Origin of the sequence: Sphingomonas aerophila (assembly GCF_014199305.1) — a bacterium.
Classification (GTDB): Bacteria; Pseudomonadota; Alphaproteobacteria; order Sphingomonadales; family Sphingomonadaceae; genus Sphingomonas; species Sphingomonas aerophila.
The window spans coordinates 1-382,654 of the sequence record NZ_JACIJK010000003.1; the positions used below are offsets into that span (position 1 = coordinate 1).

Annotated in this window: 348 protein-coding genes, 4 tRNA genes, 2 pseudogenes and 1 riboswitch; of the genes and pseudogenes, 203 read left to right on the forward strand and 151 right to left on the reverse strand. The window is 65.9% G+C overall.

Features of this window, described 5'->3' with window-relative positions; translation table 11 throughout:
• Positions 1-268 (reverse strand): annotated as a pseudogene (locus FHS94_RS04940) (recombinase family protein); the annotation flags it as partial.
• Between the two features lie 535 nt (positions 269-803).
• Between FHS94_RS04940 and FHS94_RS04945 the strand changes: the two are divergent.
• The 6 genes from FHS94_RS04945 (at position 804) to FHS94_RS04965 (ending at position 5,926) form a co-directional block, all read left to right on the forward strand.
• On the forward strand, positions 804-1,121 hold the full coding sequence (locus FHS94_RS04945; protein WP_184055314.1) for a hypothetical protein: 318 nt from the start codon (positions 804-806) through the stop codon (positions 1,119-1,121).
• A 233-nt stretch (positions 1,122-1,354) separates the two neighbouring features.
• Positions 1,355-1,840: a hypothetical protein gene (locus FHS94_RS04950; RefSeq protein WP_221234574.1), complete on the forward strand. Its 486-nt coding sequence runs from the start codon at positions 1,355-1,357 to the stop codon at positions 1,838-1,840.
• Between the two features lie 1,597 nt (positions 1,841-3,437).
• A complete protein-coding gene (locus FHS94_RS04955) occupies positions 3,438-3,800 on the forward strand; it encodes a hypothetical protein (RefSeq protein ID WP_184055318.1) in 363 nt (120 codons plus the stop codon).
• A gap of 320 nt (positions 3,801-4,120) precedes the next feature.
• The gene (locus FHS94_RS19125; protein WP_221234575.1) at positions 4,121-4,333 is read left to right on the forward strand and encodes a hypothetical protein; all 213 of its coding nucleotides are present in this window, start codon (positions 4,121-4,123) and stop codon (positions 4,331-4,333) included.
• A 178-nt stretch (positions 4,334-4,511) separates the two neighbouring features.
• A complete protein-coding gene (locus FHS94_RS04960) occupies positions 4,512-4,832 on the forward strand; it encodes a ribonuclease E inhibitor RraB (RefSeq protein WP_184055320.1) in 321 nt (106 codons plus the stop codon).
• Positions 4,833-5,521: 689 nt separating this feature from the next.
• On the forward strand, positions 5,522-5,926 hold the full coding sequence (locus FHS94_RS04965; protein WP_184055322.1) for a hypothetical protein: 405 nt from the start codon (positions 5,522-5,524) through the stop codon (positions 5,924-5,926).
• 887 nt (positions 5,927-6,813) lie between these two features.
• Here the strand turns inward: FHS94_RS04965 and FHS94_RS04970 are convergent.
• Complete coding sequence (locus tag FHS94_RS04970) at positions 6,814-6,984, reverse strand: hypothetical protein (RefSeq protein ID WP_184055324.1); 171 nt, start codon at positions 6,982-6,984, stop codon at positions 6,814-6,816.
• Complete coding sequence (locus tag FHS94_RS04975; RefSeq protein ID WP_221234576.1) at positions 6,981-7,607, reverse strand: hypothetical protein; 627 nt, start codon at positions 7,605-7,607, stop codon at positions 6,981-6,983. The genes FHS94_RS04970 and FHS94_RS04975 overlap by 4 nt, the downstream gene beginning before the upstream one ends.
• A gap of 9 nt (positions 7,608-7,616) precedes the next feature.
• Between FHS94_RS04975 and FHS94_RS04980 the strand changes: the two genes are divergently transcribed.
• Entirely contained in the window at positions 7,617-7,838 is a 222-nt protein-coding gene (locus FHS94_RS04980; protein ID WP_184055328.1) for a hypothetical protein, read from the forward strand.
• Positions 7,839-7,896: 58 nt separating this feature from the next.
• On the opposite strand, the gene FHS94_RS04985 is transcribed toward FHS94_RS04980, so the two are convergent.
• On the reverse strand, positions 7,897-8,379 hold the full coding sequence (locus FHS94_RS04985; protein ID WP_184055330.1) for a glycine zipper 2TM domain-containing protein: 483 nt from the start codon (positions 8,377-8,379) through the stop codon (positions 7,897-7,899).
• A gap of 96 nt (positions 8,380-8,475) precedes the next feature.
• Complete coding sequence (locus tag FHS94_RS04990; protein WP_184055332.1) at positions 8,476-8,784, reverse strand: glycine zipper 2TM domain-containing protein; 309 nt, start codon at positions 8,782-8,784, stop codon at positions 8,476-8,478.
• Positions 8,785-8,937: 153 nt separating this feature from the next.
• On the opposite strand from FHS94_RS04990, the gene FHS94_RS04995 reads away from it, so the two are divergent.
• Positions 8,938-9,567, forward strand: coding sequence for a trimeric intracellular cation channel family protein (locus FHS94_RS04995; protein WP_184055334.1), 630 nt, complete (start codon positions 8,938-8,940; stop codon positions 9,565-9,567).
• A 6-nt stretch (positions 9,568-9,573) separates the two neighbouring features.
• Here FHS94_RS04995 and FHS94_RS05000 read toward each other — a convergent pair whose 3' ends face one another.
• Both FHS94_RS05000 and sppA read right to left on the reverse strand, forming a co-directional pair.
• Positions 9,574-10,131: a GNAT family N-acetyltransferase gene (locus FHS94_RS05000; RefSeq protein ID WP_184055336.1), complete on the reverse strand. Its 558-nt coding sequence runs from the start codon at positions 10,129-10,131 to the stop codon at positions 9,574-9,576.
• 3 nt (positions 10,132-10,134) lie between these two features.
• Entirely contained in the window at positions 10,135-12,012 is a 1,878-nt protein-coding gene (gene sppA, locus FHS94_RS05005) for a signal peptide peptidase SppA (protein ID WP_184055338.1), read from the reverse strand.
• A gap of 132 nt (positions 12,013-12,144) precedes the next feature.
• On the opposite strand from sppA, the gene FHS94_RS05010 reads away from it, so the two are divergent.
• From FHS94_RS05010 to FHS94_RS05025, 4 genes are all read left to right on the forward strand, one after another.
• Positions 12,145-13,554 (forward strand): MATE family efflux transporter, encoded by a 1,410-nt coding sequence (locus FHS94_RS05010; RefSeq protein WP_246348379.1) that lies wholly within the window; start codon positions 12,145-12,147, stop codon positions 13,552-13,554.
• A 129-nt stretch (positions 13,555-13,683) separates the two neighbouring features.
• On the forward strand, positions 13,684-13,971 hold the full coding sequence (gene groES, locus FHS94_RS05015) for a co-chaperone GroES (protein ID WP_184055340.1): 288 nt from the start codon (positions 13,684-13,686) through the stop codon (positions 13,969-13,971).
• Positions 13,972-14,022: 51 nt separating this feature from the next.
• The gene (groL, locus tag FHS94_RS05020; RefSeq protein ID WP_184055342.1) at positions 14,023-15,669 is read left to right on the forward strand and encodes a chaperonin GroEL; all 1,647 of its coding nucleotides are present in this window, start codon (positions 14,023-14,025) and stop codon (positions 15,667-15,669) included.
• A gap of 203 nt (positions 15,670-15,872) precedes the next feature.
• Positions 15,873-17,492 carry a DUF6311 domain-containing protein gene (locus FHS94_RS05025; protein WP_184055344.1) on the forward strand — a complete coding sequence of 540 codons (1,620 nt, stop codon included), beginning with the start codon at positions 15,873-15,875 and terminating at the stop codon, positions 17,490-17,492.
• Here FHS94_RS05025 and FHS94_RS05030 read toward each other — a convergent pair.
• Positions 17,458-18,516, reverse strand: a complete 1,059-nt coding sequence (locus FHS94_RS05030; protein ID WP_184055346.1) for a mannose-1-phosphate guanylyltransferase/mannose-6-phosphate isomerase — start codon at positions 18,514-18,516, stop codon at positions 17,458-17,460. The genes FHS94_RS05025 and FHS94_RS05030 overlap by 35 nt on opposite strands.
• A gap of 155 nt (positions 18,517-18,671) precedes the next feature.
• Between FHS94_RS05030 and FHS94_RS05035 the strand changes: the two genes are divergently transcribed.
• Genes FHS94_RS05035 through FHS94_RS05060 form a run of 6 tightly spaced genes read left to right on the forward strand, consistent with a single transcriptional unit; the run spans position 18,672 to position 26,929 of the window.
• Positions 18,672-20,060 (forward strand): TIGR03013 family XrtA/PEP-CTERM system glycosyltransferase, encoded by a 1,389-nt coding sequence (locus FHS94_RS05035; RefSeq protein ID WP_184055348.1) that lies wholly within the window; start codon positions 18,672-18,674, stop codon positions 20,058-20,060.
• A gap of 10 nt (positions 20,061-20,070) precedes the next feature.
• A complete protein-coding gene (prsK, locus tag FHS94_RS05040) occupies positions 20,071-22,119 on the forward strand; it encodes an XrtA/PEP-CTERM system histidine kinase PrsK (RefSeq protein WP_343055171.1) in 2,049 nt (682 codons plus the stop codon).
• The gene (prsR, locus tag FHS94_RS05045; protein ID WP_184055350.1) at positions 22,116-23,483 is read left to right on the forward strand and encodes a PEP-CTERM-box response regulator transcription factor; all 1,368 of its coding nucleotides are present in this window, start codon (positions 22,116-22,118) and stop codon (positions 23,481-23,483) included. Before prsK ends, prsR begins: the two co-directional genes overlap by 4 nt.
• Positions 23,476-25,425, forward strand: a complete 1,950-nt coding sequence (locus tag FHS94_RS05050; protein WP_184055352.1) for a tetratricopeptide repeat protein — start codon at positions 23,476-23,478, stop codon at positions 25,423-25,425. The genes prsR and FHS94_RS05050 overlap by 8 nt, the downstream gene beginning before the upstream one ends.
• A gap of 32 nt (positions 25,426-25,457) precedes the next feature.
• Positions 25,458-26,261 (forward strand): DUF815 domain-containing protein, encoded by an 804-nt coding sequence (locus FHS94_RS05055; RefSeq protein ID WP_184055354.1) that lies wholly within the window; start codon positions 25,458-25,460, stop codon positions 26,259-26,261.
• Positions 26,258-26,929 (forward strand): spermine/spermidine synthase domain-containing protein, encoded by a 672-nt coding sequence (locus FHS94_RS05060; RefSeq protein ID WP_184055356.1) that lies wholly within the window; start codon positions 26,258-26,260, stop codon positions 26,927-26,929. The genes FHS94_RS05055 and FHS94_RS05060 overlap by 4 nt, the downstream gene beginning before the upstream one ends.
• 378 nt (positions 26,930-27,307) lie before the next feature.
• On the opposite strand, the gene FHS94_RS05065 is transcribed toward FHS94_RS05060, so the two are convergent.
• The 3 genes from FHS94_RS05065 to FHS94_RS05075 form a co-directional block, all read right to left on the reverse strand.
• A complete protein-coding gene (locus FHS94_RS05065; protein ID WP_246348395.1) occupies positions 27,308-28,615 on the reverse strand; it encodes a sensor histidine kinase in 1,308 nt (435 codons plus the stop codon).
• A 158-nt stretch (positions 28,616-28,773) separates the two neighbouring features.
• Entirely contained in the window at positions 28,774-29,436 is a 663-nt protein-coding gene (locus FHS94_RS05070) for a response regulator transcription factor (RefSeq protein WP_184055360.1), read from the reverse strand.
• A 16-nt stretch (positions 29,437-29,452) separates the two neighbouring features.
• Complete coding sequence (locus FHS94_RS05075; protein WP_246348380.1) at positions 29,453-29,743, reverse strand: hypothetical protein; 291 nt, start codon at positions 29,741-29,743, stop codon at positions 29,453-29,455.
• Positions 29,744-29,849: 106 nt separating this feature from the next.
• Here FHS94_RS05075 and FHS94_RS05080 point away from each other — a divergent pair, with 106 nt between their 5' ends.
• Positions 29,850-31,634: an ABC-F family ATP-binding cassette domain-containing protein gene (locus FHS94_RS05080; protein ID WP_184055365.1), complete on the forward strand. Its 1,785-nt coding sequence runs from the start codon at positions 29,850-29,852 to the stop codon at positions 31,632-31,634.
• Positions 31,635-31,636: 2 nt separating this feature from the next.
• On the opposite strand, the gene FHS94_RS05085 is transcribed toward FHS94_RS05080, so the two are convergent.
• Both FHS94_RS05085 and FHS94_RS05090 read right to left on the reverse strand, forming a co-directional pair.
• A complete protein-coding gene (locus tag FHS94_RS05085) occupies positions 31,637-32,635 on the reverse strand; it encodes an LLM class flavin-dependent oxidoreductase (protein ID WP_184055367.1) in 999 nt (332 codons plus the stop codon).
• Positions 32,636-32,686: 51 nt separating this feature from the next.
• On the reverse strand, positions 32,687-35,035 hold the full coding sequence (locus FHS94_RS05090) for a S8 family peptidase (RefSeq protein WP_184055369.1): 2,349 nt from the start codon (positions 35,033-35,035) through the stop codon (positions 32,687-32,689).
• A gap of 98 nt (positions 35,036-35,133) precedes the next feature.
• Here FHS94_RS05090 and FHS94_RS05095 point away from each other — a divergent pair, with 98 nt between their 5' ends.
• On the forward strand, positions 35,134-35,799 hold the full coding sequence (locus FHS94_RS05095; protein ID WP_184055371.1) for a pyrimidine 5'-nucleotidase: 666 nt from the start codon (positions 35,134-35,136) through the stop codon (positions 35,797-35,799).
• Complete coding sequence (gene dapD, locus FHS94_RS05100) at positions 35,796-36,620, forward strand: 2,3,4,5-tetrahydropyridine-2,6-dicarboxylate N-succinyltransferase (RefSeq protein ID WP_184055373.1); 825 nt, start codon at positions 35,796-35,798, stop codon at positions 36,618-36,620. The genes FHS94_RS05095 and dapD overlap by 4 nt, the downstream gene beginning before the upstream one ends.
• On the opposite strand, the gene FHS94_RS05105 is transcribed toward dapD, so the two are convergent.
• Positions 36,598-37,554, reverse strand: coding sequence for a methyltransferase (locus FHS94_RS05105; RefSeq protein ID WP_343055173.1), 957 nt, complete (start codon positions 37,552-37,554; stop codon positions 36,598-36,600). The genes dapD and FHS94_RS05105 overlap by 23 nt on opposite strands.
• A 103-nt stretch (positions 37,555-37,657) precedes the next feature.
• Between FHS94_RS05105 and glpX the strand changes: the two genes are divergently transcribed.
• Together glpX and FHS94_RS05115 are read left to right on the forward strand one after the other, a co-directional pair.
• Positions 37,658-38,623, forward strand: a complete 966-nt coding sequence (glpX, locus tag FHS94_RS05110; RefSeq protein ID WP_184055377.1) for a class II fructose-bisphosphatase — start codon at positions 37,658-37,660, stop codon at positions 38,621-38,623.
• Positions 38,623-39,318, forward strand: coding sequence for a CPBP family intramembrane glutamic endopeptidase (locus tag FHS94_RS05115; RefSeq protein WP_184055379.1), 696 nt, complete (start codon positions 38,623-38,625; stop codon positions 39,316-39,318). Before glpX ends, FHS94_RS05115 begins: the two co-directional genes overlap by 1 nt.
• On the opposite strand, the gene FHS94_RS05120 is transcribed toward FHS94_RS05115, so the two are convergent.
• The 3 genes from FHS94_RS05120 to FHS94_RS05130 form a co-directional block, all read right to left on the reverse strand.
• Entirely contained in the window at positions 39,315-40,010 is a 696-nt protein-coding gene (locus tag FHS94_RS05120) for a DsbA family protein (protein ID WP_343055174.1), read from the reverse strand. The genes FHS94_RS05115 and FHS94_RS05120 overlap by 4 nt on opposite strands.
• A complete protein-coding gene (locus FHS94_RS05125; protein ID WP_184055381.1) occupies positions 40,007-41,458 on the reverse strand; it encodes a M48 family metalloprotease in 1,452 nt (483 codons plus the stop codon). Before FHS94_RS05125 ends, FHS94_RS05120 begins: the two co-directional genes overlap by 4 nt.
• A 151-nt stretch (positions 41,459-41,609) precedes the next feature.
• Positions 41,610-44,510 carry an Rne/Rng family ribonuclease gene (locus tag FHS94_RS05130; RefSeq protein ID WP_425506159.1) on the reverse strand — a complete coding sequence of 967 codons (2,901 nt, stop codon included), beginning with the start codon at positions 44,508-44,510 and terminating at the stop codon, positions 41,610-41,612.
• Positions 44,511-44,987: 477 nt separating this feature from the next.
• Between FHS94_RS05130 and FHS94_RS05135 the strand changes: the two genes are divergently transcribed.
• The 6 genes from FHS94_RS05135 (at position 44,988) to FHS94_RS05160 (ending at position 52,449) form a co-directional block, all read left to right on the forward strand.
• A complete protein-coding gene (locus FHS94_RS05135; RefSeq protein ID WP_184055383.1) occupies positions 44,988-46,232 on the forward strand; it encodes an N-acetylmuramoyl-L-alanine amidase in 1,245 nt (414 codons plus the stop codon).
• A gap of 30 nt (positions 46,233-46,262) precedes the next feature.
• Positions 46,263-47,042, forward strand: a complete 780-nt coding sequence (locus FHS94_RS05140) for a histidine phosphatase family protein (protein ID WP_184055385.1) — start codon at positions 46,263-46,265, stop codon at positions 47,040-47,042.
• Positions 47,039-47,905: an NAD(P)H-hydrate dehydratase gene (locus tag FHS94_RS05145; protein WP_184055387.1), complete on the forward strand. Its 867-nt coding sequence runs from the start codon at positions 47,039-47,041 to the stop codon at positions 47,903-47,905. Before FHS94_RS05140 ends, FHS94_RS05145 begins: the two co-directional genes overlap by 4 nt.
• A 127-nt stretch (positions 47,906-48,032) precedes the next feature.
• On the forward strand, positions 48,033-50,519 hold the full coding sequence (locus tag FHS94_RS05150) for a penicillin-binding protein 1A (protein ID WP_184055389.1): 2,487 nt from the start codon (positions 48,033-48,035) through the stop codon (positions 50,517-50,519).
• A 70-nt stretch (positions 50,520-50,589) separates the two neighbouring features.
• A complete protein-coding gene (prfB, locus tag FHS94_RS05155) occupies positions 50,590-51,717 on the forward strand; it encodes a peptide chain release factor 2 (protein ID WP_184055391.1) in 1,128 nt (375 codons plus the stop codon).
• 15 nt (positions 51,718-51,732) lie between these two features.
• Positions 51,733-52,449 carry a class I SAM-dependent methyltransferase gene (locus FHS94_RS05160; protein WP_184055923.1) on the forward strand — a complete coding sequence of 239 codons (717 nt, stop codon included), beginning with the start codon at positions 51,733-51,735 and terminating at the stop codon, positions 52,447-52,449.
• Between the two features lie 16 nt (positions 52,450-52,465).
• Here FHS94_RS05160 and FHS94_RS05165 read toward each other — a convergent pair whose 3' ends face one another.
• Entirely contained in the window at positions 52,466-52,834 is a 369-nt protein-coding gene (locus tag FHS94_RS05165; protein ID WP_184055393.1) for a JAB domain-containing protein, read from the reverse strand.
• A 92-nt stretch (positions 52,835-52,926) separates the two neighbouring features.
• Between FHS94_RS05165 and FHS94_RS05170 the strand changes: the two genes are divergently transcribed.
• From FHS94_RS05170 to FHS94_RS05195, 6 genes are all read left to right on the forward strand, one after another.
• Complete coding sequence (locus FHS94_RS05170; RefSeq protein WP_184055395.1) at positions 52,927-53,721, forward strand: thymidylate synthase; 795 nt, start codon at positions 52,927-52,929, stop codon at positions 53,719-53,721.
• A complete protein-coding gene (locus FHS94_RS05175; RefSeq protein WP_184055397.1) occupies positions 53,718-54,182 on the forward strand; it encodes a dihydrofolate reductase in 465 nt (154 codons plus the stop codon). Before FHS94_RS05170 ends, FHS94_RS05175 begins: the two co-directional genes overlap by 4 nt.
• Positions 54,183-54,243: 61 nt before the next feature.
• Positions 54,244-55,167 carry a bifunctional riboflavin kinase/FAD synthetase gene (locus tag FHS94_RS05180; RefSeq protein ID WP_184055398.1) on the forward strand — a complete coding sequence of 308 codons (924 nt, stop codon included), beginning with the start codon at positions 54,244-54,246 and terminating at the stop codon, positions 55,165-55,167.
• A 68-nt stretch (positions 55,168-55,235) separates the two neighbouring features.
• Complete coding sequence (ileS, locus tag FHS94_RS05185) at positions 55,236-58,079, forward strand: isoleucine--tRNA ligase (RefSeq protein WP_184055400.1); 2,844 nt, start codon at positions 55,236-55,238, stop codon at positions 58,077-58,079.
• Complete coding sequence (gene lspA, locus FHS94_RS05190; RefSeq protein WP_184055402.1) at positions 58,072-58,584, forward strand: signal peptidase II; 513 nt, start codon at positions 58,072-58,074, stop codon at positions 58,582-58,584. The genes ileS and lspA overlap by 8 nt, the downstream gene beginning before the upstream one ends.
• Positions 58,577-58,993: a DUF3035 domain-containing protein gene (locus FHS94_RS05195; RefSeq protein ID WP_184055404.1), complete on the forward strand. Its 417-nt coding sequence runs from the start codon at positions 58,577-58,579 to the stop codon at positions 58,991-58,993. Before lspA ends, FHS94_RS05195 begins: the two co-directional genes overlap by 8 nt.
• 33 nt (positions 58,994-59,026) lie before the next feature.
• Here FHS94_RS05195 and metC read toward each other — a convergent pair whose 3' ends face one another.
• The 3 genes from metC to FHS94_RS05210 all read right to left on the reverse strand — a co-directional run bounded on the left by metC (position 59,027) and on the right by FHS94_RS05210 (position 62,751).
• Positions 59,027-60,244: a cystathionine beta-lyase gene (gene metC, locus FHS94_RS05200; RefSeq protein WP_184055406.1), complete on the reverse strand. Its 1,218-nt coding sequence runs from the start codon at positions 60,242-60,244 to the stop codon at positions 59,027-59,029.
• Between the two features lie 47 nt (positions 60,245-60,291).
• Complete coding sequence (gene sseA, locus FHS94_RS05205; RefSeq protein ID WP_184055408.1) at positions 60,292-61,143, reverse strand: 3-mercaptopyruvate sulfurtransferase; 852 nt, start codon at positions 61,141-61,143, stop codon at positions 60,292-60,294.
• A 63-nt stretch (positions 61,144-61,206) separates the two neighbouring features.
• Entirely contained in the window at positions 61,207-62,751 is a 1,545-nt protein-coding gene (locus tag FHS94_RS05210; protein ID WP_184055410.1) for a cryptochrome/photolyase family protein, read from the reverse strand.
• A gap of 101 nt (positions 62,752-62,852) precedes the next feature.
• Here FHS94_RS05210 and queF point away from each other — a divergent pair, with 101 nt between their 5' ends.
• The 3 genes from queF to FHS94_RS05225 all read left to right on the forward strand — a co-directional run bounded on the left by queF (position 62,853) and on the right by FHS94_RS05225 (position 67,024).
• Positions 62,853-63,299, forward strand: coding sequence for a preQ(1) synthase (gene queF, locus FHS94_RS05215; protein ID WP_184055412.1), 447 nt, complete (start codon positions 62,853-62,855; stop codon positions 63,297-63,299).
• Positions 63,300-63,424: 125 nt separating this feature from the next.
• On the forward strand, positions 63,425-65,692 hold the full coding sequence (locus FHS94_RS05220; RefSeq protein ID WP_184055414.1) for a glycosyltransferase family 4 protein: 2,268 nt from the start codon (positions 63,425-63,427) through the stop codon (positions 65,690-65,692).
• Between the two features lie 48 nt (positions 65,693-65,740).
• Positions 65,741-67,024 carry a glycoside hydrolase family 130 protein gene (locus FHS94_RS05225; protein ID WP_184055416.1) on the forward strand — a complete coding sequence of 428 codons (1,284 nt, stop codon included), beginning with the start codon at positions 65,741-65,743 and terminating at the stop codon, positions 67,022-67,024.
• Positions 67,025-67,339: 315 nt separating this feature from the next.
• On the opposite strand, the gene FHS94_RS05230 is transcribed toward FHS94_RS05225, so the two are convergent.
• Positions 67,340-69,295: an OPT family oligopeptide transporter gene (locus FHS94_RS05230; protein WP_184055925.1), complete on the reverse strand. Its 1,956-nt coding sequence runs from the start codon at positions 69,293-69,295 to the stop codon at positions 67,340-67,342.
• Between the two features lie 247 nt (positions 69,296-69,542).
• Here FHS94_RS05230 and FHS94_RS05235 point away from each other — a divergent pair, with 247 nt between their 5' ends.
• Both FHS94_RS05235 and FHS94_RS05240 read left to right on the forward strand, forming a co-directional pair.
• Entirely contained in the window at positions 69,543-69,689 is a 147-nt protein-coding gene (locus FHS94_RS05235; protein WP_184055418.1) for a lmo0937 family membrane protein, read from the forward strand.
• Between the two features lie 110 nt (positions 69,690-69,799).
• Positions 69,800-71,086, forward strand: a complete 1,287-nt coding sequence (locus FHS94_RS05240; RefSeq protein ID WP_184055420.1) for a homoserine dehydrogenase — start codon at positions 69,800-69,802, stop codon at positions 71,084-71,086.
• A 19-nt stretch (positions 71,087-71,105) separates the two neighbouring features.
• On the opposite strand, the gene FHS94_RS05245 is transcribed toward FHS94_RS05240, so the two are convergent.
• From FHS94_RS05245 to FHS94_RS05265, 5 genes are read right to left on the reverse strand one after another with little or no spacing between them, the layout of a single operon-like run.
• Positions 71,106-71,597, reverse strand: a complete 492-nt coding sequence (locus FHS94_RS05245) for a hypothetical protein (protein WP_184055422.1) — start codon at positions 71,595-71,597, stop codon at positions 71,106-71,108.
• A complete protein-coding gene (locus FHS94_RS05250; protein WP_184055424.1) occupies positions 71,594-71,941 on the reverse strand; it encodes a hypothetical protein in 348 nt (115 codons plus the stop codon). The genes FHS94_RS05245 and FHS94_RS05250 overlap by 4 nt, the downstream gene beginning before the upstream one ends.
• Before the next feature lie 58 nt (positions 71,942-71,999).
• Entirely contained in the window at positions 72,000-72,434 is a 435-nt protein-coding gene (locus FHS94_RS05255) for a CoA-binding protein (protein ID WP_184055426.1), read from the reverse strand.
• 46 nt (positions 72,435-72,480) lie between these two features.
• Positions 72,481-73,491: a D-cysteine desulfhydrase family protein gene (locus FHS94_RS05260; protein WP_343055175.1), complete on the reverse strand. Its 1,011-nt coding sequence runs from the start codon at positions 73,489-73,491 to the stop codon at positions 72,481-72,483.
• Between the two features lie 16 nt (positions 73,492-73,507).
• The gene (locus FHS94_RS05265; protein WP_184055430.1) at positions 73,508-74,455 is read right to left on the reverse strand and encodes an Mrp/NBP35 family ATP-binding protein; all 948 of its coding nucleotides are present in this window, start codon (positions 74,453-74,455) and stop codon (positions 73,508-73,510) included.
• Positions 74,456-74,526: 71 nt separating this feature from the next.
• Between FHS94_RS05265 and hflK the strand changes: the two genes are divergently transcribed.
• The 5 genes from hflK (at position 74,527) to FHS94_RS05290 (ending at position 81,322) form a co-directional block, all read left to right on the forward strand.
• Positions 74,527-75,672, forward strand: a complete 1,146-nt coding sequence (gene hflK, locus FHS94_RS05270) for a protease modulator HflK (protein WP_184055432.1) — start codon at positions 74,527-74,529, stop codon at positions 75,670-75,672.
• Positions 75,669-76,538, forward strand: a complete 870-nt coding sequence (hflC, locus tag FHS94_RS05275) for a protease modulator HflC (RefSeq protein WP_184055434.1) — start codon at positions 75,669-75,671, stop codon at positions 76,536-76,538. Before hflK ends, hflC begins: the two co-directional genes overlap by 4 nt.
• Positions 76,539-76,675: 137 nt before the next feature.
• On the forward strand, positions 76,676-78,211 hold the full coding sequence (locus tag FHS94_RS05280; protein WP_184055436.1) for a Do family serine endopeptidase: 1,536 nt from the start codon (positions 76,676-76,678) through the stop codon (positions 78,209-78,211).
• A gap of 99 nt (positions 78,212-78,310) precedes the next feature.
• Entirely contained in the window at positions 78,311-79,981 is a 1,671-nt protein-coding gene (locus FHS94_RS05285; protein ID WP_184055438.1) for a helicase HerA-like domain-containing protein, read from the forward strand.
• 105 nt (positions 79,982-80,086) lie between these two features.
• Positions 80,087-81,322, forward strand: coding sequence for a M20 metallopeptidase family protein (locus FHS94_RS05290; protein ID WP_184055440.1), 1,236 nt, complete (start codon positions 80,087-80,089; stop codon positions 81,320-81,322).
• Positions 81,323-81,340: 18 nt separating this feature from the next.
• Here FHS94_RS05290 and FHS94_RS05295 read toward each other — a convergent pair whose 3' ends face one another.
• The 4 genes from FHS94_RS05295 to aroA are packed head-to-tail and all read right to left on the reverse strand — an operon-like array spanning position 81,341 to position 84,738.
• Entirely contained in the window at positions 81,341-81,697 is a 357-nt protein-coding gene (locus FHS94_RS05295; protein WP_184055442.1) for a response regulator, read from the reverse strand.
• Between the two features lie 47 nt (positions 81,698-81,744).
• Positions 81,745-82,386 carry a (d)CMP kinase gene (gene cmk / locus FHS94_RS05300; protein WP_184055444.1) on the reverse strand — a complete coding sequence of 214 codons (642 nt, stop codon included), beginning with the start codon at positions 82,384-82,386 and terminating at the stop codon, positions 81,745-81,747.
• Between the two features lie 16 nt (positions 82,387-82,402).
• The gene (locus FHS94_RS05305; RefSeq protein ID WP_343055176.1) at positions 82,403-83,389 is read right to left on the reverse strand and encodes a proline iminopeptidase-family hydrolase; all 987 of its coding nucleotides are present in this window, start codon (positions 83,387-83,389) and stop codon (positions 82,403-82,405) included.
• The gene (aroA, locus tag FHS94_RS05310; RefSeq protein WP_184055446.1) at positions 83,383-84,738 is read right to left on the reverse strand and encodes a 3-phosphoshikimate 1-carboxyvinyltransferase; all 1,356 of its coding nucleotides are present in this window, start codon (positions 84,736-84,738) and stop codon (positions 83,383-83,385) included. The genes FHS94_RS05305 and aroA overlap by 7 nt, the downstream gene beginning before the upstream one ends.
• A gap of 114 nt (positions 84,739-84,852) precedes the next feature.
• On the opposite strand from aroA, the gene FHS94_RS05315 reads away from it, so the two are divergent.
• The 6 genes from FHS94_RS05315 to FHS94_RS05340 all read left to right on the forward strand — a co-directional run bounded on the left by FHS94_RS05315 (position 84,853) and on the right by FHS94_RS05340 (position 92,760).
• Positions 84,853-85,176 (forward strand): TIGR02300 family protein, encoded by a 324-nt coding sequence (locus tag FHS94_RS05315; protein WP_184055448.1) that lies wholly within the window; start codon positions 84,853-84,855, stop codon positions 85,174-85,176.
• A 78-nt stretch (positions 85,177-85,254) separates the two neighbouring features.
• A tRNA-Ala gene (locus tag FHS94_RS05320) sits at positions 85,255-85,330 on the forward strand.
• Positions 85,331-86,021: 691 nt separating this feature from the next.
• A complete protein-coding gene (locus FHS94_RS05325; protein ID WP_221234577.1) occupies positions 86,022-88,205 on the forward strand; it encodes a prolyl oligopeptidase family serine peptidase in 2,184 nt (727 codons plus the stop codon).
• A 271-nt stretch (positions 88,206-88,476) separates the two neighbouring features.
• Entirely contained in the window at positions 88,477-90,138 is a 1,662-nt protein-coding gene (locus FHS94_RS05330) for a peroxidase family protein (protein ID WP_184055452.1), read from the forward strand.
• A 627-nt stretch (positions 90,139-90,765) separates the two neighbouring features.
• Complete coding sequence (locus FHS94_RS05335) at positions 90,766-91,131, forward strand: hypothetical protein (protein WP_184055454.1); 366 nt, start codon at positions 90,766-90,768, stop codon at positions 91,129-91,131.
• Positions 91,132-91,395: 264 nt separating this feature from the next.
• Entirely contained in the window at positions 91,396-92,760 is a 1,365-nt protein-coding gene (locus tag FHS94_RS05340; protein ID WP_184055456.1) for a hypothetical protein, read from the forward strand.
• Between the two features lie 228 nt (positions 92,761-92,988).
• Here the strand turns inward: FHS94_RS05340 and FHS94_RS05345 are convergent, their stop codons facing one another.
• Both FHS94_RS05345 and FHS94_RS05350 read right to left on the reverse strand, forming a co-directional pair.
• Positions 92,989-93,249, reverse strand: coding sequence for a DksA/TraR family C4-type zinc finger protein (locus FHS94_RS05345; protein ID WP_184055458.1), 261 nt, complete (start codon positions 93,247-93,249; stop codon positions 92,989-92,991).
• Between the two features lie 233 nt (positions 93,250-93,482).
• Entirely contained in the window at positions 93,483-93,998 is a 516-nt protein-coding gene (locus FHS94_RS05350) for a GNAT family N-acetyltransferase (RefSeq protein WP_184055460.1), read from the reverse strand.
• 306 nt (positions 93,999-94,304) lie between these two features.
• On the opposite strand from FHS94_RS05350, the gene FHS94_RS05355 reads away from it, so the two are divergent.
• The 4 genes from FHS94_RS05355 to FHS94_RS05370 all read left to right on the forward strand — a co-directional run bounded on the left by FHS94_RS05355 (position 94,305) and on the right by FHS94_RS05370 (position 98,620).
• Positions 94,305-95,567, forward strand: coding sequence for a GGDEF domain-containing protein (locus FHS94_RS05355; RefSeq protein WP_184055462.1), 1,263 nt, complete (start codon positions 94,305-94,307; stop codon positions 95,565-95,567).
• 365 nt (positions 95,568-95,932) lie between these two features.
• Positions 95,933-96,493 carry a TadE/TadG family type IV pilus assembly protein gene (locus FHS94_RS05360; RefSeq protein WP_184055464.1) on the forward strand — a complete coding sequence of 187 codons (561 nt, stop codon included), beginning with the start codon at positions 95,933-95,935 and terminating at the stop codon, positions 96,491-96,493.
• Positions 96,490-97,074, forward strand: a complete 585-nt coding sequence (locus FHS94_RS05365; RefSeq protein ID WP_184055466.1) for a TadE/TadG family type IV pilus assembly protein — start codon at positions 96,490-96,492, stop codon at positions 97,072-97,074. The genes FHS94_RS05360 and FHS94_RS05365 overlap by 4 nt, the downstream gene beginning before the upstream one ends.
• Before the next feature lie 76 nt (positions 97,075-97,150).
• Positions 97,151-98,620 carry a pilus assembly protein TadG-related protein gene (locus tag FHS94_RS05370; RefSeq protein ID WP_184055468.1) on the forward strand — a complete coding sequence of 490 codons (1,470 nt, stop codon included), beginning with the start codon at positions 97,151-97,153 and terminating at the stop codon, positions 98,618-98,620.
• A 159-nt stretch (positions 98,621-98,779) separates the two neighbouring features.
• Here FHS94_RS05370 and FHS94_RS05375 read toward each other — a convergent pair whose 3' ends face one another.
• The 3 genes from FHS94_RS05375 to cysD are packed head-to-tail and all read right to left on the reverse strand — an operon-like array spanning position 98,780 to position 102,730.
• Positions 98,780-99,850, reverse strand: coding sequence for a GDP-mannose 4,6-dehydratase (locus FHS94_RS05375; RefSeq protein WP_184055470.1), 1,071 nt, complete (start codon positions 99,848-99,850; stop codon positions 98,780-98,782).
• A gap of 55 nt (positions 99,851-99,905) precedes the next feature.
• On the reverse strand, positions 99,906-101,828 hold the full coding sequence (cysN, locus tag FHS94_RS05380) for a sulfate adenylyltransferase subunit CysN (RefSeq protein WP_184055472.1): 1,923 nt from the start codon (positions 101,826-101,828) through the stop codon (positions 99,906-99,908).
• The gene (cysD, locus tag FHS94_RS05385) at positions 101,828-102,730 is read right to left on the reverse strand and encodes a sulfate adenylyltransferase subunit CysD (protein WP_343055196.1); all 903 of its coding nucleotides are present in this window, start codon (positions 102,728-102,730) and stop codon (positions 101,828-101,830) included. The genes cysN and cysD overlap by 1 nt, the downstream gene beginning before the upstream one ends.
• A gap of 110 nt (positions 102,731-102,840) precedes the next feature.
• Here cysD and cysQ point away from each other — a divergent pair, with 110 nt between their 5' ends.
• Entirely contained in the window at positions 102,841-103,698 is an 858-nt protein-coding gene (cysQ, locus tag FHS94_RS05390) for a 3'(2'),5'-bisphosphate nucleotidase CysQ (RefSeq protein WP_343055177.1), read from the forward strand.
• Positions 103,699-103,782: 84 nt separating this feature from the next.
• Positions 103,783-104,952 (forward strand): glycosyltransferase family 4 protein, encoded by a 1,170-nt coding sequence (locus FHS94_RS05395; protein WP_184055476.1) that lies wholly within the window; start codon positions 103,783-103,785, stop codon positions 104,950-104,952.
• Here the strand turns inward: FHS94_RS05395 and FHS94_RS05400 are convergent.
• From FHS94_RS05400 to FHS94_RS05420, 5 genes are read right to left on the reverse strand one after another with little or no spacing between them, the layout of a single operon-like run.
• Complete coding sequence (locus tag FHS94_RS05400; protein ID WP_184055478.1) at positions 104,909-106,156, reverse strand: outer membrane beta-barrel protein; 1,248 nt, start codon at positions 106,154-106,156, stop codon at positions 104,909-104,911. The genes FHS94_RS05395 and FHS94_RS05400 overlap by 44 nt on opposite strands.
• Positions 106,157-106,171: 15 nt before the next feature.
• Positions 106,172-106,726 (reverse strand): polysaccharide biosynthesis/export family protein, encoded by a 555-nt coding sequence (locus FHS94_RS05405; RefSeq protein WP_184055480.1) that lies wholly within the window; start codon positions 106,724-106,726, stop codon positions 106,172-106,174.
• A 32-nt stretch (positions 106,727-106,758) separates the two neighbouring features.
• Positions 106,759-107,616, reverse strand: coding sequence for a sulfotransferase (locus tag FHS94_RS05410; RefSeq protein ID WP_184055482.1), 858 nt, complete (start codon positions 107,614-107,616; stop codon positions 106,759-106,761).
• A gap of 1 nt (position 107,617) precedes the next feature.
• Positions 107,618-108,871: a DegT/DnrJ/EryC1/StrS family aminotransferase gene (locus tag FHS94_RS05415; protein WP_221234579.1), complete on the reverse strand. Its 1,254-nt coding sequence runs from the start codon at positions 108,869-108,871 to the stop codon at positions 107,618-107,620.
• The gene (locus FHS94_RS05420; RefSeq protein WP_184055933.1) at positions 108,868-110,913 is read right to left on the reverse strand and encodes a polysaccharide biosynthesis protein; all 2,046 of its coding nucleotides are present in this window, start codon (positions 110,911-110,913) and stop codon (positions 108,868-108,870) included. Before FHS94_RS05420 ends, FHS94_RS05415 begins: the two co-directional genes overlap by 4 nt.
• 367 nt (positions 110,914-111,280) lie before the next feature.
• Here FHS94_RS05420 and FHS94_RS05425 point away from each other — a divergent pair, with 367 nt between their 5' ends.
• Genes FHS94_RS05425 through FHS94_RS05455 form a run of 7 tightly spaced genes read left to right on the forward strand, consistent with a single transcriptional unit; the run spans position 111,281 to position 117,457 of the window.
• On the forward strand, positions 111,281-112,465 hold the full coding sequence (locus FHS94_RS05425; RefSeq protein WP_184055484.1) for a glycosyltransferase: 1,185 nt from the start codon (positions 111,281-111,283) through the stop codon (positions 112,463-112,465).
• Complete coding sequence (locus tag FHS94_RS05430; protein WP_184055486.1) at positions 112,462-113,643, forward strand: glycosyltransferase; 1,182 nt, start codon at positions 112,462-112,464, stop codon at positions 113,641-113,643. Before FHS94_RS05425 ends, FHS94_RS05430 begins: the two co-directional genes overlap by 4 nt.
• Complete coding sequence (locus FHS94_RS05435; RefSeq protein WP_184055488.1) at positions 113,640-114,242, forward strand: sugar transferase; 603 nt, start codon at positions 113,640-113,642, stop codon at positions 114,240-114,242. The genes FHS94_RS05430 and FHS94_RS05435 overlap by 4 nt, the downstream gene beginning before the upstream one ends.
• Entirely contained in the window at positions 114,214-115,137 is a 924-nt protein-coding gene (locus FHS94_RS05440; RefSeq protein ID WP_184055490.1) for a methionyl-tRNA formyltransferase, read from the forward strand. The genes FHS94_RS05435 and FHS94_RS05440 overlap by 29 nt, the downstream gene beginning before the upstream one ends.
• Positions 115,134-115,814, forward strand: a complete 681-nt coding sequence (locus FHS94_RS05445) for a PIG-L deacetylase family protein (protein ID WP_184055492.1) — start codon at positions 115,134-115,136, stop codon at positions 115,812-115,814. The genes FHS94_RS05440 and FHS94_RS05445 overlap by 4 nt, the downstream gene beginning before the upstream one ends.
• Position 115,815: 1 nt before the next feature.
• The gene (locus FHS94_RS05450; RefSeq protein ID WP_184055494.1) at positions 115,816-116,793 is read left to right on the forward strand and encodes an ATP-grasp domain-containing protein; all 978 of its coding nucleotides are present in this window, start codon (positions 115,816-115,818) and stop codon (positions 116,791-116,793) included.
• Positions 116,777-117,457 (forward strand): HAD family hydrolase, encoded by a 681-nt coding sequence (locus FHS94_RS05455; RefSeq protein ID WP_184055496.1) that lies wholly within the window; start codon positions 116,777-116,779, stop codon positions 117,455-117,457. Before FHS94_RS05450 ends, FHS94_RS05455 begins: the two co-directional genes overlap by 17 nt.
• Here FHS94_RS05455 and FHS94_RS05460 read toward each other — a convergent pair.
• Positions 117,372-118,556, reverse strand: a complete 1,185-nt coding sequence (locus tag FHS94_RS05460) for an acyltransferase family protein (RefSeq protein WP_184055498.1) — start codon at positions 118,554-118,556, stop codon at positions 117,372-117,374. The two genes, FHS94_RS05455 and FHS94_RS05460, sit on opposite strands and share 86 nt — an antisense overlap.
• A 312-nt stretch (positions 118,557-118,868) precedes the next feature.
• Between FHS94_RS05460 and FHS94_RS05465 the strand changes: the two genes are divergently transcribed.
• The gene (locus FHS94_RS05465) at positions 118,869-119,714 is read left to right on the forward strand and encodes a response regulator transcription factor (protein ID WP_221234580.1); all 846 of its coding nucleotides are present in this window, start codon (positions 118,869-118,871) and stop codon (positions 119,712-119,714) included.
• Between the two features lie 45 nt (positions 119,715-119,759).
• Complete coding sequence (locus FHS94_RS05470; protein WP_184055502.1) at positions 119,760-122,048, forward strand: GumC family protein; 2,289 nt, start codon at positions 119,760-119,762, stop codon at positions 122,046-122,048.
• A 33-nt stretch (positions 122,049-122,081) separates the two neighbouring features.
• Here FHS94_RS05470 and FHS94_RS05475 read toward each other — a convergent pair whose 3' ends face one another.
• The gene (locus FHS94_RS05475; protein WP_246348383.1) at positions 122,082-123,467 is read right to left on the reverse strand and encodes a lipopolysaccharide biosynthesis protein; all 1,386 of its coding nucleotides are present in this window, start codon (positions 123,465-123,467) and stop codon (positions 122,082-122,084) included.
• 144 nt (positions 123,468-123,611) lie between these two features.
• Here FHS94_RS05475 and FHS94_RS05480 point away from each other — a divergent pair, with 144 nt between their 5' ends.
• From FHS94_RS05480 to FHS94_RS05520, 9 genes are all read left to right on the forward strand, one after another.
• A complete protein-coding gene (locus FHS94_RS05480; protein ID WP_184055504.1) occupies positions 123,612-124,478 on the forward strand; it encodes a hypothetical protein in 867 nt (288 codons plus the stop codon).
• The gene (locus FHS94_RS05485; RefSeq protein ID WP_184055506.1) at positions 124,466-125,674 is read left to right on the forward strand and encodes a glycosyltransferase family 4 protein; all 1,209 of its coding nucleotides are present in this window, start codon (positions 124,466-124,468) and stop codon (positions 125,672-125,674) included. The genes FHS94_RS05480 and FHS94_RS05485 overlap by 13 nt, the downstream gene beginning before the upstream one ends.
• Positions 125,631-126,722: a hypothetical protein gene (locus FHS94_RS05490; RefSeq protein ID WP_184055508.1), complete on the forward strand. Its 1,092-nt coding sequence runs from the start codon at positions 125,631-125,633 to the stop codon at positions 126,720-126,722. The genes FHS94_RS05485 and FHS94_RS05490 overlap by 44 nt, the downstream gene beginning before the upstream one ends.
• Before the next feature lie 99 nt (positions 126,723-126,821).
• The gene (locus FHS94_RS05495) at positions 126,822-128,297 is read left to right on the forward strand and encodes an aminotransferase class III-fold pyridoxal phosphate-dependent enzyme (protein WP_184055509.1); all 1,476 of its coding nucleotides are present in this window, start codon (positions 126,822-126,824) and stop codon (positions 128,295-128,297) included.
• On the forward strand, positions 128,287-129,903 hold the full coding sequence (locus FHS94_RS05500) for a glycosyltransferase family 39 protein (RefSeq protein ID WP_184055512.1): 1,617 nt from the start codon (positions 128,287-128,289) through the stop codon (positions 129,901-129,903). Before FHS94_RS05495 ends, FHS94_RS05500 begins: the two co-directional genes overlap by 11 nt.
• Positions 129,900-130,934, forward strand: a complete 1,035-nt coding sequence (locus tag FHS94_RS05505) for a UbiA family prenyltransferase (RefSeq protein WP_221234581.1) — start codon at positions 129,900-129,902, stop codon at positions 130,932-130,934. The genes FHS94_RS05500 and FHS94_RS05505 overlap by 4 nt, the downstream gene beginning before the upstream one ends.
• Positions 130,934-131,305: a hypothetical protein gene (locus FHS94_RS05510; RefSeq protein ID WP_184055514.1), complete on the forward strand. Its 372-nt coding sequence runs from the start codon at positions 130,934-130,936 to the stop codon at positions 131,303-131,305. The genes FHS94_RS05505 and FHS94_RS05510 overlap by 1 nt, the downstream gene beginning before the upstream one ends.
• Positions 131,298-132,773, forward strand: coding sequence for a GMC family oxidoreductase N-terminal domain-containing protein (locus tag FHS94_RS05515; RefSeq protein ID WP_184055515.1), 1,476 nt, complete (start codon positions 131,298-131,300; stop codon positions 132,771-132,773). Before FHS94_RS05510 ends, FHS94_RS05515 begins: the two co-directional genes overlap by 8 nt.
• Entirely contained in the window at positions 132,770-133,822 is a 1,053-nt protein-coding gene (locus FHS94_RS05520) for an NAD-dependent epimerase/dehydratase family protein (protein ID WP_184055517.1), read from the forward strand. The genes FHS94_RS05515 and FHS94_RS05520 overlap by 4 nt, the downstream gene beginning before the upstream one ends.
• On the opposite strand, the gene FHS94_RS05525 is transcribed toward FHS94_RS05520, so the two are convergent.
• Together FHS94_RS05525 and FHS94_RS05530 are read right to left on the reverse strand one after the other, a co-directional pair.
• The gene (locus tag FHS94_RS05525; RefSeq protein ID WP_184055519.1) at positions 133,736-134,779 is read right to left on the reverse strand and encodes a lysylphosphatidylglycerol synthase transmembrane domain-containing protein; all 1,044 of its coding nucleotides are present in this window, start codon (positions 134,777-134,779) and stop codon (positions 133,736-133,738) included. The genes FHS94_RS05520 and FHS94_RS05525 overlap by 87 nt on opposite strands.
• The gene (locus FHS94_RS05530; RefSeq protein WP_184055521.1) at positions 134,776-135,942 is read right to left on the reverse strand and encodes a glycosyltransferase; all 1,167 of its coding nucleotides are present in this window, start codon (positions 135,940-135,942) and stop codon (positions 134,776-134,778) included. Before FHS94_RS05530 ends, FHS94_RS05525 begins: the two co-directional genes overlap by 4 nt.
• Positions 135,943-136,215: 273 nt before the next feature.
• Here FHS94_RS05530 and FHS94_RS05535 point away from each other — a divergent pair, with 273 nt between their 5' ends.
• The 4 genes from FHS94_RS05535 to FHS94_RS19615 all read left to right on the forward strand — a co-directional run bounded on the left by FHS94_RS05535 (position 136,216) and on the right by FHS94_RS19615 (position 145,191).
• Complete coding sequence (locus tag FHS94_RS05535; protein WP_184055523.1) at positions 136,216-137,397, forward strand: acyltransferase family protein; 1,182 nt, start codon at positions 136,216-136,218, stop codon at positions 137,395-137,397.
• Entirely contained in the window at positions 137,394-138,719 is a 1,326-nt protein-coding gene (locus tag FHS94_RS05540) for an O-antigen ligase family protein (RefSeq protein WP_184055525.1), read from the forward strand. The genes FHS94_RS05535 and FHS94_RS05540 overlap by 4 nt, the downstream gene beginning before the upstream one ends.
• Before the next feature lie 35 nt (positions 138,720-138,754).
• Positions 138,755-140,500, forward strand: coding sequence for a pectate lyase (locus FHS94_RS05545; RefSeq protein WP_184055526.1), 1,746 nt, complete (start codon positions 138,755-138,757; stop codon positions 140,498-140,500).
• Positions 140,501-140,658: 158 nt separating this feature from the next.
• Positions 140,659-145,191, forward strand: coding sequence for a beta strand repeat-containing protein (locus FHS94_RS19615; RefSeq protein WP_184055528.1), 4,533 nt, complete (start codon positions 140,659-140,661; stop codon positions 145,189-145,191).
• A gap of 25 nt (positions 145,192-145,216) precedes the next feature.
• Here the strand turns inward: FHS94_RS19615 and FHS94_RS05555 are convergent, their stop codons facing one another.
• Positions 145,217-146,410: a calcium-binding protein gene (locus tag FHS94_RS05555; protein WP_184055530.1), complete on the reverse strand. Its 1,194-nt coding sequence runs from the start codon at positions 146,408-146,410 to the stop codon at positions 145,217-145,219.
• 530 nt (positions 146,411-146,940) lie between these two features.
• Between FHS94_RS05555 and FHS94_RS05560 the strand changes: the two genes are divergently transcribed.
• The 7 genes from FHS94_RS05560 (at position 146,941) to FHS94_RS05585 (ending at position 150,982) form a co-directional block, all read left to right on the forward strand.
• A complete protein-coding gene (locus FHS94_RS05560; RefSeq protein ID WP_184055532.1) occupies positions 146,941-147,183 on the forward strand; it encodes an acyl carrier protein in 243 nt (80 codons plus the stop codon).
• Positions 147,164-148,555, forward strand: coding sequence for a class I adenylate-forming enzyme family protein (locus tag FHS94_RS05565; RefSeq protein ID WP_184055534.1), 1,392 nt, complete (start codon positions 147,164-147,166; stop codon positions 148,553-148,555). The genes FHS94_RS05560 and FHS94_RS05565 overlap by 20 nt, the downstream gene beginning before the upstream one ends.
• 3 nt (positions 148,556-148,558) lie before the next feature.
• On the forward strand, positions 148,559-149,257 hold the full coding sequence (locus tag FHS94_RS05570) for a hypothetical protein (RefSeq protein WP_184055536.1): 699 nt from the start codon (positions 148,559-148,561) through the stop codon (positions 149,255-149,257).
• 84 nt (positions 149,258-149,341) lie between these two features.
• Entirely contained in the window at positions 149,342-149,659 is a 318-nt protein-coding gene (locus FHS94_RS05575; RefSeq protein ID WP_184055538.1) for a hypothetical protein, read from the forward strand.
• The gene (locus FHS94_RS19620; protein WP_281396845.1) at positions 149,656-149,787 is read left to right on the forward strand and encodes a hypothetical protein; all 132 of its coding nucleotides are present in this window, start codon (positions 149,656-149,658) and stop codon (positions 149,785-149,787) included. The genes FHS94_RS05575 and FHS94_RS19620 overlap by 4 nt, the downstream gene beginning before the upstream one ends.
• A gap of 4 nt (positions 149,788-149,791) precedes the next feature.
• On the forward strand, positions 149,792-150,703 hold the full coding sequence (locus FHS94_RS05580; protein ID WP_184055540.1) for an MBOAT family O-acyltransferase: 912 nt from the start codon (positions 149,792-149,794) through the stop codon (positions 150,701-150,703).
• A 9-nt stretch (positions 150,704-150,712) separates the two neighbouring features.
• Positions 150,713-150,982, forward strand: a complete 270-nt coding sequence (locus FHS94_RS05585) for a hypothetical protein (protein ID WP_184055542.1) — start codon at positions 150,713-150,715, stop codon at positions 150,980-150,982.
• A 30-nt stretch (positions 150,983-151,012) separates the two neighbouring features.
• On the opposite strand, the gene FHS94_RS05590 is transcribed toward FHS94_RS05585, so the two are convergent.
• Complete coding sequence (locus tag FHS94_RS05590) at positions 151,013-151,270, reverse strand: hypothetical protein (protein ID WP_184055544.1); 258 nt, start codon at positions 151,268-151,270, stop codon at positions 151,013-151,015.
• A gap of 30 nt (positions 151,271-151,300) precedes the next feature.
• Complete coding sequence (locus tag FHS94_RS05595; RefSeq protein WP_184055546.1) at positions 151,301-151,567, reverse strand: hypothetical protein; 267 nt, start codon at positions 151,565-151,567, stop codon at positions 151,301-151,303.
• Between the two features lie 124 nt (positions 151,568-151,691).
• On the opposite strand from FHS94_RS05595, the gene FHS94_RS05600 reads away from it, so the two are divergent.
• Both FHS94_RS05600 and FHS94_RS05605 read left to right on the forward strand, forming a co-directional pair.
• Positions 151,692-152,228 carry a TspO/MBR family protein gene (locus FHS94_RS05600; RefSeq protein ID WP_184055548.1) on the forward strand — a complete coding sequence of 179 codons (537 nt, stop codon included), beginning with the start codon at positions 151,692-151,694 and terminating at the stop codon, positions 152,226-152,228.
• Positions 152,225-152,602 (forward strand): thiol-disulfide oxidoreductase DCC family protein, encoded by a 378-nt coding sequence (locus FHS94_RS05605; RefSeq protein WP_343055179.1) that lies wholly within the window; start codon positions 152,225-152,227, stop codon positions 152,600-152,602. Before FHS94_RS05600 ends, FHS94_RS05605 begins: the two co-directional genes overlap by 4 nt.
• 18 nt (positions 152,603-152,620) lie before the next feature.
• Here FHS94_RS05605 and FHS94_RS05610 read toward each other — a convergent pair whose 3' ends face one another.
• Positions 152,621-153,421, reverse strand: coding sequence for an alpha/beta hydrolase family protein (locus FHS94_RS05610; RefSeq protein WP_184055552.1), 801 nt, complete (start codon positions 153,419-153,421; stop codon positions 152,621-152,623).
• The gene (locus tag FHS94_RS05615; protein WP_184055554.1) at positions 153,414-154,508 is read right to left on the reverse strand and encodes a DUF3182 family protein; all 1,095 of its coding nucleotides are present in this window, start codon (positions 154,506-154,508) and stop codon (positions 153,414-153,416) included. Before FHS94_RS05615 ends, FHS94_RS05610 begins: the two co-directional genes overlap by 8 nt.
• 342 nt (positions 154,509-154,850) lie before the next feature.
• Between FHS94_RS05615 and FHS94_RS05620 the strand changes: the two genes are divergently transcribed.
• From FHS94_RS05620 to FHS94_RS05635, 4 genes are all read left to right on the forward strand, one after another.
• A complete protein-coding gene (locus FHS94_RS05620) occupies positions 154,851-155,069 on the forward strand; it encodes a hypothetical protein (protein ID WP_184055556.1) in 219 nt (72 codons plus the stop codon).
• Between the two features lie 143 nt (positions 155,070-155,212).
• Positions 155,213-155,389, forward strand: coding sequence for a hypothetical protein (locus FHS94_RS05625; RefSeq protein WP_184055558.1), 177 nt, complete (start codon positions 155,213-155,215; stop codon positions 155,387-155,389).
• The gene (locus tag FHS94_RS05630) at positions 155,386-155,676 is read left to right on the forward strand and encodes an antitoxin Xre/MbcA/ParS toxin-binding domain-containing protein (protein ID WP_184055559.1); all 291 of its coding nucleotides are present in this window, start codon (positions 155,386-155,388) and stop codon (positions 155,674-155,676) included. Before FHS94_RS05625 ends, FHS94_RS05630 begins: the two co-directional genes overlap by 4 nt.
• On the forward strand, positions 155,673-156,338 hold the full coding sequence (locus tag FHS94_RS05635) for a spermidine synthase family protein (RefSeq protein ID WP_221234582.1): 666 nt from the start codon (positions 155,673-155,675) through the stop codon (positions 156,336-156,338). Before FHS94_RS05630 ends, FHS94_RS05635 begins: the two co-directional genes overlap by 4 nt.
• 58 nt (positions 156,339-156,396) lie before the next feature.
• On the opposite strand, the gene FHS94_RS05640 is transcribed toward FHS94_RS05635, so the two are convergent.
• Positions 156,397-157,110: a Crp/Fnr family transcriptional regulator gene (locus FHS94_RS05640; protein WP_184055561.1), complete on the reverse strand. Its 714-nt coding sequence runs from the start codon at positions 157,108-157,110 to the stop codon at positions 156,397-156,399.
• Between the two features lie 243 nt (positions 157,111-157,353).
• On the opposite strand from FHS94_RS05640, the gene FHS94_RS05645 reads away from it, so the two are divergent.
• Entirely contained in the window at positions 157,354-157,593 is a 240-nt protein-coding gene (locus FHS94_RS05645) for a DUF6894 family protein (protein WP_184055562.1), read from the forward strand.
• A 10-nt stretch (positions 157,594-157,603) separates the two neighbouring features.
• Here FHS94_RS05645 and FHS94_RS05650 read toward each other — a convergent pair whose 3' ends face one another.
• Positions 157,604-158,881 (reverse strand): cation:proton antiporter, encoded by a 1,278-nt coding sequence (locus tag FHS94_RS05650; RefSeq protein WP_184055564.1) that lies wholly within the window; start codon positions 158,879-158,881, stop codon positions 157,604-157,606.
• Positions 158,882-159,082: 201 nt separating this feature from the next.
• On the opposite strand from FHS94_RS05650, the gene FHS94_RS05655 reads away from it, so the two are divergent.
• On the forward strand, positions 159,083-160,252 hold the full coding sequence (locus FHS94_RS05655) for an extracellular catalytic domain type 1 short-chain-length polyhydroxyalkanoate depolymerase (protein WP_184055566.1): 1,170 nt from the start codon (positions 159,083-159,085) through the stop codon (positions 160,250-160,252).
• A gap of 340 nt (positions 160,253-160,592) precedes the next feature.
• On the opposite strand, the gene FHS94_RS05660 is transcribed toward FHS94_RS05655, so the two are convergent.
• The 4 genes from FHS94_RS05660 to FHS94_RS05675 form a co-directional block, all read right to left on the reverse strand.
• Positions 160,593-161,600, reverse strand: coding sequence for a zinc-binding dehydrogenase (locus FHS94_RS05660; protein ID WP_184055568.1), 1,008 nt, complete (start codon positions 161,598-161,600; stop codon positions 160,593-160,595).
• Positions 161,601-161,675: 75 nt separating this feature from the next.
• Positions 161,676-162,860, reverse strand: coding sequence for a DNA glycosylase AlkZ-like family protein (locus tag FHS94_RS05665; protein ID WP_184055570.1), 1,185 nt, complete (start codon positions 162,858-162,860; stop codon positions 161,676-161,678).
• 107 nt (positions 162,861-162,967) lie between these two features.
• On the reverse strand, positions 162,968-164,287 hold the full coding sequence (locus tag FHS94_RS05670) for a dicarboxylate/amino acid:cation symporter (RefSeq protein ID WP_184055572.1): 1,320 nt from the start codon (positions 164,285-164,287) through the stop codon (positions 162,968-162,970).
• A gap of 94 nt (positions 164,288-164,381) precedes the next feature.
• Complete coding sequence (locus FHS94_RS05675) at positions 164,382-165,272, reverse strand: TauD/TfdA dioxygenase family protein (protein ID WP_343055180.1); 891 nt, start codon at positions 165,270-165,272, stop codon at positions 164,382-164,384.
• A 322-nt stretch (positions 165,273-165,594) separates the two neighbouring features.
• On the opposite strand from FHS94_RS05675, the gene FHS94_RS05680 reads away from it, so the two are divergent.
• Together FHS94_RS05680 and FHS94_RS05685 are read left to right on the forward strand one after the other, a co-directional pair.
• Positions 165,595-165,849, forward strand: a complete 255-nt coding sequence (locus tag FHS94_RS05680) for a hypothetical protein (protein ID WP_184055577.1) — start codon at positions 165,595-165,597, stop codon at positions 165,847-165,849.
• A gap of 148 nt (positions 165,850-165,997) precedes the next feature.
• Positions 165,998-167,539 (forward strand): tryptophan halogenase family protein, encoded by a 1,542-nt coding sequence (locus tag FHS94_RS05685; protein WP_184055579.1) that lies wholly within the window; start codon positions 165,998-166,000, stop codon positions 167,537-167,539.
• Here FHS94_RS05685 and FHS94_RS05690 read toward each other — a convergent pair.
• Positions 167,514-168,005, reverse strand: coding sequence for a PIN domain-containing protein (locus FHS94_RS05690; RefSeq protein ID WP_184055581.1), 492 nt, complete (start codon positions 168,003-168,005; stop codon positions 167,514-167,516). The two genes, FHS94_RS05685 and FHS94_RS05690, sit on opposite strands and share 26 nt — an antisense overlap.
• Positions 168,005-168,238, reverse strand: coding sequence for a type II toxin-antitoxin system Phd/YefM family antitoxin (locus tag FHS94_RS05695; protein WP_184055583.1), 234 nt, complete (start codon positions 168,236-168,238; stop codon positions 168,005-168,007). The genes FHS94_RS05690 and FHS94_RS05695 overlap by 1 nt, the downstream gene beginning before the upstream one ends.
• Before the next feature lie 192 nt (positions 168,239-168,430).
• Between FHS94_RS05695 and FHS94_RS05700 the strand changes: the two genes are divergently transcribed.
• The 4 genes from FHS94_RS05700 (at position 168,431) to FHS94_RS05715 (ending at position 174,164) form a co-directional block, all read left to right on the forward strand.
• A complete protein-coding gene (locus FHS94_RS05700; protein ID WP_184055941.1) occupies positions 168,431-169,801 on the forward strand; it encodes a cation:proton antiporter in 1,371 nt (456 codons plus the stop codon).
• Between the two features lie 192 nt (positions 169,802-169,993).
• A complete protein-coding gene (locus FHS94_RS05705; RefSeq protein ID WP_184055585.1) occupies positions 169,994-172,129 on the forward strand; it encodes a TonB-dependent siderophore receptor in 2,136 nt (711 codons plus the stop codon).
• Positions 172,129-172,674 (forward strand): hypothetical protein, encoded by a 546-nt coding sequence (locus FHS94_RS05710; protein WP_184055587.1) that lies wholly within the window; start codon positions 172,129-172,131, stop codon positions 172,672-172,674. The genes FHS94_RS05705 and FHS94_RS05710 overlap by 1 nt, the downstream gene beginning before the upstream one ends.
• The gene (locus FHS94_RS05715) at positions 172,671-174,164 is read left to right on the forward strand and encodes a PepSY-associated TM helix domain-containing protein (RefSeq protein ID WP_184055589.1); all 1,494 of its coding nucleotides are present in this window, start codon (positions 172,671-172,673) and stop codon (positions 174,162-174,164) included. Before FHS94_RS05710 ends, FHS94_RS05715 begins: the two co-directional genes overlap by 4 nt.
• A gap of 5 nt (positions 174,165-174,169) precedes the next feature.
• Here FHS94_RS05715 and FHS94_RS05720 read toward each other — a convergent pair whose 3' ends face one another.
• From FHS94_RS05720 to FHS94_RS05745, 6 genes are all read right to left on the reverse strand, one after another.
• A complete protein-coding gene (locus FHS94_RS05720) occupies positions 174,170-175,450 on the reverse strand; it encodes a transporter (RefSeq protein WP_184055591.1) in 1,281 nt (426 codons plus the stop codon).
• A 16-nt stretch (positions 175,451-175,466) separates the two neighbouring features.
• Entirely contained in the window at positions 175,467-176,036 is a 570-nt protein-coding gene (locus tag FHS94_RS05725) for a hypothetical protein (RefSeq protein WP_184055592.1), read from the reverse strand.
• 3 nt (positions 176,037-176,039) lie between these two features.
• A complete protein-coding gene (locus tag FHS94_RS05730) occupies positions 176,040-176,729 on the reverse strand; it encodes a C39 family peptidase (protein ID WP_184055594.1) in 690 nt (229 codons plus the stop codon).
• Complete coding sequence (locus FHS94_RS05735) at positions 176,726-177,121, reverse strand: hypothetical protein (RefSeq protein WP_184055596.1); 396 nt, start codon at positions 177,119-177,121, stop codon at positions 176,726-176,728. Before FHS94_RS05735 ends, FHS94_RS05730 begins: the two co-directional genes overlap by 4 nt.
• 60 nt (positions 177,122-177,181) lie before the next feature.
• Positions 177,182-178,456: a serine-rich family protein gene (locus FHS94_RS05740; RefSeq protein WP_184055598.1), complete on the reverse strand. Its 1,275-nt coding sequence runs from the start codon at positions 178,454-178,456 to the stop codon at positions 177,182-177,184.
• A 152-nt stretch (positions 178,457-178,608) separates the two neighbouring features.
• Positions 178,609-179,754 (reverse strand): helix-turn-helix transcriptional regulator, encoded by a 1,146-nt coding sequence (locus tag FHS94_RS05745; protein WP_184055600.1) that lies wholly within the window; start codon positions 179,752-179,754, stop codon positions 178,609-178,611.
• Between the two features lie 244 nt (positions 179,755-179,998).
• On the opposite strand from FHS94_RS05745, the gene FHS94_RS05750 reads away from it, so the two are divergent.
• The 4 genes from FHS94_RS05750 to FHS94_RS05765 all read left to right on the forward strand — a co-directional run bounded on the left by FHS94_RS05750 (position 179,999) and on the right by FHS94_RS05765 (position 182,546).
• Positions 179,999-180,727: a Crp/Fnr family transcriptional regulator gene (locus FHS94_RS05750; RefSeq protein WP_184055602.1), complete on the forward strand. Its 729-nt coding sequence runs from the start codon at positions 179,999-180,001 to the stop codon at positions 180,725-180,727.
• A gap of 38 nt (positions 180,728-180,765) precedes the next feature.
• Positions 180,766-181,113 (forward strand): hypothetical protein, encoded by a 348-nt coding sequence (locus FHS94_RS05755; protein WP_184055603.1) that lies wholly within the window; start codon positions 180,766-180,768, stop codon positions 181,111-181,113.
• A 100-nt stretch (positions 181,114-181,213) separates the two neighbouring features.
• Positions 181,214-181,429 carry a response regulator transcription factor gene (locus FHS94_RS05760; RefSeq protein ID WP_184055605.1) on the forward strand — a complete coding sequence of 72 codons (216 nt, stop codon included), beginning with the start codon at positions 181,214-181,216 and terminating at the stop codon, positions 181,427-181,429.
• A 334-nt stretch (positions 181,430-181,763) separates the two neighbouring features.
• A complete protein-coding gene (locus FHS94_RS05765) occupies positions 181,764-182,546 on the forward strand; it encodes a phytanoyl-CoA dioxygenase family protein (RefSeq protein WP_184055607.1) in 783 nt (260 codons plus the stop codon).
• Between the two features lie 85 nt (positions 182,547-182,631).
• Here the strand turns inward: FHS94_RS05765 and FHS94_RS05770 are convergent, their stop codons facing one another.
• From FHS94_RS05770 to FHS94_RS05795, 6 genes are all read right to left on the reverse strand, one after another.
• Positions 182,632-185,166 (reverse strand): glycoside hydrolase family 3 protein, encoded by a 2,535-nt coding sequence (locus tag FHS94_RS05770; protein ID WP_343055181.1) that lies wholly within the window; start codon positions 185,164-185,166, stop codon positions 182,632-182,634.
• Positions 185,167-185,216: 50 nt separating this feature from the next.
• Positions 185,217-186,911, reverse strand: a complete 1,695-nt coding sequence (locus FHS94_RS05775; protein WP_184055609.1) for a GH39 family glycosyl hydrolase — start codon at positions 186,909-186,911, stop codon at positions 185,217-185,219.
• Positions 186,908-189,244, reverse strand: coding sequence for a glycoside hydrolase family 127 protein (locus FHS94_RS05780; RefSeq protein ID WP_184055611.1), 2,337 nt, complete (start codon positions 189,242-189,244; stop codon positions 186,908-186,910). Before FHS94_RS05780 ends, FHS94_RS05775 begins: the two co-directional genes overlap by 4 nt.
• Positions 189,241-190,827 (reverse strand): family 43 glycosylhydrolase, encoded by a 1,587-nt coding sequence (locus FHS94_RS05785; RefSeq protein ID WP_184055613.1) that lies wholly within the window; start codon positions 190,825-190,827, stop codon positions 189,241-189,243. Before FHS94_RS05785 ends, FHS94_RS05780 begins: the two co-directional genes overlap by 4 nt.
• A gap of 102 nt (positions 190,828-190,929) precedes the next feature.
• Positions 190,930-192,168, reverse strand: coding sequence for an arsenic transporter (locus FHS94_RS05790; protein ID WP_343055182.1), 1,239 nt, complete (start codon positions 192,166-192,168; stop codon positions 190,930-190,932).
• A gap of 204 nt (positions 192,169-192,372) precedes the next feature.
• Positions 192,373-192,960, reverse strand: coding sequence for a hypothetical protein (locus FHS94_RS05795; protein ID WP_184055615.1), 588 nt, complete (start codon positions 192,958-192,960; stop codon positions 192,373-192,375).
• Positions 192,961-193,066: 106 nt separating this feature from the next.
• Here FHS94_RS05795 and FHS94_RS05800 point away from each other — a divergent pair, with 106 nt between their 5' ends.
• A complete protein-coding gene (locus FHS94_RS05800; RefSeq protein ID WP_184055617.1) occupies positions 193,067-193,729 on the forward strand; it encodes a response regulator transcription factor in 663 nt (220 codons plus the stop codon).
• 3 nt (positions 193,730-193,732) lie between these two features.
• A complete protein-coding gene (locus FHS94_RS05805) occupies positions 193,733-195,058 on the forward strand; it encodes a sensor histidine kinase (RefSeq protein ID WP_343055183.1) in 1,326 nt (441 codons plus the stop codon).
• Between the two features lie 22 nt (positions 195,059-195,080).
• Here the strand turns inward: FHS94_RS05805 and FHS94_RS05810 are convergent, their stop codons facing one another.
• Positions 195,081-197,678 carry a glycoside hydrolase family 9 protein gene (locus FHS94_RS05810; protein WP_184055619.1) on the reverse strand — a complete coding sequence of 866 codons (2,598 nt, stop codon included), beginning with the start codon at positions 197,676-197,678 and terminating at the stop codon, positions 195,081-195,083.
• Between the two features lie 183 nt (positions 197,679-197,861).
• Between FHS94_RS05810 and araD1 the strand changes: the two genes are divergently transcribed.
• Positions 197,862-198,842, forward strand: a complete 981-nt coding sequence (araD1, locus tag FHS94_RS05815; protein WP_184055621.1) for an AraD1 family protein — start codon at positions 197,862-197,864, stop codon at positions 198,840-198,842.
• Positions 198,843-198,904: 62 nt separating this feature from the next.
• Here the strand turns inward: araD1 and FHS94_RS05820 are convergent, their stop codons facing one another.
• Positions 198,905-200,701, reverse strand: coding sequence for an IlvD/Edd family dehydratase (locus FHS94_RS05820; RefSeq protein ID WP_425506163.1), 1,797 nt, complete (start codon positions 200,699-200,701; stop codon positions 198,905-198,907).
• Positions 200,702-200,723: 22 nt separating this feature from the next.
• Positions 200,724-201,866 carry an aldose epimerase family protein gene (locus tag FHS94_RS05825; protein WP_425506164.1) on the reverse strand — a complete coding sequence of 381 codons (1,143 nt, stop codon included), beginning with the start codon at positions 201,864-201,866 and terminating at the stop codon, positions 200,724-200,726.
• 107 nt (positions 201,867-201,973) lie between these two features.
• Here FHS94_RS05825 and FHS94_RS05830 point away from each other — a divergent pair, with 107 nt between their 5' ends.
• Positions 201,974-203,290 (forward strand): sugar MFS transporter, encoded by a 1,317-nt coding sequence (locus FHS94_RS05830; protein ID WP_184055625.1) that lies wholly within the window; start codon positions 201,974-201,976, stop codon positions 203,288-203,290.
• Positions 203,291-203,334: 44 nt separating this feature from the next.
• Here the strand turns inward: FHS94_RS05830 and FHS94_RS05835 are convergent, their stop codons facing one another.
• The 3 genes from FHS94_RS05835 to FHS94_RS05845 all read right to left on the reverse strand — a co-directional run bounded on the left by FHS94_RS05835 (position 203,335) and on the right by FHS94_RS05845 (position 209,312).
• Positions 203,335-205,278 (reverse strand): sialate O-acetylesterase, encoded by a 1,944-nt coding sequence (locus FHS94_RS05835; RefSeq protein WP_184055627.1) that lies wholly within the window; start codon positions 205,276-205,278, stop codon positions 203,335-203,337.
• Positions 205,279-205,826: 548 nt separating this feature from the next.
• Positions 205,827-208,517 (reverse strand): glycoside hydrolase family 3 C-terminal domain-containing protein, encoded by a 2,691-nt coding sequence (locus FHS94_RS05840; protein WP_184055629.1) that lies wholly within the window; start codon positions 208,515-208,517, stop codon positions 205,827-205,829.
• Between the two features lie 81 nt (positions 208,518-208,598).
• Positions 208,599-209,312 carry a FadR/GntR family transcriptional regulator gene (locus tag FHS94_RS05845; protein WP_343055198.1) on the reverse strand — a complete coding sequence of 238 codons (714 nt, stop codon included), beginning with the start codon at positions 209,310-209,312 and terminating at the stop codon, positions 208,599-208,601.
• Positions 209,313-209,644: 332 nt separating this feature from the next.
• Between FHS94_RS05845 and FHS94_RS05850 the strand changes: the two genes are divergently transcribed.
• The 5 genes from FHS94_RS05850 (at position 209,645) to FHS94_RS05870 (ending at position 219,204) form a co-directional block, all read left to right on the forward strand.
• The gene (locus FHS94_RS05850) at positions 209,645-211,084 is read left to right on the forward strand and encodes an alpha-N-arabinofuranosidase (protein WP_184055953.1); all 1,440 of its coding nucleotides are present in this window, start codon (positions 209,645-209,647) and stop codon (positions 211,082-211,084) included.
• Between the two features lie 19 nt (positions 211,085-211,103).
• Positions 211,104-213,455, forward strand: a complete 2,352-nt coding sequence (locus FHS94_RS05855) for a glycoside hydrolase family 95 protein (RefSeq protein ID WP_246348385.1) — start codon at positions 211,104-211,106, stop codon at positions 213,453-213,455.
• Between the two features lie 14 nt (positions 213,456-213,469).
• A complete protein-coding gene (locus FHS94_RS05860; RefSeq protein WP_246348386.1) occupies positions 213,470-214,534 on the forward strand; it encodes an alpha/beta hydrolase in 1,065 nt (354 codons plus the stop codon).
• Between the two features lie 56 nt (positions 214,535-214,590).
• The gene (locus FHS94_RS05865; protein WP_184055959.1) at positions 214,591-216,444 is read left to right on the forward strand and encodes an NPCBM/NEW2 domain-containing protein; all 1,854 of its coding nucleotides are present in this window, start codon (positions 214,591-214,593) and stop codon (positions 216,442-216,444) included.
• 174 nt (positions 216,445-216,618) lie between these two features.
• Positions 216,619-219,204, forward strand: coding sequence for a PAS domain-containing protein (locus FHS94_RS05870; RefSeq protein WP_343055186.1), 2,586 nt, complete (start codon positions 216,619-216,621; stop codon positions 219,202-219,204).
• On the opposite strand, the gene FHS94_RS05875 is transcribed toward FHS94_RS05870, so the two are convergent.
• Entirely contained in the window at positions 219,201-219,599 is a 399-nt protein-coding gene (locus FHS94_RS05875; RefSeq protein WP_184055633.1) for a winged helix-turn-helix transcriptional regulator, read from the reverse strand. The genes FHS94_RS05870 and FHS94_RS05875 overlap by 4 nt on opposite strands.
• Before the next feature lie 87 nt (positions 219,600-219,686).
• On the opposite strand from FHS94_RS05875, the gene FHS94_RS05880 reads away from it, so the two are divergent.
• Complete coding sequence (locus tag FHS94_RS05880; RefSeq protein ID WP_184055635.1) at positions 219,687-220,421, forward strand: SDR family NAD(P)-dependent oxidoreductase; 735 nt, start codon at positions 219,687-219,689, stop codon at positions 220,419-220,421.
• Between the two features lie 127 nt (positions 220,422-220,548).
• Entirely contained in the window at positions 220,549-221,508 is a 960-nt protein-coding gene (locus FHS94_RS05885) for a Gfo/Idh/MocA family protein (protein ID WP_184055637.1), read from the forward strand.
• A 4-nt stretch (positions 221,509-221,512) separates the two neighbouring features.
• Here FHS94_RS05885 and FHS94_RS05890 read toward each other — a convergent pair whose 3' ends face one another.
• Complete coding sequence (locus FHS94_RS05890) at positions 221,513-222,289, reverse strand: ABC transporter substrate-binding protein (RefSeq protein WP_246348410.1); 777 nt, start codon at positions 222,287-222,289, stop codon at positions 221,513-221,515.
• A gap of 76 nt (positions 222,290-222,365) precedes the next feature.
• On the opposite strand from FHS94_RS05890, the gene FHS94_RS05895 reads away from it, so the two are divergent.
• The 7 genes from FHS94_RS05895 to FHS94_RS05925 all read left to right on the forward strand — a co-directional run bounded on the left by FHS94_RS05895 (position 222,366) and on the right by FHS94_RS05925 (position 230,023).
• A complete protein-coding gene (locus FHS94_RS05895) occupies positions 222,366-223,361 on the forward strand; it encodes a FecCD family ABC transporter permease (RefSeq protein WP_184055641.1) in 996 nt (331 codons plus the stop codon).
• On the forward strand, positions 223,355-224,131 hold the full coding sequence (locus FHS94_RS05900) for an ATP-binding cassette domain-containing protein (protein ID WP_184055643.1): 777 nt from the start codon (positions 223,355-223,357) through the stop codon (positions 224,129-224,131). The genes FHS94_RS05895 and FHS94_RS05900 overlap by 7 nt, the downstream gene beginning before the upstream one ends.
• Before the next feature lie 21 nt (positions 224,132-224,152).
• Positions 224,153-224,337, forward strand: a riboswitch (cobalamin riboswitch).
• A 103-nt stretch (positions 224,338-224,440) separates the two neighbouring features.
• Complete coding sequence (locus FHS94_RS05905) at positions 224,441-226,420, forward strand: TonB-dependent receptor plug domain-containing protein (protein ID WP_184055645.1); 1,980 nt, start codon at positions 224,441-224,443, stop codon at positions 226,418-226,420.
• Positions 226,395-226,961: a hypothetical protein gene (locus FHS94_RS05910; RefSeq protein WP_184055646.1), complete on the forward strand. Its 567-nt coding sequence runs from the start codon at positions 226,395-226,397 to the stop codon at positions 226,959-226,961. The genes FHS94_RS05905 and FHS94_RS05910 overlap by 26 nt, the downstream gene beginning before the upstream one ends.
• Positions 226,962-226,992: 31 nt before the next feature.
• The gene (locus FHS94_RS05915) at positions 226,993-227,418 is read left to right on the forward strand and encodes a hypothetical protein (protein WP_184055648.1); all 426 of its coding nucleotides are present in this window, start codon (positions 226,993-226,995) and stop codon (positions 227,416-227,418) included.
• A gap of 62 nt (positions 227,419-227,480) precedes the next feature.
• Complete coding sequence (locus tag FHS94_RS05920) at positions 227,481-229,544, forward strand: TonB-dependent receptor family protein (RefSeq protein WP_184055650.1); 2,064 nt, start codon at positions 227,481-227,483, stop codon at positions 229,542-229,544.
• Between the two features lie 50 nt (positions 229,545-229,594).
• Positions 229,595-230,023 carry a GNAT family N-acetyltransferase gene (locus tag FHS94_RS05925; protein WP_184055652.1) on the forward strand — a complete coding sequence of 143 codons (429 nt, stop codon included), beginning with the start codon at positions 229,595-229,597 and terminating at the stop codon, positions 230,021-230,023.
• A gap of 5 nt (positions 230,024-230,028) precedes the next feature.
• Here the strand turns inward: FHS94_RS05925 and FHS94_RS05930 are convergent, their stop codons facing one another.
• Together FHS94_RS05930 and FHS94_RS05935 are read right to left on the reverse strand one after the other, a co-directional pair.
• Positions 230,029-232,398, reverse strand: coding sequence for a PAS domain S-box protein (locus FHS94_RS05930; protein WP_184055654.1), 2,370 nt, complete (start codon positions 232,396-232,398; stop codon positions 230,029-230,031).
• Positions 232,399-232,514: 116 nt separating this feature from the next.
• The gene (locus FHS94_RS05935) at positions 232,515-233,207 is read right to left on the reverse strand and encodes a DUF6445 family protein (protein WP_343055187.1); all 693 of its coding nucleotides are present in this window, start codon (positions 233,205-233,207) and stop codon (positions 232,515-232,517) included.
• A gap of 99 nt (positions 233,208-233,306) precedes the next feature.
• Here FHS94_RS05935 and FHS94_RS05940 point away from each other — a divergent pair, with 99 nt between their 5' ends.
• The 3 genes from FHS94_RS05940 to FHS94_RS05950 are packed head-to-tail and all read left to right on the forward strand — an operon-like array spanning position 233,307 to position 237,225.
• On the forward strand, positions 233,307-234,680 hold the full coding sequence (locus tag FHS94_RS05940) for an MFS transporter (protein ID WP_246348387.1): 1,374 nt from the start codon (positions 233,307-233,309) through the stop codon (positions 234,678-234,680).
• Entirely contained in the window at positions 234,677-236,416 is a 1,740-nt protein-coding gene (locus FHS94_RS05945) for an adenylyl cyclase (RefSeq protein WP_221234584.1), read from the forward strand. Before FHS94_RS05940 ends, FHS94_RS05945 begins: the two co-directional genes overlap by 4 nt.
• Positions 236,413-237,225 carry a glycoside hydrolase family 16 protein gene (locus FHS94_RS05950; RefSeq protein WP_184055656.1) on the forward strand — a complete coding sequence of 271 codons (813 nt, stop codon included), beginning with the start codon at positions 236,413-236,415 and terminating at the stop codon, positions 237,223-237,225. Before FHS94_RS05945 ends, FHS94_RS05950 begins: the two co-directional genes overlap by 4 nt.
• Here FHS94_RS05950 and FHS94_RS05955 read toward each other — a convergent pair.
• Entirely contained in the window at positions 237,222-238,427 is a 1,206-nt protein-coding gene (locus FHS94_RS05955) for an MFS transporter (RefSeq protein ID WP_184055658.1), read from the reverse strand. The genes FHS94_RS05950 and FHS94_RS05955 overlap by 4 nt on opposite strands.
• A gap of 43 nt (positions 238,428-238,470) precedes the next feature.
• Positions 238,471-240,708 carry a beta-glucosidase gene (locus FHS94_RS05960; RefSeq protein WP_184055660.1) on the reverse strand — a complete coding sequence of 746 codons (2,238 nt, stop codon included), beginning with the start codon at positions 240,706-240,708 and terminating at the stop codon, positions 238,471-238,473.
• A gap of 204 nt (positions 240,709-240,912) precedes the next feature.
• On the opposite strand from FHS94_RS05960, the gene FHS94_RS05965 reads away from it, so the two are divergent.
• The 7 genes from FHS94_RS05965 to FHS94_RS05995 all read left to right on the forward strand — a co-directional run bounded on the left by FHS94_RS05965 (position 240,913) and on the right by FHS94_RS05995 (position 250,167).
• The gene (locus FHS94_RS05965; RefSeq protein WP_184055662.1) at positions 240,913-243,960 is read left to right on the forward strand and encodes a TonB-dependent receptor; all 3,048 of its coding nucleotides are present in this window, start codon (positions 240,913-240,915) and stop codon (positions 243,958-243,960) included.
• A 126-nt stretch (positions 243,961-244,086) separates the two neighbouring features.
• On the forward strand, positions 244,087-245,622 hold the full coding sequence (locus FHS94_RS05970; RefSeq protein ID WP_184055966.1) for a tryptophan halogenase family protein: 1,536 nt from the start codon (positions 244,087-244,089) through the stop codon (positions 245,620-245,622).
• Entirely contained in the window at positions 245,622-246,341 is a 720-nt protein-coding gene (locus tag FHS94_RS05975; protein ID WP_184055664.1) for a SapC family protein, read from the forward strand. The genes FHS94_RS05970 and FHS94_RS05975 overlap by 1 nt, the downstream gene beginning before the upstream one ends.
• The gene (locus FHS94_RS05980) at positions 246,334-247,368 is read left to right on the forward strand and encodes a cupin-like domain-containing protein (RefSeq protein WP_184055666.1); all 1,035 of its coding nucleotides are present in this window, start codon (positions 246,334-246,336) and stop codon (positions 247,366-247,368) included. The genes FHS94_RS05975 and FHS94_RS05980 overlap by 8 nt, the downstream gene beginning before the upstream one ends.
• Complete coding sequence (locus FHS94_RS05985; RefSeq protein ID WP_184055668.1) at positions 247,365-248,870, forward strand: tryptophan halogenase family protein; 1,506 nt, start codon at positions 247,365-247,367, stop codon at positions 248,868-248,870. The genes FHS94_RS05980 and FHS94_RS05985 overlap by 4 nt, the downstream gene beginning before the upstream one ends.
• Positions 248,870-249,913: a LacI family DNA-binding transcriptional regulator gene (locus FHS94_RS05990; RefSeq protein WP_184055670.1), complete on the forward strand. Its 1,044-nt coding sequence runs from the start codon at positions 248,870-248,872 to the stop codon at positions 249,911-249,913. The genes FHS94_RS05985 and FHS94_RS05990 overlap by 1 nt, the downstream gene beginning before the upstream one ends.
• Before the next feature lie 86 nt (positions 249,914-249,999).
• A complete protein-coding gene (locus FHS94_RS05995; protein ID WP_184055672.1) occupies positions 250,000-250,167 on the forward strand; it encodes a hypothetical protein in 168 nt (55 codons plus the stop codon).
• Between the two features lie 6 nt (positions 250,168-250,173).
• On the opposite strand, the gene FHS94_RS06000 is transcribed toward FHS94_RS05995, so the two are convergent.
• On the reverse strand, positions 250,174-251,463 hold the full coding sequence (locus FHS94_RS06000; protein WP_184055673.1) for an MFS transporter: 1,290 nt from the start codon (positions 251,461-251,463) through the stop codon (positions 250,174-250,176).
• Between the two features lie 137 nt (positions 251,464-251,600).
• Between FHS94_RS06000 and pgsA the strand changes: the two genes are divergently transcribed.
• Genes pgsA through FHS94_RS06015 form a run of 3 tightly spaced genes read left to right on the forward strand, consistent with a single transcriptional unit; the run spans position 251,601 to position 252,855 of the window.
• A complete protein-coding gene (pgsA, locus tag FHS94_RS06005; RefSeq protein WP_184055675.1) occupies positions 251,601-252,167 on the forward strand; it encodes a CDP-diacylglycerol--glycerol-3-phosphate 3-phosphatidyltransferase in 567 nt (188 codons plus the stop codon).
• Positions 252,168-252,169: 2 nt separating this feature from the next.
• Complete coding sequence (gene moaD / locus FHS94_RS06010) at positions 252,170-252,421, forward strand: molybdopterin converting factor subunit 1 (protein ID WP_184055677.1); 252 nt, start codon at positions 252,170-252,172, stop codon at positions 252,419-252,421.
• Positions 252,418-252,855: a molybdenum cofactor biosynthesis protein MoaE gene (locus FHS94_RS06015; protein ID WP_184055679.1), complete on the forward strand. Its 438-nt coding sequence runs from the start codon at positions 252,418-252,420 to the stop codon at positions 252,853-252,855. Before moaD ends, FHS94_RS06015 begins: the two co-directional genes overlap by 4 nt.
• Before the next feature lie 152 nt (positions 252,856-253,007).
• Here FHS94_RS06015 and FHS94_RS06020 read toward each other — a convergent pair whose 3' ends face one another.
• On the reverse strand, positions 253,008-253,907 hold the full coding sequence (locus FHS94_RS06020; RefSeq protein ID WP_184055681.1) for a hydrogen peroxide-inducible genes activator: 900 nt from the start codon (positions 253,905-253,907) through the stop codon (positions 253,008-253,010).
• A gap of 114 nt (positions 253,908-254,021) precedes the next feature.
• Here FHS94_RS06020 and epsC point away from each other — a divergent pair, with 114 nt between their 5' ends.
• Entirely contained in the window at positions 254,022-254,714 is a 693-nt protein-coding gene (gene epsC, locus FHS94_RS06025) for a serine O-acetyltransferase EpsC (RefSeq protein ID WP_184055968.1), read from the forward strand.
• Entirely contained in the window at positions 254,714-255,058 is a 345-nt protein-coding gene (locus FHS94_RS06030) for a DUF2794 domain-containing protein (RefSeq protein WP_184055683.1), read from the forward strand. Before epsC ends, FHS94_RS06030 begins: the two co-directional genes overlap by 1 nt.
• A gap of 34 nt (positions 255,059-255,092) precedes the next feature.
• Here the strand turns inward: FHS94_RS06030 and FHS94_RS06035 are convergent, their stop codons facing one another.
• From FHS94_RS06035 to FHS94_RS06080, 10 genes are all read right to left on the reverse strand, one after another.
• Positions 255,093-256,133, reverse strand: a complete 1,041-nt coding sequence (locus tag FHS94_RS06035) for a hypothetical protein (RefSeq protein ID WP_184055970.1) — start codon at positions 256,131-256,133, stop codon at positions 255,093-255,095.
• A 64-nt stretch (positions 256,134-256,197) separates the two neighbouring features.
• Positions 256,198-257,112, reverse strand: a complete 915-nt coding sequence (locus FHS94_RS06040; protein ID WP_184055685.1) for an SDR family NAD(P)-dependent oxidoreductase — start codon at positions 257,110-257,112, stop codon at positions 256,198-256,200.
• A 77-nt stretch (positions 257,113-257,189) separates the two neighbouring features.
• Positions 257,190-257,747 (reverse strand): hypothetical protein, encoded by a 558-nt coding sequence (locus tag FHS94_RS06045; RefSeq protein WP_184055687.1) that lies wholly within the window; start codon positions 257,745-257,747, stop codon positions 257,190-257,192.
• Positions 257,748-257,811: 64 nt separating this feature from the next.
• Complete coding sequence (gene phoB / locus FHS94_RS06050) at positions 257,812-258,504, reverse strand: phosphate regulon transcriptional regulator PhoB (protein ID WP_184055689.1); 693 nt, start codon at positions 258,502-258,504, stop codon at positions 257,812-257,814.
• 3 nt (positions 258,505-258,507) lie between these two features.
• A complete protein-coding gene (gene phoU / locus FHS94_RS06055; RefSeq protein WP_184055691.1) occupies positions 258,508-259,209 on the reverse strand; it encodes a phosphate signaling complex protein PhoU in 702 nt (233 codons plus the stop codon).
• A complete protein-coding gene (gene pstB / locus FHS94_RS06060; protein WP_184055693.1) occupies positions 259,202-259,960 on the reverse strand; it encodes a phosphate ABC transporter ATP-binding protein PstB in 759 nt (252 codons plus the stop codon). The genes phoU and pstB overlap by 8 nt, the downstream gene beginning before the upstream one ends.
• On the reverse strand, positions 259,957-261,171 hold the full coding sequence (gene pstA, locus FHS94_RS06065) for a phosphate ABC transporter permease PstA (protein WP_184055695.1): 1,215 nt from the start codon (positions 261,169-261,171) through the stop codon (positions 259,957-259,959). Before pstA ends, pstB begins: the two co-directional genes overlap by 4 nt.
• Positions 261,164-262,534: a phosphate ABC transporter permease subunit PstC gene (gene pstC, locus FHS94_RS06070; protein WP_184055696.1), complete on the reverse strand. Its 1,371-nt coding sequence runs from the start codon at positions 262,532-262,534 to the stop codon at positions 261,164-261,166. The genes pstA and pstC overlap by 8 nt, the downstream gene beginning before the upstream one ends.
• A complete protein-coding gene (locus tag FHS94_RS06075) occupies positions 262,531-263,544 on the reverse strand; it encodes a substrate-binding domain-containing protein (RefSeq protein ID WP_184055698.1) in 1,014 nt (337 codons plus the stop codon). The genes pstC and FHS94_RS06075 overlap by 4 nt, the downstream gene beginning before the upstream one ends.
• Before the next feature lie 36 nt (positions 263,545-263,580).
• On the reverse strand, positions 263,581-264,807 hold the full coding sequence (locus tag FHS94_RS06080; RefSeq protein WP_184055700.1) for a sensor histidine kinase: 1,227 nt from the start codon (positions 264,805-264,807) through the stop codon (positions 263,581-263,583).
• A 215-nt stretch (positions 264,808-265,022) separates the two neighbouring features.
• Here FHS94_RS06080 and FHS94_RS06085 point away from each other — a divergent pair, with 215 nt between their 5' ends.
• The 5 genes from FHS94_RS06085 to FHS94_RS06105 all read left to right on the forward strand — a co-directional run bounded on the left by FHS94_RS06085 (position 265,023) and on the right by FHS94_RS06105 (position 270,980).
• Entirely contained in the window at positions 265,023-268,373 is a 3,351-nt protein-coding gene (locus tag FHS94_RS06085; RefSeq protein WP_184055702.1) for a glycosyltransferase, read from the forward strand.
• A 94-nt stretch (positions 268,374-268,467) separates the two neighbouring features.
• Positions 268,468-268,878, forward strand: coding sequence for a hypothetical protein (locus tag FHS94_RS06090; RefSeq protein ID WP_184055704.1), 411 nt, complete (start codon positions 268,468-268,470; stop codon positions 268,876-268,878).
• 16 nt (positions 268,879-268,894) lie between these two features.
• The gene (locus FHS94_RS06095) at positions 268,895-269,155 is read left to right on the forward strand and encodes an HPr-rel-A system PqqD family peptide chaperone (RefSeq protein ID WP_184055706.1); all 261 of its coding nucleotides are present in this window, start codon (positions 268,895-268,897) and stop codon (positions 269,153-269,155) included.
• On the forward strand, positions 269,152-269,982 hold the full coding sequence (locus FHS94_RS06100; RefSeq protein WP_184055708.1) for an HprK-related kinase A: 831 nt from the start codon (positions 269,152-269,154) through the stop codon (positions 269,980-269,982). The genes FHS94_RS06095 and FHS94_RS06100 overlap by 4 nt, the downstream gene beginning before the upstream one ends.
• Positions 269,979-270,980 (forward strand): nucleotidyltransferase domain-containing protein, encoded by a 1,002-nt coding sequence (locus FHS94_RS06105; protein WP_184055710.1) that lies wholly within the window; start codon positions 269,979-269,981, stop codon positions 270,978-270,980. Before FHS94_RS06100 ends, FHS94_RS06105 begins: the two co-directional genes overlap by 4 nt.
• Here FHS94_RS06105 and FHS94_RS06110 read toward each other — a convergent pair.
• Together FHS94_RS06110 and FHS94_RS06115 are read right to left on the reverse strand one after the other, a co-directional pair.
• Entirely contained in the window at positions 270,955-271,293 is a 339-nt protein-coding gene (locus tag FHS94_RS06110) for a hypothetical protein (RefSeq protein WP_184055712.1), read from the reverse strand. The two genes, FHS94_RS06105 and FHS94_RS06110, sit on opposite strands and share 26 nt — an antisense overlap.
• Positions 271,290-271,973, reverse strand: a complete 684-nt coding sequence (locus FHS94_RS06115) for an HAD-IA family hydrolase (RefSeq protein ID WP_184055714.1) — start codon at positions 271,971-271,973, stop codon at positions 271,290-271,292. The genes FHS94_RS06110 and FHS94_RS06115 overlap by 4 nt, the downstream gene beginning before the upstream one ends.
• A gap of 63 nt (positions 271,974-272,036) precedes the next feature.
• Between FHS94_RS06115 and glmU the strand changes: the two genes are divergently transcribed.
• From glmU to FHS94_RS06140, 5 genes are all read left to right on the forward strand, one after another.
• A complete protein-coding gene (gene glmU, locus FHS94_RS06120) occupies positions 272,037-273,392 on the forward strand; it encodes a bifunctional UDP-N-acetylglucosamine diphosphorylase/glucosamine-1-phosphate N-acetyltransferase GlmU (RefSeq protein ID WP_184055716.1) in 1,356 nt (451 codons plus the stop codon).
• A 65-nt stretch (positions 273,393-273,457) separates the two neighbouring features.
• Complete coding sequence (gene glmS, locus FHS94_RS06125; RefSeq protein WP_184055718.1) at positions 273,458-275,281, forward strand: glutamine--fructose-6-phosphate transaminase (isomerizing); 1,824 nt, start codon at positions 273,458-273,460, stop codon at positions 275,279-275,281.
• Positions 275,282-275,347: 66 nt separating this feature from the next.
• On the forward strand, positions 275,348-276,259 hold the full coding sequence (locus FHS94_RS06130; protein ID WP_184055720.1) for an ROK family protein: 912 nt from the start codon (positions 275,348-275,350) through the stop codon (positions 276,257-276,259).
• A 74-nt stretch (positions 276,260-276,333) separates the two neighbouring features.
• On the forward strand, positions 276,334-278,214 hold the full coding sequence (locus tag FHS94_RS06135; RefSeq protein ID WP_184055722.1) for a putative bifunctional diguanylate cyclase/phosphodiesterase: 1,881 nt from the start codon (positions 276,334-276,336) through the stop codon (positions 278,212-278,214).
• Positions 278,214-280,076: an ATP-binding protein gene (locus FHS94_RS06140; protein WP_184055724.1), complete on the forward strand. Its 1,863-nt coding sequence runs from the start codon at positions 278,214-278,216 to the stop codon at positions 280,074-280,076. The genes FHS94_RS06135 and FHS94_RS06140 overlap by 1 nt, the downstream gene beginning before the upstream one ends.
• Here FHS94_RS06140 and dinB read toward each other — a convergent pair.
• The 3 genes from dinB to FHS94_RS06155 form a co-directional block, all read right to left on the reverse strand.
• Positions 280,073-281,158 (reverse strand): DNA polymerase IV, encoded by a 1,086-nt coding sequence (gene dinB, locus FHS94_RS06145; RefSeq protein ID WP_343055188.1) that lies wholly within the window; start codon positions 281,156-281,158, stop codon positions 280,073-280,075. The genes FHS94_RS06140 and dinB overlap by 4 nt on opposite strands.
• A gap of 13 nt (positions 281,159-281,171) precedes the next feature.
• Positions 281,172-282,128 carry an isopenicillin N synthase family dioxygenase gene (locus FHS94_RS06150; RefSeq protein WP_184055727.1) on the reverse strand — a complete coding sequence of 319 codons (957 nt, stop codon included), beginning with the start codon at positions 282,126-282,128 and terminating at the stop codon, positions 281,172-281,174.
• Positions 282,129-282,212: 84 nt separating this feature from the next.
• Positions 282,213-282,701, reverse strand: a complete 489-nt coding sequence (locus FHS94_RS06155; protein WP_184055729.1) for a hypothetical protein — start codon at positions 282,699-282,701, stop codon at positions 282,213-282,215.
• 167 nt (positions 282,702-282,868) lie between these two features.
• On the opposite strand from FHS94_RS06155, the gene FHS94_RS06160 reads away from it, so the two are divergent.
• From FHS94_RS06160 to FHS94_RS06170, 3 genes are all read left to right on the forward strand, one after another.
• Positions 282,869-283,207, forward strand: coding sequence for a DNA primase (locus FHS94_RS06160; protein WP_184055731.1), 339 nt, complete (start codon positions 282,869-282,871; stop codon positions 283,205-283,207).
• Between the two features lie 237 nt (positions 283,208-283,444).
• Complete coding sequence (locus FHS94_RS06165) at positions 283,445-284,059, forward strand: opacity protein (protein ID WP_184055733.1); 615 nt, start codon at positions 283,445-283,447, stop codon at positions 284,057-284,059.
• 96 nt (positions 284,060-284,155) lie between these two features.
• Positions 284,156-284,479 carry an HNH endonuclease family protein gene (locus tag FHS94_RS06170; protein ID WP_184055735.1) on the forward strand — a complete coding sequence of 108 codons (324 nt, stop codon included), beginning with the start codon at positions 284,156-284,158 and terminating at the stop codon, positions 284,477-284,479.
• Here FHS94_RS06170 and FHS94_RS06175 read toward each other — a convergent pair.
• Complete coding sequence (locus FHS94_RS06175; RefSeq protein WP_184055737.1) at positions 284,476-284,667, reverse strand: hypothetical protein; 192 nt, start codon at positions 284,665-284,667, stop codon at positions 284,476-284,478. The genes FHS94_RS06170 and FHS94_RS06175 overlap by 4 nt on opposite strands.
• A gap of 282 nt (positions 284,668-284,949) precedes the next feature.
• On the opposite strand from FHS94_RS06175, the gene FHS94_RS06180 reads away from it, so the two are divergent.
• Positions 284,950-285,360 carry a thermonuclease family protein gene (locus FHS94_RS06180; protein ID WP_184055739.1) on the forward strand — a complete coding sequence of 137 codons (411 nt, stop codon included), beginning with the start codon at positions 284,950-284,952 and terminating at the stop codon, positions 285,358-285,360.
• An 82-nt stretch (positions 285,361-285,442) separates the two neighbouring features.
• Here the strand turns inward: FHS94_RS06180 and FHS94_RS06185 are convergent, their stop codons facing one another.
• From FHS94_RS06185 to FHS94_RS06195, 3 genes are all read right to left on the reverse strand, one after another.
• The gene (locus tag FHS94_RS06185) at positions 285,443-286,501 is read right to left on the reverse strand and encodes a ribonucleotide-diphosphate reductase subunit beta (protein ID WP_184055741.1); all 1,059 of its coding nucleotides are present in this window, start codon (positions 286,499-286,501) and stop codon (positions 285,443-285,445) included.
• A gap of 93 nt (positions 286,502-286,594) precedes the next feature.
• A complete protein-coding gene (locus tag FHS94_RS06190) occupies positions 286,595-286,798 on the reverse strand; it encodes a hypothetical protein (protein WP_184055743.1) in 204 nt (67 codons plus the stop codon).
• On the reverse strand, positions 286,795-287,097 hold the full coding sequence (locus FHS94_RS06195) for a hypothetical protein (RefSeq protein ID WP_184055746.1): 303 nt from the start codon (positions 287,095-287,097) through the stop codon (positions 286,795-286,797). Before FHS94_RS06195 ends, FHS94_RS06190 begins: the two co-directional genes overlap by 4 nt.
• 218 nt (positions 287,098-287,315) lie before the next feature.
• On the opposite strand from FHS94_RS06195, the gene FHS94_RS06200 reads away from it, so the two are divergent.
• Positions 287,316-287,564 (forward strand): DUF2171 domain-containing protein, encoded by a 249-nt coding sequence (locus FHS94_RS06200; RefSeq protein ID WP_184055748.1) that lies wholly within the window; start codon positions 287,316-287,318, stop codon positions 287,562-287,564.
• 193 nt (positions 287,565-287,757) lie between these two features.
• On the opposite strand, the gene FHS94_RS06205 is transcribed toward FHS94_RS06200, so the two are convergent.
• From FHS94_RS06205 to FHS94_RS06225, 5 genes are all read right to left on the reverse strand, one after another.
• A complete protein-coding gene (locus FHS94_RS06205) occupies positions 287,758-289,692 on the reverse strand; it encodes a ribonucleoside-diphosphate reductase subunit alpha (RefSeq protein WP_184055750.1) in 1,935 nt (644 codons plus the stop codon).
• A 330-nt stretch (positions 289,693-290,022) separates the two neighbouring features.
• Entirely contained in the window at positions 290,023-290,481 is a 459-nt protein-coding gene (locus tag FHS94_RS06210; RefSeq protein ID WP_184055753.1) for a DUF3429 family protein, read from the reverse strand.
• A 1-nt stretch (position 290,482) separates the two neighbouring features.
• Positions 290,483-291,763 (reverse strand): PQQ-dependent sugar dehydrogenase, encoded by a 1,281-nt coding sequence (locus tag FHS94_RS06215; RefSeq protein WP_184055755.1) that lies wholly within the window; start codon positions 291,761-291,763, stop codon positions 290,483-290,485.
• Positions 291,763-292,227 carry a DUF2231 domain-containing protein gene (locus FHS94_RS06220; RefSeq protein WP_184055757.1) on the reverse strand — a complete coding sequence of 155 codons (465 nt, stop codon included), beginning with the start codon at positions 292,225-292,227 and terminating at the stop codon, positions 291,763-291,765. The genes FHS94_RS06215 and FHS94_RS06220 overlap by 1 nt, the downstream gene beginning before the upstream one ends.
• Before the next feature lie 96 nt (positions 292,228-292,323).
• Positions 292,324-294,918 (reverse strand): EAL domain-containing protein, encoded by a 2,595-nt coding sequence (locus FHS94_RS06225; protein WP_184055759.1) that lies wholly within the window; start codon positions 294,916-294,918, stop codon positions 292,324-292,326.
• 153 nt (positions 294,919-295,071) lie between these two features.
• On the opposite strand from FHS94_RS06225, the gene FHS94_RS06230 reads away from it, so the two are divergent.
• The 3 genes from FHS94_RS06230 to FHS94_RS06240 are packed head-to-tail and all read left to right on the forward strand — an operon-like array spanning position 295,072 to position 297,529.
• Entirely contained in the window at positions 295,072-296,592 is a 1,521-nt protein-coding gene (locus tag FHS94_RS06230) for a fumarate hydratase (RefSeq protein WP_184055761.1), read from the forward strand.
• Positions 296,589-296,780 carry a hypothetical protein gene (locus tag FHS94_RS06235; RefSeq protein WP_184055763.1) on the forward strand — a complete coding sequence of 64 codons (192 nt, stop codon included), beginning with the start codon at positions 296,589-296,591 and terminating at the stop codon, positions 296,778-296,780. Before FHS94_RS06230 ends, FHS94_RS06235 begins: the two co-directional genes overlap by 4 nt.
• Positions 296,777-297,529 carry an ATP-grasp domain-containing protein gene (locus FHS94_RS06240; protein ID WP_184055765.1) on the forward strand — a complete coding sequence of 251 codons (753 nt, stop codon included), beginning with the start codon at positions 296,777-296,779 and terminating at the stop codon, positions 297,527-297,529. Before FHS94_RS06235 ends, FHS94_RS06240 begins: the two co-directional genes overlap by 4 nt.
• A 392-nt stretch (positions 297,530-297,921) precedes the next feature.
• Here the strand turns inward: FHS94_RS06240 and FHS94_RS06245 are convergent, their stop codons facing one another.
• Positions 297,922-298,446, reverse strand: coding sequence for a hypothetical protein (locus FHS94_RS06245; RefSeq protein WP_184055767.1), 525 nt, complete (start codon positions 298,444-298,446; stop codon positions 297,922-297,924).
• A 108-nt stretch (positions 298,447-298,554) separates the two neighbouring features.
• Between FHS94_RS06245 and FHS94_RS06250 the strand changes: the two genes are divergently transcribed.
• Both FHS94_RS06250 and FHS94_RS06255 read left to right on the forward strand, forming a co-directional pair.
• Positions 298,555-298,926: a PRC-barrel domain-containing protein gene (locus tag FHS94_RS06250; protein WP_184055769.1), complete on the forward strand. Its 372-nt coding sequence runs from the start codon at positions 298,555-298,557 to the stop codon at positions 298,924-298,926.
• Positions 298,927-299,019: 93 nt separating this feature from the next.
• Positions 299,020-300,654, forward strand: coding sequence for an MFS transporter (locus tag FHS94_RS06255; RefSeq protein ID WP_221234587.1), 1,635 nt, complete (start codon positions 299,020-299,022; stop codon positions 300,652-300,654).
• 70 nt (positions 300,655-300,724) lie between these two features.
• On the opposite strand, the gene uvrB is transcribed toward FHS94_RS06255, so the two are convergent.
• Together uvrB and FHS94_RS06265 are read right to left on the reverse strand one after the other, a co-directional pair.
• Positions 300,725-302,917 carry an excinuclease ABC subunit UvrB gene (gene uvrB / locus FHS94_RS06260; RefSeq protein WP_184055773.1) on the reverse strand — a complete coding sequence of 731 codons (2,193 nt, stop codon included), beginning with the start codon at positions 302,915-302,917 and terminating at the stop codon, positions 300,725-300,727.
• A gap of 60 nt (positions 302,918-302,977) precedes the next feature.
• The gene (locus tag FHS94_RS06265) at positions 302,978-304,150 is read right to left on the reverse strand and encodes an MBL fold metallo-hydrolase (RefSeq protein WP_425506160.1); all 1,173 of its coding nucleotides are present in this window, start codon (positions 304,148-304,150) and stop codon (positions 302,978-302,980) included.
• Positions 304,151-304,310: 160 nt separating this feature from the next.
• Here FHS94_RS06265 and FHS94_RS06270 point away from each other — a divergent pair, with 160 nt between their 5' ends.
• Both FHS94_RS06270 and FHS94_RS06275 read left to right on the forward strand, forming a co-directional pair.
• Positions 304,311-305,891: an amidase gene (locus FHS94_RS06270; RefSeq protein WP_246348388.1), complete on the forward strand. Its 1,581-nt coding sequence runs from the start codon at positions 304,311-304,313 to the stop codon at positions 305,889-305,891.
• 15 nt (positions 305,892-305,906) lie between these two features.
• Positions 305,907-306,530 (forward strand): energy transducer TonB, encoded by a 624-nt coding sequence (locus tag FHS94_RS06275; protein ID WP_184055775.1) that lies wholly within the window; start codon positions 305,907-305,909, stop codon positions 306,528-306,530.
• Between the two features lies 1 nt (position 306,531).
• Here FHS94_RS06275 and FHS94_RS06280 read toward each other — a convergent pair whose 3' ends face one another.
• Positions 306,532-306,996: a DUF2721 domain-containing protein gene (locus FHS94_RS06280; protein WP_184055777.1), complete on the reverse strand. Its 465-nt coding sequence runs from the start codon at positions 306,994-306,996 to the stop codon at positions 306,532-306,534.
• 89 nt (positions 306,997-307,085) lie between these two features.
• Between FHS94_RS06280 and FHS94_RS06285 the strand changes: the two genes are divergently transcribed.
• Positions 307,086-308,186: a GNAT family N-acetyltransferase gene (locus FHS94_RS06285; protein WP_184055779.1), complete on the forward strand. Its 1,101-nt coding sequence runs from the start codon at positions 307,086-307,088 to the stop codon at positions 308,184-308,186.
• 92 nt (positions 308,187-308,278) lie between these two features.
• On the forward strand, positions 308,279-308,839 hold the full coding sequence (locus FHS94_RS06290; RefSeq protein ID WP_184055781.1) for a hypothetical protein: 561 nt from the start codon (positions 308,279-308,281) through the stop codon (positions 308,837-308,839).
• Here FHS94_RS06290 and trmB read toward each other — a convergent pair.
• Positions 308,824-309,504, reverse strand: a complete 681-nt coding sequence (gene trmB / locus FHS94_RS06295) for a tRNA (guanosine(46)-N7)-methyltransferase TrmB (protein WP_184055783.1) — start codon at positions 309,502-309,504, stop codon at positions 308,824-308,826. The two genes, FHS94_RS06290 and trmB, sit on opposite strands and share 16 nt — an antisense overlap.
• Positions 309,505-309,570: 66 nt before the next feature.
• Here trmB and FHS94_RS06300 point away from each other — a divergent pair, with 66 nt between their 5' ends.
• A complete protein-coding gene (locus tag FHS94_RS06300; protein WP_184055785.1) occupies positions 309,571-310,224 on the forward strand; it encodes a phosphatase PAP2 family protein in 654 nt (217 codons plus the stop codon).
• Between the two features lie 195 nt (positions 310,225-310,419).
• On the opposite strand, the gene metK is transcribed toward FHS94_RS06300, so the two are convergent.
• Both metK and lnt read right to left on the reverse strand, forming a co-directional pair.
• Entirely contained in the window at positions 310,420-311,640 is a 1,221-nt protein-coding gene (gene metK, locus FHS94_RS06305; protein ID WP_184055787.1) for a methionine adenosyltransferase, read from the reverse strand.
• A 72-nt stretch (positions 311,641-311,712) separates the two neighbouring features.
• Positions 311,713-313,254 carry an apolipoprotein N-acyltransferase gene (gene lnt / locus FHS94_RS06310; protein WP_184055790.1) on the reverse strand — a complete coding sequence of 514 codons (1,542 nt, stop codon included), beginning with the start codon at positions 313,252-313,254 and terminating at the stop codon, positions 311,713-311,715.
• 103 nt (positions 313,255-313,357) lie between these two features.
• Between lnt and FHS94_RS06315 the strand changes: the two genes are divergently transcribed.
• Together FHS94_RS06315 and FHS94_RS06320 are read left to right on the forward strand one after the other, a co-directional pair.
• A complete protein-coding gene (locus FHS94_RS06315; protein WP_184055792.1) occupies positions 313,358-313,777 on the forward strand; it encodes a VOC family protein in 420 nt (139 codons plus the stop codon).
• A gap of 15 nt (positions 313,778-313,792) precedes the next feature.
• Positions 313,793-314,095, forward strand: coding sequence for a polyhydroxyalkanoic acid system family protein (locus FHS94_RS06320; protein ID WP_184055794.1), 303 nt, complete (start codon positions 313,793-313,795; stop codon positions 314,093-314,095).
• A 24-nt stretch (positions 314,096-314,119) separates the two neighbouring features.
• Here FHS94_RS06320 and FHS94_RS06325 read toward each other — a convergent pair whose 3' ends face one another.
• Both FHS94_RS06325 and FHS94_RS06330 read right to left on the reverse strand, forming a co-directional pair.
• A complete protein-coding gene (locus FHS94_RS06325) occupies positions 314,120-314,395 on the reverse strand; it encodes a hypothetical protein (protein ID WP_184055796.1) in 276 nt (91 codons plus the stop codon).
• A 77-nt stretch (positions 314,396-314,472) separates the two neighbouring features.
• Positions 314,473-315,102 carry a DNA-3-methyladenine glycosylase 2 family protein gene (locus FHS94_RS06330; protein WP_184055798.1) on the reverse strand — a complete coding sequence of 210 codons (630 nt, stop codon included), beginning with the start codon at positions 315,100-315,102 and terminating at the stop codon, positions 314,473-314,475.
• Positions 315,103-315,159: 57 nt separating this feature from the next.
• On the opposite strand from FHS94_RS06330, the gene FHS94_RS06335 reads away from it, so the two are divergent.
• The 4 genes from FHS94_RS06335 (at position 315,160) to FHS94_RS06350 (ending at position 318,297) form a co-directional block, all read left to right on the forward strand.
• Positions 315,160-315,477 (forward strand): 2Fe-2S iron-sulfur cluster-binding protein, encoded by a 318-nt coding sequence (locus tag FHS94_RS06335; RefSeq protein ID WP_184055800.1) that lies wholly within the window; start codon positions 315,160-315,162, stop codon positions 315,475-315,477.
• Positions 315,478-315,566: 89 nt separating this feature from the next.
• Complete coding sequence (locus FHS94_RS06340) at positions 315,567-316,271, forward strand: transglutaminase-like domain-containing protein (RefSeq protein ID WP_184055802.1); 705 nt, start codon at positions 315,567-315,569, stop codon at positions 316,269-316,271.
• A gap of 91 nt (positions 316,272-316,362) precedes the next feature.
• Positions 316,363-317,142, forward strand: a complete 780-nt coding sequence (locus tag FHS94_RS06345; protein ID WP_184055804.1) for a GDSL-type esterase/lipase family protein — start codon at positions 316,363-316,365, stop codon at positions 317,140-317,142.
• 3 nt (positions 317,143-317,145) lie between these two features.
• Positions 317,146-318,297 (forward strand): acyltransferase family protein, encoded by a 1,152-nt coding sequence (locus tag FHS94_RS06350; RefSeq protein WP_184055806.1) that lies wholly within the window; start codon positions 317,146-317,148, stop codon positions 318,295-318,297.
• A 3-nt stretch (positions 318,298-318,300) separates the two neighbouring features.
• Here the strand turns inward: FHS94_RS06350 and rlmB are convergent, their stop codons facing one another.
• Together rlmB and FHS94_RS06360 are read right to left on the reverse strand one after the other, a co-directional pair.
• The gene (rlmB, locus tag FHS94_RS06355) at positions 318,301-319,050 is read right to left on the reverse strand and encodes a 23S rRNA (guanosine(2251)-2'-O)-methyltransferase RlmB (protein WP_184055807.1); all 750 of its coding nucleotides are present in this window, start codon (positions 319,048-319,050) and stop codon (positions 318,301-318,303) included.
• Between the two features lie 12 nt (positions 319,051-319,062).
• Entirely contained in the window at positions 319,063-320,682 is a 1,620-nt protein-coding gene (locus FHS94_RS06360; RefSeq protein ID WP_184055809.1) for a M20/M25/M40 family metallo-hydrolase, read from the reverse strand.
• A gap of 155 nt (positions 320,683-320,837) precedes the next feature.
• On the opposite strand from FHS94_RS06360, the gene FHS94_RS06365 reads away from it, so the two are divergent.
• The 7 genes and pseudogenes from FHS94_RS06365 to FHS94_RS06395 all read left to right on the forward strand — a co-directional run bounded on the left by FHS94_RS06365 (position 320,838) and on the right by FHS94_RS06395 (position 328,662).
• Positions 320,838-320,923 (forward strand) — tRNA-Tyr (locus FHS94_RS06365).
• A 602-nt stretch (positions 320,924-321,525) separates the two neighbouring features.
• Positions 321,526-322,296: a VIT1/CCC1 transporter family protein gene (locus FHS94_RS06370; protein WP_184055811.1), complete on the forward strand. Its 771-nt coding sequence runs from the start codon at positions 321,526-321,528 to the stop codon at positions 322,294-322,296.
• Positions 322,297-322,340: 44 nt separating this feature from the next.
• Positions 322,341-324,962, forward strand: coding sequence for a cation-translocating P-type ATPase (locus tag FHS94_RS06375; protein ID WP_184055813.1), 2,622 nt, complete (start codon positions 322,341-322,343; stop codon positions 324,960-324,962).
• Between the two features lie 216 nt (positions 324,963-325,178).
• Entirely contained in the window at positions 325,179-325,922 is a 744-nt protein-coding gene (locus tag FHS94_RS06380) for a CoA-binding protein (RefSeq protein WP_184055815.1), read from the forward strand.
• Positions 325,871-326,290: pseudogene (locus FHS94_RS19885) on the forward strand (hypothetical protein); the annotation flags it as partial. The gene FHS94_RS06380 and the pseudogene FHS94_RS19885, both read left to right, overlap by 52 nt.
• Before the next feature lie 275 nt (positions 326,291-326,565).
• Positions 326,566-327,744, forward strand: a complete 1,179-nt coding sequence (locus FHS94_RS06390; RefSeq protein WP_184055819.1) for a GNAT family N-acetyltransferase — start codon at positions 326,566-326,568, stop codon at positions 327,742-327,744.
• Positions 327,745-327,840: 96 nt separating this feature from the next.
• On the forward strand, positions 327,841-328,662 hold the full coding sequence (locus FHS94_RS06395) for a universal stress protein (RefSeq protein WP_184055821.1): 822 nt from the start codon (positions 327,841-327,843) through the stop codon (positions 328,660-328,662).
• 41 nt (positions 328,663-328,703) lie between these two features.
• Here the strand turns inward: FHS94_RS06395 and FHS94_RS06400 are convergent, their stop codons facing one another.
• The 8 genes from FHS94_RS06400 to FHS94_RS06435 all read right to left on the reverse strand — a co-directional run bounded on the left by FHS94_RS06400 (position 328,704) and on the right by FHS94_RS06435 (position 335,504).
• Positions 328,704-329,507: a universal stress protein gene (locus tag FHS94_RS06400; RefSeq protein ID WP_184055823.1), complete on the reverse strand. Its 804-nt coding sequence runs from the start codon at positions 329,505-329,507 to the stop codon at positions 328,704-328,706.
• A 252-nt stretch (positions 329,508-329,759) separates the two neighbouring features.
• Positions 329,760-330,086 (reverse strand): response regulator, encoded by a 327-nt coding sequence (locus tag FHS94_RS06405; RefSeq protein ID WP_343055189.1) that lies wholly within the window; start codon positions 330,084-330,086, stop codon positions 329,760-329,762.
• 109 nt (positions 330,087-330,195) lie between these two features.
• Complete coding sequence (locus FHS94_RS06410; RefSeq protein WP_184055827.1) at positions 330,196-330,810, reverse strand: response regulator transcription factor; 615 nt, start codon at positions 330,808-330,810, stop codon at positions 330,196-330,198.
• The gene (locus FHS94_RS06415; RefSeq protein ID WP_184055829.1) at positions 330,803-332,329 is read right to left on the reverse strand and encodes a PAS domain-containing sensor histidine kinase; all 1,527 of its coding nucleotides are present in this window, start codon (positions 332,327-332,329) and stop codon (positions 330,803-330,805) included. Before FHS94_RS06415 ends, FHS94_RS06410 begins: the two co-directional genes overlap by 8 nt.
• Positions 332,326-332,766 (reverse strand): two pore domain potassium channel family protein, encoded by a 441-nt coding sequence (locus FHS94_RS06420; RefSeq protein WP_184055831.1) that lies wholly within the window; start codon positions 332,764-332,766, stop codon positions 332,326-332,328. Before FHS94_RS06420 ends, FHS94_RS06415 begins: the two co-directional genes overlap by 4 nt.
• Positions 332,767-332,820: 54 nt before the next feature.
• Positions 332,821-333,630 carry a universal stress protein gene (locus tag FHS94_RS06425; protein ID WP_184055833.1) on the reverse strand — a complete coding sequence of 270 codons (810 nt, stop codon included), beginning with the start codon at positions 333,628-333,630 and terminating at the stop codon, positions 332,821-332,823.
• Between the two features lie 52 nt (positions 333,631-333,682).
• Positions 333,683-334,333 (reverse strand): BON domain-containing protein, encoded by a 651-nt coding sequence (locus FHS94_RS06430; protein WP_184055835.1) that lies wholly within the window; start codon positions 334,331-334,333, stop codon positions 333,683-333,685.
• A gap of 94 nt (positions 334,334-334,427) precedes the next feature.
• Entirely contained in the window at positions 334,428-335,504 is a 1,077-nt protein-coding gene (locus FHS94_RS06435; protein ID WP_184055837.1) for an NAD(P)-dependent alcohol dehydrogenase, read from the reverse strand.
• A 309-nt stretch (positions 335,505-335,813) separates the two neighbouring features.
• On the opposite strand from FHS94_RS06435, the gene FHS94_RS06440 reads away from it, so the two are divergent.
• The 4 genes from FHS94_RS06440 (at position 335,814) to FHS94_RS06455 (ending at position 340,532) form a co-directional block, all read left to right on the forward strand.
• Positions 335,814-337,871 carry a M13 family metallopeptidase gene (locus tag FHS94_RS06440; RefSeq protein WP_246348389.1) on the forward strand — a complete coding sequence of 686 codons (2,058 nt, stop codon included), beginning with the start codon at positions 335,814-335,816 and terminating at the stop codon, positions 337,869-337,871.
• Positions 337,872-337,977: 106 nt separating this feature from the next.
• A complete protein-coding gene (locus FHS94_RS06445) occupies positions 337,978-338,568 on the forward strand; it encodes an SRPBCC family protein (protein ID WP_184055839.1) in 591 nt (196 codons plus the stop codon).
• Entirely contained in the window at positions 338,565-339,752 is a 1,188-nt protein-coding gene (locus FHS94_RS06450) for an alcohol dehydrogenase catalytic domain-containing protein (protein ID WP_184055841.1), read from the forward strand. The genes FHS94_RS06445 and FHS94_RS06450 overlap by 4 nt, the downstream gene beginning before the upstream one ends.
• Before the next feature lie 18 nt (positions 339,753-339,770).
• Positions 339,771-340,532 carry an SDR family NAD(P)-dependent oxidoreductase gene (locus FHS94_RS06455; protein WP_184055843.1) on the forward strand — a complete coding sequence of 254 codons (762 nt, stop codon included), beginning with the start codon at positions 339,771-339,773 and terminating at the stop codon, positions 340,530-340,532.
• Positions 340,533-340,592: 60 nt separating this feature from the next.
• On the opposite strand, the gene FHS94_RS06460 is transcribed toward FHS94_RS06455, so the two are convergent.
• Positions 340,593-340,973 (reverse strand): winged helix-turn-helix transcriptional regulator, encoded by a 381-nt coding sequence (locus FHS94_RS06460; RefSeq protein WP_184055845.1) that lies wholly within the window; start codon positions 340,971-340,973, stop codon positions 340,593-340,595.
• A gap of 97 nt (positions 340,974-341,070) precedes the next feature.
• Between FHS94_RS06460 and FHS94_RS06465 the strand changes: the two genes are divergently transcribed.
• The 4 genes from FHS94_RS06465 (at position 341,071) to FHS94_RS06480 (ending at position 344,117) form a co-directional block, all read left to right on the forward strand.
• Complete coding sequence (locus FHS94_RS06465) at positions 341,071-342,132, forward strand: SDR family oxidoreductase (RefSeq protein ID WP_184055978.1); 1,062 nt, start codon at positions 341,071-341,073, stop codon at positions 342,130-342,132.
• 64 nt (positions 342,133-342,196) lie between these two features.
• Positions 342,197-342,270 (forward strand) — tRNA-Gly (locus FHS94_RS06470).
• A gap of 161 nt (positions 342,271-342,431) precedes the next feature.
• The gene (locus tag FHS94_RS06475) at positions 342,432-342,737 is read left to right on the forward strand and encodes a hypothetical protein (RefSeq protein ID WP_184055847.1); all 306 of its coding nucleotides are present in this window, start codon (positions 342,432-342,434) and stop codon (positions 342,735-342,737) included.
• A gap of 69 nt (positions 342,738-342,806) precedes the next feature.
• Positions 342,807-344,117 (forward strand): methyltransferase family protein, encoded by a 1,311-nt coding sequence (locus FHS94_RS06480; protein WP_246348390.1) that lies wholly within the window; start codon positions 342,807-342,809, stop codon positions 344,115-344,117.
• A 47-nt stretch (positions 344,118-344,164) separates the two neighbouring features.
• On the opposite strand, the gene FHS94_RS06485 is transcribed toward FHS94_RS06480, so the two are convergent.
• From FHS94_RS06485 to FHS94_RS06495, 3 genes are all read right to left on the reverse strand, one after another.
• On the reverse strand, positions 344,165-345,550 hold the full coding sequence (locus FHS94_RS06485) for a glutamate--cysteine ligase (protein WP_184055849.1): 1,386 nt from the start codon (positions 345,548-345,550) through the stop codon (positions 344,165-344,167).
• A 32-nt stretch (positions 345,551-345,582) separates the two neighbouring features.
• A complete protein-coding gene (locus tag FHS94_RS06490; protein ID WP_184055851.1) occupies positions 345,583-346,326 on the reverse strand; it encodes a 16S rRNA (uracil(1498)-N(3))-methyltransferase in 744 nt (247 codons plus the stop codon).
• Positions 346,327-346,441: 115 nt separating this feature from the next.
• Positions 346,442-346,597 carry a hypothetical protein gene (locus tag FHS94_RS06495; RefSeq protein ID WP_184055853.1) on the reverse strand — a complete coding sequence of 52 codons (156 nt, stop codon included), beginning with the start codon at positions 346,595-346,597 and terminating at the stop codon, positions 346,442-346,444.
• An 81-nt stretch (positions 346,598-346,678) separates the two neighbouring features.
• Here FHS94_RS06495 and ubiA point away from each other — a divergent pair, with 81 nt between their 5' ends.
• From ubiA to FHS94_RS06510, 3 genes are read left to right on the forward strand one after another with little or no spacing between them, the layout of a single operon-like run.
• Positions 346,679-347,605, forward strand: coding sequence for a 4-hydroxybenzoate octaprenyltransferase (gene ubiA, locus FHS94_RS06500; RefSeq protein WP_184055855.1), 927 nt, complete (start codon positions 346,679-346,681; stop codon positions 347,603-347,605).
• A 55-nt stretch (positions 347,606-347,660) separates the two neighbouring features.
• Positions 347,661-349,010 (forward strand): TldD/PmbA family protein, encoded by a 1,350-nt coding sequence (locus FHS94_RS06505; RefSeq protein WP_184055857.1) that lies wholly within the window; start codon positions 347,661-347,663, stop codon positions 349,008-349,010.
• 13 nt (positions 349,011-349,023) lie between these two features.
• Positions 349,024-349,782, forward strand: a complete 759-nt coding sequence (locus FHS94_RS06510; RefSeq protein ID WP_184055982.1) for a 3'(2'),5'-bisphosphate nucleotidase CysQ — start codon at positions 349,024-349,026, stop codon at positions 349,780-349,782.
• 151 nt (positions 349,783-349,933) lie between these two features.
• On the opposite strand, the gene FHS94_RS06515 is transcribed toward FHS94_RS06510, so the two are convergent.
• From FHS94_RS06515 to FHS94_RS06525, 3 genes are all read right to left on the reverse strand, one after another.
• On the reverse strand, positions 349,934-350,176 hold the full coding sequence (locus FHS94_RS06515; protein ID WP_184055859.1) for a hypothetical protein: 243 nt from the start codon (positions 350,174-350,176) through the stop codon (positions 349,934-349,936).
• Positions 350,177-350,288: 112 nt separating this feature from the next.
• Positions 350,289-351,008, reverse strand: coding sequence for a hypothetical protein (locus tag FHS94_RS06520; RefSeq protein WP_343055192.1), 720 nt, complete (start codon positions 351,006-351,008; stop codon positions 350,289-350,291).
• A gap of 3 nt (positions 351,009-351,011) precedes the next feature.
• The gene (locus tag FHS94_RS06525; RefSeq protein WP_184055862.1) at positions 351,012-352,229 is read right to left on the reverse strand and encodes a toxic anion resistance protein; all 1,218 of its coding nucleotides are present in this window, start codon (positions 352,227-352,229) and stop codon (positions 351,012-351,014) included.
• Positions 352,230-352,459: 230 nt separating this feature from the next.
• On the opposite strand from FHS94_RS06525, the gene FHS94_RS06530 reads away from it, so the two are divergent.
• Positions 352,460-352,954 (forward strand): DUF4142 domain-containing protein, encoded by a 495-nt coding sequence (locus tag FHS94_RS06530; RefSeq protein WP_246348391.1) that lies wholly within the window; start codon positions 352,460-352,462, stop codon positions 352,952-352,954.
• A gap of 114 nt (positions 352,955-353,068) precedes the next feature.
• Positions 353,069-354,907: a translational GTPase TypA gene (gene typA / locus FHS94_RS06535; protein WP_184055864.1), complete on the forward strand. Its 1,839-nt coding sequence runs from the start codon at positions 353,069-353,071 to the stop codon at positions 354,905-354,907.
• A 77-nt stretch (positions 354,908-354,984) separates the two neighbouring features.
• Here typA and FHS94_RS06540 read toward each other — a convergent pair whose 3' ends face one another.
• Complete coding sequence (locus FHS94_RS06540; protein ID WP_246348392.1) at positions 354,985-355,614, reverse strand: hypothetical protein; 630 nt, start codon at positions 355,612-355,614, stop codon at positions 354,985-354,987.
• 131 nt (positions 355,615-355,745) lie between these two features.
• Positions 355,746-356,162, reverse strand: coding sequence for an EVE domain-containing protein (locus tag FHS94_RS06545; protein ID WP_184055866.1), 417 nt, complete (start codon positions 356,160-356,162; stop codon positions 355,746-355,748).
• Positions 356,163-356,292: 130 nt separating this feature from the next.
• On the opposite strand from FHS94_RS06545, the gene FHS94_RS06550 reads away from it, so the two are divergent.
• The 4 genes from FHS94_RS06550 to FHS94_RS06565 all read left to right on the forward strand — a co-directional run bounded on the left by FHS94_RS06550 (position 356,293) and on the right by FHS94_RS06565 (position 359,288).
• Positions 356,293-356,667 carry a hypothetical protein gene (locus FHS94_RS06550; protein ID WP_184055868.1) on the forward strand — a complete coding sequence of 125 codons (375 nt, stop codon included), beginning with the start codon at positions 356,293-356,295 and terminating at the stop codon, positions 356,665-356,667.
• 89 nt (positions 356,668-356,756) lie between these two features.
• Complete coding sequence (locus FHS94_RS06555) at positions 356,757-357,023, forward strand: DUF3297 family protein (RefSeq protein WP_184055870.1); 267 nt, start codon at positions 356,757-356,759, stop codon at positions 357,021-357,023.
• A gap of 226 nt (positions 357,024-357,249) precedes the next feature.
• A complete protein-coding gene (locus tag FHS94_RS06560) occupies positions 357,250-358,245 on the forward strand; it encodes a ferritin-like domain-containing protein (RefSeq protein ID WP_184055872.1) in 996 nt (331 codons plus the stop codon).
• A 26-nt stretch (positions 358,246-358,271) separates the two neighbouring features.
• Positions 358,272-359,288, forward strand: a complete 1,017-nt coding sequence (locus FHS94_RS06565) for a ferritin-like domain-containing protein (RefSeq protein ID WP_184055874.1) — start codon at positions 358,272-358,274, stop codon at positions 359,286-359,288.
• A 100-nt stretch (positions 359,289-359,388) separates the two neighbouring features.
• Here FHS94_RS06565 and FHS94_RS06570 read toward each other — a convergent pair whose 3' ends face one another.
• Together FHS94_RS06570 and FHS94_RS06575 are read right to left on the reverse strand one after the other, a co-directional pair.
• Entirely contained in the window at positions 359,389-360,192 is an 804-nt protein-coding gene (locus FHS94_RS06570) for a LytR/AlgR family response regulator transcription factor (RefSeq protein ID WP_184055876.1), read from the reverse strand.
• Positions 360,189-361,346, reverse strand: a complete 1,158-nt coding sequence (locus tag FHS94_RS06575; RefSeq protein WP_184055878.1) for a sensor histidine kinase — start codon at positions 361,344-361,346, stop codon at positions 360,189-360,191. Before FHS94_RS06575 ends, FHS94_RS06570 begins: the two co-directional genes overlap by 4 nt.
• 91 nt (positions 361,347-361,437) lie before the next feature.
• Here FHS94_RS06575 and FHS94_RS06580 point away from each other — a divergent pair, with 91 nt between their 5' ends.
• Entirely contained in the window at positions 361,438-361,710 is a 273-nt protein-coding gene (locus tag FHS94_RS06580; protein ID WP_184055880.1) for a hypothetical protein, read from the forward strand.
• Between the two features lie 79 nt (positions 361,711-361,789).
• Here FHS94_RS06580 and FHS94_RS06585 read toward each other — a convergent pair whose 3' ends face one another.
• Both FHS94_RS06585 and ligA read right to left on the reverse strand, forming a co-directional pair.
• The gene (locus tag FHS94_RS06585) at positions 361,790-364,336 is read right to left on the reverse strand and encodes a TonB-dependent receptor (protein WP_184055882.1); all 2,547 of its coding nucleotides are present in this window, start codon (positions 364,334-364,336) and stop codon (positions 361,790-361,792) included.
• Positions 364,337-364,506: 170 nt separating this feature from the next.
• Complete coding sequence (gene ligA / locus FHS94_RS06590) at positions 364,507-366,570, reverse strand: NAD-dependent DNA ligase LigA (protein ID WP_184055991.1); 2,064 nt, start codon at positions 366,568-366,570, stop codon at positions 364,507-364,509.
• Between the two features lie 209 nt (positions 366,571-366,779).
• On the opposite strand from ligA, the gene FHS94_RS19625 reads away from it, so the two are divergent.
• The 10 genes from FHS94_RS19625 to FHS94_RS06630 all read left to right on the forward strand — a co-directional run bounded on the left by FHS94_RS19625 (position 366,780) and on the right by FHS94_RS06630 (position 373,500).
• Positions 366,780-366,905 carry a hypothetical protein gene (locus tag FHS94_RS19625; protein ID WP_281396850.1) on the forward strand — a complete coding sequence of 42 codons (126 nt, stop codon included), beginning with the start codon at positions 366,780-366,782 and terminating at the stop codon, positions 366,903-366,905.
• A 159-nt stretch (positions 366,906-367,064) separates the two neighbouring features.
• A complete protein-coding gene (locus tag FHS94_RS06595) occupies positions 367,065-368,075 on the forward strand; it encodes an SDR family oxidoreductase (RefSeq protein WP_184055884.1) in 1,011 nt (336 codons plus the stop codon).
• A gap of 195 nt (positions 368,076-368,270) precedes the next feature.
• Entirely contained in the window at positions 368,271-368,999 is a 729-nt protein-coding gene (gene dapB / locus FHS94_RS06600) for a 4-hydroxy-tetrahydrodipicolinate reductase (protein WP_184055886.1), read from the forward strand.
• Positions 368,996-369,694 carry an endonuclease III gene (gene nth, locus FHS94_RS06605; RefSeq protein WP_184055888.1) on the forward strand — a complete coding sequence of 233 codons (699 nt, stop codon included), beginning with the start codon at positions 368,996-368,998 and terminating at the stop codon, positions 369,692-369,694. The genes dapB and nth overlap by 4 nt, the downstream gene beginning before the upstream one ends.
• A tRNA-Arg gene (locus FHS94_RS06610) sits at positions 369,685-369,761 on the forward strand. Before nth ends, FHS94_RS06610 begins: the two co-directional genes overlap by 10 nt.
• 152 nt (positions 369,762-369,913) lie before the next feature.
• Positions 369,914-370,465: a helix-turn-helix domain-containing protein gene (locus FHS94_RS19890; protein WP_425506165.1), complete on the forward strand. Its 552-nt coding sequence runs from the start codon at positions 369,914-369,916 to the stop codon at positions 370,463-370,465.
• 203 nt (positions 370,466-370,668) lie between these two features.
• Positions 370,669-370,899 (forward strand): DnaA N-terminal domain-containing protein, encoded by a 231-nt coding sequence (locus tag FHS94_RS19895; protein WP_425506161.1) that lies wholly within the window; start codon positions 370,669-370,671, stop codon positions 370,897-370,899.
• Between the two features lie 346 nt (positions 370,900-371,245).
• On the forward strand, positions 371,246-371,728 hold the full coding sequence (locus tag FHS94_RS06620; protein ID WP_184055892.1) for a hypothetical protein: 483 nt from the start codon (positions 371,246-371,248) through the stop codon (positions 371,726-371,728).
• Positions 371,715-372,419: a phage terminase large subunit family protein gene (locus FHS94_RS06625; protein WP_184055894.1), complete on the forward strand. Its 705-nt coding sequence runs from the start codon at positions 371,715-371,717 to the stop codon at positions 372,417-372,419. Before FHS94_RS06620 ends, FHS94_RS06625 begins: the two co-directional genes overlap by 14 nt.
• Positions 372,420-373,110: 691 nt before the next feature.
• A complete protein-coding gene (locus FHS94_RS06630; protein WP_184055896.1) occupies positions 373,111-373,500 on the forward strand; it encodes a response regulator in 390 nt (129 codons plus the stop codon).
• A 287-nt stretch (positions 373,501-373,787) separates the two neighbouring features.
• On the opposite strand, the gene FHS94_RS06635 is transcribed toward FHS94_RS06630, so the two are convergent.
• The 11 genes from FHS94_RS06635 to FHS94_RS06685 form a co-directional block, all read right to left on the reverse strand.
• The gene (locus FHS94_RS06635; RefSeq protein WP_184055898.1) at positions 373,788-374,459 is read right to left on the reverse strand and encodes a hypothetical protein; all 672 of its coding nucleotides are present in this window, start codon (positions 374,457-374,459) and stop codon (positions 373,788-373,790) included.
• Entirely contained in the window at positions 374,456-374,956 is a 501-nt protein-coding gene (locus FHS94_RS06640; protein ID WP_184055993.1) for an RNA polymerase sigma factor, read from the reverse strand. Before FHS94_RS06640 ends, FHS94_RS06635 begins: the two co-directional genes overlap by 4 nt.
• A gap of 263 nt (positions 374,957-375,219) precedes the next feature.
• On the reverse strand, positions 375,220-375,507 hold the full coding sequence (locus tag FHS94_RS06645; protein WP_425506166.1) for a TraR/DksA family transcriptional regulator: 288 nt from the start codon (positions 375,505-375,507) through the stop codon (positions 375,220-375,222).
• Positions 375,508-375,652: 145 nt separating this feature from the next.
• On the reverse strand, positions 375,653-375,982 hold the full coding sequence (locus FHS94_RS06650; RefSeq protein ID WP_184055902.1) for a putative quinol monooxygenase: 330 nt from the start codon (positions 375,980-375,982) through the stop codon (positions 375,653-375,655).
• Between the two features lie 19 nt (positions 375,983-376,001).
• Positions 376,002-376,907: an aldo/keto reductase gene (locus tag FHS94_RS06655; protein WP_343055195.1), complete on the reverse strand. Its 906-nt coding sequence runs from the start codon at positions 376,905-376,907 to the stop codon at positions 376,002-376,004.
• A gap of 2 nt (positions 376,908-376,909) precedes the next feature.
• Positions 376,910-377,389, reverse strand: coding sequence for an FmdB family zinc ribbon protein (locus tag FHS94_RS19900; protein WP_425506162.1), 480 nt, complete (start codon positions 377,387-377,389; stop codon positions 376,910-376,912).
• Positions 377,313-378,467, reverse strand: coding sequence for a glutathione-independent formaldehyde dehydrogenase (locus FHS94_RS06665; protein ID WP_184055906.1), 1,155 nt, complete (start codon positions 378,465-378,467; stop codon positions 377,313-377,315). Before FHS94_RS06665 ends, FHS94_RS19900 begins: the two co-directional genes overlap by 77 nt.
• A gap of 45 nt (positions 378,468-378,512) precedes the next feature.
• On the reverse strand, positions 378,513-379,652 hold the full coding sequence (locus FHS94_RS06670; protein ID WP_184055908.1) for an SMP-30/gluconolactonase/LRE family protein: 1,140 nt from the start codon (positions 379,650-379,652) through the stop codon (positions 378,513-378,515).
• A gap of 47 nt (positions 379,653-379,699) precedes the next feature.
• Entirely contained in the window at positions 379,700-380,863 is a 1,164-nt protein-coding gene (locus tag FHS94_RS06675) for a zinc-dependent alcohol dehydrogenase (RefSeq protein WP_184055910.1), read from the reverse strand.
• Positions 380,864-380,874: 11 nt separating this feature from the next.
• Positions 380,875-381,390, reverse strand: coding sequence for an SRPBCC family protein (locus tag FHS94_RS06680; protein ID WP_184055912.1), 516 nt, complete (start codon positions 381,388-381,390; stop codon positions 380,875-380,877).
• Positions 381,391-381,742: 352 nt separating this feature from the next.
• Positions 381,743-382,597 (reverse strand): transglutaminase family protein, encoded by an 855-nt coding sequence (locus FHS94_RS06685; RefSeq protein ID WP_184055914.1) that lies wholly within the window; start codon positions 382,595-382,597, stop codon positions 381,743-381,745.
• Positions 382,598-382,654: the final 57 nt, after the last annotated feature.

The window sequence follows — 382,654 nt, forward strand, 5'->3', positions numbered from 1 at the left end:
AGTGACCGAAAATCAACTTTGCGGGCCGACAGGTCGGCCGCCAGTTCGATCAGGCCCTGGATGGAGCGGCCAAGCCGATCGAGCTTCCAGATCACAGCGTGTCGCCCGCTCGGACAAAGTCGAGAGCTTCGGCAAGCCCCGGCCGGTTGACCCTCGCGCCGCTCGCCTTGTCAGTGAACAGCTTTTCGCATCCGGCCTTGGTCAGCGCATCCGTTTGCAGGGTCAGGTCCTGATCGGCTGTCGAAACGCGCGCGTAGCCGATCAGCATCTGTCCCAAAACTCCATCTCAAACCGGTAATTTCGGGACTCCTATTTCGGGAACAGGTTTTGGGAAAGCCAAAGCTGCCAGTTGGGCGCTTTTGCGCACTGGCCTCGACTGTCCCGTTGAAGGTTCGTTTGTGGGACGGCCGCTCACGCCGGGATACCTACGACAACGATACCGTCCAACGTCTCGACATCGGGCATTCATCCGGAGCGGGCGATAGCCGCCTCCTTTCGATGCTAGTGCTCAAGAGGCGGACGAGGCTCCTCATGGCTTGGACGATCGTTTTAGTGTTTGGGGTTACTGCATCATTGGTAGCCGCGATCGCGGAAGCGCAACTGGCTAGAAGCTCAGGCGGCCGCCAGCACATTTGGATAGCGGGCGGGTCAGCACTCCTCGCTCTAGTCTGCGCGTTTTACCTCGTGAAGGGGTGACCTAGACGTCGCAGCAGCACATGGTCCCGTATCTGATCTCTTGCGACGACAAGCGCGGTCGAAACCGCCCAATAGCGGATATCGCGCTTTGTCGATAAGCTACTAGGATGGCCATACAGTCGGACGATGACCGCGAACTTGAGTTGCGAGTTAGCGACGTCGCGTATGAGGTCGCGAAGTTCAGTTGGCCTGATCTCGCCGAGCGACTGCCCGTTGGCCGAATTTACGTAAGGCCGGAAAGTGAGGGCCCTTACATGGCCGTGACGTGGGATGCCGACTGGAAGGGTCGTAAGAATGGCCCGATCCTCATTCGCATCAACGGCTATCTTGATCGCGAGCATGCGAACCCTGTCTGGGGCGCGGGTGAGATCATCGAGCAACAGCCAAGTTGGCTTATGCGCTTGCTTAACCGCTTCGGCAGCTAACCACCAAACCCGGACAGTCCCGAAATAGCATACCAATTGAGACGGCTAATCTGCCGCCCTCGCCCACTTGCGAGCGCAGCCGCACCCCTACAAGGTGGTCGGATGAAGGAAGTTTGGATCGGTCGCTCGCAATGGTGGATGCCCTTTGTCGGAGCTGTTGTCGGTATAGCCATCCTGCGTGTCGCTGAAGCGTTACTCCAGGTGGAGGCTATTTGGTAAGGGCGGAGATGCGATTGAAACGTGCCTGGCCTGTCCTACTGGTCGTTCTGATTGTGCTGCAAGCACTCGTTCGCCCCGAAGCCAACGTTCTAAGCGTGAGAGACGACAGCTTCCATATCCTGCGGCGGATCTCAGCAGGAAGAGAAAGCCCGTGGCCTACCCAGACAGGTGTGCCGGAGTTGATGGTGCCCGACTACCAGTGCGGCTTTCCTGTAAAATTGGATCTTGTCGCGCCGCGCGTTTCCGAGATCGATGGGCCGCTCCGGTGGGCCTCGGAACGCATATACCAAGGCGATCTCGTTGATGCAGCCATCAAGGACCTGCCGCCTTGGCAAGTCAGGCTCTGGCAATTCCGTTACGGTCTGGGTTTATGGTCGGGTCAATTGGACGATGGTCCCGTTTCACCTAAAAAGGTGGAAGAGGCACGCCGCTTTGCCCTCCGCTACTATCAAATCCGCCTTCACCAAGTCGCATGCGACACTGCGCGCGGGCTACGCTGATCGACGGCTCTAATGAAAGCAGAATGTGTCGCGCTTCCGACCTTTATCGCTGAACCAGCTCACTGGGCATGTCGCCCTCGTTCTCCTAAGCGCCTGCCATCCGGAGCAGAGCCTTTGTGATAACAAAGATCCGAACTGGACATATAGACCCGTGCAAGCGGAACCTGTGGTGGACGTCGTTCTGGTCACGCGAGCAGGAGGCCTGCTGTGGAACGCTACGTCTATCGATCGAAAAGAGTTAGCAACCCGGCTTGATCTGAAGGCACGATCTGACGTCAGACCGACTACTCTCCTCCGCCATGAACAAGGCACCGACTGTTCAAAGGTCGCGGCTGCGCGTCGCCTCATAGCAAGCGCTTTAGGTTGTACGTCCGGCGGCTGCGCCGAGGGTGGCGAGTGGGATTCGATACCTGACAATGGGTTTAACGGATTTGACGGGGGAGGATAGGATGACACTTGGCGCCGCGGGACGGGCCCGAGCTGCCGGACAGTCGCCCAGAAAATTACCAGAGCGGGTACCTTGTCCGGCGCTTGCAACGCACTCGTTAAGGGTAAGCGTGCCAGGCTGCGGAGGATGGACACATAGGTGCGCTCCGGATACGATGAAGAAATAAGTTGAAAGCCGTTCAGGTCGTTCGCATGATCGCCGTCCTGCTAGGGCTGTCTGTATTCGCCCTCATCTGGCTGGCTGTGACAGCTCTGCTGTGGGGCGTGTTCACGGGACAACTCTTCGGGGCTCCACGAGCTGACCCGTCAAGCATGGTAATTATCTGTGCCGCACTCTCATACATCTATGTAGCTGCTCGCCTGTTTGGGGCCAGTTTGCGTCAGCGTTAAGCAGGCCAGCGCGTTGGCTCTACCTCACCAGCAGAACGTCTGCCAATTCATCCCCGGCGCCCGAAATCCGCCATTCCGCCTACCACCCAAAGCCGGACAGTCCCAAAATAGCATCCCAATCGGGACTGCCCCGTCCGTCTCGATTGCCGTTCCTTTGTGGGACGGTCGCTCACGCCCATTTGTAACCGTTGCCACGCTGGCCGTGTCCTGTTGCGGACGCGGCCTGTCAGGGGCATTAAGGCTGATCGGAGAAAGCTGATGTCTTGGAAGCTGGAGGCATGATCCTCGCGCTACTCACAACGCTATTCATGGAGCTCCCGATGATCATGTCGGGACCAGAGCAATCCTTGTCTCGTTTTCAAGCCGCCGCAAGGTCATGCGGTTATCCGCCACAGAGCGTTGTACGCGGCATCTTTAACGGCCAGCGCACGGTTATGCTGCCAGCGCGGGCTCCGAACTACGCCACGATTGCGTGCATGACAAAGTGGCTTGGATCGCATCCGCGGCTTCGGCTCAAGCAGATTGGGAGCTGATTGCAGTCACCTCCGGTCGTGATGGCAATGGCGACGCGAACGCCAGGCGCAGACACCAGTTGCCGATCTCACCGAACCGGGTAGGCCGACCCGCTCTGTTCTGCTGGCTGCCTTCACCAAACTCGGACCTTGAGGGGGTAGACCTCAGTTCCGAAAGCGGCCCTTCCGCTCTCGCCCAGTGTCGGACATCGGGGGACAGCGATAAGGTCTACTGACCTGGAGGCTAGATGTTCGGCTGGTTGGAAAAGCGGAGGAGGCGTCCACAACCGGAAGCACTGTGGGTCGTGTCGGTTGAGCCGGACCACGTTCAAGTCATCGACGACGCGGGCCGCACAACCAGATTGGCCAAGTCTGACATGATTGGCGTGGCAATCGAGACCAACGACACAGGTCCATGGGGTGCTGACGTTTGGTGGCTCTTGTTCGGATCAGAGGGACAGCTCGCGTGTGCATTTCCGCAAGGGGCAACCGGGGAAAGCGGCGCGCTCGATTACCTCACGCAACTTCCCGCCTTTGATTACGGGCAGGTGGCGAAAGCGATGGGCTCGACCGCGAAGGCCGTTTTTCCAGTTTGGGCCAAAGCCCGCTAACGCCCAGAATTTCGACATTCCGTCCCGGAAACGCCGTTGCCATTGCGGACATCGCCATCACGCTTAGGGTTAAGTGCGTGGACGAACATCGGCAACGGCTTGGTGAGCTTCTGAGGCGAAAACGACGGGCGAGCCGCGTTCCGGACGTTGTAGCGGCTTGGCGAGCTGTTGGCGTGGCATCGGCTCCGCTTTCGGCTGATCGGCAAGTAAGTCTAATAGACCAGTTGCGTTCCGCCGGTCTGCAGAGGTTCGGCGAGCTACCTCAACGATCAGGCGGGCCGCTTCTCTTTGCTGTCCGCGACTTTGCCGGACGTCGTGACGTGCTGGTCATTGTCGGGTGGGATGTAGAAGAGCCCGGCGTGCTCCTGTCATCCGAAGCGCTCATCCGCTCAGTATCGCACCTTCGGGCGTTGTATCCGGACGGCTTCGTGTTGATGGACCAGCCTCTAACGTCCGCCCTACTGGTCGACTTTGATGAGGGCGACCATGCAGCAACCTATGTGGAACATCGAATTCGGAACCCGGCCGGGTGACGTCGGAAATTGGCGTCCGTCGGCCGAAAGCTGCCCTTCCACTTTCCACCCAGAGCCGGACAGTCCTAAAAATAGCATCCCAATTGGGACGGCTGCCGCAGCGGGAGCGCCCACTGACAGTCGTTCAGCTTGCTCGAAACAAGCTTCCCGTCCAGATTTGTAGGCTAAGAGAACTGACATGTCGCTGCTCGATGAGAATGCCGAAATTCTGAAACGAATTGACGAGGGTGGGAACGATCTTAGCCTTTCGCGGGAGGTGGATTTTAGCCACCTCTTTGCTGACCGGCTCTCGGCAGAGGCCTTCGCTTCGGATGTTGAGCATCTTGGGTTCAGAGCAGCCGTCGAAAAAGTTGATCGCGACGAGGGCCATTGGGACGTGACAGCATCCAAGGAGCTGGTGCCCTCAGCGGCAAACGTGACCGCAGCAGAGGAGCAGTTGCACGCGCTGGCGCAAGTGTATGGCGGCCATGCAGACGGATGGGGCTTCATGAACCCTTAAGGTGCGAACGTCCGCTTATCTCTTCCGCACTCCCGAAAGCCGCTATTCCGTTCTCCACCAAGCTCGGCCATTCGGAGGCGGGACTACATCTACATGACTGAGGGGTGATCGCTTTCGACACGACCTCTTAGGCGCGCTCGACGCCATGCCGGGCTCGTGGCGGCCCGCCAACTTCCATCGGCGCGTTGCAATCGGCCAACTTCAATAAGCCCGACGCCCTCGGCGGGGATGAGTACAAGCTGACGTTTGCAAATGGCCGACGGAAAATGGCGCTCGTTGTGAGAGATGACGGCAAGATCGTGATAGCTTCATCGTTGGCGCCGCTAAGTACGGGCGATTAACTGCCCTGACTTCGGCCAGGTGCGTTCACCTTGTTGGGCCCGATGTCGCCATTCCTGAGCGTTCCCCGAAACGCCCAGGATCGGCCATTCAGCCTCGCTCGTTTCTTGCTTAGGGCGTGAGCGGGCTCCGCTTCTGTCGATCGGCGTCCAGCCTTCTCGGACTGCTCACAAACCCGGACAGTCCCACACCATCCCAAACGGGACGCTGCTTCTAAGAGCGGCCGGTCGGCTCACGCCCAATTGCGGATATCAACATTGCGGACAACGCGTATAGGCGAGAGGTCAGGCGCTCATTTTGGCCCCGATCTCTTCCTTGCGTCATGGACAAGTTCTGGAGAGAGCAGTCCAATGACATTTATCGCAATCGCTACGCTGATGATGACGCTGATTAGTGATGGCACCGCCAGTGCGGTCCCACCCGCGCCGGTTCCGCGCGTGGGAAATGAGGCACCCGCCCTCGCGGGTGTAATGCCGCCCGCGGGCACTACGCTGGCTAACATGGACATCACCGTGAAGCCGCGCGCTCGCGGAGAGACAGCCGTATATGAGCTGAGGAGCCAGCAAAGCGCGGCTGTCTTCAGAGATCAGTATGTTCTGAACGCCAGGCGTGCAGGGTATCAGGTCGTCGCTAAAGGGCTGCTCGTTGTGGGCGCGAGAAAAGACGGTACATCAATACGTTTGCGCGTGATCGAAGCTGATCGCGGGTCGGTGGCGGTCCTCACAGTCAAACCGCCCACGAACGATCGCACCTGACACGACCGTCCGCAATCCACCCGGTTGCGGACATCGGCCAGCCGTGCGAACCAAGAACATGGACGTTGTCTGCTGCTTTTGTTCAAGGCCAGTCCAAACCGGCGGCTTAGACCCCTGCACCCTTACTCTCTCGAAACGTGGCGAGGGCAGTCATGGCATGCCATCCGGCATGCTACCGGGAGCGACTTCACGACCTGCCTTACGGTGATGCGCTGTTTGAGGATCACGAGGGCTGACCCAGTGTCAGCGTTCGCCCAATCCGGACAGTCCCAAAATAGCATCCCAATCGGGACGGCAGCTCTCGCCCAGTTGCAGACGAACAATGTCTGATGCGATCATCTCCAGATGCGACGTTGGTTTGTGCTTTTCGCGACTGTGGGAGCTTCGGCCGCCATGATATCCTGTAGCGGTGCGGTAAGCCCGCCGCTCCCGCCCTTGGCGATGGGAGCCTTGACCACTGGCGGGAGCACCTCGTTGTGCGAGCCCAGTTCCGGACCGGGCTCTACGCCTGCCACAGCGTCTCACTCACCAGAGATAAATCTGCGGCTCGTCCGAGACTTTCCACCGGGATCACCCGCTGTTTTACTGCGACGTTCGCTCGTTCGGCAGGGCTTCAAGTTGGACGGCTTCTGCTCGCCGGACCGCAGCGTTAATTTGGCTGAGTTTCGCCAGCGCGGGGGGAATGGGATCACCGCGATGCCAGCTTTCGTGACCGTTTACTGGAAAGAAGACGGCGCGGCTCGGCTTGTTTGGGCAACCGGCGACATCGCGTTCACCGGCCTGTAGCGTCTGCTTTAGCGTCAGCGCGCCCGAAAGCTGCCGGACCGCTTGCCGAGGCGGGCCAGGCAGCGAGACGTCCGGCCTTTTTCAACAGCCCCGGTCGTTTACTAGTCGCTGCTGAGCAGCGTTGCATCCGCGCCGCCGCCCGGCCGGGGAGCGGCATGCACGACAAAGCGGCGCCGGCCAAGCGCGCCCGTCAACAGGTGCCGGCCCTGATCCTCGCCATGGTCGAACGCCAGACGGTCGCCGCGCGCGCGGGTAAAGAACCAGTCGATCACCCGGTCGGCCGGCGTCGCTGTCGCAAAGCTGACACACGCAGGTCGCATCCCGGCACGTCGGTTCCCGCCGCTTCCACGACGCGTGCGCCAGTGGGCAGGGGAAGGGTGGCCGGCAGCCGCTCGGCCCAGCCAGTGGCATAACGCAAGACCGCGACGCAGGCTGCGCTCGCGCGCTGACGCTCGGCAAAGGCGGCGAGGGTCAATGCCGACGCGGCAGCGGTGCAGCGAGGGCATTCGCCATTGGCTGCAGGCGCGTGCGCGAGCGCGGCAGGGTCGACCTTGTCCGCGACCATGCCGAGCGCGTCGGGTGGTATCGACATCGGTTCCGGCGCGGGTGGCGGACGGATGGCGTCGATGTTGGAGAGTTGGCCAAGGGCGGGGTCGATCATGATCGGCGCGTTGATCGCCGCCGCAATGGCGGGGTCGCCGATGCGGGCTCCCGGGCTGTCGCCTGGCCTGTCGGACGGCACCTGGTTGCCGGAACACGCTACCAGCAGCAGGCTGGCGGTTAGGATGCATCGGGGCAGGAGTGGCGCGCGGACCATGCGGCCCCATGCCACGGCATCATTTAACGGGCGGTTGCGCGGGCGAACGGTGTTGCGATCGGGGCGGGGCCGGGCCACTTGGCTGGTATGGCCAACATCCTCTCCATCCTGATCGGTCTTGTCGCACTGTTGCTCGGGATCGTGCCGTTCCTGCCGTTCATGGCTTGGGGATACTGGTTCGTGACCCCGATCACGCTGGTTGGTGCCGCTGTAGGCGCGCTGTCGCGCCACCGGTCGGGGCGCAACCTGAACCTGCTGCTGGCGATCATCTTCGCTATCCGCCTGGCCCTGGGCGGCGGCTTCATCTGACACGAGAAAGGGGCCCGACCATCGGCCGAGCCCCTTTCCGCGCGACGAACTGAAAGTCTTAGCGGCAGCGTACCTGGCCGCGGTCGACCGACTGGCCGAGCAGCGCGCCACCACCGGCGCCTACCAGCGTACCGAGCAGTTCCGAGCGGCCATTGGTCAGCGCATTACCGAGCAACCCACCCGCGATGCCGCCGATGATCAGGCCAGTGGTGCCGTCATTGCGGCGGCAATAATAGCGGCCGTTCGACCCGCGATAGATGCGGTCGTTACGGCTGAGGCGACGCTGCTGGTAATAGCGACCATCCCGGTAATAGCGATCCGCGAAGTACGCGCGCTGACCTGGCTCATTCCGGTTGTAGTCATAGGACCGGTAACGACGAAAATCATTGCGGCCGTCGCGCCGGTCATCTCGGCGGTCGTTGCGGTCGTCGCGCCGATCCTGGCGATAGTCGCGGCGGTCTTCGCGATAGGATTGGGCGGCTGCCGGGAATCCGGCGAGCGTGGTGGCCGCCAGCACGGCGGACAAGATTGATTTACGCATCAGCTACTCCTCCCATGAGGGCGCCGGGAGCGTTGGTTCCCTGCGCCGTCGAGGCCAGGTTGGCGGGGCGGCACGGTGCCACCCCGCCAGCCGGCATTAGCGGCAGCGACGCTTGCTGGAGCCGCGGTCGATCTCACGGCCCGCCAGCGCGCCCGCTGCGGCGCCGCCCAGCGTCCCAATGGTGCGATCGCCACGCGTGTCGATCGTACGGCCGAGCAGGGCGCCAGCGACGCCGCCGACGACCAGGCCGGTGGTGCCATCCGCCTTGCGGCAACGCGTGCGGCCGCGATCGTCGCGCCACTCGCGATACTTGTAGCGGCGCTGTGCGTCAGCGGCGGTCACCGGCAGAACAAGCGTCGGGGCAACCATCGCGGCACAACCCAGTGCAAGCATCATCTTACGCATCACATCGCTCCATTTGTTTCCAAACACTGCGGGGGTAACGTCGCGGCTCGCGCGGGGGTTGCATGAACCGCAAACAACGTTTCGTTCAGATAACGACAGGGTTGGGCGGAGCGGCCTTGCCCGGCCTGGCGCAGGCGTTCATTCACCGGTCCGATGTTGCATCCTGCCGCCATCCTTCCCGCCTTTGCGCCATGGTTCGACCTCGCCGGGCTTGCGGTGTTCGCGGCGTCGGGCGCGCTGGCGGCGGCGCGCGCCGGGCAGACGGCAGTCACGCTCGCCTTTTTCGCCCTGGTAACGGGTGTCGGTGGGGGGACACTGCGCGACCTGCTGATCGGCGCGCCGGTGTTCTGGGTTCACGACGCACGGGCGGCGGCGGTGTGCCTGGCGGCGGCGGCGGCGATCTGGGCCACGCCAGAGCGTTGGTGGCGGGGGCAGGCACTGGACTGGTTCGACGCGGTGGGCCTTGCGGCCTATGCCGTGTTCGGGGCCGCAAAGGCGCTGCGCTATGACGTGCCGCCGGTGCCAGCCTTTGTCATGGGCGTGGTCACCGCCTGCGTTGGCGGCATCGTGCGCGACGTGTTGGCGGGCGAGCCGTCCATCCTGATGCGGCCCGAACTTTACGTCACCGCCGCGGCGCTTGCCTCCGCAACCCATGTCGGGCTGGTCGCGGCGGGTGTTCCGGTGGGGATCGCGGCCGGGATCGCGGCGGCAGCGGGCTTCGCCTTGCGCGCGGCGGCCATTCGCTGGCGCCTGGCGCTGCCGGCGTATCCGGGGCGGCGCTGAGGCGGGTCAGGGTTCGAGGACGAGCAGGCCGGTGACGGGCAGCGGCTCGGCCGGGGGCAGGGCCGCAGGCGCCAGGGCCCGCTGCCAATAGCCCACATCGGCCCATTGCCCCAGCTTGTACCCCACCGCCGCCAGGGTGCCGGCATGAACAAAGCCCAGCGTTTCATGTAGCGCGACCGAGCCGGGATTGGGTAGCGCGATCGCGCCGATCGCCTGGGTGAAGCCCTGCCGGGTCAGGGTTGCGATGAGCGCTTCATAGAGCTGCCGCCCGATCCCGCGGCGGTGGGCATGACTAGCCAGATAAATAGTTGTTTCGACTGTCCAGCGATAAGCCTCCCGCTCACGGAAGCGCCCGGCATAGGCGTAGCCGAGCACCGCGCCGTCCGGTCCCTCCGTGGCGACCAGCCACGGGTAAAGCTCGCCCGCGGACGCCATCCGCGCCGCCATGATCGCCGCATCGGGAGCCTCCAGCTCAAACGATGCGATGCCGGCCGTCACATGCGGCGCATAGATGGCGGCGATCGCGCCCGCGTCGTCCGGCGTCGCGGCGCGCAAGGCGATCACCGGTCAGAAGCCGAGGCGGGAGAGCAGCAATTGCGTCAGCCCGACATCCTCGGCGCTGGGCGTTGCGGGGGCGATGGCCGCGCATTCCAGGCAGCGTGCCTGCACCGCCGCGCCGGTCGCGAGCCGCCGCGCATCGCCGACCGCCTGGATCAGCGCGGCGCGTCGCATGGTCGACAGGCGGCTGAACGCGTCGCCCGCGCCCGCATCGTCGTCGCGGTTGCGATCGGCAAAGGCGCGGGCGAACTGTTCAAAGGCGCCCGGCTTCTTTTCCAGATATTCGGCATGGACCTTGGCGGGATCGAGTTTGGCGCGTTTTGCTGCTTCAGCGATGGCATCCGACAGGGTCCCGAAACGGTCCACCAGCCCGATCTGGCGCGCGGTGCCGCCGTCCCACACGCGACCCTGGCCGATCTCGTCCACCCGCGCGGGGGTCATGCGCCGCGCCTGTGCTACCCGGCTGATGAACTGGCGATAGCCGCCCTCGATCCCCGCCTGGAACAGCTTGTCGACGATCGGAGTGGTGCCGGCCATGATGTCGGGCTGGCCCGACAGGGCGGTGGTGCGAACGCCGTCGCTGGTCAGTCCAACCTTGGCCAACGCCTTTTCAAAAGTCGGGACGATGCCGAAAATCCCGATCGAGCCGGTGATCGTAGACGGCTCCGCGAAGATCGTATCGCCCGCGGTGGCGACCCAATAGCCGCCCGATGCCGCGACCGACCCCATCGAGATGACAACCGGTAGCCCACGCTTCTTGGCCTGCATCACCGCATCGCGGATCTGTTCGGAGGCAAGGGCGGATCCCCCGGGCGAATCGACGCGAACCACCAGCGCCTTCAGGTTCTTTTCCGCCAGACCCTTCAGCATCAGCTGGACCAGCGTTTCGCCACCAGCGGTGCCAGCCGGCGCCTTGCCGTCGACGATGTCGCCCGCGACCGTCAACACGCCGACCGCGTCGCCCGCAGTCGGCAGCGGGTGGGCGGCAACATAGTTGTCGTAGGTGATCTTGTTGAACCAGCCCGCTGGCCGCTTAGCATCGCCACCGGCAATCTGCGCGACGCGCTGGCCAAAGGCGATGCGATCGCCAAGCTTGTCGACCACGCCGGTTTGCAGGTCGGCCTTGGCGAAATCACCCGCGGTGCGGGCGACCAATTGGGCGGGATCGGTCAGCCAGGCCGCGATCTGCGCCTTGGGCCGGGCATGGGAGACCGCCTGCTTCCAGTTCTCGAATAGCGAGCCGTAGAGTGCGGTCGCTGCCGCGCGTGCATCCGGGCTCTGGTCGGCACGGGTATAGGGTTCGACGAACGACTTGTAGCGGCCGACACGGTACACGTGAACGTTGACGCCCAGCTTGTCGATCAGCCCCTTGTAATAGAGCGTGGTGCCGCCCGGCCCGGTGAACAGCGTCTGCCCCAGCGGGTGCATCCAGATCTCGGAAGCGTTGGCCGCGATGCGATAGCCAGCGTCGGTATAGCCGTTGGAGAAGGCGAGCACCGGCTTGCCGCCCGCGCGAACCCGGGCCAGCGCCTCGCCCACTTCGTTCAGCGCCGCCGGATAACCGCCGCCAAAGCCGTCAAGGTCAACCACCACCGCCTTGACGCGAGTATCGTCGCGCGCGGCATCGATCGTGCGGACCACGTCGCGCAGGCGGAACTGGCGGGGGCCCGCATTGCCCGCCAGGGTCGCAAAGGCCTGTGCCTCGGCCGGCTGCTCGACGATGGTGCCGTCCAGGTCCAGGACCAGTGCCCCGTTCGTGATCGCGGCAGGATTTGGCCGGGCGTTCAGCGCCGCGTAGAGGAGGCCAAAGAACAACAACATCGCAATCAGGACGAGACCGTCCTTGATCGCCACCAACAGCTTCCACGCACCCCGAACCAGCTTCACCCGCGTCGCTCCACGACCTGCATCATGCGTCAGGGCTAAAGCATGGTTGAACAAGGAGCAATGCCCTGTATTAATCCGGTAATACAGGGCGAGGCTTTCCTTGGCCGCCGGACCTGCTAGCGACGCGGGGCCATGTCCGCGCCCGCCGCCCTGATGCCGCTCGCCGGTCCCAAGCCCGCCACCTGGCCGGATGAAATGCGCGCGCTGGTCGCGCTCGCTGCGCCGCTGGTCGGCGGCAACCTGCTGCAGATGGCGATCTATTCCGTCGATGTGCTGTTCGTGGCGCACTTGGGCCAGGTTGCCTTCGCCTCCGCGACGCTGGGCGTGTACCTGTATTCGCTGTTCATGTGGGCGCTGTCCGGCATGGTCGGCGCGGCGGCCGCGCTGATCGCGGCGGAGCTTGGCCGGCGGCGCCATGCGGTGCGCGAAGTGCGGCGCTCGTTTCGCATGGCGATGTGGCTGTGCGTGATGGCGGGGATACCTGCCATGCTTCTGTTGTGGCACGGCGAATGGCTGTTCACCCTCGCGCGTCAGGACCCGCGCGTGGCGGCGGAGGGTGGCCGGTTCCTGCGCGTGCTGTTCGTCGCGATGGTGCCGGCGCTGGTCAGCACCGTGATGCGCCAGACGGTCGCGGCGCTGGGCAAGCCCGGTTATGCCATGCTGGTCAATGGCGTGGCGCTGGGCTTGTCCTTGCTTGCCAACTGGGCGCTGGTGTTCGGGCATCTCGGCCTGCCCGCTCTCGGGCTGATCGGGTCGGCGCTGGCCAGTGTGATCACCAGCATCGCGATCATGATCGCCTATGTTGCCATCCTGCTGCGCGATCGGCGCATTCGCCGGTACCGGCTGCTGGGGCGTTGGTGGCGCAGCGACTGGGAGCGGCTGGGCGAGCTTGTCCGGCTGGGCGTGCCGATCGCGCTGACGCTGATCTTTGAGGCCGGGCTGTTTGGCGGGGCCGGGTTCCTGATGGGGCTGATCGGCGTCACGGAGGTCGCCGCCCACGCGGTGGCGCTGAACCTTGCATCCTTCACCTTTCAGGTCGCGATGGGGGTGGGGCAGGCTGCGACGATCCGCGTCGGCATGGCCTTTGGCGCGCAGGACCGGGAATGGGTCGCACGGGCGGGGTGGACGGCGCTGGTGCTCGGCACCGGGTTCATGGGGCTGACCGCGCTGGTGATGGCATCGGTGCCGCGGCCGTTCATCGGCATCTACCTTGACCTTGCCGACCCCGCCAATGCGCGTGCGATCGCGCTGGCGGTGCAGTTCCTGATCCTGGCCGCGGCATTCCAGCTGTTCGACGGGGCACAGGCGGTCGCCGCGGGCATCCTGCGCGGGCTTCAGGATACTCGGGTGCCGATGTTGTTCGCCCTTGCAAGCTACTGGATCGTCGGGTTCGGTGTCGCGGTCTGGCTGGGGTTCGGGGCAGGGTGGAACGGGGTCGGCATCTGGATCGGCCTGCTCGCCGGGCTGGTGGTGGCGTCAGGCGCGCTGGTGAGCCGCTGGACCATGCGCGGGCGATTGAACCTGATGGCACGCACGATCTGACATTTGGTTCATTTTTCTCGTGCCGTGCAGTTGACGACAGGCAGGAGCCGCCACATATCCGGGCCGCTGGCACTCCGGATAACCGAGTGCCAAATTAGTGTCACACGACCTGAAAAGAGGGCTTCAGCAATGAACTTTCGTCCGTTGCACGACCGCGTTCTCGTCCGCCGCGTTGAGGCGGAAGAGAAGACGGCCGGCGGGATCATCATTCCCGACACCGCCAAGGAAAAGCCGCAGGAAGGCGAAGTCGTCGCTGCCGGCACCGGTGCCCGCGCCGAAAACGGCACGATCACCCCGCTCGACGTCAAGGCTGGCGACCGCATCCTGTTCGGCAAGTGGTCGGGCACCGAGGTCAAGGTCGATGGCGAAGACCTGCTCATCATGAAGGAGTCGGACATCCTGGGCATCATCGCCTGAGATCGTTCGGTTCTACAGTTTCTCCACTTACACATCTGAAAGGGTAGCCACATGGCAGCCAAGGACGTGAAATTCGGCCGCGACGCGCGCGAGCGCATCCTGCGCGGCGTCGACATCCTCGCCGACGCGGTAAAGGTCACGCTGGGGCCGAAGGGCCGCAACGTCGTGATCGACAAGAGCTTCGGCGCACCGCGCATCACCAAGGACGGCGTCACCGTCGCCAAGGAGATCGAGCTCAAGGACAAGTTCGAGAACATGGGCGCGCAGATGGTGCGCGAAGTGGCCTCGAAGACCAACGACATCGCTGGCGACGGCACCACCACCGCGACCGTTCTCGCCCAGGCGATCGTTCGCGAGGGCATGAAGTCGGTAGCGGCCGGCATGAACCCGATGGACCTGAAGCGCGGCATCGACCTCGCTGTCACCAAGGTCGTCGAGGACGTGAAGGCCCGTTCCAAGCCCGTGTCGGGTTCGGCGGAAGTTGCCCAGGTCGGCATCATCTCCGCCAATGGTGACCGTGAAGTCGGCGAGAAGATCGCCGAGGCCATGGAAAAGGTCGGTAAGGAAGGCGTCATCACCGTCGAAGAGGCCAAGGGTCTCGATTTCGAGCTGGACGTCGTCGAAGGCATGCAGTTCGACCGCGGCTACCTGTCGCCCTACTTCATCACCAACCCGGAAAAGATGACGGTCGAACTCAACGACCCGTACATCCTGATCCACGAAAAGAAGCTCAGCAACCTGCAGGCGATGCTTCCGATTCTGGAAGCGGTTGTTCAGTCGGGTCGCCCGCTCCTGATCATCGCCGAGGACATCGAGGGTGAGGCTCTGGCCACGCTCGTGGTGAACAAGCTGCGCGGCGGCCTGAAGGTCGCAGCCGTGAAGGCGCCGGGCTTTGGTGATCGCCGCAAGGCGATGCTGGAAGACATCGCGATCCTGACCCAGGGCGAGATGATTTCCGAGGACTTGGGCATCAAGCTCGAGAACGTCACCGTTGGCATGCTCGGCACTGCCAAGCGCGTGTCGATCGACAAGGACAACACCACCATCGTCGATGGTGCTGGTGCAGCCGACTCGATCAAGGCGCGTACCGAAGCGATCCGTGCGCAGATCGAGAACACCACGTCCGACTACGATCGCGAGAAGCTCCAGGAGCGTCTGGCGAAGCTCGCAGGCGGCGTTGCAGTGATCAAGGTCGGCGGCGCGTCCGAGGTCGAGGTCAAGGAGCGCAAGGACCGCGTTGATGACGCGCTCCACGCGACCCGCGCAGCCGTTGAAGAGGGCATTGTCCCGGGCGGCGGCACGGCCCTGCTCTATGCCACCAAGGCGCTCGAAGGGCTCCAGGGCGGCAACGAGGACCAGACCCGCGGTGTGGACATCGTTCGCAAGTCGCTGACCGCGCTGGTTCGCCAGATCGCCAGCAATGCGGGCCATGACGGTGCGGTTGTGTCGGGCAAGCTGCTCGACGGCAACGACACCACGCTCGGCTTCAACGCTGCGACCGACACCTATGAGAACCTGGTCCAGGCCGGCGTGATCGACCCGACCAAGGTCGTTCGCACCGCGCTCCAGAACGCAGCATCGGTGGCGGGCCTGCTCATCACCACCGAGGCGACCGTGTCCGAACTGCCCGATGACAAGGCGTCCGCGCCTGCCATGGGCGGCGGCGGCATGGGCGGCATGGGCGGCATGGACTTCTGATCCCGGACGGGGGCAGTCCGCTGCCCCCGACACGGAATCAGATTGGCCAGCCGGTCGGCTCCGCCGAACCGGTCTGACGTCTGGCAGCGGCTCCGCCGCTGTTGGCCCGATCCAAAGCAAGGGGCCGGTGGGATCATCCCGCCGGCCCTTTTGCTTGCCGCTTTACCGCGCTGTTAACCAACCGGCGTGCAGGTTGCGCGCAGATGCGCCGCCTCCTTGTCCCGCTTGCCCTGACGGCGCTCACGCTTGCCCTGTTCTGCTGGTGGGTGCACCCGGAGGTGCTCGACATCCTGAACGTTGGTTGGACGCTGAACGGGAAGGATTGGGGGCCGAACGCGCTGGGGCTTGCCGCCTATCTGCGGGCGGGCAACTGGCCGGGTTCCACCACGCCGCTGGTGATGGCGCCCGAGGGCATCCACCTGCTGATGATGGACAGCAATCCGCTGGCCGCGCTGCTGCTCAAGCCTTTCGCCGGATGGCTGCTGCCGGCACCGATACAGGTGATCGGCTGGGTGATGCTGATCAATCTGGCCCTGCATGTCACCTTTGCATGGCTGCTGGTACGGGAACGGGCGCCGAATACGGGCATGGCGCTGGCGGGAACGGCGCTGCTGTCGCTGCTGCCCACGTTGTACAACCGCTTCCCCCATCCGAACCTCACCGCGCATTGGCTGATCCTGTGGTCCTTGTGGCTGTTCGTCGATCGCGACCGGGCGCGGCGTTGGGGGCAGTGGTTCCTCGTGGTGGCATTGGCAGGGCTGATCCACAGCTACCTGTTGCTGATGGTGCTCGCTTTCTGGAGCAGCGCTTTCCTGCGCGAGGTGGTGCTGGGAGACGACCGCCGCGGTCCGCTGGCGAGCTTTGCGGCCATGGCCGGCCTGGGCGTCGCGCTGGCGCTGTTCCACGGGCTGACCGACACGCCGGTATCGACCGGCACATACGGCAGCTTTCCGATGGCGCTGGACGCCCTGTGGAACCCGTTGGTGGCCACGAACAGCGTGTTCCTGCCGGCAAGCATGTACAGCCCCAATCAGGGGTTCGAGGGATTTCAGTATCTGGGTGCCGGGCTGCTGCTGCTGGTCGTGGCGGGCGCGCTGCTCGGCCTGAAGCAACGGCCCGGGCGAGACGGACTGGTCTGGCTGACCCCTGCGCTGTTCGTGCTGGCAGCGGTCGCGGTCAGCGATGTGGTGGTTTGGGGCGATGCGCGGCTGGTGCATGCCCGGCCACCGCAGGGGGTGATCGACGCGCTTGACCTGGTGCGGGCTTCTGGCCGGCTGTTTTGGCCGACCAGCTATGTGCTGGTCTACGCCGCACTCACAGCTTCGATGCGCTGGAACAAGGCGCGCCTGCTGATCACTGCCGCGCTGGTGCTGCAAGTGGCTGACATGGTGCCGATGATGGCCACGATCCGGGGGGAAACAGCACGGGCGACCGACCCGTCGGTGTTCGAGCGTACGCGCGACCCACGCTGGGCGACGCTGATTGCAGGCGCCGGAGCAATCGACATCCAGCCACCCGAAGCCTTTCGTGATGCGAAATTGCTGGAAGAGATTGGCTGGCACGCGATGCTCGGCTGCCGGCCGATGCGCTTCATGTACGTGTCACGCGTCTCGCGAGCGGCAACGGCGCGGCTCGCAGCGGAGCGACAGGACTTCCTGGCCGGAAAAGTGCCGGCCGATCGCCTGGTCGTGCTGTACCCCGGCGAGCGCGTGCCGAACCCGCTTCAGGCGCGGTCGCGGGTGCTGGACGGGGTATCTGTGGTGATCCCCGTTGCACCCGCACCGCCGCTTAGCTGTTCTTCATCGCCTCGATCAGCTTCTTGACCTCCTGGCTGCGGCCGCGCGGCAGCACCAGGACATCGTTGCCGCTCGCGACGACGATCAGGTCGGACACACCGACCATTGCGATGCGAACGCCATCCGAGCGGGCGAGACAATTCTGGGTGTCGATCGCCAGCACCTCACCCGTGCCAGTCTGGCGATGGGCGTTGCCCGCACTGTCCGTGTCGCTGATCGCATGGAGCGCATCCCAGCTGCCGACATCGCTCCAGCCCATCGCAACCGGCACGACCGCGACCTTGTCGGCGCGCTCCATGACCGCATAGTCGATCGAATCAGACGGGGAGGCGCCGAACGCGGCGGCATCGGGGTAGATCCGAACGCCATCGCGCCGGGCCTTGTCCATGGCGTCCTGTGCAGCGGTCAGCATGCCGGGCGCATAGGTTGCGAGCGCGGACAGGTAGGTATCGGCGCGGAACAGGAAGATGCCGCCATTCCAGACATGGTCGCCCGCTGCCAGCATCTCTTCCGCCTTGTCGAGCGGCGGCTTTTCCACGAAGCGCGCCACGCGGTGGACGCCCGTGTCGATCTCGTCACCGACCTGGATCCAGCCATAGCCGGTTTCGGGCGCGTCAGGCGCAATCCCGAAGGTGACCAGCCACCCGGCCTCGACCTTGGGCAGTGCCTTCGCAATGGCATCGTGAAAGGCCGCTACGTCGGCAATGACGTGGTCGGATGGCATGATCAGCAGCGCCGCCGAACCGCCGCCTGCCGCTAAGGCAGCGAGCGCGATGGCGGGCGCGGTGTTGCGGCCCGCGGGCTCCAGCACCAGCGCTGACGGCGCGCTGTCGCTGTCCGCCAATTGCTGCTCGATCAGGTCGGCATGCTGGGCGTTGGCCACCACGATCGGCGCCGAATACCGCTCACCCCGGGCGCGCTGCGCGGTCAGCTGGAGCATGGTCTGCTCTGCCGTGAGGGCGAGCATCTGCTTGGGCATTTCGGGCCGCGACATCGGCCACAGCCGGGTGCCCGATCCGCCGGACAAGATCACGGGAACGATGGTGGTCATTAATACTCCCCCTTGCGACGCTGCCCCTTAACGAGATTGATCGAGATAAAACAGCGGGGCGCAGAACAGCGCGTTTCTTCAGCCTTTGTTTGCCAATTCCTGCGACAGCGGTGTGTCGGAAAAGCTTACACAAGGCTGGACAGGGAAGAAGCAGGTTGGTTCGTCTGTTCAAGCACTATGTTCCGCACGCGGTGCTGCTGCTGGGCGCCGTCGATTGCGTGTTGCTGCTCGCTGCTGCCAACATCGGTTGGGTCGTGCGCGCGGGCCAGATCGGCATGATGCCGGGGCCGTTGGTTGAGCGGCTGCCGCAACTGGTCGTGTTCGCCTTTGCCATGCAGATCGCCCTGGTTGCCGTCGGCGCTTACGGGGCCGCGTCCTTCCTGTCGTTGCGCTTCGCCGCGGCAAGGTTGCTGGTCGCGATCTCGCTCGGCACCATCGTGCTGGCGTTGGTCTTCTTTGTGGTGCCGGCGCTCAGCCTGTGGCGGTCGAACCTGCTGTACGCGATGATCACCGCGGCGGTGCTCCTGGTCACGGTGCGGGCGCTGCTCGGGCGGACGCTGGGCGGTGACCGGTTCAAGCGGCGGGTCGTGGTGCTTGGCGCCGGTGCCCGCGCTGCCCGCATCGCGGCCTTGGCCGGCGAGCCGGGAGTCAATTTCATCGCCGCTGGTTTCGTCGCATCGGGCGACGCCGCACCGACAGTCGACCGGGCCGTTCCGCGTGACGCGATCGGCAACCTGGCGGATCACGTGGTCTCGCTGGACGCGAGCGAACTGGTGCTGGCGCTGGAAGAACGGCGCGGGGCGCTGCCGCTGAAGGACCTGTTGCGGGTTCGTACGACGGGCGTGCAGGTGAGCGACCTGTCGACCTTTCTGGAGCGCGAAACGGGACGCATCGACCTTGGCAGCGTAAACCCGTCCTGGCTGATCTTCTCCGACGGCTTCGCATCGGGGCGCATGTTGTCGAGCGCCAGCAAGCGCGCGTTCGATATCGCGGCCAGCCTGTTTCTGCTAATCCTGATGCTCCCGGTGCTGGCCATCACCGCGCTTGCAATCAAGCTCGAGTCGCGTGGCCCCGCACTCTACCGCCAGCGTCGTGTCGGCCTGTACGGCGAACCATTCGATATTCTGAAGCTGCGCTCCATGCGTCAGGACGCGGAGGTGGGCGGCAAGGCCGTTTGGGCCGCAGAGCGTGACCCGCGCGTCACCCGTGTCGGTCGTTTCATCCGCAAGGTCCGCATCGACGAGCTGCCGCAATGCTGGACCGTGCTGAAGGGGGAGATGAGCTTTGTCGGCCCGCGACCCGAACGCCCGACCTTTGTTGAAGACCTGGAGAAACAACTGCCCTTCTATGCCGAGCGGCACATGGTGAAGCCCGGCATCACTGGCTGGGCGCAGATCAACTACCCTTATGGCGCCTCGATCGAGGATGCCCGGCACAAGCTGGAATTCGACCTCTACTACGCCAAGAACTACTCGCCGTTCCTAGACCTGTTGATCATGCTCCAGACGCTGCGGGTTGTCCTGTGGCCGACCGGCGCGCGGTGAGGCAGGTCACGTGACCTCTGCCGTCACCATCTGGACCCACGCGCTGATCGCGCTGCTGTTCATGGCCGCGGCCGGGCAGCCGGGCGACGCGGTGGGATTGCCACGCCGCCGCTTTGCCCTGGCGCTCGGCAGCACGGCGCTATGGGCGCTGGCGGTGGCCGGAATCGGCGCGGGGGATCTTGCCGCCCGCATGACGGAAAGTGCCCGAAACATCGCATGGCTCGTGTTCATGCTGGCGCTGGTCAGGCGGCGGCAGGGCAGCCGCGGTTGGGGACCGGTGCTGGTTCATGGCGTCGCCATTGCCGTGGCGCTGGTCGCGGCGGCCCTGGCCCTGCTCGCGAGCGTGGTAAGGGACCCGCAATCGGCGGATTTGCTGATCGAAACCATGGTGGTGTTCCGCATGATCACCGCCGCGAGTGCCCTCGTGCTGTCGCGCGACTTGCTTGCCGCGGCGCCAGGACCGGCGCCGGGCGGGGTGCGGCTGGTCAGTTGGGCCATTGCGGGCCTGTGGGCGCTCGACCTGTTCGCCTTCTCGCTGCGATATGCCGTCCCCGACGCCATGCCTTGGCTGGTCGCGGGGCGAGGGGCGGCGATGATTCCTGTCGGCCTGCTGATCCTTGCTGGCGTCAGGCGTGGGGGCAACTGGACACTGACGCCGTCGCGAACCGTCGCGGTGCGATCGGTCGCGGCGATCGCGGTCGCCGCCTATGCGGGATCAGTCGTGTTGGCGACAACGCTGGCCAGCCAGGTCTGGGGCGAGGACGCGCGCGCGGCACAGGCCGCGATCGTCCTGGGCGCGACCACAGCGCTGTTCACGCTGCTGTCCACCCCTTGGCTGCGATCATGGACGCGGGTGATGGTGGCCAAGCACCTGTTCTCCCATCGCTATGATTATCGCGCCGAGTGGCTGCGCTTCGCCGAAACGCTTGGCCGGCCGGATGAGGAATCGACGTCGCTGTCGACCCGGATCGTAAAGGCCGTGGCGGAGCTTACCGGATCGCCGGCCGGATTGTTGCTGCTCGCCGACCAGGCTGGGCTGGTGCCCGGGACGGCATGGGCGTGGGGCGGCGATGACATGCCCGCGGGAAGCACGGACGCGGCCATTGCCGCCCACCTGTCCGCTACCGGCCGCATCGTCGAGGTCGATGCGGTGCGCGCCGACACGGCCCCCCCAGGGGAAGCGGCCGCCATGCCGCAATGGATGCTGGACCGTGCCGACGCATGGGCGCTGGTGCCCCTGTTCCATGCCAATATGCTGGTTGGCGCTATCCTGCTTGCCCGCCCGGTGGTCGACCGGCCGCTCGACTGGGAAGACCTGGACCTGCTTCGCGTCGCAGGAAGGCAGGCAGCAAGCTACCTCGCCGAAGAGCGGGCGCACCAGGCGCTGGCCGACGCCCGCCGCTTCGACGAATTCAACCGGCGGTTCGCGTTCATCCTGCACGACATCAAGAACCTGGCCAGCCAACTGAGCCTGGTGGCGCGCAATGCCGAGCGTCACGCCGACAATCCCGAATTCCGCGCAGACATGATCGATACGCTTCGGAGCTCCGCCGACCAGATGACTACCCTGCTTGCCCGCTTGTCCCGTCAGGCGACGCCCCGTGCCGAGGTGCCGCGTGCCACCGATGTTGCCGCCGTTGCCGCCAGTATCGCGGCAGAGCAGCGGGCCGGCCACCCGGTCGTCTGCCAGTCAACCGGGCCGGTTTGGGCCGCGGCCGACCCGGCGCGATTGGAGCAGGTTTTGCGCCATCTGGTCCAGAATGCGGCGGAGGCGAGCCCGCCCGCCGAGCCGGTCATGCTGTCGGCCATCCAAGAAGGCGCGTGCGCTGTCATCGAAGTTGTTGATCGGGGCTGCGGCATGAGCCCGGCCTTTGTGCGCGACCAGTTGTTCCGTCCCTTTGCCTCCACCAAGAACGGCGGGTTCGGCATCGGAGCGTTCGAGGCGCGGCAGTTGGTGACTGCCATGGGCGGGCGGCTTGAGGTTGCGAGCCGGGAGGGTGAAGGCACCCGCTTTCGTGTGCTTCTGCCCGCCGTGCATGATCTGGAGGCCGCCGCATGAGCACCGCCGCGCCACGCCCTGTGTTGTTGGTGGTGGAGGATGACCCGAACCTGGGTCGCCAGCTCCGCTGGGCGTATGAGGATTATGAGGTCGTGATCGCGACCGACCGCGCCGGCGCCATCGATGCGCTGAGGCTTCATGAACCGGCGGTGGTGACGCTGGACCTCGGCCTCCCGCCAGATCCGGACGGGACTGCGGAGGGCTTCGCGACATTGGCCGACATGCTGGCGCTTAAGCCCGATACCAAGGTGATCGTTGCGTCGGGTCATGGCGAGCGGGCGTCGGCGCTGCGGGCGATCGGCGACGGTGCCTGGGATTTCTACGCCAAGCCGATCGACTTTGACGCGCTCGGCATGATCGTCGCGCGCGCATTTCATGTTCACGCACTCGAGGCGGAAAACAGGCGGCTGGCGAGCGGCGGTGGCGCGGATGCGCTGGGCGGCCTGATCACCGCCGCGCCCGAAATGGCCAAGGTGATCCGTACGGTTGAGCGTGTCGCACCGGCGCAGGTGTCGGTGATGCTGCTGGGCGCCAGCGGAACGGGCAAGGAACTGCTCGCCCGCGCGCTCCACGACCGGTCGCCGCGCGCCAAGGGCGCCTTTGTGGCGATCAACTGTGCCGCCATTCCCGAGGCGCTGCTGGAAAGCGAGCTGTTCGGGCATGAAAAGGGGGCGTTCACCGGTGCGGTCCGCACGGTCGAGGGCAAGATTGAGCAGGCGGCCGGCGGCACGCTGTTCCTGGACGAGATCGGTGACGTCCCCCTGCCGTTGCAGGTGAAGCTGCTCCGCTTCCTGCAGGAGCGCGTGATCGAGCGGGTCGGCGGGCGCAAGGCGATCCCGGTGGACACGCGCGTGGTGTGCGCCACGCACCAGTCGGTCGATGCGATGGTGGCGGAAGGACGTTTTCGCGAGGACCTTTATTACCGCCTTGCGGAGATCGTGATCGCTATCCCATCGCTCGCCGAACGGACCGGGGACGCGGCGCTGCTCGCCAAGGCATTCGTGACGCGATACGCCAAGACCATGAACCCGGCCGTCACCGGCCTCAGCCCCGATGCGCGGGCGGCGGTGGAGGGCTGGACCTGGCCCGGCAACGTCCGTGAACTGGAAAACCGGATCAAGCGGGCGGTGATCATGGCAGATGGTCGCTTGGTCACCGCGGCCGATCTCGACCTGCCGGAGCCCGAAGGAGAGGCTAACAACGACGCGCTGAACCTGCGCGCTGTTCGAGAGGCGGCGGACCGGCAGGCGATCGGGCGGGCGCTGGCGCGGGCCGAGGGCAACATCTCGGGCGCGTCGCGGATGCTGGGGATCAGCCGGCCTACCCTGTACGACCTGCTGAAGGGCTATGGCCTGCATGGCTGACGCAGCGGCCTACCCGCTGTTGAAACGAAGCCGGCGGCGATCACGTCGTCCGGCCAACCTGACACGCTGGGCTGCAGCGGCGATCCTGTTTGCCCTGCTTGCGCTGGTCGGGCGCGCGCTGTTGTCGCCGCCTCGCATTGATCCGGTGCAGGAGCGGCAACTCGCCAGGGAAGCGCTGGCCGCTCACCGGTGGAGCGTGGCGCGCGATGCGGCGCAGCGGGCGCTGAGCGTGGAACCACGATCCGCGCCGGCCCAGTTGATGCTCGCTCGCGCGCTGGTCGAGCTGGAGGAAGGGGCCGCTGCGGATGCGGCGGTCAGCCGTGCGGCGACGTTGGGCGTGCCTGCGGCCCGCCTTCACGCGCTTCGTGCCGCGGCGCGGTTGCTTAAGGGTGACGACGACGGCGCGTTTGCCGAGGCTGCGGCGGCGGACGGGCGCGACCGGACGGAAGCAGTGCGGGTGCAGGCGCGCGCTCTGGCGGCATCGGGGCAGGGCGGACGGGCACAGGCGCTGCTGCGCAACCTGCTGGCGCAGCACCCGCGAGAGGCGGCGGCATGGGTCGACCTCGGCCGGTTGCGCTTGGCTGCCGGCGATGTTGGTGCGGCATCGGAAGCGGTGGCGCGGGCGGTGGCACTTAGTCCCACCGATCCGGCCGCAATGGTGTTGCAGGGCGAGGTGTTGCGGTCGCGGCTGGGGTTGGCAGCGGCCTTGCCGTGGTTCGCCGAGGCGGCGCGACGCGATCCGGGCTACCACCCGGCGCTGATCGAGCAGGCCGCAAGCCTGGGCGACCTGGGCCGATACCGCGAGATGCTGGCCACCAGTCGCCAGGCGCTGGCCGCGCGGCCGGGGAGCCCACAGGCCCTTTACCTGCAAGCGGTGCTGGCCGGGCGCGCCGGACGGCCGGCGCTGGCACGGGCGCTGCTGGACGCGGCGGGGCCGGCCCTCGGCAACGTACCGGGCGCGCAACTGCTGAGCGGCGCGGTGGCGCTGCTGGACGGCAATGCCGAACAGGCCGTCGTGACCTGGAGGGACCTGGTTGCGGAGCAGCCCGACAATGTCGCTGCGCGCCGGCTTCTCGCGGCGGCTCTGTTGCGATCCGACGATGCGGCGGGGGCGCTGGCGACCATTCGTCCGGTTGCCACTCGCGCCGATGCCGACAGCTATTCGCTGGAGATTGCCGCCCGGGCGATCGCCGCGACCGGGGATAGGGCCACCGCCGCCATCCTGCACGACCGCGCCATGAAGGGAGCTTCGGCACCCTCTGCCCCCTTCGCCAGCGACGTGGTGCTGGGCACGTTGCAGGCAGCGGTGGCGGCCCAGCCGACCAACCCGTCGCTTGTCCTTGCGCTGTTGCGCGGGCAACTCGCGACGGGGCAGGGAGCCATGGCAAGGCAGGGTGTTCGGGGGCTGGCGACGCAGGGACCGGGCGCACCGGCGGCGCAGCAGGCGCTGGGGGACGTGCTGATGTCGACTGGCGACACGGCGGGTGCCGCATCAGCCTTTGCGCGGGCGGCGGACCTGCGGTTCGATGAGCCGGCCATGCTGCGCCTGATCGACGCGGATGGTCGGGCGGGCCGAGCGGGCGCGGCGGCAGGGGTTCTGGCGGCCTATCTGTCGCAGAACGGGGACAGTCTGCAGGCGCTGCGACTGGTCGGCCACTGGCAGGTCGCTGCCCGGCAATGGCCGGCGGCGATCCGGTCTCTCGAACGCGTGCGCCGACGTGCGGGTGAGCGGGATGCGGCACTGCTCGCCGACCTGGCGCTGGCCTATGCGGGCGCGGGCCGGGCGGCGGAGGGCCGCGCTGCTGGTGCGGCGGCGTACCGGATCGCGCCCGGTAACTTTGCAGTGTGCGGTGCCTACGCGGTCGCGCTTGCGGTAGCTGGTGACCGGGACGGTGCGCGCCAATTGTACACAAAGGTGCGGCAACTGAGCGTGAGCGGCTGACCCGGGGCGCCCGGCGCGCTACAGGCGCCGCCATGTCCGACGCTCTTGACCGTATCGCCGCCGCGCTGGAGCGGCTGGCCCCACCGCCGCCCGAACCGATCGACCCCGCCGCGCACCTCGCGCTGGTGTGGCGCGCGGGCGCGCTGGTACCGGTGGAGCGGTTCGCGCCGCTGCCGCTTGATGCGCTGGTCGGGATCGACCGGCAGAAGGAGGCGCTGCTTGCGACGCTGCACCGCCACGCTGCCGGCCATGCCGCGCATGATGTGCTGTTGTGGGGTGCGCGGGGCGCTGGCAAGTCGGCGCTGGTCAAGAGCGCGGTCGCGGCGGTGCAGGCTGAGAATGCCAGACTGTCCCTGATCGAAGTGGCGAGCGTCGATACGCTGCCCGACCTGTTCGCATTGATCGCACCGATGCCGCACCGCTTCGCGCTGTTCCTGGACGATCTGGGCGTCGATGATCCGGGGGAGGCGCGAGTGCTGCGATCATTGCTGCAAGGGGGGACGCAGGAGCGGCCCGCCAATGCGCGGTTGCTGGTCACCGCCAATCGCCGCCATCTGGTGCCACGCGACATGGAGGAACAGGCAAGCGCGATCAATCCGCGCGATGCCGCCGACGATCACCTGGCACTGGCGGACCGCTTCGGGCTCAGCTTCGGCTTTCATGTCGCCGACCAGGACACCTATCTGGCGATCGTGGAGCGTTACGTTGGCGATCGCGACCTGCCCTTTGACCCGGCCGATGCGATTGCCTGGGCGATGAAGCGCGGCAGCCGGTCCGGCCGGGTGGCGTGGCAATATGTCGTTGAACTCGCCGGCCGCGAAGGGCGCACGCTGTGACCCCGCGCGAGTTGATCGGGAGCGCGCGGGTGCCGGGCGGCGGCGAAGAATTGCGCCTGTTCCGCCGGGGCAGCGACTTCATCATCGCGCTCGACCGCAATGAACTGATGAATAGCCGTATGAGCGGCTCGGAAGAAGCGCTCGCGACCATGACGATCGAGCGGCTGGGGCAGGACGCCCCGCGGCTGCTGATCGGCGGCTATGGCATGGGGTTCACGCTGCGCGCGGCCTTGGCGCGGCTTGGGCCGGGAGCGGAGCTGGTGGTGGCCGAGCTGGTGCCGGAAATCATCGATTGGGCGCGCGGGCCGATGGCGGAGCTGGCGGCGGGGTGCCTGGACGACCCGCGCGTGCGGGTGCTTGAGATCGACGTCGGCACCGTCATTGTCGAGCCGGGAAAGCCGTTCGACGCCATCCTGCTGGACGTCGATAATGGCCCGGACGGGCTGACCCGCCTGGCCAATGATCGCCTGTATACCAGGGCTGGGCTGGCGGCAGCGCGGCAGGCGCTGAAGCCGGGCGGGATCCTGGCCGTCTGGTCGGCGGCGCCCGATCCGGCGTTCACGCGGCGGCTGGGCGGCGCCGGCTTCGACGTGGACGAGGTGGTGGTCCGCGCCCGCAGCAACGGCAAGGGTCCGCGCCACGTCATCTGGTTTGCGCGGCGCCGCTGACCGGATCTTCGGCGCAGACTCGTGGGTGCGGTAAGGCGGACTTCCAGCGAGCTTGTGACAGGCTTTGCCAGATAAGGTCGCCGCGTTGACGACTGACCGCCACCTTGGCGGATCAAGCCTGTGTGACTTTGGCGGATGCCTTCAAAGCTTCGTTGATCTGCCATTGTTCGCAGTTCAGGCGAGCAACGGGCGCAGCGGCCAGGCCATTCGCCGGAACCGCGGCCAACGCCATGGTCGTGCGTGGGCCAAACTACTTGATCGGGCAGGGCGATGGCCAGTTGTCTGACCGCACTGCTGCCGTTGCGGTTTGCATCTGTAGTACCCGATGCCCGGGACGCAGGGCGGCAAGTTTCCGCCCGAGTAGCGCGATTTTAAGGATCAGCCCGCCGCCGGTAACCTCAGCCGGACGAGCAGGCCGCCAAGGTCTTCGCTCTCCTCCAGCCCTACGGTGCCGCCATAGATCTCCGCCACGTCCCGCACGATGGCAAGTCCCAGCCCGGTGCCGGGTTTGCCGGTGTCGAGGCGGACGCCGCGATCGAAGATGCGAACGCGCTCTTCCTCGGGGATACCGGCACCGTCGTCCTCGACCAGGAACTCCACAAAGCCGGCCTGCGCGGCCACGGTCACGAAGACGCTGCCGCCGCCATATTTGGCCGCATTCTCGATCAGGTTGCCGAGCATTTCGTCCAGGTCCTGTCGTTCGACATGGACCTGCAGGTCCTTGGGCCCGTCCACGTCGATGCGGACATGGCGGTAAAGGCGGGCGACGGCCCGCTCCACCGACTCGAGGCTCGGCCACACATCGGCCCGGCTGTGCGCGGAGCCGCGGCGGCCGACCGCACGGGCGCGGGCGAGGTGGTGGTCGACCTGGCGCCGCATCGTTCGCGCCTCCCGCACCACCGTCTCGGACAAGTCCTCGGCATTCGCCGTGGCTGCGTTCATGATGACGGTGAGAGGCGTCTTCAACGCATGGGCGAGGTTGCCGGCGTGCCGCCGCGCTTCTTCTGCCTGACGCTCATTGTGTTCGATCAGGGCGTTGAGTTCCTCCACCAGCGGCGCGACCTCGACCGGCTTGGCGGCGGAGATGCGGGATGCGCGGCCTTCGCGCAGCCGGATAATCTCCCGGCGGACCTGACGGAGAGGCAACAGGCCGTAGAAAGTCTGCAACGCCGCGAGCACCACCAGCCCGAGGCCGAGCAACAGGAAGCTGCGAACCAGCGTCCGGCGCAGGACGTCGATCTGGTCGTCCAGCCCGCCGCGGTTCTCCGCGACCTGGAAACGCCACACCACGGGCGAGCCGGGCAGCTTCGCATCACGCTCAACGATGCGCAGCTTCTCACCGCCGAGTTGGACCGAGTCGTAATAATGCGGCTGCGCATCCCGATGGCGCATGCCGTACCGCAGTTTCTGGTCCCACAAGGACCGCGAGATGAACGGCTCCTGCCCGGGCGCCGACACCTGCCAATACAGCCCCGACCCGGGTTCCAGGAAACGCTGGTCGGCAAGCTCACGGGTAAAGGTAACCTCGCCCTCCGGCCCGATCTCCGAGGTCAGGAGCCGTGATTCGAGCACATAGTCGAGCTGGGCGTCGAAATTGCGGGTGACGGCGGTGACCAGCACACGGTCGAGCGCATAGCCACCGACACCCAGCAGCAGCGCGATCCACGCTGCGGCGATCAGGATCATCCGCCGCGACAGCGAGCCCGTCGAGCGCGCGGCAGGAGCGGGCCCGACGCCCGGCGCGGCGCCCGGCGCTGCGGTCACGGCGACATTGTCGGGCGCGTGCAAATCCTGTTCCGTCATGTCAGCGGCCAGGCGAACAGGTCGGCACGCGCAAGGTTCGTTCAGGCCGGCTCGTCGAGGCTGTAGCCAAGCCCGCGAATGGTGGTGATCACGTCCTGGCCCAGCTTTTTGCGGATGCGGGTCACGAACACCTCGATGGTGTTCGAATCACGATCGAAATCCTGGTCATAGATATGCTCGATCAGCTCGGTACGGCTGACCACCTTGCCCTTGTGGTGAAGCAGGTAGCTCAGCAGCTTGTATTCCTGCGCCGTCAGCTTCACCGGCTCGCCCGCGCGGGTGACCTTGCCCGAACGGGTGTCGAGGCGGACGTCGCCGGCGGTCAGTTCGGACGAGGCATTGCCGGACGCACGGCGGATCAGCGCGCGCAGCCGCGCGATCAGCTCCTCCGTCTGGAACGGCTTGGCGACGTAATCGTCGGCGCCCGCATCAAGCCCTGCGACCTTGTCCGACCAGCTGTCGCGCGCCGTCAGCACCAGCACGGGGGCGGTGCGCCCTTCCTTGCGCCAGCGGTCCAGCACCGTCAGCCCGTCGACCTCTGGCAGGCCCAGGTCGAGCACGATCGCATCATAGCTTTCGGTCGAGCCGAGGAAGTGCCCTTCCTCGCCATCGGTCGCCAGGTCGATGGCATAGCCCGCGCCTTCCAGCGTGTTCTTCAGCTGTTGGCCGAGATTGGGCTCGTCCTCGACGATCAAAACGCGCATTCGGCTTCCCCCTCCGTTAGCGACCGCTGCGGCCGAGGATTTGCCCCGACCGGCCGTCGACTTCGACCCAGATCACTTCGCCATCGCGCAGGAACTTGAGCGTGTAAACCGCCGAGTCCAGGTCGAAGTCGAAGCCGAGATATTGCGCGCCCCGCATGGTCGGGATTACCCGGCCCTCGATCTCGCGACGGGGCAGTAGGTGACCGTTCCGGCGCGCTTCCAGCGCATCGCGCTGTTCGCTGCGACGCTGTGGCGGCTCGCCCATGACCGGACCGGCCAGTGCGATAAGCAGAAGGGGCGCAAGCATTCTCACGGGTGCTGCCATAGGGGTGTCCCATTGAACAGCCTCTGAATAAGCCGGTCAGCCACGCGCAACTTGCCCGCACCACCCGGGCGCCCTACTTCGCCTGTCTATGGCAGCACCTATTTTGGCCTTCGAGGACCTTGGCGTGATCCAGGGTTCCGGTTGGCTGTTCCGACATCTGGACGTGTTTATCGGCCCGCGCGACAGACTGGCGCTGATCGGGCGCAATGGCGCGGGCAAGACGACTTTTCTTAAGCTTCTCGCCGGGCGCATCGACGCGGACGAGGGGCGGCGCACCATCGTGCCCGGCACCAATGTCGTGTTGCTGGAGCAGGACCCCGACGTATCCCGCTTCGCGACGCTGGCCGACTATGTGCTGAGCGGGGACCGCCCGCCCGAGCCGCACGAGGCCGAGGCGATCGCCGGGCAGCTTGGTATCGACCTGTCGCGCGAGGCGGCGACCGCAAGCGGGGGTGAACGCCGGCGCGCAGCAATCGTGCGTGCCCTGGCCCAGGAGCCCGACGTGCTGCTGCTCGACGAGCCGACCAACCACCTCGACATCCATGCGATCGAGTGGCTGGAGAGTTGGCTCGGGCGGTTCAACGGCGCGTTCGTGGTGATCAGCCATGACCGCACGTTCCTGACGCGGCTGACAAGGCAGACATTGTGGCTCGATCGTGGGCAGGTGCGCCGGGCGGAGGTGGGCTTTGGTGGCTTCGACGCCTGGACCGAGCAGGTTTACGCCGAGGAAGAGCGCAACGCCCAGCGGCTCGATGCCAAGCTGAAGATCGAGGAGCACTGGCTGCAACGCGGCGTCACGGGGCGCCGTCGCCGCAACCAGGGGCGGCTAGCCAAGCTGCACGAGATGCGGGCCCAGCGCGCGGCCATGATGGGGCCGCAGGGCGCGGCGGCGCTGGCGCTGGGCAATGACGACACCAAGAGCAAGGTGGTGATCGACGTCGAGCATGTGTCCAAGAGCTTTGGCGACCGCACCGTCATCCGCGACCTGAACCTGCGCGTGACCCGTGGCGACCGGATCGGCATCGTCGGGCAGAACGGTGCGGGCAAGACCACGCTGCTCCGGTTGCTGACGGGCGAACTCGAGCCTGACGCCGGCAAGGTAAAGCGGGCCAAGACGCTGGACGGCATCGTCATCGACCAGCAACGCAAGCTGATGGCGCCCGAGAAGCGCGTGCGCGAGGTTCTGGCGGACGGCGGCGACTGGATCGACGTGCTGGGCGTCCGCAAGCACGTTCACGGCTACCTCAAGGAGTTTCTGTTCGATCCCTCCATCGCGGAAGCCAAGATCGGGTCGCTGTCGGGGGGCGAGCGGTCACGGCTGTTGCTGGCGCGCGAGTTCGCGCGGCATTCAAACCTGCTGATCTTGGACGAGCCGACCAACGACCTGGACCTGGAAACGCTGGACCTGCTGCAGGAGGTGATCTCCGACTATGACGGCACGGTGCTGATCGTCAGCCACGACCGCGACTTCCTGGACCGGACCGTCACGGTTACGCTGGGGCTCGACGGATCGGGCAAGGTCGACGTGGTCCCCGGCGGTTATGCCGATTGGGAGAGCAAGCGCGCGCCCAAGGTCGAGAAGAGGGCCGCTACATCAAAGCCGTCGCCCACGGCTGAGCCGCCGGCGCGGCCTGGGCGGGTGAAACTCAGCTACAAGGACCAGCGCGACTTCGAGCTGTTACCAAAGCGCATCGACCAGCTCGACGCGCAGGTGGCGGAGAATGAGGCCAAGCTGGCGGATCCGGGGCTGTACTCCCGCGATCCGGCCATGTTTGCCCGGCTGAGCGCAGCGATCGACGCCGCGCGCGCGGAAAAGGAAGTGGCAGAGATGCGCTGGCTCGAACTGGCGGAGCAGGTCGAAGCCGCCGCCTGACGTCAGGCGGCGAGCTTCAGCTCCGCCATCGCCTCTGCCGCGATCGCGATCGAACGCTTGCGCGCCTGATGATCGTAGATCGCGCTGGTGACCATCACCTCGTCCACACCCGTGCGACGGACGAAGTCGGACAGGCCGCGCGCGACCGTCGACGGGCTGCCGGTCGCCGAGCAGGACAGGACATGATCCAGGATTTGCGCGTGGCTCGGCGGCAGGCTGTCGCGATAGCCCGGCACGGGCGGGGGCAGCTGGCGCGGGTTGCCGGTACGCAGCGCCACAAACGCCTGCTGCTGGGATGAGGCGAGCAGTTGCGCTTCCTCGTCGGTGTCGGCCGCGAACACGTTGAAGCCAGCCATGGCATAAGGCTTGTCGAGCTGCGCCGAGGGGCGGAAGTCCCTGCGATAGAGCGCCAGCGCCTGGTCGAGCGCGTCCGGCGCGAAGTGCGAGGCAAAGGCATAGGGCAGGCCCAGCATCGCCGCGAGCTGCGCGCCGAACATGCTGGAACCGAGAATCCAGATCGGCACGTTCGCGCCTGCACCCGGCGTTGCCTGGATACCGGTGCGACCGTCATTGGCGAAGTAGCTCATCACCTCCAGCACGTCCTGCGGGAAGGCATTGGGATCGGTCTCCAGCGTCCGGCGCATCGCGCGCGCGACCTTCTGGTCCGACCCTGGCGCGCGCCCAAAGCCCAAGTCGATGCGGCCGGGAAACAGGGCTTCTAGCGTGCCAAATTGCTCGGCAATGACCAGGGGCGCGTGATTGGGCAGCATGATGCCGCCCGCGCCGACGCGAATGGTACGCGTCGCGGCCGCGACATGCGCGATCACCACGGCGGTGGCGGCACTGGCGATGCCGGCCATGCCGTGGTGCTCGGCCACCCAGTAGCGGTTATAGCCAAGCGCCTCCGCATGGGCGGCAAGGTCGGCGGCATTGGCAAGCGCACCGGCAACGGTGCCGCCCTCGGTCACGGGCACCAGGTCGAGCAGGGAAAAGCGTGTCATGCCCGTGGAAGTGGGGAGCGGGCACGGCCGGTGCAATCAGGAAGCGTGCAATCAGAAGGGGCGCGAGTAGCGCACGGCCAGTCCCTGGTCGTCCGGGACCGCTGCGATGTTGCCGGGATCGCGCCGCCAGTACAGGTTGCCCTCCACCCAGCCACCCGCAAGCGGGCGGCCGTAGCGCATCTCCGCATCCAGTTCGCGACCGTTCGGTGCCAAATCGATCCGCTGAGTGGTCCAGCCGGTCACCTGACGCGTGCGGTAATCCCAGCCGGTTGGCAGCGTCAGGTCGGCGGCGCCGGTTGCGACGCGCAGCGGTTGCGCGACCCTGAGCTCGATGCTGTCCCCGCCGAACACGCCGTCCTTGCCAATGTTCGCCGCGAACGCCGCGGTGCGAAGCCGGCCCGCCGCGGACAGGGAGCCGGCGATCTGCGTCCAGCCACTGCGGAGCGAGCCGCCCAGTGACCAGCCGGCGGGCAGGTCCAGCCGCGCGCGCGCGTCGGCGAACCAGCTGATTGCGGACAATCCGCCCAGCGACGGGTCGAACTGAGCGCCGAGCACCGTGGCGCGTTCCGACAGCCGAGCGGTGCCGATCGACCACCACAGCGAGCCGGCCTGACCGTCCAGCGCGACCCCGGCGCGGGTGTAGCCCGCCCGGTTCCAGCCATTGAGGCCAGCGATCAACGGGTCGCGGCGGGCAAGCGCGTCGCCATTCTCGACCGACGTCGTGATGCCGATCCGCCCGACCTCGGCGCGCATGGCCGTCGCGGTGCGGGGGACTGCATCGAAGCCCAGGCCGTCATCGCGCGCGACGAGAAAGGCGGGGCGACGCTGCCCGGCCAGCTGAACGGCAAGCCCGTCCGCGCCGCTGCGAACCGCAAAGCCGAACCGGGCGCGGCTGCCAAGCGCCTGCGTCAAGCTTGCGGCAAGCACCCGCGCCGAGCGGGCGTCGGCAGGGGAAAGCTGCGCGCTGCCGAGCGACACGCCGCCTCGGGCTGTCGGGGCCAGGGTCATCGCGGCGCTCATGCCACCGGCGGCCAGCGACACGGCCCGTCCACCGACTTCCAGCGCCGGGGCAAGCATCGGCGTCGGGCGGTAGCGCGCGATGGTGTTGGCCAGATCGATCGCGAATGCCCGGTCATAGCCGTCGAGGATCACCGCGCCGAGCGAGCCCATGCGCGCGTCGCCCATCGCCGATGACAGCACGCCGTTGCCGGTCAGCGATGCCCCCGCTCCAGACCCGGCGACCGTGGTCGTGCCGATCGGCTGGAACGCTCGCGTCAGGTCGAGCACGCCGCGGCCAAAGGTCGCATCGACCCCGGCCGTGCCCGCATCGCGGGCGGAGCGGAACAGGATGTCGACGATCTGCGCACCTGACAGGTTCGGGAAGGCCTGGGCCAGCAGCGCCGCCGCACCCGCGATCTGCGGCGCCGAGACGGAGGTGCCCGACCAGAGAAAGGCGGTGCTCGCTGCGTCGGGCGCTCGCACCCTCTCCCCCACCGCAGTCAGGTAATGCGCTGCGCTGTCGCCCGCGCGATTGCTGAAGGAGGAAATGGCGTCGCCCGCGCCGACGGACCCGGCGATCACGACCAGTCCGCGCGACACCGCGTCGTTGTTGGCGAAAGCGGCAGATGCGGAGGGGTTCGCCTTCCCCTCGTTACCGGCCGAGATCACGACCACAACGCCCGCTGCGGTAGCGCGGCTGATCGCAGCGAGAAGCGTGGACGGGGCGGCATCCTCCCCGCCCAGGGAGATATTGATGACCCGCGCGCCGGCGGTGCGGGCCAGGTCCACGCCCCTGGCGATATTGTCGTCATTGAACGAGCAGGCACTCTCACCGCCCGTGGCCGGGGCGGCGCAACTGCCGGGCGTGTCGCTGCGCGCGACCACCAGGGTGGCATCAAAGGCGACGCCATGCGTGCCGCCATCGTTGCGGCGGCCAGCCAAGGTGAAGGCCACCGCTGTGCCGTGGCCGTTCTCGTCGTCCACGGTCGTGCCGCCGGCGACGTTCGCGGACTGCGCCGCGATCCGCCCGGTGAACTCGGGGCTCTCCACGTCGATGCCCGAATCGATCACGCCGACCGTTACTCCGGCGCCCGTGGCCCCGCGCTGGTACGCGGCAAGCGCGTCCATCGACACCGCGCCCACCGTCGCGCGGTATTCGGCAGTGTCGTAGTTGGCGGCCGGGGTGGGCGTGGGGGTGGGCGTGGGCGTGGGCGTGGGCGCGGGGGTCGGAGCCGGCGTTGGCGTCGGCACCGGCGTTGGCGTGGGGGGCGGGACGGTGCCGGTCGGCGGCGTCGGCGTGCTGTTCACGCCGCCGCCCCCGCCGCAACCGGCGAGCAACAGGCACCCCAGCGCCGTTGATCCGCACCATTGCTTGATGCTGTTTCTGCCCGCCTCGCCCATGCCGCCCCTATGGCACGATATTGTTGGACGGGAACTTAACACTGTCACTTCCCGGGTCGCTTGCCCGTCCGGCCCGCCCTGCCTACAGGATCGCCGCGATGCTCGCGCGCCTTTCCCATGTTCGCAACTGGATCTTCGACCTCGACAACACGCTGTATCCCGCGCGTAGCAACCTGTTCGCCCGGATCGACAAGCGCATGACCCGCTTCGTTGCCGACCTGCTCGGCGTCGACGATGCGGAAGCGTTCCAGGTGCAGAAGGCCTACTTCCTCGGCCATGGCACCACGCTGGCCGGGCTGATGGCCAACCACCATGTCGATCCGCATGAGTTCCTGGCCTATGTCCACGATATCGAGATGGACGTGCTGGAGGAGGACGCGCCGCTTGCCGCCGCCATCGCGCGGTTGCCGGGCAGGAAGCTGGTCTTCACCAACGGCGACAAACCCTATGCGTTGAAGGTGCTAGACCGGCTAGGGCTGGGCGGCAGCTTCGAAGCGGTGCACGACCTGCACGCGATGAACCTGGTCCCCAAGCCCGCCGCAAGCGCCTATCAAGAGCTGTGCGAGGCGTGGGACATCGACCCCGCCCAGAGCCTGTTCGTTGAGGACATGGCGCGCAATCTTGCCCCCGCCAAGGCAATCGGCATGACCACCGTCTGGGTCGACAACGGGTCCGAACAGGCCCCCGAGGTCGACCGCAGCTTCATCGATTTCACCACGGCGGACCTGTCCGCGTGGCTTCACCATGTCCTGGAGGCAGAATGACCGACCTTGCAGCAACGATCGACCAGGCCTGGGAGGATCGCGCCGCGCTCGGCTTCGAAACGACGGGCGAGGCGCGGGACGCGGTGGAGCGAGCGCTGGCGTTGCTCGACCGGGGTGAGGCGCGCGTCGCCGAGCCGGACGGCAATGGCGGTTGGCGGGTCAACCAATGGCTCAAGAAGGCGGTTCTGCTGTCCTTTCGCCTGAATGACAACCAGCTGATCGACGGCGGGCCGGGCGCGGGCCATTGGTTCGACAAGGTGCCCTCCAAGTTCTCGGGCTGGGACGAGGCAGCGTTCCGCGACGCAGGTTTTCGTGCGGTGCCGGGGTCGGTGGTGCGGCGCGGCGCCTTTGTCGGCAAGGGCGCGATCCTGATGCCAAGCTTCGTCAACATCGGCGCCTATGTGGGCGAGGGCACGATGGTGGACACCTGGGCGACCGTGGGGTCCTGCGCGCAGATCGGTCGCAACGTGCACCTGTCGGGCGGCGCGGGCATTGGTGGCGTGCTGGAGCCGCTACAGGCGGACCCGGTGATCATCGGCGATGGCGCGTTCATCGGTGCACGCGCGGAAGTGGCCGAGGGCGTCCGCGTGGGTGAGGGTGCGGTGCTGTCCATGGGCGTGTATCTTGGGGCCTCGACCAAGATCATCGACCGCGACACGGGCGAGGTGTTTCGGGGCGAAGTGCCCCCCTATGCCGTGGTGGTGCCCGGCTCGACTGGCGGCGAGAACGGCAAGCCGTCACTCTATTGCGCAGTGATCGTGAAGCGGGTCGACGAGCGCACCCGCTCCAAGACCAGCATCAACGAGCTTCTGCGCGACTGAGGATGGCGGCGACCAGCGCGATCCGGTCAACATTTGCATAGGCTGGCTCTTCCAGCTCCTCGCCGAACACGTCCGGGTCGATCTCACGATAGGAAAGGTGGAGGCCCAGCGCCTCCGCCTTCTCGCGTAGCGCCTCGCACAGCGGATCACGTCCGCCGATGATCGCACTGCCAGTATAAAGCAGCACGCGGCCGCCGGGCGCGAGCCGCCCTGCCGCTTCGCTCGCGAGGTCGAGCGACAACTGCCCGCCATGCATCCCGCCGCCATCGCGATAGGCACGTCCCGCTTCATCGATGATGTAGGGGGGGTTGATGGTGACAAGGTCGAACAGGCCCGGCACGTCGCCCAGGCCCGACCCTTCCGTCATGGTGATATCCACCCCGGCAGCGGCCGCGTTGACCGCTGCCAGGCGCAGCGCCGCTGCATTGATATCGGTCAGGAACACTTCGCACGCCCCGCAGCGATGCGCAGCTACAATCGCGCCGACTCCAGAACCGCCGCCAATGTCGAGGATGCGCCCGCCGTCCCGCAGCGGCACGCGGTCGAGCTCGGCGGCGATCAGGTCGGCGAAGCGATAGCTGTCGGGGCCGAAAAAGACCGAATTTTCCGCCAGGGTCGGATAGGCCGAATGAACGAACAGGTCGCGATGCAGCGACGATACGCGCACCGTGCTGCGCCACCGGTCACCCTCGCGCACCAGCACGCCTGCCGCACGCAGCAGGTCGACGATGTCGCCGCCGATCGCGCCATCCTGGAACGGCAGGCTCCAGCCCAACACATCCTCCACGCAGGTCCCGAGCGACCGGTCGGGCCGGGCAACGACACGCGCATGAGTCGCGGGCGTCGGGGTCACGAAATGGTAGCCTTGCGCCGCCAGGTGGCGGAGCAGGTCAACCAGGGAATGGTCAGCGGCGGTTTCTACTGGGGTTTTCACGCCCGCTCGCTGCCTTACCCGGCGGCGCGACGCAACCGCTGGCCAAGTAGGAACCGGACGGCCATAGGCTTTGCCAACATCAAACAACGGGAAGGGGAGCGATATGACGGCCGCCAGCAAGGTGCTCGACCGAGTGCTCGTGCTCGAAATGGTGAGGGTCACCGAAGCCGCCGCCATCGCCGCGTCGACGTTGGTCGGGCGCGGGGATGAAGAGGCGGCCGACGCTGCCGCCGTGGAGGCCATGCGCGCCGCGCTTAACGAACTCGACATGGACGGCACGGTGGTGATCGGTGAGGGCGAACGCGACGAGGCGCCCATGTTGTTCATTGGCGAGAAGGTCGGCACCGGGACCGGCCCCGCCATCGACATTGCGCTCGACCCGCTGGAAGGAACCACCATCTGCGCCAAGGCCGGGCCGAACAGCCTTGCGGTGCTGGCGATCGCGGAAGGCGGCGGGCTGCTCAACGCGCCCGACGTGTACATGCAGAAGATCGCGGTCGGGCCGGGTTATCCGGAGGGGATCATCGATCTCGATCGCTCACCCACCGAGAATGTCCGTGCAGTTGCCGAGGCGAAGGGCGTGGCGCCGGGCGACATCATCGTCTGCGTGCTCGACCGTCCCCGCCATCAGGAGATGATCGCCGAATTGCGGGCGCTGGGCTGTGGCGTGATGCTGATCGGCGATGGTGACGTCGCGGGCGTGATCGCGACCACCGATCCCGACACCACTATCGACATGTACATGGGGTCCGGGGGCGCCCCCGAAGGTGTGCTGGCCTGCGCGGCGCTTCGTTGTGTCGGCGGCCAGTTCAAGGGCCGGCTGCTGTTCCGCAACGACGATGAGCGCGCCCGTGCAGCCAAGTGGGGGGTCACCGACCTCGACCGCCAATATGACCTGTGCGAGCTGGCGCGTGGCGATGTCATCTTCGCCGCGACGGGCGTCACCAATGGGTCGCTGCTGGCGGGGGTGAAGCGCCGTGGCGGCCGCATGACCACCGAAAGCGTGGTCATGCGTGCGTCGTCCGGCACCGTCCGTTGGGTGAAGGGCGAACACCGCCTGGATCGTTGATGCCGTCACTTGCCGTCATCCTGGCGGCGTTGTTGCTGGCCCTGCCATGGGCCATGCGGCGGCGGTGGAGATGGGGACCGCACCCCCTGGCGCGGGTCGCTGGCCGCATCCTGGTCTTTTTCGGCCTGACCGCGGCTGCTGCCCTGTTGCTTGCCGGGCGGCCGGAAGCGGCCGTCAGGATGCCGGGCGAGTTCGCGCCTGCGGCCGTCTTCGCGGCTGTCTGGACGGGCATCCCGTTCCCGGTCGCGCTGCCCGTGTCGTTCCTCGTCCTGGCGATGATCGGTGGCGGGGTGGTCGCCGGGCTGATTGCACGCGTGCGTCGGCGCGAGCCGATGACGCTGGGCGACGTCAGCGGCATGGTGCCGCGCCGGGTGAGCGATCTGGGCTGGGGCGCTCTCGTGTCAGTGGTGGCGGGCGTCGGGGAGGAGCTGTATTTCCGCCTGGCCCTGCCGCTTGTGCTGTCGTTGCTTGGTATCGGCGCGATCTGGGCGTTTGTCGGCAGCGCGCTGCTGTTCGGTTGGGCGCACCGCTACCAGGGCGTCCTTGGCATAACGGCCACAGCCGTCATCGCGCTGCTACTGAGCGCGACCTATCTGCTGACGGGCCAGCTATGGATCGCGACGGTGCTCCACGTCGCATTGGACCTGAATGGCCTGATCGTGCGACCGCTGGTGGCGGGAATGATCCGGCGTTAGCGGGCGCGGGCCGCGGTCACGGCCCTCTGCAATTCCTCGAGCGGCAGGGTTCCGGTCAGCACGCGGTCGCCGATCACCCAGCTTGGCGTGCCGGTTACGCCTAATCCCGCCGCGGTGCGCAGGTTGTTGTCGATCTCCGCTTCATTTTCGGAGCTGTTTGCAGCTGTCAGGTCGACGCCCGCGCCCTTGGCAGCGGCAGCGATTGTCTCGTTCGTGACGCGACCGCCGGTATAAAGAGCATCGTGGAACGCCGGCCAGCGGCCCTGGCGCGCCGCGGCCAGGCTGGCGCGCGCGGCGGCACGGCTCGTTTCGGCCAGGATCGGCATCTCGCGATACACGATGCGCACATTCGGATCCGCCTTCACCAGCGCCGCGACGATCGGCAAGCTGGCACGACAATAGCCGCAATTGTAGTCAAAGAACTCGACCACGCTGACATCGCCCTTGGCATTACCAGCAAAGGCGTTGCCGACCGGCTGGGTCAGCGTCCTGCCTAAGGCCGCGACCTGTCGCCCGGTTTCGCGATCCTGCAGCTTCTGCATCGCTTCGGTGATGATTTCGGGGTGCGCCATCAGGGTGCGGCGGACCAGTGCTTCGTCACCCCGCGTCGAGGCGGGGCCCAGCGCCCACATCGCGACCGCGCCGATCAGTCCGCCAACAAGGGCGGTCAGCAACAGGGTCAGGCGCTTCACTTGCGGCGGCGCTTCGACTTGGGATCGTCGTCGATCGCGTTCTGGGAGGCCATGGCAATGTCCTGCGCCCGCAACCAGTCGGGCGTGTTCGCGGGGATGCCGACCATGGCGGCGCGCGCGCTCTGGGCGGCGGTGCGGTTGTCGCCGGTCATGCTGGCGCGCTCGGCCGTGGCCAGCGCCGCGCGTGCGGTGTCGCCGGTCCGTTCGTACACGGTACCGAGCTGATACCAGGCAAACGGGTTCTCATCGTCCCGAACGATCGCGGTACGCAGCACGCGCTTGGCTTCCTCGTAATTCGCCTTGTCCTCCGTCGCGATCAGCGCGTGACCGAACGTGGTGGCGATCAAGGGATTGTTGTTGGTGCCGGCGGTGGCGGCGCGAAGCGGCACCAGCGCCTGGTCGGGATGGCCCGCTTCCAGCAGGATCTGCCCCTGTATCTCCTGGAAATACGGGTCGTTCGGCTGCGCCTTGACCAGGGCGGCAGCTTCCGCGTCGGCTTTGTCGGGATAGCCGGCCTTATGATAGGCATAGGCGCGCGCGTAATGGGCGTAGATCGAATTGTCGCCCTCGGGATAGGCCCCCAGCGTCTTGGCAGGCGTGGCGACATAACCGATCAGCTTGGCCTTCACGCGCTTGAACCGTTCCTCCAGCGCAGCGTCGGGCTTGGCATTGAACGAAGGCGAGGCCTGAAGGTCGGCGGTAAGCGTCTGGATGCGCTCGCCCGACAGGGGGTGTGATTGCATGAACGGGTCGATGTTCTCGACGCCGTAGCGATATTCCTGCTGCTGCAGCTTCTTGAAGAAGGTGAGCATCCCCTTGCCCGACACGCCGGCGGTGTTGAGGTACTTGGCCCCGCTCGCGTCGGCGGTGGACTCCTGGACACGGCTAAAGGCGAGGTATTTGCCCATCGCGGCCTGCTGGCCCGCGGCCATGATGCCCGCGCCGGCTTCACCGCTGCCCGCCGCCATGGCTGCCAGCCCCAGAACCATGGACAACAGGTACATGCCCATGGCGGGCTTGGCGGCCTGCGCGCCCGTCAGCACGTGGCCATCGGCGATGTGGCCCAGTTCGTGCGCGATCACGCCCTGCACTTGGTTGGCGTTGTCGGCGGCCTCGATCAGCCCGGTATGGACATACACGGTCTGCCCGCCCGCAACGAAGGCGTTGATCGAGTCATCGTTGATCAGCACGACCTTGACGTTCTTGGGCGACAGTCCAGCGGCCTTGATCAGGCCGGCGGACATGTCGGCGAACATCGTTTCGGTTTCGGCGTCGCGCAGGATGGACTGTGCGGCCGCAGGCTGCGCCGCGAGCAGCAAGGCCACCGAGATCGCCCCGACCACACGCCGAAGTGTAAGCGACCCGCCAGATTGCCCGGCAGCGGGGCGACGCTCCCCGAACAAGCGACGGATCAGCCGGTTGGGCGCAAGCTCGATCAAGGCTGCCATGTCAGCAGATCCCAGGGCGGTGGAGCAGGAAAGGGTCTGGATTGCACGCCAACATGAACCACGAGATTCGCCCGCCAGGACTTAACCTTGGCTGAAGCCACGCGTGGCGGCGCGCCCCGCCGGCCCGTGTGGGCGGCAGGGCGCGTCTCCATCATGCGCCGAAGGTGCGCTGCCACCAGCCCCGACGCGGCGGAGCGGACGGCTCATCCGGGTTGTTGCTGCCAGCTTCCGCATCATTGGCGGCTCCCGCAGGAGCGGCACCGTCCTGCGTTACCGTCAGCGACGCTTCGGTCGCTGCCTCGTCCGAACCGCCGGCCTCAGCGGGAGCGGTGGGCGCTTCGGCGGCGATCGGCAGTTCCGGCTCGGCAGTCACCGGCTCTGCAACAGTCGCCTCGGTCGCAGCCGGTGTTGCCTTGCGACGCGTGCGGCGCGGCTTGGGCGCGGGCTCCGCCGGAGCAGCGTCCGCCTCGGCAGTCGCAGCCTCGGCCTCCGTTGCCGCTACCGGCTCGGTTGCCGTTGGCGTTGCCTTGCGACGGGTGCGGCGCGGCTTGGCGGGAGGAGCAGCCTCCTCCGCGACGGGCAGCTCGGCCTGCGCGTCGGGCGCTTCAGCCTGAGCAGGCTCGGCTGCTTCCGCCTCGACCGGCGCAGCGCGACGCGCGCGCGAACGGCGACGCGGGGCAGGGGCCTCCTCGGGCGTGTCCGTCACCTCCGGTGCCACCGCCTGCGCTCCTGCCGGCTCGCTGTCGAGCGGCACGGGCTCGGAACCGAGCGGATTGGCAGGGGCAGCATCGGCCGCTTCCACCAGCACCGGCTCGTCAGCGTCGGCTTCAGGTGCGTCGTTGCCTTCTAGCTCAGCGCCGCCCTCGGCGCCCTGCTGGCCACGACGACCACCGCGACGACCGCGGCGGTTGCGACGACGACGGCTCTCGCCGGCGCTTTCCGCTTCGCCGACTTCGGCGGTGACCTGCGCGTCGCCTGCGTCATCAGCGACGACGGCCTCGTCCTCGCTTCCGTCCTGCGGCTCTTCGCCGTCCGCGGTCGGCCCCTCGCCAGCGAACTCCTCGGTTGAGGTTTCGCCGTTCTCGTTGGGCCGATTGCCACGGCCGCGACGACGGCGACGGCGCTTGCGGCCGTTCCCTTCGCCTTCCCGGTCGCCCTCGCTCCGGCCTTCGCCGCGGTCGGCGCGACGCGGCTCGGCGACGACTTCCTCTTCTTCCTCGATCTCGTCGATCTCGTCCTCGATGTCGTCCTCGGGCTCTTCGATGATCGGCGCGTCGAAGCGGGGGGCGTGGGCGGGCGGCGGCCCGGAAGCCTCCACCGTCATCCGCGCGCCTTCCTGCTCGCCGCCCGGCAGAACCTCGACGATGACGCCGTAGCGATCCTCGATCTCGGCGATATCCGCGCGCTTGCGGTTGAGGACGTAGAAGGCAGCTTCCTGGCTGGCGCGCAGGGTCAGGCACGATCCGCGACCGCGTGCGGCCTCATCCTCGATCAGGCGAAGCGCGGACAGGCCCGCCGATGACGCGGTGCGGACCAGGCCGGTGCCCTCGCAATGCGGGCACTGGCGCGTGGAAGCTTCCAGCACGCCCGTGCGCAGGCGCTGCCGGCTCATTTCCATCAGGCCGAAGGACGAGATGCGGCCGACCTGGATGCGGGCGCGATCGTTCTTCAACGCCTCCTTCATTGCCTTCTCGACCTTCCGGACGTTGGACCCGTTGTCCATGTCGATGAAGTCGATGACGACCAGGCCTGCCATGTCGCGCAGGCGCAGCTGGCGCGCGATTTCATGCGCGGCTTCCAGGTTGGTCGCGGTGGCGGTCTGTTCGATATTGTGTTCGCGGGTCGACCGGCCGGAGTTGATGTCGATCGACACCAGCGCCTCGGTCGGGTTGATGACCAGGTAACCGCCCGATTTCAGCTGCACGACCGGATTGTACATCGCGGCCAGCTGGTCCTCGACATGGGACCGCTGGAACAGCGGGATCGGGTCGGAATAGTGCAGGACCTTCTTTGCGTGGCTGGGCATCAGCAGCCGCATGAAGTCCTTTGCGTGGCGATAGCCTTCCTCGCCCTCGACGATCACCTCGTCGATGTCGCGATTATAGATGTCGCGGATCGCGCGCTTGATCAGGTCGCTGTCGCCATAGACTAGCGCCGGGGCGGCCGAACTCAGCGTCTTGTCGCGGATCTCGTCCCACAGTCGCGCAAGATAGTCGAAGTCCCGCTTGATCTCGGTCTTGGTGCGCTGAAGCCCGGCGGTGCGGACGATGCAGCCCATCGAGGAGGGCAGCTGCATCTCTGCCATGATGGTCTTCAACCGCTTGCGGTCCGCGGCCGAGCTGATCTTGCGGCTGATCCCGCCGCCATGCGACGTGTTGGGCATCAACACGCAATAACGGCCGGCGAGGCTCAGATAGGTGGTCAGCGCCGCGCCCTTATTACCGCGCTCTTCCTTGACGACCTGAACCAGCAGCACCTGGCGGCGGCGGATCACGTCCTGGATCTTGTACCGGCGGCGCAGGTTCATGCGGCGCTGGCGCAGGGCCTCCACCTGGTCGTCATTGTTGCCGCGCGGGCGCTTGGACGTGCCGCGAGCTTCCTCGCCGCCTTCGCCCTGCTCGTCGCCGTCGCCGTCCTCGTCATGGTCGGCGGCGTTCAGATCGTCGGAGCGCCCGTCCTCGTCGCCCGAGTCGCTGTCCATCTCGACGCTGTCGTCATCATCATCGTCGTCATGCTCGGCGCGCAGCGCTGCCTCTTCGGCGGCGTGCTCGGCCTCTTCGCGCAACAGCGCTTCGCGATCCTCCTTGGGGATCTGGTAATAATCGGGATGAATTTCGGAAAAAGCGAGGAAGCCATGCCGGTTGCCGCCGTAATCGACGAACGCCGCCTGCAGCGACGGCTCAACGCGCGTCACCTTGGCGAGGTAGATATTTCCCTTGAGCTGCTTGCGCTCGGCGGATTCGAAGTCGAATTCCTCGATCCGGTTACCCTTGACGACGGCTACCCGGGTCTCTTCCCGGTGGCGCGCATCGATCAGCATACGCATGGTCATGTGTTGGTCTCCACGCGCGCGCCCTGGCCATAGGCGGGCGCGCGCGGCGATTGGTCGCGTCAGGGCAGTGCCCCGGACCGCGGTTGGTTATGGAAGATGCGTCTGCTCGTACGGCGCGAAGGGCGCGAAAACACCGCGGCCCCTCGACCCGCGTCGCGCATCCGCCGGCAAAGGCCGGTCGGTATGGCGGGGGCGGGAATGGCATCATGCGAGCGTCAACCTGGCTGACGGCGCCCGAGCGGCGCCGCGGCATCGCAGGGCCCGCGCTTGTCAGGCGCGTGGGTAGCCCACCGATGCAACCAAGGTGCTAGCAAAGCCGCAAAGGAACCGCAACCGGCGCAGCTTTGCCGCGGCGCGGCAATCCAGTGCCGAACACCGAGTTAACCATGCCGCGAAAGCCCGTCTTCGGGCGGGGCCGCTAGAAGGAACCCGGGGGCCAGCCAGTCGGGTCGGTCGCGCGCGTTCGGGGGTTGTGTGATGGGTTTTCGCTGGACCGGCATCGTGCCGGCACGGCATGAACGCGGCGTGCTTGCGTTCCTCGCCTTTGCGCTGTGCTGGCTCGGGGGCTCGCCCGCCCTGGCGGCGGCGATCACCGGCATCGCGCTGTCGGCGGATCGGCTCGCCATCCGTTTCGACGCGCCGGTGGCCAGCGCAAGCGCCCGGCTGACCACCGATCCGCGGCGGCTGGTGGTCAGCCTGCCGGACACGGCTCCGGGTCGGCCAACCGCACCATTCGGTATCGCCAGCGCCGTTCGGCAGGTTCGCCGTGCCGGCGCGACGCGGGTCGAGCTTGACCTGACACGCCCCGTCACAGTGGCTGATGGCTCGTTCGAGCGGGACGGGCGCGAACTGGTGATCAAGTTGAAACAGGCTGACGCTCCCGCTTTCGTGGCGGCGAGCCTGGCCGGCCCGCTCGACTTTTTTCCGTTCAACTTGCGCAGCTTTTCGCGCTCGCCCCGCATCAAACTGTCGATCCCCGTTCCGGCGCGCGCCAGATCGGCGGCGCTGCCCCGCGTCTCGGGTGAGGAGGGCCGGCCGCTGGTCGTGATCGACGCTGGCCATGGCGGGTTTGATCCGGGCGCGGTCAGCCCGACGTCCGGATTGCGCGAAAAGGACGTGACGCTGCGGATCGCGCAGGCGATCCGCGATGACTTGGTAGCGTCGGGCCGCGTCCGTGTCGCGCTCACCCGTGACGACGACCGCTACCTGGTGCTGCGCGAGCGATTCGGGATCGCACGCCGCCTGCGCGCCGACCTGTTCATCTCCATCCATTGCGACAGCACGGGCACGCAGGACGCGTCCGGCGCGTCAGTTTATACCCTGTCAGAAGTTGCGTCGGACAAGGAAGCCGCCCGCCTTGCCGCGCGGGAGAACAAGGCGGACGTGATCCAGGGCGTCAATTTGGGAGAGGCGGGATCCGACGTATCGTCCATCCTGATCGACCTGACCCAGCGCGAGACGATGAATGCGTCAGCCACCTTTGCCCGGCTGTTGTGGCGGGAGGCCAAGCCGCTGATCCCGGTCAAGCCGGTGTTCCACCGCATGGCGTCGCTGATGGTGCTGAAAGCGCCCGACATGCCGTCCATCCTGTTCGAAACCGGGTATATCTCCAATCCTGCGGATGCCGGGTTCCTGGACAGCAACGGCGGGCGTGAACGGATCGCGGGCGCGGTACGGCGCGCGGTGGAGGCGAACTTCGCGCGGCGGATGGCGGCACGCTAACCTGCAACCGCTGCTCGCGCGCTGCGTTCGATGGTGCATGACGAGGATAGGGTGAGCGGGCGCTGGCCGGCGCGGTTGTGGATCGCGCGACACGGAGAGAGCGCGGGCAATCTGGCGCGACAGGCTGCTTATGCGGCGGGCTCCCTTCGAATCGAGCTGAGCATGCGCGACAACGACGTGCCGTTGTCGTCGCAAGGGCAGGAGCAGGCGGCTGCTCTGGGTCGATGGTTCGCCCGCAACGAACCTGACGAGCGTCCTGACGTGCTGCTTGCGTCGCCTTATCTGCGCGCGCGGGAGACGGCGCGGCTGTTCCGGGACGCCGGCGGGTGCGCTCGCGACCAGCCGCTCTGCCTGGACGAACGGCTGCGCGAAAAGGAATTCGGCATCCTTGATGGCCTGACCACCGCCGGCATCGCCGCGCTGGAGCCCCAGCAAGCCGAGCTGCGCCGCCTGAACGGAAAGTTCTACCATCGCCCGCCGGGCGGTGAGAGCTGGTGCGATGTCATCCTGCGATTGCGGTCGCTGATGGACACCGTATCGCTTCACCACGCGGGCAAACGGGTGATGATCGTGGCCCATCAGGTGGTGGTGCTGTGCCTGCGTTACGTCATCGAGAATCTGGACGAGGAGGGCATCCTGGCGATCGATCGGGCGGGAACCCTCGCCAACTGCTCGATCACCGAATACCGCTTCGACCCGGGCCTGGGCGCCGATGGCGGACTGATGCTGGAACGCTTCAACGCGGTCGCGCCGATGATCGAGGAGGACGCCCCCGTCACGGTCGAGCCGCGCCGAAAGATGGCCTCGTGATCGAGATTGACGCCGACTGGCGCGCCGCGCACCCGCTGCCTGGCCTGACCGGAGAGGCAAGCAAGACCAGCCGCCGCCTGCTGGTGATTGGGGGGTCGCGACGCGTGCCGGGCGCGATCCGCCTGACCGGAGAGGCGGCGCTGCGCGTCGGCGCGGGCCGGGTGCGGATCGCGACGCTGGAATCCGCCGCGGCCTTGATCGGGGTGGCATTTCCCGAATCGGGCGTCGTCGGCCTTGCCGAAGCAGAGGGCGAGATCGCAAAGGAAGCGGCGGGCATCGTCGCTGAGCAGGCCGCAATCCACCATGCGATTGTACTTGGCCCGGGCATGGGCGACCAGGAAGCGGTGGCGCATCTGGTCCGTGCGCTGGCCGATGCGCCGAACGACCAGGCAGTGCTGGTTCTGGATGCGGCCGCCGTCGCCTGTGCGGGACCGCTCGAGAAGGTGTTGAAGGGCTGGGCCGGACGGCTGATCCTGACGCCGCACCACGGCGAAATGGCTGCGCTGGCCGGGTGTGAGGTCGAGGATGTCGACCGCGATTGCGAAAACATCGCCCGGGAAATGGCGGCGCGCTTTGGTGCGGTGGTGGCGCTGAAGGGAGTCGAAACGCTGGTGGCGGCGCCGGACGGCACGGTCCTCCACTACCCCGGCGGCGGTCGCGGGCTGGGTGTGGCTGGGTCGGGTGACGTGCTGGCCGGCGTGATCGGCGGGCTGCTGTCGCGCGGAGTCGATCCGCTCGCCGCGACCGGTTGGGGCGTGTGGCTGCACGGACAAGCCGGGCGGACGCTGGCCGACAAAGTGGCGCCGCTCGGTTTCCTGTCGCGCGAACTGCTGCCGGAGCTGCCTGCATTGCTGCCACGCTGATCGCATGGAGGCCTGACGAGGCTGGCGCTCGAACAGGGCGAACCCCGGCCCGCCCTGGACCAGCGACGGGCCGAGCGGCCAAGCGGCTTTCCCCAGCCTGCGAACCTGCTAGATGACTGCGCCGAGTATGGCGTCCGATCCCTCCACCGTCGCAAGATCCCGCTTTCCCCTGCCCGCATGGGCCCGGGGCCGCTGGGGTCGTCGATTCGGGTTGGCGCTGGCCGCGCTGCTGGCGCTGGCGGTCATCGGCTATGCGGTAGTGTGGGTGACGGTGATCCGCACTTTGCCCTCGGTGGACCAGTTGCGCGCATACGAGCCGCCGCTGCCGACCAATGTTCGCGGCGTGGATGGCACCCCGATCCAGAGCTATGCCCGCGAACGGCGGGTCGAGCTGTCCTTTGCCGAATATCCGCAGAACATGGTCCACGCGATCCTGTCGGCGGAGGACAAGACGTTTTTTGAGCATCACGGGCTCGACTATCCCGGCCTGGTGCGCGCGGCATATCAGGGCATCGTCAAGGGTTCGACCCCGCGCGGCACCTCCACCATCACGCAACAGGTCGCCAAGAACCTGCTGGTCGGCAACGAGGTGAGCTATGGCCGCAAGCTGAAGGAGGCGATCCTCGCCTGGAAGATCGAGGATACGCTGACCAAGCCGCAAATCCTGGAGCTATACCTCAACCAGATCGGGCTCGGTCGCAACGCGTTCGGCGTCGAGGCGGCGGCGCACGCGTATTTCGACAAGGAGCTGGAGCAACTGGACCTGGCGCAGCTCGCGTACCTCGCGATCCTGCCCAAGGGCCCGTCCAACTACGATCCGTTCCGCCACACCGAACGCGCGCTGGAACGGCGCAACTGGGTGCTGGGTGAGATGGAGAAGAATGGCTGGGTCACCGCCAGCCAGCGTGCCGAAGCCCAGGCCGAGCCGATCGGCGCGGTGCTGCGCCGCAAGCCCAAGTTCGAGGCGCGGGGCGGCTATTTCGTCGAGGAAGTGCGCCGCCAGCTGGTCGGAAAGTTCGGCGAGACGGCGCGCGACGGGCCGTACAGCGTCTATTCGGGCGGGCTGTGGGTCCGCTCGTCGCTCGACGGCCGTTTGCAGGACCTGGCGGCCGAGGCGCTTCGCGACGGCCTGCTCCGCTATGATCGCGGGCGTGGCTGGGCAGGGCCGATCGACAAGAAGCCATTCGAGGACGGGCGCTGGCAGCAGGCGCTGCTCAACACCAATATCGGGCTGGATTACCGCGACTGGCGCGCCGGCATCGTGGTCGACAAGAGCGCGGAAGAGGCGACAATCGGGTTCGCCAACGGCCAGACGGGCACCTTACCGCGATCTGGCGCGCAGATGCCGGTGCGCGGGACCAATGGCACCGCCTTTGCCGCGTTGAAGACCGGCGACATCATCGCGGTTGCGCCGGAAGGCAGCGGCTTTGGGCTGCGGGCCATTCCCAAGATTTCGGGCGGCTTCGTGGTGGAGGAGCCCTCGACCGGCCGAGTGCTGGCGATGCAGGGCGGGTTCGACAACCGGCTACAGGCTTTCAACCGCGCGACCCAGGCGATGCGCCAGCCGGGTTCGACCATCAAGCCGATCGTTTATTCCGCGGCGCTCGACAACGGCTTCACCCCGGCCTCGATCATCGTCGATGGGCCGTTCTGCGTCTACCAGGGCGCGCGGCTGGGCAACAAATGCTTCCGCAACTTCACTGGGGGCGGCTCGGGGCCGCACACGCTGCGCTGGGGTATCGAGCAGAGCCGCAACCTGATGACCGTCCGCGCCGCCGCCACCACCGGTATGCCCAAGGTGGTGGAGCGGATGAAGCGCATGGGCGTGGGCGACTACCCGGCCTATCTGTCCTTTGCGCTGGGGGCTGGGGAGACGACCGTCAGCCGCATGGTCAATGCGTACGCGATCCTGGAGAATAATGGTCGCGGCAACACGCCGACCCTGATCGACTTCGTGCAGGACCGGCACGGCAAGGTCATCATGCCGGAGAACTGGCGCGCTTGCGACGGGTGCAACGCACGCGACTGGGACGGAAAGGCGATGCCCCGCCCGGCAAGCCGGATGCGTCAGGTCATCGATCCCATGACCGCCTACCAGATGGTGCACATCACCGAGGGCGTGGTCCAGCGCGGCACCGCCACCATCTTGCGCGATCTCGACCGACCGATGTTCGGCAAGACGGGCACGAATTCCGGACCGACCGACGTGTGGTTCATCGGCGGGGCGCCACAGTTCATCGGCGGCGTGTACATCGGCTATGATTCGCCTCGCAGCCTTGGCGGCTATGCACAGGGCGGCACGTTGGCGGCGCCGATCTTCAAGCAGTTCGCGGCCAAAGCTTATGACGGGCTGGACAAGCTGCCCTTCCGTGCGCCCGCCGGCATCCGCATGGTGCGTATCGATCGCGCAAGCGGCCGGCCGGTATTCGGCGCCTGGCCGACCAGCGACCCCAAGGCGCCGGTGATCTGGGAAGCGTTCAAGCCCGAAAGCGAACCACGCCGTGCCGCCCGGCACACCGGAATCGTGCCCACCGCCGCTCCAACAACGGCTGCGCCCCGTGCACGACCGACACAGGACAGCGACTTCTTGCAAAGGGAAGGCGGAATCTACTAGCCGCACACCCTATATCGGTTCCGGCCGGGACGGGACGTTACCGGTCCACCGGCACCATGGAGAGAATGCAATGCGCGCCGAAGCGCAGGCTCATGTCGACGACATCAACGATGCGCTCCAGCTGCTGCGCCGATTCCTTGATTGGGATCGCGCGCTCAGGCGCCTGGATGAGCTCAACGCGCGGGTCGAGGACCCGACGCTCTGGAACGACGCCAAGGCCGCGCAGGAGGTCATGCGCGAGCGTCGGCGGCTGGACGAGGCGATCAGCGCCACCCGCGCGATCGAAAAGGAGCTGGCGGGCACTGTCGAGCTGATCGAGCTTGCCGACGCCGAGGGCGACGCCGAGCTGGCTGACGAGGGCACGCGCGCGCTGGCAGAGCTTGCCGAGCGTGCGACCCGCGACAAGGTCAAGGCGCTGCTGGCGGGCGAGGCTGACGCGAACGACAGCTATGTCGAGATCAACGCGGGCGCCGGCGGCACCGAAAGCCAGGATTGGGCAGAGATGCTGCAGCGCATGTACACGCGCTGGGCCGAACGCCACGGCATGAAGGTGGAGCTGGTCGACTATCATGCCGGCGAACAGGCGGGCATTAAGTCGGCGACGCTGCTGCTGAAGGGCGAAAACGCCTATGGTTATGCCAAGACCGAAAGCGGCGTGCATCGGCTGGTGCGGATCAGCCCATATGACTCGTCCGCGCGTCGGCACACCAGTTTTTCGAGCGTCTGGGTTTACCCGGTGATCGACGACAATATCGAGGTCGAGGTCAACGAAAGCGATCTGCGCATCGACACTTATCGTGCGTCGGGCGCCGGTGGACAGCACATCAACACGACCGATTCGGCAGTGCGCATCACCCACCTTCCGACCGGAATCGTGGTGCAGTGCCAGAACCAGCGTTCGCAGCACAAGAACAAGGCGGAAGCGTACAACCAGCTGCGCGCCCGCTTGTACGAGCGCGAGTTGCAGGTGCGCGAAGCCGCGGCCAGCGCGGAAAACGCCAGCAAGACCGATATCGGCTGGGGCCACCAGATCCGCTCCTATGTTCTCCAGCCTTATCAGCAGGTGAAGGACCTGCGCACGGGCGTGGTCTCCACCTCCCCAGGCGACGTTCTGGATGGTGACCTGGACGCGTTCATGGCCGCCGCGCTTTCGCAACGCGTGACCGGCGAAACCGTGGCGGTGGAGGATGTCGACTAGGTGCGCCTGCGCACCATGTTTCTAAGCCCGGTCGTGGTGGCCGCGATGCTGCTTGCGAGCGGGTGCGACGGGTCCAAGCCGCTCATCCGCAAGAAACAGGGGGAGCAGCCGGGCCCGTTCCCGGCCGCCGACCGCCCGGTCGCCAGCATCGTCTCCGCCCGTTGGTCCACCGAGGAAGCGCGCGACCGGTTGAACGAGGCCGGCACGGTGATGAAGCAGGCCGGGATCGCGCCCGGCATGACGGTCGCCGACATCGGCGCGGGCGAAGGCTATTACACCATCCGCTTGTCGGCGCAGGTCGGCAAGACGGGCCGCGTACTGGCCGAGGACATCGTCGCGGCAACCCGCGACGCGCTGGCCGAACGTGTCGCACGCGAGCGGCTGGACAATGTGTCGGTGCGCCTGGGTGCGCCATCTGATCCCAAGCTGCCGGCCAAGAGCTTCGACCGGGTGTTGATGGTGCACATGTACCATGAGATCGAGCAGCCCTATGAGTTCCTTTGGCGCCTGCGCCCCTCGGTAAAGCCGGACGGGCTGGTCGTGGTGGTTGACGCCAATCGCCCGACCCAGGCGCATGGCACGCCACCACAACTGCTGCGCTGCGAGTTCGCCGCGGTCGGCTATCGCCAGGTCTCGACCACGGAAATGCCCTCGGCCGGCGGGTATCTGGCGGCGTTCCGCCCGGTTGGGCCTCGTCCCGATCCCGCCAAGATCCGCGCCTGTCGGATCTAGCGGCGAGCGGAGCGGGTCAAAGGACGCCTTCTGCCCGCAAGCTTGTTATTCGGTCTGCCGCGATCACGAGATGGTCGAGCAGGTGGATGTCCATCGCGTCCAGGCAAAGGGCGAGGCGGCGCGTAAAGCTGAGGTCCGCTGCGCTTGGCTCTGCATGACCGCTCGGATGATTATGCGCCATCACCACGCCCCGCGCGTCGAGCGACAGGGCGTCGCGCACGATCGAACGGATCGGAAAATGCAGCCAGCTTCGTGCACCGGCCACATGGCGCATGCCGATCAGCCCGTGCGCCGCATCCAGATAGGCAACAGCCGCCACCTCGCTCGCCAGGCGGCCGAGCGGCATGAACAAACGGCCGGCAGCAAGATCGTGGGGGAGCAGCACCGTTCAGCTTCTGCCCAGCGGATCTGAACAGGGCGAGCGCTACAACGTCCGTTTTGGTGGCGCCCGTTCGCTGGACGCAGTAGGCAGCGGTCATGCGCCAGTATCTCGATCTGATGGAGGGTGTGCTCCAGACCGGCACGCGGCAGATGGACCGCACCGGCACGGGCACGCTCAGCGTGTTCGGCCACCAGATGCGCTTCGATTTGGCGCAGGGCTTTCCGGTGCTGACCACCAAGAAGCTTCATCTGCGATCGATCATCGTGGAGCTTCTGTGGTTCCTGCGCGGCGACACCAATGTCCGCTGGTTGCAGGATCGCCGCGTCAGCATCTGGGATGAGTGGGCGGACGAGGCGGGGGAGCTCGGCCCCGTTTACGGCAAGCAATGGCGTGACTGGGTCGCCGCGGACGGCCGCCACATCGACCAGATCCGCGGGTTGGTGGAGGACCTGCGCACCAACCCCGCATCACGCCGGCACATCGTCACGGCGTGGAACCCCGGCGAACTCCACGCCATGGCGCTCGCCCCATGCCATTGCCTGTTCCAGTGCCACGTCGCCGATGGGCGGCTGAGCCTGCAGCTTTACCAGCGGTCGGCGGACATCTTTCTGGGCGTCCCCTTCAACATCGCTTCCTACGCGCTGCTGACGCACATGCTGGCCCAGCAAGCCGGTTTGGAAGTGGGCGAGTTCATCTGGACGGGCGGTGACTGCCACCTGTACCTCAACCACCTCGACCAGGCGCGCACACAGCTTGTCCGGCAGCCCGGCCCGCTGCCCCGGCTGGAGATCGTTCGACGGGCACCCGCGATCGACGGGTACGAGCCCGAGGACTTCGTGCTGCACGGCTATGAAGCACTGCCGCACATCAAGGCGCCGGTGGCGGTGTGATCGTCTTTTATCTCGCGCGCGCCGACAATGGCGTGGTTGGCCGCGATGGCGGCATTCCCTGGCACATCCCCGGCGAGCAGAAGCGCTTCAAGGCCATGACCATGGGCAAGCCGATGGTGATGGGCCGGCGCACCTTCGACAGCTTCCCGGCGCCATTGCCAGCTCGCCGTCACATTGTCCTGACCCGTGACCCGGCCTGGAGCGCAACGGGCGCGGAGGTCGCGCACTCGCCCGAACAGGCCCTGGCGATGGCGGGGCAGGGGGAGGTTGCGGTGATCGGCGGTGCGGAGATCTTTGCGCTGTTCACGCCGGATCGGGTCGAACTGACGGAGGTGCATTGCGCGCCCGATGGTAACGCATCGGTGCCCCCCTTCACCGGCCTCACCGAAGTCGCGCGGGAGGATCGTCCCGCCGCTGACGGGGTACCCGCCTACAGCTTCGTTAGCCTGATTCGCGGCTGAGCCTTCGCGGGGCCAAGCCGGCTGGCATCGTTCAACCTCGCCCCTTATAGCGCGACCCACGATGGAGCGGCTGGACGGCAGCGCGGCCATTCCCGCCCATCTCGCCGGCGGGATTGTTGCGCTCGGAAACTTTGATGGCTTTCACCTTGGTCACCAGGCGGTGGTCGGGGCGGCGGTGGCGCGCGCACGGGCGGAAGGGCGGCCGGCGGTAGTCGCGACCTTCGATCCGCATCCCGTGCGATTCTTCCGCCCCGATGCCGAGGCCTTTCGCCTGACCACGCTGGATCAGCGCGAGCGGCTGTTCGCCCGGGCCGGCGCCGACGCAATGGTCGTCTTTCGCTTCGAAGCGGAGCTCGCCGGCCTCAGCGCGGACGCGTTCATCGCCGAGCGCCTGGTGGCGGCGCTGAAGGTCGGCGGCGTGGTGACGGGCGAGGATTTCACCTTCGGCCGGGCAAAGGCCGGGAATGTCACGGCGCTGGCGGCGGCGGGGCAGGTGCTGGGCTTCAGCGCGGACGCGGTCGGGCCGGTGTCGCTGGACGGTGAGCCGGTGTCCTCCAGTCGCATCCGGGCTGCCCTGCGCGCTGGCGACTGCCAGACGGCGGCACGGCTGTTGACGCGACCCTTCGCGATCGAGGGCGAGGTTCAGCATGGCGACAAGGTCGGCCGCACGATCGGCTACCCGACCGCGAACATCGACATGGGCAAGTATCTGCGCCCCGCCTACGGCATCTACGCCGTGCGCGGGCGGCTGGCGGATGGGCGGGTGCTGAACGGGGCCGCGAACCTTGGCATCCGCCCCCAGTTCACGCCGCCGAAGGAACTGCTGGAGCCCTATTTCTTCGACTTCGACGGGGACCTGTACGGGCAGATGATAGAGGTCGAACTGGTCGAGTTCCTGCGCCCCGAAGCCCGGTTCGACAGCCTGGACGCGTTGCAGGCGCAGATGGCAGCGGATTGCGAGCGGGCGCGGGACATATTGCGCTGACCTGATCCTTCGGCCGCGCGCCGTGGAACTGGTTTTAACCGCTGCGCTCGGCTACAGCGCGCCCACCCATGACCGACGCGCCCGACTATCGAGACACCGTCTTCCTGCCGAAGACCGATTTCCCCATGAAAGCGGGCCTCGCCGCCAAGGAGCCCGCGATCCTGGAGCGCTGGGCGCGGATCGGGCTGTACCAGCGGCTGCGCGAACAGCGCGCGGGGGCGGAACGCTTTATCCTTCACGACGGCCCGCCCTACGCCAATGGCGACATCCACATGGGCCATGCGATGAACAAGGTGCTGAAGGACATCATCGTCCGCAGCCAGTCGCTGATGGGCAAGGACGCGCCCTATATTCCCGGCTGGGACTGCCACGGCCTGCCGATCGAGTGGAAGGTCGAGGAAGCCTATCGCGCGAAGAAGCAGAACAAGGACGACGTTCCCGTTGACCAGTTCCGCGCCGAATGCCGCGCCTATGCCGACAAGTGGGTCGCGGTGCAGCGAGCCGAGTTCGAGCGGCTGGGCGTGATGGGAGACTGGGAAGATCCCTACCTCACCATGAACTACGACGCGGAGGCGACGATCGTCAGCGAACTGCTGAAGTTCGCGGAGTCGGGCCAGCTTTATCGCGGGGCCAAGCCGGTGATGTGGTCCCCGGTCGAGAAGACCGCGCTCGCCGAGGCCGAGGTCGAGTATGAGGACGTCGTGTCGACCCAGATCGACGTCGCGTTCGAGATCGTCGAGGCCCCGAACGCGCCCGAACTGGTCGGCGCACATGCGGTGATCTGGACGACCACGCCGTGGACGATCCCGGTGAACCAGGCTTTGGCCTACGGGCCTGACGTTCACTATCACCTGTTTCAGGGCGCTAACGGAAAGCGTTACTTGATTGCCTTCGATCTAAAGGAGGCATTCGAGCGCCGTAGCGGCATTACACTCTCCACCCTTCCGGAGACTACGGGCGACAACCAAGCAGACTTGCAGCAGATCGTTGACCGCCAGATCAACGGCACGCACCTGCAGGACGCCGTCGCCCGCCACCCGATGCACCACCTCGGCGGCTTCTTCGCCAAGCCGCGGCCGATGCTGCCGGGCGACTTCGTCACGACCGACGCCGGCACCGGCCTCGTCCATATGTCGCCCGACCATGGTGAGGACGACTTCCTGCTGTGCAAGCAACACGGGATTGATCCCGTGTTCGCGGTTGATGGCGCGGGCTTCTACCGTTCCGACTGGCCGTGGCTGGGCGGGCAGGGCAGCGTCATCAACAAGAAGTTCGTCGCCAGCGACGGCCCGATCTGTTCGGACCTGCGCGACGCGGGCGCGCTGCTCGCGGCGTCGGACGACTTCGCGCACAGCTATCCGCATTCCTGGCGCTCAAAGGCGAAGCTGATCCAGCGCGCGACCCCGCAATGGTTCATCCCGATGGACCGCGAGATCAGCGACCGCGCGCCGTCCGACGAGGGGCAGGGCGACGTGATCGGCAACGGCGCGTCGCTGCGAGAGGTTGCGCTGGACGCCATCGCCCGGACCCGCTGGGTGCCCCCGCGCGCCGAGAACCGCATCACGTCCATGGTGCAGGGGCGGCCCGACTGGGTCATCAGCCGCCAGCGTGCCTGGGGCGTGCCGATCGCGCTCTACGTCCACCGCCAGACGGGCGAGTATCTGAACGACCCGGCCGTCAACGCGCGGATCGTGGCAGCCTTTCGCCAGGGCGGCGCGGACGCGTGGTTCACCGCCGATCACCAGGCGCTGCTCGGTTCCGACTACGCGGTCGCCGACTACCAGCCGGTCAACGACATCCTCGACGTGTGGTTCGACTCGGGGTCCACCCATGCCTTCACGATCGAGGCGCGCTATGGCGAGGGCGTCCGGGCCAACCTGTATGTCGAGGGCTCCGACCAGCATCGCGGCTGGTTCCAGTCGTCGCTGCTCGAAAGCTGCGGCACGCGCGGGCGTGCGCCCTATGACGCGGTCTTGACCCATGGCTTCGCGCTGGACGGGCAGGGACGCAAGATGTCCAAGAGCCTCGGCAACGTCGTCGATCCACTGAAGATCATCGGCGAATCGGGCGCGGACATCCTGCGCATGTGGGTCGCCTCCACCGACTATTTCGACGACGTGAAAATCGGCAAGGAGGTGCTGGCGACGGCGTCCGACGCGTATCGCAAGCTCCGCAATACGTTCCGCTATCTGCTTGGTGCGCTGGACGGGTTCAGCGAGGCCGAAACCGTGCCGGTCCGCGACCTGCCGGAGCTGGAGCGCTACATCATCCACCGCCTCGGCATGATCGATGCGGAGCTGAAGGAGGCGGCGAACGGGTTCGAGTTCAACCGCTACCTGCGCCTGCTGACCGACTTCGCGCAGGACGACCTGTCGGCCTTCTTCTTCGATATCCGCAAGGACTCGCTGTATTGCGACGCGCCGACGGACGTTAAGCGGCGCGCCTATCGTTCCGTGCTCGACACGCTGTTCCACGCGCTGGTGCGCTGGGCCGCGCCGATCATCCCCTTCACCGCCGAAGAGGTGTGGCAGGCCCGCTTCCCAAGCGAAGACGGGTCCGTGCACTTCCTGACCTGGCCCGAACTGCCCAGCCTGCCGGGAGACGCGATGCTTGGCACCGACTGGCAGGAAGTGCGCGCGCTGCGGGTGCGGGTAACGGAGGCGATCGAGCCGCTGCGTCGCGAAAAGACGGTCCGCTCCAGCCTGGAAGCGGCGGTGACCGTGCCCGAGCTGCCGTTGCCCGCCGCCGACCTGACCGAGCTGTTCATCGTGGCGAAGGTGTCGCACGCCGATGATGTGTCCGTGACCCGGACCGATTACGATAAATGCGGCCGCTGCTGGCGCCACCTGCCCGAAGTGACGCAGGACGGCGCATTGTGCGACCGTTGTACGGGAGTGGTGGCCCATGCGTAACCTGCCGCGTGCCGGGCTGGGGGTGGCGGCACTGCTGCTCGGCCTCGACCAGCTTACCAAGTGGATTGTTACCGGCCCGCTCGGGATCGCGTGGGAGGGCGCCGCGCGGGAGCTGACCGGCTTCTTCGCGCTACGTTTCGTGCCCAACTATGGCGTGTCTCTGGGCCTGCTCACCGCGAACAGCCACACCTCGCGCTGGCTGCTGGTCGCCATGACCGGCGCCATCGCGGCCGCGGTGGCGGTGTGGATGACGCGTGAAAAGACGCGTGCGGACCAGATCGCGCTCGGCGCGGTGCTGGGCGGTGCGCTGGGCAACATCATTGATCGCGTCCGCCTGGGCTATGTCACCGACTTCTGTGACCTGCATTTCGGTGAATGGCGCCCCTTCCTGGTCTTCAATGTCGCGGACGGAGCGATTACGCTGGGTGTGCTGGTCCTGCTTGTTCGGGCGCTTTTGATGCGCGAGAAGCCGAAAAAAGCGCCTGTGGAGAATGTTAATGCGTAAGATCGTGCCGATTGCCCTGGGCCTTGCTGGCGTGGCCCTGTTGTCGGGCTGCGGCAAGCGTGGCTATGACCGCGCCCGTCCCGATGAGTTTGCCGTGGCGCGCCAGGCGCCGCTGGTGATTCCGCCCGATTTCGCGCTGACCCCGCCGCAGCCGGGCGCCGCGCGTCCGCAGGACAGCACCAGCAACGCCCAGACGCTGGAGGCGCTGTTCGGCGCACAGACTGGTCGCAGCGCAGGCGAGACGGCGGCCTTGAACGCTGCTGGCGGCGACTCGGCGGATGCGGGCGTACGCTCCACCGCCGGTGATCCCGCGACCCCGGTGGTCGACAAGGGCGCGACCACCCGTGACATCGTGGCAGCGCCCGAGGGCGACGGGCAGGACGCGCGGGCGGCTACGCCCGGCAAGTAAGGGCAGGGCGGCTGCAGGCCGCCCTCCACCTCGTCAGGAAAGGCTTTCCCGGTATCGGGAAAGCCCCGCGTCCAGGTCGGCGATCAGGTCGTCCGGGTCCTCCAGTCCAATCTGCAACCGGATCATCGGGCCCGCATCCTCGCGGCGCGTCGCCGTGCGATAGCGGGCGGGGTCGATCGGCAGGGCCAGGCTTTCGAAGCCGCCCCAGCTATAGCCGATCCCGAAATGGCGCAGCCCGTCGATCAACGCGGCGCGGGCCGGCTCCCAACGTGACCGATCCTCGTCTCCCTCCAGCACCACCCCGAACAGCCCGGATGCGCCCAGGAAGTCGCGGCGGAACAGGTCGTGGCCCGGGCAGGATGGCAGCGCCGGGTGCAGCACCCGCGCGACGCCCGGCTGCTCGGCGAACCATTGCGCGATCCGGAGCGCGCTCTCGCCATGCTGGCGCAGACGGAGGGCGAGCGTCCGCAACCCGCGGCTGCCGAGCCATGCATCGTCCGGGCTGATCACCTGGCCCAGCTGGAAACTTGTTTCCTGCAATCGGGCGAAATGGCCGGGTCCCGCCGTCACCGATCCCATCATCACGTCCGAATGGCCGACGATATACTTGGTCGCGGCCAGGATGGTGAGGTCCACGCCATGCCTGATGGCCGGGAACAGCAGGGGTGTCGCCCAGGTATTGTCGAGCAGCGTCACGACACCGCGCGCCTTGGCCGCCGCGACGATGGCGGGCACGTCCTGTACCTCGAACGTCAGGCTGCCTGGACTTTCCATCATGATCGCCCGCGTGCGCTCGCCGATCAGCTCGGCGATGCCCGCACCGATGGTTGGGTCGTAAAAGCGCGTGGTGATGCCAAAGCGCTTCAGCAGCGTGTTCGCCAGGTTGCGGGTCGGGTCATAGGCGCTGTCGACGCACAAAAGCTCATCGCCAGGTGCCAGGACCGACATCAGCGCCGCCGCGATCGCGGCCACGCCCGACGGGTACAGGAACGTCCCCTCCGCCCCGGGCTCCAGCTCTGTCAGGGCGTCGGCAAGCGACCATTGCGTGGGCGTGCCGCGGCGACCGTAGAACAGGCGGTGGTGGGTGTCCCGTCCCCCCGCCGCGCGCAGGTCCGCAACCGTGTCGTACAGGATGGTGGACGCGCGCCAGACCGGCGGGTTGACGATCCCGCCGGTCCATTCGGGGCGGCGCCCGGCCTGCGCGACGAGCGTGGCGGGGCGGCGTGGCGGCTGGTCGGGGTCATGGGCCATGACGCCCGCTTAGCGCACGACCGCCCGCGCGCCAGCCCCCGACAGCGTCAGGCGGAGGTGGTCGCCTTTGGCGTGTCCGGCCGCGATCCCCATTCTGACCAGCTGCCGTCATACACCGCCGCAGGTTGCCCGATCAGGTGCGCCGCCACCGCAAGCGTGCTGGCGGTGATCCCCGACCCACAGGTCAGGGCCAAGGGGCGGTCGGGCCTGACTCCCGCCTGGCTGAACGCCGCGCGCAGCTCGTCTGCTGTCTTGAAGGTGCCGTCGGGCCTGAACAGCTGCGGATAGGGCAGGTTGACCGAACCCGGGATGTGCCCGGCCGCCGTATCGGGCCGCGGATCGGCCTCTACGCCGCTGAACCGCGACGCGGATCGCGCATCGACGATCTGTTCGGCGCCGGTCGTGACCAGGTTACGCATCTGCCCCAGCGAGCGCAGGACGCTCGGGTCGAAACGCACGGTCAGGTGGGTCGGCTCGGGCTTCGCTTCGGTGCCGCTGCGGACCGGCCGGCCCTCTCGCTGCCACTTGGCCAGACCGCCGTCCAGGATGCTCACCCGCGTGACCCCGAACACTCGGCACATCCACCAGGCCCGCGAACCGGTGCGATGCGGCGCCTGATCATAGATGACGATATGCGTGTCGTCGCCGACGCCAAGCCCGCCCAGCCGCGCCGCAAACGCGTCGGCGCTGGGCAGCATCATGGGCAGGTTGCTGGCCGTGTCGCGCAACGAGGCAAGGTCGAGGAATTGCGCGCCGGCAATGTGCGCGGCGGCACATTCGGCCGCGGCATCGCGCGGCGGCTCACCCGGAAAGTTCGGATGGTATGTCGCATCCAGGATGCGGATGTCGCTCGCACCCATGTGCGCGGCGAGCCACTCAGTCGAAACCAGCGTGTCCATCCGCCAATCCTAACGGCTGCGTTGCGGTGGGGAAGGGCTGTCGTGACCACGGCTCGGGGCCCCTCAGTACCCGTCAGCCCCGCTCGCATCCAGGTTGGCCAGGAACACCGCCGCTTGCCCCCGTGTAGCGGCCCGGGCTTCCGCCGATTGCTTGTCCCAGGTCCGGTACGGCATGGCGAGCCGGCGATTGGGCCGCAGCTTCTCCTCATGCCGGGCGAGAAAGTCCCAGTAGAGCGCGTTGAACGGGCACGCCTCCTCGCCGACCCGCTTTGTCACGTCATAGCGGCAATGGCCGCAGTAATCCGACATGCGGTTGATGTACGCTCCCGACGACACGTACGGCTTGGACCCGAGCAGGCCGCCGTCGCCGAACTGGCTCATTCCCAACGTGTTGGGCAATTCCACCCATTCATATGCGTCGAGATAGCATTCCAGGTACCACAGGTGCACCTGCTTCGGGTCCGCACCGATCAGCAGCGCGAAGTTGCCGGTCACCATCAAGCGCTGGATGTGATGCGCGTGTGCCGTAGCCAGCGTCTGCCCGAGCGCCTGCGCCATGCAGTGCATGTCGGTGTCGCCCGTCCAGTACCAGCCGGGCAGCGCACGGGTGTGGCCGAAATAGTTGCGGTCCACATAGTCTGGCCCCTCGCGCCAGTAGATGCCGCGCATGTACTCGCGCCATCCCAGGATCTGGCGAACATAGCCCTCCACCGAATTGAGCGGCGCACGACCCGCGCGATACTCCGCCTCCGCACGACGGCACAGGTCCAGCGGATCGAGCAGGCCCGAGTTGAGGTAAGGCGAAAGGATCGAGTGCCACAGAAAGCGCTCCCCCGTCAGCATCGCGTCCTCATAGTCGCCGAACCGGGGCAGCGCATTGGCCATGAAGCTGGCGGCCTGCCGCTCCGCGTCCGCCGCCGTCACCGCATAATCGAACCCGTCCAGCCCGCCCGGATTATTGCCAAAGCGGCTTTGGACCAGCGCGATAACCTCCTGCGTGATCGCGTCGGGTGCGAAGGAAAGCGGGCGCGGCATCAACAGGTCGCGTTGGGCGGGCTTGCGATTCTCCTTGTCGAAGTTCCAGCGGGCGCCCGTGGGCTTGCCGCCGTCCATCAGCAGCCCGGTCTTTGCGCGCATCTCCCGATAGAAATATTCCATGGTCAGCTCGCTGCGGCGGCTGGCCCAGGTCTCGAACTCGGCATGGGTGGCAATGAAGCGGGTGTCGGTCCGGATCTCGACGGGCAGGCCGAACAGCGTTTCCCAACTGTCGATCATGGCCACCACGCGCCATTCGCCAGCTTCGGTCACGACGATGCGGTCGGGCGCGTGGCGTGCGATCGCGCGCGCCATCTCGCCTGTGAAGCTGCCTTGGTTGTCCGGGTCGTCCAGCCGGACATAGTCGACCCGCCACCCGGCCTGCTCCAGCGCCTGCGCATGGTGCCGCATCGCGGACAGGATATAGGCGAGCTTGGTCTTGTGATGGCGGACATAGGCGGTCTCGTCCGCCACCTCCATCATCAGCAACACCGTGTCCGACTGGTCCGCCCCGGTCAGCGAGGACAAGGTTGGCGACAGCTGGTCACCGAGCACGGGGATAAGCGTGGTCATGCCCGCGTCATAGCCGACCCGTACGGCCCTGTCCGGATGAAGGCGCGCCGCGGGTCGATCGACGGTGGCACGCGCGGCGTGGGCGCCCTACATGGCGGCGCATGACCCCCATGCATCTCGGACAGACCAGCTCGCTTCCCGCCACGCCGGAAGAGGCCGTGCTGGATTATGTGCCCAACCCGCGCACGGGCCGAACCTATCTGGTCCGGTTTGCCGTGCCGGAATTCACGTCATTGTGTCCGGTCACCGGCCAGCCCGACTTCGCTCATCTCGTCATCGACTATGTGCCGGGCGACACCATTGTCGAATCCAAGTCGCTGAAGCTGTTCCTTGGCTCCTTCCGCAACCACTGCGCCTTTCACGAGGATTGCACGGTGGGGATCGGGGAGCGCTTGGTCACGGAAATGGCGCCTGTGTGGCTGCGCATCGGGGGGTACTGGTACCCGCGGGGTGGCATTCCGATCGACGTCTTCTGGCAGTCCGGCCCGCCGCCATCGTCCCTGTGGCTGCCCGACCAGGGGGTGCAATCCTATCGCGGCCGCGGTTGAGCGCAGATTCTGAACCGATCGTCAGATTCTTTGCTGCACTGCGGCGGATTTTGAAACTTAATCCTAAGCAAGTCGTTGGATGAATTGGCTGCCCATGGGCGCAGTGATCCACATCAGAGGGTTCGATGGCGAAGGTGCTGGGGCACGAAATCAATCATCTCGCGCTTATCGGTAACTTCTTGCCGCGAAAGTGCGGGATCGCGACCTTCACCACCGACGTCTATTCCGCACTGCGCCAGCGTTTCCCAGAAATGTCGGTCGACGTGTGGGCGATGGACGACAAGCCCGGCCGCTACTCCTACCCGGCCGACGTAACCGGCTCGATCGACCAGCACGACCTGTCTGCCTATCTGGAAACTGCCCGCAAGATCGAGGCGAGCGGCGCGCAGGCGATCTGGGTCCAGCACGAATACGGCATTTTTGGCGGATCGGCTGGTGACCACCTGCTGGCGCTGCTCGACCGCAGCTCGCTGCCCGTCATCGTCACCCTGCATACCATCCTCGAACGGCCCAATCCCGATGAGCGCCGCGTGATGGAAGCGCTGCTGCGCCGTGCCGACCGCGTGATCGTGATGGCCGAGCGCGGGCGTGAGATCCTGCGCCGCGTCTACGGCGCCAACACCCGCCAGATCGTCAACATCCCGCACGGTGTTCCCGACCGTCCGCTGGTCGATCCCGATTCGATGAAGGACCGTTTCGGCTGGCAGGGCCGGGAAGTCGTGCTGACGTTCGGGCTGCTTGCGCCCAACAAGGGCATCGAGACGCTGATCGAGGCGCTGCCAGCGATCGCGTCGCGGCACCCGTCGCTGCTGTACGTGGTGCTCGGCGCCACCCACCCGCACCTGGTCGAGCATGAGGGCGAGGCCTATCGTGACCGTCTGAAGGCGCAGGCAGAGCGGCTGGGCGTCGGCAACAACATCGCGTTCATCGACGAGTTCGTCGAATATGACGCGCTGATCGACTATCTGCAGGCGGCGGACATCTACGCTACGCCCTACAACAACCCCGCCCAGATCACGAGCGGAACGCTCAGCTACGCGGTCGGCGTCGGCAAGGCGGTTGTTTCCACACCTTATGTCCATGCGACCGAAATCCTGGCCGACGGCCATGGTGTGCTGGTCGACTTCGGCGACAGCAGCGCTTTCGCGCGTGAGATCGACCGCCTGCTGTCCAGCGGCCGCGACCGCCGCCGACTGCAGGAGCGCGCTTATGCCCGCGGCCGCACGATGATCTGGCCGCGCCTGGCCGAAGCGGCGATGGTGGAGATCGAGGCCATTGTCGACGCGCGTCCGCGTCGCCTTCCCAACGCGACCAAACCCACCCGCCTGTTGCCGCCCGACTTCTCCGCCGTTGAGCGGATGAGCGATTCGACCGGCATGTACCAGCATGCGATCTTCTCGATCCCCGATCGCCGCCACGGCTATTGCATCGACGACAATGCCCGCGCGCTGATGCTGGTGTCGGCGATGGACAAGCTTGATCCGACGCTGCGCGACAAATGGATGACGACCTACGCGTCGTTCGTCCAATATGCGTGGAACCCGGACGAGCGCCGTTATCGCAACTTCATGCGCTTCGATCGTAGCTGGTGCGAGGATGTCGGGTCTGAGGACTCGAACGGCCGCACCTTGTGGGCGCTGGGTGTGACCGCGCGCGATGCCGTCGACAAGAAGCATCGCGACTGGGCGCGCATGTTCTTTGACGCGACCGCCTCGATCGGACTTGAGCTCCAGTCCCTGCGCGCGCAGTCGTTCGCCATGCTTGGCGCCGCCGCCATGCTGGAGGCGAGCCCCGGCCACACCCTGTCGCGCCAGATCCTGGAGCGCTTCCCCGACCAGCACCTTCGCCTGATGGAAGAAGCGCGTCGTCCCGAGTGGCGCTGGTTCGAAATCGTGCTGGCCTATGACAATGCGCGCCTGCCACAGGCGCTGATCGTCGCGGGCCAGGCGCTGGGCCGCGAGGATTACGTCCGGGTCGGGCTGGATACGCTGGACTGGATCATTGAAAAGCAGACCAGCCCCGAAGGTCGCTTCCGCGCCGTCGGCCACGAAAGCTTCGGTCGTCCCTATGCGGAGCCGCTGCCCTTCGACCAGCAACCGCTGGAGGCTCAGGCGACCGTTGAAGCCTGTGCCGCTGCCTTTCATGCGACCGGTGACACGCGCTGGATCGCGGAGGCGGAGCGGGCCTATGGCTGGTTCCTGGGTGCCAACGACCTCAACCTGCCGCTCGCGACGGCGGCTGACGGTGGGTGCTTTGACGGACTGACTCCTACCGGCTTGAACCGCAATCAGGGCGCTGAGTCGATTTTGGCCCTTCAACTTGCAAGCTGTGCGATTTCAGGGCTTTCAAAGGCGACGCAAGGCGTGGCAGGAGCGCCGCGGGCGGTCGCTTAATTATTCGCGACAAGACCCTTAGACGGTAACAAGGGTCTTCAGTTCGCGATGGATCTGTTCAACCACCGCCTCCGGCTGCACGCCGATCCCTCGCGGGTCGTCGTGCGCCCGTTTCATATTGCCAGCACGTCCAACGGCGTGGTGCCCAGCCGTGTTGAACGGTTGGTCGGCGAAGTCCTGGAAATGACGATCGAGGAGGCTCGCGACGAGCTGGAGATCGTGCTCAAGGATTTCGAGGCGCGTCATTGGCAGACCCGGCGCGTGTTCATGACGCGCTATGCGGAGATCGAGGAACAGCTCCAGCTCGACGGCAGCCAGATCAGCGATGAAAGGCGGCAGCTGATCGGCGCCTATTTCTGCCACGAATACAGCTACGCCGCCGCCGCGCTGATGAACCCCAGCGCGGTGCCGCATTTCGACCAGTCCGGTATGTCCGAAGGGTCGATGCGTATCCTGATGTCGATGCGGTCCGTGGGTGAAGGGCACATCAGCTCCGTCGCCTTCCGCGAAGGCATCATCACCGACGATCATCAGCTGAAGCTCGCGCCAGAGCCGCCCTTTGCGACGTCCGCCGACATCCACAACCGTCCCGATGACGGGGTGGTTGATGGGCCGGTCACCGTGCACCGTCACCGCGATTCCACCTTGTCGGGGACGGTGATCTTCCCGATCACGATCGCCCAGTCAAAGGGGCTGGAAGACCTGCGCATCGTGCATTTCACGCACGACAATGGCCAGCAGGAATGGATCGGCACGTACACCGCCTATAACGGGTCGGTGATCCAGTCGGAGCTGATGCGCACCCGCGATTTCCGCGCGTTCGACCTGGTGCCGATGACCGGCCCTGCCGCGCGCAACAAGGGCATGGCCCTGTTCCCGCGCAAGGTCGGCGGCCAGTACATGATGATCGGCCGGCAGGATGGCGAGAACCTGTTCCTGCTCAAATCCGACACGCTGGAACATTGGGACGAGGGCGAGCGGATCCTGACGCCCGTGTTCCCGTGGGAGCTGGTCCAGATCGGCAATTGCGGGCCGCCCATCGAGCTGGACGAGGGCTGGCTGTTGCTGACCCACGGCGTCGGCGCGATGCGGAAATACTCGATCGGCGCCGCGCTGCTCGACAAGAACGACCCGTCCAAGGTGCTCGGCCGCACCCGTGAACCGATCCTCGCCGCCAAGGATCAGGATCGTGAGGGCTATGTGCCCAACGTTGTTTACTCCTGCGGGGCGATCAGGCACGGCAACGCCCTTTTCCTTCCCTATGGCATCGCGGACAGCTCGATCGGCTTCGCCTTTGTCGGCATCGACGATCTGCTGCGCGCCATGGCCTGAGCGCCCGCGTGGTCCGGGGCGGCGGATTGCATCCCCGACCCGCTGCCGATCAGTGCTGCTGCTTTGCCAGAGAGCGTTCGGTCACGCTCGGTACCATGTCGAGCGCCGCCTTGGCCGACGCGTGTTCCTCTTCGACCGACGTCTCGATCCACGACATGTAATTTGTTGAAGTCCGCCGCCTTCGCGATCACGCGAGTGAGGTATAGCGGGCGATCATCTCGCCCTGGAAAGCGCAACCGGCTGACCCGCCAGCCACGTCGCGAAACGCCCCTGCGTCAGCAAACAGCAGCACAGGAAACCAAGCGCGCTTTTCGCTCACGACAGGCGAACGTCGCGGCGGGTGCGCGAGTAAAGCCACCCCACCAGCGCCGCGAACAGGATCGTGCCGCCGATCAGCGCAGGCGTTTCGAACGATGCGCCGACAAGCGCCAGCGGGGCGTCGTTGCCGGCGAGATAGACGATCAGCGCGAACAGCACGCCCCACAGGCTTTCACCCACGATCATGCCCGTCGCCATCAGCACGCCCATCCGCCGCGCCGTTTCCGGCTCACGCTGGCGGTCGGCCCAGCCCTCATACCAATGACCCAGCACCGCGCCGATCACGACGGGCAGCGTCACCGCCATGGGCAGGTATATGCCGAGCCCGATGCCGAGCGGGGGCAGGCGCAAGCGGCCTGCACGGCCCAGCAGCTCGTCCACGACCACCACGCCGACGCCGACCAATGCGCCGATCCCGATCACCGACCAGTTGAGATCACCGCCAAGCACGCCCTTGGCCAATGCAGAGATCAGCGCGGCCTGGGGCGCGGCGAGCGCGTTAGGACCGGCGCCGGGCATCCCCGCAAAGCCGAAGGATGTCGCCATCAGGTCCAGCACCGGCGGTACCACCAGCGACCCGAACACCACCCCGAGCAGCAGCGCGACTTGCTGTTTCCACGGCGTCGCCCCAACCAGCTGGCCTGTCTTCAGGTCCTGGAGATTGTCGTTGGAGATCGTCGCGACGCCGAACACCACGCCGGTGACGATCAGGGCATAAGCGACCAGCGCCTGGGTCGTCTCCGGCGGCGTGCCGCGGCCGAACAGCCCGACCAGCATCAGGCTGGCGGCGAGGACGGACAGGATGCCGATGCCCGACACGGGGCTGTTCGACGCGCCGATCAGCCCCGCCATATAGCCGCACACCGCCGCGATCACGAGCCCCAGCACCGCCACGAACAACAGCGCGCCGGCGATCAGCGGTATCGCGGACCCGGCAAGCGGCCCCCCGGCGATGCTGCTCCACAACAGCCAGGCGATGGGGATCAGGATCAGCAGCGAACCACCGACGACGATGCCGAACGACAGGTCGCGCTCCTCGATGGCAACCACTTCATCCCGGCCCCGCGCCCGCGACGCGGCGAGCGAGCTGCGGATGCCGCCGATCACCGGGCCGGCGATGCGCACCAGCGTCCACACCGCCGCGACACCGATCACGCCCGCGCCGAGGAAACGGACGTCGTTGCGGAACACGGTGCCGACCCAATCGGCAACGCCGGTCGGCAGCGGATTGCCCGCGGTCAGCATCGGCAGCGCCACGCCATAACCGATGACGATGCCCGCCAGCATCGCCATGCCGACTGACAGGCCAACCAGGTGCCCGACCCCGACCAGCGCAAAGCTGAGCCCGGTCGATACGGTGGACGCGCCCGATCCGACGCGGAAAAACGTCGTTGCTTCCGCCACGGCGAGCCGGGTCTGCGTCAGGATGGCGAACGCGGCCGAGGCGAGCGAGTTGAGCGCAATGATCCGGAGGCCGCGCGCGCTTTCCTCCTCGCCCTCCCGGCTTCCCGCGCCGACCTTCAACACTTCGGCCGCCGCGTGTCCCTCGGGATAAGGCAGGTCGGTATCAACGACGAGCGCGCGGCGAAGCGGGACGGAGAACATGACGCCCAGCAGGCCGCCCGTGGCGGTAATGCCGGCCGTCAGGAAATAGGGAAAGCCGTTCCACCAGCCGATCATGACTAGGCCGGGCAGAACAAAGATGATCGCCGCCAGCGTGCCCGCGGCAGAGGCTACCGTCTGGACGATATTGTTCTCCAGGATGGTCGCGCCCGGCAGATAGCGCAGGATCGCCATGGAGATCACCGCCGCGGGGATCGACGTCGCAAAGGTCAGCCCGACCTTCAGTCCCAGATACACATTGGCGGCCGTGAACAGCAGCGTGATCGCCGCGCCCAGCAGCACACCGCGAATCGTCAGCTCGGCGGGCGAGGATGTCTTTGTGGCGCTCATGCCCGAACGGTCCGCCGGTTGCTGCAGGGCGCCCAACCGCCCGCCTCCGCTCGGCCTCCAGCGCTTGGCGGAACGGCAGGCGAGGGGACGGTGGCTCGGATCATGCGATGCACCCTGCCAGAGCGGATCGGTGTAGGACAGCATTTCATGCGCGCTGATTTGGGCCGTCGCTTGGCGGCAGGAACGATCCCGCCCGGTGCCGGTTTTCCTGTTCACAGGCGATGACCTGCGGTGAGGAGATGATGGCATGTTGTGGACGATCGTCGTTATCCTGGTGATCCTGTGGCTGCTCGGCTTCTCGCTCCATGTCGGTGCCGGCCTGATCCATCTGCTGCTGGTGGTTGCGGTGGTGATTGGCCTGATCCAGCTCTTCTCGGGCCGCCGCCGCATCTGACGCGCTCCGGCGCCTCCTCACGCCAATCGCATGTGGGCGACGCGCCCAAACGCGCCTCGACAGGGGCGCCCCCGTTCCGCTAGCCCCCACCCCCAAGCGGAGGGCAGGACATGGCAGACGCGTTGCGGGTGGCATTGGCGGGGTTGGGCACGGTTGGCGCGGGGGTCGTGCGCGTGCTCGATGCCAATCGCGATCTGATCGCACGGCGGGCGGGTCGCCCGATCGAGGTCGTCGCGGTATCCGCGCGCGACCGGCACAAGGACCGCGGCATCGACCTCAATCGCTTCGATTGGGTCGATGACACCGGGGCGTTGGCCCATGCCGATGCCGATGTGGTGGTGGAGCTGATCGGCGGCTCGGACGGCCCGGCACTGGCGCTGGCCCGTGCGACGCTGGCGGCCGGCAAGGGCTTTGTCACCGCCAACAAGGCGATGCTGGCGCATCACGGCTATGAGCTGGCGCAGGCGGCGGAGGCGGCGGGCGCACCGCTGAAATTCGAAGCGGCGGTCGCGGGCGGCATCCCGGTCATCAAGGGGCTGCGCGAGGGCGCGGCCGCGAACGCAATCGCCCGCGTCTATGGCGTGCTGAATGGCACCTGCAATTTCATCCTGTCGACCATGGAGGCCGAAGGCCGCGACTTTGCGGAGGTGCTGGCAGAGGCGCAGGCGCTGGGCTTTGCGGAAGCGGACCCGTCCTTTGACATCGACGGCGTGGACGCGGCGCACAAGCTGTCGATCCTTGCCGCTATCGCCTTTGGCTCGCGACCGGCGTTCGACGCAGTCGAGGCACATGGGATTCGCGGCGTGCTGGCCGCCGACATCGCGGAGGCGGCGGCGCTGGGCTATCGCGTGCGCCTGTTGGGCGTGGCGGAGGCGGGGGCGTCCGGGCTATTCCAGCGGGTGCACCCGCATCTCGTACCGGTCAGCCACCCGCTGGCGCACGTCACCGGATCAACCAACGCCGTCGTGGCGGAGGGCAACTTCGTGGGGCGGCTGCTGTTCCAGGGCGCGGGCGCCGGGGAGGGGCCAACGGCGAGCGCCGTCGTCGCCGACCTGATCGATATCGCGCGGCGGGAGTTCGGCCCGCCCTTCGCCATGCCCGCCGCTTCACTCGAGACGCCCGAGCCGGCCGATGGCGGTTCGCGTCGGGGCCGCGCCTATGTCCGCTTCAGCGTGGTCGACAAGGTTGGCGTGCTGGCGGAGATCGCGGCGGCGATGCGCGACGCCGGCGTGTCGATCGAAAGCCTGATCCAGCGCGGCGCGGCGGTGGACGGCAGTGTGCTGGTCGCGATCGTGACGCATGAAGGCCCCGAGCGCTCGGTCGCACAGGCGCTGGAGCGGCTGCGCGGCTCGCAAAGCCTGACCGGCGAGCCATTGTGGATGCACATCCTGGGCTGAGGCCCGGCCCGGCGGGGCTTTAAGGCAGGACGCGCCCCTTTGTGTTTACTGGTACCGCCGGGTCGTCCAGCGGTATCGCGACCCGCTGCCCAGCGGTGTCGCGGCGGGCGCGGCGGACCTTTCGATCGGCGATTCCGTCCGATACGGCGGTGAACAGGCCCTTCACTGCCGCGGCGACCAGCGGTTGGCCAAAGCCGACCTGGCATCCGCCAATTGAGGCGGCGCAGGGCGTGGAACTGGCATTCAGCGCGCCGATGCCCGTCTTGTTCGGGTTCGACGCCGTGGGGCCGGTCGGCTCGCGTTCGTCGGGCAGCGGCAGGCGGCGGGTATCCGCGCCCTTGCCGCACACCACCACGTCGTTGCCGACCGGGGTAGTGCCGCTGCGGGCGCATGGGTCGGCCAGGATCGAAAAGCTGTTGCCGCTGGGTGCCGAACTGGCGCGCGTAACCGGTGCCGTGGGCTGGGCAGGTATGGCGGCGGCGGCGGCCTGAAGCAACAAGGGTAAGATCATGGGGCGAGCGGCCTCAAGGTTTCGGCATGGACGCCGCCCGCGCCGGCCTTGACCGTGGCACCGGCCATGCCACCCCCGACCAGGAAGGGTGAGAGTTCCTGTACGGGGTTGGTCCGTAGAAGCAGGCGATCGCGCTCGACCAGGACCGCCTCGTGGCGCGGATCGCCCGGCGTGACGGTCAGGTAAGGCACGCGAAAGCGATCGGCGCGACGACGGGCGCAAACGGTTACCACATCCGGGTCGGACGGGTTGAGGCTGCACGGCTGTTCGGGGGCAAGCCGCGCCTGCGCCCGGGCGAGCGCAGGGTCGTCAGCCGCCGCGGCGAGCAGGAGCAGCGCGATCATGGGTGGAGCCTAGACCTCCCCGCCAATCTGTCCAGCGTGGAAAACGCGCGCAAACGGATCAGCCCGCGTCCACCCTGGCGACGCCCAATCTGGGGATGTCGATGGCGGGGCAGCGATCCATCACGACCTTCAGCCCAGCGGCCTCGGCGCGTGCAGCGGCCGCATGGTTGATGACACCCAGTTGCATCCACACGGCCTTTGCCCCGATCGCGATCGCCTCGTCCACCGCTTCCCCGGCCGCCTCTGGCCGGCGAAAGATGTCGACGATGTCGATGGGATCGCCAAGCTGGTGCAGATCGCGGAACACGAACTCGCCATGAACATGCTCGCCCGTGATCTGCGGGTTGATCGGGATGACGCGATAGCCATGCCCCTGGAGGAACCGCATCACGCCATAGGAAGGGCGACTGGGGCGATCGGACGCGCCAACCAGCGCGATGGTGCGGGCGCCCTCCAGCAGGGCCTTGATATCCTCGTCGCGGGTCAGCGGCATGCGTGATCTCCCATTCGGACAGGAAACGCGCATGGGCCGCGGCGGTTCAGCCGCGAAGGGCGGGCTCATAAGCGAACAGGCCGGGTAAGCCGCCGGTCATCACGAACAGCAGCGGCCCGCCCTCGCGCCACTCACCACTATCGATGGCGGCGAGGAGGCCCGCAAAGGCCTTTCCGCCATAAACCGGGTCTAGCAGCAGCCCCTCCGTGCGCGCGACCAGCCGCACCGCGTCGAACATCGCCTCAGTCGGGACGCCATAGCCGCCGCCGAGTTGGTCGCCCCGCACGACAATGTCCGCCTCCTGGATAGCTGCGTCGGGGTCGAGGAGGTGCAGCGTCCGCTCGGCAAGCTGGCGGCTGTTCTCGATCGCATTGCAAAGCGGCGCCAGCACGGTGAATGAGGTCACGCGCGCAGGGTCGTCCCCCAGCGCCTTCAGCCCGGCAGCAAGCCCGGCATGGGTGCCCGAGCTGCCATTGGGGATCACAACACGGGCAAAGCGGAGACCGAGTTCCCCTTCCTGGCGCTTGATCTCCGCAGCGCAGGCAGCATAGCCAAGGCAGCCGAGCGGGGAGGAACCGCCCGATCCTACGACATAGGGTCGCCTGCCGGCCACCGTCAGCGCGGCGGCCCGATCCTGCGCCGCGGCGAGCGCGTCGGTACCGGCGGGGTGGCGGTGAACGGTTGCGCCGAACAGCCGGTCGAGCAGGACGTTGCCGTTGCGGCGATAAGCCTCATCGTCCCGGGGCACCGTGTCGGTCAGCACCAGTTCGCAAGCCATTCCGGCGCGTGCTGAGGCGGCGGCGCTGAGCCGGGCATGGTTCGATTGCCGCGCGCCGGTGGTGATGAAGGTGTCGCAACCCTGCGCCCGCGCTTCGCCAAGCAGATACTCAAGCTTGCGCAGCTTGTTGCCCCCGCCACCCAGGCCCATCAGGTCGTCGCGCTTCACGTACAGCCCGGGCCCGTCCGCAACACCCAGCGCGTGTTCGAGGCGGGACAGGCGCTGGATCGGCGTCGGCCCCTCCAGCAGGGGGAGGCGGGGGTGGCGGACCAGCTGCACGGGTCGGCCTCCTCGATCAGCTGGCAGCCAGCCACTCCGCCACGCGCTCCGCGATCGGGGCGAACACGCGGTCATCGGGATCGGCGGCGGGGGGCTTGCCCGCGTCGGACGCGGTGCGGATGTCGATGGACAGGGGCACACGGCCAAGGAAGGGCACGCCGAGTCGCGCCGCTTCCGCTTCCGCTCCTCCACGGCCGAACGGGTCGGATATCTCGCCGCAATGGGGACACGCATAGCCCGCCATGTTCTCGATCACGCCGATGATAGGCACGCCGGCCTTGGCGAACAGGTCGATCGCGCGGGTGGCGTCGATCAAGGCAAGGTCCTGCGGTGTCGACACGATCACCGCGCCGGCCGGGCGGTGTTTCTGGATCATGGTCAGCTGCACGTCGCCGGTGCCGGGCGGCAGGTCGACGACCAGCGTGTCGGTCGCGCCCCAATCGGCGTCCACCAGCTGCCCAAGCGCGCCCGCGGTCATCGGCCCGCGCCAGGCGATCGCGCGCCCCGGCTCCACCAGCTGCCCCATCGACAACATGGGTACGCCATAAGGGGTCGGAACGGGGTCGAGCCGCTGGTCACGAGCGGTCGGGCGCTCCCCCTCCGCCATCATCAGCCGGGGCTGCGAAGGGCCGTATATGTCCGCGTCGACCAGTCCGACTCGCCGGCCCGCGCGGGCGAGCGCGATGGCCAGGTTGGCGGCGACCGTGGATTTGCCGACCCCGCCCTTGCCCGACGCAACCGCGATCAGGCGCCGGTCCAGACGTTCGGCGGTGACCACGACGCGAACCTCTGCGCCCCGCACGCTGGCGGCGGCGCGGGCGTTGGCTTCCAGTGCATCGCGTTCGGGCGCGGACAGCCCCGTCGCATCGATCACGACACCGACACGCGAGCCCTCGATCCGGACGCTTGCCCGCCGGCCTGCCACTGCGGCGACTGCCGCTTCCACTTCTGCCCGATCGACCATGGCGACCGCATAAGGCCGGTGCGGACGCTTGGCACTGTTTTTGTGCCGGGCCCGTTCCTATAGAAGTCAGCATGACGAACCTGACGGGCTGGCTGCGCCGCCCTTTTTCCCTGCCCTCCATCCTGCGTGCCGAGCCCAAGGGTCCTTGGGGCGGCGGCGGCACTGGCGGTGACGATGGCGCGGGGCCGCGCAATCCGTGGTCGGTTCCGCCCGGCGGGCGCAAGGGGCCGACGACCAGGCCAAGTGCCCTGGACGAGTTCCTGAAGCGCGCCCGCGGCACTGGCGGCGGTGGCGGTGGAAACGGCAGCTCCGGTGGCGGCGGCCTGCCGTCCGGCAACGCGCGGGCGTTGTGGGGCATCGGTGCCGGCATCATCGCGGTGCTGTGGATCGCGCTCACCTCCATCCACGCGATCGGGCCGCAGCAGCAGGGCGTGGTCAGCTATCTTGGCGCTTATGCGGGAACCCTTGATCCCGGCATTCGGCTGACGCTGCCAGCGCCGATTGCCACGGTGCGCAAGGTCGACGTGCAGAAGATCCGCACCGACGATTTCCCCAAGGACAATGGGGAAAACCTGATGCTGACCGGCGACCGCAACATTGTCGACCTGGCCTATGCGGTGCGCTGGGACATCAGCAGCCCGCAGAATTTCGTGTTCCAGCTAGCCGAGCCGCAGCAGACGGTGCGCGATGCCGCCGAAAGCGCCATGCGCGCGGTGCTGGCAACGACGACGTTCCAGCAGGCGACGGGCAACGGCCGCACCCTGGTCGAAAGCCGGGTCGCCGACCTGACGCAGGAGATCCTGAACAGCTACAAGTCCGGCGTTCGCGTTCAGGGCGTGTCGATCAAGCAGGCGTCGGCGCCCGCGCGGATCATCGAGGATTTCAACGCGGTCACCGCCGCCCAGCAGGAAGCGTCCGCCAACATCCAGGCGGCGCGTTCCTATGCCAGCCAGGTCGTCGCGCGCGCGCAGGGCGAGGCGGCGGCGTTCGACAAATACTACGATCAGTACAAGCTGTCGCCGGAGGTGACCCGTCGCCGGCTGTACTACGAGACCATGGAGGCCGTGCTGGCGCGCAGTGACAAAACCGTGATCGCGGCGCCCGGTGTGATGCCATACCTGTCGCTGAAGGGGGCGCAGCCCTTGCCGTTGCCGCCCACGGAAACGACGGTGCAGCCCTCCGCTCCGCCTGCCCCCCCGGCGGGAGGCGCACAATGAGCGCTTGGTCCTGGCGTAACCCGGTCTTTATCGGGATCGCGGCGCTGATCGCCGTCATCATCGCGGCGGCGACCTTCGCCATCGTGCCCGAAACGCAGCAGGCGGTGATCCTTCGGTTCGAACAGCCGGTGGGTGACGCGATCAACCGTTACCAGCCCGGGCAAGCCATTGGGCGATCGGGCGCGGGGCTGATCGTGCGTGTGCCGTTCATCGACCGCATCGTCTGGGTCGATAAGCGCGTACTGAACCTGGACCTGGAGGACACGCCCGTGCTGTCCACCGACCAGATCCGCGTCAACGTCGATGCTTTTGCCCGCTTCCGCGTGGTCGACCCGCTGCGCATGGTGGTGACGGCCGGGAGCGAGCTGGGGGTGGAGAACCAGCTGAAGCCGATCTTCGGCTCCGCGCTGCGCAACGAGCTTGGCAAGCGGCAGTTCGCCGAATTGCTCAGCCCCGAGCGCGGACGGCTGATGGACAACATCCAGGCCGGGCTGCAGCGCGACGCGCAGAAGTACGGCGTGGAGATCGTCGACGTTCGCATCAAGCATGCGGATCTGCCGGTCGGATCGCCGCTCGACAGCGCGCTGCGCGGCATGCAGGTTCAGCGCCAGCAGGAGGCGAACACGATCCGCGCCCGCGGCCAGCGTGACGCGCAGATCGTGCGGGCCCAGTCGGACGCCGATGCGGCGCGCATCTATGCCGACGCGTTCGGTCGCGATCCGGAATTCTACAACTTTTATCGCGCGATGCAGTCTTACCGCCGCACGTTCGGTGCAGACGGTAATCCGCCGCCATCGGGATCGACCAGTTTCGTGCTGGGGCCGGACAACGCCTATCTCAAGGAATTTGCCGGGCGTGACCGGTAAAGGGCTGGCGAGCGGCACGGGGCGTTCCCACCTGTGCTGCAACCGCCGGCATCATCCGGTCATATTCAATCAGCGTTCAGCCTGTTTACGTCAGTAAACGCGGCAAATTGACGATCAAACGAGAGGAATAGATCCCCTTGCGCAATGCTTACACCCTTACAGGTGCTCTTCTTCTCGGCGGCGCGACCGCAGCACTCGCGCTCCAGCCAGCACCGCCCCAGACGGCCCAGAATGATCCGGGCCAGATTGCCTCGGCCGTGCCGCGCGCCGGTGCGCCAGCGAGCTTCGCCGACCTGGTGGCCAAGTTGCAGCCGGCGGTGGTGAACATCTCCACCACCCAGCGCGTCCAGGTTCAGCAGCAGCAGAACCCGTTCGCCGGCACGCCGTTCGGCGAGCTATTCGGCCAACAGTTCGGCCAGGGCGGCGGCGCGCCAGCGACGCGGGAGGCACAGTCGCTGGGGTCAGGCTTCATCATCTCCGCCGACGGGTATGTGGTCACCAACAACCACGTGATCGCGGCGGGCACCCGCGGCGCGACCGTCGAATCGATCACGGTCACCCTGCAGGATCGCAAGGAGTACAAGGCCCGGCTGATCGGGCGTGACCCGACGTCCGACCTGGCGCTGCTGAAGATCGATGCGACCAACCTGCCGTTCGTGCGGCTGGGTGATTCGACCCGTGCGCGCGTTGGCGACTGGGTGGTCGCGATCGGCCAGCCGTTCGGCCTGGGCGGCACGGTGACGGCGGGCATCGTGTCTGCGGTCCATCGCCAAACCGGCCAGCCGGGCCCGTTCGACACCTTCATCCAGACCGATGCTGCCATCAACCAAGGCAACAGCGGCGGCCCGATGTTCAACATGGCTGGCGACGTGATCGGCATCAACAGCCAGATCTTTTCGCAGTCCGGCGGTAACATCGGCATCGGTTTCGCGATCCCCGCGACCGAGGCGAAGCCGATCATCGACAAGCTGCGCGCTGGCCAGAAAATCCAGCGCGGGTATCTGGGCGTTGGCATCCAGCGCCTGAACGAGGACTTTGCGGCCGCTACCGGCGTCAGCAAGGACCAGGGCGAAATCATCGGTTCGATCGAGCCGGGCGGTCCCGCGTCGCGCTCTGGCCTGCGGGTCGGCGACATCGTGACGAAGGTGAACGGCAAGCAGGTGAATCCAGACCAGACGCTGTCGTCACTGGTGGCGAACACCGCGCCAGGGTCGACGGTTCGCCTGGACGTGATCCGCGAGAACAAGCCGGTGGCCGTGACTGCGACGGTGGGCACCCGCCCATCCGAAGACCAGCTGGCTGCGTTGCAGGGCGGCGGTGACGATGGCGACGGGATCCCTGACGACGACAGCGGTTCGGGCACGGCGCAAACCGCGCCGGGTTCGCTGGGCCTCAGCGTCCAGCCGCTGACCCCGCAGATCGCGCGGTCGCTGGGTGTGGACTCGACCATACAGGGCGTGGTCGTCGCCCAGGCCGATCCGTCGAGCGACGCCGGTCAGAAGCTGAAGCGCGGCGACGTGATCCAGTCGATCAACTCGGTGCCGGTGCGGACGGCAGCGGACCTCGCGCGCGGCGTGGCGTCGGCGAAGGCTGCCGGGCGTGCGCAGGTCTTGCTGCTGGTCAGCCGGGGCCGTGGCAATGCAATCTTCGTTCCGGTGAAGATCAAGAACTGATCGGACCTGATCGGTGGGAGGGGCCGTTGCGGGGAACCGCGGCGGCCCTTTTCTTTTGGTCGTGGCGGATCGATAGCGGGGCGTAGCGGAGGACACTGGATGAGCGACGTTATCCTGATCGGCGCGGGCGTGGGCGGGGCGGATCCGCAGGCGTTGCAATTGCGGCTCGCCAATCGGCACGGACTGATCGCGGGCGCGACGGGCACCGGGAAGACGGTGACCTTGCAGCGCATCGTTGAGGGTTTCTCCGCAGCCGGGGTGCCGTGCTTCGTCGCGGATGTGAAGGGCGACCTCGCGGGGCTCGCCATGGCGGGATCGGCGACGGCCAAGACCTATGCCGCGTTCAGCGCGCGCGCGGCGGAGGTGGGCGATACCGACTGGCGCTCTCGCGACAATCCGACGCAGTTCTGGGATCTGTTCGGCGAGCAGGGGCATCCCATTCGCACAACCGCGACAGAGATGGGGCCATTGCTGCTGCCGCGCCTGCTCGACCTCAGCGAAGCGCAGGAGGGCGTGCTCGCGATCGCCTTTCACGTGGCGGACGAGGAGGGGTTGCCGCTGATCGACCTGGACGACCTCCAGGCGATGCTGGCGGATGTCGCGGGTCGAGCGGGGGAACTGACCACCACCTATGGCAATGTGACCAAGCAGTCGGTGGGCGCGATCCAGCGCGCGCTGTTGCAGTTGCGCAGCCAGGGCGCGGACCACTTCTTTGGTGAGCCGGCGCTGGACCTCGACGACTTCATCGCCGTGGACGACAAGGGGCGGGGCGTCGTCAACGTGCTCGCCGCCGACAAGCTGATGGCGAGCCCACAGCTTTATGCGACGTTCCTGTTGTGGCTGCTGAGCGAGTTGTTCGAGGCGCTGCCGGAGGTGGGCGACCCCGACAAGCCCAAGCTGTGCTTCTTCTTCGACGAAGCGCACCTGCTGTTCGACAACGCACCCGCGGCGCTGCTGACCAAGATCGAACAGGTCGTGCGGCTGATCCGGTCCAAGGGCGTGGGCGTGTACTTCATCACCCAGAACCCGCTCGACATCCCGGACAAGGTGGCCGGGCAGCTCGGCAACCGGGTGCAGCATGCCCTGCGTGCCTTTACCCCGCGCGACCAGGCGGCGGTGCGCGCGGCGGCCGAAACCTTCCGGCCGCGGCCCGGGCTGGACGTGGCGGCGGCGATCACCGAGCTGAAGGTCGGAGAGGCGTTGGTGTCGCTGTTGCAGCCCGATGGCTCGCCGGCGCCGGTCGCCCGTACGCTGATCGCGCCGCCGGGCAGCCGTGTCGGCCCGATCACGCCCGAGGAACGGGGCGTGCTGATCGAGACGGACGCGGTCGGGGACAAGTACGACCACGCCGTCGACCGGGAATCGGCCGAAGAGATGCTCGCTGCCAAGACGCAGGAATCGGCAGCGGCGGCGGCGGAGTCAAAGGCAGCAGGCGCGGCGGAGAAAACGGCGGCTGCCCAGGCCAAGGAGGACGCGCGGGCCGAGCGCGCGCGGTTGGCGGTGGAGCGGGCGGTGCAGCGCGATCAGGAACGCGCGGAAGCTGCGGCACGGCGCGAGGCGGGTCGGGCGCAGACGAGCGACCCCTGGGCCAAGATGGCAACCAGCGCTGCGCGCTCCGCCTCAAGCTCGATTGGGCGGCAGGTCGCCAACGAGATCGGGCGCGAGGTGTTCGGCACCAGCTCGCGCCGGCGGTCGTCGGCCTCGTCGGGCGGTGGGCTGATCGGCAGCGTCGCCCGGTCCATCCTGGGGAACCTGCTGCGGGGTCGATAAGCGCTTGGACCCTGCTGCATGGCGTTCGGCCGCAGGCGCGATCGGGCTTACCAAGGGCGGGCGAGGGCGTTAGTCTGCGGCCCTCACGCGTCGCCGGAGCCCACCATGACCTATCAATCCGATACTAACTGGACCGCGATCGGGGAGGCTGGGCTGGCCGATACGGTGGCGCTGCGACGTGCGATCCATGCGGACCCTGAGATCGGGCTGCAAACGCCACGCACCACGGCCAAGGTGAAGGCGGCAATAGAGGGCCTGCCGCTGGAGTTCCGGGAAGGGCCGTCGACCACCGGGCTGATCGCGATCCTGCGCGGCGGACGTGCCGGTGGCGTGGGTGAGGGCAGCAACGGGCGCACGGTGTTGCTGCGCGGCGACATGGACGCGCTGCCGATGACAGAGGAAACGGGGCTCGACTTCGCGAGCCGAACCCCCGGCGCGATGCATGCCTGTGGCCATGACACGCACACGGCGATGCTGGTCGGCGCGGCCAAGGCGCTGTGCGCGCGGAAGGAAGAGCTGCCGGGCACGATCGTGTTCATGTTCCAGCCGGGTGAGGAGGGCTATCACGGCGCCCGCTTCATGATGGAGGACGGGCTGCTGGCAGACCCGGCACCCGAGGCGGCGTTCGCGCTCCACATCAGCCCCAACATGCCATCGGGCGTGGTGGTGACGCGGCCGGGGCCGCTGCTCGCCTCCGCCAACACGGTGCATGCGCGGGTCAACGGGCGCGGCGGCCACGCCGCCATGCCGCACGAGAATATCGATCCCGTACCGATCGCGTGCGAGATCGTGGGCGCGTTGCAGACATTCATCGCCAGGCGGGTTCCGGTGAGCGACCCCGCCGTGCTGTCGATCACGCGGATGCTGGCGGATGGCGGCGCGCACAACATCGTGCCCGACAGCGTCGAAATGCTGGGAACATTGCGCACCCTGTCGGAGCCGACCCGGGCGTTGATGTTCGACGCGTTCAAGCGGATAGTGACCAACATTGCGGCGGCGCATGGGGCCACGGCGGAAGCGTGGATCGACGACGGCTATCCCGTCACCATGAACGATCCGCGCGCCATCGACTTGGTACGCGGCTGTGCAACGGCGCTGGGCGGTGAAGGCGCCTACAGCACCATGAAGGCGCCGATGATGGGCGGCGAGGATTTTTCCTATGTCCTGCGCGACGTGCCGGGCGCCATGTCATTCATCGGCGTTGCCCCTCCCGGAACGGACCCTGCCACCAACCCGCCGCTCCACAATACCCGCATGACGGTGGACGAGGCGATCATGGCCCGCGGGATCGCATTGCATTGCGCGGTGGCGGAGCGGTTCCTGGCAAACGGCTTCAGCTGACGGCCGCCGCGTCGCCTTTCAGGCGACGAGCAGGCTGGTGAGCTGACTGGCCGTATAGGGTTTGGGCAGGAACGAGGCCGATGCCGGCAGCGTGCGCTGCGCCGTTTCGGGCGATCCGGAGGTGATGAACACGGGGATGTCAGGACGGCGTCGGCTGACCTCCTCCGCCAGCGCCACGCCGTCGATCGGCCCGGGCATGATCACGTCGGTGAACAGGGCGCTCACCTCAGGTCGTGCGTCGAGCAACTCCAGCGCCTGCAAGGCGTCATTGGCGACCAGCACCGACAGCCCCGCATTCTCTAGCAGGATGCGGGCGTTCAGAAGGATCAGGTGGTCATCTTCGACCACGAGAACGGTACGCTGGTTTACTGGCATGACGATAGAACCGAGATTAAGCCAGGTCGTTCCAAAAAAGGAAATGTTTACAGTTTGTTAACCTTGTTTCGGGCTCGCTGGCCCTCGACAAGCTGGATCGCACGTTCGACTGACGCCTCGATCGACAGGAAGCTGGTGTCGAGCAGCGCGGCGTCGTCCGCCATGGCCAGCGGCGCAGTGGAGCGGCTGGCGTCACGCTGATCGCGGGCACGGATGTCGGCCAGGACCCGGTCGAAGCTGACGGTGGAACCGTGGGATTGCAGCTCCGCGTGACGGCGCTTGGCGCGGATCTGCGGCGTTGCTTTCACAAAGAGCTTAGCGTCCGCGTCGGGTGCGATCACCGTGCCGATGTCCCGCCCGTCGAGAACCGCGCCGCCCGGCTGATGGGCGAACCGCTTCTGCCGGGCGAGCAACGCCGCACGGACGAGCGGGTGGGCCGAGACGAGGGAAGCAAGCTGCCCGACCTCGTCCGACCGCAGAACGGGATCCGCTAGCGTCAGTTCATCGAAATCGCATGCCGCGACGGCATCGGCTTCCTTGGAGGGGTCGAGTTCCAGGCGGCGCACGGTAGCCGCGACGGCGCGATAAAGCAGGCCGGTGTCGAGGTGCGGCAGGTTGTAGTGGCGGGCCAGTGCCTTGGCCACCGTGCCCTTGCCCGATGCGGCGGGTCCGTCGACGGCGATAATCATGCTGTGAGTCTTTCGGTCATGCGTCGTGCCGTTCCAGCCAGCCCGACACGATGCCGAGTGTTTCGGTGGGACGATCGCCGAACAGGCCATGGGCGGCGCCAGGCACGGTGGCGAATTCAGCGCCGGCTACACGAGCAGCGAACCCGGCGAGGGTGGAAGGGCGAGCCTCATCATATTGGCCGCCCAGAAACAAGGTTTGGTCGCCGTCCAGCCGCGCGAGCAGCGGTTCCCCATCATAGTCGCGCAGGCTGCCGGTCGAACTGAACTCCGACCCGCCCCACATCGCGCGGTACATGTCGTCGTTGGTCCCGCGACCGCTCACGGTCCGGGCATAGGCGATCGCTGCCGGGGAGGGGGGCTCCCGACCGTTGAACGCGCCGTAGAAGGCGCCGGTGGCCGCGGTGCAGGCGGGGGCAGGGCGTGCGTCGCAAGCGGTCAGTACTTTCTGCACCGCCTCCGGCAATTGTCGGCGGAGTGCGTCGGCATCGGCGATCCAGGCGCGGGTCGATACGAGCGGGCTGGCGAGCACAGTGCTGAGGAGGCCGGCAGGGCGCCGCGCGGCATATTCCAGCGCAACCGTGCCGCCCCAGCTATGGCCGAGCAGGTGCAGCCGGGCGAGACCCAAGGCCTGGCGGATCGCGTCAACCTCGCTGACGAAGTGCGGCACGGTCCACCAGCCGCGCCCGGCGGGACGGTCCGAGCGGCCGCAGCCGAGCTGGTCGTAGAGGATCACGGCGCGATCGGTCGCGAGCGCGGTGGCAGGCATCAGCGATCCGTGCGTGCCGCCCGGACCGCCATGAACCAGGATCAGCGGAGGAAGGGCAGCTGACAGGTCGCCGTTGACCCGGACATAGACTCGGCCGCCGTCAGGGACGGGCACCATCAACTCACGCGTCGGTGCAGGCCAGGTGGCCGGCTGAAGCGGCGCCCGCCGAAAGGACAGGGCGGGCGCCGCTGCGGTGATCGCCAGCCCGGCGATCAGCCCGCGGCGGCTGATCAGCACGCCGCCCCAACTGTCCGCAACAAGGGCAGAAAGTTAGGAAAACTGGTGGCGATCGGCGCTGCGTCGTCGATCTCCACGGGCGCCGAGGCATGAAGCCCGGCCACCGCGAAGCTCATCGCGATGCGGTGGTCCAGCCGGGTCGCGATCGGGCCACCGCCGGCAAAGGGCTCGCCATCGCGGCCATGGACGACGAGGCCGTCGGGCAACTCCTCCACCGAAACGCCGATCGCGGTCAGGCCAGCGGCCATTGTCGCGATCCGGTCCGATTCCTTCACCCGCATCTCCTCGATGCCCGCGATGCGGCTGGTGCCCTTTGCCAGAGCGGCAGCGACGAACAGGACAGGGAACTCGTCGATCATCGACGGCGCGGCGGCGGGGTCGGGATCGCAGGCGGTCAGGCGGGCATGGCGGACGCGCAGGTCTGCGACCGGCTCGCCGCCAACAGTGCGGGGCGACACCTCCTCGATGTCGGCGCCCATCGCCCGGAGCGCCGCGAACAGGCCGGACCGGGTCGGGTTCAGCCCGACATTCAGGATAGTGATGTCGCTGCCGGGCACGATTGTGGCCGCGACCGCGAAGAAGGCCGCGGAGGACGGGTCGCCCGGTACGACAATGGTCTGCGGTTTCAGCTCCGCTTCGCCGGTGAGCATGATCACCCGGCCTTCTGGCGTGGGCTCCACCGTGAGCTGCGCGCCGAAACCGGCGAGCATGCGCTCGCTATGATCGCGGGTCGGCACAGGCTCGATAACCGTGGTCGTGCCGGGCGTGTTGAGGCCGGCGAGCAGGATCGCGGACTTCACTTGCGCGGACGCGACGGGGAGCGTGTAGCGAATCGGCACGGCGGGGTAGAGACCGCGGACGGTCAGCGGCAGGCGGCCGCCCGGTGCCGGCGTGATATCAGCGCCCATGTCCGACAAGGGAGCAATGACGCGCCCCATCGGCCGGCCGGACAAGGATGCATCGCCAACAAAGGTCGCGGTGATTGGGTGCGAGGCGACAAGCCCCATCAGCAGGCGCGTGGACGTGCCCGAATTACCCATGTCGAGCGCCTGTGTGGGCTGAAGCAGCCCGCCGACGCCAACGCCGCTGACTCGCCATTCGCCCGGGCCCAGCCGCTCTGCCTGTGCGCCCATCGCCCGTACCGCGGCGGCCGTGGCGATCACATCCTCCCCCTCCAGCAGCCCCGAAATCTGGCTTGTCCCGACGGCCAGCGCGGACAGCATCAGCGATCGGTGGCTGATCGACTTATCACCCGGCACGGCGACCTCGCCCCGCAAAGGCCCGCTGGCGCGGATCGACAATGGCTGCGCAGCGGCGTGCGATGAGTGCGGGGAGGAAGGTGCTGACATGAGGGAAGCGGGCTTTTGACAGCGCCCTTGCGCTATGGCAAGGCGCCCCCCACGTCGCGGGAGCGGGCATCAGCCCGCCTCCCGCATACCCGTATCCGAAAGGCTTTCTGCGGCATGATCAAGCCGGAATGGGGCACGAAGCGCACGTGCCCGAAATGCGCGACGCGCTTTTACGACCTTCAGAAGGACGACCCCGTCACCTGCATCAACTGCGGGTATGGCTGGGAGCCCGAGCCTATCCTCAAGTCCAAGCAGCCCCTCGCATTCGAGGTGGTCAAGGCCGACACACAGAAGCCCGATGCGGACCTGGAAGGGGACGATGAGGATCTGGCGGCAATCACGGCCGAGGACGAAGAGCCGTCGGCCGATGACGAGGTCGATCTGGGCGGCGACGACGATTTGGGCGTCGAAACCAACAACGACGAAGACGAACATTGATTTGGTCTGGCAAGCGGCGCGAAAGCCCGCTTGCCAAGCCCGGCGCGCCCCGCTAGTGGGGCCGCCTTCCCGGGGTGTGGGGCCGTAGCTCAGCTGGGAGAGCGTCGCAATGGCATTGCGAAGGTCAGGGGTTCGATCCCCCTCGGCTCCACCATTCTAGAATCCCACCCTCAATGTTTTCGGGATCGCCGGCCGCGCGCCATTGGCGGTCTGTACCGACCGGCGGTTCGCGCACGTTCGCAGAGGCGACTTTCTTCAGAAGAAGCCCCGCTCTGGCAGGGAGCTGCTCCGCCTTGGCGGGAAGCGCGACGCGTCGTCTAGAATGACGGGCCGGACTAGGTAGCTTTCGCTCTATCATTGTCCTTCGGGCACCGCCGAACGTCGGCGCACTTTAGGACGAAGATACACTCAGGCCGAGCACTGCTCCTCCCAGTGCAGGCTGATCGTGCTCGCAGTCAGCCTGTCCGCCGCTGAACGGAAAGTCGTCACTGGTCGCCGCTAAGTTTCAAGCCGATAGGCCGACCGACCATAACGGCGTTGAGTGAGCTGTCGCTTTTGACCGAGCCCCGCCCCAAAGATCGTGATCCAAGACGGCTCAGCGAGTGCTCGGAAAAATCCGAGCAAGTGCGTCAAAGGTCCGATCGACCGTAAAAGACAGAACTGGCTAGCTCGGCGATGCCAACGGTGAAACAGCGTGCAAAGGCAGCCCAAGCTAGTATCGGATGAAGTAAATATACGTATCAGACTGTCCAGCACTCGATACAAACTCGACACTTCTCCAGCCCTATGCCAGCCTGCTCTCCGTCATGATGGCGCCGTTCTCAAACGGCGTAAGCCGGGGGGCTATGATGGATCGCCGTTACTTTGTGAGAGCCATGGTCGCGACCGTTGCGGTCGGGCTGCCCAAGACTTTGTTCGCACAAGGTGCAAAGCCGCCGCTGGCGAAAACCGGGTCAGCCGTCGACACACGGCTCGGCTTCACGCTGCCGGACCCGTATCGGTGGATGGAAGATCCGAAAGATCCGGCGTGGGAACCCTGGATGCGCGCGCAGGCAGCATATGCGCGAAAGGCGCTGGACGCGCTGCCGGATCGTGACGCGATAGCTCGTCGTATTAGCGCCCTCACTGGTGATCTGCCTGTCACCTCCAGGGTCGAGCGCGCTGGCGACAAGGTCTTCGTCGAGTTTCGCCCGGGCGGTGCCAGTGTCGCCAAGCTCTATGTCATCGACAATGTGGGCGGCGAGAAGCGACTGCTGGTCGATCCCGAGGCGATCAAGAATCCCGATGGAGCCCATACCAGCCTCGACTGGTGGCACGCGTCCAATGACGGCGCGCTGATCGCCTATGGCCTGTCGCCGGCAGGATCCGAAGAGTCGGTGCTGCGCGTGCTCCGGGTGGCGGACGGGTCGCACTTTCCCGAAGCGATCGACCGGGCACGGTTCGCCAATCCGCAATGGCTGCCCGACGGGTCTGGATTCTTCTACGTCCGGGTGCGCGAGGGCGCGGTGCGTGGCGCGCCAGACTATTACCTCAACACCGTCGCCTGGCTTCACCGGCTCGGCACTGACCCGAAGGAGGACAGCCGAATCGTCGGCGGGGGCGACACGGTGGATGGGTACAAGGTGCTGCCCATTGATTTCCCGTTCGTGTTCACCGCGCCCGGATCAGACTTCGCGGCTCTTGTCCCCTATGGCGGAGTGCGGCGGGAGAACAGCGTCCTGGTCGCGCCATTGGCCGATGTCGCTGCCGGGCGAGCACGCTGGAAGGCCGCTGCACGGTTGGAGGACCAGGCGACCGCATTCACGATGCACGGCAGCGATCTGTACCTCCTAAGCGAGAAAGGGGCTCCTCTTGGCCGTATCCTGAAGCTGGACGCGGCAAACCCGGACATCACGCGCGCGCTGGTAGTGGTGCCTGAAGCAAGAACGCCGGTCGAAACGGCGGATGTGGGGTTGGTCGCCGCAAGCGACGGCGTCTACTTCGCGCGTCAGAATGGTGGGCCGATGACGCTCCACCGGGTGGCGCCGAGTGGCGCGGTGAGCGACATCGCCATGCCGTTCGATGCTGGCATCTTTGCCGCCTACGGCTCGCCCGATAAGCCTGGTGTAGACGTGCGAATGGCGGGATGGGTGCAGCCCTTCGGCATCTGGCGCGCGCAGCCTGATGGCAGGTTGATCGACACGGGGCTGAGCCCCAAGCCAAGCTTTTCGACTGCGGCTTACAAATCCACGCGCCTGATCGCGACCGCGCGCGACGGAACCAAGGTGCCGGTGTCGATCATCGCGAAGCGCGGACTGAAGCGCGACGGGTCGGCCCCGGCGCTCGGTCAATGCTATTCCAGCTACGGGATATCGGCATCGCCCGTGTTCTCGCCTCGGTTTCTGGCATTTCTGGAGCGAGGGGGCGTCCTGTTCGAGGTGCACGCACGCGGTGGCGGCGAGTTCGGGGCCCCCTGGTGGCGCGCGGGCCAGAAGGCCAACAAGCACCATACGTGGCAGGACTTCATCGACGGAACCGAAGCGGTGATCCGCGCCGGCTGGACCTCGACGCCGCGTTTGACGATCATGGGCACGTCCGCCGGAGGGATCGCGGTCGGCAACGCGCTGGCTGAGCGGCCCGATCTGTTCGCCGCTGCGGTCGACAACGTCGGCTGGACCAATACGTCCCGCGCGGGCGTGGAGCAGAACTCCGCGCCCAACTTCCCTGAATTTGGCGATCCGACCAACGATGCCGAGTACCGGGGACTGGTGGCGATGGATGCCTACCAAAAGATCAAGGATGGGGTGCGCTACCCGGCCGTGCTCGCCATCACAGGGATGACCGATCCTCGGGTCGCACCATGGCACCCGGCCAAATTCGCGGCACGGTTGCAAAAGGCGTCCGTCGGCGGTCCGGTGCTGCTCCGCGTGACTTTCGATGCAGGACATGGCGTTGGATCGACACGGCAACAGTCGGACGACCAATGGGCGGATATCTTTGCCTTCGCCTTGTCGCAGGGGCGCGCACGGGGCCTTCAACGGCCAGCGTGATTGACCTGAGCTGACGCCCCCCGTCGCCGGGTGGCAAGCTAGTACGCGTCGCCGAATCGCGCGTGGTCGGCGATTGGTGGGCAGCCCGGTTGCGCGTGCATGCAGCGACGTGGCGAGCGCCAGCGTAGAAACACGTAGTGGCGCGCGAACCCCGTCCCCGCTTTTGCTTTCTGTTATGAAATTGAGAGCTTGCGGTGACTGGCCGATCCTCATCGGGGTCACACCCAGGCGAACCTAGCAGCCAGCAATCGGCAAGCTTCTTGGAGAGAACATGGCGCGCTCGCATTTCCAAGGTGATCATCGTGGCTTGGCGGCTGCGGCAGATGGCGAATTCGGGCGCTTCGGCCGGATGTTCGGGGGGCTGGAGGGGCCGGAGTTCGACGAAGGGGCCCTGGCCGCCCTGGCAACGTCGATGATCAAGGACGACGCCGGCCAGTTCTTCAACGTCGCGGACAGCGACGAGAATGTACGATTGCCGGCGGGGTACACGTATTTCGGACAGTTCGTCGATCACGACCTGACGCTCGACAAGACTTCGATCGGGGATGCCGAGGCCGATCCTGAAGCTATCTCGAACTTCAGGACGGCCGCGCTCGATCTCGACTGCGTCTATGGGAACGGGCCGGGCGGGGATGTCATCCTGTATGACGAGAAGTATCGTTTCCGGCTTTCAAGCCACCGCATCGGTCCTGCGCCAAGCGGGCCGAACGCCACGCGAACCCAGTTCGACCATCGCCGCGACAAGGACGGTGTCGCGCTGATCGGCGACCCGCGAAACGACGAGAACACGCTGGTCGCGCAGATCCACCAGGCTTTCACGGTGTTCCACAATAGGATCCTGGGAACCGACGCGCTGATGAACGGCGTGCAAAGCACCAGCGAGCGCTTCCGCAGGGCAGCTCGCCTGGCCCGATGGCATTATCAATGGGTGGTCCTGCACGACTATCTGAAGCGCATCTGCCAGCCGGAGGTATATCGAGACATCGTCAACCCTGGCGGTACCCCGCGCCTTCGGCTCTATCCCAAGCCGGGCGACGTCGCCGCATACCCCTATATGCCGATCGAGTTCGCAGCGGCCGCCTACCGGTTCGGTCACTCGATGGTTCGCCCATCCTATGCCCTTAATGCGGTTGTCGGCACCCAGCAAGCTCCGCCCCCGCACACGAGGGTTCCGATCTTCCGCGCGGATACGACAAACAAGCTTAAAGACCTTCGAGGGTTCCGGCGCATACCTGAACATTGGGGCATCGATTGGAGCTATTTCCTCGAACTTGAAGGCGAGGCGCCCGACGTCCAGGGCGGCGAGGGACTGCTCCAGCCGGCTTATCGGATCGATACAATGCTCGTCGATCCGCTGCGGCTGCTGGTGAACCCGGATCTACAGGGCCGCAAACCAATCGAACGAAACCTCGCGTACCTGAACCTGTTGCGGGGCTCGCGATTGCGGCTTCCGACCGCGGAGCAGGTTGGCCAGGCTATGAGCGTCGGCAGCTTTCCCGCTGCACGGTTCCCGATGCTGACCCCAGAGCAGATCTGGTCCGCCGGCTCGCGGAACAATGCTTCCTTCTCCGGCAGCACGGGCGATGCCGGCATCGACGCCGCGCGCGATGCCCGACGTCCCCTGCTCGACAGTTTCGGCGCGAACACGCCACTCTGGTACTACGTGCTGCGCGAAGCGGAATGGTATGGCACCTGGGATCCCGGCGACACCGACGATATGCCCGCGGCTGAGCGTGGCGGGAACGACAAGCTGGGTGGCCATCACCTCGGTCCGATCGGCAGCACCATCGTGCTGGAAAGCTTTCTTGGCCTGTTGCTGGGTGACCCTGGCTCCTTCATCCACCAGGCGGGCTGGCGCCCCATGGCGCCGATCGCGCCAACCGGTACGGACAATTTTGAACTGAAGCATCTTATTCACTGGGCGCTTGGCTGATCTGGTGTCCTTTGGTCTGCCTGCCGTGACCAGGCACAGTTTGCTCGAACCTAGCGTTTTACCCGGCCCGATCAGCGAGGGACCAAATCGCGGGGCGCCAGAAGAACAGATCAGTTCGAGGTGTGGCGCGGGATTGAGTTGACCGCCGGTAATCATGAACGGTTGGCCAATGGTGGCGAACCAAACTGCCAGCGTGAATGTCTGGATGTGGGCTCTTCAAGACACGGCCTGTCGAGCAGTTCCGCTAGGTTCGCGCCGCGCGCGCTAGTTGTGCGCGACACGGGAAACAGACACCCTCTCGCAAGCTGTCCGAGGAACATGACGATGCGAGGAGTCCTTGTTGCTCTTGCTGCGATAAGCGCTTTCGCGGTGCCAAGCGTTGCAGGCGCTCAGGCAACCACGCGCCCATGCGGCGCGGCCGAGGAGCCCGGACCGGCCTGCTTGCTCGCCCGCCAGGTAATCACGTCACTTCCGGCGGGCGATGTCTACTGGCACCTCGACCGCTTTTCGTCCCGGACCGCCGCTTCCGCCGCAGGCATCAGGTCGAGCGTCGTCGTCGAGGCTTTCGGATCCACTTGGCTGTTCACCGTGGCAAGCAAAGGCTGGCGGGCCAGGAAAGGGAAGCACGTGGCAGATGTCGGGCCACTTCAGGTCGCGCCAGCGTCGACCTACACCGCGGAGTATCTTCGGTCGGTGTTCCTTCCGGGCACGACGGCGCCGTTGCACACGCACTCGGGGCCGGAAGCCTTCTTCGCCCTCACCGGGGACACGTGCCTCGAAAGCCCCAATCGGGCGAGAGTCGCGCGCGGGCGGGGCAACAGCTTGATGATCGAGGCAGGGCCGCCCATGCTGCTCATGGCGATCGGCAAGGTGTCCCGACGAGGCTTCGCACTCATCCTGCACGATGCGAACCAGCCAGCGACCACGATGACCAAGGCGTGGCAACCGCAAGGGCTTTGTGCAGCAAGGTTTGCAGCCGACCAGACCCAGTAAGTCCGCACCAGCAAAGGAGTTGCGATGCTCGGGAGAATGGCACTGTGCATGGCTCTAAGCGCCTGCCTCCCCGTTGCCGGGGCTGCTGCCCAGCAACATGATCATGCTGCACCGGAAAAGTTGGGCACGGTTTCGTTCAGAACCTCCTGCTCACAGCCGGTGGCAGTGCAGTTCAACACCGCTGTAGCGCTCATGCACTCGTTCCAGTTTGGGCGGGCGATTGAGACGTTTAGAGCCGTTCTCAAGCAGGATCCGCAATGCGCGATGGCTTATTGGGGCATCGCGCTCAGCAGTTGGGGCAATCCGTTCGCCGGGTTCAAGTCACCGGCGCAACTCGCGAGTGGATCAGAGGCCGTGCGGCGGGCGCGTGCAGTGGGTGCTCGAACCGCACGGGAACGGACCTATATCGATGCGGTCGGGCAGCTTTACGTCGAGGACACCCGCGTACTTCAGCCCGCCCGCATGCAGGCGTATGAGGCCGCGATGGGGTCGGTAGCTGCGGCGAACCCGACTGATACGGAAGCCACCATCTTCTACGCGCTGGCACTTGCGGCCGCTGCTGATCCTGGTGACAAGTCCTACGCGAGGCAGATCAAGGCGGGGGCGCTGCTGGAGCGGTTGTTCGTCCGCTTCCCTGATCATCCAGGCTTGGCCCACTACATCATTCACGCCTATGACGAGCCGGCGCTGGCCGCGCACGCAGCCGAGGCGGCGCGACGCTACGCGGCAATCGCGCCCTCGACGCCGCACGCCCTGCACATGCCCTCCCATACCTTCACCCGTGTCGGCGACTGGGAAGCTTCCATAAAGGCCAATTTGAGCTCCGCTTCGGCGGCGCAGGCCGCCGGTCAGCCTGCCGATGTGCTGCACGCGAACGACTATCTGGTCTATGCCTATCTCCAGACCGGGCAGGATCGCCTGGCCGAGGATCTGGTCAGAAGTTCCGCCGAAATCTTTCAAGCGTTTGATCCGGCGCACGCTACAGGTGCGGCTCCGCCTTCCGCCGCCTTCTACGCGCATGCGGCCATACCGGCGCGCTACACCCTTGAACGGCATGCCTGGGCCGAGGCGGCGCACGTCGCCAGTGTGTCGAGCCCATTCGGTAACGCGAACGCCATCTCCTACTTCGCCCGCGGCATGGGTGCGGCGCAACTTCGAGATGACGTTGCCGCAACCGAGGCCGTGGTTGCGCTGGGTCAGATCCGGGACACCCTGGCCCGCTCTCACGACGACTACTGGGCAGGCCAGGTCGAGATCCAGCGCCAAAAGGTCGCTGCGATGCAAGCTCGCGCCCGAGGCGAGGTTGCCGGCGCAATCGCAGGACTGCGGGCGGCGGCTACACTGGAGGACCGCACAGAACTCGCGTCCGTCACGCCTGGGCCGTTTCTGCCCGCGAGGGAGATGCTCGGCGAGTTGCTGCTCGAACATGACAAGCCCGGCGAGGCGCTGACCGAATTTCGCGCTAGCCTGGTCAGAGAGCCGAACCGGTTCTGGTCGCTGTACGGGGCGGCCAAGGCGGCGAAGCTGGCAGGGCAACCGGGCGTGGCTCGGTCCTATGCTGAGCAGTTGCTCCGGATCACGGCGGGATCAACCCGTCCCGAACTTGGTGAACTGCGCTATAGAAAGTAACCGCGCCCTACCTCCGTCAGGGCGCTGGCACCCTTGCACGCTTGGGCGAGGCTATCCCGCCGGCTGCAGGCGGGCAGAACAGCGAGCCTCGCCTTTTGTTTTTGGGCGAATAAGCAGCGCGCGATCGGTCTGGCTCAACGCGCATCCGCTTTTGGCAATCCGCCAAGTGCCATGAAAGGTCCGCTTGGGGATCTGGTCAGGCGCCGGGGCGGGGTCGAGCGGAGATGATCACCGAAGCTGACTGTCCTTGCTGCCCCGCCGATTGAACGCTGCCGCTAAAGGCCGGTCGCGGCCGCTCTGGCACGACACGCAGGTGCGCACCCCGGGCATCGCGCGTCGGCGACCTTCAGGAATATCGTCGCCGCAAACTGCACAATATGGCTCGCTCGCCCCGGTAGGCATGCTTGCCCGGGCGGCTAGCACCGCGTCCGCCACTGTATCGTCGATCTGATCCTGAACCGCGCCATCGCGCGTCCAACCGCCGGCCATCTGCCTCTCCTTGCCTGAAGCATATGGGTGACGTCGCGCACCGGTGCCACCGGGATCGCGTCGATGCATGTCCATCTGCGAGTCCAGGCCATGTTCGTGCAGCATTCGATCGGACGAACGCGGTAGGCTGAAGGCTGACCCTCGATCGGACCGAGCGGCGACCGGGACCGGCTAAGCCGTTCCGCAATCTGGTGGTTCGGGCCCTGCCAGCCTTTATGGGAGACGATGTCGTCTCAGCCAGCTCGCCACTCCTCGGCGAGGAGGCCGTAGATCAGCGAATCGCGCACACCGATATGGGTCTGCCACTCGGCGCGAAGTCGGCCCTCAAGCGAAAAGCCGAGAGCCTTCAGCAGCGCGATCGACGCACTGTTGTCTGGATCGGTATCGGCAAAGATCCGACGATCTCCTTCCGCGAAGAGGTTGTCGATCAACAGCGCGACGGCTTCGCGGGCATAGCCCTGTCCGTGTGCGTCCTGGGCGAGGAGGTAGCCAATCTCCGAGACACCGTCCCGCTTTCGCCCCGCTGACACGAAGCCGATTGCCTGCTCCTCACCGCTTCGGACAATGGCCCAGGACCGCCAGCCTGATCCATCTGCAGGTGCAAAGTAGCCGCGTAGTTCCTCGACGCTGCCGAATGGAGCGCGTGACCACCACCGCATCGCCTGCGTATCAGCCATGGTCGAAAAAAGCGCTTCAGCGTCAGCTTCCCGGCGCGATCGCAGCCTTAGGCGGCTTGGAGCGCTGCTCATACCGCTGCGACCAGCCTGCGTATAGGCACCGCTTTCATCGCCGGCTCCCGTGTTGTTGGGCGGACATCCTAGCGTACCGGCGCGCACCCACAATCCTGAGGCCGGCAAGAGCCCGAGAGCGTGGCCACGGCCTATCATCGATGTGCCCTGAACCCAGGTGTTAACGTCACCTTAGCTGGTTCGTGAGATGTACCTCCGCTAGAGGTGGAGTGATAGGATGCCGTTCATAAGCCGGACGCCGGTCGAGGCGAAATGTTTCGCGTAATATCTCGCGCGAAGGCTGTGCCGTCATCGCTCAGGCCCGAAATGGCATTTCTGGCGCTTCTCATCCTCACGTTACTGGCGATCGTGTGTAGGGATCCCCTTTTGAGCCGATCTCTCGTCTTTGATGCGCAGAGCGGCAACTTCACGACCCTTTTGTACGGCGATTCCAACATGGGCGGTCGTTCCACCGCTTGGAAAGAGAAGTCGAAGCCGCTTTCCTGGTCGTGCGATTTACACGCGGAGTATGAATACCCCTATTGCGGGTTCGAGCTCTTGCTGGACGGCAGCCGACGGCAGAACGGAATCGATTTACGCAAGTATAGTGAGGTTAAGCTCGACCTCTCATACGACGGGCCTTCTGGAACGCTGCGTCTGCACTTCAAGAACCACGATGCTCGCTACAGTCACCCCAGCATCGGCGACGGCGACAAGTTCAACAGGTTCGAGTTTGTGCCCAAGGGCCATAATGGCGTAATCACCCTTGCCTTGAGCGAAGCTACCGTGCCCGAATGGTGGCTCGTTCGGAATCATGTACCGCCTGAACTTGCCCAGCCCGATCTGAACAACGTGGTCGCGCTTGATATTCAGACAGGGGGCGGGCGGCCATTGGGGCTGCATCGCTTTCAGCTACATTCCATCCGCCTCGAAGGCGTGCTGCTGAGCACCGAACAATTCTATCTCTCAATTCTCGGAATTTGGGTTACGGCCATCGGCCTGTTCTTTATTCACCGCATTTCCAACCTGAAGAAAGACGTCGAGGCTCGTCGCCGGCTCCATGCCGCGGTCCAGCGTCAAGCCGAGGAGGCGGAGCGTGCGGCGAAGATCGATCCGCTCACGCGCCTGCTAAACCGCGCAGGCATTGCGGAAAAGCACGCGGAACTGGCTGAAAAGGAGATGGGTCCGCTCACAGCAATGTTGATCGACATCGACCATTTCAAATCGGTCAACGATACGCTGGGCCACAGTTACGGTGATGAGGTGCTCGCGTCCTTCGCGGGAATCCTGAAGCGCAACGCCCGGGATTGCGACGTGGTCGGTCGCTGGGGCGGTGAAGAGTTCCTGGTCCTCTGTGCAGGGCTGGATGAACAACAGGCCCTCTGCCTCGCAAATGGCTTGCGCAACCGCATCACCCATTTCCACTTCGGAGAGCGGGAGACGTTGACCGCCAGCTTTGGCCTGCGCATCCGCCACGACGGAACGCTGGCCGATCTCGTCACTGATGCAGACATCGCCCTTTACGCAGCCAAGGCGCGAGGCCGTAATCGGGTGGAAATGTTCGGCAGCGGGCTGCGCGAAGCCGCCTAGGTCGAAGCCGCCTAGGTCGAAGCCGCCTAGGTCGAAGCCGGTTGAGCGCAGCCAGGACGAGTGCGGCGTGCAAAATCGGGTCGAAGAGCATCGGCGGCTGGCAAGCAGGTGACGCGCCCAACCACCGGCATTTGGGCAAAACGCAGCGCCGTACGGCAGATGATCGCGCACAAGACGGCGATCGCGGATGCGCGGTAGCGAGGGCACAGCGGACAACTCATCCGTCATGGTGCGCCGAGGCCACGCAAATGCGCCCCGTCCCAAGGTCAGCGCTGCTGCAAGATCCGCTTCATATCAGTCACGGCCTGCTTACCGTATCTTAAGCAGACCGAAGTATCGTCCTCCGAAGTGGAGCGCGACAGCCAATGGACTTGCAGAGTGTAAATCCGCGCAATCGGGGCGCCAGAGCGCTTGGGAGCCAGCTCTCCTCTGATACGCGCGGCGCCACCATCATTGAGTTCGCCATCGTCGCCGCGCCGCTGATCGCGCTCATCATCGCTATTCTTCAGACCAGCATTGTCTTCTTTTCGCAGCAGACGCTGGAGAGCGCGGCTGAACAGGCTTCAAGGCTCATCCTGACCAATCAGGCCCAGAAAGCGGCCATGTCGCAATCGGCATTCAAGCAGCAGGCCTGCAAGGCTCTTCCGCCATATATGAAGTGCGCCAACCTCATTGTTGACGTCAGAACAGCTGCTTCCTTTGCAGCTGCAGATACTTCCATGCCTACTCTGCATTACGACGCTTCCGGCAACGTCGACAACAGCTGGAGCTACCAATTGGCTGGCTCAGAAAAGATCACAACCATGCGCCTGATGTATCCGTTACCCGTCGTATCGGCGCCGCTTGGGTTCAAGCTTTCCAACATTGGTGGCGGCAAGCGACTGCTTATCGCAACAGCCGTTTTCCAGCCGGAGCCGCTGTCGTGATGAAGCTGTTGCGTCATCTTCGAAAGCTGCGCGCCGATACCCGGGGCGTCGGAGCGATCGAATTCGCTGCGGCCGCGCCAGTGCTGATCCTGCTTTACTGTGGCGGGTACCAATTGATGGACGCGATCTCTGCCTATCGCAAGGTGACCGTTACCGCCCGCTCACTGAGCGACCTGACCACCCGCCAGGAAGAGATAACGGACGACAAAGCTCAGGAGTTCATGAACGCAGCGCAGCAGGTGATGTCACCCTATTCGGCCAGCAACATCGACATGCGCATTACGCAGATCTTCATCAACGGCGGTGGTGTTCCGAAACTCAGTTGGACCCGCACAACTGACAGCATCAGTCTGAAAAGCAAGAACCTTACGGTCCCGCCGTCCATGAGAGTGCCGAACACGTACTTGATACAAAGCACAGTGACGTACCACTACGACCCAGTGGTGGCACCATCGCTGATTGGACCGCTAACCTTCACTGACAGCATTTTCATGAGTCCGCGCCGATCAACATCGATCCCGATGTCTGGGAGCTGCAGTTCTCTCCGCTGCCAGATCGTAGACCTACTGACCGACAGCTGAGGCAAGTTCCGCCATGGTAATTACGCTTCCTAGCCTGCTTTCCCGGCTCCGCGCGGACCGCCGTGGGAACGTTTCTATGATAGTGGGCTTTGCGATCCTGCCGATGGTCTTCGCGACCGGCATGGGAATAGACTATTCCCGGGCCGCGCGGCTGCGCACAAAGCTCAACTCTCTGGCAGATGCGGCAGCGCTTGCGGCGGTTACCAAGCCGATGATGAACAAGACAGCGACCGAAGCTCGCGATCTTGCAGCAACGACCTTCACAGCCCAGGTCGCGTTGCTGTCCGATCTTGCAGGCGCGCCACAGCTGCAGGTGGACATGCATGGTGCGACCGACGCCTCGGCAGAGCGCACGGTCACCGTGAGTTACACGGCGGAGTCCGTGAACATCTTTGCCGGCATCCTGGGCCTGCGAACGCTGAGCATCGGGGGGTCTTCGACCGCGAACGCGATGAAGGCGCCCAACATGGATTTTTACATCACCCTCGATACGTCGCCCTCGATGGCCCTGCCGACAACCAGCGCCGGCATCGCCACCATGGATACCAAGCTAAAGTGCTCCTTTGCCTGCCACACCAACAGGATCGAGGGACACACCCCAGGAGAGCTGCCCAGTCTGATCCTGGACGACGCGAAGTTCGCGATCGTCAAAGGCACGTCATACGGAACCAGCGGCTTCGGATCCGACCAGAAGACGATCATCGATGCCAACGGCAGCTACATCTATGCCAACCGCACCGCGACGGATTCCAAGTGCCGCGTCAGCGCATCCCAAAACAATGACATCTGCGTCTACAACGCTGATGGCACCTTTGTGGACAGCTATTGGTACACCAACAACCAGGGGATCCGGACCCGCATCACCGACGAGAGGGGCGCAATCGTCGACCTGATGGCGCTGGCTCAGACCTATGCCACCAAGAACAATCGCAAGTACCGGGCTGGTCTGTGGACCTTTGACCACAGCACCAACCTTCAGGAGATCGCGACCTTCCCCAGTCCTTTGACGAGTGTGAGCGCCCTGGCCGGGAAGGTCGACGCCGTTCTCGTAAACGACAAGGCGGGTGGAGGTCGTCCGCCCAACGGAACGGGTGGAAGCGAGTATCTATTCACCAGCTACAAGAGCATCCTGGACAGGATGGCGGCCAATGTCCTGCCAACAAAGTCAGGCCAGGGAACTGACGCGCCAGGCGATACTCCACAGGCGTTCCTGTTCATGGTTACGGACGGGATGAGCGACGAGAACATCGGCGCTGGTCGCACCCGAAATGCGATGCAGCAGGCGCAGATCGACACGTGTACGGCGATCAAGGCGCGCGGCATCAAGATCGCGATCTTGTACACCGAGTATACGGTTGAATCGATCAAGGATGATGAGCCAGGTCAGCGTGCCATCGCCACCGCAGCCATCCCTAAGATCGCACCTGCACTGACGAAATGCGCGTCGCCGGGGCTGATGTACACTGTGTCCACCGACGAGAGCATTTCGGCCAAGCTGCAGGAACTGTTCACCAACGCAATCGCCAGCGCACACCTGACACAATAAGCCCGCCAGTCGGTTCTCCTCTTATGCTTGCCTGCGGACGATCGGTGGCCCCGACCGCACGGCCCGGAAGTGTCGCTCACATAGCCCACCCAGGCGGTTAGCGGAGTGCCGACGCTGGAACGAAAGTCAGCTGCGCCTCGCCGCTAGGTGGGTACCCGGTCAAAGGCTTGCGGTGGCCGAGGCGCCCGTTGTTGCCCGTGGGCGCCGCGGCGGCACGTGGCTTCGAGAAATAGCCAGCCCGTGGTACTCGCGGTACCATTGAACGAAGCGGGGAACACCGATCTCGATAGAGACGCTGGGCTCGAAGCCCAGATCGCGGCGGATCGCGTCGATGTCGGCGTAGGTGGCGGGCACGTCTCCGGGCTGCATCGGCTGCAGATCTCGTATCGCCTTGCGACCGCAGGCTTGCTCAACAACGTCGATCAGGTGCCCCAGCTGCTCGCAGCGGTGGTTGCCGATGTTGTAGATCGCATGCGGGGCGATGCTGCCGCCTGCATGAGGCACTCCCGTGTCAGCGGGAGGATGGTCGAGGCAGGCGACCACGCCTGACACGATATCATCGACATAGGTGAAGTCACGACGCATCTCGCCATGGTTGAACACCGCAATGGGCCGGCCCTCCAGGATTGCTTTGGTGAACAGCCAGACGGCCATGTCCGGGCGCCCCCATGGGCCATAGACGGTGAAAAACCGCAGGCCGGTCAGCGGCAGCCGATAGAGATGGGCGTATGTCTCGCTCATGAGTTCGTCCGCCTTCTTGGTGGCGGCGTAGAGCGACAAGGGGTGGTCCACGCGATCGTCGACGCTGAAAGGGGTCTTGGCGTTGGCGCCATAGACCGATGAGGACGAGGCATAGACCATGTGCTCGACGCCTCGATCGCGGGCGAGCTCCAGCATGTTCGCATGGCCAACAAGGTTCGACTGGATATAGGCCCGCGGGTTCTCGATCGAGTAGCGCACGCCCGGTTGCGCGCCCAGATGCGCGATCCGGTCAAAGGTCGCGCCGTGAAGGACGCTGTCGAGCCGTTTGTGATCGGCAAAGTCGACCTGATGAAACCGGAACCGGTCGCCACCCTCGTCCATCAAAACCGCCAGCCGGTCATGCTTCAGCTGGGGTGAGTAGTAATCGTTGATGTTGTCGATGCCGATCACGGTATCGCCGCGGGCAAGCAGGCGGCGGGCCAGGCTCATGCCGATGAAGCCGGCTACTCCAGTGACTAGGATGCGCATGGATTGCTCCGCTGTAAGGTAGCACGCAGGGGTGGAGATGTCGTGGCCGCGGTGGTCACCTTGGGTCTCCCACCAGGTAGCTGACGATGAGGTTTGCGGCCTCGGCAGGTGTGACGGCCGCGGTGTCGATCCGGAGTTCCGGATCGTCGGGCGGCTCATAAGGGCTGTCGATGCCGGTAAAGTTCTTCAGTTCGCCCGCCCGCGCCCTGGCATACAGACCCTTGGGATCGCGCGCTTCGGCAAGGGCGAGCGGCGTATCGATGTGCACTTCCACGAACTCGCCCGGCGCCGTCATGCTGCGCACCAGGTCACGATCGGCGCGGAACGGACTGATGAAGGCCGCGATCACGATCAGGCCGGCGTCGGTCATCAGCTTCGCGACCTCACCGACGCGGCGGATGTTCTCGATCCGGTCGACCTCGGTAAAGCCAAGGTCGCGGTTGAGGCCGTGGCGGATGTTGTCGCCATCGAGCAGGAAGGTGTGCCGGTTCATCCATGCCAGCCGCTTTTCGACCAGGTTGGCGATCGTCGACTTCCCCGCCCCGGACAGGCCCGTCAGCCAAAGAACCGCCGGCTTCTGATTCTTGATCCGGGCATGATGCTCGCGCGATATGTCGAGCGGTTGCCATTGGACGTTCTGTGCGCGGTTGAGGGCGAAATGGAGGGTGCCGGCCGCGACGGTGGCGTTTGTCAGCCGGTCGATGAGGATGAAGCCGCCCATGGTCCGGTTGTCGGCATAAGGCTCGAACACGAGCGGCCGGTCCGTTGCCAGGTTCACGACGCCGATCGCGTTCAACTCTAGCTTCTTCGCGGCCAGCCGCTCGCCCGTGACGACATTCACCTCATATTTCGTGGTCTGAATGGTGGCAGCGACCTGTTGCGCGCCGAGCTTCAGCCAATAAGCGCGGCCGGGAAGCATCGGTTCGTCGGCCATCCAGACGAGTGTCGCCTCGAACTGGTCAGCCGCCTGCGGCGGATCGCCGGCACTGGCGATGACGTCACCGCGCGAGCAATCGACCTCGTCCGACAGGGTCAGCGTGACGGACTGGCCGGCAACGGCCACGGGCAGGTCGCCGCCCTCCGTCACGATGCGGGAAATGGTCGATCGCCTGGCCGAAGGGAGCACGGAAACCTGGTCGCCGGGCCGGACGGTGCCGCTTGCGATCAGGCCCGAAAAGCCGCGAAAGTCATGGTGCGGCCGGTTGACCCATTGGACGGGCATACGGAACGGCCGCGTCCGGGAGGAGAACTGGTCCAGCTCCACCGCTTCCAGGTGTTCGATCAGCGCGGGCCCGGTGTACCAGGGCGTGTTCACGCTTGCTGTGGTGATGTTGTCGCCCTTGAACCCCGATACCGGGACGGCGATTACCCCTGTGATGCCGATGCCCCCGGCAAAGTCGACATAATCCGCGACGATCCGGTCAAAAGTCGCCTGGTCATAATCGACCAGGTCCATCTTGTTCACGGCGAGGACGAGGTGCCGAACCCCGATGAGATGGACGAGATGGCTGTGGCGTCGGGTCTGGGGCAGCACGCCCTTGCGCGCATCCACCAGGATTACGGCCAGGTCGGCGGTGGACGCACCAGTGACCATGTTGCGCGTATATTGTTCGTGTCCCGGGCAATCCGCGACGATGAACTTGCGGGCCGGGGTCGAGAAGAAGCGGTAGGCGACGTCGATCGTGATGCCCTGCTCGCGCTCCGCGGCGAGGCCATCGACCAGCAGGGCGAAGTCGATTGCGTCCCCCTGCGTACCAAGGCGCGCGGACTCCGCGGTTAGCGTGTCGAGTTGGTCTTCGAAGATGGTGTGCGATTCGTACAGGAGCCGGCCGATCAGCGTCGACTTTCCGTCATCGACCGAACCGCACGTGATGAGGCGAAGCAGCGTCTTGCGCTCATGCCGGGCGAGATAGGCGTCGATGTCCTCCGCGATCAGCGCTTCGGGACGGTAAGCGTCGGAACGGGCATGGGGCGGCATCAGAAATAGCCCTCCTGCTTCTTGCGTTCCATGCTGGCGCCACCCGTTTCCGTGTCGATCGCGCGGCCCTGACGCTCCGAGCTGGTGGTGAGCAGCGTTTCCTGGATCACCTCCGCGACGGTCCGCGCGGTGCTTTCGACCGCGCCGGTCAGGGGATAGCAGCCGAGCGTCCGAAAGCGGACGGAGCGCTCCACCGGCCGCTCGCCTGGCCGGAGCGGGAAGCGATCATCGTCCACCATCAGGATCAGACCGTCGCGTTCCACCGTGGGGCGGGGTGCGGCGAAGTAGAGGGGGACCACGGGAATGTCCTCGCGCCGGATATACTGCCAGACGTCTAGTTCGGTCCAGTTGGAAAGCGGAAAAACGCGGATCGTCTCGCCCTTGTTCTTGCGGGCGTTGTAGAGGTTCCAGACCTCCGGCCGCTGGTTCTTCGGGTCCCAGCGATGGTGGGCCGAGCGGAAGGAGAAGATGCGCTCCTTTGCCCGGCTCTTCTCCTCATCGCGCCGCGCGCCGCCGAATGCAGCGTCGAAGCGGTGCTGGTCGAGCGCTTGCTTCAAACCTTCGGTCTTCCACATGTCGGTGTGTAGCGCGCCATGGTCGAACGGGTTGATGCCGCGCGCGAGAGCCTCTGGATTGCGATGGACGATCAGGTTCATCCGGCTTTCGGCCGCCATGCGGTCGCGCATCTCGTACATGGCACGGAACTTCCACGTCGTGTCCACGTGCAGCAGCGGGAAGGGCGGTGCGCTCGGGTAAAATGCCTTGCGCGCCAGGTGCAGCATCACGGCAGAGTCTTTGCCGACGGAGTAGAGCATCACCGGTTGCTCCGCTTCGGCAGCAACCTCTCGCATGATATGGATGCTTTCCGCTTCGAGAGCCTCTAAATGCGTGAGAGGCTCTATCGCCGCGACACTCTCATCGACATGAGGAAAGTCTCTACGTATTGTTGACAGTGCTGGTGCCGACATCTGTGTCATCGTACCATATCCTCTCGCAAGGGGGAGGTGACCGGGTGAATACTGGAACGAGTCAGGATGCGGCGCGGTGCGAGCTCATCGGGCATCTTGCCAAAACCGCTGTGAGCGCCGGCCTGACGATCATGCGGCATTACGAGGCGGGTTGCGCAGTGAAGACCAAGCCCGATCAGTCGCCGGTCACCGCCGCCGACGCCGATGCCGAGGCGATCATCCTGCGGGACCTGGCTGAACTCGCGCCCGATGTGCCGGTAATCGCTGAGGAGGCGATGGCGGCGGGAGACGTTCCCGACACAGCCGGCCGTTTTTTCCTGGTCGACCCGCTCGACGGCACCAAGGAGTTTGTTGAGCGGCGCGACGACTTCACCGTCAACATCGCCCTTGTCGAGCACCATTCGCCAAGCCTGGGCGTGGTCTATGCGCCGGCCCACCGCCAATTGTACGTCGGCGATGTCATGGCGGGCGTGGCCTGGACCGCAACGGTCGATGCGGATGGGACGATCGGCAAACCGGCGCCGTTGCGCATCCGCGCCTGTCCGACGGGTGACCTGTCCGTGGTGGCATCCAAGTCGCACAACACGCCGGAGACGGACGCTTATCTCGCCCAGTTCCAGGTCGGGGAGCGGGTGTCCTGTGGCTCCTCGCTGAAGATCTGCCGCATCGCGGAAGGGCGTGCAGACCTTTACCCGCGGCTTGGCCCCACCTGTGAGTGGGACATCGGCGCAGGCGATGCAGTGCTGCGCGCCGCTGGCGGCCGGCTGCTTGCGCCGGACGGGGAATTGATGCGCTATGGCAAGCCGGACTTCTTCAACCCCGGGTTCGTGGCAGCGGGTGACCTTGCCCCCACGCCGATCGAGCCTTTCATGCGTGTTCAGGCGCGGGCGCCCTATCCCTAGGGGGTAGGCTTGAAGCCCGCTCACGGGGCGGGCGTGCGAGCGGCTACGCTCCCCTTCATACAATGGCGGAGAAAAGGGGCGCGTATGGCGGCGGTTCAGGCTGTGGGAGGCGAAAAGGCGGACGGCGACGAACCCCGGCATATCGCTTTCGTGATCGCCGGCCTGAGCGCGGGCGGGGCGGAGCGGGTGATCAGCATCATTGCCGGCCATTGGGTCGCGCAGGGCCGCCGTGTCACGGTGGTCACCTTTGACCGGGATGGCGACCCGATCTTCCACCCGCTCGATCCGCGAGTGCGGCTTGTTCGACTCGGCCTGCCGCCCGAAGCCGGCCGTCCGTGGCGCGTCGTCGCGAGGGTCGCGGCCTTGCGTCGCGCGCTCGCGTCGGTGCGGCCGGACGTCACCATATCCTTCCTGACCAAGATCAACGTCCTGACACTCCTCGCCAGCATCGGCACCGGACGGCGCGTGATCGTGTCGGAGCGCAACAACCCGCGCGCCCAGAACGCCGCCCCAGTCTGGAACCGCCTGCTCGCCGGCCTGCACTGGCGCGCGGAGACAATCGTGATGCAGACCGAAGCGAGTCTCGCTTGCCTCGCTCCGCGGGCTCGCAAACGCGCCCGCGTGATCGCAAACCCGATCGCGGTGCCGGCCAACGGCGACCGGCAGACCGACAGCCATGTCCTGACCGCCGTAGGGCGGCTTACCCATCAGAAGGGCTTTGACCTGCTGATCAGGGCATTCGGAGCAGTGGCCGACAAACACCCGGACTGGCGTCTGCGTATCTGGGGTGAGGGGGAGATGCGCCCGCTTCTTGAGGCGGAGGTGGCCGAGGGGCGGCTTGGCGAACGCGTCGACCTGCCCGGGAACAGCAACGGTCCCGCCGAATGGATCGGTGACGCCGGCGCCTTTGTGCTCAGTTCCCGATACGAAGGTTTCACCAACGTGCTGGGCGAGGCAATGGCGGCCGGCCTTCCCGCTGTATCGTTCGACTGCGATTATGGCCCCGCCGTGCTGATCCGGGATGAAGTCGATGGCCTGCTGGTTGAGCCGGGCGACGTTGCCGCCCTGGGGCGCGCGCTGGATCGGCTGATGGGGGACGCTGCACTCAGGGCGCGGCTCGGCCAGGCCGCACGGACCAGCGCGCAGCGATTCGCCCCGGCTCGGATCACTGCCGAATGGGACAAGCTGCTGCCGCGGCGCCAGGGCAGGCTCAATAAGCAAGGGTCACCCCCAGCGTCAGTTGCCAGCGCTTGAAACGGTTGTCCGCAAGGTCCGCGCGCCGTCGCGTGTAGTCGGCGGCCGCGACAAGCGTCACCAGCCGGTTCACGAGGTAGCGTGTCTCCAGTTCCCCACGCAGGAAACGCTGGTCCTGCGTCGGAGCGCCCCGATAACTGACATTCCGCAGGCCGGCCCCGGCATGGAACAGCAGATTATGGTAGACCTCCTGATCGACGCTTAACGAATAGCGCGAGTCGACCCTCCCGATCGCGCCGATGCGGATCGTTGCGACGTCGCCTCGAGAAGCGTCCAGGATCACCGCGGTCCGTACGCGAGGGCGCCAGAGCATGCGGCCGCTCACCGCCAAGCCGGAGAAGCTTTCGAGGCCGGGAGCGTCGGGGTTGGCCCGAAAGATGCCGCCGCCCAGTTCCCCCTGCAAGCGGTCGGTCAGGTCGAAGGAAACGCCTGCCAGGCCGCTGATGGTGCTGACGTCGCGGTCGATTCCACTGCGATCCACGGCCAGGCGCGCGTCGCGGCGCGTGAACGCTCCTTGCACAAAGGTGCCGATCCGGTTGCCGATAGGAAGGGTAGCACGCAGCGAGCCCCGGTAGGATGAGACGTCACGGTCCGCATCCTCCCGCGTCAGGTAATTGACGTTCAGCACGCCGGCACTCGCCACCAGCCCGAACTTGGGTCCGTCGTAGCGGTAATCGAATGAGCCATCGGCGACGTTGATCTTGACGGGCCGAAGGGCGCGGTCGACGTCTGCCTCCGGATCGCTGCGGCGTTGAAAGGTGCGATCCACGCTGACGCGAGCGCTGACGCCCTGGCGTGAGCCGATCGACCGGCGCCCGTCGGCCGAAATCCCGAACTCGTTGGCATTCTCCCGGCTGTTGTCCGCGTAACGGTACAGCCGTGCATAGCCGCGTGCGCGCGTACTGAATTTCGGGCTGTCTCGGCGCGCTTCCACGGACGGCTGCACCGCGAAGATCACGTCGCCGACGCGCCGCCTGTCGGTTGCGAAAATGTTGCTGTTGTAGGTGGCCGTCGTCTCCAGCGCCGGCACGATGACGATATTGCCCATGCGCAGGTTGCGAGGTTCATAGCCGGGCCTCGGCAGGTTCGCGATCGACGGATCGCGGCGAACCTCCTGGGGCAGGGCGGCCGTGGCCGTCAGCGCGGTGCACGCAATCCCCAGGCGGGCAATGCGGCGCGAATAGCGGGCGATGCGGGGCGTCATCGGTGCGAGCTGTGCTCAGAACAATGTCTCGCGGATCTGGACGATGTCCCCCGGCAGGACCGGCGTGTCGCTGGTCGCGCGTCCTTCCGTGGAAGCGCGCTTGATGATCGCGGTCTTGGTGTTGGCCCGGAAGGTGTAGCCGCCCGCCAGCGACGCCGCGGTCATGACCGACATGCCCGGAACATAGGGATACGCCCCTGGACGCTGCACTTCGCCCAGAACGAAAAACGGGCGATAGGTCTGGATCTGCGCGGTGACCTTCGGCTCCAGCACGATCTTGCGCTCGAGCAGGCGCGACGCGATCGCCACCTCCAGCTCGCGTATCGTCTTGCCCTCGGCCGGAACCACATCGACCAGCGGCATCGCGATCGCGCCGGTGTCACCGATAGTGTAGGTGTTGTTCATCGCGTCCAGGCCCTGAACGCTGATGCGCAACTGGTCGCCCGGCCCAAGGCGGTAGGCTGCTGGCGCGGCCGCGGAAAGCTGCGGCAGGTTTCCAGCGCCGCCTGCACATCCGCTCGCCGCGATGCAGATCAGCATCGCGATCGTGCCGCCACCAACCCTGTTCATATCCCTTCCCCCTCCAAAGCCACGCATTGCCATCAGGCCGCAGCCGCTTCTGGCACTCCGTCGTCGTCGTCCAGCCACCGATCCAGATTGCGCCCCAGCAGGTCGGCGGTGCGGCCAATGTCGTCCCGGTAGTAGCTGCGCAGCCGCGCGCGCAGGTCCGGGGTGAGCGGCGGGTAGTGTACGGGCGCCACCATCGAGCGACGCAGCCGGGCAAGCACGGGGTTGGTCCGCAGCGGGTCAAGCAATGGCCGGAAGGGCCGCAACGCGCGTCGCATGGTCAGCGGCAGCATCGGCGCGGTGCTGTCGTTCTTGCGCTCGGCCAGCGCACTTTGCTGGAAACGAGGTTCGACCCCGATATGCCGGCAGACCTGTCCGATTACGCCGGCCGGATCGGCCTCGATCTCTTCGACCAGGATGGCGAGGATGCGGGCGGCGGGAAAGTGATCGCGCCAGCGCCGGATATGCTCGGCATACAGGCCGCCTTCGAGGAAGCGTGTCTCGGCCGGGCCGGGCCGGGTCAGCGAGCGTTCGATATTGGCGCTTACCATGCCGCGCCGGAACAGCATGCAGTAATCGGAATAAGCGCGCTCGATCGGGTTGCGCAGCTGGGCAATCAGTGCCGCATGGGGAAGCATCCGTGCCAGCCGAACGGGCGCGTCCGGATGCGCCAGATAGTCGGCGGACTTCTCCCCCAGGATGCGTCCCACGGGCGCGTCCGAAAACAGGCCGCGATACCAGTCGGAGCCACGATCATATTCGCTGCTGAAATAATGCGGCTCCGCATCCGGCAGCCAGAGCTGGGGATGCTGGCGCAGTTGGTGCGCGGTCCAGGTGGTGGCCGCCTTGACGGCCCCGATCACCACGAAGCGCGGGAGAGTGGGATCGGACACCCTAATGGCTCGCTTTCAGGCAGGTGGCCGCCAGAACCTGTCCCATGTAGCGACATTCCTCTTCGGCCAGGGTCTGGTCGAGGGGCAGCATGATGCTCGTTTCGCCAAGAAGCCTCGCCACAGGGAGAGGGTGCTGCGGGCCGAGTCCAGCCTCGACGAAAGCGCGCTCGCGATAGATTTCGGGACAACTGCCGGTGTGGCAGGGCACCCCCTGTCGTTGCGCGGTCTCGACGATGCGTTCGCGGCTCCAGTCGGCGCGCAGCAGCATGGGGTCGATGAATGCGTAGAACTTGTACCAGGCGGGCACCGCGCCAGCGCGTAATCGCGGGAGGCGGAGCAGGGGCACGGCATGAAGCGCGTCGGACAGAACCGACGCGTTCCGGCGCCGCGCTGCGAGCCAGCGGGGCAGCTTGCGTAGTTGGGCAAGTCCGATCGCGGCCTGCATCTCGGTCAGGCGATAGTTGCTGCCGAATGAGTCGTGCAGCCAGCGGAAGGCGGCGCCCGGCGGCCCGCCACCTAGCGTCCGGCGATCCTTGCCATGATCCTTCAGCGACCAGGCGCGCAGATAGGTGGCCTCGTCGCGAAACAGGAGCATGCCCCCTTCACCGCCCGTCGACATGATCTTGTCCGTGCAGAATGAGAAGGCCGATGCGTCGCCGAAGCAACCCACCGGTCGTCCGTTCAGCGTGGCACCATGCGCCTGGGCGCAATCCTCGACCAAGGCGAGGCCGCGCCGGGCACACAGGGCTGCAAGTTCGTCCGCGTCGGCGGGGCAGCCGCCAAGATGGACCACGATCACGGCGCGGGTTAGGGGCGTGATGCAGGGCTCGATGGTAGCGGCACTCAGACCCTGGGTCTGCGCATCGACGTCGGCGAAGACAGGCCGGGCGCCGACCGCAACGACACAGCTTGCCGTGGCGACAAAGCTGCGCGCGGGCACGATGACCTCGTCCCCAACGCCAACGCCGAGCGCTCGCAGCGCAATCTCGAGGGCCACCGTCCCGTTGGCGACCGCCACACCATGAGGCATGCCGAACCTGTCGGCAAACGCGGTCTCGAAGGCGGCGGTTCGTTCGCCATGATGCAGCCCGTTGACGCGGCCGGAGCGGAGCACGTCCACAACCGCGGCAATCTCATCCTCGTCATGGCGCGGCCAGCGTGACGCTACCGAACGGATCGCGCGGGCCGGCGCCGGCCGGGGAATGGCCGCCGGCGCCGGTTCAAGTGACCCGAGTGAGGTGTTGAGCGGCGTCAACGGGTCGGCCCTCCCGCCATGGCCGCGGGTCGCGGGGTGATCGAGGGCGACGCATCATTCGCCGGGTTAGGCCCGTACGCGGCTTCCACGACGCGCGGGGTCGCCGTGATGGTATCGCGGGACGCGTCGACCATGTCGAACAGGAGTTCGCGCACGCGATCCTCGTCGTGCATCAGGATAGCCTGCTCCAGCCGCGCAAAGCTGCTCTTGAAGGTGTCGAGCGGCACGGGAAGCGGCTCTGCCTCGAATACGCCGTCAATGGCGGAGGGCAGCCGATGCTCGCCCTCGTCGAACAACTCCTCATACAATTTCTCGCCCGGACGAAGCCCGACGATTTCGATCGGCACGTCGCGGTCTGGCACCAGTCCGGCAAGGGTGATCATGCGCCGGGCGATGTCGATAATCTTCACCGGATCGCCCATGTCGAGCACCACGATGCGCCCACGCTTGAGGTCGCCTTCCATGGCCCGCGCCATGCTGTGAAGCACCAGCTGGACCGCTTCGTGCACCGTCATGAAGTAACGGGTTATCTCCGGGTGCGTGACCGTCAGCGGCGCGCGGCGGGCCAACTGGCGCTCGAACAGCGGGATCAGCGACCCACTCGATCCGAGCACGTTGCCAAATCGCACCGTCATGAATCGCGGCGCGTCGGGCAGGCCCGCCCCCTCCAGGTCGAGCGCCTGGGTATAGAGCTCGCCAAGCCGCTTGGTTGCGCCCATAGCACCGACCGGGTTCACGGCCTTGTCGGTCGATACCTGCACCATGGCAAGGACGCCGGCGGCCTTTGCCGCGTCCGCGACGTTGCGGGTGCCGATGACGTTGGTCTGGACGCCCGCACAGATGTTGAGCTCGACCAGCGGAACATGTTTCAGCGCAGCGGCGTGGAACACATATTCGGGACGGTGCTTCTGGAACACCGCCATGACGTGCTGGCGCTGACGGATCGAGCAAAGCAGCGCCTTGCAGGACACGTCCGGGTAGTTCTCCCGGATCTCCATATCGACCGAATAAAGGTTGAACTCGCCACAATCGAGCAGCACGAGCTCGGCCGGGCCCGCGGCCGCGATCTGGCGCGCCAGCTCGCGGCCAATCGTCCCGCCGGCGCCGGTCACCATCACCCGGCGGCCCTGGAGGGCCCGGATCACGACGCTTTCGTCCAGCCTTGCCTGGGGCCGGTCAAGCAGGTCGGCAAGGTTGATCGGCTCCAGCTCGAAGGGCTCATGGATCCGGGCGGGGGAGGGCGCGCGCATGACGGACAGGCCGAGCGCATGCGCCGCGGTGACGAGTTGCACCTTGGTGCGTCCGGGAAAGCCGTCGGGTCCCTCGGCCAGGATGATACAGGACGGCCGCTCGTTACGCGCGGTCAGCTTGTCGATGACGTGCTCGATCGCGTCGGCACCGCCCAGGATCGGCACCCGGCGCAACCGCGTGTCCAGATCACGGCTGTCGACATCGAGGATGCCGACCGGCCGATAGGCGGGGTCCGGCGAAACCTCGAAATGGCGCAGCACCAGGTCGACATGTTCGGGGCGGCCGACAACGAGCGCGCGTTGCTGGCTGACCACCCGGTCCTGACGATGGGTCGTGCGGCCGATCGGGCTCCAGCCGAGGGCCAGTTGCCGCCGGCTTTCCCGGACGATCCGCTGCCAACCACGCCCTGCGACCAACAGCGTCGTGAGCAGCAGGGTGTCGATCACCGGGACCGAGGCGGGGAGCCAGCGTGCGTCCGAGGTGATGACCAGCGCGAACACGCCGACCATCACGGATGCCATGGCGGCCTCCGCCACCCGCAGGACATCGCTGACGGAAGCGAGCCGCCAGATGCGGGAATACAGCCCCGTGAAGTGGAAAATGGTCAGGCCGCTGCAAAGAAAGATGGGAATGGCATGGCTTAGGCTGGCCATCATGCCCGACGGCACCTGCCCGTTCATCCGGAGCGCCACCGCACCCGTCAAAGCAACGGTGATCGCCGCCGCGTCATACGCCGTGTAGGCGATCCGCCGCCTGGAAAGACGACGAACTCGAAGCCAGTTTTCGTCCATGGCTGCCACGTGCCCCCATTCAGCCGAGGCGTCCCGACCTTGGTAGTTCGGGGCGTTGTCCATCGAGGCGGCGATTTCGCCCGATCTCCAACGGGATAATAGCGCTGCAGCGACAAGGTGGGGGCGGGCAAATGGAGCGAACCAAGGTGGGTAGAGCCGGCCGCCAGCGGTGGTCGGGCGCGACCAAAGGGGTAGTGGCTACCCCCGAAGTAGAGGCGAGAGTTACCCGCCCGCGCAAGGATTAGCTGGACGAGGCTGCGCAGAATTGCCGTCGCAGCCCCGAAGCACACGCGGCTACCCTCCGGGGCAGGGAACTGGGGGAATGCCCGTCACATCGGCGCGCGATCTCCGTCGCAGCGGGTCATTGATGCGGGTACTTCATGTAATTACCGGGCTAAACGTCGGCGGCGCGGAGACGATGCTCTCCCGCTTGCTAGAGCGGCAGGACGTGGCACCAGACCTGAGGCCACGCGTCGCAACGCTGATGCCTCCCGGGTTCATGGGCGGGCGGATCGCCGCGACGGGAACGCCGATTCACCAGCTCGGCATGAAAACCGCTGCGTCAGGGTTTCGGGCGGTGGGCCGACTGGCATCCCTGTTGCGGAAGGATCGGCCGGACCTGGTGATCGGCTGGATGCACCATGCCCAGCTTGCCGCCAGCATTGCCGTGCGCTTGTCCGGGACGGGCGTGCCGGTGATCTGGAACGTGCGCCATTCGCTTGGCGCGTACAGCAGCGAAAAGCCCGCCACCCGCGCTATCCTAACGGTTCAGGCGCGCCTGTCCAGCACGCCGGCCGCGTTGATCTTCAACGCGCACCAGGCGCGGCAGCAATATGAAGCGTTCGGGTTTCGCAACGCACGGGTGGAGGTGATCCCGAACGGCTTTGCACTAAGCCCACCGCCCGATCGGGCCGCGGCGAGGGCGCGATTGCAGGCGCTGTTCGGGATCCCGAGAACTCCTTTGCTGGTCGGCATGGTTGCCCGCGCACACCCGATGAAGGACGTGCCGAACCTGGTCACCGCCTTTGCGCGGATGCTGGACAGGGGAACGGACGTTCACCTGTTCCTGGCGGGCGATGGGATGGACCGGCCGACCAAGGCCGTCGCTGCGGCCCTGGCGGTACTGCCGCGCGACCGGTGGACGCTGACTGGCCAGCGCAGCGATGTTGGCGTGTGGCTTGGCGGGCTCGACATGCTGGCGCTGCCGTCCGCCTGGGGAGAAGGTTTTCCCAACATCGTAGGCGAAGCGATGCTCGCAGCCGTGCCTTGCGTCGCGACCGATGTGGGCGATACGCGGTGGATCATTGATGATGCCGGGCGCGTGGTGCCGCCGGGCGATCCGGAAGCGCTAGCCCGCGCGTTGCTCGATCTTGCTTCGCTCAGGGCCGCGGGGCGCGCTGCGTTGGGCAAGGCGGCGCGCCGACGGATCGAGACCGAATACGACCTCGACCGGATAGCCGGCCGCTATGCCGCGCTTTGCCGATCGATTGTGCGAAGCCCTCGACCGGCCATGGCTGCTGCAGCCATGCTTCGGGTGGAGGGATCGCGGTGAAGGTGGTGGTTGTCGCGAGCCTGGCGTTTTCGCTCACCAACTTCCGCGGACGCTTGCTTGGGGCAATGGTGGACGCGGGGCATCAGGTGATCGCTTGCGCACCGGACCGTGACCCGAAGGTGGAGGCTGCGCTCACCACGATGGGCGTCACCTTTCGTCACATGCCCATGAAGCGAACAGGGCTGAACCCGCTGGTCGACCTGCTGACGCTTGGCTGGCTGGTCCGGCTGTTCGCCGCCGAGCGACCGGGCATCGTTCTGGCCTACACCCAGAAACCCATCGTCTATTCCGGCATCGCGGCGCGGCTGGTGGGACGAGTGCGGTTCTTTCCCATGGTCACGGGCCTCGGCCATGCCTTTGCCGAGGGTGGATCGAGGGTCCTGCGCGTGATCGTGTCGGCGCTCTACCGACTGGCGCTGGCCCGTGCAGAGGCGGTGTTCGTCTATAACGAGGCAGACGCGGCCGACCTCGACCCACGTGGACGCAGGTCGCTGCCGCTGGTGATGGTGCCTGGGTCCGGCGTCGACCTGGCCCGGTTCACCCATGAGCCGGTGCCAATCGATCCGCCGACCTTCCTGATGATCGCCCGCCTGTTGCGAAGCAAAGGGTTGTTCGAGTTCGTCGAGGCGGCGCGCCTGGTCAGGCGAACGCGGCCGGACACCCGGTTCGAAATACTAGGACCGCTCGATCCCAATCCGGCAGGCATCGGGCCGGACGAGTTGGCGGCTTGGCAACGGGAGGGCGTGGTTTCCTATCTCGGTGAGACGCGGGACGTGCGTCCCTTTCTGGCCGGGGCAAGCGTTTTCGTGCTGCCGACCTGGTACCGCGAAGGGCTTCCCCGCACGATCCTGGAGGCGATGGCAACCGGCCGCGCCGTCATCACTACCGACATGCCGGGCTGTCGCGACGCCGTGACGCATTGTGTCACCGGCCTGTTGGTGCCGCCGCGCGACGCCGTCGCGCTGGCGGACGCGATGCTGGCCATGATCGAAGTACCGGAAACGGTCGTCCAGATGGGACACAATGCACGGCACGCTGCGGAGGAGCGGTTCACAGTTGAGCGTATCAACACGATCCTGCTTGGAACGATGGGGCTCGGACGAACCGCTCCCGCGAGTGGCCTTCCATCCGCCGAACCAGTGGGCAGCGTGCCCACCATTGTCGAGGGTATGGCGTGACGCTTCGCCGCGCGGTCGACATTGCAGTGGGGCTGGGTGGTCTCGTGTTGGCGCTGCCCGTGATGGCGGTCGTTGCCGCTTATCTGCGGGTCACGGCAGGAAGTCCCGTCCTGTTCGTTCAACGACGCGCTACCCTGCGCGGTCGTACGTTCCGGCTGCGGAAGTTCCGGACAATGAACACGCATCGCGAGGCCGATGGCCGGCTGCGCCCCGACGCGCAGCGCCTGGTAAGGGGTGGAAAGTTCCTGCGCGCGACGCGGCTGGATGAGTTACCGCAGTTGTGGCACGTGCTGGTCGGTGACATGAGCCTGATCGGGCCGCGGCCGCTGCTGCCCGAGACGATCGAGGAAGCGGGCTCGATCGGCGTTGCGCGCGGGCTGGTCCGTCCGGGACTGACCGGTTGGGCACAGGTGAATGGCAATACGCGACTGAGCGATTCCGAGAAGTTCGCGCTCGACCTTTGGTACGCGCGCAACCGTACCCTTCGGCTCGACCTCCGGATCCTGGTGCAGACGCTGCTCGTGGCTGTCAGGGGGGAGCGCCGCAACCCGGTCGCGATAAGGAGGGCGCATGCGGGCGATCATCGTCGGCGCGGTTGACAGCACGCGCGTCGCCATCCGATGCCTTGCAGCGTCGCCCCGATGGCAGCTTGCCGCTGTTGTAACCCTTCCGTCAGAGGCCGCTGGCCGGCATTCCGACTTTGTCGACCTCACCGAGGATGCGGCCACAGCGGGCGCAGAACTGGTCCACGCAAAGGACGTCAACGCGGACGAGGTGATCGAGCGCATCGCCGCGATCGCGCCCGACTATCTGTTCGTGATCGGATGGTCGCAGCTGTGTGGGGAGCGGTTCCTGCAATCGGCGCCGGGCGGAGCGATCGGCTACCACCCCGCTCCGCTGCCCAGGCTGCGCGGGCGAGGGGTGATCCCCTGGACCATCCTGCTGCAGGAGCCGATCTCGGCCGGCACCTTGTTCCTGATCGACGAGGGCACCGACAGCGGCGGCATCCTGGCCCAGCACTTCTTTCACGTGGCGGCCGACGAGACCGCCGCCGGCCTTTATGCGACGCACATGAGCGTGTTGGGCGAGATGCTGCCAGACCTGCTCGAGCGGCTCGCTTCGGGAACGGCGGTGCCGCGGGTGCAGGATGGGCGGTACGCCACCTGGGCCGCGCGGCGACGGCCCGACGATGCGGAAATCGACTGGTCTCGCCCGGCGGATGAGATCTGGCGCCTCGTGCGCGCCTGCGGTCATCCTTACCCGGGCGCGCGCACGACCTGCGGGGGCGAGATGCTGACAATCGACCAGGCGCAGCCGGTCCCGCTCGCGCACCACGATGCCTCGCTGGTCGGGCAGGTCGTGGCGCGCGACGCTGACGCTTTCACGGTACGGTGTGGGGACAGGGCGGGGCTGCGGGTCACTCGGTGGCGGCGGGAGCGGGACGGGCCACCCCCTATCCACGCACGGCTAGGGCGAAAGGGGGCGGGCGCTTGACGATCATCTCACGCATTCAGCGCGCGCTGGTTCTGGCGCCGCATCCGGACGACGAGGTGCTCGGGTGCGGCGGGACCATGGCGCGACTGGTCGAGGCGGGCGCGCATGTCGAGGTCGCGGTGGTGACGCGGGGGCGGCCGCCGATGTTCGACGCGCAGCAGGCCGAGCAGGTGCGGGCGGAGGCGGAGAGCGCGCACGCCCTGCTTGGCGTAGCGACGCGCTTCATGGACCTGCCCGCCGCTGCCCTGGACGGTGTCGCCCATGCCGAGTTGAACCGGGCTGTCGCTTCGGTGCTGGCGGAGGTTCGACCCGATACGCTGTTCGTGCCCTTTGCCGGCGACCTTCACCTTGACCACCAGCTGGTCTTCCAGTCGGCAATGGTCGCGGCGCGACCGCGCGGCACGGCCTATCCACGGCGTATCCTGGCCTATGAGACCGTGTCGGAAACCAATTGGTCGGCACCGCACATCGCGCCGAATTTCCAGCCCAACGTGTTCGTCGACATCGACGGATTTCTCGATCGCAAGCTGGAGGCGTTTGCGGCCTTCGCCTCTCAATGCCAGCCGTTTCCCGACGAGCGGTCGCTGGAAACATTGCGTGCACTCGCGCTGGTCAGGGGATCAACCGTGACGCGAGCCGCCGCGGAGGCGTTCATGCTGATTCGCGAGGTCGGGTGACATGGGCGGTGGCAACGGTACGCACCGGATCCTGATCAGCTCGGCCGGGCGGCGGGTTGCGCTGCTGCGCTGCTTTCAAGCCGCCGGCCGCGAACTGGGCATCGATCTGCGCATCCTGGCATGCGATCTCGATCCGCAATGGAGCGCCGCCTGTCTGGAGGCGGACGCTGCCTTTGCAACGCCACCGGCGGGTTCGGACGAGTTCGTCGAAACAATGCTGGCGTTGTGCGAGCGTGAGCGCGTCGCCTTGGTCGTACCGACCATCGATACCGAACTGATCGCCTATGCCCATGCGGCGCACCGGTTCGAGGCGATCGGCACCCACGTCGCGATCGGCTCGCCCGCGCTGGTCGAGATGGCGCGCGACAAGTATGAAACCGCGCGATTCCTGGCCGCCGCCGGCGTGACGTCGCCCCGAACGGCGCGTGCGGCCGAGATTGTTGGCGACGGAGCGGACTGGTCGTGGCCGCTGCTCGCCAAGCCGCGTCATGGCAGCTCGAGTCGCGGCATCGCAGCCGTGTCCTGCCCCTCGGAGCTCGCGGCGCTTGATCGACAGGAACCCTATATCGTGCAGGAGATGCTGCGCGGGCGCGAGTTCACGGTCAGCCTGTACTTCGATCGCGAAGGCACGCTGCGCTGTGCGATCCCGCACGAGCGGCTGAGGGTGCGGGCCGGCGAGGTGGAGAAGGGCGTCACGATCCGGCATCCCGGGTTGGAGGACGCCGCGCGCAGACTTGCCGCAGCCCTGCCGGCGCCGCGTGGCGTGAAGTGCTTTCAGGCGATCATGCCACCGGACGAAGAGCCATCGGTGTTCGAGATCAACGCCCGGTTCGGCGGGGGTTATCCGCTGGCCCATCGGGCTGGGGCGACTTTCGCGCGATGGCTGCTCGAGGAGCGGTTCGGCCGTCAGTCGACCGCCACGAACGACTGGGAAGCATCGGTGAAGATGCTGCGTTTCGACGATGCCGTCTTTCTGTGACCAGGAGCAAATCCGGCGCGTCGTCGTATTCGACCTGGACGACACGCTGTATCTGGAGCGGGACTACGCGATTAGTGGGCTCGCCGCGGTGGGCGTGTGGGCGGGTTGCCAATTAGGGCTGACCGGCCTGGGCGCCAACATGCTGGCCCGGTTCCAGCGTGGTGAGCGGACCGGGATCTTCGATGCTGCTCTGGCGGAGCTTGGCCACCCGGCATCCCCCGACCTGATTGGCAGTATGCTGGCCGTGTACCGGCAGCACCGGCCCCGAATTTCGCTCACGCCCGATGCGGCGGAGCTGCTGGACGACCCCCCTAGAGAGACGGCGTTCGCGATCATCACCGACGGCTATCTCGATGCGCAGCGTCGCAAACTGCGCGCTTTGAAAGTTGGGCGGCGCGGCGTGCGGCTCGCAGTGTGCACCGACCGATGGGGTCGTGACGCGTGGAAGCCGAATGTCCGCGCGTTTGAACACGTCCAGCAGGCGTTTGGGCTGGGACCTGACCGGTACACCTATGTGGCGGACAATCCGGCAAAGGACTTCCACGCGCCCCTGCGGCTCGGTTGGCAGACTGTTCGCGTCATGCGCCCCGAACGCTTGCACCAGGCGATCCGGCCCGGCGATGTCGAGGCGGATCGTACGATCCTCGACCTCTGGCAATTGTGAGGGGGCGGGCAGGGCGCTTCGTGCGATCTGACGCTGAGCCGCCCGCGCCAAATCCATTGATCCAGCGCTGCGCTGGCCTTTCCACCAGGAAGAAGCTCGCCGCGCCCAGTGCGACCGCGGCCGGAATCAGCACCAATGCCGAAATCTTGTCGCTCAGCATATAGGCCGGCTGCTGCCAAAGGTAGATCGAATAGGACAGCAGGCCAAAGGCGGTCAGGACCCGGGCCGACAAGAGTCGCAGCAGCCAGGCAGGCGAGAGGTCGAGCATGTTGACCGACACCGCCAATAACAGGGCCGATGCGGTATACGCGAGAGGAAAGGGCGCCACGAAGAACAGCACCGCCGTCAGCACGGTGCATGGCACCGGAAGCCAGCCAAGCACACGCGCCAATTTCCCCTCGCCCAGTTCGGCATCACGGAGCCAAAGAAACAGCGCTGCTGACAGGAATATCGGCGCCAGACGCACATCGCTACGCCAGTAGATCGCATGAGCACCCCCTGCGCCGATTGCCCAAAGGCGCGCCCCGTTCAACAATCCCGCTATGCCAGCCAGCGTCAGCACCCATTTGGCCGGGCCGATCTGCCGGGACAGGAGGAATGCGATCAGCGCGAGCGCGACGTAGCAATGCTCCTCGACCGAGAGTGACCAGATATGCCCCAGCGCCAGGGAAGAACCACCGCTGACCGCCGGAACATAGTTCATCGTGAACGTGACCGCCGTCAAATACTCCCAAGTCTCGATGACGGGGGCTCCGCGCAGGGCGAGGGAAATGAACGAGAACAGCGCCATTGCGGCCGTGAAGACTGCGAGAGCCGGGAAGATGCGGGCGACGCGTCGACGGAAGAAATCCGGAAGCGGGTGACGCGAGACGAACAGGATGCTGGCCATCAAGCGGCCGCTAAGCACGAAGAACAGGTCCACGCCGAACCCGCCCAGTACATAAAGCCGACCGAAATAAGCACTGCCGAAATGGGCAGCGAGCACCATGATGATGGCCAGCCCCCTCCAGCCATCAAGATAGGCGGCGCGTGGTGCCGTCCCGCGGTTCGACTGCCGTGCGGGTTCGGGAAAGGCTATGCCGTCCGCAGATCGGTTCACGTGTCCTCTTGACCTTTGTCCTGACAAGCATGGCCGTTAGGGCCAGGCTAGGTACGCCGCACCTTGCGCGTCAACAGACCGAAAGGATGATGCGGGACGTCCTTTGGGGAGGGGCGAATTGATCGAGCCTGCTGCAGAAGAGAGGCGCCGCTCCACGACGCCGTGCCGTCTACCGCCTGGATACCATGCGTAAGGCCATCTGAATGCAATAGAACCAGCCGCCAGGATACTTGGCCGCACAGACTCTGTTCCAATACTTACCTACGTAGCTTCTCCATGCTTCATCCGTGGTACTTTTGGCGATTAGAAGGTATGTTGATCGCAAATAAGTGGTGGGCGGAAAAAGAGGGGGCGGCTGTGCGTGAAAACATCGCAATAGCAATTATGAATCGTAATGAGATCGAAGGTGAGGGGCTGAAGCGAATCCTGGTAGATCGTCAGTTCCAGACGGTTGATGTATGCCGAGATCTTCGCGCTCTGACAGAAATCGGACGAAATATTTCGGATAATATTCTGGTCATTGTAACCGCGCCGGCCGACTCTACCAGCATCGACCTCTGCCGCCAGATCCGCACCGAACTGGCGGGCGCCAAAATACTTCTGTTGGCGCATTCTTGCGCAAGTGGCCTAGTTGCCGAGGCCTTCCGTGAAGGTGCGGATGGTTATGTCAGCAAGGACACGTCCTGCGCCAGCCTCGTTCAGATGATCCGACTGGTGGCGCTCGGAGAAAAGATCATCCCCTCACAGGTCGTGTTCGAGCTGGCCGAGGTCAGGAGCGACCCCAGGTGGGTGGACGGGGACAACCGGGTGGACAAGGCCAAAATCTCTGAGCGGGAGGTCGAAATCCTGCGCGGGCTGGTCAACGGTGAACCCAACAAGGTCATCTCCCGCCGCCTTGGCATCAGGGAGGCCACGGTAAAGGTCCATATCAAGTCGATCCTGCGCAAGCTGCACGTCGCGAACCGTACACAGGCCGCCATCTGGGCGCTGAGCCGAGGCGTCGTGAAGAGGAGCACGACGGCCCTGCTGCCAAAGGCCGGCCTGGAAGGCGAGCGGCCGGTGGAGCGGCCAGGCGCGGGGGACGGCATGGCAGGCGCGCAGATCGCGGCACTGAAAGCCGCCTTCACCCCGATCGAGGCGTCCGCGGGACACCATTGAACGACACCAGAAATCCCGCCGGTCGCCGGCGGAGGGGGTAGGCCCATGCCAAGTGACGCTCTCGCACCTGCCGACATGGCGATGCGCCCTGTTCCGCTGTTTCCGCTGCGGGCCGAGGTCGCCGAAACGGGGCGACCAGGTTACCTTGGCATCGCAGAGTTCTTCCGCGTCCTGCGCCGGCGCGCGTCCCTGATCCTCTTGGTCGCGGTGCTCGGCACGATCGCGGCCATGGTGGTGATCGCGAAGACAGTGCCGGTGTACAGCAGTTCGGCAACTGTCATGGTCAAGCTGCCGGACCAGGGCGTCGATGCCGCCAACCCGAACGTTGTGCTGACGCCCAACGAAGAAACCGAGATCCAGACCAAGGTTGAGCTGCTGCAATCGCGCAACCTAGCCCGTGCGACTGCCAAGTCCCTCCGCCTTGCTGACGATCCCGAGTTTGCCGCCGAAAAGACCCGTCACGTTGGACCGTTTCGCTGGGTCCTGCAGCATCTGGTTACCGCGCCTGCCATCTCAACCGATCCCGAGGAACAGCGTAAGCAGGCCGAAAGGGCGCGGACCGAGGAAATCGTCAACAAGCTGATCAACCGGCTCGACGTGGCGCGTGTCGCTCGGTCAAGCCTGATCAAGGTCACCGCTTCGTCGACCGATCCACAAAAGGCAGCGCGCATCGCGAACCGGACAGTGGAAACCTATATCCGGGGCCAGGTCGATGATGCTCGCGAGGGCCGCGAACAGGACATCAAGAGCCTTTCCCAACGGGTCAGGGAAGTTGGTGGCCATCTCCACAATGCCGACTTCGCCGTCGCCCAATACCGCAAGCAGCACGGGCTGATCGATGCTCAACCGGACGCCAGCGGCGTGATCCAGTCGAACCAGCTCAACGGCCTTCTCGCCCAGGCCAGGGCCGACAATGCCGTCAGCGCCCGGCGTGCAGCGTCCCAGGCAAGCGGAGCAACGACGTCGCCACTGCTTGCCGGCTTGCAGGAACAGGAGACCGCTCTGGAACGTCGGCTGAGCGAGCTGAAGACCTTTTACGGCCCCGGCTATTCGGAAGTTACCAGGACCAATGCCGAACTTGCCGCCCTGCGTGGACGGATCAGCCTCGAAAGGCAGCGGATTGGCGCGGACCTGAGGAACGAGGCGGCAGCGGGGGGCGCGCGTGTTGCCACGATCCAATCGGACCTTGGTGGTGTTCGGTCGCAGACCTTCCAGGCAGGGGCAGCAGCCGTTCCGCTGCGCGCGCTTCAGCGCAATGCGGAGGCGGTGAACGGGCTTTATATCTCGCTGCTCAACCAGCTGAACCAGAAGATCGGAACTCCGGCAGACGTGCAGCCCGACCTGGCGATCGTATCCCGCGCGCCCGTTCCCGACGTGCCGAGCAGGCCCGTGCCGGGTCGTGCGCTCGCTATGGCGCTGCCCGGTTCGCTCGCGCTCGGCATCATGCTGGCCTTTGCGGTCGAAGCGATGGACACCAAGCTGCGCACGGCCGAGCAGGCGGAGCGGATCCTTGGCCTGCCGACGCTCGCCATGGTGCCCGACGTGTCTGACGAGGCCGGCCCCGGCATGCCGATCTCCTCGCTGGTGACCCAACGGCCCATATCGCGCTTTGCCGAGGCGATACGAAACCTGTTGATAGAGGTGGAAACGCGAGGACCACGGGGGCGATCACGTGTCGTGGTGGTCACGTCACCGAGCGGTGGTGAAGGAAAGAACACCATCGCCACCAGCCTTGCCGCTGCCGCTGCCAGCGTCGGGCGGGTCGCCGTGGTAGTCGACTTCGACCTGCGGCGTCCCAAGCTGGGCGCGCAGGCCGGTGCAAAGCCGGGCACGGGCGTGGTCGCCTATCTGTCAGGCGGGGCGGCGGTGGACGAGCTGCCCGTGACGGAGAACGAGGGGCACTTCGCCGTGATCGGCGTTGGGGAGGTGCCGATGGATCCGGGCGTCCTGATCACATCGCCGCGGCTGCCGGGCCTGATCGATCAGCTGCGCGACCGCTATGACCTGATCATCCTCAATGCGCCGCCGATCCTGCCCGTGCGCGATGCCAAGACCCTGGCCGACCTGGGCGATGCCACGCTGTTGGTGCTGAAATGGGGAAAGACCAACCCGGAGGCGGCTCGCGTGGCCATGGAGATGTTCGACCGGCCGGTCACCGGCGCGGTGATGAACATGGTTGATTATGCCGTTCACGCGAAGCGCCGGCATGGCGACGCCATTCACCACATCGCGAACCTGAACGACTATTTCGATGGTCCGGCCCCGCCAGCCGGCCCCTTCGGGATCACCCGGCTGGCGCGGAAGCTCCGGCGTTCGGTGGAGCGAGCGGCATAGTCCGGACGGCCGGAATCGGGCAGCGATCGGCCCCTACCGTTGCCCCGCCACGGCGAGCGCGCCTTCACGCGGGGCGGGCCAATGCCGGAGGGTGCGGCGGAGGGACAGACTGAGCCCGGTCAACCAGATCGCCGCAAAAACGACATGGGCGATATTGGCGCCCATCGCGCCGATCACGGTAACCAGGGGCGGGGCCGCAAGGTAGAACCCGGCCGTTGCCATCATCACGGTTCGCATCACCGCGGGCTGTTTGCCCAGCGCAAGCAGGGCCGCGCGGCTGGCGGCGCCGCTGATGCCGAGGGAGACGGCGAAGACCTGTACCGTGAGCAGGGGCGCAGCAGCGGCAAAGGCGGGGCCCGCCGTCCAGCTGAGCAGCCGCTCCCCCGTCAGCAGCAGCGCGGCGACGCACGCGGCACCATAGATGGCGAGCAGGATCTCGGTCTGCAGCACCACCCGGACCAACGCCTTGCGCTGGCCCTGTGCGGCCATGCGGCTCAGCTCCGGATAGATCACCGCCTCGACCTGCGATCCAACCTGCTGGATTACGCGGCTGACGCGCTTGGCAATGTGGTAGAGCCCGGCCGATGCCGGGCTCGCCAGCCATCCAACGATCAGCGTGTCGATCTGCTGGACGCTCGATGAAAGGGTGAGGGCGGCATTCGCACCCCATGTGAAGCGCCAGAGGCCGGGAAAGCGGTCGGAGATGCCGCGGACCGGAGCCCGGAGCAGGCCGGTGATGCGGGCCTTCGTCCGAAGGATCACGCACGCAGCGGCGAAGTTGGTCAGCGAGCCCTGGATCTGGGTGATGGCCCACAGGATCACGAAGCCGCGCAGCCCCGCGCCGTACGAGATTGCGATGATCACAAGCGCCAGCCGAACCAGCGCATTGGCGATCTGGATACGGGCCATTGTATGAAAATGACCGTACAGCCGGAAGATCGCCGTCGAGACGCCATTCACCGTGAACAGAAGCGACGTCATGTAGATCAGCGCCAGTCCCGCCATCCTAAGGGGTAAGCCCGTGACCCAATGCGCGGCGAGGCTCAGGATGGAGGCGGCCGCCCAGGCGGTCGCGCCACCGGCCAGATCCAGCAACAGGCCAAACTTGAACAACGAACGAAGGTCGGCGCGGTCAGCCTCCGCGTTCAATGTCGCGCCATAACGGATCAGCGGCTGCCACGATTGAAAGCTGAGCAACCGCTCGCTCGCCTGCCCCAGGGTGAGGATCAGCGCGAGGATGCCGTAACTGGCGGGCCCAAGCGCGCGTGCGGTGACGGCGACCGATACCAGGCTGATCGCCGCGGTCGCGGCCGTGCCGGTGAGTAGCGAGCCGACGGCCCGGGATCGGCGATGAAGGACTGCCTGCCGCACCCGTTCCCACGTCGGCAGCCGCCGCACCGTGTTCCTCACGTGCTCCATCATGCGCCCAGCGCCCTCCCCCGTCATGGCGGCGACCCTGCTTTATCGGGGATGGTCGCGCACTCGCCCAGCCGACGTACTTCAAAAGAGCAACGTCCCAACGCCGGAGTGGCACGCTACCAAGGCGGGGGGAGGGCTGCCTTCGTGATCACTGCGGCGCGTTTCTTTGCTGGTCCTGGTGGCGACTCGGTCGAACTGGAAGACCGATTCTTCACCGACCTGAAAACCCGTAACGCCACCTTCAAGCGAACCGCGACCGACCGGTTCGGCGACCTGGACGACGTGTGCATCCGCTGTTTCGCGGCCGCCGAGACATCGATCCGGGACGTGCTCGACATTGGCATCTCGTCGGGCGGTGCGACGCTGGCCCTGTCGGAACGGCTGCACAAGGCCGGGTATGATGCGGCCGTGACGGGGACCGACCTGTCGTTGACCGCGCACATCGTGCCGGTGCTGCCGGGCGTCAGAGCGCTGGTCGATGACGCGGGCTTTCCGCTGCAGCATGACGTGCTCGGGCTTGCCGTCCGGCCCTGGCGGCGGCGCGCCGATTACCTGACGGGAATGTTGTTCGTCCGCAACCTCCTGAACAGGATAGCCGGAAATCGCGCGCGGCGGGAGTTGCAGCGCGGCACCGATCAGGTTCGCTCCGTCCGACTGGTCAGCCCGCGGCTGGCGAACGATCGCCGGGTTTCGGTGGAACAGAACGACATCCTGGTACCCACCGAACAGTATCGCAACAGGTTCAACTTCGTCCGGGTCGCCAACGTCCTGAACCGCGATTACTTCAATGAGCCCGACCTGCGACGGGCGCTGCACAATTGCGTCAGCTACCTGTCCGGCCCGGGCGCCTGGCTTCTGGTGGTGCGGTCAACGGGCGGTCACCATGTCGCGACCTTGTTCCAGGTGTCCGCCGATGGGCGGCGGCTGACGGCCGTTGATCGTTTTGGCGGCGGGTCGGAGGTCGAATGGCTGGTGTTCCAGACGCCCCTGCCGGGTGAATGGGCGCGGTGACGGATCGTGCCCCCACCGTGGTCGCCTTCCCATTCGTGGGCGAACTGGTCGGCGGCAGCCATATCTCCGCCTGCGGGCTGATCCGGGCGCTGGACCGCAGCCGGTTCACGCCGCTGGTGCTCCTGCAGCATCCCGACGGCGCGGTCGGCCGATTGTTCCGCGAGGCTGGCGTCGAGGTCGAACGGGCTCCCGCTTCTGCGGAGCTGGCGCATGGCCGGCGGCTTGGGCCCGGACCGGTGCTGTCGGTTGCAGCGCGTTCGTTGCACCTCGCCCGGTTCCTGCGCGAGCGGCAGGTCGGGATCGTTCACTGCAACGATGGGCGAAGCTCTGCCACCTGGGGGCTTGCCGCGCGCCTGAGCGGGGCACGTCTCGTCTGGCACCATCGCAGCAGTCCGGACAGCGCCGGCTTGCGGCTGGTCGCCCCCTTGCTCGCGGACCGGGTGATCGCAGTGTCGCATTTTGCGTCACCGCGGCCAGGCCGGTTCTCTGCGGCAAGCCGCGCAACGGTGATCCACAGCCCCTTCGACGTGACCCAGCAGCATGGTCGGGCGGCGGCACGCACGGCCTTGCTGCACGCCGTGCCAGACGCTCGCAACTCCTGTTTTGTCGCGTTTTCCGGCGTGCTGATCGATCGCAAGCGGCCCCTGCTGTTCGTTGAAGCCATTGCTGCGCTTCGTCGCAAGGCGTCGGAGCTCGACGTGCGCGGCGTGATCCTGGGCGAAGCGCTGGATGACATGGACGCGCAGGTGCGGCGCAAGGCGGAAGCGCTCGGAGTGACGGACGCGGTTCACCTTCTGGGGTTCCGTGCGCCGGGGCCGTTCTGGCTGGCCGGGTGTGACCTGTTGATGGTGCCTGCCGTCGAGGAGCCCTTTGGCCGAACGCTGATCGAGGCGATGCTGGTAGGCACGCCGGTGGTGGCGACCCGGTCCGGTGGCAATGTCGAGGCGATCGATCACGAGCGGACCGGCCTGCTGGTACCGCCCGAAAATCCGGAGGCGTTGGCAGATGCGTGTCTCTCGCTGCTGCTCGATCGCGGGCGCAGGGCGGAGATGGCATCAACAGCGCAGATCCAGGCGCGCAAGCGGTTCGGCATCGAAACGCACGCAGCGGGTGTGATGGCGATCTATGACGAGCTTCTACAGTCGGGCTTCGGTGGGCGCCCAGTCCATCGCAGCGTTGGACGACGTGCCGCCTGAGCAGCTTCAGGCGGGACGCGCGCCGGTGGTGCCGCGCCATTCCTTGCCGTTGATTGTCGACCTGGATGGCACCCTTGTCCGGACGGACACGTTGCACGAATCGCTGCTAGCGCTCGCCTTTCGCCGGCCCTGGCATCTGGTCGGGGCGGTGGCGGCGATGCGTAGGGGGCGGGCCGTGTTCAAGCGACATGTTGGGCGAGTCTCGGTCCTGGACTGGGCGGCCTTGCCGTTCGACCCGCATGTGCTGAGCCTTATCGAACGACGTCGTGCAGCAGGCGACCCGGTGCATCTGGTGACGGCGGCAGACCAGTCCATCGCGGACGGCGTCGGTTCGGCGTTGAAGCTGTTCGAGACCGCTACGGGCAGCGACGGATCACACAATCTGCGTGGCAGTGCCAAGGCCGCATACCTCGCCGAACGCTTCCCGGACGGTTTCGACTATGTCGGCGATTGCGTGTCCGACATCGCCGTCTGGCGCGAAACGGGCAGGGCAACGCTGGCCGGCGGATCGAAACGGCTGGCGATGCGGCTGGAAGGGGAGGGGCTGACCACCACGATGCTCCCGTGTCATCGCGCGCGCGCAAGTGACTGGGTCAGGTTGATGCGTCCGCGTCGCTGGCTTGCAAACCTGCTGCTGTTTCTGCCCTTGTTGACGGCGCCGGAGGACGGACGCGCGGATCTGGTGCTGCGCTTCGGGATCGCATGGTTGCTGTTCGGCATGGCCGGCAGCGCCGCCAACATGCTCGGCGAGCTTGGCGACCTGGCCTTGGAGCGGCGCCATCCGATCAGGCGTTCGGGCCCGCTCGCCGCTGGCAGGATCGGGATCGGCACGGCCCTGACACTATCGTTTGTCCTGCTTGCCGCCGCATTGGCCGGCGGGGCCTTACTGGGCGGCACGATTGCCGTCGCGCTTCTGGGCTATGCGGGGCTTCTGCTGGTATGCCATCCCCGTCCGGGTCGCATGCTTGCTGGCCTGCTTGGAGCTGCCGGAATGGCCGCCATCCTGCTTTCCGCCGGGCTGATGCTGGCCGGTCATCCGCTGGTATAGTGGACGGGGACCAATCGGCCCGGCCAGCTACCTCGGGAGGAGTATAGAACCGCTTCGGCATCACTTTATTCTCGCCATGCTCGGGCGGGAGGAAGCAAGGTGGCCACGGCATTCAAAATTTCGGAAGCGGCTCGGTCGAACGAGGCCGGCGGAGCGCTGTTGACGCTCGAGCAAAGCCTCGACCTTTCCAGCGCGGAAGCGAACGAGCTCTACAAGCGCCACCTCAACAAATACATGCTCCAGCTATTCGATGTTCTCGGCCTTGCCGACATGGATATCGTGAGCGCTCAAGGCGCGGAGATCGAGCTGCGCGACGGCAGGCGCATCCTGGATTTTCACACGGGCTTGGGGGTCGTGGGGCTGGGGCACAACCATCCGCGCATCATTGCGGCGGAGCGGGCGTGCCACGACCGCCACATCCTCGATTCCATCAAGCTTGCACCGCACAAGCTACAGGGCGCACTGGCTTATAACCTCGCCCAAATGCTTCCCGATCCGCTGGGCGTCTCTTTCTTCGCGGTGTCCGGCGCGGAAGCGAACGAAGCGGCAATGAAGCTGAGCGAGCGCATCCAGACCCCCAAGGGCAAGCGCAAGTTCCTGTGCATGCGCGGCGCCTTTCATGGCAAAACGCATGGCGCGCTGTCGCTGACCACGGCGACCGATGTGCAGAGCGGCTTCCTGCTCGGCGTCCCGCGCGAGAACATCATCTATACCGAATACGGCAACATCGACGCGATGCGCGACGCGATCCGAGCGGAAACGGACGCAAAGGGCCGCAACACGATCATCGCCGCCATTGTTGAAACGATGCGCGGCACGTCATGCGAGGTGCTGCCCCCCGGCTATCTGTCGTCCTTCACCCGCATCTGCCGAGAGAACGACATCGTGTCTATCTTCGACGAGGTAAAGGTCGGGATGGGCAGGACGGGCCGGTTCTGTGCCTTCCAGCACGACCAGGGCACTGTGCCGGATATCGTCACGCTGGCCAAGACGCTGGGCGGCGGCAAGCGTGAGGTCGCGGCGATGGTCACGTCGCAGCGGTTGTTCGACCTGGCATACGGCAACAAGCAGGACTGCAACCTGCACAGCTCCACCTTCAGCGGTCTTGGCGAAAGCTGCGCGGTGGCGATCGAGACGCTAAACGTCTTGCGTGACGAAAAGCTGATCGAAAACGCCGAGAAGATGGGCGTCCATCTGTCCGGTCAGCTGCAGGAACTCCAGCGCAAACATCCCCGCACGATATTGGACGTGCGCGGACGCGGCCTGTTTCAGGCGATCCGCCTGAACTTTGGACAAGCGCTGGCGGCGAAGCTGGTCGACATCAGCAGCAACCCGATGTTCCGCACCTATCAGACGGTGTTGATCGGGGCGCTCGCCCGGGAGCTCTACGAGCGCCACGATATCCTGGTCCATTTCCAGCCGGGTGCGCGCGACATCCTGCACTTCATGCCACCCTTCACCATCGGGACGGCGGAAGTCGACCGGCTGGTCGCGGCACTGGACGACACGCTGACCAGGGGCATCGCGGATGCGACCGTGCGCTTCGTGGCCAAGAACATCGCCCGTGTCTTCTGACGTTTCAGCGGTTGATGGGCGGCTCGCATTCGCTCCGCCCGCGGAACCTGGCGAGAGTTCGACCGGGCGGTACGGCTTGGTCGCGACGCCCGGTGCATGGACGGCGGGCGCCCTGGGCGCGATCGCCATATCGGCGGCGTTGTTCCTGACGGGCACGCGGCTGGGCATCGGCGTTCTTCCGGACACCACTCGATACATGGGGATGAACGAAGTCCCCTATGACGCGCCGCTTTATGCCTGGACGCTGGCGTTGGCGGTGCAGACGGGTCTTGGCATGGCGGCTGCGGCCAAGTGGGTCGGGCTGGCGCTGGTGGTCGCGAACAGCGCGCTGGTATGGCACCTGTTAGCCCGCACGACCGGCCGTATCGTCCCGACCGCTATCGGTACCGGGCTGATCATCCTTTCCCCGCAATTCGTCTACCTCCACGCGCTCGCTCTGTCGGAGCCGCTGTTCCTGTTCTTCATACTTGCGACCTTGCTCGCATTTCTGAGATACTTGGGCACGGGAAGCTGGGGCGGCCTTGTCGGCTGTGCCGTGCTGCTGGGGCTATGCTCGCTCGTCCGGTTCACCGCGCCGCCGCTGGGTGCGGCGCTCGCGCTGACGTTGCTGGTCAGGCGTGAACATGCCTGGCCCCGGCGGCTGGCCGAGGTGGCCGTCCTGGGCATCGTCGCAGGTGTCTTGTTTGTCGGCTGGGCCGCCGCGAGCGAGGCCAGTGCCGGCCACTCACTGGGCCGTGAGTTCGCCTTCAACGGGACCATGGGCCCGGCCGAGTGGTGGAGGAGCCTGGCGGTCATGACCGCGTGGCTCTTGCCCGACCAAGTACCCTTCGCGCTGCGTGTGACATTGCTGGCGGCAGTGCTGGTCGCTGGCACTTGGCTGACGGCCCGGATCACCCGCCGGGCGCTGGCGTCACCAGCTCAGGGGCAAGACGCCGCGGTGCAGTTGATGCCAATGACGCTGGCCGCGTTTTTCGTCGCCTACCTCCTCTTCATGGTGCTCGCGACCGCGATCGAGGCCAACCTGGCGCTAAGCGGTCGGTACGCCTTTCCGCCCTATGTCGCGGCCGTGCTGCTGATGACGATCGTGACGAGTACGGCCTCGCCGGGCGGTGCGGCGCGCGAGCCCCTGACGCTCGCGCTGGCCTGCCTCGGCGTCCTGGTGCTGGGCGGCCATGTCGTGCGGACCACGCTCAGAACGTGGGAAATGCGCGGCACCGGCATTGGCTATGCGGCGCGCACCTGGAAGGAGTCGCCCACGGTCCAGCACCTTTCAAGGCTGCCCGCAGGCGCTGAAATCTGGAGCAACGCGCCCGACGCGGTCACATTCCTGACGGCACGGCCGGCGCATTGGCTTCCTGTGCGCGCGCTGCAACGAACGGGGAAGCCCGATCCAGCGCACCCTTATCCGGCTCAGATCGATGATCTGCGCCGCCAACTCGACCGCCGGCCGGGATATCTGGTGTTTTTCGACCAGGTCCAGTGGCGCCCTTATTACCGGAACAGCGAGGCGGAGCTGGCCCAGGCACTGAACCTGCGCCTCGCTGACCGCGCCTCCGACGGGCGCATCTACACCGCCGGCGCTTCGCTCAGGGAGAAACAGCCGTGAGGACGGATGCACAATTCTCGACCGGCACCGCGGGGGCGCCGGACTATCCAGCGATGGCCGTTCCCGTCGGCGAACGATCAAGTGCATCGTTCCGCGACTACCTCGCGATCGCGCGCCTCGATCACATGACCAAGCACGTCTTTATCGTGCCCGGCATCATCCTGGCATCCGTTCTGCGCGGGTCGTACCTGGAGATCGAACCCCTCCTGATCCTGCTCGGCCTTGCCAGCGCGGTGGCGATTGCGGGTGGGAACTACGTCATCAACGAATGGCTGGACCGGGAGTTCGACGCGTTCCACCCGGAGAAGTCGAAGCGCTCCGCGGTACAGCGTCAGCTATCGCCCGCGCTCATCTACCTTGAATATGCGGTGCTGATCGGCGGAGGCCTGCTGCTCGCCAGCCTCGTCAACACGGCCTTTCTGCTGACCGCAGCGACCTTCGCGCTGTCCGGCGTCTTCTACAACGTACGCCCGTTCCGGACCAAGGACCGGGCCTATGTCGACGTGATCTCGGAATCGATCAACAACCCGATCCGGCTGACGCTGGGCTGGACCATGGTCGACCCGACGACCCTGCCGCCGGCCAGCCTTTTTCTCGCCTATTGGGCGGCAGGCGCATTCCTGATGGGCGCCAAGCGGCTGTCGGAATATCGCGACATCGCCTCCCGGGTCGGGATCGACATGCTGTGCCGCTACCGCAGGTCATTCGCGGGTTACACGGCAGAGAGCCTGACCGTGTCATGCTTCCTGTACGCAATGGTGTCCGCGTTCTTCCTGGCGGTGTTCCTGATCCGCTACCGCCTCGAATACCTGCTGGCGTTCCCATTCATCGCGGGCCTGTTCGCCTCGTACCTGTGGCTGTCGCTGCTCAGCAATTCGGTCGCCCAACGGCCCGAGCGACTGTTCCGGTCGAAGCGGCTGATGCTCGCATCCGGCGTGACCGCCGCGGTGCTGCTGGTGACCTCCTTCGTCAACATTCCCGTCCTCGGGACCCTGTCGGCGCCCAGCTTCATGCCGGCATCGCCACGCTGATGGGCCCGGACTTCGCGGCGTGCGTTCGGGCGCTCTCGGCGACGCTGCTGGCGGAGCAGTCCGTGCTGCCCGTCACAGAGCGGGAGAAGGAGGCGGTTGCCGATCATCTGCTTTCGACGGCCGGACGTATGCCCGATCATCTGCGCCTGGCGTTGCGCGCTGCAACGCTGTTCTTCGATGCACTTGCGTATCCGGTCAGCGGCAGGCCGTTTCACCAGCTTGGGCTGGCAAGGCAGCAGGCGCAGGTGCGCCGCCTCAACCGCCTGCCGATCGGACCGATCCGGAGCCTGACCGGCTTTTACCGCATCTTGTCCGTACACGCCCTGTGGAGCTTGGCGGAAAGCAGGGCGGCCTTGCCACGCCATGGCTGAACCCGTCCGCACCGATGTTCTGGTGATCGGCTCGGGACCGGGCGGCGCCGTCACGGGCCTGTTGTGCGCCGAAGCCGGGCGGTCGGTGCTGATGATGGAGGACGGGCCGGACCTGCCGGTCGACTCGGCACCGCCATTCTCGCTCCAGGAGATCGCGCAGAAATACCGGGGCGGCGGTATCGGCGTTGCGTTCGGGCCGGCCAAGCTCGCCTATGTCGAGGGGCGCTGTGTCGGCGGCGGGAGCGAGGTCAATCGCGGCTTGTATCACCGCGCGCCGGCCAGCCTGCTCGACCGGTGGCATCGTGACTTCCAGGTTCGTGACCTGTCGCCGGAGGTGATGGCGGCGCATTTCGAGGCGTGCGAGGCGATCGCCCGAGTCGAGTATCTGCCCGGTGAAGCGCCAGGCATCTCGACCCGCCTGCGCGACGGAGCCGAGGCGCTGGGCTGGGCAGCGGTGGAGGCCCGGCGCCTTTATTGTTACGGCGGGGAAAGCGCCGGCAAACAGTCCATGTCGCGCACCTTCGTTCCCCGATTCCGCGCGGCGGGCGGGGAGCTGCGAGCCGGGTTGCGTGCGGTGCGCCTGGCGCGATCGGGCAATGGCTGGCAGGTCGAGGCTGTGCAGCAGGCCGACGGGCAGGCTTCACGCCCCGTTTCCATTCGAGCCGACACGGTGTTTGTCGCGTGCGGGGCCGTGCAGACCCCGGCGCTGTTGAGGCGGTCGGGCATGCGTCGCAACATTGGCTCGTCGCTCCGCTTTCATCCGATGCTGAAGATGGTGGCGGAGTTTCCCGAGGAGGTGAACAAGCCGGGCGACCTCGATCCGGTGCATCAGGTCAAGCAGTTCGAGCCAGATGTCGGCATGGGCTGCTCGGTCAGCACGCCCTCGACACTGGCACTGGCGCTCAACGCCGATGCGGAGGCTCAGGCGAGGATCGCAAGCTGTTGGCGGCGCATGGGCATGTACTATGTACAGTCGACTGGGGGACAGGCGAAGGTGCGCAACCTGCCCTTTTTCCGCGATCCCCTGGTCACGTTTCAGTTCGATCGGGCCGACAGGGCGCGGCTGGTGCAGGGTCTGAAGGATCTCGGCCGGGCATTATTCGCAGCGGGAGCGGTCCGGGTCTATCCGGCCGTTGCGGGATGCCCGGCGGTGACGTCGCAGCGGGAGCTGGACGACCTGTCCGACGCCATCGTCCGGCAAGAAGGCAGCCTCAGTTCGGTGCATGTCTTCTCCTCGTGCCCGATGGGGGAGGATGAGGAACGGTGTGCGACCGATTCCTATGGGCGGGTTCGCGGGGCCGAAGGACTCCATATCGCGGACGCGTCGCTGTTGTGCACCCCCACTTCGGTCAACCCGCAGGGCACGGTAATGGCGATCGCACGTCGCAACGTCCTGCACCTGCTCGACGCCGGGGTCGGGCGTGGTCACCGGGCACAGCCCAGCCGGGTTCGCGAGTTGGTGGAATGAAGCATCTGATCACCGGCGGGTCCGGTTTCATCGGCAACCTGGTCGCGCGGCGTCTGCGGGCGAGGGGTGATGAGGTCCGCATTCTAGATTTGTGGTCCGACCCGTCCCGTCCGGCCGAAATCGAGTTCATCCAGGGCAGCATCACCGACCCTGCGATCGTCGGGTCGGCGATGAAGGACGTGGATGTCGTCCATCACGGCGCCGCGCTGGTCGCGCAAACGGGCGCGGGCAGGGCGTACCAGGCGGTCAATGTCGAGGGGAGCAGGATCGTCGCAGAAGCCGCCGCGCGCGCCGGGGTGGCGGCGGTCGTCGATATCAGTTCCACCTCCGTTTACGGCATGCCGCCCGATGGTGCGATCACCGCCACGACACCGGAGCAGCCGTTCGAGCCCTATGGACGCTCAAAGCTTGCCGGCGAGCGGGTCATTCGGGAGGTGTGCGGGCGCGCGGGCATCCCCCTCATCACCATCAGGCCGCGCGTCACGCTTGGCGCGGGACGACTCGGCATCTTCGAACTGCTGTTCCAGTGGATAGCGCAGGGGCGGCGCGTATGGATGCTGGGGTCGGGCAACAACGCGATGCAGTTCGTCCACGCCGATGACCTGATCGACTTCTACATGCTCGCGCTCGAGGCCGGGCGGCCCGGCACGTACAATGTCGGGACCGACCGTTTCGGGACGCTCAGGGGTGATCTTCAGGCCTTGATCGATTACGCAGGGAGCCGGTCCAAATTGACCTCTGTTCCGAAGGCTCAGGCCGCTGCCGTGCTGAGCCTACTATACCACATCGGTCTGTCGCCGCTCGTCCCCTGGCATTATCGGACGTACGATCGGCCCTGCCACTTCGATGTCGCGCCACTGTTGGGAATGGGGTGGCGGCCGCGTTATTCTAACGTCGAGATGCTGCGGGAAAGCTATGACTGGTTCTGCCGCCAGCGCGGGTTTGCAACGCCCGGTGCCATGTCACCGCACCGGTTGCCCCTGAAGCGCGGTATCTTTCGGCTCACGGCGGGTGCGCCCGGCCACGCTTCCGTCCACCAGCAGCCATAGCACCGCAAACAGGGCAGTCGGTGCCCATAGGATGAGGTGCGCGACCAGGATGACGGCCGTCGCGAAGGAGCGGTCCACACCGGCATAGGCAAAGGCCTGTACGCCTGCGAACTCAAAGGCGCCGAAGTGCCCTGGCAGGCTGGGAACAAGGGTGCCCAGTGTCGCGAAGGTAAAGGCGAAGGCGGGCGGCGCGAGATCGGCCGGCGAGCCACCCAGGCCGACCCACGCGCCCCACATGACCCCGGCTTCCAGCATCCACAGGAACACCGACAAGCCGAACAGTGCAAACAGCCGGCTGCCCGTTCCGATCTGCCGGATCGCGCCGGCAATTGTCGCGACAAGGCCCGAAGCCGTCCTGGCAAGCGGCCGTGGCGAACGCTCCAGCAGCGGCAGTGCGAGGCGGGTCGCCAGCGCTGGCATGAACAACACGGCCAGGGCGGCCGCGATACCGATCGCCGCCGCAAGCCGAATTCCCCGGCCAAGCCCGGCGGATCCGGCACTTCCAACCCAGGCGAAGGCGACATATCCGACCACCAGCAGCGAGATGACGTCGAGCACGCGTTCGACGATCATGGCCCCTACCACCGCGCCCGCGGGCAGATCGAAGCGTCGCGAGAACCACAGCACGCGCAGGCCGTCGCCCATCCGTAGCGGCAGGATGTCGCTCATCCCGAAACTCGCCACGAAGGGTGCGACGCTCGGCAGCATGGGTAATCGTCGGGCGACCACGATCTCCAGCATCAGCCAGAAACGAACAGCCCGCAAAAAGAAGTCCAGCGCCAGCGCGACCAGCGCGCCGATCAGCGGCCCGGCTGACGCTTGGCCAAGCGTGTGCGCAAGCACGCGGAGGTCGATCGCACGGGCGAGTAGGACAAGAAGGATCACGCCGGCTGCGGTGCTCAATGCCATGCGAAGCATCAGGCGTCGGCGGTTCGGCGTTGCTCGCGGGTCGCTCATTGCACCTTTCCGCGCTCGAACCGGGAGATCAGGCCGTCGAGCGCCCAGGCCATGCGCCGCAACGGTGATGCATCGACCGCAACCGCATTGCCGTGAAGATCAAAGCCCCTTTGCTGAGTTGACCGGCGCAGACTGGCCCGAAAGAGCCCCCAGCCGAGCGCCATCTGGGCACCCAAGCGGCGGCCCGGGCCTGCCCTCGCCGCCCATGCCGCGTGGAGGGGCGCAGCAACGAATCCTATAAAGCCGACCCATTGCTCGACCACTCGGTCCTCGGTGACATCAGCTGCCCGTAGCTGCGCACGCTCGATAAGCTGCTGAAAGAGAGCGGGGTTCTCGCGAAGCCGCCTTAGTTGCGCCAGCACTTCCGCCGGCGAACCAACGGGTATGAAGTCGAGGTCGGAATTGTGATGATGGAAGAAGGCCGGCTCATTCCCAACAAAGGCGGGGCAGCCGGCAAGCCAAGCGTTGAACAGCTTAGTAGCGGGTTTCGCGGCGAGGAAACGCGGCGTTCCGTCGCGGACGGCAAGCACCATGTCGATGTCGCTGTAATCGCCCCACTCCGCGGGATCGTCGCGGACCACCAACTCGACGCCCGACGCGGCGAGCTCCAAGAGGAAGTGCGGATCGCGATAGCCGGCGGCAAGGTTCTTCAACTCGCCAAAATAGCCTAGTCGCTCGAGCCGCGTGCCTCGTGAGGGGTCACGCGGCCGAAGGCCGGGTTGAGGCCAGTGCAGGATGTAGAACGCGTTGGGAGTTTCGATGGACGCGGGGCTCTGGACAATCTCGAGGTCGCACGTGAACGTCCGCTCGCGATCGGCCCGCACTGACACGATGAACGATCGCCAAAGCGTGGAAACACTTCGCCGCACATCATCGCGATGAGCGATACAGAGCGCGCCCGCGCGGAAATCATTGGCGAGTTCGACGTCGAGCCCCTTCCGGCGCAGCCGGAGGTACGTTCCCAGGATCCACACGTCCGGGCCACCGCGAAGGTTCATCAGAGATCGTTCGACATCGGCGGGCAGGCCGTCGTCGCGGAGGTCGAGCCGGTCGCGGCCGCCCGGCCGGACGAACAGCGCGGGCCCGGATGGCAAGGCAGAACGGAGCCGCCCCTCCTTTGCGCTGGCGAGAGCCACCGCCCCCGGCCGGTCCCCGTCCATCATCATACGGCTCTTCCCCCGAGACCGTTCGAAACGCACCCGCGCGGCTGCACCGACACTATGGAGGCGAAATCCAGACCGCAACGGAGCGGAAGGGGTAGTGACACCTGCCGGCCGCAGCGCCGTGGCCGTCAGCGATGCGCGTGCCGCTCAGCCTACCCCTTTCGAGTGCCGTTCTGCTCCGAATGGCCCCGACCGCGTGCCGGGGCGGAAGGCTATGCTGCGTGCGGCGGAGCCAGCGAGCTCATGCCGTGGGAGCGGGAGACAAAGGGGGTCATGGCTGCAGACCAGGCATCAGCGATCCCCGGCGGCTTTTCGCCGTCGCAGACAACCGAACCTGCGCCCTTGGCCGATGCGCCCCTGGCCGACGCGATCGCGGCGAGCCGATTCAACGCGGCCGCGCATGGACTACGCGGGATCGCGGCCTTCCTGGTGCTATGCGCGCACATCCTTGGGGGCACAGCGCGGCATATCTATGCCAGCGACACCGCCTATGTCGCTGCGGTAAAGCCCGCCTGGTATCTTGGCACGTTCGGCGTCCAGCTGTTCTTCATCATCAGCGGCTTCGTGATCCTCCCGAGTGCGATCCGGTACAAACCCGAAGAGTTCGCGCTGCGGCGGGCGCTTCGCATCTACCCTCTCTTTTTCGTGCTCTCGTTGCTGTTCATCCTGTTGAACGCCCACACCAATGCCTATCCGGACATCAACTCCGCAACGGCGATCATATCGGGCCTGCTGTTCCTCAACCTGTTTACGGGAACCGAACAGCTCACGCCCAACGCCTGGAGCCTGTCGTTCGAAGTGATGTTCTATGCGCTGACCTGCGCCATCGTGCATTTCGGTGTACGTCACCGGCGCAGGCTGCCGGCAGCCGTCGCGATCGCCGCGGCGGCCATATTCATCGCGGCTTTTCCGATCGCACTCTACTTCGTCGCGGGCGTGGTGATCCGTATCTTGTACTCGCGACGGCCTGGCACGGCCGCTGCGCCGCGTTGGGAGCTTGCCTCGCTCGCGCTGATGATCGGCTTCGCCAGCCGCGGCCACTTCGAATATCGTTGGAGCGACTTCGCCAACCCGGTCCTGGTGCCGATCATGCTGTCGTCATGGGCCTATTTCTATTTCGCCGTCGCCCCTGGCAGTCTCACCAGCCGGCTCGGGCGTAACCGGTTCGTCGCCTATACCGGGACGGTCAGCTACAGCCTCTACCTGGTCCATCCCTACGTATATCTGGGGCTGCGGAAGATCTTTGCGGCGAACGGCCTTTTCACCGAACACAGCGCGGTGTCCGTCATGATATTCGCCGTCCCGGTGATCCTGTTGTCCTTTGCCGCGGCGCACTGGGTTAATCGGGGCCTTGAGCAATGGCCCTATCGCTGGTTCTTCCACCAACAGGTCTATCGCACACGAAAGGGAGCGCCGGGCAAAACCGAGCCGATGCTGGTGGAGCGGCGCGCTTGAACCAGGCAGCAACGCTGAGCGCCCGGCGCGGCTGGCGCGCGATTCCCGACCGCGACCGGGTTCCTCTTCCGATCGCGATGGCGGTGTTCCTGGCCTGTTACCTGTCGTGGCGCCCATCGCGCGACATCATGTTCACGGCGAGCGACATGCTGTTCCTGCTTGGCGGCTGGATATTGCTCACCCGAAAGCGGCTGCCGGCCGAGCCGCTGGGGCCGTTCACGGCGCCCTGGCTGATCGCGTTCACGACCATGCTGGCCGGGCTGCTGATCGGATCAGTGGCGAGCGGCAGTCCCGACCGTTGGACGATCGTTGCCGTTCAATACATCTTCGCCTGGATCGTGCTGCCGTTTCTGCTCATCGGCCACGGGCATCGCTATACGATGATACTGGCCAGGATGTGGTTGCTGGGCGTGGTCGCGATGGAGCTGGTCGGCATCATCGTTTACTCCACGTTCGACATGTCATTTGAGACGGCACGTCAGGTGTTGGGGCTCGATTTCATCTCGGGCAGCCGTCGGCTTGGTGTGTTTGCCACCGACGCCAACTGGAACGGCGCGGTGATCGCAATGACGCTTCCGTTCGCCTTTTACCTGGCGAGCAAAAAGCTCATCGGCCCCATCTTCACGGTCGTGTCGGTTGCGATCCTGGTCTCCGCACTGACCTTTTCGGCGTCCTTCACCGCTTTCACCGCGAGCGTCATGGCGATCGTGATCTTCCTCACGGTTGGCGCGGTTCGGCCCAAGCCATGGGCGATCCTGCTCGTGCTCGCGGCGGGATCGCTCGTTGTGACGGGCGAATATACGCCTGAGATCTTTCAGAAGCGGGTGGGCGACGCCATCGAAACGGGGGACATCAGCGAAGCCGGCACGTTCACCGGCCGCGTCGCCCTGATAGCGGATGCGTGGGAAATGGCGGGCGACCATCTGCTTGTGGGGATCGGCGTGGATCAGGATCGCGTGGTCAGCAAACTGCGCGCCCCCGTGCACAACATGTACCTGCTGGTGCTGGTCGAAGGAGGGATCACCGCGCTGCTGGGCTGGGTGGGGATGATGCTCGTTGGACTGGCCACCGCGATCAGCGCGTTTCGCCACGACCGCCTGGTGGCCGCAGTTGCGTTGTCCGTGCTGACCACGTTTTTCATCTTTTCCACCGCCAGCCCGCACATGTACGCCAGGCTGTGGGCCGTCCCTGTGCTGGTCGCCCTGGCAGTCGCGCGCGATGTCTCGATGCAGGCAGAGGGGGGCGAGCCAACGCGGAGTGGACGCCGCTTCGCAACCCGTTTCCGCCCGGCGGATGCCCGGCTTTCGTCGACGGCGCGGTAGCCCAGGTGAACACACCCGCCGCGCGGCGCACGCCAATGCCAGCCATGTCATTCGGCCTCGTCCTGCTGGTCCTGTCGAGCATCGCCGGATGTGGCGAAGCGCAGCCCGCACCCAATCACAACGGCCTCGCGGAGGCGACGGCACCGTGCGATCACGCGGGAGATGCGCCGGCAACGCAGGTCGCCTTCCCAGCCGCCCAGGGATTCGGGCGCTTTGCCCGTGGGGGGCGAGGGGGCGCGGTGTTCCAGGTCACGTCGCTCGATGATTCAGGCCCCGGAACGCTGCGCGACTGTGCCGAAGCGAGCGGCCCGCGCACCTGCATCTTTCGGGTGAGTGGCACGATCGCGCTCGACGACTGGATCAAGGTCAAGCATCCCTTCCTGACGATCGCAGGCCAAACCTCGCCGGGCGGGATCGCCCTCAGGATCCGAAATGCCACCGACTCGCCCATGCTGGTCCAGACACATGATGTCGTGATCCGCTATTTGCGGCTGCGTCCTGGGCCGTCGGCGATCCGATCCACCAATGTCGACACGATACAGGTCAGCGGTGGTGCGCACGACGTCATCCTCGACCACCTGTCGACATCATGGCCTACGGACGAGGGGATCAACATCGTCGGTCCGGGCCACGGCCCCGCACCGTGCGGCCCGACCCGCAACGTGACGGTGCAATGGTCGATCTTGTCCGAAGGGCTGAACGTGGCGAACCGCGAAGCGCACAGCCGCGGGACCTATTTCGGTTACGGAGCGGAAAACGTCAGCTTCATCCACAACCTCATCGCCAGCAACATGCGGCGAAACCCGCTGATCAACACCCGCGGTCAGTTCGACATGATCAACAACGTGATCTACAATTCTGGCGCGTATAATGGCGAGTTCTACACGCGCTTTGGCGACCTGAAGGTTAATGTGATCGGCAACGCCGCAATCGCCGGACCTTCGTCGCGCAAGAACACGCAGCTGTACCTGGTCAACTACTTCCGTGACTATCCTGCCGACTTTTCCATCTACCTCAGTGGCAACCTCGATCTGCACCGCCGCACGGACAGCGGTGATCAGCGCCTGGTTCTTGAACCGAGCGATTGGAAATATGTCAGCTCGTCGCCAGTCGGCCAGCTATCGGTACCTGCCTCCGCCATCACCGGGCCTTCCGAAGCCTATCGAGCAATAGCCGTCGCATCTGGCGCGACCCGGCCCAGGCGCGACGCCGTTGATCGCCGGGTGATCGGAGAGATGCTGGCGTGCCGTGGAGCGATCATCAACGATCCGGCGGAGGTCGGCGGCTGGCCGGACCTGTCCGGCCCCGCAGCGCCGCCCGATCGCGACCAGGACGGAATGCCCGACACCTGGGAAGTGAAGCACGGTCTCTCACCCACGAACCCCGCCGACCGCAACGGAACCGGGCAGGCGAGCTATACCAACCTGGAGAGTTATCTAAACGAGTTGGCCGGCGATGGAACCGACATGGCAATGGCGGACCTGCCGGTGGTGACACCCGATCCGACCTGCGGCTTTGCCATCGCGGCGGCTCCACCACTGCCCAGCGTGTCTCTGACGGTGTCCCCCGCCAGCATCGTTTCTGGCGGCAGCGCGGAACTGCGCTGGAGCGGCAGCGACCTGCTGGCGTGCAAAGTGGAGGGGGAGGGCCCGACCCCGTTCGGGTCCATGGTCGTCAGTCCCAAGGTGACAACCGCGTATCAGGTGTCGTGCATCGGGCGAGGGGGCGGCGACGCGATCGATTCGGTATTGCTGAGGGTGACGCCCAGGGCCGCCAGCTAGGAATTTTTGCCTCGACCTGTTGCGTCACCCGAAAGGGGTAGGCCCATCTTCCCGAGAGAGTGATTTGGCCCGGAATGGTCCATTCTGGGATGGGTCTCTCATGATAGGCTCGGTCGACAATCGCCATTCTCGTCGACCACTTGTCCTGGGGATAAGGCATGACCAGCCAAGCCTATGTGGAGCGCAGGAGTGAGACGCTCGTCAACTCGTCGGTTACAGGTCGCCAAAGCGAAGTAGCCGTCACGGCGCTGGCATCGGGCGGCTTTCTTGCGACCTGGACCGACGCCAGCCTGAGCGGGGGCGATGCGAGCGGCACGAGTATCAAGGGGCGGCTGTTCGATGCCAATGGCGACCCGCTGGGGGGCGAGTTCCTGGTCAACACGGCAACCCAGAACAACCAAAGCGACTCAGCGGTGACCGCGCTCGCCTCGGGCGGCTTTGCGGTGACGTGGACCGACACCAGCGGTGTCGGGGGCGACGCTGATGCCACCGCCGTAAAAACCCAGCTGTTCGATGCCAACGGCACAAGGATCGGGACCGAGCAACTCGTCAACACGGCAACGCGGTTCAACCAGGAACTGCCCTCGATCACCAGCCTTGCTTCGGGCGGGTACGTCATCAGCTGGACCGATGGCAGTGCGACCGCCCCGGACGCGAAGGGCAATGGTGTTCGCGCGCAAATCTACTCGGCAGGGGGCGCAAAGGTCGGGGGCGAGTTCCTGATCAACTCGACGATCACCAACAGCCAGTTGTCACCCGCCCTGACCAGCCTGTCGTCCGGCGGGTTCGTGGCGACCTGGGTGGACTTCAGCGGCACGGGTGGTGACGCGAGCGCGACTGGGATCAAGGCACAGATCTTTTCCGCAACCGGCGGCAAGGTCGGTGGTGAGTTCCTGGTCAACACCGCCACGAATGCGACGCAGGACATGCCAACGATCACGACCCTGTCGGGCGGCGGCTTCGTGGTGGTGTGGCGTGACCTGAGCGGACAGGGCGACACCAGTGGGGCGGGGCTGAAAGCCCAGATTTTCAACGACGCCGGCGTCCGGGTCGGGGGGGAGTTCCAGGTCAACAACACGACCTTCAACACGCAGGACATGCCAACCGTCGTGGCCATGCCGGATGGCGGCTTCACCGTGAGCTGGGAAGATAACAGCAACGTTTCGAACGATGCTAGCGGCTTTGGCATCAAGTCGCAGATGTTCGATGCGACCGGGAATCGGATCGGCAGCGAGTTCCTGGTGAACACGGCCACGACCGGCGATCAGCAGGCGCCCGCCCTCGCCGCGCTCAAGTCGGGATCGCTGGTGTATGCCTGGACTGACTATAGCAAGACCGGCGGCGACGTGGATGGCGGCATCAAGATGCGCATCCTGCAGCCCTCGCCCGACGCCATCACCGGGCTGTCGCTCGCGCCGCTCAACCTGTCCGAGGCGGCGGTCGAGAATACACCCATCGCGACCCTGGCAGCGTCCGGCGCGCTGAACGCGAGCTATACCTACCAGATCGTCAACGATCCCACCGGCGGAGCGTTCGAGATCAAGGGCAATGCACTGGTGGTCAAGGACAGCCTGGCGCTGGATTTCGAGACCTCGCCCACCGTTTCGCTGACCATTCGCGTCACCGACACGTTCGGTGGCTCCTATCAGCAGACGTTCACGCTCCAGCTATCAGATGCTGCCATCGAGACGCGTTACGCCGCCAGCGAGGAGCGGACGGGGAACCAGACGACCGCTGGATCGCAATCGCAGCCAAACCTCACGAGCCTGCAGGACGGGCGATACCTCCTGGCATGGAGCGACAGCAGCGGCGTCGGTGGCGATGCCAGCAGCTATGGGGTCAAGGGGCAGATCCTGGCGGCGAACGGTTCAAAGATCGGCAGCGAGTTCCTGGTGAACGCGGCAACCGGCAACTCGCAGGACAGCCCCGCGGCGGCCGGCCTTACATCGGGCGGGTTCGTGCTGACATGGACCGACGCGAGCGGCACGGGCGGCGATGCATCGGGCACCGGGATCAAGATGCAGCTGTTCAACGCATCCGGCGCAAAGGTCGGTGCGGAGCTGCTGGTCAACCAGTCCACCGCCAACGCGCAGCAAACGCCCACCGTCGCGGCGCTTTCGTTCGGCGGGTATGTCGTATCCTGGTCGGACTCGAGCCGGCAGGGCGGTGACACGGACGCGTCGGCCATAAAGGCTCAGATGTTCGACGCCAATGGCGCCCGGCTTGGCGGCGAGTTCCTGGTGAACAGCGTCACCGCGGGCATACAGGATGCGCCGAAAGTGACCGGGCTCGCTTCGGGCGGCTTTGTGATCAGCTGGCGTGACACCAGTGCGGTGGGCGGCGACAACAACAAGGACGGCGTCAAGGCGCAGATCTATGACGCCGTCGGCGCGCGGGTCGGCGGTGAGTTCCTGGTCAACACCGAAACCTATGGCAAGCAGCAGCAGCCGACGATCAGCGCGCTGTCGTCGGGTGGCTTCGTCGTCGCCTGGGCCGATGCGTCGCAGCGTGGTGTCGACACGGATTATTTCGGCATCAAGGTGCAAGTATTCGACGGCGCGGGGACGAAGGTGGGCGGCGAGGCCCTGGTCAACACCACGACGGCGGCGGGCCAGCTGGCACCGGCGATCACCACCCTGTCCAGCGGCGGCTTTGTCGTCAGCTGGGCCGATTACAGCGGGGCTGGGCCAGAGGCGGGAACGGCCGGCATCAAGGGGCAGATATTCACCGCCTCCGGCGCAAAGGTCGGCGGTGAGTTCCTAGTCAATAACCAGTTGCTCGGCGCCCAGGCAGAGCCGGCGATCGCGGCTGGATCGGATGGCAGCTTCGCGATCGCATGGACCGACTATGGCGGGCAGGGCGGCGACAATGTCGGCACCGGCATCAGCTATCGCTTGTTCAACCCCTTGCCCGACCAGGGTGGGCCGCCGCCATTGAACGCCCTTGCCGACACGGTGGGCGGGACCGAGGATCAGGCGCTGACGATCGACCCGGGATTGCTGATCGCCAACGACACCAGTTCCAGCAATACGCCCATCCACCTCACCAGCGTCAGCGCCCCCGTCGGCGGGGCCGTGGCGTTGCAGGCGGACGGGACTATCCTGTTCACGCCGGGCGCGAACGTCAGTGGTGCCGCGTCCTTCAGCTATGCTATCGAGGATGGAAGCGGTGCGACTGCGACCGGCAGGGTCATGGTCAACTTGGCGCCAGTCAACGACGCCCCGACTGCGCGCGCCGATCAGGTCGGCGTCGGACAGAATGGCGGAAGCATCAACGTTGCGACGTTGCTCGGCAACGACACGGACCCGGACCCGGGTGATCGCCTGGCCTTGTCGGGCATCCCGTCCACCAGCGCGGCGGGGGTGCTGCTGTCGATCACCAACGGCACGATCAATTACGCGCCCGGCGTGTTGTTCCGGTCACTGGCCGCCGGAGAAAGCGCAACCGACAGCTTCACCTATTCGATCGTCGACAGCAATGGCGCGACGTCGAGCGCGACCGTGAACGTCACGATAGCGGGGGTGAACGACGCACCTTTCGCGCCGACCCTGTCGAACGCATCGATCGACGAGAATGCGCAGACCGGCACCGTGCTGGGTACGGTCACGGCAAGCGATCCCGACCATGGCGATCAACTGAGGTATAGCCTGATCAACAACGCTGCCGGCCGCTTCGCCATCGACGCCGTCACCGGGGTCATCACCTATGCCGGCGGTGCGCCCCTCGACTACGAAGCGAACGCGTCGCACCAGATTGGCGTCCGTGTCACAGACAACGGCGGCCTGTCCGTGGACCAGAGTTTCACCGTCGCTTTGAACAACCTGCCTGAGCCGAAGAGCTACAATGGCGACAACGGCGCAAACACCTTCACTGCCTCAACGAATGACCTGTGGACGATCAACGGCAATGGCGGCAACGACATCCTGACCGGCAACGCCAGCGCGGATTCGATCTATGGCGGGTCGGGGAATGACGTGATCGACGGCGGCGGTGGCGCGGACACGATGTACGGCGGCACGGGCAATGACACCTTCTACGTCGACCAGGCAGGCGACACGGTGATCGAAGCCTATGGCGAGGGGACCGATCTCGTTTACGCGTCGATCGATTTCGTCATGCCGGAAAATGTCGAAAAGCTAACCCAGACAGGCGTCGCCAATATCGGAGCGACCGGGAACAGCTTTGACAACACCATAACGGGCAACAATGGTGACAACGCCTTCTATGGCGCTGGCGGGCGCGATCTCATCATGGGGATGGACGGGAACGATACGCTGTTCGGCGAGGCCGGGGGTGATTATCTGCAGGGCGGAAACGGTGATGACGTCCTTGTCGGCGGCGCCGGGTCCGACGAATTGACGGGCGGGGCGGGGGCCGACCGGTTCGTCTTCGACTCGCTCACAGTCTCGGCGGATCGCGACACGGTGAAGGATTTCACCCCGGGCGAGGATCTGTTCGCGCTCGACCGGTCCGTATTCAGTGCCCTGTCCAGCCTGGCGGCAGGCGCCCTCCCGAATTCGGCCTTTATCAACGGGCCCGCAGCGCTGACGACCGACCAGCGCCTGGTTTATACCAAAGGCAATGGTGCACTGTACTACGACCCGGACGGATCGGGCTCGGCCGCGATGATCCAGATCGCGGTTCTGAACACGAAGCCCGACCTGACCGCTCACGACTTTGTCCTGATCTGACCCGCGGTTCGGCGGGCCAGCAGGGTCAAGCAAACAGGAAGTCGGCGGCCGAGAAGCTGGCCGCGCTCAGCGTACCCGCAGGGTCGGCGACGCTGATGGCGAATGTCGCGCCGCTGGCGGTCGTCGCGGCCAGCACGACGCTGCCATCGGGCACGTCATAGGCGAAGATCGATCCGGCCCCGCCGCCCGGCGCATAGGTGGTGATGCCCAGCCCTTCGATCCGGATATAGTCCTTCCCATCCTCAAAATCCTGGATGGTATCGACGCCGTCCAGCGCGCCGGTAGCGGTGAAGCCGAACCAGTCGGCACCCGCCCCGCCCCAGAGCTGGTCCTGCCCGGCACCGCCGTACAGCCGGTCGAAACCGCTGTCGCCATAGAGCAGGTCGTTGCCCTCATTGCCTTCCAATCGGTCGTCGCCACGCCCGCCGGAAAGGGAATCGTTGCCGGCCTCACCATAAAGCATGTCGGCGTTGGCTCCTCCATAGAGCTGATCGTCGCCCGCGCCCGCTTCCAGCAGGTCGTTGCCGTCGCCGCCGTCGAGCACGTCGATGCCGTCCTCTGCCGAGAGCACGTCATCTCCCGGGCCGCCGTCCAGGTAATTGTTGCCGTTGCCCCCGTCGACATCGTCGTTGCCGTCGCCGCCGAACACATGATCGTTATCGGCCTGGCCCTTCAGCTTGTCGTTGCCGCCTTCGCCATAGATCCAGTCGTCTCCCGCCCCACCGCCGACAGCCTGGGTCGTGAGCTTGCCCGTTGCGGGGCTGATTTCCTTGTAGAAGCCATCGTCACCCTCGCCGGCGTGGATGATGTCGTTGCCGGGGCCTCCGTCCAGGTAATCTCGGCCGCCGCCCGCGAAGATAACGTCATCGCCGGTATCGCCCAGGATCTGGTCATGCCCGTCACCGGACTCGATCACGTCGTTTCCATCACCGCCCGAGAACGTGTTGTTGCCGTACAGGTCGGTCAGATGGTCGTCTTCCCAGCCCCCATCCAGCAGGTCATTGCCAACGCCGCCGTCGAGCCAGTCTGCGCCATGTCCTCCCTTCAGGAAGTCGTTCCCCGCCTGGCCATAAAGTGTGTCATCGCCGTCGCCGCCCTCAACGTAATCGTCGCCATTGCCGGCCCAGATGCGGTCATTCCCCCCCAGGCCATAGATCTCGTCGGCTACAGTGGTGCCGGTGATGTCGTCGGCGATCGTCCGTCCCTTGAGATTGGCCATGGAAACCTCTCCGGCAAAGCGGTCCGGCCCGGTGGGCTGGGCCGGACGGCATGAAAGCGGAAGTGTAATCCGGCCAGGACCTGATCGAGCCATGCTTGGCGGCGGTACTCCCAATGCGCCGATAACAAGCCGAACGGGCCATGGGTGGCCCATGCCGACGCGAACCGATCGGCATGCCGCCATACGACCTACCGCTTTGTACGCGGGTAATCACCGGCCCTTTCCCAAGCTTTGCTCCATGCCAGATATAGATGTGATCTCAGCTGATGCTGCAACGAACGGCCAAACCTGTGCCGACGTCCTATCTGACTTTAGAAGGTACAGAAGAACAGCGGCTCTCCGAAACGCCCGCGACTGTGCGTGTACGTCAGGTCGAGCGAGGACCTGTCAAACTCGGTCCCAATCTAGAACATAAGTCCGGCAATGACTTTGAGATCGCGTTATAGAACGGTATGGACAACTCAATCATCAGTTGATAACTTATGATAACGAAGCCTGATCCGGGGCTGGCTTCTGCGAATGGGGTGGTGATGGCGAACGACCTGGCTTCGGAGCTTACCGGATATATCGTTCAGCATTGCGGACTTTCCGCATCAAGGATCAATGACGAGGCGCTGCTATTTTCAACGGGCGCGCTGGACTCTTTCTCCTTGATCGACATTGTGACATTTCTTGAGCAGAGAACGGGCGTGAAGGTGAGGCCCCGCGACCTGGAATTGGGTAACTTCGATTCCGTGTCGCGGATGGTCGCTTATGTCGCCCGCCACGGATAGCGGCACGGATCTGAGGGCGTCGATCCGGGCGGCGCTGGAGGGTCGGTCGGGTTTCGAGGCGACCGATGGCGACACGGCCTTTTCCGCTGTGCCCGTCCAGGACTGGGCGGCTTATGCCCGGCAGTTCCTGTTCTGGAAGACGAGCAACAGCCTGATCGCAGTGCGTCACTTGCTCGAGGCGATCGACGCGGGCGTCGTCCCGATCCTGGTTCCGCCACGCATCCCAGCTCACAAGCTCTCCACGTTGCGCCTCGACCATCCTGGCTTCGGCTATTTCGACGGGGAGGAAATCGAGCCGGTGCCGGCACCGGTGCATGTGCACGCGGACGCGATCCTGTGCGTGTTGACGAGTGGATCGACGGGAAAGCCCAAATTGGTCGCCGCCAGCGATGCCGGGCTGACGGCAGGCATCCGCGCCATTCACGCATCGCAGCATTTGGAGGAAATCGCGAGCACGGGCGTGGTGTTGCCGCTGGCCTATTCCTTTGCGCTCGTGAACCAGCTCCTTTGGGCGGTGTTGTTCGAGCGACGTCTGGTGCTGCTGCCGGGAATGGTCGATCCGGCCAGCACTTTGGACATGGCTCGCCGCGAGCATGTCGCGATGCTGTGCATGGTGGCCGCACAGGTTCAAACCCTTGCAGCGCTCGGCTTCGATGCGGAAGAAGCGCTGGCGTCGGTCAAGATCGTCAACCTGGCCGGCAGCACTTTTCCCCTCTCTCATCTTGGATCGCTGCGGGCGATGTTCCCCTCGGCCCGCTTCTTCAACAATTATGGTTGTACCGAAGCCATGCCACGTTTGACGGCGGCCGAGGTCGTCAGCGATGACCATCCCGTGACGCTCGTCGGTCGCCCCATCGCCGGCGTATCGATACGCATTGCCGGCGAAGATCCCGACGTCGGACCCATCGAGTTCAAGTCGGCTTCGGCCTCGATTGGGCTGCTTCGGCCAGACGGCACGGTCGAACCCCATGGCGAATGGATCGCGTCGGGCGACCTTGGCCGTTTCGACAACGGCGACCTGCACGTCTTGGGCCGGCATGATCAGGTGGTGAAGCTTGGCGGTGAGCGGGTCAGCCTGCTGGAAATCGAGTACGCCCTGCAGTCGGCCGACATGTCGAGCATTGCTGCTTGGGCAGAGCCTGGGGATCGCGAGGGTGAGGCCGTGCTGGTCGCGGTAATGGCGGGGCAAGAGCCCCCGACCACGGCAGAGCTGATGCGCCACCTTCGCGAAAGGCTGCCCCGGCCGATGTGGCCAAGCCGCATGCTTTGGGCGGAGGAATGGCCCCTATTGCCAAATGGCAAGACGGACCGCGTGGAGTTGCAGCGCCTGGTCCGCAGCGACAGCCTGCCCAGGCTGTATCCGGCGAACTGAGGAATGAGCGATGATCCCGCCGTCGGCCCAACGACCCTTGGGCGGTCGTTCCTGGCGGGGCTGCTTCGTCCCTCTGCATTGGGGCTGGGCACAACGCTGATCGTCACACTCGCGCTGTTTGCGGCTTTGTCGCAGATCACCGCGGAGCAGGTTCAGCGACTTGCCGGCTGGATGGGGGGTGATCGCACTTCACAGTCGATCGACGTCTATCTCGTGACCAGCCGTGCGTTGGGGCTGGCGATGTCCCGTACTCGGGAGCCGAGCCTGGTGCTGCTCGGCGGATCAACAACTCGTGAGAGTTTCGACGAACGCCTGGCCAGTCAACTGCTCGGGTTCGGCGCGAGCGGCCACCGGGTCACCAATCTTTCCGGCAGCGGCCAAACGATCATTGAGTCGGTTGCGCTGGCCGACATGCTTCCCCCACAATTCCGCGGCGTCGTGGTCCTGGGCGTCAATCCGATCCGGTTGGGCAAAGCAAACGACCCGGAGTCCGTCCTGCACCCCCGGTACGGCGTCTCTTCCCCGTTCATGGCCGAACAAGCGCGGCGGCTGGGCGTGCGGCCCGATCCGATCACCGGGCGCTTTGCGATAGACCAGCGCGCCTTTCTGCATCGCATGTGGGGCGACCTGACCGCCAATCCGGGGACGCTGATGCGCGCACGTGAAGAAAACCCCAGGCGGCATTGGTATTACGACAAGTAGCCCCTGCCCGAGGCCATTCTGCGCCAGAATCTGCAACTGACCAGCCGTGATCTGGCCGGATACGACCGCGTAGCTCGCGACAACATGGAAGCACTGGCGGGTCTGATCGCGCGGTTGAGGTCGCACAACATCAGCATCGTCCTGCTGGAGGCGCCGGTGAGCCCGCGCTTCGTCAGGGAAGGTATCGGGCCCGCAGCCTATCAACACCACCTCGGCACGATGCGAGCCTTCGCCGCGCGTGAGGGCGTCCCGTACCTCAACAACAATGCTGATGCGGATCTTCGCACCCAGGACTTCTTCGACTGGGGGCATCTTCGCAACCCGGCGGTAACTGATCGGCTGACGCGAAGGCTGATCACCCAGATCCAGCCCATATTTCGCGCGCAGGAGCAGAGCCGATGAACAAGACAGCCAGACGAGTCGGGGCATTGATCCAGGGCGCGGTGCTGGGCCTGGCACTCACCCATTCGATCCTGACGCTGACGTTGATCGCCAGTGGTATCCGCCTGTTCCGATACCAGGGCTTCTAGGCGAATGATCCAGAGCCTTCTTTTCTGGGAAGTGCTGTTCGGTGCCGTTGTCGGCTATTGGTTGCTGCCGCCGCGATTGCGGGACGGCTTTCTGTTCTTCGTGTCCGCGGGCTATCTTGCGACACTGGCGCCGTGGAGCGTGGCGGGGCTGATCGGCCTGACGGCCTTGTTCAAGCTGCTTTCCCCACGTCTTGTCGGCGAAACGCGCACCGCGGAGCGTATCCTGGTCGTGTCGGTGCTCGCGGTCAGCGCATCGCTCGCCTTTTTCAAATTCGCGCCCCCGATCCTCACCGCCCTGCACGGCAGCAGGGTTGAAAGCATGGTGCTGGTCCCGCTCGGCATAAGCTATTACAGTTTCAAGCTGATCCACTATGCGGTCGAGGTCGCCCGCGAGAACATCGAGCCTGCGCCCTGGGACACGTTCCTTGCGTACATGTTCCTGTTCCCGACCTTCACCGCGGGCCCGATCGAGCGGTACGACCACCTTCTCGCCCATCGGGAGAGCCGGCTGTCCCGCGACATGGTCGTGGAAGGCGGAACGCGGATCGTCATCGGCCTGATCAAGACCGGCTTCGTGAGCGAATTGGTTCGACAGGTGATGAGCCTTGGTATCCCGAATAACGCTTTTCTTCTCGATCACCTGGCGACCACGTCGACGCCGCAGGTCTGGCTGGTGATCCTGCGGACATACCTGCTCGTCTATCTGGGTTTCAGCGGCTACACCGACGTGGCGATCGGGGCGAGCCGACTGTTCGGCATCGGCATCATGGAGAACTTCAACTTCCCCATCTTTGCTCGCAGCATCAGCGAATACTGGTCCCGTTGGCACATGTCGCTGTCGCGCTGGTGTCAGGCCTATGTGTACATGCCAACACTGGCACGCGCCCGCAGCCCATATCTGGCGCTGAATGCCTAGTTTTTCGTCATGGGGATGTGGCATTCGGGCACGATCACGCGCCTGCTTTGGGGATTATGGCACGCCTGGGGATCGATCGCGTACATGGTGTGGTCGCGCAACCGGCGCAAACGGGGTTGGACGGTGTTCGACCGTCGCATCTTCGTAGTGCCTGCGATCCTGCTCACCCAGGCTTACGTGCTTGGAAGCTGGGCGATCCTGGTCGGCGAGGACAGCACCGGTTTCACCCAGGGGCTGCGCGTGCTGGCCAAGATGGCCTTTATCAACCTGCCGCAGTGACTTGGCGGCCCTCAGCCTTACCGTCTGAGGCTACAGCCCGGCTTTCTCCAGGGCCGCAGCAAGCTCGGCCTCGATAACCGTACTCGGTTCAGGCGGCAGCCGGTTCAGGGCAGTCTGCACCCGCTTCTGCGCTACCTGCAGCGTCTTGTGCCGGACCGTGCGGATCGAGTTGGTCCGCCATGATGGGCTTTCACCCAACAGAGCGGCCCATTTCGCCTCTTCCGCGGCGAGGATAGCCAGGGCGAGCCGCAGCCCGTCCCGCCGGCCGCGGGCATAGTCATCCGACATGGACAAGGTCACGTGACTTACCGGTCACTCTCAATCGTCTTCCTCGATTTCGCGATCGACGCTGTTCATGAAGTCGCGGGCCGCATCCCGATCCGCTTCGTCCTTGAACGCGACGTCCAGTTCAGGGGCCGCGCCCAGCATGTACAACAGGCACCAGAGAGCAAAGCGGCGTCCGCTGTCCCGTTCCAACCCGAGTTGGATGTGGAGGCGGTCGATGCCGGCGCCGAGCTCCTCCGAAGAGAGATTGCCGATGTCGGCCGTGCCGAAATAATGTGAAAGCAGTTGGTCGAAGTCCATGGCCGTCCGTACCCCAGCCGCGCGCAACACCCAAGCCTCGGTCGTCTCCGCCGCCAGGGCGGAACGCCACGGCGGCTGCTTCGCTGTACGCGGCAGATGACATGGCCGGGAACAGGAGTGCCGCATGAATGAGATCGAGGAGGCGAGCAGGGCGGGTGGACTGTCCCGTCCGGCGGCATTGGCCATCGTGGTGGCAGCACTAGGCGTTAGCGCCGTTGTGGGGCGGCGAAACGCGCCCGATCCGTCCCACCCCCAAATCCGGCGATGGTATAAACGGCTTTCCAAGCCCAGCTACACGCCGCCCGACGCCGCCTTTGGCGCTGTCTGGCCCGTTCTCGAAACAGGGCTGGGCGTCGGCGCATACCGACTGCTGCGCCAGCCGGCTGGTGACGCGCGCAACACGGCTGTGGCGCTCTGGCTGGTCAACATCGCCCTGATCGGTGGCTGGACGCAGTTGTTCTTCAAGGAAAAGGCGTTGGGGCCGAGTGCGATCACATCTGCGGCGATGATCGCGACAGGCACCGCTTACGGCGTGACCGCGGCCAAGGTCGACAAGGTCGCCGCAGCTTCAGCCGTGCCGTTCGTGGGATGGCTGGGCTTCGCAACGTTGCTGGCCGAACAGATCTGGGTGCGGAACGACGCTTCTGCTGCGTCGGCGTGACCCTGACAGTTTGGCATGACGGATCATGCCCGCTTTGCCGGCGGGAGATCGCCCTGATGCGCCGGTTAGACCGTCGCGGTGCGATCAGCTTTATCGACGCAAGCGACCCGGCGCTTGGCTGCCCTGCCGATCGGGAAGCCATGCTGGCGCGATTCCATGCCGAAGAGAACGGCCGCCTCCTGTCCGGGGCGGCTGCCTTTGCCGCGATGTGGCGCGCCATTCCGGTGCTGCGGCCGCTGGGCGTCGCGGCTCGCAACCCGCTGCTGCTTGCGGGGCTTGAGCGGCTTTATCGAGGGTTCTTGCGGATCCGACCGCAACTGCAGGCCTTGGCGCGCCAGTTGGAGCGACGGCGGAGACGATCGCGGGCGATGTAGGGACGCCCGACCCCCCGGTCAGGCCGGGTTGGCCGGCTCACGCCGTAACGATGGAGCAAGGCCGACCCGGGTGTCCAGCGCCGTGCCATCCTCACGGGCGGAGATCACCATTTCGTTCACCCAGCCGAGCAGCAACGAAGCATAGCTTTGCTGCCAGGGGAGATCCGACAATGCATGATCCGCGCCTTCGATCACGCGGAAGGTCAGCGACCGCACGCCGCCCAGAGCGGCCAGGTAATTGCGGATCACCGGATCGGGGATGACCTCGTCGCACCCTGACTTGACCAGAAGCACGTCACCCTTGAACGCGGCGCAGGCGCCGAGCGCCCTGTTCTCCTGCGCACTCACCTGGCCCAGGCGGAATTCCTCCAGCCCATGGTCGCGCAGTTCCTGCTTCGGAATGAACCAGTCCTCGTCCTTATAGAGGGCCGGCACGCGCATGCCCAACCAGCGGATCGGGCGCACGGCGGTCAGCACCGCTGCCAGGTAGCCGCCATAGCTGCTGCCCACCACAGCGATGGCGGCGGGATCGACCAGGGGGTGGGCGGCCAATTGGTCATAGGCCGCGATCACGTCGTTCAGATTGTCCTCACGTGTGACTTCATCGCGCTGGTCAACCGTTGCCGCGTGCCCGCGCATGTCGAACAGCAGGCATATGCAGCCCAGCGCGGCGATCTCTCGAGCACGGTTCAGATAGGTCTCCCGGTCGACTCCCCAGCCGTGGATGAAGAGCACGCCCGGTATCAGGGTCTGCGGCACGACCATGGTGGCTTCGATCTGTTGATCGTCCACGACGATGTCGAATACCTGGTCAGTCATGGGATGCCACCGTTGCATACCGGGACATGGGACCGATGCGGTCGTCCACCCCGTGGAAATAGATGATCGACCCGGATGGTGGCTCCACGCCGCCATAGGCCTCGAACGACGACGCACGCACAGCGCGCAGGGTCGGGTCGGCGCGAAAGGCGTCAAGTGCGGCCAGTTCCGCCGCGCTGGCACCGCCCATGCGCCAGGATTGCTCCAGCACGCCTGTCCGACGCGCGCCCTGGCTGTCCGTGCCGCTCACCACGTCATAGTTGCGCCGGGATGCAAACAGGCCGGGAAAGGCCTCGAACGCCGCATGATCATAGGTGCGCGCTTGCGACACGGCGAGGCGGACCTGTTCAGGCAGATCGAGCGACAGGAGATTGTCGAACTCACCGGGCGCGACCAGCAGGTCCGTGCCGCCGTAAACGGCACCGCCGAAGTTATCCGTCGTCATCCGCTGAACACCGAAATAGCTGGCGACATGGCCGGCGATGCGGACCTGGCCGACGCTGTACGTTTCGACGTCGACGAGGTTCTCCTCGATTACCAGCCCGTTCGCGACCACATGCTCGTCCATGGCATCTAGTATCTGGTCCAGCTCCGACAGGTCGGCGGCAACCATCTGATCGCGTCCCGCCGAGGCGTAGGCCGGCTTGGTGCGCACGGCGCCCTTCGCGAGCAGTTGGCCGCCGGCGCGGCGCGCGTCGTCGCGGCTGAAAACCGAGAAGCCGTTCAGCGTCGCCTCCGCCAAACGGGAGCCGAGCTGGTGTGACCAGCCCGCCGGCGCGGCCGCGCTAGGGTCCAGCAGTGAATGGGTTATCGACTTGGTGGCGACGAAATGTTCGGGCACCACGCCCCCGAACAGGTCCGCTTCGCCCAGGATCCCGAGCATGGCCGCCGTGTCAGCGTGGAGGGTGTCGCCCGGAATGAAATAAGCCTGGCCGGCATGGCCGCGGGCAGGCGAGTACTCCCCCTCGAACGGGCAACCGACGAAGCTGGCGATCCGATGGCCGAGCTCCTGCCGGGCTATCCTGATATGCTGGTCTGCCGGCCGGTCCGGGTCGATTTCGTAAGTGAGCACGGCGGCACAGGGCATGGAAGAATTAGATCCTTTCGGGAAATCCGCCACAGCGGATCGAGGGTGCTTAACGGTTCAGCGATCAACAGGATGCCTGCTCCTGACCAGGCCCGTGTTCTATCGCTGAGAAAACGGCAGGGTTGCGACGAACCTGCGATGTCGATCGCCCTGCCGTGTAAGCTGCATAAGCGTCTTGGCAACCGTGGTGCTCTGGCAAACCGGCCAGGGCGGAGGTGGCTCGCGGGGCATCCGAGCTTGCGATCTGGCGCGCAAAGGGCCACATACACGACACTGGGGCCGTGACCTGAGCATATCCCAGCTGAGAGACCATTCGCGCTCCCGCTTGATCGAGGAGCCGCTATGTCCCGGGCCATCAACGTCAACATAACTGAAGCAGAAGTGCTGACCGCATGCCGCAAGCGCGGTGCCACCATCAGCGCAATCGAGACATTGGCGTCCGGCGGGACCCGCGTGGTGCTGACCAACGCGGACGCGGCGGAAACCATGAAGCAGGCGTTTGGGCGTAAGGTTATTGCCGGTCCTGTGACCAGGACGCCGTTGCGGCTTTGGTCGCGCTGAGCCCGACGGGCCGGCCCTGTCCCACTCGGGCATGGCTAAACCGGCCGCCCGTCCCTATATGAATGGGATCGTTGCCACCGGGTTCGTGAGCGGCAGCGGCTGAGAGACCCAGTGTGCTCCCGCTTGCGCGCAGGAGACCTGACATGGCCCTGAACTATCTTCTTCACCGGCATCAGGTATCGCTAATGCGCGCCGATGCAGCGTCCTGCGTTTCCGCCAGGAGCAGCCACCGTGCCTTGGCCAACGGCTATGCCCGACAGATAGAGCTGATGGTTCAGCCCGCACGCCAAGCGTCGACGCCGCTGGTCGCGCTCTCTTGAGCGGCGAGGAAGCCCCGCCTGAAAAGGCGAAGCGCCAGACCCAGCAATTCAAGCGATCGGGCAGCAAGTCGGTCCTGTCCCCGGACCAGAAGCGGCGGCAGGCTGCGGTGACCGACAAGGCGTGGCGGTTCTTTGGCAGCGGGACCGGCATGATCGCTTTCCTGAACGAACAACATGCCGAACTTGGCGGCCGGCCCCTGGACCTTGCCGTCAACAGCGAGGAGGGTCTGCACGCGGTGCTGGCCGTCCTAGATCCCGCGTCCAAGCCGCTGGGATCCGGGCAGTGAATACGGGTGACCTCGTCGCCACTGCCGATATTCCAGGTGGCGGTCAGCTTCACCTGATGCAGTCCGGGCAGGATTTCGAGATCGTGTTCGAAGGCGAACAGCTGATGGGCAGCTGGTGCCATGGATCCGAACGCGCGCTGGCGACGCTGGCCTATGCAGAGATCGGGGACCGCGCGGGCGAGGTTCTTGTCGGCGGGCTTGGCATGGGGTTCACGCTCGCCGCCGCGCTGGAGGTCATGCCCGAGCGCGCAACGATCACCGTGGCGGAACTGGTGCCCGATATCGTCGCATGGGCGCGCGGGCCCCTGGCGCATATTCACGGTACATCGCTGGACGATCCACGGGTCACACTGGAGGTGCGCGACGTCCACGACCTGATCGCCGAGCGGGAAGGGCGGTTCGACGCTATCCTGCTGGACGTGGACAATGGGCCCGACGGCCTCATCCAGCTCGCCAACGAGCGCTTGTATTGCTCCTGGGGCATACGGGCGGCAAGGGCGGCACTGAAGCCTGGCGGCGTGCTGGCGATCTGGTCCGCTTATGGCGATCCGACGTTTCGTAGCCGGTTGGCTGAGGCAGGTTTCGACGTGAGCGAAGCCGTGTTCGACGAAGACCCGGACAACGGGCCCCATACCATCTGGCTCGCGGCAAAGACGGATTGATCTACTGCCCCGATACGGCATCGGCGACCCACGCCGATGCGACGCCGGGGGATGAGAGTCATCCCTTATCCAGAAGTCTCGCCTGTTGTTCCTCAGGCGCGCCATAACCGCTTGCAGCCAACGCCAGCAGCGCGGGAACGTCCAGGATGGTCACCAGTCCGCGGCGCGACGAGATCATCCCGTGGCCCTCCATTTCGTGCAGGGCCGCCGTGACGCCGGTTCGTTGAACGCCCACCATGGCGGCCATGTCCTTGTGCGTGACCGGCAACTGGTCCGATCGCATCCTGTCGCGGTACATGAGCAGCCATCTTGCCAGCCGTTGGTTCAGCCGCTGCCGCGCATTGCTGATCAGGCTCTCCGAGGCCTGCACCAGCCTGACCTGGACGGCTCCCAGCAGAATGCGGCGTAGCACGGCATCATCAGCCATCAGGTGTTGAAGTGTGGCGGCGGCGATCTCGACGCCGGTTAGATGATCGGCCTGTACGATCACCTGGTAGGGCCAGCTCTCGCCCCCGAGCACAATCGGGATGCCGCAAAAGCCTTCGTGCCCAACAAGGGCGACTTCCGTGTCGGGAGGGCCGCCCACCTTGAATAACGACGCGACCCCGTTTTCCACAAATACGGCAGACGTAATCGGCCGATCCGCCTCGCTTATCACGTCGCCCATGCGCAGGGACACGCGAGAGCAGTGCGGCGCCATGCGGTTCAGCGTTGCTTCCGGCAGTATTGCCAAAAGATCGTTGCCGCCCCGGCGCAGGGAGGTAGCGTCCATATTCAATCAATCCAGGGCAGCAGTGTTCACGAACGTGGTTCAAAGGATGAATGATCGTGTCAGGGTTTGCCCGGCTTCGTACTAACCAGTGTTAGGAGCGGGCTGGATCGTAAACCTGGGTTCGTTCGCGTGACCAACGGTGCAGTTGAAAGTGTCGCAAAATGTCCCACTACGGGAACATTGATTATAATCATTGAACTCAGCTTTTTATAGCAACATTGGGCGGCTACTCAGGAGCACGAGATGCCGCGGTTCTATCTTCATGTGTTCAACGATGCTTCTGTCCTCGATACGGAGGGGAGCGAACTGCCCGACCTTGAGGCCGCGGCGCGAGATGCTGTTCAGGGGATTCGGGAGCTGATTGCCGAAGAAGTCGTGGCTGGTCGCCCCATCTCCCGCCAACATCGCATCGAGATACAGGACGAGGATGGAGCGCATCTACGCACCGTCTTCTTCGGCGATGTGCTCCGCCTTCGGGACTGACGCTCTCGCCTCACGCGAGTGCCTCTTCACCATCGGGATCCCGGCCGTGGGAGCGGTCCAGGGATCGCATGATGGGCGTGACCGTCAGGCCATGAAGCAGGATGGAGAATAGGACAACCAGGCCGACAATGCCCCACAGGCGCGCTGGATCGGGTACGTCCATATGGTTGATGCCATAGGCCATGTAATAGATCGACCCAACGCCCCTGATACCAAAGAACGACAGGGTCAGCCTCTCCCCCGCTGCAACAGGATAACGGAGCAGCCCGATCCAGCCGGTAAGCGGGCGCACGACAACCAGGATGATGGCCGCGGCCACGGCATCCATCCAGGTCACCGAGGCGAGCAGGCCGGAGACCAACGCGCCGCCAAACAGGAGCAGCAGGATCATCATCGCAAGCCGCTCCACCTGCTCGGTAATGGCATGCATGTCCGCCTGGAAATCATGCTCTCGATGGGTGTGGCGGAACGTCAAGGCTGTGACGAACACCGCCAGAAAGCCGTACCCATGGACGATCTCGGTCAGTCCATAGGACACCAGGGTCGCCGACAGCGCGATCAAACCGTCGCCGGTCTTGGCGAGCTTTGTCTCCGCCGGGACGTGGAAGGTCAGCCAGCCAAAGGCGCGGCCGATCAGCCATCCCGCGCCCACGCCCGCGCCGATCTCCCATAGAACACGGTAGCCGAGCCAATGGGTGAGGGTCTCCGTGTCGGCGGTGGAGGCAGCAGCGAGCAGGATCGCAAGGTGAACAAAGGGAAAGGCTGCCCCGTCGTTCAAGCCGGCCTCTGACGTCAGCCCGAAACGGACATCATCTTCTTCCCCGGTTCTGGGTGGTCCCACCTGCACATCGGACGCCAGCACAGGATCCGTTGGCGCAAGGCTGGCGGCGAGAAGGAGGGCGATAGGCCACGCAAGCCCCAGCATCCAGCCCGACAGCAAGGTAATGGCCGCAATGCCGAGCGGCATGGTGATCGCCAGCAGCCGCCAGGTTACGGCCCAGCGCCGCCATCCGAAGACCCGGTCGATCTTCAGCCCAGCTCCCATAAGAGCGATGATCACGACCAGTTCGGTGAAGCGTTCGGTAAGGTGCGGGTATTGGATCGGCAACGGTGCCAACGTCACGCGGGGCAGCAGGAATACGAGCGCGCCGATGCCGATGCACACGATCGGCAGGGAGAGGGGTAGCCGCTTCAGCGCGAGCGGCAGCCAGGCAACAAGCGCGATCAGCAGACCCATCCCGGCCAGAACAAGAATGTAGGGCTGGTCGAGCGAAAGCTGGTCAATCATCCCGGGTGAACATGTGGGAGCGAGAGGCAGACCCGTTCGGCCATCAAAAAGGTTCGCCGCAGGGCTTAATCGCGAAGAGCGATGGTCCGGGTCGATCGCAGCGAGCCTTGTACGGAAACGCTGCGCACCCATCTGTTGTGCGGTGCAGCAAGATGGTCAAAGCCATGCCTGTGCAGGCTAACTCCATCACAGGGCATCACCATGCGAAAGCTTTCTGACACGGTTGCGCGTCTGGCCGCACTGCGCGTCGCTCCGGCCGCGGACGGCATCAGCCGTTTGACGCGTTTGCGGGATTTCGGGTCGAACCCGGGCGCGTTAGGCGCCCATGTCTATGTGCCGCCGGGCCTTCCCAGCGGCGCGGCGCTCGTCGTAGTCCTGCATGGCTGCACACAGACCGCGGCCGGATATGATATGGGGGCTGGCTGGTCCCAGATGGCCGATCGGCATGGCTTTGCCGTCCTGTTTCCTGAACAGCAGCGGCAGAACAACCCCAATCTGTGCTTCAACTGGTTTGTGCCGGAGCATAGCCGCCGCGAGTCGGGTGAGGCGCTGTCGGTCCGACAGATGGTTGCGGCGGTCACTCAATCGCATTCCATTGATCCGGAGCGGGTCTTCGTGACCGGCCTCTCGGCAGGCGGCGCAATGGCGTCGGTGATGCTGGCGACCTATCCCGAGGTGTTCGCCGGCGGCGCCATCATCGCAGGCCTTCCCTTTGGCTGTGCCAGCACGATCCCCCAGGCCTTTGACCGAATGCGAGGGGCTGGACTGCCCAGCGATGCCGAACTGACGGCGATGGTTCGCGACGCTTCGGACCATCATGGGCCCTGGCCGACTATTTCCATCTGGCATGGAAACGCTGACTCGACCGTCAATCCTTCGAATGTCCAGGCCATCATCGGCCAATGGCGCGCGCTGCACGGGATCGGGACCACCCCCGACCGGATCGAGGCGGTCGACGGATACCCACGCCGGGTCTGGTTCGACCGTGCCGGCCGGGAGGTCATTGAAGAGTTCAGCATTATCGGCATGGGGCACGGAACGCCGCTGGACAGCCTGGGCGCGGACGGGTGCGGCAAGAGCGGCCCTTATATGCTTGAAGCGAGTATCTCCTCAACCCAGCACATCTGCCGCTTCTGGGGCATCGATGGAGAGATGGTCGAAGTCGAAGGGGACAGCGTTGCTGCTCGGCACCCGGATGCGCCGGTCACGGCACCAGTCCTTCCATCCGCTTCACCAGCTTCAATCGTCCCGCCGACCTCGTCTGCGCTGTTCGGCTCGCCATCAGGGCGGTCAGGCATGGGCGATACCGGGCCAACGGGCGTGGGCAAGGTAATCGAGGACGCGCTCCGCGCAGCTGGGTTGATGCGATAGGCGTGAGCCGGGCTGGGCTCGCTGGCCCGGCTCACGCCTATCGCAGGTTTGCGGACGCCAACGCCATAAAGCAAAAGGCCGCCCCCTCTCGGGGACGGCCTTTCCATTGTCAGCCGTTCGCGGCTTTCGTCAGGCGACGAACCCCACGGCGGAGGTCGCACCCATCAGGCTTGCCACGAGCGGCATGGGACAATGAGACATTCGACCACCTCCTTTCAGTTGTTGAACAGTGATCGCGATATGGGAGAGGATCGCGTTCTTTCAACAGCTTAGTTGAACAATTTTGTCGCCCGGACATCATGGTTGTTGATGTCGGGCGCGGCGCCCTTCCGGGCCTGTCCTACCACTCGATGCCAATCTTGCCGAAATGGCCCGCCGCCGCCTGAACGCGGAACGCCTCGGGCAGTTGGTCGAGGGGGAAACGCTGGTCGACCACCGGCCGGATGCCAACGGTGTCGATGGCGCGAACGAAGTCCTGCTGCTGCCGGCGCGATCCGACGATCAGGCCTTGCAGCCGCGCTTGCTTGCCCATCAGGGCAGCGGTGGGCACGTCACCCGTCACTCCGGCAACAGTGCCGATCAGGGCGATGTGGCCGCCGACCCGAACCGCTTCGATCGAGTTCGACAGCGTTCCCGCACCGCCGAGCTCCAGCACCTGATCGACGCCGCGCCCACCGGTCCAGTCCCGTACGGCCCGACCCCAGTCGCGCACCTCGCGATAGTTGACCACGTGATCGGCGCCGAGCTCGCGTGCCCGGTCCAGCTTCGCGCCAGAGGAAGATGTCAGCAACACGGTCGCGCCCATCGCCTTGGCGATCTGAAGCGCCCAGATGGACACGCCGCCAGTGCCGAGCAGCAGCACCACATCGCCGGCCTTCAGCCCGCCTTCCCCGACCAGCGCACGCCATGCGGTCAGCCCGGCCGTGGTGATCGTTGCCGCCTCAACCGCGTCATAGCCCTTGGGAACGTGGGTGAAAGCGGTCGCAGGGGCGACAACCACCTCCGTCGCGAAGCCGTCGATACCGTCCCCCGGCGTGCGCGAGAAATCACCGATCGTCGGGGCGCCATCCTGCCAGTCCGGGAAGAAGCAGGACACGACATTGTCCCCGACCGCGAACTCGGTGACGCCCTCTCCAACGGCCTCTACGGTGCCGCTGCCGTCCGCCAGGGCGATGCGGCCCGCACTGGCCGGCATGTGGCCAGTGACGACGCCAAGGTCGTGGTAGTTGAGCGAGCTACCGTGCAGCGCCACGCGGATAGCGCCCCGGCCGGGTGCGCCCGGATCGGGACGCTCCGAAAAGCCGAGCGTGTCCAGCGTTGCTGGGGAACCTACGGTCATCGCCTTCACGTGTTGCTCCTGTACCCGGATCGCTGCCGTCGGTGGCGGGATGGCGAGCCCCATGTCGGGCCTGTGTTGCCGGATTCAACTCGCAGGGTCGAGCATGGCCGCGGAACGTTGCGGATCGACCGGCACCAATTCCAGCCAGTTCGCCATCCGCTGGAGCTCCGCCCAGAGCGCGGCGGCGGCATGGGGCGGGGCATCGGGTTCCAGGCTCGCCTGCTGGACGAGCAGGCGGCCGGTGACGCGATCAGCCTTCAGGTCCGCGCGGCCGACCAGTGCACCGTCGAGCAGGAACGGCAGGACGTAATAGCCATGCTCGCGCTGGTCGGCTGGCGTGTAGATCTCAAGCCGGTAGCGGAAGTTGAACAAGCGCTCCGTCCGTTCGCGACGCCAGACGAGCGGGTCGAAGGGGGACAGCAATACACCACGCCCCAGGCGCCGGCCGGCAACCGCATCGCGATGGAGAAAGGCCGTCTGGCGCCAGCCGCGCACCTGTACAGGGGTGATCGTGCCCGCTTCGACCAGTTCGCCAAGCAGAGTCGCGACGTCACTGACAGGCAGGCGATAGTAATCGCGCAGGTCCCCCGCCGTTGCGACACCGAGAGCCCGGGCGGCGCGGGCGAGCAGGTCGCGTTGCCCATCGCGCGCCGACGGGGTGGGCAGGGCCAGCACAGCGGCGGGCAACACCCGCTCGGGCAGGTCATAAACCCGCTCGAAACTGGTGCGGCGGTGAGTGGCGGCCACGAGGCCAGACCAGAACAGCCATTCCAGTGCGTGCTTGGCCTCGCTCCACTCCCACATCCCCTTGCCCTGCACGGCGGCGGACACGTCGGAGGCGGCAAGCGGGCCATTGTTGGCGATGCGGGCGAGCAGCGCGTCGGCTTCACCGCGTCGGTCGCCGGCGAAGGGCGCCAGCCGTTGCCAGATGCCTTGGCCGTCCCGGGCGCGCTCCATGCGCCAGCGAAACAGTGGATGCGCCTCGACGGGCAGCAGCGACGCTTCGTGACCCCAATATTCGAAGAAGCGGCGCGGCCGCTCGACGCTGACCTGATCCAGGATCGGTCGATGGTAGCTGCCAAGGCGTGAGAAGAGCGGCAGGTAGTGTGCCCGGACCAGGACGTTGACGCTGTCGATCTGCAACAGGCCAAGGTGTCGAATCGTGCGGCGGACGCGTGCCGCATTCACCGACGCGTCCCGGTCGATGCCGTTGAACCCTTGCGCGGTGAGGGCGATCCGGCGCGCCTCACCCGGGGATAGGGTCAGCACTGCGTAGTCGCCCCAGCTCGGGGCAGCGCTGGTCGTGGCGGCATCGTTTCTCGGAAGCTCACGCCTGCGCCATCGTCCGACGGCGGCACGGGATCAAGTGCGTCGCGTCAGCCAGACGTAGCGGGGGTGAGTACCGGCGTGTCGGCGGTGGTCGATGCCGGGCTGGTCAGCAGCCCCTCTCGCTTCGCAACGATCAGCGGCACAAGCATCTGACCCGCGACGTTGACGGCGGTGCGGCCCATGTCGAGGATCGGATCGATCGCGAGCAGCAGCCCGGCTCCTTCCAAGGGCAGGCCGAGCGTCGAGAGCGTCAGGGTCAACATCACCGTCGCCCCGGTCAGCCCGGCAGTCGCGGCCGATCCGAAAACCGACACAAAGACGATCAGCGCGTAATCGGAGGGGTGGAGCGTGATGCCGAAGAACTGCGCGACGAAGATCGCCGACACTGCCGGATAAATGGCGGCGCAGCCGTCCATCTTGGTGGTCGCGGCCAACGGCACGGCAAAGCTGGCGTAGCCGCGGGGCACGCCCAGCGCGCGCTCGGTCACTTCCTCCGTCACCGGCAGCGTCCCGATCGAGGAGCGCGACACAAAGCCGAGCTGGATCGCGGCCCAAGCCGCGGAGAAAAAGCGCGCCGGGCTCAAGCCATTGGCCATCAGCAACAATGGGTAAACGACGAACAAGACCAGCGCGAGGCCGAGGTATACCGCGCCTGCAAAGGCGCCAAGGCTCGACAGGGTGGTCCAGCCATAGCGCACCACGGCATCGCCGATCAGCGCGGCGGACCCGATCGGCGTCAGCGCGATCACCCAGCGCAGCAGCCGGCGGAAGATGGCGAGCGCCGACGCGTTGAAGGCTAGAAACGGCTCACCCGCTGCACCGACACGCACCGCTGCGGCTCCCGTCGCGACGGCGGCAACGATGATCTGGAGGACGTTGAACGACAGGGTGGTCGACAACCGCGCATCCGCCTGGCTGGTCGACGCCGTCAGCCCCAGGAAGTTGGCCGGGACCAGCCCCTTCAGGAAGTCAACCCAGCTGCCTGTGGTGGACGGCATCACGCCCGCCGCCCGGTCAACACCGGCATGGATGCCGGGCTGCAGCGTGACACCAAGTACCAGGCCGATAGACACGGCGATCAGGGCAGTGATGGCAAACCAGGCGAGCGTGCGCGCCACCAGCCGCGCCGCATTATCCAGGTCGCGCAACGCGGCGATCGAGCTGACGATGGCGGTAAACACCAGCGGCGGCACCAACGCTTTCAGCAATTGCACAAAGCTTTGGCCAAGCGTGTGCAGCATCTGGGCGAGCCACCCGGCTTCGCCACCCGGGAGATCCCGGGCGATCAGGCCGAGCAGCAGGCCGGCAATCATGCCGAGAAGGACCTGACCGCCAAAGGACATGCGGCGCGGAAGAAGACGTGTCATGCCAGCCCAGTTGGCCCCGCGCCGCCGCCAGCCCAACAAAGCATTATTGCTGATACGCAAAGCCCGGCCATGCCCAGCGATGCGGCATTGCGGGTCAGCGCGGCCCGAAGGGGCGGTCGCCAGCAATGGTGACCCGCTCCATCCGCCGGCGCGCGGGCCAGTAATCGGCAACGGGATAATGCTGCGTCGCGCGGTTGTCCCAGATGGCGATCGCGTTCGGCGTCCAGCGAAAGCGCACCTGGTATTCGGGCACCTTGAACCGATCGAGCAGGTGGGACAGCAGCTTCGCGCCCTCAACCTCGTCCATCTCGTCGATCCGGCTGGTGAAGCTTGCGTTGACGAACAGGACGCTTGCACCCGTTTCGGGGTGGATGCGGACGATGGGGTGGTGTTGCGGCGGGAACTCCGCCGCCATTGCTGCACGACGCTCTGGCGCGATGCGGTCACCGAAATCGAACAACAGATCATGGGTCGCCGTGCGGCCCTCGATGCGCGCCTTCACCTCGTCCGACAGGCCATCAAAAGCGGCGGCGGCATCAGCCCACAGCGTGTCACCGCCGCTCGCCGGCAGCTCCCGCGCGCGCAACACCGCCCCCATCGACGGCGCGGCGCGGAAGGTGACGTCGGCGTGCCATTTGTCGAGCACGCGAAAGCGTTGATCGGTGGCGGCGTCCTCCACCCGGCCTTCCGATCCGCGAATGTCCAGGATCTCGGGATAGCCCGGAACGTGCTTGATGACCGGATGGCCCTCTAGTTCTCCCCAGACCCGTGCCAGCGCAAGGTGCTGTTCGTGGCTGGGGTCGAGGTCGCGCAGGAACAACACCTTGTGGCGCAGCAGCAGGGCACGAAGCGCACTCGCGACGTCCGGCTCGATCGGGTCGGAGAGGTGGACGCCCGCCACCTCGGCGCCGATCACCGGGCCACAGGGCACGACGTCGAGGCCAAGCCCGCCTGCCAAATCCCCCGCAAGTTCCGCATCGGTCACCGTCATATCCTCAATTCACTCTAGATCACTGGCTGCCGCGTAGATGGCGGCGATTGAACGTCAAAGCGCCACCGCAGCGTGAGGTCGACATTAAACGAGCTATTGCGCGTGCAACTTCTTCTTTCAATTCCTACCGCAATGATAGGGTATGTTGCTGTCCGGAGGTGGCGAGATGACTCGTTCAATGGTGGATAGCGCAACAGTGCGCCCCGTCTCGTCAGCAACAGGCGGCCTGGCCCGCGTCCGTCCCACCATTTACCCTGTGGACGGGGGTGGCGCACGGCAGTGGCCGGCATTTCCGATCAACAACGAAGGAAAACCTATGAAGAAGACGATCGTCCTGCTCGCAGCCGCCGGCCTGTCCCTCGCTGCCTGCGGCAAGGGGGAGGCTGGCAGCAACAGCTCCGCCGACACCGGCGTGGTAGCCAACGAAGCCGGTGCGGGCGACGACTTCGCCGGAAATAGCGAATTCACGGGCAACAGCGATCTCCTGTCCGACAACACGGCCCTGCCGGCGGACGAGGGCAACGGAACGCTTGAAGCCGACAACAGCGCGACCCTCAGCAACGCGCAATAACTTCCGCTGCCCACGGGCAGCCGACACGCATCGCCAGGTGAGCTCCCTGAGCGCCCCTACGGCCCGGCGTTATCGTCGGGCCGCTTTGTGTCTGGCGCGCGCGCCAATACGCTGTTGAAGCCGCCACGGATCGTCTATGCAGGCGCTTATGTCTGATGGTCGCCGGATCGTGATTGTGGGTGGCGGGACCGCTGGTTGGTTGACCGCGGCCTATCTTGCCAAGGCGCTGGGCCAGTCAGTTCGGATCACGCTGCTCGAATCGCCTGAGATCGGCATCATCGGGGTCGGGGAGGGGACGTTTCCGACCATCCGTGACACGCTGCGCTTCCTTGGCATCGACGAGGGCAGCTTCGTTCGCGACGCATCGGCCACTTTCAAGCAAGGCGTGCGGTTCACCGACTGGCAGCCGGCAACGGGCGATCAGCCGCACAGCTATTTTCACCCCTTCGAGCCGCCCTTCCATGCAGAGGGCACCAGCTTGGTCCCGTACTGGCTCCTGCAGGACGAAGAGGCGAGGCCGCCATTCGCGGAGGCGGTGACGATCCAGAACCGCGTTGCCGAAGCCAAACGAGCGCCCAAGCAACCGGGCGAAGGGGACTTCGCAGGTCCTCTCAACTATGCATTCCACTTCGACGCGGTTCGGCTGGCGTCCGTCCTGGCAGCGCGGGCACGGGAATTGGGCGTGGAGCACCTGTCCGGGCGGTTGCAGGAAGTTGTCATCGGCGACGACGGCCGTATTGCCCGGCTCGACACGGATGCGGGCGATCTGACTGCGGACCTGTTCATCGACTGCACCGGCTTTCGCGCCGAACTGATCGGGCGGGCGCTGGGTTCGCCCTTTCACTCCATCAAGAATCAGCTGTTCACCGATCGGGCGCTTACCTGCAAGCTGCCCTACGATCGGCCGGATGCGCCGATCGAGAGCTACACCGTGGCGACCGCGCACCAGGCGGGATGGATCTGGGACATCGGCCTTCCCGGGGCACGGGGCATCGGCTGTGTCTACGCGAGCGGTTACGTCGACGACGAGCGCGCGGCGGAGATCCTGGCGGAGTATCTGGGCGCCGCGGCGGGCGAGGTAACCCCGCGCCGGCTGTCGTTCGAGGCGGGATGGCGTGAGCGGCCCTGGATTGGCAACTGCGTCGCTGTGGGCCTGGCCGCCGGCTTCCTTGAACCGCTCGAGTCGACAGGCGTGGTGCTGATCGAGGCAGCGATCGGCATGATTGCCGAGCTGTTCCCGCACCACGGGCCCGTTGACCTGCCCGCGCGACGCTTCAACGCGCTGATGACCGCGCGCTATGCCAACATCGTCAACTTTCTGAAGCTTCATTATTGCCTCAGTCGGCGACCGGAGCCGTTCTGGCGGGACAATGCCGATCCGGCGAGCATACCGGAGTCGTTGCGCGAGCTGCTGGAACAGTGGCGCTTCCGCCCGCCCAGCCGGTTCGACTTCCTGCTCGATGTCGAATCCTTCGCGTTCTTCAACTACCAGTATATCCTATACGGCATGGGCTTCCGGACCGACTTGTCGGCCGGCCGCGCCGACTTCCCTGATATGGCGGAAGCGCAGCGCTTGTTTGCGCGGGTGCGAAGCTTTGGCGAACGGGCGACGCGCGACCTGCCGTCGCACCGATCGCTGGTGGAGCAGTTCGCCGCGGCGCCGGTTAGCCGCGCACGAACAGGTTCTTGAGCCACGGGCCGCGGCTGGCCTGGCGCCAGTCGTCATCGTCCTCGACCGCCTCTGGCGTATAGCCCCAGGGATTGACCGTCTTGACCTTGCCCAGGCGGAACGTGGCCGGGCTACGGGTCGCGAGCGTCAGGCCATGTTCCAGCGCGGTTGCGGCGATCAGGCCGTCGCGCAGGGCAGGGTAGCCGAGCTGGGTCGCGCGCCGTGCGACCGCGGCGTCCACCGCCAGCACGCGCCCGTCAAAGGCGGAAACGACCCGCTCGTCGATCCAGCGCCGGACCGCGGCGGCTGCGGCCTTGTCGCTTCGTTCAATCTGCGCCGCGGCCGCGCCGAGTTCGGCAAGGGTCAGGGCGGACAGAAACAACTGGGTGCGGGACTGGGCGGCGGCCCAGGCCGCCAGCGCGGGATCGCTGCGCCCAACGCGGATATTGCGCAGTTCCCACAGCACGGCGGTGTCGAGCAAATGCATCAGCGCCCCCACAATGCGGGCGAGCCCCAGGCAGGCTCTGCAACGACGGGATCGTCCATCGCGAGCAGGTCCCCGAGCGATTCACCGCCGCCGGCAAGCTGCCGGAACGAATCGTAGCTCATCAGCACGTGGGTCGGCCGACCCCGGTCCGTCACAAACACCGGCTCTGCCCGCGCTAGGCGTTTTGCCTGGCTGACATCCTGGTTGAATGCGCGACTGGTGACAACTTTCATGTACCTACCTGCCTACTTGTGCCACGATCCGATGTAGGCACGTTACTACGTTGTGGCTCGTTGGCAACGGTTCTGCTTACGGGCCTGAAAATCGTCGGTGAGTGTCGCATTGGGCCATTGCGAAGCCTGCGATTGCTCTGCTTCCTGTCGGCCGGGAACGATCTGAAAAGGTCGGCAAGGGAGGGGTGAGTGATGATCGGCTGGCTGGAAAGCCTTCAAAAAACCGCGCTGGGGACATTCGCTCCGCATGGACCGGCGACACAGGCTGCCGCCCAAAGCTACACGCCCGGCGATTTCAGCGTTCATTTCTTTCTTCAGCTCGCCGTGATCCTAGTGACGTGTCGAGTGGTGGGTTGGCTGGGCAAGAAGCTGCTCGGCCAGCCGCAAGTGGTGGGCGAAATGATCGCTGGCGTAGTGTTGGGGCCGTCGCTGCTCGGCCTCCTGTTCCCCGGCATTCAGGGCGCTATTTTCCCGAAGGAAACCAAGAGCGTCCTGTACGCCGGCGCGCAGCTGGGCGTGGGGCTGTACATGTTCCTGGTCGGCACCACTCTGCGCCTTGACCATTTCAAGACCAAGGCCAGGAGCGCGTCAATGGTGTCGCTGGCCGGTATCGCTGCGCCGTTTGCGATCGCCGTGCTGATTACGCCGATGCTGCTGGACGTGCCCGGCCTGTTCGCGGTCGGGATAAGCCAGTTCAACGCAACGCTGTTCCTGGGCGCGTGTATCGCGCTGACGGCGTTCCCGATGCTGGCGCGGATCATCAACGAGCGTGGGTTGGCGGACAGCGCCCTTGGCACTTTGTCGCTCACCGCGGGCGCCTTTGACGACGCGTGCTCATGGTGCGTGCTTGCCATCGTGCTCGCGACCTTTGGCGGCGGTCCGGGCGTGGCGATCCTGGCGATCGGTGGCGGGGTCGCCTGGGCGGCGTTCGTGATCCTGGTCGGCCCGCGCCTGCTCGCGCCGCTCGGCCGGATGGTGGAGCGCGAAGGCGAGCTCAGCATCACGGCGTTCGCCATCGTCATGATTGCGTTCTGCATTTCGGCATTGCTGATGGACGTGGTCGGGATCCACGCGATCTTCGGCGGCTTCATCCTTGGTGCGGTGATGCCACGGGGCAAGCTGACCCAGGAGATCAAGCGCAAGCTGGAGCCGCTTACGGTTGTCCTGCTGCTGCCGATGTTCTTCACCTATTCGGGGCTGAACACCCGCATGGACATGGTGAACTCGCCCTCGTTGCTGCTGATCGCGCTTGGCATCCTGGCAGCGTCCGTGCTTGCCAAGGGTGGCGCCTGCTACTTGGCAGCGCGGCTGTCGGGTGAAGATAATCGCACAGCGCTCGGCATCGGCGCGCTGATGAACTCGCGCGGGCTGATGGAACTCATCATCATCAACATCGGCCTGCAGAAGGGGATTATCGGCCCCACGCTGTTTTCCATGCTGGTGTTGATGGCAATCATCACGACCATGATGGCCAGCCCATTGTTTGAAGTCTTCTATGGACGCCGCGGGCGGGAAACGGGCGAACTGGGCGCCCTTGGTTCCGGCATCGCCAAAGCGGCCTGACTTTTCGGTCCCCCCTGGCGGCTCGCTTCTACGGAAGCGGGCCGCTTTTTTTGTGCGCATCCATGTCGGCGCTTTGCAGCCCCTGGCGCGGCGAGTTCCCATGCAAAGCACGTTGTGGCCCATGCTAGTGCGAATGACTTGCAATAGCGCGGGGTGGAGGTTAGGGCGGCGGCGACCAGGGAGACAATTAGAATGACCGCCATCTTGGCGCTGCTCGCAACGGCAGCAACGGCCACGGTACCGGCCGCTGCGACCGCTTCGGCCCCCGACATGATGACCGATCCGCAGCGGGGCACGGACGCGCCGAGTGCCGACGACGTGATCGTTACGGGCGCGCAAACGGCGGGCAGTGATGATTACACCATCAATGGCCAGACCACTGCGACGCGTTTGCCCCTGAGCCTGCGTGACACGCCGCAATCGGTCAGCATCGTCACCCGCGCCCAGATCGAAGATTTCCAGCTGAACGACGTCAACGCGCTGTTGTCGACGGTGCCGGGCGTCAACGTCCAGTTTTCCGACACCGATCGCGTCTACTATTCGGCGCGCGGCTTCGACATCCAGACATTTCAGATCGACGGCATCGGCGTGCCGTTCGCGTTCGGCATCCAGACCGGGTCGATCGATACGGCCATCTATGATCACATCGAGGTTCTGCGCGGCGCGCCGGGGCTGCTGTCGTCAACGGGCAACCCGTCGGCCGTGATCAACTTCATCCGCAAGCGCCCGACCCGTGACCTGAAGGCGTCGGCCAGCGCCCAGTACGGCTCTTACGACAACCTGCGCCTGGACGCCGATATCAGCGTGCCGCTGACCAGCGATGGAAGCGTACGCGCGCGCGCCGTGGGCGCGTACTTCGATACGGACAGCTATCTCGACCGCAATCACCTGCGCCGCTGGACCGGATATGGCGTGGTGGAAGCAGACCTTGGCCCCGACACGGTGATCAGTGCCGGTTACGGGCATCAGGACCATAAGAGCAACGGCGCCCTGTGGGGCGCGCTGCCGCTGCTTTATTCGGATGGAACGCGGATCAGCTATGACCGGTCGTCGAGCACGGCGCCCGACTGGTCGAGCTGGGGCGTGATCGACCGGCAGATCTTTGGCGACCTGACTCACAAGTTCGGCAATGGCTGGGTCGCCCGGCTCAGCGCGATCCGTCGCGCGACGGATGAGACGAACGAGCTGTTCTACGTTTATGGCAACCCAGACCGGACAAGTGGCGCCGGGCTGTTCGACTATCCCGGTGCGTTCAAGGCACCAACGCGTAACCTGACGCTGGAAGCCTATCTGACCGGTCCCGTGTCGCTGTTCGGGCGGGAGCATGAGTTGATGCTGGGCGTGAACCGCAGCGCGCAGAGCTACCGGCAATATTCCAGCTATGGCGCGATCAATCAGCCGGTGTTGCTCGACACGATCCTGGCCGGCGGTGCGGTTCGGCCAGACTTCCCGGCGCAATACGACCTGAGTCTCGACCGGCATACGCGGCGAGAGACGGCCTATGGCATGGTCCGGTTCAACCTGGCCGATCCGTTGAAGCTTATGGTCGGCGGCAATGTGACGCACGCGGTCAGCAGCGGCACGTCGTACGGGGTGCCAGTGAACTTCGACAATATGCGGTTCCTGCCGTTCGTCGGCGCGACACTGGACCTCAACGAGAATATCAGCGCCTATGCGAGCTATTCCACCATCTTCAATCCGCAAACGGAGGTGGACCGGCTGAACCGCGTGCTCGACCCGATCAAGGGCAACAACCTTGAAGCGGGCGTGAAGGGGGAATGGTTTAACGGACGCTTCAACGCGTCGGCCGCGCTGTTCCAGACACGGCAGGACAACACGGCGCAGAACGCCGGCTTTGCAAACGGCGTTACCTTCTATGAAGGGGTGAATGCCAAATCACAGGGCATAGAGCTGGAAGTCGGGGGGCGCCTTGCACCCGGACTGCAGGTGACCGGCGGTTACACGCTGATGCGGGTCGATGATGAGCAGGGAGATCCGGCGCGCACCTTTGTGCCGCGCAACACCGGCCGCCTGAACGTCAGCTACTCCCCGCCAGCGCTCCAGCAGTTCAAGGTCGGCGCGTCGGTGCAGTATCAAAGCCGCATCTATTACAACGCGACCACCGCGACGGGTGTCGCCGCGCGCATCACGCAGGGCGACTATGCGCTGGTGGATCTGCTCGCGAGCTATCGCCTGACCGACAAGCTGTCGCTGAGCGCCAACCTGCGCAACGTGACCAACAGCCGCTATCTGACCGGACTGACCTATGACCAGGGCTATTACGGGGCGCCGCGCACCGTCCTGGGTACGATCCGGATCGCCTATTGATGGTGATCGCCGCGGCCCTGGTTGCGATGCTGGTCGCGATGACGCTGGTCCGCCTTGGCTGGGGCGCGCAGCGCGCCATGGCTGTCGGCGGTTGGAGCCTGGCCGCGCTTTCGCTTGTCGTTCTGGCCGGGCAGGCAGGCGCATGGGGGCTAGCGACCGGAACGCTTGCCGCAATGATCGCGTCGGTTGCCATGGTGTTGAGAGCCGGTTGGAGCGCGCCTGTTCGCGTCCGGCGGCCGGCGCGCGAGCCCGCGTCCGTCACCATGCCCCGGCGACCGCGTGACCTTGCGCGCCGGCTGGCCGTGTTCACGCTCGTCGTGCCCGGCGCGTTCGTTGGCGCCCAGGCGCTGGCATTCGGAGCGCAAGCGCTGGTGCGCCAGGCGGGGGGAGGGGAGGCAAATGCGATCGTGCTGATGCTGTTCCTTCAGCCCCTGCTTTGGGGCGGCCTGATGACATGGCAGATGACACGTAGCGGTCCCATACAGATGATCGGGGCGCCAGTTGGCGCAAGCGCGCTTGGTGCGTTGATGTGGAGCCTTGGATGACCGTGAAAGGGCAGCTTCTGGTTCGGCGGGCGCTGGGCGGTCACGCGGCGCTGGGACTGTTAGCCGGCGCGCTGCTCTACATCATCGCGCTGACCGGAACGGTGGTGGTGATCCATGACCGCCTGCAGCGCTGGGAACAGCCGAGCATCGCAGAAGTCGCGACGCTGTCGCCTGCGGCTGCGCAATCGGCAATGGTCGCGGCGATGGCCCAGGGTGCGGGCAAGCCGGCGACCACCCACCTGTACCTGCGCATGCCCAACGTCGACCTGCCCCGTGCGGTGGTGACCACCGACACGGGCGCCTGGTACGTTGACGAGGGCGGGCGGCTCGCGGGGCGGGAGGCCCATGCCTGGACCGAGATGGTCATCAGCCTGCACGAATATCTCCACCTGCCCGTGAACTGGGGCATGATCCTGGTGGGCATGCTGGGCGTGGTTCTGGCGGCGCTGGCGATAACGGGCGTGCTGGCGCATCCACGCATCGTCCGAGACGCCTTTTGCCTGCGCGCGCGCCACGACCCGCAGATCGCGCGGGCCGACTGGCACAACCGGCTTGGCGTCTGGACGCTGCCCTTTGTTCTTGCCGTAACGCTGACGGGTTCATTCATCGGCCTGTCGAGTGTCGGTTATTCCGTGCTGGCCAAGGCGTACACAGGTGGTGATCTGGAGCGCGTTTATGCCCCGATCTATGGCGCCGAGGCCAAGTCCGATCCGGCGTCTGCAGCGCTGCCGGACATCCGAACGGCGCTGACCACGCTCGCCGCGCGCGTGCCCTCCGCCCGTCCGACCTATGTCATCGTGCATGAGCCCGGCACCCGCGGTCAGCATGTTCAGGTGCTGGGTGAGCTCCCGCGGCGGCTGGTCTATGGCGACAGCTACAGCTTCGACGCAGCGGGGCGCTGGATGGGGCCGGCAGGCCTGTCAGACGGCGCAATCGGTCGGCAGTTCGCGGCGTCCACCTATAACCTGCACTTCGGCAATTTCGGCGGGCTGATGGTGGAGGTCGCATACATGCTGCTCGGCCTGGCGCTGTGCGTGGTGACCGCAACGGGCACCACCTTGTGGCTGACCAAGCGCCGCCGTCGCGGAATGGGCAGCGATCGGCTGGACGCTAGCTGGACGGCGCTGGTGTGGGGGACGCCGCTGGCGCTGATCGCGACGCTGTGGTTGCGCGCCGCGGCAGGCGCCGATGCGCCATTGGTCGCAGGGTTCTGGGGCGGGCTGGCGTTGCTGCTGGTGGCGGCGATCGTGTGGCCGCTGGCGGTGACCCCGGTGCGGCTGCGCGGAGCGACACTGGCTGGGTTAGTCGCGACGGCCCTGGGCCATGCGATGCTGTTGCGACCCGCGGTGCCGGCGGTGCTTGCCATCGACGTGGTGCTGGTTGCCGGCCCCGTGCTGGTGTGGGCCGTCTATCGCCGCTTCCAGCGCGCGCCCGAACGACAAACGTTCGACAAGCCCGTGGCGGTGCTGAAACCCAAGGTGCAGGCCTGACCCGATCAGGGACGCCCGGACAGAAGCTCGAACGGCACCCGCAGAACGGTTCGCATGTCCGGCGCATCCTGAGTCGCGCCGACTTCGACCGACCAGTTGAGCGTCAGCCTCTGCGTGGCGCGATAGCTGACGCCGAACAGCAGCCGCCCGATTTGCAGGTCGCGTGACGTCATCTCCAGCACCGGACTGTTTGCCGGCTCCAGCGGGCGGGTCCGGGTGAAGGTGCCGAGGCTCCATGTATGCGCGTAGCCGAGATTGAAGGAGGTCCGCTCGTTCAGGGACAGGCCGATACCGGCGCTGGCGGAAATCTGGTCGCCCGGATTGACGTAAAGCACCTGGATGCCGCCGACCTGCGCATCAACGGAGCGGCCGAAGTTACGGCCATAGCCGATCGTGCCGAACAGCACCGCCGGGTCGGTTGGCAGGATGGCGGTAACGCTGGGCGATACGCTCCAGAAGCCCGCGCCCGTGGCGGCCTCCAGCGGATTGCCCGTGGCGCTGCGCCGGATCTTGAACGGATCGGTGCCGGTCGGCGCCACCGCCTGAAGGTTCGCGACCAGGAAGGCGCGGCCCGGCCGGGCGCGGGTCAGCTGATAGCGCGCCTGGAACTCGATATCGCCGATGCCATTGTCCCGCGCTGTCCTGGGCGGGTCAAAGGCCTGCGACGGCGTACCGGACGACTGCACGGGTGCCAGGATCGTGGTGTCGGCACGGTACACATAAGGCACGCGCACGCCGATCTCGAACCGGCGTGACAGGCCGTATCGGGCCGCGATTGAGGCGGTGAGGATGTCCTGGCGCGATTCGTTGATGTCATAGGCGCCGATCAGCACTGCCTCGGCAATGGAAATGCCCCGGAACAGCGCGCGGTTGCGGTCGAGGCGGGTATAGTCGGCCTGGAACTCGGTGGTGAGCTGCCCCGCCCGCGTCAGCACGCTGCCCTGATCGCCCAGAACGGCGACGGAGGGAGGCTGGTCGAAGTCGTCAGGGGCGGCGCCGACCTGTTCCACCGGGCCGCCAAGCTGGGTGCCCGGGATGGCTCCTGGAACCGGCGGCACGGGCGCAGTCGCGGCTGACCCGGACGCGGCCACCTGATCCAGCCTCGCCTCCAGCGCGCGAAGTCGCTCCTCCTGCCGGGCGATCTGCGCCTTCGCCGCCGCCAGTTCGTGCCGTAGCGAGTCGACGTCACCCGGAGGCGGCGTTTGCGCCTGCACGGCGGGAGCCGCCAAAAGGCTGAGCAATGCTGGACCGGTCCAGATAAAGAGCGCGCGTGTTCCCCCCTGCATTCATCCCCCATGTTGTTCAGCGAGCGAGGCGTATGGCAGCCTCCGCAGCGACATTGTTGACCGCGCTCATCCCGCCGCCGAGCAGCTCGGGGCGGACGCCGCCGACCGTGATGTCCAGGGTGGTTTGCACGTCGATGGTCCGGTTGTCGGCGCTGTTCGCGACGACGCTGCCCAGCGCCGTGCCGATCAGGTGCGACACGTCCAGGCCCGCACCCGATAATTGCACCGTACCCGCGCCATTGTTCACGCGGACGTTGCCGAGCGCGGTCTGGACGCCGTCGAGAGCCTGCTGCGTTGGGACAAGTACCAGGCCGTTGCCGGTGTCGGCATAGGTGGCGAGCGTCTGTTCCGGGCCATTCACCTTCAGCACGGTGCGCAGCGCCTCGCGGCCGTCGACGCTGGTCAGTGTCGTCACGCCCATGGTCAGGATCATGCCGTTCGGCAGGTCAAAGCCCCCGCGCATCTGGTCGAGCGTTTCGGGGGGCAGGGCCTGCTGGCTCGGAAAGGCTTGCGGACGCGCCTGTGCCGAAACCGGAAGGGCTAGGAGCGAACCGGCCAGCATGGCGGTGATGATCGAGCGCGACATGGCTCAGAACTCCCCATAACCGGGCATGGCGAGCTGCAAGGATTGCTGATCCAGCGCTCCGGCGGCCCGGCTGAAGGGCGAACGGGGATAGGCGGCCCACCGTGCCGGCTGATTAAACACCGCCTTGCCGCGAGGAACGGCCGAGTCGAGCACGAACAACACCCCGTTCCATTGTTCCTGGAAGCGGTCCTGCTGTTCCACGCGGAGGCCCAGCGACGGGTCGGCGACCAGCACCTCGCCGTTGCGCACACCCTGGATGATGACGAAGTGGCGGTAACCCTGGCGGTTGATCAGCGCGATCCCGGGAACACCGGCCTGCCGGATCGCATCCAGCGAGACCTTGTACCCGTTCCCGGCGATGCCCCGCGCCTTGAGATAGCGCTGCATGTCGAGCAGGGAGAATCCGAGCTTGCGGATCTGGGCGCGATCACCCTCTGCCCACATGCCGCGGAAGGCCGCGATCTCGTCATGCGGGTCGCCGTACATCCGCAGCAATGTCGCGAGCGCAGCGGAGCCGCAGCTGAAATCGTAGCGCTGACGGACAACGCCGGCGAACCGCATCGCCTGCATCGAACGAACGGGAACGCTGATATCGTAGAGCTGGCTGGTGCCGAGAAAGCGCTTGCTCTCCTCGCCGCCGAACGCGGGGGCGGCTGTACCGACCAGCGCGAGCGCGACGACAACGCGGATCATGGCGCCGGGTTGAAGTAGATGTTGACGTTCATGGCGGAGTTCACCGCGACGTTGTTGCCGGAGTTGGCGTTGACGACGGTCAGCCCTCGGACGCCCTGAAAGGCGGAGTCGCTGAACGTGACGGAGCCCGTCTGCGAGTTGCCGTTGACGCTGTTGTGCGACACGCTTGCCGCCTGGTTCGCCTGCGCGATCTGCGCCAGGTCCTCGCGTGCGGTTTCCTGGCCCAAGGCTTTCGCCTCGAGTGGGGTGGCGGAGGCAAACGCGCTCGTTTGCACGGGGGCGGCAGGCGTCGTCTGGTCGGTTGGTACGACCGGCAAGTCCAGCGTGGCCGGAAGAGTTTCTTGTGGAGTGGCCGCAGCGGCGGCCATGGCGGCGACAAACGAGAGCAACATTACCTTGAGCTCCCAAGAGAAAAGGCCGCGGGCGAGCGTCAGGCCCGCCCGCGGTTCAGGTTAACGAATGGTCAGTGTCCCGACACTGGCGGAGACGTTGACATTCGCATTCTGGTTCACGCCAGGCGCGGTGCTCTGGTTCTGGGCCTGGATGCCGGCAAAGTACTGGTAAGCGCCGGCACCGCTGTTAATCGCGCCGCTGGACGAGCGGTCCGATCCTTCGCCCCGGCCATAGCTGACCTCGATTCCCGACACCGTGCCCGACAGGCTGGCGCTGGAAATCTGGGCAGTGTCGCCGAACACACCGTGGATCCCGCCCGGGCCGGTGGTCGAGTTGTCACTGGCGTCATTCGAGTAGGTGATCGTGCCGCCATTATTCGCCGCGATGGTTCCGCTCGCGGAGCTGCGATCCGATTGATCACGGCTGTCCGTATTGTTCGAATCGTTCGTATTGTTCGAGTAGTTGGTGGAGTTGTCCGACTGGTCACGGCTGTCGGGATTGTAGGACCCGTTCGCGTTGTACGAGTCGTTGGTCGAGTTGTTCGACTGATCCCGGTTGTCCGATTGGTCGCGACTGTCGGCGTTGTACGACCCGGTCGCGTTGTACGAGTCGTTGGTCGAGCTGTTCGACTGGTCGCGGCTGTCGGCGTTGTACGACCCGGTCGCATTATACGATCCGCTGGTCGACCGGTCGGAGCTGTCGTTGTTCGAGTCGTTCGTCGAAGAGTTCGACGAGGTGCCCCCGTTATTGGCAGCGTAAGGGCCGTCAGCCGTGCTGTTGTTGGAGTTGTCGGTCGTGGTGCTGCCGTTGTTGGCGGCATAGGCGCCGTTGGCCGAGCTCCTGTTGGACGCATCGGTGGTGGTGGTGGTCGTCGTGATCGGATTGTTTGAATCGTTTGTCGACGAGTTGGTCGAGGTGCCGCCATTGTTGGAGGCGTATGCCCCGTCAGCGGTGCTGTTGTTCGAGTTGTCCGTCGTGGTCACGGGATTGTTCGAACCGTTGGTCGACGAGTTGGTCGAGGTGCCGCCGTTGTTCGAAGCATAAGTCCCGTCAGCGGAGCTGCGATTCGACCCATCCGTATTCGTCGTGGTCGTTGTCCGGGTATCCGTCGAATTGTCCGAACTGTCGTTCTGACTGTTGGTCAGCGAGTTGTCCGTTGGCGTGCTGGTGTTCGTCGTCGTGTTGTTGGCATTGTTGGTGTTTGCGCTGTCAGTCCAAGCATTGCTGCCATTGTTGGCTTGGCCCGCCGAGCTTGAGTCCTGGGCGTGCGCCACTGAGGGCAGAACCATGCACAACGCCAGAGCGCTGGCTGCAGTGTACAGCTTAGTCTTCATCAGAACATCCTCCTGTTAATCTCACTATCAATGTCGGGAGTCGCCCGTTGCTGGCGGATCTTGCCCGAGCTTAGCTGTGAGACCTTGATTGGATTTGATGTACCCCCAGCTTCGCGCAAGCTGTTCCCCCAAGATCTTGGTAATCACTCCCCCTATTTGGGGGCGAGGTGCAGAACGCTGGTTTTGGGGGAAAAAGGGCGGCTGCGCACGGCCGACGTCAGCAGCATCCGGACGAGGTCCACCTGCCGACGGACGTTGAGTTTGGCGAATATCTGCTTCAGGTAACTACGTGCCGTTTGTTCCTTGATCCGCAGCGCCTTGGACGCGTCGCCCAGCGAGGCTCCACGCACAAGATGGCAGGCCAGGCGTGTCTCAACTGGAGATAAGCCGTAAAGGCGGCACAGGGGCTGAACCAGGCGGTCGGGATCGTAAGCCGGATCGATCAGGATCAGCATGGCCGCACAGTCGCCGGGCAGCTCAGCCCGTGAGTCCAGCGGTACGGCGGCGCAGATCAGCCGGTGCTCCTGTGCGCCAAGCTTCAGCAGTGATCCGCCATCCGATGGCCCGATCTCGGCCATGGATCTGTCGCTGGCGGCGATGGCGGACGCCAGGGATGATTGCAGCATCATGTTTTCGGCAAGCTTTGCCGCGACCAGTACGCCACCGCGCCGGCGCACCGCATGGCCGGCGTCCAGCATCTTGTCCGCCGCATCGTTGACGAAGCAGGCATGTCCCGCGCGCGTGACCAGGACCACGCCGAAATCGAGCAGGTTCAGAGCGGCCTCGGTTGCCAAGGTGCGCCCGCGCCAATGTCGCTCACCCTGCCAGCAGCGGAAATAGCCGTCGAGCAGGGGCCAGCAGTCGTGCAACGCCGCCCTGATACCCCGCCGCTGTGGCATGGCGCCGTTGAAGGTCATGGATAACATGATGCGGCTGGATGAAGCCCTGCTGACAAAGGGCAGCACCAGAACATCGCCCGCCTGGGTCCAGCACGCAGTATGCTGCGCGGCATGGCCGACGGTGTGATCATCCGAGGGGGCCGCCGCGGCCGCCGCTTCCAGCAGCGCATCCAGGCCTGCCACGGAAAGCGGAACGCCCAGCGACGACAGGATCGTGGGCCGTGCGCCGGTATCGGGGTGAAATGTGAGAAGTGCCGAACACGCACCCAGTTCGGCCATCAGGGCAAGAATGGTGGAATGGGCAGGCGACAGATCGCTTTGGCCCATGATGGAAGCCGAGCATGCCGCATGAGCGCGCCACCCGTCGTTCCGGCCCAGATCCTGTCCGAGGTCCAGCAAATGTCTCTCCTTACCGGGGCGTCATGCGCCATGCCGGCCAGCGCCTTGTCCTCCAGTAACTGCCTGTCGCAAACTCGGTATTATCGGGTCGTAGTTCTCTGCGCGGCTTGATCCGAAACCGTTACGGCTGTCCTGGGCAAAGCATCGGGGCAGACCGGAAACTCCCACCCGCTTTGACCTAGGTTGCTAACACCCTCTGAATTCCTAGCCTGTTGGGGGTAAGGGCGACGGAAGGACGAGCAGGATGGGGTCTGTACTGACCCGCTACTTCGAACGTCTCGCCGATCTTGACAGCAGTGATCGTGCGGCGCTGGACAGCCTTGCCCTGTTTCCACACCGTCATCTTCGCGCGCGTGAGGACTCGTTTCGGGAGGGTGACCCTTGCTCGTCCGTATCGGTGCTGATCTCCGGCTGGGCCTGCCTGTCAAAGATGACGGAGCGTGGCGACCGCCAGATCATCTCCTTCGTGCTGCCTGGAGAGCCGTGCGATTGCGAAGACTATCTTCTGGGGGTCCACGGCGTCACCTTGCAGGCGATCACCGACATCGAGCAGTTGTCCATCCCGGCGGAACGGCTGGAACTGGCTTTCGAGGACCGGCCAAAGCTTCTTCTCGCGTTCCGCCGGGCAGGGGCGATACGACTGGCCTCGGTTGAAGACCGCATGTTGACGGTCGGAAGAAGGCCGGCAAGCGCTCGGCTCGGGCTGCTGTTCCTGGATATCATGGCGCGCGCAAAGCGAGCGGGTATCGGAACGGACGACGGATGCGAGTTCCCGGTGACGCAGCTCGACCTGGCCGACGCTTGCGGGCTAACGTCCGTTCACGTGAACCGGACATTGAAGACGATGCGCAAGGCCGGGATTATCGACCTTCGCTACCGGCACCTTAGCATCCTGAAGGCGGATGAACTGCGAGCCTTGGTAGCGTTCTCACCATCGCCAGTAGACCTTGTGATCGAAACTAACTTGAACTAGTGTTCAACACAGTTCAGCAGTAATTTGGAACGCGTGACTTGCTCGGCTTCTATGGCAAGGGCGGTATCGTCGCCGCAAACTCGGGTTGGGCGTACCTGATACTGACCCAGTCGATCCTTGGACTCGTGGGCATCTGGCTCGCGCTGACTGTCACTGGCCGAACCAATCCGGAAGCACGCCACATGATCGGCGGCGTCGCGCTGTTCATCGCGACCTGCCTCCCGATCACCTATTCGCTATTCTCGATCAAGACCGCCGGCATGCTCTGGGCCGTCTACGGTATTGCGATCGCACGCCAAAACCTGACAAAGTCGGCTCCAAGTAAAAACGGCAAGCTTGTTGCCTTAACCGAGACTCAACTATGTTCTTACCTTGAATTGCCATGAATCATGCTGCGTTCAACATACGTTACAGTCAGAGTGGTTTCACAATGGTAGAAGTCGGGCGTCGAATACGCCTGGTAAATCGACAACGGGAGGACGGGCTATGAACTCGTTGGAGGAAGTCGAGCCGCAGTTGACGGATCGAGAGCTTCGTATTCTGAGCTTGGTGGCGAGGGGGTACTCAGCCAAGCAAGCAGCACTGGAGCTCGGCATCGCGCCGCGGACAGTTGAAAAGCATATCGACCATGTGCGTCTGAAAATTCGGGCCAAGAACCGCACCCACATGGTAGCGCAGGCGATTGCGCGTCAGCTGATCTGACGCGCTACCAGAGCGAGGGCTGGCCGAAGTGTCGGCCCGGCGCTTCACGGACTTTCTCGACTGTTACCGCAAACATCAAGCGGCCGTTTCATCTTTAGGCGGGAAAACCGTAACTTGGGCCAAGGCAGGGGCATCGTGGTATTCACGGCTTTGTCGTGAATCCCGATCGGGCCAAGTCAGTAGAGTGAAGCGGTGACTTGGCGGCCGGACCGTCACAATTGATCGTGACTTGTGTTGGTCCGTGCGCCGTAGCGCAAGTGGCCATGTACCCGAACATTGTCACGGAGGCGCGGTCATCGCGCGGCCGTGCTAATCGGGCTGGCGGGAGGCGTCGATGGTCGTGGAGGTCGGTGGCACGGACGCGATCAGTGTCGCGCAAAAGGCGTTGCAGGTCGAAGGCTTCGCAACGCTGGATCAGGCTTTCACGCCCGACTCGCTCCGGATCGTCGAACGATTGTTCGACGAGCTGGTGCACCAGGCGAAGCGCGTGGACGCGCGGTCAAGGGCTTCCAAGCTGATCTATGACATGCTGCCGGGCAACCAGCTTGGTGCTTCGTCCGGCGAGGAATGGGATCGACTGGAGATCCAGCATGCGGGCGCCCTGCAGCCTGTGCTGCTCGACACGGAGGTGTTTCGCCAGTGCGTTGGGCTAGCCAAACCCCTGGTGGGCGGTTCGTCCTACAGCTTCGACCATTTCATCTGTAAGTCGCCCTGCAACGCCGCCGAGACCCCGTGGCATCAGGACGCAGCTTTTATGCGTTTCGCGCCGTCGCGGATGGGCGCGCTGCATTTCTGGATCCCGTTTCAGGACGCGACGGTCGATAATGGGTGCATGCGCTTCGTACCGGGTAGCCATCGGATGCCGTTGTTGCCCCACCAGCCATTTTCGCGCGAAAAGGGCCCGCAAGGGTGGCGCTGTGACAGCGTCGACAACGATGACGCGATTCCATGTCGGTTCCGTTGGGCGGCGTGGCGATCCATACACCCTATACCTTGCACCAGGCTGGCCGGAACGCGACGGATCTGCCGCGAAAGGCGTGGATTATCCAGTTCAGCCGTTGGGGGCGTATCCAGCACGACGTCAGGCGTTATCTGCGCCGATTGCCGGGGCCGTTGAAGACGGCAACCCTGCAGCCGACGCTGGCCTGATCCTTGGGGGATCAGGCCAACGCCGCCCGTTACTTTGTACGGGTGAGCGCCTTTTACCCCGGGCAGTGATCGCCAGAGGCCGTCTCACGCAAGGCCGCACCCGACATTTCCAGGCCGAGCGGCTGGGCGCTGTCGATGCGGATCGCGTTCAGCTTGGTCAGGTCGGCGCCCTTCTGCGCGAAGCACCGTAGCGGCACGCGCAGCACCCGCCAGTCGGAGGGGCGGGCCAGCTCGCCGCCGATCGGCAGCGCGGTGCCGTCGACGGACAGCGACACGGGGCCACCTGCTGCACGGACCACTCGCAGCTCGAGCTCCAGCACCATGGCCCCATTGGCCTCGCGCGACAGGTCGACAGGCGCGGTGCGGTCCAGCGCCAGCCAGGCGCGGCTTGCCCCCGACCAGGTTGCGGCCCAGGCATCCTCCTGCCGGCGACGGTCGACGCGGCGAAGGGTCAGAGCCTCGCTGCCATAGGTCGCGACCCGCGAACCAACCGCTGCGATGTGTGGCGACTGTGCATCGCCGATGGTCAGGCGAAAGCCGTTTGTGCCGGTGCCGTCCTTCAGGAACACGCCGGGCGCCGCCGTGTCGGCCGCTACCGCCGCTTCGACCAGGGTGCCGACGCGGGCAGGGCGCGCGTAGCTCAGCCCATAGCCAAAGGCGAACTGCGGGTCATAGTTCGCCTGTCCCTTGTTCAGCGGCGTCTGGTCAGGCCGCCGCGGCCAGGAGAAGGACAGAGTGCCCGTGAAATCACGCGCGGGTGAGCCGCCCGGCCTGGCGATCAGCACGTCCGCGACTCCGGCGCCCTCTGACCCCGGCAGCCAGGCGGCCACGAAGGCGTCTGCCGCGTTGATCTGCGGGTTGAGGTAGAGGGGGCGCCCGGACAGCAGCACGGCAGCCGTCGGCACGCCCGCAGCGCGCAACTGGCGCAGCATGGCAAGGGTTTCCGCATTCTCGCTGTGCAGCGCGACATCGGCCTGATCGCCCTGGAACTCGGCATACGGATTTTCACCGAACACCACGATCGCTCCGTCGGGTTTTGGCCCGGTAAACCGACCGTCGGGGCTGAGCACGGCGGTGCCACCGCCTGCTTCCACCGCTGCCCTGATTCCGCCCCAGATGGACGTCGCGCCGGGGAAGTCTGTGTTGCTGTTGTCGTTACCCTGCCACGACAAAGTCCAGCCGCCAGTCTGCTTGGTGATGCTGTCCGCGCCCGCGCCTGCAACCATGATGCGGTGGCCGCGCGGGTCGATCGGCAGTACCCGCGTGTCGTTCTTCAGCAGTACGAGCGATTTCGCCACCGCTTCGCGCGCGACCGCGCGGTGGGCGGGCGCGCCGAGCAGCGCTTCGTTGCCCGCGTGGGGGCGGGAGGATGGGAGGCCGTGGTCGAACACGCCCGCGCGCATCTTGACCCGCAGCACGCGACGAACCGCATCGTCCAGGCGGGCCATTGGAATGGTGCCGTCCTTCACCTCGCGAACCATGCTGGCGTAGAGCGCCTTCCAGTCTTCGGGCACGTTGAACACGTCTACGCCCGCGTTGAAGGCGGCCGGGCAGTCGCCCTTGGCACAGCCCGGCACCTGGCCGTGCGCGTTCCAGTCGCCGATCACGAGGCCGTCGAAGCCGATCCTGTCCTTCAGCACGTCGGTCAGCAGGCCCCGGCTCGCATGGAGCTTTTGACCCTGCCATGACGAAAAGCTCGCCATCACCGACTGAACTCCGCCGTTCACCGCGGCCGGGTAGCCAGCGCCGTGCACGTCGCGCAGCACCTCTTCGCTGGCGCGATTGTCGCCCTGGTCGCGGCCCCCATCCGTGCCGCCGTCACCCAGGAAGTGCTTGGCGGTCGAGATTACATGGTCCTTGTCCAGGAACTGCGCGCCCGTGCCCTGAAGCCCTTCCACCATCGCCGTGGCATATTGGGCGACGATCGACGGGTCCTCCGAATAGCTCTCATAGGTGCGGCCCCAGCGGTCGTCCTGCACGACGGCGAGCGTTGGCGCGAAGCTCCAGTCCATGCCGAGGACGCGCACTTCAACGGCGGTTGCCGCGCCGATGCGGCGGACGAGGTCCGCGTCACGCGCGGCACCAAGGCCGATATTGTGCGGGAATAACGTCGCGCGAAACACGTTGTTGTGGCCGTGCACCGCGTCCGATGCCCACATTATCGGAATACGGACGCCCTTGTTCGCCGGGTCCACCGACGCCTTCCAATAGCCGTCGATCTTGGCCAGCCATGCCGACACGGGCGCATGCTTGTCGCCGTTCGGCACGGAGCCGCCGCCATTCTCGATCGAGCCGATGTGATAGGTGCGGACGTCGTCAGGCGTGATCGACTTCATCTCGGGCTGCAGCGTCTGGCCGACCTTCTCCTCCACACTCATGCGCGAGAGCAGGGCGGTGATCCGCGCCTCCGTCTTGGGATCGCGGCGGACGGGGCTGTGCGCGACAGGCCAGCGGTCGGGATGCACGACCGGTGCCGGCAGGGTTGGTTGTGGAGGAATGGCCTGACCCGGGCTGTTCTGGGCGGCTACTGCCTGCCCCAGCACCAGGGGCGAGCAGGCAAGGGCTAGGAGACGGGCGCGGCGAAGCACGGGCAGGCGGATCCTCTCGACAATGATTGCCCGCTAGCGTGGCGGGCGCGTCACCGCTTGGGAAGCGCTTTCTGCGTCGCGACTCCGGGCGTCAGTTCAATCAACGTCACGCCCGATCGCGGCGCCGTCAGGTGCAAGGTGGCCTGGCCAGCTTTGACGCCGGCCCGCACCGTCTCCGCAACCAGGTGCGATGCCTCGATCAACCGCGCGCGCTGTTCGGTCGTCGGGGCCTGGGGCGATCCCATTGCCAGCCATGCAGCATAGCTGTTGGCGTGGGTTCGATCGACCCGCCAGCGGGTGACGTTCGCGCCCGAACCGAAGCGACTTCCCAGGCCACTGATCGTCAGGCGCACATCGGCATCGGCGCCGGGTAGATCGTCGTCGTGATAGTGCCACACCAGCACCGTCACCTTTTCGCCGTCACGCGCGGCAATAACGCCAATGTCGGGCGCGTTGCGCACCCCCGCGATCATCACCTCGGCCAATCGCCGCTGGTGGTCGGACGAGGCGGGCAGGGTGCGGCCCCCTATCCTCGCGAACAGCTTGAAGACGTTTATGACGGGGAGATCGATACCCGCAGAGGTTAACTGGCGGAACCCGGCAAAGATCGGCTGGTCTTCATATTCGAATGCCCAACTTAGCACGCCTTCCAGCTTCAATCCCCGCGCATCGGCCAAGGCTTGCAACCGCGGAAACACCGCGGCGGTGTAGCTCGAATACATGGTGCCGTTGCGATAGGCGTTGGCGGGACCCTGGCATGCGGCGCAGCCCTCCGGATCGGACTCGCCGATCACGATCGGCTTGGTTCGGAACATCGGGTCGGCCGCGATCTGTGCAAACTCATGGTCCGCGGCCTTCAGGTGGGTGGCAATTCCCATGCGTACGTGACCGCCACCCGGAGTCTCGATGAACTGCGGCTGGCCCTTGGCGTGGAAGGACAGGAAGTCGGTGGGCGTGCCCGCCGCCTTAACATGCGCCAAGAAGGCGGACATGAAATCGTCGCCGGCGCCCGCAATGTCAGGGCCGCCGACCCGTGCCTCGGGCAAAGCGCGCCGGACGCCTCGGATGGCTGTATCGTGAAGGCGAAAGAACTCCTCGCGCGTGCCGCCCCAATAATATTGCGGCAGGTTGGGCTCGTTCCAGGTCTGGAAGTACCAGCTCGCCACCTCCGCACGGCCATACCGTTCGACACAATGGCGGACCCACTGGAACACCAGCTCTTCCCACTTGGCATAATCGCGCGGCGGAAAGGCCCAGCCGGTACGCAGGTCGCCGCTGCCGGGCCGCCAATCATGCTGGTAGGGCCGGGCGCGCGTGGAGAGAGCCTCGGGCATGAAGCCTATTTCAACGTAGGGCTTCACCCGCCGCTCGCGGTAAGTATCGAAGATGCGATCGACGATCGTCCAGTTGTACACCGGCCGCCCCGCCGCCTCCTCGATATAGGCGTTGGTGGAGCCCCATTTCAGCGCGGGCGTGCCGTCGCCGCTGGTGAGCAGGTTGTGGGCGCGAAAATATACCCGGTCGGGGGCAAGCTGGCCCAGCGTTGCCAGTGTCGTGCGCCCATCCTTCATGGTCGCGTAATTGGGCTCGTCCGCACCAAAGAAGCGCCACACGGGCTCCACCGGCTTTCCGGGCTGGCCGGCGTTGACGGTGATCGTCACCGAGATCGGCGCGTCGCCCTGCTGCGCGGGCGCACCTGCGGTGGCGAACAGGGCGGCAAGCGCGAGGGCGCGGCGCCAGGTCATGCGCGAACGGGCTTAGGGCCGGCTGGCTCCAGGCTACGCACGCCATAGATGACGGCGTCACCCTTGCGCGCGGTCAGCTTCACCGTCGACGTGGCCGCGGCCGTCGGGGGCAGGGCGTAGTCCACCACGACCCATTCCTCCGCCGAGGGCTGCTCTCGCCTTTCCGTCGCGACCAGCTTGCCGTCCACTTCAATCTCGACCGTTCGGCCCGTGTCGCGGCCCCAATAGGTAAGCTGGAGCAGGGCGGGACCGGGGCGCCGGGCAACGGTGAAGCGGACCGAACTGCCTTCCGGGATTGCACGATTGTGGCGGCCATAGAACTCGCCGGCCTTTCCGGTTGCGGCGACAAGCGCGTGGTCGACCTCCGGCTGTTGTTCGCCGATGTGGAAGATGTCGATCGTGCGCCTGACCAGGTCGGCGCGCTTCGCCTCCGCCGCCAGATAGGCGTCCTTGCCCGCCGCCCAGCTGCCGGGCGTGAAGGTGCGGAAGTACACGGCGGTGCGCCGGTCATACATGGGGAAAAACGGCCCAATCTCCCGCTCGTGCCCGAGCACGTCGGTGACGCGATAGCGGTGCGTTGCCCCCGCGACCGGCGTCAGGGCAGCCTCCGGTCTTCCTGACGCAAGCAGGGCCGGCGCGGGATCATCGAAGCGCTGCGTCGCAGAACCCAGGTCGGCGGCGAGCACCAGCGGGCCGCTCAGAAAGGCATGGGTCCCAGGTGCGCCGGCCAACGGCTCGGCACGCAAGGTCATCGGCAGGGTGACGGCGATCCGGTCCCCTGCTTTCCAGCGTCTCGCTATTTGCCAATAGCCGTTGCGCGGTTCTTGCCTGAACGGCTGCTCGTTGATCAGCAACGTAGCACCCTCCGCCCAAGCAGGGCGACGGATCGCGATCGCCTGTCCGGCCTTGGGCGCGCGCGCGACGGTCAGCTGAACCTGCCCGTCCTGCGGGTAACGCGTGTCGAGTTCGATCCGCGGGCCGCCCGGCACGTCCAGCGTCGACGGAATGAACAGGTTGAGGAACAACGTGTCCGGCCGCTGCCAATAGATCGAGTCAGCGTGCTTGGCATGACTTTCCATGCCGGACCCGACACAGCACCAGAAGCTGTCCTCGGGCTTTGAATAATCGCGCTTTGCGCCGGCCTCCATCGGCATGAAATAGACGAACTGGCCGGTATCGGGGCGCTGGTGCGCCATGATGTGGTTGAGCTGGGTGCGCTCATAATAGTCGAACCAGTCGCCCTGTGGTTGCCAGGCATAAAGATGGCGGGTGAGCTTGAGCATGTTGTAGCTGTTGCAGGCCTCACAGGTCGCCGTGGTCAGCTGTTCGCCCTGATGGTCGGGTTGCCCGAAATGCTCGCGCTCCGAATTGCCGCCGACCGCATAACTGTGGTGGTGCCGAACCGTGTCATGGAAGAACAAGGCCGCCTTGGCGTCCGCCGGGTTGCCGGCGACCTCATGCAGGCGGGCATGGCCGACGAGCTTGGGGATCTGCGTGTTGGCGTGGAGGCCGGCCAATTTGTCCTGCCCAGCCGCCAGCGGCTCGAACACGGCACGGTGGCGAAGCCGCCCTGCAAGGCCGTGCCAGCGCTGGTCCCCCGTGATCGCATACAGCTCGGCATAGGATTCCAGGATGCCGCCATGCTCCACGGAGAGCACCTGCTGCATCTGCGCCTCCGACAGCGCATCGAACACGCCGCCCATATAGCCCGCCAGGCCGGTCGCGATCGGCAGGGCGGCGCGCTTGCCGGCCAACTGGTTCGCGTCGATCAGCCCGGCAAGGACCTTGTGCTGGGCATAGATTGGAACCCAGCCGGCATTCAGCGTCCAGTCGGTGCGGATGTCGCCGCGACGGACCTCCTCGAAGATGACCTTGCCGGGCACCGTCTTGCCCCCGCGAGGCGCGGTGATGCCGCCGAGATAGCCGTCACCTTCAGTCGCCTGGATGCGCGCCATGGACGTAAGCGTCCGGTCCAGCGCTGCCGACAACGCCGCGTCGCCGGTATTGGCCACCATCAGCGATGCGGCCGACATCCAATGGCCAAGCGTGTGACCCGCAATCCCCTGCGCTTCCCAGCCCCCATACATCTCGCCCCGTGGCGGCAGGCCGGCGGAGGTGTAGAAGTTGTGCAGCAGCCGTTCGGGGTCGAGCGACAAGAGGTATCGGCGATTGGCGGCCATCGCGTCGGCAAAGATCGACGGCTTGAGCGTGACATAGCGTGCCGGCACCGGCTCAGCCCGGCCCGTGGCCTGAGCGGCGAACGCAGGTCCAAATGCGGGCATCAGCGCCAGGGTGCTGGCGGAACCGAGAAAGCGGCGGCGGGTGACGATCATGGCTTGGCGTCCGGTACGATCACGTCCGCTGGCAGGGCGGACAGGGTGAAGCTGTCGATGTCTAGGTGCCCGCCGCTCGCGCCGGGATTGTAGCAAGACAGCGCGAACTGTTGGCCCTGGAAGGTGCCGGTGCGCCAGTCGAACCGCAGCGGAAAGGCGCCGCCCACCGCCGCCCAGCGCGCGCCGTCGCTGCTATAGGCGACCTGTCCGGTGGATCTCCCAAAATCGGTATCGACGCGCAGCCACAACTGCCTGCCCGTGAACGGGATCGCAGGGACGCGCGTTTCGGTCTTTGGTCCCGCCTCGGTCGAGTCCGTCACCTTCATGGTCAGGCTTCGCGAGCCATTGCCCCCGACGATCGACAATTGCGCGCTGATCTTGCCAAAGGTGCCAAAGCCGCAGACATCGCCGGGGCGGATGCCGGCCAGGTCCAGCTTCACGGTCGCGCGCCCGCGCGGGCCCTGAGTCTTCTGCGTCAGCGTGTTGCGCGCGCTCCACAGATCGGCGGCTCTGGTCGCATGCAGGCGCAGGAACCCGGGCCGCTGGGTCAGGGACCAGCGTGTATCGTCAGGGTTATGGTTCCACTGCCATTGCGGCCCGAGCTTTGCGCTGGCGAAATCGTCGGAGCTGGGCGGTTCGGCGAAGGGCTGGCCGGAGATCGGCTTTGGTGCGCGGTCGGGGACGCGGTTCGGCGCGTCCGGCGTGCCCCATATCGGCCAGTCGTCCTTCCAGAACACCGGACTGATGTTGGTCATGCGCCCGATCGCGCCGGCGTCCACCATGACGAACCCATACCAGCCGCCATCAGGCAGATCGACCAGTGCACCCTGGTGCCCGCCGCTCTTGTCGTCGATCTGCGGCCGGGTTTCCCACGGCCCGCGCAGCGTGCGCGCCCGCGAGACGGTCATCCCCAGCCGGTTCGGGATGGCGTTGAACAGGTAATACCAGCCGGCGCGTTTAATCAATTTGGAGCCTTCGGCGCCCTTGTGGAAGTGGATAACCCGCGAACTCGCGACCGCGGAATAGTCCTTGTTCAGCGTCAGCAGCGTGATCGTGCCGTCCGATCCGATCGATGTCGCAATGTAGCCGGTGCCGTCATCGTCGAAGAACAGCCCTGGGTCGAACGCCTGCAGGTCGAGCTCCGTAAAGGTCCATGGGCCATTGATGCTGGTGGCGGAGTACAGGCGCGTGTTCATGCCGACGGGAGTGACGGCAAGGAAGAACCGCCCGCCATGGTGGCGCAGGCTCGCGGCAAAGAACCCCTGCCGGTACACGCCGCCATCCCGAAGGTCGAAGCGCCTGTCGCCGTCCAGCCGGGGAAGCACGTGGCCTGAGATCCGCCAGTTCACCAGGTCACGCGAATGCAGGATGGTGATGCCGGGCACGTTGGCAAAGGTCGTGCTGGCGAAATAGAAATCCTGCCCGACGCGGATGATGTCCGGGTCGGGATAGTCGGCGAACAGCACCGGGTTGCGATAGGTGCCGTCGCCCTGGTCGGCGCGCCAGACCTGTGCGTCGGCTGCTCCTGCCAGCGCAAGCAGCCCCGCGGCGATCGCGCCGATACTCTTCTCTCCGCACAGCACGTCTTGAACGACGCCCCTATTAGTCTGAGTTATCGCTCTTGTGCGCTCTCCGTCGCAGCAGGGCAATACCGACTTGGGTCCAGCGCGCGGCTCTGTCCCACATCACCCGATCAGCAGCCTTGTTCCCAGCGCGGCGGCGAGCGCCAGCGGCATGGCGATGATGCCCACCCGCAGGAAGCCGAGGAAGCTCACATCCTCTCCCTCGCGCCGGATCGCCTGAAGCCACAAAATGGTCGCGAGCGATCCGGTGACGGACAGGTTGGGGCCAAGATCCACGCCGATCAGCAGGGCATCCGTCAGCAGACGCGTGGGTTGCGCCTGGGAGAGCGCCGTGCCCGCGAGCAGTCCTGCGGGCAGGTTGTTGATCGCGTTGCACAGGAATGCGAGCGCCGTTCCCGCCGCCGCGGCCCCACCAGGGTCGCGTCCTGCTTGCCGCAACCAGAGGGCGACCTGTGCGATCGCGCCCGTACTGTTCAGCGCGTCAACCAGGACGAACAGCCCAGCCACCAGCGGCAGCACGCCCCAGGAGACATGGCGGACGAGCGCCAGCGGCGATTGTCGACGCAGCAAACTGACGCCCAGCGCCGTCGCAACCCCGGCAACGGCGGTCGGCAGGCCGAGCGGTTCATCAAGCGCAGAGATCACGATCAGTAACGCCGCCGTCAGCAGCACGCCCGCAAGCGACAGCCGCCCACCCGCGCTTAGCGGTTCGCGCGCGATCCCGGCCGCACATGCGCCCGCCAACCGGCGGCGCTCGACGACGCGCAGTACGCCATAGGTGACCACGATCGCCGCGACGGAGGGTAGGGCGAACGAGCGAACCCAGCCGCCAAGCGGCGGCATGTGCCCGCCATACAGGACAAGGTTGGCGGGGTTGGAGATCGGCAACACAAAGCTCGCCGCGTTGGCGACCATGGCACAGGCGAAAAGCATGGGCAGCGGATCGGCCCTGGCTTTGCGCGCTGCGGCGAATACGGCGGGGGTGAGCACCACGGCGGTCGCGTCGTTGGACATCAGCGCCGTCACCAACGTGCCGGTGGCATAGATCAGCAGGAACAGGCGCGCGGTTGAACCCCGGGCGTGGTTGACCGCCAGGGTAGCCGCCCAGTCGAACACGCCATGTGCCCGCGCCACCTCGCTGAGCAGCATGATGCCGGTCAGGAACAGGTACACGTCCAGCCCCTTTGCGACCGCCCGGCCCGCATCGGTCGGGGCAATCAGGTCGAACAGGAGCAGCAATATGGCACCGCCAATTGCCCAAACCCATTCGGGCGAACGCATGGGCCGGGTGATGACGCCTGCGGTGGCCAACCCCGCGATCAGCCAGGTCGCAGCGATCACGAGCGGGAGCGGCCCAGGGATAGAGCCGCCCAGCGCGCATCAGGAACCCCCAGGATACAAAATCCTGCTGCCCGCATCCACCTGGGGTTCACCATGCATTGGGCCTGTCGCAGCATCCCAAGGCTGTGCAACGCCGCCCCAATCGCGTCCAGCCCGCGATCATTCAAAGTGGGGAAGCGGCATCACTGCCGCTCCCCCCTTTAATCAACGCTGTTGCGGCGCGGTCGCGGGAGGCGGTGGAGCGTCGCTGTTGACGGGCGGTGTCGGGGCGCCCCCCGCCTTGTCGCCCGCGCCGACCGGCGGTGGCGGCGGGGCCGAGTCCATTCCGGCGTGCGGAGGCGGCGGAGGAGCGCCGGGGCCGCCGGGTGGATGAGGGGGTGGACCGCCATTGCCGTGCGGCGGCGGTGCGCCGACTTCCTGGATGTCGCCGGCTTGGTCCACTAAAAAGCGGGCCCTCAATTGGCCATCGTCGAAGCGACCCTGGACCAGCACCGGCGCGCCTGCCGCCACCGTAACGCCGTGCCGGCCGGTATCGACCAGCATGCGCCCGGTGCCGTCTTCGACCAGAAAGCGGTTTCCGTACACGGCCGTCACGCGGCCGCGAACGTTCACGATGCCGCTGCTGGACGACAGCCTGGACACGGCAGTCGGAACAGTGGGTGCCATTTCAATGTTGGGCCGGGTCAGCGCCACCGCGCTTGCCCCGCCCGCCGCGCCGATGGCGAGCAACGCTGCCGCCCCGATGCCGACACGCTGCCGACCGGACAAGCGGATGATGTTGTGAAAGGCCATGAGCGTTCTCCTCGATAGTGATCGCGCCCTTTTACCGACGCCCACGCCATCCAGGCTGAACCGGTCCGTTCAGTTTCGGTTTAAGCGGCGTTCCTAGGAGTGGCCGATGCGTATCCTGCTCGTCGAAGATGACCGCGACCTGGGTCCCACGCTCGCCGCGGCGTTGCGGGCGGAAAATTTCGCCGTGGATCTTGCCGCCAACGGCATCGACGGCGGTCATCTGGGCGAAACGGAAGCTTATGACGCGGCGGTTCTCGACCTGGGCCTGCCCGGCCGCGACGGGATCGGCGTGCTTCAAGGCTGGCGCGCGGCGGGGCGAAACGTGCCGGTGCTGGTGCTGACCGCGCGGGAGGGCTGGTCCGACAAGGTCGCCGGGTTCAAGGCTGGGGCCGACGACTTCCTGCTAAAGCCCGTTCGCATCGAGGAACTGGTCATGCGCCTGCGCGCCCTGATCCGCCGCTCTGCCGGTCATGGTCAGCCACGGCTCGACTGCGGCCCGCTCAGCTTCGATACCCAGACCGGCAGTTTCGAACTCGATGGCCTGCCGATCCGGCTCACCGCGTTCGAATGGCGCGTCCTGTCGCAGCTCATGTTGCGCAAGGAGGCGGTGGTGGAACGGCTCGACCTGCTGGAGCGGGTTTATGAAGGCGATGCGGATGTAGACTCGAACAGCCTGGAGGTCATCGTGGGCCGGTTACGCAAGAAGATCGGTGCATCGCTGATCGAGACGGTTCGCGGCCGCGGCTATCGCCTGACCTGCGGAGGCTGACCGGTGCGGCTCGCGCCTCGGTCGCTTCACGGGCGAATGCTGCTGGTCTCGGCAGTCGCGACCGTCGTGGCATTGGTACTAGCAGGCAGCGTAGTCGCGGGGCTTCTTGGCCGCTTCGTAGTCGAAGGGCTCGACCGCCGGCTCGACGCCGAACTGACGCTGCTGGCGAGTGCGGTGGATGGAGAGGGGCGGATCGATCGCGCCCGTTTGGCCGAGCACGCGTCGGTACTGGATGGCGGGCCGGGTTGGCGATGGCGGATAGCGGGACCTGACGGCAATGTCGGCTCGGCCGACTTCTCCGCGCTCGACGTGGGGCCGCCCCCTCCACATGGGCGCGGTCCCGATCGGTTCAACAAAGGCCCACGCCCGATGGAGGGCGCCAGTGAGCAAGGCGTTCCGGTTCATGCCCGGCAGGTCTCCCTGGAAACGCGGCGCGGCGGGGTGACGATCACCGCGGCGGCGCCGCGCGACGTGGTCCGTCGGCCGATACGTGGCGCCGTCGTTCCGCTGCTGGCTGCCCTGGCTGGAATCGCTGCCCTGCTGACTGCGGCCATGCTGGTCCAGTTACGGATCGGCCTTCGCCCCCTGCGCCGACTGCAAGAGCAGGTTGCGGCGATACGCGACGGCCGCGCCAGCCGCGTTGACGAAGACCAGCCGACAGAGCTGCAGCCCCTCGCCGCCGAACTCAACGCGCTCGCCGCCGACACGCGGGCCGCGCTCTCTGCGGCGCGCGGGTCCGCGGCCAACATGTCACATGCGTTGAAGACGCCCGTGGCGACGCTGGCGATCGCCCTGCGCGATCAGCCCGGGCCCGCGGAGCAGGTCGCACGGATCCATCGGACGATCCGCCACCACCTAGCCCGGGCCCGCGCCGACGCAGTGAACCGGCGTACCGCGACGCCGCTGTGCGCGACAGTAACGGACGTGATGGCGGCGGTGACGGCGATCCATCGGGACAGGCACTTTCAGGTCGCCAACGAGGTCGCCGATGATCTTAGCGTCGCGATCGACGCCCAGGATCTGGAGGAATTGCTCGGCAACGTCCTCGACAACGCGGCCCGCTTTGCCGAGGCTCGGATCGCTATTGTCGCCGTTCGCGAAGGGCGACGGGTCATCGTAACCGTGTCGGACGACGGCCCCGGCATCCCTCCATCGGAGCGCGGCCGGGTGGCCCAGCCCGGGATGCGGCTGGATGAGCAAGGTCAGGGCCACGGCTTTGGCCTGTCGATCGTGGCCGAACTGGTCGCGCTGTATGGCGGTTCGCTGATGCTGGGGGAGGTTGCCGGCGGCGGGCTGGCGGTCAGTTTGACCCTGCCCGCCGCCGACTGACAGCCCGTTCCTGCCCCCCCGATCAGCGCGCCCGCTTGGATGCCGGGGAGGGCAGGGGCGCTCCCGCCTTGCCCCCCGTCATCTCCCGCGCCGCGTTGGCCAGCGCGATCCACATCGACCCTTCCGGGATCACATATTCGTTCTCGCCCCAGAAGAAGGGCCAGTCCTCATGGTTCTCCGGATAGTCGGGCTTCAGCACCAGCACGCCCGGCACGACCCCGCCCGCGATAAAGGAAAAGTCAGCGCGGTTGTTGCCGTATGCCACTTCCTTGGCGACCGTGCCGACGCCCGACACGAACGACACGTCAGATGCCGGATGATGGCCGAGCAGGAAGTCGACGCCGCGCTGCACGCCGCGCCCGTCGACGATCTCCGGGAAATGCTTATGGAGGATGTAGCTGGTCAGGCCATAGTTCAACACCGCGCCGCTGCCGGCCCATCCCGTCGTCGTGACCGGCACACCAAACGGGTTTGCCGCTTCGAGCTTGTTGGCATCAGCCTGCCAGGCCTGGACCGCAGGTACCATTGCCGCGCGATAGCTGGCCGGCATGAAGGGGATGGCATCGGCAGCGGTCCAGGCGATCATGCCGAAACGCGGCGCCAGGGTCGGCCACAGGGCGCTGATGCGGTCGGCGTAGCGCTGGTCACGTGTCGTCTTTAGCAATTCCACCGCAGCGGTGAACTCTTCCACTTCGATCGGCCCGCCGGTCGTGTTGCCGTGGCTGAACGTGTCGGGCGCGTGGGAATGCTCCTCCGTCCAGACCCGCTCGGCGATGCTACGCGCCTTCGCCGCCAGCGCATCGTCATAGCCTGTCATCACCCGGCTTGCCGCGGCCAGTGCAGCAATGGAGCCATAGTTGAGTGCGGTCGCCTTGCTGGTGAAGGCCCAGCGATCGTCCGGGATCCCGCTGCGCCCGTCCTTCTGCTCTTCGGGCTTCAGGCGGGGGTCGTAGACGAGGCGATCGGTCTTGCTGCCGGCGTCGCCCAGGTGGGTGTACTCACCCACGTCCGGCTCAACGATACCATGAATGGCATGGCCGACGGCGTCGAATTGCGCGACGAGTTGCAGGGTGCCGTGGCGGACCTGCTGCACCAGATCGGGCACGCCGTCTGGCAGGTGCATTTCGACCTGTCGGCGGGCATCGTCGACGCTGACGGTGTCCCGGTCGAGGCCCCAACGCTCCCGCGCGGCGGCGAGCTGTACCACGACCTGGTATTGCGACTGGGTGCGGATATCGAAATCGCCCGCATCGAACCAGCCGCCAACATTCAGGCCGGGGATATGCTCGCCCGGCTTGAACTTTGTATCGGTGGTCGGCCCCTGCCGGTACAGATCGATATGCTCGTGGTTGACAGGCGCCTGACGCGCGTCGTCGAGGTGGGCGGGGCCGTGCCAGACGCGATACGCCTCGTTCACCGCCATATGGTCCATCGCGACGGGAAAATAGACGTCGTTGGTCGGATGCCACGCATCGGCATAAACATCGTCCGCGATGCGGAATGTCGCGGTGCGCGTGCCGTTATAGTCGAGCAGATAGGTACCCGGCTGCCGCACCGCGCTGAAGTCGAGCTGGCGGTAGTTGTAGCGCAGGTAGCTGCCCCAGGCCTTTGTCGCGGGCACGGCGACCGGGGTTAGTCGGCCGTCCTCACCGACGCGCAACAGCTTCACCTGACCTGGCCGGCGATCGGCCTTGTCGAGTTCCACCGTGGCTACCTTTGACGCGCCGGGTGCATAGCCCAGCTGCGAGTGTGCGATTACCGGGGTACGGAGCCAGCCCGCGACGCTGTTCGCCTCCACCGTCCATTCGAGCAGCTTGCCCGTCCGTCCCGCGGGCAACAGCGAACGCGCGACGAACCAGCCATTTTGCGACTGGTTGCGGCCATCGAACAGCTGCACGGGAACGCTTGTGCTCTGGATGGTCATGCGCCGACCCGCATCCTCGGGGGCCAGCACCAGGCGGCTACCCGATGCGATCGGGGTCGGCTCGGCGCCCGGTCCCTCGCTCCGGCCGCTTGCCATGTTGCGCTCTGGCGTGCGGACCATTGCGTCCGCAGGGTAGATCGGCATTGCGCCGGGCCGACCATCGATGGCAAAGCTTTTGTGGAAATAGGCGGCGGGCAAGAATTCGAGATTGAAGCCTGCCTTGTTGGCCAGTGCCGCGGGCAGGGGTTGGGCAGTGCTGACGGTGATCGCCACGGCCTTGCCGCGCGGCTCCGTCCGGATCGTGTAGCGCCACTTGTAATCGGGATATTCCAGCGTCGTTTCGACTACCCCGGTTCTGGCATCAACCGTGCGCGACACCAGCTGCGCGGCAGGATCCCATTGCCCCGGCGTCGCGGCCAGGCGCACGTCGCCGTTGGTTGCGGTGCGCACGCCCTGGTGGATGATCTCTACCCCGCTGATCTTGGCGTCGGCAAACAGCCCGTCATTTGTGTTGCTGAACACCAGCACGTCGACGCCGTCGGCATGAAGATAGCCGGGCTCCGTCCAGCGAAGCGCGGTGCCGCCATTGGCTGGCCTGGCACTCGTTGCCGTGTTCGCCTGCGCAAACGCGGTGACCGGCAGCGCAGCCCCCAGCAGAGCCGTCGCCAGCACGAGCCGCTTTCCCCTGGAACCCATTAAATCCTCTCCGATTCTTGCGGCGGTGAGCCGTCCCCGCCATTGTGCCGATAGCGCTAACAACATCAACCCATGCCGTTATGAGATTTTGTCGTACAACTTGCTCCGATCCGGGGATGGTGCGAACACGGCCTAGTACGCCGCGCCGTGATGCTGTCGGCGCTGATAGAGGATCCTGAAGCCATGACCCTGTCACTCCTCCAATTTGCCCGCGCTGACGACACCCGCGGCCTCGCCCTGCTAGATGATCAGGGTGCGGCGATCGTGTCTGGTTATTCGGACACGCTGTCGCTCGCCCGCGCAGCTCTGGCGCAGGGGGTAGGGCTCGCAGCGCTTGCCCAGCAACACCGATCGGAAGAGCAGATCGATATGGCCGAGGTCACGCTACTGGCGCCGATCAGCCATCCCGATCCCGCCCACCTGCTTCTGACTGGTACCGGGCTCACCCATCTCGGCTCGGCTGAAGGGCGTGACAAGATGCACCGTGCCGCGGCCGAGAACCCGGCACCCACAGACTCGATGAAGATGTTCATGATGGGCGTCGAAGGTGGCAAGCCCGCAGCCGATGAGGTCGGGGTCCAGCCCGAATGGTTCTACAAGGGCGATGGTTCGCAGCTGGTCGGACCAGGCCAGCCGCTACGTTCGCCTGCCTTCGCCAAGGATGCGGGCGAAGAGCCCGAGATCGCCGGCATTTACCTGATCGACGAAGACGGCAGCCCCGTGCGGCTTGGCTTCGCGCTCGCGAACGAGTTTTCGGACCATGTGACGGAGCGGGGCAATTACCTGTGGCTGGCGCATAGCAAGCTGCGCAACGCGGCGCTCGGCCCCGAATTGCTGCTGGGGGACCTGCCCCAGGACGTGCGTGGCGCCAGCCGCATCCTGCGCGACGAGCAGGTGATCTGGGACAAGCCTTTCCTGTCGGGGGAGGCGAACATGTCGCACTCGATCGCCAATCTGGAGCACCACCACTTCAAGTACGACCTGTTCCGTCGCCCCGGTGACCTCCACGTCCATTTCTTCGGGACCGCGACTTTGTCGTTCAGCGAAGGACTGACAACGCAGGAGGGCGACGTGTTCGAGATCGAGGCAGCGCCGTTCCGCCTTCCCGTGCGCAACCCGATCGCGATTGATCGGCCGACGCCGGTAACCGTGCGAAGCATCTAGGACCCAAGACTGCCGTGACCCCGGCACATGCCGGGGTCACGGCCAAGCCGCTGGGCCCTGGTTTAGTGATTGTCGCGGGGCAGTCCCATGGTTTGCGCGACGCGCTGGTACTTCTCTGCGCCTTCCAGGATGGCGCCGGTGTTCATCTGGCCGACCAGCGCGCGCTGGATCTCCTGCCAGGGCGTCTGCGAAGCGGGATAAGGGAAGCCACCAGCTGCCTCCAACGCGCGCCGGCGCTCGGCCAGTTCCTCGTCCGGGATAAGCACGTCGGCCGTACCACGCTTCAAGTCGATGCGTACGCGGTCGCCGGTCTTGAGCAGCGCCAGGCCGCCCATCGCCGCCGCTTCGGGCGAGGCATTCAGGATTGATGGCGACCCGCTGGTCCCGGACTGGCGACCGTCGCCGATGCAGGGCAGCGCATGGACGCCTTCGGTGATCAGATAGGCGGGCGGGCGCATGTTCACGACCTCTGCCGCGCCCGGATACCCGATCGGCCCCGCGCCGCGCATGAACATCAGCGTCCGGGATGTGATGCCGAGCGAGGGGTCGTCGATGCGGTGATGATAATCTTCCGGTCCATCGAACACGATCGCCGGCCCCTCGAACGCCTCCGGATCGTCCGGGTTGGACAGATAGCGTTGACGGAATTCGTCGGAGATGACGCTGGTTTTCATGATCGCAGCGTCGAAAAGGTTGCCCGACAGGACGATGAAGCCCGCATCCTGCTTCAACGGCTGCTCGAAGCGACGAATGACCTTTTCGTCCTCGATCGTCGCCTCGCGGCAGTTGTCGCCCATAGTGTGGCCGTTGACGGTCATAACGCCTTCATGGATCAGTCCCTGGCCCATCAGCTGGTTGACCACGGCGGGCACGCCGCCGGCGCGGTAATAGTCCTCGCCCAGATACTCGCCTGCGGGCTGCAGGTTGACCAGCAGTGGGATCCTGTGCCCCTCCGTCTCCCAATCCTTCAGCGGCAGGTCGACGCCGATATGGCGGGCGAGTGCGGCAAGGTGGATGGGCGCGTTGGTCGATCCGCCGATCGCCGAATTCACCCGGATGGCGTTGTGGAACGCTTCCTTGGTCAGGATGTCCGACGGTTTCAGGTCCTCGGCGACCAGCTCCACCGCGCGCTTGCCGGTGATGTACGCGACCTCCTGCCGGTCACGGTACGGCGCCGGGATGGCGGCGGAACCTGGCAACGACATGCCGAGCGCCTCGCACAGCGAGTTCATCGTCGTGGCGGTGCCCATGGTGTTGCAATAGCCGGTCGACGGCGCGGAGGAGGCGACGAGGCGGATGAACTCCTTGTCGTCGATCTCGCCAGCGGCCAGCATCTGGCGCGCCTTCCACACAATGGTGCCCGACCCGGTACGCTCACCCTTGTGCCAGCCGTTCAGCATCGGGCCGACCGACAGCGCGATGGCGGGGATGTTGACGGTCGCCGCAGCCATCAGCGCGGCAGGGGTCGTCTTGTCGCACCCGATCGTCAGCACTACGCCATCGAGCGGGTAACCGTACAGCACCTCGACCAGGCCGAGATAAGCAAGGTTGCGGTCCAGCCCGGCCGTCGGGCGCTTGCCGGTTTCCTGGATCGGGTGAACCGGGAATTCGAGCGCAATACCGCCGGCCTCGCGAATGCCTTCCCGCACACGCTCCGCGAGCACCAGGTGGTGGCGATTGCACGGGGACAGGTCCGACCCTGTCTGGGCGATGCCGATGATAGGCTTGCCGGACTGCAACTCCGCAAGGCTCAACCCGAAGTTGAGGTAACGCTCCAGGTAGAGCGCCGTCATGTCGATGTTGGAGGGGTTGTCGAACCAGGCCTGGCTGCGCAGGCGTGGCTGGGTGGGGGCGGGGATGTCGGTCAAGTCAGGCTCCAACTCACCGGGCTACCGATACGCGGTAGATCATGCGGTGGTGATAAGGCTTGCCCGGATCGACCCGCGCGGAGCCGAAGGCAGGCTGGTTGGGAGTATCCGGGAATTTCTGTGGTTCAAGGGCCAGGCCGTCGCCCATGCGGTACAGGTGGCCCTGCTTGCCGATCAGCGTGCCGTCCAGGAAGTTGCCGGCATAGAATTGCACGCCGGGTTCGGTGGACAGCACCTCCAGCACGCGCCCGGATGCCGGGTCTTCCAACCGCGCGGCAAGGCCGGGCGTGGCGGTCGCGCCCTTGTCGAGCACGAAATTATGATCCCAGCCATGGGCGATCACGATCTGCTCGTCATGCCCGTCGCGCAGCCCGTCCGACAGCAACCGCGCCCGGGTGAAGTCGAACACGGTGCTGGCCACGGCACGCATCTCTCCTGTCGGGATCAGCGTCGCGTTGACGGGGGTGTAGCGGCTGGCCGGGATGGTGAGCTTCTGCGCCAGGATACCCGTGCCCGAACCCTCGCCGGCCATGTCGAACAGCGCGTGGTTGGTCATGTTGACGATCGTCGGCGCATCGGTCGTCGCGTCATAGTCGATCGTCAGCGAACCCTTGTCGTCGAGGCTATAGGTGACCTTCGCCTGCAGCGTGCCGGGATAACCCTGGTCGCCAGCCGGGCTTGTCGCGGTCAGCACCACGCGCGCGGTCGGGCCGGATGACACGGACTCGACCCGCCATACCTTCTTGTCGAAACCGCCAAGTCCGCCGTGGAGCGAGTTGCCCTTGTCGTTCTGGTTCAGCTGATATGTCTTGCCGTCTAGCGCGAAGCGTCCCTGCGCGATCCGGTTAGCGTAGCGGCCGATTGTCTGGCCCCAATAATTCGGCTTCTTCTCATAGCTCGCCAGGTCATCATAACCGAGCGTCACGTCCGCGACCTTGCCGTTGCGGTCGGGCGCGTTCAGTGCCTGCAGCGTCGCGCCATAGGTGATGATACGCGCGCTGACGCCATTGCTGCCGGCCAGCGTCACCGCCTCCACGACCGTTCCGTTCGACAATTGTCCAAAGCGTTCGCGCTTAACCGTAGCGGCCTGTGCGCTCAGGGGCGCGACTGCCACGCCGAGCAGGATCAACGAGGCGGCCATTCTGGCGTGGATCATCAAATAAGCCTTGCGAAGCGGGACGTTGACGGACACGTCGTTCCACCTATGCTCCTACAAATATAAGAGCAAGCCCGGCAATGGTCGGTGACAGAGAGAGGAAGTACATGCCAGCCGTTGCCTCAACCCGCGCAGCCAGCGGCGCTGCCGGTCCCGGGACGAACTACCGATCGGCGCTGACGCTGCTCGCCAGCCTGTTCTTCATGTGGGGCTTCATCACCGTCATCAACGGCACGTTGCTGCCCCATCTGCGCAGCGTGTTCGAGCTCAGTTACTTTCAGGCGTCGCTCATCGAAAGCGTTTGGTTCATCGCCTATTTCTTCGCCTCGATCCCGTCGGCGAAGCTGATCGAGCGGATCGGATACCAGAAGTCGCTTGTGACCGGCCTGCTGATCATGGCGGTTGGCGCGCTCGGCATGGTGCTCGCCGCGAGCCTGCCCTCCTATGGCGTGACGCTGGCCATGTTGTTCGTGATCGCCAGCGGCATCACGCTGCTGCAGGTCGCGGCCAACCCCTATGTGGCGGTGATCGGCCCGGCCGAAACCTCGTCCTCGCGCCTTAATCTCGTTCAGGCGATGAACTCGGCGGGGACCATGCTCGCGCCGCTGTTCGGTGCGTACCTGATCCTTGGCCGGTCAAAGGGCGGCACGGCCCAGTCCGGGACCGTGCTGACCCAGGCGGAGCGGCTGGCCGATGCGCAGTCGGTGATGCTGCCCTATGTGCTCGTTGCCGTGGTGCTGGTCGTGCTGGCGGTAGTGATCGCGCGCTTCAAGCTGCCCGCGATGGGTTCAGCCACCAGCCGCGCCGCCAAGGAGGATCGCAAGAACCACTCGCTGTGGCGCCACCGCAACCTGGTGTTAGGCGTTCCGGCGATCTTCATCTACCTGATCGCGGAGATCGGCGTCGGCAACCTGTTCGTCAACTTCATCAGCCAGCCGCAGATCGCGGACCTGACCACCGAACAGGCCGGGCGCTACCTGACCCTGTTGTGGGGCGGGATGATGGTTGGCCGCTTCCTGGGTTCTGCGATCATGCAGAAGATCCCGGCGGAAACGGTGCTGGCGGCCTTTTCCATCGGCGCGTTCATCGTGATGCTCGTCACCGTGTTCTCCACCGGGCACGTGGCGATGTGGGCGCTGATCAGCGTCGGGCTGTTCCATTCGATCATGTTCCCGACGATCTTCACCCTCGGCATCCGGGGCCTGGGGCCGTTGACCGAAGAAGGGTCGGGGCTGCTGATCATGGCGATCGCAGGCGGTGCGCTAGTGTTCGTGCAGGGCAAGATCGCCGACGTGTACGGGTTGCAGATCTCGTTTCTGCTGACCGCCGTGTGCGAGCTCTATGTGCTGTTCTACGCACTGTGGGGCAGCAAGCCGACCAACGCTGTCCCTGACGAGGCGGCGGTTCAGGCCGAGCTTGCCTGATCGCCAGGGCAGGGGCGGGGCGCATTGGCCCCGCCCGGTCCCGATCAGGATACCGGCACTTCGAACGTGCCGATCGGCAGTTGAGCCTCGTCGACCAGGTTGGTCGCAGGAGAGTCTGCCCAGGCATAGCGGACGCGCGTGACTGGCTGACCGTCGCTGGCAAGCTTGACCTCCTGCCCCGCAACCGTCGCGGCGGTGTAGCGGCAGCTGCCCACGGCCGGCCCGCACAGTTCAAACCCGATCGCGTTTGCCGCGCCCACAGCATGTAGCTGACCCGTTATGCCTGAAAAACGCAGCGTGACGCTGCCGTCCGCGGCCCGGCTCGCGCCCGCGATGGCGGGGCCGGCGGGCGCGATCTGCTCCCCATAGGCATAGGCGCGCATCACGCGGGCCAGCCGCTGGCCGACTTCGTGCTTCTCGCCCGGATGAATGTCGAGCGGGTCACCCAGGTCATAGCTGACCGCGATGCCAGAATGGCCGTCGTCCACCGTGACCCGGCGCTGCGCTTCACGCACATCACCCCAGCCGCTTTCTCCCGCCGCGAACGAACGCGCGCCATAGGCCGACAGCTGCACCACCGCGAAGGGCAGGTCGGGGCGGCCGAACTGGCGGCGCCAGTCCTTCATCATCGCAGCCAGGCGCTTGTCATAGCCCGGAAGGCCCGTGTCGGACTCGCCCTGGTACCATGCGGCACCCGCCAGCTTGATCGGCCCAAGCGGCGCAATCATGGCGTTGTAGAGCGTGCCCGCGCCGTTGATATCGTCCCAGGGCACGCGCGGCGCGCTGCCCTGCACGGGGCGGGCGACCGCATATCGCCAGCCTTCGCCCAGCGGCAGGCTGGTACCATCGGCAAAGGTGATCTTCATCGCCTCGACAGGGCCGGTCATGCCGCCATTGGCGTACACATCGTCGTCATTGACGGTGACGACATTACGTCCCGCTTTCAGCGTCCCCGCGGGCAGGGCATAGACCCGCGCCTGTCCGGCCAGGCTTGATCCGCCGACGCCGACCCCGTTCACCCAGGTGCGGTCAGCGTCATCGACCGTGCCGATCGCCAACGTCGCGGCACCGCGAGCCTGTTCGGGCGTCACCTCCACCTCGCGGCGGTACCATATCATACCGTTGTAGTTGGCGAGCGCGGGCACGCCCCAGTTCTCGATATTGTCGATCTTGGGTACCGGCTTCCAATCGAGCGCGGCGGCAGGCTGCCATGGCTCGCGACCCGGCTGGTCGCCCGAAGCCTTGCGCCACCACGCCTCCCATACAGCCGACGCGCCGCGGTTGCCGGCAGCGGCATCGCGGGCGTAGAGCGCAAGCAGATCCGCTTCATCCTTCAGGCCCGCACTCCGCTGCCCCGCATCGGCCATCCACGCGCTGATCCGGGAACCTCCCCAACTGGAATGGATGGCGCCGATCGGCACGTTCGCGGTGCGCCGCAGCGCCTGCACCATGTAATAGCAGGCCGCCGAGAAGCTTTCGACGCTGTCCGGCTGCGCCAGCGCCCAATGCGGCTCCTGGTTGAAGCGTGATTGCGGCGTCAGCCCCGTCGCTTTGGCGACCGTCAGCAGCCTTAGCTGCGGGTCGGGCGCGGCATGAGCGTCAGGAATCAGGTCTTGCGCGGACTGGACCTGCAATTCCATGTTGCTCTGGCCCGAACACAGGAACACGTCGCCGACCAGTATGTCGCGGAACGTGCTTGCGCCGCTGGGTGCCGCCAGCGTCAGGTCATAGGGACCGCCCGCGGGCAGCGCCGGCATGGTCACGCTGAACCGTCCGTTCTTCCCCGCGCGCGCCGTCACGCTGCGGCCGGCAAAGCCGATCATCACCGTTTCGCCGGGCGCGGCGCTGCCCTCCAGCACAATCGTCTGGCCGCGCTGGATCACGGCATGGTCGCCGATCACACCGTCCAGCGTGGGCGCGGCGAGAGCGGGCGTGGCAGCGAGCAAGACGGGCAGCGCCCAGGACAGGCGAAGCGCGGTGTTCAGCATGGATGATTGCCCTTGTGTCAGTTGAACTGGCGTCAGATGCGAGGCAGGCGATGTGCCCTGCGCCGGTGTGGCCGTTCGAAAGGCCATTCCGTGCAGGTCCGATTGGTAGCTCGCCGACGCAGGAAGAGATCGGTTTGCGAGATGTTCATGCGACGAACCATGGCGCGTAGCGTCGGCCACGTGCCTTCACAGCCGGTGATGAGCCAAGCCCTGGGTGTCTCAACCGGCCCAACGGCGATGCCGTGCGGCCGGCAGCGCTGATGCCTTGCGGTGATGACGCCGGCGGCCAACGAGCCTGCTGTTCCGCCCTCGCCAACAACAACGTTTTTGATCGGACGCATGTGGAGAAAGCATCCAAAAAAGCCCGTGCTGTCAACCGGTGATCGACAGCATTTTCATGAAGAATTCGTGCGTTAGCGCGGGGCGTGACCGGGCGCACCAGGTTCGGCCGCCGGTCCGGTTCGGCACCTGGTCGCAGATCGCGTGCGACCAAGACGCGGCGGACAATGTTGCCAGTGCTGCTGACGGTCGCCACTAACGCAGCTCTCTCAACGCGGCAGTACCACCCCCGTGCGGGTCGTGAACCGTTCAGAGCGGCCCGGAACGCCAGTGCCGGGCTGGCCCGACCCGACGCTGACCCGATAGGCGCCAGGCGCCACGATCCGCGTACCGTCCAGCGCGACACTGCTGAGGTCGCGTGGCGACAGGGCAAAGGTCAGGGTTCGCCGCTCACCGGCAGCAAGCCTCACCCGTTGCAGGCCACGCAGTGCAATTCGCGGGGCGCCCGGCGTTTCGGGGAAATCCAGGTACAGCTGCGCGACTTCCTCACCCGGCCGATCGCCGACGTTGCGCAATTCGGTGGTGACCCGCACCCCGCTCTCCGCGCCACCGTTAACAGGCTGCACCGTCAACGGCGCATAGTCAAAACGCGCGTAGCTGAGGCCGTGGCCGAACGGGAAAACGGGCGTGCCTTCGAAATAGCGATAGGTCCGACCCTTCATCTCGTAATTGCCGAATGGCGGCAGGTCCGCCGTGCTCCGGTAGAAGGTGAGGGGAAGGCGCCCCGCCGGGTTTGTCAGGCCGCTCAGCACATTGCCGATCGCGGCGCCGCCCGCCTGACCGGGGTACCAGGCCTCCAGGATCGCGTTCGCATTGTCCTTCGCCCAGGCGAGGTTGATCGGGCTGCCGTTCATGGCAACGACGACCAGCGGCTTGCCGGTCGCCTTTGCCTGCGCCAGCATCGTGCGCTGGTCCTCTGGCAGGTCCAGCGTGGTCTTGTCGCCACCCTCGAAACCCGGAACCTTCACCCCGGTTTCCTCGGCTTCGAGGTCGGAGGTGAGGCCCACCGTCGCAACCACCACGTCGGCATTCGCCGTGGCCTGCTTCAACGCAGCAGCGGGATCGGCGGAGATGCGCTTCCAGACCAGGTCGCCCCCGGTCCCCTCCACCGTGATCGGATAGCGGCGCCCCGCCTGCAGCTCCATCGTGGTGAAGGTCGGCAGGTCGTTCCAGCGCGCCTTGCGCCGGTCCGCGACAATTTGCCCGTTCACACGCGCGACGCTGCCGCCACCGGACAGTCCCACGCGGTAGGTGCCGCTGTCGGCCGGAACCAGGAAGCCGGTAAACACGACGCGGTGGATCTCGGCGATTTTGGCCAGCTCCAGTTGCCGCTCGCCAATGTCGGGCTCCATCCGGGTCACCACCGGCTTGGGCTGATAGGATATCGCTGCGATCGCAGCCTCTCGCGTACCCGGCGCGAAACTGGTCGGCGGGGTGCGGACCGGGTTATAGTACCGCGCCTGGATGCCTGGCCTGCCATCGGGCGTGCGCAGAGCACTGGTCGGCACACGGTCGCCGTCGGTCAGGGACGCGCCGAACGGCACAAGCGTGATCTGCGCGCCCGGCATGGCGCGGCGCAAGCCGTCGATCACGGACACGCGCGGGCCGGTCAGGCCGGAGGAATAGTTGCCGCGCAGCACGCGGGTGGCGTCACCAAAGGGCCCGACCACCGCGACGCGCAGTGTGGGCTTCAGCGGAAGCACGCCGTCGTTCTTCAGCAGCACCAGGCTCTTCTCCGCCGCCGTGAGCGCCAGTGCCTGATGCTCTCGACTGCCGATCGCGCCGACAGGCACGGCGGGCGGCGCGCCGGTCAGGCCAGGCAGGTCGCCATTGCGGAATCGGGCGGAGAACAAACGCACCAGCGCGCGGTCGACGTCGCCCACCGTGATCAAGTTGCGCGCCAACGCCTCGCGATAGCGATCCGCCAGGCCCGCCGTATCGCTGAGCGTCGCACCGTTGCATTCATTGTCGACACCGGCCCGCATCGCTGCCGCGACAGCGGCGGCAGCGTCGGGCGCATATTTGTGGTTGTCGGCGATGTCCTTCACCGCGTCGCAATCCGATACAACATAACCCTGGAAGCCCCAGGCGCCGCGCAGATGTTCCTTCAACAACAGATCGTTGGCGCAGGCGGGCTGCCCGTCGATGCGGTTATAGGCGCACATGATCGACCCGGCCCGCCCCTCCGTCACTGCAGCGCGGAAGGCGGGAAGGTAGGTGTCCTCCAGATCGTGCATCGAGACGTACACGTTTGCCTCGTGCCGGGTCGATTCCGGGCCGCTGTGCACGGCATAATGTTTCGGCGTCGCGATCACGTAAGGCCGGTCGGGATCAGGGCCCTGCATGCCCTGCACGAAAGCGACACCCATGTGCGCGGTGAGGAATGGATCCTCGCCATAGGTTTCCTGGCCACGTCCCCAGCGCGGGTCGCGAAAAATGTTGATGTTAGGCGACCATGTATCGAGCCCGGTGCCGATCCGTCCGTAACGCCCGGTCTGGCGCGCCATCGTGTGTAACGCGCGCACCTCCGTCCCGATCGCGCCTGCAACGTCATGGACCAGGGCAGGGTCGAACGTCGCGGCGAGCCCGATCGGTTCGGGGTAGTTGGTGGTGTCCACAGGGCCGAGTGCCCCGTGGAGCGACTCCGTCCACCAATTGTAGCGCGGGATCTTCAGTCGGGGGATGGCCGGCGCGACATTCAGGAGCTGCTCGACCTTTTCGTCCAGCGTCATCTTGGCGACGAGGTCGGCGGCCAGGCGGTCGGCTTCGCCCCGGGCGGGGCTGATGGCCGATGGTTCGGGCGCGAACTGCTGGGGCGGAGCGACAGCGCCGGACAGAGCGGCAGCCGCCGAGAGCAACAGGACGGATTTCCACTTCGGCACGGTCGCACCCTCCCCCATTCCGCCCTTATCAGGCGCGTTCAGTCGGACTAATGCGACCAAACCGGCCAGTGTCAAGCGAACGCTGGTCGAATACGGGTGCTAGACGTCCATTGCGGCCCGCGTGTCGTCCAGAGCCAACTGGACCAGCGCGCCCATGGCTTGCCCGGCCGCTTCAGCATCGCCGGCAGCGATGGCGTCGAACACCCGCACATGGTCGGGAATAGGATCACGGGGCAGGGCACGCGCGCGTTGCTTGAACGAAGTGGTCCAGCTGACCGCCGCGCCGATGCTTGCGCTAAGGAACATCAATGCGTCGTTTCGCGTCGCCCCGAGCAAAGCGGCGTGGAATTCGCGATCAGCGATGCGGCCCTGTTCGGTGGCCAGGGTATGACGACGCATGGCGGTCAGTGCGGCCTTCATCAGCTTCACGTCGTCGCGGGTTCGCCGCTCGGCGGCAAGGCGCGCAGCACCGGGTTCGATGATGGCTCGTAATTCAAACAGGCTGCGGACCAGTTGCACGTCCGGTTCGCCCGAGAAGGCCCAGGCCAGTACATCGGGATCCAGCAGGTTCCACCGGTCGCGCGGCAGCACGCGTGTGCCGGTCTTGGGCCGGCTTTCGACCAGCCCCTTGGCGGCGAGCGTCTGCAAAGCCTCGCGAAAGGCGGTGCGGGACACGTTCAGGGCTTCGGCGAACGCCACTTCGCCCGACAATGTCGTGCCCGGCGGATATTCCCCGGCCAGAATGGCGGTGCCAAGCTTGAAGGCGATGGCGCCGCGATAGCGCCGGCCAGTGTCGCGTGGTCCCTTCGAGATGGGGGTATCGAGGGATGGCGCTAAGGCGTCGGGGTCGATCTTACTCTCCTGCACGATGCCCGCTTAGCATTGCCTTATCTTACGGGCCATGAAAAGCGCAGCGCGCGTTGACTTGGCGCTGTCCAACAAATACTCGTCGCAGGTGGCCGGCGTGCTGGTCGCTGAACGAGATCAAGAACAGGGAGAGTATTGTGCTGAAGCGTTGGGGTCTCTCCTTGTGCCTGTCCGTGGCAAGCCTCGCTCTTGCCTCCCCGGCTTTGTCGCAGTCGACGGCAGCGCCCGCGCCGGGAAGTGCCACCGCTACCCTCCGCGCGGATCAGCCAGGGCCGCGGATGCACCGCGACGTGTTCGGCCAGTTTGCCGAGCATCTGGGCCACGGCATCTATGACGGCATATGGGTCGGCCCGCGTTCGCGCATTCCGAATGATGCCGGCTACCGCCGCGACGTGCTGGACGCGCTGAAGGCGATCAACGTGCCCATGGTGCGCTGGCCCGGTGGCTGTTTCGCGGACGAATATCATTGGCGTGACGGCATCGGCCCGGCGTCCAAGCGCCCGGTCAAGGTCAACACCAACTGGGGCGGGATTAACGAAGATAACAGCTTCGGCACGCATGAATTCATGGGCTTCGTCGAACGCCTTGGCGCGAAGGCCTATGTGTCGGCCAATGTCGGCAGCGCACCGCCATCCGAAACCGCGCAATGGGTCGAGTATATCACCGCGCCCGCCAACACGTCCGTGCTCGCCAAGGAGCGCGGGAAGAACGGACATGCGGGTCCCTGGAAGCTCCAATATCTGGGCATCGGCAACGAGCTGTGGGGTTGCGGCGGCAACATGCGCGCGGAATATGCGGCAGACCTGACCAACCGCTATGCCCAGTTCGCCAAGTCAGCGAACGGCCCGATGCTGAAGATCGCGAGCGGGCCGAGCGACGAAAATTACGAGTGGACGCGCGACCTGATGCGCATCGCCGGCAAGAACATCGATGGCTTGGCGCTGCACTATTATACTCGCCCGCGCGACAAGGACTGGAACGACAAGGGTCCTGCGATCGGCTTTTCCGAGCGGGAATGGGCGACCACCATGGCGCACACGCTGCGCATGGAGGAGTTCATCACCAAGCACTCCAAGATCATGGATGAAACCGACCCCGCGAAGAAGGTCATGCTGGCGGTGGATGAATGGGGAACCTGGTACGACCCGACGCCGGGCACCAACCCGGGGTTCCTGATGCAGCAGAACTCGCTGCGGGACGCGGTGGTCGCGGGGCTCAACCTCAACATCTTCGCACACCATGCCGACCGCGTCCGCATGGCGGCAATCGCGCAGATGGTGAATGTGCTCCAGGCGATGCTGCTGACCGATGGGCCTCGCATGGTGAAGACGCCGACCTACCACGTGTTCGATCTGTACAAGCCGTGGCAGGACGCAACGACGCTGCCGATCGAGGTAACGTCGCCCTGGTATCACCTGGACGAGGTGGCGGTGCCCGCCGTCAGCGCATCGGCGGTGAAGGATGCGGCCGGGCGTGTGCATGTCGCGCTGGTGAACCTCGACCCCAATCGCGCTGTACCACTTTCGGTTGCGATACAGGGTGTGCAGGCAAGCACCGCGAGCGGACGGATCATCACGGCCGCAACCATGGACGCGCACAACAGCTTCGACCAGCCGAACGCAGTGGCCCCGGCGCCGTTTAACGGGGCGCAGGTGGCGAACGGTGCGCTCACCGTCACGCTTCCGGCCAAGTCGGTCGTCGTCCTCGACCTGCAATGATCGCGTGAGCGCTTCGGACATGTCACCTCCTGCCGGCCTGACCCGGCGTGCGGTGATGGAGGGCGGCGTGGCGGTGGCGGGGGCTGCCGCTCTCGCCGGCCCGGCCGAGGGTGCAGGCGGACGCGGCGACCGCCTCTGGTACCAACAGCCGGCGACCGCGTGGACGGAAGCGCTGCCCGTCGGAAACGGCCGGCTTGGCGCGATGGTCTTCGGCGGCACGGCGCAGGAGCGGTTGCAACTCAACGAGGACACGTTCTGGGCGGGCGGGCCGTACAATCCCGTCAACACCGACGCGCGCGCTGCCCTGCCCGAAGTGCGCCGCTTGATAGCTGCGGGCCGTTATGCCGAGGCGCAAACGCTCGCCAACGAGCGCGTGATGGCCAGGCCGCTCAAGCAGATGCCTTACCAGACCATCGGCGACCTGCTGATCGACAGGGCGGGAGCACATGCCTCAGCGGCGGTGAGCGGCTATTATCGCGAGCTCGACCTCGATGCAGCGATCGCAACGACGCGCTTCACCGCCGACGGCATCACGTTCGAACGGCAGGTCATCGCGTCGCCCATCGATCAGGTCATTGCCATCCGCATCACAGCCAGCCGCCACGGCGCAATCGACATCGACCTGTCGTTCCGTACGTCTCAGGCTTCCCGCGTTGTTGCGACCGATCGGCAGCTTTCGCTGCAAGGCACTGGCCCCGACCGGCTCGGCATCAAGGGCGCGCTCCGCTTCGCGGTACAATTGCGCGTGTTGCCGGTTGGCGGACGGGTGATCGCGGCCCGCGACCGATTGCAGGTTCGGGGGTCCGATGAAGTTGTTCTGCTTCTCGCCATGGCGACCAGCTTCCGCCGGTTCGATGATCTTGGGGGAGAGCCCGGGTCGATCGTCGCAGGGCAACTCGACCGGGCGAGCCGGCGGCCGTTCGCGGACCTGTCGCGCGATGCCACAAGCGCCCACCGCCAGCTATACCGACGCGTTCGCCTGGATCTGGGGACGAGCGACGCTACGGCCTTGCCGACCGATCGCCGTATTGTGGCGGCGCAAACGCGCGACGATCCGGGGCTGGCGGCGCTGTATTTCGATTTCGCCCGCTACCTGCTGATCTGTTCCTCCCGGCCCGGCACGCAGCCGGCAAACCTTCAGGGCATATGGAACGATAGCCCGGACCCGCCCTGGGACTCCAAGTACACGATCAACATCAACACGGAGATGAACTACTGGCCGGCGGAAGTTGCCGCCCTCCCGGAGTGCGTCGAGCCGCTGGTCGCGATGGTGCGCGATCTGGCTGTCACGGGCGAGCGTACCGCGCGTGAGATGTACGGCGCGCGCGGCTGGGTGGCGCATCACAACACCGACCTGTGGCGCGCGACCGCACCGATCGACGGCGCGCAATGGGGGCTGTGGCCAACCGGCGGCGCGTGGCTGTGCATGCATTTGTGGGACCACTACGATTATGGCCGGGACCGCGCGTTCCTGGCTAGCGTATACCCGCTGATGAAGGGGGCCGCGACCTTCTTCCTCGACACGCTGGTGACCGATCCCGCGACGGGACGATTGATGACCAGCCCGTCGCTGTCGCCTGAAAATGCGCATCCGATGGGCGCGTCGATCTGCGCGGGGCCGGCGATGGATCAGCAGATCCTGCGCGACCTGTTCGACCGGACCGCCAGGGCCGCCGCGATCCTGAACACGGACGCCGACTTCGCGGCAGAGGTCACCGCGGCCCGCGCCCGGCTCGCGCCCGACAAGATCGGGGCGCAGGGGCAGTTGCAGGAATGGCAGGCCGACTGGGATGCTGGCGCACCCGAGCCGAAGCACCGGCACGTGTCGCATCTTTACGGCCTGTTCCCGAGCGAGCAGATCGACATGGACGCGACACCCGCACTGGCCGCTGCCGCGCGCCGTTCGCTGGAACTACGCGGCGATGAGTCGACTGGCTGGGCGACCGCGTGGCGCGCGGCGCTGTGGGCGCGGCTGCGCGATGGCGAGCACGCGCACCGCATCCTGCGATTCCTGTTAGGTCCGGGCCGCACCTATCCTAATATGTTCGACGCACACCCGCCCTTTCAGATCGACGGTAACTTCGGCGGCGCACGCGCAATGGCAGAGATGCTGCTGCAGAGCCGGGGCGATGACATCCTGCTCTTGCCCGCGCTGCCTTCGGCTTGGCCGACCGGGTCGGTCAGCGGCCTGCGCGCGAGGGGACGGTGCCGGGTCGACCTGAACTGGCGCGGTGGCAGTCTTCGTGAGGTCGTGTTGACCGCTGACGAACCGGGCGAGCGGGTGGTTCGGTACGGCACGACACGCCAGACGGTGCAATTGCTGCCCGGTACTCCCGTGCGGCTGAGCGCAGCGGAACTGACAGGCGCATGAAAAGGGGAACACACATGGCTATGGGCTGGATGCGAACGGGAATTGCGCTGGCAGCGTTGTTGACGGCGGCGGCGCCGGCACAGGTGGCGACCAACGTCCCGGCTCCCGTCGCGAATGCAAAACCGGTCACGATCGAACGGATCAAGGTGCACTCGCCCGCGCTGGAGGGCAGTTTGGAAGGGGATTCGGCGGCTCGCGACGTGATGGTCGTACTGCCGCCCGGCTACGGCCTCAACCGAAGCCGCCGTTACCCGGTGCTCTACGCACTTCATGGTTACTCGATCGGGGCGGAGCAGTGGACACGCGAGATCCATGTGCCGCAGACGATCGAGGGCGCATTTGCCAAGGGCGCGGGTGAGTTCATCGTCGTGCTGCCCGACAGCAAGACGGTGCATAACGGGTCAATGTATTCGAGCTCGGTCACGACCGGCGACTTTGAGACATTTATCGCCCGCGATCTGGTTCGCTACATCGACGGTCATTACCGCACGCTTGCCGACCGCCGCAGCCGCGGGCTCGCCGGGCACTCGATGGGCGGCTATGGCACGACCCGGATCGGGCTCAAGCACCCCGACGTCTTTGGCGCGCTCTACATGATGAGCCCGTGCTGTTTGTCCGCGCGATCGGCCGCACAGATCGACACGGCGATGATCGAGCGGTTGGGGAAACTCACGTCGCCCAAGCAATCTGAAGGGCTGCCCTTCATGGATCGCGCCACGCTGGCCAGCGCCGCCGCCTGGTCACCCAATCCCGCCCGTGCGCCGCTGTATCTCGACCTGCCGGTGAAGGACGGTGCGGTGCAGCCCGACGTGCTCGCGCGCTGGGCGGCTAACGCGCCGCTCGCCATGGTCGACCAATATGTTGGCAACCTGCGCCGTTATGCCGCGATTGCTATCGACGTTGGTGACCGCGACGGCCTGCGCGATGACGCTCGCACGCTGCACGAGGCGCTGGATCGTTATCGCATCGCCAACAGCTTCGAGGTTTATTCAGGCGACCACACCAGCGGCGTCGCTGGCCGTTTCCAGGATCACGTCATGCCCTTCTTTTCCGAGCATCTCGTCGGGGCCACAAAGTGACGCGCGCGCGTTTGTTCGGCCTTTTCGGCACCGCCCTGTCGCTTGCCGCGCCGGCGATGGCCTTCGCGCAGGCTGCGGACCCGCTTGCGCCGACTGGCCAGTGGAGCGCCAACACGGCGGGACAGGCGGCAACGCCCGTGATGGGCTGGAACTCCTGGAACGCCTTCAACAGCGACGTGGACGAGGAGAAGGTGCTCGCTTCTGCCCAGGCTCTGGTCACCACCGGACTAGCCAAGCAGGGCTACAGATACGTCAACATCGACGATGGCTGGTGGCTGCGGCGGCGGCAGCCCGATGGCCGCCTGATGATCCGGGCCGAGCGCTTTCCTTCCGCGAAAGTGAAGGGGGTTGCTGATCCCAGCTTCCGCCCGCTCACGACCAAGCTGCACGCGATGGGGCTGAAGGCCGGCATCTATTCGGACATCGGCCGCAACACCTGCGGCCAGATCTATACGCCCGACTTCAAGAACCAGCCGGAAGGCAGCGTGGCGGAGCGGGAGGTCGGGCTGTACGGCCACACCGACCAGGACATCCGCCTCTTCTTCGCCGATTGGGGATTCGACCTGATCAAGGTGGACGGGTGCGGGATACGCGGCCTGCCCGCCGATGCGCCGCGTGTGCAAAACGGGCTTTACCGCGCGCTGACGCCGCTGGTCGACATGCAATCGCTCGGCCGCACCAATGTGCCGGCGGTGCAGGCATTGTATCGCGATGTCGCGAGCGCGCTGCGTCGCTACAATCCCGACGGCGACTATGTCCTGTCGCTTTGCCTGTGGGGCTCTTCCGACGTGCGCGCCTGGGGCAAGGACATGGGCAACACCTCCCGCACCAGCGATGACATCACGCCGCACTGGACGCGGATGCTGACCAACTTTGATACCGCCGCGACGCGATCGCTGTATGCGCATCCGGGCTCGTGGAACGATGCGGACATGCTGTTCGTCGGCACGGGCGACTTCGACGCCAATCACCTGACGGAAGCGCGCTCGCATTTCGCGCTGTGGGCGATGATCAACTCGCCGCTGATCATCGGCTTCGACCTGCGGAAGCTGACGCCGGAGTTGCAGGCGATCTTTGGCAATGGCGACCTTATCGCGCTGAACCAGGATCCTGCCGGCAATCAGGCGGTGATCGCATACCAGTCTGATGATTACCAACTGCTGGTGAAGACGCTGGCGAACGGCGACAAGGCAGCCGCGCTGTTCAACCGCAGCGCCGCGCCGACTGACGTCGTGCTGACCGCGGCGCAGTTGAAAATGAGCGACGGTGCACCCGTCCAGCTGACCGATCTGTGGAGCAAGGCCCGCAGCAGCTTCACCAAGGAACAAGGTTTCAACTTGGCGCCGCACGAAACCAGGGTCTTCCGTGTCAGCGGCACGCGGCGGCTGCCCAACGGGCTGTTCCTGTCCGAACAGCCCGGCAGCGTGAACCCGGCGGTGGACGGCGTTACCGTGCCGCGGGCAGACCCCACGATCCACCATTCGGTCACCAGCTGGTTCGGTTCGCGCGGACCGGGCGAACATGTTCAATATGGCGGCTGGGGCGGCGCGCAGCCGGATCGTGCCGCTTACGGGCAGACGATGCGGGTGGCGGGAACGCTGTACGACACCGGCATCGGCCTCCTTGCGGGATCGCGGTTGGAGGTGCGCAACAAGGGCTTCAGGCGCTTTACGGCAAAGGTAGGCATTGACGACTCTTCGCTCGCGGCAAGCGGGCCTGTGCAGTTCGAGGTCTATGGCGACGGCAAGCTTCTCGCCTCCTCTCAGCCGATGCGGTTCGACCAGGCTGCGCAGCCGATCAGCGCCGATGTGAGCAAGGTTCGCATTGTCGAACTCGTCGCGCGGCCGGTCACGGCGAGGCAGGGCGACGGGCCAGCAGTCGCCTGGGCAGACGCAGCTCTGACCCGCTAACGTCTGGCAGGGGACAGTGACCTTGGCCTCCTGCATCAACGGCCTGCCGCCGCGACAGGGGCAAGCAGTCGGTTGAAACTAAGCAGCCGGATCAGGCCTTTGTGCGACGTTTAATGACTTTTGCGCAGCCGTTTGGCCGTTTACAGCGGTTGCGATCGACACAAAAGGTTGCCCGTGCCCAACAGACAATCTTCGGAAGAGAGCCTCCGCGAGGAGCAGCGGATCTCAACGGAAATCGCGGGACTGGACCGTCATACTGACCCGTTCGTAGCGGCGGTTCACGCGACGCGCATGCCGATGATCATCACCAACCCCCGGCTGCACGACAATCCGATCGTCTTCGCGAATGACTCGTTTTGCGCCCTGACCGGTTACACTCGCGGTGAGCTTCTGGGTCGCAATTGCCGCTTCCTCCAGGGACCGGAAACCGATCCCCGTACGGTGCAACAGATCAGGGATGCCGTAGAACGGGCCGAACCGCTCGAGATCGACGTGCGCAACCATCGCAAGGACGGCACGTCGTTCTGGAACCGGCTGCTGTTTGCGCCCGTCTATGATGCCGACCAGCAGCTCGCCTACTTCTTTGCCAGCCAGATGGACGTGACGCTGGAGCGTGAGCGGCTGGCGGGGCTGGAAAGCAGCAATGCAGCGCTGATGGCTGAACTGACCGAACGGTTGCGGACGCAAAAGGAGCGCGAGCGCGAGCTCGATTTCGCGCTCAAGGTCGGACGCTTTGGCACCTGGACCATAGACCTTACCGAACGCACGCTGACGTCGTCCGACCAGTGCAAGGCCTTGTTCGGCCTTGCTCCCGACGCGCCGTTCACGCTCGAGGATCGCATGGCCGCGATCGTCGACGAGGATCGGGAGCGCGCGCGCGCGGCGCTTGACCGCACCATCGCGATCGGCGCGGATTACGAGGTTGAATACCAGATCAGGACGCCCGACGGCATCCAACGCTGGCTGACGTCGCGCGGCCAGCCCTTTTTCGATGCGGACGGGCGGCCCCTGCGCCTGACGGGGGTGTCGTTGGACCTGACGGCGGTGAAGCGGGCCGAGCTGCGCCGGTTGGCGCTGGCTGAACTTGGCGACAAGCTGCGCGATCTCGACGACGCGGTCGACATCTCCTTTGTTGCGGCCCAGGTGATCGGGCGGACGCTGGAGGTGTCGCGCGCCGGCTACGGCAGCGTCGACGCGGTGGCCGAAACCATCACCATTGAACGCGACTGGAATGCGGAAGGCGTCGTCACTCTTGCGGGCACGCTCTCCTTTCGCGACTACGGTTCCTATATCGAGGATATCAATCGCGGGGAGACGGCGGTCGTAACAGACGCCCGGACCGATCCGCGCACGATGGCAAGCGCTTCGGCGCTGGAAGCTATATCGGCCCGCTCGTTCATCAACATGCCCGTGATCGAACAGGGGGAGACCGTGGCCCTCCTGTTCGTCAATCACGAGGCGCCCCGGGTCTGGCAGCCAGAAGATATCCAGTTCCTGAGCGAGGTCGCTGGCCGTACCAGGGCCGCGGTGGAGCGCCGCCGTGCGGAGCGTGAGCTCGCGGAACTCGCGGCGTCGCTCGAACGTCAAGTGACAGAGCGCACTGCCGAGCTGATGACCGCCGAAGAGGCGCTGCGCCAGTCGCAGAAGATGGAGGCCGTGGGTCAGCTTACCGGCGGCCTTGCGCACGATTTCAACAATCTCCTGACCGTGATCCGCGGCTCCGTCGACCTGTTGCGCCGGAACGATATCAGCGAGGATCGTCGGCAGCGCTATATCGACGCCATTGCCGACACCGCCGATCGTGCGTCGCGCCTGACCAGTCAGTTGCTCGCCTTTGCCCGGCGGCAGGCACTGAAGCCCGAGGCGTTCGACGCCGGCGAGAGTGTCAACGCGATCCAGCCGATGATCCGCACGTTGCTCGGCTCCCGCGTTGCGGTGCAGATGGAGCTGCCCGACGCGCCGTGCGTGGTCTGCGCCGATCGCAGCCAGTTCGATACGGCGCTGGTCAACCTTGCTGTCAACGCGCGCGACGCGATGGACGGGGAAGGAACACTAAGCATCGCCGTCGGGGTGGCGGATGCCATGCCCGCCGTGCGCGCGCATCCCGCGGTAAAGGGCCGCTACGTGACCATTATGGTCCGTGACACGGGTACCGGCATCGAGGCGGACAAGATCGACAAGATCTTTGAACCCTTTTTCACCACTAAAGGGGTGGGTGAGGGCACCGGACTGGGGCTCAGCCAGGTATTCGGCTTTACCAAGCAGTCGGGCGGCGAGGTCCTGGTCGACAGCGAGGAAGGGCGGGGCGCAACCTTCACCATGTACCTGCCCGCCTTTGACGGGACGGCGGAGGCCGCCACAACGACGGCCGACGCTTCACCCGCACTGGCGGAGGGGGCGTGCATCCTGGTCGTGGAGGACAATCCAGAGGTCGGTGAATTCGCGACCGAGGCACTGACCGAGATGGGCTACAACACGGTGCTGGCCACCAATGGCCAGGAAGCGCTGAACCATCTGGCGAGCGATGCTCGCTTCGACGTGGTTTTCTCGGACGTGGTGATGCCTGGCCTGACCGGGGTCGAACTGGGCCAGGAGATCCAGCGGCGTCATCCGGGGCTGCCGGTAATCCTGACCAGCGGTTACAGCCGGGTGCTCGCGTCTGGCGGCGCACATGGCTTCGAGCTTCTGCACAAGCCGTATTCGATCGAGGAACTCGCGCGGGTGCTACGAAAGATCTCTGACTCTCCCGCTGCCAGCTAAGCGACCGGCAGCTGGGCGTCCGCCGGCTCGCGGGACCATTGCTCCCGTTCGGCCAGCACGCGCCCGACCTCGACCATGTTGTCGCTGCCCCAGGCGCACAAGGGGGCGAGCGCGCCGGCCAGGCTGCGGCCGAGCGGCGTCAGCGTGTAATCCACCCGCGGGGGCACTTCCTTGTAGTCATGGCGGTGAACGATGCCGTCCGCCTCCAGCTCCTTGAGCTGCTGGATCAGCATCTTGTCGCTTACGCCCTTCACCGCACGCCTGAGTTCGCCATACCGGTTCGATGACAGCGACAGGAAGTACACGATCAGCGGCTTCCACTTGCCCGCAATAATGCGGAGCGTCGCGTCCAGCCCGCAGGTGAAGCTCGGCTCGATTGAGGAATTTTCTGCCATGGCCTGATACTTACTAAAAGGTGCATACTTGTTCAATAGTTGGTGCCCCGCCAGCTAGGCGGCTCCTGAAGATAAGGAGTTTGAAGCATGGACAGATTGGCAGGCAGAATCGCGGTGGTGACGGGTGGTGGTTCGGGCATCGGGCTCGCATCGGCACGACGCTTCATTGAGGAGGGCGCGACAGTTTACCTTTTCGGGCGGCGTCAGGACGCACTGGACGCGGCCGTCGCCTCGCTCGGGGATCGCGCGCGCGCCGTGCAGGGTTCCGTCACCGACCAGGCCGACCTTGACCGCCTGTTTGCGACGGTGAAGGACGAGGCGGGGCACCTCGACATCCTGTTCGCCAACGCTGGCGGGGGTTCGTTCGCGCCGCTGGGGCGGATTACGCGCGAACAGTACGACGCGACCTTCGACGTCAACGTGAAGGGACTGATCTTCACGGTCCAGGGTGGCCTTCCGCTGATGCGCGCGGGTGGTTCGATCATCCTGACCGGATCGACCACGGGAGAAATGGGAACGCCGCAGTTCAGCATCTACAGCGCGACAAAGGGCGCGGTTCGCAATCTGGCGCGCAGCTGGGCGCAGGACCTGCGCGGTACCGGCATTCGCGTCAACGTCCTCTCACCTGGACCGACCCGCACCGACCTGGCGCTAGAGGTCGTTGGCGAGGCAGAGTTCGAAGCGCTGGGCGCTACGACCCCGCTCGGTCGTTTGGGAGAACCCAGCGAAACCGCCGGCGCGGCTGCGTTCCTGGCGTCGGACGACAGCAGCTACATGACCGGTAGCGAAATCTTCGTCGACGGTGGTCTGGCGCAGATATGATGGATCAACCGGGCGGGGGATGCCTCGCCCGGTCAGGCCGCGCCAGGATCGCCAATTCGTGCCAGTGGACAGGTTCGGACGCCCGTTCTAGCACCCTGCCCGGATAGCGCGCCAAGGGAGCGGAGTGATGGCCAGCACGGTTGGGAATGCAGCGCCGGGTAAACCGATCGCGATCGCGGTTGTTGGCATCGGCAAGATCGCGCGGGACCAGCACCTGCCGACGATCGCCGGCAACGATCGCTTCCGGTTTGCCGCGACGGTGTCGCTGAGTGGCGCAAACGAAGGCGTGCCGACATTCAAAACGATTCCGGAGATGGTTGCAGCGTGTCCGGACGTGAGCGCGGTGGCAATCTGCACTCCGCCCCGCGGCCGGCTTGCCCTCATACGCGAAGCACTGGCGCATGGGCTCGACGTGCTCGTTGAAAAGCCGCCCGCCGCGACGCTGAGTGAGGCCGAAGCGATTGCAGCGGCCGCATCGGGCAGCGGGCGTGTCCTTTATGCAACCTGGCATTCGCGCGCTGCTCCGGGCGTTGAGCCTGCCCGCGAGTGGGTGAGCGGGCGCAACCTCGACAAGGTCACCGTTGCCTGGAAGGAGGACGTTCGCGTCTGGCATCCGGGCCAGGAATGGATCTGGGAGCCGGGCATCGGTGTGTTCGATCCCGGCATCAACGCCCTGTCGATCCTGACCCGCGTTCTGCCCGCGCCGTTGCTGCTGGATGAGGCGACGCTGGGCTTCCCCGAAAACAAGGCTGCCCCGATCGAGGCGGCCCTGAAGCTGACCGACGCGGCGGGCGTGCCGGTGGAGGTCGACTTCAACTTCGACCAGCGCGGCCCCCAGACCTGGGAAATCGCGATCACCAGCGGTGACGATACGCTGCGCCTGACCCATGGCGGGGGTAAGATGGAGTTGAACGCAGTCGAACAGCCATTGAGCAGCGAGGGTGAGTATCCACGCCTTTACGCCCGGTTCGCCGAACTCATCGATGCACGGCAGAGTGAAGTCGACCTGTCGCCTTTTCGCCTGGTGGCCGACGCCTTTCTGCTCGGTCGCCGGACCACGCTTGCCGCGTTCGACTGGAACGGCTGATCGGTCAGCGCTGCCGGGCGAGCTGGCGGGACAGGCTTTCGGCCGCAAGCACATAGGCCGGTCCCCCACATACTGTCCACGCTTGCGGCAGGCGCAGACGCGGCGTGGAGCGGAGAACGGGGTGGTGCAGCATCTCCGTTCCCTGGTCGACCACGCCCTCGCTGTCGCTCTCGATCAGCAGGAAGTCTGGGCGGGCCAGCGCCATTTGTTCGAGCGGCACCCGCGCCAGCATCGGCTTGCCCAGTCGGGCGGCAAGGTTGACCAGCCCGACGCGCATCATCAGTTCGTCGGTCAGGGTCCCCGTGCCGGTCAGGTATCCGCGCCGCTGGTACGAGGCGGCGATCCGGCCCCGGCCCGTGCGGGCGATGCGGGCCAGCCGCGCGTCCATGCGGCGGATCAGCGCCTCGCCACGGTCGGGATGCCCCACGGCTGCCGCGACCGTACGCACCTGCCCGACGATGTCGGCATAGCGATCGGCCGGGGGCAGATCGACCTCCACATACCGGCCGCGCAGGTGCGCCATGGTGGCGCTGCTTGTGCCGGGGCTGGCGAGCAGCAGATCGGGCCGCAATGCCAGCACCGCCTCCGCCGCCCCGCGCGCAACGGGAAGCGTTGCCGCTCGCCGAGCCACCGCCGACATGGCCGGATCGCGCGACAGGTCGGTCAGCGCGGCGATCTGGCCGGGGTCCGCCAGCGCCACCAGCAACTGGTCGGCGCAGAGGTTTAGCGACACGATCCGGTGGGGGGGCGCGCCAACGGGCGGCGCAGCGCCGAGCAGCATGAGAAAGGCGAGGGCGAACAGGCGGCGCACCCTTTGCCTTTGCCCCGCCGCCCCGCCGCGCGCTAGAGGCCGGATCATGAGGGGCGGGACGAAAGGCTGGCTGTGGCCGGCGCTGATTGCGGCGGTGCTGATCGGGGCCGTGCTGTCAATTGGCGTGGGCAGCGCCGCCATCCCGCCCGCCCGCGCGTTTGCGGCCCTGCTCGGGCGGGGCGACCCGGTAGAGCGCGCGATCTTGGTTGAATTGCGCCTGCCCCGCGCCATGCTGGGTCTCGCTATCGGCGCGATCCTGGGTCTGTCGGGCGCGGCGTTGCAAGGCTACCTGCGCAATCCGCTGGCTGAACCGTCCGTGCTGGGCGCCTCCAACGGCGCGGCACTCGGCGCGGTGGTGGCAATCTATTTCGGGCTGGCGAGTTCGAGCGCGGCGCTGCTGCCATTGCTCGCAATCGCGGGCGCGCTGGTCGCCCTTGCCTTGTTGTCGCTGCTGGCGGGCAGGTCCGAAAGCGCGCTGACCTTGATCCTGGCGGGCGTCGCCGTGTCGACCCTGGCGGGGGCGGGGATCAGCCTGGCGCTGAACCTGTCGCCCAATCCGTTTGCTGCCATGGAGATCACCAATTGGTTGCTCGGCAGTCTGGAAGACCGCGCTTTCAGCCATGTCCTGCTTGCCCTGCCGCCCATCGCGCTGGGTGCGGCGCTGCTCGCCTGGGACGCCCGCGCGTTCGACGCGCTGACATTGGGGGAGGACGGAGCGGCGGCGCTGGGCGTCGACCTCGCGCGGACCCGGCTGCGCGTGCTGCTGGGCATCGGCATCGGCGTTGGTGGCGCGGTGGCGGTCTCAGGCGCGATCGGGTTCGTCGGCTTGATCGTGCCGCATCTGGTGCGCCCGCTGACAGATCGCAGCCCGTCCGCGATCCTGTGGCCCAGCGCGGCGGCAGGCGCGGCATTGCTCCTGCTGGCCGATGTTGCGGTGCGAGTGATACCGACCACCAATGAACTGAAGCTCGGCGTCGTGACCGCTTTCCTTGGCGTCCCCGTGTTCCTTGTCTTCCTGATGCGGGAGCGACGGCTGTGGTGACGCTCGCTGCCGAGCAACTGTCGGTCGCGCTGCGCGGGCGTGAGGTGGTGCGCGGCGTGTCGTTCACGCTGGATGCGGGGCAGTTCGTTGGCGTGCTCGGCCCCAATGGCGCGGGCAAGTCCACCTTGATCCGGGCGCTTCTCGGCCTGCTGCCAGCGAGCGGGCGAGCCCTGCTCAATGGTCAGCCCGTGGCGGCGCTGCCGCGTGCGGCCACCGCGCGCCAGATCGCGTATCTGCCGCAGGGACAGGCGCTGCACTGGCCGCTGAGCGTCGAACGGCTGGTGGCGCTCGGCCGACTGCCCCACCTCGCGCCGTTCTCCCGATTGTCCGCAGCCGATGAAGCTGCCGTCGCGCGCGCCATGCGGCTGGCGGAGGTCGAGCATCTCGCCCATCGCACCGCCACCGAACTGTCTGGCGGTGAGCGCGCCCGCGTGCTGCTGGCCCGCGCGCTGGCGGTCGAGGCGCCCGCGCTGATTGCCGACGAGCCGCTCGCCAGCCTCGATCCCGAACACCAGTTGCACGGCATGGAGCTGTTGCGGGCCCAGGCGCATGGGGGCGGGCTGGTCGTGGCGGTGCTGCACGACCTGGCCCTGGCGGCGCGGTTCTGCGATCGGGTGCTGGTGCTGGTTGACGGTCGCCTGGTCGCGGACGGAGCGCCGCCAACGGTGTTGACGCCTGCGTTGCTGGAGCAGGTGTACCGGGTCCATGCGCGCCTGATCGGCGACCCGCCGGTGCCGGTGATCACCAAACGCATCATCGCTGATCGTTGACGGGACGGCGCGCGGTGCCTAGAGGCCCCGCCCGCGACAGGTTCCCGAAAGGGATCAAAAGGGAACGGGGTTCAAGACCCCGGCTGCCCCTGCAACTGTGAGCGGTGAGCCACCACGCCACATGCCATTGGGAGTTTCTCCTGAGAAGGCGGCGAGGAGGGTGCAGACCCGCAAGCCAGGAGACCTGCCCGTCGCGGTCGTCCTTCGACCGGCCAGGGTGTGCCGGACGGGCGGGGTGTGAACCCGAGTGACGACAAGAATGGCCACGGCGCATCGCGCGCCGGGGCGTGTTGTTGTTCGGGAGTTCGCATGTCCAAATTTTCGTTTCTCGCCGGTCTCGCGCTGATCGCGCCGGCTGCCCTGCACGCGCAGCAGATCGAGGCGCCCCGGCCCGACGCCGCTGCCACCCCGGACGCGACGGAGGCCGGCGACAGCGTCGCTTCGTCGCCCGACACGGTGGTGGTCGTCGCCAATCGCGCGCCGACGTCGATCGATCGTGTGACGGCCTCCGTGACCGTTCTCGACAAGGCGGCGATTGATCGCGCCGGTGATTTCGCCATTGCCGATCTGCTGGTTCGCACGCCGGGCGTCAGCCTGTCGCGCAACGGCGGCTATGGCACCGTCACCTCGCTGCGCATCCGCGGCGCGGAGGCGGACCAGACCGCGGTGGTGATCGACGGCGTGAAGCTGAACGACCCGTCGTCCCCAGGTGGTGGCTTTGATTTCGGCAATCTGCTGACCAACGACGCGACCCGGGTGGAGGTGCTGCGCGGGCCCCAGTCGATCCTGTGGGGCAGCCAGGCCATCGGCGGCGTCGTCAACATCGTCACGCCCCTGCCCGGCGAAACATTGGAGGGCAGCGCCGACGTGGAAGCGGGCAGCCGCGACACGGTGAGCGGCCGCGCCGCGATCGGCGGGCGAACGGGCCCGCTCTCGTTCCGCATCGGCGCACAGGCGTTCACCACCGATGGGATCTCCGCCATCGCACCGGGCTTCGGCGGCGGTGAGCGCGACGGCTATACCAACCAGTCGGTTGCCGGCCGCGCATTGCTGGAACTTGCGCCGGGACTTTCCGCCGATGTCCGCGGCTATTACTCGAACGGGCGCATCGAACTGGACGGCTTCGCCGGCGACAGCTTCGAATATTCTAAGGCTCGCGAGTTCGTCGGCTATGCGGGGCTGAACCTCGACCTGTTCGATGGCCGGTTCCGCAACCGCGTCGGATATGGCTACACCAATGTCGACCGCGACAATTTCGATCCGCAGTCGCAGCCTGACAAAACGTTCGAGTCCAACGGCCGCAACGAGCGTTTCGAATACCAAGGTAGCGTCGCGATCACGAACGGCATCGACGCGACCTTTGGCGCGGAGAACGAGGTCAGCCGATTCCGCAGCGCCTCGCCCGCCTTCGGCACCGCTACCGATCGTGGCCGCGCTGAGGTGACGAGCTTCTACGGCCAGCTCAACGCGACGGTGGCGCAGGGACTGACGCTCACCGGCGGCGTGCGCAACGACGATCATAACCGCTTTGGCAGCCAGACGCTGTTCGCGGCGGGCGGTGTCTATACCGCGCCCTGGGGCACGGTGATCCGCGCTAGCTATTCCGAAGGGTTCAAGGCGCCGACGCTGTACCAGCTCTTTTCCGAGTACGGGAACCAGAGCCTCGATCCCGAGCGCGCCAAAGGCTGGGAGGCAGGCGCCGAGCAACGCTTCCTGGACGGCCGCGTCGCCGTGGGCGCGACCTATTTCGAACGTCGCTCCCGCGACCTGATCAGCTTTGCGAGCTGCTTTGCACCCACGACCGACCCGCTCTGCCTGGTGCCGGGCAGCACCACCGCGCAGCGCTTTGGCTATTACTCGAACATAGCGCGCGCGTTTGCGCACGGCGTGGAGGCGGCGGGCCGTGTCGCGATCACAAGCCGCCTGTTGGTCGACGGCAACTATAGCTGGATCGCCTCGGAAGACCGTTCGGCGGGATCGGCCAGCTTCGGCAACCAGCTTGCGCGCCGTCCGCGCCATAGCTGGAATGCCGGCGCGAGCTATTCGCTCCCTGCAGGCGCCTCGATCGGGGCGAATGTGCGCTGGTCGGGTGAAACGTTCGAAAATGTCAGCAACACGATACGGCTGAAGCCATACACGCTGGTGGACGCCCGCGTCGAACTGCCCGTTCTCACCAATGTCCGCTTGTTCGTGCGCGGCGAAAACCTGTTCGATAGGAAATATCAGACCGCCTATGGCTTCGGAACGCTCGGTCGTAGCATCTATGCCGGTTTCCGTGGTCGCTTCTAACCGGGCGAGCGGGCGGGGCGTCGCGACACTCTGGGTCGCGATGCTTGCCGGGGTCAGCGCAGCGGTGACGCTGGGCCTGGCCTGTGCCACGCCATTCGTGGCATTGGCCGCCTTGGCAGGGATGCGCCTGCGCCTCCGCGACGCTATGGCGCTTATGGTAATCGCCTGGGCATCGAGCCAGCTGATCGGCTTTGCGGTTCTCCATTACCCAAACGATCCGGTCACGATCGCATGGGGCGGGGCGATGTTGAGCGCCGCACTGGCGGCGCTGGGCGCGGCACGCTGGGGCGGGGGAAAGGCGCGGGCCGGCGGCGTTGCGATGGCGACCGGCTTTGGCGCGGGCTTTGTGGCGTACAAGCTTGTGCTGCTCGGCTGGTCCTTCGTGCTGGGCGGCGTCCACACCGCGCTGTCGCCTTACTGGACGGCGCAGCAATTCGGGCGGGAGGCGCTGATACTGGTTGGTCTGGCGACGGGCTGGCGGTTGCTGGTGCGGGCGGGAGTGCCCGCGCCAAAGCTGCCGCTGCTTGACCCGGCGCAGTGACAGAGGTCGCTTGCACGCCTAAGCGGCACGGGTGACCTGGCTTCGCTCCCTTGTTCGGGTTCACCCGTTGCTGGCAGTGCTGCTCGTTACCGCGGCCTTGTTGGTACGGCTTGCTGTGCCCGCGGGCTTCATGCCCGTACCGGGGGGCGGCTTCGCAATCACCATCTGTACAGGGTACGGCCCGCTTTCCCCTGCCACCGCAGTGATGCCGGCCACGCCCCACGCCATGTCCGACATGCACCACGGCAATGCCGGGGATGATGGCGGCAGCGTCGTGTCCAGCCCCTGCGCGTTCGCCGACCTGGCGATGCCCGCCCTGTCGGCCGCCGATCCGGTGCTGCTGGCCGCGGCGCTGTTGTTCATCCTTGCCGCCGCACTGGTCCGCGCGCCGGATCTGCCGGTCCGCGCTTACTCGCGGGTTCGCCCACCGCTCAGGGGTCCGCCGCTCCTCGCCTGATCCGACGTCGTCGTCATTCAGGGCCGGCCGCGATTGCGCGCCGGCGATCAGGAGCATCCACCATGTACACGTCCCCGCGCCGGCGCCTGCCGGCTGCGATCGCGACGGCATCTTTCGCCGTCTCCGCCTGCCTTCTCGCGCCTGCTGCCCTCGCCCAAGCGGCACAGGCTGACCCCGACGTCATCGTAACTGCGCAAAAGGGGAGCGACGATCCGCCGGTGGTTGCCCGCGCACGCGATCGCCTGTCCCGCACACCCGGATCGGTGTCGGTCGTCGCTGCGGAAACCTATGTCGACCGACAGGTAGTCGGCCTGCCCGACTTGCTGCGCGACGTTCCGGGCGTCCTGTCGAACAAGCGCTATGGCGAGGAGTCCCGGCTGTCGATCCGCGGGTCGGGCCTAGACCAGAGCTATCACCAACGCGGCGTGCTGCTGGCACAGGACGGGGTGCCCTTCGCCGATGCGGACGGCTTTTCCGACTTCCAGAAGGTCGACCCGCTCGGCGCCCGTTTCATCGAGGTGTACAAGGGCGGCAACGCGCTGCGCTTTGGCGGGGCGCAGCTGGGCGGGGCGGTGAACCTCGTCACCCCCAACGGCAAGACGGCGGCCACGCCCTTTTCGCTGCGGCTGGAGGGCGGCAGTTGGGACAGCCTGCGCGGCCAGGCAAGTGGCGCCGGCAAGGCGGGGGCGTTCGACTGGTATGGCAGCTTCAACGCTTATCGGTCGGACGGCTATCGGCAGCAGTCCGCGTCAGACCAGATCCGAGGCACGCTCAATCTCGGCTATAGTTTCGGGGAGGAGAATGAGGTCCGGCTGATCGGCTATGCCGCCGACATCAACCAGCAGGTACCCGGCGCGCTCAGTCTGACGGACGCGCTCAACAACCCGCGTTTCGCAGGCGCGGGGGTGGCGGACCGGCGGCAGGCGCGCGACCAGGACGTCGAACGAGTCACCGTGCAAACACACCTCCGCTTGTCCGATGGGCTGGTGTTCGAAGGCGGAATCTACGTCACGCAGACCGACCTTCATCACCCGATCTCGATCGTGATCGACCAGGATACCGACACGCAGGGCGCGTTTGGTCGTTTCGACCTGTCGGGCGAGATCGCCGGGCACAGGGCCGACTTGTTCTTCGGGGCCTATTACCGGCAGGGCGGGACCAAACAGGACCTGTTCGTCAACATCGGCGGCAATAACGGGCCGCGCATCGGCGACACGCGCCAGGTGGCAAGCGGCCTGGACGTGTTCGGCGAAGGGCGCTTCTTCGTGGTGCCGAACCTCGCCCTGGTAGCGGGCGCATCCTGGGGCAGGGCTACTCGCGATTACACCAACCGTCTGGCAAGCAGCGCCGACACTGCCGATTTCGATTGGTTTGCCCCGCGCGTCGGATTGTTGTTCGAGCGCGGCACGGTGCAGGTTTATGCCAACTACACCCGATCGGTGGAGCCGCCCCAGTTCGGGGCGCTGACCCAGACCAATACGAGCGAACAGGTCTTCGCGCCCGTCGACAGCCAGCGGGCCTGGACGGCGGAGGTCGGCACCCGTGGGCGTGCGGGGCCCGTGACCTGGGACCTGACCTATTACCGCGCGACGGTCGCTGGAGAGTTGCTCAGCTATCTGCCGAGCGCAAACCTGCCTGCCACGATCTTCAACGCGGACCGCACGCGACACCAGGGCGTGGAGGCGAGCATCGACCTGCGCCTGCTCGACGGGCCCGTCGGGCGGCTCCGCCTACGGCAGACCTATGGCTGGTCCGACTTCCGCTTCCGCGGCGACCGCGTTCATGGCGACAATCGCCTGCCGGTTGCGCCCGAACACCAGTATCGCGTGTCGCTTCGCTATGATGGCCGGGGCGGCGTATTCCTCGAGCCGTTCCTGGACTGGCGGCCCAAGGACGTGTGGGTAGATTATGCCAACACGCTGAAGGCGCCCGGCTATGCGGTGGTCAGCGTATCGGGCGGGGTGCGGGTCGGCCCAGCGACGCTCTTCGTGGACGCACGCAACCTTGCCGACAGGCGCTACACGGCAGAGTTCGCGGCGGTGACGGATGCACGCAGCGCCAGCACTTCGGTGTTCTTTCCGGGCGAAGGGCGCGCCGTATTCGCGGGTGTTCGGTTCGGCTTGTAAGCGCTCGACCTCCCCTTGGTAGATGGTCGGTCATCGGCTAGCGACGCGTCGTGGACAGCAACTATATTCTCGTCCGGGTCACCGCGGCCGATGTCGGCCTGTTCGCGGCGGTTGCGGACGATGTCTTCGACGCGCCGATCCGGCCCAAGCGGCTGCGAGCCTTCTTGCGGGAGCCGCGCCACCTGATGATGGTGGCGCTGCATGAAGGACGCATTGTCGGGCAGGCGAGGGGGCAGATCCACCTGAGCCCTGACCAGGCCGACTCGTTCTTCCTCGACAATCTGGGCGTCGCGCCGTCGATGCAGCGGCTCGGCATCGGACGGGAGCTTGTTGACGGAATGTTTGCCTGGGCAAAGGAGCGCGGCTGTCAAAGCGGATGGCTTGGGACCGACCCGGGCAACCATGCCGCCCGCGCGCTATATGCCGACCGGGGCGGATTGGCGCTGCATATGGTGCGGGTCGCCTTCGACCAGCTTTAGGCAGGTCAGCCCGGCTCTCCCCCGATCAACGCCTGGATGCGCGCGGCGAGTGCGGACATCGCAAACGGCTTGGTGATCATCGCCATTCCGGGCTCCAGGAAGCCGGACGCCATCGCCGCAGTTTCCGCATAGCCCGTCACGAACAGGACCCGCAGGCCTGGCCGCAGCGATCGTGCGGCATCCGCCAGTTCCTGCCCGCCCATGCCGGGCAGGCCCATATCGGTGACAAGCAGATCGATGTGCTCCATCGATCGGATCAACTGGAGCCCTTCGGGACCGTCGGCCGCGGACAGCACGGCGTAGCCGAGCTCCGTTAGTTCCTCCACGATCAGGTCGCGCACCACGGCCTGATCCTCCACCACCAGCACCACTTCGCCATGTCCGGCATGGGTTGGCTCCGTCAGGACAGCGGCATCGTCGCCCACCGTGCCTTCGCCATGGTGGCGGGGCAGGTAAACGGAGACGGTGGTGCCGCGACCCGGCCGGCTCTCGATGCCGGCATAGCCCTCTGACTGCTGGGCAAAGCCATAGATCATCGACAGGCCCAGCCCCGTCCCCTTGCCGATCGGCTTGGTGGTGAAGAAGGGTTCAAACGCGCGTGCTGCAACGTCGGCGTCCATGCCCGTGCCGGTGTCGGTCACGCTGACACGCACGTAATGACCGGCCTTGACCGGACGACGACGCCCCGCGCCCGCATGATCTAGGCGCACGTTGTCGGTCTCAACGGTCAGGGTGCCGCCCTCCGGCATCGCATCGCGGGCGTTGATGACCAGGTTGAGGATGGAGCTTTCGAGTTGGTTGGGATCGCACTTTGTCACCCAGAGCGCGTCGTGGAGCGCAAGGCGAAGCTGGACCTGCTCGCCCAGCGTGCGTTGCAGCAGGTCCTCCATCGACCCGATCAGGGCATTGGCCCGCACCGGCCGGGGATCAAGCGGCTGTCGTCTGGAAAAGGCGAGCAATCGATGGGTTAGTGACGCAGCGCGATGCGCAGCGCCCGCCGCGCCAGCGATGAAGCGGTCGAGGCTGTCGGTGCGTCCTTCGGCGATACGGCGCTGCATGATCTCCAGGCTGCCCGTGATGCCCTGGAGCAGGTTGTTGAAGTCGTGAGCGATGCCGCCGGTCAGCTGACCGACCGCCTCCATCTTTTGCGCCTGTCGTAGCGCTTCTTCCGTTTCGGCCAGCGCTGCGGCGGCTTCGCGTTCGGCGGTCACATCGCGGCCGAACCCATAGAAGGTGCCACCTTCGGGAACGGTGGTCCAATGGATCAGCCGCTGCTCCCCATCACGCGTCCGCAGCACGGTCTGGTAGCTTGGCAGCGAGTCGCCTGATTTCAGGGTTTCCACCCGCTCGCGCCATGCTGACTCGTCCCCGACCATGAAGTCGGTGCTGCGCCGGCCCAGCGTTTCTTCCCGCGTCCAGCCTAGCGTCGCGGTCCAGGACGGGTTGACGTCCGTCACGATCCCGTCGCGGTTGGTCACCACCTTCAGCACGGGCGACAGCTTCCAGATCCGCTCCCGGTCGCGGGCAAGCTGGCGTTCGGCGGTGATGTCGCGGCCGATCGCGTGGATACGGCCGGCATCGGGCACCGCCGTCCAGGCGAGCACCCGATAATCTCCGTCGCGCGTACGGTACCGGTTTTCAAAGGCCAGCGTCGTCGCGCCGGCGCGCAGCCGCCCGACCTCGGCCGCCGTGCCGTTCTGGTCGTCGGGATGGATGAACTCGGCAATGGATCGGCCGACCATCTCGTCCTCCGTCCAGCCGAGCATCCGCCCGGCGGAAGGATTGACGGCCGTGATCGTGCCTTCGGTCGTGCAGACCAGCAGCAGGTCCTGCGACATGGTCCACAGGCGGTCGCGATCCCCCACCAGCGCACGATTGGCGAGCACGCGATCCGTTGTCTCGATCACCACCGCCACCACGCCCAGTGGCCGGCCATGTTCGTCCACCGCCGGGGAATATTCCAGGTCCGTCCACAGCACGCGGGGCGTGCCGTCACGCACCAGCGTCAGCTCCTGATCCTTGTAGGACAGGGTGCCGCCTTCCCTGAATACCTTTTGCATGACGTTGGCGTTGAAGTCGGCAACCTCATGCCAGCCGAGCAGCACCTCGGTTCCCAGCAATTCAGGATGCCGTCCGCCCGCGAACTGACGATATGCGTCGTTATAGATCATGACGCCCTTGTCGCCCCACAGCGTGACGACCGGCACCGGGGAGCGCAGGATCAGCGCCAGCGTCGCCCGCATCGCGGTAGGCCAGCTCTCGATGGGACCGATGGCCGTGCGGCTCCAGTCGAAGCGGTTGATCCGCTCCCCGAGTTCACCGCCATGTTGCAGGAACGGTCGGGCGTCCAGGGCGGCGCCCGTGCTTTCCTCCATCATTGCTCGCCTTTGATCCTCATCGCGTCCCATGCCCTTTGCAACCTGACGCCGCTAACGCGCAACGGTCCGAATGGTCACGCAATGATGAAAAAGCTTGGCAACAACCTGCAACTTCACGCGATGGCGAAGAAGCCGGTGATGGTCAGCCGCCCGACGGACGGATCGGCCGACAGCGCGGCATCGGGTGCAATTGCGCCGCTGTGCAAGCTCCAGCTGCGGTACAGCAGGGCCCGGTTGAAGCGTGCCTCGGCCCGGGCGATGCAACTGAATTGGGGGGTGTCGCCCGCGACATAAGCAGGTGGCGGTGGGGCCTTGGCCAGTTCAGCGTCGAGGGCGGCGGTGTAGGCGGGCGCCCGTTCCGCGGTGATCGTCTCAAACCCTGTCGCGCGGTGGCGGAAAAAGGCGGTGCCGTCACCATCCTCGGGCGACAGGTAGTGAACCATGGCGATCCGCTCCGCGCCATACGCATCGACATGGGGCAGCCGCTGCGGGACGGAGAGCTGCCCGGGCGCGGTGGTGACGATCGAGAAGCTCGCATCGACTACCCGGACCTGCCGGCAAGACCCCAGGTGCCGTCCGATCAGCCTCGCGATCAGCGGCATCTGCTGTTGCATATAGCCCCCGGGCAGGGCCGCGCGGACGCCGGGGTAGTGCTGGTCGGCCGCCCCGAATCGCGCCGTCATTGCCGCCGCGCGTAGTGCATCCGGGTCGGGGGCGAAGTCGTCCACGCTGACCAGCACCTGCCCCTCCTCGCCGAACTTCGTGGCGACGGCGGTGGGGCGGGGGCGATCAGTGTGAACGTTCACGCCGAACAGGGTAGCGCGGGCCGATGGCCCCTGCAAAGGCCCTTGCCGGTCCGGTCCGCTGTGCTAGCACGCTGGCCAGAACAGATGGAGAGGGGACACATGGTCGGCGCAACCACGCGAAACGACACGGGGACGAGGGCAGGCAGCGCCGGCAGCGGGGCAGGTGCAGCCTTTGCCATCGTCACGACCCTTTTCTTCGCATGGGGCTTCATCACGTCGCTGGTGGACCCGCTGGTCGCGGCGGTGAAGGGGATCTTCACCCTGTCCAACCTTCAGGCTCAGGCGAGCGCGTCGGCGTTCTTCTTCGCTTATTTCGTTGTGTCGCTACCCGCCGCCGCGCTGGTGTCGCGGATGCGCGCGACCACGGCGGTGCTGCTGGCGCTTGGCACCATGGTTGCCGGCTGCCTCATCATGCTGGGCGCGGCCAATATCGCCAACTACTGGCTGGTACTGCTCGGGCTGTTCGTGCTGGCAAGCGGCATCACGGTGCTTCAGGTCGCGGCCAACCCGCTCGCCGCTGCGTTGGGCGACCCGTCGCGAAGCCATTTCCGGCTGGTGTTAAGCCAGACCTTCAACTCGCTCGGTACATTCCTCGGGCCGCTGCTCGGCGCACACCTGTTCCTGAAGGGGGTCGAGGTGAAGGGCGGCGCGGCGCTGGATCCGGCCGTGCGGGCGCAGGCGCTGGCCGGTATCGACCAGGCCTATTTGTGGCTGTCGGGGCTGCTTGCTGTCCTGGCGCTGTTTTTCTGGTTGGGCCGTGGCACCGTGGCGCGCGCTGCCCCTGCACCGCAGGGAGCATCGGGCGGGGTCGGCTCCGCGATTGCCTCACGCTGGGCGCTGTTCGGCGCGCTGGCGATCTTCCTGTATGTCGGCGCGGAAGTGTCGATCGGCACGCAGATGGCGCTGTTCCTCAATTCCGACGCTGTGTGGGGCCATTCGGACGCGGCGTTCGGCGTGCCGCTGCTCGGCTGGACCATGGGGTCGGACGGCACGCCTGGCGTGTCGTTGCAGGAAGCGGGCAAGGCCGTCGCCTTCTATTGGGGTGGCGCGATGGCCGGCCGCGCGGTCGGCTCCGCGCTGCTCGCCCGGTTCGATGCGGCACGGCTGCTGGCGCTGTTCACCGCGGTAGCTGGGGCGATATGCCTGTACGTCGTGTTCGTAGGCGGCGTCAGCGCCGGGTTCGTGGCCCTGTCGATCGGGCTGTTCAACTCCATCATGTTCCCGGTCATCTTTACCCTGACGCTGGAGCGATCTAGCGCGAGTGCGGAGGCGACCTCGGGCCTTCTCTGCACCGCCATTGTCGGCGGCGCGCTGGTGCCGCTGCTGGTCGGCGGGCTGGCGGATGCGAGCAGCTATGGTTTTGCACTGATCGTGCCGGCGGCCTGTTATGCGGTGCTGTGCGTCTTTGCCGTCGCGGCCGGGCGTGCGCCCGTTCATGCGGTGGGAGAGCCAGCAGCGGCGTCGATCCATTGAGCGCCAACCCGACCCGGCGGGCGGTGCTGGCGGCGGGCGCAGCGGTGACGCTTGCCCCGCGCACGCTTGCCGCCGGGCGCGAGCCGGATTTCGGGCCCAACATTCTGGTCATTGACCCCGCTCAGCCTGCGCGCGCGGCACAGGCCCGGGTGGACGCGATCTTCAAGGAGACCGAGCGCGCCCATTTCGCCGACGCGCGCCATGCGGTGCTGCTGAAGCCGGGCCGGCACAAGCTCGACATCAATGTCGGATTCTTCACGCAGGTTGCGGGGCTGGGCCTGCTACCCGCGGATGCGACTGTTGATGGCCATGTCCATGCCGAGGCGGACTGGGCCAAGGGCATGGCGCTGGTGAACTTCTGGCGCGGGGTCGAGAACTTGGGTGTGCGGCCGCCCGACCGGGTCGATCGCTGGGCTGTATCGCAGGCCGCGCCGTATCGCCGGATGGACCTGCAGGGCGACCTGCTGCTGGACGATGGCGGCTGGTCGAGCGGCGGGTTGCTGGCGGACAGCCGGGTTGCTGGCACCATAAAATCCGGCACCCAGCAGCAATGGTTCACCCGCAACAGCCAGATCGCCGGCTGGCAGGGCAGCAACTGGAACATGATGTTCGCCGGGGTCGCCGGTGCGCCCGCAACGAGCTTTCCGGAGCCGCCTTATACCAGCCTGCCGTCGGTACCGGTTATCCGTGAGAAGCCGTTCCTCCACGTCACGCGCGGCGGCGACTGGGCGGTGTTCGTTCCCGCGCTGCGCCGTGATGCATCCGGGCCGAGCTGGACCGCGGGCACCCCGGCCGGGCGGTCGGGTCCGTTGTCCGACTTCCTGATCGCGCGGCCTGACACGCCGCTGCGCCAGATCAACGCCGCGCTGGCCGCGGGGCGGCACCTGTTGCTCACGCCCGGCATCTATCCGCTGGACGAGCCGATCCGGGTCGCGCGCGCCGACACGGTCGTGCTGGGTCTTGGCCTCGCCACGCTGCTGCCGGTGAAAGGCACCCCTGCGCTGACGATTGCGGACGTGCCTGGCGTCAGTGTCGCGGGGCTGCTGGTCGATGCCGGCCCTGTCAATTCGCCGGTGCTGGTGGAGGTTGGCCCGCGCGGTAGCAGCGAAGACCATCGCGGAAACCCGACGCTACTCGCCGACCTCTATGTCCGTGTCGGCGGCGCGACGATCGGCAAGGTTGAATGCGGGGTGGAGGTCAACAGCCGCGGCGTGATCGGCGACCATCTGTGGCTCTGGCGCGCCGACCATGGCGATCGCGAGGCGGGCCGCATCCACACCGCCTGGACCGAGAGCACGGGGGGCGAGGGGCTGATCGTCAACGGCGACGACGTGTCGATGTACGGCCTGTTCGTGGAGCATTTCCAGCGTCACAACACGTTGTGGCGCGGGGAGCGCGGCCGCACATATTTCTATCAGAACGAGTTGCCTTATGACCCGCCAGGCCAAGCGGCATGGCGCGCGGATTCAGCTCGTGGCTGGGCAGCGTACAAGGTCGATGACGCTGTTCGTGAGCATGAGGCGACCGGGCTCGGCATCTACGCCAACTTCACCGCCGACCCGTCGATCGTGCTGGAAAGCGGGATCGAGGTACCCCGCCAGCCGGGCGTCCGTATCGCCAGCGCGACCACCATCTCCCTGGGCGGCGGCAAGGGCACCATCGCGCATATCGTCAACGATGCGGGCGCGGCGGCGCGGCCCGGTGCCATCCGCCAGACGCTGAGGAGCTATCCATGACCGTCCTTCTTTTCGCGCTTCAGGCAGCAACGCTGGGCGCCACCAACTATGCCGTGGACGCAGCCATGCCGGCGCCAGCCGGCAAGCCCAGCGTCGCGGATGAGTTCAACACGCTCGATCTGTCGAAGTGGCGCTTCGACATCGACCGCAACCCGATGGGTTGGCCGAACAACGAGAAGCAATATTACGCCCATGACGACCGGCGCGAGAATGCGCGGATCGAAAAGGGCGCATTGGTGATCGAGGCCCGCAAGGAGGTGCTCGACAAGAAGCGGTTCGCCGATTGGGGCGGGCAGGGCTACACCTCCGCCCGGCTGATCTCAAAGCCCGGCATGGGCTATGGCTTCTACGAAGTGCGCGCCAAGCTGCCGTGCGGGCGCGGGATATGGCCCGCCATCTGGCTGCTGCCCAATGGCGGGAAATGGCCCGACGAGGGTGAAATCGACATCATGGAAATGGTCGGCTGGGATCCGAACGTGATCCACGCGACCATCCACAGCGGAACCTATAATCATCGCCTGGGCACGCAGCGCGGCGCACAGAAGCCGGTCGCGACGAGTTGCACCGCGTTCCACAACTACCAGCTCGACTGGCGCGCGGATTCGATCACCATCGGCGTCGATGGCCGCGCCTATATGCGGGTCGTCAACAATCAGCCTGGCGACAAGGGCGCATGGCCCTTTACCCGGCCCTACCAGATGATCCTGAACGTCGCGGTGGGTGGTGACTGGGGCGGCCAAAAGGGCATCGACGATGCTACGTTCCCGCAATCGATGCGGGTCGACTATGTCCGTTACTGGGCTCGCTAGGCCGGACGGGATGCTGGACGGGCGGCGAGCAGGGTCAGTCCGCCTGCGAGCGTGAGCGCGGCGAGGAGCAGCATCAGCTTTTCAAAATCGCGCGGGCTCGCCAGCCACCAGGTGAGAAGTGGCCCGGCGAGCGCCGGCAGGGTGTTGGTCAGGTTCAACAGTCCCAGATCGCGCCCACGGTGCCGCACGCTCGGCAGCAGCTGCATGGCATAGGCCGAGTGCAGCGCCAAAAACACCGCCGACCCGACCGCATAGGTGGTGAAGGCCAACGCACCCTCTATCCAACTCGCCGCCGCCGCCATGCCGCACAGCCCCAACGCGGCGGCCGCGGCGGCCGCAAGCAGCACCGGCCGTCGTCGGCCGCTGCGATCTGACAAACGGCCCGCGATCAGCGCAACTGGCAGCGGCAACAGATAGGACAGGGTGAGCAGGTGCCCCGTCCGTGTCTGCAACTCAGTGCGCGGCAGATCCGCGGCGATACTCTCGAAATAATAGAGCAGGTACAGGAACAGCACATTACCCGCGACCTGCACGAGCAGCCGGGCCGCCCAAGCCACCGCCATGTCGCGCGTCCGCCCCGGCAGGGGGCGCTCGTCCTCGGCGTCGATCGGCGTTGAGGGCGGCAGCAGCGCGAGCAGAGGCACGACACAAGCGATCATGGCAAGCGGCACCAGCAGCAACCGCCCCGTCTCACCCAGCGCAGGGGTCGCGACCAGCCCAGCCGACAGGCCGGCGGCGACCGGGTTTGCAAACGCCAGCAGGCCACCAAGCGTGCCCTTCTGCGCGTCCGGCACCTCGTCCGCCATCATCGCGATCAGCGGGGCGAGCGCGGCGTTGACCGCGACCTGGAACAGGATCACCGCCGCGATCACCTGTGCTGGCGTGGCAGCGGCCGCTATGCCGGCATAGGCCAGCGCCGTTCCGGCGACCCCGCCGATCAGCCACCCGCGACGGCCCTGCCCACGCGCGACCGATCGGTCGCTAAGCCAGCCCCACAGGATGTTGCTGGCACTCGCCACGATCGCACCGCTGATGACAATCGCTGTCAGCACGTCCAGTCGCGCATCGCCAGCCAGGGCTTCCACCTTGACCGGCAGCAACAGGGTGAGCAGCGGCAGATACCCGATTACCCCGCCGGCATAGGCCAGGGCGAACAGGATCAGCGTTGCCGTCGAGCGGCGGGGAAGCACGGCGGCAGGCATGGACGATCAGACCCTGCCCGCCGCCCGCGATGACGGCAACCGTTCAGGGCTTGATGAACTGCTCATCCAGCGTGGTGGTCAGCATCAACGAACGGTCCTGCGCGTCACGTGCGAGCGCCACGCGATAACGGCCCGGCTTGATGTGCCAGCCCGGACGCGCGGTGTCATAGTCGGCGATCACGCGCGGTTCGGCCGTCAACGTTACCCGGCGGGCCTGACCGGGGGCCAGCGTCACCTTGCCGAAGGCGGCGAGGCGCATGGGGCCAGCCTGGCCGTCACGAGCCACATAGACCTGCGGTACGTCGCTGCCGGCGCGCTTGCCCGTGTTGACGACCTCGACCGAGACGGACAGCGACTTGCCCCCGGTCACCACAGGATTGCGGTATGCGAAGCCCGTGTAGCTGAGGCCGTGACCGAACGGAAACAGCGGCCTTTGCCCCTGCTTCTCGTACCAGCGATAGCCGACATCGGCGCCTTCGCGGTATTCCACTGGAAAGCTTTGAAGCTGGAAGTTCGACGCGTTCGCCGGATTGGCAGCCGCCTGCGCTTCCAGCGAGGTCAACTTGTCGAGGCCGACCGGGGTGGGGCGGGGTGCCTGGGTCGCGGCGGCGGGGAAGGTGATCGGCAGACGGCCCGACGGATTGACGCGCCCGGTCAGCACGCCCGCGATCGCCTCTCCCCCGCGCTGCCCGGGGTACCAGGCCTGCACCACCGCGCGAACCTGATTGAGCCAGGGCATCAGCACCGGCCCGCCCGTCTCCATCACCGTCACCGTGTTCGGCTGTGCCGATGCCACCGCCGTGATTAGCGCGTCCTGGTCATAGGGGAGCGACAGGTCAGGCACATCCTGCGCCTCCGTCGTCCACTGGGTCGCGAATACGATCGCGACGTCTGCTGCCCGCGCCGCTGCCGCCGCCGCCGCCGGATCGCGCCCGTCTACAAAGCTGATCTGCGCGTTCGGCAGTTCTTTCCGCAGCGCCTTCAGCGGCGAGGACGCATGGTAGGTGATGCGCGCGAAGGAGGCCGCAGCGCCGCTGGTCAGCGGGATCTCCACGGGTGCGCCACCAACGGATCGTACCTGGCTCGATCCGCCGCCCGACAGCACGCCCACATCGGCGCGTCCGCCGATCAGCACAATGCGCTTGGCCGTGCGTGCGAGGGGTAGCGCGTTCCCCTCGTTGCGCAGCAGCACGATGCCTTGTTCCGCGGCGCGCTGGGCGACCTTGGCGTGCTCGGCATAGGGGATTGGCTGCGCGCGCGCCGGTGCGGGGGTGTCGTACGCGCCCGTTTCGATCAGCCCGGTGAGGTAGCGCGCCACCATGTCGTCGATCCGCGCCTGGCTGACCTCACCCGAGGCGACTGCCGCCTTTAGCGGTTCGGCGAAATACAGCGCCTCGTCGAGTTCCTGGCCCGATTGCTGGTCCAGCCCGGCATTCGCGGCCTTGGCCGTGGAGTGCACCGCGCCCCAGTCGCTCATGACAAAGCCACGATAGCCCCAGTCGCGGCGTAGCACGTCGGTCAGCAGGAACTTGTTCTCGCACGCCCAGTCGCCGTTGACCTTGTTGTACGCGCACATGACCGATCCCGGCTGGCCCTTTTCGATCGCGATCTGGAAAGCGAGAAGGTCGCTCATCCTGAACGCCGCCTCGTCGATCCGCGCGTCAACGATTGAGCGGCCAGTCTCCTGCGCGTTGAGTGCGAAGTGCTTCACCGTGGACACGATCCGGTTCGACTGAACGCCCGCGATATGTTCGCCGGCCAACGTACCGGCCAGCAGCGGGTCTTCGCCGAGATATTCGAAGTTGCGCCCGTTCCACGGATCGCGCGTCAGGTTGACGCCACCCGCGAGCAGAACGTTGAAGCGCTTGGCCCGCGCTTCCGCGCCGATCATCGCGCCGCCGGCCCGCGCTATTGCGGGATCGAAGCTGGCGGCGGTGGCCAGGCTGGAAGGGAGGGCGGTTGCCACGTCGCCGCGGCGCTGCTCCACCTGATTGGCAACGCCCAGCGACGCATCGCTTTCGCGGATCAAGGGCACGCCCAGGCGCGGTATGCCGTCGATATGCCCGGCGGAGGGAATGAGTTCGTTGGCGGACTTGCCCTTCGCCATGGGAGGGAAAAGCCCGTGCAGCAGCGCGATCTTTTCGTCCGCACTCATGCGGGCAACGATCGAGTCGGCGCGGGCGCGGGCGTCCGTTGTGGCCGATGTCCGGTCGGCGGCCAACGCTGGCACAATGGCGAGCAGCGTGGAGGCGAACAGCGCCGTTTTGATCCTGGTATTCATGGCAATCCCCTCTTGCCGGCGCTGCGGCATTGTTGCGTCCCTGCCACACAGTGGGAACGTTCTCAACCTTCCGTGCCAATGTTAGCGATAACCTGTATCAGGCCGTGTTCCTGCCGCTTGACAGCCCACAATGGCCCGCGCAGGTGAACGTTCTCACGAAAGCGCGGGTCAGCCGCGCTGGACGTTTTTCAGGGGAGAGGGTTTATGCGGGGCTTTACGGCTCGGTCGATTTCGCGATTGGTTCTTGGGGCCTCGACGCTGGCGATCGCCGCCGTCCCCGGGCTAGCCTACGCACAGGATGCAGCCAGCACGGCCGGCAATCCCGGTCCCGCCGAAACACAGACCGCTCCCGCTACAGACGCTGCCAGCCCCGCCGAAACGACCGAGGACGTCGTGGTCACCGGCATCCGCGCCTCCTTGCGCGCATCGATCGACCTGAAGCGTGACGCGCAGGGCGTCGTGGACGCGATCTCGGCCGAGGACATCGGCAAGTTCCCCGACACCAACCTGGCTGAATCGCTTCAGCGCATCACCGGCGTGTCGATCGACCGTTCCAACGGCGAAGGCCAGTTCGTCACCGTTCGCGGCTTCGGTCCCGAATACAACCTGGTCGTGCTGAACGGCCGCCAGATGCCGACATCCACTATCGGCGACGGTAACGGCGCACCTGGATCGCGTTCCTTCGACTTCGCGAACCTCGCGTCCGAAGGCGTCGCGGCGCTGGAGGTCTATAAGTCCGGTCGCGCCACCGTGCCATCGGGCGGCATCGGTTCCACCATCAACATCCGCACCCCGCGTCCGTTCGACAAGATGGGCCTGCGCGGCTCGATTGCGGCGCGTGGCGTCATCGATACCTCGCAGAACGGCAAGAACGACATCACGCCTGAAGTGTCGGGCATCATTTCCGACACCTTTGCCGACGGCCGCATCGGCGTGCTCGTCACCGGCGCCTATCAGAAGCGCAACTTTTCCGTGAACACCGCCAGCGCCGGCTGGCGCGACGGTTATCTCGGCAACGAGAACAACTGGGGCTCGCTGGCCCAGCCGGGTACGCCGGGCGCTGCCAACATCACGAACCGTCCCGACGCGACGGACGTGTACCAGGTGCCGCAGAACGGCAGCTACGACTTTGCGGATGGAAAGCGTGAGCGCATCAACGGCCAGGCGGTTCTGCAATTCCGCCCGATCGACGAGCTGACCGCGACGGTCGACTACACCTATTCGCGCAATCGCGTGAACGTCCGCGATAACAGCGTGGGTATCTGGTATAACCACAACAACACGTCGAGTTCATGGACGGACGGCCCGGTCGCCGGCCCCGTCTTCTACAGCGAGACCTTTGGCCCGAACGAGGCAAAGGACCTCAGCTACTCCGCCGCCCAGACTGCGTATCAGAGCGAGAACAAGTCGATCGGCGGCAACCTGACCTGGGAAGCGCCGGGCGGCGTCACCGTCGCGCTCGACGCACATCATTCAACCGCGCAGTCGAACCCGACCAGCAAGTACGGCAACTCCAACTCGCTTGGTACGGCGGTATTTGGTGTGCGTACGCAGACGCTGAATTTCGACAACGACCTGCCGGTCATGTCGTACACGATGCAGCCGGGGATCGATCCGCTGAACGCTGCTTTGATCACGCCGACCGGCAGCGCGTTCCGCAACTCCTTCTTCCGCGACCGGATCAACCAGGTGCAGCTGAAGGGTCATTACGACCATGACGGCGGCTTCCTGGACAGCCTCGATTTCGGCGTGCAGTACACCGACAACAAGGTGCGCTCTGCCTATAGCGTGCTGCAGAACGACACCTGGGGCGGTACCGGCGGCGACAGTGCCGCTCAGCGCGCCGCCGCGGCCGCGCTGCTGCCGGACGACATCTTCAAGCTGACCAGCATCCCCAACCTGTTCAAGGGGCTGAGCGGCGCGAACGACCCGAGCATTGTTCAGCAGTTCTATTCGTTCGACTTCGAGCGCGTGGTCGGGTTGCTCGACAACGCCTACAAGATCTGCGGCGGCGACGGGGATTGCCGGATCCCGTTCACGACCGACTCGCGCGTGCGGGAAAAGACGGTTTCGCCGTACTTCCAGTTCAACGGCAAGTTCGACCTGCTGGCCGGCACCGGGCACCTGATCGCGGGCATCCGTTACGAGAACACGAACGTCCTCGCCTCCGCGTTGGTCCCGACCCCGTCGGGTGCGCGTCAGAACTCGCAGAACGAATTCAACATCCTGTTCACCGGAAGCGGGTTCACGACCTACAAGGGCACCTACGAGAACTGGTTGCCGTCGGTTGACATCGACATCCAGCCGATCCGGGACGTGAAGCTGCGCGCGTCATACAGCCACACGATTACCCGCTCGGACTACAACAACCTGCAGGGCGGGCTTAACCTCGACACGCTGTTCCGACCCGGCAACGGCGCGGGCGTGGGTGCATTCGGCAATGGCACGGGCCGCCTCGGCAACCCGAACCTGATCCCGTACAAGTCGAAGAACATCGACCTGTCGGCTGAGTGGTATTACGGCAACGAGAGCTACATTTCGGTCGGTTACTTCCACAAGGATGTGTCGAATTACATCGGCAGCACCCAGGTGAATACGATCGTGCCGGCGGTGACTACTCCGCTTGGCGGCCCTCGTTACCAGGCCGCGATTGCGGCGCTGGGCGCGAACGCGACCTTTGGGCAAATCCGCGACTATTTCGCGGCCAATTACCCCGGTTCGGTCGTGAACGGCACCATTATCGCCCAGCCGAATGATCCGGCCGTCAACTTCGTGATCTCCACGCCGTTCAACAGCGATCAGACTGCGGCGGTCAACGGCTTCGAGTTCGCGATCCAGCACAACTTCTGGGACACGGGCTTTGGCACGATCCTGAACTACACGATCGTCAACGGTAACCGTAAGTACGACAACACGCTCCCTTCCACCGTGTCGCAGTTCGCGATCACCGGCCTGTCGGACAGCGCCAACGCGGTTCTGTTCTTTGACAAGTACGGCTTCCAGGCGCGTGCCGCGTATAACTGGCGCAAGGGGTATCTGTCGGGCGCGGGCACCAACCCGACCTACATCAATACCTATGGCCAGCTGGACGCCAGCGCGAGCTATGCGATCACGCCAAACATCGCGGTGTTCGGTGAAGCGATCAACCTGACCGGGTCGGATCGTGGTGGTCACCTGCGTTCGGAGCGCAACATCACCTTCGCGACCAAGCAGGACGCGCGCTACTCGGCCGGCGTGCGGTTTACCTTCTAAGGCTCCGGAACGGGCCATCCTTCCGTTGGGAGGGTGGCTTTTTCCAGCGTCGGGCGGCACAAGCGGCATCGCGGCATGCCGCTCGACACATGGCTGAACGGTAGGACGGGCACGGTGAAGCAGCCCATGACCCGGGCCGATAACCGGCCCGTTTCCCGGATCGTGATCGTCGGCGGTGGTACCGCCGGCTGGTTGGCCGCGTGCCGGATCGCCGCGGCGGCCGACCCCGCTGCCGAGCACCCGGTCGAAGTCACGCTGATCGAGTCGCCCGACGTCGCGACCATCGGCGTGGGCGAGGGCACATGGCCGACGATGCGTGCGACGCTGGAGAAGATCGGCATCGCAGAGGCGGAATTCCTGCTCGCCTGCGACGCATCGTTCAAGCAAGGGTCTCGCTTCATCGGCTGGGCGACCGGCGCGGAGGGGGATGCGTATCTCCATCCCTTTACGCCGCCCACGGATGCGGATCCCCGGGCGCTTGTCAGTGCCTGGCAGTCCCAGGCGGGCGGGCGTTCCTTTGCCGAAGCCGTGACGCCGCAGGCGGGGGTGACGCAGCGTCGGCTTGCACCGCGCCAGCGATCGATGCCCGGTTATGCCGGCGCGCTGAATTATGGCTATCACCTCGACGCGACCAAGTTGGCGGGCCTGTTGGCGCGTCACGCGACAGGGCGGCTGGGCGTGCGCCATCTGCGCGACCATATGACCGAGGTCGAGCGGGCGGAGGACGGCGACGTGCTGGCGGTGCACACCCGTTCGCATGGCCCGATCGACGGTGACTTCTTCCTCGACTGCACCGGCCATGCCGCGCTGCTGGTGGCGGACGTGCCCTGGATCGATCGCAGCGGCACCTTGTTCAACGATCGCGCACTCGCGGTGCAGGTGCCGGTAGCGCCCGACAGCCCGATCGCCGCCCAGACTGACGCCACCGCGCATCGTGCCGGCTGGATCTGGGACATTGGCCTTCCGACCCGGCGAGGGGTGGGCTGTGTGTACGCGTCCAGCCACATGAGCGACGACGAGGCGGCCGCGACGCTTGCCGGATATCTTGGCACTGCCGAGGTTCCGACCGCGCGGCGGCTGATGTTCCGGTCGGGCCATCGCGAGCGGTTCTGGGTCGGTAACTGCCTGGCGGTGGGATTGTCGGCGGGCTTCCTTGAGCCTTTGGAGGCGTCGGCGATCGTCACGGTGGAGTTGTCGATCGACGCGCTGCTCGGCGACTGGCCCACGCGCGCCGCGCTGGCGATCCAGGCAAAGCGGTTCAATGAGCTGTTTCGGTACCGCTGGGACCGGATCGTCGAGTTCCTGAAGCTCCATTATGCGCTGAGCCGGCGGCAGGAGCCGTATTGGCGCGATCACCGGGCGGCCGAAACAATGCCCGACCGCCTCGCTGACCTGATCGCGCTGTGGACGCATCGCCCGCCCAGCAGCGACGACCTCCCCATGGTCGATGAGGTGTTCCCGGCCGCCAGCTATCAATATGTGCTGTACGGCATGACCGATGCCGTACAGACGGCGGGGCAGTTCCGGCCCGAACCCGCACCCAATCTTGCCGCGGTGGAGCAGCGCGCCCGCGCCCTGTTCGCCTCGCTTCCCACCAATCGCGCTTATCTTGATGCGCTGCGGGCCGCGCATGGCCCGGCCGCGCTGGAGCAACAATCCTGATGTCGAACCATACCATTCTCACCAGCGAGGAACATCGCGAACTGCGCGTGTCGACCACGCGCGAAGCCGGGGCAGGCGATGCCGTGATGTCGGCACTGGTCGTGCCGGACGAGTTCCGGCGTGTGCAGAACGAATACCCGATCCTGTTCCGTCTGAACCTAGAGCGGGACCGGTACACCGCGCTCGCCCTGTTCGGGTTCGAGAACGGCGAGAACCTGTTCCTGGACGGCGACCGCTGGGACGCGCGCTACAGGCCGCTCTCCATCGACATCCAGCCGTTCCTGATCGGGCGCCCCGCGACCGAGGGTGGCGAGGCGCAGGTCCATGTCGACCTGGACAGCCCGCGGATCGCGACGGGCGGGGAGGGCGTGCGCGTGTTCGACGAGGACGGCCGCCCGACGCCTTATCTGGAGACAATCGCCGAGCAGTTGGGCGCGCTGGATGCGGGCTGGCGTGGCAGCGACGATTTCTTCGCCGCGCTGACCCGGTACGACCTGATCGAGCCGCTGACGATTGACGTGACCCTGGACAGCGGGTCCGAGCATCGGCTGGCCGGGTATCACGGGATCGACGAGGATCGGCTGCAGGCGCTGGACGCGAGCGAATTGGGCGACCTGCACGAGGCGGGGCACCTGATGCCGATCTTCATGGCGCTGGCATCCTTGTCGAACCTGGCCAAGCTGATCGCGCGCAAGAACGCGGTGGTTGCGCGTGGCTGAAGCCGATCCCGGCCTTTCCATGCGCCTGCCAAGCGTGCCGGAAGTGTCGGTCACCGATGCGGGCGATCTTGATGCGCGGTTGCGCGAGGCGACCGAGCCGTTCGTGGTGCGCGGGCTTGTCGCCGATTGGCCGTTGGTAGAGGCCGGGCGCCGCTCTGGCCGCGAAGCGCGCGACTACCTGTTGCGCCGTCGTCGCGATGTGCCCTTCACCGTATCGGTCGGCGCGCCCGCGACCGACGGCGGACGGCTGTTCTACGATGATGCCATGGGCATGAACTTCCGCACGCTTCGCGCGAAACTGCCGGAGATATTCGCGCAGATCGACACACTGGAAGAGCGGGCGGACGCGCCGCCAATCTATCTCGCCTCCATTGACGTGCATGGCTTCTTCCAGGGGCTGCACGAGGCGAACCATGTCGACCTTGGCGCGCGTGAGCCGATGGCGAGCATCTGGATGGGCACGCGCACCCGCGTCGCGGCGCATAACGACATGCCCGACAATCTTGCCTGTGTGGCGGTCGGGCGGCGGCGCTTCACGATCTTTCCGCGCGACCAGTTCCGCAACCTGTACCTGGGGCCAGTCGACAACACGCCCGCCGGCAGGGCTGTCAGCATGGTCGATTTCCACGACCCCGATTTCGAGCGTCACCCGCGTTTTCGCGAGGCGCTAGCGCATGCACAGGTGGCGGAGCTGGAGGCGGGCGATGCGGTGTTCGTGCCCTCCATGTGGTGGCACCATGTCGAGGGGCTGGAGCCCTTCAATGTGCTGGTAAACTATTGGTGGAAGGAAACGCCGCGATGGCTGGGCGTGCCGCAGGATGCGCTGAACCACGCCATGCTTGCCATTCGCGACCTGCCGGCCGACCAGAAGCAGCACTGGCGCGACCTGTTCGAGTATTATGTGTTCAACAATGGGGATGACGTGGTGAGCCATATCCCGCCGGGCGCCCGCAGCGTGCTCGACCCGCTGACGCCGGAAAGCGCCGGACGACTGCGCGCGTATCTTGTTGGGCAGCTCAGCCGATGAGCGGCGGGGAAGGGCGCCTGCGACGCATCGTGGTGGCGGGCGGGGGCACTGCCGGCTGGATGGCCGCTGCCGCCATTGCGCGCACCATGGGTCATGCGGTGGAGCTGACCCTGGTCGAATCCGACGCCATCGGCACGATCGGGGTTGGCGAGTCCACCATCCCGCCGCTCGCCATTTTCAATCGCCTGCTCGGCATCAATGAAGCCGACTTCATGCGGGCGACGGGCGCCACCTTCAAGCTCGGCATCCTGTTCAATGGCTGGAAGACGGAGGGTTCCTCCTACTTCCATTCCTTTGGCCTGACGGGGAAGGATCATTGGTCCGCCGGCTTCCAGCATTTCTGGATGTACGGGCAGAGCAAGGGCCATACCCAATCCTACGACGACTACTGCCTGGAACTGGTCGCGGCGATGCAGGGCCGGTTTGCGCACCTGCCCAATGACGGCACGAATTACGCCTATCAGCTCGACTCCGGGCTATATGCCCGTTTCCTGCGGCAGATGGCGGAGGCCGACGGCACGAAGCGGGTCGAGGGTCGCATCGCGCGGGTGGAACTGGACGGCGAGAGCGGCGACATCGCCGCGCTGCATCTCGACTCCGGCCAGCGGATCGAGGGCGACCTGTTCCTGGACTGCACCGGCTTTCGCGCGCTGCTGATGGAGGGTGCCCTTCATACCGGGTTCGACGACTGGACCCACTGGCTGCCGTGCGACAGCGCGATCGCGGTGCAGACTGACAACGTTGGCCCACCCGTGCCCTATACCCGCGCCACCGCGCATGACGCGGGCTGGCAGTGGCGCATCCCGCTGCAACACCGCACGGGCAACGGCATCGTGTATTGCAGCCGGTACCTTGCCCAGGACGCCGCGCTCGAGCGGTTGCTGGCGAATGTCGAGGGGCCGGTGCTGACCGAGCCCAACCGCATCCGCTTCACCACCGGCGTGCGCCGCCAGCAGTGGCACCGCAACTGCGTTGCGATCGGACTGTCGGGCGGGTTCATGGAGCCGCTGGAGTCGACCAGCATTCACCTGATCCAGCGCTCGGTGCTGAGGCTGATCCGGATGCTGCCGTTGCGCCAGGTGTCGGCCCGTGACATCGCCGAGTTCAACGACCAGCAGTTCCAGGACATGGAGCAGATCCGCGATTTCCTGATCCTGCATTATTGCGTGACCGACCGCCGCGACAGTGCGTTCTGGCGGCAGGTCAGCTCCATGTCGATCCCTGACAGCCTGGCCCAGAAAATCGAGCTGTTCCGCGAAACCGGCCGCGTGTTTCGCCGCAACGAAGAGTTGTTCGCGGAGAATAGCTGGATCCAGGTCCTGATGGGGCAGGGCATCACGCCCGCTGCCTGGCACCCGGTCGCCGAGAAGCTGCGCGACGACGAGCTCGACCAGTTCCTCCGCTCGATCCGGGAACAGGTCGCCCGCACGGTCGCGACCATGCCCGACCACGGCACCTATGTTGCGCGCTATTGCGGCGCGGCGCGGGCGGAGGCTGCCTGATGGCGCGTCGTCGCCAGGCGGTCACGATCAAGCACGTTGCCGCCGATGCCGGCGTGTCGCTGCAGACCGTCAGCCGCGTGATCAACAAGGAGCCGAACGTCCGCCCGGAGATGATGGCGCGGGTGCAGGAGGCCATCGAGCGGCTGGGCTATGTCCCCTCCATCGCCGCGCAACGGATGGGCGGCTCGCGCTCCTACCTGATCGTCGCGCTCAACGATCGCGAGCGCACGATTGCGGGCTGGCGCAATCATGAGGGGACCGACTGGGTCGACCAGATGCTGCTCGGCGGGATGCTGAAATGCGCGGAGCATGGCTATCGCCTGATCGTCGAGCTGGTGGATACGCACAGCGACCATATCGAGCGTGAGCTGTCCGCCGCGCTCGCCGCCTTGCAACCCGACGGCGTGATCCTGACGCCACCGCATTCGCAGAACCCGCTGATTACCGGCCTGCTGGAGCGTGAGGGGATCAGCTTTGCCCGCATCGGCTCCCTGGCGCCGGGGCGTGGCTTCGCGCTGACCATGGGTGACACGGGCGCGGCGGAGATGGCGACCGATCACCTGTTCGCGCTGGGGCATCGCCGCATCGGCCTGATCGCCGGGCCGGACGAATATGAGCTGAGCGCATGGCGTGTCGCGGGCTGGCGCGCGGCAATGGCGGCGCACGACCTGCCCACGGACGACCTGATGTTTCAGGGCGACTTTTCCTATGAGTCCGGGCGGCAGGGGGCGGAAGCGCTGCTGGAGGCGGGTGCGACCGCCATTATCGCCAGCAACGACCAGATGTCGCTCGCAACGCTGCTGCTGGCGAGGGATCGGGGCCTGGACGTGCCGGGCGACCTGTCGCTGGTCAGCTTCGACGACACGCCGATCGCCCGCTTTGCGCACCCGCCGCTGACATCGGTGGTGCAGCCCATCGCGGAGGTCACGTCCCGTGCGGTGGAGCTGATCATTGCCGAGCGGGCGGGCCGGGATGCACCGACCGATCCGATCGAGATCGCCGCCAGCCTGGCCGTTCGGGGGTCCACGGCACCGCCGCGTTGATTAGCAAATGTCCCGTTCGGGGACGGAGCCGGCTTAACCCTCTTTGTGGCTGGGCGGAATCGTAAACGAGGCGTTAACGTCTCGCTATGACCAGACGACTTGTCCTGACCAATGAGGCCGCCCGCCACCCCTTCCGCCGAAGCCTGCCGCCGCCCGACACGGGCGCGCAGCGCCAGCGCGAGGAAGATCATCTGAAGCTCTTTGCCTTGAGCTTCGCGGCGTTCTTCACCTGCTTCTACACGTTCCTGTTCTGACGGGCTTCAGTCGCAGGCGCGATGGAGCTTCTGGGCCAGCCACGCGCTGACCAGGCACATCGCCGCCACGATGAACAACATGTCCTCGGGCGTCACGCCCATCGCGCTGGCGCCGGTAACCGCGCCCGCGCCGATCGCCATCGCGGCGGAGTTGACGACGTTGTTCGCGGCCACGGTTCGCGCTGTCTGATCCTGGCTGACCGTGGTGGTGAGAAAGGCATAGAGCGGCACCACGAACATGCCGCCGGTGACCGCGATCGCCAGCAGGGTAAGCATGACCAGCACGGCGCGCGGTTGCGCGATGAATTCGGCCCAGTCGTAAAGCTCGCCGTGGGGCGCGGGATCCCAACTGCGCACCAGGAATGAAAACGCGACGACGCACGCGCCCATCGCGATCACCGAGGCGGGCGCATATTTGGCCGAGATCTTGCCCTTCAGCAGCGTGTTGATGACCACCGACCCGATCGCGATCCCGACGGACAGCGTTGCCGTGAACAGGCTCGCGACCTCTTGCGTGGTGGTCAGCACGTTTTTCACCAGGGGCGGGAAGATGATGATCAGCACCGCGCCGATGGTCCAGAAAAAGCTGATTGCGCAGATCGCCAGGAACAGCCGCGGGATGTGCAGCGTAGCACTGATCAGTCGCCAGGAGGAGGAGAACGGGTCCCAGTTTAGTCGGAGCGGGGGCCCCTGGCGGGGCGCCGGGTCGACCTGTCGCCCGGAATACCAGCCAATCAGCGCCACCCCGATCACGCCGAACGCGGCGGCCTCGATCGAGATATAGCCGGCGATGATCGTGCCGGTCAGGATGGCGAGATAGGTGCCCGCTTCCACAAGGCCCGTACCACCCAGCACGTCGCGCTTGTCCAGATGCTGGGGCAGGATCGCGTATTTGATCGGCCCGAAGAACGTCGAATGGACGCCGAGCAGGAACACGGTCCCCAGCATCATCGCAATGCCGAAATTGGTGTATCCGGCGCGCGCCGCCATCAGCCCGCCGGCGCCGACCAGCATGATGCCGATCTCCGCCGTCTTCACGATGCGGATGATGCGCGCCTTGTCATGGCTGTCCGCCAACTGACCGGCCAATGCCGACAGGAACACAAAGGGCAACGTCGACAGGGCGGTGGCGATGGCGTTGAAGCGCTGTTCGACCTGCGGGTCGTTGAACACCGTATAGGTGGCGAACAGCACCATCGCCTGTTTGAACAGGTTGTCGTTGAACGCACCCAGGAACTGAGTGGTGAACAGTGGTGCAAATCGCCGCTGCTTGAGCAGCCCGAGCGCATTGATCATGTGCGGCGGCGGCTCAGGTCGTTGCCCATGAGGCGCCGCATAGCGAAGGCTTTCCGTGCCCGCAAACAACCAATCGCATTCAAATGGGACGATTTGTGCCGTTTGCGGCTTGTAGGGGAAGGGACTAGGGGTGCCGAATGTTGACCCTGCCCAACCTGCTGACGCTTTCGCGGATCGTCGCGGTGCCGTTGCTGGTTGCGCTGTTGTGGTGGCCACAATGGGAGGCAGGCTATGCCTTTGCCTTCGCGCTCTACTGCCTGATGGGGGTCACCGACTATTTCGACGGCTACCTTGCCCGCGCGCAGGGGGCGGTGTCGCGACTGGGCATCTTCCTTGATCCGATTGCGGACAAGATCATGGTCGCGGCCGTGATCCTGATGCTGGTCGGCACCCGGTTCGAGGACCGAGCGATCATCACCGGCATCCACCTGATCGCCGCGCTGGTGATCCTGCTGCGGGAGATCACCGTGTCGGGCCTGCGCGAGTTCCTGGGTGGCATCCAGGTGTCGGTGCCGGTGTCCCAACTGGCGAAGTGGAAGACGACGTTGCAGCTTGTCGCCTTTGGCGCGCTGATCCTGGCGGGGGCGCTGCCGGCGGCGGAGTGGATCAAGCTGGTGGGCCTGGCGACCCTGTGGGGGGCGGCGGTTCTGACGCTGATCACCGGCTGGGACTATTTGCGCGTCGGCCTGAAGCACATGGACTGACGATGCGCCTGGTTTACTTCGCCTGGGTGCGTGAACGGATCGGGACGGGCGAAGAGCAGGTGGCCCCGCCTGCTGATGTAGCCACGGTGGCCCAACTGATCGACTGGCTTGCGGCAAACAGCGCCGGCCATGCCGCAGCCTTTGCCGAACGCGACCGCCTGCGCGCGGCGGTGGATGGCGTCTTCGTCGGCCTGGATGCCAGCGTCGTGGGCGTGGACGAGGTCGCGATCTTTCCACCGGTGACTGGCGGATGATCCGCATCATTGTCTCCCCCGAGCCGATCGACCTGACCGCCGAAATAGAGCGGGCGGAGGCAGCGGGTGTCGGCGCGGTGGCGACCTTTACCGGCATCGTCCGCGCCGATGACGGGGTCGGCGAGTTGGAGTTGGAGCATTATCCCGGCGTTACCGAACGGGCGCTGACGGGCCTGACGCAGGAAGCGCTGCGGCGCTGGTCGCTGGCCGGAGCGACCGTGGTACACCGGGTCGGGCCGATGCGGCCGGGCGAGCGCATCGTGTTCGTCGCGGCAACGGCCGCCCACCGCGCGGCCGCGCTGGAGGCCTGCGCCTTCCTGATCGATCGGTTGAAGACGGAAGCGCCGTTCTGGAAACGGGAGCGGCGCGGGGACGAGGCGCATTGGGTCGAGCAGCGCGAAACGGACGTCGGCGCGGCTGCTCGCTGGGACTGAACGAAAAAGCTGTCCTACAGGGAGGGTCCGCTGGCAGATACTGGTGGATGCCACGCCAGCAACTCTCCTCCACACAGTCCCGACTCGCTCACTTGGCCGCAGCGGCCGGTCAGAAAACGCGAAGGCGCAAGGCCCTGGGCCTCTGGCGCTGCCTAGCGCGCCTTTGCGAGCGTATCGGCCAAAAGGCGAAAGTCGGCTTCCCGCGGCGAAGCGCGTCGCCATACCAGCGCGATGCGACGCACGGCGTCGGGCGATGCGAGCGGGCGCGCCTCGATACCGGTATGGTCCAGGATGCCGGCCTTTACCGCCATTTCGGGCAGCATGGTGACGCCCAGCCCGTTGTCGACCATTTGCACGATCGTGTGAAGCGAGGTGCCGAGCATGGTCGCCTCCGCCCGCAATTCGGGCCGCGCACAGGCGGCGAGAGCGTGGTCGCGCAGGCAGTGGCCGTCCTCCAGCAGCAGCAGCCGCTCGGGATTAATCGCGTCGGGGGAGACTTCCGCATCGTCAGGCAGTTCCCCCGGCGGGCCCGCCAGGAACAACCGGTCTTCAAACAATTCGGCCGCCGTCACCTCGCCACAGCCATAGGGCAGCGCGAGCAGCACACAGTCGGCGCGGCCGTTGTTCAGCGCCTCGCACGCCGCAGCGCTCGGCTCTTCACGCAGGTAGAGCTGCAGGTCGGGATAGTCGGCGCGCAGGCGGGGCAGGATGTGCGGCAGCATGAACGGGGCGATGGTGGGAATGACGCTCATCCGCATTACCCCCGAAAGCGGCCGTCCGGCGGCGCGCGCCAGATCGCCCAGTTCCTCCGCCTCTCGCAACACCCGGCGTGCCTTGTCCGCGATCCGTTCGCCGAGCGGGGTGAAGCGGACCACCCGGCGCGTGCGCTCCACCAGCACCAGCCCGATCAGCGTTTCGAGCTCCCGCAGGCCGGCGGACAGGGTCGACTGGGTGACGAAGCACGCCTCCGCCGCCCGACCGAAATGACCATGATCGCGCAGGGCGACCAGGTATTGGAGCTGCTTCAGGGTGGGGAGGTAGGTTGCCGCCATCGCACCGCAACAACCACCAACCCGCCCGCGGCGCAACCGTGGCGTGGATCAGGGGTTCTGGTAATCATTACGCAGGCAGCCTAGATGCCGGACGCTCAAGGGGACCACGCGCCGATGTTCAGCCGGTTGGCTGCCTATCTTGATTCCATTCGCGCCCGCGACCCGGCGCCCCATTCGCGTGCCGAAATCATGCTGTACCCCGGCGTCTGGGCGCTGGGGTTCCACAAGGTCGCGCATCGGCTGTATCGACGGCGCCAGTTTTTCCTGGCGCGGCTGGTCAACCATATCAGCCGCTGGGCAACCGCGATCGACATTCATCCCGGCGCGACGATCGGGCACCGCTTCTTTATCGACCATGGCTTTACCGTGATCGGCGAAACCGCGCACATCGGCGATGATGTCACCATCTATCAGTGCGTGACGTTGGGCGGAACCAGCCCGGACAATGGCGTCGCGGGCAAGCGGCATCCGACGATCGGTGATGGCGTCATCATCGGATCGGGAGCGCAGGTGCTGGGCCCGATCCATATCGGCGCGCGGTCGCGCATCGGCGCCAACGCGGTGGTGACCCGCGAGGTGCCGGAGGGTGCGGTGATGGTCGGCATTCCCGCGCGCCCGACAATGGTCGACGGCGGCGCGGCGGAAAGCCCGCGCTTCGTGCCCTATGGTACCCCGTGCAGCGCGCAGTTCGACCCGCAGACCCAGCGGATCGAGCTGCTACGCTGTGAGCTGGAAACGCTGCGTCGCCGCCTGGACGCGCTGCTGGCCGAACAGGACGAATCGCAAAAAGAGGTCGGTCGCGGCTGATGGGGACGGTCACACCGTTTCCGCTCGCCCCCGGTCGACCAAGCCAGGTTGGGTTCGAGCGGTTGGAGCTCAACCGCATCCTGGACCTGTACGGCCGCATGGTGGCGGCGGGTCATTGGCGGGACTATGCCATGGACCTGGGGCGGGAGGCCGCCGTGTTTGCCGCGTTTCGCCGGACGGCCGAGCGGCCGGAGTTCCGCATCGAGAAGCGTCCCGCCCTGCGCGCGCGCCAGGGCATGTGGGCGCTGATCGGCGAACATGGCGCGATTGTGAAGCGGGGCCACGAACTCGGCCCCGTGCTGGCGCCCGTCGAGCGCCGCCTCTTGAAGCTGGTGGAGGGGTAAAGGCCGCCGGCGTCACACCGGCGACCTTTGTCCGTCAGGCGGTCGCGAGTGCGACCGGGGGCAAGCGCCGTCCCATCGCGCCCAGCCGTGCCACTGCGGCCCGGCGCATCGGCTGCCAAAAGGCAGACATGATCAGCAGCGCCGATCCGATCACCAGCGCGGTGAGTGACGCGCCCAACTCTACCGCCCCGGCGCTGCGGAACAGGGCGTAAAGGGCGTAAAGGACATAGACGAGCCCGGACACCAGCAATGCCCGGCGATCCACCGCCAGCGCCACAAAGGCGAAGGCGACGTAGAGCGCCAGCACCACCAGCGCGACGGGCCAGCCGATATCCCCGTTGAACACGCCGAGCATCTGGAAGGTCGAATGCGCGATCATCGGTGCGGCCGCGAGGTGGAGCCAGAACGCGACGTCCGACCGACGCGTCCGCCGTTCGCGATCCGACAGGTCCCACCGCATCGCCACCGCGAACACGCCGGCACCGGCGATCAGCAGCACCGGCCAGACCAGCTTGTTCGCCAGGTCCGGCATTGCGGCCGCGACCAGCGCGACGAGCAGTCCGACCAGCGTGACGGCGCCGGCAGCGACCGTGATCGGCACCGCAAACCGCCGCCAATGGAGATTCGCCGCAACCGCCCCGACCGTGGCGGTGCCCGCGCCGATCAGCGCCTGCAGCTGTGGCGAGGGCTGTGCGTCGGACCCGATCGCCTGGATCCAGCCGCTCGCCACCGTACCCGCGCACCCGCCGACAAAGGCGAGCAACAGGATGATGCTGGGCAGCGCCATGCGCCGGCGCGCCGTGAAGAAGGTTGCCAGCGCCCAGGCCGTCACCGCAACGGCCACGCCGCCCAACGGGACGGCGATACGCTGCCCGATCTGCTCCACCGCCGCGAGCAACAGCACCACCGCGATCGACACGAAGATGTCGTTGAACCCGGTCAGCAACCGGAAATGCTCCTCGTCGACCGCCGGCGCGCGATGCGCCGCGGCGACGTGATCCCGAAATGCCGCCGCCGCAGCGGGGCTGATCGCCCCCGCTGCTACGGCGCCGTCGATGTCGCTTTCGCTGTACATGGCCGTTCCCTCCTGTTCGGCCATGATGTCACGGGTGTCTTGCTGGTGCAATACACCAAAGCGGTCAGGCGAATGGCCGGCCAGCATCCGCGAGCGTGCGGCCGATCAGCATCGCCTGTTCGCCGCCGGAGGTGGGAATGATCTCGCGCTCGCGGCTGGCGATTGCGCCCCAATGGTCAGCGACAGCATCGGGGGTCAGATCGTCGTCGGACAGCGCGACCCCCGGAGTCAGCGTGACGTAGCTGGCCTGCACCACGCCTGCTCCCGCACCGACGATCTGCCCGGACGGCGCATCGCGAGATACCAGGAACAGCGCGGCCGGGGTCACTCGTTCGGGCGAGAAAGCGTCGAATGCCTGGTCCGGCAGCAGCCCCTGCGTCATCCGCGTGCCGGCCGTGGGCGCAATAGTGTTGACCCGGATGTCGTGTCGGGCACCTTCGAGGTGCAGCGTCTTTGCCAGGCCGACGACGCCCATCTTTGCGGCCGCATAGTTGGCCTGGCCGAAGTTGCCGAACAACCCGCTGGAGGAGGCTGTCATCAGGACGCGGCCGTAGTTCTGGTCGCGAAACCCGTCCCAGCAAGCCTTGGTGACGAAGGCGGAGCCGAGAAGATGTACCCGGACGACGAACTCGAAATCGGCAGGGTCCATCTTTGCGAAGGTCTTGTCGCGCAAAACTCCGGCGTTGTTGATCAGGATGTGGACGCCGCCCCAGCGCTCCTTGGCGCCCGCGACCAACTCCGTAACTTGGTCATAGTCGGCGACGTCGGCACCGTTCGCCATCGCTTGCCCGCCGGCAGCGCTTATCTCCTCGACGACCTGGGTTGCCGCATCGGAACTGCCGGTGCCATCGCTGCTGACGCCAAGATCGTTGACGACGACGCGCGCACCGCGTGAGGCAAGGGCGAGTGCATAGGCGCGGCCGAGCCCCCCGCCGGCACCGGTGACAATGGCAACATGGTCGTCAAAGCGGATAGGCATGGAAAAGGCGCTCCTCGGGTGAGAAGCGCCTCTTCTTAGATGGCTGGATGCGCCGCGCAATCGCGACGCGATCCAACTTACGAGCGCCGGCGACGCGCCTTGGCGCGCTTGCCCGAACCGCTGGCCTGCATGCAGTTGTCGTACTGGCCGGACTTGCACACCGGATAGCTGGCGAGCGGGGCCGGGGCCGGGAATGCCTGCGACGGGCTCATCGACCCCATGGTGTTCGACGAGGGCGCATAGCCGCCCGCGGGGTCGGTATCGGTCGCGCTGGGTGCGGGGGCAGGCGTCGCAGCCGCCATCGCGCCGCCCGTCGCCGCACCACTGGTGGATGCGTCACCGCCGGTCGACATGGCGCCGCCGGTGGCCGAACCCGCCGTGGTGGACGTGTCCGTTCCGCCGGTGGTCGTGGCGGTCCCAGCCGTGCCGGCCTGGGTCGTCGAGGACGGGTCGCCAGCCTGGGTGGCGCTGCCTGCAGCGCTGCCATCCTGCTGCGGCGTCGTGGTCGAGTCGGTCGGGGTCGTGGCAGGCACGGTCGAGGGCGCCGTCGAGTCGGTCGCCGGCGTGCCCGTCGTGGTCTGGGCAAAGGCGGGCACCGCGATCAGGGCGGCGGCGGCCAGCAGAACATGCTTCATTGAAAATCTCCTGTTTCAGCCAGGAAGGCGACCCCCGAACGCGCGAAGGTCCGCTTGGGTCCCGTTACTCTGCCGTATCGAGTGAATAGCCGGCTGAGCGGACGGTGCGGATCAGATCGGGTGCGCCGGGCAGGTTGATTGCTTTGCGCAAGCGTCGAATGTGCACGTCAACAGTGCGGCTTTCGATGTCACTGTCGTGCCCCCACACCGCATCAAGCAGTCGTTCGCGCGAAAATACCCACCCGGGATGTTCCAGGAAGTGGCGCAACAAGCGAAACTCAGTCGGACCAAGCGGCACTACTTGCCCACCGCGCCGTACCTTGTGACCGACCGTGTCCATTTCGATGTCGGCAAAGGTCAACGATTCACCTGCAAGCGCCGGGCGCACCCGCCGCAACACGGCACCGACGCGCGCCACCAGTTCGCGGGGGGAAAATGGTTTCGTGACGTAATCATCCGCCCCGGTTTCCAGGCCCCGAACCCGATCCTCTTCCTCGCCACGGGCGGTCAGCATGATGATGGGCACGTTCTGGGTTTCGGGCAGCCGGCGCAGGCGACGGCATACCTCCAGCCCCGACAAACCCTCTATCATCCAGTCGAGCAGGACGATGTCGGGCGCCGCCTCGCGCGCCATCAGCAGCGCTTCCTCACCATCCACGGTCTGGCGCACCTCGAAATCCTCGCGGCGGAAGTGCCAGGCGACCAGTTCGGCCAGCGCGGCGTCATCTTCGACCAGCAGCATGCGTGCTTTTGGCAAGGCTCAGTTCTCCTCGTCCGCGCCGCGTTCGGGCATCCGTGTCCCGGCAGCGGCGAAATAGACCATTTCGGCGACGTTGGTGGCATGGTCGCCGACCCGTTCCAGGTTCTTGGCAACGAACAGCAGCTGCGCGACCTGGCTGATCGTGCGCGGGTTCTCGACCATATAGGTCACCAGCGTGCGAAAGATGCTGTCGTAGAAGTCGTCCAGCGCCGTATCGCGGCGGCGCACTTCCAGCGCGGCGGCAGGGTCGCGCGCGCCGAACGCATCGAGCGCGTCATGCACCATCTCCTGCGCCATGCGGGCCATGGCGGGCAGCGTCGACACGGGCTCGATCCGATGCTCGCTTTCGACGGAGGGTACGCGGCGGGCGATGTTCTTGGCGTAATCGCCAATGCGCTCCACCACGCCCGCGATCTTCAGCGCGGCGACCACCTCTCGCAAGTCGTCGGCCATGGGCGCGCGCAGGGCGATGATGCGGACGGCCGTGCGCTCCACCTCTGCTTCCAGGGCGTCGATGGTCCGGTCGGCCGCGCTGACCTGTTCAGCCAGCGCCAGATCGCCGCGCTGCAACGCCAGCATGGCCTGGCCGACCGCCTGTTCGGCAAGGCCACCCATCTGGGCGACGAGGCCACGCAGCTGCCCGATCTCCTGATCAAAGGCGGACACGGTGTGGGTGGCGTGGGGGTTGCGGGAATCAGCCATAGCGACCGGTGATGTAATCCTTGGTGCTGGTGGCACGCGGGTTGGTGAAGATGTCCGACGTGTCGCCATATTCGACGAGGCGGCCAGCGTAGAAAAAGGCGGTTCGCTGCGACACGCGCGCTGCCTGTTGCATGTTGTGGGTCACAATCGCGATGGCGTAGCGGCCGCGCAGCGCGCCGATCAGCTCCTCGATCCGCGCGGTGGCGATCGGGTCCAGCGCGGAGCAGGGCTCATCCATCAGGATGACTTCGGGATCGACCGCCAGCGCGCGCGCGATGCACAGGCGCTGTTGCTGGCCGCCGGACAAGGCGGTGCCGCGATCGTCGAGCCGGTCCTTTACCTCATCCCACAATCCCGCGCGCCGAAGAGAGGTTTCGACCACTGCGTCCAGCTCACCGCGTCCGCGCGCCAGGCCGTGGATGCGCGGGCCATAGGCGACATTGTCGTAGATCGACTTGGGGAACGGGTTGGGCTTCTGGAACACCATGCCGACCCGGGCGCGTAGCTCCACCACGTCCATGTCGCGGGCGTGGATGTCCTGGCCGTCGAGCTCGATGGAGCCCTCCACACGGGCGCCGGGCACCGCGTCGTTCATGCGGTTGAGCAGGCGCAGCAGGGTGGACTTACCGCAGCCCGACGGGCCGATCAGCGCGGTGACGTGCTGCGTGTCGATGTCGATCGACACGTCGTCGAGTGCGCGCAGGTCGCCATAATAGGCACTGACGTGGCGGGCGGACATCTTCACCGTCATGAGCGCCGCTCCGCCCGTGCGCGCCAATAAACCGCGCCGCCGTTGAGCACGAGAAGCAGCAACAACAGCACGATGATCGCGGCGGAGGTGTTTTCCACAAAGCCGCCGTCGACCTGATCCGACCAGAGAAAGATCTGGACGGGCAGGGCGGTGGCGGGACGGGTCAGCCCGTCGGGAGCCGCCGCGATAAAGGCGCGCATCCCGATCAGCAGCAGGGGCGCGGTTTCCCCCAATGCGCGCGCGCCGCCGATGATGGCGCCGGTGAGGATACCAGGCGCGGCGAGCGGCAGGACGTGGTGGAAGACGAGCTGGACCGGCGATGCGCCGACCCCCATCGCAGCCTCCCGCAACGAAGGCGGCACCTGCCGGATCGCGCCGCGCGCGGTGATCACGATCACGGGCAGCGTCATCAGCGCCAGTGTCAGCCCACCGACCAGCGGGGCCGAACGCGGCATTCCGAGCGTGCCCAGGAACAGCGCGAGCCCCAGCAGCCCGAAGATGATGGAGGGGACAGCGGCAAGGTTGTTGATCGACACCTCTATCAGCCCGGTCCAGCGGCTCGGCCGGGCGAACTCCTCGAGGTACACGGCCGCGGCTACCCCGATCGGGGTAGCGAGCAGCAGGGTCACGGCGATGGTCAGCAACGAGCCTTTCAGTGCGCCCCAGATCCCGGCGCGGGTCGGATCGGTCGCATCGGAGGAGGTGAAGAAGTCCCGATCGAACTCGCTGTCGAGTGCGGGCTTCAGCTGCTGCATTCGGGCAAGGACGGGCCCGCTTCCCGTGCCATGTTTATAGGCGATGTCGATTGCGCTCGTGACGGGCACATGGATGACAAAGGGCCGGGCAAGCAGGTCAGGGTGCCGACGCACGGCATCGCGTACCGTTAGCCATGCGCCATCGCCCAGCAGGGTGGGGCCATCACTGCCGAAGGCGCGGGTTGCGGCGGCATCGACGCTTCGCTCCAGGCCGGCGCCGGTCAGAGCCAAGTTGGCGCTTCTTCCCGTAAGGGTGCGGGCATCGACGGGCAGGTGGGTGAGGTCGACCGGCAACGCCACCGTGGTCCGCACAAAGCCCGTGACCCCGTCCACGGCGATCGTGGCGACCAGAAAAGCCAGGCACGCGAGCGCGATCATCACCGCACCCTGGCAGGCGAGGCGAAAGCGGCGCTCGGCCGCGTGGCGGCGCGCAAGGCGGGCGCGGGACCTAGTCATAGCGTTCACGATAGCGACGCACGAGGCCGAGCGCCGCGAGATTGAGGCACAAGGTCACACCGAACAGCGCCAGTCCGAGCGCAAAGGCGGCCAGCGTCTTGGGACTGTCGAACGTCTGTTCCCCGGTGAGGAGGTCGACGATCTGACGGGTCACGGTGCTGGTGCTGGCAAAGGGGTTTGCGGTTAGGGTCGCGACGCCGGACGCCGCCATGACGACGATCATGGTTTCGCCAATCGCCCGGCTGACGGCGAGCATGATGCCGCCGGCGATGCCGGGCAGCGCGGCCGGCAACAGGACGTGGCGCACCGTTTCCGCGGGCGTCGCGCCGAGCGCCAGGCTAGCCTCCCGCATGGCAGACGGGACGGCGGCGAGGCTGTCGTCCGAGACAGAGGAGATGAAGGGCACGATCATGATGCCCATCACGAGCCCCGCCGCCAGGGCGCTTTCGCCCGACGCGTCGGCATAGCCAAGAGCCATGCCGAGATGCCTGACCGCAGGGGCGACGGTCAGCGCCGCGAAATAGCCGTAGACCACCGTTGGCACGCCCGCGAGCACTTCCAGAGCGGGCTTCAACACCCGCCGCGTCGTCGACGCTGCATATTGCGAAAGGTAGATGGCGCTGAGCAGGCCCAGTGGTACCGCCACGGCCATCGCGATTCCGGCGCCGATGAAGAAGGTGCCCCAGAACAGCGGCAGGGATCCCAGCGAGTCGCCGGGCGCGGCCGGGTCGATCGACTGCGGGCTCCAATGCGTGCCCAGCAGGAACTGCCCGGGCGAAACCAGGCTGAAGAACCGGCCCGACTCCCAGAACAGGCTGGCGAGGATGCCGGCCGTGGTCAGGATCGCGACCAACGACGCGCCGAGCAGCAGCAGTGTGACCAGTCGCTCTACCTGGCTGCGGGCGCGGAACCCTGAATGGACCTTGGCCAGCGCCGCAAAGCCGGCGCTGAGCGCGAGGCCGAGCGTCGCCGCCGTGGCGATCCAGTTGAAGCGGACCTGCACGGTAGCGTAGCGTCGGGCGAGATCGCGGGCGAGGCCGTGGAACGCGCCCGTCGCCGTCCCGTTCGCCAGCGCTCGCGCCTCGGCCAGCAGCGACGCGCGTGTGAGCCCCGTGGGCGGCAGCGCGGCTGCGGCAGGGTCGCGCAGCACCGCATCGGTGACCATGCCCGGTGCATTGATCTGCCAGGCGGCCAGGAAGGCAAGCGAGGGGAGCAGAACCCACAGCGCGGCAAACCAGCCATGTTGGGCAGGAAGCGATCCGAACTTGCCCGACCCGCCGAACTGGTAAGCGCGCGCGCGGGCTACCTGCCAGAACAGCACTGCCAGCCCGACAACCAGGATAACGAGCGTTGATCCTTTCACGATGGTAGGCCCATCGGGTCGAGCGGCGTTTCGCGCTGGATCGCCGACAAGGATTGCGCCTGCACAGCCGGGCTTGCCGGGATCAGCCCGCGCCGGGCAAGCGCACCGCCATCGCCCCAATTGGCGGCGTACAAACGCAAAAAGGTACGCAGGCCCGGCACTGCCGCCAGATGCGCCGCCTTGACGTACAGAAACAAGGGGCGGGCACCGGGATAGCGGCCGGCGGAGATCGACGCGCGGGTGGGCTCGACACCGTTGATCGGCACCCCGGCAAGCGTTCCCCCGTTTTCGGCAAGGTAGCTCCAGCCGAAGATGCCGAGCGCGGCCGGGTTGGCGGACAATTTGCGCACGATCAGATTGTCGTTCTCACCCGCGTCGGCATAGGCGCCATCTTCACGCAGGCGGGTGCACGCCGGACCTGATCGCCCTTCCACCGCGCGGCAGCCAGGCAGCAGGATGAGCTCCGCAAAGGCATCACGAGTGCCGCTGGTGGCGGGCGGGCCATAGACCAGGATCTGGCTGGCAGGGAGGGCCGGATCCACATCCGACCAGCGACGCGCGGTGTTGGGCCGTCCGCCCGGTGCCTGCGCCAGTGCGCGATAGAGTTGGGCCGGGGTGAGCGCGATCGGCGGGCCGGCGCGGGAGCGACCGATGGCGATGCCGTCCAGGCCCAGTTGCACCTCGACCAGCCGGTCGACGCCATGGGCGGCGCAGTTGCGATATTCGCTCAACCGGATGCGGCGGGATGCGTCCACGATGTCGGGATAGGCGGCACCGACGCCGGCGCAGAATAGCCGCATGCCAGCGCCCGTGCCGGTTTCCTCTATCACCGGTGGCTCGGCATCAACGTTGGCCGCGAGATACTGTTCGGCGACGGTCGTGGTGAAGGGATAGACGGTGGACGAGCCAACGGCCGAGATCGAGTCGCGCGTACCGAGCCCCCCGCTCGCCTGATCGTGGCAGGCGGCGAGCAGCAGCAGGATTGCAGGCAGGAGTTGGCGGAAGCCCATGATCGTTTCCGCCAGTGTGACACGGGCGTTACCGGATCATGACAGCGCGGCCGGAGCGGCCGGCAGTGTCACGGTGACGGTGGTGCCTTCGCCCACCCGGCTGGCGATGCGCAGACGCCCGCGGTGCCGCTCCACGATGTGCTTGCAGATGGCGAGGCCCAGCCCCGTTCCCCCGACGGAGCGGCTGCGCCCGGCATCGACGCGATAAAAGCGCTCGGTCAGGCGTGGCAGGTGTTCGGGCGCGATGCCCTCGCCACGATCGACCACCGTCAGGCGCACCCCAGCCTCGCCATCGCGGGCGAGGACGGCGGTGACGGGAGTGCCGGTGCGGCCGTATTTCAGCGCGTTGCCAAGCAGGTTGTGGAACAGCTGTGACAATTGCGGCCGGTCGCCGATGACGGAGGGCAGCGTGGGGTCGAGCTGCACCTCCAGATCGTCCGCCCGCCCGTCCTGCGCCGCGCGAAGCTCGACCTCCACTTCTTTCAGCAACCCGCGAAGGTCGACCCTGGCGGAGGGTGGGCGATGTTTGTCCGCTTCGATCCGCGACAGGCTGATCAGGTCGCCGACCAGCCGCTGCATCCGGCTCGCCTCGTTGCCCATGATTTCCAGGAAGCGGTGACGGGTCGGAGGATCGTCGCCCGCCTCGTCCTGCAAGGTTTCCACGAAGCCGAGGATGGAGGCGAGCGGGGTGCGCAGTTCGTGGCTGGCGTTGGCGACGAAATCGACCCGCATCTTTTCGGCGGCGTGCTGGGCGGTGCGATCGCGCAGGTGAACGATGCGGCGGGCATCGGCCGTGGCCCCGACCCGCATTTCCCAGCGCTGGTCGATGCCGCCAAGGCCGGCGAGTTCCACCGCCTCGCCGGGCTGGCCGTCAGCGATCAGTTCGGCCGCGGCGGGGTGACGGATGGCGAGCCGTGGGTCCTCGCCCACGATATGCTGCCCCAGCGCGTCGCGCGCGGCACGGTTGGCGGCGGCGATCCGGCCGTCGCCGACCACCAGCACCGGTTCGGCGATCGCATCCAGCACATCGGGCAGCAGGGGCGTTGCCTCCGCAGTAGGGGTGGCCGGCGCGGCGCCAGTGTCGAGCGGACCTGCCGCGGCGAGGGCGGCGATGGCGCTGCCGACCAGGATCACAGCGGCGACATCGATGCTCGCGCCTACCGCCAGCGCAGCGACGGCAGTGGCAAGGGCGGCCAGCAAGCCCCAGCGAACACGGGGGGCGAAGCCGGTCAGCACGGGCGCGCGTTGCGCGTCAGTGGCCATGGCCCCGCCGCCTTCCATGTCCCAGGCCAAGCCTGTTGACCTGATAAACTCCCGTTCATGACCTGCGTCATAGGCGATCAACAGCTATTCGCCCAGCCAGCCACGATCAGCGGCGTTGCGCAGCGCCATTTACCGACCCATAGCAGCACCCGCTGCCAACGCTGGAACCTTGCCGTGTCGCGCCATCACGCCTTTGCCGCAGTTCGGGTACCTATGTGAGCGAGCAGCCTGTATTCTTCGACCCCTCGGGCCGGCGGCGGCGCCGGTTTCTTCTGGCCAGCCTGGCATTCGCGACCTTGTTGATCGTGTCGCTGGTGGCGTTCGCGGCGACGATCCTGGCCGTCGCGACGCCCCGGCCGCTGCCCTTCACCGTGGAGCGCCCGCCCATGCACGGCGCGGCGGTGCCGGGGGTTGGCGGGCATCAGCCGGTGCGGGCGATCGGGCGTGCGCTGGGTTACATGGGGCATTTGTGGCGCGGGCCGAGCGGATCGGCCGCGACGCCGCTCGCCATCGCCTTTCATGCGCCCTGGGACGAGGCGAGCACGGCATCGCTCCGCCGCCATGTGAACCAGCTCGATTGGGTGGTGCCGGGCTGGATGTCGATCACCGGGCAAGACCACCGGATTACCGACTTCCCTGATCCGGCGGGCAAGGCGATCCTGTCACAGGCGACGCATCGACCGCTGGTGCTGCCGATGGTGCAGAACGCGTTGAATGGTGAGTGGGACACGGCCGGGACCGTCGCGCTTTTCGCCGATCCGGCGGCCAGGGCGCGGACGCTTTCACGGGTCGAGGCGTTGCTGGCGGCGAACCACGCGGACGGCGCCTTTTTCGATTTCGAGCAGCTGCCCGCCGCCGCGCAGCAGAATTACCGGCGATTCTTGTCCGAAGCGCATGACCGCTTTGCCAAGCGCGGCTGGACGGTGGCGATCGCGGTGCCAGCGGATGACCCGGCCTGGAACCTGCGCGCCTATGCGCGGGTCACCGACAAGCTGTTCCTGATGGCGTATGACGAGCATTACCAGGGCGGCGACCCCGGTGCGATCGCGTCGCAGCGTTGGTTCGAGACGGTGGTCGCGCGGGCGGCCCGAACGGTGCCACCAGCCAAGCTGGTCGTCGCGGTCGCGTCCTATGCCTATGACTGGAAAAAGGGCGGCGACACCGACGCGCTGTCGGTGGAGGAAGCCTGGCTTGCCGCGCGCGATTCCAGCGTGACGCCGACCTTCGACAAGGCGACGGGCGAGTCGCATTTCGGCTATTCCGAAGCGGGTGCCGATCACCAGGTGTGGATCGCGGACGCGCCCGCCGCCTACAACCAGCTTGCCGCGCTGGGTCGGGCCGGTATCCGCCAGGTCGCGCTTTGGCGGCTGGGCAGCGAGGACCCCGGCCTGTGGCGGTTCTTTGGTCGCCATCACCCGACACTGCCGCCCGCAACCGTGATGGGCGCGATCCCGGCCGGCACCGAGGTCGATATCGAGGGAGCAGGCGAGATCTTGCGTATCGGGGCGACCCCGGTTGCCGGGCAGCGGCGGATCGCAACGGCGCGCGACGGCACGGTGTCGGACGTGCGCTTCGAGCGGCTGCCATCGCCGTTCCTGATCCAGCGGACGGGCTACAAGCCGGGGCTGGTTGCCCTGACCTTTGACGATGGACCCGACCCGACCTGGACACCGCGCATTCTCAATATTCTGAAGGCAAAGGGCGTTCCGGCGACTTTCTTCGTCATCGGCGAGAATGCGCTTACGGAGCGCCGCCTGCTCGACCGCGAAGTTGCGGAAGGAAATGAGGTAGGCAGCCACACCTATACCCACCCCAACCTTGCCACCGTGTCCGAGGGGACGACCGCGGTCGAGCTGAACGCGACGCAACGGCTGTTCCAGGCCTTTACCGGCCGGTCGCTACGCCTGTTCCGTGCCCCGTACTTCGGTGATGCGGAGCCGACCACGGCGGACGAAATCGGGCCGGCGCTCGACGCGCAGCGGCTCGGCTATCTGTCCGTAGGGCTTCACGTCGATCCGGGCGATTGGACCCGGCCGGGGGTGCAGGCGATCATTGATCGCACGGTGGCGGGCGTGGAGGCATCGAACGACGAGCGTAGCGGCAATGTTGTGCTGCTCCACGATGCCGGTGGCGACCGGTCGCAGACGGTGGCGGCGCTGCCCGCGATCATCGACCAGTTGCGCGCCCGCGGCTATCGCTTCGTGCCCGTGTCGGAGCTTGCCGGCCTATCGCGCGCCGCGGCGATGCCGCCCATTTCCGCATCCGATCGGGCGGCGGCGCGCTGGGACCTGATCCTGTTCACGACGCTGGGCGACCTGACCATTGCCCTGCGTTGGCTGTTCCTGATCGCGGTCACCCTGGGCATTGCCCGCGCGCTAGTGCTGTCGGGCCTGGCGCTTCGGCAGGCGCGGGTGGAGGGGCGGACGGTGTTTCCCGCGATCGATCCGGCCCGGCGGATTACCGTGCTGATCCCGGCCTTCAACGAGGAGCGGGTGATCGAGCGCGCCGTCGCCCGGGTGCTGGACAGCACGGATGTCGATGTGCGGGTGATCGTGATCGACGATGGCTCCAAGGATCGCACCAGCGCGGTGGTGGAGGAGGCCTATGGCACAGACCCACGCGTCCGGCTGCTGACGCTACCCAACGGCGGCAAAGCGCGTGCGCTCAACCAGGCATTGTCGCTGGTCGATACCGAGCTGGTGATCGCGCTGGATGCCGATACGCAGTTCGAGGCAACCACCATTGCGCGCCTGGCCCGCTGGTTCGTCGATCCCAAGCTCGGCGCGGTGGCGGGCAATGCCAAGGTCGGCAACCGCATCAACCTGGTCACCCGTTGGCAGGCGCTGGAGTACATCACCGCACAAAATCTGGAGCGCCGCGCCCTGGCGAGCCTTGACGCGATCACGGTAGTGCCGGGCGCGGTGGGGGCATGGCGGACGGAAACGTTGCGGCAGGTCGGCGGCTATCCGGCGGACACGCTGGCCGAGGATCAGGACCTGACCATCGCCATCCAGCGCGCAGGGTGGAAGGTCACCTATGACCAATATGCCGTTGCCTGGACGGAAGCGCCCGAAAGCTTCCGCGGCCTTGCCAAGCAGCGGTTCCGCTGGGCCTATGGCACGCTGCAATGTCTGTGGAAGCACAAGGGCATCATCGTGTCCGGCAGGCCCCGTGGCCTTGCCCGGGTGGGCTTGCCCCAGGCGGTGCTGTTCCAGGTCCTGCTGGCCGCCATTTCGCCGATCATCGACCTGGCGCTGGTCGCCAGCATCGTGGGAACCTGGCTGCGGGTTGCGGCGCATGGCTGGGCGCAGACGCAGGGCGACGTGATCCAAATGGCAATTTACTGGAGCCTGTTCACCGCCGCCGACCTGTTGGCCGCCGTGATCGCCTTTGCGCTGGAGCGGCGCGAGCGCTGGCGCTTGTTGTGGCTGCTGATTCCCCAGCGGATCGGGTATCGCCAGATCATGTACTATGTCGTCGTAAAGGCGCTGGTCCAGGCGATGCGCGGTCCGTGGGTGGGGTGGGGCAAGCTGGAGCGGAGCGGGCACGTCACCGCGGGGCGCTAGGGCTCGGGCCAACGTTCCGTCCCGTTGCGGCACGTGGAGGCCGCTTGCTCCGGCTTCACGATTGTGAAAGGGCGAAGGGGTACCAAGGGCCAAGATGAGCGACGCCGACCGACCCGACGACCAGCCGAATGGGCCCGCGACGACGACCCGTCGCCGGGCGCTGATGATCGGCGCTGGCGCTGGCGCGGCGGTGCTGTCGATCCGACCGGCCCTGGCGCAGACTGCCGGCTCGGTGCTTGCCTGCGAGATCCCGGTTCCGGACCCCGGTCGCGCGGGCAGCTTCATCGCGCCTGATGGCAGCACGGTGCCTGCCGGCACGCAGGGAGCGTTCGCCCCGCCGGGCCGCGCGTTCAAGGGCGAGGAGGTCAAGCGCGCGCTGGCCGGCAGTCAGCTGCCCGGCACCAGCATGGAAAGCAATCGCGCCTACGTGAACTACATTCGGCGGCTTCAGCGCGGGCAGGGTGGCTTCACTTGTTTCGCCTCGCTCCAGATGCCGCGCGCCTGACCCGGACGGAAGCAGCGTGATCTATCGCGCGCCGCCAGCCGATGCGCTGTTGGCCGAACCGATCGACGCCTTCACGGCTGTTTATCATCGCCCGTCGGGGCAGACCCACCTGCTTGTCGAGCCCGCGCCGGAGATCCTGGACGCGCTCGGGCGAGATGGCCTGACCTTGGCCAAGCTTCGCGCGGCACTGGCCGAGCGCTATGACCTGACCGAGGCAGACGATCTGGCAGAGCGGCTGGAGGAGCTGGTCGCGGCGGGGCTGGTGAGCGCGGCGTGAAGGTTCGGGTGGGGCCGGCAAGCTTCCGGGTCGGATCGGCCTGGAGCCAGCCATTGGCGCAATTGCGCGCGCTCTACGCCGACTATCCGCCGGGCGACAGCGTTCCTGACTTCACCGTTCGACTGGAGCCGACCCGTCCGTGGCGGCGCTGGGTACGGCCGTCCGTGGCGATTGCAGGCGATTACATGCTGCCTGAGGCTGCGCCCCTGCCGCTTGCCCACGCGCTGCTGGCGGCGGAAATGGCCATGAACCTGCAGGTGGCGCTCGGCTGGCGACGTCACCTGCTGCTCCACGCGGCGGCGGTCGAGAAGGACGGGCGCGCGCTGGTGATGACGGGAGAGTCGGGGGCGGGCAAGTCGACGCTGGCCGCGATGCTGATGCGTCGTGGCTGGAGGCTGCTGGGCGACGAGTTCGCGCTGGTCGACCTCCACAATGGCTCGCTGCACCCGTTCCCGCGCCCGATCAGCCTGAAGAACGACAGCATCGCGGCACTCGCCGGGGAAGGGCGCTGGGGGCCTGAACTGGTGGGAACGCCAAAGGGCACGATCCGGCATCTCGTCCCCGACGCGCTGGCGCTGGCGGGGATGAACCGGCAAGCGATGCCGGCGATGCTGCTGTTCCCGCGGTACGGGTTCGCACCGGCGACGCGCGCGGTGCCGGCCAGCGAGGCATTCGTGCGGTTGACGGCCGCCTCCACCAACTATGCCAATCTCGGCGAGCCAGGATTTCGGGCACTCACCCGGCTGGTGCGTGAGGTGCCCACAGTGGCGGTCGACTACCCCGATGGTGCGTCGGCATTGGCGATGGTTGACGAGATTTGGGGATGACCGATGCGCGCCTGCTGGCGGCCGCGCTTCGCAATCCGGCCTCCACCACCGCGCTGGATGGAGAGGGCTGGACCGCCCTGTTGACGATGGCGCGGGCCGAGCAACTGGCCGGTACGCTCGCGTGGCGACTGGCGGGGCTGCCGCTGCCTGCCGAGGTTCAGGACTGGCTTGCCGATGCCCAGGCGGGCGCGGTGCAGGCGCGGCGCACGGCCTTATGGGAGGCGGAGATGGCGCGCCGGGTGCTTGCCCCGCTCGGCACCCCCCTCATCATGCTGAAGGGGACGGCCTATGCGGCCGCCGGGCTGATGGCGGGGCAGGGGCGGCAGATCGGCGACCTCGACCTGCTGGTTTCGCGCGACCAGCTGGCGGCGGTTGAACGCGCCTTGCTTGGCGGCGGGTGGGAATGGGTCAAGCCCGACGCCTATGATGACCATTACTACCGGACATGGATGCATGAGCTGCCGCCGCTGATCCATCGTGAGCGGGATCGCATGATCGATGTGCACCATACGATCCTGCCCCCGACCGCGAGGCCCAGCCCTGATGCCGCGGCCTTGGTCGCGAGCGCCGAACCGCTCGGCAACGGCCTGTCCATCCTCTCTCACGCCGACATGGTCGTCCACGCGGCTGCGCACCTGTTGGCCGATGGCGACCTTGCCGGGGGCCTGCGCAACCTGTGGGATGTGCATTGCCTCCTGACCGAGTTCGGTGGCGAGGGGGTCGACGAGCGCGCCGTGTGCCACGGGCTCCTGCCGCAGGTCATGCGTGCCGGCCGGCAAGCCCATGCGCTGTTCGGTACGGAGGTTCCGGAGAGCTGGCGAAAGTGGGACAGCCTCGACCGGCTAATCCAGCGGCGGGTGCTGGCGCGCGATGGCTGGGGCCGGGCAGTTCGACCTGCGACCAGGGCCGCCTTTTATGTCCGCTCGCACTGGCTGCGCATGCCGCCGGGGCTGCTTGCGCGGCACCTTTGGATCAAGTGGCGGCGCGGCCGCGCCTGACGAGGCGGACGACCAACAGGACAGCCGCGATCGCGATCGTGTCCGCGATCCAGTCCTTGATGTCGCAGTCGCGGTGCAACGCCGGGATCGACTGGAGCACTTCGATCAGCGCACCCAGGAACGACAGGTGCTCCCCGATCCGAAACAGCGGCTCGCGCGGGTAAGCCAGTGCTGCGAGCAGGGCGAGCGTTGCAAAGGCGAGCATGTGCCAGTTCTTGTCGCTCGACGGGAGCGACGGCGGGTGCGGGGCGAGAGCCATGACCACGGCGAAAATGGCTGCGGCGACCAGGGCGATCCGCCAGAAGCTTGTCATGCGGCCGATCCCAACCGGACGAGCGTCGGGATGAGTTCGTCGTAATGATCGATCACAGCCTCTGCGCCGAGCGTTTCGACCGGCTGCTGGAGAAAGCCGAAGCTGCAGGCGACCACCGGCAGGCCCGCCGCCTGCGCTGACTGGACGTCGTAAACGGAGTCGCCGACAAAGGCCGCGCTGCCGCCGCCGCAGCGCTGCACCATGGCGAGCACAGGGTCGGGCGCAGGCTTGCCGCGGCCGGGGCCCATCGTGTCACCCCCGATGATCGCGTCGAAGCGCGACGTGAGGTGCAGCGCGTCCAGCACCTCGCGCGCCAGATGCTCGAGCTTGTTGGTCACCACCGCCAGCCGCACGCCCCTGCCAGTGAGGTTGTCCAGCGCGGCCAGGCAACCGGGGAAGGGCTGCGTCTTGTCGGCAATGTTGGCGGCATAATAGTCGAGCAGCCGGCGCTGAAGCACGTCCAGCTCCCCCTCCGTGCACCCTCCGGTCGCGGCCATGCCCTGGGCCAGCATGTGACGCGCCCCGCCGCCAATCATCGGGCGCACCTCTTCGACGCTGAGCGCAGGTCGCCCGACGCTGGTCAGCGCGTGATTTACCGCTGCGGCGAGGTCGCCGCTGGTGTCGAGCAACGTGCCGTCGAGGTCGAACCCGACGATGCGGAAAGGAAAATCAGCATTCATGACGCGCGCGAGTGCCAGCAGGGCTATGGCTTTGGCAACATCTTCGTGGCAGGCGCGAACACCATGAGCACGCCACCGCTTGCCGTTGTCATCCTTGCCGCCGGGCAGGGTACCCGCATGAAATCGCTGAAGCACAAGGTGCTGCACCCGATCGCGGGGCGGCCCATGCTGATGCACCTGCTTGCCTCTGTCGGGGAACTGGCGCCTGAGCGGACGGTGGTGGTGACGGGTGCCGGGCGGGAGCAGGTCGAGGCAGCGGTCGCGCCGTTGGGCGTAGTGACAGCGCTCCAGTCCGAACAGCTTGGCACCGGCCACGCCGTGTTCCAGGCGCGCGACGCGCTCGCAGGGTTCGCGGGCGACGTCCTGGTCCTCTATGGCGACGTGCCGCTGGTCAGTGCCGACACGATGCGGCGGATGATCGCGCGGCTGCACGCGCCCGACACGCCGGCGACGGTCGTGCTTGGCTTCCGCCCAGCCGATCCCGCCGCTTATGGCCGGGTCATCACCGATGCCAATGGGCGGATCGATCGCATGGTCGAGTACAAGGACGCATCGCCCGAAGAGCGGGCGGTGACCTTGTGCAACTCCGGGTTGATGGCGGCGCGGGTGGAAGACCTGTTCGGCTGGCTGCCCCGCGTCGGCAACGGCAATGCGGCTGGCGAGTACTATCTGCCCGATGTGGTCATGCTTGCAGCGTCGGACGGGCGTGCGTCGGCCGTGATCGAAACCGCAGCGGATGAGGTTGCGGGCGTGAACAGCCGCGCCGAACTCGCCGGGGTAGAGGCACGCTGGCAGCAACTGCGTCGCGACCGGGCGATGGCGGAGGGCGCGACGCTGGCGGATCCCGGCACTGTTTGGTTCAGCCATGACACCGCAATTGGTCGGGATGTGGTGATCGAACCCAATGTCGTGTTCGGCCCCGGTGTCAGCGTGGCGGACGGGGCGGTGATCCACGCATTTTCCCACCTGGAAGGCGCCAGCGTCGGAGAGGGCGTGGCGATCGGCCCGTTTGCGCGGCTTCGTCCCGGCGCGCGGATCGGTCGAGGGGCTCGCGTCGGCAACTTCGTCGAGGTCAAGAATGCCGTTCTGGGCGAGGGCGCGAAGGCGAACCACCTGTCCTACCTTGGCGACGCGGAGGTGGGCGCGGGCGCCAACATCGGTGCCGGCACGATCACGTGCAATTACGACGGATTCCTTAAATATCGCACCACCATCGGGGCCGGCGCCTTTGTTGGGTCCAATTCAGCACTGGTCGCGCCCGTCGCGATCGGGGCAGGCGCCATCGTCGCGGCGGGGTCGGTCATCACCGCGGACGTCGAGGCTGACGCGCTGGCTTTGGTCCGTCCGCCGCAGGTCGTGAAGTCGGGCTGGGCGGCCCGCTTTCGGGCAGCAATGGCCAGCAAGAAGGCGGCGAGATGATCGGGACGATCCCCGTCGACCGAATTACCGTCCTTTACTGAATTTCGACAAGAGAAAGCTCGAACATGTGCGGAATCGTTGGCATTCTGGGTGCGACGCCGGTGGCGGACCGCCTGCTTGAGGGCCTGAAGCGGCTTGAATATCGCGGCTATGACTCCGCCGGCATCTGCACCGAGCATGACGGTGAACTCGACCGTCGCCGCGCGCCGGGCAAGCTCGCCAACCTTGCCGAACGGTTGCGGGCCGACCCGCTGCCCGGCTTGATCGGGATCGCGCATACGCGGTGGGCGACCCATGGCGGGCCGACCGAAGACAACGCGCATCCGCATATCGCGGGCGACGTGTCCGTGGTCCACAACGGCATCATCGAGAATTTCCGGCCACTGCGGGAAGAGCTGATCGCGGACGGGCGCACGTTCCTGTCGGAAACTGATACAGAGGTGGTGGCCCATCTGGTCGATCGCGAGCTGAAGCGCGGCCTGGGCGCACGTGAAGCCGTGGCGGCCGTGCTTCCGCGCCTGCACGGCGCATTCGCCCTGGCAGTGCTGGTCCGCACCGAACCCGATGTGCTGTTCGGTGCTCGCCTGGGTGCGCCGCTCACGGTCGGCTATGGTGACGGGGAGAATTACCTCGGCTCGGACGCCCATGCGCTCGCCCCGCTGACCCAGCGCATCGCTTATCTGGAGGAAGGCGACTGGGCGGAGGTGCGGCGCGACCGGGTGCAGATTTTCGACCGCGACAACGCGACCGTGGAGCGCGAGATCGTCAACTCGGGCGTGTTCGGTCACGCGGCGGACAGGGGCAACTACCGCCACTTCATGCAGAAGGAGATCTATGAGCAGCCGGTCGTGGTTGCCCAGACGCTGCGTTCGTACCTGCAGCGGCTGGAGGGGCGAGTCACGCTGCCGATCCCTGAAAGCGACCTGTCCGACGTGCGCCGCGTTACGGTCGTGGCATGCGGGACGAGCTTCTATGCCGGCATGGTCGCCCGCTATTGGTTCGAGCAGTTCGCGCGGGTTCCGGTCGACATCGATGTCGCATCGGAGTTTCGCTACCGCCAGCCGGTGATGGAGCCGGGCGGGCTTGCCCTGTTCATCTCGCAATCGGGCGAAACGGCGGACACGCTTGCGGCGCTGCGCCACGCCCGCGCCGAGGGGCAACGGATCGCGGTGGTGTGCAACGTGCCCACCAGTTCCATGGCGCGGGAGGCGGACATCCTGTTGCCGACCCATGCAGGGCCGGAGATCGGCGTCGCGTCCACCAAGGCGTTCACCTGCCAGCTTGCGGTGCTGGCAGCGCTGGCGGCCAATCTTGCACGCGCCAAGGGGAAGTTGAGCGAGGCGGCGGAGCGGGAGATCGTGCGTCACCTGTCGGAGGCACCGGCCGCGATCAACGGCGCGCTTGCCTATGACGAGGCGATCGAGGCGATGGCCGGCACGGTCGCAAGCGCGCGTGACGTCCTGTACCTTGGTCGCGGCACCGACTATCCGCTCGCTCTGGAGGGTGCGCTGAAGCTGAAGGAAATCAGCTACATCCACGCCGAAGGTTACGCCGCAGGTGAGATGAAGCACGGGCCTATCGCCTTGATTGACGATGCGGTGCCCGTGATCGTGATCGCACCGTCGGGGCCGTTGTTCGAGAAAACGGTGTCGAACATGCAGGAGGTGCGCGCGCGTGGCGGCCGGGTGATCCTGATCAGCGACTATGACGGCGTCGCTGCCGCCGGCGAAGGCTGCATCGCTACGATAACGATGCCCAAGGTGCATCCGCTGATCGCGCCGATCGTCTACGCGGTGCCAGTGCAGCTGCTCGCCTATCATGTTGCGGTTGCCAAGGGCACCGATGTCGACCAGCCACGCAATCTCGCCAAGTCCGTTACCGTCGAATAACCGCGACCGCCGGCGCGTTGCCCCCTGCCGCGCGGTCGTGCAGGGGGGCACGCAAGGGAGACGGGCATGCCACAGGAACCGCTTATCGCCGGAGTTGAGCTGGGCGGGACCAAATGCGTTTGCATCCTGGCGCGCGGACCTGATGCGGTTGAGGACGAAGTCCGCATCCCGACCACCCGGCCGGACGAGACCCTGCCGGCGATCGAGGCGGTGCTGGAACGGTGGCGTGGCTATGACGCGCTCGGCATTGCGAGCTTTGGGCCGATCTCGATCGATCGCTCGGCTGCGGACTATGGCCATGTGACGGTCACGCCCAAGCCTGGCTGGGCCCATGCCGATATCGCCGGGCGGCTGGCTGCCGTTGCTGGCGTGCCGACCGGTTTCCATACCGACGTGGTGGGGGCGGCGCTGGCAGAGGCGCGCTGGGGCGCGGCGGAGGGACTGGCCGACATCGCCTATGTCACAGTGGGCACCGGCATCGGCGCCGGGCTGATCGCGGGCGGGCGTCCTGTGGACGGCCTTACCCATTCCGAGATGGGGCATTTGCGGCCTGTTCGGGTTTCCGGTGATGACTGGGTCGGTTCCTGCCCCTTTCACGGCGGCTGCATCGAGGGGCTTGCCGCAGGACCCGCTATCAAGGCGCGCACGGGCGAGGCGGCCGAGAACCTGCCCGCCGATCATCCGGCGTGGGACCTGGTAGCGCATGCGCTGGGCCAGCTTTGCCATGCGCTGGTCCTGACGGGCGTTCCGCGCCGGATCGTGATGGGGGGCGGGGTGATGACCGGGACGACGCACCTGTTTCCGAGAGTCCGCGCTGCAATGACCCGCAGCCTTGCCGGCTATGTGCCCGTGGCCGAGGTCGCGCTGGTCGACACGTTCCTGGTGCCACCCGCGCTCGGCGGGCGGGCGGGGCCGCTTGGCGCAATCGTGCTGGGTGAGCAGGCGCTGGAGCGTCCGCCGTCGTTTACTGCCCCTTAATTGCGTTCATTTACGGCCTGGCAAGTGCATAGAGGCCGTTTGAGCACCCGGCGCAAAGCAAGGCGGAGTGTTCGATGCGTATCTTGATCGTGGATGACGAGCAGGCTGTGCACGACAGCTATCGCCGTTCTCTCGCGCGGGCCACCGTGACTGCGGATGCTCTTGGCGCCATGGCGATCGAGCTGTTCGGAGAGAATGGGCAGGCCGATATGGCAGACGACCAGAGCGACTTCGACATCGTCCATTGCCACCAGGGACTGGACGCGATCGACGTGGTGGACGCGGCCAGGACGGCCGGCGAGCCATTCTCCGTCGCCTTTATCGACGTGCGGATGCCGCCGGGGATCGACGGGCAGGAAACCGCGCGACGGATCCGCGCCCTCGACCCGGAGATCAACCTGGTCATGGTCACCGGCTATTCCGACTTCACGCCGCTGGAAATCAGTCGCGTCGCGGGACCCGCCGACAAGATCTTCTACCTCGCCAAGCCTTTCGAGGTTGCCGAGGTCCAGCAAACGGCGGCGGCGCTTGCCGCGCGCTGGCAGACCGATCGCGAGCTTGCGGCCGCGCGGACGCGTTTGGCCGAGCAGGTCGTACGGCTGGAAGAACAGTCCGCCGAGCTTGCCGCGAACGAGAGCCGGGCGATGCACATGGCGACCCATGACCCCCTCACCGACGCGCCCAACCGTGTAGCGTTCCAAAGGGCGCTGGGCGAGCGGGTCCGGCGGAGCGGGCTGTTCGCGGCGGCCATGATCGACCTTGATCGTTTCAAGCTGGTCAACGACACGCTTGGTCATCTGGCCGGGGACGAGCTGATCCGGATCATCTGCGGTATCCTGCACCGCCATGCCCCGGAAGGGGCGATGGTCGCACGCCTGGGCGGCGACGAATTTGGCATCCTGTTCGACACTCCAGGCGAGCAGGCCGCCGCGATGGCTTGCGACCGCCTCCTGGCTGCCTGCTCCACCAGCCTGACCGTCTATGGCCATTCGGTGCAGGGCGGCGCTTCTGCCGGGCTGGTCGTCCTGGACGGCGCGGACGAGCATGATCCCATCGACGTGATGCGCCGCGCGGACCTGGCGCTCAACGATGCCAAGCGGGTCGGCAAGGGCGTGGTCCGCCTGTTCGACGAAAGCATGGACGAGGGCGTTCGCGTCCGTCGCGGGATCGAAGGTGGCCTGAAACAGGCGATCGACCGGGGTGAACTGAGCCTGGAGTTCCAGCCCATCGTTTCACGCGACCGGATCGAGGTGGTCGGATTCGAGGCGTTGGTGCGGTGGAACACCAGCGACTTCGGGCCGATCAGCCCATCGACGTTCATCCCGATCGCCGAAGAGTCGAACCTGATCCATGAACTGGGCGACTGGGTGCTCGCCAACGCGCTGACCGAACTTGCCGCCTGGCCCGGCCAATATGTGTCGGTGAACTTCAGCCCGCGCCAGTTCCGCCGCACCAACTTCGTCGGCCATATCACGCAGGCGGTGCTGGCCGCCGGTATCGAGCCTAGCCAGCTGCAGATCGAGATCACGGAAACCGCGATCTTCGACGATTCTGACCGCGCGGCCGAAACACTCTACAAGCTGCGCCAGATGGGGTTCAGGATCGCACTGGACGATTTCGGCACGGGTTATTCGAGCCTGTACAACATTCGCAAGTTCGCGCTCGACAGCCTGAAGATCGACCGCAGCTTCATCGACGGCATGGGGCGCGAGCGGGAATCGGCGGCGATCGTCCATTCGATTATCCACCTTGGTCGCGCCCTGGGACTGGAGATCATCGCGGAGGGTGTGGAGACTGAAGCTCAGGTCCAGGCGCTGCGGATCGCGGGGGCCAGCCATTTGCAGGGCTTCTACTTTTCCCATCCAGTACCGGCTGACGTTGCGCGGGACATGGCAGTAGCTCGGTTTGCAACGGACGATCGCGAGGAAGAGCCGGCAACCGGAACTCACGGCTGATGCGCCACGCGGCCGGGTCGCGGGCGGGAGGTAGATGGCGCCGCAGCCCTTCGTCGCTTGGCGCGAAGTTGGTCCTGATCCTGACCGCGGTCGGGCTGGCCGGGGCCATCGGGATCACGCTGCTGCTGGCGACGGTAATCACCCCCAGCTTCGACGGCCTTGAGACTCGCGTCATTGAGGGCCAGATCGACCGAACGCGCGACGTCCTGGCGGCCTCTGGCGCCGAAGTCGAAGGCGCGGCGCGGGATTGGGCCGATCGAGATATCGGCAAGGGCGCTGCGCGGTCAGGGAATTTGCAAGGTGGCGATGACCTGTCGCGACGCCCTACCAGCAGCCTGGCAGCCGAGGGCACGGCCTATGTCACACCCGATGGGATGGTGGCTGCGGCACGATGGGTGAACCCGCTTACAGGGGCCGAGGTGCCGGGCTTGCAGCGGCAACTCCGGGTGCTTGCTGCAGGTGATCTGTCGCCGGTGCTGCGCCGCGGCAACTCGGGCCACTTCTTTGCCAGGCTCGGCTCCAGCGTTGCCGCGATCGGGGTGGCACAGGTGCGCCGATCGGATGTCACTGCCCCAACGCCGGGGCTGGTGCTGACCGCGCGCGAAGTCACATCGGCGCAATTGTCCCAATTGCTGCGCCGTCCGGCCGAACTTGACGTCCATCATGTGAGTGAACGCGAGGGCGTCGAACTCGACCGGACCAGCGTTCGCATCGCGGTGCCGATCATCGGCGCGGACGGCCGGGCTGTGGCGAGTGCTCGCCTGCGGATGCCGCGCGACGTGTCGATGCTGGGCCGTCGGATGCTGCTGTTGGCGGTGGCAGGATCGACGCTGTTGCTGCTGGTGGTGCTGGCGGTGCTTCGAATCGCGATGGCGCGGCTGGTGCTGAAGCCACTCGCTCACATCGAGCGGCATATGCAGCAGGTCCGTGAATCCGGCCAACCGTCGACGCTGAGGGAAGTCTCTCGCCGGGACGAGATCGGGTCATTGGAGGTCAGTCTCAACGCGATGCTGCTGCAACTTCAGGACCTGCGCGAACAAATCGAGATACAGGGGTTTGCGCTCGGCCGCTCAGAGAGCGCGGTGGCAGTCATGCACAATGTTCGCAATGCGCTGAACCCGATCAGCACGATCCTGAGCCGCGGCATGGCACAGCGCGGGCGCGTTGACCGGGTGACGTTAGGCCGGGCGATCGGGGAGCTGGCGCGGGATGACACTCCGTTAGCTCGCCGGCAGAAGCTTGCCGCGTTCGTTGCGGCAGCGACCGAGGCCGACGCGGAGGCGCGTGAAGCGATGCGCGGTGAGCTTCAGGTCGGGCGCGAGGCCATGGCCCTTGTTCTCGAAATCATCGGGGAACAGCAAAAGCAGGCGCATGAGCGCGCTACGCTGGAACGGTGCAACGTGTCGCAAATCGTCGCCCGCAACGTCACCATCGCCCGCTATTCGCAGCTTGCCTCCATCGCGTTCTCCTTCCCAGCCATGCAATACGACGTCATGGCCAGCCGCGTGATCCTGAGTCAGGTCATGGGCAACCTGTTCGGCAATGCCGCGGAAGCCATTGCCGCGACGGGGCGCGGCAGCGGCTCGATCTCGGTCAGCGTCAGCAAAGACGGCGATATGGTCGACATCTGCATCAGGGACGACGGAGAGGGCTTTGGTTCGATTACCGCCGCCGCCCTGTTCCAGCGAGGGTTTTCGACGCGGGAGCACAAGTCCGGCGGGCTGGGGCTGCATTGGTGCGCGAATGTGGTGACAGCGATGGGCGGCGCGTTGCGGCTGGAGAGCGAGGGAGTGGGGCGCGGCGCGACCGCGATCCTGACCCTGCCGGCTGCCCCAGAGGCGTCGCTGGCCAAGGCTGCCTAACGCGGTTCAAGCAGGGGCAGAACGGGTTCGGCTTCATGGTCCGGGTCAACGATCCCCGACAGGGTCAGCCCGAGCAGTCGGATGCCGCCGGGCAGGGGCTGTTGCGACGCGAGCAGCGCTTTGCCGATCGCACCAAAGGCAGGCCGGTCACTGACTGCACCGGCAACGGAGCGCGCGCGGGTGATGGTCCGGAAGTCCGCGAACCGCAGCTTCAGGGTAACCGTACGCCCGCGCGCACCGCTTCGCTCGATCCGGGTCCAGGCGGCGTCCGCCACCCGTTCCAACGCGTTCAGCAGGTCGGCCGGCGCGGACAGGTCCTGCTCAAAGGTGCGCTCCGCCCCGACTGACTTGGTCGGGCGGTCCGGCCGTACCGGGCGATGATCCTCGCCCCGCGCGGCGCCATGCAGGTAAGATGCATGGCCGGCAAAATGAGCTTGAAGGAAGGGCAGGTCGCGCGCGGCAAGGTCTGCGCCGGTTTCGATGCCCAGCGCGTTCATGCGCCGGGCGGTGACCGGTCCCACCCCGTGGAAACGCTTCACGGGCAGCCCGGCAACGAATGCAGCGCCGCGCGATGGTGGAATGACACACATCCCGTCGGGCTTGTTCTGATCGGAAGCGAGCTTCGCAATGAACTTGTTGTAGCTCACCCCCGCCGACGCGGTCAGGCCGGTGTCGGCGCGGATACGGTCGCGGATTTCGCTCGCGATTGCGCTGGCTGAGCCGAGCCCGCGGCGGTCCTCGCTGACGTCCAGATACGCCTCGTCGAGCGACAAGGGCTCGATCAGGTCGGTATAGTCGGAAAAGATCGCGCGGATCTGTTGGGAGATGGCGCGGTACACGTCAAAGCGCGGCGGCACGAACACCAGGTCTGGACAGCGACGGAGTGCGCTGACCGACGGCATGGCGGATCGAACCCCGAACGCGCGTGCCTCGTAGCTGGCGGCCGCGACTACGCCCCGTGCGCGCGACCCGCCGACCGCCACCGGGCGACCGCGCAGCGACGGGTCGTCGCGTTGCTCCACGGACGCGTAAAAGGCGTCCATGTCGACATGAATGATCTTGCGCTGCGGCGCGTCCGTCACCCGGTTCGGGGGCTTACTTCTTGACCAATCCGATCTCGACCAAGCGCTCGTGCAGGTAATCGTGCGCGGTGATCGGGGTCGGATAGCGGTTGGGATTGTCCGCATTGATCGTGCCCGGCAGCGTTTCGATCAGGAAGTCGGGCGCCGGATGGAGGAAGAAAGGCATCGAATAGCGCGAATGGCCGCGCCGCTCGGGCGGCGGGTTGACCACGCGGTGGGTGGTGGAGGGCAGAACGTGATTGGTCAGCCGCTGCAGCATGTCGCCGACGTTCACGACCATCGCTCCCTCTGGCGGGCGGATGGCGAGCCAGCGGCCCGAGTCACGGTCGAGGAGCTCAAGCCCCGCCTCCTCAGCGCCTAGCAGCAGCGTGATGAGGTTGATGTCCTCATGCGCCCCGGCCCGCACGCCCTCTGCATCGGCGGGGATCGGCGGATAGTGGAGCAAGCGCAGCACAGAGTTGCCGTCGCGCACCGCTTGGTCGAACCAGTTCGCTTCCAGCCCCAGATAACGCGCAATGGCCGACAGCAGCTTGTCGCCCGCGGTATCGAAGGCGGAGAACAGGTCAAGGAAGGTCGGCTTGAACCCTTCCGGGCGGTCCGGCCATATATTGGGCGCCATCTGTTCGGCGAAGCGGTGCCCGGCCGGCAGGTCGCGGCCGATATGCCAGAACTCCTTCAGGTCGACATGCTTCGCGTCCTTCGCGATCTCCGTCTTGAAGGGCGTGTACCCTCGGGCACCACCGCCACCTGCGACACAGTAGCGCCGCTTTTCCTCCTCAGGCAGCGCGAACAGCGCCTCGGTTTCGCGCCAGGCGCTGTCGATCAGGCCATGAGGAATGCCGTGGTCCGCGACGATCGCGAAGCCGAAGCGCTGGAAGGACTTGCCAAAGGCCTGCGCGAACCCGTCGGGATCGCTGGCCTGGTCGGCGAGGCTGAGGGTCGGAACCTCGGCGGCAATGGTGTCGAGCATGGGAACTTCCCTGGTGGAACGTGACAGCCACATAGGCGCTGCGGTCGCGTCGGAACAGGGGCGAGCAGTGCCGACCCGGCGACCTCAGCCGATCACCAACTCCCCTAGCGACTGATGATCCCCCGTTGGGCGCAGCTGAAGACGGAAGTCCTGGTTCTCGTCGGTCTTGCCGACAAGTCCGGTGCCATCGCTACGAAGCTTGAATTCAGCTTTGTTCAACCGCTCGGCCAGCCAGTCGCGTACGGTGGCGGGCTCGGCCGGGCTGGTGAAGGTCACGCGGACGCCACCCTTGTTGTTCTCTCCCGCCCGCAGATTGAAGCCGTTGATCTGCGAGCCGGGATAAAGATGCACGCCGTTCAGGTCGAAGTTGCTCGCGTCCAGCTTGATCTTGGGAAGGGTGATCTTCCCCTCGAAGCCGGGCACGTCGAGCTTCACCTGGCCGCTATTGCCGTCGGCACTCGCAACTGCCCGGCCACCTTCGTCCTTTACGGAGATGGAGGTGCCGCCGTCCCCCTTGCCACACGCTGTCGTGACGAGTGGAAGGAACAGGAGCGAGACATATAGGCGGCGCATCAACTTTCAGCCTTTCGGAATGTCCGAGGAATGCCTGCACGCTATGACCGGGCTGCCTGACGGGCAAGCATCCAGAAGGGGAGCATCGCGTTCGTGCTCCCCTTTCCGGAACCCGCCGGCCCTGCCCGCCGTTCGCGCCCTGATCACCGTTGAGCAGGAGAAACGAAATGGGCGGACATCAGGTTACCGGCATGGGCCCGGGCGACGACGGGTATGACGAGGAAGGCTATGACGAGAGCCAGCGGGCGGAGATCCTGGAGGCGACGCGCGATGGTCCAACTGATGGCGTGCTGCTGACGGATATCGAGCCCGACCTGGGCGACGACGAGGAAGACGAGCCCATCGACGAGCTCGACATGGAGGCAACCGAGGTTGGTGAGACCGACGCGTCCGTTGACATGGACGAAGATGACATCGACGAGGACGATCTCCAGGCCGATTTCGACCAGGACGAAGTCGATGATGAGGATCTGGACGACCGGGACGACGCAGCACTGCGTCCCTGATCATGGCCGCGCGGGGGCGGCCCGGACCGCCCCCGCCACTGATCCGCCACGGCAGCGCCTCACTTCGTTCATGTGCCCTCAAGAAACCGTGTCTGTTCCGCAACACTCGGCATAATTGGCGGATTTCTGCGATTTTGTACTGAACCGGCAGGGGGGCCGGTGGTTGTGCAGAGCCTCGGGCAAGGGCGGCACGCGCACGGCGGCCGCCAGCCTGAAGATGAAGCAGAGGTTCAGATTATGCGTAAGTTCACCCTCGCCGCCGCTGTTGCGGCGACGTTCCTCGCCGTTCCCGCTTTCGCGCAGGATAGTGCGCCGACTGCGGACGCGGCACCGGGCGAGGCAGCGGCTCCCGATGGGTCGAAGGCATTCGGCATTGCGCCGTACTTCGGCGTGCTCGGCGGCTGGGAAGGTTTTGATCGTCGCGTTGGTCACGGCATCCCGAACACCCCGATCGGCGGCCGCAAGCTGCAGGGTGCGGTTGTCACGGGCGTCGCCGGCGTGAACGTGCCGCTCGGCCCAGTATTCGTGGGTGCCGAAGGTGAAGTGTCCAAGGGCGTCGATGGCGCGATCGACTGGGGCTACGGCGCCGCCGGCCGCTTCGGCTTCCGCGCTGGTGACAGCGGCCTGTTCTACGGCAAGGTCGGCTACCGCTGGATCAACTTCGACCGTTACGGCAACGACAGCCCCGACTTCCACGCCATGACCTATGGCGTCGGCTTCGAAGCTGGCCCGAAGGACATCGGCCTGAAGGGCATCACCGGCAACGCGGGCTTCCGTTTGCGCGGCGAAGTGTCGACCTTTGGCAGCGCCAAGAGCTTCCGTCCGCAGCTGGGTATCGTTACCCACTTCTGATCGCGGCTGACGAAAGATTGGGCGGGGTGCGGCACATGTCGCGCCCCGCCTTTTCGTTGCGCCAAGGCTGCCCATATCGGCCCTGTGGCAGGACGGGTGAAGCGCAAGGCGGGGCTTGCCGCAGCGGCGGCACAGGCTGAGCGAGAGGTCAGCCCGGACCCGTGCGCCCTGTGCAGCCGGCCGCTTGGCACGCGGGTCGAGTGGCACCACCGGGTTCCCAAGAGCCAGGGCGGCACGGAGACGGTGCCGGTGCATCCGATCTGCCACCGGACGATCCACGTCCACCTGACCAATCGCGAGCTCGCGACCGACTTCGCCGACCTCGATGCGCTGAGGTCCCGAGACGATATTGCCCGGTATATTCGCTGGGTGGCCGACAAGCCGCCCGACTTTCACGCGCCGACCCGGCGGACGCGTTAGCCCGGCATCGCATTCGCCAGGATCGCGAGGTCGTCGGGGGTGACCTGCTGTCCCGTGGCGTCGTCTTCGGCTGCATTGTGCTGAGGAGCGGGTGCGGACCCTGCCACGTCATAGGCGAGCCAGAGGATGCCCGCCGCCCAGACCAAGGCCCATTTGCGATGACGAAAGATGCGGGGTCCGGGCAGCATGGGCGATGGAGTTTTGCACGGGCGACGTTGAGCCAAGATTAAGGGGCGGCTGGCGACATGCCCGGCCGGTAATCTGGTCCGTTCCCGTGGAAATAGGCGCAGTTTCATTCCGAAGCGGAGCAGGACGCCCGCCATCGCGCAGCCGGGAACGGCACGGATGCGAGCATGGAACAATCTCCGGGCCGACGAGCCGCTCGCCCTCGCCCCACGCTTCGATCATCCCGTTGGCGCTCCGGTGTCGCGAGGTCCGCCCTGTGGGCAGTTGCGGCGCTATGTTCGACGATGCTCCCGGTCGGGGCTGCGGGCGGGCAGCGCCGGTCCCCATCTTTCGCGCCACCCCGCTGGTTCGGATCGTGCCCCACCGGCGGCGGCGTCGACTGCGTCGTTGACGGCGACACGTTCTGGATCGGTGGCGAAAAGGTGCGCATCGCCGACATCGACGCGCCGGAGACGCATCCACCGCGCTGCGATGACGAAGCCAGGCTGGGGAACGCGGCCACGCAGCGCCTCCAGCAACTGCTCAACGGCGGGCCGATCAGGCTAGTCGCAGGGGCGAGGGACACGGACCGCTACGGCCGCCGCCTGCGGATTGTGGTGCGAAACGGACGTTCACTGGGTGACCAGCTGGTCGCAGAAGGATTGGCGCGCCCGTGGACGGGACGTCGGCGCCCCTGGTGCGATATTGCTGGATAGTCGCGCCGCTTCCGGTTCGCGCGTCGCGCGCATCGCTCGGCGGTGGCGCGCACCGGGACGGGTCCCGATGCGCGCGCGACCCTTACTCGGCAGCTACGCCAGCGGCGGAGAACATGTCGGCGCCTTGGTCGCCGGCATCCTCGTTGGCTGCCTTGCCCGTCTTTGCCTTCTGGCGCTTATCGAAGCTGTCCCAGACGTCGTTCCACTGACCCTTGGTCGCGGCCTTGGAATATTCCGTTGCGCGCGTTTCAAAGAAGTTGGCGTGCTCGACGCCGTTCAGCAGCGGCGTCAGCCACGGCAGGGGGTGCTCGTCGATCATGTAGATGGGCTTGAGGCCCAGCTGCCCCAGCCGCCAGTCCGCGATGTAGCGGATGTACTTCTTGATCTCCTTGGGCTTCATCCCCTCGACCGGGCCCATTTCAAAGGCGAGGTCGATGAAGTTGTCCTCCAGCCGGATCGTCGTCTGGCAGACATCGGCGATATCGTCCTTGACCGCCTTGGTCAGGCACTGACGCTCCTGCACAAAGGCGTGGAACATGCGGATGATGCCCTCGCAATGCAGCGATTCATCGCGCACCGACCAGGACACGATCTGGCCCATGCCCTTCATCTTGTTGAAGCGCGGGAAGTTCATCAGCATCGCGAACGACGCGAACAGCTGCACCCCTTCCGTAAAGCCGCCGAACATGGCCAGCGTGCGTGCGATGTCCTCGTCAGTATCGACGCCGAAGTTCTGCATGTAATCATGCTTGTCCTTCATCTCGGCGTAGTCGAGGAAGGCGCCATACTCGCTCTCGGGCATGCCGATCGTGTCGAGCAGGTGCGAGTAAGCGGCGATGTGGACGGTTTCCATGTTGCTGAACGCGGTCAGCATCATCTTGATCTCGGTCGGCTTGAACACGCGGCCGTATTTTTCGTGATAGCAGTCCTGCACCTCGACGTCCGCTTGCGTGAAGAAGCGGAAGATCTGGGTCAGCAGGTTGCGCTCGTGATCGGTCAGCTTCTGCGCCCAATCGCGGCAATCCTCACCCAAAGGCACTTCTTCAGGGAGCCAGTGGAGCTGCTGCTGACGCTTCCAGTATTCGAACGCCCAGGGATATTCGAAGGGCTTGTACTGCTTGGAGGCTTTGAGGAGGGACATGGGATCAGCCTTTCGGAACGACGATATTCGAATTGGGGTTGACGGTGCCGCGGCGCGCAAGCCGGGTGCCGAGCAGAGGGGACGCTGGCGCAATCACGGGGTAGTGCTCCAGTTCCACATCGCGGTGGCCGACATGGCGAGCACGATCGCACCGGAAACGAGCATCACGCCCGACATGCGATAGGCATAGACCTGCCGCTCGGACGTGCGCGAGGACGCGAGCTTCAGCAGCATCCACCCGCCAGCCAGGCCAAGCACCAGCGCGACGGCATACATGATCAGAACACTGTAACTCATCCGCGCACCCGCCGTGTGACATAGACCGTGCGCGTCTTGCGTGCGCCGACCCCCAAGAAGACCACTCCGACAAAGAAGCCGAAGTCATACCAGCCGCCATTGTTGGGGACCGCATACACCGCCACGTCCGGCATCACGAGGCTGAGCACCCAGGCGACGGGAAAGATGAAGCCGTGCCACAACCCAAAGAGGAACCCGGGTGCATCGGCGGCATGGCTGACGCCGCTTGCGGCTTGCCGCGCGCAGGCGCCCAGCAGGCCGGGAAGGGCGAACGCCAGGAGGCGGGCAGAGCGCGTCATCACCATGCCATACCACATGACACGCGGTCTGGCCTGAACGGCTGTGCCAGCCTCGCCACCCGCACCCCGCGACTGTGAATCGCGCGGGCACCCGTCCGACGTGGCGAGCCGCCGCGGCGCGAGAGCCCCTCCAAGCCACGCGGCGATGCATCCAAACGCCCTGCCGCTCGTTGCGCCCCAGAACCGATTTCAGGCTCACCCATCAAAGGAGAAAGACCATGGTCGACGTCAGCCAGATCCAGGAACATGCAGAGGTCATCGGCGCCGACGGCACCCATGTCGGCACGGTCGACCATATCGAGGGCGATCGCATCAAGCTGACCAAGAACGACTCGCCCCAGACCGAGGACGGGCAGGGCGGCAAGCACCACTACATCTCGGTCGGCCTGGTGGCTGGCATCGAGGACGGCAAGGTTCGCCTGTCCGCGAACGGTGACGTCGCGATCCAGTTCGAGGAAGAGGCCTGAGCCCTCACCCACGCGACTGACGCGTGGAGCAGCCCCGATCCGCACATCGCGGGCCGGGGTTTTTGCTGTGTCAAAGGGCGGGTGCGTCATTGCCATCGCGTCCTTGGCCGCGTCGTCAGACGGGTCGGCTGTGCCGACCCGCTGGCCGTCGCGGCATGTCTTCGGATTGCTCACGCAATCCGAAGCTGCCCATTCACTGACAAGCCAGGCACTCGTCATAGTCGGTGGTCTCGCCAAGCGAGAACTTCGGCGTCTCGATCGTGTTGTCCGCCTCCACGCCGCCCTGGCCCTCCGACCCTGCGAAGCCGGCGCGCTGCACTGACTTGGAACGCAGGTAGTAGAGCGACTTGATGCCGAGCTCCCAGGCGCGGAAGTGGAGCATCAGCAGGTCCCACTTCTCGACATCCGCCGGGATGAACAGGTTGAGCGACTGGGCCTGGTCGATGAACGGCGTGCGATCACCCGCCAGCTCCAGCAGCCAGCGCTGGTCAATCTCGAAGCTGGTCTTGTAGCAGTCCTTTTCCTCGGTCGACAGGAACTCGAGGTGCTGAACCGATCCGCCATGCTCCAGGATCGAGTTCCAAACAGCGTCCGAGTTCTTGGACTTCTCGATCAGGATCTTCTCAAGATACGGGTTCTTGACCGAGAAGCTGCCCGACAGCGTCTTGTGGGTGTAGATATTGGCCGGGATCGGCTCGATGCAGGCCGAGGTGCCGCCGCAGATGATCGAGATCGACGCGGTCGGCGCGATCGCCATCTTGCAGGAAAAGCGCTCCATCACGCCCATGTCGGCAGCGTCGGGGCAGGGGCCGCGCTCAACGGCGAGCTGCATCGATGCCTCGTCGACCTGCGCTCGGATCTGCTTGAACATGCGCAGGTTCCACGACTTGGCCATCGCCCCTTCGAACGGAATGCCGCGCGCCTGGAGGAAGGAGTGGAAACCCATAACACCCAGGCCCACCGAGCGTTCACGCCCGGCGGAATAGGCCGCACGCTCCATGCCCGGCTCGTGCCGGTCGATATAATCCTGCAGCACATTGTCGAGGAAGCGCATCACGTCCTCAACGAAGCGACGGTCGTCCTTCCACTGGTCCCACGTTTCGAGGTTGAGCGAGGACAGGCAGCAAACCGCGGTGCGGTCGTTGCCAAGATGGTCGCGGCCGGTCGGGAGCGTGATTTCCGAGCACAGGTTGGAAGTCGAAACCTTGAGTCCCAGGTCCCGGTGATGCTTGGGCATGGTCGAGTTCACATGGTCGGCGAACACGATGTACGGCTCGCCGGTCGCCAGGCGGGTTTCGACCAGCTTCTGGAACAGCGCGCGGGCATCGACCTTGCCGCGCTCCGACCCGTCCTTGGGGCTGCGCAGGATCCATTCGGCGCCGTCACGGACCGCTTCCATGAACGCGTCGGGGATGAGCACGCCGTGGTGGAGGTTCAGCGCCTTGCGATTGAAGTCGCCGCTCGGCTTCCGAATTTCGAGGAATTCCTCGATCTCGGGGTGCGACACGTCGAGATAGCAGGCAGCGGAGCCGCGGCGAAGCGAGCCCTGGCTGATCGCCAGCGTCAAGCTGTCCATCACGCGGACGAACGGGATGATGCCGCTGGTCTTGCCGTTCAGGCCGACCGGCTCACCAATGCCGCGAACATTGCCCCAGTAAGTGCCGATGCCGCCGCCACGGCTGGCGAGCCAGACATTCTCGTTCCAGGTGTCGACGATGCCGTTGAGGCTGTCGGGCACCGAGTTGAGGTAACAGGAGATCGGCAGACCGCGCCCGGTGCCGCCGTTCGACAGTACGGGGGTCGCCGGCATGAACCACAACCGCGAGATATAGTCGTAGATGCGCTGCGCGTGGGCGGCATCATCCGCATAAGCAGACGCGACACGGACGAACAGGTCCTGGCACGATTCGCCTGGCAGCAGGTAGCGGTCGTTCAGCGTGTCCTTGCCGAAGTCCGTCAGCAGCGCATCGCGGCTATGGTCCACCTCAACCGGATAGGGACGGGGGCGAACCGAATGGCTGTCCTGATGCACGGGGCCAGTCGCTGCCGGCCCGGTCGCCGCGGGGGCGGTTACCTCGGGACGGGTGTCGATCGTATCGGCTGCCATATCCGTATCCCTGAAATCCACTGAACGCTCCCTGTTCTACTCGCGGTCGAATCAGGGCAGGCCCGATCCTAGCCGGACACGACCGGCGGAACAAACCGGGACCGTGGCCGCTGCCACTCTCCCTGCTGCAATATAAGGCTGCAGCCTGTTCACACCAACGGTTGCGTTTGCTCCGGGTTCTTAACGCTAGGGATAGTGGTTAGGTTGTTTTCCGGTCAAGCCGGCCACAGCAAAGGAACAAGGGCCAACGAAGCGCGACGCATGGTTTCCTGCCGCTTTGCCAAAACGCAAGCCGGCATATTTTTATTTTGCCTATCGGTCCGGGTGCATAGGGGTTGTGGGCGACCCAGCTCAGGTCAACGCGCGCACCCACAGCGCCACCAGCCCGAGAACCGCGATGGCCATCTGCAAGGGCCTAAGCCGGGCGAAGAAGCGCGGTGCGGTGCCCCCGCGCGCGGCGACGGGATCGTAGAAGGCGACACTGGCATAGCCGGCGATCAGCACGGGAAAGGCAAGTGGGCCCGGCAGCAACAGACCGGCCAGACCGCACCCGAATCGGACGGCCATGGCGACCAGCTGGCCGGCGGTCTGCCCGCCTTCGGTGAAGAAGCTCAAACCCCGGGTAACGCCCGCCAGGAAGAGGAGGATCGCCGCCGCCCAGATCTGCCCCGCCACCAGGGCCACCAGCACAAAGGAACTGCCCGTCCATGCAAGTGCGCCGGCGGCCGCGATCACCAGCGCGGGCCCGTACCCCAATAGCTGCTCGAGCGGCGGGGTCGTCGCCGGCGTCTCCTCTCGCGGGGACGGCATCTCAGCTTGCCGACACGCGCCAGACCGTGTTCGACAAGTCGTCAGCGACCAGCAGCGCGCCCGTCCTATCCACCGTCAGGCCCACGGGCCGGCCCCGGGCATGGTCACCGTCGAGAAAGCCGGTCAGGAAGTCCTGCGCCTTGCCCGCGGGGCGTCCATCCCGGAACGGCACGAACACGACCTTGTAGCCATTGAAATGGCCACGATCCCAGCTCCCATGCTCGCCGACAAAGGCGCCGCCGCGATACTGGGGCATGGACTGGCCGGCATAAAAGACCAGGCTCAGAGGCGCGACGTGCGATGACAGGCCATAGTCCGGCACGGTGGCGCGCGCGACCATGTCGGGCCGCTCGGGCTTGACCCGCGGGTCCACGTGTCGGCCCCAATAGCTGTATGGCCAGCCGTAGAAGGCGCCGGGGCGTACGGAGGTCATGTAATCGGGCACCAGGTCCGGCCCCAGCTCGTCACGCTCGTTGATCACCGCCCAAAGCTGGTTGGTACCAGGCTGGAAGGTCAGGCCGTTGGGGTTGCGCAGCCCCGTCGCATAATCGCGATGCGCGCCGGTTGCCCGATCGACTTCCCAGATCCGGGCGCGATCCTTCTCCGCTTCGAAGCCATGCTCGGTGATGTTCGAGTTGGAGCCGATGCCGACGTATAACTTGCTGCCGTCGGGGCTGGCGGTCAGGCTTTTGGTCCAGTGATGGTTGATCGGGCCGCCCGGCAGCTCGGTCACGATCGTTCCAGGCGCCGTTATGCGGGTCTGGCCAGCCTGGTAGGGGAAGCGGACGATCGCGTCCGTGTTGGCAACGTACAGGTCGCCGCCGACCAGCACGACACCAAAGGGTGAAACGAGATGGTCGACCAGCACGGATCGGACCTCCGGCTTTCCGTCGCCATTGGTGTCGCGCAGCAACGTGATCTGGTCGGCGCCCTTGGTCTTGCTGTGCCCGAACCCCTGAACCCAATTCACCACGATGTCCTTGGGCCGGGTAATGGGCTCCTCGGGCCCCTTCGGCTCAACGGCCAGGATGTCGCCATTGGGAAGCGTATAAAGCTCGCGCACGTTCTTGAAGCCGGTGGCGAAGGGCTGAACCTTGAACCCTGCGGGCGCCGTCGGTGTTGCGCCGTTCCATGCCGCGGGCGTCGCGATGTGCATCGGCGGCACGAGATACTGGTTCTGTTCGGGCAACTGTGGATTAGAACCGAGCTGACGGGAGGTGTCACCGCCGGACGCGCTGCACGCTGCAACCGACAGGGCGAGAAGGGGGAGCAGCCGGCGCATCAACGGTTCTCCTGCGCTTGCAAGGTGTAGCCGACCCAGCTTGTGATCAGGGCGAGCGCGGTGACGATGATCGACAGGATCAGCCCCGATGGAACAACTGAGGTCCAGCCATCGCGACTGTGGATGAAGCCGTTGATGATGCCGAGCGCCAGCATGGCAAGCGTGCCGACCGAGTGGATCCAGTCTGCCGCCGTGCGCACCCGGTGTCGGTGCCGGCGGCGAAACACCAGCGCGTCGACAATGCCCGCAACTGCGGCCAACACCCCCATCGCGCACCCGCCCGCTATCATCCACACGGCGAAATTCGCCCACTGCATGTTGGCGCTGTTCACATACGCGATGTCCGCAACCAGCGCGCCGGAGAACAGGGCGAGCGGGTAGGCGGAAAGGATTCCGTGGATCGGGTGGGCGTGCGTCCGGGCGGGCGTTAGCCGGTGATCGGAGCTGGAATAGGTGGTGGCCATGCGCAACTGTCCTGCGGGAAATTCCCCGTGAACACAGGTACGTTCGGGCCGTTGGTCCGTTCCGGCCCGACGATTTCCGCGCCGGGTGTCCGGGCCTTATCCAGCGCGTCGCAGTCCAGGACGCTGCGCCGGCGCGTTCAACCGGTCCATGTCGAACCGTTGAGCGAACTGGAGTCCGGCGCGACCATCGTCGGCCCAGCGGATGGTCGCCGGGAACAATTGATCCTCGAGAAGCTCGATCTGCACATCGACGCCGATTGCCTGGGGCGGAAAGTCCACGCCGTCGATCATCGCGCCGGTCGCGGAGATGTTGCGGATCCGGACCTCGCCCGCCTCCTCGCCGATCTCCAGTCGGGCGGATCGCAGCACCTTGCTGCGCGGCGTGCGGCTGACCTTGTGGCCAACCGGGGCGGCCGTTCCGCCCTGGGCCGACAATTGCGTGAGCACCTCTGGCGCGCGAGCGGGGCGACCATAGACGAAGCCCTGGATGTGGCTGCAGCCGAGGTCCCGGATCAGGGCGATCTCGTCCTGCTGCTCGACCCCCTCGGCCGTTGTTTCCATGCCCAACGTATCGGCCAGGGTCACGATCGCCTTGATGATTGCGGCGTTGCGATTGCCGGGCGCGATCGCGCCGCGCACAAAGCTTTGGTCGATCTTGATCTTGTCGAACGGCGCCTTTTTCAAATAGCCGAGCGAGGAATAGCCGGTGCCGAAATCGTCGAGAGCCAGCCGTACACCCAGCCGCTTCAAGGTCGCGAACATCCCCTCCGTATGAAGCGACTCGTTGACGAAGACACCCTCGGTGATCTCAAGCTCCAGCCGCTCGGGCGAAAGGCCCGACGCAGCAAGGGCGCTGGTTACGACGGTCGGCAGCGCCGGGTTGGCAAACTGGATCGGGGAGACATTTACCGCGACCCGCGTGCCGCCAGGCCAGTTCGCAGCTTCACGACACGCGGTACGCAGGACCCATTCGCCGATTGTTTCGATCAGCCCGCATTCCTCCGCCACCGGCACGAACTCGCCCGGACTGATCGGGCCACGGGTCGGGTGGTCCCACCGCAGCAGCGCTTCATAGCCGATGATGTGTTCGTCGCGGGTGGACACGACCGGCTGGTAGCAAAGGTGGAACTGGTCGGCGGCAAGTGCCTGGCGAAGGTCGTCCTCCAGCCGCTTGCGCGTCTTGGCGCCCGCCAGAAGTTCCTCGCGAAAGAACCGGTGAACGCCGCGCCCGTCCGCCTTGGCTGCATAGAGTGCCAGATCGGCGTTGCGGATCAGGGTTTCCGAATCCTCGCCATGTTCCGGTGAGATCGCGATCCCGACCGAACAGCCGATCGACAGCGACGAACCATCGATGAAATAGGGCTGCGACAGCGCCGCGATCACCTCATGCGCAAGGCTGCCCAGCGTGTCGCGGTTGTTTTCACGCGGGATCACGACCTGGAATTCATCGCCGCCCAACCGGCCAACAAGCCCGGCATCGCCCACTGTCCGCTGCAACCGCTGGGCGACCTGCTTCAGCAGCGCGTCGCCCGTCTGGTGGCCCAGCGTGTCGTTCACCGCCTTGAACCGGTCGAGATCCAGGAGGAACAGGCCGGTCGGCCCGCGCCCACCATGGCCGGGCGACAAGGTCTGGTCGAGCGACAGCCGCATGCGCTGGCGGTTGGCCAGGCCCGTCAGCCCGTCGAACAGGGCAAGTCGCGTGATCTCCGCGTCGGCGCGCCGCTTCTCGGTAAGGTCGGAACCCGAACCGATAAAGCCCTGAAACCGGCCAAGGTCGTCGAGCACCGGCCGGCCCGACATCGACCACCAGCGCTCTGCTGCGTTCTCGGCGGCAGGGCGGACCGAGTAATCGGAAAAGGACGTACGCGAGGACAGGTGGAAGGTCAGCGTCCGCTCGGTATCCACCAGTTCTGAATCGATGCGGAATACCTGTGTGAGGCGCTGGCCGATCGGCTCCGGCCCGAGGCGGCCGAGTTCACGGGCAACCTTGGTCGACAAATAGGTAAGGTGCCCGTGACGGTCGGTTTGCCAGAACCAGCCAGAGCCATGCGCCTCGAACTCCCCGACCAGGCGGGTAGCGAGTTGCCCCGTTTCCCGCTCTGCCTGTCGGCCTTCCAGTTGCTTCTGGTCCTGCCGGGCGAGCCTGATGACACCGATGCATGGCGCAGCGAAGACGAGCACCGTCGCGGCCATGAACGCTCCCAGGCCCAGCATCATGGGGGCGGTCACGGTTAGCGCGGCGGCGTAGGACAGCGTCGCCGCCCTGATCGGATGCAGAACCAGCGCCACCATGAGCGCCGCGCCGAACAGCGCGACCTGCAATTCCGTGCCGAACGGCGCGGCAGTTGCGGGACCGACGTGAAGGCCCAGGGATAGCGAGGTGCCAAGCGCTGCGGCGACGATCGCAACAGCTGCATTGGTCGCCTGCGTACTCAGGTTCCGGAACGCGGGCATTCGCGCGGGTAGGACCGGCAGCACTGCGCACAGCAGCGCTGGGGAAAGGGCGAGCGCGACGGATACCGCTCCGCCACCCTTGCCGACGACGGCGAGTGTAATGCCGGCGAACGCGGGAATGATGGCCAGCACTGCTATCATCAGCGGCCAGAGCGCGACAACGCGGGAGATGTCGGCGCGACGCCCTTCTTCCACGAATGGCTCGTCAGTTGCGGACAGGCCCAACAAGTCGCGCATAGTAACCGAAGCGGATAGCTCGGGGTCAGGATCACGCGAACGGACGGTCATCGGACCATGTAAGCGCAGGGGCGTTCAGAACCCTTCACTGGCCATGGTTAACGATATTGAACCGTTGATGCCGGGCCGCGCCGGACGCTACAGGCCCGAGTCATGACTACCATCATTCGCGACGTCGACCTGATCGAGAGCGTGGCCGACGCCCTTCAGTTCATCAGCTACTATCATCCCGCCGATTACATCCAGGCACTGGGTGAGGCCTATCGGGCCGAGCAGTCGCCCGCGGCGCGGGATGCGATAGCCCAGATCCTGACCAACAGCCGCATGTGCGCGGAAGGGCACCGTCCGATCTGCCAGGACACCGGCATCGTCACCGTATTCGTCCGCTGGGGCCAGGACTGCCGGCTGACCGGGGACCGCTCGCTTCAGGAGGTCGTCGACGAGGGCGTGCGTCGGGCTTACCTGCACCCCGAAAACCGGCTGCGTGCATCCATCCTGGCGGACCCGGCTTTTACCCGCCGCAATACCAAGGACAACACGCCCTCCGTCCTTCATGTAGAGATGGTGCCGGGCGACAAGGTTCACATCGACGTCGCGGCCAAGGGCGGCGGGTCAGAGAACAAGTCCAAGTTCAAGATGATGAACCCGTCCGACTCGATCGTGGACTGGGTGTTGGAGATGATACCGCAGATGGGCGCCGGCTGGTGCCCGCCCGGCATGCTCGGCATCGGGATCGGCGGCACGGCGGAAAAGGCTATGCTGCTCGCCAAGCAATCGCTGATGGGCCAGATCGACATGGCGCAGTTGAAGCAGCGCGGACCGCGCAACGACATCGAAGCGCTACGGATCGAGATCATGGACAAGGTTAATGCGCTCGGCATCGGTGCCCAGGGCCTGGGTGGCCTCGCCACCGTGCTCGACGTCAAGATTCTCGACTGGCCGACCCACGCCGCGTCAAAGCCGGTGGCGATGATCCCGAACTGCGCCGCGACGCGCCACGCGCACTTCACGCTGGACGGATCGGGCCCGGCCTATCTCGAAAAGCCGTCGCTTGCTGACTGGCCGGACGTCAACTGGACCCCGGACAAGGCCGCCAAGCGCGTCGATCTCGATACGCTGACGCCCGAAGTGGTGCAGACATGGCAGCACGGTGATCGCCTGCTGCTCAACGGCAAGATGCTGACCGGGCGCGATGCCGCCCACAAGCGGATCGCCGACATGGTCGCGGCGGGGCAGCCCTTGCCCGTAGAGTTCCGCGGGCGCGTCATCTATTATGTCGGCCCGGTGGACCCGGTCGGTGAGGAAGTGGTCGGTCCCGCCGGTCCCACCACGGCGACGCGGATGGACAAGTTCACGCGCATGATGCTGGACCAGGGGCTGCTCGCGATGGTCGGCAAGGCCGAACGCGGACCAGCGGCGACCGAGGCGATTCGCGACCACCGCTCCGCCTATCTGATGGCGGTCGGCGGCGCGGCTTATCTCGTCGCACGCGCGATCAAGGGCAGCCGGGTGGTCGGGTTCGAAGACCTCGGCATGGAAGCGATCTACGAATTCGAGGTAGAGGACTTCCCCGTCACGGTCGCGGTCGACGCAGAGGGCAACAACGTCCACCAGCTCGCGCCCCTGGTCTGGCGGGAGAAGATCGCGCGCGAACGATTGCTCCAGCCCGCGTGACACGCAACGGCGACCGAATCCTGCGCCGGCCGCTGCTGGTGGGCGTGGCGTTCGTAGCGACGGTGCTTCACGTCCTGCGGGTGCGCGATCCGGGTCCCAGCGCGCTTATCTATTTCGGCGCGCAGCGACGGGTGGCCGAGTCGTTAAGCGCGAACCGGGGGTCGGTCGGGGCGTTGTTCGGACGATGAACCGTCCACGCATCCTGTTTGGTGACCACAGCACGCAGGCCCCCGCCATCAACCAATTCGTTGATCACGCTCGCTTCGACGTCCGGTTCGAGGCGTTCGATACAGCGGATTTCGCCGATGCCGACCTGGTAGTGCCGTTGCGGATCGACCAGATCGCACTCGCTCGCGCCGCCAACACCGACCGTCGCCGTGCAATTGTGCCAACCCCCGAGTTGGTGGAGGTTGCTGACGACAAGCTCGCCTGGAACCACCGGCTGATCGAGATCGGCTTTGGTCATCTCGTACCCGAGTTGCTCGGCGACGCGCACGAAACATACCCATATATCCGCAAGAGCCGCCGCGGCGACTATGGCCAGGGCATCCGCATGGTGCGCGGACCGGGCGAGGACCAGCCCTTTCCGGACAGCTTTATGCAGCGCGCGGTGTCCGGGGCGGATGAGGAGGTGCTGCATCTACTGCGGGTCGACGGGCAGATTCGATACGCGCTCTGCTATCGCTACACGATGGATGCGCCGCTCGCCGTGCGCGGGGCGGCGGACCGCCCGATCTCCACCGTACCCGCCGATGTCGACACCGCGATCGAGCCCTGTACCGCGATCCTCGATGCGCTCGGCTACGAGGGGACGTGCTGCTTCAACTACAAGCTGGAGGAGGGGCGGCCGATGATCCTGGAGATGAACCCGCGCTTCGGCGGGTCATTGGTTGGCGAGGTCAGCGCGTATCTGGCTGCACATCTGGCCGCACTCTGACAAGAACAACTGGCCGCCACGAAAGACGTGGCGCTGCATAAGGCAGAAATGAGAAGAGGTTGCCGGACGGCCTCACGACGCGTCCGACAACCCCTAAACATGGTCAGCGGCCGGAGAGCTCCAGCCCGGGAAACCATGAGGCCTCTGGTATCTTCAAATCCGCGCGTTGTTTGGGAGGGAATACTCCCCGCACGTATCGGCGAAGATCAGAAGCCAGTCCCCCGAACGAACTGAACCGACCCCATTGCTGAACCATGAGACATCGGATCACCTCCTTTCGCTTGTGGATAGCCAATGTGAACATCGCTGCTCACAAAGCGAATGTGGCAAGCTGTTCTTCTTCTTACAAGCGTTGTTTTGCGGCTGGTGAAAGTAAACATCTTACGCCGCGATCAGCCGCGGCAGTCTTCCGTCACGCGCTCGATTTCGGGCCAGGCCGGGATTGCCAACGGCGCAGAACCGGCCTGTTCCAGCGCGAAACGCCCTCTGCTGAACCCCATGGCGTCCAATAATGGATCAGTCGGGGTTAGCGCGACCGCCAAATAGGGCGGCTCACCCCCGGTCGGCAGCAGTTGCACGGTGCGACTGACGCTGCTGGTCCGAATCACCGCTGCCCCGGCCTGTGTGCCGGGCACGGACAGGAACACCTGACGGCCCGCGGTGTCGCAGCGCAGGACCAGCAGCGCGTCGGTCCCCGGCGGGCCGAACAGCGCCACGCTGCCGCGCGCGTCGCGCTTGTACACCCAGTCGCCAACGGTGGCCGGTCGGTCCCGCCAGTCGTGGGCCGGCGGCGGTGGAGGCGGGGCCTCGGCCGGAGCCGGCGCGGGGGAGGGAATAGGCCGTGGCGGCGGCGCAACCTGGGGCACGCACCCCGCTGTGCCGGCGAACAGGAGCAGGGTGAAAAACAAGCGGCGCATGGTGACCCCTATGCAACGGGAGGCGGCCCGGCTCAACGCTTGTGGCAGGAAGGACGGAACCGCCGAACCGCTCCGCCGGTTCGGTTGGCTGTACCTGCGGAGAGAATCATGTCCGACCAGACCACCCCCACCCAGATCCTTGTCCAGGCCAATGCCGCGCATTCGGTCAAGGTCGAGAGTCGCGACGGCGACACGGTCGGATCGGTTTACTCGTTCATGGTGCACAAGGCATCGGGACGGGTCACGCACGCGGTGCTGAGCCTTGGTGGCTTCCTGGGCATGGGCAAGAGCTTCTACCCGATCCCGTTCTCCCTCCTGCAGTTCGATCCGGTCCGCGACCAGTATGTCGTCACCATCGATCGCCGCCTGCTGGAAGGCGGGCCAAGCTGGGCCAACAATGCGCCAGTTTTCGACCAAGCCTATGCCGATCGTGTCGCCAGCTATTATGGCGCGGGTCGCGAGGACCTGACCACCGGCTGATGTCGAAAATCTCCGCCTGACCTGCGGCCCGACCCGGCCGATGGTGGCGCGCGTCCTGAATGACACAGGGCCCCCATGGCCTGATCGAAGATGATGAGGACGCTTATGCTCGCCCCCCAAGCGGTGGTCAGCGACAATGATCGGGAGCGCGCAACGCGCGCGCTGATGATCGATGCGGCATTCGCCACCGCCATCGGCGCGCTCAACAGCGGCGTAGTGCTGCTCGCGCTAGCATTGCACATCGGTGCGTCGACGTTCGAGGTCGGGGTGCTTGCCGCGGTGCCGCTGCTCACGCAGGTGCTGCAGGCGCCCGCGGTCGCCTTTGTCGAGCGATGGCGACGTCGCAAGCTGATCTCCGTCGGATCGGTATTTCTCGCCCGGCTGGCGCTGCCGATCTATGCCGCCGTGCCCTTTATCGGCTCGCCCCGCATCGCAGCGGCGACTCTGATCGCGGCGGCGCTGCTGCATTATGGAATGAACGCGGTGGGCGCGTGCAGCTGGAACAGCTGGATACGCGACCTGGTGCCAGAAAGCCGGCTGGGCCGGTTCTTCGCGAGGCGCGGTGTTTATGGGACGCTTGTCAGCGCCGGGGCGACGCTGGTCGCCGCGGGTGCGCTGGTGGTCGCAGCGCGGTCGCGGGCGACGGGCGACCTGATCTTCAGCGGCTTGTACGTCGTCGGGTTCGTCTGCGGGCTGTTCAGCACCGGCGCGCTCGCCACGGTGCCCGAACCGCAGATGCCGCCCGCCTCTCGCGGTTCGCTGACCCGCCTCCTGACCGAGCCGTTGCGCGACCCGCGCTTTCGTGGCGTGCTCCGTTTCCTTGTCAGCTGGCAGTTCGCGGTGAACCTGGCCGTGCCGTTCTTCACCGTCTACTTCGTCCGGGGCTTGGGTTTCTCGATGAGCTTCGTCCTGATCCTGTCGCTCGTCAGCCAATTGGCGAGCGTCGCGGTGGTGCGTGGCTGGGGCAACCTGAGCGATCGGCTCAGCAACAAGTCGGTGCTGGAGGCGAGCACGCCGGTGTACCTGCTTTGTGTCGTCGGCATGGCCTTCGCCCACGAGGTGCCCGGCATGGCTGGGCAGGGGGCCTACCTGCTGCTGGCCCATTTGGTCATGGGCGCCGCCGGTGCGGGTGTTGCGCTGGCGAGCGGCAACATCGTCATGAAGACCAGCCCGCAAGGGTCAGGCACCAGCTATATGGCGACCGGTGCCCTGTTCGGGGCGATCGCGGCAGGGGTGGCGCCAATCATGGGCGGCGCCATGGCCGACTTCGTCGCGCGACGCCGGTTGGAGCTGCGGCTGCTCTGGTCCAGCCCGCACGGCACCGAGCGCTTGTTCGGGCTGACGTTCAGCTATTGGGAGTTCTTCTTCCTCCTGTCCGCGATTGTGGGCTCGTACGCGCTGTTCCGGCTCAGCAAGGTTGAGGACCCGGGCAGCGTGGAGCGGCGTGAAACGGTGGACGAGATCTGGTCGGGCACGATGCGTACGCTCCGCAACGCGTCGTCGGTAGCCGGCCCGCGGCTTGCCACTGTTTTCCCGGCCGCTCAGATCATCCGGGCTCGCGAAGGCACGCGTTTCCTCCTGGAACGCTTCTTCACGGAACGGCTGGGCCGGTCTGTCGAGAGCGAGACGGAAAAGGTCGGCGAGCTGCTGGCGGCCAGCTATGATGCCCAGCCAGCGTCAGACGCTCCGATGGACGATCTCATGCGGCAACTGAACGACATAGAATAGGCGGGCCTGGGCTCGCGAGTGCAGCGCGAGTGCAGGTAGCCTCCCGGGAACAACGGAGCGGGAGCGTCGGTCAGCGCGCCCGCTTGTTCATCCGGATTTCCTGCTTCTTCCCGAACCGCGTCTTGCGCGTGCCCGGTTTGCCTTCATTGGAACGGCCCATCACCGGTGCTTTCTGCTCGTGCACGGGCAGGCCCAGCTCTTCCTGCTCAAGGTTGCGGATCTCGTCGCGCAGACGCCCGGCTTCCTCGAATTCAAGGTCCGCTGCCGCCTTGCGCATCTTCTTTTCGAGTTCTTCGATGTACGCGCGCAGATTGTGGCCGACCATATGCGGCCGGTCATCGTCGATCGGCACCGTAACCTGGTCGCCCTGCGAGACATGGGCGATGATGTCGCCGATGTTGCGCCGGATGGTGGTCGGCGTGATGCCGTGCTCGCGGTTATATTCTTCCTGCTTCTCGCGGCGGCGCGCGGTTTCATTCATCGCCCGCTCCATGGAGCCGGTGATGCGGTCGGCGTACAGGATGACGCGGCCATCGACGTTGCGTGCGGCGCGGCCGATCGTCTGGATCAGCGACGTTTCGGAACGGAGGAAGCCTTCCTTGTCCGCGTCAAGAATGGCGACCAGCCCGCATTCGGGAATGTCGAGCCCTTCGCGCAGCAGGTTGATGCCGATCAGCACGTCATAAACACCCAGACGCAGGTCGCGGATAAGCTCGATACGCTCCAGCGTCTCCACGTCCGAGTGCATGTAGCGGACCTTGATCCCCGCCTCATGCATATACTCGGTCAGGTCCTCCGCCATGCGCTTAGTCAGCGTGGTGACAAGGGTGCGATAACCCTTCGCGGTGGTCGCCTTGCATTCCTGGATCAGGTCCTGGACCTGTTCCTCGACCGGCTTGATCTCGATGGGCGGGTCGATCAGCCCGGTCGGGCGGATCACCTGTTCGGCGAAGACACCCCCGGCGTGCTCCATTTCCCACGAACCCGGCGTAGCCGACACCGACACCGTTTGCGGGCGCATCGCGTCCCATTCGTTGAAGCGCAGCGGGCGGTTGTCGATGCACGAAGGCAGGCGGAATCCGTATTCGGCCAGCGTGATCTTTCGCCGGTGATCGCCACGTGCCATCGCCCCGATCTGCGGGATGGTCTGGTGGCTTTCGTCCACGAACAACAGCGCGTTCTCGGGAATATACTCGAACAGCGTGGGCGGCGGCTCGCCAGGCAGCCGGCCTGTCAGGAAGCGGCTATAGTTCTCGATGCCGTTGCAGCTGCCGGTCGCGGCGATCATCTCCAGGTCGAAGTTGGTGCGCTGCTCCAGCCGCTGATGTTCGATCAGCTTGCCCTCAGCCTCCAGTTCCTTCAGCCGCTCGGTCAGCTCATGGCGGATTGCCTCGGTCGCCTGCTTCATGGTCGGGCCGGGGGTCACATAGTGCGAATTGGCGTACACACGGACCGAGTTGAGGGACGCGATCTTCTTGCCCGTCAGCGGGTCAAATTCGGTAATATCCTCGATCTCGTCACCGAAGAACGAGATGCGCCAGGCGCTGTCCTCATAGTGCGACGGAAACAGTTCGAGATTGTCGCCCTTCACGCGAAAGTTGCCGCGCGCGAAACCAGCGTCGTTCCGCTTGTACTGCAATGCCACGAGCTTGCGGATGATCTCGCGCTGGTCGGCGGTTGAGCCTTTCTTCAGGTCGAACACCATCGCAGAATAGGTCTCGACCGAGCCGATGCCGTAGATGCACGACACGGACGCGACGATGATGACGTCGTCCCGCTCCAGTAGCGACCGGGTGGCCGAGTGGCGCATCCGGTCGATCGCCTCGTTGGTCGACGACTCCTTTTCGATGTAGGTGTCCGACCGGGGCACATAAGCCTCTGGCTGGTAGTAGTCGTAATAGCTGACGAAGTACTCGACGGCGTTCTCGGGGAAGAAAGACTTGAACTCGCCGTACAGCTGCGCGGCGAGGATCTTGTTGGGCGCGAGGATTAGCGCTGGGCGCTGCAATGCCTCGATCACCTTTGCCATCGTATAGGTCTTGCCCGACCCGGTCACGCCGAGCAGCACCTGATCTTTTTCGCCCTGCAGCGCGGCCTCTACCAGCTCGGCTATCGCGGTCGGCTGGTCGCCGCTGGGCGAGTATTCGCTGACGAGCTTGAACGGCTTTCCGCCCTCGAGTTTGGCGGGGCGCTGCGGGCGGTGGGGAACAAAGGTCTCGCCCGTTTCCGGCTCGGCGAGGGAGGTGCGGATCTGAATGGCCATGCCAGCCTGATATGGGATCAGGGTGCGTCGGGAACAACGGTTAGTGCGCGCCTCCGACGCTTAGCGAAGCGCTCTTACCGCGGGGGTGTCGAGGCATCGAAGCAGATCGTCGCGCGGCACTGCGGGCACTGCGCTGGGCGGAGCATAAGGCGCAACCTCCGTTGGTCGGCCAATCTCGACAGGCAGGAACCCGACCTGCCGCGTGCACTCCATGGCCGCTGCCAGCAGCCGGGGTGGGGTGTCATAGCCTTCGAAGGACAGGCGGAACGTCCCCCAATGAATCGGAATCGCGCGGGCGGCTTGCAGGCGGCGGTACACTTCCACCGCGTCGACCGGCCCCATGTGACTGTTGCTCGCCATCTGACCCGGCGTGAAGCGGAACGCCCCGATGGGCAGAAGCGCCAGGCGGATCGGGCCGTGGCTCGCCGCTTCCGCCGGCCAGCGCCCGTCGCCGATCCCAGTGTCACCGGCGAAGAACAGGTTTCCGCCGCGCGGCAGGGTAACAACGAACGCCGACCACAGGGCGCGATTGCGATCGGCACCCCAGCGGCTGCCCCAATGGTGATTGCGCGTCACCACGACGTCCACCCCCGGCCTGATTGAGACGCGGCCGTTCCAGTCCAGCGCCGTCGCGGGCACCCCGGCGCTTCCGATCACCGCATCATTGCCAAGGCTGGTGACGATGCGGGGACGGTCGCGCTGCCACAGTCGTTTCAGGGTCGTCAGGTCGAGATGGTCGTAATGATTATGGCTGACCAGGATCAGGTCAATCCGGGGTAGCTGGTTCAACCCGATGCCGGGCGCAGTGACCCGACCCGGCCCGATGCCTAGCGGGCCGACCTTGTTGCTCCATACCGGATCGGTCAGAATGTTGAGGCCCTGTGTCTGCACAAGGACACTGGCGTGACCGACCCAGGTTGCGACCATGCGATCCCCATCCACGCGGGCGGGTGGCGCAACAGGAGTGACGTCCACATGGTCGGGCCAGGCTGGTCGCCCGTCCCGCCCGGTCAATTGTCGCCATATAAAGCCCAGCCGGCTGCCGCCCCCGGGTCGCCCAAATTCTTCTTCCCCGCCGGTCGGGTTGAAGAAATGCGCGCCGTCGAAATGGTTGCTCACAGGCCCGCGATAATAAATCCGGTCAAGAAAGCGCGGCACGACCGTGACCACCAGGCTGATCAGGATGACGAGCGCCAGGATGGTGGCGCCAACGAACTTCGCAACGGACAGCACGCTTGCTCCTGCCGATCAGGGACCCCCAACGCCCGGCGCACTGGTCGGGTCCGCCGCCAGTCGCCTTATGATCAAGTCTGAACATCTATGTCGTCAGCCACTCTTGCCGGCCCGGTTCCTTTCGCTCACGTTTGGCGCAGAAGGCATTGGGGGAACATGAATGCGCGGTTGGCTGGCGACGATGGTGGCGGTGGGCGGTCTGGTTGGGGCGGCCGCACCGGCGACAGCCAAGTCCGTGAACGTCGAGGAGAAATCTGTCGGCGAGCTTCAAGCGCTAATGGCCGCCAAGAAGGCGAGCAGCGTTGATCTGGTTCAGGCCTATCTGAAACGGATCGCGGCCATGGATCGCAAGGGGCCGACGCTGCGCAGCGTGATCGCCCTAAATCCCGACGCGCTGGCCCAGGCGCGCGCGCTGGATGCCGAGCGCCGGGCAGGGCGGGTGCGCGGCCCGCTTCATGGTATCCCCGTGCTGATCAAGGATAATATCGAGACGCTGGATCCGATCGCGACAACCGCGGGCAGCCTGGCGCTAAAGAACAACCTCACCCGCCGCGATGCACCTGTGGTCGCTCAGCTACGCGCGGCTGGTGCCGTGATCCTGGGCAAGACCAACCTGTCAGAATGGGCGAACATCCGTTCCACTCATTCGATGAGCGGGTGGAGTGCGGTTGGTGGCCTTGTCCGCAATCCGTACGCGCTCGATCGTACGGCATGTGGCTCCTCCTCGGGATCGGGAGCGGCGGTGGCGGCCAGCTTTGCGGCGGCTGCCGTGGGTACGGAAACCGACGGTTCGGTGGTGTGCCCGTCCTCCATCAATGGCCTCGCAGGGCTGAAGCCCTCGATCGGCCTGGTCAGCCGCACCCATGTCGTGCCGATCAGCCATTCACAGGATACGCCGGGGCCGATGGCGCGCTCCGTCCGTGATGTTGCCACCCTGCTCACGGCCATGGTGGGCGGGGACCCCGCCGACGCACCCGCTGCGCGTCCGACCGATTATGCCGCCGGACTGTCCACCAGCGCCCTGTCCGGCATGCGCGTCGGCGTGATCCGGCCGGACAACATGTCCGCCGATCTGAAGATCCGCTTCGAGGCGGCTCTGGAGGTGCTGCGCGGGGCCGGTGCAATGCTGGTCGACGTCACGCCGCCCAAGCTCGACGGGCTGGGCGAAGCGGAACTCACAGTGCTGAAGACGGAGCTAAAGGCTGATCTGAATACCTATCTGGCCACGATGCCGACGACCGTCACGACCCGCACCCTGGCGGACGTGATCGCCTTCAACCAGGCGAATGCGGGGATGGAAATGCCGTTTTTCGCCCAGGAGACCTTCGACGACGCGGTAAAGACGGGTGGGCTGAACGACCCTGCCTATAAGGCCGCTCGCGCCAAATCCCTTCGCCTGGCCGGCGTCGAAGGGATCGACGCCATGTTGAAGAACAACAATGTGCGCGTGCTCGTGGAGCCGACCTATGACGCCGCCTGGCTGTCCGATACGGTGTATGGTGATGCCTATGCCGGCCCATCCTCGTCCGAGTTGCCGGCAATCGCGGGCTATCCCAACCTGACTGTTCCCATGGGGCTGGTACGCGGGTTGCCGGTCGGCCTGTCGTTCATCGCGACCAAGTTCGGCGAGGCGACGGTGCTCGGCGCAGGCTACGCCTTTGAACAGCGCGCCCACGCCCGCCAGGCACCACGCTATCTGCCAACCGCGAACGCCCAGCCCGGGCTGGAAGCGGCCCGCTAGGCGAGATCGACCACCATGATCGTTGCGATGGCGCTTTCGCTCGCCCAAGCGAACCAGGCGCGGCAGGTCACAGAACCTGCCGTGCCGCCGCAGTTGCTGAACAAGACCCCGGTAATCGGGCCCGACGACTACCCGAACCGGGCGTTTATCGACGGGGATGAGGGCATAGTCTCGACTGTCCTCCACATCAGGGAGGACGGGCGGGCGGCTGCATGTGAGGTGACCGAGACCAGCGGTGTCGCGGCGCTGGACAAGGCCACGTGCTCGATCCTGCTGATGCGCGCTCGATTCGTGCCGGCCAGGACGGCGGCCGGGGCCGTGACGCGGGGCGACTGGCGGACGGCTACTGTTTGGGGCGTGGGCGCGGAAATGCCGTCCGTGTCCAAGGCCCTACCGCTCCAGGTTAAGCGGCTGCCGGCCGACTATGGCTCGCCCGTTCAGATGCGCGCGATATTCGATGCGACCGGACACCTGTCGTCATGCGAGGTGACCGCATCCAGCGGCAGTGCCGCCGCTGACCGAGCGGCTTGCGCCTATGCCAAGGGCCAACTCACGATCGCTCCACCTAGAAGCGGATCGCCCGGCGTGGCTCCAGCGGCGGTGCGCCACATCACCGCTACTTTGTCGACCGATCCTTAGATCAGAAGGGCTTGTGCTGAAGCAGCTCGGGCCGGATGCGGATCGCGCGCAGGGACAGCCGCACTTCCCACATGAACAGCACCAGCCCCCAGATCAGCAACGCCATCGCCAGGATGAAGGCCACCGCCAGGTAACGCCCGAAGCGCAGGTGCATCAATTCGGCTACGAACAACAGGGCAACAACCAGGCAGGTCATCACCGCGCTAGACGTTACCGCGGCGAGCGCGTTGTTGATTACCCGCATACGATGGTCGAGCAGGCGCAATTCCCAGACGTGCCGGTCATGCTCTGGCCCGGACGTGCGGGGGTGAAGTTGTTCAAGCGCGCGGGCTCGATCCACCACACGGGCAAGGCGGCCGACCAACATGTTCAGCAGCGCGCCGATGCCCGCCAGCATGAATACTGGCGACAGCGAGAGTTGGATGGTCTCGGCAATCGTCGACACGGTCGGCGCAAAGGTCGGCATCCCTGGCAGGGCTAAGCGGGCGATCGTTGCGACGCAAGCGGCCGCGTTAGCTGCACGCCTTGGTAACAAAGCGTTGCTAGCGGCTAGCCATGACCTATCCCGTTTCCACCGACGCGTTCCGGTCCTCCGGCCAAGGCGGGGGATGGTCAGCGCAGGTCGTTGATGGACTGCCAACGGCGATCGACCAGGTTGCGGCCGCTTCGCCGCCCAGCCACTCCTTTCTGCGGCGTGGCTGGTTTGCGGCGGCTATCGATGCCTATGGCGGGCAGGCGCGAACGCTGGTCGTCGAGCGTGCAGGGGTGCCCGCGCTGGCGCTGCCGCTGGTCGGGACCGGGCCCGCATTTGCCGGGCTCGCCATGGTGCCGGGCTGCTACTGGCCCTTTCGCAGCTTTCCAGTCGCCGGGCTGGATGAGGCGGGTTGGACGGAAGCATTGCGCGCGCTGGCCGGCACCGCATGCGCGATCAGGATCGGGCCGGTTTATGACCGCGACGCGGGCGCGGCACCGTTGATCGCCGCGGGGCGGGACCGTGGATGGGTGGCGATCGACCGGTTTGTGGCGCACAGCTGGCTGCTGGACCTGGCGACAGTGGAGGAGGGCGGCACCTGGCCGCGAGGCTCGACCCTGCGCAAGAACCGCTTTCACGAGAAGCATCTGGCCGCTCACGGCGCCTTGGGATGGCGCTTCGTCACGGGCACTGATTGGACGCCCGCGGCTTTCGATGGATTGGCGAAGGTGGAGCAGGCGAGCTGGATCGCCGCGCGCACGGACGGCTGCGATGCCAAGTTTACCGCGGCCGGCCATGGCACCTTTTGGCGCGCAGCCGCCAACGACCCGGTGATCGCGGCCATGATGCGTGCGGCGGTGCTGGACGTCGACGATCGTGTTGCAGCGTTCTCGTTCAACCTGGACGCCGGGGAACTGCGTTACGCGATTGCCAACAGCTACGACCCCAGCTTCGCCAAGCACTCGCCCGGCAAGCTGCTGCAATATCGTGACATGACGGACGGCCTGGCGCGCGGGCTTGCCGCAGTCGACTGGGGCGCCGGCGACAGCGGCTACAAGCAGGTGATCGGCGCCGAACAGGGGCCTGCCCTCCGCGACTGGCTGCTGCTGCGACCCGGCTTGCCCGCCCTTGCGGGGCGCCTGCTGGCAAGCGCATGGCGGCGGTCGGGCAACACCGAAAGCTGACCTGCACGGATCCTGCATCGCTTCCGCACGCGATCCACCTTTGTCAGACAGCCCTCTTCGGCGCACGATCTGGCGGTGACAGGAGGCCGATGATGAGTGAGATGACAAGACCGAACATGGTGCGGGTCAGCTTGTGGTCGTTTGCAGCAGTGCTGCTGCTCGCCCCAGCCGTTGCGATGCGCTTTACGACGGAGGTCAACTGGTCCGTTCCGGACTTCGCGTTTGCAGCGATCATGCTGGCGATGGTGGGCGCGGCGGTGGAGCTCTTTGTCCGACGGGCGAACGGGCGTGCCTACATAGCAGGCGCGGCGATCATGATCTTCGGGACGTTCTTCCTGGTCTGGGTAAATCTGGCGGTGGGGATCATCGGCTCCGAACGGAACGGCGCCAACCTCCTCTACGCGGGCGTGGTCGCAATCGTCGTCGGTGGCGCGACCATGTCCCGCGCACGGCCGCCCGGGCTGGTGCGAACCTGCGTCGCGGCAGCGGCTCTGCAAGCGTTCATCGGCTTGGTCGCGGTTGCAGCCGGCTGGGGCACGGACGGCCCGATCTGGCCACGCGACGTGATCGGAGTGACCGGGATCCTGGTCGCTACATGGCTCGGCGCGGCAGCTCTATTTGCCCGCGCCGCCCGGGATCAGGCCCGCCGATAGCGGAAATACCAGACTTCGTGGCCCTGCCGGCGCGCTTTCCGCTCGTAACGCGTTTCCGGCCAGTCGGCGGGGCGATTGAGGAAGTCGGCCGCTTCGTTTGCCAGCCATTCAAAATCGCGCCGGCTGTTCATGACCATGGTCGCCCAGCGACAGTAGGTCGGATCGTCGGTGCCGAGCCGAAACTCGCCGCCCGGCTTCAACTTGGCGGCGATCAGGTCCAGCGGCCCCGGATTGACCATGCGACGCTTGGCATGGCGCGCCTTTGGCCAGGGGTCGGGATGAAGCAGGTAGACACGCTCCAGGCTCGCGTCCGGCAACCGTTCCAAGACGGTCAGGGCGTCGCCCATGTGCAGGCGAACATTACCGAGCGACTGGTCGCGCACATGGCCCAGCGCGCCCACAACGCCGTTCAGGAACGGTTCGCAGCCGATAAAGCCGGTGTCGGGATGCGCCTGCGCCTGAGCAGCGAGATGTTCGCCCCCCCCGAAGCCGATCTCCACTTCCAGCGGTCTCTCGGCGCCGAACAGTCGCACCGCGTTTAGCGGGCCATCCTCGGGGACCGAGACGTCGGGCAGCAGTTCCTCGACCAGCGTGGCCTGGCCTGCACGTAGCTTATGGCCCTGGCGCCGGCCGTAGAGGCGGCGGATCGTGGTGGGATCGTTCATCGCGGCGCGCGTGTAGCGCCCTGACGCGCATGGAGCAAAGTGCCTGGCGGTCCGTTGGGCTGCTTCATGGGCAAAAGCACGAAAAAGGTCGCCGGCGCGGCGCGCAAGATCGCCAGGAAAACCGGAGAAACCGACCAGCGTGTTACCCACACGGTGGCGGCCGTGCGCGAGACGCGGCCCGCTCGCATTGTTGCGCTGTTGATGGAGTGCGCCGACCAGCCCGAGCTCATCACCGCGTCGCTGGGCACAATCGGGGCAGGGGTGGTAGCGAAGCGTCCAGACCTGGTGCGCGGCGGTGCCCGGATGCTCGCCTCACACCTTGTCGCAACCGGCATGAAGATGCTGGTCAAGCAACAGGTGGACCGAACCCGACCGAAAAAAGCGCTGGCCGAGGGCGAGCATCGGTTCGAGGCGGGGCACAGCCATGATCACGAGATGAATTCCCTTCCGTCCGGCCACACGGCGGGCGCTGTTGCCGTTGCCCGGGCCGCGTCGCACGAGATTGATGGCGTTGCGGTGCCTGCGACGATCGCGACCGGGGCTGTCGCTGCGGCGCAGGTGCCGACCGGCAGCCACTACCTCACCGACGTGATTGCAGGCGGCATGATAGGTTGGGCGGCAGAGGCAGTGGTCGGCGCAGTGTTCGACCGGTTCGAGGCAAAGCAGGAAGAAAGAGTCGACGGTAAGCGCTCTGTGCCTAGTCAGAAAACCATCGGATAGCCCGCCGCGCCGGCGCTGCTCCGCGCTTCTCCATCCATCGCTTCAACACGGGCGTCGTTACGGCCCTGTGGCCTCGGGCGAGGGGCCGGCAGGAACGCGCCGGTGGGTCGGTCCGGCACAGCGCGTTGCTCATGAAAAAGCCTCCCCCAGCGAATGCCGGGGAAGGCCAGATCATCGCCAGTGCAGGTCAACCGATCAGGCGGCGACCGCTTCCTTCAGGCGATCAACCAAGTCGGTCTTTTCCCAGGTGAACAGCCCACCCTCGGCTTCGCGGCCGAAGTGCCCATAGGCAGCGCTCTTGGAGTAAATCGGCGCGTTCAGGTTCAGGTGTTCGCGAATGCCCTTGGGCGTCAGGCGAACGAGCTGGGGCAGCGCAGCCTCCAGCTTCGCCTCGTCCACCTTGCCGGTGCCGTGCAGGTCGACATACACGCTCAGCGGCTCGGCAATGCCGATCGCATACGACAACTGGATGGTGCAGCGGCGGGCCAGGCCTGCCGCAACGACGTTCTTCGCCAGGTAGCGCGCGACATAGGCGGCGGAACGGTCGACCTTGGTCGGATCCTTGCCGCTGAACGCGCCGCCGCCGTGGGGCGCCGCGCCGCCATAGGTGTCAACAATGATCTTCCGCCCGGTCACGCCGGCATCACCATCAGGCCCGCCGATCTCGAATGCGCCGGTCGGGTTGATATAGATCTTGGTCTCGTCGGTAACGAAGCCGGCAGGCAGCACGTCTTCCATGACGCCGCGAACATAGTCGCGAAGTTCAGCGTACTTGCCGGCGTCCGCATGCTCGCCCTTTTCGCAATAGCCACGCTTGTGCTGGGTGGAAACAACCAGCGCGGTGGCCCTCACGGGCACTTCGTTTTCATACTGCAACGTCACCTGGCTCTTGGCATCGGGCTCCAGGAACGGCGCCGACCCGGAATGGCGGTCTGCGGCCATGCGCTCCAGGATCTTGTGGCTGTAGTACAGCGTCGCGGGCATGAAGCCCGGCGTCTCGTCGGTGGCATAGCCGAACATGATGCCCTGGTCGCCGGCACCCTCGTCCTTGTTGCCGCCTTCATCGACGCCCATCGCGATCTCGACCGACTGGCCATGGAGATTGTTCGAGAACTCGAACGTCTGCCAGTGGAAGCCGTCCTGTTCATAGCCGATGCGCTTCACCGTCTCGCGCACGGTCTGTTCGATCTCGTCGAGGATGCCCGGCGCCCACTGGCCGTCCTCGTAAACGCCCTTGCCGCGGATCTCGCCCGCCAGCACGACCTTGTTGGTGGTGGTCAGCGTCTCGCAGGCGACGCGTGCCTCAGGGTCCTTGGACAAGAACAGGTCGACGATGGAGTCGCTGATCTGGTCGGCAACCTTGTCAGGATGGCCTTCGGACACCGACTCGGACGTGAAAAGAAAGCTGGAACGCATGAAGATCCCTTCTGAGATGGGGGAAAGCTCGGCCGTTGCCATGCCATATAAAGCTTTCCTTATATCGCCTCCTTAGCGCGCGCGGCGGCGCACGGCAACGGCAGCAATGGCCAGTACGGTCCCGATCAGGAGCGCCAGCCAATTGCCCAATCGCGCAAAGAAGGTGGGGGCGAGCGCGGGCGGGAGCGGCGCTTCCGCGGCGCCTGCTTGTTCGTGAGGCACGGTGGCGATCAGGCGTCCGTCGGCGGCGATGATCGCGGAGATGCCGGTCGGGGTCGAGCGCACGATCGGCAGCCCTTCCTCGATGGCGCGCAGGCGCGCCTGCGCCAGGTGCTGCGGCGGCCCCCACCGGCCGAACCAGGCGTCGGTGGACGGGTTGAACAGGAAGCGGGGTCGATGCGCACGATCGACAACCTGCCCGGAGAAGATGATCTCGTAGCAGATCTGCACGCCAACCGAGCCGAAGCCGGGCAGCGTCAGGCTGCGAGGTCCAGGGCCGGCGTCGAAGTCGATGTCACCCGGGATAAGCCGGGCAAGGCCGAGCGGCTTCAGCAGCCAGGGCAGGGGGAGGTACTCGCCATATGGAACAAGGTGCGCCTTGTCGTAGCGGGCGAGCAGTCGCGCATCGGGGCCTAGCGCCTGGACGGAGTTGGCCGCCCCGACCAGATCCTCCTTCGCGTTGAAGCGCAGCGGCGTGGTGCCGGTTAGCAGCAGGTCGCGTGGACCCAGCACCTCCGCCATCCGGGCACGCGTGATCCAAGGCCAGCGGCCCTGATAGGCATAGAGCGGCAGGCGGTCCTCCAGCGGATCGCGGATGACGCCCTCCGGCCATAACACCAGCCGAGGAACGGGGCCCGGCTTCCCGGACATGCGGATCAGCGCGCGCAGCATCGGCTCCGCATCATCTTCCCCGCGTTGATCCTGGCCGATGTTGGGTTGCACCGCACGGACCAGCGGCGCCCCAGGGGCCGGTTCGGGCGCGCGCGTGAGTGGCGCGGACAGGGCGGCCAGCCCGACTGCCGCCGCAGCGCCCGCCACGGGATGCCATCGTCCGCGCGCTGCCAGCCAGATCGCGCCCGCCACCAGAACTGTCAGACCCGACAGCGCATAGGTCCCGATCCAGGCAGCCAGGCGCGCAACCCCGATCACCGGCAACCAAGTCACCGCCACCGGGTCCCACGCATAGCCGGTAAAAAGCACCGCGCGCAGCCATTCGGTCGCGATCCAGGCCGCGCCGAACGCCAGCACAAAGGCTGGATCGGACCGCCGCCGCCGACCACGGCCCGCCATGCCCCACGCCAGCGCCGCCGCCATTGCGGGAAACACAGCGAGGTAGAGAGCAAGCGCGACCGCCGCGACATAGCCTAGGACGGGGGGCATCTTGTCCTGGAAGTCAAACGCGTGCTGGAACCAGTTGTTGTTGACCGTGAAGTGGCCAAGGCCCCAGCACCAGGCCCGCCAGGCTGCCGTGCGCCAGCGGGGAGCGTCAGCGACCAGCGTTGCAAGGCCCGCCAGCCCGATCAGCAGCAACGGCCACAGGTTCAGTGGTGCAAAGCCGGTGGCGGCGACCGCGCCCAGCAGGATGGCGATCGGGGCGTGAAAGGATCTTGGCATGTTCGCCAGTCCTATCGTGATTGCCGTCGCCGATCACAACCTGGCATGACGCCGGCGCAGCCGTGCCGTGGACGTATAACGCAGGTGCGTGTAGGCCGTTACCATGGCCTTACGACCCTTCCATCTCGCCTTTCCCGTCCACGATCTTGCTGCCGCCCGTAGCTTTTATGGCGATATCATGGGCTGCGAAGAAGGGCGGTCGAGCGAGAGCTGGATCGACTTCGACCTGTTCGGTCACCAGATCGTGGCGCACCTGGATCCCGCGGCAAAGCCCGTTGCGGTCGAGAATGCAGTGGACGGCCACCATGTGCCGGTACCCCATTTTGGCGTGGTACTGACGATGGAGGACTGGAACGTGCTCGCGGGGCGGGTTCGTGACGCCGGCGTGCCCTTTGGCATCGAGCCGCACATCCGGTTCAAGGGGCAGGTCGGCGAACAGGCGACGATGTTCTTTCTCGACCCGTCAGGCAACGCACTGGAGTTCAAGGCGTTCGCCGACGACGCCATGCTGTTCGCGCGCTGAGATCAAGGAATAATCATGGGCACTCCCGTTACTCTCGACATCCCCCATCAGCTCGGCAAATCGGGCGTGCGCCAGCGGCTGGACAGCGGCATCGGCAGGATCGGGGAGAAGATTCCTGGTGGCGCGCAGGTGAACCACCGGTGGGAGGGCGACACCATGCTCTTCACCGTTCAGGCGCTCGGCCAGTCGATCCGGAGCGAACTGACAGTGTTCGAGGACAAGGTGCACGCCGTTGTCGACCTGCCTGCGTTCCTCGCCATGTTTGCCGGGCCGGTAAAAGCTGCAATCGAACGGGAAGCGCCCAAGCTGCTCCGGTGAGGCACCGTTGGCACTCCGGGTCGGTCAAGGCCCGCTGACGACGCCGATGGGCAGGCGGCTGACAAACAGCTTCTCCACGCAATGTCCGTCCGCCCAGGCGAGGCCGGCCGCCTCGGCCTCCTCATAGGTCGGATAAGGATCGCCGCCGATCATTGAAACAGACTCCGCCTCGTCCGTGTCGCCGCAAGCGAGCAGGGCCGTGGCGTTCAGGTCGAATCGCCCATCCTCCCGCTCGGTAATGCTGATGCAGTCGCCCTCGTTTGGCGCTTGCTCGCCGAACGGCAGCTTGATGATATCCACGACCATCTCCATCGAACGTTTCGGCGTTGCAACGCTTAAAGCGCCCGCAAAGATGCAGGAGAGAAGCGCCGATCCGTTCAAACGGGCGCGGCATCCGGGCCGGCGCCATAATGGTGCCAGGTGAAGATGGCGAGAGCACCGCGGTGGGGCCGCCAAGCCTCTGCTAGTGCGCGCACCTGCTTTTCCGATGGCCGCGCCTCATGGCCCAACAGGCGCCCAACCTCGATCTGCACGGCCAGGTCGCCTGCGGGCCAGATGTCCGGGCGTCCTTCGGCGAAGAGCAGGTACACTTCTGCCGACCAGCGCCCGATCCCCTTGACCGCGGTTAGCTGCTTGATCGCTTCCTCGTCATCGTCGGGCAGGGCATCCAGGTCCAGCCTGCCGCTCAACACTGCGTCGGCCAGGCTACGGGCATAGCTCGCTTTTTGTCGCGAACAGCCTGCTGCCCGCAGCACCTCGTCGGTGGCGGCGGCGATTACACGCGGGTTGGACAGGTCGCCGACCATCTCGGTCAGCTTGCGCCATACCGCATTTGCTGCGTGTACGCTTACCTGCTGGCCGAGGATCGTGCGCAGCAGCGTCGCGTAACCGCGCTCCCGTATGCGCGGCGCAGGGTATCCGACCCGAGCGAGGCCACGCGCAAACGCCGGCTCGCGCGTGGCCAATGCATCCAGTGCCTCGCGAAGCTGTTCTGCGTTCAGTCCCACGCTTGATCGCCGCACCCGCTCGCGGCAAGGCGGCGGCCATTATCAGGAGAATTGTTCATGCCGCAGCTTATCGTCGTCACGCGTGAGGGGGAAGAACGCGCGATCGAAGCGGAAACGGGTCTTTCCGTCATGGAAGCGATCCGCGACGGCGGCATTGATGAGATCCTGGCGCTGTGCGGTGGCAATTGCTCATGCGCGACCTGTCACGTCCATATCGATCCCTCATTCATCGACAAGCTGCCGCCGATGAGTGCAGACGAAGATGATCTGCTTGAGTCGGTGGACGATCGCGATGAATATAGCCGCTTGTCCTGCCAGGTGCCCGTGACCGCGGCGCTGGACGGCGCGCGGGTGACGATCGGCGCGGACGACTGACCCAGGGCGCGCGCCTTTCGATCGAGGCCCATCTCGATTACCGCCTGGCTGAGCCGGCCGACCTCCTGTTCGCGCTTGAGGTCGCGCAAATGGCGGACCAGCGGCTGATCAGGGATCGGCTGGTGGTGGACGGGGTCGGCCCGCTGACGCCGGTCGCGGCCGAGCAGGGAGTCGGTCGGCGCACCTGGGCATATGGGTACGGCCGGGTGACGGCCCGCTACACGGCGACCGTCGAGATCGAGCGAACTGCCGTGTCGATTGCCGGGCTCGCGACCGATCCGATGCACCACCTGCCGCCGGACGTGGTGCCGTATCTGTGGCCCAGCCGGTATTGCGACTCCGATCGGTTCGAAGCCCCTGTTGCGCGAGAGTTTGGGCACCTAGCCGGCGGCGACAAGGTGCTCGCCATTACGCAGTTCGTGGGACGATACCTGCGCTATCTGCCCGGCGTTAGCGGCTCGACCACGACTGCGTCCGACGCTTATGTCCAGCGGCAGGGTGTGTGCCGCGATTTCGCGCATCTCCTGATCGCCATGGTGCGGGCGGCGGACATTCCGGCCCGCATGGTCGGAGCGTACGCACTGGGCGTCTCACCGCCCGACTTTCACGCTGTTGTGGAAGTATGGCTCGACGGTGCCTGGCACGTGATCGACCCGACCGGCATGGCTGAACCGGGCGGCATCGTCCGCATCGGCGTGGGGCGCGATGCCACCGACGTGGCTTTTCTCACCATCTTCGGCCGGGGTGAGCTGATCGAGCAATGGGTGCGAGTAGCGACAGTGCCGCGGAATTGACGGGCAAGACCAGCGGTAGCGATCTGGCAGGGCCGCCAGCAGAAGGTTGGCACAGTCTGTTAACCAAGGCGCGATAGCGTCGGCACCAGAGATGAAGTTCGATGATGTAACGGCTGCGCCCAAAGCGCCTGCTCAAGCGGTCCCTGCCGGATTGCTTGCGCGCCGGGGCATAAAGTTGACGGTCGAGTTGCTGCTCGGGGCGCTGGTGTTCATCGCCACCGCGACAGGGTGGCTATCGTATCAGGCGTATAGGGACCGCCATTCGCCACTTCCGAACGGCGGGACTCCTGTAGCCGAACAGTGCTCGTTATGGTTTGTCGGCAGTTCCTCCATGCACAAATGGGTCACGCTCCAGGCCGACATGAAGCCCTGGAACACTCATAATCGCGGCGTTGACGGCGCCAAGGTCGACTACCTCGCGTCCCGTTTTCGCAGCGACCCGCCGGTCGCGCCGCCATCCGCCATCGTGCTCTATGCCGGGGAAAACGACATCGCGTCAGGCGTGTCCATAGCTTCGGTATTTGGCAGTCTCAGGACTGTTATTGCGGAGAAGCGGGCGCGCTACGGTGCACTGCCGATCTTCTATGTGACGATCAAGCCGAGCCCGACACGCTGGGGCTTCAGGCCGCAGCAGGCCAAGCTGAATAGGCTGATGGCCGGCTATGCCCGGGGCAGCCGCGACCTTCGAGTTGTGAATATCGTGCCGGCCATGATGGTCAACGATCGTCCCGGCCCGTTCTACCAAGCCGATGGTATCCATCTAAGTCACGCGGGCTATCGCCGCTGGGGCCGGGCGGTACACAGGGCATTGGAGACTAGCTTGCCAGAACGCCTGGTCCGCTCGTGCATCAACCCAGGCCCGGCTCACTGAGCCTTGGACGAGAACCGGCCAGAACGGATTGTCGGGCTGGACGCGTGGCGCGCCGTCCTGATGCTGTTCGGCATTGCGTACCACGGCACCATGCTGCGCCCCGAGAGTCCTTTTCTTAAGTTCGTGACACTCGCATCGCAGAGCTGTCGTATGGCGCTGTTCTTTGCGCTGTCGGGGTTCTTGTCCGCGCTGGCGCTGCAACGGCATGCTTCACGGTCCTGGTTTCTTGACCGTGTGGTCAGCCTAGGCACAGTGACTGCCTTCGGCCTCGCTGTTATTTGTCCGTTGACGGCACTCGCGGCCTTTATTGCGCCTGAGCAAATCCGGATCCCTACCTGCTTCCCTCAATGGTATCACGTTTGGTTTATGGTCGCGCTGCTGCTGTACACGCCAGCGGCCTTTCTGGTGCACCGCCTCGACCACAAGCACCGACTGATTGCGACATGGGAGAGTGACGTTCGCTCCATGCGATATGCGCAACCTTTGCTGCTGTTCGTAATCCCGCTGATCAGCCTTTGTTTGATGCAGCTGAGCATGGCGCTGGTGACGCGTCTGACGCCCCCGCAACTCTGGTACCCTTTACAGCAATTGCGGCCGACCTTCGGCTACCTGCCCCTCTTTCTGCTTGGTTTCGTCGCTGCAAGGGCGCCGCGCCTGCTTCGCGCGTTAACTGGCAGCCCAGTTCTGCCTGTCCTGATCATTGCCGGCGTGACGGTTGCTTATCTCGCCTGGCATGTTCTTTGGGCAGTTCAAGCTCCCCCTGCCGACCGCGCCACGATAGGGGCAGCGCTAGGCGGCATCGGGAGCGCGATCTGCCCACCGGCAGCGCTTGTTTTGTTGATGCGCAGCGCCCTGGAGATCCGGCGCATCCCTGCAACCCTCGATCGGCTGGCGCAGGCGAGCTTCACCATCTACCTTGTTCACCTGCCAATCGAGTTGGCAATCAACGGCCTGTTCGCGTGGGTCGGCTGGAGCGAGCTTGGCGAATGGGCGATCGCGGTGGCGGCGACCCTGTTGATCTCGCTGGCCATACATGAGCGGGTTGTGCGTCGTTCGCCGCTGTTGCGGCTTTTGTTCAACGGTGTCCTACCCCGGCGTACCGCCACGCGCGGGCAGCAGTCGGCGGTGGTGGAGGAACGCCGCGCCGCAGCCTAGCCGCTACTCTCGCGCGGCGACGGCATAGAGCGCGACGGCGGCGGCGTTTGAGACGTTCAGGCTTTCGATCGCGGAGCTGATCGGCAGCTTCGCCAGTTCGTCGCAGTGCGCTTCGGTGTTCTGGCGCATCCCTTCGCCTTCCGCGCCCAGCACGATCGCGAAGCGGCGGCCGTTCGCCAAAGATTGAGCCAGTGTCTGGCTGGCGTGTCCGGTCAGCCCGATCCGCCAGTATCCCGCCTCCGCCATCTCCTCCAAGGCGCGTGCCAGGTTGACCACGCGCACCCAGGGCACCGTCTCAAGCGCGCCCGACGCTGATCGAGCGAGCGCGCCGCTTTCCGGGGGTGCGTGCCGGTCCTGGGTCACGATGCCGAGCGCGCCGAACGCGGCGGCGGAACGCAGGATCGCGCCGACATTATGGGGGTCGGTCACCTGGTCGAGGACGACCAGGGGCCGCTCGTCGTCTCGCCCTTGCTCGATCAGGTCGCCCAGCCAAACGTCCTCCAGCGGCTCCACTTCAGCCACCAGCCCCTGATGCGGCGCATCGGCGGGGACGAGCCGGCCAAGGTCGGCAACGTCCGCCACGGTGGCAGGAAGGGTCGGCGGCAGGGCGAGGGCGGACAGCGCCTCTCGCGTGCCCCATATTTTCAGCACGCGCCGTTCAGGGTTGGCGAGGGCGGCCGTTACCGCGTGTCGTCCCCAGAAACGGGGCCGGCCGGCCGTGCCTTGCGATGGGCGATGTCCGCGACGCGCCATGGTTTTTAATCCTTAATCGTCGTCGTCGCTGTACGCGAACGGGTCAGTGACCGCCGGCTGCGTCGGCAGCGGCGGACGGGGCAGCGCCTGGTCCGCATTGGCGGCGCTGAGCAATACGGAGGCAAGGATCGTCGATCCCTGCCGCATGTCCTCCGCCTTCAAATGGTCGAAGGTATCGATGGAGCTGTGGTGGATGCGGCTTTCATAGTCGAGCGGATCCTGGATGAACTGAAAGCCCTGGATGCCGATCTGCTGGAGGAACACATGATCGGTGCCGCCGGTCGGTCGTAGCGCGACCGTGTTCGCGCCCATGGCAGCAAAGGGGGCCAACCACTCGCGCAGGATCGGCACGGCCGCCGGGTTGCGTTCGGCATACAGGCCGCGCAGCTTGCCCGACCCGTTGTCGATATTGAAATAGGCGGTGAGGTCTTTGTAGCCCGGCAACGGCGTGACCGGCCAGCGATTGCTGAACCCATAATAGCGCTGCATTCCCTTGCCACCGGCGCCGTCGCCGGCCCCGCCGCGTGTGGCGAGGTGTTGTTCCACATAGGCCATCGAGCCCAGGATGCCTTGCTCCTCGCCGACCCACAGGGCGAACCGAATGGTGCGGCGCGGGCGCACGCCGGCGGCGGCGAGGATGCGCGCGGCCTCCATGATCATGGCCGACCCTGCGCCATTGTCCGCCGCGCCGTCCCCCGCGACCCAGCTGTCGAGGTGCGCGCCTGCCATGACGTAGCCCGCCTTGGGATCGGTGCCGGGGATCTCGGCAATGATGTTGTATGCCTGGGTGTCGCTGTCGTCGAAGCGCACATCGCTGTTGATCTCCAGCGTCGGCGCCGGGCCGACCTTGGCGAGGCGGGCGAGACGCCGGTAGTCTTCGGCGGCGATCTGGACGCCGGGCAGGGCAGGGGTCTCGCCCTTGCCAAACAGATAGCCTTCACCCGACACCAGCTTGCCATCGCGATAGCTCATGGTTGCATAAGCGACGGCGCCCTCGCTTTTCAGGAAAGCATCGAGCTTCTGCGCATAGTCGAGCCGCTTCAGCCGCCGGTCTGTCGCTGCGGGGTCATAGGTCGGCTGCTGAAAGCGATCGAGCTTGGACAGGTCGTCACCCGACAGGCGGCGAAAGGGCGCCTCGTCCGGCTCATCACCGGTGCCGGGCAGCGTCAGCATCACGATCTTGCCCGACAGCTTGCCGCGCCACTTCGCGAAATCCTTTTCTTCCTTCATCGGCGCGACGATCACCGGCGCGGTGAGCGGGCCGCTGGTGCCGGGCGTCCAGGCGATCGGGATGGCAGTCAGCTGGATCGGACGCGGGGTCAGCATCCGCACCGAGGAACGCTCGATCGACCAGCCGCGGCCAAACTCGAACCCTTCCTTGTGGACATTGCGGAGGCCCCAGCGGCTGAACTGGCTTTGGGTCCAGCCCTCTGCCAGGCGCATCGCGGGCGAGTTGGTCAGGCGTGGGCCGATCACGTCCGCCATGTACTGCGCTGTGACCATGACCTCGCTATGGTTCATGCCCTGATCGAGAATGCTGTTCAGCGCGGCCGACTTGTCCGTTTTCTTGTCCTGCGCCGCAGCGGGAGCAAGGGCGAACAGGGCGGTGGCGGCGAGCAGCAGGTGGCGCATGAAGGCTCCTTGGTCGGGGACGCGCTCGTGCTAGGGCAAGCCGTCCCGTTTCTGCAAGGCTCGCGCTTGCCCATCGAACATCTATGCCAAGCCGCGTTGACAGGCCGGACGCGCTTCGCCTAGGAGCGCCGCTCGCCCGATGGGGCGACACCTTGGGAAGGGTGGCCGAGTGGTTAAAGGCAGCAGACTGTAAATCTGCCCGCGTGAGCGTACACTGGTTCGAATCCAGTCCCTTCCACCATCCTCATCGCTGCAAATACAGATTTCCCGACTTTCGTTGCGCGGAGGTGACGGTTCCTATTCCTATTGGAAGTGGGGTGGATTTCCTCTCACGACAGCGCGCTGAGTGCGTTGGCGATCCGGAAATCGTTGAGCTGCTGAAGTGCTATCTTGAGCAGGTTGAGGCGAGCGGCGACGCAAGCCGGGTAAGACTGTCGATGAGATGCACCACGGGCTGACGACGACGTCGCCAGTACCAGAGCCGCCTTGCCTGCGATTCACCTCCTCGGCCTGCTGAAGCATATCGAGTGACTCACCACTGATCCGGCGAAACCGGTGGTCGGCTAGTCAAGCTTGGTGAGGATGATCACGACGATCGCAACCATGGCGGAGATCGTGGTGGCCCAGAGCACGAAGACCCCGATCGCATCGAAATACTGAGCCTTCCCGGTCATGATCTGTCTCCTATCGAGGAAATCATGGCCCGCTTGCCGATCCGGTGACATCCGTTCAGGCCCTTACGGCGAACTACATATTACCGCACCAGAACCGTCCACTTATTACCGTTCCCGGACCTCGGAGGCGAAAACGTGCAGAGCGGTGTGGGCAAGCCGATCCGATCCGATGCGCGCATCGTCTGACACGATGGGCGCGTCGCCCAGCTCTCGAGCCGCGCATGCTCCGGAGCGGATCCGCGAGCGCCTGGCACAACCTCCGGCAGAAAGCGTGCTTGGGGACGTGATGCTCGGCGGAGTGGACGGGGTCGTGACAACATTTGCGGTGGTGGCGAGCAGCGTCGGCAGAAGCCTGCCCACCGAAACGGTCGTGATCCTGGGCGTGGCCAACCTTGTGGCGGATGGCTTCAGCATGGCCGCGAGCAATTACCTGGGAACCCGCAGTCGCCAGCAAGCCGTCGAAATGGCCCACGCGGACGAGGTTCGACAGATCGAAACCTATCCCGAAGGGGAGCGACGAGAGATTGAGGAGATCTACGCAAGCAAGGGCCTGGACGAACAAACGCTGCGCCGGGTTGTAGCTCAGATCACGGCCGACCGGCGCGTTTGGGTCCTTACGATGCTCGCAGAGGAGCTTCGGCTCAGCGCGGCGATCGTGCATCTTGTCCAGTCGGCGTTGGTCACCTTCGCTGCCTTTGTCCTGTTCGGCCTGCTGCCTCTCCTGCCCTTTCTGATCGGCGACATGAAAGAACCGGTGGTACCCAGCGCCCTGATGTCCGTTGTAGCGTTCTTCGCTCTCGGGGCGGGGAAGGGGCTGGCCCTGAAACAGCGCTGGGCCACGGCGGGTGCCGTCACGCTCCTGGTCGGCGGCGCTGCGGCAGGGCTCGCCTATACGGCCGGGTTGTTGCTGCAGGCCGCCCACATCGCGGGGACGCAGTGAGTTCGGGCGGCTTAGATCCGGCGTTCCCGGCGCCACAAAGCATCATGGAGATCGCTCCTGCCAGGACGGCAGCTTGGCACAGCCTGACAGCGCAGAACTGCCTGGAGCGTCTGAACAGCTCGCCAGCCGGCCTATCGTTGGACGGGGTCGCTGCTCGTCGGCGCCAGTTCGGACGCAACGAGATGCCTCGCCCACGGCAACCCTCCTGGGCGACGCTGTTCGTCAGACAGTTCCGCAGTCCGCTCATCTATCTGCTGCTTGGCGCAGCGATCCTGGCCCACACCATGGGCGAGGCCGCGGACACTGCGTTCATCCTCGCCGTCTTGTTCCTAAATGCGTTGATCGGAGCGATCCAGGAGGGCCGGGCAGGGGCAAGCGCCGAAGCACTGGAACGGATCGTTCGCCAGACGGCCCGGGCCGAGCGCGAAGGACAGGTCATCGAGCTGGACGCGGGCGACCTGGTGCCGGGAGACCTTGTCCTTGTCGAGTCGGGCGCGGCGGTGCCGGCCGATCTTCGGCTCGTTGCAGGCAGCAACGTGCTGGTGAACGAGTCGTTGCTCACCCGCGAAGCGATGCCGGTAGCGAAGCTCGCTGACGCCTCTGTACCAGCACTGGCGGCCGTCGCCGACCGTGAAACGATGCTGCACGCCGGCACCACCATCGTTTCAGGCCGCGCGAAAGGCGTAGTCGTCGCGATCGGGATGCACACGCAGTTGGGCGCTATAGGTACGTCGTTGCGCTCATCCAACGCGCCGCTTCCGCCGCTCATGACCTACATGAAGCGCCTGTCACGGCAGATCGGGCTGATGACGGTCATCCTGGTGGGCGTCCTGGCAGTAACGATGCTGGTTCGCGGCACGGCGCCGGACCAGATCCTGCTCCTTGCGGTGGCGCTTGCCGTGTCGGCTATTCCGGAAGGTCTGCCCGTCGCGGTCACCGTCGCTCTGGCGGTGGCAGGGCGGCGAATGGCGGCGCGCCATGTGATCGTTCGCACCCTACCGGCGGTCGAGGGCCTCGGCGCCTGCACCGTGATCGCGACCGACAAGACGGGGACCCTCACGCTCAATCGCTTGTCCGTCGAAATTGTGCTGACCGAGACCGGCGAGCAGATCGCGCCGACATCTATGGGGGCATCCATCCCGACCCTGCGCAGGATCGCGTGGGCCGCCGCCGCTTGCAACGAAGCCAGTCGGTCATCAGCCGGCGAGATCATCGGCGACAGCGTCGACGTCGCGCTTCTGCGGTTCGCCGAGAAGGCCGGAGGCATGGAGAGGAACGTGCGCCTCGCCCTGATGCCATATGAGCCGAAGAACCGCTTCGCGAGTGTCGCGGTTCGGTCCGAATCCGGCATAGACGTTCTGGCCAAGGGAGCCGTCGAAACGATCCTGCCGATGTGCGATGCCGTCGACGATCGCGTGCATCGCGCGGCAGAACGGCTGGCGACCGATGGATACCGTGTACTCGCGCTTGCAGGGACAGCGGTAGCTGACGTGGACGCCGTTGACCTCGCCCACCCTAATGGTCTCGCGCTGATCGGCCTGGTCGGCCTCCTCGACCCGCTGCGGCCGGAAGCCGGTCCTGCTATTCGGGCCTGCCGCAGCGCTGGGATCAGGGTGTGCATGGTCACAGGCGACCACCCTGCCACGGCGATGGCCATCGCGCGACAACTCGGCCTGGCGCACCGGGATGGCCAACTCCTGACCGGTGCGGAGATGGAGCGGCTGGCAACGAACACCGACGCGTTGCAAGCGGCCGTTCGCGGCGCCCGGATCTTCGCTCGCATGGATCCTTCGCAGAAGCTCACATTGGTGGAAGCCCTCCGGGCTGACGGAGAGGTGGCCACCGTCACCGGAGATGGGGTCAACGACGCGCCGGCGCTCCAGGCGGCGGACCTCGGCGTCGCCATGGGCCTGGGTGGAACCGACGTCGCGCGCGGCGCGGCCGACCTGATCCTGACCGATGACAACTTCGCGTCCATCGTCGCAGGAGTGGAGGAGGGGCGGGTCGCGTTCGCCAACATCCGCAAGGTCACGATGTTCGTACTTGGCACCGGGCTTGCGGAGATCGGCACATTCGTGGTGGCGCTCCTGGCCGGCCTGCCAATGCCGATGACGGCGGTCCAGCTGTTGTGGGCCAACCTCATCACCGAAAGCGCCCAAACGGCTGCGCTCGCGCTCGGTCGGGGAGAGGGGGACGAACTTGCGAGAAAACCCCGGGCATCGGGCGGACACGTCGTCGATCGGGCCGCGCTGGCATTGTTGCTGCCGCCGGCGATTGCAATGGCCGCCTTCGCTGGCGGCCTTTTCTGCTGGGAGTTGAGCCGCGGCAACACAGTGATCGAATCGCGCGGAAGCGTGCTGCTTGCGACAGTGCTGTTCCAGAACATCTTCGCCCTGACGCTGCGGAGCGAAGGACGTCCGATCTGGCGAGAGCGGCTGACGAGTAACCCGTGGCTCCTTTTGGGCGTTGCCGCCGCCCTGTTAATTCAATCGGCAGCCTTTACCATCACGCCCTTGGCCGGCCTTCTCGGGATCGTACCCCCTGACCTGGCAAGCATCGTCGTCTGTATCGGTGGTGCGGTGCTGACCCTCGCTGCTGCCGAAGCGGCCAAGTTCGCAAGACGCGGTCGAGCCCTGCCGCAAGATCGGCTGATAGCCTTGATGTAGGAGTACCTCGTCCGTCTCAGCCGGGTCACTGCCGGGGCGGCGAACATGGAACCGGCGATCCGGTGTACCCCGGATGTCGGCATCCGTACCTTTGCGGATCGTCGACGTAGGGAGGACGGTGCGAATTGGCGGCAACCTTCGGAGAAGCCCCATGACCATCCGCAACCTCGAAACATTGCTACACCCACGATCAATCGTCGTCGTTGGAGGATCGGCATGCCCCGGGGCACTCGGAACCAAGGTGCTGTCCAACTTGGTCGAAGGCGGTTTTCCGGGCCGATACGGGTCGTCAATCCGAAGCCTGTCTATCGCGACGGGGTTCAGTGGGCTGCTTCGGTTGCGGCACTCGACCAAGTGCCCGACCTGGCGATCGTGGTCACCCCAGCCGCGGCAGTGCCGGCCGTGATCGACGAACTCGGGAGCGGCGGCACAAAGGTGGCCGTGGTTCTGTCGTCAGGGCTGGACGCGGCGCAACGTACCGCGATGCTAGAAGCGGCCGGCGTACACCGACTGCGGATCGTCGGGCCGAACAGCCTCGGCGTGCTGCTGCCGCGCTCGGGGTGCAACGCGTCGTTCGCCGCCCGCCGTTCGGCACCCGGCAAACTCGCCTTCCTCTCTCAAAGCGGCGCCGTTGTGACAGCCATGGCGGACTGGGCCGCCGATAAGCAGGTCGGCTTTTCGGCAATGGTGTCGATGGGAGAGATGGCCGACGTGGATGCCGGTGATCTGGTCGATTTCTACGCGGTCAACCCTAACACGGACGCGATCCTCCTGTACCTTGAAGGACTGACTAACGGGGCCAAGTTCCTGTCCGCGGCTCGAACAGCGACGCGCGTCAAACCCGTCATCGCGATAAGGCCGGCCAAAGCGAACAGGCCGGCAGAGCGGCACAAACGCACAGTGGCGCACTGGCAGGGAGCCACGACGTATGCGTCTCGGCACTGCGGAGAGCAGGCGTGATCGTGGTGAATTCCTTCACCGAGCTGTTTGACGCGGCCGAGGTCGTAAGCCGCTACCGCCCGGCCCGATGCGACAGACTTGCGATCGTGACGAACGGCGGCGGTGCGGGGGTGCTGGCGACCGACGCTCTTGAATCCACAGGGGGCGAACTGGCCAGCCTTGGCCTCGATACCATCACCGTGTTGAACGAGAAGCTGCCCAGGAACTGGTCGCGATCAAACCCCATAGACGTCGTCGGCGACGCAAAGGCCGAGCGGTTCGAGGATAGCGCCCGGGCGGCGTTGGCGGATCCCGAGGTCGATGCACTGCTCGTCATTCATTGCCCGACCGCGATCGCGACCGGGATCGATGTGGCCGCGGGGGTCCTGAGGGCAGCCGCGGAGCAGCGGCGTCGCGGCGCCAAGCCCGTCATCGGGTGCTGGCTCGGCACCTCCAACGCTGCAGGCGTACGGGGTCAGTTCGAGCTTGCCGGCGTGCCATTGTTCGACAATCTCGACGACGCCGTCCGCGGCTTTGGCCACCTGCGCCAGGCGGCGCTGGGACGCGACGCCGTATTGCACGCGCCAGCCCGCGTCACCTTGGCGGACCACGACCGGGAGCTTGCCAAAACCAACATCGCCTGGGCGCGGGGTGAGCACCGGACATGCTTCAGGCAGCAGAGGCCCGAGCGCTCCTTTCCGCCTATGGGGTGCCGACAGTCAGTTCGCGGCTTGCCCGCGACGCAGAGGCCGTGGCGGAGGCGTGCGGCAAGATCGACGGAGCCTTCGCGGTCAAGATCGTCTCGCCACAGCTGTCGCACAAGACCGACGTGGGCGGGGTTGCGCTGGACCTCCCAACGCCGGAGGCGGCCGTTGCCGCAGCCCAAGTCATGAAAAGCCGGATCGGCCACGAACACCCGGACGCTTGCCTGATCGGTTTTGAGGTGGAGCCGATGATCCGGGTCCCACATTCGATCGAGCTGCTGGTCGGCTTGGCCCAGGACCCGGTGTTCGGGCCGGTCATCACTGTCGGAGCAGGCGGGGAGGCCGTGGAGGTCTTGGCCGACCGCGCCCTGGAATTACCGCCGCTCGACGACGAACTGGCGCGAGCCATGATCGCCCGCACCCGGGTGTCCCGTTTGTTGGCCGGGTATCGTCATGTACCCCCCGCCGATATCGATGCCATCGTACGAGTGATCAACGCGGTGTCTGCAATCGCCGTCGATCTGCCCGACATCGTGGAACTCGACATAAATCCATTGCTGGTCCACCCGGGTGGCGTCGTCGCTCTCGACTACCGGGTTCGGATTGCCGAGACGCCGCAACAGTCCCGCCTTGCGATCCGGCCCGTGCCGAACGAGTGGACCGGCGATCTGGTGACCCGTGCGGGGGTGGCCTTGCACGTTCGGCCTGTAATCCCGACCGACGAGGATGCACTGGCCGAACTTTTCCGACACGTGTCGCCCGAGGTCATGCGTTTCCGCTTTTTAACTGGACTGTGGGAGGTCGGCCGGGACCGCCTGGTCGCGATGTCGCAAGTGGATTACCGCCGTACGATCAACTTTCTGGCGTTCGCCGGACCAACCCTGATTGCAACGGCAATGCTTGCGTGCGACCCGGATCTCACCCGGGCGGAACTCGCCGTCTCCGTTCATCGCGACTGGAAAGGCAAGGGTGTAAGCTGGACCCTGGTCGAGCACGTCCTGCGATACGCCCGAGCCGAAGGCATCTCCACCGTGGAGTCGATCGAAAGCATCGACAATCATGCGGCTCTTTCGCTGGAGCGAGAGATGGGCTTCGTGCCCCAAGGTGGAGGCGAGCCGGGCGAACGGGTGGTTCGTTAAAACACCCAGGCAGCCCGAGTGTAGCGGCGTCCTCAACCCGGCCCTGTAGGGGGCGGTCAGCATGTTCGAATTGGAGTTGCGCCGAGGAGAAGTCCCATGATCAAGACGATCTATGCTTTGGTGGAAGATGCCGAAAAGGCGGACGGTTTCCTTGGAGCCCTGCGCTGGACTGCCAGCGCATACCAGGCCCACACCACCGTGCACGTCCTGACGCCGCTGCCCAACTTCATGCCCGCACTGGCGCCGCTAGGGGGCATATACATGCCGGAGGCCGTGCTGCAGGAGGAAGGCGAAGCCGAACTCGGCCACGTCCACCGGTTGCTAAAGCACACGGACACGCCGTTTGAGATCGTCGGGTTCCAGGACGACATGGCCTGGCTTTCGGGCACGGTGAAACGTCATCAGCCCCTGGCGGACATCGTCATGGTGGGGACCGCCGAAAGCTGGGAGGTGGATCGGCTACGGTGGCGTGTGGTGGAGACCGTCATAGGGACTGCGGGCTGCCCGGTGCTGCTGCTGCCGCCAGGCCGGTCGTTCTCGCAGCTAAAGCACGCAGTGTTCGGCTGGAGGAGCTCCCCAGAGGCCCGCCGGGCCTTGCACGACCTGACGAGTCTCGCGTCACCCGGCGCCAGGATCGATGTCACCGGGGTCAGCGAAGCTGCCGCCGCCGACGAGCAGACCCAGTGCGAGCTGAATGAGGTCTGCGCCTATTTGCACCGTCTTGGGTTCAACGCGAGTTCCGCCCACCTTCAGGACGGACGAGTGGCGGAGGCGCTTCAGGTCTGCACCATGGAATGCGGCGCCGATCTGCTCGCGGTAGGGGCCTTCGCTCGCTCGCGCATGCGGGAGATACTCTCCGGTGGCGTGACCCACGATCTGGTACGCGACGCTCGCGTTCCTGTTCTGTTGTCCCGATGATCGGCGGCGGGCCGCCTGTGGAGCAGGCGGCCCGTTCGACGTCAATGCGCCATGAAAAGCGGGAGGGGGCTATGGGTCAGCATGGCCCAGCTTACCCCCCCGAACAGACCTTCGATCAGGCGAAGATGGCCGAACCCGCCCATAACGACATAGCCGTGGCCGCCCGTTTTCGCTTCCTCCAGGACCAGGTCCGAAGCCTCAAAGCGCTTCGCGCGCACGCGGCGGATCTCAGCCGCAACATTCTCCCGGGCCAGATAGGCCACGCCATCCTCACTCGGCATCCGCACCGATCCGTCCATCGCTTCAAAAAGGACGACCCTGCGGGCGAACTTCAGCAAAGGCACTGCCGCACGTAGGGCCGTGACGGAACAGGGCGAGCCATCCCAAAGGACGAGCGCGTTGTCGAAGCTCATGCGCTGAAGCGTGTCCGGTACGGCCAGAATCGGCTTGTCCGCCTTGATGACCAACTCCGACGCGACGGAGCGCATATCGAGCGCCGGGGACCCGCTCAGGCGACGGTTGACCACGATCACATCCGACAAGCCCGCTGCTTGCGCAAGGCAGTCCACCAGATGTCCGGTTGCATCGACCCAATCCCAGGACACGCTTTCTCCGGCCAGTCGCTGTTCCAGGCGAACGCGGTTGGCGCTTTCCCGGAGCATTTCGTCCTGAAGTAGAAGCGACGTGCCGTAGGAGACGGGAATGTCACCGGAGATCACCGGCGGCAGGATGGTCACATCGACGCAGGTCAGGTGTCCCTCGACCAGTCGTGTCAGGTCGAGCGCCGCTTGCAACCGGCGCTCCTGGCCTGCATCGTCGTGAACAAGCAGCAGTATGTTCTTCATGATCAGCCTCCGGTCTCAGGGCCGAAAGACTAGGATGGCGCTGAGACGGGCCATATCTGCAAAGGTACGTACGCTCGGCACGACGGGCTTTCGCCTTTCCCAAGAGGCAGCGTTTCCTGCCGCCGCACTACGACCCGGCAGGCGTGACTTATGGCTTCGAGCTCAAGGGAATGTAGGATTTCCTCACGGGCATTCCGACGAGTGCGGCGCACCTTTCGGCCGCTTGATCCGAATTTGTTCGTCGACTTGAGGTCAGACCAATGCGGCCAGCAACTCGTGTCGGTGAAGAGGCTTCTCGATCAGGCCGCTGAAGCCGGCCTGGATCGCCCGCGCGGCCAAATCGGGTTCGGGATTACCGGTGACGAGCAAGGCACGTCCGCGCCAACCACGCCGTAGCAGGGTGGTCAGTAGACCTAGCCCGTCCCCGTCGTGCAGGCGGTAGTCGGCGATGAGCCAGTCTGCGTCCTCCACATTCTCCGACTGGCAGGCGGCACGGGCCCCTGCGTAGGCCCGCACCTGGTAGCCGTGCCAATGCAGCAGCAGCTGCAAGGAGCGCCGCACTGCATCGTCATCGTCCACAATGACAACTTGCGACGGCCTCGGCCGATCGGGCATTTTCTCAAGTTCGGTCATGTGGCGATCACACTAGCGAATGGCTGAATTGTGCGCGTTACGTAACTCCACCAACTCAGCCGGTTAAACCAGCTGAGAAGGCGAGGCGAAGGGCATCCGACAGGCTCTGGACATCGAGCTTGGTCATCAGGTTGGCACGGTGCACCTCAACTGTACGGGGCGAGATGCCGAGATCGTACGCGATGGTCTTGTTCGGATGCCCGCGAACCAGCCCGCGCAAGACATCCTGTTCGCGCGGGGTGAGTACGGCTATCCGGAGTTTCGCCTCCTCCCGCGACGCATGGGCCGCGTCGCGATCGTGCAGCCGGCTAAACGCGGCATTCAGTGCGCTGACTAGCTGGGCCTTCTCGAACGGCTTCTCGAGGAAGTCCACTGCGCCACACTTCATGGCCTCCACGGCAGTCGTGATATCGCCGTGGCCGGTAAGCATGATCACCGGATGCTCGATCCCGCGGCCGTTCATCCGCCGCTGAACTTCAAGACCGTCCATTTCGGGCATGCGAATGTCGAGCAGGACGCAACCAGGCTCAAGGTCCCTCGCTTCCTTCAGGAAATCGGTGCCGGACCCGAAGGTGGTCACGACGTAGCCCGACGTGCGGAGCAGAAAGCCGGCAGAACGGCGGACGCTCTCGTCATCGTCGACGACGTATACCCGACGACTATCATCCATCGGCGTGCTCTCCCGCAGCATGGGGGACGGTGAAGCGGAACACGGTTCCTCCTCCGCTTCGCGGCTCCGCGCTGATCTTTCCGCCATGAGCTTCGACAATTGTCCGGCAAATCGAGAGGCCCAGGCCCATCCCGCCATCCTTGCTGGTGGCAAATGCATCGAACAGGCGCGAAGCGATGGACTGATCGATGCCTGGTCCCGTGTCGGCAACGGCGATCTCCACGAAGCCGTCCGATCGCCGCGCCAGCACGATGATGTCCCGGGTCTCACAATCCGACAAAGCGTCCACCGCGTTCCGGAGCAGGTTCACGAGCACCTGCTGAATTTGGACCCTGTCCACAAGCCCGTAATCCGCGGCGGCATCGAGATCGAAAAGGATGCGCACGCCACGCTCACGAGCCCCGACGAGAGCGAGGCGGCTTGCCTCCTCGATGATCACCGGCAGCCGCTCGGGCCGCCGCTCCACCTCCCGTCGGGCAACGAACTCGCGCAGCCGCCGGACTATCTGACCTGCGCGTAGAGCCTCGCGTGCGCCCTCCTCAACCGCCTCGCGCAGCAACCCCCGGTCTATTCGATCGGTCGCGCCGAGCATGTCGCGCGCGGCCTCAAGATAATTGGCGATCGCGCTAAATGGCTGGTTGAGCTCATGCGCGAGCGTCGAGGCCATCGTGCCCATCGCGCTTACGCGAGATACGTGGATCAGCTCCGATTGTAATTCCCTGAGCTGCTGATCGGCGCGCTGTTTGTCGGTCAGATCCCGAATGAAGCCGGTAAAGATCTTCTGAGGACCCTCGTCGGCCTCGCCGACGGCCAGCTCCATCGGGAACACAGAGCCGTCCCGTCGCTGGCCCGTTACGACGCGACCGATACCAATGATGCGCCGTTCGCCGGTGATTGCAAAGTTCGCCAGATATGTGTCGTGGCGCTCGCGGTCGGGGGACGGCATCAGGATGCTGACGTTCCGGCCGACAACCTCGGCCTCCGCATAGCCGAACAGCCGTTCTGCTGCAGTGCTGAAGGACAGGATCCGTCCCCTGGCATCAATCACGACCATCGCGTCGAGCACGCTGTTCAGGATAGAGCGCATGTGCAGTTCGTTGTGCAGGCGCATCTGTTCTGCAGCCTTGCGGGTCGTGATGTCACTGATGCTCTGGCCGAAGCCGCGAAGGCGCCCATCTCGGCCGCGCAGCGCCACCATGGTCGCGTCTGCCGCGAACTCGCTTCCGTCCTTGCGTACCCGCCAGCACTCGCCTCGGAAGACGCCGCTTTTCAACGCCTGCTGACGGTCGAGCGCGGGCTTGTCGCTGGCGCGGTCCGCTGAGCTATAAAGCAGATCGATCGGTTGTCCGACGATCTCGTCCCGCGACCAGCCGGTGATCAGCTGCGACCCCGGCGTCCAGCTCCTCACGAGCCCGTCGGGCGAGAGAAGGAAGAGCGCGCGGTCAGTCGTGCTTTCGACGAACAGCTCGAGCTCATCCGCCAGCTCGCCCGGCGGCAGACCGTCGATCAGCTGCCTCATCTGGCCGCCTCCAGCTCGTGTTCGAGCCACCTAACCCGCCCCACCATGCCGACGAAGAAGGCCGTTGACCAGCCGAGCAGGATGATCCCGTTTGCGCCTTCGATCGCCCCCAGCACCCGCCAGTCTCTCGGCAGTAGCAGATCGCCATACCCGATCCTCGTGTACGTCGATGTCGAAAAATAGAGCGCATCATCGAAGTGCGGCAGCGCGCCCGCAGCGGCGTACAGGGCGGCGTAAAGCCAGATCTCGATTGTGTGTAGGGCGAAAAGGCCGAGCACGGCTCCTTGCAACGCAGCGATCTCTCGCAGCACTCGAAGCCTGCCCATGTGACGCTGCTGTCGGAACAGGGCCAAGAGCGCCGCGATGCCCGCAAAGTGGATGATCGCGGTGGTCGCGACCGTCAGCGATGCAAAGGCGAGCTGCGCGGCCAGTCCCATGTGCTCGGGGCTAGACGGATGGCGGCGGTCGCCCCATCCGTGTTTTCCCTTAGGTCACGGCCTGTGCGCCATGAAGAGCGGGACCTTCGAATGGGTCATCAGCCGGTGGCTGACGCCGCCGAACAGGGTTTCGCTCGTGCGCGTTCGGCTGAAGCCGCCCATGACTACGAACGCCGGCTTCATGTGCCCGATCAGATCTTCCAGGACGACGGACGCTCGATTGCCGCCTGTCCTGACTTTCTCGACGATCGGCACTATCCCGTGACGCGACAGGTAAAGCGCAGCATCTTCGGGAGGCAGCTGCACCGATCCATCCTCCGCGACGGCGATGGTTACCTTGCCGGCCCGCTGCAGAAGCGGGATCGCTGCGCCCAACGCCGCCTCGGCATCGGGGGAGCCGTCCCAGGCGACCAGAACATTGCCTCCCTGTGCTTCGAACGGCCCGGACACCTCCGGGACTGCCAACACCGGCCGTTGACCCCACGCGAGCAGGTCGGCGGTGATCCGCTCCATGTCCGGGAAGCCTTCCCGCAGCGTCGTGCTTACCACGATCAAGTCGGCGAGAACGGCATGAGCTTCGATTGTCTGCGTCACGAAGCCGACCGTCTCCACGAAGTCGAACGGCACCTTCTCCGTTTCCAGCTGTGCCCTGAGCCGAGCTGCGTGTTGGCTCTCCTGGCGCTGCTCGTCCAGGAGCAGCAACGTCCCGCTGCCATGCGCGACGTAGTCCGTCATGCGCTCGGGCACTATCGCCAGGTCGAGACAGGTAAGATGGCCGTCCAGTGCGCGAACGAGCGCCAGCGATGCCTGAAGTCGCGCGAACTGGCCGTTGTCGGCATGGGCGAGAAGCAGGATGTTCTTCATGTCGCTTCTCCGGTGAGCCCACCCGGCACCTGCCGGGCGGCGGCGGCCTCGATCAGGCGATGATGATCTGATCTCGCACGGCAGTGACGCCGGGGGCGGCCCAAGCCGCGCGTTCGGCCATCTCACGCTCGCGCCAGGCATGGACCCGACCCCCGAGCGTGATCGTGCCCCCGTCGGCAATTACCGAGATGGTCGCGGCGTCGAGGATCGCGTTGCGCTTGAACGCCTGCTCGATCCGGTCTTTCACGTCATCGACGGCGGGCACCTCTGTGACGGTCAGCAGATTGGCCACGCTGATGACACCGTTGATCCGTCCCGCCGCCTTCCGTGCAGCATCGGCCTGGAATCGGTGGTCCACTTCACCGGTGAGGGTCACGCGGCTGCCCTCGACCCTGACCTTGATCTTCTTTTCCGGAATCACCGCGTCCCACGAGAACATGCGGCAGATCCGCTCGGCGATTTCGGTGTCGCTGGTCTTTGGATCTCCCGGCCAGCGGACCTTGATGTCCTCCGCAACGGCCCTGACCCCAGCGACGCGCCGAACCGCTTCTTCGGCCGCGAGCTTCTCGACATAGTTGGGCACCAGACCGGAAAGCGTGACAATCCCGTTGGTGACGGCGACCCCGATGTGTTCATGGGTGACACTGGGTTCCCACTCGAGTTCGGCCAGAACGTCACGCTGGATGGTGCTGTCGGTCCTCATCCCGGTTCTCCTTTGCTGAAGCCCACGCTGTGGCGGAGCTTTGCGGTCAGCCCCATTCGCAATGTCCCTGATCGGGAAATCACCGATTTGTGGGTCAGGGCCGAATGGCGACCTTGATGACGCCATCCTGCTGACTTTCGAAAAGCTGATAGGCTTTCTCGATCTCGTTCAGGCCGAACCGGTGAGTAACCAGAGCGGCGGTATTGATCCGCCCTCCTTCGATCACCGCCATGAGACGCCGCATCCGCTCCTTGCCGCCCGGACACAACGTGGTTCGGATCGTATGATCGCCGAGCCCCGCGAAAAAGGCGCTGATCGGCAGTCGCAGATCCTCTGCATATACGCCGAGCGATGAGAGGGTGCCTCCGGGGCGCAGCACCCTGAGTGCCGCTTCGAATGTAGCCTGCGTGCCCAGCGCCTCGATCGCGGCGTCGACGCCGCGTCCATTCGTCAGCCGCAGAATCTCGGAAACCGGATCTACTCGGCTGAAATCGATGACGTCGTCGGCTCCCATCCGCCGCGCGACGGCCATGCGGTCCGGATTGGACTCTACGCCGATCACCAAGGATGCGCCTATCAGGCGAGCACCGGCCGTGGCGCAGAGGCCGATCGGGCCCTGCGCGAATACAGCAACGGTATCTCCGGGACGGATGCGCGCGGCCTCTGCACCGCCCAGCCCGGTCGAGAGGATGTCCGGGCACATCAGCACCTGCTCGTCCGTAAGGCCGTCCGGCACGGGTGCGAGGTTGGCCATCGCGTCAGGAACCAGGACATAGTCGGCCTGTGCGCCATCGATTGTGTTGCCGAACCGCCATCCGCCGAGCGGTTTCCAACCGTGGACCGTTCCGGCCCCGCACTGCGACCCGCAGCCGGACAGTGATGCGTTGTCCCAACCAGCAGGTGTGATGGCCCCGGCGACGACCCGCTGGCCCTCGTGATAGCCAGTCACCGCGGAGCCGAGCTTGTGGATAACCCCGACGGGCTCGTGCCCGATCGTGAGCCCCGGAGCGACCGGATACTCGCCCTTGAGAATGTGGATGTCGGTCCCGCAGATGGTGGTCGTGGTGATCCGGAGGAGCGCGTCGAGGGGACCGACGTCGGGCACCGGCTTCTCACCCAAGATCAGCCGGCCGGGCTCGACGAGGATCGTCGCACGCATAACCTCAACCATTGAGCACCGGCCGATAAGGGCAGGGGTGGTGGCGAGATAAGGGATGCACGGTCATGAACTCTCGCAATGAGCGAGCCTGCATCGAACATGAGTCTAGCCCGGAACGCGATCCGCAATCCTACGCAGTTCGCAAGCTACGATGCTGCTGCTCAGGGGCGAAACCGCAGTGGGTCTGGCCCGGAACTCGCCTTGTGTTTCGTGGTCGCGCTCCGGTTCGCGATGACTTCAAGGCGACCAAGCGGCTCTCACGCTTGCACGGGCGCGCGGAGGCGATAGGCTACGCGTCCTGTCATTCAGGAGCTGGTGGTTATGAAGTCGATGTCGCGCGCCCTGCTGGGCGTGGCCCTTCTCGCGATCGCGCCTGCTGCGCTGGCGGGGGAGGGGGCGCCGAAGGGCGCGGCGACCACGCCCGTCAAGCCGCGCATGGGAACATGGGGCTTCGATACGGCCGGCATGAATACCGCGGTAAAACCCGGCGACGATTTCTTCCGATTTGCCAATGGCGGCTGGCTCGACCGGGCCGTGATCCCGGCGGATCGCCCGGTGGCGGGCGGTTGGCTGGATCTGGAGATCGGGGCCGAGAATGATACCCGGGCTATTGTCGAGGCGCTGGCTAACGATCCCAAGGGGGGTGCGTCGGGCAAGCAGATCGGGGACCTTTATGCCAGCTGGATGGACGAGGCCGGGATCGAGGCACGCGGCGCTGCGCCGTTACGACCCTATCTCGCCCGCGTGGACGCCGTAAAAACGCGTGACGATCTGGTCCGCCTGTTCGCTGAGCCGGGCTATTATTCGCCGGCATCGATCTTCATCGAACCCGATCCGTCGCGTCCGACCCAACTCGTCGCCTGGGTCGGCCAGCCGGGCCTAGGGCTGCCGGGCCGCGACTATTACCTGCTCAAGGGCGAGAAGTATGACACGGTCCGCACCGCCTATCGCGCCTATGTGGAGCAGATACAGCGCTTGGCGGGCATCCCAGACGCTGCCGCAAAGGCGGACAGGATCATCGCGCTCGAAACCCGGATCGCGACCGACAACTGGGCGCCCGAGCGCAGCCGCGACATCCAGCAGACCTACCATCCGCTGACGCCGGCGCAGCTGACCCAGCTCGCGCCGCAGTACAACTGGCCCCTGCTGCTGCGCCAATCGGGTTTGGGCAGCGTGCCGACCCTGATCGCGCAGGAGGACACCGCAATCAAGGCGTCCGGGCAGCGGCTGGACGATGTGCCGCTCCAGACCTGGAAGGACTACCTCGCCTATCGCTTCGTCAGTGACCACGCGAGCTATCTGCCGCGCGCGTTCGACCAGGCGAACTTCGCGATGTTTTCACAAACGCTGTACGGGCAAAAGCAGCAACGTGACCGGTGGAAGCGCGGCACGTCGCAGCTCAATTCCATGCTCGGTGAGTCGGTCGGCCAGCTCTACGTTGCGCGCCGCTATCCGCCCGAGAGCGAGCGGCAGATGTCCGAGCTGATCGAGAATCTGCGCGCTTCCTATGGCGACCTGATGAGCCATGCGACGTGGATGGACGACGCGACCCGGACGCAGGCAAAGGCCAAGCTCGCCGCCTTTGAGCCGCGGATCGGGCATCCCGTCCGTTATATCGATTATTCGAACCTGGCGGTGCGCCGCGATGACCTGCTCGGCAACGCTGTCCGTTCTGAGGACTTCCAGTGGAAGCTCAGGCTGTCGCGCCTGCCCAAGCCCGTCGACCGGACCCTGTGGGACATGACGCCGCAGACGGTGAACGCGTATTACGATCCGCTGCGTAACCAGATCACCTTTCCGGCTGCTATTCTCCAGCCCCCGTTCTTCGATCCCGCGGCCGACCCAGCTGTGAACTATGGGGCGATCGGCGCGGTGATCGGGCACGAGATGGGCCACGGCTTCGACGACCAGGGACGCCAGTACGACGCGACGGGGCACTTGCGCGATTGGTGGAGCAAGGAAGCGGCCGACAAGTACACTGCCGGGACCAAGCGGCTGGTGGCGCAGTACAATGCCTATGAGCCGATCCCCGGTCTGCACGTCAACGGCCAGCTGACGCTGGGCGAGAACCTGGGCGACCTGGGCGGCGTCCAGGCGGCCTATGGTGCTTACCGCCGTTATGTCGCGCAGCATGGCGAGCCGCCGGTGATCGGTGGCTTCACCGGCGACCAGCGCTTCTTCCTCGCCTATGCACAGGTCTGGCGGGAGAAATGGTCGGAGGAGCTACAGCGTTCAGTTATGCTGACCGATCCGCACAGCCCGGACGAGAACCGGACCAACGGCGTGCTGCGCAACTTCGACCCTTGGTACAAGGCGTTCAACATCAAGCCGGGCGATAAGCTGTACCTGCCGCCCGAAGAGCGCGTTCACGTCTGGTGATCGTGACGCCCCCGTGCTGCGATATTAACGGCACGGGGGCGTAACGAGAGGAACAGCAGCGATTATCATCGGTTAACCCGGCCATCGCAGCCGAGGATCAGTACCGATGACGGACGCTTCAGACCTGCCCAAAGACGATGCGCCGCTCGCGGCCTCCAAGCAGGGTTCAGCCGCGGTAGAAGCCGCGTCGGGCAACGTACCAGAGGCGCAGGGCGCCCATATCACCGGCCGTTCGGTGACCATCAACAAGCCGGCGCAAGAACTTTATGCCTTCTTCCGCGACTTCTCCAACCTGCCAAACTTCATGGAGAATGTCGAAAGCATCCGCCTTCACGACGAGCAGCGTTCGCATTGGGTGGTCAAGGCGCCCGGCGGCCGCACGGTGGAGTGGGACGCGCGGGTCACAGAGGAAGTGCCCGGTCGCCTGATCGCCTGGACCAGCGAAGAGGGCGCGGACGTGCCCAACAGCGGCAAGGTCGAGTTCAAGCCGGTGGAGGGCCGCGGCACCGTGGTGACCGCCACCATCCTTTATGATCCGCCCGGCGGCATCATCGGCAAGATTGTCGCCAAGATGTTCCAGCGCGAGCCCGCGATCCAGGCGCGCCGCGACCTGCGCCGTTTCAAGCAGCTGATGGAAACGGGTGAGGTCGCCACCCCCGCCAAGAACCGCGCCGAATTTGAGGAGATGGGTCTGTGAAAGCGCTCGCCTGGCACGGAAAGCACGATGTCCGCATCGACAATGTGCCGGATCCCGGCATCGTCAACCCGCGCGACTGCATCATCAAGGTGACATCAACCGCGATCTGTGGATCAGATCTTCATCTTTATGACGGTTACATCCCGACCATGAAGGCGGGCGACGTGCTCGGCCATGAGTTCATGGGCGAGGTGGTCGAGGTTGGTCCCAAGTCGACGCTCAAGAAAGGCGACCGCGTCGTGGTGCCGTTCACCATCGCCTGCGGCTCCTGCTACCATTGCGGCAAGCACCAATATTCCGCCTGTCCCAACGGCCTGCCGGCCGACAACCAGGACATCGCGATGGAGCTATACGGCCACGAGATGTCGGGCCTGTTCGGCTACAGCCACATGACTGGCGGTTATGCGGGCGGACAGGCGGAATATGTCCGCGTGCCCTTCAGCGACGTTGGCCCGATCGTGATCCCGGACGGGGTTCCCGACGACAAGGTGCTGTTCCTGTCGGACATCCTGCCGACCGGCTGGCAGGCAGCCGAATATGCGGAGATCGAGCCGGGCGATACCGTCGCGGTCTGGGGCTGCGGCCCCGTCGGCTTGTTCGCGGTGCAATCGGCCTTCCTCATGGGTGCCGCGCGCGTGATCGCGATCGATCACTTCCCACGTCGCCTGGAGCTTGCCGCCAAGTTCGGTGCCGAGACGATCAACTTCGAGGAAAGCGCTGTTTACGAGGCGCTGATGGAAATGACCGGCGGGATCGGCCCGGACGCGGTGATCGATGCCGTCGGGCTGGAGGCGCACGGCCTGTTCGTCGACAACGTGGTCGACCAGGTGAAGGCATCGCTGTTGCTCGGCACCGATCGCCCGCACTCGATCCGGCAGGCGATCATCGCGTGTCGCAAGGGCGGTCGCGTGTCGATGCCGGCCGTTTATGGCGGCTTCGTCGACAAGTTCCCGCTCGGCGCCTTCATGGAAAAGGGGCTGACGCTCAAGACGGGCCAGACCCATGTCCAGCATTACATGCCCGCGCTGCTCAACGCGATCATGGAAGACAAGATCGATACCGAGTTCCTGATCTCGCATCGCATGCCGCTGACCGACGCGCCGCATGGGTACAAGATGTTCAAGGATCGGCAGAACGAATACACCAAGATCGTGCTCAAGCCGGGCATGGATCAGGCTGCATAACTTCAGGGAATTTGATTCATGGCCACTAAATTCGCAATCGTCACCGGCGCGTCTTCCGGCATCGGGCTTGAGCTCGCCAAGCTTGCCGCGCAGGACGGGTATGACTTGCTCCTCGCAGCTGACACGCCGTTCACCGAACAGGTACCCGGCGCAGAGACGCTCCAGGTGGACCTGTCGACCTTCGAGGGCGTCGAGCAACTGCTGGAAAAGGCCGGTGGGCGCCAGATCGACCTGCTTTGCGCCAATGCCGGGCATGGCCTTGGCCGCGCCTTCCTTGATCAGGCGCCCGACGACTGGAGGCACGTCGTCGACACCAATGTCACCGGCACGACCTATCTTCTCCAGAAGGTGCTCGGCCCCATGGTCGCGCGCAATGAGGGCAAGGTGTTGGTGACCGGATCGATCGCGGGCTACATCCCCGGTGCGTTCCAGGCGGTGTACAACGGCACCAAGGCATTCGTGGACAGCTTCGTCGCCGCCATCCAGAACGAGATCAAGGATGCGGACGGTGTCACTCTGACCAACCTGATGCCGGGGCCGGTCGAAACCGAGTTCTTTAAGCGTGGCGACATGATGGACACGGAGGTCGGCACTAATCCCAAGAAGTCGGATCCCGCAGACGTCGCCAAAGACGGCTATGACGCTGTCATGGCAGGCCACAAGCACATCGTGTCCGGCTGGAAGAACAAGATCCAGTCCACTCTGGCGAATGTGACGCCTAACGAGGTACTCGCAGAACAGCACCGCGGCATGGCTCAACCTGGCACGGCCAAGAACTGATCCGTTCCGATCGGTGTACAACGCCCGTCAAGCACGCAAGCGTGGCGGGCGTGTTCATTGTCAGGTTCGTCGGCCGGTCCGCCGGCTGCCAAGCTGGTCCAGCGCGTCCGCGTTCGACCGTCCCCAGGCGTAGAGCAGCTCCACAGGCTCCACGAAGCGCCGGCCTAGTTCCGTCAGACGGTAGCTGACGGCCGGCGGCACTACGCTTGCCACCTGCCGCTCCATCAGGCCGCTGCTTTCCATGTCGCGCAACGTCTGGGTCAGCATCTTCTTGGAAATGCCGGGCAGGCTCCGCAACAGCACGCCCGTTCGCGCCTCACCCCCGTGGCGGGCATCCAGGGTGTGCAGGATCATGCTCGTCCACTTGGTCGCGAACAGGTCCAGCACGCGCCGCGGCGCGCAATCCTCGCGCCATTCGTCGTCGGGGGAACGGGGATTCATCGGGATACCTTTTGGTGCCTAGGTTCCCCCATGGTGCCTTCTGGCGATGCTGGCAAAGGGACCCTAGCTGAAGCGCCGAATAGTTGGAGTCGACATGATGGCCAGGACGGCATTGGTAGTGGGGGCGAGCGGGATCGTCGGCAGCGCAACGGCGGCGCTGCTCGCAGGGCAGGGGTGGACCGTGCACGGTCTCGCACGGCGGCCGGTGGACCAGGCCGGCGTCGTCCCGGTCGCGGCGGACCTGCAGGACCCAGACTGTACCGCACAAGCATTGGCGGGCATCAACCCCGACGCGGTGTTCATCACCACCTGGTTGCGACAGGACAGCGAGGCGGAGAACATCCGCGTCAATTCGGCCATGGTGCGCAACCTGCTTGATGGGCTTCCCGCACCAACCGGTCCGCGTCACGTCGCACTCGTCACGGGCCTGAAGCATTATCTCGGGCCGTTCGAGGCTTACGGCAAAGGTGCACTGCCCCAGACGCCCTTCCGCGAGGAACAGGGCCGGCTGGACGTCGAGAACTTTTATTACGCGCAGGAGGACGAGGTCTTTGCGGCAGCCGAACGCGACGGCTTCACCTGGAGCGTGCATCGCCCGCACACCGTGATTGGCAAGGCGGTCGGCAACGTCATGAACATGGGCACGACACTGGCCGTGTATGCGACGATCTGCCGTGAAACCGGCCGCCCGTTCACCTTTCCGGGTTCTCCCGCTCAGTGGGAAGGCCTGACCGACATGACCGACGCGGGCCAGCTTGCCGAGCATCTGTTGTGGGCAGCAACGACGCCTGCCGCTGCGAACCAGGCCTTCAATGTCGTCAACGGCGATGTTTTTCGTTGGAGCTGGATGTGGCCGCGCCTTGCCGGCTGGTTCGGCATCGAGGCAGCAACATTCGATGGCGTCGTGCGTCCGCTCGAGCAGCAGATGGCCGGTCACGCCTACATCTGGCGCGAGATCGCAGGGCGAGAGGGGCTGGCCGAGCCCGACCTCTCGCGGCTTGCCTCCGCCTGGCACACCGACGCGGACCTTGGTCGCCCGATCGAGGTGGTGACCGACATGTCCAAGAGCCGCCGGATGGGCTTCACCGGCTATCGTGCCACCGATGATGCCTTTTTCGACTTGTTTGAGCGATTGAGGTCCGACCGACTGATCCCGTAAGGCGGTCGGACCACTTCAAGCAGTTGACCACGGCGCCCCGGTCGTGGCACGGCGGCGCCAGGGCGCGGGTATAGCACAATGGTAGTGCAGCAGCCTTCCAAGCTGAATACACGGGTTCGATTCCCGTTACCCGCTCCACTGTTGCCCGGCCGAACCGGTAGCTTATCCCAGAACAGCGCGTAGTCAGCCGAATATCGCTGGGCCGCGCTGATCGTCCAGGCCAGTACCGCGTAGCACCTTCGGCTCCACTTAGGAGCCAATCGAGAACCCGGTCGTTGCCGGGTTCAAGGGAGAGGAGCATGGGGGCGTCAACGGGACCCAAAGTGCTGGTTGGCTGGAAGCGGACCGAAACCGAGCATGGTTGCGTGTTGACGCTGCAACTTGCCCGAACCGCGTCTGACTATGCGGAACACAAGCACCTGCGGACGACCTTTGTCATGAACGATCGTCAGTTGCGCTCTTTCGCTCGCGATCTGACCAGGGCCGCCAATGAGCGCGGGATCGAGCTGTTTTCCCGGCCGCCCTGGTGGCGACGGCTCTTGCAACGGCTCCGCGACAGGCGCGACGCGAACAGCCCGGCCATGGACCGATCGAGCACGGCATGACCTGAACGGTCCGGCGGGCGCAGCCACAGTTCACGTGATCCTTACCACTGGCGCGTTATCGCGGGCGCGATGGTCCATGATCGCCGCCCTTTCGCCGCTTCCGCCGATCCACGTCCCGCGTCGGCCGTCAGCACCGGGGCGGGCATGGCCGGACTGGCCGGGGTTGCGCTGTGGCTCGGCACGGCACGACTGTTTCGCCTGGACGGCCCTTATGCTGCGCTGGTGATGCTGGCTGCCTGCGCGCTTCCCATGGTGGTCTGGTCACTGGCGGTCGACAAGGTGCATCGGCGCCCCAGCACCGGCATCGACTGGAACCAGGCGCGCGAGTGGAGTGCCACGCGTGAGGACAGCCTCATCAGGCTCGCGGGTTACTGGATAACCTGGGCGGGCATCGCGCTGTTCTATTTCGCGGGCCGGTTCTACTGGCAGGGCGATTACCCGTTCGCGATGTGGTGCCTTGGCCACGCGGCGCCGGTCGTGGCGCTGCTGTCGATCCCGTACGTGTTCTGGCTCGATCGCTACCTTATCGAGCCACGCGATGGTGCATGGCATCTGGGCGCGTGGCTGACCGGGCAAGCCGGGTGGGAAGCAGGCATGATCCAGCATCACCTGCGCGCCTGGGCGGTAAAGGGCTTCTTTCTCGCCTTCATGCTGGCGATCGTGCCCCCGGGCTTCGGCAGCTTTGTTCGGGCCGACACTTCGGCAATGTTGCATGACCCGGTCGCGCTGTCGGGCTGGCTGGTCACGCTGATGTTCACCGTCGACGTGGCTTTCGCGACGGTTGGCTACGTGCTGACGTTTCGGCCGCTCGACGCGCACATCCGCACCGCTAATCCGTTCGCGGCCGCATGGATGGCCGCGTTGATCTGCTACCCGCCGTTCGTGCTGATGGCGACGGGTGGCCCGCTCGACTATCATCCGGGCACGTCGGATTGGGTTTACTGGGTTGGTGATCACCCTGTCCTGCTGGCGTTATGGGGCGCGGTACTGGTTGCGCTGACCGCGATCTACGCCTGGTCCACCGTTGCTTTCGGCCCGCGCTTTTCCAACCTGACGCATCGCGGCATCATCACCCATGGCCCGTACGCATGGTCACGGCACCCGGCGTACCTGTCCAAGAATCTGTTCTGGTGGGTATCGACGATCCCCGTGCTCTCAACGGGCAGCCTGGTCGACGCCGCCCGCGCCACGCTGCTCATGGGGGCGGTCAGCGGCGTTTATTACTGGCGCGCCCGGACGGAAGAGCGGCACTTGGGCCAGGACCCCACCTATGCCGACTACAGCGTCTGGATGAGCCGTCACGCGCCCGTGCCGCGCCTCTTTCGCTGGGTGGGCGGGCGTGACCGCACCAGCGATGGTCCGTTACGAGCGGAAGCCTAGTACCGATCCATCGGTCTGCACTCCCGCCGTTGCGGGAGTGGAAAGGGTCAGAAGCTTGCTTCCCCATAGATGTTCGACACGTCGCCGTTCCAGGCGCCGTTGTACCGCTCCAGCAGCACTTCGGCCGGCACCTTGCCCGCGCGCACGATTTCACGCAGCGGATCCAGGAACCCGGTTTCGTCGTCGCCCGCGGCGTTGAACCGAGCCCGCGCCGCAAGGCCGGAATGGGCGATGTCGAGCACCTCGCCCGCAATGTCGCGGAGCGTGCGGCCACCGGGGACGGGCGCATCCAGCGCCTGCTCCGGCACTGAATCGCGCAGCTGCTGACGCTGGTCCAGTGTCCAGTGCTTGACGAGGTCCCAGGCCGCATCAAGCGAGCCCTGGTCGTACAGCAACCCAACCCACAGCGCCGGCAGCGCACAGATCCGGTTCCAAGGCCCGCCATCGGCGCCCCGCATCTCCAGGAAGGTCTTGAGCCGCACTTCGGGAAAGGCGGTCGACAGGTGGTCGTTCCAATCGGCCAAGGTCGGCTTCTCGCCCGGCAGCACGCTCAACTCGCCGCGCAGGAAGTCGCGAAAGCTGAGGCCCGCCGCGTCGATGTAGCGGCCCTCGCGGTAGACGAAGTACATCGGCACATCGAGTGCGTAGTCAGCGTAGCGTTCGTACCCGAACCCGTCCTCGAACACGAAGGGCAGCATGCCCGTGCGCGCCGGGTCGGTGTCGGACCAGATATGGCTGCGGAAGGACAGCATCCCGTTCGGCTTGCCTTCCGTGAAGGGCGAGTTGGCGAACAGCGCCGTGGCGAGCGGCTGCAGCGCCAGCCCGACCCGGAACTTCTTCACCATGTCCGCTTCGGACGCGTAGTCGAGGTTGACCTGGATGGTGCAGGTCCGCAGCATCATGTCGAGCCCCAGGCTGCCGACCCGCGGCATATGTCGGCGCATGATGTCGTAGCGCCCCTTGGGCATGATCGGCAGCTCGTCGCGCCGCTTGTCCGGCCACATGCCAAGGCCCAGGAATCCAAGTCCCAGTTCCTCGCCCGCGGCCTTCACCTGGTTGAGGTGCCGTCCAGTTTCGGCGCAGGTCTGGTGCAGGCTCTCCAACGGAGCGCCCGACAGCTCGAACTGTCCGGCCGGCTCCAGGCTTACCGAGCCGTCGTCGCCCGCCAATGCGATGACCTTGCCGTTCTCCTCCACTGGCCGCCAGCCATAGCGGGTCAGCGCCATCAGCAGGTCGCGGATGCCACCCGGCTCTTCCCATGAGGGCGCCCGGTGGTCAGCGGTCCGGTAAACGAATTTCTCGTGCTCCGTCCCGATCCGCCAACGCTCCGCCGGCTTCTCGCCGCGCGCGAAGCTCGCGACCAGTTGCCCATGCGACTCGATGGTCGGCGAGGATGTGGAAATGGAGCCGGGCTCGTCGAGCTTGGTGGTCATGGGCGCGCCTTACGCGGGGATGAACGGACCCGCTACTGCCAATCGCCCGCCGCTGCCATCCAGAGCGAGACAGCGGCAGCAGCGGCCGTGTCGGCACGCAGAATACGGGGGCCCAGCCCGATGCCGACGGCGTCCGGCAGCGCCCGGATCGCGTCGCGTTCGTCGGAATCGAAGCCGCCTTCCGGCCCGATCAGGATCGCGGCTGGCCCAGGATGGGCACGCATCGCGTCGAGCGCGGGGGTCCCTCCCATTTCGTCGGCAAAGAACAGCGCCCGGCCCGTGGGCCAGCTTGCCAGCACCTGGGGCAGCTTTAACGGTTCGGCGACCTCGGGCAGCGCGGTGCGGCCGCATTGCTCGGCAGCCTCGATCATGTGCGCACGCAGGCGATCGGTATTGGGGCGGTCAACTACCGTGCGCCGCGTCACCACGGGCATGAGCCGGGCTACTCCGAGCTCACAGGCCTTTTCCGCCAGCCAGTCGACACGGCCTTTCTTCAACGGCGCCGCGACCAGCCACAGGTCGGGCACCGCCTCCCGCTCGCTGAGTTGCTCGGTGACGTCGAGCGAAAGAGCGCGCTTGCCGACCTCGCTCGCAAGTGCCAGCCATTCGCCTGTGCGATTATCGAACAGGCGAACCGGGTCGCCTACCGCCACCCGCATTACGGAGACGAGGTAGTGCGCCGCCGGCCCGTCCAGTCGCAGCGGCCCCGTTCCAAGCGGCTGGTCAACAAACAAGCGCGGCGTGGAGCGCGGCGGCCAGGCGGGGGTGGCAGGCATGGTTTGGGCTGTAGCGCGCGGGGGCGGACAGGCAAAGCCGGCCGCGTGCGCTATGCAGCCGTTACGGGCGACCGCATTGAAGCCTGCCAATCACCTGACGGCAGCCGATTATCGGTCACTGGCGCTTCAACAGCCAGCGTATCGCGACATAGCTGAGCAGCAAGATCAGCACGCCACCCACCGCCGCCACCGCGAGCGAGCCGGCAACGCGGAAGATCGCCCAGAACAGCGCTTCCACAAAACGGCCAATGGCGACGGACAACCCGATCATGCCGGCGACTCTGGCCGAACTTCACGGCAGGAGCGAGGCATCGCTTGCACGTGGGGATGCGCGCGGGCCACAGAGGCGTCCATGCCAGCCGAGCAGTCCGATCAAATCACGCCGCCCGTTCCCGACAGCCAGCATGGCGGGCTCGTGGGCCGCTTGCCCGTCGTGCCCCGCGCCCTGGCGCTGCTCGCCCGCTTTGACCGGCCGATCGGCTGGTGGCTGCTGTTCTGGCCGGGTGCCTGGGCCGTCGCCTTGGCCGGTGGCGGGCTGTCGCGCTGGCCGCTGCTGGCCTGGCTGCTGGGCGGCAGCATCGCGATGCGCGGGGCGGGATGCGTCTACAACGACATTGTCGATCGCGATCTCGACGCGCAGGTCGCACGAACACGCTCCCGTCCCATTCCGGCGGGGTTGATATCCGTGCGCGGAGCATGGATCTGGCTCGCGACGCTATGCCTGGCCGGGCTGGTGGTCTGGCTGCAGCTCGGCTGGCCCGCGCGCCTGGTGGCCCTCGCCAGCCTGGCGCCGGTGGCCGCTTATCCGTTCATGAAGCGGATCACCTGGTGGCCACAGGCGTGGCTTGGCCTGGTCTTTTCTTGGGCGGCGCTGGTCGGCTGGGTGGAAGTGGCGGGCAGCGCCGGGTGGCCGTTATTACTGCTTTACGCGGGGTCAATCGCCTGGGTGATCGGCTATGACACGACCTACGCCTTGCAGGACCGTGAGGACGACGCGCTGATCGGGGTCCGCTCCTCCGCGTTGCGGCTGGGCGGGGCCGTCAGAGCAGGGGTGCTCGGCTTCTACGCGGTGGCGACCGGTTGCTGGGCTGGCGCGATCTGGCTGGTGCGGCCGGACCCGATTGCCATCGCGACGTTGCTGCCGCTCGCAAGCCACCTGTTGTGGCAGGCGGTGACGCTTGATCCGGCAGATGGGGCGGGCGCGCTGCGCCGGTTCCGTTCTAATCGCGGCGCCGGGCTGCTGATGTTCCTCGCTTGTCTGGTGGTTGGGAGCGCATAACGCGGGTGCAATCGCGGCCTAGCGCACCGGCGCGCAACGCCCTACCTCGCCCATCATGCTGAACCCTGAATATGCCGCGACGCGCGCCCGAGACATTGTCGATCGCGCGACCCGCGCTGGTGCCGACGCCGCCGACGCCGTGTTCGCCGCCGATGCCGCGTTGGAAGTCTCCGTCCGGCTCGGCAAGCTGGAGGATGTCGGCCGGGCTGAAAGCGCAGAGCTTGGACTGCGGGTCTTTGTCGGAAGACGCTCGGCCAGCGTGTCGACCTCCGACCTGTCCGACGATGCCCTGAATACACTCGTTGAACGTGGGATGGCGATGGCACGCCAAGCGCCGGAGGACGAGTGGGCGGGTCTCGCGCCCGCCGAGCGGCTGATGCGTGGTGACCCGCCTTTGCTGGACCTGGACGATAGTGGCGGGGTCGAACCCGCCGCGCTGCGCGACGCGGCGATGGCGGCGGAGGACGCGGCGCGGTCGGTTGAAGGCGTGACCAACTCGGAAGGGGGCGGGGCGAGCGCCTCGCGGGCCATTTGGGCGCTCGCGACCAGCCACGGGTTCACCGGCAGCTATGCCGCGACCGGGTACAGCGTGTCGGCAAGTGTGCTCGCAACCGGCGGTGGTGGAGCGATGGAGCGCGACTATGCCCATCATGGCGCGCGTTTGCGTCGGTTGCTCGACGACCCAGCGGCAGTCGGCCAGCGCGCCGGGGAGCGCGCGGTGGCCCGCCGCGACCCAGGCCGCATGACGAGCGGAGCGATGCCGGTCGTGTTCGACCCGCGCGTCGGATCATCGTTGCTCGGCCACCTTGTTGGCGCAATCGGCGGCGGCTCTATCACGCGTCGCACCAGCTTCCTGCTCGAAGCGCTGGGCGACCAGGTGTTCGCGCCGGGTATAGCGGTGCGTGACGACCCGCATCGCCCGCATGGTCTGCGCTCGCGCCCCTTTGATGGCGAGGGACTGCCAGTGTCGCCGACCGCGATCATCGAGGATGGCGTGCTTCAGACCTGGTTGCTCGATTCAGCTGCCGCGCGTCAGTTGTCGCTGGAGCCGACAGGCCATGCGGCCCGTGGGGTGGGGGGAGCGCCGGGCGTGTCGACCGGCAACCTTTACCTCGAAGCGGGGGCAGTGCCGGTGGAAACCTTGCTCGCCGATGTGGGCGAGGGGGTTTATGTCACGGAGCTGATCGGTCAGGGCGTGAATGGTGTCACCGGCGATTATAGCCGTGGCGCCGCCGGGTTCCGCATCAGTGAGGGACAGATTGCCGGACCGGTCGCGGAGTTCACCATTGCCGGCAATTTGCGCGACATGTTTCGGGCCCTGACTCCAGCCAATGACCTTGAGTTCCGGTATGGAATCAACGTTCCAACGCTCCGGGTGGACGGGATGATGGTGGCGGGTGGCTGATCCGATAGCCGCGATGCTGGTGGACGAGGTTGAGCGGATCGCGCGTGAAGCAGGCGCGCTGGCTCTCGAGAGCTGGCGCGGCGACTTCAAGCGTTGGGAAAAGGCGCCCGGCAATCCGGTGTGCGAGGTCGACCTTGCCGTCGACGAGCTGCTCCGCAGGCGGCTGTCCGCTCTGCTTCCAGAGGCGGGGTGGCTGTCCGAGGAGACGGAGGACGACATCGATCGCCTCGGTCGCGATCGCGTCTGGGTGGTCGACCCGATCGACGGCACTCGCGACTACATCCGCGGGCGGACAGGCTGGGCAGTGTCGGTGGCCTTGGTGAAGGCGGGGCGGCCAGTGTTGGCGGCGCTGCATGCGCCCGCGCTGGACCAGACCTGGTGCGCGACATTGGGCGGCGGAGCCTATCGAAACAACGTGCGGGCATTGGCGAGCGACCGCACTGAGCTGGCAGGCGCCCGGGTGCCGAGCGATGGCCTGTCGCGGGCGGATCGCGACCTGATGGCGCTGGCAAAGCCCAATTCGATAGCGTTGCGGATCGCAATGGTGGCCGCGGGAGAGGCTGATCTTTTCGTCACCCAGCGTTGGGGCAACGAATGGGACATCGGCGCGGCGGCGCTGATCGCGACGGAGGCCGGTGCATGGGTGTCCGACGCGCATGGTGGCGCGCTGGCCTTTAACAAGCCGGACCCGCGCATGTGGGGGCTTCTCGCCTGCGCACCGGAGCTACGCCGCGCCGCCCAGATGCGTTTCGCGCCCGCCAGTGTTGTTTAGCCGCTAGCTCCAGTCCGGAGCGGTTACGAGCGAGGAACCTGGATGCCTGCCGCTGGGCGACATCGAACAATGCCTCCCCGACCCCCCCAAACAAAAAAGGGGAGCCGCAAGGCCCCCCTTTCCCGAAATCGTCAGGCTTTGCAGCCGTTGATTAGTTGCTGTCCGGCTCGTCGTCCGAGTCGGCAACCACAACGATACCAGCAACGACAGCAGCCGCCGCGAGAACCGCGATGAAGATGCCGCCGCCAGCCAGCTTGTCCTTGCCGTTAGCCGAGGTCGCGCGAACCGACTTCGACACCGACAGAGCTGCCGCCGGGTTGGCCGGAGCGGCCATCGCCGGGCTCACTGCGAGCGCCGCAGCGGCTGCAGCCGCCATGTACTTACCAATACGCATAGAATTCACTCCCTTCCGTGCAGATCTCATATTGCATCAGCGAACGACACTGGCAATCCGTTTCAGTCGAGCGGACGCCTTTGGCGGCCAATGTTGCTCCGTCGCCACACTCCTAAGTGTCAGTAGAGTCCTGATACTTAATTTCTAGGAAACGTCCGCGCGTCTGCAGGCTGTCCAGATCCGACTGGGCGAGGCGGGCGGTCATGTCCGCGATTTCCTGCTCGATGAGGCGCAGCCCCGCCACCAGTTCCGCATCGGGAGTGCGCCCATTGCGTTCGACGCTGCGCAGGTCGGTCGGTACGCGGGCGTAATCCGCGACAAAGGCGGGCAGCTGCTCGCCAACCAGTCGCCTGATCTCCAGCGCTGTCTCGGTATTGCCATCGACCCTGCCCAATTGCGGCGACAAAGACTCCAGTCGCTCGCCAATCCGGTCTGCAACCGAGCGAGCGGAGGCGGGCAGGTTGGGCCGCTGCGCGGCGAGCCAGCGCTCCGTCTGGGCGGGCAGTGCCTTGAGATCCACCGTGCGCAGTTTAGTTTCCGATGGGGGTGCGGACTTGGGCGCGAGCGCGATGGCAAGCGTCACCGCGACCATCGCTGCAAGCACCAACAGCCCGCCCAGCATGCCAAGGTCGATGACCAGCCCTGCCACTGCCGCCGCGATCAGGATGGCGATGTTGGCCATCACGATCAGCGCAAATCGTCCAGCGGCGGAGGTGCCGTGGGCGGCGCGCCGGCGACGCGGGCCGCCAGGTGTCCTGCCGCCCGGCGCGCTGGCGATGCGCGCCATCGCCTCCCGCGCGCGCTCGATCTGCTGGTCGACGTCGGTTGCCACGGCTTACAGCGCCTCCAGCCGGAATGCGTCCGTTGACGGCCCGGTCAGCCGACCGGCCCCCTGCGCCGCACCCTCTGCTCGCGCGATATAGCCGCGCGACTTCTCGACCTCGTTGCCGAGCGTGGTCACGGTGGTCTTCATCGAATCGAGCGCCTTCACCTTGAACGTGTCGATCGCGTCCATGGTGTCATAGATGTTCTGGAACGCGCGCTGCAGCGTCTCGAGCGGGATGGTCGCGTTGGCCGCCTGCTCGTGAATGCGCGCGGTGTTTTCCTTCAGCAGCTTGCCGGTGGAATCGATGATGTTGGCGGTGGTGGTGTTGAGCTGGGTCACCTGCTCCAGCACCAGCCTTTGATTGGTCAGCGCCTGCGCGACCGTCACGGCGGTGCGAAGCGCCGCAACGGTCGTGGTCGAAGCGCGGTCCACGCCCTTTACCAGCTCCACATTGTTCTTCTTGACAAGATCCAGCGCCAGATAGCCCTGAACGGTGACAGCCATCTGCGTCAGCAGGTCCTGTGTGCGCTGGCGGGTGTAAAACAACGCCGTTTCACGGATGGCCTTTGCCTTTGCAGGGTCAGTCGCGTCGAGCTCGTTGGCCCTTTCCTCCAGCTTGGCATCCATCGCCTTGGACAGGTGGATCATCTGTTCCAGCCGACCCATTGCGGTCCATAGGTTCGACCGTTCCGTGTCGATCGCGGCATTGTCCATCAGCAACTCGTCCTTGCCCGACGCCAGGCTGGTCAGGATCGAGCTGATGTGCGTTTGCGACGACTTGTAGCTGTCGAAGTAGTTGCGCATCTTGCTGCCGAACGGGATGATGCCGAACAGCTTCTGCGGGGCGGTCAGATTGCCCTTCTTGCCGGGATCCAGGTCCTCGATCACCCGGCGCAACTGGGCAAGGTCGGCACCCACTCCATTGTCCTTGTCCATCGCGCGCACCGGCCGATCCAGGAAGCGGTTGGACTGGCCGGCCGCGTCGCGGATCTCCTTTTGACCCATCGCGGTGATGGCATCGACCCGCTTGCCGAACTCCGGGCTGTTCACATCCTGTGCCACCAGCTCGTTCACGAACTGGTCGACCCGCGCGTCCAGCTGGCTCTTCTTGCCCTCGTCCACCGGCACCAGCCCGGCAGCCTTTTCGGCCTGCACCGTGGGCACCGGTTCGGGCGGGGTCAGCGTCAGTGGCTTGTCGGCGGTAAGCGTGTCGGCGGTGGTGGCCATGCGAAAACTCCGTCGGGCAGTTCTGCCGCGTTGTGGCGAAGGTGTTGCCCCGGTTCAACTGTATCAGCCCACTATTACACCTGTCGAGCGGAACCTGAACGCCTGCGGCTTGTTGGGCGGGCAAGAACAATGCCGAGATCATTCGGCTTTAAACGGAGTAGGTTATGATCCACATCAAGACGTCAGGAATCGCATTCGCCCTGGCTCTGGTTGGGGCCGCTGCCCCGGTCATGGCGCAGACGCCGCCCCCGCCCCCGCCGGCAGAGGCGAAGACCACCGCCGACGCATACGTCAAGGCAGCCGGCGCCAGTGACCAGTTCGAGATCCAGTCCAGCCAAATCGCGCTGCAGAAGACCCAGAACCCGGCGGTCCGCAAATTCGCGGATATGCTGATCAAGCATCACCAGAAGACGACCGCCGCAACGGTGAAGGCCGCGCAAAAGGCTGGCCTCACCCCGCCGCCGCCGGCGCTCGATCCGGCCGCGCAGCCCTCGATCGCGGAGCTGCAAAGTGCTTCTGCGGCCGATTTCGACCGCATCTATCTTGCCCAGCAGGTGCCGGCGCATCAGGCCGCGCTTGACCTGCACCAGAGCTACGCCGCGAACGGTGATAAGGCGCCGCTAAAGACGTCAGCCCGCGCAGCTGTGCCGATCGTGAAACAGCACATCGCCGCCGCCCAGAAGCTGTCGGCCGGCAAGGGCATGGGGAACATGTCGGGCATGTGATCCCGGTGCGGGAAAGGAGCTTTGCGCTCCTTTCCCGTTCACCCGCTTCCAGCCACTTCCCGCAATGCACAAATTCCTGTAAGGGCGCGCGAACTCCAAAATACGGGATTCCGCATGAACCTGCGTAACGTGGCGATCATCGCCCACGTCGATCACGGCAAGACAACGCTTGTCGACCAGCTTTTCCGCCAGTCGGGCACCTTTCGCGAGAACCAGCGCGTCGAGGAACGCGCGATGGACTCGAACGATCTTGAGAAGGAGCGGGGGATCACCATCCTCGCCAAGCCGACCTCGATCGACTGGGCGCCGGAAGGCGGAGAGTCCTATCGCATCAACATCGTCGACACGCCTGGCCACGCCGACTTCGGCGGCGAGGTGGAGCGGATCCTGTCGATGGTCGACGGCGTCATCCTGCTGGTCGACGCTGCCGAAGGCGCGATGCCGCAGACCAAGTTCGTGACTGGCAAGGCGCTGGCGCTCGGCCTTCGTCCAATCGTCGTCGTCAACAAGGTGGACCGTTCGGACGCGCGTATCCAGGAAGTGCTGGACGAGGTGTTCGACCTGTTCGTCGCGCTGGAAGCGACGGACGAGCAGCTCGATTTCCCCGTGCTCTATGCGTCGGGCCGTAACGGCTATGCGTCGGAGGACATGGACCGCCGCGAAGGCACGCTGATCCCGCTTTATCAGAAGATCGTCGACCATGTGCCGCCGCCCAACCTGGACGAAGACGCGCCGTTCACCTTTCTGGTGACCCTGCTCGACCGCGACAACTTCCTGGGCCGCATCCTGACCGGCCGAGTCAACTCCGGCGTGGTAAAGGTCAACCAGCCGATTCACGCGCTGGATGATGCGGGCAACGTCATCGAGACCGGCCGCGCATCCAAGCTGATGTCGTTCCGCGGCCTCGATCGCGTACCGGTCGAGGAAGCACGCGCGGGCGACATCATCTCGCTTGCAGGCCTGACGGTCGCGACGGTGGCGAATACGATCGCGGACACCAGCGTCACGGAAGCGCTGCATGCTCAGCCGATCGATCCGCCGACGCTGTCGATGCGCTTTGCTGTGAACGATTCGCCGATGGCGGGGCGTGAGGGCACCAAGGTGACCAGCCGCATGATCCGCGACCGCCTGATGCGCGAGGCCGAAACCAACGTCGCGATCAAGGTGACCGAAGCGTCCGACCGTGACAGCTTCGAAGTCGCCGGCCGTGGCGAGCTTCAGCTCGGCGTGTTGATCGAGACCATGCGCCGCGAGGGCTTTGAGCTCGGCATCAGCCGTCCTCGCGTGTTGTTCGGCGAAGACGAGCAGGGCAAGCGGACCGAGCCGTACGAGACCGTCGTGATCGACGTTGACGACGAATATTCGGGCACGGTCGTCGAGAAGATGAACCTGCGGAAGGCGGAGATGACCGATATGCGGCCGTCCACCGGCGGCAAGACGCGCATCACCTTTTCCGCGCCATCGCGCGGCCTGATCGGCTATCACGGCGAGTTCCTGTCCGACACGCGCGGCACGGGCCTGATGAACCGGTTGTTCGAGAAGTATGGGCCTCACAAGGGCGCGATCGAGGGCCGGAAGAACGGCGTCCTGATCTCGAACGGCGCGGGCGAAGCGCAGTCCTATGCGCTCGGGCCGCTCGAGGACCGCGGGATCCTGTTCGTCGGCCATGGTGAAGCGCTGTATGAAGGCATGATCATCGGCGAAAACGCCAAGACGGATGACCTTGAGGTCAACCCGATGAAGGCGAAGCAGCTGACGAACTTCCGCGCGAGCGGCGGCAAGGACGACGCTGTTCGACTGACTCCGCCCAAGAAGATGACGCTGGAGCAGGCGATCGCCTATATCGACGATGACGAAATGGTGGAGGTGACGCCCAAGTCGATCCGTCTCCGCAAGCGTCACCTTGATCCGAATGAGCGCAAGCGCGCCAGCCGCGCAAAAGAAGCAGCCTGACCTTTGTGGTGCCACGCTGCCGCAATGCCGGCGGCGTGGCACCTGACCGGGCCGTACGGGGTCCTTGGGGCCTCGCCTCAGCTCTCGCCCGGCAGTTGTCCAAACGGCAGCGACCGCATTGCCAGCTTGCGAACGGCACCCTCGTCACCCTTCCGTAACGCCGCGATTATCTGTGCCGCTGCGCGCTGTACGATCCGGTCAATAGGCATCGGTGTTGCGGCCCGTGCGGCGGCCTCCGCCAACGCGCGACCGCGGGAGTCATCCGGGTCCATCTGCAGGCGCAGCAACGCGGCCAGGCCGGAGAACATCGCCCGGTTTCCGCCAAGGGCCACCGCCTGATCCAGCGCCGACAAGCCGACCGGCTTTTGCGCCCCCAGCGCTGCACGGCCGACCAGCCGGCCCAGCCGCTGCACAGCCCCAAGATGCCAGGCGCCCAATGCCAGCTGCGCTTCGGCATTGCGTGGATTGCGCTGGACAAGCGCTTCGAACGACCGCCGCGCCGCCACGGCCTCACCGCGGCTGCCGGTCAGCTTCGCGTGATAGCCAATCGCGGTGGCGTGCATTAGCCCTGCCTCGGGGTCGCCGGGGCTGTTCCGCAACACGGCCGCAGCACCCTGAAGGGCAAGATTGATGCGGCCCAGGGCAGTTGCCCGGTCGTGGTCACCAAAGGACGCCTGCATCAACAGATCGCGCGGTGTTTCTGCCATGCAGGGCGTTGCCGCCGCCATGACCATGGCAATTGCAACCCCCGCCGATTGCCAACCTTTCATCCCTGACCCTCTCTTTTTTCTATACGCGTTACAACAGGTTGTACGGGCGTTGGTTGCTCTGCCCGCTTTCAGTCCGCCCGAATGTCGGAAAGCCGCATCAAGACAGTCCACGCCTCTTTCGAAACGGCTGACACCGACAACCGGGGCTGGCGCACCACGGCGAGGTCCGCAAGCGCGGGTTCCGACTTCATCGCCGACAGGGTTACTGGACGGGGCAGGGCACGAACGGGCTCCACTTGGACGGACACAAAACGGCCGTCCGGACCATCGGGCCGTGCACCCCGTGTGATCCGGACGACGCCCACCGCTTCTCGATCGGTGCCGCTATGATAGAAGAGCGCTTCGTCACCCACGGCCATCGCACGCAGGTTGTTTGCCGCTGCCGCGTTGCGAATGCCGTCCCATTCCGTCCCACCATCCGCGACGAGGTCGGCCCAACCGAAGCTGTCGGGGTCGCCCTTTATGAGCCAATATGACCCGCTCATTCCTGCATCCCTCGTTAACGGGCTATTCCGACCCCATTCAGCCCGAATCGGGCAATGATCGCAACATGTTCGGCGCCTTGTGCGTTCTGGGACCCACGCGGACCGAGCGTAGAGTTGTAGGAGGTCTGAGATGAATGGATTGGTCAAGAAGGCTGGATTGGGTATCGCTCTGGCCGCAACGGCGCTGACGGCCTCGGCCCCCGCCGACGCGCAGCGCTATCGTCATTATCGCGGCGGCCGCGGTGGCGACGTCGCCGCAGGCGCATTGCTGGGCGGCATCGTCGGGCTTGGTCTTGGCGCAGCAATCGCCAACAATGACCGCGGGCGCTATTATGATCGCGGCTATTACTACGACGAGCCACCCACGGTTGTGTACCGTGAGCGTTACTATGCGCCGCCGCCTCGCGTGATCTATCGCGAACGCTATTATTCGCGCGGCGGTTATGACCGGCCCCGCGGCTACTACGGCAGCCCCTACGGGTATGGTTATGGATACGGCTACTAAGCCGCTCATTCGCTACGAAGGCGGCGCCGGAGCGATCCGGTGCCGCTTTTTTGTGGCCGAGCCCGTTCGCGGTGGCTAATCGCCCGACCATGACCGACTCCCCGCCAGACCGCCTTTCCATCAATCCCCGCAGCTCGTTCTTTCAGCAGGACCTGCTCGAGCGCGGGGTCGGCATCCGCTTCAAGGGTGTTGAGCGGAATGACGTCGAGGAATATTCCATTTCCGAAGGATGGATCCGGGTCGCGCTTGGCAAGAAGGTCGACCGGCATGGCCAGCCGCTTACCATCAAGCTGACCGGCCCGGTCGAGGCCTGGTTCCAGCGCGCAGCGGACGGCGACGACACTGCCGAGGGCTGAACGTCGCAAGTAACGCAGCTGGGATAGCTGAACGGTACTTCGCACTTGCAACATGTATTTATTTTAAACGCCGTGCGCCTTTAGCGGGCTGCACGGCGTTGTCGCGTTCGGTGAGGTTTTGCTTCGCCGGTGAAGTGATTGATGCCGTGCGTTTGTATCTGTCGCCGTAACGGCAGATGCCTGGGTTCAGGTGAGGTCACGCCACGATGTTGAAGGGGAATGACCGATGAGTGAAAGCGATCAGCTAATTCAGGCATTCGATAATCGGGCGAGGCGGCGTGATGATCGCCGGCAGTTGTTCCGGATGGTCTTGGGCGCGGCGGCAGTAGGGGCGGGAGCCTTTGCTTTCACCAGCGACGCTGCGGCGCAGTCGGTCACCGACAATGACGTGCTGAACTTTGCGCTCAACCTCGAATATCTCGAAGCAAATTTCTACTATTACGCTGCATTTGGCACGCCGATCCCAACCGCCTCTATCGGCACGGGCGGCATCCCGGCGGACTCGCTGCCGATCAACGCCGGCGCTCATATCGTGCCTTTCGCTGATCGTATCGTACGCGAGCACGCGCGGGAAATTGCGGCGGACGAACTGGCGCACGTCAACTTCCTTCGCTCCGCGCTCGGCTCGGCGGCGGTCGCACAACCTCAGATCGATGTGGGCACAACGCCCGATGGCGCATTCAGCACTGCGGCTCGCGCAGCCGGCTTCATCGGGGCATCATCGGCAACAGCGCCGACCTTCTTCGACCCTTATGCAGATGACCTTAGCTTCCTGTACGGGGCCTATATCTTCGAGGATGTCGGGGTCACGGCGTACAAGGGCAGTTCTTCCCTTCTCACCAACAAGACATTCCTCGACGCTGCGGCCGGCATCCTTGCGACCGAGGCCTATCACGCCGCGATCATCCGTACGAACATCGATCAGCTCGGCGCCCGCCCGGGACTGAAGGCCGCAACGGTACGCGACGATACCGAGCTGGTGTCCAACGCCCGCGACAGCCTGGACGGCGCAACGGACCTTGATCAAGGGATCGCGTATGTCACGTCGGGGGCAGGGCCTACCTCCAACATCGTGCCGACCGATGGCAACGCCCTGGCGTTCGGTCGGACGGCACAGCAGGTGCTCAACATCGTCTACCTGAACAAGGCAGCGGTCACCGCAGGCGGCTTTTTCCCCAACGGGGTGAACGGCACCATCAAGTCCAGCGCCAACAACGCCTAACCGGCACGACATTCAGGGGACCAAAGATGATCGATCGTGAAACCCTATTAGAGGTGCTGGAACTGGGCGAACAGCGCCGAGCTGCGCGCCGTGCCTTTCTGAAGACAGCCGGTGTCGCCACCATGGCAGCAGGCGGCGTCTCGTTGCTCGCGGCCTGCGACGCGAATGACGACGATCAGGGACCGCCGGCCACGACGCCTCCGGCAACACCCGCGCCCACCGCCTCTCAAAACGACGTTGATATCCTCAATTTCGCGCTGAATCTCGAGTACCTCGAGTCCAACTACTATGTGTCGTCGGTGTTCGGCACGCCCCTCAATGCACAGCTGCGCACCGGCGTCGGCACGCAGGGCGATGTGGTTGGCGGGCGCGCAGTCACCTTCACTGACCCGACGATCGCAGCCTATGCTCGCGAGATCGCGGCCGATGAAAACCAGCATGTCGTGTTTCTTCGCAACCAGCTTGGCGGTGCGGCAATCGCCATGCCGCAGATCAACATCGACGGCGGCGCGAACGGCGCGTTCACTCTTGCTGCCCGATCGGCGGGCGTGATCGGGCCGAACGAGACGTTCGATCCTTATGCGTCGGACGAGAACTGGCTGTTGGGCGGCATGCTGCTCAGCGACGTGGGCGTTACGGCGTACAAGGGCTCGGCTCGCCTCATCAACAGCCCGACGATCGTCGACCAGGCTGCGGGCATCCTCGCGGTCGAGGCCTACCACTCGGGCCTGCTCCGCACGATGCTGTACCGTAAGGGGCTCAACGCCCCCGTGCTTCGCGTGAATGCGGGCAAGATCTCCGACGCCCGTGACGCGCTCGACGGACCGGCAGACCTGGATCAGGGGATCACCGGCGATCAGGGGCTGCCACCCAATACGGCTGCGTCGAACATCGTGCCGGCTGACTCGAACGCGATCGTATTCGGCCGAACCGCGGCACAGGTGCTCAACATCGCTTATCTGAACAAGGCGGCGGTGACCGCGGGCGGGTTCCTGCCCAACGGCGCCAATGGCAACATCAGGACAAGCGCCAACAACGCCTGATTTCGATCTCGCAGACAGAATGGGCCACGTTCGTCAAGAACGCGGCCCTTTTTGTGATCTGCCTCCCCGGACCGCCTCGCCAGCGACCCGGTCCCGGGACTTAGTGAACGAAGCGAGCGACCACGTCCCGGTAGCTGCGGCTCACCTTCACGCTCGCGCCTGAGTTCAGGACCAGGAAGCATTCGCCGTTGGTGTGCGGCTTCACCTGCTTGACCAAGTCGAGGTTGACGATCGTCGACCGGTGCACTCGCTGGAACCGGCGCGGGTCCAGCCGCTTTTCCAGGTCCTTCATCGTCTCGCGCAGGATCAGGGTGTTGTCGCCGGTGTAGATGCACATGTAGTCGCCGGCCGCATCTATGCGCTCGATGGAGTCCACATCCACGCGGAAGATCTGGCCGCGATCCTTGATGTTGATCATCTTCTCGAAGCGGTTGGCGGCAACCGCTTCGGTCCCTCCATCGGCCAGATCGGTAACAGCGTCGGGGGCAACCTCCGCGAGCACTTCCTTCAGCTTGTCGGCCTCCTGGCTCCCACGCTTGTCCGCCAGGCGCTGGCGCACCCGCTCCAACGTGTCGGCGAGCCGACTCTCGTCAACCGGCTTCATCAGGTAATCGACCGCCTGCGCCTCAAAGGCGCGCAGGGCGTGGTCGCCATAGGCCGTGACGAAGACGAACAACGGCGGTTCTACCTCCATCAACCCCTGCACCACCGAGAAGCCGTCGAAGCCGGGCATCTGGATGTCGAGAAAGACCAGGTCGGGTTTGTGGGTCTTGATAGCGCTGATCGCTTCACGCCCATTCTGGCAACGGGCAACAATCTCCACGTCGTCGAACGGTTGAAGCCGAAGTTCCAGCCCCTGGATCGCCAGGGACTCGTCGTCGACGAGGATTGTACGGATAGTCATGCGGCCTCTCTGTTCACGTCGTCGAGCTGGAACGGAAACTCGATCTCCACCGAGTACCCGCCAGCCGGCCTGGAGCGCGCCTCCAGCCGCTGGTCGGCACCATAAGCCTGCACCAGCCGCTCACGTATATTGGCAAGCCCCACGCCAGTTGAAAGGCTCGGAGTATTCCGCGTCTCGTTCAAGCCGGGGCCGGTGTCGGTTACGCTGATCTGCACCCGATCCCCGGCGAGCCGCGCCGTGATGCAGATTTCAGCGCCTTCCTCCTGCGGGGTGACCGCATATTTGATCGCGTTCTCGACCAGCGGTTGCAGCAGCAGCGAGGGCAGGCGGGCCCGCTCGGCGCGCGGATCGATGTCGAACACGGGCCGCAGGCGCTCCTCGAACCGCATTTTTTCGATCTCCAGGTACAGCTTCAGCGTTTCGACCTCCTGCGCTACCGTGACATGAGCCGTAGGTTCGTTGGCGAGCGTGTAGCGAAGGAAGGAAGACAGCCGGCTTAGCATCGCATTGGCGCGCTCGGTCTGCTTCAGCAGCACCAGCGTCGATATGGAATTGAGCGTGTTGAACAGGAAATGAGGGTTTAGCTGATAGCGTAGCATGGCAAGTTGCGCCGACGACGCCTGCGTTTCCAGATGCTGCATCTGATCCATCTGATCTTCGACGATCAGGTAGAAGTTGATGCCGAAATATAGGGCGGACCAGCCAGCTAGGGCTGTGAAGGCTACATAGATCGACAGAAGCATCCGGGGCAGTGTGATGCCGGGCGCGTACGGCATGATCAGCGAAAAGGTGAACGCGTCGAGGAACGCGAAGATCAGCGTCGCTGCAATCAGGGTCAGCACGACGAGCAGGATGCCGCCCGCGCGCGGCAGGGTGCGGTAATAACCGAACAGCGTCGAAAGCAGCAGCGTGATGCAATAACCGATGATCGCCTCGATCACGACCGGGACGATGATGTCGACGCTGGTGGCGTTGGAGATCGAGGACACGCCCCGCAGCACCACGAAACCCGTCCAGCCTGCGGCCTGCAACGTCCAGAAAGCGCGATTCTTGTTCTCGAAGAACGGGCGTGCCGAAACCGGCGGACGGGCTATCGCCGGGCCCGTTGCGGGGGATCGGGAAGGGGTAGCTTGCGGGACTGACTGGGACGCCATGCAGGTGTACTACACGCGCCAACGCGCGCGAGGAACCCGCCGCAGTGTCCGCGCGCTTGGGAGAACGACCCTAAGCATCAAGGACCCTTGCATGAGCGACCAGCGCGTTACGATCGAGCCAGCCAGCCTGTTCGACAATATCGAGGACGGCCAGATCGAGTTTACCGGCAGCGCTGATGCCGACGCCTATCGGTTCGCGTTGCGCTATGACGTGGTCGAGGCAATGTCGGGCGCGATCCCACAGGGCGACGCGTTGGCCTATGTTCAGGCTAATCTGACCGAAATCGAGCCGATCGCCGCGCGCGCACTGGGACGCGACTATGATCAGGAGCTGATCATCATCAGCGAGAACGACCTGGTCTGACCTGACGGTTCGCCAGATACGACAAGGGCCGCCGTCCAATGTGGACGGCGGCCCCGATCAGCCCGTTCGAGCGCCGCAATCAGTACTCGAAGTGGATCGAGCCGATGAACGTCCGCGGCGCACCGAAGGTGAAGCGCGGATTATTGCTGAAGGCGGTGTTGGTGGCGAGGTTGCCGAAATACCGCTCCTTCAGCAGGTTGGTAACATTGAACTGGAGGTAGGTACGCTCCAGCCCGACCGGGGTCAGGCTCAGACGAACGTCCGCATTGACGACCGTGTACCCGGCGCTCTTCAGATCATTGACGTCGGTGACCCAGCGATCGCCGGTGTGCTTCGCCTCTACGCCGCCGGACACGGCGCCAAAGTCGAGCTGCGCCCGGCCGCCATATTGCCACTTGGGCGTCTCGACCGTGAACTTGCCACGCGTGGCAGCAATGACAGTGCCCCTGATCGGATCAATTGCATCATTCTGCAGCTCGGAGTCCAGGTAGGAGCCGAAGCCGTACAGCGATAGCCACTTCACCGGGCGAACCGCGACACTTGCATCAACGCCACCCTGCTTCACCGCACCGACGTTACGATCCAGGCTTTGGGTTGCGCCGCCCTCCAACTGCACGAGCGAGCTGATGATGCGGTTCTTGTAGTAGGTATACCAGCCGACCACCTGCGCCTGGATCGTCCGCGAGCTGTAACGTAGGCCGAGCTCGAAGGTGTCGGTTTTCTCCGGCTTCACCTCGTCGACAGGGTTAATCTTTACATCGTCGAACGAGTAAAGATTGTCGGTCTTGGGAACCGAGTATCCCTTGGCGTACGTCGCAAACATGCTGAGGTCGCTGACAAGGTTGTAGGTCAGGCCGACGTTCGGCAGCACCGAGCTGTAGGTTTTCAGGCGGTTGTTGTACGGAAGACCGTATCCCGCCGTGGTGGGGTTTGCCGCCACGGACGCTGCCGACTGGGACGTGCAGTATGCATCGCTCGAGTTACCGGGGATGGTGTAGCAATAATTGGTCAGGTTGCGGCGGAAGAACGGCGCACGTACCCCGAGCTGCACCTTAAGCGCATCGTCGAAGAACTGACCGCGATATTCGCCCGAGATCTGGTGCAGGATTGCATAGGACAGACGATTGCGCTTGTTCAGCACTTCGCCGGCTGCGTCGCGAACGGCGTACGGACCCTCGTTGTCCAGCGCGCTGAACACTTCAAAGGGCGCGCCCTGCGCCGAGAGCAGGCTCGCTTCGCCGGTCTGGCGGTGACGGGCACGGTCCCAGGTATAGGCCAGACGAACCAGGTTGTTCTGGTCGAGGTCGTAGCGCAGGCCTGCAATTGCAGTGAAGCGCTGGGTCCGGGTGTTCGACGGCCAATAGACCCGAACGTTGTCGAGAAGGTCGCCGTCGCCGTTCAGATCGGCACCCGTTGCGATGCCGGCGCCAACGCGCTGGAACTGCAGATTGTACTGGTTGGTGCCGTTGGCGCGAGCGTTCGCCTCCGAGAAAACGGTTGAGCCGCCACCGTTCGCGCGGGTGAAGCTATACGCGCCGTCGAAGGTGAAGGTCAGTGCATCGGACAGCGAGAAGCGCGAATTGATGCGCAGGTTACCCGTATCTGACGGGTTGATCGCCGTGTCCTTCACGTTGAAGCACTGGCCCTGGGTATCGTTCTGAGCCGTGCCGTTTACGCCTGCCGCTGCCGGACGGGCGCAAGTGAAATCGTACAAAAAGGCCGAGCTGCGATTGTCGAATACGGAATCGAACTGCCGGTCGCTCAGATCTAGCGTGTAGGGCGCCGCAGGCGTTGCAGTCGTCGGGATCGTCGCGCCCTGAACCGTGGTGCGGATATTGGTCAGGGTCGGATTGCTGTAAGAATTGTTGCGGTTCTTGTTGAAGTGGCCGCCCAGCGCAATGAAGTCACCCGAGCCGCCAATCGGCTGATACAGGCGGAAGTTGTACTGCTGCTTGTAGATCTCGCCGTAGCCACGATACTGGTCGTACCGGTCGCTGCTGGCGGCAATCCACATCTTGGTGCCGAATTTGGTGAACACGCCCGTGTTCAACATTCCGAACACGCGGTTCCGATCAAACGTGCCGTGCGAGTACACGCCAATCACGTGCATTTCGTCGGTCGGTGTGACCGAGCGGTAATTGACCGTGCCGCCCGAAGCGCTCGCCGTCGGTGAGTCGACGTCAGTCGCGCCGAAATTGACGTTGACCTGCTCGATCAGCTCGGGGTCGAGCTGCTGGTTGGTGTAGATCGAATAGTTGCCCGAATCGTTCAACGGAATGCCGTCGAACGTCGTGGACACGCGATCGCCGCTGAAACCGCGAATACGCAGCTGGCCGCCCGACGAGCCGTACGGGTCGGAGTTGGTGAAGCTGACACCGGGAACCAGGTTGATCGTGTCGAAGATCGTCTGGCCGGGAGCGCGACGCTCGATCAGCTCCTGCGTGATGACTGCGCGCGCCTTGGGTGTGTCCGGGGTCTGAACACCGGCGACGGTCGGCGCACCGCGCGAACCCGTGACGACGACGTCCTCGCCCTCCGCGTCCACAGTGCCCGTCGACTGGGCGAAGGCCGCCCCCGGGATCATGAGCGCGGCAAAGGCCACGCCACAGGCAAGCTTCATACGCATGTGTTGTTCGGTCCCCAATTGAGCATGGCTCTGGAAGCGCGGTCGCTGTTGCGCTTTCCCACGCCCCTTTGACGCCGATTATTGCGGTTACGTGACGCTGGCGAGTGTCGGTTCCGCCCAACTGGCGATAAGTTTGCTGCGTTGCAAAAACGCAACGGATTACGGCAGAATTATGTAACGGTTTTCGCCACGATTTCTGCCCAGCCAGCCTCGTCAATCACACTAACCCCCAATTCCGCCGCCTTTTTCAGCTTGGACCCAGCTCCTGGGCCGGCGACCACCAGGTCTGTCTTTGCGGACACAGAGCCTGAGACGCGTGCCCCCAGATTTTCGGCTTGCGCCTTTGCCTCGTCGCGACTCATGGTCTCCAGTGTGCCGGTGAAGACGACCGTCTTGCCCGACACCTCCGACGCGTGTGTCTGCCCGGCAAAGGGCAGGGGGTGCACCTCGCTCAGCAGGTCGTCCCACGCTTGCCGATTATGTTCCTCGGCGAAGAAGTCGACCAGGGCCTCTGCAACCGCCGGGCCGATCCCCTCGACCGACTCAATGTCGGCGCGGGCAGCCGGATCCTCCTGCGCCGCTTGTGCAACCTCCGCTAGCCGCTCCACGGTGCCGAACGCCTTCAGCAGGTCACGCGCCGTGATCGAGCCGATATGGCGGATGCCGATGCCGAACAGGAAGCGGACCGGATCGGGCTCACGCTTTTCCTCGATCGCCCGCACCAGGTTCGCGGCCCAGACGCGCCCGTCCTTTTTGCGCGGGGCAAGCCGCTCCTCGGTCAGGCGGAAGATGTCAGCCGGGCTCGATACCAGCCCGTCACGGAAGAAGTCCTCAATCTGCTTGGCGCCGAGCCCCTCGATGTCCATTGCGCCACGGCTGACGAAATGGCGCAATCGCTCAACCCGCTGGGCCGGGCAGATCAGGCCGCCGGTGCAACGAATGTCGACCTCGCCCTCTTCGGCGAGCGCCTCCGACCCACATTCGGGGCAGTTTGTGGGAAAGGTCCAGGGCTCGCGCGGCTCGTCTCGCGTCAGGTTCTCGACGATTTGCGGGATCACGTCGCCCGCGCGTTGCAGCACCACCCGGTCGCCCGGCCTAACCCCCAGCCGCTCGATCTCGTCAGCATTGTGGAGGGTGGCATTGGTCACGACGACGCCGCCAACCGTGACCGGATGAAGTCGCGCTACCGGGGTCAGCTTTCCCGTGCGCCCGACCTGGATGTCGATCCGCTCCAGCGTTGTCTGCGCGCGTTCGGCCGGAAACTTGTGCGCCAGCCCCCATCGCGGCGCGCGGCCGATCGTGCCGAGCCGCGCCTGCCAGTCAAAGCGGTCGACCTTGTAGACAACCCCGTCGATGTCGAAGGGCAGGTCGGCCCGCTCCGCCTCGATCCGGGCGTAATGCGCCAAAGCCTCATCCACCGTGTCACAGCGGACCAGCAGGTCGGACACCGGCAGGCCCCAATCCGCGATCCGACCCATCGCTGCAAATTGGCTGTCGGCAATGGCTTCGCTGGTTTCACCCCAGCCATGTGCCAGGAAGCGGAGCGGCCGGGTCGCAGTCACCGCCGGGTCCTTTTGCCGAAGCGATCCCGCCGCGGCGTTGCGCGGGTTCGCAAACTGGCGCGCGGTTTCGCCCTCCTCGGCCAGCAGGCGCGCGTTGAGGCGGGTAAAGTCGTCCTTTGCCATGTACACTTCACCCCGGATTTCGGCCACCGATGGTGCCGCGCCCGCTAGTTGCTGGGGAATGTCGGCGATGGTGCGGACGTTCTCCGTCACATCCTCGCCCGTCGTGCCGTCCCCGCGGGTAAGTGCCTGGATCAGCCGGCCATTCTCATATCGTAGAGAACAGGACAGGCCGTCGATCTTGGGCTCGGCGGTGAGGGCCACCGGCGCTTCGTCAGGCAACTTCAGGAACCGTCGCACTCGCGCCACGAAGTCGGCCACCTCCTCTGCTGAAAAGGCGTTGTCGAGGCTCAGCATGGCGCGTGCGTGCCGCACCTTGGCCAGGTGCCCCGCCGGCGCCGCGCCGACCTGGGCCGATGGGGAATCGGTACGGACCAACTGCGGAAAGGCCGCTTCAATCGCCGCGTTGCGCCGCACCAGCGCGTCGTAATCCGCGTCGCTGATCTCCGGCGCGTCATCCGTATGGTACAGGCGGTTGTGCCGGGCGATCTCCGCAGCGAGCGCTTCCAGCTCGGCAGCGGCAGCAGTGTCGGTTTCGGGCAGGGCGTTCATGGTGCCGGGGTTAGGGCAGGGCACCCCCGCTTGCCAACCACGCAGCGCCGCAGGGTGGCTCGATCGCCCTCCGTTGCGGGCCTGATTTCGACACGCCGCATCCGGAACTTGCCGGAGGGGCATCTACGTCCCGAACCGCAATCGTATTGCGCCGGTCGAAAATGCGCCACGTTGGAGCGAGGCCCCCTGATCTTGGACCTGTCACGGCCATGTTTGACGAAGAACACGACACGCCGCGGCGGTTCCAGGATCTGCCAATGCTGAAATGGGCGATTTTGTTCTGCGCCCTGTTCTGGGCGGCGCTCTGGATGGCGTTGGTGCGCTTCGTTCTTTAGCGGCCGGGCGCAATCGGATGGGGTCAGGTGATCACCACCCAGATTGTGGAAGGGGCAGATAGTGATCGTGCCGTGAAAATGTGTGTCTTCTCAACGGCGTCGGGCTGAACTTTCGTTCGGCCCGTTCGTCATGGCCTGAACCCCTTGAAAGGAGGCCATATGACAGACGCCACCAGCCGCCGTGACTTGTTGAAAGGTGCCGCTGTCGCAGGCGCCGCTGCCGCCGCCACGCCCGCCCTCGCGCAGGCGACCGGTCAGGGGAGTGCCGGCGCGGCGAACCCGCCTCCTCCTCCTTTTGCGGACCCGCAAACCAAATATACCAGCACGCCTTTCCCGGAACAGCGCCAGAAATGGCCGGCGCTTCAGCGGAACATGACGCCCGTCCCCGATTGCGGCGAAAAGAGCTACCGTGGCTCGGGCAAGCTTCAGGGGCGCAAGGCGCTGGTCACCGGCGGCGATTCCGGCATTGGTCGTGCGGCGGTGATCGCGATGAGCCGTGAAGGCGCTGATGTCGCGATCAACTATTACCCGACCGAGGAGCCCGATGCACAGGACGTTGCCCGCCTGCTGCGCGCCGAGGGGCGCAAGGTCGTGCTGATCCCCGGCGACATCACTAAAGAGGAATTCTGCCTGGACCTGGTCGCGCGCGCCAACCGGGAACTGGGCGGGCTGGACATACTGGTCAACAACGCAGCCTATCAGCAGTCCAAGTCCTCCATTGCTGAGATCAGCTTCGAGCAGTTCGACCGGACGCTGAAGACCAACCTGTATGCGATGTTCTGGATCACCAAGACCGCGATCCCGCTGATGAAGCCGGGTTCGGCAATCATCAACACCGCGTCGGTCAACAGCTTCCAGCCCGAAAAGGAGATCCTGGACTACGCGACAACCAAGGGTGGGATTGCGATCTTCACGAAGGGGCTGGCAAAGCAACTCGCCAAACAGGGCATCCGCGTCAATGCGGTCGCACCGGGGCCGATCTGGACCCCGCTGCAGGTTGCTGGCGGCCAGTTGCCAGGTGAAATGAACAAGTTCGGGCAGGACACTCCACTTGGCCGTGCCGGCCAGCCTGCGGAGCTCGCACCCCTCTACGTCGCTCTCGCTTCTGGAGAGTTCAGCTACACCGACGGCAGCGTATTCGGCGCCAATGGTGGCACCGGCGCGGTGTAATCCGGATTGTCGCGCGGGACGGGCGTTCAGGTCCCGTGCGACAATGCTGTCCTACAAGCGCGTGTCGTGCAACAGCGGCGCCATGCCCCTTGCCACGACACGCGCCGACTCTGTCCGGGTCCCATTCCGGTTGCCGAGAACAAGGATGTGCGGCATCTTCTCCTGCCGTCATCCTACCCGTTGCGAGGGCATCGCATGACTGCGATCGGCATCTATGGCAGCGCCGGCCGAATGGGCCGGGCCATCATTGACCAGCTGGAGGACGCGGGCGCAGTCCTGGCGGGCGGCAGTGACGCGCGCGGCGACCCGACCAGCGTTGCGCGTGTTGCCGACGTGCTGGTCGACTTCTCTGCCCCAAGCGCGCTTGAATCGCACCTTGCCGCGGCACGCGCTGCGCGCACGCCCATCGTGATCGGCACCACTGGCCTAACCGCAATTCATCACGAGCTGATCGATCTGGCAGCCAAGGACATCGCGGTATTGCAGACCGGCAACACTTCGCTTGGCGTGACCCTGCTCGGCATCCTGGTCCAGGAGGCGGCGGCCCGACTTGGCGCCGAATGGGACATCGAAATCGTTGAGATGCACCACCGGCACAAGGTCGATGCTCCTTCGGGCACGGCAATCCAGCTTGGCGAAGCGGCGGCGCGCGGGCGTTCCACGAAGCTCAAGGAAGTGCGGGTCGATGGGCGTGCGGGACTTGTCGGGGCGCGTACCGAAGGCACGATCGGCTTCGCGTCCCTGCGCGGCGGTTCGGTTATCGGCGATCACCAGGTCATCTTCGCCAGCGAGGGCGAGCGACTGGAGCTCGGGCATCGGGGCGATGATCGCTCGATCTTCGCCAAGGGTGCGCTGCGGGCCGCATTGTGGCTCGCGGGCCAGGCACCGGGGCGATACAAGATGGGCGACGTGCTCGGGCTGTGAAGAAGGCGAACGTCTTCGAGTTCTACAGGCGGCTAGCGGAGCTCGACCCGGCGCCCGAAACCGAGCTTGCCTGGCGCAATCCCTACACGCTGCTGGTCGCGGTCGCCTTGTCCGCGCAGGCCACCGACGTATCGGTGAACAAGGCAACGGCCCGGTTGTTCGAGGACGTCGACACCCCCGCCAAGATGCTGGCCCTGGGTGAGGAGGGGCTGAAGGCGCACATCCGCACCATCGGCCTGTTCAATACCAAGGCCAAGAACGTCATCGCCGCCGCGCAAATCCTCGTGGACGAGCATGGCGGCGAGGTGCCCCGCGACCGCGACGCGCTAGAGCGATTGCCCGGCGTCGGCCGCAAGACCGCGAACGTGGTTCTCAATGTCGCCTTTGGCGAGGAAACGTTCGCGGTCGATACCCACATTTTCCGCGTCGGCAACCGGACGGGCCTTGCACCCGGCAAGACGCCACTGGCCGTGGAACTGGTCCTCGAAAAGGTCACGCCAGCGCCGTTCCGCGCCCATGCGCATCATTGGCTGATCCTGCATGGCCGCTACATCTGCAAGGCGCGCAGTCCCGAATGCTGGCGCTGCCCGGTCATGGACCTGTGTGCCTATCGCCCCAAGACGCCGCCGCCAGCCGCAAAAGGGGCTGGCGCGGCATCGAACACCCTGCTACCCGCCTCCGGCACGCACCCGTAGCTCAGCTGGATAGAGCGCTGCCCTCCGAAGGCAGAGGCCACAAGTTCGAATCTTGTCGGGTGCGCCAGCATTTCCGCCGTGTTTTCCGTTCTTCCGGACGCGACTAGGTCGCGTCTGGGCGAGTAATGGGGGCGTAACGCTTCTAGCTCGCTCTTTCAGCACGCCTAATAGATCCGCGCGGAAGTGGCGGGCGTGACGACGTTCGATCTTCAACGGGCCGTGCTGGCGATCCGCGACCTTTCCGCCACTGAGAAACACGTTCTGCTTGTTCTCGCGTTGCGCGCTGACATCGGGACTCGCCGGTGCACGCCTAGTATCGCCACCTTAGCGGCCGATACTGGTTTGACCGAGCGATCCGTCCAGCGGGCGATGAAGTCGCTGAAGGATGCAGGACACATCACGCGCTTTGAGCGGCCGGGGCGCGGGCTAATCTACACGGTGCATCCCTGCTCAGCTGCCTCGGGCCTCTCAGAAACTCCGCGGGCCTCGGAGCCCCGGCTCACTGTCACCCCCGACATAGAGTCGCCGGGACACAGTGTCGCCGAGCCCCCGACACAGAGTCACCCAAACAACCAAGAACAACCATTCCCCCTAGAGCCCCCCAGACGCCGAAGAAGACTCGCGGCGCACGCCGCGTTGATCGCGGTAGTCGATGCCGAGACCGGATGGCGGCGCCGGACCTCGACCTCCCGCCAGAAGCGGGGACGATGGCCGAGCGGTGGCCGGCAAGCGCATCCGAAGCTGAAGCAGCCGGACACGCGGAATGGCTGACAGCCGAGCGCAACCGGCGCGACGCCAATGCATTTTCGAATGCCCGTGCTGTCCAGCTCGGTGCCAATCCTCCGGAGGGGAGGCGAGCCGGGCTGAAAGACGGTCGGCAGACGGCCGGTCCGTTAGTCCGAAACTCATCGCCGGAGAAGATTTCTTGCGGCACGGCGGGAGAGTGTGAGGAGGCAAACGCGCTCCAGGCAGCCATGGTCGAAACGATAGGCCAGCATGCTTATGGTGCCTGGCTTGGGTCGTGCAGGTTCGAGGTGAGCGAGGGTCGCGTCACGGTGGTTGCACCGTCGCCGTTTACGCGAAGCTATGTGGATCGAACGTTTGGGCAGCAGATTGCCGCTGCCTTATCGCGCGTCTCCGGCGATCCGATTGAGTTGGCGTGGCGTGTCGAGCAACCCGGAAGCGGGGCCGGAATGACTCGGTGAGCCTGCAAACCGAACGTCCCGGAGAGGGGCTATGCGCCACGACTCTCTGCCCCGACGGCGCCGAGCCGTCCGGAGGTCGGGGCCAGAGGCACCCCCCATGGGTCCTCCCCGGGATTTGGCCCGTATGCGGGGGGCTGGGGCCCAACGCACGCGTGTTTCCCGTGTCCGGAAAACACTACGCCTTTTTATTACGCCTTTGGATCTGCCGGCGGGCCGCTGATCGGGCGCGGGAGGTGCCCTGGCGCGATCGTCGACCCCGCGTCAGGCACCCAAGAAGCGCAAAGCCAGTGAGCTGGTCGTCAGCCTGGACGAGTTCGCCTCGATCTGCGGCGTCACGCCGGAGACGATGCGCAAGCACCTCGCGCAGGCGCCGGCCGATGCACCCTGGCTGATCGAGCGCGGTCGTCGCGGCGTCGGCTACAAGATCGCGGCCGGTGGGGCTGTCGCCTGGTGGCGCACCCGGTCGGTCGGGGGTGGCGAGGACGACGCCAAGCTCGCCGCGATCGCCGAACTGCGCATGCAGATGCTGGGCGACGCCGGCGACGATGACGGCCTCCTCCTGACGGGCAAGCAGCGGTACGAGGAATACAAGGCCGGCGAGGCCGAGCTGCTCTACCGCCGCACGATTGGCGAGCTTTGCCGGGTAGCGGACATTGAGGCCGAGACCTCGAACGCCGCCATCGAGCTCCGTCGCCAGCTGCAGGGCGTGGGCCCCGCAATCCGACGCCAGTTCGGCCTCGCCAAAGAGGTCGAGACCGCGATCGAGGCGCTGATCGGCGAGAAGCTGGCCGCGTTTAGCAAGGCGCTGGACGTCGATGTCGACGGTTGAGGCGGTAGCCAACCCGCGGCTCGGCGCGCTGTCACTGCTGATGCAGCAGACGCGCGAGCCACCCCGGTTCGCGAACGCGCGCGAGGCGATCAGGGCAGGGTTCCGCGAGGTGGCGTTCACCGAGAAGCTGACCCCGATGGAGGCAGCCGACCGGCACCGCCACCTGCGCAACCCGGGCGCGTATAGCGGCCCCTGGCGCGACAGCCCGGAGCCGATGCAGCACCTGGTCGAGCCGACCAACGCGCTGGCGATGACGAGCCCCTACTCGATCGTGGCCGTGATGGGCCCGTCGCAGATGGGCAAGTCCGAGGTCGGCAACAACTGGCAGCTGCATTCGGTTATTTACGACCCGGCGGACATGGCATTCTACAGCCCGACCAAGGAGCTGACCGCCTCCTATGTCACGACGCAGATCAACAAGCTGCTCGAGGAGTGCGAGGACGTCGCCAAGCGGCAACTCGACGGCGCGTCGGCCGACAACATCTTCCTGAAGCAGTTCAAGGGCTGCGACTGGCACTTCCTGTGGCCGACAGGCCCCAACTTTCGCGCGCGGCCGTTCTCGCGCGGGCGCTGCGACGACTACGACGATTTTCCGCAGGAAATTGGCGACCAGGGTGACGCGGTCAGCCTGTTCGAAGGGCGCACCACCAGCTTCCAGCGCTATGGCTGGAGGCTGTACGTCAACAGGTAGAATACAGCTGAAACCCGCGGAAAACGGCACTTCTTAGCCCGCTTCGGCGGGCTTCTTTTTGCTTTCGCCAGATCAAATCCGATCAACAGAAAACGATGGAAAACAGCCAATCTCAAAAGACGTCCGGCAGCGCCGTGACACATGGAGTGACACATGGATGACCCTATGCAAGCTGACCTGCTTTACGGGCTTGAGGCCATCGGAAGGGCGATTGGGCTCGGTCCTCGGCAGGTGCAGTACCTTCATGAGAAGGAAGACTTTCCAACCTTCAAGCTTGGCCGGACTGTCTGCGCTCGGCGGTCGTCTTTAGCCCAGCATTTCGCGGAAGGGGAATCAGCAGCACGGCTCAAAGCTGACGAGGACGTCAGACGTCAGCCGGGTGCAGACGCCGGTCGGCGTAACCGTATCCACAACCGAGAGCTGGGGCATGAGACTAGAATGGGGGAGAGCCGCCGGTCCGCTTTTAAGCGGCAAGGGCGGTAAGCGGACTCTCATTCAGCTCGAGCACGTCGTCCGCGAATACCAGGGTCCGGATACGGCGCATTCCATGGACCTTCACTTTCTTACAATGGCCTAACCTGGGTCAGACAGCGCTTCTCTCTTATGTTGCCCAGTATATCTTCCTAAGTGGTTGGTCCGGCCCGGACCTTGCACGCAGGCGATGCTAGTTCTGGCTAAGGGAGAGTAAAACTTGGAATTTGAGTCGGTAATCCTGCTGGTCGTGGAAGATGAACCAGCGATCCAGCTATTCTTGGAAGATACCCTACAGGACGCTGGCTTTTCAGTTCGGGTTGCTTGTCAGGGTGATGAGGCGATCAGCCTTCTGGACGGAGCCGATTTTGCACCTGTTGGAGTGGTCACAGACATCAGACTTGGGAAAGGCTTGAAGGGCTGGGACGTTGCTCGACATGCTCGGGAGCTGCATCCCGAGATCGCGATTGTATATGTCACTGGAGACAGCGCTGCCGACTGGCAGGCGTACGGCGTTCCCAAGAGCGTTTTGCTGCCCAAGCCATTTGCGGGAGCGCAGCTCGTGACAGCCGTCACCACCCTTCTCAATGAGCAAACGTCCAGTCTCTAGCGGCTGCGTTACAGCTCGAGAGTTTGCGTCGGCGTCGCGGACTTTGGCGGATGGATGTCCGCCGCGGTCGCGATGTCCGCTAACGCCCATCCTCGGGCGCTCAAGGGCCAACTCTGGCCGCCCGTAAGCCACCGGCCGTTCACCGTGCCGATCGTCCCTGACTCGCACGGCAGGTTCAGGGTAGAGCAAGCGGAACTTGATTTCGGGAAGCTGAGCCTGCAAAGGGCCGGTCCGCGGACTCGCAACTGGTCTCCCGCTCGGCTTTCCCTTTCGGGACGTGTTCGCCGCTAATCCGCCGCGAACTGAGCAACCTCATTCAGGTGCTGCTGCATCTCGCGGAGGCTGTGGCCGGTCATCATGTCGTCTATCCGCATGGCTAGGTGCGTCCGCCCGGTCCGGCGCGCCCAGCGACGCACCCCCCACATGCCGGCCCACCCAACTACCCCGCTCGCGAGGGTCGTGGTGAGCCACGCACTGATGCCGATTGGAGCCAGCATGTCCGTGCCCCACAGCAGCCGGATGATCACGGCCATGAACGGGAGCCACAGCACCCACCAACTCGCGGCGAGCATCCAGCCCGATACCAGCTTGATCCTGTGTAGCCGAGCCATGTGCCCCTCGGTTTCGACGATAGGGGCGGCAACGTCGATCCGCACGGCATGGGTAAGGCCGGCTATCCCGAGCGCAATCATGGCCACCCCGAGGAGATTGATGAGCACCCCGCTGGCGAACAGCAGCCCCGGTCGCGCCAGCAGGTCGCTCCAGATCGTTCCTCCCGCAAGAGCGATGATGCTGCCGGCACCGATCTGGACGACCTGCCATCTGGCGAGCGCGCGAACGCCGCGCCTCGCCTTGCGCGCGGCGACCGTACTAGGAAGGGCCAGTTCGCGATCCTGGTCCTCAAGCGCTGCCATCGCAGCCTTAAGCGAGGCGGTGTCCGTGATCAGATCCTCAGTCATGCCAGCTCCCTCCGAAGCTTCTGTTTGATGCGGTCGATCCGGGTGCCCACGGTGCTCTCACCGAGGCCTACGATCTCGCCGATCTCGCGATGGCTGCGCTCGTCGAGGTAGAGCAGCAGCACCGCCCGATTGAGTGGGTCGAAGCGAGCCATCGCACTTTGTAGTGCGCCCAGCGCCTGGTTTGCTTCGTGATCCGCGTTCTTCGCGGCAACGGCGTCGTGGTCACTGGTAAGCGGGGTCATGACCCGCCGTTCCCGGTATACCGAGCGTACATGCGACAGAGCAACGTTGAGCGCCACGCGATACATCCAAGTCGGGAAAGGCCGCGCGTCGTCGTAGCGTGGCCATGACGCCCATAGATTGGCTAGGATGTCCTGCATGAGGTCGGCGCGATCGTGGGGATCGCGGGCATAAGCGGCAGCGACCTTGCGGACGATGCCGGCATGGTCGCGGATCAGTCGCGCGAACTGCTCGCTGTCCCTGCCTCTCCCGCCCATCACAGATTGGCGACCCCCTCCTTGTTTCATGAGGTTGTTCGCAGGCGGGAGCATTTCATCACAGGCCCGAGAACATTATTTCTCGCCGCCGGATTGTAGCAGCCGGAGCTACTGCCGGTCCCCAATTAATCTGGGCGGTGAATGAGTGAGAAATGGGCAGCCCACGGCGACACTCGGCTGTAGCCGATGGCAGCAGTCCGCGATCATCGACAAGAAGAAACGCTCGCCCACAAGATGACGCTTCGCTGCCAACGACCTTTTCCTTAGCGGTTCTCCGCTTCTGGGATGTGTCGATCGCGCCCGCTCTGACACGCGACGCACGTGCGCGCCCCGGGCATCGCGAGACGGCGACCCTCTGGTATGTCGTCGCCACAGATCGCGCAGTACGGCTCGCTAACTCCGGTCGGCATGCTCGCTCGGGCGGCTAGCACAGGATCCGTCACCGTGTCGTCGGTCTGATCCTGCACCGCGCCATCGCGCGTCCAACCACCGGCCATTTGCCTCTCCTTACCAGCCTTAGATGGGAAGCGACGAGGGCGCGCGCCATCCATGACGGCGGCCGCGGCCGGCAGATGCTCCACGCGGACCGCTGCACAGCCTACGAAGAAAACTTGCCAGCCAAGCTGAGCGATTGGTCGGTACGCAGTGCCGGCACCCTTGCCTTGAGCCAATGGTGATGCGACGCGCCTACGACGCTTAGGGCAGCTTCGCCGCTATTACGTCGATGTGTTCAATCACCGGCGGGGCGGCAAGCAATTCTTCGGCGCGCTCCTGCAACGCTGCCGCGACCTTTCCGGCGAGGTGCGCCCTGCGGCCCGCTTCGTCCGGAAATGCGTCAAAGATGCCGAATGTCGAAGGTCCAATCCGGATGCCGGACCAAGCGGTCGTTCCCGGCTCCTCCTGAACCAGTGGCTGCGCGCTGCGCAGAAAATCGGCGACTTCGGCCTCCCGCCCGGGCTTCGCCTCCAGTCGGATGAGCAACGCGACGCTCACGGCGAGTCCGGCTCCCTGCGATCCGATTGCCATGTCATTTTCCTCCTCGTGGTTACAGCATCGGCAACCGGCGCGGCCTGGGGCCGGGCGGAAACGCCGCATCGATCCGGGCGAACTCCGCGTCGGTCAGCCGCAACGCCCCGGCGCCCGCGTTGTCTTCGGCGTGTTCGGGACTAGACGCCTTTGGAATGGCAAAGGTGGATGATCGGCGCACAAGGAAGGCGAGCGCCACCTGACGCGCGGTCGCGTCGTGGTCCCCTGCGATCTCCTCCAGCACGCGCCCGCCGAGCGAGCGCGGCCCCGGAAAGTTGCCGTGACCAAAAGGACTGTAGGCGACCACGGCGACGCTGTGCTCCTCGCACCAGGGCAGCACTGCGTGCTCGATTGCGCGCTCTTCGAGATGGTACAGGACCTGGTTGCACGCGATCCGCCCCGCTCCCCCGGCCGCCCAGGCCGCCTGGAGGTCGGGCACGTCGAAGTTGCTCAGGCCCCAAGACAGGATCTTGCCCTGATCGCGCAGCCGCTCGAAGCCGGCAAAGGTCTCCTCTAGCGGATGTGAGCCAGGCCAGTGGAGTAGGTAGCAGTCCAGGCGGTCGGTGTTGAGGCGGGCGAGCGACCGCTCGCAGGCCGCAATCGTCCCGGCGCGAGAGCCATTGTTCGGAAGGACCTTGGAGACGAGGAACACTTGATCACGCCGGCCGGCGATCGCCTCGCCGACCACCAACTCGGCCTCGCCGTACATCTCGGCGGTGTCGATGTGGGTCATGCCGAGATCAAGCCCGCGGCGCAGGGCGGCGACGGCGGTCGGCCGGTGCGCATCGTCGATGTACCAGGTGCCTTGGCCGATTACAGGAATTTTGCCTGGCACGGGGCCGAACGGGCGATGCTCCATGCCGACCGTCTCGGGCGAGGAGCGTAGCTGCGTCGTGGTACGGATGGGAGCGTCTTTCCGGGACACGCTCACCGCCCGCGACCAAGCGGGCCGCTAGATGCGAAGACTCGGCCTTTCGACGCCAGTGCGCCCGGGAAGGGCGACCGGCGCGCGCAGCAGCCGCATCCCGCGGGATGCGCCGCCTTCGGGCTCCGGTCGCTGCTCGCGTGAGGCTCCTTAGAGCCGGGCGGGTCCCGTCGGGTCTGGTCCATGCCGGCGAGGGCCGGTGCGCCGAGGAGCGCGCGCGGCGCGTCGGCCCCGCATGCCGGGCAGTCGCATGGATCCCGGAACAGCGCCATGGGACGTAACGCCGTGAACGGACCGCACGCGGTGCAATCGTAATCGTAGAGCGGCATGGCGTATCTCTCTGCGAGAGGGTGGAGCGGACGGCGGCGGAGCGGCGGATGCGCGCCGCTCCGCCAGACCGGTTGTTCAGGCGGCGGTCTTGAGCACCACCTTGGTCCAGCCATCGTCGCGTGCGTCGAAGTGCCGGTAGGCGTTCGGCGCATCGTCGAGCGGCAGTTGGTGCGACACAATGAACGACGGCTTCGCCCGCCCGGTCGAGATAAGGTCGCGCAACTGGCGGTTGTACGCCTTTACGTTGCATTGACCGGTACCGATCGACTGGCCCTTGAACCAAAACAGGCCGTGGTCGAACACGATTTCGCCCTGTTTGTAGAGCGGATCCTGAGGCGCGGGGTCCTGCGGCACGTAGACGCCGACGACCCCGATGCCGCCGGTGAACTTCACCGACTTCACCAGGTCGTTCATGACCATGTTGGGTTGCTCGTCGCCTTGCGGGTCGTGCGCCTGGTAGCCGACGCACTCGCACCCACGGTCCGCACCGATACCGTTCGTGAGCTCCATCACTTGGTCAACGGGAGAGCCCTTGGAGTCGTCGACAGTCAGCGCGCCGATCGACTCGGCGAGGCGCAGCCGGTCGGGATGGCGGTCGACGACCATTACCATGCAGGCGCCTTTGATCATCGCTGCGTGAGCGGCCATCAGCCCGACGGGTCCGGCGCCGTAGATCACGACTGACTCGCCGGGGCACAGGCCAGCGAGTTCAGTGCAATGCCAACCCGTGGGAAAGATGTCGGCGAGCATCACATAGTCGTTCTGCCGCTCCTCGGCGTCCGGCGGCAGCTTGAGGCAGTTATAGTCACCATAGGGCACGCGTAGCAGGTCGGCCTGGCCGCCCCGGTATGGGCCCATGTCCGCGAACCCGTACGCGGCACCGGCCATGTTCGGGAACAGGCTCCGGTCTGGCGTCGTCAGGCAGAAGGCGCTCAAGCCGCGCTCGCAGTTCCTGCAGAAGCCGCAGCCGATGTTGAAGGGGATTGCGACCCAGTCGCCGACTTTTACCCGGTCGACGGCATTGCCGATCTCGATCACCTGGCCGAGATTTTCGTGGCCAAACACGCCGCCCTGCGGGAAGTCAGTCCGGCCTTCGTACATGTGCAGGTCGGAGCCGCAGATGTTGGTGCTCGTGATACGCACCAGAACGTCGGTCGGCTTCTCAAGTCGCGCGTCAGGTACGTCCTGCACCGCGACGTCGCGGGGTCCGTTGTAGACGACTGCTCTCATCACATCCTCCTGGCTAGAAAGGTTCAAAACAGGTCGACGGGCGGTTCACTGCGTCAAGCCGGTCCCCTCGATCCGCCACAGCTGCGTCGTCAGCCGCGGGCCGTTTTCGGGCTTGAACCAACTCATGTCCTGAATGTGCGAGCTGGTGACGTAGATTGCGCCGTCGGGTCCCTCGGAGAACGTGTCGGGCCAGCGCAACCGGGGATCCTGGATCAGGGTCGTGTCGCGACCACCGTCGCGAACCTTTACAGCGTTCTGTTCGATCGCGGTCAGGTAGAGCCGTCCACGCTTGTCGATCCAGAAGCCGTCCGTTGGCTCGCTCTCGCCGACCCGCTCGATGCGGGTCTCCAGATCCCGTGCGGGCAACTGGGGATTGTCAAGCGCCTCCGTGGCGATGCGATATAGCGTTCGGCCGGTCAGTGCCTTCCAATAGAGATAACGATCGTCGGGTGAGAGGGCGATGCTGTCCGCGGCGAACTCGACGCCGCGCCCATCCGGACGGCGGACCTCGCGCCCGTCCGTTCTCACCACGACGCCCTTTTCCGGTTGGGTGCTCGGATGCCCGTCGAGCACCCGGCGCGCCCGCCCGCTTGGAAGATCGACGACAACGAGCGCGCCCTTCGCGCCTGAGTCCGTGAGATAGGCATGGCGTCCATCGGGGCTGAAGCGCACATCGTTCAGGTAGCTGCCTTGGGGCGCGACGGTCTCGCCGAACGGGATGGTTTGCGCGACCGCGTTCGTCCGCAGGTCGATCCTGACGAGCTTCGGTCCTGTTGGCACGACCTGCGCGGTCGCCGGCGCGGCGGGATCAACCACCCACAGGTTGCCGCGCCCGTCCGCCACCACGCTTTGCACGCAGACGAAGTGATCACCGGCGGAGACCTGGTCCTTCCTGGCGTTGCGCCAGGCGTTCCATTCCGCGTTCGGGTAGGGCTTGACCGCTCCATCCCTGGTAACTTCGGCGACCGATACGGGTGCATCCTCAGTCCAGCGCGGGAAGTTCACGAAGATGCGGCCATCCGGGGCGACCGTCACGCCGGTGACCTGATGCTCAAAGGTTGCGACGGGCTGGAGCCTCACACCGCTGACGCGCGCTGATGTCGTCTCCAGCTGCGCGGATGCGACGGATGCGAGCGCCAACGCAAGAGTGACGACAGACGCGGCAGTAGTTCTGGATTTGGTCATGGTGGCCCCTTCAGCACGAGCGCGGATCTTACGGTGGGCAGCCGCTACTACGGCGCGAACACCGCCCGGACGCACCCATCTTCCTTGTGCTTAAACATGTGGTACCCGGTGGGACTGTCCTCGAGCGAGAAGCGGTGCGTGGCCAAGGCCGCGGGCGTCAGCTCGCCACGCAACGCATGCTCGAGGAGGCGCGGGACATAGGCCTGGCCATGTTGCTGCGCTGTTCGAACCGTCACGCCCTTGTTCATAAGTAGTCCGAGCGGGAACTTGTCCATCAGCCCGTAGACGCCCAGGATCGACAACGTGCCACCCTTGCGGACGGCCAGCATAGCCTGCCGCAGCGCCGTGCCCCGGTCCGTCTCCATGTAGAGTGCCTGCTTGACTCGATCATAGGCGTGCTGGAGCCCGGTGCCGGCCGCCTCCATACCCACTGCATCAATGCAGGCATCGGGGCCGCGTCCGCCCGTCAGCTCCTTCAGTGCATCGATCACATCTACCTTGGTGAAGTCGAGCGGGATGGCGCCGAATGCCTCTGCCTTGGCGAGCCGTTCGGGATATTGGTCAATCGCGATTACGCGTTCGGCGCCGAGGATCATCGCGCCCTGTTGCGCCATCAGGCCAACGCCACCGCAGCCCCAAACTGCGACTAAGTCACCGCGCTGGATGTTGCAGAAGTCAGCGCCCATGAACCCGGTCGGCGCGGCATCCGAGATGAACAAGGCGTCCTCGTCGGCGAGGCCATCGGGTACGACGAAGCAATCTGTGTCGGCAAACGGCACGCGGACATATTCGGCGTGGCTGCCCGCATAGCCGCCAAAGGCGTGAGAGTAAGCGTAGATGCCGGCCGTCGGGTAGCCCAGCAACGGCTCCTGCAGCTCCGGCTTGGGATGGCTGGTGTCGCAGAGCGAGTAGAGATCGTGTTGGCAGTACCAGCACTGTCCGCAAGCGATGAAAGACGGCACCACGACACGGTCACCCCGCTTCACCTTGGTCACCTCGCGTCCGACGTCCACGATCTCGCCCATGAACTCATGGCCAAGGACGTCGCCTTCGCGCATCGTCGGGATCAGGCCATCGATGAGGTGCAGGTCCGAGCCGCAGGTAGTAGAAAGACGGACTTTAAGGATCACGTCCTTTGGGTTGAGTATAGCGGGGTCGGCGACCGTCTCGACACGGAGGTCGTTGACGCCGTTCCAGCATAGTGCGCGCATCGGCTAGGCTCCTATCGGTCGGCCCCGCCCTTGCGGGCGGCAGGTTGCGGGTCGGTGGTGGGGATCTCGCCAGTCAGCGCGAGTGCGCGGAACTTGTAGAGCGCGTGTCTCACGATCTCGCCGGGAACGATGTGGAAGAGTTTGCTGACCGCCTCACCGATGACTCCGCCCGGTGGATCGAACCGTACCTCCAGATGAAGCTCCGTGCCGCGGTCGCCTGGTGCCGGCCTGAAGATCAGTTGCCCAGTGTTTGGCACATCGGCGCCGTCCAGCGACGACCACCGGATCTCATCCGGGCCGACTTCAACCGCCTCCGAGCGCCAGCGATATTCACCGCCCGCCGGACCGCGGGCGAGCCATTCGGCTGTGCGGCCATCAAGGGGGTTCACCTCGGCAAAATGCGTCCAGATGCGCGACTGGGTCCCCGGATCGAGCCAGAGCGTGCGAAGCTCGTCGGCAGGCCTTCCGATCGTAACGGACGCGCGTGCCGCTGCCTTTATCGCATTGTCGGATTGAACGGGGTTCATGGCAGCGATTCTCCGGAGGCCGGAGTCGCTCTTTCGGCGTGCCTCGGAGCTTTGTGCATCAGGGCGTTGCCTAGGTATTCTCACCAGGCTTAATCGCATTGCTGGGATCGGCAAATCTCGAGCATGCCTTCAATGCCGCTGCCCGCAAATCCACTGTAGTGCTGTCAGCCCTTCCTCAAACGTTCGATTTCTCCGATGAACGAGCGGCAGCTATCGGGCAGCAGAGAAGGACGGTTGAACGGCCGAGATTGGGTCCTTGCGGCTTCGGACCTGGAGGGGGAAAGTGCGCACTTGCGCTTCGCTTGATCTCAGGACACGCCCGGCGCGGGTTAGCTGACCCACGTTGGCCGTACTACCCCGGGGTGACAGTCACGCTAACGTTCATCGCTTCGAAATCGTGGGCGGCGCCGACGTAGTTCCCCGAAACAGGCATGATCTGGCCATTACAGCGGGCCACCGCGACGGGCACAAGCTGCGCGGCGCCGACCCGCTGGTGCGTTGGATCGAACGTGACCCAACCCGCGCCCGGCAGATATAGTTCTGCCCAGGCGTGGGTGGAGCCCGCGTCGTCAGGCGAGGCTTCGGGGTCGTACATGTAGCCGGATACAGCTCGCGCAGCGAAGCCCAGGTGCCGCACCGCATCGATGAACAACGCTGCGATGTCTCTGCATGAGCCGCTCGCGAGCGCGAGCGTTTCGGTCGGGGTCTGCGTGCCTTGCTCGTCGCGGGTGCGATACGCCACCACGGGAAGAATGCCGGTGTTCAAGTCCTTCAGCAGCGACAGTGTATCGGCAGGTGTCGAGAAGACGAAGGCTCTCGCCCAATCGGCCACTGTCCCGTCGGAGTCTGGATGCTCGGGACGAAGGAATCCGCCAAGATCGATCTCTTCCGCGTCCGTATAGCGGAAGGGGTAGCTGTGTGCGCGCACCGCGATTGGAAAGACGGGCCAGGCAGGCGCGCACTGCTCAACACTGGAGCAGCTCTCGATGACCAGTTCGGCGGCTGGACGTGCAAAGGTAGCTGTCGCGACGACATTGCCGAACACGTCCTGGCTCCATGCGAGTTGCGCCTCAGGCGTGCAATGAAGCGTAGTTTCCACGACCCGCAGGTCGTGGCTGGCCCGCGGGAACAGCATCAGTGAGTGCGCTTGCAGCTGGACCGCCCGGGCGTATCGGTAGGTGGTGAGGTGCCGGACAGTCAGCTTCATCGGGCGCCTCGAAAGCTCGAGCTCAGGCCGCTCGGCCGCGGTCCGGGTTTTCACTCA

What these genes read in the sequence shown, in the direction of transcription:
- FHS94_RS04945 (WP_184055314.1), top strand. Translation starts at nt 804, where the DNA reads ATGGCCATACAGTCGGACGATGACCGCGAACTTGAGTTGCGAGTTAGC.
- FHS94_RS04955 (WP_184055318.1), top strand. Translation starts at nt 3,438, where the DNA reads ATGTTCGGCTGGTTGGAAAAGCGGAGGAGGCGTCCACAACCGGAAGCA.
- FHS94_RS04960 (WP_184055320.1), top strand. Translation starts at nt 4,512, where the DNA reads ATGTCGCTGCTCGATGAGAATGCCGAAATTCTGAAACGAATTGACGAG.
- FHS94_RS04965 (WP_184055322.1), top strand. Translation starts at nt 5,522, where the DNA reads ATGACATTTATCGCAATCGCTACGCTGATGATGACGCTGATTAGTGAT.
- FHS94_RS04980 (WP_184055328.1), top strand. Translation starts at nt 7,617, where the DNA reads ATGGCCAACATCCTCTCCATCCTGATCGGTCTTGTCGCACTGTTGCTC.
- FHS94_RS04985 (WP_184055330.1), bottom strand. Translation starts at nt 8,379, where the DNA reads ATGCGTAAATCAATCTTGTCCGCCGTGCTGGCGGCCACCACGCTCGCC.
- FHS94_RS04990 (WP_184055332.1), bottom strand. Translation starts at nt 8,784, where the DNA reads ATGCGTAAGATGATGCTTGCACTGGGTTGTGCCGCGATGGTTGCCCCG.
- FHS94_RS04995 (WP_184055334.1), top strand. Translation starts at nt 8,938, where the DNA reads ATGTTGCATCCTGCCGCCATCCTTCCCGCCTTTGCGCCATGGTTCGAC.
- FHS94_RS05010 (WP_246348379.1), top strand. Translation starts at nt 12,145, where the DNA reads ATGTCCGCGCCCGCCGCCCTGATGCCGCTCGCCGGTCCCAAGCCCGCC.
- groES (WP_184055340.1), top strand. Translation starts at nt 13,684, where the DNA reads ATGAACTTTCGTCCGTTGCACGACCGCGTTCTCGTCCGCCGCGTTGAG.
- groL (WP_184055342.1), top strand. Translation starts at nt 14,023, where the DNA reads ATGGCAGCCAAGGACGTGAAATTCGGCCGCGACGCGCGCGAGCGCATC.
- FHS94_RS05025 (WP_184055344.1), top strand. Translation starts at nt 15,873, where the DNA reads ATGCGCCGCCTCCTTGTCCCGCTTGCCCTGACGGCGCTCACGCTTGCC.
- FHS94_RS05030 (WP_184055346.1), bottom strand. Translation starts at nt 18,516, where the DNA reads ATGACCACCATCGTTCCCGTGATCTTGTCCGGCGGATCGGGCACCCGG.
- prsR (WP_184055350.1), top strand. Translation starts at nt 22,116, where the DNA reads ATGAGCACCGCCGCGCCACGCCCTGTGTTGTTGGTGGTGGAGGATGAC.
- FHS94_RS05050 (WP_184055352.1), top strand. Translation starts at nt 23,476, where the DNA reads ATGGCTGACGCAGCGGCCTACCCGCTGTTGAAACGAAGCCGGCGGCGA.
- FHS94_RS05055 (WP_184055354.1), top strand. Translation starts at nt 25,458, where the DNA reads ATGTCCGACGCTCTTGACCGTATCGCCGCCGCGCTGGAGCGGCTGGCC.
- FHS94_RS05065 (WP_246348395.1), bottom strand. Translation starts at nt 28,615, where the DNA reads ATGATCCTGATCGCCGCAGCGTGGATCGCGCTGCTGCTGGGTGTCGGT.
- FHS94_RS05070 (WP_184055360.1), bottom strand. Translation starts at nt 29,436, where the DNA reads ATGCGCGTTTTGATCGTCGAGGACGAGCCCAATCTCGGCCAACAGCTG.
- FHS94_RS05075 (WP_246348380.1), bottom strand. Translation starts at nt 29,743, where the DNA reads ATGCTTGCGCCCCTTCTGCTTATCGCACTGGCCGGTCCGGTCATGGGC.
- FHS94_RS05080 (WP_184055365.1), top strand. Translation starts at nt 29,850, where the DNA reads ATGGCAGCACCTATTTTGGCCTTCGAGGACCTTGGCGTGATCCAGGGT.
- FHS94_RS05085 (WP_184055367.1), bottom strand. Translation starts at nt 32,635, where the DNA reads ATGACACGCTTTTCCCTGCTCGACCTGGTGCCCGTGACCGAGGGCGGC.
- FHS94_RS05090 (WP_184055369.1), bottom strand. Translation starts at nt 35,035, where the DNA reads ATGGGCGAGGCGGGCAGAAACAGCATCAAGCAATGGTGCGGATCAACG.
- FHS94_RS05095 (WP_184055371.1), top strand. Translation starts at nt 35,134, where the DNA reads ATGCTCGCGCGCCTTTCCCATGTTCGCAACTGGATCTTCGACCTCGAC.
- dapD (WP_184055373.1), top strand. Translation starts at nt 35,796, where the DNA reads ATGACCGACCTTGCAGCAACGATCGACCAGGCCTGGGAGGATCGCGCC.
- glpX (WP_184055377.1), top strand. Translation starts at nt 37,658, where the DNA reads ATGACGGCCGCCAGCAAGGTGCTCGACCGAGTGCTCGTGCTCGAAATG.
- FHS94_RS05115 (WP_184055379.1), top strand. Translation starts at nt 38,623, where the DNA reads ATGCCGTCACTTGCCGTCATCCTGGCGGCGTTGTTGCTGGCCCTGCCA.
- FHS94_RS05125 (WP_184055381.1), bottom strand. Translation starts at nt 41,458, where the DNA reads ATGGCAGCCTTGATCGAGCTTGCGCCCAACCGGCTGATCCGTCGCTTG.
- FHS94_RS05130 (WP_425506159.1), bottom strand. Translation starts at nt 44,510, where the DNA reads ATGACCATGCGTATGCTGATCGATGCGCGCCACCGGGAAGAGACCCGG.
- FHS94_RS05135 (WP_184055383.1), top strand. Translation starts at nt 44,988, where the DNA reads ATGGGTTTTCGCTGGACCGGCATCGTGCCGGCACGGCATGAACGCGGC.
- FHS94_RS05140 (WP_184055385.1), top strand. Translation starts at nt 46,263, where the DNA reads ATGGTGCATGACGAGGATAGGGTGAGCGGGCGCTGGCCGGCGCGGTTG.
- FHS94_RS05150 (WP_184055389.1), top strand. Translation starts at nt 48,033, where the DNA reads ATGGCGTCCGATCCCTCCACCGTCGCAAGATCCCGCTTTCCCCTGCCC.
- prfB (WP_184055391.1), top strand. Translation starts at nt 50,590, where the DNA reads ATGCGCGCCGAAGCGCAGGCTCATGTCGACGACATCAACGATGCGCTC.
- FHS94_RS05160 (WP_184055923.1), top strand. Translation starts at nt 51,733, where the DNA reads ATGTTTCTAAGCCCGGTCGTGGTGGCCGCGATGCTGCTTGCGAGCGGG.
- FHS94_RS05170 (WP_184055395.1), top strand. Translation starts at nt 52,927, where the DNA reads ATGCGCCAGTATCTCGATCTGATGGAGGGTGTGCTCCAGACCGGCACG.
- FHS94_RS05180 (WP_184055398.1), top strand. Translation starts at nt 54,244, where the DNA reads ATGGAGCGGCTGGACGGCAGCGCGGCCATTCCCGCCCATCTCGCCGGC.
- ileS (WP_184055400.1), top strand. Translation starts at nt 55,236, where the DNA reads ATGACCGACGCGCCCGACTATCGAGACACCGTCTTCCTGCCGAAGACC.
- lspA (WP_184055402.1), top strand. Translation starts at nt 58,072, where the DNA reads ATGCGTAACCTGCCGCGTGCCGGGCTGGGGGTGGCGGCACTGCTGCTC.
- FHS94_RS05195 (WP_184055404.1), top strand. Translation starts at nt 58,577, where the DNA reads ATGCGTAAGATCGTGCCGATTGCCCTGGGCCTTGCTGGCGTGGCCCTG.
- metC (WP_184055406.1), bottom strand. Translation starts at nt 60,244, where the DNA reads ATGGCCCATGACCCCGACCAGCCGCCACGCCGCCCCGCCACGCTCGTC.
- sseA (WP_184055408.1), bottom strand. Translation starts at nt 61,143, where the DNA reads ATGGACACGCTGGTTTCGACTGAGTGGCTCGCCGCGCACATGGGTGCG.
- FHS94_RS05210 (WP_184055410.1), bottom strand. Translation starts at nt 62,751, where the DNA reads ATGACCACGCTTATCCCCGTGCTCGGTGACCAGCTGTCGCCAACCTTG.
- queF (WP_184055412.1), top strand. Translation starts at nt 62,853, where the DNA reads ATGACCCCCATGCATCTCGGACAGACCAGCTCGCTTCCCGCCACGCCG.
- FHS94_RS05220 (WP_184055414.1), top strand. Translation starts at nt 63,425, where the DNA reads ATGGCGAAGGTGCTGGGGCACGAAATCAATCATCTCGCGCTTATCGGT.
- FHS94_RS05225 (WP_184055416.1), top strand. Translation starts at nt 65,741, where the DNA reads ATGGATCTGTTCAACCACCGCCTCCGGCTGCACGCCGATCCCTCGCGG.
- FHS94_RS05230 (WP_184055925.1), bottom strand. Translation starts at nt 69,295, where the DNA reads ATGAGCGCCACAAAGACATCCTCGCCCGCCGAGCTGACGATTCGCGGT.
- FHS94_RS05235 (WP_184055418.1), top strand. Translation starts at nt 69,543, where the DNA reads ATGTTGTGGACGATCGTCGTTATCCTGGTGATCCTGTGGCTGCTCGGC.
- FHS94_RS05240 (WP_184055420.1), top strand. Translation starts at nt 69,800, where the DNA reads ATGGCAGACGCGTTGCGGGTGGCATTGGCGGGGTTGGGCACGGTTGGC.
- FHS94_RS05245 (WP_184055422.1), bottom strand. Translation starts at nt 71,597, where the DNA reads ATGATCTTACCCTTGTTGCTTCAGGCCGCCGCCGCCGCCATACCTGCC.
- FHS94_RS05250 (WP_184055424.1), bottom strand. Translation starts at nt 71,941, where the DNA reads ATGATCGCGCTGCTCCTGCTCGCCGCGGCGGCTGACGACCCTGCGCTC.
- FHS94_RS05255 (WP_184055426.1), bottom strand. Translation starts at nt 72,434, where the DNA reads ATGCCGCTGACCCGCGACGAGGATATCAAGGCCCTGCTGGAGGGCGCC.
- FHS94_RS05265 (WP_184055430.1), bottom strand. Translation starts at nt 74,455, where the DNA reads ATGGTCGATCGGGCAGAAGTGGAAGCGGCAGTCGCCGCAGTGGCAGGC.
- hflK (WP_184055432.1), top strand. Translation starts at nt 74,527, where the DNA reads ATGACGAACCTGACGGGCTGGCTGCGCCGCCCTTTTTCCCTGCCCTCC.
- hflC (WP_184055434.1), top strand. Translation starts at nt 75,669, where the DNA reads ATGAGCGCTTGGTCCTGGCGTAACCCGGTCTTTATCGGGATCGCGGCG.
- FHS94_RS05285 (WP_184055438.1), top strand. Translation starts at nt 78,311, where the DNA reads ATGAGCGACGTTATCCTGATCGGCGCGGGCGTGGGCGGGGCGGATCCG.
- FHS94_RS05290 (WP_184055440.1), top strand. Translation starts at nt 80,087, where the DNA reads ATGACCTATCAATCCGATACTAACTGGACCGCGATCGGGGAGGCTGGG.
- FHS94_RS05295 (WP_184055442.1), bottom strand. Translation starts at nt 81,697, where the DNA reads ATGCCAGTAAACCAGCGTACCGTTCTCGTGGTCGAAGATGACCACCTG.
- cmk (WP_184055444.1), bottom strand. Translation starts at nt 82,386, where the DNA reads ATGATTATCGCCGTCGACGGACCCGCCGCATCGGGCAAGGGCACGGTG.
- aroA (WP_184055446.1), bottom strand. Translation starts at nt 84,738, where the DNA reads ATGTCAGCACCTTCCTCCCCGCACTCATCGCACGCCGCTGCGCAGCCA.
- FHS94_RS05315 (WP_184055448.1), top strand. Translation starts at nt 84,853, where the DNA reads ATGATCAAGCCGGAATGGGGCACGAAGCGCACGTGCCCGAAATGCGCG.
- FHS94_RS05325 (WP_221234577.1), top strand. Translation starts at nt 86,022, where the DNA reads ATGATGGATCGCCGTTACTTTGTGAGAGCCATGGTCGCGACCGTTGCG.
- FHS94_RS05330 (WP_184055452.1), top strand. Translation starts at nt 88,477, where the DNA reads ATGGCGCGCTCGCATTTCCAAGGTGATCATCGTGGCTTGGCGGCTGCG.
- FHS94_RS05340 (WP_184055456.1), top strand. Translation starts at nt 91,396, where the DNA reads ATGGCTTATTGGGGCATCGCGCTCAGCAGTTGGGGCAATCCGTTCGCC.
- FHS94_RS05345 (WP_184055458.1), bottom strand. Translation starts at nt 93,249, where the DNA reads ATGGCCGGCGGTTGGACGCGCGATGGCGCGGTTCAGGATCAGATCGAC.
- FHS94_RS05350 (WP_184055460.1), bottom strand. Translation starts at nt 93,998, where the DNA reads ATGAGCAGCGCTCCAAGCCGCCTAAGGCTGCGATCGCGCCGGGAAGCT.
- FHS94_RS05355 (WP_184055462.1), top strand. Translation starts at nt 94,305, where the DNA reads ATGGCATTTCTGGCGCTTCTCATCCTCACGTTACTGGCGATCGTGTGT.
- FHS94_RS05360 (WP_184055464.1), top strand. Translation starts at nt 95,933, where the DNA reads ATGGACTTGCAGAGTGTAAATCCGCGCAATCGGGGCGCCAGAGCGCTT.
- FHS94_RS05370 (WP_184055468.1), top strand. Translation starts at nt 97,151, where the DNA reads ATGATAGTGGGCTTTGCGATCCTGCCGATGGTCTTCGCGACCGGCATG.
- FHS94_RS05375 (WP_184055470.1), bottom strand. Translation starts at nt 99,850, where the DNA reads ATGCGCATCCTAGTCACTGGAGTAGCCGGCTTCATCGGCATGAGCCTG.
- cysN (WP_184055472.1), bottom strand. Translation starts at nt 101,828, where the DNA reads ATGCCGCCCCATGCCCGTTCCGACGCTTACCGTCCCGAAGCGCTGATC.
- FHS94_RS05395 (WP_184055476.1), top strand. Translation starts at nt 103,783, where the DNA reads ATGGCGGCGGTTCAGGCTGTGGGAGGCGAAAAGGCGGACGGCGACGAA.
- FHS94_RS05400 (WP_184055478.1), bottom strand. Translation starts at nt 106,156, where the DNA reads ATGACGCCCCGCATCGCCCGCTATTCGCGCCGCATTGCCCGCCTGGGG.
- FHS94_RS05405 (WP_184055480.1), bottom strand. Translation starts at nt 106,726, where the DNA reads ATGAACAGGGTTGGTGGCGGCACGATCGCGATGCTGATCTGCATCGCG.
- FHS94_RS05420 (WP_184055933.1), bottom strand. Translation starts at nt 110,913, where the DNA reads ATGGACGAAAACTGGCTTCGAGTTCGTCGTCTTTCCAGGCGGCGGATC.
- FHS94_RS05425 (WP_184055484.1), top strand. Translation starts at nt 111,281, where the DNA reads ATGCGGGTACTTCATGTAATTACCGGGCTAAACGTCGGCGGCGCGGAG.
- FHS94_RS05440 (WP_184055490.1), top strand. Translation starts at nt 114,214, where the DNA reads ATGCGGGCGATCATCGTCGGCGCGGTTGACAGCACGCGCGTCGCCATC.
- FHS94_RS05450 (WP_184055494.1), top strand. Translation starts at nt 115,816, where the DNA reads ATGGGCGGTGGCAACGGTACGCACCGGATCCTGATCAGCTCGGCCGGG.
- FHS94_RS05455 (WP_184055496.1), top strand. Translation starts at nt 116,777, where the DNA reads ATGCCGTCTTTCTGTGACCAGGAGCAAATCCGGCGCGTCGTCGTATTC.
- FHS94_RS05465 (WP_221234580.1), top strand. Translation starts at nt 118,869, where the DNA reads ATGTTGATCGCAAATAAGTGGTGGGCGGAAAAAGAGGGGGCGGCTGTG.
- FHS94_RS05470 (WP_184055502.1), top strand. Translation starts at nt 119,760, where the DNA reads ATGCCAAGTGACGCTCTCGCACCTGCCGACATGGCGATGCGCCCTGTT.
- FHS94_RS05475 (WP_246348383.1), bottom strand. Translation starts at nt 123,467, where the DNA reads ATGGAGCACGTGAGGAACACGGTGCGGCGGCTGCCGACGTGGGAACGG.
- FHS94_RS05485 (WP_184055506.1), top strand. Translation starts at nt 124,466, where the DNA reads ATGGGCGCGGTGACGGATCGTGCCCCCACCGTGGTCGCCTTCCCATTC.
- FHS94_RS05510 (WP_184055514.1), top strand. Translation starts at nt 130,934, where the DNA reads ATGGGCCCGGACTTCGCGGCGTGCGTTCGGGCGCTCTCGGCGACGCTG.
- FHS94_RS05515 (WP_184055515.1), top strand. Translation starts at nt 131,298, where the DNA reads ATGGCTGAACCCGTCCGCACCGATGTTCTGGTGATCGGCTCGGGACCG.
- FHS94_RS05520 (WP_184055517.1), top strand. Translation starts at nt 132,770, where the DNA reads ATGAAGCATCTGATCACCGGCGGGTCCGGTTTCATCGGCAACCTGGTC.
- FHS94_RS05525 (WP_184055519.1), bottom strand. Translation starts at nt 134,779, where the DNA reads ATGAGCGACCCGCGAGCAACGCCGAACCGCCGACGCCTGATGCTTCGC.
- FHS94_RS05530 (WP_184055521.1), bottom strand. Translation starts at nt 135,942, where the DNA reads ATGATGGACGGGGACCGGCCGGGGGCGGTGGCTCTCGCCAGCGCAAAG.
- FHS94_RS05535 (WP_184055523.1), top strand. Translation starts at nt 136,216, where the DNA reads ATGGCTGCAGACCAGGCATCAGCGATCCCCGGCGGCTTTTCGCCGTCG.
- FHS94_RS05545 (WP_184055526.1), top strand. Translation starts at nt 138,755, where the DNA reads ATGCCAGCCATGTCATTCGGCCTCGTCCTGCTGGTCCTGTCGAGCATC.
- FHS94_RS19615 (WP_184055528.1), top strand. Translation starts at nt 140,659, where the DNA reads ATGACCAGCCAAGCCTATGTGGAGCGCAGGAGTGAGACGCTCGTCAAC.
- FHS94_RS05555 (WP_184055530.1), bottom strand. Translation starts at nt 146,410, where the DNA reads ATGGCCAATCTCAAGGGACGGACGATCGCCGACGACATCACCGGCACC.
- FHS94_RS05560 (WP_184055532.1), top strand. Translation starts at nt 146,941, where the DNA reads ATGGCGAACGACCTGGCTTCGGAGCTTACCGGATATATCGTTCAGCAT.
- FHS94_RS05565 (WP_184055534.1), top strand. Translation starts at nt 147,164, where the DNA reads ATGTCGCCCGCCACGGATAGCGGCACGGATCTGAGGGCGTCGATCCGG.
- FHS94_RS05570 (WP_184055536.1), top strand. Translation starts at nt 148,559, where the DNA reads ATGAGCGATGATCCCGCCGTCGGCCCAACGACCCTTGGGCGGTCGTTC.
- FHS94_RS05575 (WP_184055538.1), top strand. Translation starts at nt 149,342, where the DNA reads ATGGAAGCACTGGCGGGTCTGATCGCGCGGTTGAGGTCGCACAACATC.
- FHS94_RS19620 (WP_281396845.1), top strand. Translation starts at nt 149,656, where the DNA reads ATGAACAAGACAGCCAGACGAGTCGGGGCATTGATCCAGGGCGCGGTG.
- FHS94_RS05580 (WP_184055540.1), top strand. Translation starts at nt 149,792, where the DNA reads ATGATCCAGAGCCTTCTTTTCTGGGAAGTGCTGTTCGGTGCCGTTGTC.
- FHS94_RS05585 (WP_184055542.1), top strand. Translation starts at nt 150,713, where the DNA reads ATGGGGATGTGGCATTCGGGCACGATCACGCGCCTGCTTTGGGGATTA.
- FHS94_RS05590 (WP_184055544.1), bottom strand. Translation starts at nt 151,270, where the DNA reads ATGTCGGATGACTATGCCCGCGGCCGGCGGGACGGGCTGCGGCTCGCC.
- FHS94_RS05595 (WP_184055546.1), bottom strand. Translation starts at nt 151,567, where the DNA reads ATGGACTTCGACCAACTGCTTTCACATTATTTCGGCACGGCCGACATC.
- FHS94_RS05600 (WP_184055548.1), top strand. Translation starts at nt 151,692, where the DNA reads ATGAATGAGATCGAGGAGGCGAGCAGGGCGGGTGGACTGTCCCGTCCG.
- FHS94_RS05610 (WP_184055552.1), bottom strand. Translation starts at nt 153,421, where the DNA reads ATGACTGACCAGGTATTCGACATCGTCGTGGACGATCAACAGATCGAA.
- FHS94_RS05615 (WP_184055554.1), bottom strand. Translation starts at nt 154,508, where the DNA reads ATGCCCTGTGCCGCCGTGCTCACTTACGAAATCGACCCGGACCGGCCG.
- FHS94_RS05620 (WP_184055556.1), top strand. Translation starts at nt 154,851, where the DNA reads ATGTCCCGGGCCATCAACGTCAACATAACTGAAGCAGAAGTGCTGACC.
- FHS94_RS05625 (WP_184055558.1), top strand. Translation starts at nt 155,213, where the DNA reads ATGGCCCTGAACTATCTTCTTCACCGGCATCAGGTATCGCTAATGCGC.
- FHS94_RS05640 (WP_184055561.1), bottom strand. Translation starts at nt 157,110, where the DNA reads ATGGACGCTACCTCCCTGCGCCGGGGCGGCAACGATCTTTTGGCAATA.
- FHS94_RS05645 (WP_184055562.1), top strand. Translation starts at nt 157,354, where the DNA reads ATGCCGCGGTTCTATCTTCATGTGTTCAACGATGCTTCTGTCCTCGAT.
- FHS94_RS05650 (WP_184055564.1), bottom strand. Translation starts at nt 158,881, where the DNA reads ATGATTGACCAGCTTTCGCTCGACCAGCCCTACATTCTTGTTCTGGCC.
- FHS94_RS05655 (WP_184055566.1), top strand. Translation starts at nt 159,083, where the DNA reads ATGCGAAAGCTTTCTGACACGGTTGCGCGTCTGGCCGCACTGCGCGTC.
- FHS94_RS05670 (WP_184055572.1), bottom strand. Translation starts at nt 164,287, where the DNA reads ATGACACGTCTTCTTCCGCGCCGCATGTCCTTTGGCGGTCAGGTCCTT.
- FHS94_RS05680 (WP_184055577.1), top strand. Translation starts at nt 165,595, where the DNA reads ATGAAGAAGACGATCGTCCTGCTCGCAGCCGCCGGCCTGTCCCTCGCT.
- FHS94_RS05685 (WP_184055579.1), top strand. Translation starts at nt 165,998, where the DNA reads ATGTCTGATGGTCGCCGGATCGTGATTGTGGGTGGCGGGACCGCTGGT.
- FHS94_RS05690 (WP_184055581.1), bottom strand. Translation starts at nt 168,005, where the DNA reads ATGCATTTGCTCGACACCGCCGTGCTGTGGGAACTGCGCAATATCCGC.
- FHS94_RS05695 (WP_184055583.1), bottom strand. Translation starts at nt 168,238, where the DNA reads ATGAAAGTTGTCACCAGTCGCGCATTCAACCAGGATGTCAGCCAGGCA.
- FHS94_RS05700 (WP_184055941.1), top strand. Translation starts at nt 168,431, where the DNA reads ATGATCGGCTGGCTGGAAAGCCTTCAAAAAACCGCGCTGGGGACATTC.
- FHS94_RS05705 (WP_184055585.1), top strand. Translation starts at nt 169,994, where the DNA reads ATGACCGCCATCTTGGCGCTGCTCGCAACGGCAGCAACGGCCACGGTA.
- FHS94_RS05710 (WP_184055587.1), top strand. Translation starts at nt 172,129, where the DNA reads ATGGTGATCGCCGCGGCCCTGGTTGCGATGCTGGTCGCGATGACGCTG.
- FHS94_RS05715 (WP_184055589.1), top strand. Translation starts at nt 172,671, where the DNA reads ATGACCGTGAAAGGGCAGCTTCTGGTTCGGCGGGCGCTGGGCGGTCAC.
- FHS94_RS05720 (WP_184055591.1), bottom strand. Translation starts at nt 175,450, where the DNA reads ATGCAGGGGGGAACACGCGCGCTCTTTATCTGGACCGGTCCAGCATTG.
- FHS94_RS05725 (WP_184055592.1), bottom strand. Translation starts at nt 176,036, where the DNA reads ATGTCGCGCTCGATCATCACCGCCATGCTGGCCGGTTCGCTCCTAGCC.
- FHS94_RS05730 (WP_184055594.1), bottom strand. Translation starts at nt 176,729, where the DNA reads ATGATCCGCGTTGTCGTCGCGCTCGCGCTGGTCGGTACAGCCGCCCCC.
- FHS94_RS05735 (WP_184055596.1), bottom strand. Translation starts at nt 177,121, where the DNA reads ATGTTGCTCTCGTTTGTCGCCGCCATGGCCGCCGCTGCGGCCACTCCA.
- FHS94_RS05740 (WP_184055598.1), bottom strand. Translation starts at nt 178,456, where the DNA reads ATGAAGACTAAGCTGTACACTGCAGCCAGCGCTCTGGCGTTGTGCATG.
- FHS94_RS05750 (WP_184055602.1), top strand. Translation starts at nt 179,999, where the DNA reads ATGGGGTCTGTACTGACCCGCTACTTCGAACGTCTCGCCGATCTTGAC.
- FHS94_RS05760 (WP_184055605.1), top strand. Translation starts at nt 181,214, where the DNA reads ATGAACTCGTTGGAGGAAGTCGAGCCGCAGTTGACGGATCGAGAGCTT.
- FHS94_RS05765 (WP_184055607.1), top strand. Translation starts at nt 181,764, where the DNA reads ATGGTCGTGGAGGTCGGTGGCACGGACGCGATCAGTGTCGCGCAAAAG.
- FHS94_RS05775 (WP_184055609.1), bottom strand. Translation starts at nt 186,911, where the DNA reads ATGACCTGGCGCCGCGCCCTCGCGCTTGCCGCCCTGTTCGCCACCGCA.
- FHS94_RS05780 (WP_184055611.1), bottom strand. Translation starts at nt 189,244, where the DNA reads ATGATCGTCACCCGCCGCCGCTTTCTCGGTTCCGCCAGCACCCTGGCG.
- FHS94_RS05795 (WP_184055615.1), bottom strand. Translation starts at nt 192,960, where the DNA reads ATGGCCTTTCACAACATCATCCGCTTGTCCGGTCGGCAGCGTGTCGGC.
- FHS94_RS05800 (WP_184055617.1), top strand. Translation starts at nt 193,067, where the DNA reads ATGCGTATCCTGCTCGTCGAAGATGACCGCGACCTGGGTCCCACGCTC.
- FHS94_RS05810 (WP_184055619.1), bottom strand. Translation starts at nt 197,678, where the DNA reads ATGGGTTCCAGGGGAAAGCGGCTCGTGCTGGCGACGGCTCTGCTGGGG.
- araD1 (WP_184055621.1), top strand. Translation starts at nt 197,862, where the DNA reads ATGACCCTGTCACTCCTCCAATTTGCCCGCGCTGACGACACCCGCGGC.
- FHS94_RS05825 (WP_425506164.1), bottom strand. Translation starts at nt 201,866, where the DNA reads ATGATCCACGCCAGAATGGCCGCCTCGTTGATCCTGCTCGGCGTGGCA.
- FHS94_RS05830 (WP_184055625.1), top strand. Translation starts at nt 201,974, where the DNA reads ATGCCAGCCGTTGCCTCAACCCGCGCAGCCAGCGGCGCTGCCGGTCCC.
- FHS94_RS05835 (WP_184055627.1), bottom strand. Translation starts at nt 205,278, where the DNA reads ATGCTGAACACCGCGCTTCGCCTGTCCTGGGCGCTGCCCGTCTTGCTC.
- FHS94_RS05840 (WP_184055629.1), bottom strand. Translation starts at nt 208,517, where the DNA reads ATGGGGGAGGGTGCGACCGTGCCGAAGTGGAAATCCGTCCTGTTGCTC.
- FHS94_RS05850 (WP_184055953.1), top strand. Translation starts at nt 209,645, where the DNA reads ATGCACCGCGACGTGTTCGGCCAGTTTGCCGAGCATCTGGGCCACGGC.
- FHS94_RS05855 (WP_246348385.1), top strand. Translation starts at nt 211,104, where the DNA reads ATGTCACCTCCTGCCGGCCTGACCCGGCGTGCGGTGATGGAGGGCGGC.
- FHS94_RS05860 (WP_246348386.1), top strand. Translation starts at nt 213,470, where the DNA reads ATGGCTATGGGCTGGATGCGAACGGGAATTGCGCTGGCAGCGTTGTTG.
- FHS94_RS05865 (WP_184055959.1), top strand. Translation starts at nt 214,591, where the DNA reads ATGGCCTTCGCGCAGGCTGCGGACCCGCTTGCGCCGACTGGCCAGTGG.
- FHS94_RS05875 (WP_184055633.1), bottom strand. Translation starts at nt 219,599, where the DNA reads ATGGCAGAAAATTCCTCAATCGAGCCGAGCTTCACCTGCGGGCTGGAC.
- FHS94_RS05880 (WP_184055635.1), top strand. Translation starts at nt 219,687, where the DNA reads ATGGACAGATTGGCAGGCAGAATCGCGGTGGTGACGGGTGGTGGTTCG.
- FHS94_RS05885 (WP_184055637.1), top strand. Translation starts at nt 220,549, where the DNA reads ATGGCCAGCACGGTTGGGAATGCAGCGCCGGGTAAACCGATCGCGATC.
- FHS94_RS05890 (WP_246348410.1), bottom strand. Translation starts at nt 222,289, where the DNA reads ATGCTGCTCGGCGCTGCGCCGCCCGTTGGCGCGCCCCCCCACCGGATC.
- FHS94_RS05895 (WP_184055641.1), top strand. Translation starts at nt 222,366, where the DNA reads ATGAGGGGCGGGACGAAAGGCTGGCTGTGGCCGGCGCTGATTGCGGCG.
- FHS94_RS05905 (WP_184055645.1), top strand. Translation starts at nt 224,441, where the DNA reads ATGTCCAAATTTTCGTTTCTCGCCGGTCTCGCGCTGATCGCGCCGGCT.
- FHS94_RS05910 (WP_184055646.1), top strand. Translation starts at nt 226,395, where the DNA reads ATGCCGGTTTCCGTGGTCGCTTCTAACCGGGCGAGCGGGCGGGGCGTC.
- FHS94_RS05920 (WP_184055650.1), top strand. Translation starts at nt 227,481, where the DNA reads ATGTACACGTCCCCGCGCCGGCGCCTGCCGGCTGCGATCGCGACGGCA.
- FHS94_RS05930 (WP_184055654.1), bottom strand. Translation starts at nt 232,398, where the DNA reads ATGGAGGAAAGCACGGGCGCCGCCCTGGACGCCCGACCGTTCCTGCAA.
- FHS94_RS05940 (WP_246348387.1), top strand. Translation starts at nt 233,307, where the DNA reads ATGGTCGGCGCAACCACGCGAAACGACACGGGGACGAGGGCAGGCAGC.
- FHS94_RS05950 (WP_184055656.1), top strand. Translation starts at nt 236,413, where the DNA reads ATGACCGTCCTTCTTTTCGCGCTTCAGGCAGCAACGCTGGGCGCCACC.
- FHS94_RS05955 (WP_184055658.1), bottom strand. Translation starts at nt 238,427, where the DNA reads ATGCCTGCCGCCGTGCTTCCCCGCCGCTCGACGGCAACGCTGATCCTG.
- FHS94_RS05960 (WP_184055660.1), bottom strand. Translation starts at nt 240,708, where the DNA reads ATGAATACCAGGATCAAAACGGCGCTGTTCGCCTCCACGCTGCTCGCC.
- FHS94_RS05965 (WP_184055662.1), top strand. Translation starts at nt 240,913, where the DNA reads ATGCGGGGCTTTACGGCTCGGTCGATTTCGCGATTGGTTCTTGGGGCC.
- FHS94_RS05970 (WP_184055966.1), top strand. Translation starts at nt 244,087, where the DNA reads ATGACCCGGGCCGATAACCGGCCCGTTTCCCGGATCGTGATCGTCGGC.
- FHS94_RS05975 (WP_184055664.1), top strand. Translation starts at nt 245,622, where the DNA reads ATGTCGAACCATACCATTCTCACCAGCGAGGAACATCGCGAACTGCGC.
- FHS94_RS05985 (WP_184055668.1), top strand. Translation starts at nt 247,365, where the DNA reads ATGAGCGGCGGGGAAGGGCGCCTGCGACGCATCGTGGTGGCGGGCGGG.
- FHS94_RS05990 (WP_184055670.1), top strand. Translation starts at nt 248,870, where the DNA reads ATGGCGCGTCGTCGCCAGGCGGTCACGATCAAGCACGTTGCCGCCGAT.
- FHS94_RS05995 (WP_184055672.1), top strand. Translation starts at nt 250,000, where the DNA reads ATGACCAGACGACTTGTCCTGACCAATGAGGCCGCCCGCCACCCCTTC.
- FHS94_RS06000 (WP_184055673.1), bottom strand. Translation starts at nt 251,463, where the DNA reads ATGATCAATGCGCTCGGGCTGCTCAAGCAGCGGCGATTTGCACCACTG.
- pgsA (WP_184055675.1), top strand. Translation starts at nt 251,601, where the DNA reads ATGTTGACCCTGCCCAACCTGCTGACGCTTTCGCGGATCGTCGCGGTG.
- moaD (WP_184055677.1), top strand. Translation starts at nt 252,170, where the DNA reads ATGCGCCTGGTTTACTTCGCCTGGGTGCGTGAACGGATCGGGACGGGC.
- FHS94_RS06015 (WP_184055679.1), top strand. Translation starts at nt 252,418, where the DNA reads ATGATCCGCATCATTGTCTCCCCCGAGCCGATCGACCTGACCGCCGAA.
- FHS94_RS06020 (WP_184055681.1), bottom strand. Translation starts at nt 253,907, where the DNA reads ATGGCGGCAACCTACCTCCCCACCCTGAAGCAGCTCCAATACCTGGTC.
- epsC (WP_184055968.1), top strand. Translation starts at nt 254,022, where the DNA reads ATGTTCAGCCGGTTGGCTGCCTATCTTGATTCCATTCGCGCCCGCGAC.
- FHS94_RS06030 (WP_184055683.1), top strand. Translation starts at nt 254,714, where the DNA reads ATGGGGACGGTCACACCGTTTCCGCTCGCCCCCGGTCGACCAAGCCAG.
- FHS94_RS06035 (WP_184055970.1), bottom strand. Translation starts at nt 256,133, where the DNA reads ATGTACAGCGAAAGCGACATCGACGGCGCCGTAGCAGCGGGGGCGATC.
- FHS94_RS06040 (WP_184055685.1), bottom strand. Translation starts at nt 257,112, where the DNA reads ATGCCTATCCGCTTTGACGACCATGTTGCCATTGTCACCGGTGCCGGC.
- FHS94_RS06045 (WP_184055687.1), bottom strand. Translation starts at nt 257,747, where the DNA reads ATGAAGCATGTTCTGCTGGCCGCCGCCGCCCTGATCGCGGTGCCCGCC.
- phoU (WP_184055691.1), bottom strand. Translation starts at nt 259,209, where the DNA reads ATGGCTGATTCCCGCAACCCCCACGCCACCCACACCGTGTCCGCCTTT.
- pstB (WP_184055693.1), bottom strand. Translation starts at nt 259,960, where the DNA reads ATGACGGTGAAGATGTCCGCCCGCCACGTCAGTGCCTATTATGGCGAC.
- pstA (WP_184055695.1), bottom strand. Translation starts at nt 261,171, where the DNA reads ATGACTAGGTCCCGCGCCCGCCTTGCGCGCCGCCACGCGGCCGAGCGC.
- FHS94_RS06075 (WP_184055698.1), bottom strand. Translation starts at nt 263,544, where the DNA reads ATGGGCTTCCGCCAACTCCTGCCTGCAATCCTGCTGCTGCTCGCCGCC.
- FHS94_RS06080 (WP_184055700.1), bottom strand. Translation starts at nt 264,807, where the DNA reads ATGGCCACTGACGCGCAACGCGCGCCCGTGCTGACCGGCTTCGCCCCC.
- FHS94_RS06090 (WP_184055704.1), top strand. Translation starts at nt 268,468, where the DNA reads ATGAGCGACGCCGACCGACCCGACGACCAGCCGAATGGGCCCGCGACG.
- FHS94_RS06105 (WP_184055710.1), top strand. Translation starts at nt 269,979, where the DNA reads ATGACCGATGCGCGCCTGCTGGCGGCCGCGCTTCGCAATCCGGCCTCC.
- FHS94_RS06110 (WP_184055712.1), bottom strand. Translation starts at nt 271,293, where the DNA reads ATGACAAGCTTCTGGCGGATCGCCCTGGTCGCCGCAGCCATTTTCGCC.
- FHS94_RS06115 (WP_184055714.1), bottom strand. Translation starts at nt 271,973, where the DNA reads ATGAATGCTGATTTTCCTTTCCGCATCGTCGGGTTCGACCTCGACGGC.
- glmU (WP_184055716.1), top strand. Translation starts at nt 272,037, where the DNA reads ATGAGCACGCCACCGCTTGCCGTTGTCATCCTTGCCGCCGGGCAGGGT.
- glmS (WP_184055718.1), top strand. Translation starts at nt 273,458, where the DNA reads ATGTGCGGAATCGTTGGCATTCTGGGTGCGACGCCGGTGGCGGACCGC.
- FHS94_RS06130 (WP_184055720.1), top strand. Translation starts at nt 275,348, where the DNA reads ATGCCACAGGAACCGCTTATCGCCGGAGTTGAGCTGGGCGGGACCAAA.
- FHS94_RS06135 (WP_184055722.1), top strand. Translation starts at nt 276,334, where the DNA reads ATGCGTATCTTGATCGTGGATGACGAGCAGGCTGTGCACGACAGCTAT.
- FHS94_RS06140 (WP_184055724.1), top strand. Translation starts at nt 278,214, where the DNA reads ATGCGCCACGCGGCCGGGTCGCGGGCGGGAGGTAGATGGCGCCGCAGC.
- FHS94_RS06150 (WP_184055727.1), bottom strand. Translation starts at nt 282,128, where the DNA reads ATGCTCGACACCATTGCCGCCGAGGTTCCGACCCTCAGCCTCGCCGAC.
- FHS94_RS06155 (WP_184055729.1), bottom strand. Translation starts at nt 282,701, where the DNA reads ATGCGCCGCCTATATGTCTCGCTCCTGTTCCTTCCACTCGTCACGACA.
- FHS94_RS06160 (WP_184055731.1), top strand. Translation starts at nt 282,869, where the DNA reads ATGGGCGGACATCAGGTTACCGGCATGGGCCCGGGCGACGACGGGTAT.
- FHS94_RS06165 (WP_184055733.1), top strand. Translation starts at nt 283,445, where the DNA reads ATGCGTAAGTTCACCCTCGCCGCCGCTGTTGCGGCGACGTTCCTCGCC.
- FHS94_RS06175 (WP_184055737.1), bottom strand. Translation starts at nt 284,667, where the DNA reads ATGCTGCCCGGACCCCGCATCTTTCGTCATCGCAAATGGGCCTTGGTC.
- FHS94_RS06180 (WP_184055739.1), top strand. Translation starts at nt 284,950, where the DNA reads ATGCTCCCGGTCGGGGCTGCGGGCGGGCAGCGCCGGTCCCCATCTTTC.
- FHS94_RS06185 (WP_184055741.1), bottom strand. Translation starts at nt 286,501, where the DNA reads ATGTCCCTCCTCAAAGCCTCCAAGCAGTACAAGCCCTTCGAATATCCC.
- FHS94_RS06190 (WP_184055743.1), bottom strand. Translation starts at nt 286,798, where the DNA reads ATGAGTTACAGTGTTCTGATCATGTATGCCGTCGCGCTGGTGCTTGGC.
- FHS94_RS06195 (WP_184055746.1), bottom strand. Translation starts at nt 287,097, where the DNA reads ATGACGCGCTCTGCCCGCCTCCTGGCGTTCGCCCTTCCCGGCCTGCTG.
- FHS94_RS06200 (WP_184055748.1), top strand. Translation starts at nt 287,316, where the DNA reads ATGGTCGACGTCAGCCAGATCCAGGAACATGCAGAGGTCATCGGCGCC.
- FHS94_RS06210 (WP_184055753.1), bottom strand. Translation starts at nt 290,481, where the DNA reads ATGCCGTCCCCGCGAGAGGAGACGCCGGCGACGACCCCGCCGCTCGAG.
- FHS94_RS06215 (WP_184055755.1), bottom strand. Translation starts at nt 291,763, where the DNA reads ATGCGCCGGCTGCTCCCCCTTCTCGCCCTGTCGGTTGCAGCGTGCAGC.
- FHS94_RS06220 (WP_184055757.1), bottom strand. Translation starts at nt 292,227, where the DNA reads ATGGCCACCACCTATTCCAGCTCCGATCACCGGCTAACGCCCGCCCGG.
- FHS94_RS06225 (WP_184055759.1), bottom strand. Translation starts at nt 294,918, where the DNA reads ATGCGCGACTTGTTGGGCCTGTCCGCAACTGACGAGCCATTCGTGGAA.
- FHS94_RS06230 (WP_184055761.1), top strand. Translation starts at nt 295,072, where the DNA reads ATGACTACCATCATTCGCGACGTCGACCTGATCGAGAGCGTGGCCGAC.
- FHS94_RS06240 (WP_184055765.1), top strand. Translation starts at nt 296,777, where the DNA reads ATGAACCGTCCACGCATCCTGTTTGGTGACCACAGCACGCAGGCCCCC.
- FHS94_RS06245 (WP_184055767.1), bottom strand. Translation starts at nt 298,446, where the DNA reads ATGCGCCGCTTGTTTTTCACCCTGCTCCTGTTCGCCGGCACAGCGGGG.
- FHS94_RS06250 (WP_184055769.1), top strand. Translation starts at nt 298,555, where the DNA reads ATGTCCGACCAGACCACCCCCACCCAGATCCTTGTCCAGGCCAATGCC.
- FHS94_RS06255 (WP_221234587.1), top strand. Translation starts at nt 299,020, where the DNA reads ATGAGGACGCTTATGCTCGCCCCCCAAGCGGTGGTCAGCGACAATGAT.
- uvrB (WP_184055773.1), bottom strand. Translation starts at nt 302,917, where the DNA reads ATGGCCATTCAGATCCGCACCTCCCTCGCCGAGCCGGAAACGGGCGAG.
- FHS94_RS06270 (WP_246348388.1), top strand. Translation starts at nt 304,311, where the DNA reads ATGCGCGGTTGGCTGGCGACGATGGTGGCGGTGGGCGGTCTGGTTGGG.
- FHS94_RS06275 (WP_184055775.1), top strand. Translation starts at nt 305,907, where the DNA reads ATGATCGTTGCGATGGCGCTTTCGCTCGCCCAAGCGAACCAGGCGCGG.
- FHS94_RS06280 (WP_184055777.1), bottom strand. Translation starts at nt 306,996, where the DNA reads ATGCCGACCTTTGCGCCGACCGTGTCGACGATTGCCGAGACCATCCAA.
- FHS94_RS06285 (WP_184055779.1), top strand. Translation starts at nt 307,086, where the DNA reads ATGACCTATCCCGTTTCCACCGACGCGTTCCGGTCCTCCGGCCAAGGC.
- FHS94_RS06290 (WP_184055781.1), top strand. Translation starts at nt 308,279, where the DNA reads ATGAGTGAGATGACAAGACCGAACATGGTGCGGGTCAGCTTGTGGTCG.
- trmB (WP_184055783.1), bottom strand. Translation starts at nt 309,504, where the DNA reads ATGAACGATCCCACCACGATCCGCCGCCTCTACGGCCGGCGCCAGGGC.
- FHS94_RS06300 (WP_184055785.1), top strand. Translation starts at nt 309,571, where the DNA reads ATGGGCAAAAGCACGAAAAAGGTCGCCGGCGCGGCGCGCAAGATCGCC.
- metK (WP_184055787.1), bottom strand. Translation starts at nt 311,640, where the DNA reads ATGCGTTCCAGCTTTCTTTTCACGTCCGAGTCGGTGTCCGAAGGCCAT.
- lnt (WP_184055790.1), bottom strand. Translation starts at nt 313,254, where the DNA reads ATGCCAAGATCCTTTCACGCCCCGATCGCCATCCTGCTGGGCGCGGTC.
- FHS94_RS06315 (WP_184055792.1), top strand. Translation starts at nt 313,358, where the DNA reads ATGGCCTTACGACCCTTCCATCTCGCCTTTCCCGTCCACGATCTTGCT.
- FHS94_RS06320 (WP_184055794.1), top strand. Translation starts at nt 313,793, where the DNA reads ATGGGCACTCCCGTTACTCTCGACATCCCCCATCAGCTCGGCAAATCG.
- FHS94_RS06335 (WP_184055800.1), top strand. Translation starts at nt 315,160, where the DNA reads ATGCCGCAGCTTATCGTCGTCACGCGTGAGGGGGAAGAACGCGCGATC.
- FHS94_RS06340 (WP_184055802.1), top strand. Translation starts at nt 315,567, where the DNA reads ATGGCGGACCAGCGGCTGATCAGGGATCGGCTGGTGGTGGACGGGGTC.
- FHS94_RS06345 (WP_184055804.1), top strand. Translation starts at nt 316,363, where the DNA reads ATGAAGTTCGATGATGTAACGGCTGCGCCCAAAGCGCCTGCTCAAGCG.
- rlmB (WP_184055807.1), bottom strand. Translation starts at nt 319,050, where the DNA reads ATGGCGCGTCGCGGACATCGCCCATCGCAAGGCACGGCCGGCCGGCCC.
- FHS94_RS06360 (WP_184055809.1), bottom strand. Translation starts at nt 320,682, where the DNA reads ATGCGCCACCTGCTGCTCGCCGCCACCGCCCTGTTCGCCCTTGCTCCC.
- FHS94_RS06370 (WP_184055811.1), top strand. Translation starts at nt 321,526, where the DNA reads ATGCGCGCATCGTCTGACACGATGGGCGCGTCGCCCAGCTCTCGAGCC.
- FHS94_RS06375 (WP_184055813.1), top strand. Translation starts at nt 322,341, where the DNA reads ATGGAGATCGCTCCTGCCAGGACGGCAGCTTGGCACAGCCTGACAGCG.
- FHS94_RS06380 (WP_184055815.1), top strand. Translation starts at nt 325,179, where the DNA reads ATGCCCCGGGGCACTCGGAACCAAGGTGCTGTCCAACTTGGTCGAAGG.
- FHS94_RS06390 (WP_184055819.1), top strand. Translation starts at nt 326,566, where the DNA reads ATGCTTCAGGCAGCAGAGGCCCGAGCGCTCCTTTCCGCCTATGGGGTG.
- FHS94_RS06395 (WP_184055821.1), top strand. Translation starts at nt 327,841, where the DNA reads ATGATCAAGACGATCTATGCTTTGGTGGAAGATGCCGAAAAGGCGGAC.
- FHS94_RS06400 (WP_184055823.1), bottom strand. Translation starts at nt 329,507, where the DNA reads ATGAAGAACATACTGCTGCTTGTTCACGACGATGCAGGCCAGGAGCGC.
- FHS94_RS06410 (WP_184055827.1), bottom strand. Translation starts at nt 330,810, where the DNA reads ATGGATGATAGTCGTCGGGTATACGTCGTCGACGATGACGAGAGCGTC.
- FHS94_RS06415 (WP_184055829.1), bottom strand. Translation starts at nt 332,329, where the DNA reads ATGAGGCAGCTGATCGACGGTCTGCCGCCGGGCGAGCTGGCGGATGAG.
- FHS94_RS06420 (WP_184055831.1), bottom strand. Translation starts at nt 332,766, where the DNA reads ATGGGACTGGCCGCGCAGCTCGCCTTTGCATCGCTGACGGTCGCGACC.
- FHS94_RS06425 (WP_184055833.1), bottom strand. Translation starts at nt 333,630, where the DNA reads ATGAAGAACATCCTGCTTCTCGCCCATGCCGACAACGGCCAGTTCGCG.
- FHS94_RS06430 (WP_184055835.1), bottom strand. Translation starts at nt 334,333, where the DNA reads ATGAGGACCGACAGCACCATCCAGCGTGACGTTCTGGCCGAACTCGAG.
- FHS94_RS06435 (WP_184055837.1), bottom strand. Translation starts at nt 335,504, where the DNA reads ATGGTTGAGGTTATGCGTGCGACGATCCTCGTCGAGCCCGGCCGGCTG.
- FHS94_RS06440 (WP_246348389.1), top strand. Translation starts at nt 335,814, where the DNA reads ATGAAGTCGATGTCGCGCGCCCTGCTGGGCGTGGCCCTTCTCGCGATC.
- FHS94_RS06445 (WP_184055839.1), top strand. Translation starts at nt 337,978, where the DNA reads ATGACGGACGCTTCAGACCTGCCCAAAGACGATGCGCCGCTCGCGGCC.
- FHS94_RS06455 (WP_184055843.1), top strand. Translation starts at nt 339,771, where the DNA reads ATGGCCACTAAATTCGCAATCGTCACCGGCGCGTCTTCCGGCATCGGG.
- FHS94_RS06460 (WP_184055845.1), bottom strand. Translation starts at nt 340,973, where the DNA reads ATGAATCCCCGTTCCCCCGACGACGAATGGCGCGAGGATTGCGCGCCG.
- FHS94_RS06465 (WP_184055978.1), top strand. Translation starts at nt 341,071, where the DNA reads ATGGCCAGGACGGCATTGGTAGTGGGGGCGAGCGGGATCGTCGGCAGC.
- FHS94_RS06475 (WP_184055847.1), top strand. Translation starts at nt 342,432, where the DNA reads ATGGGGGCGTCAACGGGACCCAAAGTGCTGGTTGGCTGGAAGCGGACC.
- FHS94_RS06480 (WP_246348390.1), top strand. Translation starts at nt 342,807, where the DNA reads ATGGTCCATGATCGCCGCCCTTTCGCCGCTTCCGCCGATCCACGTCCC.
- FHS94_RS06485 (WP_184055849.1), bottom strand. Translation starts at nt 345,550, where the DNA reads ATGACCACCAAGCTCGACGAGCCCGGCTCCATTTCCACATCCTCGCCG.
- FHS94_RS06490 (WP_184055851.1), bottom strand. Translation starts at nt 346,326, where the DNA reads ATGCCTGCCACCCCCGCCTGGCCGCCGCGCTCCACGCCGCGCTTGTTT.
- FHS94_RS06495 (WP_184055853.1), bottom strand. Translation starts at nt 346,597, where the DNA reads ATGATCGGGTTGTCCGTCGCCATTGGCCGTTTTGTGGAAGCGCTGTTC.
- ubiA (WP_184055855.1), top strand. Translation starts at nt 346,679, where the DNA reads ATGCCAGCCGAGCAGTCCGATCAAATCACGCCGCCCGTTCCCGACAGC.
- FHS94_RS06505 (WP_184055857.1), top strand. Translation starts at nt 347,661, where the DNA reads ATGCTGAACCCTGAATATGCCGCGACGCGCGCCCGAGACATTGTCGAT.
- FHS94_RS06510 (WP_184055982.1), top strand. Translation starts at nt 349,024, where the DNA reads ATGCTGGTGGACGAGGTTGAGCGGATCGCGCGTGAAGCAGGCGCGCTG.
- FHS94_RS06515 (WP_184055859.1), bottom strand. Translation starts at nt 350,176, where the DNA reads ATGCGTATTGGTAAGTACATGGCGGCTGCAGCCGCTGCGGCGCTCGCA.
- FHS94_RS06525 (WP_184055862.1), bottom strand. Translation starts at nt 352,229, where the DNA reads ATGGCCACCACCGCCGACACGCTTACCGCCGACAAGCCACTGACGCTG.
- FHS94_RS06530 (WP_246348391.1), top strand. Translation starts at nt 352,460, where the DNA reads ATGGCGCAGACGCCGCCCCCGCCCCCGCCGGCAGAGGCGAAGACCACC.
- typA (WP_184055864.1), top strand. Translation starts at nt 353,069, where the DNA reads ATGAACCTGCGTAACGTGGCGATCATCGCCCACGTCGATCACGGCAAG.
- FHS94_RS06540 (WP_246348392.1), bottom strand. Translation starts at nt 355,614, where the DNA reads ATGGCAGAAACACCGCGCGATCTGTTGATGCAGGCGTCCTTTGGTGAC.
- FHS94_RS06545 (WP_184055866.1), bottom strand. Translation starts at nt 356,162, where the DNA reads ATGAGCGGGTCATATTGGCTCATAAAGGGCGACCCCGACAGCTTCGGT.
- FHS94_RS06550 (WP_184055868.1), top strand. Translation starts at nt 356,293, where the DNA reads ATGAATGGATTGGTCAAGAAGGCTGGATTGGGTATCGCTCTGGCCGCA.
- FHS94_RS06555 (WP_184055870.1), top strand. Translation starts at nt 356,757, where the DNA reads ATGACCGACTCCCCGCCAGACCGCCTTTCCATCAATCCCCGCAGCTCG.
- FHS94_RS06560 (WP_184055872.1), top strand. Translation starts at nt 357,250, where the DNA reads ATGAGTGAAAGCGATCAGCTAATTCAGGCATTCGATAATCGGGCGAGG.
- FHS94_RS06565 (WP_184055874.1), top strand. Translation starts at nt 358,272, where the DNA reads ATGATCGATCGTGAAACCCTATTAGAGGTGCTGGAACTGGGCGAACAG.
- FHS94_RS06570 (WP_184055876.1), bottom strand. Translation starts at nt 360,192, where the DNA reads ATGACTATCCGTACAATCCTCGTCGACGACGAGTCCCTGGCGATCCAG.
- FHS94_RS06575 (WP_184055878.1), bottom strand. Translation starts at nt 361,346, where the DNA reads ATGGCGTCCCAGTCAGTCCCGCAAGCTACCCCTTCCCGATCCCCCGCA.
- FHS94_RS06580 (WP_184055880.1), top strand. Translation starts at nt 361,438, where the DNA reads ATGAGCGACCAGCGCGTTACGATCGAGCCAGCCAGCCTGTTCGACAAT.
- FHS94_RS06585 (WP_184055882.1), bottom strand. Translation starts at nt 364,336, where the DNA reads ATGCGTATGAAGCTTGCCTGTGGCGTGGCCTTTGCCGCGCTCATGATC.
- ligA (WP_184055991.1), bottom strand. Translation starts at nt 366,570, where the DNA reads ATGAACGCCCTGCCCGAAACCGACACTGCTGCCGCTGCCGAGCTGGAA.
- FHS94_RS19625 (WP_281396850.1), top strand. Translation starts at nt 366,780, where the DNA reads ATGTTTGACGAAGAACACGACACGCCGCGGCGGTTCCAGGATCTGCCA.
- FHS94_RS06595 (WP_184055884.1), top strand. Translation starts at nt 367,065, where the DNA reads ATGACAGACGCCACCAGCCGCCGTGACTTGTTGAAAGGTGCCGCTGTC.
- dapB (WP_184055886.1), top strand. Translation starts at nt 368,271, where the DNA reads ATGACTGCGATCGGCATCTATGGCAGCGCCGGCCGAATGGGCCGGGCC.
- FHS94_RS19895 (WP_425506161.1), top strand. Translation starts at nt 370,669, where the DNA reads ATGGTCGAAACGATAGGCCAGCATGCTTATGGTGCCTGGCTTGGGTCG.
- FHS94_RS06620 (WP_184055892.1), top strand. Translation starts at nt 371,246, where the DNA reads ATGCGCAAGCACCTCGCGCAGGCGCCGGCCGATGCACCCTGGCTGATC.
- FHS94_RS06625 (WP_184055894.1), top strand. Translation starts at nt 371,715, where the DNA reads ATGTCGACGGTTGAGGCGGTAGCCAACCCGCGGCTCGGCGCGCTGTCA.
- FHS94_RS06635 (WP_184055898.1), bottom strand. Translation starts at nt 374,459, where the DNA reads ATGACTGAGGATCTGATCACGGACACCGCCTCGCTTAAGGCTGCGATG.
- FHS94_RS06640 (WP_184055993.1), bottom strand. Translation starts at nt 374,956, where the DNA reads ATGGGCGGGAGAGGCAGGGACAGCGAGCAGTTCGCGCGACTGATCCGC.
- FHS94_RS06645 (WP_425506166.1), bottom strand. Translation starts at nt 375,507, where the DNA reads ATGGATGGCGCGCGCCCTCGTCGCTTCCCATCTAAGGCTGGTAAGGAG.
- FHS94_RS06650 (WP_184055902.1), bottom strand. Translation starts at nt 375,982, where the DNA reads ATGGCAATCGGATCGCAGGGAGCCGGACTCGCCGTGAGCGTCGCGTTG.
- FHS94_RS19900 (WP_425506162.1), bottom strand. Translation starts at nt 377,389, where the DNA reads ATGCGCCGAACGCCTACCGGCACTTCGACGCACGCGACGATGGCTGGA.
- FHS94_RS06665 (WP_184055906.1), bottom strand. Translation starts at nt 378,467, where the DNA reads ATGAGAGCAGTCGTCTACAACGGACCCCGCGACGTCGCGGTGCAGGAC.
- FHS94_RS06670 (WP_184055908.1), bottom strand. Translation starts at nt 379,652, where the DNA reads ATGACCAAATCCAGAACTACTGCCGCGTCTGTCGTCACTCTTGCGTTG.
- FHS94_RS06675 (WP_184055910.1), bottom strand. Translation starts at nt 380,863, where the DNA reads ATGCGCGCACTATGCTGGAACGGCGTCAACGACCTCCGTGTCGAGACG.
- FHS94_RS06680 (WP_184055912.1), bottom strand. Translation starts at nt 381,390, where the DNA reads ATGAACCCCGTTCAATCCGACAATGCGATAAAGGCAGCGGCACGCGCG.
- FHS94_RS06685 (WP_184055914.1), bottom strand. Translation starts at nt 382,597, where the DNA reads ATGAAGCTGACTGTCCGGCACCTCACCACCTACCGATACGCCCGGGCG.